Source organism: Spirosoma pomorum (assembly GCF_054776615.1).
This window is the reverse complement of the sequence record NZ_BAAHBP010000002.1, coordinates 57,672-519,044: the sequence shown is the minus strand read 5'-3', so window position 1 is coordinate 519,044 and position 461,373 is coordinate 57,672. Positions and strand designations below refer to the sequence as shown.

Genomic DNA, 461,373 nt, shown 5'->3' with positions numbered 1-461,373 from the left:
CATCCGGCTAAGGGTACCATCTATCGGAATTTTTTCAGGATTATTGAGAACCGAAACGTGATGAGCCCAATGCCACTCTTTGCGACTTGCGGCTCCTACCAGTGATTCAAATACCATGCTTTTATACAAGGCATAATCGCTGGCCGGAGCATCCGATTTTTCTAAAAACTTGTGCTGAGCTTTACTCCATTCCTCTTTGCCCAACAGATGAGCGATATATTTAGCATATTCTAACTTATCCTCATTTCCGATAAGGCGTTGGTATTCCTCATAAAATCGAACAGAAACGCCATCTGAATTTTTGTTGGGGTAAAGTCCATAGAAGTCAATATTCCCCTCAAGGCAATCCAGAAAGTCTGATTGAATTCTCGAATTCTTTAAAATTCCTTCCAACGCTGGCCTTAGAGAGGGACTTCTATACAGTCTGAGCAGCTTAACGATCAATTGGCTTGGGATGCGATCAATTTCGCAACTCGCCCCGGTACCTGAGTTAGTAAAACTCCAAAGATTGAAAGCCGTAGTCTTATCATTTCGCTCTTTATCAGCCAGAATATGTAACGCTCTACTTAAGTAATGGCCTTTGTTAAAATCTTTGATATTATCAACCGACGAAGTTGATGAACCTGCCGTAGCTCTACTTTTTATGAGATCTACGTGATCAGCAATCAGCCGTTTGGATAACTCTTCATTCGAGGAATCAATTAACAGTATTCCGCCTTTATACAACACCGCCGATAATGGTAGGAATTGCATAACAGCTAAACAAACAGGGTGAACGGTAAGCGCATATTTGGCTTGAGGTAATGCCTGTGCATCAGAGCCTAATCCACCCAGTAACGGAAACCAACACCGGTTAACGGTTTTATCCTTACCACTGATCTTGCTGGTGGGATAGCCTACCTTGCGGAGCGTTTGCTCGTAGAAAGTATCAAACGTAGTTTTGAACTTCAAGCCAGACAACTCGCAGGTGTATGGACCATCATCCTCTACGTTTTCCAGACTGTTAGCAATGAGCTGGTTATATATGGCTTCTCCGAACTCTTTATCGTTGAGTAGCGGCCCATTTTTAGAGAAGAGCATCGTATAGCTCTTCAATCGCTTATTCAAGCGTGTGAGTGTGTGTAAGCCATCACTGTACGGATTCTTGAATAGTCTAAGCAACGTATGGGCATCAACCGTACTAATGTTTTGCTTAGCCAGTGCTTCGATGGTTTGGAGCGCGTTGTTGAGCATAGCGCTGCCGGTATAGTCTCTAAACAGTATCATCGTATGTAAGTAGTTAAGGTCAGGTATTATATACCCCCACAGCACCGAACCCCTCCGCGTTATACCGGCCCACGCCCGCCAGTATGGCCAGTTCCAGAATCTCCTTCGGGCCGCTGAGTTCGAACGTGAAGCCAAACCATCCCCGCACTTTCGTCTCCGCTCGGGAGTCTTCTTTGATGGCAACAAGTCTTGATTTAGGCTCCCGGTCGAGGAGCAGTCGGTACGTTACTGCTGATGTGGCAAAGTCATCTGTGGATAAACCACCCGCTGAAATGGGCCGGGGGATGCTGTTCCACTTTGCCAGCAGGTTGTCGATCAGTAACGGGCCGAACGGTACGTCGGCGGGGTGCAGGTATTGGTCCATGCCGCGTTCCGACTTCTCGGCGATTACCACGGGCGAGAGCGTCCGCAACGTAACGGTATTTGTGTCGATCTCGACTGGTACGGCTTCGACGCGCTCGATGATGAACTCCGCTCGGTGCTTCGGCGTCGCAATCACGCAGCGCTGATCCTGAAACAGCCCCATAATGAAATGCTGGGCGGCTTTGTCGACGTAGAAACTCACCACCCATTCAATGTGGGGCGTCGTCACCCATAGTCCCCCCGCTTTGGTATCAACACGCGCGTTCGGGATGATCAAATCCGAGAAGGTAAAGAGCTTGAACCGGCGCGTAGACGAGTATTCGTAGCCTTGTCCGTGCAGGAACGTAGCGTATTGCGCATCGGCTTCGGCCAATACGGCGTAGATGAATGCACTTAGTCGGTACGCGTAATTGAAAGGGACCAGCGTTTTTGACGCGGTTGGGCGTAGGGTTAGTTTGAACTGCATGGTGCTGTGGGTAGTAGAAAGCAAATAGGCCTTCGTAACTCTTTTACTGGTTCTGATCAGTTGGTTTAGGCAACGGTAGGTAAATCGTAGGCCAAAAATGACTTCTGAAACGGCAGTCTATTTGCCTAACCACACTTTTTTATGCCTATTGTTAAAAATCAGTACGCCCGCCTGAAGAAAATCAATGACTATTTGACTAGCTGGGGCGGAAAACCTAAATCGAAAGCTGATCTGCTTAAACGGTGCGGCTGCTCGGAACGTACGTTTCGCGAAGATATCCGACTCTTGCGCGAGGAATATGGGGCACCAATTGCTTATGACTATCGGCAGCAGGGCTACCACTACACGCACCCCTTCGAACTGGCGACTACCGTAACGCTTACCGATAAAGACCTGGCAACGTTGCATACAGCGCTGGCAACGCTTCAACAATTTCAGCACCTGAGTCTGTTCGATGATCTACGCGGAACCGTCGATAAGCTCGATAAAGCAGTCCGGTTTCGCAGTAGCCAGGCCGACGATTTCGGGAAGTACATTCTGTTTGAATCGGTGCCGTATACCAAGGGGAGCGAGTGGGTCGAGGTTTTCCTACAGGCTATCCACCAACGGCAGGTTGTGCAGTTCCAGCATCAGCGTTACGATACCGGAGTGACGAAAACGCACCAGATTTATCCATACGTGGTGAAAGAACACCGCAACCGCTGGTACGTAGTGGGCTGGCGGTTGGACGACAAACAGATTCGGGTATTTGGGCTGGACCGAATCATTCCCGATTCAATTCAGGAACTGACAATAGACGTAACGCCACCGGCTTTTGATGCCGAAGCGTACCTGCGAAAAGCACTTGGCGTAGCGGTATACGATGGTCCGGCCGAAGCGGTTATCCTGTCGTTCACGCGGGAGCAGGGTTTTCGGTTCCGGGCGCAACCTTTCTATCCATTCCGCGAAGCGGACATTCTGGTCGATACCGAAACCGAACTCCAGGTCAGGCTTGAGATTGTCGTCAATCGAGAACTAATCTACGAGTTGGCGCGGCTGGGGAATCAGGTGAAAGTGCTGGGACCAGATCATTTACGGGATGATCTAATTAGATTTCTGTCAGAAGCGCTGGTGCAGTATTGAACGATCCGGGTCTTATCTAGCAAGACAAAAATCTTGATAGAATATTTAAGAAGACAGCGTGTTTTGTCGTCCCGGCTGCATCGGGATGGCAAAACACGCCTGAAGAAAACAGTGAGCAGGTTCGTTGTAGGAACAACTCATCATGAGAGACTTGAAGCTGCCTGCGCTCCACCGCCACCGGGTGTTTCGATGCGGATGCGCTCGCCGGTTTGCATAGCGCGGGTGAAGATGCCAGGTAAAGCTTCTTCCCGGCCGTCGACAGTAATCAGCGTCTGGACGCCGGGTTGGCCGGATTCCGCATCATTCATACCGTAGGGGGACGTAACACGATGCTGACTCAACAGGGTAGCCTGCACGGGCGTGAGAAATTCTACGTCGCGGATGATCCCATCGCCCCCACGCCATTGCCCGTCCCCGCCGGAGCCCGTTCGGACGGCAAACTGATGCAGCCGGACCGGATAGCGCCGTTCGAGTTCTTCGGGATCGGTGAGTTTGGTATTGGTCATGTGCTGGTGCACGGCCGAGCGACCCGCTGCGCCGATGGTGGCACCCGCTCCTCCGCCAATGGTTTCGTAATAGCCAAATGCTTCCGAGTCGGTACCTGATTTGCCAAACAGGAAATTGTTCATCGTCCCCTGGCTACAGGCCGCCAGGTTCAGGGCTTTCAGCAACGTATCGACTAGCCGCTGGCTTACTTCCGTATTGCCGCCTACCACCGCCGGACAATCAGCCGGATCATCGGAGAAACTGGGATTAAGAAAGGACGTCGGTACGATTAAGTCAACCGGTACCATCAGCCCTTCATTTAGCGGAATAGTCGTGTGGGACTCATTAGGCGTATCCACGCTGGGGGCATTCACGTTTGGAGAAGCCGCCCAGAGCCGCAGAACGTATAAGACGGCGCTGTGCAGAATGGCCCGGTTGGCATTCAGGTTGTTGGGATGAACGCCCGACGTGCCGGAGAAATCAAACGTAATACGTCCGTCCTGGATGGTGATATTGACACAAATCTTGTGGCCATCATCGAGGAGTTCTTCGGCCGCGAAGGTTTGCCCGTTCAGTGACTTAAGAACAGCGGTGATCACATCCGTAGCCGACTGTTGTAGCCGGGTCATGTAGTGCCGCACCGCTGGGAGACCGTATTGCCGGGCTAGGGCCTGCAACGCCAATTCGCCGGAACGTAACGAAGCCAGCGCTGCTTCGATGTCGGCGCGATTTTCGGCCAGTAACCGGGTTGGATAGGGGGCTTCCGTAAACCGTTGGGCCAGACCAGCCTGTTCACCCTGACTGTCCCACAGAAAGGTTCCGTTTTTAACCACGTACATAGGCTCCAGCACAACGCCTTCTTCGATCAGCGACGTTGCGTCGGGCGGCATTGATCCTGGTACCTTACCGCCAATTTCGGCGTGGTGCGCCCGGTTGATGACGTAGCCAATTAACTCGTCGCTGTCGGTAAAGACGCCTTGTAACAGTGTTACGTCGGGGAGGTGTGAGCCACCGTATTTCGGGTGATTCGTGATAAGGACATCGCCGGGACCAAGCGGTAGTTTTGCGAGACATAACCGGGCACAAACACCCAGGCTGCCTAAGTGTACCGGAATATGGGGAGCGTTGGTTACCAGTTGAGCGTTGGCGTCGAGCAGCGCGCAGGAGAAGTCAAGCCGCTCCTTGACGTTGACCGAAAAGGCCGTTCGCTGTAGTTGGGCACCCATTTCGTCGGCAATAGCCCGGAAACGCTGGGTAAATAGTTCGAGCTGAACAACTTCATTGGCGACCGTTACGTCATCTAGTTCGTCCTGGTCGGCTACGTAATCAACGAGGGCGTTTTTGTTGGCCTGGATAACGAGTCGCCAGCCGGGCTCGATAAAGGCCGACGAGGTTGTATTAAGCAGCAGCGCTGGCCCCCGGAACGTATCGCCTTCCTGCAATTTTGTCCAGTCGTAGGCTGGGTAAGAACCGGCCTGAAAGGCGGGGACGGCGTGGCGGTGGCTGACGGGCTGCGTACTGATGAACTGCTCATCCTGAACTGTGCTGACCAGCACCCGCACACTTTCAAGCTCAATCGGCCGGTTTTCTGGAATATGACCGTATCGCTGCTGGTAGCGATCCCGGAAATCGGCTTCCAGCTTGTTCGTAATTGGCACATCGACCGTGGCTTCCTGTCCCTTGAAACGCAGAAACGCCACCGCCGATTTGACTTGCATGGGTACATTGTCCTGAACCTCCTGGTGGAGTTGTTGCATCGCCTGGTCGGCTAATGCCGTGACGAGGTCAGCTAAGTCAGCGTTTACCTCATCCAGCGGTTGCAGAACGGACTGGGTGGCCAGCCGCTCGATCTGCGCCTGCCCAATACCATAGGCGCTCAGCAAGCCACCATCGAAGGGAAGCACCATACGTTCCATGCCCAACAGCCGGGCGATAGCGCAGCCGTGCAGGCCACCCGCGCCACCAAAAACCAGCAGGCTATACGATTTGGGGTCAAATCCCCGCGCGACCGAAATGGTGCGGATGGCTGCGGCCATCGTTTCGTTGGCAATGCGCTCGAAACCACGCAATAGTTCAAGCGCATCGGGAATCTCACCACTATGTCGGGTGATTTGGTCAATGATGCTCTGCAACGCCTGCTGGGCCTTCTCCGGAAACACCGGAATACCAAACTGACTCGGGTGAAGTTTGCCCAGCAGCAGGTTGACATCGGTGATAGTCAGCAACAACGATTGGCCGGGCTGAGTAGCTCCGTAACAGGCGGGACCCGGATTAGCGCCAGCGCTCTGGGGGCCGACGCGTAGCTGACCGAACGTAGTGCCGCTGCCATCAAACCAACAAACGGAGCCTCCTCCCGCAGCCACCGTTTCGATCGCCAGTGATGGAAGTTGTAAATCAAACGGGCCGATCTGCGTCGAAAAGCGGTAATCCGGCTGCCCGCTGATACGGGCTACGTCGGTACTGGTGCCACCCATGTCGAGGGTTAGTACGCCCGGCTGGCCGCTAGCTTCGTGCGCGTTGGCTACGTAACTGGAGCCAATAACACCGCCCGCCGGACCGCTTAGTAAGCTGTCTTTCGGCTGGAATAGATCAGCCCGAACAAGACCTCCCGCGCTGGTCATCACCCGGACGGATTGCTGATTTAACTGCTGTTGAACATTAGCCAGGTAATCACGTAACACGGGAGTCAGATAAGCGTCTACCACGGCTGTCTGCGTACGCGCAACGTAACCGGGCGTTGTCGAAACGTCCGTTGAGCAGGTAATCAGATCGAAGCCCGCGTGTTGTAAAGCCACTCGTAATTGCTGTTCGTGAGCCGGGGCGCGGTAACTGTTCAGCAGCGAGATCGCCACGGCGTCGGGCTTTTGTTGCCGAAGCTGCTCGAGTAGCGTCGCGATAGTCGATTCCGCCAGTGGGGCAATGATCTGCCCGTCGGACGAGATCCGTTCATCCACTTCCAGCACGCTGCCGTACAGCAGTTCGGCCGGTGGAATGGTTAGTTGAAACAGATTCGGGCGCTGCTGCGTACCGATGACCAGCAGGTCTTTGAAGCCTTTCGTGACCAGTAGCACAACCCGCCCGCCCTTCCGTTCGAGTAGGGCGTTGGTACCTTTAGTCGTGCCCAAGCGCATGTCCAGGGTAGGAAACGACTGATTCAGTGGTGTCTGAGTCAGGAGCCGGGCGGCCAAAACGGGGGCTTCTTCACCCGTAAAAATATCGACAGTATACGAATGGCTACCAGCTGCCGTGGGTAACGGAGGCTCGCAGGTGATAGTCCCATCAACCTGAAGTGACTGGATGACGTACGTCTGGCCGGTTTCGATGATACGTAACTGGTAGCCGTCGAAGAGGGGAGCCGTAAGCCAGGAAGCGTTTACTTTTCCGTCGGTCAGCTGGCCCCGTAGCCGACTGCTGCTCAAAACTTTAGTGCGGTGTAGGCTCCCCGACGGGTCGCGGGCGATACCGTCCGTAAACGTGCCGCCGGTATCAATCCAGATTTGCCACATGCTTAGTGAATCAACGTAATGCCTGCCTGTCGATAAGCCGCCACCAACTCGGCGGGGGCTTGTTGATCCGTGATCAGAACGTCGAACAGACTCAGGGGCGCAAAATAGAGGTATTTATCCGTTTCCAGTTTCGAGGAGTCGCAAAGCAGGTAGGTTTTCTGCGCCTGCCGCTGAATGGCGGTTGTGATGCTGGCTTCTTTCTCACTCCCCGCGCTCAGGCCGTTTTTGAGCGAAATCCCATCGACACCAACAAAAGCCCGATTCGCATGGTAGCGAGCAATATGCTCCTCGGCTACTGCGCCGTGAATCGCCTGGCGATCTTTGTCGACTTCACCACCGATCAGGTTGACGCTGACCTCCGAATCGAGTAACTCCGCCACAACGGGCAAGGAGTTGGTTATGACGGTAATGCGTTTGTTTTTGATGAAGGGACATAACCGAAAGACCGTACTGCCGCAGTCCATGAAAATCACCTCGCCTTCCTGAATCTCCTGCGCGGCCAGCTGGCAGATGTAATCTTTACGTTCCGCGTTGACCGCCGATTTGTTGGCAAAACGGTGGGTCTCAGTGGCCAGGCTCACTTTCATGGCCCCGCCCCGCGTCCGGTAAACCAGTCCCGAAGCCGCTAACTGGACCAGATCACGCCGGACCGTCATCTCTGAAGTCTGAAGCAGATCGGCCAGTTCACGAATATCAACAGAGCCTCGCTCGTCGACCGTTTGTACAATTAGTCGCTTTCGGGATTGGAAATTCATGCTAATTGATTTGTTTTGATCAAATTGGATCAAAAAATAACAAATTGTAACAAGATGACAAATGAACGAGTGCAAATAACCGAAGAGAAGCTGCTTTCCGACAACTGGTACGTACTAAAACGCTTCACGTTTAACTATCGGGATAAACATGGAACCTGGTCTACGCAGCAGCGGGAAGCCTACGACCGCGGTAATGGCGCTACTATTCTACTCCATAATCCGGAAGCTGACCGTGTCATTCTGACCCGGCAGTTCCGACTCCCCACGTTTGTGAACGGGAACGAATCGGGAATGCTCATCGAAACCTGCGCGGGACTCCTGGACGATGAGCATCCGGACGATGCCATCCGACGCGAAACCGAAGAGGAAACCGGTTATCGGATTCAGGCCATTGAGAAAGTGATGGAAGCGTACATGAGCCCCGGCTCGGTGACGGAAAAGCTGTTTTTCTACCTGGCCGAATATTCCGCTGATACCGAACGGCTGAACGGCGGTGGTATTGATGAGGAGGAGATTGATATCCTAGAGATCCCGACAGCCAAGGCACTGCAAATGATCGAGACCGGTGAAATCATGGACGGCAAAACTATCATGTTGTTACAGCACCTCCGCTTGCGCCAACTAGCTCAGAATTGAACGGAGGTTTTTTACACAGAGGCACAGAGAATATAGAGACTGCCGGGAAGAACGGGAAAAGACGTAAGAGCTCCAATGAGAAGCATCTTATCTTACGTCTACAAGCTACCTCTGGAAAACTCCGTGACCTCTGTGCCTCTGTGTTAAGTAAAACTGCTGTAGTGATTCTTCTATTTCCCAGCCGATAGCATATTGGCAAACAGCCGATAGGCACCGGGTACACCCGCGGGAAGTTCGCGGAAGAACACCAGACCGGTGTACATGTAATGACCTTTGCCATACTTGGCGTAAATTAAACTCCCTTCTTTAGCCGCTTCGTTCTGGTCGTGGGCTGAGAAAATGGGCTCGTATTGTTTATCCCAGTCCTGCGCAAAATAGATACCTCGCTCCTGAATCCAGCCATTGAAATCGTTCTGGGTGATTTTGTTCGGCGTATTTAGGAGTGGATGCTGTGGGTTGATGAACGTCATTGCGGCATCTTCTTCCGTTACGCGCTCCCGCCCGACGGCAAAAGGGTAGGGGCCCAGCGGAGGTAGGGGCGTTTCGTTACGCAGGAACGAGTTGACCGGCGTTACGTATTGCACGATCAGATTACCACCATTTTTGACGTACTCCATCAGTTTAGGCTGGTAACGCGCCAGCGAAGGGTTGACATTATACGCCCGTACGCCCATAACAATGGCATCGTACCCAGTCAGGTTACCATTTAGTTCAGCAGGGCCGAGGACGGTAACGCGGCAACCCATCTGCTCGAGAGCAGCCGGAATTTCATCGCCCGCACCGGTAACATAACCAATGTTTTTGGCGGCCACTTTTACGTCCAGCTTCACCAGCTTGGCTTCGGCAGGAGGGAAGAGAGTTTGCGTTGGAATATGCTTGTAGGCCACGAACCGCAGTCCTGTTGTGAACGTACCCGTGCCTGTCGTCATTACGGCTTGTAATCTACCATTGGTAGCCTGTGCTGTGGGGGTGACAGTAAACGATAAGCGCTGCTCGTCGCCTTTGTTCGTCAAATTGAAGGGCTGGGTGGCGGGGGTAATGCGCCAGCCAGCAGGAGCGTTCAGCTTCAGCGTACCCGAAACGCCTTTCCGGCCCGCCTGTAAAACGACCGTGGCCGTTTTGGGGGCGTTATCGGCAAACGTAAAGACGCGCTCCGTCAGGTTGGCTGTTACATCCGGTTGAATGATGAATGGCCGGTAAATCTCGCCATCAACCGCGTCGGTCGATTTATAAATGACTGGCCGGGTATAGGTGAACGACTGCCCGTCGATCTCGAACGTATAGCTGGCGCTTACGGCGGGTGGATTTTCTGGCAGGCCAATCAACTGTTGATTGTCGACCTGGAATAATCCTTTTTCCAGCGGTTTCTCAAGCCAGTATGGTTGCGAAATCTTTTGGTTCTTGGGGATTGTCAGAGTCGTTGGCCAGAGAACGACATCGTTGGGCTTAAGCGTCAGATTTAGCGTCGTGTCTTTGCCGGTAGAATAACGTACCTGCGTTAGTTTGACCGGAACGTCCGTCCGGCTAACAACATTCGTGGTGACGTTGATGGTCGAGCCGGGCGTGGTGGCATAATCGGCGGGATTCGATTCGAACCAGAGCCCCAGACACTGCTGCACCAGGGTTTGTACCTCCTGCCGTTTTGCCTGAACGTAAATATTCGTGGTGTCAAGTTTCCCCAGCGCCTGAGACAATTTGACCAGCATTGGTACGGAAGCCGAGGGCTGGGCGGGTTTGAAGGAGGAAATTACCTGATTCACCAGTGCCTGAACGGCCTCACTGCCCGGCACGCGTTTCCAGGTCATGTCGATGCCTTCGAACGGATTTTTGCTGACCGAGTCACCATTTTTTAGTAGCAAGTAATCAATTTTGGCTGCCCGGTTGGCGGGGGCACCAAAGCCCTGACTCTTGTGCTGACTACGGCTTTCGGCGGCTATTTCGCCGTAGGAGCGTCCCAGTTCAGGATTAAACACACCGGTTTCAATTCCGATCAGATCACCTTTTTCGTCAGGTTTCTTGTTGCTCAGAAAAGCGCCGGGAATAAACACATTCCAGAAAATACGTTTCGCCTGCCACGGTTTTACGTAAGCCAGCTGCTCCGGAAACTTAGTAGGATCATTCGAGATTTTGAAGGCTTCCTCGCCCAGATAAGCTGATGCACTGTGGTGACCATGTCCGGCGCGGGCATCGGGCGGAAAACGAGTGATGATTACATCCGGCCGAAACTTGCGGATAATCCAGACCACGTCGGCCAGCACTTTATCCTGGCCCCAGGTCCGTACTGCTTCGTCCGTTGATTTGGAGAAACCAAAATCATAAGCCCGGCTGAAGAACTGATCCGGCCCGTCAATGCGACGAGCCGCCAGCAACTCCTGGGTCCGGATGACGCCAATGTATTCCCCCTGTTCGGGACCAATCAGGTTCTGCCCCCCATCGCCCCGGGTTAGGGCCATGTACGCCGTTCGTACCAGCTGGTCTTTGGCCATGTACGCCAGAAACAGGGTATTCTCGTCATCGGGGTGAGCCGCCAGGTACAATACTGACCCCACTACGTTCAGTTTCTTTAAGTTGAGTAAGATATCGCCGGTAGAAGCGGTCTTGATGGGGCCATAGGGGACCTGCGCCCAGCCTGAAACGGAAAAACAATAGACAAACAAAAACAGTAGAAGTCGATTCGAACAACGCACGGATGAAAGCATTAAATAAGATCACCTTTAGCAAAGATAAACGCGGAATTGAAACGCGACTTATTTCCTGTAGGGAAGGACACAAAAGAAGCGAGCTTCTCTACAGGACGTAGAGAAGCTCGCTTCTTTTAGATCAGGTCAGATAAAAGGATCTGACCGGTTATTTATGCTTTAAACGTGTCTCGCGAGTTGTCAATTCCTTGCTTCGCGTCGTCAGCCAGTTCATCCACTTTCGCGTTGTATTCGCTTTTTACATCGTCCTTCTTGTCAAGGGCGCTGTTGTAAGCCGAGTTCGCCTGATCCTTCAGCTGACCGTATTGGTCTTTAGCTTTTTCGGCATACTGAGAAGCCTGTTCTTTAGCTTTGTCAGCATATTGATTTACCTGCGTTTTTGCCTGCTCGAATCCTTCTTTCGCCTGGGCTACTCCTTTTTCCCATTGCTCTTTCAAGTCTTCGCTACGCTTGTTTGTTTCTTCTTTCAGTTTCTCGCGTGTCTCTTTACCACTACGAGGGGCCGTTAGAAGGCCGATAACAACGCCGGTAATAATACCTGTCAGAAAATCTCTTGTGCTTCTCATCAGTAGGAGTGTTTTGGGGAAATCGATGGATGATTAATTAACTTTCTTTTTTGCCTGACTGATCAGATCTTCAGTCTTCGAGCTGGCAGCATCAACGTAGTCGTTGTACTGACTTTTGATATTATCAAGTCCTGACTGAAGTTGATCCTGCAGGTCTTTGAAGAACGAATCTGTTTCCGACGTGATGCGTTTCCGGGTTTTCTTACCGCTCGAAGGAGCCAGCAATACACCAACAACAGCACCAACAGCAAGACCTACTAGAATTCCGGGTAGTGATTTCATGATTTCTTAAATTTAGTGAGTGATTAACTAGTTAGTGAGCAATAGAAATTTGTTTTCGATTCTGAAAATTCCGTACCACAATCAAGTAGTCCGAGTTAAATGATTGTTTATCAAGGGGTAAATGAATTGCGATCATTTGGATCCAGATTTATTGTTTGAGGAGTTTCTTCCCCAACAATGGCCAGCTTTTCCCCGAGAAACGGCATTTAGACAGTTGTACGACTGTTTTTTATTAACTAACTACGACTGTGATTGGTTAAGAAAAAAGTTGCCAAATTCGGCCGCACTACACATCTAATCAATGACGGTTACCACTATTTTGTTAATTTATTCCATCATTGTTATTACCGCTTCCTTTATAAACCTCCTTCGTATCGACTATTGGTGGATCAGAATATGGGATTTCCCGCATCTGCAATTGACCCTGCTGACTACAATAGGTTTGTTAGGTTGGTGGGCAACAGGAATGCCCGTCGAATGGCCCTTGTGGCTGGCACCTGCAGGTTTACTGGCGGCTTTCGGTTACCAGGCGTGGCTGATATATCCCTATACCCCTCTGCACCAGAAAGCCGTTAAGACTGCTCCTAAACTGGCGGGACAGACCGAAGTCAAAAAAAACACTCTCCGGTTGATGGTTACCAATGTATATATGGAGAATACCCATACCCCGGACGTATTAAAGCTTGTCGAAAAATATCAACCCGACCTGGTCTTAATGCTGGAAACCAACAAAACCTGGCAAAAAGCCATGCAGCCGTTGGAGGAAAGCTACCCGTATCGGGTGCTGGAACCGCTGGAAAACACCTATGGAATGTTGTTCTATTCCCGGCTTCCGCTCCAGGATCAGGAAATTCGGTATTTAGTACAGGATGATATTCCTTCCATTCGCGCCTGCATTCAATTGCGATCAGGGCAACGGTTTCGCTTCTACGGGCTTCACCCTATGCCGCCCACGCCGACGGAGCACTACCGATCTACAGAACGTGATGCCGAGTTACTGATGGTTGGAAAAGAAGCACGTAAAACTGACGAACCTACGATTGTAGCGGGAGATTTAAATGATGTGGCTTGGTCCCACTCCACGCGCCTGTTCCAGCGGGTTAGTGGCTTACTTGACCCACGTATCGGCCGAGGACTATTCAGTACGTTTCACGCCAAATACTTCTTTTTACGCTGGCCCCTTGACCACGTATTCGTATCGGAACATTTTCAGTTGCAGGCGATGCGCCGATTGCCAAACTGTGGGTCTGACCATTTCCCGATTCTTGTTACGTTTGAGTACGTAGAAGACAGCGCGTTTGTCGAAACACCGGAACCGGAAGGCGACGACCTGGAGGAAACGCAGGCAACAATTAAGAAGGTGATGTGACGCAATCGTTGCGTCACATCACCTTCTTAATTGATAGGAAACAAAAAATCCCTGTGCTCAAACTGGCTCAGGGATTCCGTACCCACCGTAACTTGTACTTAACCTAAAATTAGATTGCCAAAGCTAGTAAGATGCTGTCTGGCAAGGGGTCAGAAACCGCCGAAATATCTTCACTGGTACTACCTACCTCAAATACCTCGTCCCTGGATCAACCGGAGGACCACCGCGATAATCGCGATAACTAGCAACACGTGGATTAGATTACCTAATCCAAAGCTATTGAATCCAAGAAAGCCTAGTAGCCATATGATAATCAAAATGACCGCTATTGTGTAAAGTAGGTTTCCCATAACGTTTCTTCAATTTGAGTAAATCAGAGCTGAACTATCTCGCAATTGTCTTTCCTATAGAAAAAGATGTGCCAGACTGCTGGAGTACACTTATCTGATAGACTTTATTCGGGCTATACACTTGTAAATGAGCGCTAAAAATTGGTAGTAGCAAAGATTACATACCCGAAACAGGGTAGGTAAGAAAGAACGGAGTTGTGGATATTGTTCCACAACTGTAGAAATATTGTGGAGAAATGACGCAGCTCACGCTACCAATAAACGCCCTTCAGAAATTACGTCGTTAGAACGTTGACATGGAATTGAATTGACAAATTGCTTATTACCCGATGTTTAACTAGCAAAAGCATTATCAGGGGTGTAGACGCTGTAGTTTCGGCATCATATTTTATATAGGTATTACTAATTGGGAGAAACACGAAATTAGAATTACTGTGGTGAGTACTACGACGAGAGTTAATGCGGACCAACAGTTCAGACCGACCGCAATGAATACAATCACCTCAACGGGCACAAAACGTATTTTAGTTATAGACGACGAAACAGATATATGCTTGTTGTTATCGGGATTACTGCGCCGGCTGGGTTACCAGCCAACGTGTGCGCATTTTATCGAAGAAGGGCGTAAGTGTCTGACTACGCAGCAATTTGATGCTGTATTTCTGGATCTAAATCTGCCTGACGGATTAGGTTTCGACCTGCTTCCTATGATTCGGGAAGCCCAGTCGAAAATCAAAATAATTATGATCAGCGCGTTCGATGGACAAGCCGAACGTAAACGGGCAACGGATCAGGGTGCTGACTATTTTATCGGAAAACCGTTCACCCGGCGCTCCGTCGAAACAGCTTTGGAAAGCATCCAGGTTTGAGTAACTTTGTTAACACGGCTTAATCAATCTTTGCCACCATTTTAATGCTTGTTGGGCCTGGGTTGTCTTTATAAGCTGTACGTACTCATACATGGAAAAAATACTCATTGTCGATGATAACAACGATATCTGCACGCTGCTGGAACGCTTCCTCAGCAAGCAGAACTACAAGACCGCGTCCGTACAACGGGGCGAAGACGGTCTGGCGTTGTTGCGCAAGGAGTCGTTTGAATTAGTAATCTGTGATTTTAAACTTCCTGACATTGACGGACTGGAAATGCTTCGCCGGATAAAGGTGATGAATCCCAGTACGGCGGTTATTATTATTACTGGCTACTCAGACGTCCGGATCGCCGTTCAAACGGTTAAACACGGTGCTTACGATTACGTTACCAAACCGCTTTATCCCGACGAAATCCTTTACACCATTAAGGCTGCACTCGAACGACGCGCGTCTTCGCTGAAGAAGAACGAAGCAGTCGAAGACGACGATGCTCCTATCAAAACAGCGGCTGTCAAGCCAAGTTCTTCCAAGACGAGCCTGGCTCCGAATGGCAAACGATTTATCTTCGGCAAGAGCCGGGCCGCTGAACAGCTTCAAAAACATATTGAACTGATTGCCCCGACCGATATGTCGGTCATCATCACAGGTGAAACCGGTACAGGAAAGGAATTTGTCGCCAACGCGATTCACCTGAAGAGTAAACGTGCCGATAAGTCATTTGTGGCTATCGACTGCGGTGCACTCAGCAAAGAGCTTGCTGGTAGTGAATTGTTTGGCCACGTAAAAGGAGCCTTTACGGGGGCTATGGCCGACAAAGCGGGTAGCTTCGAATTTGCGAACGGTGGTACGTTGTTTCTCGATGAAATCGGGAATCTATCGTACGACAACCAGATCAAACTGTTACGGGTACTTCAGGAACGTAAAATTCGTCGGATTGGTAGCAACCAGGATATTGCTGTCGACGTACGAATTATTGTCGCTACTAATGAAGACCTGCGCGAAGCAGTGCGTCAGGGCCGATTCCGAGAGGATATTTATCACCGCATCAACGAGTTCGAGATTCACTTGTCGCCCCTTCGTGAGCGTCGGGCTGACATCATGCTTTTCGCCGAACATTTTCTGGAGATTGCCAACAACCAGCTTGAAAAGTCAGTTCTGGGCTTCAGCGATGAAGCGAAGGAAAAAATGAAAGACTATTACTGGCATGGTAACCTGCGCGAGTTGCAAAACGTTGTCAAGCGGTCAGTGCTGCTGACGCAGGGGGATTACGTGGAGGTTGATGTATTGCCTCATGAAATCATCACGCCACAGTACTTGTCTAATGAGGAAACATCGGTTGGCAACGCGCAGATAAGCTTTGACACTATCCGGCCGGGAGTACCGGTTATTTCGCAGTCGGCTGCCAATTTGAAGTCGGTATCCGAGAATGCCGAACGGGCCGCTATCCTGAAAGTACTTGAGAAGACAGGCTACAACAAAACTAAGGCTGCTGAAGTACTCAATATTGACCGAAAAACGCTTTATAACAAGTTGAAAGCATACGACATTCATCTATAGATGTTTGCCACTACTAAAAAGCAAAGAAGCCGGATCTGTTACAGATCCGGCTTCTTTGCTTTTTACCATTATCAGTTGAAGCTATACCCGATTGAGAGCATACCCACGCTGTTTTTCGCATTGTTAAGCAGCAGTCTTGCGGTACCGCTGTTTGCAATATTCTGCAGACCCTGGCTGTAGCGAGCACCGATCAGGAACTGCCCCAGGTAAAGGTTCAAACCACCAGCCAGACCGTAATCAACTTTATTGAAATTATCGCGGTTAATCGAGGATGATCCGGTACCGAAATCGCCGTTTGAGTTCAGATTCGAGTTCAAAAGGTAAGATGCGTAAGGCCCTGCCTGTAATTCAACCGCCTGACCTAGTTTAAACGTAGCTAAAACCGGAAGTTCGGCATAGTTGAGTTGGAACGTATTCCGACCCCGAGCACCCACCAGATTATAATCAGCAGATGCACCTTTAGTTGTGTACAGGAGCTCGGGCTGAATGGCGAAGAACTCGCCCAAAGGAGCCTGTGCGAAAACACCTACGTGAAAACCGATACGTTCGTTTTTATTGCTCGCATTTGGGCTATCGTAGAACATAGAACTTGCGTTCAGACCGCCTTTGATCCCTACGCGAGTACGGCCTTGTGCAAGCGTATCGGACGGATTCAGGATAAAAGCACCGGCAGTGAGAAGCGCAGCGGTGAGCAGAGTGCCAATTGACTTTTTCATAGCGTTACCAAGATGTAGTATGTCGTAAAAAAATAATAATTGTGTTAGCGGCATGTGTTAATTTCATGCCAAACATAGCTCAATCGCTTGGAATGGGGCTATAAGCTTGTATTATACCAATTTATGGATTTTAATAGGCAGATGGTAGACAGATAGGATTTCGGAAAGGTGCGTAATTAATTCCCCATTGTGTAGAAGAAAGTGGGTCATTCGCTGAGATAAAGTAGAATGCGGAAAACAAAGATCCAGTAGCAGTACCAAGTGTTGAGGTTTTGCATAGAATAGGAGCGATCTCAGAACAATAATTGCTTGCTTTTGCGACTAATACGTACTTTGACAGATAGAGTCCATTCAATCGGATTTAACCTGTATACCTCAATACTTACGTAATAGTATGTGGTTGAAAAACTCCTTGCAGGCAATAATTCCTTTTCTTTGTCCCAGGTATAAACCGTAGACCAAAGCCAATGACAATTTTGATTGCTGATGATGACATGGACGACCGGCTGTTTATGGAACAGGCGCTCAGACAGTGTGGCTATACGCAGCATATTCAGTTTGTTGAGGACGGTGAGTACTTAATGGATTATTTGCGCAGAAGAGAGGAATTCGATGAAAGCAATGCCCCCTGGCCTGATCTGGTTATCCTGGACTTGAATATGCCCCGTAAAAATGGATTTCAGGTTCTACGGGAAATCAAGGACGATCTCGCCCTGCGTCGTCTTCCAGTTATAGTGATGACCACCTCATCAGCTGATGACGATGTAATAAAGACATACAATCTGGGTGTCAATTCATTCGTTACGAAACCGTTTAATTTTAATCGCTTGGTCGAGATCGTCGGCTCACTGAAAACTTACTGGATAGATACCGTTAAGTTACCTTAATTCGTTGATAGTCAATAAGGATTGCAATGATCACACGTTCACGACTGCGATCAGATTTCGATCCTGTTTGTTAACACTCACTAGTTATGATTCCTGTGGCAGCACCGCTTGACGTTACCGATAAAAAATCAAGTATTCGAGTATTACTGGTCGAAGACGACGAAGATGATTATATGCTTACCCGAGCGCTGGTCTCAGCTCGGGAGAATGCCAATATCAAGTTAAACTGGATTGATAGCTACGAGGGAGCCTTAAAAGAGCTTGAAGCTAACGAACATGATGTCTATCTGGTCGATTATCGGCTGGGACATCATACGGGTATTGATCTGATCCAGGCAGCTCAGCAACTTGGCTGCCGGGCCCCTATGATCCTACTAACTGGACAGGATGACCTGACCGTCGACCAGTCGGCACTGGAACTTGGTGCGGCTGATTACCTGGTGAAGGGACGTATCGATGCGCAGCTGCTGGGACGTAGCATTCGGTATGCGTTACGTCAGGCCAGCGTTCTGGCGGAAATGGCAAGCCAGGAAAATAAGTACCGCGCTCTGTTCGAACGGTCGATGGATGCCATTTTTGTAGCCTCCAAAGAACTACACTTTCAGGATGCTAACCCGGCGGTTGAGAAACTATTGGGCTACAGCCGAGAAGAACTGGAGGCACTGAATCCGGCGCGGTTGTTTACCAATCTGAATCACTTGCGGGCGTTGCGGTTCAACGTGAGTGAACACGGGCAAATCAAGGATTTTGAAACGACCCTTATTCATAAAAACGGTCGGAAACGTATTTGTTTGTTATCCATATGGGCTGTGGAAGATGTCATCGGCCAGCCTGAATGGTACCAGGGCATTGTACGGGATATTACCGAGCAGAAACGAGCGCAGCAGGACCTGATTCTGGCTGAGAAGCTGACTATGACGGGTAAGATTGCCCGTAGTATTGCCCACGAGGTGCGGAATCCGTTAACGAACCTAAGCCTGGCGCTCGAACAGTTAAAGGACGAGCTTAATACCGATGATGAGTACATTACCATGTACACGAACATCATTGGTCGTAACGTCGACCGAATCGGACAGTTGATCACTGAAATGCTCAACTCGTCAAAGCCGCGTGAACTGGATCGGAAAAAACAGGACTTCAACGCCGTCGTGAAATCGACGTTGCAGCTGGTAAACGATCGAATCAAGCTGAAGCGGATGCGTATCGAAACCAACTTCACGCAGGAAGACTGTCAGGGAATGATTGACAGCGACCAAGTGAAAACGGCTTTGTTGAACATTCTGGTTAACGCGGTTGAAGCGATGAAAGAAGGCCAAGGCGTTTTAAAAGTACGGACGTACCGTACCGACGACAGTCGGGTCTGCGTAGAAGTAAGCGACAATGGTGGAGGGATCAGCGAATCGGATCGGCAGCGCTTGTTTGACCCCTTCTTCACTGGCAAATCTGGTGGAATGGGCTTAGGATTGACCGCTACCCAGAACATCATCAATAGCCACAAAGGATCGATCGACGTAGAAAGTGAACTCGGGGAAGGAACCACATTCAAGCTGTTCTTCCCGCAATAGCTAAACACAAAGTAACGTATAGAAAGTCAGCTTAGTATAGGCTGGCTTTTTTGTGGACCGCACTGTAGAAATTTATCTACAGTGCGGTCTTATTTTCTACGAATACTCTATCGGGATGATCTAGCTTGCTCGGGGTTACCTGTTCTTGTCTATTTAGTAATAGCTTGATTTATAGGTGTATAATGAGGTAGTAGGTAGGTGATTATGACCCGTAAAAAGAACTGGCATAATATCAGCAATACAAATTGCGTAAACGATGAATTGTATGTGGACACCTACTCACTTTCCTGCTGCTATGCGCTCTCTGAACCCCAGTATCCGAGCCAAAGCGATCGAAATTGCAAATCAGATGCTCGAACAGGGATATGCCGATAAGCAACGTGTCATTACAATGAGCGTTGAAGAAGCACGTCGATGGGCCCGGTTGCGTACAGCAGATAATGTCGGTGTACCTACGTACGTCTAGTGCACCAGCGCTACGACGTCCGTCTTACGAATTTAATTTCTACGAGTTTGGAAAAAGATATTTACCGATCATTAGTACGTTGCGCAGTTCGCTGTGAAGCGGTCGCTGCTGAGTGTTCGGGTACGGACCGCAATGAAAGTCAATACCAGAGAATATTGTTGCATCTGGATTGTGCCAGCATTTGCCGCCAGGTGGCTATGCTTTACTTACGTGGAGCCGATAAGGTGCAGTCGCTAGCAAAAAACTGCATTCACGTCTGTGAGAGCTGTCTCCTACAACTACCTCCCCAGCAAGCCGGCAAAGAACTAGCCGAAAAAGCTTGCCTTGAAGCCATACAAAGCTGCTTGTCGATCATCAACGTTCCTCGCGTATCGGATCAATTACCGAACAAGGTTCCGGTTAACGTGTTTTATGGAGTAGAGATGAACGAACCAATGCGATACTAACAAGCTGGTTTGTCTGGCGAAAACATAAATCAACTCAACGAGATGGAAGCCAAAGCACAAAAAAACGACCAACTAACGAAAGTCAGAGACATGGTCAAAGACATTCGGGTAGCAATGATGACAACGGTTGACGAACAGGGAAACCTGGTCAGTCGACCTATGGCAACGATGCAGATTGATGAAGATGGGACGCTCTGGTTTTTCACCAAACGCACCTCACCGAAAGTAGAGCAAATAGATCATAACGAAAGCCGGGTCAATCTGTCGTTTGCCGATGTGGGCGATGCTGACTACGTGTCAATATCAGGTACGGCCACGGAAGTTTACGACAAGGCTAAAATCGATGAACTATGGGATGCACAGGTGAAGGCTTGGTTTCCAGATGGTAAAGATGATCCAGAATTGATTTTGCTGAAAGTCCATACTGATATGGCCGAATACTGGAACTCCAGTTCGAGCAAAATGGTCCGGTTTTTTGAACAGGCTAAAGCCGTGCTGACAGACACGACGCCAGATATGGGCGAGAACAAGAAAGTTTACAACTAAAAGATAAAGAACCGATAGGAGAGGGTAGCTAGCGTTTGAGGCTGGCTACCCTCTTTTTATGGGCCAATAGCTATGATTGTAACACAGACAAATACCGGTTGGGAAGTGATTCACCAACAAGCACATGGTTTATTGGCGGTTCAGATTGCTCAACACTGGCAGCAGGACAAGCGACCCGTTCATTGGATTGAAACCTTGGTTGCCCTTACCGAACATGACGATGGGCAGGACTCCTGGACAGACCGAAACCACTTGACTACTGTCGGAACCCCCTTGCCTTTTCAGATCCTTGAGTACTCGGTAGCCCAGTGTCGACGGTTGATCGAGATCGGACTGGAGAAAAGTCGATGGAATGCACTGATGCTGTCGATGCATACGTCATTTTTGTACGAAGATAAACGAGGAGTCGACCCGGCTCTGGACGGATTTCTGGATCAGCAGGTTACGAATCAGCAGGCTTGGCGTAAACTGTATAAAGCGTCCAAAGCTGAAGTGCAGTACGCGTACGATTTCGTGCAGTGGTGCGATGCGCTGTCTTTGATTCTTTGCCTGCATCAAATTCCGCCCGAATCACGTAGACTGGAAATCAGTCAAGGTCCTGACAAGGTGGCTTACTTTCTGTCGCAACGTACTGATGAGTCGTTAGTGGTTGACCCGTGGCCGTTCGACGTAGATGAATTCAGTGTACACGTTGAAGCAGCTGAGCTAACCCAGGTCATTTTTGCGAATGATGCTGAACTCTACCGGGTCATCCAGCAAGCGCCCATTGAGCGTAAAGAATGGCTTTTTAAGAAATAACAAACAAAAACGGGAGACCCATTTGAGGCTCCCGTTTTTGTTTGTTATTCACCAATTACCTAGCGAAGACGTAACAGAATTGACGACCGAGCCGGTACTGAGAATGGCTCAGCGGCTTTTGCTGGTTCCTGATCGGCGTGAACCGTGTTTTCGGCTGTATTGACTACAACTTCCCACTTCGCATTCTTCTTGTGCATCTTGGGCAGTGAAAAGTCAATATCTCCCCAGTATGCATTCAGGATCCAGAGCAACTGATCGTCACCAATACCATGACCATCTTCCGTTTGCTCATCTACCTTCTTGCCGTCGATGAGCAGGGCCAGACAGTGTGTGTTGCCATTGTTCAAATCGCCGTCTGTCATATGGTGCCCATCAGGCCGAAGGAAGGCAATCTGATCGGTCCCAAAGAACTTGCGACGGCTCAGAATAGGAAGTTCCTGGCGTAATGCCGTTAGTTTGCTGGTGAAATCGAAAAGAGCCTGTTGCTTATCGTTCCAGTCCCATTTCATCCAGCTGATTTCGCTATCCTGGTTATAACCGTTGTTATTGCCACCCTGCGTACGACCACATTCATCGCCCATGACAATCATTGGCGTTCCTTGGCTGAGTAGCAGCGTAGTCAGGAAATTACGTTTCTGCTTCTCGCGTAGTTCGTTGATTTCTGGATCGTCTGTTTCGCCTTCTGCGCCACAGTTCCAGCTCATATTGTCGTTCGAACCGTCTTTGTTATCTTCACCATTCGCTTCGTTGTGCTTTTCGTTGTAGCTAACCAGATCGTTCAACGTAAAACCATCGTGAGCTGTGATGAAATTGACGCTGTTGGCGGGTGAACGGCCATCATCGGCGTAGAGGTCAGGGCTGCCTAACAACCGTAAAGCTGTTTCGTTCGCTTTTCCTTCATCGCTTTTCCAGAAACCACGGAGTGCATCGCGGTATTTGCCGTTCCATTCAGACCAGCGAGCAGGGAAACCACCCACTTGGTACGACTGAATATCCCAGGGTTCAGCGATCAGCTTGATCGGGGCCAGGATTGGGTCCTGCGCTACCGCATCCAGAAACGACGACACGTTACCTGCTTCTTCGTCGGTACGTACCAGCGCCGAAGCCAGATCAAACCGGAAGCCATCAACGTGCATTTCGGTTACCCAGTAGCGAAGACTATCCATCACTACTTGCAGCGCCCGTGGGTGACTTAAGTTGAACGTGTTACCTGTTCCGGTGTAGTCCATGTAATGCTCTGGACTGTCGCTAACTTGGTGATAATATGCCCGGTTGTCGATACCCCGGAATGAGAGCATGGGTCCCATCTGGTTGCCTTCGGCCGTGTGGTTGTATACCACATCCAGAATAACTTCGAGACCAGCTTTGTGTAGCTCTTTAACCATGTTCTTGAACTCCGTTACCTGCTCGCCCGCCATACCTGACGACGAATAGGTATTCTGTGGAGCAAAGAAGCCGATGCTGTTGTACCCCCAATAGCTCTCATCGGTGAACTGGTGAATCGGCAGCAGTTCAACGGCCGTGATACCTAGTTTCTTCAGGTAATCAATGCTTTCGGGGGAAGCCAGACCCGCGTACGTTCCCCGAATCTTTTCGTCGATGGTAGGGTGGAGGTACGTAAAACCCTTTACGTGCATTTCGTAAACGATGGTGCGATGCAAAGGAATGTCCGGCCGTTTATCGTCTTCCCAATCGAAAGCAGAATCATCAATAATAACGCCTTTCGCCATCTGGGGACCACTGTCTTCAGCACTCATGACGAGATAACGGTCGTCAGCAGGATTTTTATAGTCGTATGCCAACCGGGAATCGTCGTGCGTCAACGGCTTATTGATGGCCCGTGCGTACGGATCCAGCAATAGTTTGTTTACGTTGAAGAACTGACCATTCTTTGGGTCGTAAGGACCATCAACCCGGTACCCATACAACTGACCCGGCTGGAGACCTTCCACAAAGATGTGCCAAACGAAGTCCGTCCGCTCGGTCATTGGAATTCGGGCTACTTCCTTCGTTGGATCGGCTGAATCGTATAAACAGACATAGACAGCCGTTGCAGATTCACTGAAGACGGCAAAATTGGTTCCTTCTCCATCGAAGGAGGCACCACGCGGATAGGGTTTACCTATGCGTGTTTGATAAGACTCCGAAGGGGCGGAAGTCTGAGGAGCATTACTCATAACGTAGAATACTGAAATAGAATGATTGTTAGGTTAACAAAACCCAGTAAACTAACCGGTAGTAGAATCGGAATGTTTTCAGTGAAGAGTATATGAGTAGTTTCACTCCAATAGGGCAGGTAGACTATGAACAAAAAAGCCTACCCCCAGTGGGGGCAGGCTTTCCAATCCCACCATTCACTACACTACCAAGGCCAAGCGAGACATAGCGGTATGTGCCGACTCAATGCTCTGCTTCTGGCGTAGCAGCAACTCGCGTGTGCTGGCTACTAAGTCCGTTTCTTGTAGAACCGAGTTGTAGTTCTCCAGGGCTTCCTGGTCACCACGTTTACACTCTTCTACAGTTGCTTTATCGTCATCTGACGCAAATGCTGATTTAATACTAATCCAGGCCCGGTGCAGGTCGGCTGCAATGCTTGTGCTGTTATCTGGCTCGGCACCTAGAGCGCGAATTTCCCGGTCTAATTCCATGGCAAACTCACCACGTTGACGAGACTGCTGAAGGAAAGTTTCTTTCAGTTCACCGTCTTTCGTTTTGTCGGCCGCTTCTTTATAACCTTCTTCTGCGTCGTGGCTGCGGGTCAGGAGTTTGTTCAGCTGATCGAGGATTTCACCTCTTGTTTCCTTAACATTCATAACGTTTTTCCGTTTGGTTTTTGTATTGAGTAAGAAAAGTTAATCTTCCTAGTCTATTGAGTAAATCAGAAAGTTAGCGTCCGTGTTTTAGAAAAGCTAACAAATTTATGCGCCGGTAGAGACCGTAGTCCGTTACCTGTCTATCTATGACTTAGAGGGGTCGTGGCCCCAGTTTTTTAGCGAGAATTCCCAGTTGGACTTCTCTGGATGCTTCGGCTCCTGAGCACTGTGGCGCTTGATGTAGCTAATAACTTTTCGCATGTGTGCATAGTCATCATCTGTCAGATCGTCGGCTTTCTTTTTTTTGATGTCGATGATCTTTTCACCGGACTTGTGCCCCATTGACTCATCATCCCCACCTTTCTTCTGACCGACTGATTTCGACTCGTCTGTGTCAAGCCATTTCTCAATAGCAGCAAGCGTCATGTTCACCAGCTTATCGAACTCCTGACGAACTTCTTTTTTGTCCTGGTCGTCCAGTGTACTTGCAGCCATAACTAATTATTTTTTGTCTACTTCACTTGCCGATTTAACTACTTTGGCATCATCTTGTTCGATGACAAGCGCGGGTTCCTCTTCGGAACCCTTACGCTTGATTTTCTTGCCTTTTATGACTTTCTCGACGTCTTCCTTGTGAACTTCGGTAACAATACCTTCGGCCTGGCCTTTGCCGTACTTCCACGTTACGTCGTCACCTTTTTTGATGGTTGTCATAATCTGATTGGCTTAATTATCTAGTTTACCATCTTTGGCGTCACGTTGCAGCTGCTTGTTGGCGAACACAGCAATATCGACGCGCCGGTTTTTCTGACGGCCTGCCTCCGTTGAGTTATCAGCAATTGGTTGTGTTTCCCCGTACCCTTTTTCTTTCACACGGGACGTCTTAACGCCCTGATCTTCCAGGTAACGTCCTACGGCATCGGCCCGGCGTTCGGACAGACGCTGGTTCAAGTCATCAGGCCCGGTAGCGTCCGCATGGCCTTCAATAACGATGTCAGTATCTTGGTACTTATTGAGTGTCTGAGCAAATTCCGTTAGTTGGCGCTTAGTAGCGGGTTTCAACTCAGCAGAATTTACGTCGAACAGGATATCAGATCCGAAGGTGATTTTGATTCCCTCGCCAACACGTTCAATTTCCGCGTTAGGCATGCTACGTTTCATTTCTTCAGCCTGCTTATCCATCCGACGGCCGATAATTGCGCCACCGGCTCCGCCAACAGTAGCGCCAATGATAGCCCCTAATGCTGTGTTCCCTGTCTTCCGACCAATGATACCGCCTACCAATGCACCACCACCGCCACCTACAGCGGCACCTTTTTGCGTCTTATTCAGATTACCCCCTGAGTTTTTACAACTCGTCATTGTGCCCGCGGTAAGAACACTGGCGGTCATCAGAATCGCAAGTGACTTAGTCCCGGTACTTTTTAGTTTGTTATTCATTGTTCGTGAGTGTTTGGTATAGCCATATTGAGCCCAAATGCTGTACCAGAATATAATGCTTATACTCAGCGTCTACAGTACTTGCGTACCTAACTGGCAGATTGTTAGATTCTTATCAATAGGCTATTAATTTGCTGTTGCTCAATGTGAATCGCTATTAGCGAACTCAGTTTATAGACTTGTCGGGGAATGGATACCTTTTTCTTGTAGAATAGCTTCTACATTCTCTGTCAAGATGCGGAAGCGAAGAGGGGACAAGAAATATATGTATGAATAAGTGCCGACTAAATTTTTATGAACCAATCTTCTGATTATTAGCAAGTTGTCTCCGTACTTGTTTTGTAAACAAATGGTTACTAAACAAACGAAATAGCTCAATTCTGCGTTTTATGAGAGCATTGATACTTTATCCAAAGCTCTCAAAGAACTTCTATGAAATTAACAAATATGCTGCTGCTGGTCAGCGGCTTTCTGCTGTTTACGCAAAGCAGCTGCCGGGTAGATGAAGTAACACAACCTGAAGAAGTAGTACCAGCTCGAACGTTAATCAGTAGTACACCTATCGCTCAGTACACCGTTGCTCAATTACGCAGCAATTACACTGGGGTGCTGTCAGCTCTCCAGTTTTTTATCCGCCACGGAATTAAAGTTTACAAACTGGAATACACGACAACCAATACGGACGGGAAGTCCGTAACGGCTTCGGGGGTCATGATTGTGCCTGCACCTGAGAATGGTACGGCATCGGTACCGATAATGAGTATGCAGCACGGTACTATTTTAAGCGACAGCGATGCCCCGTCCTATTTCCAGTCGAGCAGTGAAGTCACTACGTTTGGCTCCGTATTTGCCTCTCAGGGTTACATCATCGTTGCGCCCGATTATATTGGGTATGGATCATCGAAAGATCTGCCACACACGTACGAGCAACGTAACGGTCTGGCAACAGCTTCGCTTGATATGTTGCGGGCTGCCCGAAACTTTCTGAGTGACAATACCGCTAGTAACGTTAGCTGGAATAAACGTCTATTCCTCGCTGGATATTCGGAGGGTGGTTATGCTACGCTGGCGCTGCAGAAGAAGATCGAGGAAGAGACAAAAGGGGAGTTCGACCTGGTAGCATCAAGCTGCGGGGCCGGCGCCTATGACAAACCTACGTTTATGCGTACGATTGTCAATGAGCAGACGAGTGGTATTGCAGGCATCAATCGATTGTACGTCTGGGTACTCCAAACGTACAATCGTGTTTATGGGCTGAATCGTCCCATGTCATACTACTTCAAGGAGCCGTACGCATCACAAATTGCGTCACAGGGCGTTAACGCCAACATAAACGTCAGCCTGAATACGACGTTTACGGATAGCTTCAAGCAGGCGATCAACAATGGAACCGATACCGATTTTCTGAAGGCTGTGCAGGATAATGATATTCACGACTGGAAGCCCTCTACACCGACCCGCCTGTATCACGGTGATGCAGACGAAACGGTGCTGTTTCAGAACTCGCAGAATACGTACGACGCGATGCAAAAACGGGGTGCCACTAACGTGGCGCTGTATCGGCTGGCCGGACGTACCCACGCTACGGGTATTCTTGACTTCGTGCTGGGTACGTATAATTTCTTTGGTACGCTGAATCAGTAAACCACACTCACAAACAAGACAAAGCCCCGACAGGTCAATCTGTCGGGGCTTTGTTGTTACTTGATAGTTATGATGGAGTAAGCTGCCTGATTCGACTGGCGGGTCACTTTACCAACTGTCGTCTGCACTCGATCATCATCGTGAATAAGCAGTAGTCGGTGCCGATCCAGGGGGGTAAGATCTTCGGCTTTATGACCCAGATGAAGCGGTTTGCCCATCGCGTCTGTGATCAACGTGAAGGGCTTATTAGCGTACAGATCGTCTGGCCTGATAACCCAGAGGTAGGCATCCAGTTGCTTGTTGACCTCCAGCGACGTTAATAGCCAGAAACATTGACGGTGGGGATCGTATTCGAGACTGGAAAGCGCCAATGGCTGGGGTAGCTCGGGGTGAGCGCTAGCCGGGTTAAAGTCAGTGATTAACGTCCAATCGTCACCCAGAACGATCCGTTCCTGGGTCCCTTTTTTTTCTACTCGGTACGAAACGCTAATGATCTTAGCCCGGTGCGTAAAGTCGCTGTATGACTTACCTTCTTCCCGCACACCGAAAAACAACTTATTCTCTGTAGCCGCCAGTCCTTCTATCTTAAAATAAGGCATACCACCCGGAAACGCATCATTTGCTAAAACCTTCGCCAGATGCTGCCGAATGTTAATCGATGAGGTCGCTGCTTCGTCCGTTGCCAATACGTGCGGATTGGCTTCGTCGCCGGTACGCCAGTAGAGAATGGTGTTGTAGCCATCCCAGTCGGTGCTGCCTGGCTTGATCCGGTCAAAAGCCGTAGCCAGCAGCACAAACCGTCCGTCGGGCGTCCGGGCAAAGTCTTCGTACTTATGAGCGGCTGCGTACGGAGGGGCCATCAGATACGCTGGACGGGTCGTATCGGCGATCTGAGCAAGACTACGGCTAAAGACCGGACTCTGATCGGCGGGTGCGTCCTTATCGTTGGCAAACAAAAGTTTTGTGCCGTCGTACAGCACGGCTGATACTTCACACCATAGCAAATTGTCTCTCGCAACCGTATTCGGAGAAAAGCAACTCAGAAAGCCTTCTTCGGTAATGGTAGCAGTGGTCGGGAGCGTGTTACCGGTATGGCGTTGGCTGACCCGGCAGCTATAGCCAGCCAGCGTCAGAAAAGCTAGCCAGCAGAGAATACGTTTGTTCATAGAGTAAAATGAGGGGCAATGTAAAACGTCCGCTTCGGTTCGATAAAACCGAAGCGGACGCTAAAAGTAAAAACGATTGGTAAAAGATGAAATAAACTACTTTGCCCGGATCACCCTGGTTTATTTACCGTCCTGGTAGTAGTATTTCATTTCGCCCCGATCTTTCTCCACGGCAGTACGGCCATCTTTCATCCAGATTGGCATGGGCGCGTCCTTGAGGTAGTAGTCAAAGAACTGGTACAGGCGAATGCTCAAATCCTTGGCATTATAGCGTTTAGTGAGGTTATGGCCCTCGCCGTTGTAGACCAGCATCCAGACGGGTTTGCCCAATCGACGTAACGCCGAGAAGAATTCAATACCCTGATACCAGGGTACCGCGCCATCGGCATCGTTATGCATCATTAGCAGGGGCGTTTCAACCCGGTTGGCGTAGAAGAGGGGCGAGTTCTCGATGTAGTTCATCGGCTTGTCCCAGAGCGTACCGCCAATCCGACTTTGCGTTTTTTCGTACTGAAACGCCCGGCTCATGCCCGTTTCCCAGCGGATACCGCCATATGCCGATGTCATGTTGGCAACGGGCGCCCCGGCCATAGCGGCACGGAACAGGTTAGTGCGCGTAACCAAATAAGCCGTCTGATAGCCACCCCAGCTCTGTCCTTGAACACCGAGCCGATCGCGGTCAACGAAGCCCCGATCGAGTAAGCTCAGCACACCCGGTACAATACAGTCGTACGCATTGGGGCCTGGCTGGCCGGTTGTGTACACGATATCCGGAACAAAAACCAGATATCCATTCGAGACGCAGTACGGAATGTTGATCGTCGACCGGCTAGGCGAAGGCGCTTTGTAATCATTCAACGTTTCTGCGTTTCGTTCGTAGAAATACGTCAGCATGGGGTATTTCTTGCTGCGGTCGAACCCTTCGGGTTTGTACAGCAACCCTTCGAGCTTGACGCCGTTGGTACCCATCCAGCTTACCAGTTCGACGCTACCCCAGCGAATGCTATCCTGCTGCGGGTTGGTGCGTGTTAGTTGAGCTGGGCTGGCCAGCGTTGTATCGGTCAGGAAGATGTTAATCGGCTCCTGAAAATTACCCTTGTAGAACGTTAGCGTCGACGCATTCTTGGCTTTGCTCAGCCCAAAATACCGGTGGTTGCTGTGCTGCATCACCGTGGGTTCGGTGGCTGTCGTTGCGTTTTTGCTCTTCAGAATCCCGGTTGATTTATCTTTTTCCCAGATGCCAGTCAGGTAGAGTTCCGTTGCCGGGTCGATGGCTGGATCATCGTTTAGGCGGCTGAACAATTCAGCGCGGTTAAACTGGTTCAGATCAGCGCGACGCAACCGCACGTTGTTTTTACGTCCCCAGCCCGCCGTGATCGTCTGGGGCTTCTCCCGACCGGTCGGATCGATCTGCCAGATGTCGTAGCGATCATACAGCCAGACGTAACGGTCGCCGGTTGTCCAGCCCGCCGAACCGTAAGCGCCGGGCAGACTCGGCGTGTCGTGTTCTTCATCAAAGAATTTGCTGGGAAGACCCCGGGTCAGATCAATCCGTTTACCAGCTGTAATATCCCAGGCCCGCCAGAGCGAATCCCGTTCGTCGAACCAGTACGCGTATTTTCCACCGGGCGACAGTTTGGTATCCGAGGCCATCACGTCGTTGGCGATCCGCTTCTTCTCGCCCGTCTGTGCATCGATCAGGTATAGGTCCGTATGGCCAGGGTCCCAGGATGCCTGCACCTGATACGGTAAATCGCTCATACCGATGAGGTAACGGGTATTGTTTTTCGGATCAAAGCTAACGGTTGGAATCTCGCGGTTCGCCAGCAACGTAAGCTTATCCGAACCCAGATCAAAGACGGTCAGATAGCCCCGCTCTTTCTCTTCCTTCAGCCGTCGTTGCTGCATGGGTTGCAGGCGCGTATCGGTCCAGCTCCAGACATCCATCTTCACTTTCTCATCGTCGGGCGTCAGCGAATCTTTTACCGATTTCGGCGCGATGGGAGAGGTCGAGAAGAATAGCCGCTTGCCATCGGCCGTAAAGACCGGCTCCCGGTACTCGTTCACCGTCCAGCCCTTGGGTAAGGCCGACTTCGCGACCGAATCCACCAGGGTTCTGGTAGCGTTGCTAGGAGCAGGGCTGCCCTTCTTTCCTTTCTTTGCCACGACTGGCGCCAGGTTTTTGTAGAACAGGGAGAAGATTTTTACCTCCGAACCAGCGCTATCAGCCGAGGCCATCCAGGCGACCTGTTGGCCAGCCTTATCAACAGCCAGTCCTTTATAGATTTTCCGGGTAGCATTGGTGTCAATCAGCGTAATCTGCCCATTCGTTGTGTTGAACAGAAACACCCCCGGAATAGCTGTCTGCCCGGCTTTCAGTGAATCACTAGCCGACTCTCGGCTGTAGAAAACCGACTGGCCGTTGTCTGACATCGCTACGTTCGATACGTAACGGATCATCTTCCGGGTACCATCGGCCATATTGAACAGGATCAGGTCATCACCTTTCGGTTTCTTGACGGGCCCACGCCGGGTAGTAACGGTTGTTGTTGATACGGGAGGAAGAGCCGGTAATGTGTCGCCCTTCGATTGAGCACTAGGGCGAGAAGCCGCAGTAGCCGGGCGCTCTTTTTCGCCTTTGGGTTCCTGCACAACCGCCAGCCACGAACCTGCTTCCTTGCCGAGCTCAAACGATTTGACGTTCGGCATTCGCGTGGTTTTACCCGTTGCCAGGTTCATCACCAACAGGCTATCTTTAGGTAAGTCGTCCGATTTTTTCTTCTTGAGTCTGGCCTGACGCGTATCGGCGTAAGGCGCTTTCAGACGCATGACCAGAAATTTACTGTCGGGGGTAAACTGGGCCATGTAGCCACGGGGGAAAACCGATTTGTGGCGATTGTCTTTCTGGCCGGCGGGCACTAGTTCCAATCGGCCATCGCCTTCCTGCGGGTCAATCTGGTAGGTGAGCCAGCGGCCGTCGTTGGAGATTTTCTCCGTCCGGACGCTTTCCCAGCGGTCGTAATCAGCAGCGGTCAGCGGACGCTTTGGCGTCTGGGCAAAGAGCGGGCTGGCTAGAAAAAGCCCAACCAACAGCTTTGAGTAACGTTTCATCATATTTCAGGTTAGCTAACCGACGAAACTACTTAAAAATGATCGTTTTTAGGAGGCTAGTTTTGCTGAATGACGTATTTTGCCGTATGAAGTACTGTTTTCTATTTCTTTTCGGGTTTCCTCTTTTCGTGCAGGGACAGGTAAACGAGCCGCTAAAAACGGAGCTGGATAGCATGTACACGCTTGACCAGCGCTATCGGGAATACATGAGCCGCGTTGACGGAGAGAAACCGTTGCGCGATAGTCTGACGGCTGTGCTTAAAGTCGGGCAGGGCAACCTGATGAGCGCGTTGTGGACTCAGCAGAGCAAAATAGACGTGAGTAACCTGGCCCGGACGGAAGCCATCCTGAAGCAGTATGGCTATCCTGGTAAGAAACTGGTTGGCGAACCTACCAATGAAGCGGTCTTTTACATCATCCAGCATTCCGATAAGATCGATACGTACCTGCCGCAGGTCAAACAAGCGGCCGAGCAGGGCGAACTCCCATTTCAGCTTTACGCCATGATGCTCGACCGTTCGCTGATGAACCAGGAAAAATCGCAGATTTACGGCAGCCAGGCAGCCTGCTACTCGTTACGTAACGAAAACAGGTCTCAGTGCTTTGTCTGGCCGATTGCCGATTATGATAAGGTGAACGCACTCCGCAAAAAAGCTGGATTCAAACAGACAGTCGAAGAAAATGCTCAACGGCTTCAAGCCGTGTACGAACGGACCACGGTAGAAGCCGTCAAACGTAAATACAAGTTGTAGATCATTACGCCTGCACCAGTTCGGCAAGTCCTACGCCAGAGTCGGCTGCACCGTAATAGACCCAGGTGGCACCGGGATGAGGACTGTCTTCCGGCCATTTAACCCAGCCGTTCGAGAAGACTACGTTTGGGAAGAAGCCTTCGCGTTCCCAGATTAATTCGGGTTGCAGCAAAGGAGACTCGGACCGGTCCAGTATGCGAGTGGGATCATGTCGATCCAGCAGGGCCAGCGCCAGCGAGTAGGCATGCGTGGCATCGGCACCATGGTAGCAGAGCAGCCAGCCTTCATCCGTCAAGATCGGTTCCGGACCACCCCCGATCTTGCTGCCTTCCCAGGCGAAATCTGGGTTTGTGAGTCCCCGGCCACCAAACAGAAAGGAATGATTTCCCCAGTGAACACCATCCGTAGAGTTAGCCAGCCAGATCGACGGTTTGCCAATTTCCGATACCATGGGACGGTGCATGAGCCAGTACTTGCCATTTATCTTTTCGGGGAAGAGCGCTACGTCCTTATTGGGGGGCGGTAGAATAATACCCAGCCGTTCGACGGTAACAAAGTCGGTCGTAACGGCCAGCCCCACCGCTGGCCCATGCTCCGACACGGCGGTATACGTAATCCAGTATTTACCCTCCAGGAACGTAATCCGCGCGTCTTCTACACCGTACGACTCGTCCATTCGGGCTGGAAATAGGAATGGTTTCTCATCAATTTCGAAATGAATACCATCCCGGCTCCGGGCTAGCCGCAGGTGGCTGAGCGACGTCAGGTATTGCTTCCCCCCAACCGTGACGATGCGAGGATCATAATCGCCATCGGGTTCGGGAAAGCGTTTGATGACGAGGGAAGGGACGCCGTTTTTTTCTTCTAGAAGTGGGACCAGGATTGTTCCTGCCTCCGCCACAGGAGCTTCCGCAACGCGGAGTAGCAGCAAAATCTCTCCGTTAAACCAACAGGCGGCTGGGTTAAAAGCGCCCAATACCTTAAAACCATCCATGGCGGGTTTAACATCACTAGTTTGCAAAATCGGCTGGTTGGAGAGTCGGCGGAGCTGGTAGTTTTTCATAAAATAGCGAGTATCAGGTCGTAACGGGAAAAAGGCTTTACGTATACTATTGTACTAACAATCGGGCCGCAGGGGTGTTTCTGATGATTTTTGCAAATAGTTGCCCAAATGGATAAACCTTCAGTTCTTTGGGACGTTAAGAGGAAAACCATTCTAAAACGACAGACTCTTTTTATCATGATTAATGTGCCAGCGTTCGACCAAGACGTGTTATTGATGAACCCTGACCCGGAATCGGCTGCCTTTGATGACGATGACGACGACTTTGACGGAGGTGCCGAATTCGACGAGTTAGGGTCGGGGGCTACCAGCGGTTATGGCGATGATGATCTCGCTGACATCGAAGACGACGAATTCAATGACGATGACCTAAGCGAAGAATTGGACGAGGACGTAGCCGATGACCTCGACGACGATGACGATTACTAGGGTCCTTGCGTAAAGAAAGACCAACCTGACGGGCCGGGTAATCCCCGGCCTCGTTGCTAAATAAACCAGACCAATGACAGAGCCCGAAGAAGAAATCGTAAAACACTCCGACGCCAATAACGAAGGAACGGCACCCGATAGCGAAACGCAGTCGTCGGCGGCTAGTGCCGATGGTGGACGTACTACCGAAGAGGGGTCACGTGCCAGCAGCGAACCTGCCGAAGGAGGAAGAGAATAAAACTGGTTATTTAATTGACCAGCCGGTCAGGCACCGTTTTCGGCTGCCGACCGGCTGTTTAGTTTAATACGGCCAGTACCGTCTGGCATTTCATTTCTGTTTCCTGCCATTCACGTTCTGGGTTGGAGTCTTCAGTAATGCCGGCACCCGCGTAGAGAGTTGCCTGGTCGCCTTCCAGTTTCATGCAGCGCAGGTGAACGAATAAGTTACTGGCTGACCCTGAATGTTGCTCAGGCTGACTGATATTCACCGGTCCCAGAAAGCCCGCGTAAAACTCACGATTGTGAGCTTCGTGCCGCCGGATGAAATCAAATGCCCGGTCGCGGGGCATTCCGCAAACGGCCGAGGTAGGGTGTAGCAGACGCAACATAACCGTACCGAGTTGCGGGTAGCGCACTTGCTGGGTATCGACCGTAAAGCTCGTGCAGAGGTGCATCAGATTACCCGCAATAATCGTTTTGGGACCTTCTTCGAGGTATTCCCGCAGCCGGATCTTCTTGAAGCACTCAATGATGTAGCGGTTGACCAGCGCCTGTTCCTCAATTTCTTTCTGCGACCACATCGCTTCGGAGGGGCGCTTGGGCGTGCCATCCGCTTCGAACGCTGACTGCGTACCAGCGAGCGACACTGTCCTGAATATGTCATCCTGATCAACACTGACCAGTCGTTCGGGCGTAGCACTAAGCCAGACCTGGCCCGTTTCCGGCAGGTACACGGCTGAGACGAACGCCGTCGGGTACCTGGCACAAAGTTTGTCAAACAGCGAAGTGACCCGTGGCGCCTGATCAAAGCGAACTCGTTTGACCCTTGACAGAACGACCTTGCGAAATTCGCCCCGCTGCATAGCCTCAATGGCGTCCGTTACGTTCCGGATATAGCGACTCTGCTCGTTGGGATCGGTCAGGTCGGTCAATGCAGTAGCCGGCTGAGTGTCGTTGTCGGATGCTTTTTGCGGCCGACGAACGATCTGCTGGATCTGGTCCGCCAGGGTATTCGACGAAATGGTTACGTTAGAAATACCCGTTGCGGAGAAACTGGCCTGCAAATCCGCCCGTAAAAACAGCGTTTGTGCAGGAGCACTCGTTTCCGAATTCAGGTTGTCGAACGGGCTGAAAACAAAACCGGCGGGTAGTTCTTCCAGATCCGCGGTGACGCGGGGTAGAATTTCATCGGTCGAGATAATAAGCTGCTTTTCAGATTGATTGGGTAGCCGCCAGAGGGCCGCTGGATAGCCAAGCGCCTGAGCTGCGTCCCAAAGAGAAGCAGCAGTTGGAGAGACCGTATTGACGAAGTTACGAACAGAATCAGATTGCATAAACAGAAACCAGGCCCTTGCAGCCAGTCAATGAAATAACAGTTTGTTAACCGAATTTGTGCGCTTAATCGTCGTTTTTCGTGCAATAGATAGCATTCACCGGATTTCAGCGAACTTTACGCCACCCTCGGGCCAACTCAATAGCTATGATTCGCATTTTTCAGCAAGACGAAGCCGCCGTCCGCAAAATACGGGATATCGACTCGTTCTCCGATACCGAACGAACGCTGTGGGTCGATCTACAGAATCCGACTACGGCCGAAATTAAAAGCGTCGAAGAGAAGTTTGATGTCGATTTTCTGAGTCAGCAGGAGCTGCTGGAAATTGAAAGCAGCTCCCGCTACATCGAAGAAGATGACTTCATGATCGCTAATTCCAACTTCCTGGTGCCGGATCAGGAGCAACGATACGTAACCGTACCCGTTAGTTTTCTATTAAAAGATGATACGCTGTTCACATACCGGAATGCCGATCTGAAGTCGTTCGCCGATACGGTTAAACGGATTAAATCGCGCCGGGCGCTGTTCAGCGATGGCGCCCAGATTCTAATTTCTATTTTCGAGTCGCGCATCGACTACGATGCTGACTTGATCGAGTTGGTGTCGGGTGAGATCAAGGCTATCAATCGAATGCTCGATCTGGATGCGAATCTGGATAAGGAAATGCTGCTGAACATCAACGATTACCAGGAACTGACCATGTCGATTCGGGAGAACGTGGTCGATAAGCAGCGGGTAATTTCGGCAATGATTCGGTCCGATGGCTGGTTTAATGAGCAGGAGCAGGGACGGCTGCGAACGCTGATCAAAGACATTAACTCGCTGATCGACCATACGAACTTCATTTTTGAGCGGCTGGAGTTCCTGCAAAATACGTACCTCGGTCTGATTGACCTGGAGCAGAACCGGGTCGTCAAAATATTTACGGTCGTGTCGCTGGTGTTTCTGCCACCGACCTTACTCGCCAGTATCTGGGGAATGAACTTTGATGAAATGCCCGAAATTCACTGGAAATACGGATACGTGTTTGCGCTGGCTATGATGGTGCTTTCATCAGCATTGACGGTGTGGATTTTCCGCAGAAAACAATGGCTCTAACCAAACGGAGTTGAACAACGGAAGAATGAGTGGGTTAATCCACAAACAAATGTATTCACGTATGTACACGCCAACGTCAAACCTTTCGCGCGCGCTGACCAGTGGGCTGGTTGGAGCCGTCGCGCTGAATATCCTGCACGAAACGGTTCGTCAATTTGTGCCGACTGCGCCCCGCGCCGATCTGTTAGGCGAACGTAGCCTTATTAAGGGGTTCAAAGCCCTCGGTGAAGAACCACCCAAAGGCAAACGTCTGTACGGAGCCGCTATGGTTGGTGATATTGCGTCAAACGCTGGTTATTACAGCCTGGTCGGGCTGGCCGATAAAATGCCGCTGGCTGCTGGAACCGCGCTGGGCGTGTTGGCGGGGATTGGTGCTGTTACGTTGCCCGGTCCCATGGGACTCGGCAAAGCGCCAACGACCCGTACGCCCGCAACCGTCGCCATGACCATCGGCTGGTATCTGCTGGGGGGTGTCATTTCCGGCGCTGTTTTCAAAAAACTGAATACGTAGGTTACCACAACAGAATCTGGTTGTGTGAGAACTGGTCGTACGAAAAGAGGCTTTATTGCCTTTTCGTACGACCAGTTTTTTATTCATGACAGGTATTAAACCTTTGTCACTGGTCGTTGTCAAACAATCAGTTATGGCACTTGCCACTACCTGTTCCGGCTATGAACGCGCTAAAAAAAATAGGGGTGATTTGTCTGATTGTCTGGATGGCAGTCGGAGTAGGGTTTACGGGAAGCGTTACGGCGCAGCCCGGTATGAGTGTGCCAATCGAGTCCTTCTATGACGAACTGGACCCGTATGGGCAATGGACGCAGTATCCGGGTTATGGCGATGCCTGGATTCCATCCGCTGGACCCGATTTTCAACCATATGCCAGCAACGGTCACTGGATTGTTACGGAATACGGTAATACCTGGGTGTCAGACTACGACTGGGGATGGGCACCGTTTCACTACGGGCGCTGGATATACGATCCTGCTTATGGCGGTTGGCTCTGGTTGCCGGGCTCGGATTGGGGGCCTGCCTGGGTAAGCTGGCGCTCGGGCGGTGGTTATTACGGCTGGGCTCCGCTGGGCCCCGGCGCTAATATTAACGTCAATGTCAACCTGCCAGCCTTCTGCTGGACATTTGTACCGCAGGCTTACATCACCAGCCCCCGGCTTTACAACTACCGGGTATCCCGGCCGAACGTGGTCAACATTTATCAGAACACGACCATCATCAACAACGTGTATCGGTCGAATAACCGGGCGTACGTGTATGGTCCTCAACGAATCGACATCGAGCGGGTTACCCGCCGGTCGGTCCCGGTGTATCGCATTGATCAGATGAACCGCCCGGGACGAACGATCATCAATAACGGATCGGTCGGTTTTTATCATCCTGGTAATGGGCGCACGTACAATCGCGATTACAGTCGGGCAGACCGGAATCGAGTCCGCGACTTTAACAACTACAATACGCCGAACTCCGCATACGGAAACAACTATCCTGGTGGGGTTCGCTCAACTGAACCCGCCGGTGGACGCCCGCGCGCCTACGAGCCCAACGCCGGGAATTACGGTCGGTCGGGAAATTCGAACGAAGGACGTGGTGGTTATGCTCCTAACGCGACGCCCAATCGCAATTATGACAGTCCGTTCAATAATTCGCCCGGCGGTCGGGCCTACGAACGACCCGAGCAACCACAGCGTACGTATCCCGGTAACGACGTAAACCCGAACCGATGGAATGGTGGTGCGCAGCCTGAACGATCCTACGGTCGTGGTGGGCAGACGGGAGGGATGCGGAATGAGTCGATGCCGAATGCTCGTCAGGAGCGGCCCTACCAACAAGCACCTACCAACGAGGGTTTCCAGGGCGGCAACCGTGAAATGGGGGGTGGACAGCGGGCTATGCCTAATCAGCCGGGGCAACCATCCAGTTCCAGTCCGGGACCATCCAGTCCGGGACCATCGATGGGGGGCGGTGAACGTCAGCACGGTAGCCGCGGTCCACGCTAGTTGATCAAAAGCAGTTCATAAACGTAAAAAGAATCCGACGATTTACGCCAACAGGCATAGATTGCCGGATTCCTCTGTTTAGGCCGAAATAAGTAAATGAGTGTAGGCAAGTTTTCCGAATAGTAATAAAAGAGTAAGGATAGAAAAAAAGTGATTACGGCTGTCACCATCAGAGCGTTATCGAGTCATAAGGGCGAAGTCAGGTTATAAAGAATCTGAGTAAATCCTTTCCATATCTCCCGTTTGTATGAGCGCTCAATTTACGGACGTAACTTTATTGATTACCCACTATAACCGCAGTCACTCATTGAAGCGACTGCTGATGGCTTTTCAGCAATTGGGTTGCACATTTGCCGACATTGTCGTGTCGGACGATGGTAGCCAACCTGAGCACCGCGCGTTGCTGAGTGACCTACAGCAACAGTACGGGTTAACCCTCGTAACAACGCCGGAAAATCGGGGACTCGGCAACAATATCAACAAAGGGCAGGATGCGGTGAAAACGCCTTACACGCTCTACGTTCAGGAAGACTTTGTGCCAAAACCCGCTTTTGTAAGTCGATTGCGACAGTCATTAGGCTTTATGGAAAAGGACCAGGGCCTGGATTATATCCGGTTTTACGCGTACCTGCCTTATCCGTACATGAAGCCTTACGCCGACGGGTTTTCGGAAACGGAGTTCTTGGGGTGGAAGCCTGATTACTACAAAATTTACGCCTATAGTGATCACCCACACCTACGCCGGAGTACGTTTCTGACTAAGTTCGGTCGTTATGTAGAGGGAATGAAGGTGGACAAAACGGAGTACCGCATGTGCGTTTCGTTTCTGCAAAACAAAGGTCGGGCATTGTTCTTTAATGATTTCAAGAGCCTGTTTGACCAACACAATGATGCTGCCGAGCCCAGTACCGTACAGCGCAGCCAGTGGATGCTTAGTAAAAATCCGTTTATTACGGTTCTGCGCAATACGTATCGTCAGGTTAAATACAACTACGATATTCAGTTCATGCGCCCGCTGGGCAAGTGAAAACAAGCGACATCATTCGTTGACTACATGTCAAAATCCCATCCGTAACCTTCGGGCCGGATGGGATTTTTGCTTGCCTAGGACCGTCATTAGTAGGGTAAACCGGTAACAAAGTAGCTTCGTTGCGGTTCTCCGCAGTAGGTAGCCAGCCTATCACTAGCTACATCGTCAACTAACCAATTACGTTATGAAAGCTGCCGTTCTAGAACATTACGGAGATCCGAGTGAGTTCGTCATAAAAACGCTTAACGCGCCAAACATCAGCAGTGGGCAGATTCTGATTCGGAATCGAGCTTCATCGGTTAACCCTATCGACGCGCTAGTTCGGGCGGGCAGTTTCCGGATCGCATCCGGCCTGTTCGGTGATCAAATCATCGGAAGTGATTTTTGTGGCGTTGTGATAGAATCGAAAAGCGACCGATTTAAGGTCGGTGATGAGGTATACGGTGCGGTATCGCCAGTGAACGGAGCCGCCTACGCCAGTGAGGTTGCCGCTGATGAAAACGTAGCGGCTCTGAAACCCACGACGATCAGCTTTGCCGAAGCTGCGACTTTGCCTGTGGTGGCGTTAACGGCCCATCAGGCTTTGCTACAGGGAAACCTGAAGGCAGGTGGCCATGTACTGATAAATGGCTGTACGGGGGGCGTTGGTTGTGCAGCCGTGCAACTGGCCAAGCACATGGGCGCAACCGTAACCGGTACCTGTAGTCCGGCGCATAACGAAGCGGCCAGCAAACTAGGATGCGATACAGTACTCGACTATGAAAAACCCCTGCCTGCCGATCAGCACTACGATCTGATTTTTGATACAGCGGGCAAAATGATCCTGTCGGACATAGAACAGCATCTGAAGGATGACGCCATACTGATCACGACCAAACCAGATACTGAAGGGTTTTCCAGAACTGTATCAACGCTGGTTGACCTGGTAAAACCTCGTATGAAAACAATAGTTATGGAAGCGAACACCGCTGATCTGACAACGGTTAAGGAGCTGGTCGAACAGGGAAAATTAGTTTCGTACGTAGCGCGGACGTTTCCTCTGGAGCAAATGGAACAGGCGCATCACATGCTGGAAGCGGGAGATTTTGTAGGGAAGATCGCTATCTCGATTGACTAATCAGCCGGAGTGTCTGATCAGACGCATGGTGGACAATTCGGCAAAACCGCCCACTTTTGTCTATCATGCGTTATTTTATTGAGTTATCGTACCGGGGGGGCGCCTACCACGGCTGGCAGACGCAGGCAAGTGGGGTTAGCATTCAGACTACGCTGGAAGCAGTGCTGACACAGCGTTTTCGGCAGCCCATTTTTGTGCTGGGCAGCGGACGTACGGATGCAGGGGTTCATGCGGCACAACAGTTTGCCCATTTCGACGTACCGACGGCGATTGATTGTTCGGAAGCCGTAATTCACTCGCTCAATTGCATGTTGCCTGACGATATTGGCATCCATTGCATCTTCCCCGTCCGGGATGGGGACCATGCCCGCTACTCAGCCACATCCCGCTATTACCAGTATCAAATTTCTCGGCAAAAAGACGTATTCGCCCCGGGGCTAGCGTACTACTTTCAACCCAGACTCGACGACGAGTTGATGAACGAAGCCTGCCACATTCTCTTAAAGTACACCGACTTTAAGAGTTTTAGTAAGGTACGCGCCAACGTAACGCATTTCCGCTGTCAGCTTGAGTTTGCCCGCTGGGAGCGAAAAAACGCTGATTCACTTGTGTTTCACATCAAAGCCAACCGATTTCTGTGGGGCATGGTCCGCACCATTGTCGGGACGATGATTGACATTGGGCAGGGTCATCTACGTCTAGACCAATTTGAGCAACTCATTCAAGCCCGCGATCGAACCCTACTGGGCCGTCCCGCCCCGGCCAATGGGCTTTGTTTAATGAAGGTTGGCTATCCAACAGGGGTGCTGGTGAATCGGCCGGCCGACTGACATAAACGTAAAAATGCTCCCCATCATAGGATGGAGAGCATTTTTATTAAAAAGTTACAGCGAAGAGCTTTATTTACCGTTACCCAGTTTGCCCGGTTTGTTAGCCGGTTGAGCGGTAGCTTTAGGCTTTGGGTTTTTGACGTAATTATCCAGCCAACCGTTCATTTCCCACAGCATGTGGAGCAACGATTCCTTGGCGGTGTAGCCGTGGCTCTCGTAGGGCAGGAAGACCAGTTTGCTCGTTACGCCAAAGCTTTTCAGGGCATTGTAGTAACGCTCTGACTGGATCGGGAACGTACCTGTGTTGTTATCAGCCTCACCGTGTACCAGCAAAATTGGTGTTTTTACTTTGTTTGCGTTCTGGAACGGCGACATCGTGTTATACACGTCGGGAGCCTGCCAGTACGTCCGTTGCTCGTTCTGGAAGCCGAAGGGAGTCAGCGTCCGGTTGTAGGCACCACTTCGCGCAATACCCGCTTTGAATAGGTTGCTATGCGTCAACAAGTTAGCTGTCATGAATGCACCATAGGAGTGACCGCCAACGCCGACACGGCTTGAATCGACAACACCCAGCCGAACACCTTCGTCGATAGCCGCTTTAGCACTGGACACCAGTTGCTGCACATACGTATCGTTCGGTTCCTTGTCGCCCTCACCTACGATCGGGATGCTGGCGTTGTCGAGGATGGCGTAACCCATCGTTACGAAGGCAGCCGCGCCCCAGTAGCTGATTCGGTTAAACTGGTAGGGCGATCCCGACACCTGGCTAGCGGCATCTTTACTTTTGAATTCCGCTGGGTACGCCCACAGGAACGTTGGTAGTGGGCCCTGCTCTTTTTTGTAGCCAGCCGGCAAATAAAGCGTAGCCGTCAGATCGACGCCGTCCGGGCGCTTGTAACGAAGCTGCTGCTTCTGAATACCCTTCAGCTGCGGATAAGGATGCGGGAAGAACGTGACCTGTATGGGGGCCGCGCCTTTCTTACCCTTCGTTAGCAGATTTGATAGGTAATAATTGGGGCTTTCGTCGGGTGTTTCGCGCGTAACCAGGATTGAGCGTTTTGCTGCATCCAATACCGCAACGGGACGTTCGAAATAAGGAGTCTGCGAGCGCCACAGTTCGGTCGTTTTCTTTGTCTTCAGGTTTAGCAAACTCACAAACGGGCGGTCGCCTTCGGGGGAGGAACCCTGACCGTTCAGCATCAGGATTTCGTTGTTCGGTAACAGATTCAATACTTCATAACCATACTGATTGTGCCGCGTGTCGGGCTGACCTGGGTTGCTGTATCGGTCTTCGTACGAGCGATCGAACAGAACGGCTGTCTGCCAGTTCGTCGGATCAACGGTCTTGGTCAGACTCTTGCGGCTCTGCCACCAGCGTTCGCTGGCCAGCGCCATTGTTGCGTTGCCCCACTCGAAGCCGCCAAACCGGTACTGAGCTGCGTAAATTTCTTTGGGCTGGCCGCTAAAGGGTGCTTCGACCATGTATACTTTATCCCGAATGTCGGCCTTCACTTTCGGATCACCTTTGTCCTGGGCTTCGGTGTAATAGACGGAAGCTGCTACGTCAGCACGCCAGTTGTAGTTACGAGGGCCAGTTGGCGCACCGTCGGCACTGTAGGCTACTGTTTCCTGGAGTGGACCATCGTTCAGCGTTTTTACCAGCGTACCGCCCGTGGCGAAAATGTCAGTGCGGAGGGGGAACCGGCTTACGGGAACGAGATAAGAAAATGGCGTATGTACCGTTTCAACCATCACGTATTTTCCATCTGGCGATGGATCTGCCGACGCAATGATACCAGCCTGGCCGATGTTGGTCGTTTGTCCATCAAGACCCAGACGCACTACCTGTGAGGTGGTATAATAAGCAAACTGTTTCTCATCGGAGGGGCTTTTGAGCAAGTCCTGGTACGTTGGTGCCTGACCACGCTGACCGCCTACGTTGGCCTGCGTCGTTGGCCCGACTGGGACGCGGCTAACTTCCGGGGCTGCTCCGCGGCCAGCAGGAATAATCCGGGCGACCAAACTTTTGCTGTCCGAAAGCCAGCGAAAGGGCAGGCCCATTGTTGCGTTCAGGTAAACTGTGCCAACGCGCTGCGCCTTGGCAGTAGCAACATCGGCTACGTAAAGCTCGATGTGCTCATCGGTCGAGTGAGCGAAGGCGATCTTGCTGTAATCGGGCGACCACTGTACGTAGCTAATGAGCGGCTTGGCGGGCAGACCCGTCAGGGGCATCTCCTCTTGCGAAGCGGCTACTTTTTTGAGCTTCAGGTTGGTGATGTAGCGCATCCGGCTGGGGCCGTTATTGGCAGGATTGAGCCGTAGCCCCGCCAGTTTGAGCTCAGGTTGGGCTAGTTCAGCGATGTCGGGCGCACCCGCCTGTTCCATAATCAGCATCAGATCGCCTTTATCCGATACGCTGATCGTTGGCGTGGGCGGGATAGTAACCAGGTCGGCCAGCGCCTTCGGTGGCGTTTGGTAGCCAGTAGCATCCTGAGCCTGAGCGCCCAGGGAAAGGACCATAGCCAGCGCAACGCCACAGACAGGAGTCCGCCACGTCAGGCTGCGTCGGGGTGATCGAGCCCGGGTAGTGTCAGAGTGTTGGTTCATGAAGTAACAGGTTTAGACTAAATCAGCTTTAAAAGTACGGCAGAACAAGTAATAATATGTACGCGTATTTATTAAAGCCAACACTATTCGGTTAAAATCATCTTTCTCCGAATAATAGTAAGTGGTAGCACTCGTATGCCAGCAGGATAATGTATTCGGAAGTTTATCAGTTGGGTCGTTATATGCGTTTAGAAGTAGATTGTGCGTAATCTGTGCTTTCTAACAACCCATTTCTCAGACGCGTTAATAGCTTATTCAGCTTTATCCATCATTTTCGCCAGCCGTTTCGTTACTTTGACGGCGGAATTAACCAATTAGTTTTCATGCGTACCCTTGTTTTGTTAGTTGGCCTGCTGGCAACAGCGTCCTGTAAACTCGAAGTTGATAGTGTTTATAACGCTCAGTTTGCGTCGGAGCCAACAGCGACGCCCATAACGCCTGGTCAGATTGATGAAGCGTCGGGCATTGTTGATAGCCGTAGTATGCCCGGCAATCTTTGGGTCCAGGAAGATAGTGGTAATCCGGCACAACTTGTCTTGCTGGGTTACGATGGTACGATTAAAGGACGGGTTAACGTTCCCTTCTTCGCTAATCGGGACTGGGAAGAATTGTCGATTGGTCCTGGTCCGCAGGACGGGGTTACTTACTTATACATCGGTGATATTGGCGACAACAACGCTCAGAACGTGATCTCCCAGATTTATCGACTGCGCGAACCCGCTAATCTGCAAACCGCCATTACGCAGGTCGACCGGATCAACTTCCGTTATCCCGATGGCCCCCGCGATGCCGAAGCGATGTTTGTCGATCCACAGACGAAAGACATCTTTATTGTGACCAAACGGGAGAATAATAGCCGTCTGTATCGACTGCCGTATCCGCAGAATGTGAACGAAGTCACCGTGGCTGAACGGCTGGGTGATTTGCCGCTGACCTTCGCGACCGGAGCAGCTATCTCGCCCGATGGTACCGAAATTCTCGTTCGGACCTACACGCAGATTTTCTATTGGAAACGAAACGCCGGACAAACGGTGGCGGATGCCATGCAACGTAATTCAAACCGGCAATTGCCCTATAGACTGGAGCCGCAGGGGGAAGCCATCTGTTTCGACAAGGAAGCCAAGGGGTATTTTACCCTCAGCGAAAAACGGGGTGATGCAACTGTAAATCTGTATTATTACGCTCGTCAGTAACCCCCATACGTGTGAAGCAGGCTGCGGTTATTGGGGCGGGAGTGGCTGGTATCGCCACGGCCATTCGGCTGGTCATGAAAGGCTATCAGGTCGATGTGTTCGAGGCCAACGCCTATCCCGGCGGTAAGCTGTCCAGTTTTGAACAAAGCGTCGACGGAAATATGTATCGTTTTGACGCGGGACCATCTCTTTTCACGATGCCCCATCTGATCGATGAGTTATTTCGACTGGCTAATCGCGATCCGAAGCACTACTTTACCTACCAGAAGCTGGACGAAACCTGCCGCTATTTCTGGGATGATGGCACGCGGCTAACTGCCTGGGCTGATCACAATAGGTTTGGCCGGGAGGTCGAGACCGTTCTAGGGGAGCCCGCCCAGCATCTGCATCAGCAACTCGCGGATAGTGCGCTCAAATACGACGTAACGGAGAAACTGTTTCTGCACAGGTCGCTGCACAAGTTATCGACCTGGTTTAATCGGGATGCCTTTCGAGGATACCTGAATCTGCCAAGACTTGGTGTTTTCGGCACGATGAACAAGGCGAACGAGCGTCGATTCCGGCATCCCAAACTGGTGCAGCTGTTCAATCGGTATGCTACGTATAATGGCTCCGATCCTTATCAAACTCCTGCTACGATGAACATCATTCCGCATCTGGAATATAACATCGGTGCGTTTTTTCCGGCGGGCGGGATGATTGGTATCACGAACGCGCTGGTGAAGCTAGCCGAAGATTTAGGGGTTCGCTTCCACTACAACGTGCGCATTGCAGCTATTGAGACAAAAGGGAAGAAGGTTGAGGGGATAAGAGGGGAGGAGAGGAGAAAAGAAGGAGAGGAGGAAGGTCAATCAACTCACTTTTCGTTTCCGGCCGATTTGGTGGTTTCCAATATGGACGTGGTGAATACGTTCCGGAAATTGCTGCCGAATGCCCGTCAACCCGAGCGTATTCTGCGTCAACCCAAATCCAGCTCGGGACTTATTTTTTACTGGGGAATCAACCGGAAGTTTGCCGAACTGGGACTGCACAATATCTTTTTCAGCAACGACTACCGGGCTGAGTTCGACCAACTATTCGGAAAAAACGGCAACGCAGCTAGCCTATCCGATGATCCAACAATCTACCTGAATATTACGTCGAAGCATAAACCCGACGACGCGCCACCAACCGGCGAAAACTGGTTCATTCTCCTCAACGCGCCTAACAACACCGGTCAGGACTGGCATCTAATCATTAACCAGGCGCGCGAAAATGTGATTCGCAAACTGAGTCACGTATTGGGTGTTGACGTGGCATCGATGATCGAGACTGAATCGATTCTTGACCCGCGTAGCATTGAATCGCGTACGTCTTCATCGCAGGGAGCGCTGTACGGGAACAGTTCCAACAATCGATTTGCGGCTTTTCTGCGCCACGCCAATTTCTCGCATCAGTTCGAAAATTTGTATTTCGTAGGCGGCAGTGTCCACCCCGGTGGTGGTATTCCCCTTTGCCTGCTATCGGCCAAGATCGCGACGGAGATGATTTGAAAGGAGGAAAGGGAGGAGAGGAGGAAGAAGGAAAGTAACCTCCGGCTACTATTTCTTGGACTTTGCTCCTTTTCCGGTGCTAATTTCATTCACCTCTCCTCCATTCTCCTTTCCTCCTTCCTCCCCTTCCTCCTTTCTTTTTATCTTGCCGCATGGATTCTTCTACCCTGATCATTGTCTTAAGTCTGTCGGTACTGATTTCGTACGCATTCGACTTGTTCAGCAGCCGGTTTAAGACGCCCTCGATTCTATTGTTGCTGGTGCTGGGAATGCTGGTTCGACAGGGAACAGATTATTTTGGGGTGCAGGTCCCCTATGTCAATACGATCCTGCCCACGCTGGGTACGCTGGGGCTGATCCTGATCGTGCTGGAAGGGGGACTTGATCTGGAACTTCATGCCGAAAAACTGAGTGTTCTTCGGAGAACGTTGCTGGCATCGCTATTAGCAATTGTTGGAGGAACGCTGGTGATGGCGGGAATCCTATACCTGCTTCTGAACGACTCGTTTTTTCGCTGCCTCATTGCGGCTTTGCCCTTCTCGATCATCAGTGGATCTATGGCGCTGCCGGGTGTAGCCGGTCTGTCGTCGGGACAGCGTGAATTCGTAGTCTATGAGTCGGCCTTTGCTAGTATTCTGGGCGTACTCGCCTACAACTTCCTGTTACTGAGCGAGAACTCTATCTGGGGCGCAATCTGGTTTTTCACCCGCGATACGCTGATTATGGCCGTTACGTCGGCGATTTGCTGTTTTCTGCTTTTATATCTGATTGGGCGAATCAACCACCGGATCAAGTTCCTTCCTATTATTTCGGTGCTGTTTCTGGTGTACGCCATTGCCGAAATTTACCACCTGTCGTCGCTGCTGCTCATCCTGATCTTTGGCCTGTTCCTCAACAACACCGAATTGTTTATTCGAGGTCGGCTGAGCGAAATTTTGAAAAATGATCTGTTCGAAAAAGAGCTGGATCAGCTCAAGAGTCTGACTGCCGAGGGGGCGTTCGTGGTGCGGACGTTTTTTTTTCTCCTATTCGGGTATTCAACCGTACCGCAGGAGCTGATCGACACGGATGCGCTGATCGTCAGCGGATTGTTTATGATGGTGATTTTACTATGGCGCTGGCTGACGCTCCGGCTGACGTATCCCGGCGTTTGGCGCCCCCTGCTTTGGATTGCGCCACGCGGCTTAGTAACAATCCTTCTGTATTTGAACACGCCCGAAAACCTGCGCCTGCTTGGCTTCCGCGAAGGAATTCCGATGCTGGTCGTCGTCCTGTCAGCTATCGTGATGATGGGCGGGGCGTTGGGAAAAACAACAGAGGTTACTGAGCCACAACGGCTTTAAATTGCCTTTCGAACATACTTCCAAAAGGACCAGAAACGACGGGTCTTCAAGTAAGACAGGTTCGTTTCATTAGCGAAGGCTTCCCGCTCGAAACTAATGTTGAGATACGCCAGATAATGATTACCGTACTGAAACCGGCGTACTACGTACTCGATCCCATACCAAAGATAAAACGGGACAATGCCCAGTTCAAGCTGCTGGCGTAAGTGAATCCGTTCGTGGTTAATCAGAATGGGGCCAGGCGACGGTTGCCGTACCAGAATGAACGGGAACAGGGCCATGCCATCTGGCCCAAGCGACGGAATCCGGAGAATTAGGTTTCGTTTACCCATGAAAGCAGGAGGGTTGTCGGCGGTTGGTTTACCAGGTGATGGAACCAGCGGTGTCAATGCACATCCTTACAGCAAAAACGATTGTTGCACTGTCATTAGTTCTAAAGGCTGGTCGGTAAATAAATAAGGGTGACGAATCTGATCCATCACCCTTATCGCGCTAACTGAACGTATTGCGGCTTATTTGATCCGCTTGGCGCTGGCGTCAAACATGCCCATGACCGATCCTTTCAGGTTATCATCATCGACTTTGGCCAGATCCATCGTTACGTTGTGGCCCTGGGCCTGAAACGCAATCGACAGTTTATCGCCTGATTCTTCAATGCTGTCGATTTTAATTTTCTCCTTCGAGGGGTCCGTGGCGTCGGTTAGTTCGCCGGTTAGTTTACCATCTTTACGAACCAGATCGGTTGTCAATTTGGCATCGCCATTGGGAGTGCCGACAATCACCATTTCCCATTTACCGGCAAAAAAATCGGTTGGTTTGGTTGTGGTCTGCGAGAAACCGCTGGCAATAAATCCAAGAAGAAATACGACGAGAAGCAGACTTACTTTTTTCATTAGAAGGAAACAGGTTTAGAGAAATTAAACAGATTAATAAAAGTAAGGGTGTTACTGTCCGGCGTTGGCTAGGACCGCTTCGACGCCCATCACTACCATCAGGCTACCCTGAGAATCTTTGGGGTTGACAAAAACCAGGTACACATCGTGCGGCTTGGTGTCACCTGCCGGTAGTTTGACCGGGATCGTTAACACCGAGGGCGTGAAATCCATCTTATCGGACGGTTCCAGCATGGTCGATTCGCTGATGAGTTTGCCGGTCGGGCTGTCCAATCGTAGTTCGACCTTGCCACCGCGTGCGTTGAGTTGCGGTTTGGGGGCCGTAGCCATGACACGAAACTCATTTACTCCCGCCAGGTCGGCCTGCTTAAGCACCAGATACGCGCCGGATTTAGCGGGGATCGCCAGGTTGTTACCACCGAACGACATTTTGTTGACGTTATCATACTGATCAAAACCGTGGGCGTCGATCTTCGCGTTACGTAGGACGTACGTTTTTTCCGACCGCAGCGACGGCAGACCTTTGGCTCCTTTGTCTTCGTAAGACGCCCGGACCATGTAAACGCCTTTGCCTTTGTCTCCCGAAGGAAGTTTCGCGTCGTAGCTGCCCTTCACGGGGAGTGAGTTGCTGCCAGCGGCTTCGCTGGAGATGTTCAGAATGTACTTGACCATGTCAGCCGCATCGGCGGTCGACAGTTGCGGGTGAGCTGACATCGGCGTTTCGCCCCAGACACCACTGCCCCCAGCAATGACTTTCTTCGTCAGCCGCTCCAGCGCCGTATTGTCACCTTTGTATTTCTTCGCTACGTCGACATAAGCCGGTCCGATTGACTTTTTCGTAATGCTGTGACAGCCTTTGCAATCACTGGCTTCGATTAGTTTTTTACCGCTGGCTAGTAGCGCACTCGCGTCCGCCGACCGGTGGCCCTGAGCGATGGCAACCTTGTCAAATCCTTCTGGCATGTAGTCGATATTGACCGCTACCCGCTCCGGATCGATGCCTTTGCCGAGCGTACCGTCCTCTTTGTCGCGCACGTCTACGGCGTACCGGAAAGGTTTGTTGGGCGAGAAAAAGGACTTATTGCCGCCGGGTAACTCGACGCTCAGAACCGGTGCTTCGTTGCCTACCGTAATATCCATCGATTGCGAGGCAATACCGCCTTTTCCGTCGTTGACGGTGAGCGTAGCCTTGTAGACACCGGGTTTGGCAAGTGTCAGATTTGCGTCGGGCGTAGTAACGGTCTTCGTGAAGCCGTTTTCCGACCCTCCAGTCCGGGACGTAACTTTCCAGGTATACGCCAACGCATCTCCGTCTGCGTCGACGGTGCCGTTTGACGTGAGTTTGAGCGCGAGAGGAGCCGAACCGCCCATTTTGTTGGCAGCCGCCTGAAGCTGAGGTTTCCGGTTGCCGCCGTTGTACTCGATGCGAATCAGCCGGGCATCATCGTTTGCCGTAAACCAGCCTGAGCCGTATTCGAGCATGTACAGATCGCCGTTGTCGGCAAACTCCATATCCATTGGATTGCTGAATTTGTAACTCGGCATGAACCGCTCCATCGACTGATAGTTACCGTCTTTGTCCATCGTTACGGCCATGATCCAGCCGCGCATCCAGTCGTAGGTCAGCAGTTTTCCGTCGTAATAAGACGGGAACGAGCGAGCCGCATTTTTAAATTCATCGGTGTAGAACACCGGACCGGCCATGGCGTTCCGGCCACCCGCCCCGACCAGCGGGAATTCCGGTGAACCATCGTAAGGGTACCAGATAAAGGCTTTTTGTGCCGCCGGAAGCGTAGTCAAACCAGTATTATTCGGCGACATATTAGTCGGTGCATTGGCATCCCATTTATCCCCCGATTTGCTGGCCGTGAAGTCGTACTTGTTATAGGCCTTATTATCGCCCACGAAATGCGGCCAGCCGAAATTACCAGCCTTACGGGCCTGGCCTACTTCGTCGTGACCAGCAGCGCCCCGATTGGCATCGGGTTTAGCCGCGTCAGGGCCAACTTCGCCCCAGTAGAGGAAACCCGTTTTCTGGTCAACCGAAATGCGGAACGGGTTACGATGGCCCATCGTGTAAATTTCTGGCCGAGTCTTACTGCGGTCCGACGGGTCGGTTCCCTTTGAAAACAGGTTGCCTTCCGGAACTGTGTAGGTACCGTCGGCTTGTGGTTTGATCCGGATGATTTTGCCCCGCAGATCGTTCGTATTGGCCGATGATTTCTGAGCGTCCCAGGCGCTACGTCCTTCGCGTTCGTCGCTGGGGCTGAACCCGTTCGAGCCATGTGGGTTCGTATTGTCACCTGTCGACAGGTAGAGGTTGCCCTGACGATCCCAGGCAATTGACCCACCCGTGTGACAGCACTCTTCCCGCTGGGTTGGAATATCAAGCAGCTTTTTTTGAGAAGCCATGTCCAGCTCGTCACCCTTTAACTCAAAGCGAGCCAGTACGTTCTTGGACTCGTTTGGATCGGAGTAGTAAAGGTAAATCCAGTGGTTCTGCGCGAAATTGGGGTCTTTGCTTAGGCCCAGCAGCCCATCTTCGCCCATTGATTCTTTGCCTTCCTTGCTGACGTATTTCGTACTGACGGGCAGCTTGGCAATGGTTTTCAGCTCTTTCGTTTTGGTGTTGTAGAGCCGAACTTCTCCTTTGCGCTGGATAAATAGTATTCGACCGTCGCCCAGGACGCTCAGCTCCATTGGCTCGTCTAGTTTTTCTTCCAGAACTACTTTCGTGAACCGGTTTTCTTCGGGCCGGGCTTTGGCAAAATTTAGTGGTTTAGGCGCGTCGCCCCCCATAGCGTATTGAATTCCCGCCCACAGGTGATTCAGGACCAGCGGCTCGGAAAACGATTCGTCGGTGTGGCCCATGGCGGTGTAAAACGCCCGCCCGCCGTCGTACTCCTGGTACCAGCTCATTGGGTGGAAATCAGGGTTCTTGCCGCCCTGGTAACTCTTCTCGTCAATTTTCAGAACGACGTTGATCTTTGGCGAAATATCCTTGAAGCTGTAAAACTCGTCGCTCCGCTCGAACTCATCGGGCATCCCTTTTGTCGCCCAGTGGTTTTTCATCGCCACGATAAACTTTCCTTTCTGCACATTATTGGGCATGGGGTGATCCAGGAAATACGCACCGGCCAGTTTACCGTACCAGGGCCATTCATACTCCGTATCCGTAGCCGCGTGGATACCTACGTAGCCGCCCCCCGCCTGAATGTAACGCTCAAACGCAGACTGCTGCTCGTTGTTGAGTACGTCGCCTGTCGTATTCAGGAAAATGACCGTATTGAATTTTTTCAGATTTGACTCTGAAAACTGGTTCGCATCTTCAGTAAAACTGGCTTTAAAACCCTTCTCCGTAGCCATGTTCGTGAGGGCTTTCTTGCCCGCTTCGATGGACTGGTGCCGGAAAGCGGCCGTTTTACTGAACACTAGCACGGACGGGGGCGACGTCTGAGCAAAGGCTGATCGAACGAGCAGCCATACACTCATTGTCAATAAGTTGATTGTAAAGGTTTTTACGCGCATTCTGATTATAGGTTTAACTCACTAGAAGCAAAGGTAGAGAAGTTATTTTCTTATTGTATTTGTTTTAGACAATAAAATTTAGTCAATTCTATATGTTTGTAGTACTATTATTCGGAATGCTGTCTTACGTTTCTTATCGGTGCATTTCTTTACCGGCATCAACCCAGGGCGGACCTTCGATTTTTGTTGGTCAGTATGTAGGGCAAAGCGTACGAGAACTATAAAGTTGGGCGGGGGGCATGACAGCGAGGATGTATTTTCTAGCAACCAGAAGCGACTATGTTTTCCCCACAGTCTGAGGGCTACACCCGTAGTAGGATAGAAAATACAGGTATATAATCCCCAAGCCAGCGGTATCCCGTACGTTTACAACCGGGTAGCTTGTGGGTAGAATCAATAACGTATGCGTCATCCAAGTAAACAGGACTATATCCAGCAGTTATCAATTGATTGCGTCATTTTCGGGTATCAGGCCAAACAGCTCAATGTACTGGTTCCGAAACTTGATTTTCGGGGGGACTTCTGGGCGCTTCCCGCTGGCTTTGTCCAGCAGCAGGAAAGTATCGATCAGGCAGCCCGGCGTATTCTGGAGGAACGAACGGGTATCAAAGACATCTACCTCGAACAGTTTCGAGTGTTTGGTGATGCCGATCGAAGCAACAAGTCGTTTCTGGAACGTATCATCTCACTTAATGCCGATAAACTAGGCGACGGGCAGTTTGATCAGGAAGAACTGACGTGGTTTACCCGCCGGTTTGTCTCGATTGGTTATTACGCGCTGGTGGATGTCAACAAGGTGATACCCCGGAAAAACAGCATCGATATGTCAATGGAATGGTACCCGGTTAAGCAGCTGCCGACCCTGATCATGGACCATAACGAGATGATAAGTCAGGCGCTGAGTACGTTACGTCTGCACTTGGACCAGGACCTGATTGCGTTCAATCTCCTGCCTGAAACATTCACCATGAAGGAAGTGCAGGAACTCTACGAAGCTATCTTCGACAAACAGTTTGCCCGAAGTAATTTTCAGAAGATGATTCTGGATTTAAACGTACTAGAGCGGCTAGAAAAGAAATTTACGGGAGCTGCGAATAAAGCGCCTTACCTGTACCGCTGGAAGCGGTAGCCGGGTTTTAGTACGTCGCACTGGTAGTTTTGGGTATCTTTGCACCGGCCCAATATGCACCTGCGCTAGTAGGCAGGAACGGGCCGAGCTTACGTTATGATTTTAACCATTATCCTGATTTTCGTCATCGGCTACGTATTGGTAGCCCTCGAACATCCCATTAAAATCAACAAAACCGCCACTGCGCTCATCATGGGCGTCTTATGCTGGGCGGTCTACGCGCTGCTGTCTGGCGAAGCGGATCGGGAACATATCGTTGACCAACTGGCCGAAAACCTGACTGAGACTGCTGAGATTCTGTTCTTTCTAATGGGGGCCATGACCGTGGTCGAGCTCATCGACGCCCACGACGGCTTTACACTCATCACGGACCGGATTGCCAGCCGTAACCCACGCGTTCTGCTCTGGATTATCAGCCTGCTGACATTTTTTCTATCGGCGCTGCTGGACAACCTGACTTCATCCATTGTGATGGTATCGGTTGCCCGCAAGTTGGTGAAAGACGAACAACAGCGGCTGTTCATCGCCGGTATGATTATCGTGTCAGCCAACGCGGGCGGAGCCTGGTCGCCCATTGGCGACGTAACAACAACCATGCTTTGGATTGGTGGGCAGGTTACGACCCTGAACATCGTTCGCCAGTTACTGTTGCCCAGTCTGGTCGCCATGGCCGTGCCGCTGGCTATCCTGACGTTTACGTATAAAGCGGAATCGTCAGGCGTTGTGGCACTGGATGGGGAAGGTATTAGCCGGCCTTACGTAACGCCAGCCGCCCGGCGCGATCGGCGGCTCATGCTGGCCATCGGATTAGGCGGGCTGCTGTTTGTTCCCATCTTCAAAACGATGACGCACCTGCCGCCCTACATGGGCATGATGCTGGTGCTGGGTGTAATCTGGGTCGCATCCGAAGTCATTCATAGTGATAAAGACGAAGCCGAACGACAACCCCTGACTGCCGCCCACGCGCTGAGCCGGATTGACATCCCCAGCATTTTATTTTTTCTGGGGATTCTCTTGGCCGTAGGCGTCTTACAGGCAACGGACGTACTCTCGTCGCTGGCCGGATGGTTAAACCAGACGGTTGGTCATCTGGACGTCATTGTTTTATTGATCGGCGTTTTTTCGGCCATTGTTGATAACGTACCTATTGTGGCGGCAGCCATGGGGATGTATGACTTGCAAACTTTCCCCGCCGACACTAAACTGTGGGAATTTCTGGCCTATTGCGCGGGTACGGGTGGTAGCCTGCTAGTGATTGGCTCGGCCGCTGGGGTAGCCGTCATGGGCATGGAAAACATGGCGTTTGGGTGGTACCTGCGTAAGATCAGCTGGCTGGCGCTGATTGGCTATGTATCGGGTGCGCTGGTTTTCCTGGGTCAGTATGCTCTGATGGAATAATTGACTGCCAACCGACAGCACGCGTCAACAGCTTGGTCGTGCTGACAGGAGTTGATACTTTTGGAGTACGCTACGCAATCCAACGAGCTTATGAAAAAAATAATAATTATTCTTTTCGGACTGGTTTTACGGGTCGGTACCGTCCAGGCACAGGCCCCGGCTGACACCGCCCAGCAGATTCTGGATAACTACGTAGCGGCTATCGGCGGTAAAGCGGCCCTGATGAAGGTGACTGATCTGACAACCAGCCTGTCGAGCACGACCGACCGGGGAACGATGCGTACGTTACGTAGGCAGAAATCACCCGATAAATTCTCGGTGGTGATCAGCGCCAATGGCAAGGAGGTGATGACGCAAACCAGCGACGGCGAGAACGTGAGGATGGGTGGGATGCAGGGAAATCGCACGCTTGACGGGGCTATTGCCCGGCAACTAATTACCACGAACTTGCTCTTTCCCGAACTAAGCTACAGCGCGAACGGCGTGAAAAGTAAATACGTGGGAACAGTAAAAGTAGAAGGGAAAGATACGTACCAGCTAAGCCACACTTCCGCCGATGGCTCGGTTACGTGGACTGATAATTTCGATCAGAAAACGGGGCTGAAGGTGCAGTCGGTCGTGGGTGGTGGCTCGTTGCAGGGTATGATGAACGCCACAATGATTTATTCGGATTACAAAGCTACCAACGGTATGCTATTTCCGATGACCATTAAGCAGCAGTCGGGCCGGGGCGCCATGACCATGAAGGTTGATAAAATAAACGTGAACAAGGGGTTGAAAGACGCCGATTTTACGGTGAAATAGTGGATAAATCACACAGCAAACAGGGCGTCAACTCATCGTTGACGCCCTGTTTGCTGTAAGTCTCAAAGCTTGCTTGATAGTGGAGAAGAAAGGCCAAGCTTCCTTACCAATAAGCCAATTAGACAAAAGAAGAGAATATCACTAGTAAACCGTACGCTGCTTTGCTCGCCTTGAAAAAGAAGATCGAGTAGATAGTTTTTTAGGGTGAAAAAGCCAAACACCAGGATGGCTGCTATTGCTAGGTAGGTTAGTCTTCGCAAGACTAAAGAGGGAAGTATAATACAAAAAATAATCACTGCTTTACCAAGGAATTTCTGCACTGACAAGTCAAGAAAGCCCTCAACCCAGAACGTATAGAAGTAGAATCCCGCGCACGAAAGAGCCACTGATCCACAAAACAGGAACCAGAATCTAGGCTGATCTTGATCCAGCGCATCTTTGACGTAAGCGTCATATATTATACGAAGTCGTTCGAGTGCTTTTGTCATGTTCAGAAGGAGTGGTTGATAGAGTGTACAAGATACTAACTTATCTTTTTTACCACTTAGCTAATTCGCGACGTCACTCCGCTCTTTTGCTGGCTTAAGGTGAAACAAAATCCGTTAGTTTTAAGGCTTCATCACATATCCTCTTTGTACATGAAGCAATTCTTTACGGTTTTGATTGCGGCCGCACTCGCCAGTTCGTCGGCGCTGGCACAGTCATCTCGGCCGGTGTCCGGTTATTCAAACCATGCCCAACTTACAGCCCGGTTGCAAACGCTGGCCAAACAGGCTGGGAGTTCAGCATCAGTGCGATCAATTGGTAAGTCTGTAGGTGGTAAGGACATTTGGCTACTCACTATTGGGCGGGGCAAAGCTGCCGATAAACCCGCGCTGGCCCTAGTCGCGGGTGTCGAAGGAAGCCATCTGGCCGGAACGGAATTGTCGTTACAACTAGCCGAGCGGTTCCTGACCAGCAAAAGTGACAGCATCAGTCGCATGCTGGACACCAAAACCATTTATATTCTCCCACTCATTAATCCCGACGCGCAGGAGCAGGCGTTTGCCTCACTCAAGTACGAGCGTAGCGGTAATGGCAGCAGCACGGACGACGACCGCGACGGGCAACAAAACGAAGACCCGTTCGAAGACCTGAACCGCGACGGACTCATTACGCAGGTACGTATTGAAGACCCCACGGGTACGTTTGTAGCCAGCAAAGCCGACCCCCGCGTACTGCTCAAAGCCGATCCCGCGAAAGGGGAGTCGGGCAAATACATCCTGATCTCGGAAGGAACGGATACCGATAAGGACGGTGATTTCAACGAAGACGGGACCGGGGGCGTAGCGCTCGACAAAAACTTTACGTTCGACTACCCATTTTTTACACCCGGCGCTGGTGAAATGCCGGTTTCTGAACTCGAAAACCGGGCATTGCTCGATTTTCTGGACCAGACGCCCAGCATCTACGCGGTCTTTACGTTTGGTCCCTACAACAATCTGTCGGAAGCACCCAAATTCGATCGGGCAAAAACGGCGAAACGAATCATCACGGGTTTGCTCGAAAAAGACGCAACTACGGGCGAACAAGTCTCCAAGCTTTATAATGCCCAGACTGGGCTGAAAGATGCCCCTGCCATGCCCGCTACTAAAGGTAACTTTGCGCAGACGGCGTATTACCATCACGGCCGGTTCAGCTTCTCGACGCCCGGCTGGTGGGTACCCAAGGACGAGCCCAAAGCGCCCGCCAAAAAAGATAGCGCTAGCGCAACACCCGCGCCCCGTCCGGCCGGACGCCCAGCGTCAGCGGCTGGTGGAGACAACGATGATGCCCGTTTCCTGAAATGGGCTGATGCCAACGGCGTAACGGATGCGTTCGTTACGTGGACTCCCATCGAACATCCTGATTTTCCGGGCAAGAAAGCCGAAGTGGGCGGCATTGCTCCCTTCGCTAAGCTGAACCCGCCGACGAAATTTCTGACCGATAATGCCGACCGGCACGCGAAGTTCATCGCGGCTTTCGCGACTCAGATGCCAACCATCGACATCGTCAACCTGAAAACTGAGTCGCTGGGGAATAACCTAACGCGCGTATCGGCGCAGGTGATCAACCGGGGGCTGATGCCGACGGGTTCGGACATGGGCAATCGGGTACGATTCGTGCCGAAAATGAAAATAGAGCTGAAAACGACCGACAAACAGAGTATCGTGTCAGGTCGGCGGATCATGCTGCGGGGAGCAATGGCTGCGGGCGAAACTATGGACGTAACGTTCCTGGTGAGCGGTTCCGGACGGGCCACGCTGGAAGCCGGTAACGCCATGACGGGCGTAAAATCAGTTGATGTAACCCTCAAATAATCCTTCCCGACACATTCCATGAAAAAGATAGTCATTCTGGCACTTAGCCTGTTTGCCCTGCCTGCCCTCGCGCAGAAAGAAACCAAACCCGTTGATCTGGGCGGGATTAAAGCTATTGGCTCTCCGGCTAATCCGAAGGTGCCGATGCGCTGGAACCACTATAACGACTACGCCATGATCACCAAGTTCTGTCAGGACTTGGCGAAGGCGTATCCTGATCTGGTTAAGCTGGAGTCGATGGGTAAGTCGTTCCAGGGTCGCGATATGTGGGTGCTGGTGGTTAGCGATACGAAAACGGGCAAACCAGACCGGAAACCTGGTTTTTATATTGACGGAAATATTCACTCCAACGAGTTGCAGGGCAGTGAGATCGCGATGTACACGGCCTGGTACCTGGCCGAATCCTTTGCCGACGAGCCGTACATTACGCAGCTGCTGAAAGACAAAACGTTCTATATCGCACCGACCATCAACCCCGATGCCCGCGAGGATTTTATCAAGAACCCGAACAACCCAAACTCCCCCCGCTCGGGCATGATGCCGATGGATGACGACGGCGACGGGCAGATTGATGAGGATAAATTCGACGATCTGGATGGCGACGGCAACATTGTGATGATGCGCCGGAAAAGCGCCGTTGGTCGCTGGAAAGTTGACCCCGACGATCCGAACCGCATGCTTCCAGCCAAGCCTGACGAAGCCGGTCAGTACGAAATGCTGGGCTACGAAGGACTGGACAACGACGGCGATGGCGCCGTGAACGAAGACGTCGTGGGTCAGTACGACCCAAACCGCGACTGGGGCTGGGGCTGGCAGCCGGATTACATTCAGCGGGGGGCACTGTCGTATCCGGCTACGTTGCCCGAAACAAAGGCCGTTACCGCTTTCGTGATGAGCCATCCGAATATTGCCGGTGCACAGAGTTACCACAACTACGGCGGGATGTTTCTGCGCGGACCAGGTTCGGAGGAGGATGTCCCGTATTACACGCCGGGCGACATTGCTGTTTACGACGTAATCGGAAGAGTAGGGGAGAAGATCATTCCCGGCTACCGATACCTGACGATCTACAAAGACCTGTATACGGTGTACGGGGGTGAAATTGACTGGTTTTCGTTGGGACGCGGCATATTTACATTCTCAAACGAGCTGATGACGTCGTACAAGTTCTTCAACCAGAAAGTAGACGAGAACCGGTTTCAAAATGACGAGTTCAACCAGTTCGACAAATACCTCTTGCTGAGTGACGCCTACGTAGCGTGGAAGCCATTCAAACACCCGCAGTATGGTGATATTGAAATCGGCGGTCCAAAGAAAAACTACATCCGGAATCACCCCGGTTTCCTGCTGGAAGAAGATGCGCACCGGAACATGGCGTTTACGCTGTTTCATGCCTACCAAACCCCAAAACTGGCTGTGCAGGAGATCGCTACGAAGTCGCTGGGGAATGGACTGACCGAAGTGACAGCCACGGTAGTCAATGAGCGCGTAATTCCGACGCACTCCAGTCACGATATCAGGTACAAGATCGAGCGGCCTGACTACGTAACGCTCAAAGGCGGAACGGTGCTAGCCGGGATGGTTGTTGAGAACGAGGACATGGGCCTGACCCGCGAGCAGAAAAACAATCCGACCACGATTCAGGTCGCCAACATTCCGGGCATGGGCTACACCAAAGTGCGCTGGATCGTGAAGGGCGGCAACGGCAAATACACCATCGACGTCGACAGCCGCAAAGGCGGTCTGGCGACGAAGTCGCTGTAAGCCTTTTTCTGTCATCCCTCCTGGCGGCTACGCGCCCCGGTCGGGATAACAGAAATACGAATGATAGTTATGGTTGATGAGACACGAAAGCCCGACCTGTACAGGTCGGGCTTTTTACGTCTTAAACGTCTTCTAGAACATGAGACCAACTTTTAGACTGACGTTGTCCGAGTGATCGGCGGTGTTCTGGGAGAGTCCGTTGGAGGAGGGCGAAATAATGGATTGAGCCAGATAACCCACACTGAACGTAAGCGCTGACTGACTGGACAGATAGGTTCGCAGACCAATTGCCGGGTTGAGATACATGTCACCCCGGCGGTTGTCGTTTCGGTTCAGGAACAGGCCGTACCCTATGTCGCCCACCAACATCAATGCCGTACGACCACCGATATACGCACGCAGGTCGGCAAAGATGGGTAGGAAATTCGCTACGTTAGTAGGCCCCTGACTGAAGCGTAGATACGCTACGCCTAATCCCGCCGATAGATGATCGCCCGCCCGAAACCCGTTGACGGTCGAAACGGTGAACGCATTGGCCGAGCCATCAACACCGGTTGCGTAACCCACTTCGCTGATGTTCATGTAACCTGACTTACGCCGGGCGCTGGCAAAATTGTCTTTACCAAAACCGGTAGACTGGGCTATACCTGCTGATACCAGCAACGAGAAACTAGACAAGAAAAGAAGCGTTCGAAAGACCATCGTTGAGTTAGATTAGGGAAGTAATGGGGGCAAAAATAAGGGTTACTGCCAAACCTACCTATCCTTACAGGCACTACGCTGACGGCTTCACGCCGGTGACAGCCGCTTTGGCCAACTAACTGATGGCCGGTGAAATACTGGTTACTTCGGGTTGTATTTCTTTGAAATAGACCGGTAACTGTTCTGAAACAGGCAGTTGTTTTACCTGATCTGGTTGGTCGATAATGTGTTGGAGTTGGCGAAACACACTGTTTGAATCCGACCAACTACCCGGCTGAACGAAGAATGGTTTGATTAATAGATTAAGGTGTTCGAAAACAACCCAGTCGGCATATACATCGCCGTTGATTTGAAGCTGGTAGGTTGGTTTGAGCCGGTCCATCTTTCCCCGGAGCGTCTCCAAGATTGTAACGGGCTGGCGCCGTCGTTTACCCGGCAGCGTCCGACGGAACTGTTGGATTGTGCGCGTATCCAGCAAGATCTGAACGTAATCGGTCAGATTATACCAGACTGTATCCCGATAGAAAAAGAAACGAATCGGGGCCATGTGCGGGTATCGATTAGCTAAGTTGAGTAGTTTGAACAGTCCCGGACGTCAACGTAAAATAGTAGACCATAGAGGCTATTTTACTTGAGTGACCGGAGTCCTTCTGTAAAGATTGGAACAAAGTTCAGGTTGGGCAATAAGGGCTCGTAATTTAGAAATAGACCAGAAGTGAGTTACTCATCAGGCGATAAACAGATCGAGGGTCTGATAAGTAGTGATATTACCTATCAGCCCCTCAAGTAGTCTGAAAATCAGCAAGTAGAGCTATTTGACGTAGCCTAGCTTTCGGGGAATAGTGTAAACCTCGGTCTGGCGGCCATCAATGTACCGAAACGTCTGGCCGTCGAAGAAGCCATCCTCTTCGAGCATGATCCGGACAACTTTTTTCCAGTCTGGAATCTCAACGGCCGCGTTCAGCTCGATGGAGTAGGCCGTATTGGCCAGCAGCGGATAGTCGCCTGAGCCGGGAACACCTTTTTGCTGATCCCATAGACCAATCGTTGGCCCGGCCGCGTGCCCATGTACCCCGATGGGGTGCGTATAAATCGTCCCATTGATGCCTTCCTTTTTCGCCTGGTCCAGCGCTGCCAGTAGCATCTGGTTGCCCGTACGGCCCGCTTTAAATTGCTCGGTCAGAATATCCTGCAACCGATTTCCTTGCTGAAAAGCTTTCTTGATGGCATCAGGGACGTCAGTTTCGCCGGGGCGTAAGATATAAGCGTGCTGTTGCTGGTCGGTATTTAAGCGAAGGTAGGTAATACCAAAATCGACGTGAATCAGGTCGCCAGGCATGATGACCTGCTTGTCGGGCCGCTTGGAAAAGGTACGGAGATGATTGAAATCGTTAGAGTCGGCGCGCTGAATATCGACGGTTGGGTGAAACCAGGTATCCAGACCCAGGTCGGTAATGCGCTGACGAAACCACCAGACTACATCGTCAGTGGTAGTGACACCCGGCTGAATGACTTTCTCCGAAAAACCCTCCTGAATCAACTGGTGCGATAGGCGGCAAATGAGCGGGTAGATTGCCATCTCTTTTTCGGTCCGGGTTTCGAGCCAGCCAACAGCTACTTTCTCGGCCGAAACGATACGTTGCGGATACGGAGCGGGTAACTTCTCCAAAAACTCTTGCCGCTCGCTGGAGGAGAGTCCATCGGCGTGGCCGTAGTTCTTGGAGAAGTTCAGGCCGATCTTTTTGGGTTTACGCGTTTCGATGATGTTGGCGAGGGCTTCCCACTGGTTGGGCCGAACGTCGATATCCCAGGCCCCTTTGAGCAGATTGCCCACGTCGTAGCGGGCAATGGCCAGTTTCTCGATGTCTTTACCGCTACCAGGGTCAAAAAACACCAGAATTGTACGTCGACGCGCCGACAGCCAGGTTGAAGGAAGCATAGTCTTCAGCACTGGATCTTCGTTGTACTCACGGGAAATGATAACCCACATATCCAGGCCTTCCCGGCGCATGAGCTGGGGCAACAGGTTCGTGAAACGGTCGTCCAGAATGTCGTCGATAACCTGCGCCCTCACCCGTTCGGGTAATACTACGGAAGGCGCCTGCGCAAAAATCCGGGGGCTAAGCAGTAAGGAAATCGTCAGAAGAAAGAGATAGCGTAGTGATCGAATCATACAATCAGGTTGGGAGAGTTTGGAGCAAGATACATCACAATTCCTACGTTTTTAAGCCAGCAGGCAACCCTCTGGCTAAAAGAAGCATCTTATTGACAGGACCTGCTACCAAACCTTACTGGGCATTGAGTTCGTAAAATCGCCCACCTTTTGTTAGTTTTCCCCAAAAGTCTGGAATATCTTCCCTCTCTATGAAATTTTTACTGTCGTTTCTTCTGGTGTTCAGCTGTGTCATACAGGTCAGCGCGCAGACGGGTTTGCGTGGTCTGGTCAAGAATAGCCAGGGCGAAACGTTACCGTATGCCGCGGTTATTGTTAAAGGAACTCCGCAGGGCACTATCACGAATACCGAAGGCCGTTATGAGATTCCCCTGCCCGCCGGGAAGTACGATATCGTCTTTCAGTTCCTTGGTTATCAGACAGTCCAGAAATCAGTGACGATCGAGTCAGGTTTTGCTAAGCTGGATGCTACCCTGGAAGAACAGGCGTTCCGACTGGCTGAAGTACAGACCAAAGCGGGTAACGAAGATCCGGCTTACACAATCATGCGTCGGGCCATTGCCAAGAGTCGGTTTCATCAACTGCAGGTGCAGCGGTTCAAAGCCCGGGTCTATACCAAGTCATCGTTCACCATCACCGATCTGCCCAACCTGGCTGAGATGGCATTCCGGAAGCAGCTAAAGGAAGCCGAAAAAGAAGCAAACTTTAAAGTCGGTGTCCCCCTGCTGAACGAAACGGTGGCCGAAGTATCGTTCAGCCAGCCCAATACGTACCGGCAGCGGATCATTGCTAACCGAAACTCACAGGGCGATTTCCTGAGTCCTAATCAGTTCTATAACGCCAGTTTTTACAATCCGACTATTGCAGGAGCCGTGTCGCCCCTGTCGCCAAAGGCGTTTGCTTACTACAAATTCGAATACAAAGGCACCTTCCGGGAGCCGGGACCAGACGGGCAGCCGGTGGAGGTTAGCAAAATTCAGGTTATCCCCCGGCAATACGGTGAGGGGGTTTTTCGGGGGACGATCTTTATCCTGGAAAATACGTGGGCAATCTATAGTTTGCAGTTGGAAACCATCACCAGTATCGGACTGTCTTTTACTGTACGCCATATGTGTCGACCAATCAAGGGTGTCTGGATGCCGACTAATCAGCGCTATGATGGTAAGGGGTCTTATCTGGGCGTTAAGGGAGAAGGACAGTACGTTCGTAACCTGACCTTTACGGAGTTCGTCGTTAACCCGGCTTTTGTGGAAGATATTGAGGTGACCGATGAGAAGAAAGCCCCACCAGCACAGACCCTGTCCCGTAGCGATATCAAAGGCAAGCAGTTCGATGAACTGGTGAAAAAACAGAAAGAGTTTTCAACAAAAAACCTGAAACAACTCGTCAAGGAATACGAAAAACAGGAGAAACAGGTGCGGAAGGAACGTAAGGAAGATGTAACCGTCGTCCGCGACGATTCACTGGTGGTCGATTCCCTGGCCCGCCGTCGCTCGAACGTTTTCTGGGATTCGCTCCGGTCGGTGCCGTTGACGATGGCGGAGGTCAAGAGTTACCGTAAGGCTGACAGCCTGGGACTCGTTAAGGAGATCAAAGCGCCCAGTGACACAGTCAAAAAGGACACAACCCAGAAGAAAAAGGCCAAAGCCTTCTCGCTGAGTCAGATCATCTTTGGACATAGCTGGCGCTTTAACAAGTTCACAACGCTGAATTATTCCGGTCCGCTTACCCGAATCGAATACAACACCGTGGAGGGCTACGCCCTGGAGGGAGGTTTGTATCTACGTCACCAGAAAGTGGATTCTATCAGTCGTTTCCGACAGATTCCGTTGGGCGTCTGGAACGTAGGGGGCAACGCGCGCTACCAGTTTGGCCGAAAGCAATTCGTTGGATACGGTCTGGCCAGCTATCAGCACAAGGCTACTAAATTTACTCTCTCGGGAGGGCGTTACTTCTACCAGTTCAATCCGGACAATCCGATCAGCCCGTTCCTGAACACATTAACAACGTTGCTGTTCGAGCAGAATTTTGCCAAGCTGTACCAGAAGGATTTTCTGAACCTGACGGTTACGGCATCGCCGTTTAAAAACCGCGTTACGTTCACGGGGAGCCTGGAATACGCTGAGCGAAGTTCATTACAGAACTTCAGGGAAAACATCCGTCCCTGGATCAACTGGCGTAACCGCAGCTTTACGTCCAACGATCCAACCAACGTAGAATTGGTAACGACGCAGTTTGGTACGCATCAGGCATTGGTATTGGATCTGACGGCTACCGGACGGTTAGGCGCAACGCAGTATACGATACGTAACGGTCGGCGGATTACCCAGCGGGACAATGACAGCCCGTTATTGTCGGTCAATTACCGGAAAGGATTTTCGGGTATAGCGGGTTCGGACGTTGATTACGACTTCCTACAGGCCAGTATTCAGCATTCGTTTGAAACGGGTATTCGTAGTCGACTGAATTACAAGCTGGGGGCGGGAGCCTTCTTAAACGATCGTAGCGTCTACTTCCCGGACTTCAAACACTTCGCCGGGAATCAGTTCTTTCTACAACAGGGCGATCCAACAACGGTGTTTCGACTGCTGCCTTATTACGAATACAGTACGGGGCGCCGATTCGTGGAAGGACACGTACTGGCTGAATTCCGGAAGTTTCTGATTACGCAGGTAACATTAGTGCGGCTCGTGGGCCTGAAGGAAAACTTGTTTATCCATTATCTCTACACCCCCCGTTCCCGCAACTACACCGAAATTGGGTATGGACTAGATGGACTCATCCCACAGGTACTGCCTTTCTTCCGACTGGAAGTGATCTCCCAGTGGCAGAATGCCCGCTATCAAGGATTGGGCTTTCGGGTAGGAACAACGCTGAAGTTCGGGCGCTAGCTGAGTCGGGGAGACGTACTGAAAAGAGACGTAATAAAAAAGGAGCAAACGCCCCTAGGCAGATCAGGCCTGGGGGCGTTTGCTGTGTGCGGTAAACAATTCACTCAGATCGACGTGATCAGCGTAAGGTAACAACAATAGCGAGTTGTTGAAGGCCCGAACGATTTCAAAAACATTCAGGCTTCGGAAACAGATCTCAACGAAAAAACTGCCAACGTGATAAAGTTTGATTTGCTGATCACCACTAGCTGGGCGACTGGCTAAGTAGATACCATTGCCCCAAATGTGAATCAGTTGTTGTTGGCTGTTGAGTTGTTTAAACGTAGTGAGTGAAAGGCGGTAATCCATACGTGAATGATTAGTCTGAATATCTTTACACCCGGGCAGGTAAAAATACCCATATGACTGGGGATTGATATTGGATGGGACAATAGTAGTTGCTCTGCGCTCTATCGGCAACGAATTGGCTCGTTTGCCTGTAACAGATTATAATATGTAACACTAGAATTGTGCCAAATGAAAATATAAGAGGACTTAGTTGAATTTTTTGGGGTCTAGTATAAACGGATATGCACTCAGTAAATTTTTAGTAGTTCATTGGTAAGGTAGAGTTAACTTAGCTTACTGGTGAAAAAATTGACTATGTAACGGACAAAATGTTACTTAAGAGAAATTTCTGCTGATCTAGCGCTCAGTTACTTACCTGAGGTTCTCTTCAAGGTCATCAGATCGTACTAAGTTCTAGGTTAAATCTACAGGTAAATGCCCTTTGGCGGTTTGTTGGCTAATCTGATGTTTGTCAGTTCCTTCACGGGGCTACTCATCAGTATTGCCCTTGTCGTCTTCAAACAGTCTCCGTTTCAGGCGCACGCGAATCGGCTTTTAAGCCTGTCTTTGGGGAGCTTATCCATATTCTCATTTATCAGCGGCCTGCTGGTCAATGGTGGTATTCTGCTGTTTCCTCACCTGTTCCGAGTTGGAGCTCCTCTCCAATATTTGAGCCCACCCTGTGCGTACCTATACGTACGGGCTATCCTGTTCCAGGAGGCAAAACTTAAAAAGTACGACTGGATTTTCTTTCTGCCTTTTGTGCTGCATGTACTGGAATTGTCGCCCTTCTATTTTCAGAATGAAGCCGTCAAACTGGCTTATCTGGAGGAATTGGTGAAAGATATTCAGGGTCCCATCCAGTTGAAAGAAGGTTTGCTACCGCCTTATTATCATCCTGCCCTGAAGTCTATTTTGGCTTGTATCTACATTGGAATGCAATGGCGGTTGATCTATCTGTTCCGACGTAGGACGTCGTTGGAGGAACGCCGGCGTAAGCGCACGTTAATAAACTGGTTGAGCATCTTTACGTTGCTGAATACGCTACTGTATTCGCCTATCGCAGCTGCTATTCTGTTTCCCGTTAATCCGGACTCATCCGCTGTATTTGCCCTTTTTCTGTTAGTTAGTTATTTGCTGGCCTGTGGAACAATTTTATTCTTCCAGCCACAGACGCTGTATGGATTAGCCGTGTCCATGCCTGTTCAGGAAGCGCCCGATACTACTCCTTCGGTACCTGTAATACCTATAACGCCCCCGTTATCTGAACCGGATCCTATACCCGAACCACTACCAATTGGCAAACCAGCAGACCCTTCGGAGGAAATTCGTACGTACTCATTAGACAGTGAAAAACGGCAGGAGTATCAGCAACGCATCGAAACGTATATGGGGGAGGTTCAGCCATTTCTTCGGAAAGGATACAGCATCAAAGAGATGGCGAGCGACCTGGAAATACCACAACATCAGGTATCTATGGTCATTAATCATGAGTATGGCATGAATTTTAATGACTTCGTCAATCGCCATCGGATCGACTATATCAAAGCCAAACTTACCCAGCCCGACTGGCGTCAGTTAACGCTGGAAGGCATTGCGCTGGAGGCCGGCTTCAGCAATCGCACTACCTTTTTTCGGGCTTTTACCAAGCTAACCGGCACGACACCCACAGCCTATCTTGAGCAGCGCGCCGTAGATAACGAGTAGCTCATTGACGTCACCCGTAGCAACACCAACGAATTTCGTAACCAGTAATGGTTACGCCGGGTTATGCAATAAACGAGTCCTCTGATTATGCATCGCCGTCTGTTCCTGCAAGCCTCACTTACCGCTGCCGCTGGTATTACACAACTTCCTCCGCAAGCGGTGGCGCATGCTGCCTGGTTGCCCAAGCCCAACAACTTACCTAAATGGCGGGGGTTCAACCTACTCGAAAAGTTTGTGGCAGGTACTACCGGCCCCGAACCCGAAGGGCCATACAAAGAGCGGGACTTTGATTGGATCGCCAACTGGGGGTTCAACTTTGTCAGACTACCGATGTCGTACCAATGCTGGGCCACCCCGGACCCGAAACACTGGACTAAGCTAAACGAACGGGTTTTGCGGGAGGTTGATCAGGCCGTAGACTACGGTAAACAGTATAAACTGCACGTGAACCTGAATCTACACCGGATTCCGGGTTATTGCGTCAATCCTCCCGCTGAACCCCTGAATCTGTGGACCGATGAGCAGGCGCTGGAAGCGGCCGTGTTTCACTGGAAACATCTGGCAGAGCGATATAAAGGGCGGTCTAATCGAGAGGTGTCCTTTGATCTGATCAACGAGCCCAATACCGACGAAGCTAGTTACGTCCGGGTTGTCACGGCGCTGGTAGAGGGCATTCGCTCCGTTGATCCTGACCGGCTAATTATTGTTGATGGCTTACAATATGGAAACCAGCCGGTACCGCAGTTAGCTAAATTAAAACTAGCGCAGAGCACACGAGGATACTTACCCATGAACGTAAGTCATTATGGAGCCTCGTGGGTACCAGGGCTTGGCGATTCTCCTCCGCCGACCTGGCCGGCTACTTGGATGAATACGACCTGGAACGCCGAGACGTTACGTACGGTTGCCATTAAGCCCTGGCAGAAACTGGAGAAAGAGGGAGTTGGGATACACGTAGGGGAATGGGGATGTTTCAATAAGACACCGCACGACGTAGCTCTGCGCTGGATGGAAGATCAGCTTCGACTCTGGAAAAAAGCTGGTTGGGGGTGGGCCCTATGGAATTTTCGGGGCTCGTTCGGCATCCTGAACAGCGACCGAGCTGACGTAAGGTATAAAAAGTACCAAGGAGAGCAACTGGATGAGAAGATGCTGAAACTACTCCAGAATTATTAGTCAGCTGGAACGAATAGCAATTGGCGAAACTTATTTCTGTATGCAGAATATCACCGATTTATTCGAAGTTTTTCCGCGTCCGGGCCGGGTTGATTGGATCGGCATTCGTCCTGAACGACGCAATCCCGTAACCGTAGTTGATGCCGTGGAGGTGTCGACGAAAAAGGGGCTCGTTGGTGATCACTACAGTGGACAAAGCGGCAATCGGCACGTCACCTTAATTCAGGCAGAGCATCTCCCGGTAGTGGCCGCTCTGCTGGGTCAGTCGGAACTCGACCCCGCTTTACTACGGCGTAATATTGTCGTGTCTGGAATAAACTTACTGGCCTTGAAAGACCACCAGATTCGAGTCGGCGACGTAACGCTACAAATTACCGGTCTTTGCCATCCTTGTTCAAAAATGGAAACTATTCTAGGGCCAGGCGGCTACAACGCCATGCGTGGTCATGGTGGCTTAACGGCTAAAGTATTACGGGAGGGTACGATCCGGCGAGGGGACATTGTCGAAGTACTGCCCAAAGTAGAATAAAATCCGAGTAGTAATCAAACGACAACCGCCCGTCGTAATACGTTGCATCAAACGTATCACGATGGGCGGTTGTCGTTAACCCGTTATGGGTAAGCTCAGCCGTGTGGATAAAAGCGGAAAGCAAACAGCAAACAGAACTACTTAAACAAAAATGTGATAGTTTTTGACTAGGTAGTTTTAGTAAAACATTTTATAAAAATGGTGATTTATGGGTAAATGTACAATTCTGTCATTACCAAGTCGTCCGTTTTTCTTCTAAAACATACGTTCTTCTTTTTGACGGAATTCGTTGGATTGACGAACGTACTATCATCCACCCTAAAATGAATATGAGACATGACAGAAAGAATTCACTCACTGAGAATTCTTCTCGTAGAAGATGAGCTCGCGACGGCGACAACTATGCAGGAAACGCTGGAAGAGGCCGGCCATACCGTTGTTGACATTGCCCGCACGAGGCAGGATGCGGTAAAAGCATTCAAGAAATACTCACCTGATCTGGTGATAGTCGATATCCAACTGGAAAAGGAAGCTGACGGTGGTATTGCGGCTGCTCGCGAAATGCAGACCATCCAATCCGTCCCCATTATTTACCTAACAGCAAGCGCCGAAAAGCGAGTAATAGAAATCGCCCGTAATACGCAACCGGCGGCTTACCTGCTCAAGCCATTCCGCGTCGACGAATTAACGATTCATGTCGAGCTTGCCTACCACACGTTTATGGTCAATCACTCAGAGAAAGTGGTTGAGAAAGAAATAACAAATCTGTTTCTACACATCAATCAGGGGTACGAAAAAGTATTGCCCAGAGAGGTCCTGTACATTATGGCCGATGGTGTATATTGCAAACTGTTTCAACTCAATCGCGATAAGCCTCGGTACGTCAGCATGAATCTGAGTCACTTGGCGGAGTATTTCTCGAGCGCAAATTTTTACCGACTTTCTCGCTCGTATCTGGTCAACCTTGATCATCTCGAACGACTGGAACGGAACCAGCTGTACATGGTTGGCCATACAACGCCAATTCCTGTTCCCGCGGACAACCGCAAGGAACTCATGAACAAACTGACGATTGTTCGCACCAAGAAAAAGAATTGAGTCGACTAACCCCGGCCCGGCGCTCCGGGGTCAGCCGATAGGCGACTGGGGCGGTTAAAGCCGTTCCGATAGCGGACGCGTAGCTGCTGAATGGTATTAATCAGATCGTAGTCGGACGAGCGTAGCAAAAAGTCATCGCCCAAATCGCAGAAATCCAGAAAGCGATCAATTTCATCGCCTTTGATATCCGTTGCCTGGTCAACCAGAAGCCGAAAGCGCTCCAGGGCCAGCGCGTGCCGTCGGTCCTGCTGCATGATATAATACGCCTTCCGGTCCGTCTTGGGGCGTTTGGCGAACATTTCATACAGTAACGTAACGCCCGCGCCGTCGGCAAGACGGTCAAAGGCCTGATCGCCCGTTACCTTTTGGGAGGCTACGGGTTCGTCCAGAACCTGCTGGATCTCCCGCTTTACTTCTTCGTACCGTTTGGCCGTCACCGTAACTTCGTTCAGGTCAACAACGCGGTAGGGCATAGGCGGGAGTGCGTTCGCGACCAACGTAGGATTATCCTCTCCTACGTAGCGAATGCCGACACGCCGGTACAACTGACTTGTCAGGACTAATGAATCTCCGGGCTGAGCCGTTACAAAAAATCGGCCGGTGGCGTTGGTACGAGCCCGCTGCCGGGTGCGCTGATTGACAACCGTTACGCGGTCAACCCCCTTTTTTGTCGTCTGATCGACGACTGTGCCAACTACGTACTTTCCCTGCGCCTGGGCACGGCCCGAACCCGCGCTCAGCCCGACCAGCAGAAACAGAAGTAGAACGTAGTAGCGCATTCGTTAGGGAAAAGGACTTAGTGAAAGAAGACCGTACCTGCGAAATTAGGGGTTTTCAGCACAAAAGTTAGTTGCGGTCTGTCGTTAAAAAACGTTAATGAGCCGTTGGAGACGATCAGCGGTCATATCCGTAAAGTCGTTGATGGTTTCGTCAACGAACGGCAGGAGTTCATCTTCCGATTGCGTTGTTGTGACACCGATGACGTACGCCCCCGACGCTTTGGCTGCCTGGATACCCGTGGTAGAATCCTCAAAAATAACCGACTCGTCGGGCGAAACACCCAGCTCCTTCATGGCTAACTCGTAAATCTCCGGGTCGGGTTTCGGGTGGTTCACCATGCTTTCGTTCAGAAGTACATCAAAATACGATCGGATGTTGAGTGTATCAACGACAAAGTCCAGATTCTCGACCGGTGCCGACGTAGCAACCGCCATACGAATGCCAGCCGCTTTCAGCGCTTTCAGAAAATCGATTAGGCCCGATACGGGGGCCATGTGATGCTGATACAGTTCGCGGAATAGGGCCTCTTTCTCGTCGCTCAGCTTCTTGACGTCAGCCTCGCTCAGCGACTGGTTATCGAGTAGATGCGCTACAATTGCCGCATTGTGTTTCCCCGATACGTAACGAATGAAGTCATCATCGCTCAATTCTTTGCTGAAGCGCTGATAGTACTCCCGCCAGGCGGTTTTGTGATGCGGATTGGTATCAACCAGTACGCCGTCCATATCAAAAATGACTGCTTTCATAAGAGAAGAAAAACGACGAACGGCCCTTTGACCATTCGTCAGTTCGTTTATTTCATTTTTACAATCGTAACCCCGGCACCACCCCGGTCGGCGTGCTCGTCTTCCATTTTGCCGACCTGTTTATAACCGCGCAGATGATTTCGGATGAGCGTACGTAAAATTCCATCGCCTTTACCATGCACGATACGTAACTCCGGGTAACCCAGCATCAATGCATCGTCCACAAACCGGTCTACTTCACCCAACGCTTCTTCGCCCCGTTTGCCACGAATATCGAGGTTGAAGCTAAAATTCTGCATTTTCTCGTTCATGTCGACGCCCTGGCTCCGGGGGCGGTCGTCGCGAACATCGGTTGCTTCTTTGAATACTTTCCGGCTGACTTTTTCCAGCCGGTTCAGTTTGACGTTCGATTTCAAATCGCCGATGCGTACTTCGGCATCCTTACCGCGAATTGCCAGCACTTGCCCAATAGCAGCACTCTGCCCGCTGATGCGGACGTAGCTTCCCGGAGCAATAGCGCCGTTGTCGGCTTCAAACTCTTCCTCAACCGGAGTTGGTTTCTCCAGAGGGATTAGTTCCGGTAGAAGCTCTTTCTTGTCGAAGCGTTCCAGTTCCTGCCGCACTTGCCGGGTCGTGTCGCGGTCAGCTTTGTTTTCTTTGATTTCCCGAATCGTATTTTCAATCCGCTGGTTCGCTTCCTGCACCAACGCTTTAGCCTTTTGTTTAGCGTCGTTTAGGAGCTTCTTCTGCTCGTTGTCCAGCCGGGTTTTCAGCGCCGTGTATTCCGCTAGCTGCTGAGCGAGTTTACGCTGGTTGATACCGATTTCCAGGTTTTTCTCCGAGAAGACCCGCCGTTCAATATCCAGCTCTTTCAGCAACTTTTCGAAATTGACCTGCTGGCTACCTAGTTTGTCCTTCGCCCGATCGATAATTCCCTTGGGTAACCCAATTTTCTGAGCGATCTCAAAAGCAAACGAAGAACCCGGACGACCAATCTCAAGCTGGTACAGTGGTTCCAGATGCTCACCGTCAAACCGCATAGCTCCATTGATTAGCCCTGGCGTTTTGTCGGCAAAAACTTTCAGGTTGGTATAGTGCGTATTGATGACGCCGTAGGCCCCTGACTTGTTCAGGTCTTCCAGAATGGATTCGGCAATGGCCCCGCCCAGACCGGGTTCCGTTCCGGTACCAAACTCATCAATTAGAAACAGAGTCCTTTTGTTAGCACCAATCACGAACTGTTTCATGGCCGTTAGGTGCGAACTGTACGTACTCAAGTCATTCTCCAGCGACTGCTCGTCACCGATATCGATGAAGAGATTCTGAAAAATACCCATTTCGGAATAATCGGCCATAGGAACCAACAAGCCGCATTGCAGCATGTACTGAATCAGTCCGATCGTTTTGAGCGCTACTGACTTACCCCCGGCGTTGGGCCCAGAGATGATCAGAATCCGGGATTTGTCGTCCAGCCGAACACTTAATGGTACTACCGTCTTACTCTGCTTCTGAAACGATAGATGGAGCAGCGGATGCCGGGCCATCGTCCAGTCGACCAGCGGCCGTTCGTTCAGTTTGGGCATGACGGCATCAAGCTGAATGGCCAGTTTGGCTTTGGCCCGGATAAAGTCGATCTGAGCGAGAAAGTTGACAGCTTTACGGAGATCCTCCAGGTGCGGACGAATCTGATCTGTCAGCGTCAGCAGAATCCGGTAAATTTCTCGACGTTCTTCGTATTCCAGCTCCCGTATTTCGTTGTTCGAATCAAAAACTTCGGCGGGCTCCAGGAAAACTGTTTGCCCCGTCTGTGATTCGTCGTGAACAAAGCCTTTGATTTTACGCTTGTGTTCGGCCGCAATCGGGATGACCAGTCGGCCGCCACGAATGGTGAGGCTCAAGTCGTCGGGGATCCAGCCGTTCTGCCGCGCCTGTCGCAGAATGCTGTCCAGGCGTTTCCGCAGGTTAGCCTGCTCGCTGATGATACGCCGGCGAATACTGGCCAGCTCCGGCGAGGCCGAATCGCGAACATTTCCCCGGTCGTCAATAACGCGCTCAATGGCGTCGGCCAGCGTTTTGTTAACGGCAACGGGTCCGGCCAACTCACGCAGAAACGGAAACGTGTTGTCCTCTTCTCGTTTGGTCAGAAAGCGCAAACAATCCTGAATGGTTCTGAGCGCCAGCTTGATGTCAAAGAATTCCGCTTCGGTCAGCGCCATTCCTTCCATCCGCACCCGACTTAAGTGCGGACGGATATCAATATAGTTACTGCTGGGGAAGTCGGTTTCGTATTGAACAATCTGCTTGAACTCGGTTGTCTGCCGCAGCAGTTTATCAATCAGTTGTACGTTATCCGTAAAGCGAATTTTGCCGACGTAATCCTGCCCCAGCGAGCTGATGCAAGCTTCTTTTAGGTGTTCACGGATTATATCGAATCCTAGTTTGTTCTCTAAGGTAGTAGGGTACAGCATTTATCTGATAAAACGGCTTTCGTTAGCCGCTTTCTGTGTAACATTTCCTGGAGGGGGGAGGTTCGCTCGGACAAACAGATCTTATTTGGCCAGGATCTTTTCGTAGTCAATGCAACAAATTGGTGTTATTTTGAGTTTTTTTATAAGGAAAGTGTTAGTCATATGTCGTGAGTATTCCGATAAAGCACTGTGATGTGTCGTTGACTAATTCCTGAGTACTAACCCGAAAAGCTATGAAAAAGTACTTGATTGTTTACTATAACGGAGCATATCCTACGTTTGAGCGGGTTGAAACAATTAACGCCGTTCATGATTACGTAACCGACATTTATAAGAACAAGCCAGCTAACCCGGATAGTGTATTGGCTATTGTGGATTGTCGGAATGACCACACGCTTTACCACGGCGATGTGAAAACACTGGTTAAGAAATGGGAGCGGGCGAGTAACCCGTCGTTTGCGGCAAAAATGCCCTGGCAGTTCTCGTTACGCCCTCTGTTACATCTATTCAGGTTAATTTGACCGGCCTTTTCTACAAAAGCGAAGCACCCAACGGTCTACCGTTGGGTGCTTCGCTTTTACAAAGATGGTACGCTCTTGTTAGAACGCTGATGCTTTTATAGACAGTAGACCTGATCATTGATGCTCACGGCTACCGCTGTGTCCTGAGTGGCCATGACCACCTTTGTCATGTTTTTCAACGGAGCCGGTTTCATCATGCTCATCTTCGGGACTCTGTTTGCTCTTGTGTTTCCCGCGCGACGTATTTTGCTGTGAATTATCGGGAACGTTGGAGTTGAACTCCGATTTCTCTGTTTTGTCGGCCGTTTCCCGTACGGTTGGTTGTGGGGCTCCCTTGCTCATAACGTTGTTTTGTTGTTGTACCCGTAGATAACCCACCCGGTGACGGATTGTTCGGGTTAGTTACAGGCAGGGGGATTCGCTGTACCTTTGTAGGACGATGCATACCAATTACTATTTTCTGCGCCAGCTGGCACCGGCAATCGAGCGAGAATTATTATCCCAGGGGGAGAACGGCTTGCGGTTTATGGAATGCTTCAGCCAGGACCGTGATGAAGTTGTGCTGGTATTCGCGCAGGCCAAAGGACGGCTTAATTATTACAAACCGTTTTACATCAAGGCGACGCTGCGTCCCGATTTCTCCGGTCTCTTTTTCCCTGACACCGTGCAGCGGGCACGTACGAACAGCGCCGATTTGTTCACCGAACTTACTGATTGGAAACCAGAAGAAGCAACCAGCAGCGATGACCAGCCAACTGGCTTAGCCGTTACCGGGGTTCGCTCGTTTCTAAACGAACGATGTCTCGGAATTACGTTGCAGGAAGGGTATACGCTGGTATTCAAGTTCTTCGGTAATCGACCTAACCTATTAGTTTTTCAGGGCAATACGGTAAGCGAGCGCTTCAACCAGAACTTGCTCACTGATGAGCACCTGTTACTCGATCAGTTCGACCGACCACTGGATCAGTCTTACGAAGCCTATCAGCAGGCGGGATATGACCATCGAGTGTTGTTTCCAACGTTTGGTAAGCTGGTAAACGACTGGATGCGTAACCACGCGATTTCTGGACAAGACCAGTGGCCGGTTATTCAGGAGGTTCTTAAACAGCTTAACGAACCGACGTATTACCTCACCCGCCTGGATCATAAACCAACGTTGAGTCTGCTGCCCGTGGGCGAGATTCAGCAGGAGTTTAGTTATCCCGTCGAAGCGGCTAACCGATTCTACACCAACTATAACGGGCGTAGCACATTTGATCGCGAAAAATCAGAGTTGCTGCGGTTGCTGGAAAAACAACGTAAGCGGGCGGAAGCACTGATCGACGTAAACATGCAGCGACTGCTGTCACGGGAAGAGGGAGTAAGTCACGAAGAGATGGGGCATATCCTGATGGCCAACCTACATGACGTGGCTGAAACGCCCGGCGGACGCTCGCCTGAGCGCGTTACGTTGTACGACTTTTACCGCGATCAGCCGGTTACCCTCAAGTTGAAGCCTGATCTGAGTCCCCAACGTAACGCGGAAAACTTTTACCGAAAAGCTAAAAACGAGAAGCTGGAAGAGGAACACCTGACCAACCAGGTTGCGGCCCGCGAGCAGGAAATTATCCGGATCGATCAACATCTGGTGGCCGTACCAGCCCTGCAAACGTTAAAGGAATTACGACGTTACGTCAAGCAACAGGGGTTGTTGACGACGAACGGACTTGCGTTAGGGGATGACAGCAAAGGACCGCTGTTTAAGGAGGTTACGGTAGCCGGGTTTCGGGTGATGATCGGTCGGAATGCCCGTAACAACGACCTGCTGACCCAGAAGTTTTCCTACAAAGAGGACTTATGGCTGCACGCTCGCGACGTAACGGGCTCACACGTGCTGATCAAGCATCAGGCCGGAAAAACGTTTCCGAAAAATGTCATTGAACGAGCGGCTGAGCTGGCAGCTTGGTACTCCAAACGCCGGACCGACAGTCTGTGCCCGGTCATTGTGACCCCCAAGAAGTTTGTCCGAAAGCCCAAGGGGCTGGCTGAAGGGCAGGTGCTGGTTGAAAAAGAAAACGTCGTAATGGTTGTGCCGAAAGGAGAATGAAAAAGGGGTAGCCAGTTATTGGCTACCCCTTAAACTAATTCCTTTATTTTCTATTGATCCACGGCTATGTTCAGGTGAGCCAGAATCAACCGGTGCATTTCGTTCCAGGTGTTATTCCAGGAGTTTTCTTTCAGGAAAGCATCGATCGCCTGCCAGTCTTCGGGATGTTTACCGCTGAGAGCCAGCTCGACGGCTGCCGCAAATGATTCGGTTGAGTCGGCAATCTGAACGAATCCTTCTGTACCATAGGTACGTACGACGTCTTTGATTGGGGTAGAAACAACGGGTAAACCAGCGGCCAAATACTCCGGCGTCTTCGTTGGGCTGATAAAACGGGTTGATTCGTTCAGGGCAAACGGTAGAATGGCTACGTCCCAGTTGCTGAAGTAGGTAGGAAGTTCACTGTAATTCTTCATACCCAGGTAGTGTACATTCGGCCCCTTAGGCAGCAGTGCCCGGTTGATCTTCACGATCGGTCCTACCAGAATAAATTGCCAGTCTGGGTTGTTGGTAGCTAGTTCACTGACCAGCTTATAATCGAAACGCTCGTCAATAACCCCACTGAAACCAAGACGTGGCCGAGGCTTGTCCTGCTGATCGATCGGATCCGATTGCTCTTCTCGGGCAACGGCAAAATGGTCAAAGTCAATGCTGCTGGGGAATGCAAACACATGCGGATGCCGGTGTTGTTTGGCCTCATACAGACTATAGCCGCCTGTAAAGACTAAGTCAGCCCGATCAATCAACCGTTGTTCCTGGGTCAGCAGTTGGGGCGGAGCACCCAGGAAAGCCGACAGCTCATCCATGCAGTCATAAATGGTCATGCGTGGCGTCAGGTGATCGCTGAATTGCAGGGCCATTGGGGTATAGTACCAGCCGACAAAACTTTTTATATTCTTCTCGGCCAGAAAATTGTCGAGTAATTGCCGCTGCATCCGAATCGCGTCCTCGTGGGGAGTACCGTGCGGAATGTGGGGTACCAATACCGTTAGTTTATCCGTTTGCTGACACTCATTTAACCGGTATTCATTATCCCAGATAGGCTCTTCCAAAAACCAGACATGATAGTCAGACGTGGCTCGACTCAGCAGGTGCTGGGGACGTTGGTAAACGAAATTCCACCGCAAGTGGGAAAAGCAAATCAGATGTTTGGGATCACTTGTTGAAGAAGGCGTTGCCGTGGTTGATGAAGTCAGTCGCGTCTGATTATTGTTCGTTCCAATCGCTTCAGGCATCGAGTCTATACCTTTCATATATGTCAGTTAGGGAAGTTAGATAAAGTCCGTTCATTACTCGGACGGTATAAAGAGGCTAATTTACAACCCTAACGTTCTATAAAATGTTAAGTAAGCGGGAATAATATTTTGTGGTTCTACTGGCTTACATCATCGGTAAAAATACTCTGAACACGGCGCCCGCCCCTTCTTGACTAATAGCCGTGATGTAGCCACGGTGAATATCAACGACTTTACGACAAATGGCTAGCCCCATACCCGTACCGGAATAACGCATACGGCCGTGCAGGCGTTGAAAAATAGTGAAGATTCGGTCCAGGTATCGCTCGTCGAAACCGATTCCGTTGTCAATGACGTCGATAACAGCATACCGTCGACCCGTTTGGGAAATGTCGTCCGGCACCAGCGGTTTGGGGAGCTCGTTTACATCGGCTGGATGCCCTTGTATCTGGATTTGAACGGGATTGCCGGGCGGCTGAAACTTAAGGGCGTTGCTCAGTAAATTTTGAAAAAGCTGTCGCAACAGCGTCGTATCACCCCAGACCGGCGGGAGCGTATCAATCGTGCAGGTTATGGCCGGTTCATCCAAAATGCCAAGATCATCAGCGACGCTGCCGAGAAGGTGATTTAAGTCGATGAGACTAAACGTGTCGACTTTACCAGCCAGCCGGGCGTAGGTAAGTAAATCCTGTACCAACGAGCGCATCCGGGTTGCTGATTTCTGCATCCGACGGACCAGGTCTGCGGCCGACTCGCTCATGTTATCAAGATGCTGATCGGTTAATACGTCGCCGAACGAAACAATCTTGCGGAGGGGCTCCTGTAAATCGTGGCTGGCTACGTAGGCAAATTGCTCCAGATTCTGATTTGACTGATGAAGTTCGTTGATCGTCGTCCGTAGCTGCTGACTGACCTGTCGAGCTGGAGTTACGTCCTGCAACGTAGCTACAAACCCGTCGTTTAGCTTCGTAAGCGTAATATCAAGCCATCGGCCTAATGTCGGCACGAATTCTTCTTTTCGAATAGAGTTTCCCGTATCGATCATCTGCCGTAATCGATTCAGACGCACTGGGGTAATAGGGTATATTTCCGATAGCGTAATACCCGTGAAAAAGCCCTCGGCCTGTTCGGTAAGCTCCTCGAAGTGGTTGTTCGTGAGCGAAACCTGAAAATCAGTAATGACTTGCCGATCGTTGCGTACAGCCTCGAAAACGGCAATGGCGTTAGGCGACGAATCGAGCACGCCGTTCAATAGCGCCGTCTGGCGGGCCAGCCGACGAGCGATGTGGTGCAGGTCGCTGGTTTCAGAGTAGGAGAGTAATAAACCATCCTGACCAAAAGGAGCCGCCGACTGCATGAACCAGGCATCGTGCTGATCGAGAACATGCTGTTGCTCAATTCGCTGCGCTACCCCGGTGCTGATGGCCGTCAGGTAGGTTTGCCAGAGGGGAGTCGAACGAATATCGGGGAAGAAGTCGGTCAACAGTCGACCAACAACGTCCTGAATCTGCATGGGTTGCCCAAGGAACGTATCGCGCAGGGCAATCTGATTCAGAAAACGGTATCGAAAATTAACAATAGGGTTGTCGGGCAGCTTAGTGTCCCGAACAGCTGTCATACCGACCAGCCCGTTGGGCGAGTGAGCCATAATCTGCTCCCAGATGAGCACCAATTCGTCGCTCGGAATCGTTTCGGAAGTGTGGGCGGAGGGTGGTCCTGTCGTATTGGTTAACGGCAAAAAGGCAGGTTGATTCATGAACGATCACGGTAATGCTGACGTACCGCGTGGTGGGTGTACACTGTTACAACTTCAACAGGTACAGTATTCGTATAAAGAAGTCATTAAAAATAACGAATATTTGATACCGCTTAATAAAGAATGGGGGTAGGTGCAGGAGGGCACTGTGACAAAACGATAACATTCATCTAGCCCGTAAAACTTAGCGAGCCAGTTAGTATTGATTTGTCGCTTTCTTGCCTTCGTTAAGTTCGAAAAGGTAACCGTCTGGATCTGAAAAATAAAGTTGTACAACCCCGTCGAAACGAACCTGCCGGTGATACGGAATCTGTTTCGCTTTCAGGAAAGCCTCCGACTGACCGATATTTTCGACGAAGAGAGCGTAATGGCTGCCGTTGCGATCGTGGACAATCTGCTCTGTTCGCCCGTTGAGCAAGTGAATCATCTGACCGTCGCCAATGTCAAACCAGGCGCGGGTCGCTTTCATATTATCGGGTACGGGGACTGGCTTCAACCCCAGCACATCGCGGTAAAAGGCGGCACTGGCAGGGATATCCTTGACGTGTATGGCGAGGTGATTGTGCCGGATGATCCCTAGATTGTTTGGGCCGGGTGTTGCTTCTCCGGGGACCGATGCGCCTGGTGCCGCCTGACCTGGCATAGTCGCGCTGGGAGCACCAGAAGCTGACTTAGCCTGATTGGCTTGGCCGAATGCCGAATAACCACCCTGGCTCAGAGCCGCTGCTATCAAGACCGACGTAATGAACTGTTTCATAGCCAGCAAAGGCACTAGGGGATTAAAACTACCCGGCTTTGCTGACCCGCTGTTGTTTCGATCGACAGGACGTAACGACCGGCGGATAATCCACGGAGGTTCAACTGGCGCGAATGATCACCCGGTCCCAGCTGTGGTTCGGTCAGGCTGCGAACGCGTTGCCCCAGCAGATTAATAAGTCCCAGTGAAAGTGGGCCGGTCGAGGGGGTGCTAAAGTCAACGCCGAGCAGTTCACTAGCTGGATTTGGGTAAACGTTAAGCGTTGTTGCTACCGGTTCAATGGCTGTCACTACGGATGGGGCTTCGGTGCCTTTCAATAGCCAATTATTGGGATCAACTGTTACGCTCGTCGCGGTTCCTTTGCTAGGCACCGTAAAGGTCTGATCGGTCCGGTCATTGAAGACCGTTACGGTAGTATCACCCCCACTAGCTTTTATAGTTAATTGAACGGGCATGGTGAACGAAGACGGGCTGCTGGCTGTGGTGTTGCGCTGCACCAAACGGACGGATGCTTGATTGGTCTGGGGGGCTCCTGTGATACTGACCTGGTACGTTGGATAGCCCGCTCCGTAAATCCACTGCTGGAAGAAGTACCCTAATTTCTTGCCGGATACCTGCTCAGCAATCCCCTGGAAGTCTTCCGTAATGGCTGTCTGGTACGCGAATTTCGAGGCCGAATAGGTACGTAACGTATTGATGAATGTACTATCACCGACAATACCCCGCAACATATGAAGGACAGCTGCTCCCTTGGCGTAGCTACGACTGCTGTTAAAAATGCTGTTGAATGAACTGATGTCCTGAACGTAGATACTTCCCTGCGCATTTTTTGCTCGGGTCATAAACCAGTCCATATAAGCCCGGTACCCCGAACGACCATCCGTAGATTCAGCATAGAGGGCCTCGGCATACGAGGCAAAGCCCTCGTTCAGCCAGATGTTCTCCCAGTTGCGGCAGGTGATTTTGTCGCCAAACCACTGGTGCGCCAGTTCGTGCGCAATCACAGAAGGCGTGAAAGCCGCTTTTTCCATCGAGCTGATCGTCTGGTGTTCCATGCCGCCATTTCCTGCCCCAAACTGCGCGTGGCCATATTTCTCTGCTGAAAAGGGATAGGTGCCAAATTGGTTCGAGAATAATTGCATCATCTTCGGCGTAAGATCCAGGTTTGCTTTCACCGACGCCAGATCCTCCGGATAGACGTAATGGGTAACGGGGACAACCCAGTTGCCGGATGTGAAGGGCGTATCGTAGCGAGTGTAGTTCGACGACGCAATGGAAATCAGGTAATGCGCAATGGTGTGTCGGTTACGCCAGTAGTAGGTTTTCGTTTTGTCTGGATTATCGGTAATGCTGGCTAACGTACCATTCGACACGGAAACGAACGTAGCCGGGGCCGTGATGCGCACATCGGATGAGTCGACTTTTTCGGCGGGGGTATCTTTGCAGGGAAACCAGTCGGGCGCACCATAGGGCTCACTGAGCGTCCAGATAACCGGGTCACTCGTGTTTTCGTGCTTGCCGAAAACAAAGCTGCCGGACTTGCTGATGGGAATGCCCTGGTAATAGACTACTACTCGGATTGTCTGACCGCTGGCGAGTGCCGTAGCCGGTTTTATTGTCAGTTTGTTACCGGCGAACTGGTAGCTAAGTTTCTGGTTGCCCGACTTAACCGAATCGACTCGTAATCCTTCGCCCGAGGTAGCCGTGGTGGAGTTAAGATCCAATGAGAAGGAGGCCAGATTAGGCGTTAAGCTTTTAAGGGAAACCGTGGCGGCCGCCCGCAGGTAATTTGGGGTGTGGGTTAGTTTAAGGTCAAGACCGTAGTAAAGAATGTCAATATTGGCGTCGCCGGGGTAGGCTAGCCGAGCGTTGGCCAGACTACCTAACTGTCCAAAAGAGCGTACTTTCCCATGTTGGCAAAACCAGCTGCCATCGGCCGGTAGTTCCTGGCTTACACCAAGCAGGGGGAGCAGGAAGAAAAGACAAAAAAGTAAACGTATTAACATGGGAAACTAGTTACGGGAACACTATAGAAAATGGACGAATATTCAATACTGAAGTCACTCTACTGTTGTAATGCTGGGGTAGGACTATTAGCTTCGGCCTGTTTCTTTAAAACTTCCAGTTTCTTCTGCTCTGCTTCAGGAAGCTGAAGCTGCCAGTTCATTGAGTTCGCTAGTTGATAGATCATGTACTGAATCTGGTTGTTCGCAATCTTTGGTAGATCGCTCTGCATGGCTCGTTCGTTCATGACCTGCTTGGCTTCTTCCAGAATCTGCGTATAATCAGCACCACTAAAGTGATTCAGCAACCCCGCTTGAATATCGTAAAATTTATAATCAGTATCGATCGAAAGGACCTCAGGTTCCGGGAACGCATCAATAACAAGCGTCCGCTTATCAGTATCCGACAGACTAAACCGAACTTTCGCAAAATCAAAGCCAACCAGGACTTTTGATCGGGCAATAATCATCGCTTTCTTCGGATCGTTGAATAGATACAGAATCTTTTTCTGATCCTGGTAATTGTATATTTCCGAGAAATAACCCTCGGCCATCACCACCTTAAATACCTTTTCAATCCGTTCCAGCAAAAGCGTTGATTCGTAGCGGGTGCTGGCTGACTGCGCACGCGAACGTAGAGCATTTGCCAGCGTAATGCCCGCTCCCCCGCCTACAAGTAACAAAAGGATAATAGTCAGGAAGTCCATAAAGTGCATGAGATCCACAACGTAACGTCCACCGGATGTGCATTGTTATTAACCAAAAAAAGGGGCTATCAAAGCCCCTTTTTTTGGTTACATACCGATTATTTCGCGTAGGCCACGGCCCGCATTTCGCGGATAACCGTCACTTTGATCTGGCCGGGGTACTGCATCTCTTTCTCGATCTTTTGTGAAATTTCGTAAGAAAGTATACCTGCCCGCTCGTCGGACACGTGATCGGCGTCAACCATAATCCGCAATTCGCGACCGGCCTGAATGGCGTAACATTTGGTCACACCGGGGAAGTTGCCGGCCAGCTCTTCCAGTTCTTTTAGACGTTTGATATACGACTCCATCATTTCCCGACGGGCACCCGGCCGTGAGCCGGAGATGGCATCACACACCTGCACGAGGGGCGAAATCATGCTGGTCATCTCAATTTCGTCGTGGTGAGCGCCAATGGCGTTGATCACCTCGGGGTTCTCCTTGTATTTCTTCGCCAGCTCCATACCCAGAATGGCGTGGGGTAGCTCAGCCTCTTCGGGCCATACTTTACCAATGTCGTGGAGCAGACCAGCGCGTTTCGCCAGCTTGGCGTTCAGACCCAGTTCAGCCGCCATTGTCGCGCAGAGTTTGGCCACTTCGCGGGAGTGCTGGAGCAGGTTCTGGCCGTAACTGGATCGGAAACGCATCCGGCCAACCATCTTGATCAGCTCAGGATGCAGGCCGTGGATACCCAGATCAATGACGGTACGTTCGCCGATTTCGACGATTTCGTCCTCAATGTTCTTGCGGGTTTTAGCGACGATCTCCTCAATACGGGCGGGGTGAATCCGTCCGTCCTGTACGAGTCGGTGCAGCGACAGCCGGGCAATTTCCCGCCGAACCGGATCAAAGCCAGAAATGATGATGGCTTCAGGCGTATCGTCAACAATAATTTCAACACCCGTAGCAGCTTCCAGCGCCCGGATATTCCGACCTTCACGGCCAATGACTTTGCCTTTTACGTCGTCGGATTCGATGTTGAATACCGACACGCAGTTTTCAATAGCGTGCTCGGCTGCGGTGCGCTGAATGGTCTCAATAACAACCTTCTTAGCCTCCTTGGTCGCCGTCAGTTTCGCTTCCTCGACGATATTTTTGATGTAGGACGATGCCCGTGTTTCGGCTTCTGCCTTCAGCGTATCAATCAGTTGTTCCCGTGCCTGATCGGCCGAGAGTCCGGCGATTTTTTCCAGTTGAGTAACCTGGTCGGCCAGCATTCGGTCGGCTTCCTGCTGGCGCCGATCAACGTCTTCCCGGCGTTTATTCAGCGCGTCAACCTGCTGAGCCAGGCTGTTTTTCTGCTGACCCAGTTCGTTACGCTGTTGGTTGAGTTCGTGTTCGCGGCTTTTCTGCTGATCGGCCTGCTGATTCAGTTGCTGTTCGCGTTGCTTCAGTTTATTCTCGTTCTGCTGGAGAATATTCCGTTTCTGATTCGTCGTTTCTTCAAATTCTGCCTTTAGCTTCAGGTATTTTTCCTTTGCTTCCAGCATGCGGTCTTTCTTAATCGTTTCGGCCTGTAATTCAGCGTTTTTCAGAATAGAAGCCGCTTTTTCCTGTGCTTCTTGCTCGTGACGGGCGCGAACGCCGGCCATTGATTGACGACCAATAAATATGCCAATGCCGCCCCCAAGCAGGGCCGCCAGAATCGTTAACCAAATAGGGATGTCCATCGGACTATATCGTTAGGGTTGAACAAATAAATCAACCTGCCGCGATACAAGCGCACCACACGCCAACCCAGAGTATGACTGGTTTACTGCGTCGTCAGCATCGGATTACACCGAACCCGTGCTAGCTGTCTTCTCTACCTGAGATAGTTTGTCAAATATTGCCTGTCTAAAGCCCTGAATCTGCCGGTCACCCCGTAATTTGGTGATCAGACAGGAAAAAGCAATCTGCGCCAACGCTTCCTGAGCGTCGCCGATTTTTGCTTTCTGGAGTTTATGGTACTCTTCCTGAATCAACTTGGCCGCTTCGCGCACGATAGCTTCCGACTCTGCTTCAACGAAGAGCTTATAGGGCCGGTCGGCGATTTTTACGTGGATTGGTAATTCTTCCATCGTGACGATTTGCTTCCGTGAGGTGCTGTACCTCAGCGTTAGATTACATTTATGACAAACTACTCATGTGAGCAATACACCGTTCCAGTTCCCGGATATACTCATCGAGTTGTCGTTTTAATTCGGCATTTGTATCTGTCCCGGACAGATTGTCTTTCACAAGTTTACCAAAATCTTTCGATTTTAGTGCATTTTTTTCTGATTGCGGTTGCTTTTTCTGCAACCGTTTAATAGTTGTCTCCTGGGCCTGGTTATATTTTTCCAGGCTTTGGTTATGCTTTTCCAGCGCTGCTTTTTCGTCCTTTAGTCGCTTGATCTGTTGCTGAGCGGCATCATAGTCTGTTTTCATCGAATCGATTTTTCGCTCGAGCGCTTCGATTAACGCAAAAATTTGATGCTCACTTGCCACTGTTTAATGGGGTTGAGGATGAAAAAAAAGCCTGGTGGACAGCAAAACTACTTCCGGATTAGCGCACCCAGTTCCCGCTCGAACGCATCCTGCAATCGCTGCATCGTTTTCTGGATGGCCGCGTCGGTTAACGTTTGAGTAGGGTCCTGTAACATGAAACTTACTGAGTACGATTTCTTATCAGCACCCAGGTTTTCTCCTTCGTAAACATCAAACACGTTAACCGATCGCAGGAGTTTCCGTTCGGCCTGGTGAGCCAGTTGGCTAATGCGATCGAACGTAACGCCCTTATCGATAACGAGCGACAGATCCCGACGTACTTCGGGGAAACGTGGCACCTCCTGATAGCGGGGTTTGGCGCTTGTCAGACTTAATAACGCCTGCCAGTCGAAATCCGCATAGAAGACTGACTGCTTCAGGTCAACTAGTTTTGTGAGCTTAGGGTTAACCAATCCGAGGCTGACAACCGGTTTTTTGTTGACGATGTACGTTAGACCGTACTGAAATAGGGCTGAGTCGGCGGGCTGCGTATCGTATTGCTTAACCCGGAATAGATTCAGTACGCGCTGAACGGCAGTCGCCAAGTCGTGGTACACTACCGGCTGGTCTTTGTGGAGCCAGCTTTCGGCTTCCTCGTTGCCCGTCAAAGCCAGACTAAGCCGCTGTTTCTCGACGTACTTTGTCCCGTTCTCGTTGGTCGTCTTGGAATATACTTTACCAAATTCAAACGTTTTCAGGTCTTTCTGCCGCCGGTTGATGTTGTGCAACAGCGTCTCCAGGGTTGAAAACAACAGCGTTTGCCGCATTACCGACAGTTCTTCGCTGAGCGGGTTCAATAACGGGACATCGGCGTTTGGCAGGGCCGATCGGATCGCATCGTTGTAAGCCGGGCGGGTGAGTGAGTTGGTCAGAATTTCGTAGAAGCCATTGGCCGCCAGCAACTGACCGACCCGGCTTTGCCACTGGTTGGGGTCCGTTTTCGGAAACTGCGATAACGAATCGGCCGCGAGGGTTGTCGACAGTGGTACGCTATCCAGTCCGTAGATACGCAAAATCTCCTCGATCACGTCGGCTTCGCGCGTTACGTCCACTCGGTAGGGCGGAACGACGGCGATAAAATCAGTGGCTTCGTCAGCTACGCTGGTATCTACTTCGATATCGAGCGCGTTCAGAATCCGGGTGATTTCATTTCGGTCGATCGGGATACCAATCAGACGATCAATGTTTTTGTAGCGCATTGGTACCCGGAACGGCTCAATCGGTGCCGGATACAAGTCGGTAATTTCTGACGTAATCGTGGCCGAGCCGTTGCTCGCTACTTCCTGAATCAGCAACGCAGCCCGCTTGAGAGCGTAGATCGTGATATTCGGGTCAATACCCCGTTCAAAGCGGAATGACGCATCGGTTTTCAGCCCATGATGCTGTGCAGTTTTTCGAACGGATGTGGGCGAGAAGTAAGCTGACTCCAGAAAAATACGGGTCGTTGTGTCGCTAACCCCCGACGATTTACCCCCAAAGACACCGGCGATACACATGGCCGACTCGGCCGGTGACTCCGCGCCATTACAGATCATCAGGTCCGTCGCCGTCAGCTTCCGTTCTATGCCATCGAGTGTAACAAACGGGGTGCCTTCGGGGAGGGGCTTCACGATGACTTGATTGCCAATCACTTTATCGGCGTCAAATGCGTGCAGTGGCTGACCCAGATCGTGGCAAACAAAATTTGTTACGTCCACGATGTTATTGATTGGGTTGACACCAATCGCGAGCAGTCGCTGCTTCAGCCATTCCGGCGATTCACCGACGGTAAGTCCGCTAATTGTCAGGCCAGCGTAACGGGGGCAGTCTTCCTGGGCCTCAACGCGAACGTCGAACGTCAGATCCTGATTGTCGACCGAGAAGGCTTCGACTGAAGGCATTCGTAGGGGCCGGTTCAGGGCAGCTTTCAGATCACGAGCTACGCCAAAGTGCGAAGCCGCGTCGATCCGGTTCGGAGTCAGACCAATGGCAATCTGGTAATCGGCCTCCAGATTGAAGTACTTAGCTGCTGGAGTACCGTTTGGTAAATCCGTGTCCAGCACCATGATGCCGGCATGGGATTCGCCCAGACCGATTTCATCCTCAGCGCAGATCATCCCTTCGGAGGCTGCTCCACGAATTTTGGCTTTCTTGATTTGAAACGACTCACCCGAGGAAGGATGCAACGTCGCGCTAACCAGAGCGACAACCACTCGTTGCCCGGCGGCTACGTTAGGAGCACCACAAACAATATGCAGGGGCGTATCAGTACCAACGTCAACTGTCGTTAGATTCAACTTATCGGCATCCGGGTGTTTGGCGCAGGTAAGTACCTCGCCCAGTACGACACCGTCAAGTCCACCAGGAATAACGTCTACTTTTTCAACCCCCTCAACCTCCAGACCCGTAGCGGTGAGCCGCTTGCCCGTTTCTTCGGGAGATTCGGGTAAATCAATGAACTCTTGTAACCATTTATAGGAAATTTCCATACAGCGGCAAAGCAAATAAATGCCGCAAAGGTAAGGAGAAGGGAGGAAAGGAAAGGAGGAAGATGTGGCTGAATTAAATTTTCTGTAAGCTAATCTGCGGCCAGAAGGAGTGTGGCCCTATGACATTGATACAATAAGCTGTGATGAAAGGTACGTACGTTAATCGTGTGCTACGTATTGTTCCCCTGCTTCAACGGCAATAGGCAGGTTGTTTTCCTTCGGGGGAAGTGGGCAGGCGAAGTTGGGATTGTAGGCACAATAGGGATTGTAGGCCGCATTGAAATCCAATACAGCGCGATTCTCCTTTATGAGTTTGGGATCGAGTTCCAGATAACGCCCCCCGCCGTAGGTAGTTTTGCCCGATGTGGCATCACGAAACAAAATAGAATACGTATCTTTTAGCTTGACAATCAGGAGTCGGCAGGCTTCGCCATTCAGACTAAAAACGGCATGAGCATACTTCTCGTAAACTTCCTCGCTGCCGTCGGTTAGCGTAACAACCAGCTTTTGGGTTTTATCCGCAAAAGGTTCTAAACGGGCTACCACTCGGTACGCTGGATCGGGGGAGAAGTAACGAAGACCGGAAAACGATGTCTTATCGGTAAGTGGGGATTCAGTACTGGTACGAAAGAAATCATTCTTCTTTGTACGCGACTTGCTAACCTGCTGACGGTAAGCCCCAGGATCAATGGTAGCGAAACTATCATCGGCATCACTGCTAAGAAAAAAATAAGCCAGTGCCGCCATAACCAGAAGGATGAATCCTGCCAGAAAGGTCTTGTTCGTAAGCATTTAGCAAAAAAAAGGTACAGAAGTGGATTAAACTATTACATCCGAAAAAAAGGAATCATATACAGGAGAACTCGTAAGTAGTTTTCTGCATAATATATGTGCATACAATAGTTTAAGGTACTATCTTGTGGCACTGATTAAAAAGGCGTTAAAGAGGTGTGGTTTTTTAGTTTACTAGAACATATACTCAGGTGCAGCAACAAACTATAGACGTTACGGAATGGCTAAATTGTACAACTTAAAAACATTTTCCTCAGAAACCGGCGATCTAACCGTTTTCGAAAACATTATACCCGGCCCAATTCAGCGTGTTTTTTACATCTATAACGCTGGCGAGCGTTCGCGGGCTGGCCATCGCCATTACCTGGCCTGGAATGCATTGATCTGTCTGAATGGCAGCTGTCGGGTATACAACAACAACGGTGAAAAAGAAGAATACATATACCTTTCTGATCCTCGTCAGTGCCTGGTGCTGAAGCCCGAAGACTGGCACACGATGGATCAGTTCTCAGAAGATGCCATCCTACTCGTAGTCTCCAATCAGCTTTATGACAAAGATGACTACATCTATGAGCCGTACCCAAATCAGGTTATGGTCGACTCCGAATGATCCCTTTTCTTGACCTGAAGCGGCTTAATCAACCCTTCGAAGCGGCTATTACTGAAGCTGTACAGCGTGTTGTAACGACTGGCTGGTACATTTTGGGGCAGGAAGTGGATACGTTTGAACGAGAGTTTGCAGCCTATTGTGGTACGCGTCATTGTATTGGTGTTGGTAATGGACTCGATGCGCTGACGCTTGTGCTGAAAGCCTGGGAATTCCCGGCAGGCAGTGAAGTGATCGTTCCGGGCAACGCGTATATTGCCTCCGTTCTCAGTGTCACCTTGGCTGGGCTGACACCTGTATTTGTTGAGCCTGATCCGCAGACGTATCTTCTTGATCCATTCCTGATAGAATTGGCTATTACGTCCCGCACGAAAGCAATTCTGCCGGTTCATCTCTACGGCCGTTGCTGCGACATGACTCCTATCAATGATCTAGCCCGAACGTATAAACTGTCCGTACTGGAGGATGCCGCTCAGGCGCATGGAGCCTTCTACCAGACGAACCGGGCGGGTGACCTTGGTCACGCAGCTGGCTGGAGCTTTTATCCCAGCAAAAATTTGGGCGCTTTGGGCGATGCGGGGGCCATTACGACAAACGATGGTGAGCTGGCCGAACGGTTACGCGCGTTACGTAACTACGGATCTGCTACGAAATACGTGAACGATTATATTGGTCACAATAGTCGTCTGGATGAAATACAGGCGGCCGTTCTGTCAGTCAAACTCTCTTTTCTCGACGCAGGGAATGCGCGACGCCGACAACTCGCGCAGCGGTATCTGACCGAAATTGCCCATCCGGATATCAGTCTGCCACCTGCGGATCAATTGGATCAGGATGTCTGGCATTTATTTGTTGTTCGTTGCCAGCGCCGTGATGCATTTCGGGCGTATCTGCACGAGAAAGGGATTGGTACGGACGTTCATTACCCAACGCCCCCGCATCAGCAACGAGCGTACGCAGCTTCATTTTCTCCCTTGTCGCTGCCCATTACAGAGCAACTTCACCGCGAAGTGGTTAGCTTGCCCTTAAATCCAACCCTGACCGATACTGAAGCGGACTACATTATCAGTTGCATTAACGCATGGACATAAGTATCGTTATTCCGGTTTATAATAGCGAAAGCACGATTGGTCCGCTGGTCGAACGACTGCAAACCTGTCTAACAGGTCTGCCATTCGATGTTATTCTGGTCAACGACGGTAGCGTTGACCGCTCGGAATCCGTGTGTCGGCAGGTTGCTGCGACTTACAAAAACGTCCAGTTTATTTCCCTTCGCCGGAATTTTGGTGAGTTTAACGCGGTGTTATGCGGGCTTAATCATGCCAAAGGGCAATACGTTGTTATTATCGATGATGATTTTCAGAATCCACCCGAATCGATTCTGACCCTGGTCGAAACCGCAGAGACGGGTGGATACGATGTGGTTTACAGCCGATACGAACAAAAACAGCACCATTGGTTCCGAAATCTGGGGAGCTGGCTCGTTAATCGGCTCACAACGTACTCGCTGGGTAAACCCAAAGAACTGTATCTCTCCAGCTTCAAACTAATTCGCCGGGAAGTGGTAAACGAAATCATTCGATACCGGGGGCCGTATCCCTACATCGACGGGCTTATTTTTCGAGTAACCCGGCACGTCGGGAGCGTAATCGTGCCCCACAATACTCGTCAGGAAGGTCGCTCAAACTATACGGCACGAAAGCTCATTGCGCTGTTTCTGAACGTCTTTATTGGTTATTCACTCTGGCCAATTCGAATTTTTACGGCCATCGGAGCTGGGCTATTCTTAATGAGTAGTCTAATAGGATTAGGTTTGCTGGCTGGAACGATAAGCCAATTAATTAACGTACCGGGCTGGGGTTTAATCCTCTGGGCGATTAGCCTGGCTACGGGGCTATTGCTACTCTGCCTGGGCGTTTTAGGGGAGTACCTCGGTAAATTATTTATGGCCTATAGCGGTCTGCCACCTTACGTAGAAAAGCGAGCGTGGCCAGAAACTGTAAGCCAGAAGGTGTCTCAATCGTCGCTGATGCTCGCCTTGTTTTTATTGAACTACTTGCCAGATTCGCTATGATTGGCCGTTCGGAAGAATACGAAAAAATGTTCCAGCTGGAAGGGGAACTCTGGTGGTATCGTAGTCTGCACGAGCGGGTAGCGGAGACTTTACAGAACCACTTCGGCAACCGGCGGGATATAACTATTCTGGATGTAGGCTGTGGGACGGGGGGGCTGATGGCGTTTCTGCGAGAGCGGGGCTATACGAATCTACGGGGTATGGATGGGTCGACGGATGCTGTAGCTGCCTGCCGCGATCGGGGGCTGACTGTTTCGCTGGTTGATCTGAACGAGCTGCGTGAGGTCGACGACCAGTTTGACGCTGTCGTTTGCAACGATGTGTTCTGTTATTTCCTGGGGGATCGCCTGCCAGCGCTGATGCAAAAGCTGGCGAATCGGTTGTGTCCAACGGGGGTTTTGATCAGCAATAACAACGCGTTCAACGTATTTAAAGGGCAGCATGACCTAGCCGTGGGAGCCGCCCGGCGGTTTGTGGTGGCTGACTTTCAGCATGTGTTGCCCAAAGTAGGTTTGCGAATCGATCAAAGTACGTACTGGAGCTTTTTGCTATCGCCAATCATCCTCTTGATGCGCCAGTGGCAGAACCTGGAATTACGGTTAGGCTGGCAGTCGCCCGAATCGGCCAAGTCCGACGTATATTTGCCCAGCTCCTGGCTGAACGAGACGCTTTACCGGGTTGTTCATACAGAACAGAAGTTACTTTCCTACGCGCCGTTCGGCAGTTCGCTATTCGTTGTGTTTCGGCCCGTTTCGGGTTAGTTGTCAAGGAATGCCTCGTAGTGGAAGCGCGCTATTTTAATTGACTAAAAGTATGTTTACGGGTATTGTAGAAACAACGGGCGTCGTTGCTGACATCGAACAGGAGGGGACAAACCTGACGTTTCGGATTGAGTCGACGATGACTCCCGAACTGAAAATAGATCAGAGTGTCAGCCATAATGGTGTTTGCCTGACCGTAACGAGCCTGGATGATAAAAGCTACACGGTAACGGCCGTTGATGAGACGCTGAAGAAAACCAATCTGGGTTTGTTACGTATCGGCGACCAGGTTAACCTGGAACGGTGCATGCCTGCAACGGGCCGGTTCGACGGCCACATTGTACAGGGGCATGTTGATCAAACGGGCATTTGTACGAACATCGAAGACCTGAACGGGAGCTGGCTTTTTGATTTTCAATACGACCCGGTTCCGGAGGGGATGGATGAGAAAGATCGGAATATTACGGTCGAAAAAGGATCCATTTGTATCAATGGTGTGAGTCTGACCGTTTTCAACTCGCGCGATGACAGCTTCCGGGTAACCATTATTCCGTATACCTACGAGCATACCAGCTTTAGTCAACTCAAAGTAGGCGATATGGTCAATCTGGAGTTTGACGTTGTGGGTAAGTACATCAAAAAAATGCTGGCCGGGTATCGGTAGGCGTCCTCGATTCTACTAATTTTGACCACAACCGGTCAGGTAGAACCGGTTAGCCGGAGCTGACTGACAAGAGAACTATGTCCATCAGACAAAACCTGTTTTCAATTATCGATTCGAATGGCTAAAATCAGCACCCGATCCTTTGCTGACCTGCTGATTCACCTGGGCCTTATCCTGGCGTTGCTGGCTGCTTTATTCTTGGCGTTCTTCTTCGTGTATCTGCCGTTTACGACGAATCACGGGCAAACTATCACGGTGCCGGACGTAACGAAACTGAGTCTCGACGAGATGCAGAACATTCTGAACGATCGTGATCTGCGCTACGAAGTAAGTGACTGCACATTTGTGGCCGGCGCCCTGCCGCTGACGATCGTGCAGCAGTACCCCCGCGCCAATATGAAAGTAAAGGAGGGACGCAAAATATACGTAACGATTACCAAACGGGTAGCCCCCATGGTGTCGATGCCGAAACTAACCGATCTGACCGATCGGAGTGCCGAACTAAATCTGCGCTCGCTGGGGCTGGAGATCGGGGAGCGTATTTATGTGCCTGACGTAGCCAAGAATTCCGTACTGCGGCAGCTGTACAACGGAAAGGAAATTATTCCGGGAACACCGGTGCCGAAGGGAGCGAAGATCGATCTGGAAGTAGGCGATGGCCTGGGAAATACGATGTTTGCGGTTCCTGACGTTGTAGGTAAGCCACTGGACGAAGCGAAGCTGACGATTCGGGGGTCAAGCCTGAAAGTTGGCACGATTATTCCTGTTGATGACCCCGAAAAGGAGGTTGGTACGGTGGTACGGCAACGGCCCGAAGCCCGTGCTGGCGAACGAATCCGCGTTGGTGAAACGATGGATTTGTGGGTCGTGGGACCGGTCGAGCCGAACTAATACCACCGCTTCCGGCACCAATAGTACATGGGAATAACGTTACGTAATCAATTTTTGGGGCCTGTTATCCGCCTGATCTGGGTGGCGCTGTTTGTACTGGGCATTCTAAGCACCGGGCAAGCCCAAACTCCCTTGACCCTGCCATTTTTCGACGATTTCTCAACGGCATCTGGTCGACCGGGTATTGATAAACCAGATACCCGTCTGTGGCAGGCGGGGAGCGGTGTGTACATCAATAATACGATGGCCATTAACCACCCCACCATAGGCGTTGCCTCGTTTGATGGATTGCGGGCCGATGGATTACCGTACGTGTTCAATAACCAGTTTGCCCAAGGGTACACGGATACCTTGGCGTCGCAGGCTATTAATCTTGGCAGCCTGACAGCGGCCGATTCGGTCTACCTAAGTTTTTACTGGCAGATGCGTGGACTCGGCGAAACACCGGATCTGGGCGATTCATTGACGGTACAATTCCGTAACCAGGCTGGCAACTGGCAAACAGTCTGGCGCCTGGAAGGAGGACGACCAACCAATAATTTCACGCAGGTATTTATTCCGATCCGGTCGGCCGCTTATCTGCACGGTCAGTTTGCCTTTCGATTTCGGGCCTACGGTCGGTCGTCGGGCCCGTTCGATACGTGGAATATAGATTATGTGTACCTGAACCGGGGCCGTACGCTTAACGACCGCTTTGTGCGGGACGTGGCGGTGCGCCAACCCTTGAGCCCGTTGCTGAAGCGGTATTCTGCCATGCCGCTGGGACAATATCTGGTTAACCCAGCCGCCGAAACTGCCGACTCCGTAACGACAGATATCAACAACTTATTCAATAACTTTAACTTCACGACGTACCGATTTACGATTCGGGATGAAATCTCGGGCGCTACCGTGCAAGATGTTTCAGAAACGAATTCAGTGCTGATCGGCGCCCTTAGTTCGCAGCGGAAAAGTACCCGCCCTACACCGGCCACCGGACTGGGATCCGCTACGCAGGCCCGGTTGCGGTATAAATTCGACCTGCTCACCACCGATGACCAGAACCCGTCGATTCCGGGTGTTAATCTGCGACAGAACGATACGTTATCGGGTGTTGCCAACCTGAGCGATTATTACGCTTATGATGACGGTAGCTGGGAATATGGTCTTCAGATAGGACCGGGTGAACGCTGGGCTGTTCGGTTCGTGACGAATAAAGCTGACGTCATCTCCGGGGTGCGCGCCTGTCTGGTGCCTTTCCGGACCAATCAGACGGGACAATCATTCGTGTTCAGCGTGTACAATAACCGTGCTGGACGTCCTAACACGGTCGTCTATCAGCAGTCGTTCACAGTTGGCTACCCACCGTACCGGAATGCCTTTACTGATTTCAAATTCAACCGAAATGTATCTGTACAGGACACCTTCTACATTGGTTATCAGCAGGTGAGCGTGAGTGATACAACCCTGTTACGTTTAGGCTTCGATAAAAATAGCCCATTCGGGCGTCAGATTTTTTATAATGGTGGCAACACCTGGGAGCAGAATTTGCAAAACAGTAATGCGACAACGTTGAATTTTCAGGGTGCTTTCATGCTCCGGCCCGTGATGGGTGGTCGGCCAGATACGGTCGTAACCGCCCTGCCCGAAGCGGAAATATTGGCTCCGTTACGCGTTTATCCAAATCCAACTACGGGGTTGATTCGCTGGGAGACAGATAAGTTAAAACAGATTGATATCATCAGGCCAACGGGACAGATCCTGCGGACGGTCGAACCAAGTCGCGGTCAGCAGACGTTAGACCTGGGTTACCTACCCGATGGTCTTTATCTGCTTCGGCTAACCGACGATCGACGCGCGGTGACGCAAAAAGTAATCATTCAGCACTAACGCTGGCTAATCGAATTAAACAACTCAAGTCATGGACATTACTGTACAGGAGCTGAAAGAGCGGCTCGACAAAGGCGAAAAACTGAATCTGATCGATGTGCGGGAGCCGAACGAATACGAAGCGGATAATATTGGAGCAACGCTAATGCCGCTGGGCGATTTACCGCATCGTATTGACGAACTTGATGGCTTGCAGGATGAAGAGGTTATCGTGCATTGCCGTTCGGGAGCACGCAGTGCCCGTGCGCAGCAGTATCTCGAGGAAAACGGCTTTAACAATGTCCGCAACGTAACGGGCGGCATGCTGGCCTACCGCGCCCAGTAACTCGAATGTAGGTGACAGCGGACTAATGCTGGTATGGCAGTCCGCTGTCTGCCAGAATAGCTTCGTCCGCCTGGGGACTGTACCACTGGAAATCTGCCTGATTCCGAAACCAGGTCAGTTGTCGCTTCGCGTACCGGCGCGAATTCCGTTTTAGAAGCCGTACCATTTCCTGGTAATCATATACGCCGTCCAGATACGGAAAAACTTCCTGGTAGCCAACCGTTTGCAGGGAGGAGAGTTCCCAGTAGGCATTGAGTGAGCGCACTTCTTCGACCAGGCCGTTAGCCAGCATAGCGTCCATTCGGGAATCAATCCGGGCGTATAGTTCGTCGCGGGAACGTTCCAGGGCAATAAGTTGAGAGCGAAAAGGCCGTTCTACCGCCTGCTGACGCCTAAACGACGAATAAGGTTGTCCAGTCGACAGGCACACTTCGAGGGCACGTGTCACCCGGACGGGATTCTGTAAGTCCGCCGTCGCGCTGTAAACGGGGTCAAGTTGCCGTAATTCCTGTTGTAATACGTCCAGCCCATCGGTGTGCAAACGCTGAAAAAGCTGTTCGCGTAGGGTGGGGTTAACGACAGGCATGTCGTCCAGCCCAAAACAGACTGACTGGATGTATAGGCCGGTTCCCCCGGATAAAATTACAACGTCTTTGTCGCGGAATAACTGTTCCAGCAAGGACATGCATTCCCGCTCATAACGCCCTGCATTGACCGGGTCGGTGATCGAGTGTGAATCAATGAAATAATGAGGAACACCATCCATTTCAGCTAACGATGGCTTAGCGGTACCAATGGTGAGTTCGCGGTAGAGCTGTCGCGAGTCGGCTGAGACAACGACCGTACTTAATCGCTTGGCTAACCGAACGCATAAATCCGTTTTACCAACTGCAGTGGGACCGGCAACAACAAGTAACGTTTTCAATTTGCAAAAATACTGGGTCAGTAACCGACATCATTGAGTCAGTCATCTCGTAAAAATACAAAAATACTTAGCGCGCCAAGCTGCAAAATGATGAGGTAACGGTCCTGGCCTGCGCTGTATTTCGAAGTCGCATATTGTTTGAAAATCGTACTTTGGATTATACTAAGTTGCTCAGCGTATGTTTTTATAATTTTTTACAAAAAGAAGCTAATAAAACTCTGTCTACTTATCTTCTGATTGGTAAGCAGTTAGGAGAATTGATGAATAGTTTTCAGGGAGACAGATTGTAATTGTTGTGAGGAATGTCAAACAAATTTTTACTTTTGCCGAAATTGGTACAAATACCTTCTAATCAGGAAGTTGCATACCAAAAGGTTAGTACTTGTGCTTAAACAAAATAAATAATTTACTGGCAGATGTTAAGTAACACCGATCAGTTGGCTTTAAAAAAGACCCTTGATATTATTTGCGGCAAATGGAGGTTGTACATCATTTTTCAATTGGGCACACAGACTCGGCGTTATGGTGAATTACGAAGATTGATTCCTGACATTAGCGAGAAAATTTTAATTCAGGAATTGAAAGCACTTATTGCGCTGGGCGTGCTTACAAAGAAGTCATTCAGCGAAGTTCCTCCCCGGGTAGAATACAGTTTAACCGACAAGGGACATCAGATTTTACCAATTTTATTGCAATTAAAAACCATCGGTGAGAAGTTTATTACGCCGGAAGAGGTACGATAAACTTCCCGCTTTTCAACAAAAAGGCCGACACTGATATCAGCGTCGGCCTTTTTGTTGAAAAGCGGGAAAAGCTAAAACACGCGGAATCCCAGTGATACGGTAGCGATGCCCAAGAAGCCTTTAATGTTCTTGTCTTTGTAAACACCGCCGACCGGTACAGCATAGCGAGCGTCAATGTCTAGAAAGCTAACAGGAGTAAATCCAACGCCCAGCTCAAGGGCATAGGTGAAATCCTTTACTTCCAGATTCTGAGCCTCGTAGCGATTGAGCAGGTTAGTTGTGCTGGTCGTTGCCGGAATATCAGTAGCGGGAAACCCAACCGTTGAGTTCGCGTTGATCATGCCGGTGTTAACGCGCTTGGCCTGCGCTTTTTGGACGAAGATAAAGTTAGGTCCTGCGTAGCCCCGCAGTTTGCCATCCATCCAGCGTTTACCGATCAGAATAGGGACGTCGATGGCTTCCAGTGACGATTCGGACGTAACATTCAGAGTTGCGTTTACCAGACCCGGTAGCACGGTGATCGGGAGTGCATTCGCCAGCGCCGGGTTTGCGTTTACGTCCAGCGTAACGTTGGTCTTCTGTTTTAAGATGAAGCGGTTATAGGTTACCTCGGCCTGGATAAAGAACGTATTGAAGTTCTTCCGTGCCCAGATGCCGCCTGAGTAGCCGTACCCAATGCCGTTACTTTTGTTCTCGAGCTGGGGCACCTGCACGTTGCCGATGGTCTGAGCCGGAATGGTGGTAAAGCCATGAGTGAAAGTTCCTCCGCCTTTGATGCCAAGCTCAATGGGTCGAACTGAAGTCTGTGCCAGGGCGGCCGACGAGCCGATTAAAAAGAAAGCTAATATAGAAAGCTGACGTACATTCATAAGTGTAGACATTATTGCAGCAGAACGCGACGGTAGTTAGCTGGATTAACCTGGGGGACGGTTGAACTGTATTTTGAATTGATTCCTTTAATGATCTCGTTAGCAACCAGCGCATAACCGGCCGGAGTCAGGTGAATACCGTCCAGACTGAACGCACCCCCCTGGATGTAGGATGCCGTATAGGTAATACCGTTCTGCGAGTAGCCACCTGATGAGGTGATCTGCTGGAAAATGCTGTTGATATCAACATAGGCAACTCCTTTGGCGTCGGCCTGACTTTTCATGATGGCATTGAATTCGCCAATTCGGGTAGTCAAGGCCTGTACCTCACTAGCATCAAGAACAAATTGGTCCGGAACTGGATTAGCTACGCTCAGACCAACCCCCTGGGCAAGAAACGTATTGAGGAAAGGAGCAACGGAAAGCAAGAAGTAATCGCCCGTCGTTGACAAGCGCACACCACTTTTGGTACGGATGGCCAGCCCAGTACGTCCCTGCGATGCGACCAGGGCATTAACCTGCGCCGTAACAGTAGTGAAAAATGGTGCCTGAACAACATTAGGAATACTGATGACAACGCCCTTGCGACTACTTTCGGTCAATTTGTTCATCATGGCCGTGAAATTAGTCGTGAACAAGGCTGTTGTGGTCAGACCATTGGCTGTATTTTCGGCTCCAGCTCCCCCAGATGTAGCGTAAAGTAAGGCATCATTGTTGCCCAGCCAGCAGGAGAAGAAAGTAGCGTTACTCAGGTTGTTGCTGACATACTGGAAATACGTTGTGGCTTTGTCCGACAGCAACCGTTCGAAATAAGGGTTTCCGGCTGATGATCCGTAGCCCGGTATCAGAATGTCAGCCACTTTAATGGCTGGTACGCCCAGATTTTGGTTAGCATCCGTGAAGAGCGTGTACAGGGGGCGCCCCGTAGATGTCAGACCCCGGACGGCCAGTTGAGTTTTTGCCGTATCAAGGGTAGGTAGACTGGTAGAACTGGCGGGTAATCGACGCAGCCGGATATAGCCCGATCCGTTAGCCTGCGCTTCGGTAAACAGCGGTTGAATGAAATCACCGCCCCCTACGGTTTTGAACTGCCCGGCCAGGATGTTCGGGTAGGAATTAAGCTGGCTTTCGCGATAAACTCCACCATCGGCGTAGCCTGCCGTCAACGAGTTGCCAACGGCAACGTAACGGGTAAAATCGGCATTCCCTTTTGATGGTGTTCCGCCCGAGCTAAGACTTGGGTCTATGTCATTATTTGTACAGGCGACCAGTGCTGTCATGAACGTCAGCAAAGCTCCCCACCGAAACTGTATCATAGATTGCATAAATCAATGATGGTAAAATAAGGTGATTAATTAGGAGAAATTTGTGTAAATGTACGAGCTTTTACCACAATTCAAGATGGCGAAAACGGCAATAATTAATGGGTTTCATTGCGCGCTTTCAAACAATCGTCACGTGCTACGGTTTCTTGTGTTTAGTTGCTAAGGCAAACAGCCAGTGACTTGACTTTTACCTCTAAAACTCACGAAACCATGGGTGTATTATCGTTTTTTAAGGGCGTTGGCGAAAAGATTTTTCACAAGGAGCAGGAAGCCGCTCCCGCTGATCCCGTCCAGGCCGAAAAAGTAGAACCACTACGGGCGCAGGCACTCCTCGATCACGTAAAGCAATTAGGATTGTCGTACAAGGCACTGACGGTCAAAACTAAAGGCGATACAGTTATTCTGTCGGGTTCGGTGAAATCACAGGAAGATGCCGAAAAAATCGCCCTGGCGGTTGGTAACGTCGAAGGCGTATCGTCAGTCGATAATCAGCTTCAGGTTGACGAACCAACGCCAGAAGGAAAATATTATACCGTTAAGTCAGGCGATACGCTCTCCAAGATCTCTAAAGAAGTATATGGTGATCCGATGAAATACGGTGTCATCTTCGAGGCTAACAAACCTATGCTGAAAGATCCAGACCTGATCTATCCGGACCAGGTACTGCGTATACCAACGTTGTAAATGAACTAACGCCAATCAGGTAAAGTACTGATTGACTGAACGTATCAGGCAAGTTGCTCTCGGGTAACTTGCTTTTTTTGTGCCCGTACGTAATGAAGTCGACCAAAATCTCGTCTTTCCGAACATTCGGATGAGGCTCCGGTTCTATATATCTCAACGTATGAAAGAATAGTATGGCACTCCACTTATTATCCTACCTGAAAGAGCAGTTCACGCCCAGTGTGATCGATCAGCTCAGTGCGGAGCTACATGAACAACCTGCCAGTGTCTTGAAAGCGGTTAACGGAACCATTCCTACACTGTTGGGGGCATTAACTCGAAAAGTACAGTCAACCGGGGGCGCTTTATCAACCATTTCATTTCTGGAAAGAGAAGACTTGGAAAAGACACCGTTGGATGTTGCCCAGGTAACTGATACGCATGAAGAAACCGTTGCCGCTACACAGGGTGACAAGGCGTTTCTGGATCATATTTTTGATGATAAGCTACGTAGTACGACAGACTTGATCAGTACGTTCAGTGGTGTCAAAGCTGAATCGGCGTTGACGATCCTTGGCGTAGCGGGTTCTGTATTGATGGGCGTTCTGGGACGGCAGGAGCAGGAAAATGGTCTGACTGCCACCAGTCTGGAATCGCTGTTGCTCGGGCAGGCGACCGAGTTCCGGAAGGCGGTACCCAGTGGACTGGAGGGAGTTGGTAGCTTACTGGGTTTCAATGATTTAGTTACACCTGCTGGTCCGCAAACCGAAGTACAGGGAACGGATAATTTTAGTGGTACCCCGCTGAATCCTAATATTCCAAAAAGTGCAGAGGGCGACCGTCGGCGAGAAAACGTACGTTGGTTGCGTTGGGCCATGTTTGCCGTGCTGGCACTGATTCTGGCCTTACTCGTTCAGAAATGCCGTCAAAATCAGAATGGAATCGACGGCGTTAGCACGGATTCTACCAAACGGGTTGAGTCGAACGAAGCAGAAGCCAATTCACCAGCCACCAGGGAAAGTATCAAAGAGTCTAATGGACAGACAGATAACTCGACGGTACCCGGACCACTGGGCATTCGAGACTCGTCGGCCCAAAAAGAGAATCGGTAACCTGAAAAGAGAGAATTAAAGAAACTGACCGCCGGGATAGAGTCTTGGGTTGTCAACAGCAATATATAATCTGAATTGTTCAACTAACCAGCAACGTTTATGAAACGCAACGTAAATCAGTATCTCCGCACGGGAATGGCGGCCAGCCTACTCGTCGGATCCAGCTTTCTGTTCTTCAACTGCTCGGGTGAGAAAAAAGAGTCAAGCTCGGAAAGTGGCAGCAGCATGGCCGATACCACAGCAGATATGTCCGGACCAATGGGACGGGAAAAGGATACGCTCTATTCGTCGGACCCCACAGCTCCGCAGCAGGCACCCCCTGACAGTGCATCAGCGCGGGGCATGACGACCGTTCCTGCGGAGGTTAACGTAAAAAAGAATTAATAGCGATTTAGTATAGCCTATACGCGCAGGCACTCTGACATCAGCGAATCGACCGGCATTGGTTATATTGCCGATTGATTCGCTGATGCTTTTTTCTGATCCTTATGTTTGCTGACGCTATTGACCGCGTTGACCCGTTTACCCGTCCTATTCATTCCATTGTTCGTTTGTTCGGTCATAACGAGATCGTGCCCGGTACAGCTACGCTTTTCTTTGTCAATCAGGAAGGTTGTGCCATAACGTGTCGTCATGTGGCCGAGCTAATCACCCAGACTGAAGCTATCCACAAGAATCACCGGTCGTTTCAGGGCGAACGCCGGCAGGTTGAGCGACTCCCTGATGGGTCGAAACGAATTGGCGAACTGGAGAAGAAATATAACCTGCGTCCGGATACGGTGATTCGCATACGTAACAACTTCGTAGGCTGCGTCGATCAGTTTCAGGAATTGACCATCGATATGCACCCTACGCAGGATCTGGCGCTACTGCGCTTCAAAGGCTACAACCGACTCCTGTATCAGTCGCACGCCGTTTTCCTGAAAGATACCAGTCGGGTGAAATCCGGGCGAAGTCTGTGTCGGCTCGGCTATCCCTTCCCGGAGTTTACCAATTTTCGCTACGACACCTGGTCGGACGATATTGAGTGGACCACCACCGGTCGTAGTGCATCACCACGTTTCCCAATTGATGGTATCATTACGCGTCTGCTGAGCGAGCAGAATATGATCACGAGTATCGAAATGAGTACTCCCGGCCTGCGTGGGCAGAGTGGCGGGCCGCTGTTTGATATGAACGGAGTAATTTACGGTATGCAGGCGGCAACGCGGCACTTGCATCTGGGATTCGACATTGAAGACCGGGAAGTGCTTGTCAATGGCCGTAAAACACGCGTGTCGAATTACCCATTTCTGAATGTAGGCCAGTGCATTCATGTCGATATCATCAAAGCGTTTCTGCGGGAAAAAGGCGTTACGTTCTACGAAGAGTAAAGCAGAAATTGCTGACTTGGCCAAGTAGTTCTGCGAGTGAGTAACCGATAAAAAGGCGTTGACTGTATCTTTGAGCGGCCAACGCTTTTTTTATGCCACAATCTGTTACTCCAGCTGCGCGTCAGACCAGCCTTGCCAGCGATGCGCTGGCTTTGCTTAAACGGTTGATCGCCACGCCGTCGTTCAGCCGCGAAGAAGACCAGACGGCTCTTCTGATCGAAGACTTTTTTCGGGACCGATCGATCCCGTTCGAGCGACTGAAAAATAACGTCTGGGCAAAAAATCAGTATTTCGATTCTTCGAAACCGACGATTCTTCTCAACTCACACCACGATACGGTAAAACCAAATACTTCGTGGACGCTCGATCCGTTCGAACCTCTCGAACAGGATGATAAGCTGTTTGGCTTAGGCAGCAACGATGCGGGTGGCTGCCTGGTATCCCTGCTGGCTACGTTTGCTTATTTCTACGACCGCCCGGACATGGCCTACAACATGGTCATGGCGGCCAGCGCTGAAGAAGAAATATCGGGCCGGGATGGGCTGGAATTACTGCTGCCAGAACTGCCACCCATCAGCTTTGCTATTGTAGGCGAACCTACTGAAATGCAACTGGCCATCGCCGAAAAAGGGCTGCTGGTACTGGACTGCACCGCCTACGGCGTTAGTGGCCATGCGGCCCGTGACGAAGGCGAAAATGCGATCTATAAGGCAATCAAAGATATTAACTGGCTGACAACGTATCAGTTTCCAAAGGTGTCGCCAACGCTGGGGCCGATCAAGTTGTCCGTAACAATTATCAATGCCGGAACGCAGCACAATGTCGTGCCGGACAAATGTACGTTCACAATCGACGCTCGGGTTACTGAACAATACTCGCTGGAGGAGGTGATTCAAATCATCCAGGAAAATATTGAATCAGAAGTATCGGCCCGGTCGGTTCGGCTGACTCCCTCGTCCATCCCCGCCGAGCACCCTATCGTTCAGGCAGGACTGGCGCTGGGACGTACTACTTACGGCTCGCCAACGACTTCCGATCAGGCCGTGCTGAGTTGCCCCTCGCTAAAATGCGGGCCAGGCCATTCGGGCCGGTCGCACTCGGCGAATGAGTTTATCTACCAGCGCGAGATCGAAGAGGGAGTTGACGGATACATCCGGATGCTGGAGCAGGTTGTCTGATTTCCGCCGTAAGCAAATCGTTATAAAGGCTTGATCGAGTTGCTGGTTCACTCGAATAAATACGTGTGAGGGACTTTGCCCGAACGTCTGCCTTTGGTGAATAAACCAGAGTACCTACTTTTGTCCCGGCGATCGAAAGTCTGTTTCGGTATCGCTTTTATAATTGAGCCCATGTTTAACCGTCTTCGTTTAGTAGGGTTGGCTGGTCTGCTGGCAATCAGTCAGGTACACGCCCAGCCCAAACCAACGACCCGTCAACTCAACTGGCAACAGCTTGAAACCACGGCCTTTCTTCATTTTACGGTCAATACGTATACGGACAAGGAGTGGGGGGATGGCACCGAAAGCCCGGCCATTTTTAACCCAACGAAGTTCGATGCCCGGCAGTGGATCAAATCATTAAAAGATGCTGGGTTCAAGCTAGCGATCATCACCGCTAAACACCACGATGGCTTCTGCCTCTGGCCAACTAAGTTTACCGACCATTCGGTGAAGAGCAGTCCGTGGAAAGACGGTAAAGGGGACGTTGTGCGCGAAGTGGCCGATGCCTGTAAGGAATTCGGACTGAAATTCGGTGTCTATCTCTCACCCTGGGATCGGCACGAACCTCGTTATGGAACGGCTTCGTACAACGACTATTACAAAGGGCAGCTCCGCGAACTGCTGACCAATTACGGGCCAATCTCGGAAGTTTGGTTCGACGGGGCAAAAGGCGAAAACGCCAAGGATATGATCTACGATTTTGCCGGATACTGGGCGCTGGTTCGTGAATTACAACCCAATGCGGTTATGTTCTCGGATGCCGGGCCGGATGTGCGCTGGGTAGGCAATGAAGCCGGTAACGCGGGCGAAACCTGCTGGTCAACGATCAATACCGAAGGGCTGGCACCTGGCAAAGCCGACTCGAAATACCTGAATCGGGGGGATGCGAACGGGAAGCAATGGGTGCCTGCCGAAACCGATGTGTCGATTCGTCCGGGTTGGTTCTATCACCCGGCCGAAGATTCGAAAGTACGTTCCGGCAAGAATCTGGTAAATCTGTACTACCAGTCGGTAGGACGTAACAGTCTGTTGTTGCTGAACGTCCCGCCCAATCGGGATGGGCTGTTCTCGGAGCCAGATGTTGCCAGCCTACGGGAGTTTCGGAGTATTCTGGATGAGACGTTCAAAAAGAATCTAATCACTAAAAGCCCGAAGCTGACGGATAAGAAACTGGCTACGTCTGTCAACGTATCCGTTGATCAGCCACTAACGCTGGAGTTAAGCGGAGAACAAACGTTCGACCGGATGTCGATTCAGGAAAACATTGCTACTGGTCAGCATATCGCCAGCGGCCGCGTCGAGTACTGGGCCGACGGTTCCTGGAAAGAACTGGCTACCTTTACGACCGTAGGCTACAAACGCCTGCTGCGCTTCCCGGCGGTTACCACCAGCCGACTTCGGTTGACCGTCACGGAAGCGAACGGCCCGGTTCAACTGGCTGAGGTCGGTGCTTACAAAGCGTCGAGTCGTGAATAAAACCAATGGGCTTCGGTTAACAGCCGCCCAGACTACTAACTGATCACTCAACTTTATCAAAACAGGGAGACCTGTCTATTACGTATGCTATACCCACTCACATTCGAGACTATTTACAAGGATAAAATCTGGGGCGGCCAGAAGATTAAAACCATCCTCGGGAAAGATTTTTCTTCCGGTCCGGGTGGACCACTACCCAACTGCGGAGAAACCTGGGAAGTGTCGGACGTGGAAGGTAACGTATCAGTCGTGAAAGAAGGTGGTTTGCAGGGCAAGTCGCTGCGGGAACTGGTCGAGCAGTACAAAGGCGAACTGGTAGGTGAGCATGTGTACGAAAAATACGGCAATCGCTTTCCGCTGCTGGTGAAGTTTATCGACGCGAACGACGACCTGTCTATTCAGGTGCACCCGGATGATAAGCTCGCCGAGGAGCGGGGCAGTGGCTACGGAAAGACGGAGATGTGGTACATCATGCAGGCCGACCAGGGCGCGAAACTGAATTCGGGTTTCAACCGGGAGGTGACGAAAGACGAATACGTTAAAGCCGTTGCCGACAACACCATTCAGGATTTGCTCAACATCGAAACGGCTGAACCGGGCGATGTTTTCTTCCTGCCAGCGGGTCGGGTGCACTACATTGGCAAGGGACTGCTGCTGGCCGAAATTCAGCAAACATCTGATACAACCTACCGGATATACGACTTCGATCGGGTTGACCAGACAACCGGTCAGAAACGTGAACTGCATACCGACCTCGCCGTCGATGCGATCGACTACCATCATTACGATCAGTACAAAACGGAGTATCCGAAAGAAATCAATAAAAGCGTCAATACCGTAACGAGTGATTACTTCGTCACCAACGTACTGAACTTCGACCAGGAAGTGCTGCACGATTACACGCACCTGGATTCGTTCGTGATTCTGATTTGTGTTGACGGAGCGCTGACAATCCAGGCGGAAGGTGGCTACAACATTCCACTAAAAATGGGGCAGTGCGCCCTGCTGCCTGCGTCAACTACCTCGGTGACGCTGGTGCCGGACGGCGCGATGACTGTATTGGAAACCTACGTTCCTTAGTGTGAAAATACGCCCAGCACTCAATAAGCGAGTGCTGGGTGCTTCAGTATATACCAACATGAACCTAAACCTAGACGGAAAAATTATTCTGGTTACGGGTGGAGCTAAAGGAATCGGGGCAGGCATCTGTACGGTTCTGGCTGCCGAGAAAGCCATCCCGGTTATTATTGGCCGCAACGACTCCGATAATCAGCAGGCCGTAGAGCAGATTCGCCACAACGGGGGCGAAGCCTACTCCTTCGTTGCCGAGCTGTCCGATCCGGAGCAGTGCCGCCTGGCTGTCGAGAACGTAAAGAATCAATTCGGCCGCATCGACGGACTAGTCAACAACGCAGGTGTGAACGATGGAGTAGGGCTGGAGAACGGCTCGTACGAAGGCTTCATCGCGTCGTTGCACAAGAATCTGGTGCATTACTACCTCATGGTGCATCATGCCTTACCGTTGTTGAAAGAATCGAAAGGAGCTATTGTCAACATCGGATCGAAAGTTGCCGAAACGGGGCAGGGCAATACGTCGGCCTACGCGGCTGCCAACGGGGGGCGTAATGCGCTAACCCGCGAGTGGGCCGTTGAACTCCTGCCGTACCAGATCCGGGTGAACTGCGTGATCGTCGCCGAAAGCTGGACACCACTCTACGCCGACTGGATCAAAACGTTGCCGAACCCGGAAGAAAAGCTGAAGCAGATCGTCGCCAAGATTCCGTTTGAAAAACGAATGACCACAACGGAGGAGATTGCCAACATGGTTGCCTTTCTACTATCAGACAAGTCGAGCCATACAACCGGGCAGTTAGTCCACGTGGACGGCGGCTATACCCATCTGGACCGGGCCATTACGGATTAGGTCTACGTGCGCCAGCCGACGTAATTTTTGTTGTTTTTAATCCTTTTCCTGCCAACTCATGGCTTTACCAACGCCAACCAATCCGCCCAAGGTGACTGCCACCGGCGGAAATTACAAGATTGCCTTTGCCCTTGTTACCAGCTTGTTTTTTCTGTGGGGGTTAGCCAACAGTCTGAATGGCTCACTTATCAAGCAGTTCCAGATAGCGCTGGATCTGAACCGCTTCCAGGCGGGAATTGTCGATTTCGCTTTTTACCTGGGGTATTTCTTTATGGCGCTACCCGCGGGTTACGTCATGCGGAAGTTCGGCTATAAGCGGGGTATTATTCTCGGTCTGATTTTATACGGCGGTGGTGCGCTGCTGTTTTACCCGGCGGCTGAAGCACGGGTTTATAGTTTTTTCCTGGTCGCCCTGTTCACCATGGCCTGTGGTATCGCCTGTCTGGAAACGGCTGCCAACCTATACGTAACCGTACTGGGCGATCCGAACAAGTCGGAATGGCGGCTGAATTTCTCGCAGTCGTTTAACGGCATCAGTATCATTCTTGGGCCAATCATTGGGGCGTTATTCATTTTCTCGAAAAAGGAGTACACCCCCCAAATGCTTTCGGCTATGGCACCGGCCGAAGCGGAAGCTATCCGGGTTCAGGAAGCCTTATCGGTACAGGGACCCTACCTGACGATCGGGCTGGTTATTGCCATCGTAACGTTGTTGTTTGCCTTCACGAAAATGCCCGAAGTAGGGGCTGAAGAGGAACAGGCGGCCGGTACAATCACGATTCCGAGTCTGTTCCGTCATCGTCACCTAGTGCTAGGTATTGTGGCCCAGTTCGCTAACGTAGGTGCCCAAGCTGTTCTGTGGGGCTATTTCGTTGATTTCAAACTGGATTTTGCCCGCGATCAGCACTGGGGACTGGCCGAAGGCTATATGTACCTGATCAATTCCCTGACGGGTGGCCAACTGGAGCTGACACCCACGCAGATCGCTGGTTTCCACGCATCGTTCGCGCTGGTTCTACTGATGGTGGGTCGACTGGTGGGTACATCGCTGATGTCGCGCTACCGGCCGAACGTTATTTTGTCCGTATTCTCAGCGGGTGCTGTTGCCATGGTGGCAGTCGCGATTGCCGTAGGTGGCCTGACGGCGGTAATTGCCCTGAGCTTTACGTACTTCTTCCAGTCGATCATGTTCCCGACGATCTTCGCCCTGGCGGTTCGTGGTCTGGGAGCCGAGTCTAAACTGGCATCGTCGCTGATCATTATGAGTATCGTTGGGGGAGCTCTGATGCCACTGGTGGCCGGTATGCTGTTTGAGCAGGGTGTTGTCTACGCGCTGATCGTTCCGCTGATTTGCTTTGCTTATATTACGTTCTACGCCATAAACGGCTACAAAACTAACTCGACGGGACTGGACTCGTCGGGCGTACCTGCCGAAGTCGCTCCTTAACTATGCGCTATTGTCTTGCTCTTGATCTGGTTGATGATCCGGCGCTGATTGCCGAATACGAAGCGTACCACCAAAAAATCTGGCCTGAGATTGATGCCAGTATTCGGGGGGCGGGGGTAATCGATATGACGATCTACCGCGCGGGTAATCGGTTGTTTATGATCATGGAAACCGATGACGAAACGTTTTCCTTTGAGAAAAAGGCTGCCGCCGATGCCGCTAATCCGAAGGTGCAGGAATGGGAAGCGCTGATGTGGAAATACCAACAGGCGTTACCCATTGCCAAGCCAGGCGAAAAATGGGTGTTGATGGATAAAATCTTTCAGCTGTAGGATGAAGTTTAAAAGCGGTGGGGTGGCGAAACTACCCCACCGCTTTATTACGTTAAGAAAGGGGAGTTGCTAGTCCCGGCCAACTATGAATGTCGCTTTATTTATCCCTTGTTACGTCGATCAGTTCTATCCACAGGTGGGTATTGCCACCATGCGGCTGTTGGAAAAGGTTGGCGTGCAGGCAACGTTCCCAATGGAGCAGACGTGTTGCGGTCAGCCGATGGCCAACGCGGGCTGTGAACGGGACTCTATTCCGGTGTACCAAAACTACGTTCGGACTTTTGCCGATTATGACTATATCGTAGCACCTTCGGGAAGTTGCGTGTACCACGTTCGCAAACACTTCGACATTATTGAGCAAACGCCCGCAGTCAAGCACGTTCGGGAACGGACGTACGAACTGATTCAGTTTCTGACGGACGTAGTAGGAGTTACAGAACTGGAGGCAGAATTTCCGTACCGGGTGGGTATTCACCAAAGCTGCCACGGCCAGCGGGGACTGCGACTGACTAGTGACTCCGAAATGTCACCCGTTCGGGATGGGAAGCTGAGTCAGCTGCTTCGGCAGGTGAAAGGGTTGGAACTAGTTGATTTGAAGCGCTACGACGAGTGCTGCGGCTTCGGCGGGGCATTTTGTGTATCGGAAGCCGCCGTGTCCGCACGGATGGGGCAAGACCGCGTGCAGGACCATGTGCAGAGCGGGGCTCAGGTAATCACCGGGGGCGATATGTCGTGCCTGATGCACATGGAAGGTATTGTCCGGCGACAGAAGCTGCCCATCCGCGTGATGCACGTTGCGGAGATATTGACGGGTAGCGCGACATAATATTTACAGACTGGCGGTCATTCGCCGGGCTGTACAGAAAGTTGTTGAACAGGCCAAACGCGATGATGACGAACTGGTCATTGCTGACAAAGAAGGCAAACCAATTCGAGTCAAAGCCAGAGATTTATAACTATGACGCACGCTCAGGCTGCCGACCGATTTACGGCTGATATTGACCGTACCACCTGGCACGACGAAACCCTGTGGTTTGTCCGCCAGAAACGGGACCGTATGGCTTACCAGTTACCCGAGTGGGAGCAACTGCGCGAACTTGCGTCGCAGATTAAGAACCACGCGCTGAGTCGGCTGGACGAATACCTCGAAGAATTTGAGAAAAATGCCCAGGCGAATGGGGTAACGGTCCACTGGGCGGCTGATGCGCGGGAGCACAACCAGATTGTGCTGGATATTATGCGGCAGCACGGTGCTAAACGCCTGGTGAAGAGCAAGTCGATGCTGACGGAAGAATGTCACTTGAATCCGTTTCTGGAGAAAAATGGTGTTGAGGTGGTCGATACGGACCTGGGCGAGCGAATCATTCAGTTGAATGAGGAAACGCCCAGTCATATTGTGTTACCCGCCATTCACTTGAAAAAGGAAGACGTTGGCCAGATCTTCCATAAACATCTGGGAACACCCGTGGGTGAAAGCAATCCGCAGTTTCTGACGGAGTCAGCGAGACAGCATCTACGCCGGCACTTTGTTGCAGCCGACGCGGCCCTATCCGGAGTGAACTTTGCCATCGCCGAAACGGGAGGCTTTGTGGTTTGTACCAACGAAGGCAACGCTGATCTGGGCGTAACGCTCGCACCGGTGCACATTGCCAGTATGGGTATTGAAAAGATTATTCCGAAGCTGGAGCACTTAGGCGTGTATACCCGGTTACTGGCCCGTTCGGCCACGGGGCAATTATCCACCACGTATACCAGCCATTTTCACAAACCCCGACCAGGTCAGGAACTGCATATTGTGATTGTCGACAACGGGCGAACGACGCAGCTTGGTCGACCCGATTTTCGGGCGTCGCTGAAGTGCATTCGCTGCGGAGCTTGCATGAACACCTGCCCGGTTTACCGGCGTAGCGGTGGACATAGCTACAATTACACCGTGCCCGGTCCTATTGGCTCGATCCTTTCACCGAATGTTGATCTGAAGAAGCACAGTACATTACCCTTTGCCAGTACACTCTGCGGCTCCTGCTCTGACGTGTGCCCGGTCAAGATTGATATTCACGTGCAGCTCTACAAGTGGCGGCAGATCATTGGTGAACAAAAGGAGATGCCCGCTGGCAAACGAGTGGGTATGAAAGCACTGGCGAAAGTTCTAGCCCGCCCCAAATTATACGCTCGATTAGGTAAAGCGGCCCGACGGGTGCTGGCGGCTACTCCCTACGCGCTAAGTCATAACGGTACGATCAACCCCTGGGCTATTGCCCGCGAACTGCCTGAGCCACCAAAGCAAAGCTTCCGGGAGTGGTACGCAGCTAATGCCAAATGAGCACTTGTGAAGATAGAGCTTGGCTAGTATAGCCGAGCTCTATTTTTGATAAAAAAGTGACAAACAAACTTTACAATATGTCGTTTTTGTTTTACGTTTGATCGTTAAAACACACGTAAATCAGATGAACGCAAAATGGTTGTTTCCGCACCGCTTCCGGCTGATCGGCTGGTTCTTGTTTATTCCCTCAATTTTGCTCGGCCTTGCAAACAGGTACACCGAGTTTAGGTTCGAGCAGCTTGATGTGAGTGGTTTGCTAGTGTTCGGAGAAATAGGCAACAACTTGACTGATGAGGTCGCTGGTCTTGGGGTGATTGTAGGGTCATTACTAATCGCTTTTTCGAAGGAAAAAGTGGAAGATGAAATGATTAGTCGAATACGGCTGGAAGCGCTGCAATGGAGTGTGTACGCTAACTATTTATTACTGGCAATTGCCATGTTAACGTTGTACAGCACTGCATTTCTTGAAGTAATGATCTACAATATGTTCACGGTGCTGTTGGTATTCATTGGTCGGTTCCGGTGGTTACTACACCGACACACCAACGCCATGCTAACCTTATGAAGAATCGCCTGAAAGTGTGTCGGGCGGAGCTCAATCTGTCGCAGGCCGAGCTGGCCGACCGGATTGGGGTAAGCCGACAAACCATTAATTCTATTGAAGCAAACCGATACGTTCCGTCTACGGTGCTGGCGCTGAAGATGGCGCGCGTTTTTGACCTACCCGTCGAGCAGCTCTTTCAACTGGAAGAGATGGACTAAACGGTTCGTTTAAATACACAAAGCCGCTATACTGCATCTGTGCTGTCTCACCTACTCAAGCGCATGCTTTAATTTTAAACGTTGATTCGTGATCGGACCGCTGAAGCGGATAACAATTTAAGATTGATAGTAATCAGAACTGACGTAAATAGCAAAAGCTCGAAAGTCGTCGCCTAAAATGGGCGTTTTATGAAACTGTACATTGCCTGATTGGCTATACTCTATTAGGACAAGCTATACCTGTAGTGCAACATTGTAACCCAGTGCCTGAGCAAAGCAGAAAGTCCTGCTGGCAACTCCTGTTTGGGTTATCACTACTAATTGCCGATGAAAAGTTGAAGGCCCTGGGGTATAGGGCGAAGTCTGAACTGTACGATTCTCTATGTGATTGATGTTATAGTTTAGACTAGCCGTCAAGGCCAGATTGCGATTAATAAAATAGGCTACACCTAGCGTCGGTGTCAACGCCGTTGTATGTCCCTTGGACTTGGATTCAGACCCGCCTGCCGTATCTGTTTTGTATTTACTGATTGTCCGGCTATAGCTATAAGCGATACCAACGAAAGGTTTAAGCTTAGCAGGTCCAACATAGTAGCGGACGAAAGGTGATAACCCGATAGAGGTCCCATTCTGGCGCAGGTTGTCATAATTACCGAAAAGCTGCCCAAATTTTGTCGAGCTAAAACTAAAGGGAACCCCTGTGCCAATCACTAGACCATTAGTAACAAAATAGCCAGCTGAGGGGGTTAGACTACCCGATATATTTCGGTAGTCCAGTTCTTCCTTTTGGTAGGTGAAATTGCTCACTTGGGCTCCCACAGTCCATCGCCCTTTTTCGGTCTGTGCACTGGCCTCTAAAGCGATCATCAAACCAAATACCAGACTAATCAGGGTAGTTTTCATGATGTTGTTATTTTCGCAAGAAGTTTAAGGCAATAGGATATGGTTAAAAGTAATAAGCTGCCTGAAGCCCGAAGGATTGGTGGACTTGCTTAACGACCGAGATTTTAATCGTTTGTCCTGTCAGGGGATTAGTATAGTAGCTAGGGCTCCAGATTGACGTTAACCCTTTATAATATCGGAAATTAATGCAAAGATGCTTTTTGATATGCTGACCGATTCCTACTACCCATCCCGCATCAATTGATTGGTTAGGTTGAGTACTAGCATCAAGATCAACGATCTTGATTTGACGGGAGAGAAAAAAACCTGTCTGGCCACCAGCCTCCAGAAAAAAAGGGCTTCTTCCCGGGGATACCCGCAAAACTAGCGGCAGATTAATATAATCGAACTGCATTACTAAATTGTAATTCCTGAGAGCGGCTGAGGTATCAGCCGAACCGTAACTCCCTCCTAGTCGACTGTATACCACATCAGCACTGATGGCCAGTAGAGAACTCAACCGATACTGAGCGCTCAAACCAGCACTTATATGTGTATTCAACTTGGAAATGCCAACCGGTTTGCCAAACAGTCGTGTCAGTTGTAAGCCAACTTTGGGGCTAATCCAGAATTTCTTTTCCTGCTGAGCCATCGCTTGTCCAGTTATCAACAGGAATGTACAAATTACACAGCTCTTAATCAGGCAGCTTATTGTTTGCAAACATATCATAAGTTGACATTAAATCTTTTATGACGACGATCAAGCCAACTATACCAGAAGGCTAATCCAATATTGATCAATACCCCAGTCAAAGTAATGCAGAGTTTACCCTTGAAATTGTTAGCCCCCCAGTAGACGATACCAGTCACAGGAATTATCAGCGTCATGACTACAACAATCAGCCATTTAGCTAGTGAAGTAAGCATAGGTTCTTGCTATATAATCAACCGTCATGTTAGCCAAAGCACAGAACCGCTGTCTAAATACTGTTTCACAAAACGCTCCTTCCGAGAAACACACTCAAAATATTAACACACAAAAGCCCATATCTATTAGGTATGGACTTTTGTGTAGTGTAGAAAAACGTTCCTTTTCGGAAACGTGTAAGCAGTAACAGCCGTAAGCACATTGGACGTTTTGTCTGGAGTAGCGAATAGACTGTAGTTAGTCGTTAGAAACTACTGTACCGAATATGGAGTTTGTACCTTGATATAAAAACTAAATACTATGAAAGCGATCTGGAACGGACAGACTATTGCCGAGAGCGATGAAACGGTTGTGGTTGAAAACAATCATTACTTTCCGAAAGAAGCTGTGAAGGCTGATTATCTTGTTGATAGCTCGACGCATACAACCTGTCCCTGGAAAGGAATTGCGTCGTACTACTCGCTAGCTGTCGATGGGCAAACCAACAAGGATGCGGCCTGGTATTATCCCGAACCTAAATCGGCAGCCAGTCAGATTAAAGATCGGATCGCATTCTGGAAGGGTGTTCAGGTCGTTGATTAGCCGATGATCGAGATTCAACACCTGACTAAGCAGTTTGCGTCGCATACAGCGGTAAACAACGTATCATTAAGCGTTGGGCGTGGCGAAACACTGGTGCTGCTAGGGACCAGTGGATGCGGCAAGACAACCACGCTGAAAATGATCAATCGACTAATCGAGCCAACCAGTGGAACGATTCATGTCGATGGTGTTGACGTGCGGCAGCAAAACGCCCCTGAACTCCGGCGACGAATTGGTTACGTCATTCAGGATGGTGGGCTGTTTCCGCACTACACCATTGCCGACGCCATTGCGACGGTCCCTAATTTACTGGGCTGGGACAAAGACCAGATTCAAACGCGGACGCACGAGCTAATCACGAAACTACAACTTCCGGAAACAGTACTAAACCGCTATCCGTCGGAACTGAGCGGTGGACAGCGGCAACGGGTCGGGCTGGCGCGAGCACTGGCCGCTCAACCTCCGGTTGTGCTCATGGATGAGCCTTTTGGCGCACTTGATCCGTTCACGCGTCGGCATGTACGGCGGGAGTTGTTTGGTTTGAATGAACTCAAGGCAACGACCGTCGTGCTGGTAACCCATGACGTAAGCGAAGCAATCGAATTAGCGGATCGGATTGTGCTGATGGACAAAGGGCAGGTGGTGCAGATCGGGCCACCCGATGAACTGCTGAATCGGCCCGTCAATGACTTTGTGCGGGACTTTCTGGACGAAAAGCCGGTTCGTTTAGCCAATTGACTTTCTCTATGCTGGAATTTTTTACGTTCGTTCGGGAGCACGCTGACAAACTGCTGGAGCAGACATTGACCCACATTGGCCTGACGTTTATTTCGTTGCTGCTGGCTCTATTGATTGGCGTCCCAATGGGGATTCTGATTTCCCGGAGAACCCGGCTGGCCGGAGGAGTATTAGGGGTAGCCGGAATACTCCAGACGGTGCCTAGCGTAGCATTACTGGGATTCCTCATTCCGCTGCTGGGCATCGGCGTTGGACCGGCGTTGGTAGCCTTATTCCTGTACGCCTTACTACCTATCATCCGAAACACATACGTTGGCATTACGGAAGTAAATCCGCTGGTGAAGGAAGCCGCCCGGGGCGTGGGCATGACCGACCGGCAGGTGCTGATAAACGTTGAACTGCCGCTGGCGCTGCCAGTCATCTTCGCGGGTATTCGAACCGCAACGGTGATCAACGTGGGCGTCGCGACGCTGGCGGCTTACGTTGCGGCTGGCGGACTGGGGGAGTTCATCTTTAGCGGGATTGCGCTGAGCAATGTCAACATGATGCTGGCCGGTGCGATACCAGCGGCCCTTCTGGCGGTATTGCTTGATTACACGCTGGCGCGTTTGCAAACACTATCCGGAAAGCGGCTACGAATTGCGTCATTGGCGTTTGTCATTTTACTGCCGCTCTTATCGGCGTTTTACGTATTACCCCGTGGGCAGGAGAAACTCGTGGCTGGTTTCGCGCACGAGTTTTACGGACGTTCGGATGGGTACCCTGGTTTGCAGAAAACGTATGGTCTGAATATACGCCCTCGGCTACTGGATCAGAACCTGATGTACGAAGCCATCTATAGAAAGCAGGTCGATATCATAAGTGGCTATTCGACGGATGGGCGTATCAAGGCGTATGACCTGCTTGTTTTGAACGATAACCATCACGCTTTTCCACCATACGATGCCGCGCCGGTGGTTCGACAGGCTACGCTAAACCGCTACCCAGAGCTTGAGCCCACACTGAATCTGCTGGCGGGGAAGTTGACTGATTCGGTAATGACCGAGTTGAATTACCGGGCTGATTACAAAAAGGAATCGCCTGAACAGATTGCGAAGCAGTTTCTGATTGCAGCGAAACTATATAAACAACCAGCGCCCGGCGAACGATCAAACACCATTGTCATGGGCTCGAAGGTCTTTACCGAGCAGTATATTCTGGCGGAGATTTATCGGCAACTGATCGAGGGACACACAAAGCTGCGCGTCGCGTCCCGAACGGGGCTTGGCGGTACGCAGATTTGCTTCGATGCGTTACGTACCGGCTCCATTGACTTTTACCCTGAGTACACCGGCACCGGTCTGCTCGTTGTATTACAGCCGTCGGCTGCCACGTTGAAAAACTTACCAATGCAGCCGAAACCGGTTTATGACTTCGTGCAGCAGCAGTTTGCCACAAAATACCAGCTTCGCTGGCTGAAGCCGCTTGGCTTCAACAACAGCTATTCGCTGATGATGCGACAGCAACAGGCCCGTCAGCTGCATATCCGGTCGATTGAGGATCTGGTTAGCTACCTGAATAAATGAGTCGGTTTATTCGCTGGCACACCGCATCGTATCCAGACGACTGGGTAACGATTTCTAAACGTAACATACCTACATTCTTCGCATGGGGAATGGTCGCTGGTGACAGAACGGGAAAGGGTTACTGCCGCTTTGTCGGAGCCAAGGAGTTATGATGACGGTTCAGTAAGATCCCTGGTGGAGCGTAGCAGCGGGGTACGTAACGCGACGTAAGGCAATCATAGCAAGACCCATAGTTATACCGCAGGCGATTCCTAATGTAGGGGCTGAGAAAAAAGGCTGTAGCTGCCCCGCCAGAAAAATGCCAATAACGTCGGCCTGGTTGCTGAGGGCCATGTAGAATGCGAACTGGGCTCCTTCGACTCCCCGCCGACACAAACCCATCAGCGTGGGTAACGCTACAATGCTGAAAACGGGTTCGAGAGTTTGCCGGACGACCAGACCTGTGGTTGCGACGGAAGTAGTCGACCAGAAGGGAGCAAGTAACGAAAAGCCGAGATGCAGTATCGCCATCGATAGCGTAACACCGATCAACATGCGTTGGGTCCCAATAACATCGGCCAGCCAGCCACCTAGTAAAGCCAGGGAGACAGCGAGTAACGTGCCGTAGGTGCCACTGAGCACCGACACCGACGTATCACTCCAGCCTTCGTATCGAATCAAGTGAATGAAATAAGCCCGTTGGAAGAGACGTTCGCTGATGAAAACCAAGGCAACGGCGCCGAAGATGAGCAGGTTTCTACGCACAAGAACGGCTTGAAACAAATCGCGCAGTAAAGGGCCAAAGGCGACAGGCAGTAAGGCCATGCTCGTATTTCTATCTGAATGTTTCTTCGTTGACAGAAATGAATCGCCGGGTTGTTCGCGAATAAAGAAGGTAATGATGGTAAAAATCAGTAACACACCGGATTGTACAAGTGCTGCAGTATGAAAGCCCTTGTCGCGGATCACGAGCGCAAGCCCGGCGGCCCCGATGGCCTGCCCCATGACCATACCGCACTTCATGAAACCATTGATCCGGCCTCGTTCATTGACGGGGCTGATGGTAATCGCCAGGGCGTCGACGCTGACATCCTGCAAGGAGGCAAAGACACCGTGCCAGGCAAAAGCAAGAGCCAGCAGATTAAACTCTTGCACCGGATCACCGACCAGCAGAATAGCCAGTGATGCCAGCAACGCCAGGCACTGCGATCCCAACACCCACGGGCGTCGGCGGCCCATGCGTGACGATTGAAAACGATCGACAAAAGGCCCCCAGATAAATTTGAATCCCCACGGTAGCCCTACAACAGCCCCGAATGTACCCAGCGCTTGTGGAGTCAACCCCTCAGCAGTCAGGTAATTGGTTACGGCTGTCAGCGCGAAACCCGACGGAATTCCCTGCATGATGTACAGGTATAAAAATGTACCGTAACGAAGGGGACGGTTTTGCGAAAGAACCAGAGGTGAAGCGGGCATACGTCTGGTAAAGCAGCGGTTATCCGAGAAATACCCTACTTTTTACTAACGTACCGATTGCCCTTTACGTAGTAGCGATAGGGTAGATCGACGCCCTGCGTCAGGCCAATGCGTGTCGTAGTGACCATGTCAAAATCGTGCATAACCGGACCACGGATGTATATATTGCCGGTTACCAACGAAGAGTTATTATCCCGTTGCCGGTCAATGCCTAGGGCAATGACCAGTTTACCGGGGCCATTGGCTAGGTTACGTTCCCCATCGGCTGTAGTAGGATCGATGGTATTGTTACGGTACCGCGCGAATCCGGTTTTGAACGCTTCGTTTCGACGTTGTCCCATCAGCTCCAGACCCTCGGTCGGTTCGAGGGCCCGAATCAGTACCGCTTCGCCCACGCCCTCGGGCGCCGTTACGACGTTGATGCAGTTATAATGGTTGTAAATCTGATAGACGTAGAGCGTGCCGGCTGGGCCAAACATGGCGGCATTGCGGGTAGTCTGACGGCGGTAAGCATGGCAGGCTGGGTCGCCCACGATGTACCCTTCCGTTTCGACGATAATTCCCGCCGTTATTCCTTCTTCCGATTCACGCACCAGCTCGCAGCCGAGCAGTAACTGCGCTAGGGTCAGCGTGTCGTGATCCTGATAAAACGATTCGGGAAGACGGGTTGAATGCATAACATTGCGTTGATAAGAATTTACTAAAAGGAATCAATACGGATACAATTTGCTCGTTCTAGGGCAAATGGCTAATCAGATGAAAACGTTTTTTGCCGTATTTGTTTCCAGTTTCGCGCTGGTGGTTCTGTTTGGTGGCTGCGAACGGGAGGGATGCCGACGAACGGCTCAGCCGTATCTTTATTTTGCGCTGACTGATCGGAACAATGCACCTGTTCCCATTACGTCTATTACGCGCGTGCAGATAGTCTATAAAAATGCCTATACCGCCAAGATTGATACGGCAAGGGTGAGCGGTCCTGTTACGCTCCCCAATAAATACTCATCTGCACCCGTCTTCGCCAGTGCCGACGTATTGGAACAGAGTACTCAGGCCGACTCTGCTTCCTATCGGGTGCTGGTCAATAACCAGAATGTTGGAACGTTGCGACTAGCGCCTTTTCGTCGGACCAGCACCTGCGACAGCTGGATATACACCGCCAATGTACAATTCAATGGACGGATTGTTGAAGCGGCTGGCCCGACGAATGAAACATTTCTGCTGCCTGTAGCGCCTTAAATGACGTTCATGGTCTGCTCCTTAATCTTTTCCAACTCGTCTTTCATCTGAACGACTAGGCGCTGAATAGCGGCATCATTGGCTTTGGAGCCAATCGTGTTGATTTCGCGACCAATCTCCTGTGAGATGAAATTGAGCTTTTTACCGTTGGCTTCTTCGGTCGCCAGGACTTCCAGGAAATACGTAAGGTGGTTTTTAAGCCGGACCTTCTCTTCCGAGATGTCGAATTTCTCGACGTAATACACCAGCTCCTGCTCAAAGCGATTCTGGTCGAAGGTGTCGCTGTCGAGTAATTCTTTTACGTTCGCCAGCATCCGCTCGCGCACGGCCGGAATCCGACGTACGTCCTGCTCTTCAATGGCAGTCAGCCGGTCGCTGATGGTCTGGATGTACTCCTGAAACTTGTTTTCCAGAACGGCACCATCCTGACGCCGGAACTCGTCGCATCGACGAATGGCCTCCAGAACGGCGCTGTGAACGGTTGCCCAGTCGTCGGTATCAGCCGTGGGATCAGACGATTCCGTCAGGTACGCATTAGGTTGTTGCAGGGCTAGTTTCAGCACGTCGCTGTCCGCTACGTTCATCAGTAAGCCGTTCGCCGTTTCCTTAATGTCGCTGATGTAAGCCGAGACCAGCGGGCGGTTGATCATCACACCCGGCCGGACAGCGTTTGTCCGGGTCAGGTTCAGCGATAGTTCTACCTTACCCCGTTCCAGTTGTTGCGTCAGAAGGGCGCGTAATTCGATTTCTTTATCCGAAAACTGACGGGGAATCCGGCAGTATATATCCAGAAATTTGGAATTCAGTGTTTTGACTTCTGCCGTTACCGACAGCCCATTGGCTTCTACGGTTGCGTTACCGAAGCCGGTCATGGATTTAAGCATAATTGGTCAAGTAAAGGCCAGTTGGAGCTCGCGGTCTGCCTGTCGAACAAATCGGCGATGCAGACAGCGAACACTAATGATTATTGTTTCTCGGCTGGTTGTTTTTTCAGGGCGTTGGCTTCCAGCTCCATAAACTCTTTGCGCTGACGAGCTACGTCAACGGCCGTATAGATGGCCTGAAGCATGGATGTCTCGTCGGCAACTCCTTTACCGGCGATGTCGTAGGCAGTACCGTGATCGGGAGAGGTGCGTACGGCGGGCATCCCTGCCGTAAAGTTGACCCCTTCTTCAAAGGCAATGGTCTTGAACGGGATCAGCCCCTGATCGTGGTACATAGCCAGTACAGCATCAAATTTCAGGTAACTGCGCGTACCAAAGAAGCCATCGGCGGGGTAGGGCCCAAAAACCAGTTGGCCTTTGTTCCGCCACTCGTTGATAACCGGTCTGATGACTTCCTGTTCTTCATTGCCGAGTAGTCCCTCTTCGCCCGCGTGGGGATTGAGCCCGAGGACGGCAATCTTAGGTTTCTCGATGCCGAAGTCCTGCTTCAGCGACCGCATCATGAACGTAAGTTTCTGCGCGATCTTCTCCTTCGTTACACTTTGCCGAACTCGGCCCAGCGGAATGTGGCCGGTAACGACGCCAACACGTAACGTATTGCTGACCAAAAACATCAGGTTATCGGCAACACCAAATTCCTGAGCCAGGTATTCGGTGTGACCCGGAAATTTAAATTCTTCCGACTGAATGTTGTATTTGTTAATCGGAGCGGTAACCAGCGCGTCAATTTTCCCGTCTTTCAGGTCGTCAACCGCTCGTTGTAAACAGGCAAACGCGGCCTGACCCGCTTCGGGCGTAACCTGGCCCGGATGAATATCCTGATTCTGATCGGGCCAGCAGGTGATGACGTTCGTCAGTTTATGGCTGATCTGACCGACCGTTGGCGCACTATTCAGGTTCCAGTCCTTGAAATTGAGCAGATTCCGGTATCGGTTCAGTACTCGCATAGACCCGTAGATAACGGGCGTGCATATTTTCTGCAACCGGTTATACTGAAGCGCCTTCAAAATGACTTCTGGGCCAATACCGTTATAGTCTCCCAGCGAAATACCGATCACTAGCCGGTCTTCGCGCCCGGCTTGATCTGCGGCAGGAACGGTATTATCCGAGTCGACCGAAGCTGCCATGCTGCCTTCCCGTGCAGAGCCTTCCCGTTGAGGACGCCGTTCTCGATTTTGCTCCCGTTGCTGCGGTATGGGTTGCGGTTCTCGTTGGACGTCTGCTCGCTGGGCGTCACCACGTTGAGCATCGCCCCGTTGGGCGTCACCACGCTGGGGAGCCTCCCGTTGAGACTCGTTACGCGGAGCTGCGTTCCGTTGGTCAGCTTGGCGCGGCTCATTCCGTTGTTGACGATTTTCTCCCTGCCGTTGTGGATTTTGAGCCTGATTGTCGCCCCGTTGGGCGTCACCACGCTGGGCATCACCGCGTTGCCGGGATTCTCCCTGCCGGTTTTCCTGATTACGAGGGGCTTGGTTGGGTGCCCGACTACTTTCTCGTTGAGCCGCGTCCCGTTGAGTGAAGTTCCGCTGGGCGTCACTACGCTGTGTAGCGTCCCGCTGAACTGACTCATTTGCTCGTTGGTCAGAATTACGTGATGGCTGCTCCCGTTGCCCGTTACGCGAATTGTTCTCACGAGGGGCTTCATTTCGTTGAGCATCACCACGTTGGGCGTCACTACGCTGCCCCTCAACTCGTTGACCAGTATCCCGCGGATTGTCATTCCGGGGCGTTTCTCCGCGGGGACGTTGCCGATTTTCGCCACGCTGGCCGTCGCCACGCTGGGCGTCACCACGCTGACTGGCATCCTGCTGAGCATCGTTACGTTGCTCCGGTTGATGCGGGGTTACGTTAGGCTGATCAGTCGCCGGGGGAGAGTCGTTCGTATGAGTAGAGCCCGTCTGCTCGCTAGCCACTGGCTGCTGAGCAGGTGGATTTGATATTGTCTGTTCGGGAGTCGAGACCGGCTGCTGCGCGCCTGAATCGTCTGATTGGCGTTGTTCCATGTACTTTTATTAGTTTCGCCAAAAAATTCCGGGCTGGCGTTTTCTGGTCTTTTTAAGAAAAACTGGCGCTAAACCGGAAATTAATGCCTGCAAGTTACGAAAACCCTACGGATGTCCCAGACCCCACTTTCCATTCTCATTGCCGACGAGATGCACCCGTCGTTGTTCGCTATGCTCGACGAGGCTGGTTTCACCTATGAGTATCAGCCAAAAATTACGCGGCACGAGCTGCTCGAAAAACTGGCTTCGTTCAGTGGACTGATCATTCGTAGTAAAACCACCATTGACGAAGAACTGTTAACGCAGGCGCCTAAGCTGAAGGTTATTGGCCGGGCGGGCGCTGGCCTGGATCTGATTGACCTCAATGCGGTTACGGCGCGGGGCATTCAGGTTTTCCACGCTGGTACCGGTAACCGGGACGCTGTAGGCGAACAAGCCGTTGGTATGCTACTGGCGTTGCTGGCGAATATCGTTAAAGCCGACCGGGAGGTACGGAACGGAATCTGGGATCGGGAAGGAAACCGGGGTTACGAGTTGGGTAGTCTGACGGTCGGCTTGATCGGCTATGGCAACAATGGTCAGGCGACGGCTCGTCGGCTTAGTGGATTCGGGTGCCGGGTGCTGGCTTACGATAAATTCCGGTCGGATTACGGTGATCAATACGCGCAGGAAGCAAGCCAGGAACAAATCATGGCAAAAGCCGATATCGTTAGTCTGCACATCCCCCTCACGAACGAAACACGGATGATGATTAACGATACGTTTATCGAACAGATGGCCAAACCATTCTACCTGATGAACGTAGCGCGGGGCGAAATAACGTCGCTATCAGCGTTGGTTCGTGGACTAGAAACCGGCAAAGTACGCGGAGCCTGTCTGGACGTGCTGGAAAACGAAAAGCTCAACAAACTTACTCCCGAACAACAAACGTCGTTTGATTACCTGCGCCAGTCGGACCGGGTGATTCTAACCCCGCACATTGCGGGCTGGACCCACGAAAGTTACGTTCGGATCAACGAAGTGCTGGTCCAACAGTTGGTCGAAGCCGGGCTGGCCTAATTACGGAATAGAACGAAATTGGCCGTTGTGCAGGTTGTTCCCGCATCGCTGGTTACGCAGATGGGACCAATATCAGCGCCGGTTGGTACAGTGATACGTAATGACGTTCCCTCCAGCACGAAACGGGCTGGCGTCGTCGAACCGGTAAAACGTATTTCCTTCACCAGATCGAGGTTTTGGCCCGTCATGACAATTTGCCCACCGATGCTTGCTAGCTTAGGCGTGAAGTCGGTGATCGTAACGCCTTTGACTACCGTAAAGTCATCCGTGTTGACGGCTACGTCGGTCGAGTTAACAATCCGAATTGGCCCCGTTTTCGCGTCGCTTGGTACTAAAATCCAACGCTCGGTGTCTTCGTTTTTACCGTCGTTAGCGGCTGGCGCTAGTGAGCCGGTAAAATAAATTTTTGCGTCCTGCAGGTAGTTTCCTTTGATAACAACCCGGTCACCAATCTTCCCCTTCGTCGGAGAAATGGACGTAACAAGCGGTTGCTGCACGACTACCAGCGATCGCGCTGAAACGGCCGATCCCGCCCGGTTGCTAACCGTGATTGGGCCACTGACGCCCGTGTTGAGCGGCACGTTAACGAGCAGCCCTGTTCCTTCATAGCGGGTGGTGATGGGAACCGATTCCCCAGCCACTTTGACGTCCGTAATTCGGTACACATCCTGTCCGGAAATGGTAATCGGCTGTCCCCGCAGTTGGCGTGCGGGCGTGAACGTAATGTTGCTGGGCGCTACGTAATACAGGAACCGATCGGCAGCCGTGGCAATCCCCCCCGCGCTGACCGCCGAGACCGCAACAGTTGCCGAGCCGGTTAACGCTGGGACAGTAGCTTCGATCTGCGTGTCGCTCAACAGTCGGAACGTAGCAGGCGTGTCGCCGAAGTTTACTTTGGTTATGTCGCGCAAATTCAGACCAGCTAAAATGATCTTGTCCCCAGCAATACCATCGCGAGCGTTGAGAGCCGTGATCGCGGGTTGTTGAACAACTTTCAAGGTGTCAGTACTGGTTGCAATCAGGCGCTCGAAAACAGTTACGGTAACCCGACCCGTGGTGGCGTTAGTGGGTACCACCGCCTTGATTTGCGTGTCGGTAATTACACTTTGATTGCGATCCGTTGTCAAACCATTGATGGCGACAATCCCGTCTAGCAGGTTGGTGCCCTGAATAATAAGCTCACCACCCGGTCGAATGTCTTTCGGCGAGATACTCGTAATGGTGGGCGTTGCCGCAACAATGAACGGGTACGTAAGCTGACCACCGGACGTTTCAACGACCAGCACGTGCGGGCCGCGTGACAACGTAGCCGGAACCGTAACGGTGACCCGTTGTGCCGTGCTACTATCTTTGATGACAGCAATCGTATTGTCGAAACGAACCCGTTGGAACTGACTTAAGTAATCACCCGCCAGGACGATGTCTGTACCGGCGAGTGCATTGCCCGGTGTAACGCCGGTTAATACCGGAGCGGGTTGCAAAACGGAGAGGGGGAGAGGATCGGTTGTGCCTTCGCTGGTACGGACACGCACGGATCGCATGCCGGGAGCTATGTGCGGAACCATGATCTGAATGGTTGATCCGTCACCACTGGTCACCGAAGCCGAAACCGCCGTAGTCGATTCCCCGACCAGGACCGCTGGCTCGTTGCCGAACTGGTAACCGCTGAGGGTAACCTGCTGGCCGACATATGCTCGTCCCGGCGTCAGGCTTACCAGCTCCGGGGGCGTTGTTTGAACGCGACAACCTACGAAACCAACCAGTAGAAAAGCCGCAGTAAGAAAAGGAAAAATTGATCGCATACGAGAGATACCGGCAGGTATCCAGCCGGTAGGACTGGTAAAATTAGCCATTTTAAGCGTCCAAAAACCATTTCTTTCGAAAGCCTGTTATCCAACAGGACAACCTGGTCCTGTAATCGCCCGCATTTTAATGAACTACCGCAGCCTGAAATCATCAAATTTATTGAAGATCACTACGCTTGGTGAACTAAAAGCCGCTGGTTACCAGTCGCGCTCCATCAAGCAGGAATTACGTGATAACCTGATTGACAAAATAAAAGCAAAAGAAGTGGTTTTCCCCGGTATCTGGGGCTACGAAGATACGGTTATTCCCGATGTGGAGCGGGCTATTCTGTCGATGCACCACATCAACCTGTTAGGGTTGCGTGGGCAGGCAAAAACCCGGATAGCTCGGCAGATGATCAATCTGTTGGATGAATACATCCCGGTTGTGGCGGGCTCGGAATTGAACGATGATCCCCTGGCTCCGCTCTCTCGCTTTGCGCACGATCTGATCACTGAAAAAGGAGACGCTACACCCATTGCGTGGATGCATCGCAACGATCGCTACACCGAAAAACTGGCAACCCCCGACGTATCGGTGGCCGACCTGGTGGGGGATGTTGATCCTATCAAAGCGGCTACGCTGAAGCTACCTTATTCTGACGAACGGACAATCCACTTTGGTCTGATTCCGCGATCGCACCGGTGTATTTTCGTTATCAACGAGTTGCCTGACCTCCAGGCGCGTATTCAGGTGTCGCTGTTCAACATTCTACAGGAAGGCGACATCCAGATTCGCGGTTTTAAACTGCGCCTGCCGCTCGACATTCAGTTTGTGTTTACGGCTAACCCAGAAGACTATACGAACCGGGGGAGTATCGTAACGCCCCTGAAGGACCGGATCGACTCGCAGATCGTAACCCACTACCCGAAATCTATCGAGATTGGGAAGAAGATCACCCAGCAGGAAGCGATTATCAAAACGGAGCAAAAAGGCATGGTGAAAACCAATGACCTGGTGGCTGACCTGATTGAGCAGATTGCTATCGAAGCGCGGGAGAGCGAATACGTCGATGCCAAGAGTGGGGTATCAGCTCGGATGACGATTTCGGCTTACGAAAACCTGCTCTCGTCGGCTGAGCGTCGCGCCCTGCTGAACAGTGAGAAGGAAACGTACGTGCGCATTGCCGACCTGTACGGCGTTGTCCCAGCCATCTGTGGTAAAGTCGAGTTGGTGTACGAAGGAGAGGTTGAAGGACCGGTCATCGTGGCGCAGAATCTGATTGGGAAAGCAATCCGGAATCAGTTCCTGCAATACTTCCCTAATCCGGAGAAAGCCAAGAAAGACAAACGCGGTAACCCCTACAAAAAGGTGACCGACTGGTTCGGCGATGGTAACACGATGGACATTCTGAACGACCTGACGAACCGGGACTATGAAGCTCGTTTAAAGACAATCGATGGTCTCGATGATCTGATCGAGCAGTTTCAGTCGCGGCTGAGCAAACCCGAAAAGCTGTTCATGATGGAGTTTGCCTTACATGGCCTGGCTGAACATTCGCTGGTGGGTAAGAAAGCCATGGACACTGGCCAGTCATTCAAAGATCTGCTCGGTTCGATGTTCAACCCCGACAGCAGTTTTGGGGAAGAAGAGGAGGACGAAGACGAGGATGACCGGTACTAAGTAGCACACGACAACAAAACGGGAAGCTGACAATCAGCTTCCCGTTTTTATTCGATGACGACCGCCGTACCATTGGCCGATACCATCAGCATCGAGCCATTACCGCCTACCGTCTGATAGTCCAGGTCAACGCCGATGATGGCGTTAGCACCGAGCCGGGTAGCCTGATCCATCATTTCCTTGACGGCAATGCTTTTGGCCTCGCGCAACCACTGCTCGTAAGCGCTCGATCGACCGCCGACAATATCTCGGACATTCGCGAAAAAATCTTTAACCAGATTGGCGCCAATTATTGCTTCGCCGTTCACCAGACCGACGTATTGTTTAATTCGTTTGCCTTCGATAGTTGAGGTAGTTGTAATGAGCATAGGCTGAGTTTTTCACCCAAACTTACCCATTTTTAGTGACATCATTTTCAACACATGATAAGATGCTGTTGGTCGATTTCACAACCGGTAGATTACTTAGGATAAGCGGCAAAATAAAATGTTCGGTGTCTAGCCAAAATAACGGAGATTAGTACTAGTATTACGTTACTAGTTACGACCTTAAGTGACTTGCGCACAGTATGGCCTGATAATTGATTTACAATCGGCTAAGCGATGTTCCGTAACTGCCGTAATTAGAATTTGTTTTATTGAGTTGTAAGAACAGACAGCCCAGATCTACGTAGGTCCGGGCTTGTTTTTTAGGTGCTTTTCCTCTGCCGTTTCTTACCAATCTCATTCGTGTTGATCAGGAACAACAGGTTGCTAGAAGGCGTAATGGGTAGAAATTCGTTCGGGGCTGCTCTGTCCGTTGTACAGAGTTGACCAAAATAGAATGACCGTTGGAGATTCAGTTTAGCCAGCAGGAGATAGACCATATCCGGCAATTTTTTGATCAGGTTGGTTCAGGTGAAATTGGGGAATCGACCGCTTCTTCTCAGCCAGCCTGGAACACTACGTTTCTATTGTTGCGAAAATTGCTGGCCTATGGCTTTCATTACGTCAGGCAGGTTGATTCAACAATGAGCTATCAGGACTTACAACGGTTGACTACCAAACCTGACGCTATGTTGACAGTCGTTCAACTGCACTTAGCTGTATTTCAACAACTGCTAGTGACGTACACGACACAACAGGAGAGGGCGTAGTAGACGTGCTCCTTCGACCACTCGGACACCGCTAAACATCCCTGACAGTACAACGACTGATCACGAACGATGACGACAAAAGGCTTTACATTCTTGTTGCTGACGATTACCGGCTGGATTCCTTATATGGCCTTGGCTCAATCGACCACTAGTGTCTACAGCTGGACGAATCTGCCGACGGTTGTTCAGCCCGTTTTTCGGACGGATACGGTAACGATTCTGGCGTATGGCGCCAAGCCCGACGGCGTTACGCTGAACACCAAAGCAATTAACGCGGCTATTTCATCATGTAGTCAGAACGGCGGGGGCGTTGTTCTCGTTCCCGCAGGCCTGTGGCTAACCGGGCCAATCGAGCTGAAAAGCAATGTTAATCTTCACCTGCGCAAAGCCGCTACGATTCTGTTTACGACCGATAAAAGCCAATACGACCTGGTTGAAGGGACGTATGAAGGCAAGCGGGCGGCCCGAAATCAGTCGCCTGTATCGGGGACAAATCTGGAAAATGTGGCTATTACCGGCCAAGGAGTTGTAGATGGGAATGGTGATGTTTGGCGGGCTGTTCATAAAAGACAGCTGACCGATGATCAATGGCAGGCGAAAGTGGTGTCGGGTGGGTTCCTCAACGAGGACGGTAAAACCTGGTATCCCAGTGAGCAGTTCAAACGAGCCAGCGTTGAAAATTGGAGTATGCTGCTAACTGCCGGGAAAAAGCCGCAGGATTTTGTCAACATGAAAGACTTTCTGCGGCCTAATCTGCTGGTGCTAACCCGCTGCAAAAAAGTATTGCTGGAGGGCGTTACGTTCCAGAATTCACCGGCCTGGTGTCTGCATCCGTTGATGTGCCAGGACATAACCATCCGTAACGTAACAACGAAGAATCCTGAGTATGCTCATAATGGCGACGGGATGGATATTGAATCCTGCAAGAACTTCCTGATTGAAGGCTGCACGCTTGACGTGGGTGATGATGCCATCTGCATCAAATCGGGGAAAGACGAGGAAGGCCGGAAGCGGGGGATGCCGACCGAAAATGGCGTGATCCGGAATAACACGGTTTATAATGGACACGGTGGATTTGTGGTCGGTAGCGAGATGAGCGGAGGGGCACGCAACATCTTTGTCTCAAACTGTACGTTTATGGGTACTGACAAAGGATTGCGATTCAAGTCAGTACGGGGTCGAGGGGGCGTCGTGGAGCATATCTACGCGAAAGATATTTACATGAAGGACATCGTCCAGGAAGCGATCTTTTTCGACATGTATTACTTTGTCAAATTTGCCACCGACGGTGACCGTGATAAGCGTTCGGCTGACCCGGTTGTCAACGAAGGAACACCAGTATTTCGGGACATGCGTTTTGAAAACATCGTTTGTGCTGGGGCTACCAAGGGCGTTTTTATCCGTGGCTTGCCCGAAATGCCAATCAAAACGATCAGCCTGGAAAACTTAGTGTTACAGGCGGATAAGGGGATAGAGTTGATCGACGCAAGTGGGATTCAGGTCAAAAACGTACAGCTTGTTACCAAGAGTACAAAACCCGTTATCCTGGTTGAGAACAGTAGTAACCTTCTTTTCGACTCAATCCAATACGTTCCTGATGCCAGTCTACTGTTTTCAATAAACGGCAAGCGGAGTAAGGCAATCGAAGTGAAAAACACGAACGTCGCCAATGCCCAGACCAGGGCCGAGTTTGGGCAGGGAGCACAGGAAAAGAACCTGATTGTCTCATCAAGCAAATAAGGTCATGAGACTTCTACCACGAGTTTTAGGTCTGCTAAGCTTATGGGGGCTGGGCGCTTTTGTGACGCCAATCAACAAGATTACGGTCTACCTGATTGGTGATTCAACTATGTCGGTTAAATTGGTAAGTAACTACCCGGAAACCGGCTGGGGCATGCCATTTACCCATTTTTTCGACGAGACCGTAACGGTCGACAACCGAGCGCAGAATGGACGTAGCACCCGCACGTTTATCGATGAGAACCGTTGGCAGCCTGTTGTTGACAGTCTACGGGAGGGGGATTACGTCTTTATTCAGTTCGGACACAATGATGAAGTGGTAACGAAGAAAAGTTATACGACTGAGTCGGCGTTTGAAGCCAACCTGCTTCGGTTCGTAACGGAAAGCCGGGATCGAAAAGCGATTCCCGTACTGATCACCCCCGTGGCCCGCCGGAAGTTCGACGCAGCCGGGAACATTGAAGGCACTCATACTGTCTACGCCAATCTGGTACGTAAGGTAGCCGCCGATAGTCAAACGCCGTTGATCGATCTGGATACACAGAGCCAGCAGCTTTTGCAACAGCTTGGGGTCGAAAACTCAACGATGTTGTTTCTGCATCTTGCTCCCAACGAGCACCCAAACTACCCCGGGGGCAAGGAAGATAATACCCATTTCAACGAGCTGGGAGCCCGGCGCGTTGCCGAAATCGTGCTGGCGAGCATCCGGTCGCTGAAGCTTGATTTAGCGGATCGTATTCGCAAACCGGTCGAAACGAAGTAAGCTGATTGCTGTTCCAAACCCGATGAAAAACGTATTGCTTGTTTGTTGCTTCCTGCTGTGCACGCATCTGGTAAAGGGTCAGTCGACACTATCCCCAACGGTAGCGATGTCGTTTACAGTTGCACAAGATGGAAGCGGGACGCACAAAACCATTCAGGAAGCTGTTAACAGCTTTCGCGATCACATGCAGGTACGGGTAACGCTGTACGTCAAAAATGGAGTGTACGCTGAAAAGCTTGTTATTCCGTCCTGGAAACCTAATATCCACCTCATTGGGGAAAGCAAAGAAGAGGTCATCATCACCGGGGCCGACTATTCCGGGAAAACGTATCCGAACGGCCGGGATGGAACCGGCAACGACAAGTTTAGTACCTACACGTCTTATACCGTTCGGGTTGATGCGCCGGACGTTATTCTGGAGAATATGACGATCCGCAATACCGCTGGTCGGGTGGGGCAGGCGGTTGCGCTCCACGTAGAGGGTGATCGATTTGTCTGCAAAAACTGTAGTTTGCTTGGTAACCAGGATACGCTGTACGCAGCCGCTGAAGGAAGTCGGCAGTATTACGAAAACTGTTTTATTGAAGGGACAACCGATTTTATTTTCGGGAAATCTATCTCTGTTTTTCAGTCCTGCATCATCAAAAGCCTGTCGGATTCGTACATCACCGCAGCCGCTACGCCCGCCTATCAACAATACGGGTTTGTCTTCTTTGATTGTAAATTAGTCGCTGATTCGTCTGCAAAAAGAGTCTACCTGGGTCGTCCCTGGCGACCGTACGCCCAGACCATTTTTATTCGAACCAACATCGGCGATCATGTTCTACCCGCAGGCTGGGACAATTGGGGGAATGCCGTTAATGAAAAGACGGTATTGTACGCTGAGTTCGGGAGTACCGGAACGGGTGGGAACGTATCAAAGCGAGTGAACTGGTCGAAACAGCTATCGGCTAAAGAAGCCTCGACGTACACGCTGGCTACCATCTTCTCCACGCAGTCGGCCTGGTTACCGAAGTAATCTTTGCTTCAGCCTGGTTACGACAGGCTTTCGGCGTATTCGATTAGAAAATGGAATACGCGATTACTAATCCTTATTTGACGAGGATCGGCCTGGTGGCAAATTTTGCCACATGAAAACGACATCAACGGAAGAATTTATTACAACCGATATCGCCATCATTGGTGCTGGTCCGGTAGGCCTTTTTGCTGTATTTGAAGCCGGTTTACTTAAGATGCGCTGTCATCTTATTGACGCGTTACCCCAGGTGGGTGGTCAATTATCGGAGATCTACCCCCAAAAGCCGATCTATGATATTCCAGGTTTCCCCGCCATCAATGCGCAGGCGCTGGTTGACGGGTTGATGGAGCAAATTGCCCCCTTTGAACCAGGCTTTTCATTAGGCGAACGGGTTGACCGGTTGCAGCAAACCGCTGATAAATGCTTTGTTATTCATACTAATGAAGGAACAGAGATCCGGGCGAAGGTAGTCGTCATTGCTGGTGGGCTAGGCTGTTTTGAGCCGCGTAAACCGGATATACCCGGCCTAACCCAATTCGAGGGAAAAGGCGTCAACTATATGATTAAAAATCCGGAACTCTACCGGGGGCGACAGGTGGTGCTTTCGGGTGGGGGCGATTCAGCGCTGGACTGGACCCTCTTCTTGGCTAACGTTGCGGAGCGCGTTACGCTGGTGCACCGGGGAGAAACTTTTCGAGGGCATCCTGACTCAGCCGAAAAAGTGTTTCAGCTGGCTCAGCAGGGGAAAATCAATCTGCTGCTACAATCCCAGATAACTGCCCTTGACGGACAAGGGCACCTGCAACAGGTAACCGTAGCGGATAAGCTGAAAAAAACGTCGGTACTGGAGGCTGATTATCTGATCCCTTTGTTTGGCCTCACGCCCAAGTTAGGTCCTATCGCAAACTGGGGGCTAGGTATTGATAATACCGCCCTCGTTGTCAACGTGCATGATTATTCTACTGATGTGGAGGGGATCTATGCGATCGGTGATATTAATACGTATCCTGGCAAGTTAAAGCTGATTCTGTGCGGGTTTCACGAAGCTGCTTTGATGGCCCAAAGTGCCTTTAAGCACGTCTATCCAGAACAAAAATTGAGTTTCAAATACACGACCGTTAATGGCGTAAACGCTTTTTAAGATGATTCAAATTACGGTAGAAGATCGACAGGGTTTGGTGCAGCACCTGCAGCTTGATGACCACGTTGGACAGAATCTAATGGAAACCTTAAAAGGACACGGGTACGACATGCGGGCCACCTGTGGTGGGCTGGCTCTGTGCGCCGATTGTCATTGCCTGATACTAGCCAATGAGAGTAGTCTGGAACCAGCTGAAGACGCCGAATTAACAACGTTAGACACCAGACCAGATGCCCAGGACAACAGTCGCTTATCGTGCCAGATTCGTGTTGCAAATCAACTTCATGGAACCGCTATTCGCCTGATGGGCTATGCCGATTAATGAATAAGTTATTCAGGGGGCATCTATAAGCTCTCCTTAGGAACGTGATAAAAAAAAGAAAGCGGCTACTAGCCGCTTCTTTTAAAATCTCCTCAAATAAACTTATATACATAGCTAACCTGCTAATTATGTAGACTGTTTAAGCCGGGGCTGATTTTGTTTCTCACAGATGCAGTAGGGAAGTAGCTAAGAAGAAAAATGTGAGGACCTGCCAAAAGTATAATTGGCACGCTAGGTCAGTTGATGGCCAAGGTTATGAAGTAGCTATCTTATCAAAGGCAAACTGCTATGTATAGCCTTCGCAACTCATTCAAAATGAATGATAAAGGCCGGTAATTAGCGATGCAAGGCTAAAAGAAAGAAAGCGGCTATGAGCCGCTTTCTTTGCATAATCTCCTCAAATTAGTTTATCTACAGTAACAAAATAGACTTGCTATAAACAACAAACTTACTTGTTTAATTTTTGTTCGACAAAGTAGGAATAGTGATGTTTCCTTTGTATATAGTCTTATATCTAGTAAATATATTGGGTATATATGTAATTAACAATCGAGAATTGTAACGATATTTTCCTCCGTTGTTAACTTATACAACTAACACGGCTCGACGTGAGTGTAATGCTGATATGTAATGTTGTGAGTCTGTAAAGGGTAAGCATCCATAGCAGGAAATAACCGATCAGCAGCGAAACGACTGGAAAACTAATTTTGCCAAGCAAGGGCAGAGACGAAGCCCAACATAAAGTGATTAGGAGATTGCTGCTGATAGAACCCAACATTTAATTCGTCAAGCGAACCAACTTGACCAGAAGATCACTACGCACATGCAGCATTCCGGTTAATCGAGTCTGTCTAATCTTTAGACTGTTGTGGTAGCTATTAATAAGCCGTGATCGGCGTGGCTCTTCAGTAAAACACGTGTAGGCTTGTTCAAGTAAGCTATTCAGGCGATCAATCATTTCCTGTTGAGCAACGATCTGATCGTGGTAGAGCTGGCTGCGCTTTTTGAGCAGGGCTATCAATTCAGATTTGTCAACCTTGCTTGGGAGAGAAGACTTTGCTAAGATCGCTTCCCAGTCGTGCTGTAGGGCGTAAAGCTCCTTGAGAAATGAGGTTTGTCCATCGAAAGCAGCAACGGGCAATTCGGTGCGGCTATTACTATCCAAAATGTAGGCTTGCTCCAACGTATTGCCCGTGGCAACCAGATCACTCAGCACCTGGAAGGCTGCCTGAATAGAGCGAGGATTACAAGAAAATATACGAAACTCCTGACTTTGATCAATAGCCTTCAGCACTAATACCATACTCCCAATGATCCAATTTCGAGACTAATATACTATCGATGAATCCTTTTTGAGTTGCGCAAGGTAACAAAACTAGGTAACGGGTCGATAGAAAAATATGATTTCTCTGGCTGAACACGACTGCCTGTTGACTCTCTTCTAAAACTTCGCAATCTGTTGGTGCGTCGCCAAAATAAGCCAGTACTGATGCATTTCAGCTGTATCAGTAATTTGGCGTAGGAGAAAAGACTGGTGTTGTTGCCCTCTACCTAGACCTACGATTTGTAGATCGTGCGTCACTGTAGTGATATGAGCTACAAAGACAAAACCCCGGCAAGTTGCCAGGGCTAGTACTATCACCAAATTAACTATATGAATGAAAGCTGGCTAAGTAGATTCGATAGTCAGCCTGAATGATCAGATTCTGGAAATCGAAAAGGCAAAACCCGCTTTTAAGGCAGGTTTTGCCCACAATAGAAGCACTAATCTGAGGAGAACAAATATAGGAAAATACTTAAGTAAGTCTATGTTGATACACTCAATTTTTTGGGCTTGTTGGAAAAATTTGAGAAGGGCTTCAAATGGATCCGGCTGCCTTCGGGCTAGTATAGGTGAACTGTATCCGCAATTAGATTTAATACGTGTGCTAATTGGTTGTTGGTCAATACGATGGTGGTCGTTCGACGTGATGTGCTATAGAGCGTGATTTAGGGAAAACGCTTAACTTGGCCGCAGTTAGGTATTTATTTCTGACATGGTACCTTTGTAGCTCAATCAATGGTACAAATGAAAAAGCTACTTCCTATTTTTTTATTGCTCGTTTTAGGTATTTCAGCCTGCAAAAAAGACGATGTTGACGCTGCAACGTCGACGGATTGGTCCACGATAGTCGACGGCACGTATGCATTTACACAGGTAACATCGGGTGGGACAGTCGTCACCTACCCGAGTAATGGGAATACTGGTCAGATAATATTTACCCGTACAGCTAATAGCCAGTCAACTATGCGTATTGTTGTATCAGCGGGTAGCAATGCACTGTATGATCAGTCCACGACCGTTTACCTGACTGGTTCAGGAGGCTCTGTCGATATATACGCCGACGCCAACCACACCACCAAGTTTGGCACCGCTACTAAAAACTCGGTTAATCTGTCAAGCAATTCAGTCGGTACCATTACGGCTGCTCGCTAACCGGTTTGCTTCCCCGATGCACGATAAGGCCTGTCAACGTAACAAGCCACTGTAATGACCGGTTAGCTTGACGGGCGTGCATTTTCAGAATATTGACAGTATATAAACAGAAGAGCCTGACCAATTTGGTCAGGCTCTTCTGTTTATATCGTACCATTAACACTGTGGGGTGGGCTACGCTGCTTTTGTTGTTGAACTATCTCTACTGAGTTGATAGAACCGATGTCGGCAGCTCAGGCAATGATACGCCTTGAGAGGAAGAATCGGCTCGATGGCTCTTAACCAGTTAGCCCGGTGAACCCGGTCGGGATGGCGGTTCCCACAAACCGGGCAACCTGTTTTAAGCGTAATCTTTCGAAAAAGGAACAAGAGGACGATTGTCAGGACAATCGCGCCAATGAGAATGATCGGAAAACTAGTTGAGGACAGCATAATTTACGTTTGAATAAAGCATTAACACCAAACGACTGTCGCCTGGGACTAGTAATATAGACCGTTATCTTCAGTATAAGTCATTAAAAATGAACACTTTTTATTTGTTGTACGTACTAGGGCGACGTTAGATCTGGAATAAAACAAACCTGTAGACAGGCTAATCTTGAGCAAGTATACCAGCGTTAGAAGTAATATAGTAGTAGTCGGACGCGGATTAGGTGGAAGCGGTTTTAACGTCGTTTTAGTCGACAGGGGACATGGTGAACTGAACTGCGGGGATGTACTTATCGCAATGAGCAGCTTGATAGTAGGCAAATAAAAAGCCTTCCGATTACCGGAAGGCTTCTTGTATTGATGGGCTACGTACAGCGCTATTTCCCGAACAGGATCTGAAACCCAATATCCAACGAGAAGGCTTTGTTAGTCGCTGCAAATGTCCCCGGCCTGGACGAAGAGCCCGAAATGTCATAATTGTAGTGGCTAATATCGTAGCTTATACCCGCATTTAAGGCGACGTTTCTATTAATGAAATATGCTAAGCCGACCGTTGGCGAAATTTGGGTATAATTGATTTTCTGATTGACTAGCAGCGAGCCTTGTTCTCGTTTGGTTGTCGAGCGCCCATAAGTAAAGGAAGCGCCTACGTAAGGCTTCAATTTTCCTTCGCCAATGTAGTAGCGAGCAAAGGGGCCTAAACCGTACGAGGTTGAGGTAGACGTGGTCAGAGTATTGGGATTGGGAAAAACAAATTCATAGGAGCGAGACCTGTCAAAACTTAGCGGAAGCCTGGCACCGACAAGCAGGTTCTTGGCAACAAAATAACCAGCCGACGGAGTCAGATCAATCGAAAAGGACCGGGCTTGATTCTGGTCCTGATAGGAACCATTGCCAACCTGGGCACCAACAAGCCAGCGACCTTTTTCGGTTTGTGCTTGTACCAACGAGGAAGTAACTACCAACGCTACAACTGTAAATAAGCCTTTTTTCATGTTACAAAGAGTTGATTGACGACTAAAACTACCGGATAGGAGTAGCAAAGATGCCGACTCGTTGTAAAGCCGCGAACACATTAAGAAAATTTAAGAGAATAGGACGTGTATAATGTCAGTGTAGTAGAAGTATCATATAGATTAGAAATACTGACCAATGCCACATTTCAACTTGGTACACATCATCATAAAGGGCTTCTCATGTCATATGATGGTTATTTCCAAAGCAAGCTGGTCGCCATCAGGTATTTTCGGGTCTACCATCAAAACGGATAACCACATAATGCCTTCTCCTCACACAATTATTACGTTCTTGGTACTGCTCATCAGCTTACCTGGTTGCGATTTGGCCGATATTGGTGGAGATTTCGGTCATAGTGACCACTTGATTCCGCCAGGAGCGTACCAGGCATTTCGGTTAAAATTGACCGCGCCACGGTGGCCATCTTAATCCCCTTTCTATCGCACGGCAACGGCCGACCGTCGGCGCCCCGGCAGATATTTGCCTCAGTGTCTGGTAGCAAATATCACTGGCCACCGTGGCGCGGTCCAACTGCTACGGAGTAATCTGTACCTCCGAAATCTCCACAATGGACGGGGTGGAGCACAACAAGGACTTCGTGCAGCAGGTCCAGACGATCGGGGCGGGGTATTGCTTATGCCAAGGTAGAGCTAGATGCCATCGCCATGGCCCGGGATATTGCTCGAAGTTGGTAACGGATACGAAAATCTGCAGACAAAGATAACCGCATATAACAGCTACCCTTGTCTATTGTTAGACCGTCTCGAGCCGGAGCATTTAATGAGATAAATGTTTTTAATACTTGTCAACGTCAGTTAGTAACATACGACAATTAGCCACCCAGCCTTAATGGCCAATTAGTGTACTATAATAAGCGATGTTGTAGTCGATTAGAAGGTCTCGTAAGTAAAGGTTATCTGAGCCGTAATCCTTCTTCCACCGTCTGAAAAGTCAGTTTGTTGGATAGGTAAGCCTTGACTATTGTACTTATATCGACTAGGAAATATTTGTGAGACATATCGTGCTTCTGTGACGTTGTTTCGACTGTATTGGTGAGCCGGCCAGCGATAACTTTCAAACTCGTTTCCGGGTGTCACTAGGCTATACGGAGTTATCAAGCCGTAGTAAGGATTTGGCTTATCATCATACGTATAAAAATAGGGATAATTAATCCGGGATGGGGGACCTGGAGCTTCAGTGGTGATATTATCGCCGGTGTATTCGTAACTAAGATACCCGCCAACGAACCCATCGAGCGCTGCCTTCTGGATCAGGGTTAAATGATTCGTTGTATCAAAGAAGTAATGGCTATAGCGAACGAAGGACTCAACTCCATTTGGGAAAAAATACGTTACGGTGGTAAAATCCTTACTGTTTGGCTTGAAAAGAAAATCGATGCGCTGGGCGCGGTTATTGCGAAGGGGGGTAGACGTGGAAGGGCCGGGTCGATAGTCAAACTGCTTATAGCGATTCTGGTCATCATACAGCACTGATCCCACACTTCCATCTTCGCGGGTGAAAGAGACGAATCGGTTGCGGACATCGTAACTATACTCAACCTTACTCCCCGATACACTATCACTGGTCGCTTTTAAGCGAAATCGTAGGGGCGTTGTGGGCGTTTCTAGTTGATGATCAGAGCAGGTAGCCAGAACAAAGCATAACAGCATCAATCCTACTAGCTTACTAAATGCTTGATAGTTCATCTTAGAATCAGATAGATTACATACAACAGTACAATAATTACACTACTTTGACACTTAATCACTGATAGGCGACTGACAACGTTACATCAAAGGGATAGTCATTACAGTTATGTAAGTGGATTTAGGTCAATCTAGCTTAGCCATTTCTTAACGTATCAATACTGAGTTCGTTTAAATAGAGATCTAACCGCTGTAACCTCGTAAAGGAACATACGCAAGTTGGCTGACCTGTATCTAGATCGTAGCATAACTCAGCATAGAAGCCACCAAAGCTGTACAACTCTCGAAGCCGACAGGTATCAACTCGAATGGCTAACAGTGTCCCCCATAGTCGTAAAGCGCCTTGCCGGACAAAAAGTGGTTGTTGATCGAAGTCATCGCGAGACAGACACATTATTATTGAGCGTTTATAGATAGGTGTTCTACAACGTCATATTCGTTTAAAGAGTTACGTGCTTTGTCTTCTGAAGTAGACCTGTTGTCAGGTTTATTTTCTGTTGTCTAGTCAACTATTCTTTTGGCTAGAGCAAGAAAAAGCTGTCTACTACCATTTTAAATAACGCCTTGAATATTAGTACGCAAATATCTCTTCGTCTCTCTTAGGAGCCTTTCATGAGACGGGGAACTTGCGAGTATATAGACAGCATTATTGTTCTTTGGCTGCTGGGTAACGAACCTGACTTTAGGTCAATCCCGCAACGATGAGGACTTTCGTATTGTCTTAGGTTCTACGCGAAAAATGATAGTTAGGCAAATAAGAGTGCCAGGGCATATAGTATATATAGTAATCGCTTTACTGGCAGTAAGTGTATCTTACTCCGTTCAAGCTCAACCATACAATGGGCAACCCTGTTACCAATTCTGGAGTCTCACCGATCAATTGAGAAAAGGGGTAAAGCCTAGTACTCAAGCCTGGGACAGCTTACGCAAAGCCGACGGCTACCGACGAAAATACATCTCCGATAAAGCCTGGCGCACCTTCGTCGATCAGCTTACCTTAGTCTACTCGCCTGGTAACGAAGCGATCATCGAAAACAAGCAGAAGACCGATTTGGCCTTGCAATGGATTGCACGTTATGCGCGCGAAGAGCCCAAGCTAAAGCAGTATGTTGCTCAACTGCAGCGTACCCCCGCTATGGATAGCGCAACGGCCTACGTCCGTCAATGGCTGCCTACCCACTGGAAACATTGTTTCCCCCGGCCTCGGGTTGATTTGATCCTTTACGACTATGACGGCAGTGCTAGCGACTACGGCATCACAATGGACTTACTGGTCTTTTATGACACGGAACAGATCAGGCCTGGATCCTATCTGGGCCATGAGCTGCTTCATTATGCGCTGGCTTACTGTCGAGTGAAAGCCAGACGGTTCAAGTATGTGCCCCCTGATCATCAGGCTGTCTTTAATGCGCTCAACGGCATCAGTGAAGAAGGTATTGCAGACCTGATTGACAAGCCGTTTTTGCTGTTTGACAAAGCTTCGGGCTGGTTACTCAAGGATACCGTGATGACCATGTACACAACGCAATCGGAAGCGTTTGTTCATCAGCTCAACCAGGGTTTGGAGAAGCTGGCCGATGGCGCCCGAGAGCCTTATACTACATCCGCTTATTGGAAGAGCGCTAGCATGCCGGGACATATTCCTGGTTTGTACATGGGCCGGCTCATCCAACAAAGTGGGTTGACTAACGAGCTGGTTAAGCAGCTTGACAATCCGTTTGCTTTCTATCGTCTCTACAATCAAGCTGCTGGGCAGGGCAGCACTCGTGCCCCCCAGTTGTCGAAGAAAGCAATTAGTTTTATCCGTATGCTGGAGCGCAGATACCGTTAGCATGCTGATAGGTCTTCCCGAATTGAGAATACAAAACTTACTCTCTGTCTTGAAGGGGAGCGTTTACATTGGACTCAGCTTTGTTTCGATATGCTGGATCAAGGCGATTTCAAGCGCTAACTTCTCTTGATCAAACTGATGATCAAGGTCGGCCAATAATGCCTCATGTTGTCCAGTTGGCCATGTATCGATCACCTCGTTTCGCTCTAAAATGTCGTTGGAGGGCTGCCCACCAGGAAAGAGCCTATTAATACGAAGTAAAAGGGTATCCAGTTTAGAAAAGCCTAGCCACTGAAGATCCTGTATTGTTTCCTGATTATAGTCAGTACCTGAATTGTAGTAGTGGCTGATCAGGCCACCATTATCCATCTGATCAAGTAAGGATTGACCGTTGAGCCACACCCGCTCATCCCGGGTCAGAGAGTATAGTTGACCAACGCCTTATTGACAAGATATTGCCAATGATCTTGAAAATCTAGTAACGACTTTTGCTTCATTCCCAAAAGTAGTCTGTCTGACGTCAAACCGTCTTAGTAGTAGATGTACAAAGGGATCTTCATATTACAGGGGAGCGTTTACTGAGATAGGTAATACCCGATTTATTTTTGTGTCTCGGCTATCAGGACGGCCTACCCGGTCATTAGGCTATTCCTAGAACTAGATTACTTACATCACAACCGGCAAAGCCATTATTTTCGTGCTGAATTACAACTAAGCCTGCCCGCTTTCTGATTGTGGAGCATCGAGGCTCCCATCCCAGTAATCGTCGGGTTGCCCTCGCTTGGCGAAAAACGAGGAACCCACTTCTAAACCTTCCTGCATATGGGACTCCCAATCTTTATACACGGACAAGTGATCATACCCTAAGAACTTCACAAACTTCCAGCCGCAAATCGCTGTTTAAATAAGGTGTCTCAGAGGTATGTATATGGCCCGACAGCAATTTCTCTTTTGCCTGATCTACGCTGCATGCTTTAATTAGCACCACTTGCTCCTCGTACTTTTGAGTATAAGACCGCAGCCCTTCAAATTGAACCTGAAACAATAGCGTCACGCAGAAATATTGATCCCCGGACCCGGCCAAATCAGTTTTTTCAGCAAAGCCCACCAAGGCATGAATCCATACTCGATCAACCAGGGACTCATCCAGTCGAGCACACAATTGGCCTAACGTCGTTTGGTAGCGGAAGGCCCCGTACCGGCGTGGGCCTCCTACTAGTTCATAAGCCGTGACGCCCAACTGCCGAAATAGCGGTTTTAACTGCTGCCGGGTATACTGCCGGGAAAAGCGAAGCCGATCTTTCAAATCCGAGAAAGCAATAACTTCCTCCAGGGGCGGACGCTTTAAATTAACCTGGACGCTTACTACTTGGGCATCATCCAACCGAGCAGGGTCTACTGCCCACTTATCTAAACCCGGTATTGCCTTTTTTTCCATTTATGGCTGTGTCTTAATTCAAGGTGTATGATTAGCCCGTGTATATCTGCGTGCTCACTTAGAAAGTATATACCAGAACCCTCCTTCGTCTCGGATAGGAGCATTTTAGTAAGAATGCACATTTTTGACACTGGTCTGACAGTGTACTATAGAACAGCCGCCAGACTCGACCAGCAACATACTCTTTACTTTTGTTGTGATAAAGTTGCCAATAACTCGTCCAGGTTCTTCATGTTCATAGCCGTTCCTTCCTTGAAGCCCATTGCAAGCATCTTCTCTAGGCGGGCAAGCGATTCGTTATAAATACTGATTCGTACGGTTGTCTTCCCGGTTTGTTCGCTGAACGTTAAATCCCATTCCGAACCGGGCAAGTCTAGGTTTTCGTCTTTGTCAGCAAACGCATTCCATAATTTGAAATTGGTTTTCGGACTGATGGAGGTATATTTTTGAACGGACCAATGCTCTTCTCCATCAGGGCTTACCATCGCATAAAACCGTCGGCCGCCCACGTTAAAATCCATAACTTTTGTTTTTGAGCGCCAAGGTTTAGGGGCCCACCACTGATCTAGAAGTTCGGGTTTCGTGTACGCGTCCCACACCAATGAAAGGGTAGCATCAAATTCTCGGGAGAAGCTGACCGTTTTTGTTGTTTTGTCCACCGTGAAATCGTTCATCTTTATTGTTTTTTGAGGGTTGATAATACGTCGTCGAGTTGATTAAAACGGGTTTCCCAAATTTTCCTGAATTGGTTTATCCACTGATCAACCTCTTTCATTTTTTCAACTTCTAGGGAGTAGTAGACCTCCCGCCCCTGATGCTGCTGTTTCACCAGTTCGCACTCTGTGAGAATGCGAAGGTGTTTGGAAACCGCTTGTCGAGTCGTATTGAAGTTGTCGGCAATGGCGTTAGGTGTCATTGCCTGCACAGCAATCAGGGTGATGATTGCCCGTCTGGTGGGGTCGGCTATTGCCTGAAAGATATCACGTCTCATCCTGGTTAAAGTTTACTTTACGAAACCGAACGGTTGCAAATATACGTACAACCGTTCGGTTTCGTAAATTTTTCAGCACAAAAGAAAATCATTAGGACTTATGGGCCTGGAGGAGCCTCATTAACTTGCTATTGACTCGCCGATTGCCTCAAAAACGCCACGAAGAATAGTTACTCAAATCTCACTTTGTTTCAATTGTGAGCATTTATTGAGAATAGACATAACGCAAAGGGAGCTGTCTGATGATGGCTAGGCCGGTTTCAATTTCACTGTATTGATTACCTTCTACTTGGCCGGGTGATTGTTAGGCCTAGGCTCCCATGATATGCTCCCGGTGCTGTACACCCCAGTTCTTCAACGCTTCAATCACACTTCCCAGGGTTTCTGCATAAGGCAGCGTAGTATAGGTGATCAGAACTGGGTAGCCATCCTCAATAGTCCGTTTGATCAAACCATTTTCTTCCAGGTCTTTTAACTCCTTGGCTAAGACCTTCGTACTTAGGTCGGGAATACTGCGCTGTATTTCGCGAAACCGATGATTGCCCACCCCAATGGACACTAAGATTAACAGTTTCCACTTGCCGTTCACCACGTTCAACGCATCTCGAATGGGTATCAGAGCGGATAAGCAATCAGTGTAATTAGCCATCGCTTTTTTAGTTGATTACCAAAAGGTAACTGATTACCTATGGGTAACTGATAACTTTTGGTTATCAAACGTAGCTACTTTTATTAAGAAAACAAACGGGCGCCCCCTGTCCATTAGCGCATGTAACTAATGGTCAGTGCAATGCAATTTCTAATTATCAATCCATTATGAATACCAAGCACCTAAGACTAATTTATTGGATATCCACGCTATTGCTGGCGCTGGTTGGCTTAGCGGGTATCTTCAACATCCTGATGGTTGACCAGTTGGTCCAGGTCAACCGATCGCTGGGACTACCCGATTATTTCATGCCCTTTTTGGGTTTCGTCAAAGTGGTTGGCGCCATTACGATTTTGGTTCCCGCGCTTCGACGCTTCCAGCAAGCCGCCTACTTCGGTTTTATCTTTTATTTCATTGGGGCAACCTACACCCTGATGGCCACCCAGGGCGGCCCTGAAAAATGGGGTGTTACCCTATTGATTCTTGCCGCTGCGGGAGTGTCGTATTGGGCCTGGCAGCAACTGTCTCAGCCTAAAGCCCCCCTCCAGATTTCGTAGTTCTCACGTCCAATAATCGTCTTTAGTTATGGCACAAACACTCGCCATTATCGGTGCTGGCCCTGGCGTTGGGCTGGCAATCGCTGAAAAATTTGGTTTGCAAGGCTACAACGTAGCCCTCTTATCCAGAAGTACCGAGAAGCTGGCCCTGCTCCAAAGCAAGCTGCAAGCCCAGGGCATTGCGGCAAGCATTTTCCAGGTTGATATTCTGGACCGAGATAGTATTACGCAAGCGCTTCATCAGGTAATCGATACCTATGGCTCCATCGATGTGCTGGAGTTTAGTCCTTCTCCGGCCTGGGAAAGCCTGCGGACCCCGCGAAACATTGATGTTGCCAATGAACAATATCATTTTGATTTTCAGGTCCTCCCGGCCATTACAGCCGTCCAAACGGTGATTCCTCAAATGCTCGAGCGTAGAGCGGGTAGTATCATGTTCACCACGGCGTCAGCCGCTCAGCGTCCTAACGTAGCTACGGCTAGTTTTGGTGTGGCTGCCAGAGCCCTACTCAATTATGCACGCCTGCTACACGAGGATCTGGGTCAGGACAATATTTACGTGGGTATTGTATCGATTGGGGCCATTGTGGTCGGTGAGGGTATAGGCTCAAAAGGTGATTTTCCGGCTGATATGCCAACCATTCAGGTTGAGGAAGTGGCCCAAACGCGTTGGGATCTTCATACGGAACGGGAGGTAGTCGAGATCATTATTGGCGCGAACTAGATCCTGCATTTACATGTAAAGAGTACCTTGAAAATAATTAGTTCGAGGCACTTTTTTGTCTCGATAAAAGGGGGTAGTTCGTAGGTAATGCTTTATTAGGTGCTTGGTATTTCTCAATACACCCAGTTAAAGCGACAACTGCCGAATGGCGACTCGTTGCGTTAGGGTAAGTTTTGCCAAGTCTCAAATTGCCATCTCACGCATCAATGTTTCTTTTTCGGCGTTAGTTTACGATAACGGTCGGGCATCAAACAACCTACTGCGTAACCAGCAAAACTGCACGATTTGCATACTGGCTAGCGACCTCTATTTACTATCAGTACCCGATTTCAGTTCTTTATGTAGTTGCTTGGCATCTACTATCGACGCGTGAGCAAACCTCGGTCTCGAAACTTATTTAACGGAAGTCTAGTGCACTTGTGGTGCACTAGACTTAAAAAATAAAGCGCAACTTATTGTCGATCAATAAGTTGCGCTTTTTCTATGCAGAGAGGAAGAGATTCGAACTCTCGATACGGTTACCCGTATACACACTTTCCAGGCGTGCTCCTTCAACCACTCGGACACCTCTCTGTTTGGGAGTGCAAATATGCACGTTTGCCCGCAGGATCGCAACAGAAGACCGTCGAAAAAAGACTTACAGGACCATTTCTCCGCAGATAGGCTGCGCTAATTGCTGACGTACCTGCTCCTCGTCGCCTTCACCCAATAGAACCATGAGCTTCGTGACGGCGGCTTCCGTCGTAATATCGGCCCCACTGATGACGCCAATCTGTTCCAGCATTTTACTGGTCTGGTAACGGCCCTGGGTTACGCGGCCCCCTTCGCACTGCGATACGTTGAAGATGATGATGCCCTGGGCAATGATCCTCTTGAGCGTATCCAGAAACCAACCGTCCGTGGGGGCGTTGCCCGCGCCGTAGGTCTCCAGCACCACGGCCCGTAAGCCAGGAATGTGCAGGATGGATTCAACGACCGCTCGGGGAATGCCTGGAAAAAGTTTTAGTATCGTTACGTTCGGATCAAGCGCGGTGCGAGTACGTAATGATTGTTCGGGAAGGTAAGGTTGAATAAATGGGCGGTTATAGGCAATGCTCACGCCAGCGGTAGCCAGGTCTGGATAGTTTTCCGAAACGAACGCATTGAACTGAACGCTTTCCTGCTTGGTCGACCGGTTGCCCCGCAGCAGATGCGAGTTGAAATAAACGCATACTTCCGGCACCAAAGGCTGGCCGTTTTCCTGAGCGGCCGCAATCTCCAGCGCGGTGATGAAGTTTTCGCGGGCGTCCGTCCTGGCCATGCCGATGGGTAACTGAGCGCCCGTCAGAATAACCGGTTTGTTGAGACCCGTCAGCATAAAGCTCAGCGCTGACGCTGTGTAGGACATCGTATCCGTACCGTGCAGAATGACAAAGCTATCATATTGCTCGTAGTACTTCTGAATCAGCTGCGCCAGTTCGATCCAGACCGCTGGTGTCATATTCGACGAGTCGATGATGGTGGGCATCGTGAGCAGCGTAATGGCGAAATTGAGCCGCCCCAGCTCGGGAAGACGCTCGGAAACACGCTCAAAATCGAAAGGAACTAATTGGTCGGCTTGCTGGTCGTAGACCATGCCAAACGTACCGCCGGTATAAATTACGAGTACCGACGGCTGATCCGGTCGACTGGCCAGAGTCGGGTTAATACGCACTACTTGATAAGACATGCGCAAAGGTAGAACGGATTTCCGGTGTCAGCCAACGGCCCCAGTAACTAAGGAAGCAGGTTCGCGTACAAAGCCGGCAGCAGCGACAGCGCGTTGGCGGTCGTATGCCGAGCTACGTCGTCAACGCTGATTTGTTTCAGATCACCGATGCGCTGGGCAATCTGACGTAAATAGGCGGGTTCGTTACGTTTACCCCGATAAGGCACCGGAGCCAGGTAGGGACTGTCCGTTTCGAGTACCAGATGGTCTAGCGATACGTGCGGTAAAACTTTATCCAGGCCACCGTTCTTGAATGTACTGACTCCGCCGATGCCTAGCTTGAAGCCAAGGTCAATAGCCCGCCTGGCTTCATCTAGTGTGCCAACAAAGCAATGAAAGATGCCAGTAAGCCCCGGTAGCGCCAGCTTTTCAATCCGGTCAGCCGCTTCTGCAAAAGCATTGCGGTCGTTACCTGACCGCGTGTGCATCGAAACCGGAAGTTGTTGTTCGGCGGCCCAGCGTAATTGAGTTTCAAAGGCGACGAACTGTTGGTCGACATAAGTCATGTCCCAATAGAAATCCAGTCCGATCTCGCCCACGGCCAGGAACGAGTTTTTGTTCAGATACTCCTCAACGATAGCTAGTTCGTCCTCGAACGTATCGTTGACGTAAGCCGGATGCAGACCCATCATGGGCAGGCAGCGCTCCGGGAACTGATCGGCCAGAGACATCATGCTATCAATGGTTTCGCGGGCGCAGTTGGGCATCCAGATCTGACCAACCTGCTGCGCCGTGGCCCGGTCGAGCATGGCGTCGCGGTCATCAGCAAACTGGTCGTCGTAAATATGGGCGTGTGTGTCGATAAACATAAACGAGTAACTTCTAAAAATAGCTCAGGAAAAGCGTCGGTCTTTCCAATCAATTGGTATAGGCAGGAGGTAGTATACAACCGCCAGTGGCCCAATTACGAGCTGGTATATTTCGAAAAGCAACACGTAGGGCCATCGCTTAGTTTGCCTGATGCAACGTAAGCCATGAATAATAACCCCTGTTTGGGCCAGCAGCCGGATTATATATAGTACGATAGCCACACCCGGCGCGAACCCGCCAAACAGCAGAAAAAGAGGTAACAGGAGGTATTGAACGTAAAGCGGAATGACCATCCAAAACGGTAGTGCGGTAGCACCCCGCATCCAGCGTTTCCGTTGTTGCAGGAAGGCCGCCAGCGTATCAATGCCCCGCGTACCGGCTAGTACCTGTTCGTTGAGCAAGGAGCGAAAGCCGAAACCTTGCTGCGTGATGGCCCGAAAAAGCGTGTAGTCTTCAACGACGGAGAACGGAAGAGATTCGTAGCCACCAACAGCTTCGTATGCCGCCCGGCTGACGGCCATATTATTACCCATTGCCGTAACGGGAATATTTAAATGGCTCAGTAGATTAACCAACGTCAGGTTATACAGCCAGTCAATGCCCTGAAGCCGGTGAAAAAGGGTAGCGTCCGTAGGAAGCGTGATGCCAGTGACAATGCCTATGTTGTTAGTAAACGCCTGACACATTGAATCGAGCCAGGCAGGCGGTACCTGCGTATCGGCGTCAGTAAAGAACAAGAGGTTGCCCGTTGCATACCTGGATAGCTGCGCCAGCACGTTGGCTTTCCCGGCCAAACCAGCGATTGGCTGATCGATAGTATATAACCGAAACTGGGGCTTGTTGGCAATAAATTGAGCGACGAGCTCGGCGGTCTGATCGGTTGACTGGTCGTTCCCAATCAGCACCTCAAATGCATGTGCTGGATAATCAAGCTGCGTAATGGCCTGCAGGCAAGCCAGAATGTTTGAAGCTTCGTTGCGAGCGGCAATGAGGATACTGACCGATGGACAGGACTCAGTAACCGGCATAGGCAGGCTGGGGAACGGCGCGGAACGAGTACCCCCGCTCGGCAAAGTGAGCCAGCATGCGGGGTAACACGTACCGCATGGTCGGCCAGGCTTTCAGACTATCGTGGAAGACAACAATCGAACCCGGTTCGGTATACTGGATCGTTTTTCGCAGACATAGCTCAGGGTCTAGTGTCTGATCGAAGTCGCCCGTCAGTACGTCCCACATGACAATGGAATGGGTTTCCAGCACTTCGGCTACCTGCGTTTTCCGGATGCGGCCGTAAGGAGGACGGAACAGGGCTGTTTCAACGCCCAACTGCTGCTGGCACTGGTGAATATTGGCCAAATACGTTCCATCGTCGGTTTTCCAGCCATTTAAATGATTGTACGTATGATTCCCGACCATGTGCCCTCCTTCAAGTACTTGAAACAACACATCCTGATGCTTCCGCACATTGTCGCCGATGCAGAAAAAGGTAGCCTGAGCGGCATACTTATCTAACTGCTCCAGCACGAAGGGGGTCACTTCCGGAATGGGGCCGTCATCGAACGTAAGATAAATCGTGGGCTCAACAGCCTCGTCAATTTTCCACCAGAATTCGGGGTAGATCGTGCGGAGTAAAAAGTTGGATTTGTGAAGAAAGAATGACACGGTCGTTGGGGCGAGTTTCGTCGGAGTTAGCTAAGTAAGATTTCGGATAAACAGTATCTCAAACGGATTTAGGATAAAAACGGGTTAATTCAATTGGCGGCCTTTCCACTGATAACCTTTCCCCTGGGCTGCCAAACCAAAGAAAATTACATATATTGGATAAATTAATTGCGTCAGCAGAATGTACTTGACTGCAGTTCTTTTTTGTAAAAAAACAAGAATCTGCCGTAGAAACAAAAACTCGGGCAGAAGTTTTAATCCAATAACGAGAGCGGCCATGCTTCCGTTTAAAAAATCGAGCCACCAGCCCAGTAACGCTAAAACTGGACTGGCGTTACTCAGGAAAACGAACACCGCCAGCAGCGTCGGTACGTAACTGTCGTAGGCCCGCCATTTACTCGCCCAACGTTTGCGCTGGTTGTAAAAAGCGCGCCAGGACTGGTGAGGCTCCGTGCTCACGATCGCAGCCTCGCTTTTTAGAAATCGAACACCATTCGGATACCGACTGGCAATCTTGTGCATCAGGAACTCATCATCGCCCGAAGCCAGATGATCCACGCCCGCAAAACCGCCCACTTCGGTAAAGACCCGTTTCTCATAGCAAAGGTTGGCACCGTTGCACATGGTTGGCTGACCCAACGCCATCGTGCATGCCCCTGAGCCAATTAGACTAGAGAACTCAACCGTTTGAAGGGCGTCAAACAAGCTTGGTTTAAAACGATTTAAGCCCGCTGAAAACGTAACGGGACCCGAAATAAGCTTAGCGTTTGTCTGCTGATAGAAATCCGCGAAACTTGCCAGCCAGTCGGGACCAACCCGGCAGTCACCATCGGTCGTTACGATCAACTCGCCCTGCGCCAGGGCAATGCTCTGACTGATTGCCCGCTTTTTGGGTGAAGATGTCTGCTCGTTGGTCAGCGCTAGTAGACGAAGTGGAAAACGAGCCGTCTGAACGTATTGTTCAACAATAAACCGGGTATCATCCGTCGAAGAGTCATCGGCCACAATGACGTCGATCCGGGAATAGGTTTGCTGATTCAGATCGTTCAGCAATTGGCCAATGTTAGCAGCTTCGTTACGTACGGGAATGATGACCGTAATAAAGGGGCCATCTGGTCCCGGCGTTGGCGGCCAAAAAGAAGTCATGTGTAACCAGGTGACCCAGAGCGTGGTGGTAAAAAGCGCATAGGCCAGACTGAGCAGCAGTAAAAATAGGGTCATACAACGCGCAAATAAGGACGTAGTGTCCGAGGAGGCAACTACGCCGACCGTAATTTTAGTTTCCAGACCCAGATCAGGCCAACTAATACGGGCAGCAGCACATTAGCCAGCCAGAGGGTTAATGTCGTTGTCAATAATAGAGAAGGCGATACACCGAACGGCACGAACACCCAAAGGGCCGCAGCCTCGCGAATACCCAGATCGCTGAGCAAATTAAACGCGGGGGCAATGGTTTTAACCAGAAAGATCAAGCCAATACCCGCAGCGGCTACGTCGGGGGGAAACGTAAGACCGATGAGTCGCATAGCCAGGTAAAATTGAAACGAAAAGACAAGGTAACGTAACGCGGCAACGCCCAACGCTTGCGCAATTTCCCGATCTTCGTACTGCTGCGTCACAGCCCAGTAAGCCGTAAATCGACGTAAAAGAGTGTGCCTTTCCAGCCAGTTTAAGAGAGGGCGCCGGACAACACCGAAAACAATACCCAGGCTGGACAAAAGGACCAAGAGTAACAATAGCAGAAAGCCTGCTGATGTTTTACGCTCGGGTACCTGAGCCAGATGAAGCGGCCAGGCAATGGCCCCGAATACGAGGGCTACGTAAAACTGCATGCCACCCGACATCAGCGAAGCACCAACGGCTTCAGCGCGATGGGCACGTAACAATAGGACCCGACCAGCGGTGTCGCCCAGTTGAGCCGGTAGGGCAAATCCCAGCGACACGCCAGCCAAGACGCCCTGATACGCCTGCCAGAAAGTCACTGGCTGCACACGCCGAAGTAACAGCTGCCATTTCAACGCTTCAAAACCCCAGTTGATAGGCGTGAGCAGGAGAAGACCGACTGCCCAGTATTCGGGATGAGCAACAGTTCGCAGCTGACGCCGAACAGCAGCGCTATCAAACGGCTGTTGTTGCAGGACGTGACCGATGTAGGCGATGAGGCCGACAAAGAGGATGATTTTTCCCCAGAAAAGGATTTTTTTAGTCGGTTTCAACGACAAAACGTATGAGAACGCGTTACTTTGCAAATAAGCTCACTTGCTATACAAATGATCATCAACCCTAAATCGCCCCAGACAACCCCCGCGAGTCGGCCCACGGAGAAGATTATTCTTGGCGTGGACCCCGGTACGCAGGTCGCCGGCTACGGCATCATTTCGGTGCAGGGGGGCGTCATGAAGATGATCCAGTATGGCGTGGTTCAACTGAACAAATATACGACCTATCAGCTGAAGCTGCAGAAACTCCACGAAACCATCCTGCGGCTCATCGAAGAACATAAGCCCGACGAGATGGCCATTGAAGATCCATTCTTTGGCAAGAACGTACAGTCCATGCTGAAATTAGGCCGGGCGCAGGGGGTGGTAATGGCGGCTGCTTTGTCGCGTGGTATCCCGATTGTTGAGTACGCCCCCCGCCGGGTCAAGCAGTCGGTCACCGGAAACGGTAACGCTACGAAAGATCAGGTGTCACATATGGTTGGTCAGTTACTGAAAGAAGACTTGCAGCCACAGTTCTTTGATGCGACGGATGCACTGGCAATCGCAGTGTGCCATCATTTTCACGAAAATGCGTTGCCGACCGTTTCCAACAAGAAGACTAAGAAAGGAGCCTGGGGGGCGTTTGTCAGTGAAAACTCTGATCGAATCGCTTAAGATTTATTGAGCAGATTAAAAACGAAAAAACCGATCTGACAGGTTCTGATCGGCTTTCTGATTGATAAACTTTTAAGTTGAGGAGGGGACAACGCTAATTCTCCGTTAGCATTGAATTATGATACAAATATAACAGTCGCCGACAACGGTTGACTATGACCTGGGTCAGATAAAAAACTGATCTTCGTCAGTTTTTTAAAAAGCGATGGCGAAGTATATTCGTTGATGCAGCGGGACGAGGGTAAGGTAGGCGTGGAGATCCGTAAAATTATTCACATCGATATGGACGCTTTTTACGCGTCGGTCGAACAACGGGATAACCCGGACCTACACGGTAAACCCGTTGCCGTAGGCGGTTCTCGGGAGCGGGGTGTGGTAGCTGCGGCCAGTTATGAAGCCCGGCGGTTCGGCGTACACTCGGCCATGTCGTCGGTGGTAGCAAGCCGCAAATGCCCAGAACTGATTTTTGTCAAACCTCGGTTTGAGGTGTACCGAGCCGTATCGAGTCAGATCCGGGCAATCTTCAATGAGTACACGCCGGATGTAGAACCACTATCGCTGGATGAAGCATACCTGGATGTGACGCATAATGAAAAAGGCATTCTATCGGCTACGCAAATTGCTCAGGAAATCAAGGCCCGTATTTGGGAGGAAACAAAGCTGACAGCCTCCGCTGGGGTATCGTACAATAAATTCCTGGCAAAACTAGCTTCTGATTACCGTAAACCCGATGGTATATACGTTATAAAACCAAAACAGGGGCTAGCCTTCGTCGAACAACTAGCGGTAGGACAGTTTCACGGAATCGGTCGGGTCACGGCCGCCCGGATGAACCAATTGGGCATTTTTACCGGTCTGGATTTGCGTCAGCAGACGGAAGCATTCCTGATTCAACAGTTTGGGAAAGTAGGCACGCATTATCATTCCATTGCTCGCGCCGTCGATAATCGACCTGTTACCGCAAACCGGGTACGTAAATCGGCCGGTTCAGAAAATACGTTCGAGCAGGACCTGTCCGAACTGGAGGATTTGGCGGAGCGAATACCCGCGATGGTCGATAGTGTCTGGCGGCACTGCGAACGTTCTCATGTCTGGGGTAGGACCGTAACGCTGAAAGTGAAATACGCTGACTTTCAACAAATCACTCGCAGTCGGACTCTGCTTCAACCCATTACGGAAAAGGCGGTTCTGGAACGACTGGCGCAGGAATTACTACAAAGCTTGTTTCCACTATCCAAAAGCGTGCGACTTCTGGGGGTGTCGGTATCCAGCCTCGAACCACAAATGGGTCAGAGCAGTGGTCAGCTATCTCTACACTTTTAGTGGTGGTGTCGTTTAACAGGCTAAACGACTACCACCAGACAGAGCTTGTTGTCTGGTAAGCCGGTCGATGACGGCTGCCTGATAGGTTTTCGTAACAAATTCTGGTGTGAACGAATGCCGAGGAATAGTTAACTCAAAGGTAGGAAGCGCAAATACCTGATTCAGTGAAGGCTTCAGTCGAACGGCGAGCAGACGCCCACCTCTGTAACTGTTTACATCAGCTACGAAAGGTAGTTTCATCACGGTTACGACGGTTTTAGCCAGATCAAAATCGAAATTAATCATAAAAAAGAGGAAGGATGCCCATACGGGCAGCACTAGGTCATTTGCAGCAAAATGGTTGCCAGGAGCTAATCGTTTTGCTGTAGTTTTATTTTTAGGACTTAGGCTTTTTTGTCTGGTCACCCCCTGGAATTTAGCGATTAGTGGCCGCTAAAAGACGGTTGTAGCGAAAGAGTAACTTGAGGTATCAGAGTTCTAGATTTATATACTAAGCGGTAGTCTGTGGTATAAGGATGGTTATTTCGGTAACCTTGAATCAGAAAAAAACTTTGCCCTCAGAGAAGAAATTTTTAAAATAATGCGTATCACCCAAGAGCTGTCGGCCTGGTTGTCTACGATCTGTGCAGCCCGCTCATCAGCCCAATGAGTGAACCTCAGTAAAATACACAAGAACGTTTCCTTGCTTGCTATTAATGCGCTATCTAGCCGAAACTTGTCTAATCTAAACTAAGTCATTCTATACGCATGTGATTCCAGTAGCCAGCGCTTTTCGTACGTATTGGTAGCCTGTGTGCGTAATGACTATAGGTAAACTCAGAAAATATAGTCAAACGTCTAGTATAGAGAGGCTTATTCTTTAATTGATAATTTAGATGCGTTGTCAAGTACTTAACTCTTTCAGTATAAGAACTACGAAGTAGAACTGGGCTTATAATTATAAGCCCGTAATAAATATCTGTGATATTTATTATATAATTTCCTGATATAAATCAATGAAAATTTTATAGTTCTATTAATTATCAATATAGGTCAAATGGAATTTGATTTTGTGTCAATATTATATTCGATTTAGTCAAGTATCGAAGATGTCTATTGATGGATAGTTAATATAGATGAAAGCCAAGTTGATGTCGACGTATATTTGCGTCGTTAGAAAGATTTTAATCTTTTCTCCCGTAATACAACCAAAAAAAATATGAGTTTAGTAGGTAAGCAGTTCCCGGATATTACAGTAGATGCAATGGACCACATGGGCGATGATATGAAAATCAACGTCCTGAAAGAGGCTACCATGAAAGGTAAAAAAGTGGTACTGTTCTGGTACCCAAAAGATTTTACGTTTGTTTGTCCAACTGAATTGCACGCTTTCCAGGAAGCTCTGCCAGAGTTTGAAGCTCGTAACACGATTGTGATCGGTGCTTCCTGCGACACGAATGAAGTACACTTCGCCTGGTTGAACACCTCGAAGGATAACGGCGGTATTGAGGGTGTTACTTACCCAATCCTAGCTGATACGACGCGTAACCTGTCGAACGTGCTGGGTATCCTGGACGTACAGAAAGCGGTTTACAATGAAGAGTACGATTCGATGATGCTGGAAGGATCTAACGTAACCTACCGGGCTACGTACCTGGTTGATGAAGACGGTAAAATCTTCCATGAGAGCGTCAACGACATGCCACTGGGCCGGAACGTGAAAGAGTACCTGCGCCTGATTGATGCGTACGCACACGTACAGAAATTCGGTGAAGTGTGTCCTGCTAACTGGGAAGAAGGAAAAGAGGCCATGCACGCCACCCGTGACGGCGTAGCTAGCTACCTGTCTGTTAACTAATTAAAACTGACTACGAAAATGGTTCAGGAATTAGACAAAGATAATCTGGTTGATATCGTTGGAACAAACGATGTTGTTCTGGTCCAATATTCCGCTTCTTGGTGCGGAAATTGTCGAATTATGAAGCCAAAATTTAAGAAACTGGCTTCTGAAACAGAAGGCGTTCAATTTATCATTGCGGACGCAGAAAATTTCCCGGAGTCGCGGAAATTAGCGAACGTAACGAACCTGCCGACCTTTGCCGCTTTTAAGGATGGTAAACTAGTTAATCAGGTGCAGACAAATAAAATGGAAGCTTTAGCTTCGCTACTTAATGAAGTTACCAGTAATTAAACATTTGGTCCAGTTCATTGAAACGAACGACGAAGATTTTGTCCTGGAAACCATCGAAACGCTGGAAAATCTCACCGAACTATCGACGTTGAAAGACGAAGAACTGGACGTTATTGGTGAATTGATTTCCAATATGTATGGGGCCGTTGAAGTAAATAAATTAATTCGGGAAGGCGCGAGTCAGAAGGATGCTTTGAACACATTCATGAAGCGTGTTGTTGGCTCAATCGACAAGGAGTAAGCGATTCTTGTTCAGTGATTTATAGCGAATGATTTTCAAAATCATTCGCTATTTTTTTTGTCAATCAAAACAGAAATTACCTGATCATTTTACGTACTAATTCATCGTCAACTTTGCAACGATGATTACCTCCGTAGCGATTGCGCTTGATATCGACTCGAAAAGGTCGACGAACGTCGAGCAATGGACACGCGTTCGGACTAAAGTTTTCGCTACGGCTTATCCAGTCAAAACAGAATCTTGGTTACGGCTCAAGGTGCTTCTCTTTGACGCAGGGAGAAGAGCGGCACCTTGAGCCGGAGGCTTCGGTCTGGACGCCGAAGCAAAGATTTTGGTTTCCTGCGAGACAAAGCGGAGCGTAAAAAAGACGCTTAATGCAGTAAGGATGCCTCTGCTTCTGCCTGAACCTCAACTGGAGCTGTTATCTGCTTTCGTCCCGCCAGTAATACCAGCAGAGCAATCATGGAAGAACCCGCCATCGCCATCACCATAGGAATGGCTGAAGGTACTTCGAACAGACTCATGATCACCGAAATTAATGTACCCATGCCCATTTGCAGAGCGCCCATCAAGGCTGATGCACTACCGCCATTTCGGGTAAAAGGAGCCAGCGATAAGGCAGCGGCATTGGGATTGGTGAAACCGATGCAGCATAGGAAGGAGAACAGAAAGACAAGCGTGATCGGCAGGGTCAACCAACCGTTTAGCGCTACCGCCAGAAACGTCAGGGCAATCAGTACTTGACCTATCAAAGCAACGTAAACAATTTGCTCACTCCTGTACTGGCGCAATAATAGCGTATTGATCTGACTGGAGCCGATGAAGCCAACCGAAAGAAAGGCGAAGATCCAGCCGTATTCTTTCTCATTGGTATGAAACACGTCCATAAACAGAATCGGTGACCCCGACACGTAGGCAAAGAGTCCGGAAAAGGCGATTGCGCCCGTGAAGGCGTAGGTGTAAAACTGAGGTTCGCGCAGTACCTGCCAGAAGTTACGTAAAATGGGTTCAGGCTTTAGCGAAATCGATCGGTCGGGGGTGTAGCTGGCGGGTAGCCAGAAGAAAATAGCCAGTAAAACAGCTACGCCCATGCCCAGCAGAATGATAAATACCGCTTGCCATCCCCAGGCCGCAGTCACGTATCCACCCACCGTCGGGGCGATCATCGGCGAAGCGCCTACCACCAGCAGTAAAAGCGAAAACACCTTGGCGTTGTCTTTCACCGGAAACAAGTCCCGAACCATAGCTACCGAGGCAACCGCAGCTGCGCAGCTACCAACAGCTTGTATGACCCGCATAAGAATCAACTCATCAATCGTGGTGGCAAACGCGCAACCGGCCGAGGCCAGGATGTAGACGATCAACCCAACGTACAAGGGAGGTTTCCGGCCAAATCGGTCCAGTAGGGGGCCATACAACAATTGACCCACTGAAATACCGATAAAGTACCCCGACAGAGATAGGGAGACTTTAGCCGCGGTGGTATGCAAGTCTTTGGCAATGGCGGGAAAGCCCGGCAGATACATATCAATGGAAAACGGGCCTAATGCCGTTAGACTCCCCAAAATCAGAATAAGAAAGAAATACGTCCTTGTAGACATCAGTAGTTGATTGGATAAAAACTAATCGGGGTGCTGCCGACTCGAAAAAGCAACCTACTGGCGAGATTGACTCGTTCTAACCCGGTCAACCTTGCATTAGCGACACAAGTTCAGAGGTAGCCGTTTTGCTAGTACTACCTTTTGGCTTTAAGTGAAAAAGGTGTTTATCAACAGATAGTTACGGGTGAGCTGTCCAAGTGGCGGGACTTTCCAGTTTTTCTCAGATCCTACAGGGCTTGGCTAGTAGTCTACACGAGAATGGAAAACCAAAACAAACTCGCGTTTGCGTGAGGGAATACAACTGCGCATTTTTTAGCCGCCTTAGTGATCAGTCGCCACATAAGCCGCTACGATAGGTTGCAACAGGGGCAGGATGGCTTCAATCTGCGTCTTTTCGTCGATAGTCCAGTGCCGGGGCTGTCCAAACATACAGGGCTGCAAAATGCCCCATAATTGTTGGTCAGCTTGAATGTGCGCATGAATAAGCGCCCGATGGCCGAAGGTCTCTTCTTCAAAGTGTCGGTTAAGTACGTCGGGACCAGCTGTTTCAACGTCATCCACGTAAACAGAAGGTTTGAGGGCTAGTCCCGCCCGAATCAGTGGGTCCTGAACAGGTAGTTCATCCGTATCGGGTTGCCAGTCAGGCTGTATCGTATTTTTGTCAGGGATATCCTCGTTCTTTCGCCAGCAAAAAGCCGTTCTTCCTCGTCCCTGATAAGGCTGCCGCACATACAGAAAGCAACGATCGGCCTCCAGCGTTTTACCAACAATTTCCACAACCTGGTTTAAGGTATGGGCCGGGGAGTGATCAATACGGATGAGTTCGTCAATAGCGGTCACCAGTGCGTGTTTACGTGTCATACATACGTAACCTCTTCCATTGAGTTGGGTTTATCCGCTTCCTATGGTCCTTACTTATTTGGTGAACCAGTTTTGCCAGAAGGTCAGCCGTTTTTACGCCGTTACCTGACTACCACAGGACAAAGAGCAAGAATTCGCTTTAACCATGTTCTGTTGCATCCTACCTTTGCAGCAAACCCAATGAGTGGGTAGTGAATGAGTAATTGAGCGAATAAACGCCTTTGCTATTCACTCATTCACTCAATCACTAATTTTGCTCATTTAATATGGAATACCGCATCGAGAAAGATACGATGGGGCAGGTACAGGTACCGGCCAATGTGTACTGGGGCGCCCAGACCCAGCGTTCAATCGAAAACTTCAAAATTGCGCAGGACATTAATAAAATGCCCCGTGAGATCATTCAGGCGTTTGCTTATCTGAAGAAAGCAGCCGCGCTGACGAACCTCGACGCGGGCGTGCTGCCCCAGGACAAAAGTGACCTGATTGGACGGGCGTGCGATGAAATTCTGGAAGGAAAACTGGACGATCAGTTTCCGCTGGTCGTGTGGCAAACGGGTTCGGGAACGCAGTCGAATATGAACGTGAATGAGGTGGTCGCCTACCGGGGCCACGTGCTACAAGGCGGTCAGCTTACCGACGAAAAGAAGTTTCTGCACCCGAACGATGATGTCAATAAGTCGCAGTCGTCGAACGATACGTTCCCGACGGCCATGCACATCGCGGCTTACAAGATCCTATTGGACGTAACGATTCCGGGCATCAAAAAACTGCGTGATACGCTCGATGCCAAGGCGAAGCAGTTTATGCACGTCGTGAAGATCGGACGGACCCACTTCATGGACGCTACGCCGTTAACGGTGGGGCAGGAGTTCTCAGGCTACGTATCGCAACTTGACCACGGTCTTCGGGCGATCAATAATACGCTGGCGCACCTGAGCGAACTGGCGCTGGGCGGTACTGCCGTTGGAACGGGGATCAATACCCCGGCGGGTTACTCGGAGAACGTAGCGAAACACATCGCCGATCTGACGGACCTGCCGTTCATTACAGCCGAAAACAAATTTGAAGCACTGGCCGCTCACGATGCGATTGTAGAAGCCCACGGCGCACTGAAAACGGTAGCCGCCAGCCTGATGAAAATCGGTAACGATATCCGGATGCTGTCCTCGGGACCACGCGCGGGAATCGGCGAACTGCACATTCCGGATAATGAGCCGGGTTCGTCGATCATGCCGGGTAAAGTCAACCCAACCCAGTGCGAAGCCATGACGATGGTAGCCGCGCAGGTGATGGGGAACGACGTCGCGATCAACATCGGCGGTATGACAGGCCATTTCGAACTGAACGTGTTCAAACCGGTCATGATCTATAACTTCCTGCATTCGGCCCGGCTAATCGGTGATGTCTGCGTATCGTTCAACGACAAGTGTGCGGAAGGCATCGAACCAATTGAAGCCAATATTAAGAAGCACGTCGATTCGTCGCTGATGCTGGTGACGGCGCTGAACACCAAAATCGGCTATTACAAGGCAGCTGAAATTGCGCAGACCGCCCACAAAAACGGCTCGACGCTGAAAGAAACGGCCGTCCAGCTTGGCTACGTAACACCCGAAGAGTTCGACCAGTGGGTGATTCCAGGCGACATGGTCGGCGAGATCAAGTAACACAGTGTAGGTTTTACGAACAGGGGGATTATTGCGGCTTAGCTTGGGATAATCCCCCTGTTGTTTTAATGGCCTGTTTGCCCCAATACCTGCTCAGCTCCCGTTACCCAATTCACGATCGCCGGACCCCAGTAATAAAGTGTGAAATAGTACGTGCCAACCAGTAAAAAACTAGTAACGAACAGCAGGACGAACGAAGCTAGAACACGGGCTATGGGCGCTACGTGACGACGGCCCGCCCGGACGAATAATTCAACAACAAGTAGATTGGGCAGGTAAAAGAAGAACGCCATGAATCGGTCAAATGGCCCGTTAAAGGTATTGTTATGCCCCAGACCATCGGTGAGCATGACCCAGAATCCGTAGTCAATTCGGTACAGCCACGAGCCAATCGCCAGCGCATACAACCGAAGTGACCACGCCCGATGCCGATCCATATCCCCCAGTACAGCGTAACGATACGTAGCGACGGCTGAAACCAGCATCAGCAGACCGTACAGCGCAAAGCCAATATTCATCGCAGACCCGCCAATGGTGCCCTTGAGGCCAATGAAGGCTAAGCCACCAACGGCGGTCAGCAGACAGGCCAGCACGTACACGCGTCCGATCCAGCGGTGAGCAACCGGGAAACGCAACCGAATACCTTCAAGTAGCTGAATACTACCCAGAACCAGAATGATACCTCCCGCGGCAAAGTGTAATCCGATGCCTGTGGTAGCAGCCGTCGTGCCTGATTCATAGAGCCGGGGAAGCACCTGATTCCAGCGGGCCATCTTGCCTTCATATAAGGCCGAAGCATAATAAGCCAAGATGTAAAGCCCAAACAGGGCCGCGCTGGTCCAGACGGTAATGACCAGTAAAATACTTGTCCAACGTAACGTCTGGAAGCTCCATTGGTCTAGGCGCTGTCGGGTAGGTGGCTCAGTAGATGGAGTGAGTACATGTGTTGTCATGGAGATACGGCTGGCTGTGCGGACAGGATTGGTTACGTGAGGAGGCAACGCTGTTAGGTTAATAAACTAGGGTCTAAATTAACGATATTGACCTGCTTAAGAAAATAAATGAGTAGGTTCCTGAATCGTATATTATTTCAAAAGCGCAACGCCACAACGATAACTCGTTGTGGCGTTGCGCTTTTGAAACCTGTTTAGCTGGCCAATACCTACAAATTCATGCCGCCTGAGACCTCGATACGCTGACCGTTGATCCAACGGGCTTCGTCGGTGCAGAGGAAGGCAACTACTCCGCCAATATCTTCGGCTAAGCCGACGCGGCCTAGAGCCGTTACGGAAGCAATCTGTTTGTTCAGGTCGGCGTTGTCACGCACATGCCCTCCGCCGAAATCCGTAGCGATAGCCCCCGGTGCCACTACGTTGGCTGCAATACCACGCGGACCAAGTTCTTTGGCCAGGTAGCGAGTCAGGGTTTCAATAGCCCCTTTCATGGATCCATAGGCTGACGACCCTGGCATGGAAAACCGGGCTAGTCCCGACGAGATGTTGATGATACGACCACCATCAGTAATCAAAGGAAGGGCTTTCTGCGTCAGAAAAAACACTCCTTTGAGATGGATATTCATAACCTGATCGAACTGTTCCTCGGTCGTTTCGGCAAAAGGCGCGTAGAGTGCCGTGCCCGCATTGTTAATCAGAAAGTTGAATTGGTCGGCCTGGAACGCCTGAGTAAGAGTAGATTTGACCTGCTCAAAAAAAGGATCAAATGACGCTACGTCGCTCGTATTCAGCTGGAGAGTAGCGGCTCGCTGCCCCATCTGTTCAATTTCACGGACGACCGCTTGGGCTTCGTCCTGTTTGCTATTATACGTGAGTAGTACATCAATTCCTTTTTTAGCCAGGTTAAGCGCCATGTCTTTACCCAGTCCACGGCTGCCGCCGGTTACCAGCGCAATCTTTGTCGTTGTCATAGTGGTTGTGTTTAACGAGACAAAGGTGGCGCCGACTAGGCCGGAAAAAATGGTTTAAATTCCAGAATTTACGTAAGCGCCGTCAGGTAATTCTGGGGCTGACGATCCGGCTCTGGTGCTTCCTGCTGTTTCCGGTACCGCAGGGGCGTGAGGCCGGTCATACTTTTAAAAAACTTAATGAAATTTGTCGACTCGCTGTAGGTAAGTCGATTGCCGATTTCAGCCACACTCATGTTGGTCGTAAGCAGTAGCTTCTGTGCTTCCTGGACGATACGTTCCTCCATCAGATCGCAGGGTGATTTTCCTGTTGTCAATTTAATGGTATTGCCCAGGTGAGTGGGATGGATAAAAAGCCGGTCCGCAAAATCCCGGCTATGAAACATTTGATCGGTGCGACCACTCAGCAGATCATCAAAGTGCTGATTCAACAGGGCAATAAAGTCAGCCGTAATCTCGTCCTTCCGGCTCAGAACTTTCTGGGGAATTGGCATTTTGGGTTCAGTTGGATTCTGTTGCCTTCATCAACAAGGTAAGTGGCTGTTTGGTGCAATGGTAACGAGTGATGCTCTATCATACCTGAGGACGTCCACTGGTTGGACCGTTGTGCTTTCTATTTTTCCAGCGTCAGTTAGACTCTAGCAGGTCGCTTGGTAGTGAGTGGGGATGGGCAGTCCAGATCGACTACAACTCTCTTCGTTGCACTGTAGGCATACACGGGTACTTGTACTAGTAGCCAATAGAAAAAATAAAAAAGTTGATTAAGAGGTAGGTTATGTAACCTACTGTATACTAGGTACTTTTGATTATTATATAATTTATAAAAAAATTTAATTATAGAACTAATAAGTCTATGTTTTTGAATACATCGTATACCTGCTATCTTAGGATTAAATATCCATTAAATCTTTTATCAATCAGTTACCAATCTAAGTATTTATGCTGAAAAATGTAATGAATCGTGTAGGTGTGGCAACAGCCGTTCTGGCGACCGGCTTTCTGGTTAGTAATTGTCAGCCTGATGTTAAAATCGACGCACCCGCGCCGACGAACGTAGGTGCTCGCCTGGGAACCGGTGAGCAGTACAAACCCGGCGAAGTACTGATCAAGTTTTCGGAGGGGCTGAGCGCCGTTAGCAAATTACCCATTCTCAACTTGATTGGTGGAACGGTGACCGAAACGATCCTGACAAAAACGATGCAGCAGGCCGGACTAACCGAAGGCGTACTGGTCGTAAAAACAACGAAGGAACTTGCGCAGGTACTAAGCCTGCTGAATGGTCTGCCTGGTATCGAATTTGTCGAGCCTAACTTTATTTATACCCACCAGGCTACGTCCAATGACCCGGCATACACTAACGGATCGCTGTGGGGTATGTATGGATTGGCTACGTCACCCGCCAATCAGTATGGCAGCGGAGCTGGAACGGCCTGGGCAAACAACAAAACTGGATCGAGCTCGGTCATCGTCGGAATTATCGACGAAGGATTCATGACCACTCACGCTGATCTGAGTGCTAATACCTGGGTCAACCCCTACGAAACCGTAAACGGGCGTGACGACGATGGCAACGGTTACATTGACGACGTAAACGGCTGGGACTTTGCCGCCAACAATGCCAGTGTTTACGACGGGACCGCTGACGATCACGGTACGCACGTGGCTGGTACGATCGGAGCAAAAGGAGGTAACGGAATAGGTGTTGCCGGAGTCTGCTGGAACGTCAAAATGATTTCGCTGAAATTTCTGGGAGAAGGCGGTGGCTCTACGACCAGCGCGATCAAAGCCATCGACTACCTGACCGATCTGAAAACGCGGCACGGTCTCAACATCGTGGCTAGTAACAACTCCTGGGGTGGTGGTGGTTTTTCGCAGGCGTTGCAGAGCGCTATTGGCCGGGCCAACAACGCAAATATTCTGTTCGTAGCGGCTGCCGGTAATGGCGGCAGCGACGGTGTTGGCGATAACAACGACCAGGTGGCCAACTACCCCTCGAATTATACCAATGCCAACGTAATTGCCGTGGCATCAATCACCTCGTCGGGAGCTTTGTCTAGCTTCTCGAACTACGGCGCGCAGTCGGTTGATATTGGTGCGCCTGGATCGGGAATCGTCTCGACGTTGCCTTACACGGGATCAACACCGGCTTATGGCTCGTACAACGGTACGTCGATGGCAACTCCGCACGTAACCGGAGCGGTGGCCCTCTACAAATCGATCAACCCGTCGGCTACGGCGTCGCAGATAAAAGCGGCCGTTCTAAACGCTGGAGCGCCGACAAGTTCGCTTTCGGGCAAGACCGTTACCGGCGACCGGCTACGAGTCAGTACGTTCTAGTCTGAAGAAAGCCAGTGAAGAACTGGTTACCACTACGCAGCGAGCCCGCTAAACCATTGGAATATCTTCGATGGTTTAGCGGGCTCACTGCGTAGTGGTAACCAGTAACAGTCCTCGCCTAGGCATAACATACTACGTACAGTCTCGGCGAATCGACCGGGTGGCTGACTTGTACCGGGCAGGCGTTTCGATCTAATTATTACACGGAGCGTTTAGGCCCTCATAAGGTAAGGCGCATCAGCCAACCCGTAACCAGGCCGCCGTAGGTGCCCAGGACGTGACTCAGTACCGCTAGTAGCACGCCAACGGGGGCCAGCGCCGGGTGGAAGATAGATGCTACCGCCGGAGCGGTGGATACACCTCCGATGTTTGCCTGACTGCCGACGGCTACGAAGAAATACGGCGCTTTGATAAGGCGGGCCGTTACGAGCATGACCAGAATATGAATCAACATCCAGATCACCGCCACCAGGAACAACCCCGGATTACCGCCGAGATTCGAGAGGTCAAGCCGCATACCGATGGTCATAATCAGGAAATAGACGAACAACGTAGCGAGGTCTGTCGTACCTAGCTTTTCTAGTTTGCGTAAGCGGGTAAATGATAGGCCAATACCGAGTGTTGTCGAGAGGATGACGACCCAGAGGAAATTAGACGTAAACGGGTCAAGACCGTACGTAGCCAGTGCGGCTTTATACGGTTGCAGGTTGGTCGAAATCCAATAGGCCAGTCCGTGTGCGAATGCTCCACCACCAAAGCCTAATGCTAGGATCGTACTGAGATCGAGCAGGTTGGCTGGTCGGTCGGGTTCTTCTTTAAATTCCAGAATCCGCTGCTTCACTTCGTCAATTGACCGATTATCGGCATGGAGCCAGGCGTCGATTTTATCCTTATAGGCAGCGCCGTAAATCAGGCAGGCTGTCCAGGTGGTAGACACGACCGCATCGACGACTAAAATAATGGCAAACAATGGCTCGCTACAGCCGTAAATTTCTTTCAGTGCCAGCTGGCTGCTACTACCGCCAATCCAGCTGCCCGAAATGGTAACCAGACCTTTCCAGTATTCGTTGGCAATGGCCTGCTCACGGAAACCGGGCAATAGCCACATCACGATCAACAGGGCGATCGGAGCGCCAAGGATAATGCCAATGGTTCCCGCCATGAACGTAACGAGTGCTTTGTTGCCCAGACGTAAAATGGCACGTAAATCCGCCGTCGACGTCAGCAGTACCAGGGCGGCCGGCAGCAGGTAAGAGGTCGATACCTTATACAGCACCGACTGCTCACCCGAAACGATGTTCAGACTGTTCATGGCCGCTGGGAAAATATAGCATAACAGCAGCGCCGGTACGTAGGTGTAAAACTTCTGCCAGCCGGGGTGCGCCGATTGTGATGTTCGGAAAATCAGCGTTAACAGCACCAGTAGAATGCCTAACGTAACGGCATCGTTGGTAATCAGCGGTTCGTTCATTCGGGAAGGGAGTAGGGCTTTCTTAAAAACCGGCCGCCTGGCCGTCTTTGCGGGACTCGGTAGCGCCGTGGTATACCTTGTTCTTCGCGTCGTACAAGATAGCCTGGTAGCCGCCGTAGCCGCCCAGCCCGTAGCCAACTTTGTGTCCCATACGCATCAGATCGCGGATGGTTTCGTACGGATAACCGGATTCGAGCGTAATCATTCCAGAGTCGATCGTGCGTTCGCCCGTTGGTTCTGACGAACCCTGGTGGTCGATACGCGGGGCGTCGCCCGCTTCCTGTGGATTCATGCCGTAATCGATCAGGTTCATCACAATCTGCACGTGACCCAGTGGCTGGAAGCTGCCGCCCATCAGGCCAAAGCTCATGTAGGGCTGCCCGTCTTTTGTGATAAACGCAGGGATGATGGTCTGAAAAGGGCGTTTGTGGGGCGCGTACGTGTTATTCTGACCGTCGGTTAAACTATAAAGCTCACCCCGGTTCTGAAGCATAAAGCCCAGTCCGTCCGGCACCATGCCCGAGCCGAAACCCCGGTAGTTGCTCTGAATCAGCGATACCATGTTGCCTTCCTCATCGGCAACGGTCAGGTAAATCGTGTCGCCATCTTTGAGTGCCGGGTTACCGGCTTCAACCCGGGTAGCGGCCCGATTGGGATTAATGAGTTTGTGGCGCTCAGCCGCGTAGGCTTTGCTGATTAGCTCCTTGACCGGAATTTTAGCGAAGTCCGGATCGGCGTAGTACTTCGCGCGATCCTCGAAGGCCAGCTTCTTGGCCTCCACGAACCGGTGAATATGTTCCGGGCTACCCCAGGGAATTTTCGAAAAATCATAGGGTTCCAGCAGATTTAGCATCTGGAGGGCGGCAATGCCCTGACTGTTGGGCGGCAGTTCCCAAACATCGTATCCCCGGTAGTTTGTCGACGCGGGTTCGACCCAGGTGGATGTATGATCGGCCAGGTCTTTAGCGCTGAGAAAGCCACCCATTCGTTTCATGAACGCATCGATAGTCTGGGCGATCTCGCCTTTATAGAACGCATCACGGCCGCCTTTGGCGATCTTCTCCAGGGTATTAGCCAGGGCCGGATTTTTAAAGAGATCACCCCGTTTGGGGGCTGCGTTGTTGATCGAATACGTTCCGTTTACGTTCGGGTACTTGCCAAACCGGTTGAGCATGGATGGCCAGTAGAAGGCAGCTTCGTCGTGTACCGGATACCCGTCACGGGCGTAACGAATGGCGTGGGATAAGAGGTCGGTCATGGGCTTCTTCCCAAACCGTTTGTGCAGTTCGAACCAGCCGTCGACGCAACCCGGTGTCGAGACAGGCAGCGGGCCGTCGGATGGAATGTGCGTCAGACCACGTTTTTTGAATTCGGCCAGCGTCAGCGTATAGGGCGAGCGGCCCGAGGCATTCAGACCGTAGAGTTTCTTGCTTTTGGCGTCCCAGACGATGGCAAACAGATCGCCACCGATGCCATTAACGTGGGGCTCCACGACGCCCTCCATTGCGTTAGCCGCAATGGCCGCATCGATGGCATTCCCTCCGGAGCGGAGAACAGCAAGGGCGGCCTGGGTTGATAAGGGATGGGAAGTGCAGGCCATGCCCCGCTGCGCCATAACGACCGATCGGGTAGCAAAGCTCTTGCCCATCAAGCGGTCCTGAGCCGAGGCCACTAGGGACGTACTGGCCAGCAGCCAGAGAGAAAGTACAGTTTTCTTCATGTGAGAGTACTAGGCGGGTAATAAAAACAAGTGCCACGGTCATTGACCGTGGCACAAGATAATAAGCAACGAGTTACCGCCTAACCAGGGGGCCAGTTTATGCCGGAATCTGGCTGGTATCGTTTAGATTTAACACCTCGCTGGTATGCTTTCTGATCTGTTTGCCCAGATCCGGGTTCTTGCTGAGTGATTGCCCATAGGACGGAACCATCTCTTTCAGCTTGGTCTGCCAGGCTTCGGTTTTCACCTGCTCTGGGTAGCAGCGTTTCAGCAGGTCGAGCATGATCGATACGGCCGTCGACGCACCCGGAGAGGCTCCTAGCAGGGCGGCAATGCTGCCATCGGCGGCACTAACGACTTCGGTACCGAACTCCAGCACACCACCCGCTTTTTCGTCTTTTTTGATGACCTGTACCCGCTGGCCGGCCATTTCGAGTTCCCAATCGTCCATTTGGGCGTCCGGGAAGTACTCTCTCAGCGCGTTCAGCCGGTCTTGCGGGGACTGCATCACCTGTTCGATGAGGTAACGGGTCAGCGGAATATTACGCACCCCAGCCATCACCATCGGATACATGTTGCTGAGTTGGATCGAACCCGGCAAATCCATGTACGAACCGCTTTTCAGAAACTTAGTCGAAAAACCAGCATACGGTCCGAACAGCAATTCGCGTTTGCCGTCGATCATCCGGGTATCCAGGTGGGGCACCGACATCGGAGGAGCGCCAACCGATGCTTTACCGTACACCTTAGCCTGGTGTTGCTCAATGATATCGCGGTTGGTGCATTTGAGCCACTGCCCACTCACGGGGAAACCACCGTAGCCTTTGCTTTCAGGAATATTTGATTTCTCGAGCAGCCGCAACGAACCACCGCCCGCGCCGATAAAGACAAAGCTCGTATCAACGGTACGTGTCTGGCCGCTGGCATTATCTTCAACCTTGACCGACCAGCCACCCGTTTTCGACCGGCTCAGGTTACGGACATCGTGGTTGAAGTACATCTTGATCCCCGACATTTCCATCAGCCGAAGGAACATCGCGCGGGTAAGGGCACCAAAGTTAACGTCAGTGCCGATGTCCATTTTTGTGGCAGCTACCGGCTGGTTCGGGTCCCGATTGTGCATTACCAGCGGAATCCATTCGGTCAGCTTCGCTTTGTCTTCGGAATACTCCATACCCTGAAAAAGGTAATTCTGGGTGAGTGCCTCGAAGCGCTTTCTGAGATAGTCAACGTTATCTTTGCCCCACACAAAACTCATGTGCGGAATGGGTCGGATAAAGTTAGGCGCATCGTTCAGAAACCCTTTCTCCACGAGGTAGGCCCAGAATTCTTTCGATTCCTCAAACGACTCGGCGATCTTGATTGCCTTGACAATCTCAACCGTTCCGTCTTTACGTTCGGGGGTATAGTTCAATTCGCAGAAGGCCGAGTGGCCGGTCCCGGCGTTGTTCCAGGCGTCGGAGCTTTCGGCGGCTGCGCTGTCGAGTCGTTCGTAAATATCAATGGTCAGGTCGGGTTGCAGTTCTTTCAGCAACACGCCCAGGGTGGCACTCATAATGCCAGCTCCGATTAAGACTACGTCGGGGCCGTTCTGTTCGGAATTATCGCGCTTTGCCATTCAAATAGCCGGGTAAAAACATCTAAAGTAGTACAAAAATAGCAGGCTTGTTGTTCCGGATTGGCGGTGGAATCTTACTGTTAATTGAGGGCAATACAATTGCTTTTGTGGATTTAGCCTACTTTTGGCAAAAGTAACGCTACTGATCTGATGCTGTCGCGATTTTTTTCAATACTGTGAACAACATGATCCGGACAGAGCATTCCTGCGAATGAAAAAATTGCGTACAGGCCCCCTCTCCGGCCGTCTGCGCCGGGCTATGTGGCTGATTTGCTGCGTTAGTTTGCTTGGTCAATCGGTCTGGGCGCAGTCTATAAATCCAGTCCTTCCCACCCCCGAACCAGCGGGCATCCGGCAGGGACGTTTTATTGGGGTTGTAGCCGGAACGGCTGCATTTTACACGTTGACTTTGTTGCTACTCAAAAAACAGTGGTACAAAAAGAAAGTCCCCTTTCACAGCTTCAACGATAACGGCGAGTGGTTACAGATGGACAAGATCGGCCATATGACCACGGCCTATTGCATGAGCCGGGGCGGCTATGAACTGATGCGCTGGAGTGGCGTTAGCGAAGGGGCTAGTACGCTGACGGGTGGCTTGCTGGCCCTGTTATTTCAGACGACCATCGAAGTGTTCGACGGGCATTCGGAAGGGTGGGGGTTTTCAAGGGGCGACATGGTGGCGAATGTAGCGGGTACTGCCCTTTTTGTGGGTCAGCAGTACGGTGCTGGTCAGCAGGTTGTTACGTTAAAGTACGGATTCCGAAAAACGATTTTTCCTCAGTATCGTCCAAATCTGCTTGGGCACTCGGTGGGGCAGCAGATGCTGAAGGATTATAACGGGCAGCAATACTGGCTGTCGGTCAATTTGGCGTCGGTGTTACCGGTTGGTCCCGCCTTTCCGCGCTGGTTAAATATGGATGTGGGCTACAGCGGTAGCGGCATGATTGGCGGGCACGAGAACCCGAAGGTGTTCGACAAAGAGGGTAACGAAGTGAAGTTCGAACGATACCGGCAGTTCTTTATCTCCCCCGACGCTGATCTGTCGCGCGTTGGTACGTTCAGCCCATCGCTACAGCGGTTTATCGGGACGGCGCAGTTCTTTAAAATACCAGCCCCCTCGCTGGAATACAATAAGCAGCAGGGCGTACGGTTCCACCCGTTCCTGTTGCCGAAAGAATAGACAGGAGGGGAAGGTTATCCGGTTAGTCGTCGGTAAAATTCGTCGCGGTAACTGTCGCCGACGGGAATAATGGTTTTACCGATAAAAATACGGCTGCGTTCGACCGAGTCGATGCTGCTAATGTTGACGATGTAGGATTTATGCACCCGGACAAACTGCTCCTCGGGCAGTTGTTCCTGCATTTGCCGCATCGTTTGTAGAGTCATTACCCGGACGTCAGTGGTGTGCAGTACGCAGTAATTCTGCATCGCTTCAACGTACAACAGGGCATTAAACGTAACTTTAACCAACCGTGCTTCGGTTCGGACAAACAGAAAATCGCGCGTTTGCTCGGGTGCGTTGATGCCAGATGGTGTAGGTTGGCAAATAACCTCACGGGCTTTCTGGACGGCTTTGTAAAACCGCTCGAACGGAATGGGCTTCAGTAGATAATCGATGGCGCTGTGCTCAAAGCCATCGAGTGCGTAATCGGCGTAGGCGGTGGTAAAAATGATCCGTGTTTTTGTGCCAATCAGGTTCGCCAATTGTAGCCCCGTCAGGCCAGGCATCTGAATATCAAGAAAAAGCAGATCGACCGGATTTTCATCCAGCGTCGGTAGTACGTCGAGGGGATTCGTTGTGGCAAAGACAACATGCAGGTACGAAATATGATCGGCGTGGGCGCGTATCAGATCGATGGCCAGCGGTTTATCGTCAACGATTCCGCACCGGATGGGGCCATAGCGAACAGGGTCGCGCTGGATAATACTGGGCATGGTTCAGAACGTTATGTGGAGGTCTATGTCGAATAAGACGTCGGTGTCGTTGATGCGTAGGGAATGGCGGTCAGGATATTCCAGCGCAAGCCGACGCCGGATGTTAGCCAGGCCAATACCACCGGTTTTGTCTTTCTGGCCCGTTTGTTTGGCGTTACAGCACCGAAATATAAGCTGCCGATCATCGACCGTCAAATCAATGATAATGGCCTGACCCTGGTGTAAATCGCCATGCTTAAAGGCGTTCTCCACAAACGGAATCAGGAGCATGGGCGCAATCTGTCGGTTGTCGAATGATCCAGTAAATGATGTCCGTACGTTGTCGCGGACGCTCTGCCCGAGCTGTTCCAGGTCTATGTAGCTTTTGACGTACGAAATCTCCTCGGCCAGCGGCACCGCTACCGACTGACTGCTATAAAGCATATAGCGTAATAGGTCCGCCAGTTTCAACAGGGCGTCGGGCATCCGGCCGGGCTGGGTCAGAGAGAGGGCATAGAAGTCGTTGAGGACGTTGAACAGAAAATGCGGATTAACCTGCGCCCGCAGCAGCGACACCTCGGCTTTCATCTGCTCGCGGGCCCGCTGTTGTTGCTGGACGTAATTTTCGGCAAAGCCATACAGGACCCCGTAGAGCGCCCAGTTCCAGTAAAACAGCACCGCGTTTTGGACGAACCAGGTCCAGGTGAAATTTGGGTTAACGGCGTAGTTATCGTATTGAAATAAGGGTTTTAGAATGCCGAATTCAACCACGTAACGCATGGTCACGATCAGAAGAAGCGTGGTCGGCACGTTAATGATTGCCAGCCAGCCGGGCCACGGCCAGGGTCGTATCAGGAAACGATAAATCAGCGCGTATCCTGCGTAAAAGGCGGTTGCGTTGATGAGCATGTACATTGACGAAATAAGCAACGTACGGCCGACGGTAGGGTGATAACGACTGTGCTCGTAGTGCTGTATTGCGTCGCTGAGCAGCAGCAAACTCCAGAAAAGAAGATGGATCAGGACGAGGTATTGCCGCTTCATACACGCGTAGGTTTGGCCCAAAATACCACATATCTTGCTCAACTGCTGGTTGACTTGACGAACACTGGATGAGGCTACACCAATGCACTACTAACCTGGATAAACCGGCCCATTTCCCGGATCGGGGTTTTGTCAAGAGAAAAACGGCGTTGGTCAATCTCAGTTTGAGGGCTCATGGTGCACACCAATTTTTGGGTAATTATTCACCAACCCTGCTGAAATACCATGAACAAATTGTGCCTGTTCGTACTTTTTGTTAGCCAGCTAGCCCTGGCTCAATCTCCTTCTCAACCATCGCCCTTTGGGGCAAAAGCCGGTGAGAAATTAACCGTAACGGTGCATCCGGGTGTCGAACTGCTGGCCATCATCCAGTATCTGGCTGGTCGCGAAGGCCCGCAGCCATCCCCTTATCTGACGGCTGTACGTACCCATTTTGCTCCCTACCGGAATCACCCGGCGGTACTGTTTCTATTCAACTCTGACGTTTCTACCGGTTTTGATCTGCCAGAATTGGGCTGGTGTTTTGCCGATCCGATGAAACCGTCGACGTTTACTGTCCCTGACTCGACCTATTGGCTGAAAGCGTTTTCCCGGCAGGAGCTGACTGATTACCTGACACTATGCGCCGATTTTGCTAAGAAGAGTCAGTTTAGTGCGTTCTATCGGCAGCACCAGGCTGACTATGATCGCTGGGGCAAGGCCTACCGGCATCAGGTCGATTCATTGCAGATGGTGCAGAAACTAGAACGCTTTTTTCGCTACCCGACCACCAGCCGCTGGTACATCTGCCTTGACCCGATGAACTCATACGGCGCGCACGCCATCATGACCAAAACACTGGCTCCGGCCTTTAGCCAGTACATTGTGTACCAGCAAGGGTACTGGGACCGCCAGGCTAGTGCAAAAAAAGACCTTTCCTTCGATACCGGCATAACCAATATATACGATCTGGTCTGGCACGAGGGTAGTCACATCTATATCAGTCAATTACGTCAGCGATACCGGGCTCAGATTGATTCGCTCAATCATTTGATGCCCAAAAATGACCGACTCGCTCAGCAGAACATTAATGACTGGCCGCATTTTGTGGATGAGTCTATCGTACGCGCCATTTCGCTTGCCCTGCATCGTGAATATGTCGGGGCTGATGCTGCCAAACAGCGGCTCGCGTCGGAGGAGAAGAGTGGCTACGTATATACCGATAAACTAGCCAGTATGCTACAGAACGACTACCTCCATACCCGCCAGTACGCTACGTTCGATGAATACTTTCCGGTCCTTTTGCGGAACTGGGCAACGCTGAAGCCGGTCAATTAGTAGTTGTCTAGTTTGTAGCATTCCAGTGCATGAGAAACGTAGAAGCCCCACCTGGTACCAGGTGGGGCTTCTACGTGACTATCTTTTATTATTTCAATAACTCGGCCAGTTTCTTGTGCAAAGCCTCACCCCGCAAATTTTTGGCGATGATCTTGCCGTCTTTGTCCAGGAGAAAACTTGTCGGGACGGCTTTGATTGAATAAAGGCCAGCTGCTTCGTTTTTCCAGCCTTTCAGGTCCGATACGTGATACCAGGTTAGGTTGTCGGCGTTGATGGCTTTTTCCCAGAGCCGCTTTTTGTCATCAAGCGAAACGCCTAGAATCTCGAAACCTTTGTCGTGGTATTTCTGGTAAGCGGCCACCACGTTGGGGTTTTCTTTCCGGCAGGGACCGCACCAGCTGGCCCAGAAATCGACCAGTACGTACTTGCCCCGCAACGACGATAGCGCAACGGGTTTGCCGGTGGTATCGGCCATGCTGAACTCCGGTGCGGTGCGGCCGAGGCCGATTTTCGCCTGCTCGTCGAGGAAGGTTCTGATTCGTTTACCGTAATAGGATTGCTGGCCCTGCGGTGCCAGTGTGCCGTAAACTTTCTCCAGTTTCTCCGGCTCCATTTCGTAATAGGCCTGTGCCAGATAGGCACTTACGACGGAAGTGGGATGCTGCCGGATAAACTGCTGCGACAGCGAATCTGCCCGACCAAATGCGGCCTGAACTTCGCGGCTTTGTTGTTTCGCCAGACTGTCGGGTAATTTGTCAGACGGGTTGGCTTTCATGGCCGAGTATTTCTTCTCGATGGCCTGGAGTTTCTCACCTACCTGCGCGTCTAACTCACGGCGGTGCTGTTTGTAAAGTAAATCGAGCGGAGCACCTGTTATCTGTCCTTTGCTGATCGAATCTTTGTCGGTCTTAACAGTTACGGTGCCGGGCTGCATGAAAATCGGCAGTCGACTCGTTCGTTTGCTTAGGGCCACCGAGAAGACAGCAGGGTTGGGTATCGTGCCCTTGAACGTAAAGGAACCATTCGTGGCGCGGACAGAATCGGCCACGTATTCGTCCCCTTGTGGGTAGAACAGATAGACGTACTCATTAGTCAGCCCATTGATTTGGCCTTTAATTACGTATTGATCACTGGGGGCGGCCGACGTTTTTCTGGCAGTTTGCGCCTGCGCCGACACGGCCAGCAGGAGGCAGAAGGGGAGGAGAGTTTTCATAAAGAGCGAAAGAATGAAAGAGTGGAAGTGTGAATGAGCAAATGATATTCAGAGCAGTCGCTCTTTCATTCTTTCGCCCATTCACGCGTTTAGTTAATACACATAGCCTGGATTCTGCTGTAGGTTAGGGTTGGCGAGACCTTCGCCCTGGGGAATGGGGTAGAGCGCGGCCGTGGCTTTCCAGGTTGACTTTTTTGCGCCCAGCACAGCGTTGGCCCGGTTGGTCCGTTTTAGGTCGAACCAGCGGTGGCCCCATTCGGCGATCAACTCGATACGCCGTTCCTGCTCGACAGCCAGTAACAGGGTGGCTTTGTCGAGCGTTGTGGATAATGCAGCCAGCCCGGCTCGGTTTCTTAGCACGTTCAGATCGGCGATAGCGCCGGTGAGGTTACCCTGCTGCGCCCGCGCTTCGGCCCGGATCAGGTACTGTTCAGCCAGTCGGAACATCATCAGGTATTCGGTGACAGTAGCGTTGCTTTTGACCTTGTATTTGTACGGGTGCTTATACGTTTTGCCCTGATAAGTATAGCTTCTTACCCAGGCCGCCTGCCGCTTATCGGTTGCTTCGAAGGCATTGGGCGCATCGTCGGTGAAGTAGTAGAGTGGTGCGCCGTTAGTAGCTGGAATGGTCAGCGCGCCTACGAACGTATTGTTGTTGGGCGAAACAGGAGCCAGTTGCCAGATGGCTTCAGTGCTGTTTTTCAGAAACACGCTATTGGGGTCATCCACCAACGTGTAACCGCCATTGCTGATAAGGGAGGTGGCTTTAGCCTCGGCGTTGGTCCAGTCCTGCGTGTAGAGATAAGCGCGGGCGAGCAGCGCGGTAGCCGTCCACTTGTTAGGGCGGGTCTTTTCACCCGTTGTCGCATACGTAGCAGGGAGTTGCGCTTCAGCTTCGATCAGATCCCGGATGATGTTCTGGTAAACCGTAGCCTGTGGGGTGCGGCCCAGTGTTGCATTGGTTTGAAAGTTAGTCGACGTAACGAGAGGTACATCGCCGTAAAGATTCGTCAGGTAGAACAGATTGAACGCCCGGATTACTTTCGCTTCGCCCAGCAGCCGATCTTTGACGGCAGGTGTCAAAGCCGTTGACGCAGTCAAACCTTCAACGGCCGCGTTAGCGTAATAAATGTACTGGTACCCCGATGACCAGAGCGTACCTACCTGGGCCGTACTCGATAGCAACTGATTGGTCACAAAGGGTTGAAAGTCTGTCGACTGAAAATAAAGTAGCTCGTCGGCCGACATGCCGGCTATCATCGTGACGAGTCCGTTTCCCAGAAAGGCGGCATTACTGACGTTCATCTGCGAGTAGGCACCCAGCAGCGTCGAGGTGGCAGCCTGATCGCCACTGTACACTTTATCGGCAGCAACCAGCGTCGGTGAGGGGGCCACGTTGACGTACTGTTTACAGGCTGTCGTGCTCAGCAGAAAGGCCATCAGGGCCGGCAGGATGAATGTATTACGTTTCATGGAGGTGCTACGGTTGGGTTAGAACGAGAGTTGAATACCACCGGTCAACAGGCGGAGCGGGGGCAGGGCCGTGCCGACCGTTTCGGGGTCCAGCCCATTGTAGTTGGTGAAGGTCAGCAGGTTATTACCCTGTACGTAGACCCGGCAGGTTTTCAGCTTTGCCCGCTCAATCCAGCCGGTTGGCAACGTGTACGAGAGCGATAGCGTTTTTAGCCGAATAAACGATGCATCGACCACGAGCGCGTCGGAGTTGGCGTAGTTGCTGTAAGCGGTGTACGCTGCGCCGAAGCCCTGGGTAGGTCGTGGAACACTGGCATTCGGATTGTCGGCCCGCCAGTAATCGGCTACACCCGCGTCGAAGTTGTTGAGCGAACCGGGGGTTGTAAACGAGTATGTAGCGCGGTAACTTTTAGCTTGTTGCTTAACGGCCTGGAAGAAGATGTTCAGCTCCCAGCCTTTGTAGCGTAAGCTGTTATTGATACCCCCGTAGGCCGTGGGTAGCGGACGGGGAAAACTGTTAATAATGGCGACGCGGTCATTGGCAAATGAGATGACGCCGTCATTATTAATATCCTGTACCGTCGCGAGTCCCGTTTGCGGATTGATACCCGTAAAGCGATAGCCACGCCCCACAGGCACCGGCTGACCAATTACGTACTGATTGCGATACGATGACGATTCGAGACCAGGAAAGTCGACCAGTGCACTTTTCGCGAACGTCAGGTTAGCCGAGGTCGTCCAGTTGAGCGTGGCCGTGCGAATATTGGTCGTATTTAATTCTAACTCCAGCCCTTTATTCTCAACCAGCGCCGGAAAATTAGTTGGATAGCCCGAAAACCCGGTCTGCGAGGGCAGTACATAATTGACCAGCTGATTGCCGGTGCGGTTCTGATAGTAGCCCGCCGTCAGCAGAATCCGATCATCAATAAAGCCCAGTTCGACAGCCGCTTCGAGTTTGCGGACCCGCTCCCAGCTATAATTGGGGTTAACCAGACTGGTTGGGTACAGGCCCGGCTGTCCCTGATAACTGTAGAAGGTTGAACTGTACGTTGACAGGTACTGGTAATCGCCGATCTGATCGTTGCCCGTAACCCCATAGCTGCCCCGTAGTTTACCGTACGACAGAAAGGGAACTACATTCTTTACGAACGATTCCTGCCCAAACAACCAGGCGACACCCACGGCGCCAAAGTTGCCGAAGCGATTGTTAGGGCCAAAGCGGCTGGAACCGTCGCGTCGAAACGTACCATTGATAATGTATTTCTCCGACAGATTATAGTTTAACCGTCCGAATACCGACTGGTACTTGTACTCCGCGTAGCGGGTGTTGGTGACCGTGATAGTACCCGCAGCAGCAATTGACCCCAGTAGGGCGTCATTGGTGTAGTTACTGGCACTTAACCACTGTGATGTACTCAAATTGCTCTGCCAGGTACCGCCCACCAGAGCCTGCAATCGGCCTGGGCCAAGTTTTACGTTGTAATCGGCCTGGGGTTCAATGATGTAGTTTTCTGTCGCGCTGTTAGCGAAGTACGAGTAGCCACGGGGAGAGAAATTGGGGTTCTGCGACGCGGCTGATACCTTTTCCAGTTGATCAAGCGAGATGCGTGTGTAACCCAGACTGGCTTTCAGATTCAGCCCTGGAATGACACGGTATTGGAGCACGGCATTGCTGACCAGATTGTTGGTTGTCCCGTCATTAGGCCGCTGCGTGTAAGCATACGGGTTCGTAATTCCCCCGCCCCAGTACAACGAGCCGTCGGCGTTGTAAGCCGGGTAGTTGGGGGGTAAGTTGATTGACAAGGCTAAATCCGTTGGGATCAGATTGGTTTTAGTCGAAGAATAGTTGCCTGAAAACGTCAGCCGAAACCGATCGTTGGTCGAGTTATGATCAAGGTTGAAGTGCGCGCTGGCCCGCTGCTGCCCAAAGCTGCCTGGGTATACCGTACCTTCCTTGCGAAAGGTGCCGCCTAGTAAAAAGCGCGTGCCTGCATTACCCCCTGAAATCGACGCCTGTGCTTCGGTTACGTGAGCTGTACCGCCGATCAGTTCTTTCTGCCAATTAGTGTAGGCCGTTGTATCCCAGGTAAGCAGGTCTGGTGCGTTGCTGACGGTAGGCGTAACCCCATCGTTGATGAAAGCCTGCCGCCGTAGTTGCAGGTACTGTTGTGTATTAAGCATAGGCATTGTTCGCGTTACCTTACCAGCACCCGTGTACACGTTGAGGTCGACTGTTGTGCGACCCGCCTTACCTTTCTTGGTAGTAATCAGTACAACGCCATTGGCCCCGCGCGAGCCGTAGATTGCCGTTGCGTCGGCGTCTTTCAGAATGTCAATGCTAGCGATATCGGCGGGGTTGATGCTGTTCAGCGGGCTTTGGTTAACGTCACCAGTTGCACCAAACACGCCAAACTGATTGAGTGAGTTGGGAGCCTGGTTTGCCGATGCACCTTGCTGCGGAGATCCAACAGTAAACGGTACGCCATCGATGATATACAGCGGAATCCGGCCACTGGTAACCGAATTAATCCCCCGAATCTGTACATCGACCGTTGAGCCGGGAATTCCGCTGGGGCTGTTCACAACGACTCCGGCCGCCCGGCCTGCCAGCGATTGCAGCGGGTTGGAATTGGGTTGCTGGGCTAGGATATCGCTACCCACGGAGGCTACCGACCCGGTCAGGTTTCGGCGGGTCGAGGTACCGTAACCGATGACAACGGTTTCGTTTAGCGTATTGTCCGATGGTTGAAGAGCAACGTCGATTACGCTTTCCCGGGCTACCACGATCGATTGGGTGATGTAGCCAATAAAACTGAACTTGAGCGTAACGCCTTCGGGAACACTCATTCGGTACCGACCCATTTCGTCGGTTACGGCTCCCATCGGCGTCCCCCCCGCGATAATGTTGACGCCTGGTAACCCATCACCAGTATTGGCATCGGTCACGCGTCCGCTAACAGTAACCTCCGTCTGGACTGTCCGGCTAGTTGGCTGACGGGTATTAATGGGGGAGGCCGCGCTCTTTTTCAGGATGATATAGTTCCGGCGCAGGCTGTAGTCGATCTGCAACGGTCTGAGTAAACGGTCAAGCAGGCCGCTCAGCTTTTCGTCGCGGGCGTCGACTGAGACGCGCTGTTGCTGGACCAGCGAGGGTACGTAGGTAAACGTAGCGCCGGTTGCTTTTTCGATGGCCCGAAGCGCGTCGGGCAGCGGTTGGTTCTGCACCGATAGCGTAATGGTTCGATCGAGCAGCGTCTGAGCCAGTCCATCGTAGGCCAGCGCCGAGCTAGCGAGCCAGATAATACACAAGGCCGGTAGAATGGTTAATCGCATAAATGAATGGGTAAGTAATCGGCGGGGTAGCGCTTTTTGCATACTTTTGGTCGTGTTGTTTTGGTGATACAGGGCAATACGAAGACTGCCATCCCTGTAAGGGATGTTCCGATGGTCGCACATCGTGACAAGCATGGCAGCCAGGTTCCGGGCTGGTCGTGGTCGCAACACGCCCGACCCGTTTTTTTAATGGATTATGATTGGTTATCTATTTGTTAATAAGGGGTTTGAGTGAGCGGTCGACGTAAGGGACACGGAAGGAAAACGGGTGGTGTCTACTGGGCGCAGCCCTTTCCGGTAATGACAATCTGCGCTTCGATTACCTCGTAACGCGCGCCGATTGTCTCGCAGATAATGTCTAGTTTGTCGAGTAAGGGCTCATCAGCCAGGGGAGCTGTCACAACGCACTGCCGCATCTGGTCAGTGTCGAAAACGATAGGAATACCATAGGCTTCTTCAAGGGTATCAAATACTTGCGCCACTGGGGTCTCCGCGAAGTTGAACCGGGCGATACTAACGGAATGCTGCATGATGGGCTCGGCGACGATGGATTTTCGCATCTGTTCGCGGGCGGGCTCAAAGACGACCTGCTGATTCGGCGTGATGACGACCGTACGGGGCTGATAGGCAGCCTGGCGTTGCGCCCGTGCCCACTCGGATTCGGGGAGTACCGATACTCGGCCCGACAAGACGCTCACAGTTACCCGGCTGTTATCTTCGGGAGCCTGTACCGTAAATCGCGTTCCCAGTACCCGGGTGACTGACCCGTTGGCGTGGACCAGAAACGGCTGCTCAGGGTTACGTGCGATGTCGAAGGTGGCCGTCCCCGTCAAGTAGACTTCTCGTTTGTCCGCAGTAAACTGTTCGGGGTAACGTAACTCACTACCGGCTGTTAACCGGACCGTACTGCCATCCGCTAATCGGATGGTTTGGGCGGTCGAGCCGCTGCTAGTCAGTCCCGCTGGCGTTATTAGTTGATGGGCAACCGATTGTGGCCTTAATTGCCACCAGTAGCCTGCTCCTAACATCAGTACCAGTGTTACGCTGGCCGCTGCTACCCAGGTCAGGCGCGACCGGAGCGACCGGACAACGGTTGCCGGGCGATCGAGATGCTGCCGCGTGACCGCAATAATCTGCTGAATATCGGCGTCGGAAAGGGGCCGATCGTTGACCCGAAGCGCCAGCACAACTTCGCGGGCGTGGAGTAGGGTGTCGGCCTGATCAGGATGCTCAGCCAGCCAGGTATGCCACTGTTCAGCCAGTTCCGGAGTGGGCCGAAGGACCCACTGCCGAAACGGATCGTGCCAGATCAGTTCCTCCAGTGTAAATAGGTTTGGGTCGCTCGGGGACGGTTGCATAAAATTGCGTGCTCGTTACTAGCGATACCCGAGAAAGGATAATTGATACTGTCTTCCGGCAAACTTTTTTTCTGAGTTTACGAAAAAAAGCAAAATAAGCTGGACGTTATTCAGTCGAAGGCCATTGGCCCCGTAGCTTGCGCAGAGCTTCCTGCAGCAGGTTCGATACCGATTGTGGCGCAATCTGCATGGTGTCGGCGATCTGATCTCGGTCGAGATCCTGAAAATATTTAAGGTAGATCACCTCCTTCTGGCGCGCAGGCAGCGTGTCCAGGAGGTGCTGCATCTGCCGGGCTGTGGTACGAGCCTGCTCCGAATGAATCAGGCTTTCTTCGATTGTATAATCTGCCGCAAAATCAGGCTGTGTAGCCAGATCCGCCCGAAGCTGCTGCATCTGCCAGACACGATGAATGCGCCGACGAATAGCCACCAGCAAATAAGGTTTCACCAGCACATCGGTGCGTAATGTATGTCGACGTTCCCATAGATCGAGAAACAAATCCTGAATGCAATCTTTGATCAGATCATCGTCGTTGGAAAACTTCGTGCCGTAATGGAATAACTCTTTGAAGAATAACCGCATCAACCCATCCAGCGCCAGTTCATCCCCATCGATCAGGCGGAGCCAGAGCGTAGTATCATCGGTGGAAGTAGGTTTGCGAAAAAAAGGCATGCCGTGGGCTGGGGTAATTAACCCAATCAGCAAGATAGCCAATGCAGGCTACTAACGCAACCGATACCCCCGTACTGGTGATTTAGAACAACGATTGGCTAGCTAATCGACAGCGTTCAGTTTGCTCTTTTTCCGGCCATACGTAAAATAAATAGCCAGTCCGATGCCCAGCCAGATCACCAGCCGCAACCACGTATCGGCGGGCAGGGACAGCATCATTACCAGACAGGTAAGAATACCCAGAATGGGAACAACGGGTACCCAGGGTGTTCGGAAGGAGCGGGGTGCGTCGGGCTGCGTTCGGCGCAGGATCAGCACGCCCAGGCAAACCATTACGAACGCGAGTAACGTACCAATACTGGTCATTTCGCCGACGACCTGAATGGGAACAAACCCGGCAAACAGGCCGATGAATACGCACAGCAGCATGTTCGATTTCCAGGGCGTACGAAAACGGGGATGCACTTCGGAGAAAGCGCTGGGTAGCAGGCCGTCGCGGCTCATGGAGAAAAATACCCGCGACTGCCCCAGCAGATCAACCAGAATCACGGACGTGTAGCCGATCAGAATGGCACCGATAATGAGTTGTCCCAGCCAGCGGTAGGGTGTTTTGTCGATGGCGATTGCTACCGGGGCCGCGCTGTCTTTGAACTCCGTATAATTGGCCATGCCCGTCATGACGTAGCCGAACAGCACAAACAAAACGGTGCAGACAACCAGCGAGCCCAGAATACCAATGGGCATGTCACGTTGTGGTTGCTTGGCTTCCTGTGCCAGGGTCGCCACGATGTCGAAGCCGATAAATACAAAAAAGACAACCCCCGCTCCCCGCAGAACGCCACTCCAGCCGAACTCCCCGAACGTACCGGTATTAGCGGGAATGTAGGGTTGATAGTTTGCCGGATCAATGTATTGCCAGCCCAAGGCGATAAAGACCAGCACGACCAGTACTTTGAGAATCACGACGATAGCGTTGAACAGGGCCGAGCCTGACGTGCCCCGAATGATAATGGCCGTGATGGACACGACAATCAAAACAGCGGGCAGGTTGATGTAGCCTGATACAATCGCGCCATCGGCTGCTGTAGCCGTTTCGAAGGGCGACAGCGTCAGCTGGGGTGGGAGATGAAGACCATAATAGCTGAGAAAACGATTCAGATATTGCGACCAGCTAATGGCCACCGTAGCCGCGCCCACTGAATACTCCAGCACGAGATCCCAGCCGATGATCCAGGCAAATAACTCGCCCAGTGTTGCGTACGCATACGTGTAGGCGCTGCCCGAAACCGGAACGAGGGCCGCAAATTCGGCGTAGCAGAGTGCACTGAAAGCACAACCAACGGCAGCCACAATAAACGAGAGCGTTACGGCTGGCCCGGCATGGTTGGCGGCCGCAATACCGGTGAGCGAAAATAAGCCAGCGCCAATGATCACTCCAATGCCGATCGCGACGAGATTGAAGGCACCCAGCGACCGTTTCAGGGTATTCTCGCCACTCTGGGCAGCCTCCTGCCGCAGCAGGTCTAGTGATTTAATACGCATACGGATAAACGAACCTGATCGTCTGCCACACTCCTGGTGACAAACAACCCGTAAAACTTACGCGAAGATAGCCCAAGGGTTTATCTGGTGCTACAGTAATCGCCGGACTGGCCGCGAAGGTTTTTGGCCAGGTTATTGAAGTGAGTAAGGTTAATTAGAAAGTTACCTTTGTTGATCAGTGGTCAACTAAATCGATCTGGAGTTAATGAAAAGAACAGTTTTAATCATCTTATTGCTCGGAACCATAACGTCAGTTGTCAATGCGCAAACCGAGCAGGGACGCTGGATGGTCGGTGCGCAGGTGGGGAATATTGCGTACCAGACCCGTTCCGCAAGCAGTTATTTCTCCGCAAGCATAGCCCCATCGGTGGGCTTCTTTGTGGCTGATAACCTGCTGGTTGGTACAGGCATTCCTTTAAGTCTATCAATGAGCAGATACGACCTGGGTAGCAATGTTGAAACTCGCTCTATCAGCTATGGACTATCGCCATTCGTTAATTATTTTTTCGGCAATGGAGAGATAAAACCTTACGCGGGAATTGCTCTGGGCTACAGCCGAACGAACGATATAAGGAAACAGACCTATCCGGGTGCTGTCAGTTCCGAAACAACCCAGAACAATAGTCTCATCACCATTGCCCCAACGGTAGGAGCGGCTTACTTCATAACGGATAACGTAGCGTTGAATGCCGGGCTCAACTACAATATTCAATCCTACCGGGGTGAAGCCATTGATCTGAGTAACCAGCCTGAAGACTACACCACGAACTGGAAATCTTTATCGTTGACCGTAGGTTTTCAGCTCTTTTTCGGGTACTAATCCTGTTACGTCTGGGCAGTAGCTGTCGGTTTCTGTAATCGGCGGGCCATGGCTTGAGCGATGATACTAGCGATGATGAGTTGCAGCGCGTGATACATCATAATGGGCAGGAGTGCTACCCCCGCTACGGTTGGTGGAAACAGTACGTTCGCCATCACACTGCCCTGCACCAGCGATTTCTTGGAACCGCAGAACAAGGCGGTAATTCGGTCCTCCCGGCTGAAACCAAGTAAACGGCTGAAAAAAGTAATCAGTCCAAAGACCAGGAAGAACAAAGCAAGCAGAATTGCCGCCAACACCAGCAGATCATTGACCGAATAACCTGCGAACAGGTTCCGGGTGAACGATTCGCAGAAGGACGTGTAAACAATCAACAGAATCGTAATCTGGTCAAAATAGCGTAATGGGGTCTTGTGGCGTTCGGCAAACCAGCCTAGCTTCCGATTCAAGAGCAACCCCAGGATAACCGGTACAATTACCTGGATGGATAGCTTCATGATAACACCGGCCAGATCGTACTGACTGTTGCTGCCCGTCAGAACGACACTCATCCACAAAGGCGTAATAAAAACGCCAATCAGACTAGAAATACTGGCGTTAAAAATGGCTGCCGGGATATTCCCGCCGGCAATGGACACCATAACAACCGACGACGACACGGTTGAAGGCAGGGCCGCTACGTAAAATAGTCCGAGCCAGAGTAGGGCCGTATCCGGCGTCATGAACAGGGAGCGGGCGCCCAGCACAATGGCCGGAAACAAGATGAACGTCGTTATGTGAATGAGCAGATGAAGGCGGTGATTCTGCAGGCCTGCCTTAAGCTGGCCGAAGTCGAGCCGGAGACCGTAGAAGAAAAAAATAAAGGAAACGCCGTACGTAGCCAGCGTCGACAGGCTAAAAAAGCCCTCCTGGATACCTGGTTCCGGCCAGATCTTTGCTAGACCGATCATCGCCAGCAGCGCCAGAATAAACCAGTCGAGGCCAACGCGGGCCAGCAAAGCAGGTAACGAAGTTTTTGCCATAAGGACGTAACGGGGTAACGGCCTTTTTCGTTTTATTGACTGACCATATCCTCTGACCTACTAACCCACCTGTATGCGCACTAACATCACTACTCATTTACGCAAACACATTGCTTCTGTCCTCATTCTGCTTGCTTCCTACGTAACGGCGCAGGGGCAGGACACTACGCTGCTGTACCGGCTGACGGGGCCGGGTATAACGCAGCCATCGTATCTATATGGCACGTTTCACCTGCTGTGCCCCAACGATTTACAGATAACCCCCGCCATCGAAAAGGCCATGCAGGGAGCCCAGCAGGTGTATCTGGAGCTGGACCTCGACGACCCCGCTATGATGGCACAGATGCAGAAATCGATGTTCATGACCGGGGGCAAAACCACAAAAGATTTACTGTCGGCCGAGGATTACGCTTTGCTGGACAACTATCTCAAAAAAAATATTCAGATTGGCTTGGCGCAAGTAGGGGGGCTGAAACCCATCGGGCTGTTATCGCTCATGTACATGAGCATGCTTAGCTGCCAGCCAGCCTCCTACGACATGACATTTGCCCAGATGGCAGGGAAGGACAAGAAAGAAGTTCTTGGGCTGGAAACGATTGACGAGCAACTGGCCGCTCTTGACAAAATTCCGCTCGAAGAACAACTGAAAGGGCTGGTTGATATGGCCAAAAAGCCAGACGAGGCCAAGGCCGAATTTGCGCAGTTTCTAAATGTCTACAAAACTCATGATATCGCCAAGTTAACGGCGACGATGAAAGAAAGCAAGTTCGATGCGGGCATGAACGAATACGAAAACAGCCTGCTGCGGGACCGCAACCTGCGCTGGATTCCGGTTATTGAGAAAGCTGCTCAGAACAAGCCAACGTTTTTCGCCTTTGGCGCCGGCCACCTGGGCGGGGAGCAGGGCGTCCTGACGCTGTTACGTAAAAAAGGCTATACCATAACGCCGGTACATTAGGATTACTTTTTGAATGCCAGGGCTTTGACGGGCTGAATGCGGTTGATGATCAGGGTAGGCAGCCAAAGCACCACCGCAATCAGTAATATGGCCGCGCCGTTGAGGCTCAGGATCGTTGGCCAGTCCCAGACGATGGGTACGTAATTCATGAAATAATTTTTAGGATCGAGGGGGATCAGTTTAAAACGGTCCTGGATAAAGCACAGGCCTAAGCCTACCACGTCGCCGATCAGCAGGCCCCAACCAACCATATTGAGACCAACAAAGACGAACATGCGCCGGATCAGCTGGTTGGTGCCGCCCAGCGCCTTCAGCAGGCCAATCATGGGCGTGCGTTCCATCATCAGTACCAGCAGTACCGACACCATGTTGAACGAAGCCACGAACGTAATAAGTCCCAGCAGAATTTCCATGTTCCGGTCCAGCAGGATCATCCAATCGAACAGCGGGCGGTACTGATCCGTAACGGTGGTCAGTCGCATGTTCGAATCCAGCCGGTCGAACAAGGTTCGGCGCATTGACGCCAGTTGACTGAAATTATCGATAAAAACTTCGTAGCTGCCCACCGAATCGGCGCTCCACCGGTTCAGGCGCTGAATGAGTCGAATATCGCCCAGGGCGATGGTTTTGTCCACTTCCTCCAGGCCCGTTTCGTAAATGCCGACGACAGTCATTTTCCGGGCGCGCGGTGGGTTGCTTAGGAAATATAAGGGTACGGTTTCGCCGACTTTCAATTGCAACTGACTGGCCATGTACTGACTGATCAGAATCTGGGTTGACGCCGTATCCGCGCCCACCGTTGGCACCGTTCCGACCACCAGCGACTCCCGGAGTAGCGTCCAGTCGTAGTCAGAGCCAACGCCTTTGAGAACCACGCCGGACAATTCGTCTTTCGTCTTTAAAATGCCTGCTTTGATTGCAATCGCCTGAATGTGCCGAACGCCGGGAATTTTGTCCCGGTTTCGGTACAGTTCGCTGTCGAGCGAGAGGGGAGCCTCGGCGTAGGAGAGGTTGTTACTGAATTTGGTTACCTGCAGATGCGCCCCGAACAAAAAGATCTTCTGCTGAATCGTATTCTTGAAACCAAACAGCACCGCAAAGGCAACCAGCAGAATACCTAAACCCAGGGCAATGCTGACAATTCCGACGCGGGTAACCGTAGCCGAGAAGCTGCCTTCGGGGGCGTGTCGTACTTTGCGGGCGAGAAAAAGGGGGACGTTCAACGTAATAATCAGTTTGCTTAGTCAACGAACAGAAGCCTAAAAGCGTTGGGAAAACGGGTGATTTTTAGGCGAAAGCAGCCTCATTCTAACCGGCGGTTTTGTTCGGCGGTGTAAAAGTAAGATTTTTGCGGAAGGTGCTCTCAACATACACTCATGACTTCAGTGCGGAAAGTTCTTTTCATCAGCCTTGTCTTCAGTATTGCTTCGAGTTGGTTTGGTACCAGCTGGGCGCAGGGCAGTAAATCGACCCAGGCTTTGGTTGAGCCCGGTGCCTGGCAAACTGATCTCTACCTGCCCGCGCTGAAAGGTAAACGGGTGGGCATGATTGTGAACCAGACATCGACGCTTAACAAGCGGCACCTTGTTGACACCCTCTCGTCGCTGGGTGTATCCATCAACACTATTTTTTCCCCCGAACACGGCTTTCGGGGGCAGGCCAGCGCGGGCGAGAAAGTGGCCAGCAGCCGTGATCCGCAGACGGGCATCAGTATCGTCTCGCTGTACGGGAAAAACTATAAGCCAACCGCTGCTCAGCTCGACTCACTCGACGTGCTGGTGTTTGATATTCAGGATGTTGGTACACGCTTTTACACCTACATCAGCACCCTGCATTACGTCATGGAAGCCTGCGCTGAAGTGGGCAAACCGCTGATCGTGCTCGACCGGCCGAACCCAAATGGGCACTACATCGACGGACCCGTGCTGGACCCGAAGTTTAAGTCGTTCGTGGGGATGCATCCCATCCCAATCGTACATGGGCTGACTATCGGTGAACTGGCCCGGATGATCAACGGCGAAAACTGGCTCGGGGGTGGTAAGGTTACTCAGCTCACGGTTATCCCCGTCAAACGCTACACGCATCAGACACCGTACACAATCCCCATTCCGCCGTCGCCAAATCTGCCCAACCAGCAGGCGATTCTGCTCTATCCGTCGTTGTGTCTGTTCGAAGGAACCGTTGTCAGCGTAGGCCGGGGAACCGACAAGCAGTTTCAGGTGATTGGTTCGCCCAATCCCAAAAATGGGCCCTACCAGTTTACACCCGTCGACAAAGCAGGAGCTATCAACCCACCCCAGGAAGGAAAACTCTGTTACGGTCTGGATTTGTCGGGCATTGATGCCTATAAGCTGGGCTTCTCATTAAAATACATTATTGACTTTTACCAGAAAGCGCCCGATAAAAACAAATACTTTCTGGGCACGAACTTCCTCGACAAACTCTACGGTAGCGACCAGCTGCGGCTACAACTGGAAGCCGGTGTACCCGAAAGCAAGATTCGGCAGAGCTGGCAACCGGCCCTGAGTGCGTACAAAACGATGCGGAAAAAGTACCTGTTGTACCCCTAAGTCGCCAGAACGAACGTTACAGGATAGAGAGTTAGTAATTAGTCGGGGGGTGGGGAGCTTGTGAAGGGATTTCTTGTTGGTTTATTGGTCGGAATCAGTTTGTGGCCGGGCTCGATTCGGGCGCAGGTAATGGCAACGCTTGATCAGTGGCCCGCTCGCTTGCAATTATACCCCCGCGATCAGAATAGCCAGTGCATTGTCCCAATTACCGGTCGAGTGACAGACCGGTCAGCCATTGGTGTATCGCTCCTGGTAACGCGCAATCAACAGCCGTATCGCTACACGTACGTTCGGGTCGATTCCGCAACCGGACAATTCGCCTTTCAGCCTGTCATTAAAGCCGAGCCAAGCGAATATGGGTTTCTGCTGGTTGGCCACCGGGCCGATGGTGACTCCGTACGTATTGCCGTCCGCGACAGCATCGTTTGCGGGGATGCTTTTCTGATCATGGGGCAGTCGAACGCGGTTGGTCGTTTTGAGGGGTACCGGAATGAGTTCTGTCGTACGTTCGGCGTCAACAGGGGAAATCGCGCCTACGATCCTGCCGATACAAGCTGGTGTCTGAGCAATACGACAGAAGGAGACAATGCGCTATGGGGCGTCGAACTGCAACGATTGATTCTGGAACAGCAGGGTATTCCGACGGCTATAATTAACGGAGCGGCCGGGTCAACAGCCATCTACGACCATACCAATCGCGGTGGAAGTGATCTAGGCAATCTGTACGGACGGCTCTTGTACCGGGCTCGTAAGGCGGGAATTTCCAATCAGGTAAAGGCTATGGTCTGGCGACAGGGGGAAGCCGAAGCGGCCGGGAATGCCGATCAGTACGCTCAATTGTTTCCGCAGCTGTACAATTATTGGAAACAGGATTACCCTGGTATAAAGCGAGTCTATCATACGCAGTTGAATTTGCTGACGGATGAGATTATCAAAGCGGGGGCTATCCGCGATTTCCAGCGTCGCTCGGGGAGTATCTTCGGTGATAATGTTCCCATCGCTACCGTGGGTTTACCCGCTTATCAGGGCTTGCACTACGGGGAAGCTGCCTATCGTCAGTTCGGCGCTGAGCTGTATCGACTGGTCGCCCGTGATTTTTACGGTGCAGCCGACACCAGTAACATTCAGTCGCCCAACGTACAGCGTATTTTCTACGGGACGCCCGAGCAGGATGAGATCGTGGTCGACTTTGAGCCGGGACAAGTGATGCGCTGGCCTGCCGATACAACCGTAACGAATTCCGCTAATGGACACCGGTATAGTTTAAGTTTACGGGACCTGATCTACACCAATTATCCCTACGGCGAAACAGGACTAGTGAAGAGCGTAACAGAAGAAGGGAATCGACTACGACTGAAGCTCAGCAAAGCGACCACAGGGCAAAATCTAACGTACCTGCCGTCGTATTACCGGGATGCCGAACTGGGCTATTTTGCCGGACCTACCATCAAAAATCGACGTGGAATGCGGGCTTTGACGTTTTATCAGGTGCCAATCGCACCTCCGTTGCCCGTTGCTGATCTACGCGCCATGCCAATCGATACCAGCGCTATTCAACTGGTCTGGAGCAACACAACCAGTAACACAACTCCCGTCGACGAGTGGATACTGGAACGCGCCGATAGTACGGGAACGTTTGTTCAGCTGGCTAAACTGCCCGGCTCTACGACTACCTATACCGATCCTAAAACAGAAATGTTACGTGTCGGACGAATTTACCAGTACCGGATTCGTTCATTTGGGAAACAAGCCGAAGCGAACTATTCGCCAGTAGCGACGGCGTCTATGCAACTCGTTCTCGGCGTTGAAGACGAAGCCGCCAGGCTAGTACGTCTGTACCCGAACCCAGTCCAGGATCAACTGTACGTGGATGTGCCGGAATCCTGGCAACGGGAACCCCTAAGCCTTACCGTACACAACAACGCGGGTCGTATGCTGCTGCAAATGACTGGCCGCTCACAGCGAGGACTTCTTACTGTGTCGGTGACCGATCTGCCTGCCGGGATGTATACCGTCCGTATCGAGGGGAAGTCAGGATCGGTTCAGCGTCGGTTAGTCATCAGCCATTGACGGGAAGGCCGATTACGTCTAAACGGACAAAGAAACCGAGCATAACGAAAAATGCTATAACTTTGCATTTTAGAGACCAATTCATGGCCACCGAACAAATTCTGATTCTGGATTTTGGTTCGCAGTACACGCAACTTATTGCCCGCCGGGTACGCGAACTGAACGTTTACTGCGAAATCCATCCCTATAATCACATTCCTACTATCAGCGCCGACGTAAAAGGCATCATCCTGTCTGGTAGTCCATCCTCCGTCCGTGATGCCGATTCGCCCGACGTGCATCTGGCCGCATTCCGCCATAAACTGCCCGTTTTAGGCGTATGCTATGGAGCTCAATTGCTGGCACATACCAGTGGGGGAGAAGTGAAGGCATCGGCCATTCGCGAGTACGGCCGGGCAAAGCTGGGAACCGTCAATAGCGAAAGTCCGCTGATGAAAGGCATCGACCAGCACTCACAGGTGTGGATGTCGCACGCCGACACAATCACGAGCGTTCCGGAGAATTTCCAGATCATTGCTTCAACCGATACCGTCCGGGTTGCTGCTTTTCAGGTTGAAGGTGAGCAAACGTATGGTATCCAGTTTCACCCGGAAGTGACGCATTCGCTACAGGGTAAGGCGTTGCTGCAAAACTTCGTAGTTGATATCTGCGGATGCGCCCAAGATTGGACAGCCGAGTCGTTCGTTGAAACAACCGTAGCGCAGTTGAGAGAAAAACTGGGCGATGATAAAGTCGTACTGGGTTTATCGGGTGGGGTTGACTCGTCGGTAGCCGCCATGCTGATTCACCAGGCTATTGGTAAGAACCTGTACTGTATTTTTGTTGATAACGGCGTCCTGCGAAAAGACGAGTTTTCGGGCGTTCTGGACTCGTACGAAACGTTGGGTCTGAACGTAAAAGGTGTCGATGCAAAAGACCAGTTTTATACCGCACTGGCTGGCTTGACCGATCCCGAGGCCAAACGAAAAGCCATTGGCAAAACCTTCATCGAGATATTCGATCAGGAGGCCCACCTGGTTGAGGACGTATCCTGGCTGGGGCAGGGGACTATCTACCCCGATATTATTGAATCGGTATCCGTAAAAGGACCGTCCGCCACGATCAAATCGCACCACAACGTTGGTGGCCTGCCTGACTTTATGAAGTTGAAAGTCGTTGAGCCGCTTAATACGCTGTTTAAAGACGAAGTTCGTGCTGTCGGCCGGACACTGGGGTTACCCGAAGCTATTTTGGGACGCCATCCGTTTCCCGGTCCTGGTTTGGCCATTCGAATCCTGGGCGATGTAACAGCGGAGAAGGTTGATATTTTGCAGCAGGTGGATGCCTTGTTCATTGATGGGCTCAAACGCGAAGGGCTGTACGATAAAGTATGGCAGGCGGGAGCCATGCTGCTGCCTGTACAATCGGTCGGCGTTATGGGCGATGAACGCACCTACGAACGGGTAGTTGCCTTGCGTGCCGTGACGAGCGTCGATGGTATGACCGCCGACTGGGCGCACCTGCCGTACGAATTCCTGGCCGATGTATCAAACGAGATCATCAACCGGGTAAAAGGCGTTAACCGGGTTGTCTACGATATATCGTCGAAGCCACCGGCTACAATCGAGTGGGAATAAATACGGTGTTGTCTGACTAAAAGACGAAGAGGGCGCTCCAGATTGGGGCGCCCTCTTCGCATGTATGAACTAGTTATTAATTTGCCAGACCTTGATCCGACAGCGACCGTCAATTGGTCAATTAAAAGTGCTACCAGCTGGGCCGGTCGCTGTTTTCATAACGTTGATAAGGTACTCTGATTTTTTATACAGACCATAAAGCTTACAGTCTGTACAAAGCACTAACTAAGCTTCAGCGCGTCTTCTGCCTTGTTGACACCACTTTTCGTCGCGTCAGCTACGTTGTCCACTGTATTGTTGTAATCCGTCTTCGCTTTTGCTTTGTCTGACTCGTAAGCCGACTTTGCTTCACTTTTATACTGATCAAGCTTTCCTTCAGCCTTGCCTTTCGTTTCATAAGCTTTCGCTTTTAGATCGTCAGCTTTCTCCTCGACACGACCCACCAAGTGATTGAATTGGTCTTGCAGTTCTGCGACGCCTTCATCCCACTGGTTTTTCAAGTCGCTTGCATCGTTTGCCAGTTTTTCGCGGGTTTCTTTGCCACTGCGTGGTGCCGTCAGATAACCGATAACTAGACCTGCTACGACACCTCTAATGAAACTTGCCATGATAGTGCTATTATAGTGTTGAGTTCTGCTATGTCTATTGTAAAAAATGTGCCAGGACTTTATTTTACGTATAGTTGGTTGAATAACAGTTACTTAGGGGCTTTTGTCGACTGTGGGTGTTGTTATAAATTGAGGAATAGCATCCACAATGATGAGTAACGTAGCCCCGAATTACACACCAGCAGTCGCTTGTAAAAGGTTAAGCAGATCACAACCATAAAATTCATTTTTTTTGATTTCTGATCGAAAAAGTGGATTTTCTTTAATCTTATTTTAACCTTTGTGCCCAGTTATACCATTGTATGCTACAAATTACTCCCCCCTGACGGTCTATCGTTAGCTGACCAGCTCTTTGTTAAGTAGGTCTACGGCTTCATTGCGAACGCCTGGGAGTTCCCCTTTTTCCATGTTTTTTATGGTTTGCACGATGCATTAGCCCGCTAATGCTCTTGCAATTGCTATGAGGTTTTATCCATTTTAGTCAACCAAATAGTTTATTATGAGTACTTCTCTGAAAAAAAATGTAAGCGTATTTAATCAGAACGTAAATGAAAACGGAGGCTTTCTGTACACCACGAATGCGCAGTTTTCGTCATTCGTCGCTAACAAGCGGATTTCTGACGAAATATTTAAATTTATAAAGCCAGGTTACAAGACGCTGGTTGATATTGGCTGTGGGGACGGTATGTACACCCATAACATCAAACAGAATTTTCCAAATCTGGAAGTGCATGGTTTCGATCCAGCGGATACGGCCATTCAAGTGGCGAAGAAGAAATATCCTGATGTGAATTTTAGCACCATCAACCTACTGGACGATGATCTGCCTGTTCCGGCAAAAAAATACGATGTGGGGGTTATCCGGGGCGTATTGCATCATCTATCTGATCAACAGAAAGCCATCGCCAATGCGTTTAAATTAACCGACAATCTGATCATCATGGAGCCCAATGGCAACAATCCTATCCTGAAGCTGATCGAGAAAACGTCGCAGTACCACATCGAACACGAAGAACAATCGTTTTTTTCCTGGAAGCTGAGAAGCTGGATTGAGCGGGCAGGTGGTAAGGTCGATGCCTGGAGTTACGTTGGTTACGTTCCGTTTTTCTTTCCTACTGCGCCAGCAAAGGTCATTTACTTTTTACAGCCATTTCTGGAGAAAATCCCCGGACTAAAGCATGTATTTTCGGCGCAGTTTATTATTGCCTGTTCTAAAGCTGACAAGAAATAAAGCGATTATTGAGTCGATTCCTTTATTAGCAGGTCCTGACCGATGGGGCAGGACCTGCTTTGCTAATCCAACTTGTGACCACATTGACATTAAAAACCACTCGCTTACTAGTGGGAATTATTATCCTGCTGGCCTTTGCTCTGCGATTATACCAGGCTGGTACGTACGGGCTGTACCTGGATGAAAAATACACGATTGTGATCTCGCAGGGGATTGCTATGGAAGGAGCCAATCAAATCGATGTCTTTTTTACGCCCGGTAAGCCTTACTTCACGCCAAGTGAGTTCTGGTCCGAAAAAACGATTCATGATTTTATTCGGGCTAACATTCAGGGAGACATTGGTAACAGTCCCAGTTATTACGCTGTATTATGGGCCTGGACCAAAGTATTCGGCTTAGGGGACTGGTCGCTTCGAATGCCATCTGTGCTCTTCAGCACGTTAGTGGTGTGGCTGGTCTTTGCCTTTGTCTCTCGCCATTTTGGCTCTCGGCGACTGGCCTTGTTGAGTGCATTTATTACGGCAGTTGAGCCGTTTTTCGTTGCCTATAGCCACATGGCCCGGAACTACTCCATGAGCTTTTTCCTGACGCTGCTGGCAACGCATCTGTTTCTGCTAATTCTTTACCGCCAACAAGAGGGAAGATCAACGGTCAAACTTGTGATAGGGTATGGACTGATCTTCGTGATAGCCCTGTTGTCTCATTACCTGACTGTAACGGTATTTCTTTGTCACGGTCTATACGCGCTGCTGTATGTCAGGCCACCACGTCGTTGGGTGCCGTTTTTACTGACAGCTGTCATTGGCGTAGGGATTGTGTCGCTCTGGTTCATCTTTGGCGGTGGAGCCTATACATTCAAGACCCTCGCCTATCAGGCGCAGCTCTACCGAAATATCGCGCTGACTGATCCTTACAACAGTGGGTTTGGGGTTGTACTTCCGGCTACGGTAATCAACGTCGTTCAGCGATCGTTACCGATCTGGGCTGATTTGTTCATCATCTCTAACGGCCTGGGGCAGACCGATGCGTTGGGAGTACGGTATCTGGCTTTAGCCCTGACACTGGGTCTAGCAGCCGTCTGGTTGCTGTACCGCTATCAACAGAGAAAGCCGTTGCCGATATGGGGTCAGTTGCTATATCCATTGCTACTGGTTGCGGCTCTGCCTTTTGTGCCTTTTACCAATTTGCAATACGTTGTTGTAGCAGCGATCCCTTCCTTTGTCTACGCACTTGTACTGGCGTTTCGGGAGCAGGTGGCACGAGGCCATCAACCCCTGCTGGTCTTTGTTGTCCTGCTGGCAGTAATACCCACGCTATTTCTGGTCATTATGTCATTTCGGAATGGACATACGTACGGTATTACGCAGCGGTACTCGGGCTTTTCATTTCCGTTTACGGCTATGCTGGTAGCAATGCTATTGCTGGAGATTACCAAATTACCAACCTTCTTTGCTATCGTGCTGAGCGTGGTACTATTGATACAGACGTACTTCGTTGTTCGGTTGCTGTATCATGTTTATCAGGACCGGGCACCGAAATACACTTATTTTGCTACGCCCCGTGGTCCCAATCCGTATTATCTGGCTGCTCAGAAGATCAAAGGAATGTATGCGCCCGGCGACACGGTGCTTTATCCTTCTCAGCGGCTTCATCCACGTGATGAAGTAGAAAAGACGTACTGGCCTTACTCCATTCAGGACGCTCAGCTGACGAATTTATATTTGCCTAAAGATGCCAAGTACTGGCAGCGTATGGATACGACAGAAACGGATAGAATTATCCTACGTAAGCGGGCTGGTCAGCAAATTATACTTTTCGACCTGGAAGGTAACAAACACCGGTACTAGATTTGACAATACGCCAAAACGGCTGCGGCCCACCAACACCGGTGGGCCGCAGCCGTTTTTAATAAGAGAGAAGGAACTATCGCTTCTCAGATATTACCTCTCTAATGTCGCTGATGATCTTTTCGGCCAGGTAGTCGGCGGTAGCCAGCGTACTTGACTCAGAGTAAATCCGGATGATAGGCTCGGTATTCGATTTCCGCAGATGTACCCACTCGTTGCCAAATTCAATCTTGACACCATCAACCGTGCTGATCGGATTACGAGCGTATTTCGACTGAATACGGCTAAGTACAGCATCAACGTCAATAGTTGGCGTTAATTCAATCTTGTTTTTGGAAATGTAATAGTTTGGGTACGTCCGTCGTAGCATGGAGGCTGATTTGCCCGATTTAGCCAAATGACTTAGGAACAGGGCAATACCGACTAAAGCATCGCGACCGTGGTGCAGGTCTGGGTAGATAATTCCCCCGTTGCCCTCGCCCCCAATAACCGCGTGCTGTTCGCGCATCATCTCAACGACATTGACTTCACCAACAGCCGAGGCAAAATGTTGACCGCCGTACTTTTGCGTTACGTCGCGGAGGGCCACCGTGCTGGACAGATTAGAAACCGTATTACCTACTTTACCACTTTTCAGCACGTAATCGGCCACTGCGACCAGGGTATATTCTTCACCAAAGGGCGAACCGTCCTCGCAGATTAGAGCAAGCCGGTCTACATCGGGGTCGACGACGATGCCCAGATCCGCCTGTCCTTTTTCCATTTCCTTGATGATATCGCGCAGATTTTCGGGCAGTGGCTCAGGATTGTGGGCAAAATTACCCGTTGGCTCGCAGTGGAGTCTGGTAATTTGCTCAACCCCCAAGGCGTTTAATAACATCGGTACAGCCAGTCCGCCGGTCGAATTGACAGCATCAACCACCACGCGGAAATTACGGGTGGCAATGGCCTCTTTACCAACCAAGGGCAGTGCCAGAATCTGATCAATGTGTTTCTGGAGCCAGGTGTCGTCAGCGCGGTACTTTCCTAATTTACGTATGTCCGCGAAAGAAACTGCCAGATCAGGGCTGGCGGTTGGGTCACCCATTGCTTCGGCAATGGCTAAAACCTGTTCACCATCCTGAGCTGAAATAAATTCACCTTTTTCATTCAGAAGTTTCAGGGCATTCCACTGAATGGGGTTGTGGCTGGCCGTCAGAATGATACCACCAGCCGCCTGCTCGCCTACGACAGCCAATTCGACTGTTGGCGTTGTGGACAGACCCAGATCGACCACATCAAGGCCTAACCCCTGCAACGTACCCACAACAAGCCGGGAAACCATTTCACCTGACAGACGGCCATCACGGCCAATAATGACCGTCGCTTGATTCGGATGACGCTGACGCAGCCATTGGCCGAAGGCAGCAGTGAATTTGATAATGTCTACAGGTGTTAGCCCATCTCCGCTGAGCCCCCCAATCGTTCCACGAATCCCGGAAATTGACTTAATTAATGCCACGTTATGGTTTACTAATGAGTAATCGGATCTGTTGCAAAGATAATCGGAGTTCGGGCTTCTCAACCAGTTAAATCAAGGCTATTATTTCTATAAATAACTCGATTAATATTGCGTATAGAAAATAGAACAGCTATTTTCTATACGGATATGTCGATATTTGCGTTCAGTTAACGAACGGACCTTCTACTGATGGCATTTATTGACAGAGTACTTCAAAAGCCATCTTACGGCTGGAGCGACGAGAATGGGGAATTAGTCGTCCCTACTACCAAGCAGCTCTACAGAGAAGCTTTTTCGCGAATAAATATTTTTGCCACCCGTAAAAACTGGGTGTCAGCAGTAAGCTGGCTAATGGCTCTCTGTTTACTGCCTTTCGTTGCATTGGCTTTTTTCAAATACTTTACCTTGCCTCTGTTTGCCATTGCGTTTTTGTACAGTATCATGATAATGAGTACGCATGCGACCATCTGGTTTCATCGGTACAGTACGCACAAAGCATACACGTTTAGCCACCCGGTTTGGCGATTCATCACCCAGAACCTGGTGCTGAAAACCTTTCCAGAGGAAATCTACGTGGTTTCTCACCACGTTCACCACGCGAAATCAGATCAGCCGGGGGATCCCTATAATGCTAAGGGCGGCTTTATGTATTGCATGCTGTCGGACGTAAATCATCAGAGTATTGCTAAGGACCTGACAGAGGATGAGTACAAAAAAGCTGCGAGCTTTATGACTCATACCGGTGTTTGGATTAACGATTATGCCAATTATCTGAAATGGGGATCGATTGCTTCTCCCTATTACACCATTGGATTGTGGCTGCTGAACTGGTCTTTCTGGTACACGATTTTCTTTCTAATTGGTGGACATGGGCTGGCTTGTTCTTTATTCACGGCAGCGCTGTTCTGGTTTGTTCTGGTACGTGCCTTTAATTATACGGGCCACGGCAAGGGCGAAGAAAAACACGTAGAAGGCGTTGATTTTGACCGCCGTAATTTATCAATAAACCAGACTCGGCCGGGTATTTTCTCCGGCGAATGGCACAACAACCATCATCTATACCCAAGCAGCGCCCGGGCTGGTTTTCTTCGGTTCCAAATAGACTTTGCGTGGATGTATATTTTTGGTTTATACAAACTGGGTATGGTCTCGTCGTACCGGGATAGCAAAAGTGATTTCCTTAAAAAATACGTAAATGCGTCTGCCTAAGGGTAGGTGCCTTGGAGTACATAGACAACGTAACGAAAATGGGCATGATCTATAAGATCATGCCCATTTTCGTGTAAAGAAAAATAAGTTACCCGTTATTCGAAGACAAGCTCGGATCGTAAGATCGAGTTGGCCTGGCCCACAAAGGTGCCACTAATCGGAGCGGCTAGTTCAGGCCGGGCCGTTGAGGTCAGAAAAATATGGCGGTTAACAACAACGGTACCTTCCGTCGGGTCAAACCCTCGCCACCCTGCACCAGGTAGATAAACCTCGGCCCAGGCGTGAAGCTGGTGTTCCTGCTGAGGATTACCAAATAAGTAGCCGCTGACAAAGCGGGCGGCAACGCCCACGCTGCGACAGGCAGCTATGAACAGAGTTGTGTAGTCCCGGCACGAACCACGCTGGAGAATGAGCGTTTGTTCAGGAGGAAAGGGGGCACCCACTTCCCGAATTTCGTATTGAAACTGCCGGATTGTTTGGTTGAGGTCCATCAAAAAACTGGTTGTCTGCCAGTTGGCTTTGGCTGCAATGTGCCGGGCCCAGGTTTCAACCCGCTCTGTGACGCCCACCCGTTCCAGATAAGGTTGGAGTAAGCTGTCGATCTCAGCTGGGTAGCGAAATGGTACCCGCTGCGTTTCGAAAGGAAAAAGAACAAAATCGAAAGAATTGAACTCATCGGACTGAAGTTCGATTTCCGCCGTTACGTGCAAATGATGCGTCGGGTGGTTAAAATAAACGAGTTGCTGGACGTTGCCTTCAACATCGATATTCTTGACAATCCGCGATGGTTTCGGGTCGATCGTCAGTTGGTACCGTACTAATCGCTGATAGGGGTACGCGCGGGGGTACAAATACATCGTCTGCGGTCCGAGCGCAACCGGATAATCGTAGGTGTACTCGGAAGTGTGCCGAACGTGTAAGAGCATGACGATTGACTAAATGAAACTTCAGCGCGTTGCTTACCTGACCTAATAAGTTGACTAGTCGCCCTGGCCTTGGTAATTAACGGACCGGACTTTGTCGAAAATCGGATCCATCCAGGATGAGGGTAATTTTTGCACCGAATTGCTCAATAGGGCACTCCATTGCTGTGACACCTTATCCATGTCTTCCTTTTCGAGTCGATACTCGGTCATGTGGAAACTATCTTTTGGATAAATAACTACGTCCAGTGGATAGTCTACATCATTGGCACTGACCCGCGTTGCATCGAACGCCAGGAAGCCGATTTTGAGCGCGTCCTGCAGACTGGTGTCGTACGCCAGGTTTCGGAATAGTAATGGTTTACCGTAGCCCGAATTCCCAATAATCTTGAAGGGAGAACCGTGGTCAACTTCGACCCAGTTACCTTCCGGATAAAGCATGTACAGCTTGTGCTCATCGTCGTCTTCCAGCTGCCCCCCAACGATCGCATTCAGATTGAAATTCAATCCGTTAGCTATGAGCGACGTTTTGTCTTCCATGGCTACCCGTTTAACCTGTTCGCCAAAAGCATTTACGGCTTTGTAGAGCTTATTGAACGAGCGATCCTGCTCGGCCAGTACCTCATTGAAATACGTAATGGCTTTATCGCGCACTGAGCGAAGCCCGGATGTCATGATAAACAGCGAATGATTTTCGACTTCGTGTACGGAAATCTTACGGTTCGAAGAAACTTCGGAACCCGAGGTAAGACGCGTGTCAGCGATGGCAACCAGGCCCTCTGCGACCTTGATTCCTAAACAATATGTCATCCTTGGCAAGTAAGAATAGCAGGTTGTACGACCAACAAATATACTGGTTGCCCCCAGTATTGTTCGAAGTCCTGCTTTTTCTTTTTCGTAAAAGATCTGGAATGAGTGGCCAAGTGCTCTGCTGACAAAGGCTTTAGTTGGTTACCCGCAGGTCCGTACGGGCCTCATCATCTTCGCCCTTGTCCAGACCATTCCCAGGCGTTGAGTCCGGATCGGCCTGATCAGATGCGCTGATCTGAGCTGCGTTCGTAATCACGCCGTTGCCGGTTACCCGGACCACGAATGTCGCGCTGGCTGACTGGTTAGGGGCAATCTGACCAAAGGTTGCGTTGATGACCGAACCGTCGAAACTCGTGCCGTTACCACTGGAAAATTCCAGGCCGCTGGGTAAAGGGTTCTGTATGCGAACGTTGGTGGCTGTCTGTCCGCCCAGGTTGTTTACCGTTAGCGTGAACGTAACCAGTTGGCCTGCCCTAACGGTGCGACTGCTTGTCTGCATGACTAGGCTTAGATCAGCTTTGTTAGGATCAGGCGAAGGCTGATTCGACTGAACGCCCGGTAATGGAACCTGATTGGGGTTTGGGGATGCGTACAGATTAGATGCAGTTCCGTCATTCTTAGTCCGCAGATCAGCCTGGGCGGTATCATCCTGACCATCACCCGTTCCTGAGTTTGGCTGACTGTCAGGGTCCAGGTTCGTCTGCGCCGATAATTCGGCTGCGTTCAGGTAGTTACCGGGAGCGGTCAGCCGGGCAACGTATCGGAGGCTAACCGTACCACCTGCTGGAATGGATGAAATTACCCCGCTGGCAGCACCATCAACCAGATTCATGTTACTTGATGAAACAAACGCCACGTTGGCCGGTAGCCGGTTTCGAACGGTGGTCCCAGCCGCGTCGCAACCGCTTTCATTACGTACGGTCAGCGTAAATTGCACGGTGTCACCCACAACGGGAGATCGACGGCTGACGTCCAGTTTGAGACTAAGGTCAACTGCTGCCAGATTGATTACTCTTGATACGCTGTTCGAAAGGCAACCGTAGGCTGGGTGCTGCGCCTGCAACGAATAGATGCCGGCAGCCGTAGCCGAGATAGATTGTGACGAGGCCCCCGTGCTCCAGCGATTGGCTCCATCATAGCTGGAACTAAGCGTTAGCCCTGTACTACGACAGATTTCCGACGAACCCTCGGGAATATTGATGGTTGGTGTACCCGGGCGGACGGTTGAAGGAATGGTGACCGATGGCGGAAAAAACTGCCGTTTCTGGCCGTCGGTGATCCGGGCCGAATAAGAACCCGCACCTGCCGTAATGTTTTTGTCAGTGCTGCCCGTGTTCCACGCGTACGAGTACCCGTCCGGTTGAGTTAGTGCCAGTTGCTGCCCGTCGGCGCAGGTGATGCCGACCAATGGCTGAAACTGAGCCTCGTAAGGCGTAATATTCTGTAAGATATTGTTCAATATAGCGTCAGCCCATCGTTGCGCTGCCTTCACCTGCCCCGTTGGCGAGTAGTGAATCCCATCGGGACGGTCTCCAACGGATGTAATCTGATCAAGATCCGGCCCTTGAAAGGTACGATAACCAGAACGGCCAATGACCTGCGCCTGCGCTTGCCTGACGTTGTCGAAAGGAGCACTGGCAAAGGAAGATAAGGCCACAATCCAGGCCAGATCCGGCTTGCCAAATTCAGATCTGGATTTATCAATTACTCCGTAATGGTGCATCAGAATGTCGCTGGTGGCATTACCCCGGTCGTTTTCGCCATGATTAAGCAATACTGCCCGTATACCCGTTGAGTTGACGTACAGGTTCATCAGGTTGCGCAGGTTGGCGTAGGGCATCCGGATATTATAATTCACAAAACCATGCTCGAAGGGGATATCGTAGGCTGCTTTGTAATTGTGCTCCATGTTTGTTCCACCAAAGCCTGCGTTGTAAATCAGGACCGGGACGTTCAGACGTTGCACCAGCAGATCGCCCATTCGCCCCCAGAACCAGGCAATACTGGCAAAAGGTGAAATACCACTACGGGTCAGAAGCTGACTGAAAGCCAAACCGGGCAGGTACTGCGTCTGAGCAGTTAGTTCGTACTGCCGGAATTCGGGGGTACTCTGGTCCAGACCAACAACCGTTACCCGTTCGTCTGCGGCTCCATCAATCGTTGGGCACCGATCGGCTCCCCCGACGATACAACTGGTGCCTTGTGCGTTCGAGTGACCAACAATGGCAAAAACTTCGCCCACACCAAACCGCTCTACGGCATCGCTGGCCACGATTTGGCCGTTACGTAGGCCACGGACCTCAATCCGGTACCAGCCTCCAGTAGCCACGACCCTGCCTTCAAACTGCCCGTTGGCCAGGGTTTGAACGGGTGCCCAGTCGGTGCTGTTCCCTTGCCCGGCAGCTCTAGCTACGACCCTGGCCTCGACTCTGTCAAAGGCCTGGGCGTAGCTGCCCGCAATCTGAATAGTAGCCTGATTGTTGTTGTTGCGCTGGATAATCATCCGCTCCACCGGGAACGTAACATCCAGTTGCGCAATCGCCTGTTCGAGTCCCAAACAAACGGTGACCCATAACGTAAGGAAGATGCGCTTACGTAGTTGTGAACTCATACTCAACTGTTGGAAAGAAAACTAGCATCGATACAGCTTCCAAGATAGCGTACATCGGCGAGAATTTATTCATCCTTAGCCAATGTTACTGCTTTTTACTAGTTTATTTAGCGGTTAGTGATTTATGTGTAGCTTTTGATGAAGTCGTTCACTTATCAGAGGCCCAGCTTGACAAAAATAGGGAAGAAATAGAACGAGAGCGGGAGGGCTTTCGGATAAAATGGAGGACGACTGCATCCGTTAGCTGTTGAAAACAAACAAGATACCTGCTTCTGAAGTTACCACCGTTCATCTATAGCGTCGATAGGGTAGCTGACGATCAGGAGAGTAGCGTAAAAGTAGTTTACCGGATAATGGTTTGTTTTTGGTAAACCATTGTTTTACTTTGTCCAACGGAGGATACGTAACCCCTTCACCCGTTTTTGCAATGAACTTTGACGACGAAGACGACGACGACAACTTTATGGATTGGGACGGCTTCGACGAGGATTACGATCCCGAAGAGGCCCGGGCTGAAATGGAAGCTGAGAACCGGCGCATCAAAAATCTGCCGATCCTTCGTAAAGCCAATGAGATCATGGAGCTCACGCAGGCTATTGTCGAGACAATCAATAAAGAAGACGATGTGTTGATGATGCATGAGCAGATGCTGGCCAATGCCATGATGCTGGCCCCTAAGATTGTGGGGGCTGAAGGAGGGGATCTGTACACCCTGCGCATGGAAAATGCGGTGCTTATTAAGATGCATGCCCGCGAATTGCTGGCGCAGACATCATACTGCAAGGCCGAAAAGCTGGCTACCCCTGCTTATTTGAACGTACTACGCGACGAGATTGAGCAGTTCCGGGTTTTGTTCGTAGCCTGGGTAAGCGGATTTGATCGGGAGAATGACGCCCCTGATGATTGGGGTATATTTTATTAAACGTATCATAGAGATAACATAGAGAAGGACCAGATAGCTGTTAGCGTATCTGGTCCTTTTTACTTATCTGGTCCTCAAATTCGTGGCTAAATCGTATAGAAAGTAACTTCGCAGGTCGTAAGCAGACCATACCGTAACCGTAATAGTCGAGTTTCGTAACCTACCTAATAAGAGAATTCATGATTGCAACCCAACCTCAAACTCATCGTTTTCGTCTCAAATCCATTTTAGGCGGTTCAGTCGGGAATTTGGTTGAGTGGTATGACTGGTACGTATATTCAATTTTCTCGCTATACTTCGCGGGCTCATTCTTTCCTGAAGAAAACGAAACCGCCCAATTACTGAACACCGCCGGAATCTTTGCCATCGGATTTTTAATGCGGCCCGTGGGCGGGTGGATTATGGGGTCATATGCCGATCGAAAGGGTCGGAAGGCCGCGCTTACGCTGTCGGTTCTACTGATGAGTGGCGGCTCGTTGCTGATTACCCTAGTGCCCAGTTACGACAAAATAGGGCTGGCAGCCCCAGCAATTCTGGTGCTGGCACGCATGATCCAGGGAATTAGTATCGGGGGGGAGTATGGCACGGCGGCAACGTACCTGAGCGAAATGGCACCCCCACAGCACCGTGGCTTTTATTCCAGTTTTCAATACGTATCCACTACGATGGGGCAACTGGTTGCGCTGGCTATTCTGATGATCATGCAGCGCTGGCTGCTGACACCGGACCAACTGAGCGACTGGGGCTGGCGGGTTCCGTTTGGGATAGGTGCGTTGCTGGCCTTGTCGGCTATTTACCTGCGCCGGGACCTGGCCGAAACAGATTCGTTCAAGCAAGAGCGTGTGAGTGTCGACCAGCGCGGGACGTTCAGCGAATTAAGTAAATACCGGCGGGAAGTAATGCTGGTTATTGGCTTCACCATTGGCCTGACGGTATCCTATTATACGTTCACCACCTACATGCAGAAGTTCCTGGTCAACACGGCGGGATTCAGCAAAATTGATGCAACTTCCATTACGGTCATCACGCTGATTACGTTCATGCTGGCGCAACCCCTGCTGGGAGCGTTGGGGGATAAGATCGGGCGGAAACGGATGATGATCTTGTACGGTGTGCTGGGTGTGCTGACTAGCATTCCGATTCTTCTACTGCTTGAACAAACTACGGATTTCTGGGTCGCGACGGCACTCATTATCGTGGCACAACTGATACTGAGTATCAGTACGTCCATTTCAGCTATCATCAAAGCCGAATTATTCCCGCCCAATGTTCGCTCATTGGGCGTCAGCTTTCCTTACGCACTGGCCGTAGCGCTGTTTGGCGGTACCGCTGAATACGTAGCGTTATGGTGCAAGAAGTGGGGACACGCGCACTGGTTTTACGTCTATCTCACGGGTTGTATAGCGCTGTCGCTGATTGTCAGTATTGCTATGCGAGACACAGAGAAGCATTCACAAATGGAGGACTAAGTGTGTCTGGCCAGAGCGTGCTGGTCTTGTTTCTCGAACAACCCCACAGTACGCGCGTTATTGTTGGAAATACTATCCGCTCGTTAGGGCGGGTATCCATTCACTATTTATGGGATTATTACGTTTACGCGCGCTTTTGGTTGGAGCGGGGGCATTGCTGTTATTAACGCAGTGTCAGCAGGTGGAACCAACGGCTCCGAAAGCAGAGGGATTTGATGCGGCAATTCCCGAAGATACGTCGTACCTGGCAGGCTCACTGACGTTCCGGCTGTCTGAGCTGCAGAAAAAAATAAACAAGGAATTAGATCCCGTATTGGTTGGTGAGAAATCAACGGACGGGACAAATAGAGGATTGTTACCTCTGCGGGTAGAACGGTCAGGACCGGTGCAGATTCAGTATGTCAATCAACAGATTCGATTCTCTGCCCCCCTGCAATTGTGGTTAGGGAAGTTATTTGGGCGGGAAGATGAATCGACCCGCAAGCCATTTTGCGAGCTGCAGGTCAATTTCCAAAGTCCCTTGTCGGTAAGTTCGGACTGGCGATTATCCAGTAACGTCAAATTCATTGATTATAAATGGGTCGTCGAGCCGGAAATCAGGCTGCTTGGCCAGGAAATTTCACTAACACGTCTTGTCCAGAATCTACTGGAACGGTACCAGACCGATATCGAACAGACGATAAATGAAGCAATTCATGAAGATCTGCGCCTGGACAAGACGGTGCAGCCCATCTGGCAGGATATTCAGAACCCGTTACTGATCAGCAAGGAATACGGACTCTGGCTGATTCCCAAACCAGTAAGCGTAGCCGCTAGCGATATTAGTGGAAATCAGGAGACGATCACTACCCACCTGCGAATTGCCTTTAAAACTGAAACCCGATTAGCGAACGTAAAACCAGTTGTAGCAAAAGTAGCCCTGCCATCACTCCAGAAACGAGATCAGTTGACGAATCTGTCCGACCTGCGCGTGACGAGCTCCATACCCTATACGGCTATCAACCAGGTACTGGCAACAATCCTGAAAGAACCCAAGAAAATGGCAATGGGGCTGGTGAAAATCAACAAAGCCACCGTCTATGGTAATCAGCGGGATCTTGTCGTCAAGACCGAAGTTAGTGGGCTAGTCGATGGAACGCTTTACCTGCGCGGCAGGCCTACGTTCGATACGTTAACGAAGACACTCATTGTAAAAGATCTGGACTTTGATACGAGCACGGATGACGAACTAAACCGCTTCTCGGAGTCGATCATTCACCGGGGGCTTCAGCGCATATTGGGTGATTGGCTGGAGATCCCTCTGGGTGATGAAATTGCGAAGTTACCCGCCAAGATCAACGAAGCGTATGAGAAAGGACCCGGTAAAACGACAGATCTGAGTTTAAAAGATTTTCGATTTATTCCACAACGTATTGCTATTCGCCCTGATGGCGTCCAGACTTTGATCCAGGTGAAGACCAAAGTCGATTTACAGGTTCAAAAATTATAAGAATACGTTTTCGTGATATCGGGACGTTCGTTTCGACCTCATTGTATCTTCTCCCAGATAAAGTCGGCAATTCGTTGCATACCCGCATCATTGGGATGAGCGGCCACCCCGGGGTTTGCGTACTGGCTGGCAAAATACTGACCCTGCCCCACCAGGCAACTTAGGTCCACTAGAGTATGTCCTTTACCCGCGACTGTTCGTCGTATAATCGAATCGGATAGAGGTCGTGACCATACGCTGGTGGTCGCAACAATCTTGACGGGCTGACCGTAGGTAGCTAGCCGATCCAGCAATTGGCTAAGTTGAGTTTCGTAATTCCGGCTTATTACAGCTGATTCATCAATATTTTCCCCGATACGTAAGATAATCAGATCCGGTTTGAACTGTTGTAGAGGCTCGTTAAACTCATCAAGGCTGTAGGTTGATTTGCCAAACTCACGCTCAAAATTCCCACCCGATTGAAGTCGAAAACTAACCTGCGGGTAAAGTGCTGTCAAACGCGCGTTGAGCAAATGCACAAAGTCTTTGTCCGGTGCTGAGGCCGCCATCCCATTCGAGTTCAACCAGCCAATAGAGGGGTCTGGTAAGTGACTCATAATGCTATTACCAATAACCAGCATCCGTTTGTAATACAGGTTAAACGTAACGGCCCGGCTCCGGGATGGTCTGTTACCGACGCGCAGGCGGGCCAGCATTTTCCCGCCGGTCAATACCGTAAATTGCTGCCCCGTCTGCCAACTTTGCCCGTTGTCAAAGGAGTATTCGTAAAGTGCCTGTGGGGGTAGTGAATCTGCTGCCAGACGTACTGGAACGCTGAAGTAGAAAGTGCCTCCATCCGGAGAAAATCGAGGAGGGGCTATGTCTAACGTATCAACCGGTTGTACTGCCGAAGAAGAACCAGGAGAAGTACTGCCAGAGCAAGCTGATGTTGATGCAGGAGGGGAGGTAGGAGTGGGCTGATTGTCACCCACATCTACTGCTGGATAATCGTTGGTGCAATTACTAAGAAGAAAAATAAGAAACAGTCCAGCTACTAGATGCTTGGTAGGTACTAGCTGAAACAAAGAACAACTAATTTTTACCATAGCTATCAACTGCATTTTCTGGACTGAATATGTGTAATACAAACCAAATATTGAATTTATACAGGGTTTAAAAGTACTATGATTTCTCTTTTGTGACTTACATTTGTTGTCTCTTTTCCCTCAAACGTATGCCGCCAAGCTTTGACGTTCTGTCATTGATTAACTTACTGGAGCGACCTATGCGGCCATTATCACCCCTGTACAATTTAATTGTCACACACGAAAAAACATTCGCTGGGATCCCTCTTTCATCAGCACGATAATTGCTCAACGCTATCTATAAACTATGTGATGCTGTCGGTTCAGATAAATAGCTAGTCTGACCGGTGACAGTAAGAATCTATTCTATGCAAGCTATAGCCATAATTTTTGTCTGATGGTACCAGATGTAATGCCGGAGAGAAAAAAAAATACCCAATCCGGTGCGCGAGTTAAGTCAGGCTATAAAGCTTTTCTGATCAGCATTGGTTTTATACTAATACTGGGATTACCGCTTATTGATCAGTGGGCAGGCTGGTCGTCAGGATTCAAAAGCACGGAAAAACGTATTCTGACGCCATTTCCCCGATTCGACTTCCCACATGTAAAGACGTTTATCGTTCAGTTTGATCAGTATTACAAGGAGAATTTTGGTTGGCGAAACGCGCTTTTTTATCAGTATAGCCAATGGAAATACAAGGGGCTGTCGTCGTCACCCTTGCCCGAGAAAGTTATAGCGGGTAAAAATGGCTGGTTCTATCCCGGTAACAGTATGAGTCGGGTCGCCGAGCAGCATCGGGGCTTGTTGCCGATCCGGCAGGATACGTTGGTGTCGATTGCAAAACGCCTGAAAAATCTTCAGGATAGCCTAAGCCGACAAGGGACTAAGCTGTACTTACTGGTTGCTCCTGACTCTTATACGATCTACCCGGAAAACCTCCCAGATTATTTTCCGAAAGAAAAGCAAGTATCGAATTTAGACCGCTTCAAGGCATATATGGACCGGCACTCTACTGTGCCGATAATCGATGTGCGCCAAAAACTGGTGGATGCCAAAAAGAAACACGTAGTGTACTGCCAGACGGACACGCACTGGAATGACTATGGGGCTTTGTTGGCTACACTCACGTCGGTAGACCGGATTCGGCAGGATTTTCCTTATCTAACCGAGCCCGATCTGTCGAACTATACTATCACCCCGCAGAAAGGCGTGGGTGGCGATCTGGTAACGATGCTTGCCTTAAACGACCAAGTGGCTGACTCGGTCAGCTACAAAATCAGACCCGCAGCTTCTTTGATAGCCCAGAATACTGAAGTTAATGATAAATACATCGGTCTGCCGTCGCAGCGGTTCGTTTGTAAGGCGAAAGATTCTGCCCGACTGCCTAAATTACTCCTGGTAGGGGACTCCTTCAGTTACTCTATGGATCAGTTCATGTCTGGTTATTTCAGCGAGTCCTATATGGTACGCAGCCACAAGTTTGATTTGACACTAGCAAGAACCGAACGACCAGATATCGTTCTGATCGAAATCGTCGAACGTAATATCGGTCTGCTGGGCCTTTTGTAAAAGCGACTGACTTCAGGCTATCAAAGGCCGAACTTTGAGGATAGAGTTCTTTCTTATTATCAAGCTATCATTACTTAATTCGCGTTCTCTTCTTGGTATTAGTAAGTAAAAAGGGCACCGGAGTATTCCGGTGCCCTTTTTACTTACGTGAATAAATTCCTAAAGAGATGTTTCTTAACCCGCCCCGAGATTCTATTTGATTTTCTCCAGGATGAGATCAGCAATGCGTTGCATACCCGCGTCGTTGGGGTGAGCAGCCACGCCCGGATTGGCATACTGGCTGGCAAAATACTGCCCCTGACCAATCATGCTGTTTAATTCTACCAGCGGAAAACCTTTTTCGTTGACGACTTTGCGCATGATCGAATCCGCCAGCGCGCGAGACCAGACGCTGGTTGTAGCGATTACCTTAACCGGCTGGCCGTAATTCGCCAATTTGGTTAACAGCTGCCGTAGTTCTCCTTCATAGTTACGGCTTATTGCGTTGGCTTCGTCAACGTTTTCGCCGATGCGTAGTATGATCAGATCTGGCTTGAACTGCTGAAGGGGGGCGTTAAACTCATCAACGCTATACGTTGATTTACCAAACTCCCGCTCGAACCCGCCACCTGATTGAATCTGAAATGTAGCCTGTGGGTACAGCGCTTTTAATTGCGTATCTAGCAAATGGACGAAATCTTTCTCCGGCGCTGAAGCGGCCATTCCATTAAAGTTTAGCCAGCCCAGATCCGGTGCCGGACCGTGGCTCGTGATACTGTTGCCGATAACCAGCATCCGCCGGTAGTAGGGGGTAAAACTTGCTTTGGCCGTGGTGGAGGTCTGCTGATTCAAACGGGTACGTCCCAAAACGTCAACTTTGTTCGTGACGGAAAGTTGCGTACCTGCGGTCCACGTAGTCCCATTGTCGGCCGAATACTCGATTACTGCATTCGCCGGTAAGGATGAGGCTGTCAGGTTAACCGCAGTACCAAACGCCACTGAGCCCGTAGACTGGCTGAAAACCGGAACTGGTAATGCCTGACTGCCTAGATCGGGAGGTGTAGTCGGATCCGGTTGATTTATCGGAGTTGTGGCGCCATCCGTTACGGACGTTACTGTGATTTGAACACAGGCCGCGTTTGTTGTCTGAGCCTGCCCAAAGGTTGAAAAGAGGACAACCGATAAGCTTGCTCCCAGACAGGATACAAACGCCTGTTTTATATGACGAGCGTGTACGATTTTATTCACTGAGTTAATATTTTGCTATTGAACGAATTCGCTAAAAGCGTGCCAGTACTATCAAACATGCGATTCTTTTATCAAGCTAACAGGTCACTTCAACCTGTTGGCTTGACATGACTCTTACTGATCCCCCAGATTCGTTGCCGAGATCCACTTGATACCAATCTGCTGCCCGCTGGTAGGAGCTTCACTTGGATTTGCGTAACGAATGCTGAAATCGTTGATGAGACCGTTCCATTTTGAGTGCAGATTCACGGGAATTGCGATCGTCCGATACTGATTATCGCCAGTTACTTTGAACGTCATTTGCTGGCCGGCCATGGCTGCATCCAGCTCACTCTGTCCCACTTTCCGCCAGTCGAGAACCAACTGGGTTTCCGAAGTCTGAGCCCGTAGCCGAACGTAGACAACGCCGAATTCAGACGCCTTGTAGCCTTTCTGTGGCGAGATGATCCGGAACCGACGGTCAGTTGGCGTAATGGCCAGCTCGTCACCAATTGGATAACCCTGGTCGTGGCCGTTACGGTAGTAGAATCCGTGACGAGTAGCGTTGCCCGCGAATCGATAGTTTGGTTTCGTTTCGGATTGAGGCAGCGTTCTCAGCGTATTCTTGATCTCGTCGATTGTGCCCGCTACCATGTTGATATCGAACTCATACACACCGTTTGGATCCATAACCAGCGACATGCCATTGGCGATGTAACCGGCGTTGCTCGATTCGGCAGGACCCCAGCCCATTTCACCAAAGACGCCAACTTTGAACTCATGGGAGTAAGGCGTATGGAGTGCAATACCGCGGCCAATGCTTGGTTTGATAGCTGCAATCCAGGGCTCCGATGCGTTGACGTTGTAAGGGCCGCTGTAAGTACCGTTTTGCACTTGGTTCAGGCTCTTTCCAGGACTAACAATGTTTGGCATCGAGTTGACGTTCAGCCAGGGAGCATTGGTGTTTGGTTCGCCCTGAACAACGTAGTACTGATAGTAGGCGCTATTTGTGTACGTACAGGGTAGTTCCTGCTGACGGGTACCGTCGTACTTAGTCTGGTCAGCCCGCGAACCGGAGATGCGTACGTGCCGACGAACAATGTTGTTGTCCAGTCGAATCCATTGTTCAACGATGTAGTCGCCCAGCTCGTTATTCAAGCCCCAAAGTAGACCCCGGGTCTTTGAATAAAGCATGTTGTCGGTGCGACCGTAGCCCAGTATAGGAGAGAAATTACCGGCGATGTCGCCCCCCTGAACAGGGTTGTAACCGATATCATCCAAAACCGGCTTGCCGTTCTGGGTCCAGTGCTTACTGTCGCTGGGAAGTGCGTAGAGTGAAATCTGGTCGTCCCGGCCTGGATCACGTTTGCCATCGCCTTTGATCATACAGTTGATCATGTTCTCGCCAACCTGCAGGTCAGTAACCTCGCGGATAACAGCACCCACCCCCAGATCGATCGCAACCCGCAGCCGATCATTTTTCAGGACAGGACGTTTGTCATCTGGCCAGGGGCTGTTCAGGACTGGGTAGGGGTCGCCCGTCTGATTGGCGCAACCGCTTACGTTCACAACAACGGTGGATGTTTTAGTTGCGCAGCCCGCCATGGAAGCTGTTACGGTGTAGGTGTACGAACCGTTACTGGCTGGCGCGCTGATCGTGATCGACTGACCGCTCTGATTAATGCCGTTACCTGACCAGGCATAGTTTAGTCTGCTGCAGTTGTTGCCCGAACAAGCGGCTTTCAACGTTACGCTGCCTCCGCAGGTAGCTGTGTTGATAACGCCATCGGTTGTTACGTTCCAGGCGCAGGAATCTGGTTGTGTAACGGGCTGACCAATGCAGACTGACGTAATCAGCGGGCTGTTTGATACTTCCGTAGTTGTGCCGCTTGGTTTTACCGAAATCTTAAGCGTTGTATTGTTTTTGAACGAGCTTGGTACCGTCCAGCGGAAACCGTAGGCGTTGAAACTGCCTGTCTGGAAAATCAGGGCCACGTCTGGGCGGCTGCCGTTAGCCTGTATCGTCGTTGCTTTTGTCCCGTTGATGTAGATGTCAACGTACTGCGACTTCTGTGTTTCGTTCATGTTGACAATCCAGCCCGATACGATTTCGCAGGTACCGTAATCCAGGTGACTGCGATAATCTGCGTTGATAGGAGGAATGACGGCCGAAGAACAACCCGTGACACTCACCGTACCCGTCGTAATTTGTTGAGTAAAGCCTGGTGCGGTTGCCGTCAACGTATAGGTCGTAGAGTTGTTGCTGGAAGGAGCGACAAACGACACCGTCTGTCCCGTCTTCGTCGTGCCGTTATAAACCCACGTAAATGTGACTTTACCGCAATCTGAACCCGTGCAGTTAGCCTTCAGCGTGAACGAACTGCCGCAGCTTACGCTAATGGGCAGCGCCGTCGTTGCAAAGGTGCAGCTCTCCGAAGTAGGCGGATTGGTTACTGGTGGAAGAATCGCAGTGCCTTCGCAGACTGGGGTAGAACGAGGGCTGTTAATCAATTCCTGGCTAGTACCAGCGGGGCGGACCGAAATTCGTAGTGCTTTATTCGCTTTGTACGAACTAGGAATCGTCCAGCGATAACCGTAAGCACTGAAATTTGTGTTAAAGGCCGCACCTACGTCCGGTCGAGACAGGTTCGCCGTGATGGTAGCTGCCCGTTGTCCATCGATGTAAATATCGATTTGCTGTGACTGCTGAAGAGCGTTTTCGTTGAAGATCCAGCCCGAGATAACGTCGCAGTCAGCGACGTCGAGGTATCCTTTGTAAACACCAGGAACGGGAGGGGTTGTTGTCGTGCAGCCTGTGACGCTAACGGTACTGGTTACCGTTTTGGATGCACAGCCGGTTGCCGATGCCGTCAACGTATAGGCTACTGTCGTATTTGACGTAGGAGCGACGACTGAAACCGACTGACCCTTGGCCGTGAGCCCGTTGCTGCTCCAGGTATAGGTGACCCGGCCGCAATCAGATCCTACGCAGTTGGCAGACAGAACTACCGAACTGCCGCAACTAACGGCAACTGGTAACGTCGACACGGTAAAATCGCAGGAATCTTTACCCGTAACGGCATCACACACGGCCGTTGTCCGGGGGCTATTGGAAAGCTCCTTGCTGGTACCCGCTACCTTGACAGAAATGGTCATGGCTCCCTTCGTACGTTTGAACGAATCAGGAATGGTCCAGCTGAAGCCAAACATGTTGTTCTGAATCCGGTACGAGGCCGCTACGTCCTGGCGTAATTGGTTGGCAGGAATGGTAGCCGCTTTGATGCCATTTATGAAGATATCCAGGTCGATAACCTGCTCCATATTGTTAAGGTCGAGAATCCAGCCCGCAATGGATGTACAGGTGGCTACGTCCAGATAGCCCAGGTAGTTAGCATTGCTGGGAACGCAGCCCGTTACGCTAACGGTAGCCGTTGTCGTCTGCGCTGAACAGCCTGGGGCACTCGCTGTCACCGTGTACGTTTGCGTGCCTGTCGTTTTAGGGGCTACGGCTGAGAGCGTGGCACCTGTTTGGTCAACACCGTTACCCGTCCAGCGGTAGGTTACTCGGTCGCAATTGCCGCCCAGGCAGTTCGCCCGTAGTGTGAAGGAGCTACCACAGCTTACGCTCAGGGGAACTGTCGATACGGTGAAGGCGCAGGAATCTGGTTTTGGGGTCGTGGGATTCGTACAACCGTTAACCGTAACGGTTGCTGTTGTTTGCTGGCTGGAGCAGCCCGCAGCGGTAGCCGTTACGGTATACGTAACAGGTCCATTGGCTGTAGGGGCTACCGTCGTTACCGACTGCCCTGTTTTGTCGAGGCCATTACCGGTCCAGCGGTAAGTTACCCGATCGCAATTGCCACCCGTACAAGTTGCCCGTAGCGTGAAGGAGCTACCGCAGCTTACGCTTAACGGTGTTGTCGATACGGTGAAGGCGCAGGAATCTGGTTTGGGGGTCGTGGGGTTGGTACTCGTACACAGCTCGGTCTGGCGTGGACTGCCAATTAACTCCCGGGTCGTGCTGGCGGGCCGTACCGAAATGAGCAACGGAGCATTCTTCCGATAGCTGTCAGGAATGACCCAGCGGAAACCATATTTATCAAAACCGGTACCATATACCTGAGCCACATCAGGACGCGGCCGATCCGCTGCGATCGTCGTCACCTTAGCGCCGTTGATGTAGACGTCGACCGATTGGGATTGTTTTAGGGCGTTAAAATCAAAAGCCCATCCGGTTATTACCGCGCAGCTTGCTGTGTCCAGGAAGCCCCGGTAATCAGCGTTGGCGGGAGGAACAATCGTGTTACAGCCATTCACCGTAACGGCTACAGTGGCTGTTTTGCTGCTACAGCCCGTTGCCGATGCCACAACCGTGTAGGTTAGGGTCGTGTTGCTTTTGGGAGCTGTTGCCGTTGCCGATTGCCCCGTCTGATTAAGCCCGTTACCCGACCAGGTATACGTCACCTTATCACAGTTCGCCCCGCTACAGTTTGCCCGTAGCGTAAAGGAATTGCCGCAGCTTACGCTCAGTGGAGTCGTTGAGATGGCAAAGTCGCAGGAGTTTACTTCGGGGGCGGGAGCTACCGATCCGTCGCAGGGTTGAATATTTTTAGGGCTTTGCGATAGTTCAGTACCTGAATCCGTGATTTTGACCGAGACAGAAAGGGCTTTATTGCCTTTGTACTCAGCGGGTAAATTCCACCGGAATCCGTAACGGTTGTACCCAACGATCTTATAAAAGTCCGCAACATCCTGCCGGTCTTGGTCTGCCAGTATGGTCGTTACTTTATTGCCATTGATGTATATGTCCAGAAAGAGAGATTTACGGGGTGCATTCAGGTCCGTAACCCAGCCGCCAACTACGTCGCAGTTCGCGAACTCTAACGTACCCCAGTAATCGGGCGTAGCTAGGCGGGCTGCTCCCGTGCTTGTTTCTGGAATGACCTGTAATACCGTCGTCGGCACAGAAGAGCGGCTTGGAGTAGCCCGATCGTCCGTAACAGATAAATTGGTAATCTTATGATCATTTTTGTCCGCTACCTCTAAGCGAACCGCTGCTTTCTCCACGTAGAGACTCTGATCGTCGGCCTGGCTATGGCTACGTAACAATCGGAACGTAGAGCCCGGAGTGACCCGGGTGAAGTAGCCAGTAATGCGATACGTTTTAACCGCGTTGGTTGGATAAACAAGTAGATCACCTACGTAATCCTGAAAGTCGCCACTGGTCTGCACAAAACCGTCCGGAAGAAGAAGTTTCAGCCGGTAAGCGTTGGAGCCAGGCAGGGAGAACAGTAACGTAGGACTGATATTTAGTAGCTCTGCCCGGATGGAGAGTTCGACGGGTTCGCCTAATCGGATCGATTGTTTATTAGCTCGGATGCTGAACCGGATAGGGTCACTGCTGATCGTTGGACTAATGAAAGGAGTCGGAGCGGGCTTCTTGTCAATCGGTCTGGTCAACGAGTTGACAATACGGGCAAACGTTGGTTTCTCGCCGGGAGGGAATTTAGATCCTGCTAACCCGGATGCGGAGACAGCCAGGCAGAGCAGAAGCCCTAAGTAAGCAGGCGCGTTACGGAGAAGACGCTTGCTGGTGTGAGTAATGTTAATGAGCATGAACGGAGCTGTAAAAGTTTATCATGCATACCGAAAAACAAATATTACGCCAATAAGTAAATATGCTTTTGAAAAATCCGGAAGAGTTATCCAGGGGGTTGAGTCAAAAGTAGGCGTTTTTGTAACCTGATACCTTGTTTTCGGCTGCAAAAGTGACCGTATAGTTTATAATAAACTCACTTATTAAATATTAGGCCAAACTGTAATTTCGAGCATATAAACCTCAATTTTCTTTTCTAAGTGGTCTCATACTGGTACGAACTGGAGATATAAGGGGCAAAAATCAAGCATAGCGGACGGTTGTATATGCTATCAAATAGGATATTCGGTTTGTATTAGTATAATATTTTAATTTATTCATATAAAGAGTTTCGCCTGTACACTTTAAACCAGATCTAAAGGAGCTAGGAGCAGCTAGCTATCACCAGCAGCGCGTTGCGTACAATCGGAAAAAGTGAACCGGCGAGGTATCAGAAAGAAATGGTGGGAAGCGATCGATTAATCGTTCTTTCTGGGTAACGAAGGCTGTTTCTGCCGTATTGAGTAGAACGAAATGCTAGGCTACGGTACCAGAACTACATGTAGTATCGCAGAAAATAGCCCATCGAGGATGAACTGGGTACTAAGGGTGGTATGGATTTTGTCACCATTGAAGAACTAGCTTTTCTTTATGAATCAGTAACAGTCTACCCGGCTGGTGGTACTGGGAGCTGAATTAGAGAGAAAGAGCGATAAATCGTACAAAAAGTTGTCTAACGTATATGTATATACGTAAAGGATTTTATGTACCTTCTCGATTTCGTAGGATGCGGGACAGCAGCGTAGGAAAGAAGCGCTTAAGATAAATGCCGTATATTTCAATGCCACCGATGTACACTTCTTCTCGCTGCCGGGCCACTGCCTGAAGCACTCGGCTGGCCAATTTCTCGGCCGCCATTCCCTGGTGCTGATTAGCATCCATACGGCCGTGGGGCTGCCCATTGGCGCTGAGCGCATGGAGTGAAATGGGCGTGCTGATATAGCCAGGACAAACAATGGTTACCCGTAAACCTGATGAATAGGTTTCTGCCCGGATCGCATCAAAAAAACCGTGCAGAGCATGCTTGCTGGCGCAGTAGCCTGAGCGCTCTTTAGTTCCTAGTTTACCTGCTACACTGCTGGTTACCACAAAGTGTCCGCTCTGCTGTGATAGCATCAGGGGGAGAACGGCCTGGGTTAGGGCTACGACACCAAAGAAATTGACATCCATCAGCCGTTGGTAAACGGCAAAATCAGTGTCCGCGACTAGGCCTCGCTGGGTGATGCCTGCGTTCTGAAATAAATAATCAATCCGGCCAAAACGCTGGCGAACCTGTTCGACCCGCTCGGAAAAACTTGCCCGATCAACCATGTCCAAGGGCAGAATCAATACGTCTGAGTCGGGCAGGCCGGTTAACGCGGCTACTCGCTGTAGTTCATCAGCCCGGCGAGCCGAGAGAATAAGGCGGGCTCCTGCTTGCGCCATTGCCAACGCAATTGCTTCCCCAATGCCCGATGAGGCACCGGTAATCCAGACTATTTCTCCGGTGAAACTGCTCATGGGTGCAGAAAATCGAGTGAGCTACCAGTTGGCGTAACGGTCAGCGAAACGGCATAGCCTATGGGTAATGCGAGGTTGTAATCAACGTGGCCCGCTGGAAAATCAACGAGTACCGGATAGTTGTAATCCGCTACGGCTTCTGTAATAATCTGATTGGCGTCTTTCCCGAAAGGTAGCGATAAATTGGTACGCATGTCGGTAAACTGGCCAACGACAAGACCGGCTAATCCGGCCAGCCGACCAGATCGCCGGAGTTGGGTCATCATCCGGTCCAGAGAAAACAAAGTTTCATCAATATCCTCAATGAACAGAATCGCTCCGGTGTAGTCAAGGTCCGTAGGAGTGCCCAGCGAATTGATCAACAAGGTCAGATTACCGCCAATCAATCGTCCCTGACGTTGACCGAGTCGGTTAAGTGGGTGATAGGGGACACTATACTGAGCCGGAGGAGTGCCAAATAACCACCGACGTAACGAGTCAAGGGATTCGTTACGTTCAGGGGCGCCAAACTGGCGGGGCATGATGCCGTGTAAGCTGCCTAAACCATTCCGCTGGAAAAGGCTTAGCAGGGCAGTAATGTCGCTGAAACCAACCAGCCACTTAGGATGGGCCTTCAGGTTAGTTAAATCCAGTTCGTCGGCAATGCGATAGGAGCCGTAACCGCCCCGCGACGCAAACACGGCTCGAACCGACGGATCATCGAATAAGTACTGCAGATCCTGACGACGAAGTTCATCGTTTCCGGCAAAGGGACCGTCGACAGCTCGCAAACTTTTGCCTTCGATAACGTTTAGCTGCCAGTCTTCGCGGAGGATACGAAGCCCTTCGGCTAGTTCCTCGTAAGGACACCAGCTTGCTGGTGAAACGACGCCTACTGTATCGCCAGGTCGCAAAAAAGGAGGAAGCTGCATGAGTGTCTACAAATGGGTTCGGCCTGCAAAGAAAAGCGTTGAACGGTGCTGTGCGACATAGAATCCCCAAAATAGTAAGCGGAACCAATCCGTGCTCTCGCTTTTCGGGTTGGTTCCGCTTACTAATCGGGTGATAAAACTCACTTAGTCCATCACCATTTCTGTATGTGCCGGTGCTTCGATCTTCTTACCGACGAACAGCAGCAGCAGGGGGATACACACCAGGAAGAAAGCTCCGATAATCAGGAACGAGTCGGCGTAGGTCATCACCATTGCCTGCTTGACGGCCCCGCCCTGCAATAGTCGATACGCTTTAGCCGTGGCAGAGGCCAGCGCGTCGCCCTTAGAAAGGAATAAGCCCGTGTACTGGCGGATCCGTTCAACCGAAATAGGATTGTAGATCGATATATTATCGGTCAAGCGCGAGATGTGCAGTACCGAACGGGTTGAGATGTACGTCGTCATGATGGCCGTGCCGAACGTACCGCCTAACTGCCGGATAGTATTCGATAGGGCAGACCCCTGTGGAATCTCGACGGGATTTAGGTCGGCCAGCGTTACGGTCGTTAGCGGAATGAAGATTAACCCCATACCGATACCTCGGATGACGAGCGGCCAGAAAAAATAATCTGGTCCCGCGTCGGGGGTAATGTTCGACAGGCCAAAACTGAAGCCGAAGAACAGTAGAAAGCCCGCGGCCGCGTACCAAATAGGTGAGATCATATTTTTCTTGAGTAGCCCGCCCACGACAGGCATCATCATGCCCGTTACGATCGAGCCTGGCATCAGCAACAGCCCCGTCTGACTCGCCGTAAAACCCAGAATCGTCTGGCAGAAGACAGGAATCAGGAAGACTGACGCAAATAGCCCAAAGCCCAGAATGAAGTTAAAGAGCGTACCCACCGCGAATCGCCGGCGTCGCATCAGCCGTAGGTCAAGAATCGGCTGGGAGACCGTCAATTGGCGCCAGATGAAACCGATGAGGCAGATAACGGCAGCACTAGTCATGATCGTGATAAAACTCGAATCGAACCAGTCCTTTTCTTCGCCTTTTTCCAGAATGATTTGCAGGCCACCGATACCGATGATCAGCATGATCAGGGCCAGCCAGTCCATCTTGCCGGCCGCAATTTTTTCGGCTGGCTCTTTGATGTACATGTACGTCAGGACCGTCGCCAGGATACCGAACGGAATATTGATGTAGAAGACCCAGTTCCACGACAGGTTATCGGTGATGTAGCCACCCAGCGTTGGTCCGATTGACGGGCCGATGATAACCCCCATCCCAAAAATGGCGTTGGCGATACCAATGTCTTCTTTGGGAAAGGTCTGGATCAGAATCGACTGGGCCGTTGTCAACAGACCACCCCCACCAATTCCCTGCACCACGCGGAAGAAGACGAGCTCCCAGACGTTGGTCGATGTACCACAAAAAATGGATGCGATGGTGAACAGGACGATCGAAGCCGCGAAGTAATTCCGGCGACCTAGTTTGGCGCTTAGCCAACCCGACATCGTGATCATGACGGCACTAGCGGCCGCGTAGCCCGTAACAACCCAGCTAATATCGCCCAGGGAAGCCCCCAGGTTACCCATCATCTGGTTCAGCGTTACGTTCACGATCGACGAGTCGATGGTTTGCAGCAGAGCAGCCGTAGTCACCGTGAGTACGACTACCCATTTATCAAAGCCTAACTTCATTACTGTTGTTTTGATTGGAGATCCACGGCGACCGTTACACTCATGCCGGGACGTAATTTAGCGTAGAGCGGGCTGTTCTTTTCCAACTCGACCCGTACTGGAATGCGTTGAACTACTTTTACGTAGTTACCTGTCGCGTTGTCGGGCGGCAGTAGCGAAAACTTGGCACCCGTGGCACCGGCGAAGGAACCAACGTGGCCCACCACTTTTTCGTCGCCAAAGGCGTCTACTTCAATGTTGACGGCCTGACCAGGCTGCATCTCTTTCAGCTGAGTTTCTTTAAAATTGGCCGTTACCCAAAGGTTGGTGTTGCCAACCACAGAACACAGAGCCTGGCCGGGCTGAATAAGCTGACCCACCTGAACCGACCGTTTCGACACGACACCCGAAGCAGGTGCCCGAACGACGGTATACGAAAGCTGAAGATTGGCAAGGTCCAGATCAGCCTGCCGTTGTTTAACCGCTGCCTGTGCCACTGAGGTTTGGCCCTGGGTGGCCAGGCGCTGCGAGCTGGTGACTCCCGTTTGGGTGCCGGCTGCGCTTACCTGTGACTGCGCGGTACGTAGCTGAGCCTGAGCCGCCTGCAACTGAGCCTGGGCGGCATCGCGTTCGGCCTGGATGGCATCAAACTGCTGCTGAGGAACTGTTTTTTCGGCTAACAGACGGCTGTAGCGCTCAAAATCCTGGCTGGACTTACGTGCCCGTGCCTGAGCCGCCGTTACGTTTGCCTGCGCCGTTATGACCTGATCGCGGGCGGTTTGTACGCCAGCCTGCGAGCTCTGGATCGTGGCCGCTGCTACGTTGACCTGAAAACGGCTTACGCCAGCGCTGGCCTGGGCACTCTGCAGAGCGGCTTCGGCCTGCGCTACCCGGATGCGGTAGTCAGCATCGTCGAGCACGAATAACGTATCACCTTCCTTAACAAACTGATTGTCTTTGAAACGTATCGCTTTTACGTAACCACCTACTTTCGGGGTAACTGGGTCAACATCGCCGTCAACCTGAGCATCGTCAGTCGTTTCGTACCGTTGTAGGTATCGGAACTCAGTATAGCCGAAGAAGAGCGCAGCGGCCAGAATGATAATGCCCCCTACGCGGATTAATGTTTTGGTATTCATGGTTGTGTACTAAAATTAATTCAGGTTTGTGCCCGTTGCTTTTAACAGGCGTTGGTAAGCGAGTTGCGCGTCGACGGTTGCGTTGATGACGTTGAGTTGGGCCTGGAGCAGAAAGCTGTCGGCTTCGAGCAGGTCGGTGGAGCCGACGAGTCCGTTGCGAAAGCGGGACTCTGTCAGCCGGTAGTTTTCCTTGGCCTGATCCACTGCCGTCCGGATTACGTTCTGTTGCTCCAGTGCCAGCTGGTAATTATTGTAGGCGGTTACTACCTCCGACCGGATCTGATCAGCCTGCTGCTGACCCTGAATCGTAGCCTGATCGATGGCCGCCTTGGCCGTGTTGACCCGGCCTTTCAAGTTGTATAACGAGCCGATGTTATAGCTAATGCCAGCGCCAACGTTCCAGGCACTAACAAACGAGTTTGCCTCTGGAATGACCGTTGCGGTCGGGTTGATGTAATTGTAGCCAGCCGATACGCCCAGGTGCGGATACATCGCACTTTTGGTATTACGAAGTTGCTCCTGTGCCGACTGGACCCGCAACGAATTAGCCTCGACTTCAGGCCGGATCTGCTGGGCCTGCGTTAGAAAGGCGGTAAGCTCCTGCGTCACGGCAGCCGGGTTGGTCAGGGTTGTGTCAACGGCAACGGGTTGATCGTCCGGAAGTCCGAGCAACAGGTTGAAGTTATACAGCGCTGTTAGTCTGGCTTTATCGACCTGTAGACGACTGAGATTGAGGTTATTTTTCTGTAACTGAATTTTCAGAACCTCATTGGCCGTCACGATTCCTTCTTTCTCCAGGTTCCGGGCTTCGCGTTCGCGCTCGTCGAACTGGCGAATGTTCTGCTCAATAACGGACGTCGATCTGATTAGCTTGACAATGTTATAGTAAGCTTCCGTGACCGTATAGACCAGCTCCGACCGGTTACGTTGGGCATCGAGTCGACTGGCTTTGGCCAGTAATTCAGCTGATTTCTCCGCCGACTTTTCGGCAAAGCCACCAAAAATTTCCTTACTGATCGTAGCGCCCCCGATCGTGGCATTAAAGGCACCCGCCGGGATACCAAACAGCGGTTTGCCATCGCTACCTTCACCCAGCGCAAAGGGGCCGGTCAGGCTATAGCGAGAGTATGCCAGGGAAGCCGACGCTGTCGGTAGACTACGGTCTTTAGCTTCCTGAGAACGAGCTTCGGCGGCTAGCGTGCGAACATCGGCCAGCCGGATTCCTTTATTGTTTTGCAGGGCGGTCTGGATGGCTTTATCCAGTGGCATGACCGCTGCGGGTTGAGCGGTTGCGCCACTCAGTAGCGAAAGCCACAGGCCTGCCCCAATTATGTACTTCTTCATTGTGGTTTATTTCTGATTTTAGTCAGGAGTGTATTCAGGGTATTTACTTCGTCTTCCGTCAGATGGCTGACGATTGACTCAAAATCATTAAAATCGACGGCTACCTTATCAACAAACTCCTTGGAGTCAGCCGTCAAGCGAAGATTCACGCGCCGACGGTTCTGCGGGTCGATCTCTCGAACGATCAAGTTCTTGGCGACCAGCCGGTCGGTAAGCCGCGTTACGTCGGAGTTCAGTTCGGTCATCCGTTCTTTGACTTCCCCCGCCGATAGGCTCGCCGGGTATACAGCCGCCAGAAGCCGTAAAACCACGTATTGTTGTACCGAGAGGTCAAATGGGGCTAGTTTCTGACCGAAAAAGTTGAAAATGTACCCATCAGTCTGGTGCAGGTTGCCGATCAGGCGGTGGTATTCATTGCGATAGATTTTAGACATGCTGTTTAAAACTGGGTGCGCAAATGTATAACCAACATTTGTTTAAACGAGTTTTGTTTAAACGTTTATGGCTTTGTTTTAATGAACATTTAATAGAAGGGCCGAAAGGGCTAGTTCAGTGGGGCAGATTCTGTGTCGTCAAGCCGGTTTAGATCAACCGTAACTTGCCCTGAGCTTTCCGTATTGACCATAGGACGGAATTTGTGTCCCCAGCGAATTTCTCCCGCCCGGTAGGAGAACCGAACGTGGACCATCTGAGAAAAGGCATCGTCCAACGCCCGGAACAAAATCAGAAACTCGCTTTCTGAATCAGCCATTGTTTCGGGCGTAGACCCGTAAAGCGGGCTGTCGTCGGTGATGGCGTGAACCAGCGTCCAGTTCGTCGGAAAAAAAGCAACCATGTCCCGTTCCAGCTTGAGCCGGTGATAGCGCCGGGAGGGAGTACCGTCGGGCTGGGTTTCCAGTCGGGACAAGGAAACTTCCACCTGGAGATCGATGAGCTGGCTGGAGCGGGCGTTGATGATGCGAAACATCCAACCGTTGGTATCCAGATAGGGGGCTATTACTGAATGGCTGGAAAAGATAACGTGCGCCTTGGGTCGCGAAAAGCGTCCGTATAACAGACCCGTTGCGAGCGCGAATGATAGTAATCCGACCATGGATTCGAAGGCGGCAACTGAACTGGTCAGGAACGTATTGGGCGTAATGTGTCCGTAACCAACCGTTGTCAGGGTTTGCGCGCTGAAGAAGAACGCTTTCCAGAAAAAACCGTGAAACATGACGTCGTTGGTGCTGGCTAGGCTATCGGCTCCGCACAGCAGATAGACACCCGCAAAGAGCAGGTTCGAGACCATGTAGAAGACGAATACCCACCCCAGGAACTGGCTCCAGCTCATGACGATAAGTCGGTTGTACAGGTTTATACGATGCCAGAACGACTCGTTGGCCCGCTTTACATTGAAGCTGCCATCCTGATTGAGTAGCCGAACCTGCGCACCAGTGATTTTGGTGCCGAAACCAAGGTCCGGGCGTTGAGCTTCCTGTTGAACAAGCTCTTTATCAGCTGGGGAACGTAACGATTGTGATTTCACAACAAAGCTTTTTTGAGCGGGTTAGTACACGAAGCGGGGTGCTTAATCTATTTATAATGTACACGTTACTTGAGTAAATGAGTAAATGTACTTAGATTGCATCATATTTATAATATAGCCGTAACACTTGATATGACTCGGAGAAAAGGTATGATTAGTCTCATTGTACCGGCTTATAACGAAGAGGAAAATTTGCCTGTTTTAGTTCATCGCGTTCGAGCGGTGATGAAACCATACGGCAATTTTGAAATTCTGATCGTCGACGATGGTAGCGCCGATCAGACCCGCTATGTGTTGCGTCAACTGAGTCAGGAATACGAAGAAGTGCGTTTTATTTCGTTCTCACGAAATTTTGGTCATCAGATGGCGCTACGAGCCGGATATGATCATGCCCGTGGGGATGCTGTTATTTGCCTGGATGCGGATTTGCAGCATCCACCCGAACTGATCCCAACGCTAATCGATAAATGGCGCGAGGGCTACGATGTTGTTTACACCGTTCGTCAGGAAGATCCCAAACTGTCCTGGCATAAACGACTGACTTCCCGTTATTTTTACCGGCTGCTCCGGCGTATATCTAACCTGCAACTCGAAGACGGTGCCGCTGACTTCCGACTGCTGGATCGAAAGGTAGTCAATACGCTAAAGCAGTTCAAAGAGAATGATTTGTTTCTGCGCGGAGCCATCTCGTGGGTAGGCTTCAAGCAATGCCGTATCCTATACGAACCAGCGGCCCGCTATGCCGGGTATTCCAAATACTCGCTGAGCAAGATGTTCAAACTGGCGGCCATGGGCATTACGTCTTTTTCGACCCGTCCGTTATACCTATCCGTGCTGCTGGGCTTTATGATGTCGCTGTTCGCTACGTTGTTTGGGCTGGAAGTGCTGTATGAGAAGTTTTTTACCGATGCGACTGTATCAGGATGGACCTCGCTGGTGCTGCTCAGTGTACTGATTGGTGGGGTACAATTCATCATGATCGGTATCATTGGCGTATATTTGGGGAAAACGTTCGTCGAGGTAAAACAACGCCCCGCCTACATCATTGGCGATACGGACGAGATTGAGGAGACCGTAACAACATGGGAAAACCCAGCCAGCAAATTTTATTCACCGTTGACGTAGAAGAATTTGATACCGCCGTTGAGTTCGGCCACAACATCCCGATGGGTGAGCAGATGGCTGTATCAACGCGCGGTCTGACATTGTTAGCCGAACGTTTTACGGCTGTTGGCGTGCCAACAACCATGTTTACGACGGCTAATTACGCCCTGCATGAGCCGGAATTAATCCAGTCGTTAGCGCAGACGCACGAAATAGCCTCCCACGGCTACTACCACACCACCTTCGAACCGGCTGATCTGCTCAAATCCCGTTTAGCGCTGGAGGAACTGCTGGGAAAACCGGTAACCGGCTTCCGGCGGGCGCGCATGGGCTTCGTTGATCCAAATGATGTACAACAGGCTGGCTATCAGTATAATTCATCGTTGCACCCGACCTGGGTACCAGGCCGTTACAACCACTGGGGCGAACCCCGGCATCCGTTTCGGGAAGCGGGCGTCTGGCAAATCCCGGCGTCGGTAACGCCCACGCTGCGCTTACCGCTTTTCTGGTTAAGTCTGAAGAACTTCCCCTTTACGTATTACAAGGAGCTCTGCCGCCGGACGCTGAAAAGCGATGGCTTTCTGAACCTATACGTGCACCCCTGGGAGTTTACGGATCTGTCGGGATATAACAAAATTCCCGCTTATGTTCAGCGCCACTCGAAAGACGAGTTGCTTGACCGCGTCGAATCGTTGCTACGTTATCTGAAACCCAGGGGGGAGTTTACCACTATGCACGACTTCGTCCAGCAACTTCGCCACTAGTTAGTTATAAACTGCCGTCTGCTATTTGATTGCCATTCTACTTCATGTTGACTTTCTATAAGAAGCCAATCTTCAGTGATTTTCGGTTTATTTTCGCCATTTATGCGCTGGCTGCGTTGCTGGTCAGCATCCGGACCGTATTTGGTCAGGATGCCAACAATTACCGAATCTTTTATTATTCGCTGGAGCATCTCATCAACGCCCAGAGTTTATACAACGAATACCCAGCACAGTACGAGGACCATTACCATTACGCCCCAACCTTTGCGGCTTTTTTCTCACCTGTTTTCCTGCTTCCGTATTCAGTTGGGCTGTTCCTGTGGCATTTTCTGTTCACGGGGGTGTGGGTCTACGCCATTTATCGAATGCCGCTGACGCACCAGCAAAAAGTGTTTGCCTACTGGTTTTCGCTACACGAACTGTTTACGTCTGTTGCCAATAGCCAGACGAATCCGCTCATTGCGGCTATTCCGCTCTTTGCCTTTCTCTGTTTTGAAAAGAAGCAGTACTTCTGGGCGGCTTTTTTCATCATGCTGGGTTTCAACGTCAAGATTTATAGTCTGGTAGCGGCTGCTTTGTTTTTGCTGTATCCGCAGAAAATCCGCTTTCTGGCTTACATGGTTGTCTGGGGCGTTTTACTCGCCGTGTTGCCGGTTCTGTATACATCGTTTGACCGACTTTACTGGCAATACGAAATGTGGGTGCGTCAGCTATTTATTAAGTCTGACGGGGATAAATGGGCGAATACGTCCATCCACCGGTTGATCCATCTGTTTATTTCGCCGGATATTTCCTCGGCGGTTATCATCGGGCTGGGGGTAGTGCTGTTCTGCACCGTGTACATGCATGTCCGCAAGTTTGCGCTACGCCCGTTTCGCTTGCTGATGATTGCGTCAATTTTGATCTTTCAGGTCATTTTTAACCCCGTTGCCGAGTCGCCGACCTACATTACGGCGGTGACGGGCGTCATGCTGTGGTGGTTTTGTTCACCCAAAAACTGGCTTGATAAAACGCTATTGGTCAGCTGCTTCATCCTCACGGTCATGTCGCCAAGTGATCTTTTCCCCAAAGTGCTACGCGAGGAAATCGTAAAACCGTACGTTCTGAAAGCGTTGCCCTGCGTGCTCATCTGGTTCCGGGTTATTTACCTGATGCACCAGCCCATGAGTGAGAAAGATCCCGTAGTAGAAGAGGGGCAACTGGCTAATGGGTGAGGGATAGAGCCAAATGAATCAATAGGGAACACTGTCTCTGGTGACGCAAGGGAGAGGTCGATTGGGTAAAAATCTTACTTATCCTGTCCTTACCTTTGTCCTCCTATCTTTTGTAAGTATATGGCCGAAACCTGGCTTGATTTCTGGCAGCAGGAAAACGAGTTCGACGACTCGATGACTGCCAACTATAATTATTTCCTGGCGAGGGTCGAGAAATACGTTCCTTTATCGAAAACATTACGGGTTCTGGACATTGGTTCGGGACCGGCCAATCTGGAAGATGCCTGGCACGACCGGGTCGCTGAAATACACGGGATAGACATCTCGAAGCGGTATAACGAAATCGCCCGGGCCAAACACGCTGCCCATCCCAACGTCTATTTTCATGATCTGGACGCCAATGACTATCTGAACTTCTCGGTCGTTGATGGCAAAAAGTTCGATGCCATTATCGTCATGAGCGTGGTGCAATACTACCGGAACGCAACTGAGGTAGAGCAGTTGCTGGCCCAGATCAAAAAGCTGGCGGCTCCGGGGGCTAAAGCCCTGATTTGTGACCTGATCGTAGCAGAAGGTATGCTGGGCGACATCGTCAGTATTTTAGGAAAATCCTTTCGGCAGGGACAATTATTGATGATGCTGAAGCTGTTGTTCCGGCTCCGGTTTTCGTCGTACTACAACATCCGAAAAGAAAACGGTTTCCTGGTTATTCCCGAGAAGGAGTGGCTGGCGATGTGTAAGCGACAAGGGCTCGATGCCCGCTTTCTTCCTGATCCCATTACCATGCAGGAGGAGCGCAAAACACTGATGATTCAGTTTTGAGAAGGGACAAAAGAGGAAAGACGTACGAGAAAAGGTAACAGCAACGGTCTTTTCTCGTACGTCTTTCTTCTTTTGTCTGTGTGTTATCCTCTTTACGTCCTGTCTATCACCAGCGTTCTTCGGCAATTTCCTTGACAAGTCGCTGGTTGATGTTCACGTTAGCCCCTTTAAAGACAAAGATTGTTGTTCCATGCTCGCGGGCTAATGGATTGGTAATTGAGTCCGCGGCATACCCAGTAGCAAATAGAGGCCCGGTCTCGTTTATTTCCGTTTCCCTCCCGTTAGCTTCTTTGACCCGGATGAGATGTTTGTACGGCTTATCAAGGTTAAACCAGTTAATGTAATCGGCGTTGAACGTAACAGCCTTAATGTGCTGCTTCGTGTAATAGTTGATCGCTCCGGCCTGCCCGTAGTTATCACAGAGAACCAGGGTTTTATCCGGGTCACCAGTACGAACGTAAGCCGCATCAACCTTGGCTGCTAATTCCCGCCAACCGAGCATATCCGCGAAGTCCTGTGGTAATTGGTGATCACGACCATCTTCCCAGCGCAAAAGCCCCAGTTTTTGGTAGCGCTCAGGGTGTTGAGCAATTTCCTGCGGTGTTTTGTTCGGGAAGGCCACCTGATACACTGGAATAAGTAGGAGAATAGGAATGCCCAACAAACCAGCCCGTACCCATCGGGACTGGATCAGAGCAGACAGGAAAACCGCCCCGAAAGCAATATAAATTGGATAAATGCCAATGGCGTAATAGCCCTTGGCACGTAAAAAAAGAAAGGTGGCCAACGTAAAAACGAAGGTAAAAAAGAAGGCTCGATATTGCTGAAACGGCTTGTAAAAGAGAAGGCTATACAAACCAGCAACAATAACGATTAGGGAGCTGACAAAGTAAATAACCTGCTCTTTCAGGAAATCCGCTCGGTTCACATTAACGAGTTGGGTCTCGGCCAGCAACTTCATGTGATGAAAGACGGGAAAGTTATGTTGGTACTGCCAGATCAGATTAGGCGAAATCAATAGTAGTCCGACCAATAAGGCCAGAAACACGTGACGGTTCGCCAAGAGTGCCCGCTGCGGGGTCAGTAGGAGCGCTGGTAAGAATCCAATCAGTAAGAAAGCGAGGTTGTATTTATTCAAGAACCCGAATGCAAAGACGATGGCAAACGCATAAAGCCAGCGCTTATCAGTCGACTGAATATAACGCACACCTATATAATACAAGGTCGTCCAGCACAGAATATCCAACGAATTGGGCTGGAGGAGTAGGTTCATGCGGAGCAGCACCGAGAACAACACGCAGGTAGCCGCCAGCACGCAGGCGAACAGGCTACCTTTCAGCAATTCTACCGTTTTCCAGACAATTAACAAGGTGAGTGCTCCGAAGAGAGCCGGGAAAAAGCGTACCCAAAAAGCTGAGTTTCCGAGCCAGCTGATAATCAGCGCGACCCAGGACGTAACGGGCGGCACTGATAAATAGCCCCACGCCAGATGATTAGCCTGGTCAAGGTGCAAATATTCGTCGCGATGCAGGTCATATTCTGGTAGAATGAGAAAATACTGGAAGAGGAATTTCGCACCGATAAATCCCAGTAAAACGGCTGATCGCTTTGACATGATTGTGGATAAGAATCTAACAGGCAGCCAACTAGCGCCTGGCGCAGTAAAACTGCCGGTAAGCTAGCGCAAAAATTAATAACGTAAAACGTAAGGCAGTGGTAACGGGCTAAAACGAAAGGAGGAGGCCCGCCAAAAGAACTAGTATGATCTTTTGGCGGGCCTCCTCCTTCTTGTTTTTTGTTTTAAATGAACACCACATCGTCAATGACGTCGGTGCCTATATCTTTATTGACGAGCTGAATCAGCTTTTGCTTGGCGTTGACGAGTTCGTTACGGAGAGGAGCCGAAGCAATCTCGATGAAGAGTTTCCGATCGCGGACGTAGAGCCGGTTCGTACGAGAGGCAATGCTCTGGCCCATGATCCGGCCCCAGAAAGCTTCCAGATAGGTTTCGTTGAAGCGCGTCTGGAGTTGATACGCTTTGAGCAACTGCCCGATGGCGTCTTTCAGCGAGGTTGTACCCGCCATACGAGTGGCGTTCTCACGGTTATAACGGTAGGTAGGTTGACTCATGGTAACGTGATCTTGATACAAAGGTAAACAACGTCGGCACTTGTCAAGTGGTTATCAACGTAACATTTTTTTGATTGAGCCAGCGGGCAGAAAATGGCCCCTGGGTTTGGTTCTGCGCCGTTTGCCTAGTATACTTGCGGCATCAAGTCAATTCCTGCGCACTGGCTTGCTTTTGCCAGTGCCAATTGATTTATAAAGAAGCGAGGAGAGATCAGGCTCTGCGAATCGCTGGCAACCTACCACACGGCAAGGTGCTAACTCCTGCCTAAAGCAACTGCTTGGTTCGGATTGGACGGCAGACTGTTAGGGACTATAAATCGGTTATTCACATGTGCTGTAGCAGACGACATCCGTTTCCGGAGGCTTACTAGCGTCCCGGCTCACCCCAACACCGGGAGTGGTCGAGGGGTATCTGTATCAATCATCAGGTCGGGTTGAGGAAACCACTGGTGTTCAGCGTCTCTCATTTCTTTATCTAGTTTTCTTTTGCGGGCAAACAGCGTAACCCGGCAAAGATTGATCATGGATATTTCGTATTTCGACTATAAATATCGTTTCCCCCTGGAATCTGGCGAGCATCTGCCGGGTTTTCGGCTTGCTTACTCGACCCAGGGAACCCTAAATGCTGATGGTTCCAACGTTGTCTGGGTGTGTCATGCACTAACGGGTAACGCCAACGTCAATGATTGGTGGGGCGGCATGATTGGAGCCGGGAAGTTTTTCGATCCGGCGCGTGATTACATTGTTTGTGCCAACGTACTAGGCTCCTGTTACGGCTCAACGGGACCGCTGTCGACTAATCCGGAGACAGGGGAGTCCTTTTACCATGACTTTCCGGCCGTTACCGTTCGGGATATGGTTGGCGCGCTTGATCTTCTGCGCCAGGAGTTGGGAATTGAAAAAATTCAGACGTGCATTGGGGGATCAGTGGGCGGGGAGCAAGCCGTTGAGTGGGCGATCCTGCACCCTAACCTGATTGAAAATCTGATTCTGATTGCCAGCAGTGCTGTTGCTTCGCCGTGGAGCATTGCCTTTAACGAAGCCCAGCGGATGGCCATCGAAGCTGATCCAACCTGGCTGGAAAAACGTGATGATGCCGGGGCCAGCGGTATGAAAGCGGCCCGGGCTATGGCCATGATCTCCTACCGGAATTACGATACGTACGGCTTTACGCAGGCGCTCGATAATAACGAGCAACTGGACGACTATAAAGCGGCCAGTTATCAGCGCTACCAGGGTGAAAAGATTGTCGACCGGTTCAATGCCTTTACGTATTGGGTATTGTCGAAAGTGATGGACTCGCACAACGTCGGGCGGAACCGGGGCAGTATTTTAAATGCACTCGGGCAGATCAAAGCGCGGACGCTGGTGGTGGGGATTCGTTCGGATCTGCTGTTCCCGCCTACGGAGCAGCAGTTTCTGGCCCGCCATATTCCAGACGCGGTTTACGAAGAAATTGATTCCTTATATGGGCACGATGGTTTCCTGATTGAGTTCCGGCCACTTGCCAATCTGATTCGTAGGTGGATGGCGAATGCTGCCCCCCAACCTAAACCTGTTGCCGATTCGTCGGTTAATAAGGTGACAAATTAGACAAACTGCGCCCGCACAAACTACCGCATGCACTGGTACGATAACGAAGTTCAACAACTCGAAACAAAGATAAAGCAACTGCCCCCCGCCGAGAATCGGATCGTTTTTTACGGCAGTTCATCCATCCGGCTCTGGAAAACACTAGCCGACGACTTCCCCGAGCAGAACACGTTGAATCTCGGTTTTGGCGGGTCAACGCTGGCCGCCTGTGCCTGGTTTTTTGAGCGGTTAGTGGTACCCGCTAATCCCAAAGCTGTTATTTTCTACGCGGGAGACAATGATCTGGGTGATAGTCGATTACCAGAAGAAGTATTCCTTTTCTTCCGGGCGCTGGCCGAGCAGATGCGGCAGCGGCTTCCCGGAGTCCCCCTCGCTTATCTTTCCATCAAAATTAGCCCGGCCCGCTGGCGGCTGGCTGAGTCCATTCGTCTGGCGAATAAATTTATCCAGGAAGAGATTAAGCATCATCCCAATTGGCAGGCTATTGATATGACAGCGCCCCTGCTGGATGGCAATGGACGTCCACGCCGGGAGCTGTTTGAAGCAGATGGGCTCCACCTGAATCCGGAAGGATACCTGGTTTGGAAACAGGCATTACGGGACCAGATTCGCATTTTTTAATGATTTCTTCACGTAACTCTTACGTGACTTTAGTATTCATATTCCAAATTCGTTTGACGCTATGAAGTGAGTTTTCTATGCACCGTACGTACCACAAATGGTTCAGCCCCCATCTGGATCGCGATATGGAATTGCTTGTTTTTGGGCACTCCGGAACGAAGGTTCTGGTCTTTCCGACCCGGCGCGGTCGATTCTATGAGTACGAAGATTTCGGATTGGTACAGGCGTTGACCGAAAAAATAGACAAGGGCTGGTTGCAGCTCTATTGCGTGGATAGTGTCGACCGCGAAAGTATCTATAACCGGCACATCGCTCCGTACCAACGTATCAGGCGGCACGAGCAGTACGAAGCGTACATCCTAAACGAGGTCATTCCGTTGTCTCGGCAAATTAATTCCAATTCTTACCTGATCTCACACGGGTGCAGTCTGGGGGCGTATCACGCCATGAATATTGCGTTACGTCACCCGACGCAATTTGATAAAGTAGTGGCATTGAGTGGTCGTTATGCATTGTCGGAACCCGTTGCTGAATTCAGGAGTCTCTTCGACGATTACTACGACGATGATATTTACTACAACAGCCCCAATCACTTCCTGCCTAATCTGAGCGACCCGGACCTGCTTGAGCAATTGCGAAAGCTGGAGTTTGTCATGACAATTGGTAATGAAGATCCCTTTCTGGATAGTAACATCCAATTGTGCGATAGCTTACGGGACAAAGGCATTCCGCATGAACTTCATATCTGGCAGGGCCGCGCCCACCAGGTTGAGGACTGGAGAAAGATGGTGGAGATATATTTATAGGGAGGAGGAAAGGAAGTTGTAAAGGAGGAGAGGGGTGTCTAAACTCTGATTCTTTACCCATTGTTGCTACCAAAAAGGGAGGCAAGGAACGTTACGTTACCTACCTCCCTTTTTATTTGACCTGTAATTAAGATGGGAAAGATAAGCAAAGTTCGCTTCAGTACTTCCTTTCCTCCTTCCTCCTCTCCTCCTTCTATTTCATCTTCTCTGCCAGGTAAATGTACGGGCTCAGCAGGTGATGGGCGAAAATGTTGGTTTTGCTGTCAGGATATTTCTGGTAATAGGCTTCATCACCAAGTAGCACAATTGTAGTGCCCGTACGGACGTAATGACTGGATTGAAAGAAGGTAGGAGGGATGTACTCTTTCAGGTTGTTTTTGACGTAACGTCCGGCAAACTTACCCAGGTATTTTTGGTAATTATTCCGGGCTTTGCGGGCTGGCTTCGACAGTTGGTTAAAGACGTATTTCAGCGCCAGATTTTTGGGGAACTTCTGTTTTTTCAGCGTCTGAGGCAGGTTTGAAAATGGGTTGGTATTGCTGAAATCGTCCAGCGTCTGGATGGTAATGGGCGTTTCGGGAACCCAGTCGGCCGCATTGACAACGTTTAGTCCCCAGCCTCCAGTCGTCTGGGCCTCGTATTCGTAGGCATAGTAAAGGTTGCCGGGCTTCGGGGCTGCGCTGCAATACGTTTTGAACTGCACGGCTGACGGAATCTTACCAATTCGCTGTAGTTGTCTCAGGTGTGACGTAAGCAGAAAAGCAATGGCTCCGCCCTGGCTGTGTCCCAGTACGTAAACAGTCTTGGTGCCGGCCCTGATGCAAGAATCCAGTTTCGGCAAAATATCCTGTGTCAAAAAAGCCGTGCCGATCAGCCAGCCGATGTGCACCGCTGCTCGGGGGTTCTGAGCTAATTCGTAATCAAACTGGTAGTTATTGGTCAACGTCAGTTGCCCTTTAGCCGGGACCATAGCCGCGTAAAAGTTCTCCAGCCAGCCTACCGGGTTCAGCGTTGTGCCCCGGATGCTGAGCACTGCTGCCGAATCCGGGCTCGTCCACAGATCCCAGCGGTTGTCGAGTCCTACGATGGGGGATCGGTAGACGAAGTTGAAGCGGGTTGGCGGGGGAATGATGTTAGCGGGAATGGTATCTACTTGTTTCGCGAACACACGCATCAGTTCGAGATACTCAGCTTTGTCGAATCCCGGTTTGAGTTTCTGGCCGAACAGTAAGGAAGAGGATAGTAAAAAGAAAAGTAAAACGGAGATTGATTTCATAGGAATGGAATAGGAAAGGATACAGAGATAAACTAAGTAGTTGGATGTTGTTGCTACAGTTCACCTGTAACGAGTTCGAAAATAAGCATAAAGGAGTTGAGTATCAGGTACTGAGTGCTGCATCTTTTGGGTGTCATCCAGTCAGTACCTATTCATACCCTTATGCTGAAATCGTCTTTACTGCTGCTCTTACTCGCTCACCCAGGCACCCTGTCGTCAGGTAGTGCCCCAGTCAGGAATGAAAGTACACCGGTCGCATCTGCACCAATTTACCAATACGATCACTTTCGGGATGGTATCGTCGTGTTTCGTAACGGATCGCAGCAGCGAGCCCGATTGAACTACAACTGCGTTCTGGCCCGGCTAACGTTCATCAACGATCAGAAAGACACGCTTTTGTTGACGAATAAGCTCCGTATCCGACAGGTGTTGATTGATGATCATCTGTACCTGCCAGGAAAAAAAGACGATGACGACGATCTGGAAGTACTGGCAACGTATCCGGGTGTCCGGCTGGCACAAACCAGAAAAGCGGTTGTGGTTGGAAATGGCGCCAACGCGTCCAGCCAGCAATTTAACGCCGATTCGACGCGGACAATACCGAGCGCACTCTTGCTGGCCAGTCAGGGACAGGATTTTCAATGGCAGAATAATACGTCCATGGATTTAATCCGTCAAAAAACTCAGCTATACCTGGTGGACAACAACGAACGACTATACCGAACGTCCTACAGAAATCTAACCCGGTTGCTACGGCAGAAGAAAACGGAACTAGACCGCTACCTGAGCCAAAACACCGTGAATTTTGAGGATGTCAAGCAGGTAAGAGCCCTGATTGAATCAGTAAACTGACAGAGTAGTACCGACTCAATCAGGGCTTTACGTTAGGGAACCAGCAGGTCACTGGCAGCTTTGACTGGAGTTGTCAGCGCATTCGCGACAGTTTGCTGAGCTTCACGTAGCGACTGGGCATAGGGCTCGACCAGGATACGACCCGGAGGGCTCACGCTCAGATCGGCATCCCAAAGGCCGGAGTGGTGCCAACGATCCAGATGATCCCAGTCCGGTCGGTCAACGATAGGGTACAGGCAAACTCCCCAGAGTGGGACGCCCGCCCGGAGCACAGCCGCACACTCGCGCCCGATCATGTCGATCCAGCCGGGTCGGTCAACGCCAGGGTGGCTTGTTTCCGTGAGTACAATGGGTTTTTCGTACCGTCGGTATGCCTTCATCAGCAACTGCCGGAACGGTACCCAGCGCGGGTCAGGAACGGCATCCGCCCAGCCGAGGAACGTACCGGTTTTGTTAACCCACTGGTTGTTGTAGTAATAATTAAAGCCGAGTATATCGAGGTAATCGGGGGAGCCGCCCAGGTCGGGAGAAATGTAACCCGCCAGCATATCGACTGACTGGAACTGGTTTTCGTCGGCGACCGCGGCATCCATGATTTCCTTTTCGGTGGCAGACGTCGGCGGAACTAAATGAACCAGCGGTTCCGTCGTGAGAATCCGAACGCGAGGATCAATTTCACGCATGGCGGCAACCCCTTCAATGTAGGCCCGCATCAGGCCCCGTTTCACTTCCCAGCCTTGTTTGGTGCAGTACGGCGACGTACCGCGGGCGTCTCCGCCCAGCCAGGAAATAAAACTTACCTCGTTGATGGGCGTAACGATCAACGTATCGTCGGGATAACGATCGCGGTAGAAACGAACAAACGCCCGGCAAAGCGCCGAAAATCGACGGGCAAACATCGGGTGCAGGGGCGTCAGGTCGTCGGGATAACCGAAATGGCAGAGGTCCCACACCTGCTGAATCCCCTGGCGTTTGCCTTCGGTCAGCATGGTTTCGACGATCGACCAGTCGTATTGGTAAGCGGTTTTTTCGATCTGGCTCCAACGGATACCTTCCCGTACGGTTCGGATCGAAAACTGGTTAAGGTGTTCGTAGTCCTGCTGAAGCAGCTGTAAATGACCGGTTAACGGGAGAAAGTCAACTCGATTCCCAAAGCAGTTGAGTTGGTCGGTACATTCGTAACCGGCCCACCAGAACGATTGAAATGGATTGGCCGCTTGTGTTGGTGACGTATCAGTCATTAAGGATAAAGCCTGCGGGCTAAGCGAGTATAAGGCGGCAATATGAAGAAAAAGCCATTCTTTTCGGTAGTCGCCCCACTTTTTCTGTAAAAACTGGGGGTTTACAACACAGGTTGGCTACCAAAACTGCCAGAGAATTTACAACGCCTGCACGATTGCCAACACCAGTTTGGCCGAATTTCGGGCGGCTGCGGGGTAAAATTTGTCGTAGGCAATGTGGGCTTCCGCATCAGCGCGATCGCTTAGGCTACGGATGATGAGGTGCGGTACCTTGATCTGGTAGCATACCTGGGCAACGGCAGCGCCTTCCATTTCAGTGGCGTCGGCCTCAAAATCAGCTCGCAGACTTTTACCCTTCTCCGACGAGGCAATGAACGCATCACCCGTAACGATGGTACCCGTAATGACCTGGACCGGTCGGTTAGAAACCCCGCCCGACGCTAGCGGAACACCTTCGAGCGTAACCGTTTTAGCCGTTCGCTGAGCCAGCGATAACAGATTGGAATCAGCCGGAAAGAACATTGGGTTGAACTCATAACTGATCGCGTTGCGGGTCTGACGCGTTGGTTGGCTCTTATCGGTTATGGACACGTAATCGTGGTGAGCCGTTCGCTGACCGATGACAATATCACCAGGTTGCAGTTCGGGATTCGTACCCCCCGCAATGCCGGTGAAGAGTACCCGCTCCGGATGGAAATGCTCTAGTAATAGGGCGGTTGTCATGGCGGCATTAACCTTGCCAATGCCCGTTTCGGCAACAACAACCCGTTGCTTTCCCAGTAGACCCGTCGTGAACTTAACCCCGTCAACCAAGACAGTTTTGGGATTTTTTAGGCTTTGGCGCACCAATGTCACTTCCGCCCCAAAGGCACCCAGTAAACCGGTAATAGGCCGGGATTTGTACGTTTGTGCTGTAAGAGTCTGCGAAATTGTAATAAAGAGGAATGACGTAATAATCAGCTTTTTCATAAGTCAGGTTAGCCGGGCAAGCCGGCGTAAAAAAGAAATTTAGTGGCCGGCTACCAGCGCTAGTACGCAAAACGCATCCACGATCCAGAGACCCAGCGGTACTTCCTGCCGTTTGCCGACGGCGACTTTAATGACCGTCCACGATAGGAAACCCCAGATCAGTCCTTGCGTGATGGAGTAGCTGAACGGGATCAGCACCAGGGCCAGGAAAGCGGGCAGGGCGTCGTCCAACTGTTCCCAGTTGATGCGAGTAACGGGCTTCATCATAAAAGCGCCGACTAACACCAGCGCCGGAGCCGTGGCAATCGACGGAATAACCGACAGGAGGGGCGATAAAAACAGAAAGGGCAGAAAGCAGCATCCGGCCATGATCGCCGTCAGACCAGTACGGCCGCCCTGCGCGATACCTACTGCCGATTCGATGTAGGAGGTGCCGGGACTGGTGCCTAACACACCCGCCAGGGCCGTAGCGACCGCATCGGTCAGCATCGACTGGTTCAGGTTCCGTGGTTGCCCGGCGTTAGGGGCCGTTTCATCGTACAGATTCCCCGCTTCAGCCACACCAACAAAAGTGGAGAGACTATCGAAGAGGTCGGTGAAGGCAAAGGCAAAGATGACGGGCCAGAGCGACCATTGTAAGGAACCGACCAGATCCAGCGACCCTATCAGACTAAAATCCGGGGCGGCCCAGATTCCCTGAAAATTGACCAGCGTCTGCTGGCCCATCGTAATAGCCGATGCGTCACCCCAGTATCGGCCAATGGGCCAGGCAGCCAGCGTTGTTGCCGTTATGCCAATGATGATAGCCCCCTGCACGTTTCGCACGACCAGAACGCTCGTTAGCAGCAGGCCAAACACAAACGTCAGCACAATCGGATCGGTCAGCGAAGCCACACTCACCAGCGTAGCGGGATTGGCGATGATGAACCGGGCATTCTCAAAACCGATAAGCGTAATGAACAAGCCAATGCCCGCTGAAACAGCGTAGCGCAGCGGCTGTGTGATAGCCCGAACGATGGTCGCCCGGATGTTACCAAGCGACAGCAGCAGAAACAGAACCCCCGCCCAGAACACCGCGCCTAGCGCTACTTCGGGCCGAATCCCCATACCCTTAACGGCTGTAAACGTAAAGAAAGCGTTAAGCCCCATGCCGGGGGCAACGACGATGGGGTTGCGGGCGTAAAGCCCCATCATCAGGCTGCAAAAAAAGGAAAGCAGTATCGTCGCCGTCAGAACCCCACTGAACGGTAAACCCGTCTGGCTTAGAATCGCTGGGTTGACCACGATGATGTACATGGTCGCCAGGAACGTTGAAATGCCGGCCAGAATTTCCGTACGGCGAGAAGAAGGAGTTGATGACGTAGATGTGCTAATGGGCATAAGGAACCAGTTGGCCGCAGGACAAAGTACGGCAATTGATAGAATTACTAGACCGGATAGCTTGCCAAAGAGGCAAAAAAGTGCTCAATGTCGCCGGGTTCCAGCAATAGTTTTATTTATTCTTTAATCCTGGCAAAGCGCTGCACTGAGCATTACGCAACAACGCTGAAAGCCGTATATTTGCACCCTAATTCGTAAGGAATGCAGCTGAATAATCAACACTATACGATTCAGGGAGTCGACGTACTGGACATCGCCGAACAGTTTGGCCTGCCGCTGTACGTGTATGATGCCGATAAAATCATTGAAAAAATTGCGTTGCTTCGCTCATCGTTTAGCGGAGTAAACCTGAAGATAAAATACGCGGCTAAGGCCCTGACCAACGTATCGATTCTGAAGCTCATGCATCAGCAGGGCGTCGAAATGGATTCGGTGTCGGTGAATGAAGCCCGGATGGGAATGCTGGCCGGCTTTACGCCTAGTCAGATCATGTTTACGCCCAGTGGTGTGTCATTCGAGGAAATCCGCGAAGCCATTGAATTAGGACTACAACTGAATGTCGATAGTTTGCCGCTGCTCGAATGGGTAGGGCAGAACTATGGACCATCAGTGCCGGTGAGCATCCGGATCAATCCCCATATCGCAGAAGGGGGGAATATCAAAATTTCGACTGGACACGCCGATTCTAAGTTTGGTATCTCAATTCTGCAACGTGCTGACATTCGTCAATTGATCGACCAGTACCAGATTTCGGTGGTGGGGCTGCACGTGCATACCGGCTCCGACTTCAAGAATGCCAACGCATTCCTGCAAGGGGCCGAAGTGCTATTTAATCTGGCCAGCGACTACTCAGACCTGAAGTTTATTGACTTTGGTAGTGGTTTTAAAGTAGCGTATAAGGCTGGTGACCACGTAACGGACATCGTTGATCTGGGCGCGAAAGTGTCGGCTGCGTTTCAGGATTTTTGCCAGCAGTACGGGCGGGAGCTGGAGATCTGGTTCGAGCCGGGTAAATTCTTGGTAAGCGAAAGCGGACACTTGCTGGTGAAAACCAATATCATCAAGGAGAATCCCGCGCGGACGTTCGTTGCGGTTGATTCGGGCCTGAATCACCTGATTCGGCCAATGATGTATGACTCGTACCACGATATCAAAAACGTATCGAATCCGACCGGTCCCGAGCAGATTTATACCGTCGTTGGCTACATCTGCGAGACCGATACGTTCGCGACTGATAGGCCGTTGCCCGAGGTTCGGCCAAACGATGTCCTATCGTTTGAGAATGGGGGGGCGTATGGTTTCAGCATGGCGTCAAACTACAACGCCCGTTTCCGCCCGGCCGAGGTGCTGGTGTACGGTGGCAAGCCTTACCTGATCCGGCAACGTGATACGTTCGAGGATCTTATGCGGGGGCAGGAAGTACTGGATTTTGCAACAATTAGTAATCAATTCGTTAACGCCGAGTAATTTCCTGTAAGCTACGGCTCGTCGGGACAGTTACCTGGTGTGTACACTTATCGCTACGTAATACAATGGGACGCGCGTTTGAATACCGGAAAGCCCGGAAAATGAAACGGTGGGGGCAGATGGCAAAGACCTTCACCCGAATTGGTAAAGACATCGTGATGGCCGTGAAAAGCGGTGGCCCCGATCCCGATGCTAATGGTCGGCTGCGGGCGATCATTCAGAACGCCAAGGCGGCTAACATGCCGAAAGAGAACGTAGAACGGGCCATCAAAAAAGCCTCATCGAAGGACCAGGAGGACTACAAAGAAATCGTGTACGAAGCCTATGCTCCTCATGGCATTGCACTGGTGATCGAAACCGCTACTGATAACCATAACCGGACGGTAGCGAACGTTCGCAGTTACCTGAACAAACTGGGTGGTAGCCTGGGGACGCAGGGCATGCTCGACTTTATGTTCGACCGCAAATCCGTATTCCGGATTCCGGCGGAGGGAATCGATCAGGAAGAACTTGAACTGGAACTGATCGACATTGGTGGTGATGAGATTGAATACGACGAAGAAGCGCAGCAGTTCGTTATCTACGGTGAGTTTACTGCTTTCGGAGCCATTCAGAAATTTCTCGAAGAGAAAGGCTACGAGATCAAACAGGCGGAATTTGAGCGGATTCCGAACGACTATAAAGAGCTAAGCGACGACGAAGCCGCCGACGTCGAAAAACTCATCGAACGCATCGAAGAGGACGACGACGTTCAGATGGTATATCATAATATGAAATAAGAGGAAGAAAGGTAGGAGGGGAGGAAGGAGAAAAGGAAGTACCGAAGTCACTTTTACCCCAAATCTTGAGCTTAACTCTAGGAAATGTAAAAAGGGAGGCAGGAGCGTAAACGTTACCTGCCTCCCTTGTTAATTAGCCAGAATGAGAAAAAGAGCAGAGCTCTGGTACTTCCTCTCCTCCCTTTTCTCCTTCTTTTACCGCATACTCATCGCATCCCGGATGATCTGCACCCAGCCCTTGATCACCTGAGCCGGCGCCGACCGATCCAAGACCGCGTAGCGAACACTGGCCTGGTAGTAGTACTGACCACTCGGCAGATCAACCCCCTCCGCCGTCTTGCCGTTCCACGACAGCGTCGGTCCCGTGCTCTCGTACACCTTGCTCCCCCACCGGTTGTAGACCGTCAACGTCACCTGCTCCACAAAACGGGGACAACGCATCGGCACGAACACGTCGTTCTTGCCGTCCCCGTTGGGGGTGAACACGTTGGGCAGCACCAGCTGCGGACACGCATCGTTGCAAACCCGGTTCGAAGGTTGACTCTCCAGACCCCGCTGGCTCACCGCCGTTACGTAGTAGCAGCCCGCCACCGTGGTCAGCCCCCCGTGGTCGAAACTGGTGGTGGGGGCCGGCACGCTGGTCAGCGCCCGCAGCGAGTCCTGCTCGTAGCGGGCGTAGTAGATGCGGTAGCTGGCAATGTTGGGGTCGCAGGTGGGCCCGCTGGTAGGCTGCCACCGCAGCCGGTTGGTGAAGCTGGTCTGGTCGCAGAAACTTTCGTTGGTCAGACTGGCGCAGTTGAGGCTGTCCAGCCCCAGCCGGGGTGGGCAGGGTCGGGTGGTGTCGGTGGGCATGGCGCAGATGAGCTGGCTGTAGTTGACCAGCACCCCCAGGCGGGCCAGCTGTGAGTCAGTGTACTGGCCGCGGGTCATCACCCGGTAGCAGTAGCTGCTGTCGCGCGACAGGGTCCCACTGGTGTTGCCATCGCGAAGAACCAGGTCTCCGCCCGTATCGGTGTAGGTAAACGACTGGGGGCCCTGCACCTGCACGGTGGCGATCTGGTTGAAGGGACCGTTGGGGCCGCTTCGGCTGCGGTAGATATCGTGGGTGCGGTTCTCGTTGCTCCAGGGCGTATTGGCCTGCCAGCTCAGACTGATCCGGCCCTGGCTAGGACTCACCGACAAGCGCACGCTCGAGGCCGGATCGGCCACGTCAGCCAACTGGGTGAGCTGGCCGTTGGGGGCGGTGTAGAAGAACTGGACGCGGTAGCGGTAGGCGTTGGCCACCGTGTTGAGGGCCGTCGTCGAGCTACCCCGGTCCACGTAAAGCGTATCGGGTGCCCCGGCCTGCAAGGCGGTGTTGATGGTGGTAATGGTGGTCCAATTCTCCCCGGCCAGGCCCGTGGCCCGCTGCAAACGGTACTGGTAAGGGCCGCCCAGATCCGCGGGGTTGAGCCCCAGGGGGCGGGTCCAGCGGACGGTGATCTGGCCCCGGCGGGTGGCTTCGGGGCCGGTGCTGTCGACGGTGACCTGGGTAAGGACGGGGGCCAGCAGGGGCAGCTCGACGCAGGCGTTGGTGGAGGAGACGCTGGCCCCGCCATTGTTGCCGCCGTTGCGGTCGGGGTACTCGGCCACCAGCACGTAGGAGTAGGCCCCGCCCCGGCTCAGGGCGGTGGTGTCGATGAAGGAGGTAGCGCTGGCGGATGTGGTGCCAACGCGTTGGTAGCCCGCCGGTGGGCCCGTCACACAAGCCTGGGGGTTGACCGGTTCACAACCCTGGCGTCGGTAGATGACCAGTCGGGTGGTGTCGGATCCGTAGCGGGGGGCGCAGCTGTAGGGCGTCCAGTTGAGCTGCACGGCCCGACTGCCAGCCGAGGCTGTGGGGCGGGCCTGTAGTCCTTTGACGGAGGGCCCCACAATGCGAATGCTGAAGGTCTGGAAGGCCACCAACGAAGTAGCCCGGCCGCCGGGCACGTCGTTGGCCTTGAACGTAACATCATAGGGCTGCTGGCGGATGTGGTTGCAGTTAGTCTGCCAGGTGAAGGTGGCCGTGCCGGGCTGGTTGATCGCTACGCCCCCGTTGACCAGGCGGGCGTACTCGGGCTGGATAAGTTCGCCCGCGGGCAGGGGCTGGCCATCCTGGCCCACGTTGAAGACGCCCCCGAAGCCGTTGATGATGACTCGGTTGCCGTCGGGATCGGTGGCGGAGACGGCCTGTCGGATCAGGGTGCCGGCCTCGACGCAGATGGGGGGGATGGGGGCCAGCACGGGCTGGCGGTTTGGCTGGTCGACGACGATGATCTGCATGTCGCGGGTGACCTCGCCGATGAGCACGCCGTTGCGCCACTCTTCGACGATGAAGGCGAAGTTGAACTGGCCCTCCTCGCCGGGGGCGTCCCAGGCCAGTTCACCGGTGCGGGGGTTGATTGAGAAGGTCGGTGCCCCGCCGGCCTGGCTGGTACGGCTGAACTGAGTAGGATCCAGATACGAAGGAATATTACGGTAGCGGGGGCAGTCTTCCGCCAATCCCTGCTTAGGCACGCTCAGGCGGAAGGCCAGGCTGTCGCCATCGGCGTCGAAGGCGGCCGGGTTATGGACGAAGCGCTGACCCACGCGGGCTGAATCGAGGGGCGGGTTAAGCAAGACAGGCGTCGAGTTCAGGCCCAGCTGCGCATTAATAAAAACCGTTGTCGAAACGAAAAAGCTGATTTGATCAGACGAGGCAGCTGGGGGTAAGTTTTTGGTGTCTTTGTTCCGGTTAACGATCGTCGCTGAAATCGTGTAGGCTGCCCCTGCCGGAAAGGTATGCGTCGTTCGGTAGATGTTGATCGTCGAGGTTCGCCCGTTGATGAAGCGGGGTGTAGATCGGGTAACCCGGGTTGAGGTTCCATCGCCAAAACAGATCGCTACGTCATTCGCTGCATCGGCAGCCGCCCGGCCACCCAGGTAGTCGTAATACGTAGTTAGGGTGACTTCATAGGTCAGCGAGGTCGCTGATATACGGCGGGTTGTAATCTCCCCGGCCCGTACGTGCGTTGCCTGACTGACAGTAGGGCATAACACGGCCATGAAGAATAAACCCAGTATTGAGAGGGTATAAAGTAGTCTCATAGACTTAGCACATTTTTTTAACAACGTTCTCCGGACAAAAAAATGTATTTATGCCGGAGGCTCTGGCTGACCATTTTTTAGGTTTCTATCTAAAATCAATTTTTCAGTCAAAAACTGCCTGGCCAGCTACTGAAATCCAATTAACTCTTCGCATTGAAGACGGTGATGCGATCGGGTCAGACTTTGTAAAAACCGGGTTTATTCAGTAGTGTGGCCCCAAAAAAACGCATAAAGGTGCCGACCTGATGGGCGAAGGCTCGCTGGTTCTCAAAATCGGTCATCGGGGCTTTTCTCTGGCGCAGATTAACGGCAATCTTCCAGCCGTAAACGATTGGAATCATGGTCAGGTAGTGGGTCATCAACGCCAGATAGGCCCCGGCTCCATACTGCTTCCGTACCCAGAGCAGTTGCGAAACCTGAACCTGGGGTTTGAACCGGTTCAGGTGGGTCACCACATGCTGCTGGTTATCTGTACTACTGCCGTATTCCAGATGCACAAACTGCGCATCCTGTAACAGAATCATACTCCCCTGTTTGCCAAGCCGGTAACCCCACTCCACGTCTTCCCCGTACATGAAGAAGGATTCATCGAGGAGGCCTGCTTTCTCAATTGTCGACGGGCGAGTCATCAGAAAAGCCCCCGATAACCATTCAACCTGATTAGGGTCCTCAAAATGAGGATCTGGAATGAGTTTCTGAAATTGACGCTGGAACGATTCGCTGGCAGGGAGGATATAAAACGCCCGGCGCATTTGCCCAAAGGTCGTGTATAGATTGGGCCGCAACTGGTGATCACGACCGAGCTGACGGGCACTAACGGCGGCTACGTCGGGCTGTTCATCCAGCAGCTTCACGCAACGAGCCAGTAAATTGTCAAGAAGCAGCGTATCCGAGTTGAGTAGTAATACGTTACGTCCTGTTGCCTGCCGGATGCCGTGGTTGTTAGCCCGCGCAAAACCGGCATTGTAGCCCATTTCGAACCAACGTACATCCGGGAAGACAGCCTGAATCTGAGCTTGGCTATCATCATTCGATTGATTATCAACGACGATGACTTCGTACGTAATGTCTCGCGTGTGCGTCCGGACGGAATGCAGGCAGTCAAGTATAAGCCGGGGGGTCTTATAATTGACGATGATGATACTTAAATCAGGCAAAGCAAAGAATGGATGTCTGATGTAAAGGTAAGAGAAAAAAGGAGGAAAGGGAGGAGGGATGAAAGGAGGAGGGGAAAGGAAAAAGAAAGGGTTATTTCTCTACCTAAACCAAGTCGTAAGGAGAACAAAGGAACAAGGGAGGCAGGTAACCCTACGTCCCTGTCTCCCTTGTTAGCTAGTAAGAATGAGAAAAAGAACAGAGGGCTGGAAATTCCTTTCCTCCATTCTCCTTCCTCCCTTTTTCCCTCAATACAACACCCACGTATCCTTGCCGCCACCACCCTGGGAGGAGTTGACAACCAGAGACCCTTTGCGTAGCGCTACGCGAGTCAGTCCTCCGGGAATCACGTTGATATTGTCGCCGTAAAGGATGTATGGACGTAAATCGACATGGCGTCCTTCGGCGCGGTCGCCTACAAGACAGGGCACCCGCGACAGGGAAATGGTAGGCTGGGCAATGTAGTTACGTGGATTCGCCCGAATTTTCTCCCGGAAGGCTTCATGCTCCTCTGGAGGGGCCTTGGGCCCGATCAGCATGCCGTATCCACCGGCTTCATTCGCTTCTTTCACTACCAGTTGCGCAATGTTGTCCAGCACATATTCGCAGTCTTCCGGTTCGCCACAGATATACGTCTGAACGTTTGGAATGATGGCCTCTTCGCCCAGATAGTATTTGATGATCCGGGGGACGTAGGCATAGATCACCTTATCGTCGGCTACGCCCGTTCCGGGAGCATTCGCCAGAGCAACTCGTCCTTTCTTGTAGACATCAAAAATGCCCGGCACGCCAATGAGCGAATCGGGGTTGAAGGCGTGGGGATCTAGGAACGTATCATCAATACGCCGGTAGATCACGTCCACGATCTGGAAACCTTTGGTTGTCCGCATCTTGACGTAACCCCCTGAAATGACCAGATCCCGCGCTTCGACCAACTCAACGCCCATTTGTTGCGCCAGATACGAATGCTCGAAGTAAGCCGAATTATAAATGCCCGGCGTCAGGACAACCACGGTTGGATTCGGTCGGTCGGCGATGAACTGGAGCATCTGCAAAAGCCGCGTCGGGTAATCCGATACGGGCCGGACGCCGGTCTGGGCCAGCACTTCGGGAAAGGTCTGTTTCGTTAATTCTCGGTTTTCCAGCATATAGGAGACGCCCGATGGACAGCGGAGGTTGTCTTCCAGGACCATAAACTGGCCATTGTCTCCCCGGATCAGATCGGTTCCCGTAATGTGGCACCAGATGTCCTTTGGCGGATGCAGACCAACACAGGCGCTGAGAAAACATTTGCTGGACTCAATCAGGTCGCGGGGCACAACCCCATCGTTCAGGATGCGTTGTTCATTGTATATGTCATCGATAAACATATTCAATGCCTTGATGCGCTGTACCAGCCCCGCTTCGAGTCGATTCCATTCCAGCGATTCAATCACGCGCGGAATAATGTCGATGGGCATAATCCGCTCAGTACCTTCTCCTTCTGAGTAGACATTGAACGTAATTCCCATGCTCATCAACGCTCGTTCAGCGGCATGCTGCCGACTGATCATGTCTTCGCGTGTAAGCTGCTCCACCCGTTGCCGAAACGAGGTGTACCCATTTCGAACCTGCGTCTGGCTGACAAACATCTCATCGAAAAAATTTTCGGTCTGGTAGTCCGTGAACGAAAAATTAGTACTGCCTAAACCCTGAGACTGGGTACTGCCGTTGAGTGTTTGCGATTGAAATAGGTTGGAGTTTTGCTTTTTCATGCAACAATATATCGATGATGTCGGTAGGGACCAAATAGGCGTTTGATAATGCCTGCATTAGCGAGATAATAACAGATGGGCCTGACTTGTTCATCTAGTTATTTCGCAGGTAGTAAATAAGTCAGAAAATGACTAGTCTTTACAACGTAACGCCAAACCGGGCCCCGAGTTCTTGCAAACTGGCGATAACGGGCTCGACAAGGGGAATCCCATTAGCTAGTCGTTCGGCTTCCATCATCCGTTCTGGATCGCCGGGAATCAATACCTGTTTGCCTTCAACGGCTCGAGCTTGTCGGAAACGTTGAATCCAGGTATCCATATGGCCTTTAAACTCATCGGCAGGACGGAACGCATCGATGCGCATGGCCCCAAAAAAATGCCCGGTTCCCTGCCCAACCCCTTCGTTTGCCTGCATAAAACCGGCGGTGGCGAAGGGAGGGACCCACGGGCCATAATTAGCGCCGGACAGCACACCGGAGAAAATATCGACCACCGCTCCCAGCCCGTACCCTTTATGCGAACCGTGTTCGCGGTCGGTACCCAGCGGCAATAAGGCCCCGCCATTGCGCACGGCGTTGGCGTCGGTCGTTGGCTGCCCGTCGACGTCCTGCGCCCAGCCGAGCGGAACATCCTGGCCTTTTCGTTGTAGAATTTCGAGTTTTCCGTAAGCCACCGCCGTCGACGCGAAGTCGGCCAGGAAAGTTGGTTCCGTGGCGGCTGGAATAGCAACGGCAATGGGGTTGGTACCCAGCATTTTTTCCAGAGAAAACGTAGGCGCGACCAGCGGAGCAGCATGCGTCATGGCCTGACCAATCATATCGTGGTCGGCAGCCAACAGCGCGTGATAACCCGCAATACCAAAATGGTTTGAGTTCCGGACGGCGACCCAGCCGGTTCCGGCCACTCGAGCTTTCTCAATGGCTACCTGCATAGCCCAGGGACCAACCACCAGACCTAACCCCTTATCCCCGTCAATGACGGCCGTTGACGGGGTTTCGTGGACAATGCGGATCTGGGGCTGCGGGTTGAGTCGGCCATTATCGTACAGGCGTACGTAGCCGGGTAGCCGGGCTACCCCGTGTGAATCGACCCCGCGCAGGTCCGCGCTCACCAGTACGTCCGCGGCCAGGCGGGCGTCGGTCTCGCTGCAGCCAATGGCTATGAATATCTGTTCCGTGTAGGAGCGAAGTTGAGTTGCAGTAATCATGCGGGCAAAGGTAGGCAGATCAGCGGGGGCAGTCCATCAATTTTTAAAACAAAACCAACCCGAACTAAGTATAAGTACCGAACCTCTCTAACGTAAAGGTTTTTCACCAACCAATGCACGTAATGAAAACGAAAAATTTAGTCTGGGCGATGGCGTTCGCCGTAGTAAGCGTAGCTACAAGCTGCAACTCGAAACCACAGGAGAAAGCAGAAGACGTCCAGGACAAACGCGAAGACGTAATCGAAGCACAACGCGAGGGCGATACCTCAGAGGTGCGTGAAGAACAAGCCGAACTGGATTCTGCACGTAAAGACTACCGGGAGGCTGTGAAAGACTCCATTAAAAAGCAGTAAGCGTCAGGCAAACGCAGAAAACCAACTCAATCGAGTTGGTTTTCTGCGTTTTAAGCCAGTTGCATCCCGAGCGACTGAACAAACAGACTGACTTCTGAATTTATTACAGCGTCAATTGATCATTCACTGCGTTTTCACGATTTCATGCCTGCTGCTTTCCGTTTTATCATTGCCTGCCTGTTGCTATCGTCCGCTATGGCTAATGCCCAGACGCTGGATACGCTCACGACCGAACAACTGCTGGACCGAAAAGGATCAGCCTACCAGCGGGAGCGAGCCCAGCTCCGTCCGTCGCATTATCTGGTTTTCGATGTTAACCACACCCTGGGTGGCTTTCGGCGGTATCGGTTTTTCGAAGGGGACGATATTCACTTCAAGGCGCGGGGAGAGAAATACCGCGAAGAAGTATACCAGATCACGGATAGCACGTTCAGCGTTCTGATTGCGAATGAAGTAATGAATCGGGATGAGCCCGTTACGTTCCGACTGGACGAGGTAGAAAAAATTATCATTCACCGCCGGATACCGTTTATAACGGCTGCTGGCACCATTTTTCCGGCCGCGGGTGCGGTTTATGTTCTTGCCGACCTCGTTAATAATGGGGAGGTGAGTAAGCGAGCCTGGCCTGTTACGGGCGCGTTTGCGTTGAGTGGACTAGTCTTTCACTTGATCAGTAATCCTTCCATTAACGTCAACAAGAACCATAAACTACGGGTGCTACGAACGTATTAACCACTTACGCTTCAGACGGGAATGACCTGACCGTGGGTTTGTCGCATAATGGTCTGAACCGTGGGCTGCGATTGCTGCAAGACGCGAACAACGAGGTCGGTCAGCCGGCGACTGCCGAATAAGCGCTGTACCGTTCGACCAACCCACAGGCGCTGGGAAAACTGCCGGGACCAGGCTTGTTGATAAAGTCGCTCCAGTTCCGGACGAGTTAGTTTACGCTGGAGAAAAGCATCCGTAAACTGACTGACCAGCCGGGCACCGTGAATGGCCATCGCCATGCCATTACCGCAGAGGGGCGTAATCAGTCCGGCCGAGTCGCCCGCCATGAGGATATGCTGTTCGACGGACCGTTTGGTCGCAAACGAAATCTCATTGATGACTTCGGGTTTCTCGTAAAGAAATTCGGCTTGCTCGAAAACGGCTTTCAAGTGAGGATTCTGCCATAGGATAGCCTGTTCCATCGCCGGAATGGAGCCGTGTTGCCGAAGATTGGCGCGTGTGGTTAGGTAACACAGGCAGTATTTCCCGTCCTCAATCGCCGACATGCCGCAGTACCCATCCGAAAAGTTATGAAGAGCAATAACGTCATCCGGGAAATCCCAATCCGGTGATTGAGGACGGATGTGGTATTTAACGCCGACATAAGGCGAGGGCTTGTCCATAAACGAGCGACTCAGGGTTTTATCCAGCCGCGCTCGTTTGCCGTAAGCGCCCAGTGCAACCTGACTCGTAATTTGCTGACCATCGTTGAGTATTGCGGTGAACTGGTGACCGTCGAACTGGATGTCATCTACCTGCTTCCCTAGCACGAAGTTTACCCCAGCGGCCTGCGCCAGTTCATACAGGGCCTGGTCCAGCGTGTAGCGACTAATACCAAACCCACCCAAATCGAGGGGGCTTTTTAACAGTCTGCCTGCGGGGGATGATAACCAGAACTGGTTGATGGAGGCCGCTCCCAGCGCGCTCAACGGTAGACCCAGGGATTCGAGGTAGGGGCGAACCTCGTTCGAAATATATTCTCCGCAGACCTTATGGAACGGATACGGCTTCCGCTCGACCAGCGTTACCCCATGACCTGCCCGCGCCAGCTCCAGCGAACTGACCAGGCCAGCCAGGCCTCCTCCAATGATAAGTACGTCCGTGCTGGGTATCATAATGATTAAGACAATGCATCAGTTAGCCATTCAATAGCGTAACTGAATATAATTTTAAGGTTTGGTAATAGGATAATAGTTGGCTTTAGTAGTTTTGACAAACTCGATTACCTTTACTGCATGCCTATTTCTCTCAACGATCTAAAAGCCATCTGGCAACAACAACATGCAGGGCTGACCAACGCGTATCAGGCTGGACAAACCTCGTTTATCCAACAGCTACTTCCTGAACAGGCTGTACAGTTTTCGGTTTACCAAACCCTCGATATTCTATTTAAACGGCTAGGAAGCGATACGCTTCGCCGGGCGCTGGACCCTGCCCAGACTGTCGCCAGCCCGGTTAGCCAGTACCCTGACGGAAACTGGCTGAAGCGCAGCAACATGGTTGGGGTAAATATCCGGACTATCGGTTCGTTCTGGAAATTGATTAACTACGTATTGACCCTGCCAGCCAGCCACGATAGCATTCACCTATTGCCTATTTGGGAGCCGGGTGTAGTGGGGAGCCTCTATGGCATGGTTAGCTGGGAAATCAACCCCGAGTTTTTTGATGTGGAGCTGGCGCAATACGTACCAGCGCTCAACACCGTCGAGAAACAGTTAAAGGCCGTGACAAACCTGTTGCACGCCCTGGGACGTACCGTCGGGATGGACGTAATTCCGCATACCGATCGATTCTCCGAGATGGTGCTGGCCTGCCCGTCGCTGTTTGAGTGGGTACAGCGCGGAGAGAAGACCGGTGAGCCTGATAAGCTGATCGATCATAAAAGCTGCGTTTATCGGTACGTCGAGGATTCGATCTGGCAGTGGCTGAAAGTACAGGGGGCCGCCGATGGCGCGCCACTGACGTTTCCCAAAGAAGAGTTTTTCTCCACGGAGCTAACGACCCTGACCAACGACCGACGTTCGCAAATGTTGTTTGGGAGCGTGGCCGACTACGGTGGTCGGCTAGCCCGGCGACTGGCGTTGATCCGGCACCTGGTGGCGCAGGGGTTCGAAACGCTGCCCATGACCATGGCGCCACCTTACCGGGGACTCCACATTGATCCGCTGGATTTTACGGTGGATGACTACGGACAAACGTGGTACCAGTACGCGTTCGATAAACCGGAAGCCATGTCGCGGGTATTTGGACCGCTGGCCCGTTACCGATTCTATGAATCGAAGGACGATAATAAAGATTGGGAGCTGGATTTCGATCGACCTAACCTAGCGGCCTGGACGTACCTGAATCAGAAAATCAGCGATTGTCAGCGATCGTACAATTTTGACTTCATGCGGGGCGACATGGCACACGTACAGATGCGACCCGCCGGGGTGCCTGCTTCGCCCGACGAGTATTACGATCCGCTGCGGGCCGTCAAAAAATACGTTCAGGCGAACGGCGTTCCTTACTTCGGCTTCTTTGCCGAAACGTTCCTAGCGCCACCCGATACGATGGCCTATGGCGACGAAGCCGACCACCTGGATGCTATCGAAGCGGATTCAACCCTGGGCGATCTACAGTCGCTGGTAATAGGATCGTCGGAGTTTCAGCAGCAGTTCAAGCTGTACGATACGCTCCGGCGCACGCACCACTTTGCGCCGAATTTTACGGTGATGACCGCTGATAAGGACGATCCGCGTTTCGATGAGTTTTACCGGACGGGTAATCTATTCCGCTATTTCACGGCCCTGTTCCTGACGGACATGCCTAGTTACGTAGGGTTGGGGTTTGAAGTCCGCAATCTGCACGAAACGCGAGGAGCCAACGAAGAGTACACGAAGCTTTACGTATTCCAGATTGGCGATGATCGGCAGACGGACAAAGTAACGCACGGACCCTTCGAATGGGGACAGAATGCGGAACAGTTCGCTGCTATCGGGCGAATCCGGGCTTTTGCGGAGCAGATTTGGCCAGAAATAGTGGGTAAAGAAACCCGCTGGCTAGCCGCACCCGGTTCTGGAAATTATCTGGCTTGGACGCACATCGAGGATACTGGTTACGTCTTTGCTGCCAGCATGACGGGCCACTTACCCGATAATTTAGCACCGGGTGAGGTTGTATTCGAGGAGGGAGGTTGCAGGATTTTAAAGAGCGAAAGAATGAAAGAGTGAAAGAGCGAGCCTGCCGGAGGTATCGCTCTTTCATTATTTCGCCCTTTCGCTCTTTAAAATGCGTACCGCAGCGTTACCCCATAAGTGCGTGGATCGCCCAGGACGGCCCCGTATTGACCAGCGTTGCCAGGTGCAGGTAGCAGTTGCTCAAAGTAATTCTGGTTGGCCAGGTTGCGGCCCCAGATAAAAATAGATGTACCGTTCGAGGCCCGGAATCCAACGCGGGCGTTGATCAAGGCATACCCGTTGATGTTCAGATATTGCGAGGGCGATGGGCTAGACGAGAATGATGAGCGGTAGTAGGCGTCAGCGGCAAAGAAGAACCGACCGTCCTGCGCCAGAAACTTACCGGCTCCGCTTACTTCGCCACCCACTGAGCTAGCCCATTTGGAAATGCCCGGTAGTGCGCCACCTGAAATATCCTTGAACGCCTGCTCACCACCCGTTTCTTCCAGCGGTACCGGCGCGTTCGTGAACGAAATATATTTTCCGTCGGTGTATGCAACCGACCCGTAGACGGAGAAGGCATTGCTGATTCGAAGGTTACCATCGACCTCGACACCCCGCACCCGTACTTTTTCGGCATTGGCTAAGTAACCCCGGTTGACGCCCGGTTCGGGTGTTTGGACCTGGGTTTGGTAATCGCGAATGTCGCTGTTATGGAAGACCACATTCAGCGTCGAGTTTGGGGTTGGTTTGGTTTTAACGCCAATCTCATAGTGCCGAACGGCTTCTGGCTTTACCCGGGCCAGTTCGGTCAGGACGCGGCCGTTGGCCGTTGGCAATCCTCCGATGTTTATGCCTACCGGCTTGTAACTGATCGAGTACGTAGCGAAAGCGTTGAGCCGATTACTGGCTTTGTATTGCAGCGTTAGTTGACCCGAAAAGTTGGTTTCATCCACATCGGTATCGAATGCCTGATTGGTGTACACCGCGTTTTTCAGCGCCAGCAGGGCTGGGTCCGTAGTTTGCAGGCCCCCGTAGGTCTGGCGGTTATAATTGGCTATCTTCTTATCGTAGTTATAACGCAGACCGGGCAGTACGTGTAGCTTGTCCGTGATCGTCCAGTCGATCTGGCTAAATACGGCGGCACTGGTGCTCCGGAGCCGGTTTGTCGTACGGATACCAAATCCATCGAAAAGGCCGGGGGTTTTCCACAGCGCACTGGTTGAGCTTTGCGCAAACCGCCACTGGGCGGACCCGGCCTCTTCGGTCTGTACGGGGTCAGACTGCAAATCCTGGTAGAGGTAATACAACCCGACAACACCGCTTACCCGTTCGGACAGGTTACCCGCGTAACGAACTTCCTGCGAATACTGATTGTGCTTCGAGTTACCCGCCGAAATAGTAAACACGGGTAGACCAATGTAATCGCGGTCGTTGAGGGGATCCCATTTCCAATAGCGCCAGGCCGTCGTGCTGGTCAGTGTGCCACCCCCAAGTTTGATGTCGGCGTTAAGCGACGCTCCACCCAACTGGTTATTGGCCTTCGAGGGAGTGTCCTGATCCGTAATCCGGTCGAAGGAATTAGTGGAAGGAACCTGATAACCCAGATCGGCGATGATGGCGTTAAACTGCCGGTACGCTGCACGCTTTGTCGTAACCGTTCCCGCATACAAAACGGAGTACCCGTTCGGCTTCTGGTCGGTGTAATCACCGGACAGGGTCAGGCGTACGTTGTCGCTGGGCGTGTAGAGCAGTTGCCCCCGGAAACCGAGATTATTGAGTGAGTTAACCAGCTGGTTGCTGCGGATGTTGTTCACTGTACCATTCCGTTGCGTACCCGAAAACGACGCTCGGGCGGCTAGCTTTTTGCTGATCGGACCGGTAAGCGAGGCTTTGGCCTGGATGTAATTGTAGTTACCGTAGCTGACCTCGAAGGTGGCACCCGGCGTAAAACTAGCTCCCCGCGTGGTGATGTTAAACGCACCCGCCGTCGTGTTCTTACCGAACAGCGTCCCCTGTGGGCCGCGCAGCACCTCGATCTGGTCAATGTCCACGAAGTCGAGCGCTGTAACTGCTGGCCGGGCGTAATAAACCCCGTCGACATAGAAACCTACCCCCGGATCGATCCCGTCGTTGGTTAGCCCAAAGGTCGAGCCCAGTCCCCGGATGTTGAGTGTCGTGTTCCGGGGATTCGATGCGTATAGCTGCACCGACGGAACGAGTTCTTTGATCCGGTTGACGTTGAAGGCCCCCGCATCTTCGACCACGGCTCCGCGCAACACCGAGATAGGAATGGGAACGCTCTGCGCCGACTCCTGCCGACGACGGGACGTAATGGTTACGTCGGCTAGCTGGCTGGCGCCTTCCTGTAATCGGATTTCAGTGCCGTCCTGGCTTATTATCGTTTCCTGCGTCTGGTAGCCGATGTAGGAAACGACAACGGTGAACGGTAACCGTTGACCCGTTACCAGGGTGAACTGGCCGTTTTGATTGGTTGTAGAACCGTTCGTGGTTCCTTTGATGGTGACGGTCGCACCGATGAGGTGATTGCTCGTTTGGGCGTCGAGGACTTTACCTGTTACCGTAGCATTGATAATGGGGGCGTTCTGAGCAATTAACCAATCGGGCAGCAGGAGCAGAGAGGTTAACAGTACCGCAGTGAAAAAGTGATTCATAACAGGTTGTTTTGCAGGTTGAGCATGACGCTCGCCCTTTTCGATAAGTCCTAATAACCCCGGTTGTAGATAGACTATTAGTACTTATAATCTATTGATTTGGTAGTCTTTTGCAAAGAAAAGGGTATGAACAGTTCACTTCCAAATTGTGGACAAAAGATTTTACAAGATTATGCTGCTCAGATAGGCTAAAAATGCCGTAACAATACAGCCCAAAATGTAGCGTATTTGTATGTTAAAGTTCTGATAGTAAGGGTATTAACCAGAGTATCAAGGATGAAATGGTCAATTGATAAACAGTCTCGTCTATCCAGCAAGTTCTTGAATAAATACTATCCTGATATTACTTGTTCATAGGCTCGAAAAGGGACGATATAGACAGGCCTTCCCCGTTATAAACGGGGAAGGCCTGAGGAAAAGAAACCAACTTATTGGGGAAAGCCCTACAAAGAAGTCAGTTTCGTAGAGCTAACGAGCAAGCTATTATATGCGCTTTAACTAACAAGACAAGAGTACACTACTGTTTTCTACCGTGCGATTAGAGCCGCCACCCGTTTGTCAATGGCGTTTTCGCCCATTTTTATTCCTACATGTTTGTCGATCAGTTTGTTCTGAGCGTCAAATAGTAGCCAGACAGGGATACTAGTTAAATCATACTGTTTATCAAGCGTAACACGCGACGTATGGTTGGCTAACAAAAACTGCTTCCGGGGCATCTGTTCTTTCTGCATAGCCCGTTTCCACTGATCTTCGTGCTGATCAAGAGAGATACTGCTTATGGAAAGCCGATTTCCATGAGCCGCGTAAAGGGTCTTGATTTGGGGAATCTCCTGGCGGCAGGGGCCGCACCAACTAGCCCAAAACACCACCAGATTGTACTTCGTCGTGTCGAAAACGAAGGGTGTAGATTGACCATCGGGCATCTGTAAGCCCAGACCGTTAGGAAATCCGCTGCCCGACGGAGTTGACAATTTCGAGTAAAAAAGAAGGTCTTTGTAAAGCTGGGTATAATGCAGGGATGGATCAAAAGCAGCCAGTAGATTCGAGAATTCGGCTTGACTGAGCGCACTTCTATTCTGGTATAAGTTTTTGAGCAAGTGAATGGAGTAGCCATAGTCACTCGCCAGATCGCGGTTGAATGCTGCGGTTTCGACTGAAGCGTTCTGGTTGCTACGGAAAGACAAGTTTTTGAACGCGACGGCCGTTTGAGGTTTCATATCAGTGAACGTCAAACCAAGCTTCGCCATGCCATGTGGTTCGAAGGAACGGTCTCTTTCTAGGCGAGTAATGCCTTTTTCCACATAGAAATGCGACTTAGGATGGTTCTCAAGAAAGGGATTTTTAAACCCTAGTAGTAGGGAGGGCCAGACAGGATTGCCCGTTTTGTATGTAATTCCCGCATGATACGGAGTGAACTCTTCTGTTGGCTTTATATCGAACTGAAACTTTCCTTGTCGAACGAGCGCAGAGTCTACCGTAGTTATGGATTCTATATTTTCCAGGTATAGCCATTTCCCTTCCAGAAAGGTGTGAGCGTCACCCAGGTCGCCGGAAATGATGACTTGCTCCTGCTGTTGACAGGACCAGAGCGAAAAGCAAACAAAACTTAGAAACGATAATTTCAGGAAACCAGCGCGTGCTGACCAGTTCATTAGTATGCCGGGAAGGAGAGTGTGAAAACTGGAGCTGATTTAAGTAATAAGCTCCAGTTTTCAAAAGGCTGCTCTGGCTTTGTTTTACCTGGTCAGTATGATGAAAACACCAGGTCGAAATACATGGACTAATCGGGCTCAAGTGCCTGAATGAACTCATCTTAGGCTAGACCAGATAAATCATGAAATCCTCTAAAAAAAGGCTGTTGAGGTCTGGCTGACTATACCCCCCGCCCCCTTGTAGGGGGGAAGGTTATACGCGAATCCCCCCCCCTTTAGGCTTATCTTATGAGGTTTTGAGCGGTATCAGCTAACTAGTTTCATGAGCAGCCATCTTCACCCCTAAATCCCCTGAAGGGGACTTTGCTCATACTTGAATAAAGTCCCCTTCAGGGGATTTAGGGGTGAAGAAGATTTACAAATAGTGGTGCAATCTCATCTACTCGTCTCCTACAAGACAATTCTGAAGGGAATTTAGGGGGTTACCCGTCTAGAACTGGAAGTAGATAAACTGGCTGGACGTAAAGACGCCGAATAGGTACGTAACGAAGGTGATCAGGGCAAACAAGACCACAAACTGAAGCGTATTGCGCGTGGGGATTGTCAGATAAAAATACTCCTTAACCAGCAGGAAAACGATCAGAAAAACGCTGAACCACAATTCGGTCGTGTTCAGCGGGCCAGTAATGACGTCACTGAACGAGAGCGTACCGATACGTTGCAGGATCAGGAACGCATCACCGAGGGTATGCGCCCGGAAGAAGACCCATGTCAGCATAATCAGCACAAACGTCGTGAGTACGTTAATCACAACCCGAACCGGCGATTTACGACTTTCGGTATCATGTACCGGTGAGGTCACCATGCGGGGCGGAATGGAACGGAAACCCAGGCGGGCCAGCAGCTTGTCGCGCAACACGGCCAGCACCTGATACAGACCGTTCAGGCCACCCCAGATCACATACGTCCAGTTGGGGCCGTGCCAGAGGCCGGAGGCCAGAAAAACGATCAGCATATTCAGGTACTGGCGCACCTCACCTTTGCGGTTACCCCCCAGCGGAATGTAGAGGTAATCCCGGAACCAGGTCGAGAGCGAAATATGCCAGCGACGCCAGAATTCCGATACCGACTGCGCAATGTAGGGCGTCCGGAAGTTCTCCATCAGGTCGAAGCCCATGACCCGCGCGGCCCCGATAGCAATGTCGGAATAACCCGAAAAGTCGCAGTAAATCTGGAAGGTAAAAAAGAACGTAGCGGCTAGTAACGTTAGGCCATTGTGCTGCTCTGGATTATCGTAAGCGTAGCTAACGAGCAAAGCCAGCCGATCGGCAATGACCAATTTCTTGAACAGGCCAAAGGCCATCTGCATCAGCCCCGCTTTTACGTTCTCCCGGTCGTATTTGAAGTACGAATGAAATTGCCACAATACGTTCTGGGGCCGCTCGATAGGACCAGCCACTAACTGCGGGTAGAACATGACGTAAAGGGCATAAATACCAAAATGGCGCTCGGCTTTGTGATTGCCCCGGTACACCTCAATGGTGTAGCTCATGGCCTGAAACGTATGGAACGACAACCCCACCGGCAGAATCTCCATGTTGCCTTTGAACGACGTAATACCACTCTCGCCGAAGAGGTGCAGCACTTTGCTGAACAGCCGATTGCCCGCCGATAGTGTCTGGTCGGCCAGGCCGGGGAAGTGAGCCGCGTCGAAAAGCATGACCAGATTCTCGACGAAGAAACCCAGGTATTTAAAGAAAGCCAGAATGCCGAGGTTCGTAATCAGCGACACAATAAGCAGCCAGCGCCGAGCCTTGCCACTGCTCTTTTCAATCCAGATTCCCGCTATATAATCGATAACAATGGTCAGCGCCAGAATGACAATGTAGGCGGGTTTGAAGACCATGTAGAAGTAGCAACTGGCTACCAGCAACAGAATCCACCGCCCCTGCCATTTCAGACTGAAATAGCTGAGCGTAACGACGATAAAAAACAGTAAAAACTGAAGCGAATTAAAGAGCATGAGCGTCGGTAGGCGGGGATGGTCGGCGCAGGACCCGTAGCGCCTGGACGGCGTAGTAAACGAACCCAATTGTTAGCAGAATCTCGATGCTGTATTCGAGCGATGCCAAGGGTTGCAATAGGTCGCTTAACTGATTATAGTAGGGCTGCCCAATGCGCCACCACAACGACGGGTGAACGGCCGCCAGCGCGTTGAAGCCAATCAGCGCCAGGCACCAGCTCGTCCGCTCGAAGTTGAGCAGCGTAAAAACCAGTGGTAGCATAAACAGGTACGCGTAATTGCTGATGGCGTTCTGCTGAACAACAGTCATGGCGCTGTAGATCGCAATGTAAACGAACGGAATATAATCGCGGTAGGTCCAGGTGGTGGTGCGGGTACGTATCAGCCAGACGGTCCGCAGGGCTACCGCAATAGTAATGAGCAGCCCGCCCCATTTCCAGATTTTACCAGCACTTTGCAGGCCAGCGGCAAAGAAAGGATTGAGCAAGGAGCGTAGATTCGGTGCTTTGAGCCAGTCGCCTTCCAGCGATTGTTGTTCCAGAAAAAGTGTCCCGGTTTTCCAGAACATAAACCCGGCCACGGGTAGGCCAATTGTCGCCAGTCCCGCCACAAACCAGATGGCCTGCCGGAAGTTACGAAGCATGATAAGCCCCACGGCGATCAGCATCAGAATGAACACCGCTTTGGTGGCCAGCATGCCAAGGCCCAGCACCAGACCCGCCAGGAAGGGGCGCTGCGGCATGAACGGAATCGCCAGCAGCATAAACAGCCAGAGCAATACGTCTTCCTGCCCGCTGAATACACTCATGATAAATGGCATGGGTAAGATGTAATAAAATACACCCCGAAACAGCCGTTCGCCCGTGGTTTCCTGGCGCTGGTAATAGTAGTACGTTAGTCGAACGGCCAGCCACTCAACCAGCAGCATCGCCAGCACGACCATGCGCGAGTCGCGCCAGATGGCCAGAAAAGGGGCAATCCAGTAGCCAAACAGCGGAGAATAACAGGTATATACGTCGCGCGCGGGAATGCCACCGTCCAGCGCCGACAGACCGATCGGATAATAGAACTCGGCCACGTCCGATTGGGGTATGTAGCCCAAAATGATATACGTAATCAGGAAAGGAACCAGCCGAAAAATGGCCCAGCTCACATCCAGCATCCAAGTGCCGGTTTTTTGCAGCTCATTCGTAACTCGGTTTCGCTGCCAGAGCAAAAGGAACGCCAGAAAACTAAGTACGACCGCGGCCGCTATTTTAACATATAATACAGACATAAAGCGTGTTCGTGTAGCGTGTGTACGTTATGGAAACGGAAACCGACTACTAAAAATCAGTGAATTGGCCGTTGAGAATTGAGTTGCCCCATAGAGTGCTAATGACTACCGGTGGGGAGAAATACGAAGACAAGGACAGCGAAGTAATGGGCAAACAGATCATGAACGTATGCGTGTTGGCCGTAAAAATAAGTCTTTTGAGCTTTTGAATTGGCTTGTCATCCGTTGTCAAAAAGTTTGCCTGTATCGCTAATAAACGCGTTCCACCCGCTCAACGAAGTCGCCAAATTGCCGGGCTGGTATAAACTGAATCTGGGTCCGGTAGGAAAGGACCGTGAAAACCAGCAATAAGGAAATCAGAAACGCCTGGAGTATGACAATCAATAGCGAGATGACCAGATAGGTTGCCCAGCCGGGTACGGCCAGGGTCGTAAAAAAGCGCATATATACGACCGTGCCGATGCCGAACAACGACAAGACCATCATCAGAATGCAGAAGATCGTCAGCCGCACGGCGGTCGTGTCGATCAGGACCGATACGGCACTCAGGCCGTGCAGGACCAGTGAGACAAAATTCATCTTGGACTGACCAGCCAGCCGGTGGCCTCGTTCCAGCGGAATCGCCGTGTAAGGTAGCCGCGACCGGATAACACCACCGGGGTAATTATTCCAGATTTCCGATACGTGAGCCAGTTTACGCAGCAGGCTGGCCGGTACCAGGCTGAAATTGCCAAACGTAATAACCTTACCCGTCAATAGTTGAAACGCCCGCTTGTAGATCTCGTAAAACACCCGGAAGCTCAGGCTTTCGTGGCGCTTGGAGCGGTGCGCAAAGACGATATGGTTTGGTTTTTCGCTGCTCCGCTGGACAAGGTGAGGAATGTCTTCGGGCCGGTCTTCCCCGTCCGAATCCATCACAATGGTCGGGTATTGTTCGTCCTGACTAGCCAGGTAAGATAACCCCAGCGCAATGGCTTTCTGATGACCAACGTTGCGGTAAAGGCGCAGGACCGACAGCGAATGACCAATGCCCGTTGGGAGTGTATCGTAGTTGGTCGACGAACAATCATCAACGATCAGAAACGCAAGACGATTACGGATCTGCTCATCAACTACTGTCCTGATACGTTCCAGGAGAAGGCCAACCGCCTGCCAGTCGTTAAAGAGCGGAATAACAATATTGATACGTTCAGGAAGTGAGCCGGGCGTTGAGTTCAAGACGATGGAATTATTTACGGACAAAATTAAGAGCCTATCGAGGATTTTAGGGCGGTAAATTACCTACAGGTCCCGCGTCAACAAAAATCAGTCACGGCGGTAGTGCCGGTAAATACGGTATAATTCGTACCAGAGCTTAACGTAATACGAAGGTTGAATCCGGGAGTCACTTTTTTCAACCCACTGCCGCAGCGGAAATTCCGCCACATGACTCAATACGTCTGTTTGGCCGTAGCGCTGAATCAGTCGGGCCAGCAATTCAACGTCGAACAGCCAGGGACTGATAAAGGACTGACTGAACAGGTATCTGACGATAGACCGACGGAATAGTTTGGCACCACACTGACTATCGTACACGGGCAGATCCAGTATGTTACTGATCAGGGTGGCAATGACCCTACCTGAGTAGTGGCGAAAGACCTTCCGCTGAATGTCGGAACCAAGGTGCTTGATCCGGGAGCCCAGGACCATATCGAGTTCGGGCCGACTGTCCAGAACCTGCGTGAGATCGTCAATGGCGTCCAGCGGAGTAGCCAGATCGGCATCGAAAAAGCCCAGGTAATCGGGTAGTTGGTCCGTCTGCTGTAATTCGGGACGGATCATGTGCAGCATGCCTGCCCGAACAGCGCCCGCTTTCCCCAGATTCTGGGGGAGAATAAGCGCTGTTATCTGAGCAGGTAAGGTTGCCTGCATCCGTTCAAGAATGGTTCGGGTGGCATCGCTACTCCCATCGTCCACCATGCAGAACAGCACCGTCGGGCGCTGGCGGGCATAGTCCAGGAACGTATCGACCGGCAACCGGTTCGCTTCGTTGTAGCAGGGAATGATAATGCAGACAGACGACATAGAACGAGCGGTCATTAGCGGGCGGAGGTGGTTGAGGGTTCGTCCAGAATAACCACCTTATGTTGGTAATACTGTGCCTGGCAGCGGTTCCACCAGTGATCACTGTTGGTGTGAATATCATCGACAAATAGGCTGGCCGGATGTACACTGATGGGTGTCAGGTGAAGTGTATCCGTGGGGGAAAGCAACTGCTGGCGTCGGGCCGTCATTTCCCGATCGTAGGTAGCCGCTGCGCCGGTGCCAAGATCCGAATAAAACTGTTGCATAGTTGGGCTCACTGCCAGACTACCAATAACCCAAAGGCTAGCCAGACCAGTAGTCCAGGCGGGCAGGGGAGCGCCCTGAGTAAGCCAGTGTGCCAATCGATTATTTTGCTGCATCAACCAACGCACCCAAACCGTCAGCGCGTAGAACCAGCCTAGCACAAGCGTCAGCTCGGCCACGTTCAGTACCCGGCCGGGCGCGACGCCGAGCCCGTAAGTCGATGGAAAAATTAGAACGATCAACAAGCCTAATACCACCAGTTTAAGCAGCAGCAACGGCACCCGGAACAGGAAGGCCACGCTGCTTTCCGGGCGGTTAAGACGCACGGCTACCGGAAGCCAGAACAGTGACAAAGGCAGCAGCGGTGTTTTCAAAACGCTTGTGACCAGGACAACCCCTAGCCAATGGGCTGTGTCGACCAGTGCTTTCGGGATATTGCCAGCCTGTTCATTGGAGCCCAGCCGAATACCGTTACCCGGCGCGCTGAACACCAGCCAGGCGGAGGCTAACGTAACGATGACCATACCAGCCAGAAACCAATCGAACGTCCGCAGAAAGAAGAGCCGATAAGCCCCTGCAGCCAGTAGAATAAGTAGTAATAAAATCAGGTTCGTCTCGCCGGAACCCACGATCGCGAAGATGAGTACCGCCACCCAGACAATGGTTAACGTTTTGAGTGTACCGCTTGGAAGTCGATACCAACGTAACAATACGGCCAGCAGGTAGAGCGTCAGGGTAGTTGGGACAGTGTAAGACGCAACGGCAGCTGTCCAGAAAAAACCTTCGACTGTGCTGTGCATACCCGAGATAACCGCGTAAAAGAGCAGTCCCGTGCTAATCAATCGTAGGCGAAGTGTCTGATCGCGCAAAACCTCGCTCACCAGCGAGTAGAGAGACGCCAGCAATCCTGTAACGGCTAGTGCCGGAATCAACCGAAAGCCATCGTACCAGCCCCAGACCAGCGGGTTGCCGTGCACCAGCATGTTAGAGAAGTAGCGACCGGTCCAGCCGTTGTAATAATAAATCTGCGCCTGCCAGAAACCGTACCGGGTTGCCGTATCGGCAAAGCAGTAATCGTCGGCCGCCGACGGATGATTGTGGGAAGAGAGTACCAGGAGGGGTACGTAGGCAATCAGAAAAAGGACAAGGGCTGTTACGGTGGCCAACCGATCAGTAAGCGAATGTCTCATGCCAGGACACCCTCGCCGGGCGGGGGTGATGGATTATTTAGTCAGGTCGATCTCCAGATCGCCCCCGGTGGGTGTAGTTGTTGCGGGTCGTTGCCGGCTCAGGAATGGGTAACTGATGACGGCGGCCAGGATCACCAGCGTACCGATATAAAAGCCTGCCGTCATGCGCTCGGCGTTGCCAAAAATCAGTACGGCCAGGATAATCCCATAGACCGGTTCCAAATTTACAGTTAATATGGCGAGGTAAGGCGAAAACTTACGCAACAGCCCAACGGCGGCTGTATGCGCGTAAACGGTACAGACAAAAGCCAGCAGCGACAGACACAGCCACTGGACACCCGTTTGCGGTACCAGATCAGTCGAAATAAGGGTCGAGTTCGTCGCGATGTACAAGCCAACGAAAGCAATACAGCCCACAAAAGCTCCCACCATTTCGTAGAATGAAATCACCAGCGCGTCGTGCCGTTGGGAAAAGCGGCTGTTAATAATCGTGAACAGGGAGGAGAGCATGGCCGACAGGATCGCCGTCAGCAAGCCGGCAATCTTGTCGAATTCGAAACGAAAGATCAGGTAGAGCCCCGCCATCACAACCGCACCCAGAAGGACATCGATCACTTGAACCCGTCGTTTCAAAATCAGGGGTTCCAGCAGGCTAGCCCAAAGCGAACTGGTCGCCATACCGGCCAGACAAACTGATACGTTCGCCAACCGGGCTGCGGCAAAAAACAGAATCCAGTGCAGGGCAATCAAGCCACCCGTAGCCAGCAATCGCCAGCGGTCAGCCGGTGAAACGGCGACCGGCTGCTTCCGAACGTAGAGCACCAGTGCCAGGCCCCCCGCGGCCAGCCCCGTTCGAAACAGCACAACCGCCGGTGAAGAAAGGGGTTCCAGAAACTTGCCCAGAATAGCCGTAAAGCCCCAGATCAGCACGATAAAGTGGAGGTGCAGGTAATCGGAAAGGGCGGGCGGTTTCATAAAGAGCGAAAGAATGAAAGAGCGAAAGAGCGGAGTGCCAAAGTGGAGTGAAAGAATGAAATCGGCCCTCCAGAGTAAAAAGCCATCCGGTGTGATCGCTCTTTCATTCTTTCGCTCATTCACTCTTTAACGTGGTATCGTATTATACAGCAGGACGCCGATGCCCGCAAAAATAATGTTTGGTAGCCAGACAGCAATGATGGGGTTCAGGTTGCCGGATTCGGCGATCCCTTTGGCCAGCATGAAAAAGAGCAGGTAGGCAAAGGCCAGGAAGAATCCCAGCGCTACCTGCCAGCCCACGCCCCGCCGACTCTTACGGGCCGACATAATGACGCCAATGACCGTCAGGATAATGATGGCGAAGGGCCGGGTGTCTCGACTATATTTTTCGAGCAGGTATGTTTCCAGCCCGTCGGCGCCCCGGCTCTGTAGCAGCTCGATGTGCCGGTTGAGTTCGGGACGGGTGAAGGTTTCGTAGAGGTTGAAGTCCGAGCTGAAATCGTCGGGTTTCAGGTTCAGCGTAGTGTCGATCTGCGTACCGGACGTTAGGGTTTCCTGGATGCCATTGATCGTACGAACCTTATAGTCGCGAATCGTCCACTTCTTTTTCTTGGCGTTCCACTCGATGCGATCGGCCGCCAGTTTCTGTTTCAGTTGGTTTCCCTCAACCCGCTCCAGCGTGAAACGATAACCCGTATTACTCTGGTTGTTGTAGCTTTCCAGGTAGGCGTAGGTATTCGGTGCAATCTTGATGTGTACGTTTCGGCCCGAATAGGTATAAGCATCGTTGATGTACTGCACTTCGAAGGCAATCCGGATCTTATTAGCGCGGGGAATGACGTAATTGACCATAAAATAAGTCAGGACGGCCAGTACTGTAGCCCCTAGTACGTAAGGAAATAACAGCCGGATAAAGCTGATGCCACTACTCAGCATAGCAATCACTTCCGTCCGGGCGGCCAGCCGGGAGGTCAGGAAGACCGTGGCGATAAACACCATCAGCGGACTGATGTAATTCGCCCAGTAAGGAATGAAATTGAGGTAATAGTCCCAGAGAATCCGGTCAGTGGGAGCGTTGTTCTTGTGGAAGTTATCGATTTTCTCCGTGTAATCGATCATGACAACCACCAGCACGATCACCAGCACCACGAAGATGTACGTTTGCAGGAACCGCTTTAAAATGTACCAGTCTAAAATCTTCATTAGTCGTTTGCAAATCTGCCGGAGCAGGTGTCAGGAAAAGCGGCTTAGTTAACCAGCAGATTTCGGGCAACGTCGGCACTGACGAAGACGGGTCGGTTGCTGGCGAGGTGGATGAGCAGGGATTTGTCGAACGTACTGACTTCGGCAACGGTGACCGTACAGCCGAGTGATAGATCACACCGGTCGAGATGCTGCAAAAACTCAGTTGAGTGCTCTAGTACGGCCATCAACCGTACGCATTCGCCCGCTGATGTCTCCGAGAGTTTTCGATAGCCGGTTTCTGGCATCTGCCCGGCCGGAGTTGGAATTGGGTCACCGTGGGGGTCGAACTGGGGCTGGCCCAGGAACGTATCGAGCCGCGCTACGAGTTCGTCGGAACGAATATGTTCCAGCTCTTCGGCAATTTCGTGAACCGCGTCCCAGCCAAAGCCCAGTTTCTCGACCAGAAATACCTCCCAGAGCCGGTGCCGCCGGATAACCTGCAAAGCCAGTCGTTCGCCTTCTTCTGTCAGCCGAACCCCCTGATATTTTTTGTAATGAATCAAGTGTTTGTCGGCCAGTTTGCGCAGCATATCTGTTACCGAAGCCGCCTTGGTCGCCGTCATTTCGGCCAGTGCGTTAGTGCTTACCTCGCCTTCCTGTCGGCTGGCGAGATAATAGATCGTCTTCAGGTAATTTTCTTCTGTAAATGAATGCATGCGTAGGGCTTACTCGATAGAAACGCCTGACCCAGGGGAAACAGTTTGACCACAAAGGTAATTTTTATGTTAAACTTTCTAAATTTTTAGACTTGTCTAAAAATTTATTTCAACAATACGTAGATTTGTTTCGTTAAAGCAGAGACGGTACGTAAGCGACTGGGTATGATATGACAATAATGAATACAGAGCAGAAAGGCTGGCGACGGCATAACACAACCAATTCGCTGGCCGATGTGCATAGTTCAGTTCAGGTGCCGGTGGGGGCCGGATTCTTTAAAACGCTGAAAGCATACCTCGGGCCCGGCCTGATGGTAGCCGTTGGCTACATGGATCCTGGCAACTGGGCAACGGATATTGCTGGTGGGGCGCAGTTCGGCTACCGCCTGTTGTCTGTGGTACTGATTTCCAATCTATTCGCGATTCTGTTGCAGCACCTGGCCCTGAAGCTGGGTATTGCCACGGGGCGCGATCTGGCGCAGGCCTGCCGTGATCATTACAGCCGCCCGGTTGCCTTTGGCCTGTGGGTATTGGCCGAAATTGCTATTGCCGCTACGGATCTGGCCGAGGTTATTGGGTCCGCCATCGCCCTCAATCTACTATTTGGGTTGCCGCTGACGGTGGGAATTATCATTACGGTACTTGACGTACTACTCTTGCTGTTTTTACAAAACAAAGGTTTTCAGTTAATTGAGCGTATCGTCGCCAGTCTGATTTTCCTGATCGTTGCCTGTTTCGGGTATGAGTTGCTGGTGTCACAGCCCTCAATCCGGGAGATCGCCGATGGTTTGCTGCCCCGCGCCGAAGTCGTTACTAATCCAGGTATGCTATACATCGCCATTGGTATCTTGGGTGCTACAGTAATGCCGCATAATCTGTATCTGCATTCGAGCATTGTGCAGACCCGCGATTTTAGTCGCGATAAGGTTGGACGTAAGTCGGCTATTAAGTTTGCCACCATTGACTCGACCGTTTCCTTATTCTTGGCCTTTTTTATTAACGCTTCCATTCTGATTCTGGCGGCAGCCGCTTTTCACACAACGGGAAACCAGCAGGTGGCTGACATCACGGATGCCTATCATCTACTGGAGCCCATTTTGGGATTGAAGATGGCAGGTATTCTCTTTGCAGTGGCCTTGCTGGCTTCGGGGCAAAATTCAACGCTGACGGGTACGCTGGCAGGGCAGATCGTGATGGAAGGATTTCTACACTTACAGATCAAACCCTGGCTACGGCGGCTAATCACCCGGCTGGTAGCCGTGGTACCGGCTCTGATTGTTGCCATTCTATACGGGGAAAAAGGCACGTCCGAGCTGCTGGTCCTGAGTCAGGTTATTCTGTCGCTTCAGCTCAGTTTCGCGGTAGTACCGCTGGTAAAGTTTACCAGTGATAAAATCAAAATGGGACCGTTCGTGAATCCGGCCTGGATGAAGTCAATCTCCTGGCTTGTAGCCGTCATCATCATTACGTTGAATTTGTATCTGCTCTGGGATACATTACTCTAGCAATCGCTTTCGCTCTTTAAGAAAATACAAACAAGGCCCTGCGAAATTACCTGAATTTCGCAGGGCCTTCTGTTTCTGGTGGTTACCAAAGATCTTGGCGGCACTAACTGCACTAAGGTAGGGTATTTATTTGATTTTCAAAGAAGTATACATTTTGGGTGCTAGCTGGGTTTAGGGATTACTATAGCCAAAGGAACTATTGTATCTGTAATTCGGTATATCGGTAAAAGTCGATATGATTAACTGATGAAACAGGAGCAGGTAGATATCTTCAAGGCATTGGCCAACAAGACACGGCTGGACATACTGGAATGGCTTCGGGCACCGGAAGAGAATTTTCCCGGTCAAAAAGAGTTCGGGTATGAGCACGGTGTCTGTGTCGGGCAGTTGCAGGCGAAGGCTGGCCTGACTCAGTCGACGGTTTCAGACTATCTCTCCATCCTGCAACGGGCTGGTCTCGTCAAGGCCACCCGACGTGGTCAATGGACCTACTACAAACGGGATGAAGCCGCCTTCGAGGAATTGAGTGAGTTGATCGCAAAGAATTTATAATCCAACTAGTAAATCATATGAGTACCCAAAGTCTGTTTCAGCCGTTCCAGCTAAAAACGCTGAATCTGAAGAACCGTATTGTCATGGCGCCGATGACGCGCTCATTTTCGCCCAACGGCGTACCCACCGCCGATGTCGCTAAGTATTATGAGAAACGGGCCGAAGGTGACGTCGGTCTGATCCTGTCGGAAGGAACTGTCATCAACCGTCCTTCGGCTTCGAATGACGCCAACGTACCACATTTCTACGGAAACGACGCCCTGGCGGGCTGGAAGAACGTAATTGACAGCGTGCATGCTGCCGGTGGACAGATGGGGCCACAGATCTGGCACATGGGCATCATGGACAACCACCATTCCGGCTGGGTACCACCCGTACCGTTCGAAGGTCCGTCGGGGCTGAACCGGCCCGGCAACAACAACGGCTCGACCATGACCGAGAAGGATATTGAAGAAACGATCCTGGCGTTTGGTAAGGCCGCTGCGGATGCCAAAGCCGCCGGTTTCGACTGCCTGGAGCTGCACGGTGCCCACGGTTACCTGATCGACCAGTTCTTCTGGGAAGACACGAACCTGCGTACCGATAGCTATGGCGGAAAAACGCTGGCCGAGCGGACCCGTTTTGCTACGGATGTCATCAAAGAAGTACGGCGGCAGGTAGGGGATGATTTTGCTGTCATCATCCGACTATCGCAGTTTAAACCCTCAAACTATACGTATAAACTGGCGAGCACCCCCCAGGAAATGGAAGCCTGGTTACAGCCGCTGGTTGACGCAGGTGTCGATATTCTGCACTGCTCGCAACGCCGGTTCTGGGAACCCGAGTTTGAGGGATCCGACCTGAACTTTGCGGGCTGGGCGAAGAAACTGACCGGTACCCCAACGATCACGGTAGGCTCCGTCGGCCTGACGGGCGAATTCCTTGCTGCCTTCGCCGGTGAAAGTTCGCAGCCAAGTTCCCTCGACGAACTGACCCGTCGTATGGACCGCGGTGATTTCGATCTGGTAGGCGTAGGCCGCCCCATTCTGGCCGATCCAAATTGGGTTGCCAAAATTGAAACTGGCCGTACCCACGAGCTGAAAGGCTTCAGCAAAGAAGCGTTGGGTACGCTGGTGATGGATTAGTCACTGAGCGGTACGTAGTAAATAAACCCCATCCGAAACGGTTCTGAACCATTTCGGATGGGGTTCATTACGTTAAGCGGTCAACTCATTGCCCATTTGCCACACGGTTTTAACCGCCATTGCTGGGCTTAAACGAACCAGGTTAGCTATGTAGCCCGGTTGTATTCTTCCGATCTGATCACCCATACCAATTACCGTTGCCGGAATGGTCGTCGCCATGCGGAGGGCGTCGGTCAGCGGAATTCCGGCTTTCTCGACGCAGACGCGTACACAGTCGATCAGCGTCAGTGCCGACCCAGCCAGTTTTCCCTCGTTGTTAACGTAACGCCCTGGCCCTTCGGTATCGGGTTCGAAATGAACGATGAACTCGCCCAGACTAAAATCGGGGCGGGGGGGATTGGCAAACAGGGCATCCGAAATCAGAAACAGCCGATCGCCCAGCAGTTTTCGGGCGATACGTATCGTAGCCGGATCGCAGTGGTAGCCATCGGCAATGATACTGGCATGTACCGTATCGTGATCGAAAACAGCACCCACGATGCCCGGCTCCCGGCTTTCGAACCCACGCATCGCATTATACAAATGCGTTGCCAGCGGAATATGACCAGAATTGAGCGCGTCCGTAGCTTGTTGATACGTAGCGTTGCTGTGTCCCAGCGATAGGCGCGTGTTGGTATGTTTAAGCGAAAAAAGCAATTGAAGCTGTTCGGAGGTAAAAATCTCCGGGGCCAGCGTTAGAATACGGATTACGTCGGCATTGGTTCTGAATAGCGTTTCCAGTTCGCCTTCGGCTGGTGTTCGGACGTAAGCCGAACTATGCGCTCCCCGCTTGATCGGGTTGAAATACGGTCCTTCGACATGAATACCTGGCACACCAAATGGGTTTTCCTGCCGAACCGTCTGAACGGCTGCCATTGACTGCTGCATAATCTCCAGCGAAGTCGAGTGAATTGTGGGCAGTAGCGTTGTTGTGCCGTTTTTTACGTGGCTCGCGTAGATGTGCCGGACCGTATCGGGCGTAGGCTGATCATTCAGGAATAGATTTGAACCACCGTACAACTGTAGGTCAACCAGGCCCGGAATTAGGTAATCGCCCGCCAGATCAATCGTCGTATAGTCAGTTGACTCACTTGGGTCGGATGAATGTATGACTTCCTGAATATGGCCGTTTGTCACCCGTACGGTGGCATTCGTGAGCCATTGATCGCCCGTGAAGACGGTGGCATTACTGAACTGAATCATGCGTAAAAGAAAACGGGTTTAAGGCTAGTGCGCCTAGGATGACCGAAATGTAAGCAGTTTTTCGTTTTTTTGTGGGCTGTTTGGCCTCATTCCAATCCTGTTGAATCCTTTGACTGCTGTTCGTTTAACTCCTGCCGCTGGTCCTGTTCAGGCCGAAATTCCGCTGGCTTCTTCCAAAAGTGAAAGCAACCGGGCGCTGCTGATTGATGCCCTATCGGGCTTTCAGTGTGACCTAAAAAATCTGTCTACCGCCCGCGATACGCAGACCATGATTCGGCTGTTACAGGCTGATCGCCAGAGTCCGACGGGTGTGCTGACGACGGCTGACGTACTGGACGCGGGGACGACCATGCGCTTTCTAACGGCCTATTTTTCCGTGACGGGAAGACATAAAATTATGACTGGTACTCCTCGTATGTGCGAGCGGCCGATCGGAATTCTGGTCGATGCCCTGCGGACGCTGGGTGCCGACGTTACGTACCTGAAAAATGATGGCTATCCACCGATGCAGCTCAACGGGTTCACGGCTTCGGGCGTCAATCAGGTGTCGATTCGCGGGGACGTGAGTAGCCAGTACATTTCGGCGCTGCTGATGGTCGGCGCTACGTTGCCGCAGGGGTTAACGCTGCAATTAACAGGAGCCGTTGGCTCTCGGCCATACATCGAAATGACGATGGCGCAGATGGTCTATTTCGGTGCCGACGTACAGGCCAACTGGGAGGCCAAAACGATTACCGTAGCCCCAACGCCTTACGTCGGAAAATCGTACCAGATTGAATCCGACTGGTCAGGCGCGAGTTACTGGTACAGCGTACTGGCGCTGGCACAGGACAAGTCGGCTACGATTGATTTGTTAGGCCTAAAAGAAAAATCATTGCAGGGCGATAGCGCCATTGTCGATATCATGCGGTCGCTGGGCGTCGAGAGCACGTTCACCGAAACGGGTGTTCGCCTGACGAAGCGTCCGACGGAAGCGTCGCTAAGCTGGGATTTTACGGACTGCCCCGACCTGGCGCAGACTGTCGCCGTAGCGGCTGGTGTCCTGGGTGTTCCGTTGACGCTGACCGGTATCGAAAGTTTGAAGATCAAGGAAACCGACCGCGTAGCGGCTCTACAGGCCGAATTGCAGAAACTCGGTGTCGAACTGGTGGAAGTGGAAACCAACCATCGCTACGAAGTTCGCAAACTCGCCGACGTTACTACCGACACCGTACCGCAGATCGAAACGTACGATGATCACCGGATGGCGATGGCCTTTGCGCCGGTGGCCATGCAGCGTGAGATCATTATCGAAGAACCAGGCGTGGTGGCTAAATCGTACCCGTCGTTCTGGGACGACATGGCGCGGGTTGCCACCGTAACGGAGGTGTCGGCGATCAATCAATAAGTGGTATTTTTGTCTGGTAATCAGTTAGCGTAAACGAGGCAGTCATGACACGCCGGGAACAGTTTGAAAAACAGGGGTACCTCATCGTTCGGAACGTATTTACCCCGGAGGAAGTCGCTGGTTTACGGCAGGCCGCTTACCGGCACCGCGACCAGCAAAAAGAGCGCGGTTTAGTCGCCCAGGTTAAGCAGGCGGCTTCGGTAAAAGGTGATTTATTGAGCAAAGACGGCATGGGTTGGGTGATTTATGACCCACGCATCGTCGAGATTGCGACCGACATATTGGGTGACACGCCCATTTACTTTTCTGACAGTACGTATCAGATCGGTACGGGAACGCGGGGTTTCCACCGTGATAACATCGACCGATATCAGTTTGGCCAGGGGGCCGACTGGGACGGTTCGTATCCGCTGATTCGCTTTGGAATCTACCTTCAGGATCACGATACGTACAGCGGGGGCATCCGTTTCAAAGCGGGAAGCCACGATGCCGCCGATGGGGCTGACGTGTTTGCTGATACCCGCGCCGGGGACATTGTGGTCTGGAACATGCGGACGCTGCACAGCGGCAACGCCCGTCGGATGAAAGTCCTGAACAACTTGCCCCTGCACGTGGGTCTGGAGAACCGTTTGCCTGATTTCCTGTTCCGCGAACAGCAGGGTGAACGCGTGTCGCTCTTCTTCAGCTACGGGCTGGAAGGCAAACACCTGGATCGCTACCTGGAGCAGCATATTCAGAAACGGGCCGACATGCAGGAGAACGTCCGCCTGTCGAACTACACCCCCGAAACCCTGCAAAAAGCCGAGCAGAACAAGATTCGGGTGCTCGATGTGAAAAAGCTGGTTAACTAATTTTCGTTATTGGTCAGTCGGTTTGCGTACTACGTCATCGACTGACCAAGCTAGTTGCCGGACCTTTGTTGTGTACTAATCAAAGCACTCTCGCTATGAACACAACACTAAATACCCTCGTTCTGGGCGCTACCGGCAGCATCGGTTACGCCGTCACCGCCAACCTGCTGGCTCATAAGTTTCCTGTTACTATTCTCGTTCGCAACCGCGCCAAGGCGGAAGCACTGTTCCCCAACGCTCCAACGTTGACTGTTGTCGAAGGTGACGCGCAGGACGCTACGTTGCTCCGGCAACTAGCTGTTGGCAAAACGCACATCTTCCACAGTATCAATTATCCGTACGACAAGTGGTTCGGGAACATGGACACCGTCACCCGCAAGGTGATCGACGCTGCGACAACAAACCGCGCTACCATCGTTTTCCCTGGTAATGTCTACAACTTCGGTAATACGACTACGCCCATTCGGGAAGACAGTACGCCCGCGCCGATCAGCCGGAAAGGACAACTGCGCGTCGAATTGGAAGCTATGCTAGAGCAGGCCGCCGAGGCTGGTACGTGTCAGGTGCTGAATGTTCGGCTGCCGGATTTCTGGGGTCCAAACGTCCTGAACGCGGGCGTAGCGCCGATCTATGAAAATGCGCTGAAGGGGAAAATCATCAATGGGTTTATCAACGTCGATATTCCGCACCAACTGGTCTACACCAAGGATGCCGCCGAGATCATCGTCCGGCTGATGTTACGTGGACAGACCCGTCCGTACGAAGTCTGGAACTACGGGGGCGAAATCGTGCCGTCCATGCGCTGGCTGTTTGGCCGGATCGGCGCGCTGGTTGGAAAGCAGCTGCCCGTTCGTGTGTATCCCCGGCTTTTATTTCAGGTATTTGGTCTATTCTCGCCCATGATGCGGGAGGTAAACGAGATGCTCTACCTGTGGGGCGGTACCGTTTTGCTGGACGATACTAAAGTTCGGGCGACGTTTCCCGACTTTCACGAAACGCCACTGGACACAGCCCTGACCGAAACGCTGACCTGGTTTGCCAAAAATCGGGTGAAGCAGCCGTTTGCTCCCGTGATCAATCCTGAACCTACCACAATATAATCCTGATCTCATCGATCAATTCCAACCATGAAACTACTCTTGAAACTGGAGGAAATCGCTCTGTTTCTGCTCGGCATATACGCGTTTTCCTTCCTGAACTTTGCGTGGTGGTGGTTTCCGGCATTACTGCTGGTTCCGGACCTTAGTATGTTTGGGTACGTAATAAATCCGGCCGTTGGCGCGGTCTTTTACAATGTCGTTCACCACAAAGCCGTCGGTTTTTTGATCGGCGCAGTAGGGGTAATGACTGGCAATCAGAACTTGATGCTGGCGGGAGTTATTTTAGTGGCCCACTCCGCTATGGACCGGGCCCTGGGGTATGGCCTGAAATATTCAGATAGCTTCAAGCATACCAGTTCGGGAACGCTATAAGCGGTAGTGCAATTCAGCGAAGCCTGTATTGATAGCAGTTGTTTTACAGGAATGACGGATAAATGTCATTAATGAACCTACCTTTATGCTGGACAAATGGTATATCCGTTAGCGGTAAAGAAAGCCGCAGGTACCCTGGTATTAGAACGTATTTTTTGAGCAGGACGCCAACGGATGAATAACCCGGAGTTGATTGCAAGGGCAATTGCCCGTATCGACCGAGCCGTATGTACCAGTTAATTTTCTGATCAAACCAGCTACGTATGATTCTTGTGACCGGAGCCACCGGAAATATTGGACGTGAACTTTGCCAGCTTTTAGTACAGGATAACGTACCGGCGCGCGCGATGTGCCGACAGGAGGAACAGGTAACCGCCTATACGCAGATGGGCCTAGAAGCGGTGATCGGTGATTTTGACGATCCGGAAAGCCTGCGTCAGGCCATGCGAGGGTGTGATCGTTTGTTTTTATTGAGCCCGCCCGACCCTCAGCAGGTACAGTGGGAAAAACAAACGATTGATCTGGCGGTAGAAGCCGGCATCCAGCATATCGTAAAGGTGTCGGCGGCCGATTCGAACCTGACCGCCCGTGTGCCCTGGGCGAGAGCCCACGCCGAAATCGATCACTACCTGCGCAGCAAACCGGTTGGTTGGACGATCCTACGTCCGTCGGGGTTTATGCAGAACTTTATTGAGTCGGCGATGGCGCTGTCGATGAGTGTGCTACCCCACATCATGGGCGATGGTCAGACGAGTTACATCGACCTGCGGGATGTTGCGTTGGTGGCCAGGCATGTCCTCACCGAAGCTACCCACCACGGGGCTGTTTATTACCTCACCGGACCGGAGTCACTATCTACCAGGGATGTTGTTGCTCATCTTTCCGTAGCCCTGGAATTGCCAATTCGGGAAACACCCTTATCGGTTGATCAGATGCACCGGGCCATGATGGCGTCTGAATTAAGTGATTGGCTCAGCAATGCGTTGCTGGCTCAGTACGCGGTGATTGCCGGCGGATACAGCATCGATACAACGGAGGAAGTGAAACGGCTGACGGGGCAGGAACCCCGGACGTTTGCTGAATTCGCTCAGGCGTATAAGTATGACCTGGGTGCTATTTAGGTAGCCTGTTGAACGTTCTCACGTAAACGGCAGGCATACAGGAATTGCCTGTCGAATAAATTTTAGGCGGGTGAACGACATTCTCCTTTGTCAAGATCGTGTTCGAGGCTTGGCTGTTGCTGGTCGAAACTAATCGCTGAGGGGTTTGTCAGACCAGCACAGTCCGGTACGTGCTCGGCGTCTGACCGGTCCATTTTTTGAACGCCCGGAAAAAGACGCTGGGTTCGGTGAATCCTAGTAGATAGGCGATGTCCGTGGTACTAAGTTGGTGCTCACGCAGGTGTTTGATCGCCAGTTCTTTACGGGTTTCGTCTAACAGTAGCTGATACGTAGTGCCTTCGTCCTTCAAATGAAGTTGCAGCGTACGAACGCCCAGCGCTAGTCGGTCGGCGACGGTAGTCAGGGTTGGTTCTTCGCCTTTCATCAACGTAAGAATCTCGGTGCGAACGCGGGTGCTGAGCGCAGGCGTCTGGAGTTTGCGTAACAGATCATCAGCGTGGCGATCAAACATGACAAAGAGGCTTGGACTGGCGTTCAGCACAGGCGTATCGAGCAGGGCTGCATCGAGAACCATAACGGTATTATCGGCGTCGAAAACCAGTCGGGCCGGGGCGAAAATTCGTTCGTGCTCACTGATCCTGGCGGGCCTGGGGTAGGCGAATCGAATTTCCTGCGCAACCACGGGTAATCCCGTCATAGCCCGCATGGCCGACAGGTAGATCGACAATTCGGAATTATAGACATAATCCGAATAAATAATGTCAGGGCTGGTAATGTGTAGAGATAGCCAGAACTCATTTCCAATCCGCTTTCCCGACGTGCGGCTGCCGTCGCAGACGATGTCCTGATACTGGCACAGCTTTTCGAACGCCTGTCCAAGCGTTGGACTGTGCATCATAACGTACGCCAGTACGCCTACCGCCACCGGATTAATCAGTTCGCCTAACCGTAATGCCAGGTCCGGGTCGCCAGTCTGGGTAACAATTTTCCCCCAGAGGGCCTGCATCTGCCGAATTGGTACGCGACCATCCGGATCGCGCAACTGCTCGGGCTGGATACCAACGGCCTGCACCATCGCATCAGTATCAACACCCTGCTGGCGGGCGGCAAACAGCACAATATTGATGGACGCTACAGAAAGCGAGTGGTCGGTTGGGGAGACGTTCATCTAGCGAAAAATTCGTTCGTGGGAAACAACCAGGTTCGGAAAAATCTGACAGGGAATGTCCCCCGACTCATATACATCGACCAGTGCATAGTGCCCATCTTCGAGTACGTAGACGTTTACGGTGTTTTCCTTTGGTTGGATAATCCAGTATTCGCGGACACCGGCTTCCTCGTAGAGGTTGTATTTCTCGTTAAAATCCTGCTTGGCCGTTCGGGGAGACGTAATCTCGATAATCCAGTCCGGTGCGCCCAGACAACCCGCGTCGTCCAGTTTAGCCGGATCGCAAACCACGCATAGGTCAGGCTGAACAACGGTATGCAACTGGTTCGGCTTTCGCTCATTTCGGACAGGTAGCCGGACGTCAAAAGGAGCGGTGTAGATTTCGCAGGTATTCGTACCAAGAAACAAGCTGATGTCAACCAGCAGATGGCTTACCGCCCGTTGATGGGCGCGCCTAGGTGCTGGCGACATCCGATATAGTTTACCCCGGATCAACTCGACGCTTTCGTCGAATTGCCATTTGAGATAGTCCGCATAGGTATAGGTACCCGTTGGGTCAAGTTGGGATATATCCGTAATCATGGTGACTGGCAGGCTGTTTCGTTCGGCAAGTTCCGAAAATTAGGCTATGGACACAACCAACCCCGAAACGTTGTTGTGGTTTGCCATCGCTTCGCGTTCTGACAAATCGTTTGGTCACAAAAAAACGGTGTTTAACCGATGTTTGGGGTCATTCCAGCTGATTTTAATGCGGAGTTGGTAAATAAATGCAACGTTTACACACCAATTCACTCCTTGCGGTATGAGATACCATAGCTATATCCTTATTCTTATCGGGCTAGTTAGCAGAACGCTGTGCGCCCAGTCGCCGGTTTCCGGTAAAATTACGTACGAAGGCATGCGCCAGATCGACCGTTCGCAGATGCGGATGGTCATCAACGGTCGGGAAGTGAGCCCCGGTAGTGCCGATGCGCCGGAAGGCATGCCCGAAACAATCTCGTTTACGCAAAAGCTGGTATTTGCCGGTAACATGGCCAAGGAAGAGCGTGATCGGCAACCGGGTATGATGTTTCGGCGACAGATGGGCGACGGCGGCCCCGGTAGCTCTGAAGGAGCTGGTGCCCCACCGGCCGGTGCGCCTGCTGGGGGAAACGAGGGCGGCAATCGAAATCGCAACCGGATGGGGGGCTTCCCGATGGAACAGCAAACGTACCTGGACCTAGCCAATCGCCAGCGTATCGAGGTGATGACGTTGAAAAAAGATTCTACGGCCCAGACGTACATGACGGCGAAACCACTGCCGGCCGTAACCGACTGGAAAGACAGCGACAAGACCAAGAAAATAGCGGGCTATGTGTGCCACAAAGCAACGGCTACGCACCGCAAAATGCCCTACACGATCTGGTATACCACCGATCTGCCGTTTACGTATTCCCCCGTCGCCGATCTGACGCCCCCCAAAGGCGTGGTGCTGCTGATCGAATCAGATAACGAATCGTACAAGGCGACCAACGTCTCAATGGAAGCAGTAGCTGATGCGTCGATTCTGCCGCCTAAGGACGCAAAAACGGTTTCACCGGAAGAAATGGAACAACTTCGTCGGAAAGCCATGGCCGATTTCCGGCAGCGGATGATGCAGAATATGCCGTTCAACGGATCTGGTAGAAACTAAGTGTATGCGGCTGCTAACGTTTATTCTAGGATGTTTACTGGTGTGCTGCGCAATGGGAGCGCAGGCACAAACCGGCTCGATCAGTGGGGCCGTCGTCGACTCGCTAACCCGCAAGCCACTGATGGAAGCATCGGTTTCGTTGTTGTCGGCGCGTGATTCGTCGCTGGTCAACTTCGGGATCACGGATGGAGACGGAAAATTTACGTTTCCTAAAGTAGCGGTGGGGCAGTACCGGGTACTGATTACGTATCTGGGTTACCAAAGCCGGTCCCGCCGGGTCTCGCTTTCGGCTAACGATCTAACGGCCAACACGGGCACTATTGATCTGGTTGGTCAGTCGCAGACGCTGACTGAAGTATCGGTACAGGGAGAGCGGGCACCCATCGCCGTTAAGGGCGATACGCTGGAATTTAACGCGGGCTCGTTCAAAACCCGGCCGAATGCGCAGGTGGAGGAACTGCTTAAAAAGCTACCGGGTGTTGAAGTCGACCGCGACGGTAACGTAAAGGCACAGGGCCAATCCGTGACTAAAGTATTGGTCGACGGCAAACCGTTCTTCGGCAACGACGCCAAAATGGCTACCCGAAACCTGCCCGCCGACATTATCGACAAAGTACAACTATTCGACCAGTCGTCGGAGCAGTCGGCTTTCTCGGGCGTGGATGATGGCGACCGGGAGAAAACCATCAACATTACCACCAAACGCGATAAGCGTAAAGGGTCGTTCGGGCAGCAGACTGTCGGAGCTGGACCGCAAGCCGGTGACCGGATTGACGGATCGGATGCTCGCTACTCCGGACGTGTTAGTCTGAACCAGTTCAACGATGGACGGCAGATTTCGGTGCTGGGCATGGCGAACAACATCAACCAGCAGGGATTTACGGCTCAGGATTTAGGCCTGGGCGGTAATTTTGGCGGTGCTGGTCAGGGTCAGGGTGGTGGCGGTGGCAGTAACCTAATACGGGGTGGTGCGAATGGCGGTGGCGGCAATGGGGCCGGTCAGGTAGGGAGCAACGCTATTACGTCGTCCTGGGCAGGAGGGATTAATTACCGCGACGGCTGGGGCAAGAAAGTAGACGTTGTGAGCAGCTATAACGTTAGCAACACCAATACGCTCACTAACCAGCAGAGCCACCGCGAGAACGTAATACCCAGTGGAACGGCGGGGTCAACGACGCGGTCGGATGCCGGTTTCATTCGCGACCAGACGAACGGCTCGGATAATACCAATACCAACCATCGGGTGAACCTCCGGCTCGACTACCGAATTGACTCGCTGACGACCCTGCGGGTTATCCCGAACCTGTCGTGGCTGAACTCCAGCTATATGAATCAGAGTTCCACCCAGACGCTGACGAATGAGGGCGTGCTGGCTAACTCCAGCCAGACGAATTACAACTCGAACGGGAACGGATTTAACGGGAATAATTCGTTGCTGTTTCTGCGGAAGTTCAGAAAGAAAGGGCGGACATTCTCGGTGAACTGGAACATCGCGATGAACGACCAGAACAACAATGGCATCAACCGGGCACTGAATCAATTCAACGGTTCATCGACCAGCCTGACTTCGGGCATCATTACCCGCGATTCGCTGACAGGCGTTATTACGCAGACGATCAATCAGCGGAACGACCAGGTAACAAACTCGATGACGAACGCGATCAACGTGAGCTACACCGAGCCCCTGTCGATGCGCCAGACGCTGGAGTTTCACTACAATCTGTCGAACAACCACAATACGTCGAACCGAATTGTCAATGATTTCAACGCGGAGACGAATCAGTACGACCGGGTGAACACGCAGTTGACGAATAATTTTATCAACGATTTCGTCACCAACCGGGGCGGCCTAACCTGGCAAACCCGACGGCTGAAGTATAACTACGCGTTTGGCGTCGATGCGCAGCAATCCAGCCTGAACTCGGATAACCTGAGCCGGGAGATTCGGATCAACCGGACGTTCAAGAATATCCTGCCGAACGCGCTTTTCACGTACAACTTCGGCAAGCAGCGAACGCTACGTATCAACTACCGTACCCGCATCAACGCGCCATCGGTGACGCAGCTACAGCCGGTGCCGGACAATACCAACCCACTGAACATCCGGAACGGTAATCCGGCATTGCAACCCGAATACAGCCACAGTATTAACCTGAACTTTAACCGGTTCAACTCGGCTACGTTCCGGAATATGTTCGTATTCATCAACGCCAGCCGGACCAATAACAAGATTGTCAACTCGACGGAATTCTCGGCTAACGGAGCGCAAATAACCACGCCGGTTAATACGGATGGTTATTATACCGTTAATGGCTCGTTCGTGCTGGGACAGCCGGTGCAAATCGGTACGCAAAAGACGAACATCAACCTGAATACGAACCTGACGTATAATCAGGGGACAAGTTTTGTGAACAACCGGTCGAACCAGGCCAAAAACTGGCTGGTAGGGCAGGGGATTCGGCTGAGCTCTAACTTTTCGGAGAAACTGGATCTGAATCTTTCCGGGAACATTAACTGGCAGACGGCGCGCTACTCACTGCAACCCCAGCAGAACACGACCTTCCTGAACCAGACCGTTACGCTGGATATGTTTTATCAGCTGCCGGGCGGATTTACCTTCTCGACGGATGTGTACTACAACCACTACGGCGGCAGCTCGGCTAACTTTAATCAATCGTACACCCTTTGGAACGCTACGTTGGCGAAGCAGTTGTTTAAGCAGAAACAGGGCGAACTACGCTTGCAGGCGTTCGACTTGCTGAACCAGAATCAGAGCATCGTGCGGAACGTAACCGATACGTATACCGAAGAAGTACGGAGCCGGGTGCTGAACCGCTACTTTATGGTTAGCTTCGTGTATAACCTACGCCGGTTCGGGGCGGGTGTTACGCCCCCCAGCGATCCGTTCCAGCAACGGGACCGGGGCAACCGCGGATCGGGTGGACAAGGTGGTGGCTTTCGCCGGAACGGATAAGTAAGCATTGATGAATACCGACCACCTTATTGATCGTTTCTGAACGAGATCGGTAAGGCGGTTTATCTGTTTATCAATTGCTCGATGTCCGTGGCTGCTCGCTAATACGAACCGAGAAGTCGGGGGCTTGTTGCGCCAGCAGCACGGCTGGAAAGAGCAAGAGAACGAAAAGCTTGGTCATGGTTGGCCGTGGAGGAAATAACGAAAACAGCCCGGTAACCCTAGGCAAGGTTACCGGGCTGAAAAATAGCAATTTGGTTATTGTCAACTACTTGATATACCGAAAATCTTCGTTGCCTTGCAGCGCCAGCAGCGTTTCGTACATGAGCTTGATGACGTTCTGTACATCGTCCATATGCACCGTTTCGACGGTGGTGTGCATGTATTTCAGCGGCAGCGAAATCAACGCTGACGCGACGCCTTCGGTAGCGTAGGCAAAAGCGTCCGTATCCGTACCGGTCGACCGGCTCACGGCCTGCCGCTGGAACGCGATACCTTTCGTCTCGGCTACGTTGATGAGGAAATCGAGCACGTTGTTCTGTACCGCAGGACCGTAGCATAATACCGGTCCGTCTCCGCATTTCAGATCGCCCTGTTCCTTTTTGTCGTACTTCGGCGACTGCGTATCGTGCGTTACGTCGGTACAGATCGCCAGATCAGGTTTGAGCCGCCGGGCAATCATCTCGGCTCCGCGCAGGCCAATTTCTTCCTGTACGGCGTTGACAACGTACAGCGTAAATGGCAGCGTTACGTTGTTCTCTTTCAGCAGCCGGGCCACTTCCGCAATCATAAACCCACCCATGCGGTTGTCGAGTGCGCGACCCACGTAATAACGGTTGTTCATCTCCATCAGACCGTCCGTAAACGTGCAGACAGTACCGACATGAATCCCCATATCCAGAACTTCCTGTTTGGTAGCCGCGCCCACGTCGATGAACAGGTCAGTTACCTTGGGAGCAACGTCTTTCGCCAGATCGCGGACGTGAATGGCGGGCCAGCCGAAAACGCCTTCGACAACGCCTTTCTTCGTGTGCAGATTGACCCGCATCGACGGCGCAATCACCGCATCGGAACCACCATTCCGGCGAACGAACAGGTAGCCATCGTCGGAGATATAGTTCACGAACCACGAAATCTCATCGGAGTGGGCTTCGATTACAACTTTGTAATTCGATGAGCCTTTGATAACACCGACTGCGGTGCCGTACGTATCGACAATGTATTCGTCAATGTAAGGTTTGAGGTAATCCAGCCAGATCTGCTGCCCCGATGATTCAAATCCGGTCGGGGAGGCATTGTTGAGGTACTGGTACAAAAACTGTTTACTCTGTTCGTTCATTACGGAGTGAAAAATTGGTCTAAAAATTTTTTGAGTGGTCTAAGGGGCTGGTGATTTGGATCGAGATTCCAGTGTTTTTTATTTCGGTAATCGCGATTGCGATCTTTTATCTTTTCTTTTTCTGAATCACTCGTTCCAACTAAGGTCTCTACGTAAGCATAAATCTTAGTCTTGTTAGCAGGTGTGGTGAAAGCCCCTGAATCTGTATTGGTCGTCTTGTGACCACTTAGGCAAGCTTCGAAGGACGACCAGCAATCAAAGATGACTTGATTGTCTGGGCAGACAATCTCCTCAAGTAAAGTCTCTATCTCACCGTCTCGATGATTGTCAGGAAGTAAGAAATAAGAAAAATTCAGCTTTTTACTGTGGGCTTCTAATTTGTCCCTGTTAACCGAAAAAGGCTCATCTGCGTCGAAAATAACAATAGCTGTTATGTCTTGAGCTGATAGTTGTTGAAAAACTGGAATCAGTTTATTCGTTTTTCCGGGTGAGTCGAAAGCCGTTTTGCCATCCAAAGAGATGATGTCTCCGCCCGGCTTGTCCCACTTACCTAATGCTAGCCTAATGTCGTACCATTCTTCAATTACGTCTTGCAGGAATTTCTGATCGGTAACGCCTTCAACAAAAATCTGTACGTTACTCATGCTTTTCCACCTCGTGTATTGAAGCCTATATTCAAAGCGTACTCAAATTGTTCAAAATCGTACGTAACCGCTTTTACTTCCCCACGCTTATTTTCTATAACTGAAATATTTCGGGCATCTTCTTGATACTGTTGCATTTCGGGCTCTTCCAACGCTTCAATAAATGCTTGCTGACATTCAAGACTATGTGTCGTAGCAAAAAGCTGGACATTGTACTTAGCACATAGACGAATAATGACTTTCCAGTACTCTTTTAATCGCGTGAAGTGAATACCGGAGCCAATTTCGTCTATCATGAGACGTTGATCTTGAGCAAGAAATATTTCTAGAAGAAACCGAGTATATTTCACCGTCCCTTCTCCAAAGTAGGGAAGTGGTAAGATAGAGTTACTATTTAGTAATGATACTCCAAGTACTTCTTGGTTGGGCGAGAGTTTATGAGGACGTAATTCTTCTAAGTTACTTATAAATAATTTTAAGTTATTTTCAATTTCTCGCCTTGATTCCTTGTTTGGGTTTACGTATAGATAGTAAATATTCAGTAAGTCAAAGTCATAATTTAGGTTCGATGGTATGTATGGAATATATGAGCCGACAAAAGCAGACGTTATGTTTGGGTCGGAACCTTCAAAATAAGCAGGTATCATTTGCCTATGCACCCACTGATTAGCATCATTCATGTAGGACACTTTTAGCCAATAACTAGGAATAATAGGTGTAATTGCTCTATTGACGATTTCTTTTTCTGTGTCAACTAGATCTAGATTTGGTCTCAATTCAATAACTAGGCTGAACTTGTCAATTGCATTGATGCTAATTTTTATCGGTAAATCAGGGCGTTTGAAAATAGACTCCCAGAATCGAGTTTGTAGTATGTCGTTGAAATCTGGCTTTTTCTTCTGGAATTGGTAGTTCCCTCTGGATGAAATTGTTGTCCAAAAATTTGTCAATAATCTTGTAGCATCTACATCAAACGTCAACGCTTCCAGCACCGACGTCTTCCCCACGTTATTATCACCCACGATCAAGTTGAACTGTCCCAGATTGTTCATCTCGAATGAGTCGAATCTCTTAAAGTTCTCAATCTTGAAATAGGTGAGATGCTGCTTTTCCATAGTTACATACGGTGCTGTATAGGCAAATGTAAGGAGTAGCGACAATAATCGTTCTAAAACCCAATTCGCTCCCGTTTCTGTTCGACACCCATGGCGCGGGCCAGTTCGAACGCTATCCGCTCGTCGTACTTCCGTTTCCAGTACTCGGCTTCCAGATGAAGTTTATCCAGCTCGATTTGCTGCTTCTCGTTGACCAGCCGCAGCGTTTCAAGCTCATGATTGGTGACGTCGATGGCCTTCTCATCAATGACCTGCGCGGGAATGGCCTCGTCCGTCAGCAGGATTAGCAGCGAAATGTTCAGCGCGTCGACAATCTGGGTGAGCCGGGCGATGGTAAGATCGGTTTTGCCCCGTTCAATATCACCATAGGCGGTGGTGGACAGGTGGAGCAGCGAAGCCATATTTTCCTGTGATAAGCCGCGCTGTAGTCGATTCAGGCGTATTTTTTCTGCAATGGATGTCTTCATATCAAGTAAATTCGATAAAATCTAAACCAGAACCGACAAGGTTTTTCGGGAGGATAACGCAATTTTGTGACGAAAGGATTCTCGAAACTTACACCAAGCGTTATTCGTTTGCTAACTAAAGAGTAAACCCAATGATGAATTACGAAAAAGAATTTCGCAAGTACGCTGTACACCATATGGGCCTGAACGGCCTGACCGTCGATGGCTACATGAACCACACGGTTGAAAACATGACCCGGTCGGTAATTGAGGAACGGCCGATGAATTTCCGGGAAGTTGACGTGTTCTCGCGTCTGATGGCCGACCGGATTATTTTCATGGGGCTACCCGTGGATGACAATATCGCTAACATCATCGTGGCGCAGCTGCTGTTCCTGGAATCAGCCGATCCACGTAAAGATATCCTGATGTACCTGAACAGCCCCGGTGGTTCAGTGTATGCGGGTCTGGGTATTTACGACACCATGCAGTACGTTCGTCCGGACGTGGCAACGGTCTGCACCAGTCTGGCGGCTTCGATGGGAGCTGTCCTGCTGGCCGGTGGTGCTCCTGGCAAACGGTCGGCACTTCCTCACGCCCGCGTTATGATTCACCAGCCTTCGGGTGGCGCACAGGGTCAGTCGGTTGATATCGAGATCACCGCCCGTGAGATTGTGAAACTGCGCGTTGAATTGTACGAAATCCTGGCTGCTCACTCCGGTAAAACCGTTGAGGAGATCGAGAAAGATTCGGACCGTGACAAATGGATGCGGGCCGAAGAAGCGAAAGAATACGGTCTGATTGACGAAGTGCTGCGTCGGGAAAAGCTAGCTTAATCAATCTAGCAATACATCACTGACATAGTAACGAAACGCGAAGGTTCACTGCCTTCGCGTTTTTTTATGCCCATTACTCAATTGCGTCGCTGAAGGCGCGTCTACTGTTTGGCGAACTCCCTGCCGAATGATAAATTTGTTAAGGCTGGGGGACAAGAACCTCACAAATGACCCAGATTATTTCTGTTTGGGTCAACAAAGCCAGTACACGATCCGTTAACCAACGGTGATGCTGACCGCTAGGTCGCTGTCGCCAATAACCCGCTTAATTACACTGCAAACCTACATGCCACAAATCAGTTGCTCGTTCTGCGGACGACGTAAGAATGAGGTGATGCTGCTCCTGTCGGGAATCGACGCGCACATCTGCAATCACTGCATTGAGCAGGGTCACCAGGTGGTGATGGATGAAATGCGTCCGCAAAAAAACGACTCGGCTCCGGTCGACATCAAGCTCATCAAGCCTGTCGATATGAAGCGCCACCTCGACCAGTACGTAATTGGTCAGGATGAAGCGAAGAAAACCATTACGGTAGCGGTCTACAACCATTACAAACGGCTGATGCAGACCAAAACCGAGGATGACGTAACGATTGAAAAATCGAACATCATCATGGTAGGGGAGACGGGTACGGGAAAAACGTACCTGGCCCGGTCTATTGCCAAAATCCTGGAGGTTCCTTTCTGCATTGCTGATGCGACGGTTATTACTGAAGCCGGGTACGTAGGAGAAGATGTGGAAACAATCCTGACCCGACTTTTACAGGCGGCTGACTACAATGTTGAAGCTGCCGAGCGGGGTATCGTTTATATTGACGAGATCGACAAAATAGCCCGGAAGGCTGATAATCCCAGCATTACGCGCGATGTTAGTGGCGAAGGCGTTCAGCAGGCCTTGCTGAAACTGCTGGAGGGATCGGTGGTGAACGTACCACCCCAGGGCGGACGTAAGCATCCAGATCAGCGGTTGATTTCGATCAATACCGAAAATATTCTGTTTATCTGCGGTGGTGCGTTTGATGGCGTTGACCGGCACATCGCCAAGCGGATGAATACTCGTCCCATTGGCTTCTCCGGCGATCGTCAGTTGAATGATAGTCTGGAGAAAGAGCATTTGATGCGGTACATCTCGGCATTGGATCTCAAATCGTTCGGACTGATTCCGGAGTTAATCGGCCGATTGCCCGTTCTGACGCATCTGGAGCCGCTGGACAAAGAAGCTCTGATGAAAATTCTGACCGAGCCCAAAAACGCCATTACGAAGCAGTACGACAAGCTGTTCCAGATGGAAGGCGTAACGCTCCACTGGGACACCAGCGCGTTGAATTATATTGTTGATCAGGCTTTGTCATATGGCTTGGGAGCGCGCGGATTACGGTCAATCTGCGAATCGATTATTACCGATGCCATGTTCGAGATTCCATCGCAGGTGGGTGTAAAAGAGCTAGTCGTTAGCCTGGAATACGCCCGGGAGAAATTTGGCAAAGCAAGTTCCTTTCAACTGCGATCCGTTGCCTGAACACGCTTTATGCAGCAAACAAAGAAGCCCGGTTTTGTCAAAAACCGGGCTTCTTTGTTTGATAACGTAGATTTTTAGGCGAATTGACTAACAAACGCAGTAAGGTCCTGTTTACACCATCGACAATCGTATGTTCTATTTATAATCGACTGATTTTATGAAAAACAGTACAAACGTTCTGGTTGCTGGTCTGCTGATGACGACCTTTTTCGCTTCGTGCAGCCGTCCAGTAGCTTACTTTCAGAAAAGCTCGCGTGAGCATTTCGCCCCAACCACCACTGTTGCACAAGCTACGCCCGCTCCGGCTGCTGTTAACGTAACTGAGGTTACCGCCGTTGCAGAAGCTCCTGCAACCGCCCAGCAAGTAGCCCAGGCTAATGCCGCCGTCGACCAATTAGAAGCATCGGTCAACAAAAATGCCGCACTAGCCTCTGACAAAAAGGTACAGAAACGTCTGAGTCGCGTTCGGACAATGATGGCTGCTGCTACAGCCAAAGCGTCAACCGCTGCGCCAACCGACGTAAAGTCGACTCAGAAAGCCAACCTAATGGAGCGGCTGATGATGAAGAAAATGAATAAAAAGATCAACAAACAGCTGGCTCCTCAAAACCCGGAAAAAGCCATGTTGAGCGTAGGAACGCTGTCTGCAGGTGCCGTACTTGTGCTGATTGGCTTACTGTTGCTGTTGTTGACCACCGGCTCAGCGGCTACTATCGGTCTGGTATTGCTCATTGTCGGTGCAATCCTGCTATTGGTTGGTCTACTGTAAGCCTGTAATGAACCTGTGCTGCTACGTTCAAACCCTGATTTGACCTAGTAGCACGGGCTTTATTTGTTGAACGCTCGGTCATTTTATCTGTACATAACAAAATATTTGCGACTGCTATCCAACAAACAGGTACGGTTTGAGTTGTTGACAGTGGTAACCAATTTCTTCATTTAAAAATCCCCCCTTTATGAACACCATCTCCAAGCAAATTTGCGCAGCACTGTTGGGTGTAGCCGTTTTTACCTCATGCAGCCGTCCTGTTGCCTATTTTCAGCCATCACAGGCTGAGCGGTTCCACACTCAAAAAACGGAAAGTGTAGCCGCTACAGTCGCTGCACCGTCGGTTGAAGCAGAGCAACCTGTAGTAGCTGAAGTAGCAGCGACGACACCGGAAGCAGCAGTAACGCCAGCGGTTCAGGTAGCCCAGGCTAAAGCCGCTATGAGCCAGGTTGAAGCCTACGTTCGCAACGACAGCAAACTAGCGTCAAACAAAAAATTGACGAAACGTATTGCACGGGCTAACGAAATGCTGGCCAACGCCGGAACGAAGGCCTCTGTAGCGACCAACGCTACTACGGCTAAGAAAATGTCGTTCGCTGAGCGGATGGTGATGAAGAAGCTGGACAAGAAAATCAAAAACCACGTTGCTCCAGAAGAAGCTAAAGTAATGAGCCGTAACGTACGGAACGGTATCATCATTGGCGCCATCGGTCTGATTCTGAGTCTGATTTTTGGTGGTCCGATTGGTATTATCGGTCTGGTTCTGCTGGTAGTCGGTATCGTTCTGATCCTGCTGGGCGTTCTGGAATCGTAAGCGATAGCAGAACTGAGAAAGAAGAAGCACTGGTAATGGCCCGACGGTCATACCAGTGCTTTTTTCGTATCAACCTGATCGAACTTGTAAGGCTTTGAAGTAAAGAGAATACACGAAGTTTTCGGTACTTTTTTCATGTATTGCCTAACAAAGGCAACTGTATGGGGTTTCTGGGATAAAACTCAACTAAATTTTCAACCTGTATTATTATGCAGACATTCTCCAAACAAGCGTGTGCCGCCCTGCTGGGTCTGATGGTCATGGCTTCCTGTAGCCGTCCAGTAGCTTACTTTCAACGGGGACCCGTTGACCACTACAAAACTAACGTAGCGACGGTAACTCCAGTGACTGAAGCCGCACCGGAAGTAGGCGTGGCCGAAACGCCCGCTGTAGTCCCATCAGAAGCAACAGTCGCTGAGGCCGAAGCCCAACTCGTTCAGGCAAAAACGACCATGAACGAAGTGGAGGCTTATGTGCGCAACGACAATAAACTGGCTTCGAATAAGAAGCTGACAAAGCGAATGGAGCGCGTAAAAACGATGCTCAATAGCGTATCGGCTCAGAAATTAGCTACAACGGCTTCGGCTAAAAAAGCTGGTCTCGTTGAGCGTATGGTGGCAAAACGCCTGGACAAGCAGGTGAAAAATAAACTGGCTCCCGAGAGCCCAACCAAAACGATGGCAAGATCAATGCTGACGATCGGTGTGATCGTAGCGGTCGCTGGTCTGCTGTTGTTACTCATTGGTAACACGGCCGGTGCCGTAATCGGTGGTATCGCACTCGTTGTCGGTTTAGTACTGATTCTACTGGACCTGTTAGCGTAATAAACAACGTATGAAGGAGCCGCTAACTCTGGTGCTCATTCATGGTCACGGCGTCGATGCTTCCATTTGGAATAGCATCGACGCCGATTTAGTATCGGCCATGCCTGTGCTCAAACCTGACTTCTCCCGGTCGACGACCCGCACGACGATTGAGGGATACGCCGAAGAACTGGCTAATTACCTACGCAACGTGCAGGCCAAGCGGGTTGTGCTGGTTGGTCATTCTATGGGTGGCTACATCGCACTGGCTTTTACAGAGCGCTACCCAGCATTGGTAGCGGGTTTGGTCTTGTACCATTCTACGGCCACCGCCGACACCCCTGAGCGACGGGAACAGCGGCAAAAAACGATCGAAGAACTGAGAGCGCAGGGAAGTACTCCGTTTATTGAGCGGCAATTGCCCAAAATGGTGTCGCCCGCTTTTCCTTCCGACAAAGTGAAGCAACTCGTTGCTTCCTATCGAACGCTGCCTGCCGATGCGCTGGCTGTGGGCATGGGAGCTATAATGGGTCGCCCGGACCGGACGCACGTGTTGCGGGAGGCTACTATACCCATGCGATTAGTGTTGGGGAAGGACGATCAGCTGATTCCGTACGAGCAAACACGGCAACTGGCCGATCTGTCCGATCAGATCGATGTAGCGCTTATTGATCAGGCCGGGCATCTGAGTATGATTGAGCGGCCGAAAGAGTCGGTAAACGTATTATTGTCGTTCCTTGATCGACTGTAAGATAAGCACTAAATAACAGCGAGAAGGAGTCTGTAGGCTCCTTTTTGTGTAATAATACCCCCATGCAACGCGGATTATCCGTAAACTTGCACACTAGTTTATCCCTCTGTTCCGAAACAGGTCGTTCCGGAGCGATTACCTCTATAATCTGCTGATAATGGCTGAGCTATTTAACGTTTATCCGCTGTATGACATCGAGCCCGTGCGTGCGCAGGGCAGCTACCTCTGGGATGTTAACGGTACCCGGTATCTGGATCTGTATGGCGGTCACGCCGTTATTTCGGTGGGGCACACGCACCCTCGTTACGTCCGGGCGTTAACCGATCAGCTGAATAAGATTTCGTTTTACTCCAACTCGGTACAGATCCCGCAACAGCAGGAACTCGCCGACAAATTAGGGGCCTTGTCAGGTCTTTCGGACTATGCGTTGTTTCTCTGCAACTCTGGCGCAGAAGCCAATGAGAACGCATTGAAACTGGCGTCATTTCATAACGACCGGACAGAGGTTGTCGCATTCACGAAAGCATTCCATGGCCGGACGGCGGGAGCGGTGGCCGCTACGGACAACCTGGCTATCGTAGCCCCCGTTAACTATAATAAGCACGTCAAATTTCTGCCTTATAATGACGTAGCAGCGGCTGTGGCTGGTATCACCGATCAGACCTGCGCGGTTATCATTGAAAGTATTCAGGGCGTTGGGGGGATTCAGGTTGCTACTAGTGAATTCCTTCAGGCGATCCGCAAGCGGTGCGACGAAACCGGCGCGGTTCTCATTTTGGATGAAGTGCAGTGCGGTTACGGCCGGGCGGGTAAATTCTTTGCCTATCAATTCAGTGGCATCGAGGCTGATATTGTTTCGATGGCGAAGGGCATGGGTAATGGTTTCCCGATTGGTGGCATTTTGATCTCGCCCAAATTCAAAGCCAGTTATGGCCTGCTCGGCACAACGTTTGGCGGTAATCACCTGGCCTGCACGGCTGGTATTGCCGTGCTCGACATCATGAACGACGAAGGGCTGCTAGAAAACGCGGTGCGTGTCGGCAATTACTTGTTGGACGGTATCCGGCAGATTGGCGGCTACAAAGAACTGCGCGGTCGCGGTCTGATGATCGGAATCGAGTACGACTTTCCGGTCGATACCCTACGTAAAACGTTGTTGTTTGAGCACAAGCAATTCACCGGCGTAGCGGGAAAAAATACGATCCGGTTGCTACCATCACTGGCGCTCGGTATCGACGAGGCCGATCTGTTTCTGGAAGCGCTGCGCAAAGAAGTGAGCGCAACCGTTTAAGCAACGTAAAGTGCCGTTTTTATCATTCCGACCGGGGCACTTAGTCATCTGGAGGAATGATAAAATTGAGCGGCCCCCTTAGTAGAAAAACAGGCCACTGGTCTGAGCCGTATCGTTTAGACTACCCAGATCAGTAGTTGAATTCCCGAATGACTAGCTAATTCAATGACCAATTTCCTTTCGCTGGCTGATGTCACCGACCTCGATGCGTTGATCCAGTCCGGCCGCGCGGCCAAAGCCAACCCATTTGCTGATCAGCAAATGGGTAAAAACAAAACCATCGGTCTTATTTTCTTTAACTCCAGCCTGCGGACACGGCTCAGTACCCAGAAAGCCGCTCAAAACCTGGGGATGAATGTCATGGTCATGAATGTAGGCCAGGACAGCTGGGGGCTGGAAATGGAAGAAGGCGTCCTGATGAATGGCGATAAAGCTGAACACGTTCGCGAAGCTGCGGCCGTTATCGGGCGATATTGCGACGTGATTGGCATCCGGGCTTTTGCCGAGTTACAGGATCGGGATAAAGATTACCGCGAACAAGTTATGCACCAGTTCGCAAAGTACGCTAAGGTGCCTATTGTCAATCTGGAATCGGCGACGCGGCATCCGTTGCAGTCACTAGCCGATTGTATTACTATTGACGAAGCAAAAACCAAACCCCGGCCAAAGGTTGTATTAACCTGGTTACCACATTTCAAACCCTTGCCACAGGCCGTTGCGAACTCGTTCAGCGAATGGATGGGCGCGTGTGCTCAATCGGGCGATGTAGATTTTGTCATGACTCATCCAAAAGGTTACGAACTCGCCCCTGAATTCGTTGGTAATACACCAGTTATCTACGATCGGGAGGAAGCCTTTGCGGGAGCCGATTTCATCTACGGTAAAAACTGGTCGTCGTACAATCAGTACGGTCAGGTGTTAACGCAGGACTCTTCCTGGGCTGTAAATATGGAAGACATGGCGCTGACGGATAGTGGTAAGTTTATGCACTGCCTGCCGGTACGTCGCAACCTGAAAGTGTCTGACGCCGTACTGGATAGTCCGCAGTCGTTAGTTGTTGAGCAGGCCGCTAACCGCGAATGGTCAGCGCAGGCGGTGTTAAAAGAGATCCTTCTGTCGTTATGAGTGAGCTTACCGTAGTAAAAATCGGCGGAAACGTAATTGACGCGCCCGAGGCTCTATCCCGTTTCCTCAAAGCCTTTGCTGGATTGCCCGATGCCAAAATATTGATTCACGGCGGGGGTAAAATCGCTACGCAGGTTGCCGAGAAACTAAATATTCCAACGACGATGGTCGACGGTCGGCGAATTACCGATCAGTCCATGCTTGACGTTGTGACAATGGTGTATGGTGGTCTGGTGAACAAGCAGATCGTGGCGAAGCTACAAGTCCTGAACGTAGACGCAATTGGTATGACCGGTGCGGATGCCGGGACTGTACTGGCGCACAAGCGTCCGGTGAAGGAGATCGACTACGGATTTGTGGGCGATATCGAGGAAGTCAATTCTGGGCAGATTCAGTTCTTTCTTCGGCAGGATTTGACGCCCGTCTTTGCTCCGCTGACCTATGACGCCACAGGAAGCTTGCTCAACACGAATGCCGATACGATGGCATCAGCCATTGCACTGGATATGGTGCGTCATAACGACGTAACGCTGGTGTATTGTTTCGAGAAAAAAGGCGTTCTGTTGAATCCGGACGATGATAACAGCGTCATTAATGAATTAACGCCCGCACTCTACGCCGATTATAAAACGGCTGGTGTGATCAATAAAGGAATGATTCCTAAGTTGGACAACGCGTTCAACGCACTACAGAACGGCGTGAAGAAAGTGATTATCTGCCACGCTGATGACGTAGCGGCCGCCGTTGTGCAGGGGGCAGGAACAACATTAAAGCTGTAAACTGGCTTCCTGCTGAGCTAGCATCGTTACCACGCGCCGGACACCAACAAACCGGCGCTGGTAATAATCCGCATCCAGATAATCGTAGCGGACACCGCCATTCCAGGCCGAATGGATAAACTTGATTTTGTTGCCAATAACTTCGGTGATCAGGCCGACGTGACCAATTCGGCTGCTGCCCGAACTGTGGCCTTTGAACAGGATCAGGTCGCCGGGTTGGGCGTCTTTTTTCTCGACGGCTTCCCCTACGTTACCTTGTGCGGCACTGGAGTGAGGTAATGCAATACCAAATTTGCTGAAACAGAATCGAGTAAAGCCTGAACAATCGAAACCCCGGATGGAGGTGCCCCCTGATCGGTACCGGACGGCTAGATGCTTACGGGCGAAACCGATTACATCACTAACGATGGGCAGTTGTTCGTAAAAAGATTCTTCAGTTACGGTAGGTACCTGTGTTACGGCGGGTACGGTTTGCGCTTGAGCCATGCCAAACGAGACAACAGAAAATGCTGTCAGGAGCACTTTTTTGATCATAAAAAGAGGTCAAAGCCAAATTACGTGATATAAAAGTAGAAGACTGTGGAATAAATGCCAAACTATTTGGGGATTTATTTCCACAGTCTTCTACGAAATTTTTAGTGCCACGTCCGTAAGCCGTTGACTGTGAGTTGACTTAGGCAATCATAGGAGTAAAGAAAAATATATAATTTAATATAGGCTTAATAGACTATTTACGCAGTGTTTGGCCAAAAGAGTACAAAAAAGCCATCGGCTCCCACCTTGTGCGGGAGTTCCGATGGCTTCGAAAAAAGAAATGAATTGTAAGCTTAGAACCAGCCTGCTCCTGGAATACGGAAAGGCCAGGGGATAGATGCCAGAATCAACAGCAGACCGATTCCGTAGAAAATACCGATCAGGCGTTGTTTCGTAACAGCATCGTCTGCCCGTTTGGATTTAGAATACCCGATGGTGATCAGCACAATAGCGATTAGCATACCGGCTGTGTGCTCGGCCGTATAAAATCGATAGATCTTTTCGCTCATCATCGAGAAATTAACTTTGGGGCTGATGAAGAACAGCAACAAACCAATCAGCAACTGGGTATGAACAGAAATTAAGGTAAACAGGTACAGTTTGCGGTTGCCGTCCGTGTAGCCGCTACGTCCCTGCCATTTGGCGATGGCTGTTACAACAGCAACAACTAATAAGATAAGAGCAATCCAGCGGAGGCCAGAGTGGGCGTGTACGAGACCAGGGTACATAAAGCAGATAGTTTTACGGTAATTGTCCGGCAAAGAAACAACCAAACCGCCAACTTACGCCCATCAATGCGTGTTTGCTACGTATGATTCTTTACAATACAACATACAGCGTAGCTGTTGAGAGTGGACCAGACTGGGTGAGTTGGATGAAGAAATTCTACCTACCCGCCGTTATGGCAACGCGTTTGCCAGTTGGCCACAAAATGCTACGGTTACTGACCGAAATCGATAACGGGGGACTGACGTACTCGGTGCAGCTCAATTTTAACGACATGGCCGATTATACAACATTCCTTGATCTGCATGCTGAACCTATACAGAAGCGAATCCAACATCGGTTCGGTGGTCAGTTTGTGTCGTTTGATACGTTGCTTGAAGAAATCTGAGACCTGCCGTCTAGTAAATACGCGCGTGTTGAGTTGTAGATAAGCCCGATGGACTGGATTTTCGTCTTACGTATATCCAGCCATCCATATGTCTACACCTTTACTTAAACGATTACTGCTGGTCAGCAGGCTCATTGCGTTTGCACTAATTCCGCTGACTGTACTCGGGCAGCTTACCGTTACGTTCCCCCGGCCGCATACGGTCCTGCAACGAAATAACGCTAATCAAACAATCATGACGATTTTGGGCACCTGTCCTAATCCTGCCGAGCGGGTGGAGTGGCGTGTGCTTGCCCGGAACGCGGGACAGGGAATTAATACCGACTGGGCGGTCCTGGACGCAGCACCGACACAGGGGCAGTATCGAGGGCAGGTGAACGTTAACGGAGGTTGGTACCGGCTGGAAATCCGGTCGTGGTCCGGAGGAGTTGCTGCGACCGAAGTGGTACAGCCTGTTGGGGTCGGCGAGGTATTTGCTGTGGCGGGGCAGTCGAATGGACAGGGGATTTTTGGCTATGGCGCTGTCAATCCCGCCGATGAACGGGTTGTCTGTTCATCGGAGCGAAATATCACGGATACGACCCGGCTCCCCATCCCGTTTGTTGGAGCACCTATGTCAACAACTGGCTACGTAGCCCCCCGGGGAGAAAGTGCCTGGTGCTGGGGACGATTGGGCGATCGGCTGGCGGCTCGCTTCAATGTACCGGTAGCGTTTTACAACACCTGCTGGTCAGGGACGGCCGTTCGGAACTGGCGGGAAAGCATTACGGTCGACAGTACCGCTACGTCGTATAACGAATTTTTCCGGCCGGGTATGCCTTACGGGAATCTGAAGCGGGTGGCGCAGGATTACGTACCGCTGACGGGGTTGCGCGCTGTACTCTGGCACCAGGGCGAAGCCGAGTTTTATGATATCAACCCCGCAGCCCCCAACTACGCATCCGATCTGGAAACGGTCATCCGGCAATCACGACAGGATATGGGTTATCAAATCCCGTGGATGGTAGCGCGGGCGTCGATGGACAATAACCTGTACTACAACTATAATTTGCGCCAGTACGCGCCGGTGATCAACGCACAGAATCAGGTTATTCAGAACGGAGTGCAGGTATACGCTGGCCCAAATACGGACGTCGTACAAATGCCACGGGAGGACGTTGTACACTTTACCAACGATGGCATCCGGCAGCTTGGCGATGCTTGGTTCGAGGCCATGAACGACGACTTCTTTCGAAATACCACCCCCGTACTACCCACCAACATCCAGGCTACTGATCTTAGCCTGTCGCTGTCGGCCGATGCAACCGCGCCTAATCTGAATGCGCCCGTCCGTATTTATGTCACGGTACGAAACGAAGGAGCGGTGGCCGCCAATAATGTACTAGTACGAAGCTTACTGCCAGGGCCGCTGCTCTTCATGGATGGGGAAGTTTCGCACAAAAGGGGATTGATTTCGGCCATCATACCCAATCTGCCCGCGGGGACAACGGCAACCCGTTCGTTTCTGGTGCGCCCAAGTCAGGAGGGAACGTATCGCTTTGCGGCAGAAGTTGCCCGGATGAACGAGCTTGATGTCGACTCGCGGACAAACACCAGTATTGGGGATGGGCAAGATGACCTGGCATTGATCAGCCTTCGCACTCGTTCGGCAGGTAATCAGGTGTTCGCTACCCCCTTATCCGTTAATGCGCCATCCTTACCACTGGTAGCTTCGAACCAACCTGTCGCTGACGCGGACAAAGCTGATTTAAGTCTGCAATTGGCCCTTAGTAGCCAGGTTATTTCTCCTGGCCAACCTATCACGGTCAGTATAGTGGTCAGCAATCGGGGCGGTCGGCCGTCGGGGGGCGTTCAGGTGGGTTGCCAATTACCTGCGGGGCTGGCATTTCTGGACGGTGCTGGTATGCGCCTGGAAGCAGGTGTAGTACGGGGAAACCTGGGCGATGTGACCGCCGGAGGATCGGCAACATTACAATTTCGAGTAGCCGCACAGCAATCCCTGTCCGATAGACTAAAAGCGCAGATTGAACTGGCTGCCGTAGCCGACCCTGATTCCACGCCTAACAATGGCTACGACAATGGCGAAGACGATACGGCACAGGCTGTATTGCGAACCTATTAGCTTCAGGATAACAAAGCGTTAGGTGGGTTAATTTTATGGTTTTACGGATATAGAATAGGGCGAAAACTATATTCAATTGCCGTAAAGAATAGAAAGGTATTGACGTCTGAATTCTGGCAACGAATTTGTACTAATCCGTTTAAACAAATAGGGGCTCTCATCGCTTTTACTTGAGGAAATAAACAATACATCGCGCCTAATAGCGCGGTTTCTGATACCCTCTAGCGATATGACGACTCAAACAAAGACCTCAGCAGTATGGACGCATAACCCAAAGAACGTAGCATTTATTGGTGATTATCTACCACGCCAGTGTGGCATTGCTACGTTTACGTCCGACCTGTACAAGTCGTATGATTCGTTTATTCCAGATTCCAACGCAATTGTCGTTTCTGTAAACGACACATTGGAAGGATACGATTACCCCAGTGAAGTCCGGTATGATTTCTATCAGCATGATCAGGATGCATACCGCAAAGCGGCTGAGTTCATCAATTCAAAAGATCTGGAAGTTGTTTGTCTGCAACACGAGTATGGTATTTTTGGCGGCCCAGCTGGCAGCCATATTTTAACGTTGCTGCGTAACTTGACCATGCCAGTTGTTACGACCTTTCATACTATTCTGAAAAACCCCAACGAAGAACAACTGCTGGTGCTCAAGAGCATCGCTGATTTATCGGCGCGGGTCATCTGCATGTCAGAGAAAGGCCGGGACTTCCTGATCAATATTTACGAAGTTCCCAAAGAAAAGATTGATGTTATCATGCACGGCATTCCTGATATGCCGTTCGTCGATACGCACTTCTACAAAGATCAGTTCGGTCTTGAAGGTAAACAGACACTGTTAACCTTTGGTCTGTTGTCGCCTAACAAAGGCATTGAAACCATGATCAAGGCACTGCCACGCATCGTTGAGCAGTTTCCAAACGTGGTGTATATGGTCTTGGGCGCAACCCATCCGCATCTGATCCGGCATGAGGGAGAAGCATACCGCGATAGCCTGAAAAAGCTGGCTGAAGACTGTGGCGTGCGCGACAACGTTCGGTTCTACAATCAGTTCGTTGAACTGGAAGACCTACTGGAATACCTAGGTTCCGCCGACATTTACGTAACGCCTTACCTCAATCCGGCGCAGATTACGTCTGGTACATTGTCTTATGCACTGGGCTGCGGCAAAGCTGTGGTATCGACGCCATACTGGCATGCGGAAGAACTGTTAGCTGATGGCCGTGGATCACTGGTTCCATTCGGTGAAGCTGATGCCTTCGCAGATGCGATTATTGATCTGCTTAGCGATGAGGGAAAACGGCACGCCATGCGGAAACGCGGATACATGCTGGGTCGTGAAATGATCTGGTCGCAGGTGATTCAGCAATATTCACATTCATTCGCCAAAGCGCGGCAGGAGCGGGTGAGCGTAATCAATAACCAGACTCCCTACACGATGGGGGGGAACGGAAGCACCGCCTTCAAATTACCAACGCTGCGACTGGATCATCTATACCGGCTCACCGATTCGACCGGTATCGTACAGCACGCTCGTTATCACCTGCCTTTCTACGACGAAGGCTATTGCACCGACGATAATTCGCGGGCGCTTCTGCTGGCCACTATTTTGCAAGAAGCCGGCATGGATGATATGAAGCTGAACAAGGCGGCCGATGATTATTGCGCCTTCTTGAATCACGCCTATTCAGAAGACCACCGGCGGTTCCGGAACTTCATGAGTTATGATCGACGCTGGCTAGAGGACGTTGGTTCCGATGACAGTACCGGTCGGACCATCTGGGCGCTGGGCGCCGTTATTGGCCGTTCCAAAGACCGCAACGCGGTGACCTGGGCGCTGAACCTGGTGGAGAAAGTCCTGCCGAGTGTTGCTGAGATGGCATCGCCAAGAGCTTGGGCCTTTGCTTTGTTGGGTATCTGCGAGTACCAGAAGAGGTTCAACGATGACCGGCTGGCTAAAACCATTCAACATCAGCTACTGGATAAACTCCTGTTCCGATACACGGAAACTGCTACCGAAGAATGGCCTTGGTTTGAAGATACGCTCTCGTACGATAATGCCGTGTTGGCACACGTTATGATCCGGTCCGGCGAAGAACGACTTATTCAAATTGGTTTGAAATCGCTGCAGTGGCTAATCAAAGAACAGACAGCCGAACGGGGGCATTTCCAGCCAATCGGTTCCGACGGGTTTTACGTTCGGGGCCGCACCCGGGCTTATTTTGACCAGCAACCCCTCGAAGCGCAAAGCACGATGTCGGCCTGTCTGGCTGCGTTTGACGTAACGGGTGACGAAGAATGGCACCGGACAGCAATCCATGTGTTTAAATGGTTCCTGGGTGGCAATGATCTAGGTTTGCCGCTGTACGATCAGCAAACAGGTGGATGCCGTGACGGTCTCCACATCGACCGGGTGAATCAGAACCAGGGAGCTGAATCGACGCTGTCTTACCTGCTGGCCCTGGCTGAGTTATATCACGTGCAGAAAAAACGGGTTCAGACCAAGGCCGCACCTGTGTCGATGATTGCACTCGCCAACGGCTAATTTATCCGTCATTTTACAATCATCAATAAACTGCCCGATAATTGCGGGAGAAAAGACGTTGACAACAATCTGCGGTTAATTAGCGAACTGTCATCTTGTTTTCAACGTCTTTTTCGTTCTTGCTTGCAGTTACACCGTACCTGATTATTTATGAGTTTGAAAGCAACGCGCACCGGTATCGTACTCCGACCTGATCCAACCCGGGTTTTGTTCCGGCCCTTTGATCTGGGTAGCACTACTCGCACACTGAAAATTATTGCCCGTGTCAACTCCATGACGGACGAGGAAGCGTCCGCCAAACTCGACGAAGTCATTCGGGAATTTGGGGGGAGACATTACAAACTCGAACGCTTTTTGTTGCAGCGTTTCGAGCAGATAAAACAGCACCTGTTGACCGACGAGCCCCAATCAAACGAGCGACAACTGTTGCTGGGAGCTTACTTCACGATGGAGTATTCCCTCGAATCAGCAGCTTTGTTTAACCCATCCATGGTGTGGCACCCGGATCAGACAAACGTTCCGCCTGGCTACAAGCGGTTCGTAATCAGCCTGCGGGCAACGGGCGAAGGACACGTATCGTCCATTTCGTTCCGCATGGGCTACATTGACGAAGAAGGGAAGATTGTTCTTCGCAAGCCATCGCGTTACGTAACCGCGCCCGATATTGTTCCGAATCACCGCTTTACCCGCGCCCAGTTCGAACGTAAGCTGTACGAATTGCGACTGGAGAACAGCATTCAGGAGAAGATGATGACGGGCCTGGGCGAAGAGTTCAGTCTGTCGGAACTGGAGCAGCAGATCAAACGCGTTTTAGCGCAATATCGTTACAACGCCGAGTACGACACCATCGCCAGTGGACTGCTGGCCTTGGCAAAGTCGAACTACGAGATTCACTTTGACGAAGATCAGAGCCTGGATGAACGGTGTATCTTTCCTACGTCGCCGAACGAAACAAACGGAATTGAAGATGCCCGGTTTGTGCAGTTTACTGATGATAACGGAGAAGTTACGTACTACGCAACCTATACGGCCTACAACGGACGCGTAACATTTCCGCAACTGCTCGAGACAAAGGATTTTACGCATTTTAGCGTCAGTACCTTGAACGGGGCTGAAGTGTCGAACAAAGGTATGGCGTTATTCCCTCGGAAGATCAACGGTAAATACGTTATGATCTCCCGGCAGGACGGAGAAAACATCTACCTGATGTACTCCGATGATCTGTACTTCTGGCAAACAAAAGAGCTGATTCTGAAGCCAACATACCATTGGGAGTACGTGCAGTTAGGAAACTGCGGATCGCCTATCGAAACCGAAGCAGGCTGGCTGGTGCTGAGTCACGGCGTCGGCCCCATGCGGAAGTATGCCGTGGGCGCTTTCCTGCTGGATCTGAACGATCCGAGCAAAGTCATTGGCCGCACGACTGAGCCAATCCTTAGCCCAGACGAGAATGAGCGGGAAGGATACGTGCCAAACGTTGTCTATAGCTGCGGGGGGCTGATCAGTGGCCGCGATCTGATTATTCCTTACGCCATGGCTGATTACGCCAGCAGTTTCGCGACGGTTAACGTCGACGAGCTATTAGCGGAACTGACTGGTAAAAAGAAGCCAGAAGCCGTTGAACACGTAACAAGGTAAGCAGTCCAAACTTTTACAAAAAGACCGGGGCAAACCATTCAAGATGGTTTGCCCCGGTCTTTTTGTAAAAGGTAGAGCGGATCAAATAGTTGCTCGCCAATATACTATAATGGACTACTCGATGCACTGAGTAAATATAACTAATCTAATATGAGTATACCTGTTACGTTTTAATACTCAAGACTTTCGTCATGTACATATCGAGGATGTATATGGATTAAGTATATAAGATTAAAATTTAATTAAAGACCGATTAATAACCATGCACGCTCTCTAATTAAAGAAACAATATTAAAAAATCATAAATAGTTGATTTACAGGCAATTGGTTTTTGGATAAAACAATAATATGTTTATTGAGCAGATGGCCAATAATTATACGGTAGAAGGGGGGTATTACAGAACTTTTTTGTTGACTGTTTTTTGTACATTTTTGATATAGTGATTAAAATTTATTTTTCTTAACTGTCAGGTTTTTGATCTATGAGAAAACTTTTAATAGTACAGCTTATACTGTGCTTATTTAGTTTGCCGCTGCTGGCTCAAGACGTAGCAGTAAGTGGTAAGGTTACATCATCAGAGGATGGTGCTGCACTGCCCGGAGTAAATATTTCCGTAAAAGGAACAACTCGGGGAACGAGTACGAATGCCGACGGAAACTATCAACTTAACGTACCCGCCGGCTCGACGTTGGTTTTTAGTTTCATCGGGTTTACGACGCAGGAAGCGCCACTCGGAAACCGTAGAACGCTTGATGTCAAACTGGTTTCCGACGCTAGTCAGCTACAGGAAGTAGTAGTCACGGCATTGGGTATCGCGCGGGACAAGAAGGCCCTGAACTACGCCGTTCAGGACATCAAGCAGGAGAAGTTAAACATTGCTCGTGATCAGAACGTAGGTAATGCACTGGCTGGTAAAATCGCCGGCGTACAGGTACTTGGTCAATCGGGGGCGAAATTTGGTAACCCAAGTATCCGAATCCGGGGGGTCAACTCGTTGACGGGCAGTGATCCACTCTACGTAGTAGACGGTACACCAACGGATATCAGTCAGGTAAATATGGATGACGTAGAAACGCTGTCTGTATTAAAAGGACCGTCTGCATCGGCTCTGTACGGAAACCGGGCGTCGGCTGGTGTTATCGTAATTACAACGAAACGGGCCAAAGCCGGTGAAACGCGGCTGGATATCAACCACAGTACGACGCTTGATATGGTAGCTCTGTTGCCTAAGTACCAAAATGAATACGGTGGTGGCTATTCGCAGGAATGGGAAACGTTTGCCTACGATCCTAAAATTCACCCGGCGAGCTGGGCATCATTCAATGGCCAGAAAATTCTGGATTACTCCGCCGACGAAAGTTGGGGACCTCGTCTGGATGGTTCACCCCACCGGTCGGCAGCTTCGTGGCAGCAGGGACCTGCTTTCGGCCAGTTGACTCCGTTTTCGCCGAATCCGAACAACGTGCGCGACTTCTTCGAAAAACCAATCAGTAACAACACAAACATCGCGTTCTCGCGGGGTACAGACGCTTTCCAGAGTCGAATTTCTTACACGCACATCATCAACAACGGTATCGTGCCAAACTCGTCACAGAGCCGGGATTACGTCAGCGCGAAGAACTCGATCAAATTTGCCGATAAGCTGACTGCCAACTTAAACATCAATTACACAACCGTTCGTACGCTGAACCAGCCCGCTGACCGCTATGGATCAACGGGAGGAACGACTTCATCGAATAACCCTCTGAGTTCTTTTGGGCTTGGTGCACTTTCCAACCCAACGTTGACTGGCTACAACCAGACGATCGGTTCGTTTAACCAATGGTTCCAGCGTCAGCTATCAATCGATGACTTACGCAACTACAAAAACGCAGATGGTACGTTCCGAAGCTGGAATATTGGTGGGCCGCTAGATCCTCGACCAAAATACTGGGATAGCCCATATACTCAGGCGTATGAAAACACGAACACTAACCGGAGTAACCGGTTGTTTGGTGATTTCGGCCTGACGTATCAGTTTACGCCTAATCTGAAGGCATCGGCTACGGTTCGCCGGGATCAGAGCAATTTCTACCAGCAGGGACGTATCGCTATTGGAACCCTAAATGCAGGTGGATTGGGTGGATTCTCGACACTGGCAGCAAACTCGGTAGAAAATAACTACGAACTGCTGGCTAACTATAACCAAAACTTCAAGGATATATCGGTAGTTGCTAACGCGGGTGGTAACATTCGTTATAACCGCACCGATGGCTTGTTCCAGGCTACGCAGGGTGGTTTGTCAGCACCAGGATTTTACAACATTGCGGCATCTATCGACCGTCCCCTGGCTAACAACTACCTGTTCCAGAACCAAGTGAACAGTGTTTTCGGTAACGTAAGTTTAGGTTTCCGGGACTTTGTCTTCGTTGAAGCTTCGATCCGAAATGACTGGGCGTCAACGCTGCCAAAAGCAAACAACAGTTATCTATATCCTTCGGTGTCGGCCGGTCTGATTTTTACGGAGTTCATTCCGCAAAACAAGATTCTGTCATATGGGAAAATTCGGGCCGGTTACGCGCAGGTTGGGACCGACGTAAGTCCTTATCAGCTGGCGTTGGCGTATAGCGCAGGAACAGCTTACGGCAACAACCCAACCGCGTTCTTGCCAACGACTCTGCCCAACAATAATCTGCAACCCGGCTTATCCGGGTCGTACGAAGGAGGTATCGATCTGCGCTTCCTAGGGAATCGTTTAGGCGTTGAATTCACGGCCTACCGAAACGAAAACAAGAACCAGATCATCCCGCTGCCGGTTGCCGCGACCAGTGGTTATTCAAACGCCGTAATTAATGCCGGTTTGATTCAGACGTCGGGCTTGGAACTACATATCTACGCAAATCCTGTAAAAGCAGCCAATGGATTTAACTGGGAATTTGACATCAACGTTGACCGGAACCGTTCCAAAGTCGTTAGTCTGGTAGACGGTCTGAGCAATTATCAAGTTGATGGCCCACAGTGGCGTACGTTGACCCTTAATGCTCGGGTCGGTCAAGATTGGGGCGCTTTGTACGGACAAGGTATCAAGAAAGATCCGGCTACCGGTAAGCCGCTGGTTTATGCACCCACGGAAGATAATGTTAAAGCGGGCACCGCTGGTCTTTACGTGAAGGAAGACAACGTGTATCTAGGATCAGTACTACCAAAATTCAAGGGCGGATGGTTGAATACCTTCACGTATAAGGGTGTTGTCTTACGGGTCAACACGGACTTCGTCGTAGGCGGAAAATTCTTCTCAACGACCAAGATGTTCAATGCAGGGTCGGGCTTGGCGGCAGAAACGGCGGGTTTGAACGAACTAGGAAATCCAAAGCGTGATGATCCTGCGTCGGGTGGTGGTATTCTTCTTGATGGCGTAACGACGGAAGGGCAGCAAAACACAACCCGCGTTGATGCACAGAGTCTGTATGAAGGTTGGTTGTTTGCCCTTAACGAGCGTTGGATTTACGACAAAACCTACGTAAAACTGCGTGAAGTGTCGCTCGGCTATAACCTGCCAGCCCGCATCTTGGGTAAAGCAATAAAATCGGCCAACATTTCTCTGATCGCCCGGAATCCATTGTTGATTTACAGCGCTATCGGTGGAGGAATCGATATATCTGAGTCGGAAACGATCTGGTACGAAGGTGGTCAATTGCCACCGGTTCGTTCATTCGGGGTTAACGTACGTTTAGGTTTCTAAATTCATGTTCTCAGGGATTGTTTACGCCTATTTATACGTTTTGAAATAGGCGTAAACGATCCCCGAGATACAACAAATCAACACTATAAAGTAGATGAAACGAATGAAAGGGCAACTGTCCATTCTGTTCGCGGGACTAATGTTGGTAACGACATCCTGCAACAATTTCGAAGAGATAAATACCAATACGAACAGCGCGCTACAACCGAATACAGCGAGTTTGCTGACGGGGGCTGTCCGGAACGTAGGGGTTATCAATAGCCAGGTCGGACCTGGGGGTTACAACATTGCCCCCGCACTTTATGTGCAGCAGTTTGGCGATGTCACGTACATTGAGGATTCTCGTTACAAGACGATCAATTTCAGCTACAATGGTCTGTATGCCGGTCCACTGATTAGTCTGAAAACGATTATTGATCAGAATACTAACGAAAGCACACGGGCAGGAGCCGCAACCTATGGGTCAAACGCTAATCAGATCGCTATCGCTCGTATTCTGAAGGCTTATATCTTTCAGTTCATAACGGATCGCTGGGGTGATGTGCCGTACTCGCAGGCTCTGAAAGCTGACCAAAACTTTTCCCCCGCGTTTGACCGCCAGCAGGATATTTACAACGATCTGTTCAAGGAGTGGAAAGAAGCTGCTGCGCAGTTCGACGGAGGAACTACCGTGAGAGGTGACATTTTGTTGAACGGCGATGCTACCCGCTGGAAGAAGTTTGCCAATTCGCTGCGATTGATTGCTGCCTTACGTTTGTCGAAAGTTGATCCAACGAAGGGAAAAACGGAGTTTGCGGCAGCCATGGCTGACGGTGTACTGGCATCGAACAGCGATAACGTAAAGTATCAGTTCTTGGCTGACGCGAACAACGAAAACCCGTTGTACAATAATTACGTGACAAATAACCGGAAAGACTTTGCGGTTAGTAACACCTTTGTTAACTATCTGAAAAAGGAAAACGACCCCCGTCTACCTTACATGGCCGCTACTAATCTGCGCGGAGAATATGCAGGGGTGCCGTATGGAGTATTCCCTGCTCCAGGTAAAGCACAGGATTTTTCGCTGGCAGCCAATACGATCGCTAGCCGTACGGCCCCCGTTAACATCATAACCTACGCTCAGGTGCTATTCGCAGAAGCCGAAGCCGCTAAACTTGGGTGGATAACGGGTAATGCGAAGACCCTTTACGAAGCTGCTGTTAAGGCATCTATGCAACAATGGATGGGCTCGGCTTATACAGACGCGGCCTACACCGCTTACGTCGCACAGTCGGATGTAGCTTATACCGAAGCAGCCGCGTTGGAACGTATTGGCTATCAGCGCTGGATCGCCTTATTCTTCCAAGGAACCGAAGCCTGGAATAACTGGCGCCGTACTGGCTATCCTGCGTTGACGCCAGCGCCGACCACGCTGAATGGAGGAACGGAGATTCCACGTCGGTTGGCCTACCCAGTAACTGAGACTACGCTAAATGCAACGAATTACGCAACCGTAATAGCGCGTCAGGGGGCTGATAATCAGTATACCCGAGTGTGGTGGGATAAATAATAGAGTGCTTATAAAAATGGCTCCTCCGGAAGTGGGGGAGCCATTTTTGTATTTGGTGAAAACAAAAAAGCGGACCAACAATATCGGTCCGCTTTCTGCATTACGCTTTATCCAACTAGTAAAGTCCAGAATCGAAGTAAGAGACAATAAAGCGGGCAAGGTATTCTCGCGAATGGGCTTCGTAGATCGAAACCGCTGTGCTCTACTGCATATTAGAGTGGCAAGATAATATATTTTCTTGTTGGATTATAATTTAACATGAATATAGTACAGTTAATAAGGCTAAAAGTGATTAATCGGTATCATCATCAATAAATAGGATGGGCCATCCATCAGCGTATATCATCTATCAAGATTCTGAGGTCTACGTAGGGCTTACTGACAAACTTTTTGAATTCTACCGAGTTATTATAGTCAATTAACCGATTCAACGATATGAAGGAGGAAACAGGTGTCGATCGTGACGAAACGCAAATAAATGGCCGTACAGAAGGTCCTTTTGGATCTGATGATGCTGACGTCGATGTACGGGCAGAAGATAATAGAAACCGGGCTGACCAGGAGGACTCTGCTAACGGATTAGATAGTTTGCAGGTTCGTGGGGGCCAGGATGGTCGCAACAACCGCGGTATTGGCAGCACGGACATGGATGGTAAAAACGGGATACTTCGTATGGGCGATCGTGATAATAGCACCATGGAGGTTACGGAAGAAGCACTAAACAGTGCTGTTGCTAGCGAGAGCAAAACGAACACGGCAACCGTCGACGTAACGACCAGTGGTCCGGACGATTACGCGTCCGCCGATGAGGTTGATACGCCCGATGCCGAGAAAGAAGCAAAAGAGCAGGATCAGGTCAAGGACACCCAGCAAGAACAGCATGACGACATAGCTGAAACGGGTACTGATCTGAACAACAAACCGACTTATTAATCAACCCTAATAATCAACGTTATGAGCGTAAGTAGCAACTCCCGCAAAGAAAGTACAGAGTCATATGCAGCTCAGCAGATGCACAGCACTATGGGCATCGCTCCTGAACTGGCTCAGTTGAACGATAAAAACCTGGAAAATGAACTTCCATCTCGTGTAGCTGATAGCCGTGACACCGATGTGCCCGGTGATGTCACTCAGGCAGAATCATTAGTAGCTGAGAATGACGATAAGGAAGGGATTTATAACGAAGACATCGAAGAATCGAAGCGTGCCTCGTGGGGACAACCCCCTTTGCCTAGCGACGCTGAGGAAGCAACAACGGACGAAGATAACCCAATGACGGCTTACCAGCAGCCAGAGGCAACTGACGAAGCCGTTATAGTAACCGACGCCGATTGGAACCGTAGTACGAGCGAAGGAGCAATTCCCGCTACACGGGCTAACGAGCCAGATCGGACGTTAGGCAATTCATAGGTTTATAAATTGCATTTTCTGAAGGGTGGGTCTGTCGGGCTCACCCTTTTTTGGTGAACGAAAACAAAAGCACTGATTTGTAGTATATAGTAGTATATACATAAAAGGTACGTACACGAATTTTGCTTCGAATCTAATCGATTGAAAACATGGCTAAGATTGCAGTGATCTATTACAGTGCAACCAGCACGACGTACAAGTTGGCGAAAGCAGTTGAAGAAGGGGCTGCCGCTACCGGGGCCGAGGTTAAACTGTTTAAAGTAAAGGAACTGGCTCCTGAAGAAGCTATTGCATCAAACGAAGGTTGGGCGAGTCATCGACTCGAAACGCAGGATGTTCCAGAGGTAACGCTGGCCGACCTGGAGTGGGCAGACGCTATCATATTAGGAGCTCCAACCCGCTACGGATTGCCAGCCGCTCAGATGAAACAGTTTCTGGATACGACTGGTCCTCTTTGGGGCCAGGGTAAATTGATTAACAAAATCGGGTCTTCCTTCACTAGTGCCGCCACGCAACACGGCGGTCAGGAGAGTACGATTTTAGCGCTGAATAATACGTTTTACCACTGGGGCTGTATCATCGTAGCTCCTAGCTACGCTGATCCCATTCAATTCCAGGCCGGAAATCCGTATGGTACATCCTTTGTCAGTCAGAACGGAACCGTTGCGCCTGATGAAGTGGCTATAGACGCGGCTAAGTTTCAGGGAAAACGCGTAGCCGAAGTAACGGCGAAGTTTTTAGGCAAATAGAGCAATAGACAAAAGAACTGGGACGCCAGAAGAAAGGCAGCTTTCACAACCTGCTACTTTCTTCTGGCGTCCCAGTTCTTTTGTCTCACTATCTTACGCATTTCTCCTTCTTATAAAGTCGCCATCTGTCCCCAGGCAAGATCTTCGGGAGTCGTGATTTTGATGTTTTCGTAGGAGCCATCAATGAGTGTAATGGCGTAGCCTGCGTGTTCAATGACGCTGGCACAGTCCGTAAAAAACGGCTGCTCCTCGACCTGGAATGCCTGTCTGAATAAATCAAGCCGGAAGGTCTGAGGGGTTTGGACAAGTCGGTACTGGCTCCGGTCAACTGCCTGGCTCCGGCCCGCTGGATCGACCACCCGTACGGAGTCTTTTACGGCAACGCAGGTGACGGCAGAACCTGTCTGTTCGGCTGTTTGGTAGCTCTGCTCAATAATGTCAGAAGTTACGAACGGGCGGACGCCGTCATGAACCGCAACCAGCCCTTCGCTATCCTGAATCGCAGCCAGTCCGTTTCGAACCGATTGGAAACGAGTCGCACCGCCTAATACGGATTGGATCTTATTGGTAGTGTCCGGGAAAAATTGGTGCTGAAGACATAGTTCCTGCCAGATGATTAAATCGCGCTCGGGCAGAACCAGTATGATATGGGGTGTTGGAGTTACGGCCAGAAAGCGCTCGACGGTGCGCTGAAGGATGGGCTTTCCCTGAAGCAGCAAAAACTGTTTCGAAACGCTGGCGTTCATCCGGCTACCGCTGCCGCCTGCTACAATGATGGCAAAGCGAGGTAAAGAACCGGTTGGCATATAAAGAGGCAAGTGGTTGGTTATTCAGTGGTACGTACCACAAAAATAACCAACTACCTGCCATCTCAATCACTTATTACAAAATCAGCATAGCGTCGCCGTAGCCAAAGAAGCGATACTTCTCCTTGATTGCAACCTGATACGCTTCCTTGATCAATTCATGACCACCAAAGGCGCTCGTCATCATCACCAGAATGGATTCGGGCAGATGCAAATTCGTCAAGAGTGAGTTAGCAATTTTGAAATCGTAGGGCGGGAAGATGAATTTATCCGTCCAGCCTTCTACCGGCTTCAGGCGGCTGTTGGCCGACACCGACGATTCGATCGCTTTTAGTGACGTAGTGCCGATTGAGCAGACTCGTTTACCCGCGTCCAGCGCTGTATTAACAATCGACGCCGTTTCTTCTGGAATACGGAAGTTCTCCGAATCCGTTTTATGTTTAGTCAAATCTTCCACGTCAACCTGCCGGAACGTACCCAGACCGACGTGCAGCGTAACCGGAGCAAAGTGAATACCCTTAATTTCCATGCGCTTCATCATCGCACGGGTGAAATGCAGACCAGCCGTAGGAGCCGCAACGGCACCGACGTGCTCGGCGAAGACAGTCTGATACAGATCGCGGTCGGCGGTTTCGGCTTCCCGGTTAATTTCGCGGGGTAGGGGAGTTTCGCCCAGTTCGTCCACTGCTTTCATGAACTCTTCGTGGTTGCCGTCAAACAGGAACCGAATCGTACGACCACGGGAGGTTGTATTATCAATGACCTCGGCCACTAGATCACTATCGCCAAAATAAAGTTTGTTCCCCACCCGGATTTTGCGGGCCGGATCAACCAGTACGTCCCAGAGTTTCATCTCCCGGTTTAGTTCGCGCAGGAGGAAGACTTCAATTTTGGCACCGGTTTTCTCTTTGTTACCATACAGGCGCGCTGGAAACACCTTGGTGTTGTTAATCACCATTACGTCGCCGTCACCAAAGTAGCTCAGTATATCCGAAAACTGCTTGTGTTCAATGGTTTTGGTTTTTCGATCAACAACCATCAGACGGGATTCACCTCGCTCAACGGGGTATTTTGCGATGAGACTTTCGGGCAGATCGAATTTAAATTCGGATAACTTCATAGCGTATCAATACAAAAAAGAACGACGCGTTGCTTGTAAAAAAGGCAAAGATAAGCAAAAACCCGGAAAATTTGGCATGTTCCGGGTTTTTGTCTTGCAAATATGCGAAAAAGATTTATTGAAAAGAACCAGCCGAGTTAATCGGCTTAACGGCTCCGTCAGTATTGACGTTCGGATGGTCGACGTTGAACTTGGCCATTAACTCGGCTGAGGCTTCGTTGGCGTACGTTCCCTGGGCAGAAACGAACACTCCTTTCAGGCCGTTGGAAGTAGAGATGGCGTAAACGGTCATCTCGTCACCGGGGTCGGATGTACCCTCAAAGCGGTGAAATTCATCGACTTCAAACTCATTACTTTTCAGCTTGGTGTCCGAGTTCTGATCTTCCAGATGATCATTCTTGGGAGCAAATTCATGCGTGTAGCCGCGACCGCGAAGATCTTCCATCGCTTCCGTCGCTGTATCAAAGTGTTTCATAGCGTCTAGACCTTTAAATGCTTACCTGTAAAACGGGAAATGAAACGGATAGTTTTGGTAAAAAGGCATTCGGTCATTGGGCTGTAGTTCGTGCCCGTTATCTGTCACAACTGGCCGCAGCAAAAACAGGGCACCAAGACCTGGCGCCAATGATCACTTATCGGTTTTGACTACCGACTAATAAAAAGGGGAGATTTCCCTGAGGTGTTCGCTACCAAGAAAGAAGCGGCAAAAAAGAAGTGGTAGCCAGATCGTAGACGTATATGTCTTCATGCCGTGTGACGAGATAATGCCTGTTTGGTCACTAATTTCTTGGATTTTGTTCGGAAACGGCGAAAACTTTACCTCGCTAGAAAAGAGATATGGAGCAAAAATTGCTCGGAATTATAACAGAATTGTCAGGATGTTAGCCTCTATGGTTGATTGGAATTGTAACCATTAGCCAACATCTTTACTCAGTTTATCTCACTGATTGTCTGCTTATTCGTTCTCTAATCCAGCGTAGCATGAAGAAAATTTTACGTCGTTTTTTGTTGTGCAGTACGTTACTGATGGGAACGGCTGGCGCTGATTTTGCCCAATCCTACGTCACCTTGCCAGGTAGGATTGAAGCGGAAAGTTACAAAGCCATGAGTGGCGTTCGTACGGAACCTACCGACGACGCGGGCGGGGGGCTGGACGTTGGCTGGATTGCCGACAAAAACTGGATGGACTATAAAGTAACCGTCGCCACGGCAGGCATTTATACGGTTAAACTCCGGGTTGCCAATGGATTCAGCGATGATGCGGAGCTGGAGATACGTAACGCGGCCGGTACTCGGCTGAGCGGTCTGATTGTTCCGCGCACGGGGGGCATGCAAAGCTGGCAGACCGTGAATCTGACGGCTTCGCTACCCGCTGGCAATCAAACGATCCGGTTGTACGCCAAGAAGGGGGTGTTCAGTATCAACTGGTTTGACGTACAACCCCCTAAGCCTCTGCCCGGTCGCATCGAAGCCGAAGCGTTTGATGTGGCCACCGATGTACGTCCGGAACAAACGGGCGATGAAGGCGGGGGGCAGAATGTGGCCTACATCGACGACGGCGACTGGATGGATTATAACGTAACCGTTGGCCGGGGCGGACTGCATACGATCAGCTTTCGAGTGGCTAATAGCTGGGGAAACGGCCTGATCGAAGTACGGTCTGTGTCGGGGGCTATTCTGGCCCAGGTGGATGTGCCCAAGACGGGTGACTGGCAGCAGTGGACAACGATTAGTACAACTGCTAACCTGACGGCGGGAAACCAACTACTACGTCTCTATGCCAAACGAGGAGCCTTTAATCTGAACTGGTTCGAAGCCATTAATACCACCGTGCTGCCCGGTCGGCTGGAAGCGGAGCATTACAATACGATGAGCGGTGTCCGGACCGAAACGACCGAGGATACGGGCGGTGGCCTGGATGTGGGCTGGGTTGCCGATAACAACTGGATGGATTATACCGTCAGCGTGGCGACGGCCGGTATGTACTCGTTTAAGCTACGGGTTGCCAATGGATTCAGCGACGAAGCGGAACTGGAACTACGTAACGCCAATGGCGCTCGGCTGGGCGGATTGGTCGTACCACGTACGGGGGGGATGCAAAGCTGGCAGACCGCTACGGTGGTGGCTGCGCTGCCCAATGGTACGCAAACCTTGCGGTTGTACGCTAAAAAAGGAATATTTAGTATCAACTGGTTTGAAGCGCAGGCGCCTAAATCGCTGCCTGGGAAGATCGAAGCCGAAGCGTTCGATGTCGCCACGGACGTACGTCCGGAAACAACCAGCGATACGGGGGGCGGCAAGAATGTGGCCTACATTGACGATGGCGACTGGATGGATTATAACGTAGCCGTGGCGACGGCTGGTCAGTACACCGTCAAGTTCCGGGTTGCCAATAGCTGGGGCAATGGATTGATTGAACTGAAATCGGCAACGGGGGCCGTATTGGGACAAGTTGATGTACCAAAAACAGGTGGCTGGCAGAACTGGACAACCGTTACAACGTCGGTCACATTACCTGCCGGGAATCAACTGTTACGTCTCTACGCCAACCGGGGAGCGTTTAATCTGAACTGGTTTGACGCTACGGTGGGAGCAACACCACCGCCAGCACCCGTGAAAATACAGGCTGTTATTACGTTCGCTGAGTTGCCCGCCAGAACAGCAGGCCCCGAACCTTTTGAGTTAAAAGCGACCAGCAACAATACTGAAACACCGATCACGTTTACGTCTTCCGACCCCACGATCGTCAGTGTGTCAAACGCATCGGGTATCTGGAAGGCAACAGCGCTGGCGGCTGGTACAGCTACCATCACGGCAGCCCAGGCGGGTAGTACATCATTTGTTGCGGCTCAGTCCGTAAGCCGGAGTCAGGTCGTGCAGGCGGTACCTGCCCCATCAACGGCCAGCAAAATTACCCTTGATCCCAAACGCTGGTACCAGCTAACCAATGCCACGTACGGACTGGATGCGTTGTTTGATGGCGAAACGCAGGTACGCGTCAACACGGGCTGGGGCAAGGTCGTGAATGAATACGATGCGTATTATCCGCTGCTGGCCAACGAGCAGATGACCATTGAACGCATTAAGCTGTACGATTTCGAGGGGACAACGGTGGACAAGCCCGTCGTGCTGTCAGTGGTTACCGACCAGTGGCAGCGGATACCCATTGCCCGGTTTACCGGTCAGGAGTACGGCACATGGGTTGGCCCGTACCCGGAGCGGTCCATTGACGGCGATGCGAAATTTAAACTGGATGTACCGGTCAGCAACATTCGCTATCTGGTGCTGAGTATTCAGGGTGAATTGCCTACCGAGATCGAACTGTATGGTACGTACACTGGCGTTTCGTCGGCCCGGGCGGGTCAGCCTGCCAAGCCGGTAAAACTGCGGGATATGTTCGGGGTAAATGCCTACGAGTGGAACTTCGAAGACGGCGAAACGCCCTGGCAGATCAACGAGACGAAGATGAACGCGGCTAAAAGCTTTACGGGTGTTCGTCATTATATGGACTGGCAGAAACTTGAATCTGCCCAGGGTGTCTACTCCTATAATCCGACCATAAGTGGCGGCTGGAATTACGATGCTATTTATGAGCGCTGCAAACAGGCGAACATCGAGATACTCGCCTGTCTAAAAACCCTGCCCGACTGGATGCTTGCTACGTATCCGGATGGGGAGCGCGATGCCGAGAATGTGCCCGTCCGCTACGGAAAAGATTTCACTCAGCCGGTTTCCTACATCGAGCAGGCTAAAGTAGCCTTCCAATACGCGGCCCGTTACGGCAGCAATCCCAACGTTGATCCCGCACTTTTGAGCGTTCATAATACACCACGCTGGCATGCTGATACGCCTAACTCGGTGAAGATTGGCCTGAATTTGATTAAGTATATCGAATGCGATAACGAGCGGGACAAATGGTGGAAAGGCAGAAAAGCTTATCAGAACGCCCGGGAGTATGCCGCCAACCTATCAGCTTTTTACGACGGACACAAGAATACGATGGGGCCAGGGGTAGGCGTCAAAAACGCGGATCCAAACATGAAAGTAGTGATGATGGGTGTCGTGACGGGACCTGATTTCGTCCGGGGAATGGTAGATTGGTGTAAAGAATTTCGGGGGTATAAATCGGATGGCACGGTTGATCTGTGCTGGGACGTAATCAATTTCCACTTGTATACCGATAATGGCTCAATGACCCAGAGCGGCACGTCTACCCGCGGAGCAGCTCCCGAAGTAACGAGCGCTAATACGATTCTGGAGCAATTTGTGAAAGTGAGCCGGGAGCAATCGTACGATATGCCAGTCTGGATTACAGAAGCAGGTTATGACGTAAATCAGGGTAGTCCGTTAAAAGCAATTCCAGTTGGTGATAAGTCGGCGTTGCAGACGCAGGGTGACTGGATTTTACGTACCTCCTTGTTTGCCGCCCGGCTGGGTATCGATAAAGTGTTCTTTTATCAGATGTATGATGACAATGGATCCTCCGGTGGAATGTTTGGTACGTCCGGGCTGATCAATGCCGACATGAGTCGACGCCCGGCCGCTGACTTCCTGCTTCAGACGGGTAAGTTGTTCGGTGATTATATCTACAAAGAAACGACCCATGCTGATCCCATCGTGGACCGCTACGAACTGAACGGGAAATCGATGTATATGCTGGTCGTACCCGATGAGCGTGCGCGCACGCTCAATTATACCTTGGATTTGAACGGAGCCGGGTCCGCTAAAATCTACCGTCCAAAGGCTGGTAGTGCCGATATGGAGGTAGAAGAAGTAGTCGCTTCTAGCGGGCACGTAAGCCTGACGGTTACCGAAACGCCCCTTTTCGTTGTCCCAAACTCGGGGGGCACGGCCCGGGTGACGGCTTCTGAACTGCCCACTATGCTAGAGAAAGCGGTGCAAGTGTATCCGACCCCAACGGTCGATTACTTAACCGTAACGGTAAGCAATAAGATCGTCGCTGATCTGGACGTAACGATATTCGATGCCAGTCTTGGGCGCTTACACAAACAGGTAAAACTGAAAAAAGAAGAAGACACCGTATCTGGCAAAATAGATGTGTCAGCTTTACCCGTCGGTACGTATGTTGTGGAGCTGCGACAAGGCCAGGAGCGCGTATTTCGTAAAGTTCTGAAAACCCGCTAAGGAAACGATCACAAGCTTAATGGTAAAGCCCGTCCACTCAACGCTGAGTGGACGGGCTTTACCGTTAAAAAGGGATTAAAGAAATTTAAGGCAATTGATAAACAAAGTAGCTCACTCAAGTTTTTAGTGACTGAACCAATCAGATGTTGATACAATAAAACTAACTCGTTATGAAACGAACGCTTCTTTCCTGTTCTCTACTGCTAGCCGGTATGACCTGGCTGACCAGCTGCGAAGATCACCGCAATAGTCCCAACGCACCTTTTCCCGAACGGATCAACTTTGTCGCCAGTCGTCAGTATCCGGAAGGAATTGCTTATTCGTCACAACTGGGGAAATTCCTGGTTTCATCGCTTACGCAGGGAAAGGTTGGAACTGTTGATACGGACGGTCGGTACGCAGACCTGCTGTCATCGCCTGAAATGATCAGCAGCTTCGGTATGCGTGTAGCGGGTGACCGGTTATTTGTTTGCGTGGGGGACCGGAATATTTCGTCGAAGAGCAGCGCGGCAACGGCTTTTACCACGGCTGAACTGCATGTGTATAACCTGAACAGCCGTCAATTGGAGCGCCGAACCGTACTGGGAACGCTGCTTCCTAACGCCCGTCACTTGGCAAACGATCTGGCCCTGGTACCCGATGGAACCGTGTATGTAACAGATTCCTTCTCGCCGGTCATTTACAGAGTGACATCGGCTGGACAGGCTAGTATTCTGGTCAATGATTCTCGCTTTTCGAGCGCTACGTTCGGGCTAAACGGAATTGTGTATCACCCAAACAACTACCTGATTGTTGCCCAGACGGGAGCCGGTAAGCTATACAAGGTTGATCTGGCCAACAGTAACGCGATCACCGAAGTAGGCGGACTACCCAGTCTGCCGGGTGATGGTCTGGCCTGGCTAAATAATGATCTGTACGTTGTTACAGGGAGCGGTAGCCGGGTGGCACAGGTTCGCAGTACCGACAACTGGCAAACGGCATCTATCGTCAAAACGGACGAAGTGGGCTACAATCAGGCGACTACCAACGTAGCGGTGAACAATCAAATCTATACACTTAACGCCCGCATCGGCGAGACAAGTGCCGGGGCGGGTAACCCCAACGTCCTGCAATCCAACGATTACAGTATTCAGCGGTTTAAATAGGGGGGGAAGAGGAGGAAAGTAGGAAGGGAGGAGAGGAGAAAAGGAAGGGACACAATTTCGATCCTCTTCCTTCCTCCTCTCCTCCCTTCCTGCTTTCCTCCTTATCTTATCTTTTCTTTACTCCTCTACTTTTAACATAATATCCTTAAAGTATATTACGCTTTTAGGGTCGTGGCCCTGGAGGGCAATGGTGCCGCTGCTGAGGTGCCGCATATCTTTGCGGCCGGGAGCACGCAGGCTATCGGGCTCGGTATACTCGTTGATGGTTTTGTCGTTTACCTTGATGGTCACGTTATTATCCTTCACGATGATATGCTGGGTGTACCATTCGCCATCTTTTACGAAGGTGTCTTTTACGTCCTGGAACGAGTATACGCTACCCGTTTTACGCCAGTCGGTATGCGTCTGGTTCACCTGGATTTCATAGCCTTTTGACGGCCAGCCTTTTTCCTGATAGGCCGTGTGAATGAACATACCGGAGTTAGCGCCGGGCATCGTCTTGACTTTGGCTTTCCACTCGAAGTTTTTGAAATCGTGATTGCCGACCGGTCCCTCGTAGAACAGGTGCGCGCGGGGACCAGCTACCTTAATAGCTCCATCTTCAACGGTAAAGGTTTCGGCATTCTCGCCAACTTTCCAGCCGTTAAAGGTTTTTCCGTCGAAGATTTTGACCCAGCCGCCCTTATAATGACTCGACCGCAGAGCCAGGGTGGTTACCAGCAGGCAGACCAGGGCCGGTAGCAACAGTACTTTTTTCATAACAGATCTTTGTTTTTATGAAAGAGTACTGGTTGAGTCATTTATACCCATCTTATTGCTTACAGAGACCCAAAATAGATGTTGCAGCCCGATAAGTAGCTAATCGGCTAAAAAAAGAGACAGACAGTAACATGCGGAAAAAGGAACACATACCGGTTGTAAAAAAATGAATTAGGTTGAGCCCGTGGTTCTACCTAAATTACTGAGGAAAGCCGTACTTTTCGGATCAAATTACATTGCCCCTTTTATGTTTCGCGCTTTAGCGTGTCTGTTTATTCTGAAGCTAACAACGCCGGCAACCGCTCAGCGATCGCAGGGGGATACGGCGTATGCGCAGGCCTTTCGGCCACAGTACCACTATTCATCACGAGTAAACTGGGTGAATGATCCGAACGGACTGGTCTATTACGACGGCGAATATCATCTGTTTTACCAATATAATCCGGTTGGCATTCGCTGGGGGCATATGACCTGGGGGCATGCTGTCAGTCGCGATCTAGTGCACTGGCGCGAGTTGGCGCCGGCCATCGCCGAAGAAAACGACAAAACCGGCGAACCCGTCATGATCTTCTCCGGAAGCTGCGTGATCGATAAGGAAAATACGAGCGGTTTTGGCAAAGACGGCATCGTTCCTATGGTGTCGATTTATACCGGCCATAAACCCAACCGACAGAATCAGCACGTTGCCTACAGCCTAGACCGCGGCCGCACCTGGACGAAGTACGACAAGAATCCGGTGATCGATCTTAACAAAAAAGATTTTCGAGATCCCAACGTATTCTGGCACGAGCCCTCGAAACGCTGGGTGATGGTTGTGCTGTTGCCAACTGAGAAAAAAACGCTGTTCTATAATTCGACAAACCTGCGCGACTGGACCAAAACGGGGGAATTTACCGCAGCAGACAGCCCGGCTACCATTTGGGAATGTCCCAATCTGGTTGAGGTACCCGTCGACGGCACTATCGAGCGAAAATGGCTTTTAATGCTCTCGATGGGCAGTCACGGCCCCGCGGGTGGATCGGGAATGCAGTATTACGTAGGGCGCTTCGATGGTAAAACGTTTACCAACGAGTCAAAAACCGGCGACGTACGTTACGTTGATTCGGGTAAAGACTATTACGCGGCCATTACGTATAATAACATGCCCGTTCGGGGCAACCGGGGGGCGGTCAGCATTGGCTGGATGAACAACCTGCAATACGCTAACGACATCCCAACAACGCCTTTTCGGGGGGCAATGTCGCTGCCCCGAGAACTGCGTCTGATCAAACAACCGGTTACAGCCCCCACGGATAAGCCGCAGTATGAACTTCGGCAAAAGCCCATTCAGGAACTGAAATCACTGCTGGGAATTCCTTTTCGCTGGAACGGGGCTGATGTGCAGCAGCTGAACCAGAGCCTGACCGAAGCCGGGGTTGGTGGAGATACGTATCAGTTATTAGTCGAACTGGACGTAACGAAAGGCGATGCGGGGGTGTGGGTTCGTAAGGGACAGGGTGAGCAAACGACCATTGGTTATGATGCCGCCAAGCAGCAGTTGTACGTCGACCGGACAAAATCGGGACAGGTAGCCTTCAAAAAGGAATTTCCAGGCCGCTTTACGACAACGCTCAAGCCGGACAATGGTAAGATCAATTTGCAGATCTGGGTTGATCGATCATCGGTTGAAGTTTTCGCCAATGAGGGAAAGGCTACCCTGGCAAATCTAATCTTCCCCAAAGAAGAAAGCCGGGGGATCGAGTTTTTTGGCGATGCCGTACGGAACGTAACGATCCAGCCCGTTGACGCTATCTGGAAGTAGGCGAGGAGGTAATTGGCTGTAACGGCGAGGGGCCGCACCCGTGAAATTGAGGCCGTGGGCTGGAGTAACAACCGCTAATTGCGTCGATTTTCCCAAATTGCGCAAAATTGTTGGTCAGTTCCTGCGTTGGAACTCAAGAAGACAGCGCGGGTTGGACAGACACGAACTGTTATAATTTCTTAAATTAAGCCGTCCACTGGCTTTATCATTTATTTTTGTTTCTGTAACACGATCGACTGCATGGCTCGTAGCAAGAAAAAAGTAGGCGCGTACCCCAGCGGCATGATTCTGTTCAGCTTAACGCTGGCCCTGTTTCTGATTGGGTTTTGTGGCTTGCTGGCGATTCAATCGAAGCGCCTGATTACTTATATCCGGGAAAACTACGAAATGCGGGCGTTCCTGGACAAAGGACTTAGCGACGCGAAAATGAAACAGTTGCAGCAGACGATCGTCGGTCGGCCTTACGTACTGCATAGCAACGGAACCGCACAGGTAAGTCTGGTGACTAAGGATGAAGCGGCCCGGGAATTTATCGCCGAAACCAAAGAAGATTTTTCCCGGTTTCTAACGGAGAATCCGTTGCGGGATAGCTACCGGATCAAACTTACTGAGGACTTTTTCGACGAAGCCAAGTTGCAGAGTGTCAAGCAGGATCTGGAGCAGATAGACGGTGTCTTTGAAGTCGTCTACCAGGAAAATCTTGTGGATAACATTAACCGGAACATTACCCGGATTTACCTGGTGATGTCGGCCTTCGCGCTGATTCTGCTGTTGATCATTGTAGTGCTGATGAACAACACGATCCGGCTGGCGCTGCATTCGCAGCGGATGCTGATCCGGAGTATGCAACTGGTAGGGGCTACAAATGCATTTATTACCCGTCCGTTTCTGGGCCGGGGCATCTGGCAGGGATTCGTGGCCGGTATGATCGCGGTTGTGCTGCTGTTCGTTGGCTTGCAGATCGCTCTTCGGAGTCTGCCTGAGTTAAGCGCGTTTCAGGACCCTGTGCGCATAGCCGCGCTAATGGTCGGAATTGTTGGGCTGGGTTCGCTAATTGGCTTTATTAGTACGTTTCAGGCCGTTCATCGGTACCTTGGTCTGACACTGGATGATTTATATTAATAATACGTTCGTTATTTTTAGACGAGTGGGGTACTATTCTTGTTACACAAAGAGATAACCGACACAGAATTATGGCAAAAGATAAACAAAGTGGAACGGCTACGTTGACGCAACCAGAGCCGGTGACCACGACGAAAACCACGACGGTCACGCCATCAGCAACCCGTCCGGTATCGACTCGCCCATCATCGACGCTCGAAGCAGAGCGCCGGTCGGCTAGTCAGACGGCTGCCCTGCCGTTTGGTCGGCAGAACTATACACTTATGCTCATCGGCATTGGCGTTATTCTGGCTGGGTTTTTCATCATGAGCCTCGACAAAGAAGAGTTCGGCTTCGGCTTTCTGGGCCTGACGCTGGGACCAATCGTAGTAATGTCTGGATTTGTGCTTGAATTTTTTGCGATTCTGGCGCGGCCCAAGGCCTAATACCGGTTTAAAGTTGCAGGGTTGCCAAGTTGTGCCGTTTTTTGCGGGCAGCTTTGCAACCCTGCAACTTTATAGTATCCAATGGAACTGATTCACGCGATTGCGCTGGCTATCATTGAAGGACTAACCGAATTCTTACCGGTGTCGTCAACGGGCCACATGATTATCTATTCATCACTGGCCGGGATCGCCGGCAACGAGTTTACTAAGCTTTACACGGTTGACGTCCAGTTTGGCTGTATCTTGTCGGTACTTGTAATGTATCACCGGCGCTTCCTGATCGATACCCGTACCGATGACTTTGAGGCCCCTGCCTGGGTCAAGCGATTTCCGCAGCGTATCCAGCGAATGGTCGATTTCTACTTCAAGATTTTTATTGCCTTCCTGCCCGCAGCCGTCATTGGCTTTCTGTTAAATGATTTCATCGACTCGTTGCTCGAAAACGTAACGGTGGTCGCTATTTCACTGTTGGTAGGCGGCATGATTCTGGTGTTCATCGATAAGATCACCGTCGAACTGCCCAAAGACCGCGACGTAACAACACCCGATGCGCTACGGATTGGTTTCTTTCAATGTATCGCGATGATTCCGGGCGTGTCGCGCTCAGCAGCTACGATCATCGGTGGAATGTTTCAGGGGTTGACTCGGACGCAGGCGGCCGAGTTCTCGTTCTTCCTGGCCGTACCAACAATGGCGGCTGCGTCGGGCTACAAACTGCTTAAAACGTATAAATTAATTCAGGCTGAGGACATTCAAACGCTGCTGATTGGTAACGCGATTGCGTTTGTGGTGGGGCTGCTGGCCATTCGGGGCTTCGTTGGTTTTCTGACGCGCTACGGATTTAAGGTTTTCGGTTATTACCGTATTGTACTGGGCCTGCTGTTGCTGGGCCTGATGGCCGCTGGCGTAAAACTGGACGTATTGTAACTTGGAAGAAACAAAAAAACAGCCACCCGTCGCGGACCCCGGACAGGTGATCCTGATTGATAAGCCGCTAACGTGGACGTCGTTCGACGTGGCGAACAAGCTGAAATACGCCTGCAAATTCAAAAAGATCGGTCATGCCGGTACGCTGGACCCCCTCGCAACGGGGCTGCTGATTCTCTGTACGGGTAAAATGACCAAGCAGATCGATCAGTACCAGGCGCAGGAAAAAGAATATACGGGTACACTGGTGCTGGGTAAAACGACTCCTTCTGTCGATCTGGAAACTGAGTTCGATGCGGAATTCGACACCACTGGCATTACGCCCGAAGCCATTGAGGAAGCAGCCCAGCAACTGACTGGTGACATAGTACAGGTGCCACCCATTTACTCGGCGGTGCGTGTCAACGGCGAACGGCTATATGAAAAAGCACGTCGGGGTGAAACGGCTGAGCACGTTGACGGTGGCATAAAAAGCCGTCAGGTAACCGTATCGGTATTTGAGACGGACGCGTCGCGTTTTCCGGAAGTCGAGTTTCGGATTGTTTGTTCGAAAGGGACGTATATTCGCAGTCTGGTTCGTGACCTGGGACTTCTGCTGAATAACGGTGCGTACATGAGCGCCCTGCGTCGGACCCGAATCGGCGCCTTCCGTATCGAAGACGCTGACTCGCTCGACAGTTTTATTGCTAAGTGCCGTGCTGACTTACCACCAGCCACTTCATCGCTATGATAATTCACCGTGGTCTTGATGACCTTCAGCCCATAAGCAATGCCGTCGTCACCAGCGGTACGTTCGATGGCGTACACCGGGGCCACCAGACTATTCTGGCTCGTCTGACCGAAGTCGCTAAAGCCAGCGGGGGGGAATCGGTACTGGTTACGTACTGGCCTCATCCCAGGACGATCATCTCGAAGGACGGGCAGGATATCAAACTCCTGACCACGCTGGAGGAAAAAATTGACCTGCTCGACCAGGCGGGTGTTGATCACCTGGTGGTGATTCCCTTCACGCGCGATTTCTCGCAGCTTTCTTCCGAAGAATTTATCCGTCAGATTTTGATTGATAAAATCGGCACGAAAAAGCTGGTGATTGGCTATGACCACCGCTTTGGCCGCGACCGCGAGGGGGGCTTTGATTATATCCAGGCTCACCAGAGCGAATACGGCTTCACCGTTGAGGAAATACCGCGTCAGGACGTAGAGGCCGTTGGCGTTAGCTCGTCCAAGATACGGAACGCGCTGAATGAAGGTAATGTACACACGGCTAATCTGTTTCTGGGACGCCCCTACAACCTAACCGGCACGATCGTTAAAGGGCGGCAGCTCGGGCGTACTATTGGCTTCCCAACGGCGAACCTCCAGGTTGATGACCCGGCCAAATTGATTCCGGCCAATGGCGTATACGCCGTTGACGTACGGTACGGCGGCCAACTGCTGGGGGGAATGCTCAATATCGGCTTCCGCCCAACCGTTGCCGGGACGCACCAGACTATCGAAACCTACATTTTCGACTTCGAGAAGGATATTTACGGCGAACATATGACGCTGCAATTCCGGGAGTTTCTGCGGCCTGAACAGAAATTTGACGGCTTACCGGCGCTCGTCGCTCAGTTAAAACAGGACGAAGAGTCCGCTAGGGTGGTGCTGACTCAGTAGCTACCGCCCAATATGAGTTCCGGCTACGTAGCCCGTTGTCCAGGCGCTCTGGAAATTGAATCCGCCCGTAATACCGTCCACATCCAGGACCTCACCGGCGAAGAATAGACCCGGCTGAGACTTGCTCTCGAGCGTCTGCGGATTTAAGCTACCCAAGTTGATTCCACCACAGGTCACGAACTCATCCTTGAACGTACTCTTGCCAGTTACCCGAAACTGGCTGTTGGTCAACCGCTCCATAAGCCGGTTCAAGGGCTTGGCGGGGAGATCAGCCCAGCGTTGATCATTGCTGATACCCGCCACTTCGGCGAAGTTCTGCCACAGGCGGGCGGGGAGCCCCACCGGATTTTGAGACATCACCTGTTTTTTGCCGTTGTGCTGCCGGAAATCCTGCAATACATTCCGCAGTTGCGCTTCGTTCAGCGTCGGGGTCCAGTTAACACGTAACGTGAACTGGTAATCGACTTCGGCCAGCACCCGCGCGGCCCAGGCGGACAACCGTAATATGGCCGGACCACTGAATCCCCAGTGCGTTAGCAGGAGGGGACCCCGTTGTTCCTGTTTGGTACCAACAACCGATACGCCCGCGTCCTGCACCGATACGCCCGCCATCGACAGTAGTGGACTATCGGGAACATTGAACGTAAAGAGCGACGGCACCGGCGAGAGCAGCGGCTCGGCCTGCGTCGGAAGCCAGCCGTAAGAAGGAAGCTGTGGGTAGCCGCCGGTGGCCACCAACACCCGGTCAGCGTTGACGATTTCACCGGAGAGTAGCTCCAATCGCCAGCCGCCTTTCTCGGTGGGCGTTAAACTAGCAACGCCACTACTGGTTCGAATCTGAATTCCGGCTTGACGGGCGGTTGTCAACAAACAATCGACAATCGTTTCGGAAGTATTGGTTTCGGGGAACATGCGCCCATCGGCTTCCGTCTTCAGCCGAACGCCCCGGTGGTCGAACCAGCGGATGGTGGCGTCGGCGTCAAAAAAATTGAAGAGAGAACGTAACGGTTTCTCGCCCCGGGGATAATGTTTCACCAGTTGCCGGTTGTCGAAGCAGGCATGGGTAACGTTACAGCGTCCCCCCCCCGAGATACGAACTTTGTTCAGTACGGTGCGATTTTTTTCGTAGATGGTAACGCGGGCATTCGTAAACGTTTCGGCGGCCGTGATGGCGCCGAAGAAACCGGCTGCGCCCCCGCCAATAACGGCAATGGTTGGTGATGACATGCCGGAAAAACAGCGACAAAGGGTTTGTAGTTCGTATTAGGCGGACACTAAATAAACGATTGTGCGCATGACCCCAACTTACTCTTACCTTTGCCGCTATGTTCTTCAGACCGCGTTTCTCTACTAATAAATACCACCGCCGTGGCTTCTGGCCGAAGGGGAATATTCTGGTACTATTACTTGTCTTCTTTTTGATTGCCTTGTTTCTCCACTACGGTGGACGGACCAAACCCGTCGTGGCGTTCTGGAACGATCTCCGTAGCTTGGTCGGGATTGGACCTTCGCACCGGGATCGGGAAGATAATCCCTACCAGGCACCAGAACCTGATGAAGACGTAGCGTCCGACGAGAAGCCCCGCCGGAAACGGAAAAAACAGCGTGAAGAAGGTTCTGCCAGCGATACGCAAGGCCAGACGGCCGACGAGAAGAGCACAAACAAACGCTTTGATTTCGAAAATCAGGTCGATTTTCTGCTTCCTGGCAGCAAAGCCAGCGACGACGTAATCCGACACGAAGGGTACACGCTACGTTACGTTGACCGGTATAAAGTTGCCGACTGGGTAGCTTATCCGTTGCTGGCTTACAAAATCAGTGGGGATGCCGAGCGCGAAGGAGAACAGTTCCAGCCTGACCCGAAGGTGAAAGACGGAACGGCGCTGTCGTCGGATTACACCCGATCTGGCTACGATCGTGGCCACCTGGCTCCGGCGGGCGATTTTAAGTTTTCCCAGCGGATGATGCGGGAAACGTTTTACATGAGTAACATTGCTCCGCAGGCTCCCCAGTTCAACCGGGGTATCTGGAAAGAACTCGAAGAACAGGTCCGGCGCTGGGCGGTGCGCGACAATGGATTGTACGTCATTACGGGCTCGGTTCTGAAGCCGGGTATGCCGACGATCGGAAAAGCAAACAGCGTAAGCGTGCCTCCCCAGTTTTACAAAGTCATTCTGTATTGCAACAATCCCAAGATTCGGATGGTCGGTTTCCTACTCGACAACGAGGAGTCGACTAGCTCGCTGCAACAGTTTGTCGTGCCGGTCGACCAGATCGAGAAACTAACGGGAATTGATTTCTTTCCGAAACTGCCCGACGATCTGGAAAATAAGCTGGAAAGCAAACGACGCAGCGAGGTTGTCGCCGATTGGTTTTCGGCCTTCTAATTGACCATGTGGATTTGTTGAAGAAACGCCCGAAGTTCATCAGGTCGCTGCGTACCGAGGGTAACAACCTGATTCTGTGTTCGTACAATACGTAGCCCCTGATTACCAGCAATGTTGTACACCCAGCCATCAAAACCCAGCCGGATGCCGTAGCCGACGAAGCTATATTTTTCAACGGACATGGATTTGACGTCCGACCAGGTGATTGTTCGCCACGGTAATACTGGGAATACCCGGTAATGGATACCCTGCGCATCCAGACGGGTATCTAGCCGCCAGACGTAAAGCAGTAAACTGACCAAGGTTATGACCACGACACCGCCCCAGGCAGGTGGCTCCTCTCCGGCCTTCGTGGTTACCAACGGGACGGTAACGATCAGAAAGGAAGCGCCTAGCAATGCCCACAACCACCACTGACGAAAGCGTTGCGTTTCGGTGAATGTCTCCATAAAGCCTAGGTCTTCTGCTTCTTTTTCTTTGCGGCAGGAAACAGAATATTATTGAGAATCAGGCGATAACCAGCCGAGTTTGGGTGTAAGTTCAAATCCGTTGGCTCTTCGTTGATTTCGTGTCGGTAATCTTCCGGATCGTGACCGCCGTAGAACGTAAAGAATCCACGTCCGTAGGGTGCGTGAATGTACCGCGCTTCGCTGGCCGCCCGGTTTTCGGCCAGAATAACCACTTCTGGCTTAATTAGATTTTTCTTGAAAGCCGTCGTTTGCCCCATAAACCCTTTGATAACGTTCATGTGGTTCTGCGTAAGCATCGTCGGGATGGGATCGTATTTAGCCGAGAACTGGAACAACGTAAAATAATCGTTATGCTCGTTCAGGCCGCGCTCCTCGGGCTGGTTATCGATGTTTGAGAACTCGATCATGTACGGATTCGTGTACACCTGAAAGTTCCGAAAGGCGAACGTCTGGCTGTAATCCATTTTGTTGTTGGCCGCGGGATCGGCTGGATCACCATCGTAGAAGGCTTCGACGATATCGGTATTATGTGACGCTAAGGCGATGTCGTACGTGTCGGTAGCGTTGCACATGGCAAACAGATACCCTCCCCCCAGTACAAACTCCCGGATTTTCTGCGAAACCGCCAGTTTGAGCTGAGGAACCTTCGTGAAGCCAAACTTCCGGGAAATGGTTTCGGCTTCCTGTTTCTGAGCGATGTACCAGGGCTGATCTTTAAAGTGAAAGAACTTGCCAAACTGGCCCGTAAAGTCCTCATGGTGCAGGTGCAGCCAATCGTATTCGGGAAGTTTGCCGTTCATCACCTCTTCGTCAAATACGACGTCGTACGGAATTTCGGCATAGGTCATGACCATCGTTACTGCGTCGTCCCAGGGCTGCTTGGTCTTGGGTGAGTAGACCGCGACTTTGGGCGGTTTTTGCAATTTGACAGCATCCATGTTCGCATCGGGTGCGGATACCTCGGCCAGAATCTGTCCCGCCTGCGCTTCTGAAATAACTTCGTAACTAACCCCGCGAATCACCATCTCGTTGATAAATGCCTGGCTCTGGGGCATCATAAATGTACCGCCCCGGTAGTTCAGCAGCCAGTCGATTTCAGTGTCGTGCGTTTTCAGTACCCAGTACGCAATACCATAGGCTTTGAGGTGATTCTTTTGGGAATCGTCCATCGGGATCAAAATCCTGGACGCCCATACGCGGCCGGTGAAAGTCAAAATCAGGATAAGCGGTAACAACAGCCGTTTCATTGGTTTTCCCATTAAGAATGCTCGTGCTAGTTTTGTTATAACGAAAGATAAGCAATTATTGTGCAGAGAATAATGAGTGAAAGAGCGAAAGAACGAAAGAGCGAAAGGCTGGCCCAGCTAACAGTCGCTCTTTCATTCTTTCACTCTTTCGCTCTTTGACATATGAACTTCCTCGAAAATATACGTGAAGGGCTGCGATCGATTGCAGGGAACCGACTGCGAACGACCCTGACCTCGTTGATTATTGCGATCGGTATTACGTCGCTGGTGGGTATCCTGACCGCCATCGACGGTATTCAGCGTTCTGTCAACAGCAGCTTTGCTGATCTGGGTGCCAATACGTTCTCAGTGGTCAACCGACAGGACGAAGGGCGTCGGGGCGGGCGGGTGCAGAAAAAGGTTCAGCCAATCAGTTACCTGGAAGCGTCGCAGTACAAGCGGATCTTTCCGTACGAAGGAGCGACCATTGCGATCTCGGGTATGGTGACGGGTTCGGCGCAGGCCAAGTTTGGCTCTCGAAAAACGAACCCTAACGTCATGCTGATTGGTGGGGACGAAGCCTACCTGCCTGTCAAAGGATTTTCGTTGCAAACGGGGCGTAACCTGACCGCCAATGACATAAAATATAGCCAGAACGTAGCCATCGTGGGCAACGAGATAGTTGGCTCGTTATTCGATCAGAAACTGAATCCGCTGAACCAAGTTATCCGGGTGTCGGGCGTCCAATACAAAATTGTGGGCGTATTGGCCAAGAAGGGAGGGCTCACCGGTGGGGGAGACGATCGAATCCTGCTGATTCCGCTGGGGAGTGCCCGGGCCCTTGCCGGATCGCAGCAATTGACGTTCGACATAACAACGGCGGTGCCTACCAATGCTAAGCAGGATGAGGTGGTGGGCGAAGCCGTAGGTGTTATGCGACAGATACGTCGCGATCGATTGGGTCAATCAGATTCGTTTACTATTGAGCGCGCCGACGATCTGCTTAAAGAGACGGACAATATAACGGGCTATCTGCGAATGGGCGGTTTCGGTATCGGCTTCATTACGTTGCTGGGTGCTTCTATTGCCCTGTTGAATATCATGCTGGTATCAGTGACGGAACGTACCCGTGAGATTGGCATCCGGAAATCACTCGGTGCTACGCCCAAACGTATTCGGGAGCAGTTCCTGATCGAGGCCATTGTCATCTGCATTTTGGGTGGCGTTGGGGGAATCGTACTTGGACTCGCTATCGGCAACCTGATTGCCAGCGTTGTCAGTCAGGGGCAGGGGAGTTTCGTTGTTCCCTGGTTATGGATGCTGGTTGGGCTGATCGTTTGTATTGGCGTTGGTCTGTTCGCAGGTATTTATCCTGCCGTCCGCGCGTCAAAACTGGACCCAATCGAAGCGTTGCGGTATGAATGATGAGAAGGGAGGAGAGGTAAGAAGGAGGAAAGGAGTAATGTGTGGAAAATATTTCATGTTTCTTTCGTTTCGCTTTGCTCGTTTGGTTGCTTTTCCTAGTTTTGCACCCACGTTCGCGTTCAGGGATTGCCGCCAGGTGCTCTGAACCGATTCTAAAGCCGGGATGGCGGAATCGGTAGACGCGATGGTCTCAAACACCATTGTCTGCAAGGACATGCCGGTTCGAGTCCGGCTCCCGGTACAAAGTGCTCTGACAAGGGCGAAAAATAAGCACAAAAGCCGCTGACTATCAGCGGCTTTTGTGCTTATTAGCTATTTTGAAGTTGATTCGTCTAGTAAAGAGTAATTTTCTCTTTATCGGCTTACTATCGCCGACGGCGACGTTTCGGGGTTCGCTTGCGCCTTCGAGGCCAGTACCGGCGAACCCATCGCCAAACGGATTGGCTTATCGGACCGGCCAGCGTGGTATCGATCAGTGCCGAGTCGAGTAGTTCATTTGCCAGTTTGATAATGTATTGATGGGCCACACTTCACCAACTCACCAAGATGGGAAGTGGTTACAAGATTAAATAATCTGGCTTTAAACAACAGCGCCCAGCCATTTCATGACTGAGCGCTGTTCGTTTCACTCCTATTCTTGATCAGTGTAGCAATCTCATCCGTTTCTTGATGAGTTGATGGTCCAGCAACTGAATGATAAGCAGGCAGCCTAAGCCAAAAAAGAGCCAGGACTTTGCTTGATCAAGTGTCTGGAGGACGAGTTGCGAACTCCGAAAATCAAGTAGCCCGCCCCAGGCAACGCTCAGCGCTAAGCCTATTAGGAAGAGAGTACTTAACACCCCATAAAATCGCCGGTTAGTCGCCCGTTGTTGCTGGAGCTGAATTTGATTGACAACACTGGCCGAAAAATTTGGGGATAAAGAGCCCGGTGGACTTTGCTTCAAGGCCGTAAACAAGTGCTGGTAAGTTGTTACGTCATCGTTCTCCGGTTGGCTTATAAACGGTAGTCGGTGCGATGGGGAAGCCCCATCCAATAACTGTTGTAACTCCTCGTCGCTCATCTCGTTCTTCATCGTTCGTTTTTGAGGTAAGTCGTTAGTTTATCTTTTAATTGTTTGCGCGCCCGGAAGAGGTAGCTTTTTACGGTCCCTTCCGGCATGCCGGTTATCTGTTCAATCTCCTCGCAGGAGAATTCATTGAGGTGATATAACGTAAGAACTGTTCGGTAAGGTAGTGGCAACTGTTCAATTAGCTGGTTGACGTAAGTCGACACATCTCGCTGGACCAGCAGTTGCGCCGGACCATCCTGCTCCTCATCCGTAAACTCAAGCGTTTCGCTCATCGGTATGGTTTGATGCCGCTCAGACTTCTTGACGTAATTAACGGCTGTCAGATAGGCAATACGAGCAATCCAGGTCGAAAGCTTGGCTTCAAAAGCAAAGCTAGACAGGTTTTTGTACACCTTGATAAAGACTTCCTGACAGATGTCTTCCACATCTTGCTGCTCGGTCACCAGTCGCCGGATGACGTAAAATACCAGCTTTTCGTACTGCCGAACCAGGTGACCAAAGGCGTTGGTATTGCCGGCCAGAATCCACTGGACGAGTTCACGTTCCTCCATCATGCCCCAGTAGACAGCCCATCTTCGACAAAGGTTGCAACTAGTAAGCACTTTCTGCAACCGACGGCGAGGTTGGGTTGTCTACTGAGCATATCACTCACAAACTCTTCTAGCATATGTTTAATCCAGGTTTGATTCCAATTGTGTTTTTCGTGGCCACGGCCATTGTCATCAATAACATACTCAAGTATAAGATCCAGCGACGCATTGTCGATGCGGGAGCCAACCAGATCAACGAGTCGACCATCAAAGCCATCCTCAAACCAGCGGGACTGAACCAGGATGCGCTTAAGTGGGGCCTGTTGACTCTGTTTGGTGGGGTAGGCTTAGTCGTATTGGAGTACATTCCGTATGAAGGCCATTCTCCCTTACCCTTTGGCATTGAGGCCATTTTTCTGGCCGTTGGTTTCCTGGTGTATTATGGCATCTCCCGGTATCAGGAATCCCGTTCGTAAAACATGGTAAGGACGTTGTTACGGTTTGACAAACTCTCCAGCTACCAGGAATGGTAAAGAAGGCTCTTGAAGGAAGCTATTCAGCGAAGTTTACAGGCCTCGGGCCTGTAAACTAATTCCTGCTGCGTCGGTTAGTAACTAGACCAGTCTATAAAGTAAAGTGTACAGCTGGGGTCGCTACTGCTAGTTGCATTATGGATTTTAAAGCCATATTCTTAAACGACTTGGATTGGAGCCTGGCCGGGGAGATCGTCTTCAAGACCCTGATCATGTTTCTTCTGGTCTTGGTGTTCCTTCGCTTGACTGGAAAAAAAGGGGTTCGGCAGTTGTCGGTTTTCGAAGTAGCTATTATTATCAGTCTGGGATCGGCAGCCGGTGACCCGATGGCTAATTCAGATCAAGCCATTCTGCCCGCCGTAATCGTTTTTTTTACTATCCTGATTGTCTACCGATCAATTATCTGGTTCGCGGGAAAGAGTGAAAGCTTTGAGCAGGTAGTTGAGGGCGAACCAATTTACCTCATTGAAGAGGGCGAATTTGTGCTCACGGATAATAGTGAGTTGACCTACGCTAAAGATGAGTTTTTCTCGGAAATGCGCCAGCAGAACATTGAGCATGTCGGGCAGGTTCAGACGGCCCTTCTAGAAACGAGCGGTAATGTTAGTTTTTTCTATTACGCTGATGAGCAGGTTCGGCCGGGGCTGCCAATCCTGCCCAAAATGTACCAACAGCGAGGGACTACTTTACCGGAGCCCGGCCTCTACGCCTGTACGACCTGCGCTCACGTGGAATACATCACAGCTTCGGGCCAGCGCTGCCCCCGCTGTCAGCAGGAAGAGTGGGTCAAAGCCATCAAAACCGCTCGCCGAACGTAGCGATAGCCACTTGTATAACATTGCATCAGGGACTAGTCATCAAACATTGTGCGGTAGTTGAGGGCTTCCATTACATTCACTTCGATTTACTCATCGATTCACTACTGGACATATTGGCGACCCAGCTTGCTCAAAATCGGGAATGATTTCGGGAGGGCCGCGACTTACATCAAACTTTTCTAGGGAAGCCCTGAATAGCGGTTATTAAATAAGTATCGAGTTTGATAATTCGATAAACGAATTTAGAGCGTGGAAGCTACCTGCCCAGTCTATTGTATAGCAACAGCCAACAACGCAAAGGCATCAGTCGCTGATACCACCCAGTTCCGGATCTTCGCCCAGGAGTTCGGTGGCTTCCTCGGCGGGGGTGAGGGGAACCCGTTCCTCAAGGCCAACGTCTTGCCTGGCCTGCTGCAGACTCATCCGCATACCGTCCAGGTTGGGCCGCTCCAAAGCATCTAACGTAATACTGTCGACTAGTTCACGGGTGTGATCCTGCAGACGGGACTGGATGAGGGCAACGGCCTCATCGATGTACAGATCCCCCTTGCGGACATCATCCAGCCACGAGTACAGATCGTTCTTTAATGAATCATTCATGAGTATGTTGTTTTCTGCTCAACTGCCTTTACCTATCTCTGGTTAACAGGAGATCAGCTTTTTACGAGTCTATGGTCAATTGCCGTGGTCTTATGAGAGATGAGAATCCAATCTGTGCAAGCGGCCTCTTATTTACTTCTTATTTGTCGTAGATGCCCGTAAGACAGCTAGCTGGGCCGTTTGCCGAAAGTAGCCTATTAATACCATAACCCCCAAAAGGATTAAGTTTAAGGATCAAGAAACCCCATTTGTTGCTAGTTAGCGAACTTTCCGGTTTTGTTAGTTTACTTCTTGAGGGAGTAAGTAAATCTCTACCCCGATCTCTTGTTGCCGGCAAGGAAACGTAACTATGAGATACTTACCCGCTATCTTTACAGCAACCCAAAAGTGAATCAGCGAAGTTTGTCCGTCAATGAGGTTCTTGGCTGACAAGTCGCCCCAAATTTTACGTTTGATGCTCTACGATCAGGTGCCATCCAATTCATCAAATGACCTTCATCGACAACTAGATATTGATTTTGCCCTCAAAGCTGCTGGATTAGGTATCTGGGAATTTGACCCGACTACGAACCAAATCAAGTGGGATGACAAGTGTCGGGAGCTTTTTGGCTTCCCCAAAGACAAGGTACTGTCCTATGATCAAGTCACCAAGTATATTCATCCGGAGGATGTGGACCGGGTTCTTGAGGCAGTTCGACGGGCGGTAAGCGAAGAGCCGGGAGAAACTTGTGACGTTACGTATCGTACGCTTGGCGCTGATGACGGGCAGTTGCGTTGGGTACGCTTTGTTGGTCGGAGCTATTTTACCGAGGCTGGCGACGTGTATCGCTTTGCTGGCATTGCTCAGGAAATAACCCCGCCAGTTCTGACTCAGCAAGCCCGAACTGATGAAGTGCATGACCGGGGTCAATCGGAAGGGCAAATAAAGCAAGCAGAGGTGGATAACCCGGCTAATCAGGATAGCTGGTCCTGGCTGAACCGTATCTTCGAACAGGCTCCAGTCGCTATTGCATTGCTATCCGGGGCGGACTACCGGATTAAATTGGCCAACGCGACGATGTACAAAATATGGCAGCTCCCGGCTGAACATGAGTCCATAATTGGTCAACCCGTTTTTACCGCTTTCCCGAATATTGCTGGAATTGGGCTCGAAGATCTGTTAGACCAGGTTCGTCAGACTCAGCAACCCGTTACTGGCATCGAAGCGCCATACGCCAGCGAGGGGAGCCCGACGGCATACGTCAACTTTGTGTATGCACCAATCATTGACGAAACTACAGAGGTTAGTGTCGTGGTCATTGCCACGGATGTTAGTCAACAAGTGGAAACCCGGCAACGGCTCAGAGAAAGCGAAGAACGCTACCGTTACCTGTCGGAGAAACTAGCTACCAGCAACGAAGAACTGGCAGCCGTTAACGAAGAGCTGGCGTCTAATAACGAAGAGTTAGAAGAGTCGAATAGTTTATTGAGCCATTCAAACGAAAATCTACAGCGGTTTGCTTACGTAGCTAGTCACGATTTACAGGAACCTTTACGTAAAATTCAGCAGTTCGGCGATCTGTTACGGGCACAACATGATGGTTTTACCAAGGCGGAGTTAGACTACCTGGAGCGGATGCAGTCGGCTGCCAGCCGGATGTCAATACTGATACGGGACTTGCTTAGCTTCTCGCGGATCTCAACTCATCGGGAGGCCAGCGTTCCGGTAGCGCTTGAAGACGTTATGAACAGTGCGCTTACTACGCTGGAATTAACCATTGAGGAAACCGAGGCCGCGGTAATTGTAGGTGATTTACCAACGATCTCGGGAGACGCATCCCAACTCAGGCAGCTTTTTCAGAACCTACTCTCGAACGCCATAAAGTTTCATCGGCCGGGTGTTGCCCCGGTGATCAAGGTCGATGCGAAGCGAGTACCGGCCAATGACCTGCCTATCTCGGTTAAACCAATTCGCTCGTCCCGCAAGTACGTGCAGATTGATGTAACGGATAACGGGATCGGATTCGAAGAGAAGTACTTAGACCGCATTTTTGAAGTCTTCCAGCGGCTGCACGGTCGCAACGAATTCTCGGGGACGGGTATTGGACTGGCTATTTGTGAGAAAGTTGTTTTTAACCACGGCGGTGCTATCACCGCCATGAGTCAGCCGGGGCAGGGAGCCACTTTCAGCGTATATTTTCCAGTATAGTACGGTCGTTTTGCTCGTAAACGGCATGGACGTTACCGATCCTCTGTAAAGTTCATTCGTGGGACTGAGATACAGAACGTAATAGTCCTACTCCTCGACCAGTTGGCTACGATTCATTCTGGGAGAATAACGTAGCGATATCACTGATGTACGCCTTCATGAAATTACCTGCTCAGATGCAGCAATAACGATATTATCTGGCTGATTGGATCAACGATCAACTGCCAGTTGATCGTTGATAGATGAATACTCGACTACTGGAATTTCAGTGTTTTTACAAAGAGTTTTGCCCAAGTTCGTTTCAAGATTTGACCTTGCCCGTGCTGCATGCTCGCACGCTCTCCTTACTGAATTTCGCAGAAATACGTTGTGGGAATAAAATCACACTTCATTGTCGCTGATATATAAGGCCAGGGGATACCTCATCTGGCAGTACCAATCCAGCATGTACTGAGCATTGTTGAATGAACAGATCAATTGAGCTGTATTTAACAATAATTAACTGATTCACAGCGTATAGATTAACATTCTTTAACGCCTGTCAATCGAAGGGCGTCCGTCGGGGAGCGTAGTTTTGGCCCGTACAAATTACGAACGCTATCACGAACGTTTACGCCCATGTTCCCTTCGTTCAATCGCCTGAATACGCTGGCAGGCTGGCTTGTTTTCACGATCGCCCTGATTACTTATGGCCTCACCGTTGAACGGACGGCCAGCTTCTGGGACTGCGGTGAGTTTATTGCTTCGTCGTTTAAATTGCAGGTGCCGCACTCGCCGGGAGCCCCGTTTTTTCTGCTGCTGGGCCGCATCTTTTCCATGCTATCCCTGGGCGACCTCACCCAGGTGGCGTATTGGATCAATATGGTGTCCGTACTGGCCAGCGCCTTTACAATTCTATTCCTCTGCTGGACCATTACGTTACTGGCTCGTAAATTACTGGCCAAACCGGATACGGAATACTCGCAAGCGGATAAGCTACTGATTGTGGGGGCGGGCGTCGTGGGCGCGCTGGCGTACGCGTTTTCCGATACGTTCTGGTTCTCGGCCGTCGAAGCAGAAGTATACGGCCTATCCTCGTTTTTTACGGCCCTGGTCCTGTGGGTCGCTTTACGGTGGGAACGAATCGAAGAGGAGGCCGAAGCAAATCGCTGGCTTATACTAATTGCTTACCTGACAGGAATCTCTATTGGCGTGCACTTGCTGAATTTAGTAACCCTGCCGGGTCTGGCGCTTATTTACTACGAAAAGAAGTACCGGCAGCCAACGGCCTGGGGCCGAGTGGGAGCGGTTACCGTTGGTTTTGTCGTGCTGGGACTGCTGAACGCTGCGATTCCGGGTTTGCCAGCGATGGCCTTTGCCGTGGATCGGTTGTTTGTCAATAACCTAGGTCTGCCGTTCAACTGGGGGATTTCTGCGTTTTGTGTCTTTTTGGTTGGCACCTTGCTGTATGGTATCGACTGGTCAGCTCGTAAATACCGGGTTGGACTCAATACAAGTTTACTCGCTGCGGCCTTTGTGCTGATTGGCTACGGGTCGTACCTACAGGTGCTGATCCGGGCCGACTTCAATCCGCCCATCAACGAAAACGATCCCAGCGACGTCATCAATTTCCGCGCCTATCAGAATCGGGAGCAGTACGGGAGTCGTTCGCTGCTCTACGGCCCCGTCTTTACCGCCCGGCCCATCGACCAGAAGAAAGGGGCACCCATGTGGAAACGGCAGGGAAATAAATACGTAATCTATGATTATCAGCCCGACTACGTGTACGCGCCGGGCGACGAAATGCTTTTTCCCCGACTGTATAGTTTTCAGTACAATCATCCGGCGCTGTACCGGCAAATGTTAGGTTTGGCTGAAGGACAGCGACCAACTATGGGCGATAACGTACGATTCCTTATTCAGCATCAGCTAGGCCATATGTGGGCCCGGTACCTGCTGTGGAACTTCTCGGGCCGGGAAAGCGACGAGGATGATGCCGGTTTTCTACTGCCCTGGTCGTCTGATCAACAGGTTCCCGATCTGCTCAAACGTAACAAAGCCCGGGATAACTTTTACATGCTGCCACTGCTGCTGGCTGTGTTGGGGGGGGCGTTACAGTTTCGGCGCCGACGTCAGGACTGGCTTGTGATTGGCCTTTTGTTTTTGCTGACCGGTATTGGTTTGCAGGTCTTTCTGAACTCCCCGCCATCCGAGCCCCGCGAACGGGATTATATCTATGTGGGCTCGTTTTACTTCGTCGCGATCTGGCTCGGTTTAGGCGTTATGGGGCTGGCTGACGTACTTCGACAGGTAGTCAAAACGCCGTTATTTCGGCATGGTCTGGTGGCAGGCAGCTGCCTGCTGGTGCCCGTTATGATGGGCGTAAAAAGCTGGGATAACCACGACCGGACTAACCGGTATCATTCCGTCGATTTCGCCAAGAACGTACTGAATTCCTGTGCGCCCGATGCCATCCTGTTTACCGAAGGGGACAACGATACGTTTCCGCTCTGGTACGTGCAGGAGGTCGAAGGGGTTAGGCGGGATGTGCGGGTGTGCAACCTGAGTCTACTGGGGACCGACTGGTACATTCAGCAGATGAAACGGAAAACCTACGAATCCGAGGCCGTGCCCATGTCGCTCGAGTTCGCCAACTTCACTAAAGGTAAGAATGACCTTATTCCTTTTTACGAAGTGGCTGGCGTCCGGGGAGGCATCGATCTACAGCAGTATCTACGACTTGTTAAGACGGACAGTCCTCTGATTCAGGCGCCCTTGCTGAGTGGCGATATGACCAGCATCCTGCCAGCATCAGTCTTATTTTTGCCGCTCGACAAGGCCGCTATTGACCGGGCTAATTTTGTTCCTGCCCCGCTGCGCCCCTTGTTGAGTGACACCCTGCAATGGACAATCGGGAAAAAAGACCTTTACAAACCGGATCTGATTATGCTCGATATCATTGCCAGTAATAACTGGCAGCGGCCAATCTATTTCTCCAGTACGCTGGCCAGTGAGCACTACCTGAATCTGAAGAACTATATGCAGGTGGAAGGGTACACGTATCGGCTTATGCCCGTAGCGGTACCGGGGGCCAGCGATGGATACGTTAATTCCGATATTATGTACACGAACATGACCAAGAAGATGGCCTGGCGTGAGATGAGTAACCCCGAAGTGTACTACGATAGTACTTACAAGCGTTCTCCGACGATCTCGGCCCGGATGGCTTTTCTACGGTTAGCGGATCAGTTGCTGCGGGAGGGGAAGACGAATAAAGCCCATCAGGCTCTGGAGGATTCACTGCGGGTACTGCCCGATAAAAGCATCCCGTATGATTACGTTTCTTCGAGTTACGTTCAATTGCTGTTCGCCGTCAACGAAGAAAAACAGGCAATCGCCATGGCGGATACGATGGCCGAACGAGCTGATCAGAATCTTACGTACGCCAAAAGTGGGCGAGGGCAATTTGGCAGCCCCGATGTCGATTTATACGTGTTACAGAACTTAGTAACCGCCTGCCGAGCCGCCAATCAACTGCCTTCGGCGACAAAGTATGAGACTGTATTTCAAAAGCACGTCGCTGCGTTTAATGAGTAAATTATGTGCTGCAAGCTATCGAGATAAGGTGAGGAGAAGGAGCTTGACGAGACCAGTGCGAATGGAGTATTGTATGATATTTTAAACGGTTTTCGGTAAATAACCCCCTAATAGGGGCTTGTTCCTAAGATTTCCGCTCTTAAAAAGGGTGATAACGTATTATTAGTAGGAAGTTTAACTAAATAGCTCGTTCTTGGGGCAAAATATAAACAAGCAATGGCAACAGGAACAGTTAAGTTTTTCAATGACACCAAAGGATTTGGCTTCATTAAACCCGATGACGGAAGCGAAGACGTATTTGTACACGTATCAGGATTGACCGACGAGGTTCGGGAAAACGACAAAGTAGAGTATACAGTCGAGCGTGGTAAAAAAGGCTTAAACGCAGTTGATGTTAAGCTAGCCTAACAAATCGCTCGTATAGCACTACCAAAGACATGCTGATAAGGCATGTCTTTTTTTTATGCCTTTTATCGCTGTAATCAAGATGAGTAAACTGGCAGTCTCTCGTGTTTTTGAGCAACTGCAACGATCTAACACGTGGCATCTGTCGGAGCACGAACGTAAAAGGGAGCCATGCGAAGTTGAGCTGTGGTAAAAAGATGAAACTGGGACTTTGCTGCCTGGTTGCTAACAACACTATTCCTGACGTACTGCTGCTTATTGCTGCTGGATGAATCTACCAGCACCTGGGTCGGAACGGCTCGGAAGTATTGCCGTTTTGGCAGTCTCAATTAGTACTTTATTGATGAAGTTAAGCCGGATATCGCAATCAACTTGTCCTGATATAGTGGCTTGCTATCTAGGCATGCTATTACCGGCTAATTAAAATTAGGTCTATTAAAAAAAGCATTTAAAGTCTATTCACGTTATATGGTAGTATTGCTTATCAACTAGTACCGTGAAGACTAAACAGGTCATAATGATTGATGATGACGAAGATGACTTTATGTTGCTTCAGATAGCCTTCCAGCAATATGCCCCCTGGATCAGACTGACTTGGTTTGATTCGTCGCATGCTTTTCTGGATTCCCATATCTGGCAACAGCAACCTATTGATTTATTTGTGTTTGACTTGCTGGTAGGCGAAAATGAGCCGCACTGGCAGGCAGTACTTCGTCAGCAGGTTGGCTGTCAGTCCGTGCCGATGATTATTCATTCGGGTAGTGAAGCCCCCGGCGATCGTCAGATGATGTTAAACGAAGGGGCGGCCGATTTTCTGATCAAAGCCGTGACCGCAAACGGAGTAAAACAAACCGTCGAACGTATGCTGGTCCACATGGCATAGACAGGGTATTGTATTGTGCCGACACTTTTGTGGGGATATAGTCAGATGCGTATTTTTGCTGGCCAATCCCTTGTTTAGTTTAGAAGATGTCGCTGAACGGCCCTATTTTATGCATTGATGACGATGAAGACGACCAGTATCTAATTCGTCAGTCCCTAGCTCAATTGAAGTTATCTAATCCCGTGGTATCGCTGACTGATGGCCAGCAAGCGCTGGACTATCTGTTAACCACGCAAGAGCGGCCGTTTCTAATTTTGTGTGACATTAATATGCCGCTCATGAATGGCCTGGAATTACGTCGTCAGGTCAACGCCAGTGAATATCTGCGCAAAAAATCCATTCCGTTTGTGTTTCTGACGACGACGGCCAGTGAATACTCCGTAGAGGAAGCGTACAAAGAGTCTGTACAAGGGTTTTATCAGAAAGCGACTACTTATCCAGCTCTTTCCCAGCAGTTGAAGTTGATCGTTGAATACTGGCAGAACTGCCTTCACCCAAATAGACGGATACTATAAAAGAACACCGCTTTTTTTCATAGCTGAATCCCGAAGAAAAAAGGTATTAGACGTTTGCTGGGTATGCTAATCACAAGCGAGATCAACGTCTGACGGGTGTGGCTTTATCCCATACCTCGATACGTTGACGAGCCAGCAGCAGATACGCGTCCCGGGTGTCCTGGGTTAGGTCTGACCATCTGGGTGATGGCTGACCATTGCGGTAAGCGTCATCGCGCAGAATAAGTCGTGCTAGAAAATGCACTTCATAGTCACAGTTTGACTGGTGAGTTAATTCACTCATAGTGGCCAGGAACGTGTCTGAAAATGGACTACTTAGTTGAATAAAGACTAAGAGCAAAAATTAAGCCTTTGTCATATTTTCCAGTGTGAAATTTTCGCGTTGAAAAATTAATTGTGGCTGACTCAGAAGAAAGTTATTCGAGAAACCGTTCGATTGAGGAGTCGATGGGACTGGAATTCGAAGCTGCGAGTACCAATCCGTCGGTTCAATACACATTTTGCGTCCGTTCCGGTTATAGAGTACAGTTACCATTGTGCACGTTATGAGTTGGTCTGCCAGTCAGTATAGGAAGTTCGAAGCGGAACGTAATCGACCGATCTACGATCTATTAGCCCGGATTCCGACGGTCAACGTGCAAACGGCAGTTGATCTGGGTTGTGGGCCGGGCAATTCGACCGAGTTGTTACGTGATCGCTTTCCGGAGGCAATTATCTCTGGTATAGACAGTTCGCCCGACATGGTTGATGCCGCTCGCCAGCGCCTACCCGATTGTCAGTTTGCCGTAGCGGACATTAGCACCTGGACAAGCAACGGCTCCTTTGGCGTAATTTTTGCGAATGCCGCCCTGCAATGGCTTCCTGACCATGCGTCACTATTCCCCCGACTTATTCGCCAACTGGAACCGGGCGGCAGCCTGGCGGTACAAATGCCGGACAACGCTAACGAGCCCGCCCACCGACTTATGCGGGAAATCGCTGACAAAGGCGCGTGGGCGGAAAAGCTGGCCCCGGCCAAGAACCGGATGGAACGTCACGGGGCCGACTGGTACTATCAGTTGTTACGTAATACGGTCAGCGACTTAGATATCTGGCGAACAACGTATTATCATCCGTTACCAGGTGGGGCAGCCGCGGTCGTAGAGTGGTTTAAAGGCACCGGGTTACGCCCGTATCTGGAGCTTCTTTCCGAAGAAGAACGGGTTACTTTCCTGGAACAGTATCAGCAGGAAATAGCCCTGGCTTATCCGCCACTCTCCGATGGAACCGTACTATTACCCTTCCCCCGACTGTTTATTGTTGCGGTTCGATAGCGACTGGATATCCGCCAGTCTGATTGGTGATAGTAACCGAAGTAGATGTAAAGTCTCCTTCTGGATAGCTTGGTTCTAACATCGGTGCGGCAAGTAGAGTTATCGCTAGCAAGTACCAGATCTTTGTCCGGCTATGTCTATTGAGTCGTTGCTTATTACGTATGGCTATCCCATTTTATTCGTTGGTGTCCTGATTGAAGGCGAAACGTTCTTAATTCTGGCGGCTTATCTGGCGCACCGGGGCTATCTAAACCAGACGGGCATTATTGCCGTCGGCGCTTTGGCTACGTTTCTGATTGTGCAGGCATTGTTTCATGCGGGACACCGGTACGGTCCGCGCGTGCTGGCCCGGCGTCCAAAATGGCAGCCTCGTGTAAGCCGGGTGCAACAGCTGTTTCATCGCTACGGGGCTGGCCTGGTTGTTGGCTTCCGCTTCCTGTTCGGCCTACGAACGATCATCCCTTTGACAATTGGTATGGTTCATTATCCAGCGCTCCGGTTTACGCTACTGAACGCGTTCGGAGCGGTGCTGTGGACAACCGTTATTGTTTTGGCCGGTAATGGTATTGCGCAACTTGCCGAAACGCTGGTTGAGGATTTGCGGAAGCACGAGTGGATCATCGTCGTACTGGTAGCGCTGGCGGGCGGCATTTACGGACTCTATCATCTTTACAAACAACCCAAGCTGACGAGCGAGCCGGTTTCAACGGAAGAATGAATTACTATCGAAATTTTCTACAACGCGCCGTATAACTGACTACGAAATCAGGCTGAATGCGCTAACGCACTTAGCCTGATTCATAAAACGTAAGCCAGACCACTCGGTCTTACTTGCCGTTGTACAGAACGTAACGTATCACTGTGACGAACGTATTGGCGTTCTGATTTCGGTCAGTTTGGTCAAGGTCGTCCAGCTTTGGTATAAACCGCGTGGTATGTGAAAACAGCCTTTCCATTTTCCTCCCTTGAGCGGTAATAATACGTCTCCCTGCCGGTTCAGATAGCCAAACCACTCACCAGCAGCGGGGTCCGGGAAGTGCGACCAGGTGTAGGCGTGAACCCGCTCGAACCACTCCCAACAGGCCGGATTACCCGTAAACAAGTAGCCTTTCAGGAGGCTGATCAACGTTTCGACGTGGACCCACCAGAGCTTCTGATCCCATTCGAGTTGCTGGGGCGGATGCCCATGGGCATCCATGAAATAATACAAGCCACCGAACTGCTGGTCCCAGGCGTACGTCAGGGTATCCAGCGTAATCTGGACCGCCCGCTGCAAGAGCGACTGATCGTTTCGACGGACGGCCAAATCCATAATGAACCACATGGCTTCAATCGCGTGACCGGGATTGAGCAGCCGCCCCTCAAACGAATCTGATGCTTGCCCGTTGGGCGTAACGTTTTCCCGAATTAGTCCCAGTGCCGGGTCGTAGAAAACGTCCATAACCTCATGAATACAGGCGTCGATTGTTTGTTCTACCAACGGCCTGTCCAGCAGAGACTCTATCTCCAGAGCCAGATTGCACAGGATCATAGGCAGGGCGAAATTCTTCAACGGTCGCGTGGAGGCTACAGCCTTATTCCAATGTCCTTTAGGGTTGTCGCGTCGGTTTAGTATCCGCTGGAATGTCGTCTGGGCAATATGCGCATCTTCGTCACGACCCGTTGCCTGCGACAACTGGCCAAAAGCCATGGTGGCAAAGCAGTCCGAGAAAATGTTGTAAGGTTGTACCAGTGGGGCGCCCGCACATGTTAGCGAAAAATACCAGTCGCCGTTTGGGGAGCGGCCGTGGGTCCGCAGGAAGTCGGCCCCATGCTGGGCTAGTGTCAGCCAGTCGGGTCGTTGCTCCACACGGTTATACAGCATGGAGAAGGTCCACACCTGCCTTGCCTGTAACCAGATGAACTTATCGGTATCGTATACGGCGCCGTTTCGGTCGAGGCACGTAAAAAAGCCGCCGAATTCCGGGTCAGGTGAATGCCGTTGCCAGAAGGGGAGCACATCGTTCAGTAAAGCGTCGCGGTATTGCTGCGCGTAGGCTTGAATAGAGGAAAGGGGAGCGGTCATGTTACGTATTTTTTGGGGCGTAGCAACTGAATACAGCGTTGGCAGTCGTTGCCGTTCAGAAGGAAACCAGCGTTTATAGTCTGAGCATCCTGCTTACTGGCTGCATCCGTTAGTGATGGGCGTAGGTCAACGGACATCTTGCCCGTTCGCCAGCCTACCACCGCTAATTCAGATCCTGATAGGGAAAAGAAGCATAGACAATCTGGGTATAGTTGTCCTTTTCGTAGAGTACGCCGACCTGTCCGGCGGATGGGACAACGAGATCCGAGTAAGCGGCCGAACCGTTGTACACTTCTTTACCCGCCGACCAGTGCTGACCACCATCCTTACTGACCCGCACGGTCAGCCGTTCTCGTTTGGTTTGACTATTGGGATTGCTGAATAGAAGCGCCGATTGACCACCGCCAAGGGGGTAATCGATCATGCTGCCCTGACAAACGGGGTCCGGTAAATCCTGCGCTACCTCCACTGGCTCCCAACTGATTCCTGCGTTGGACGAACGAGCCAATAGCCGATTTTTAACGTCGCCCGACTGATTCCGGATGTTCATCAGAATGCCTCCTTCGGACGTTTCGGCTGCGGTACTTTCGTTGCCGCCTGGATAAGGAATTGTCGGCGAAAGCTGCCAGCTTTTGCCGTGATCGTCGGAGTAGAAACCATGCGCTCTGTAATCCTGAAAATGGGGCTGCGGTGACCCCGCGGAGTGATTGGCAGCTACGAAGATCCGCCCTTTGTGTGGGCCTTTTTGTAGTTGTAAGGCATGCCCCGGCGTGTTTGCGTACGACCGCCAGTCTTCCGAAAAGGAGTACGCCGGATTGGTAGCGGGTTGATTGGGGCGGGATACCTGTTTGGTAATGTTAACGGGCTCCGACCAGGTTTTGCCGGCATCTGTACTGGTAATGTACCAGACCTCGCGAACCGCTTTCCCCTTACGTACATCGCTCTCGGAGGCTGATCCTGTATTGTACAGCAGAAATAGCCGCCCCTTCGGGAATTGACGATCAGACCGGTCATAAACAGGGGCTGGGTTGCCCACCTGCAAGGCGCCAACATCGGCTACGCGGCTGATGGCTGACCATGTTTTCCCGCCGTCTTTGCTGCTGCGCATCACAATATCGACGTCGCCATAATCGCCACAGTCTGTAACCCGTCCTTCGGCAAAAGCCAGCAATTCACCCTCGGGTGTGCGGACAATTGCCGGAATCCGGTAGCAGGTATACCCACCTTCGCCATTCCGAAAGACGACGGTTTCCGTAACGCTGGCCGAACGCGGGGCACTGCTTACTGGCGGTACTACGTGTGGAGACGCCGGGGAAAGCCCATTGACGGTGAGTCCGAGACTCAGAAGGAAAGCAGATAGCATGACCAAGAGTTAGAATAAACGTTGGAAATGATTTTCGAAGTGATTCCGCATCGCATTTCGGAATGTTTCCGGGTTGCCATGTTGCAAAGCGTCGACCAGACCCCGGTGCGACACGAACTTCTTGTGCTGGACGGGCTTTTTCAAAAGTCCACTTTCGTGGACGTACTTGAAAATAGGCAGCAGCATGCGCTGGAACCGACGTAACGTTTGGTTCCCGGTGATGTCGTAAAGCTTGCCGTGGAAACGAATCTCCTGGTCGGCATCAAATACCATTTCCTGCGTATTGACCGGCTCTTCGGCTACGATGGCGTAGAGTTCATCAATGTCCGCCTGCGTGATTCGTTCGAAAAGCAGATCCCCCATGCCAATTTCCAGGACGATGCGAAGTTCAAAAATGTCGCGCAGGGTCTCGCCGTCCAGAATGCCGGGATACATCGTCTTCTCGATCAGCGACAGCAGATCTGGATTGGTGATGACCGTACCACGCTTCTTTTTGGACTCAAGCAGACCCCGCATGCGTAGCCGGAGCATAGCTTCCCGAATAACGGTCCGGCTAACGCCCAACTGAGCCGCCAGCTCGATCTCCGTCGGAATGACATCTCCAGCTTTCAGGCTATGAGTGTCGAAATAGGCCAGCAGATCCGCTTCCACTTTATCGACAAGTGTGCCCGGCTCCGATAGCTCTCCATGAATAGCAGCGTAATCCATATATTATGTAGTACTTAATAGTTGAGTCCTCTTTGAATAAGTCTGACAATATTCCGCAAAAAGAAGGGTAAATAAAAATTTTTAGCCCAATTTGGAAATATTATGTACAACATAATACTTTTGTAAAATCAAATTAGTCTTTGTTTCATCCTAAAATTGGGTACAAGATGCCAAATTGTACAAGCTGTGTTAGGCAATATGTATTACTTATTGTCTTCGTGTTGAGTACGCTGTCAGGCTGGGGCCAGACAACAACGCTGTCCGGAACTATCCGGGACAAACGTACTGGAGAGACACTGCCCGGAGTCAACATTACGGTAAAAGGCACCAGCCGGGGAACCGTAACTGACAGCGACGGTCGGTTTTCACTGGCCGTTCAGAAGGACGACGTACTGATTGTGTCGCAGATCGGCATGGCCACGCAGGAGGTAGCCGTAGCCGGGCAAAGCACACTGACCATTACCATGAGCGAAAACGCACGTAGTCTGGATGAAGTGGTGGTCGTAGGCTATGGCCAGCAAAGTCGTCGGACGTTGACGGGCTCGGTAGCGAGTATCGACAACACGGTATTAAAATCGGTGCCCCGGACCAATGCCGCGACGGCGCTGCAAGGGACCGCTCCCGGGTTACGAGTACAGCAAACGACGGGGCAGCCCGGAGCCTCACCCAACATTGTGCTACGCGGAGGAACGGATTTTGGTGGTTCGGGCTCGCCCTTGTACGTTGTCGATGGGGTAATTGTTCCGTCGCTGTACGGGATCAACGCGCAGGACATCGAGAAGATGGACGTATTAAAAGATGCGGCTTCGACGGCTATTTACGGGGCGCGGGCCGCCAATGGCGTCATTCTGGTGACCACCAAAAAAGGAAAGAAAGGGCGGACGTCGGTGACGTATACGTTCAAACACGCAGCCAATTACGTTCGACGTAATCCACTTCAGTACATGAGCGCCGAAGACTACATCCGCTGGAATCGCCAGGGGTTAGGCAGCCGGTACGCAGCCGCTCAGGCCGATAATAACACGGCGGAGATGAACAACGCCCGCAATCAGTTGACGGGTGCCTGGGGCTGGGGCCTCAATTCGGACTGGACCGCGCCCGATGGTAAATATTCGACCCAACTGCTAACGAACGCTAACCGCGGTCTGCTCAACGATCCGCAGTATAGCCTGATGGTGGATAAAAATCCGTTCAATTCCGCCCAGATGGATAGTATTCTGTACCGATCCACCTCGCAGCGACAACTGGAAGATCTGATTCTACAAACGGGTGTGCTCAATGAACACTACCTGAATGCCTCGGGGGGCAATGACATGGGCACGTTCTCGCTGGGCGTCGGGAGTCTGAGCGATCAGGGAATTATTATTGGTTCGGGCCTGAAGCGATTGAATCTGAATTTCAATGGCGGGCTAAACGTCGGGAAAAACCTGACAATAGGATTAAACCTAGGGGCTTACAGCACCAGCAGTACACCGTCTTACCTGACGGCCGATGGGGGCGGGGGCCTGGCAGGAGGTATTGTTCAGCGATTCACGGGTATCGCGCCCACCGTTCGGCTGACAAACGACATTACCGGCGCTCAACTGCCGGGCGTGGATGGAAGTACGTTAGGAAACCCGAATTATTTTCAGGACAAATTTCTCAATACCACCGGTGAGCAACGCTATTCTGGTGGGCTGAACGTAGAGTACCGGATCACGCCCTTTCTCAAAGCACTGGGTAGCGCGTCCGGCTATTACCGCTACACCACGAACGACCAGTTTACCAAATCCTACATTAACGGTACGGGGGGCGCGCTGGTAGCCACGCGTAACGCATCATTCTCGAATGTCCGCACAAGTCAGTACACCTATAATGGTTTTCTGCAGTACGACAAGGAATTTGGTCGGCATATGGTATCGGTACTGGGTGGGGGCGAATTTTACGAGTTCCGGCAGTACAGTTACGGGGCAAGCGCCAACCTGGCAGCGACCGACTTTATTCCGTGGCTGTCGGCCTCCACGGCCGCGGTGGGTATCCCTTCGTCGGCGTTTAACAGCTGGCAGCGACTGGCGTCAGGTATCGGACGGGTCAATTACAATTACGCCGATAAGTACCTGCTGACGCTCAACATGCGGTACGATGGGACGTCTAAACTAACGACCAATCGCTACGGATTTTTCCCCGGTGTCTCGGCCGGCTGGAACCTAAGTAATGAAGAGTTTTTTACCAATTCACCCCTGCGGAAATACGTATCGGTGATGAAACCCCGGATCAGCTGGGGCGTTAACGGAAGTATCAACCCACTGGACGCCAGTGGAAATGCCCTGCTCAACGATTACGCGACTACCCCGCAGTACGTCAACATCGGTATTTACAGCGGCCAGCCGGGTTTTGCTGCCGGGGGGCTAACGAACACGGATTTACGTTGGGAACGGTCCAGTACGCTTAACATTGGTCTTGATCTTGGCCTGTTCAACAACCGGGTTACGTTGATCACCGATTACTTTATCCGGAACGTATACGATAAAATATCGACCCTGACTATTCCCGCCTGGACGGGGTATAGTAACTACCTAACAAACCTGGGGCAATTACAAAACCGGGGTATTGAACTGGATATCCGGACGCAGATTCTGCGGCCAACGCGGGAAGGAGGGTTGTCGTGGGCAGTGAATGCCAATTTCTACAGCATTCGTAATTTCGCCATCAAGCTGCCTAACAATGGGCTGCCCCTGAATCGGCAAAGTGCCTATCAGGTGTTCGATCCGGCCAGCAACCAATTGATTTGGGTGGGAGGTCTGCAGGAAGGGCAGCGAGTTGGCCTCGATCAGGTGTACGCGCCGGTCTATGATGGCCTGTACAAAACCCAGGCTGATCTGGATGCCCGGTCCAACTTCTATAACTCGTATCTACCGTACACCAATAAACGGATCAAGCTGCTGGGCGATGCTCGCTGGCGCGACCTTGATCGCAACGATACGCTGGATTATCGCGATTTTACCTACGTTGGTCGCACAACTCCTACCATTCAGGGCGGCTTTTCGTCGAGCTTGAGTTGGAAAGGATTTACACTCTTCGGGCAGTTCGATTATTCGCTGGGCTTTGTCATTGCCAACCAATCGTACCTGCGGGGCATGTCACAGGTGCAAGGATCGCAGAACGGACCGGTCGACGTGACTAACACCTGGACACCCGACAACCCGACGGCTACGTTACCGCGCTACTACTGGGCGAACTACGCCCGCAACTATTTCACCGACGCGGGGGGCAGTGCGACAGCGCCGGCGAACTTCTGGCAGAAAGGAAATTACGTCTGCATGCGGGAAGTAACGCTGAGTTACGACGCGCCCAATACGCTGCTGGAGCGCCTGACGGGGAAACGGGTGCAAAGTCTGCGCGTATTCCTGACGGGCTCAAACCTGGCCTATCTAACCAAATACAATGGGACGTTCCCTGAAGTGGGCGGTAATGACGTAGGTCGTTTCCCGCTGCCGCGGACCGTAACGCTAGGTGCTACGATTGGACTATAACCTTCTGCAACATCATGAGAAATTATAAATTAACGCTGGCACTTACCGGCTGCCTGAGTCTATCCGCCGGTCTGTTTTCCTGCGAACAACAATTGGCTGAGGTGGTGCCGCAAACCTCGTTGAACCAGTCTCTGGCTCTGACGGACGCCAACGCGGCCCAGACGTTGTACACGGGCGTGTACGCATCGCTGCGTACCTACCAGGCAACCTTGTTCCAGCTCGGCGAAATGCGGTCGGACATCTGGGCCGACGGGCTGTACACCGAATCCGAAGATGGTACGCTGAAGCAACTCTGGTCGCACAACATCAGCGCTGTCAACGTACCGTTTTCCAACTGGGCCGGTTTGTATACGTTGGTAGACCGGATCAACACGGTGATCAACCTGTTTCCCGATGCTCCGCTAGCCGAAACAGCCCGGAATCGCTATCTGGCGGAGATGTATGGACTACGGGCGTACGTATACTACACGCTGCTGAAAACCTGGGGCGGGGTGCCGATTACGACTGAGCCCGTAACAACAATTGGGAATATCAGTGAGCTGTATCGCGAGCGGGCTACTCCCGAAGCCGTTATGCAGCTTATCAAAAGCGATCTGGAAAAATCCCTTTCCCTGTTCGGCGATAATAACACCTTTACGGCGAAGCGGACCTACTGGAATCGAGCGGCTACGCAGACTTTGAAGGGTGACGTATTCATCTGGTCGGGTACACACCTGGGGGGCGGGGCCACTGATTTCAACACCGCCCGAACCGCACTCGAAGAGGTGAAAGCGTTGTCGACGCTTGGGTTGCAGGCTAGCTATGCCGATGTCTTTGACCCAACCAAAGAAACCAACAATAAGGAAATTATCGTTGCCCTGAGCTTTGAGAAAAACGAAGCGGTGATGGGCGCTTACGGAAGTTTCCAGGTGAACACGACCCAGGCCAGTACGCTGGTGCTCGACCCGGTTCCGGGGCTGGCGGTTTCGGTTAGTTCGGTGTACCCATACGTAGCGGGGGCCAGCCGGGTAGGTTTGTCGCCGGGGATGATCACGCAATTGTCGACCGGTACTGATCAGCGGATTCGCCCTTCGTTCCGGGTGATGTACCGCAATACGTCGGGGAACCCAATTGCTGGGGTGTTGCTGACCAAATTCATTGGTCGGGTCGACGCCGGGACGCAACTGTACGACAGTGACTTTCCGATTTATCGATACGCGGACGTGCTGCTGTTGCTGGCCGAAGCCAAAACGAAAAGCGGAGCCGATCCGTCGGCGGAAATCAACGCGATCCGGGCACGGGCCTATGGTTCGGGTTATACCGCCTACACTAACGGCTCCCAAACTGCCAACATGAACGCGATTCTGGCCGAATACCTGCGTGAGTTTATTGGTGAAGGAAAACGCTGGTGGGCGCTCCGCCGGGCGGGTAATGAGTATGTGTTCAGTACGATCAACTCGGCTTACTTACCGTCCTCGCAGGCCTACAAGCTGCTCCTGCCCATTTCGGTGGCGATGCTCAACGCTGATCCAAAGCTGAAGCAAACACCTGGTTATTAGAAGTTAATTTGTTTATAGGTTATGTAGTAGAGGCATTTCTCCGGGAAATTTCCCGGAGAAATCTAATCCCTGATTGAATTAAAAGTACAGATGATACACAACGAAAAAATTACTGGACTGGTAGCCGCTCCGTTTACCCCCATGCACGCCGACGGGCAGCTAAACCTCGATCTGATTCCGCAGTACGCCCGGTTTCTGGTGCACAATGGCGTGAAGGGTGCTTTTGTGGGCGGGTCTACCGGCGAAGGTGTTTCCCTTTCCTTCGCCGAAAAACAGGCTCTGCTGATGGCCTGGGGGGCGGTCGATGAACCCGAGTTGCAGAAAATAATGCTCGTGGGCGGTACTTCGCAGACCGAAAGTATCGAGTTGGCGCGGTTGGCCGAGCAGCATGGATTCGACGCCATTGCCGTACTGGCGCCCTATTACTTCAAACCCGCCACAGTCGATTTGCTGGTTGAGTTCTGCGTGGGTATTGGCGAAGCGGTACCAGCTATTGGGCTGTACTTTTATCACATTCCGGCTTTGACGGGAGCGGCTTTGCCCATGATTGATTTCCTGACGAAGATTGATGGACGGCTGCCTAATTTCCGGGGTATAAAGTATACGCACAACGACCTGATGGATTATCGGCGGTGCCTGCGATTCGGTGATGGGAAGTACGATCTATTGTGGGGGTGGGACGAAATCTTCATCTCCGCCATGGCGATGGGCGCTCGGGGGGCGGTTGGTAGTACGTTTAATTACGCAGCCCCGGTGTATCAGGAACTGATGGCGGCTTTTGATTCGGGCGATCTGATCCGGGCCCAGGCCATGCAGGACAAATCCATCGAGATTGTCCGGCTGCTGGGTAAGTACGGTGGCATCGCCACGGGTAAAGCGTTTATGCGCGCGGTGGGGCTGGATTGCGGTACGTTCCGACTACCCGTTGCGAACATGACGACGGAGCAGTATCAGCACTTCCTTGCCGAGGTAGACCAGATAGGTTTTTATGGGACTGCTTCCCAGCAGCCGGTTGTTGCCTTCAATTTATGAAACGTGGCTGGACGACACTGTTACTATTACTCGGTATGATACATCCGTTGATGAGTCAGCCCCGTTCTCCGTTGACGTACAGTCAACTGCCGGATCTGCCTGCCCTAAACGGTAAGCCAAACCCGGGCCTTGCCGGTGCCTTTGCGGGTATGAGCCAGGGGGCGCTTCTGCTGGCGGGTGGGGCCAATTTCCCGGACGGCTATCCCTGGCAGAATGGAAAGAAAATGTGGCACAACGCCATTTATGTCCTCGACCAACCGGAGAAGACCAGCGCATGGCGGCAGGTAGGCACGTTGCCACGGCCAGTCGCTTACGGAGCCAGCGTTACCTGGAATGACCAGCTTATCTGTCTGGGCGGGAACGACGCGACGCAGGCGTACGCGGATGTGTGGCTGTTGTCCTGGGATCGGGCAGCAGGGCGGGTACGCACCAAAAACCTGCCCCCGCTGCCGGTGGCGCTGGCGAATCTGTCGGCTGCCGTGGTTGGAAATGAGCTATACGTCTTCGGTGGGGAAGCGAACGGAGAGGCCGTAAAAACGCTGTACGTATTGACTGTACCGACTCCTGAGAAGGGCTGGCAGCAGCACACGAACTTTCCTGGAGCCGCCCGGGCCTTCACGGCATTGGTTGCCCTGGAACAACCCGGCTCTCCTGTTCTGGCGGTGCTGGGCGGTCGGCAGACCAGTAATCGGCAGACAACCGTACTGGCTGATGCGTACCAGTACCACATCCGCGAGAAACGATGGTCCCGCCTGGCGGATTTACCCGTGGCTGTGGCCGCTCACGAAGCGACGGGTACGCGCGCGGGACAAATCCTCGTCCTCGGCGGAGATGACGGGGTTCGACTCCGCCAGATTGAACAGCTAAACAACAAAATTGCGTCGGAAAGTAGCCACCCGGACGTAACGAAATGGATACAGCAACGTAACGAGTTACAGGCCAATCATCCCGGTTTCCGCCGGGAGGTCTGGCAATACCAGACTGTGACGAAAGGCTGGTCAGTGGTAGACACGCTGCCTTTTCCGACGCCCGTTACAACGACCCTCGTGCGTTGGCAAGGGTCGTTTATTCTGCCTTCGGGCGAGATTGCGCCGGGGATACGAACGCCCGCCATCCGTGTTATCACGCCCACTGAACCCTAACCCTTATGCGTAAACAGACGGCATACGAACGTGCTTACCCCTGGATTGTCGTTGGACTGCTTTGGATCGTGGCCATGCTAAACTACCTGGACCGGCAAATGCTGGCTACCATGCGGCCTTCGATGCAGACCAGCATTACGGAGTTGCAGTCAGCCACCAATTTCGGTCGGCTGATGGCGGTTTTCCTCTGGATCTACGGACTAATGAGCCCCGTATCGGGAATAGTGGCCGACCGGATCAACCGGAAATGGCTGATCGTTGGCAGTCTGTTCGTCTGGTCGGGGGTGACGTTTTCCATGGGATACGCTACTACGTTCGATCAACTGTACGGTTTACGGGCGGTGATGGGCGTGAGCGAAGCGCTATACATTCCGGCAGGACTGTCCCTGATTGCTGATTTTCACACCTCCAAAACTCGGTCACTGGCCGTCGGGGTCCACATGACCGGCTTATACATGGGGCAGGCGCTGGGTGGTTTCGGCGCTACGCTGGCGGAGAGTTATTCCTGGAATAAGGCCTTTCAGGTATTCGGCCTGGTAGGTATTGGGTACGCGTTGGTACTAGCGCTGTTCTTACGGGAAGTGAATCGATCGCAAGTCGTAGCGGAACCGTCGCTTAACCGAACCGGCTTGTCAGGCGTACCATTCACCAAGGGGCTGGCCCTGTTGCTGGGAAATGTGTCATTCTGGGTTATTCTTTTTTATTACGCTATTCCCAGCCTGCCGGGCTGGGCGACCAAAAACTGGTTGCCTACGCTCTTTGCCTCCAGCCTGCATATCGACATGGCGCAGGCCGGTCCGTTGTCGACCATCAGCATTGCGGTATCATCCTTCCTCGGTGTAATTATTGGTGGAATCATGTCCGATCGCTGGGTGCAGATAAATGTACGGGGACGGATTTATACCAGTGCGATCGGGCTGTCGCTCACGATTCCGTCGCTGCTGCTGATTGGCTTCGGCGATTCACTTATCAGCGTGATTGGTGCTGCACTTTGCTTTGGGTTTGGGTATGGGATGTTCGATGCCAACAACATGCCCATTTTGTGTCAGTTCGTGCCGGCTCGTAGCCGGGCAACGGCCTACGGATTAATGAATATGACGGGCGTTTTTGCGGGGGCACTGGTGACTAACTGGCTGGGTAAGTCGATGGATGCTGGCCAGCTGGGTAGTGATTTCGCCCTGCTGGCGGGTATCGTTTTCGTCGCGCTGCTGGTTCAGCTATTTTTTCTCAAACCTCAGGTGGCTGACTTTACGATCAGTCAGGAACGGGAGTTTTCGACGGTCAATGATCAATAAACGATTTATTTCGGTCAGCTTAGGCTGGCTACTCGTTGGGTGGTTGTTTATTTGTCCAGCGCTGGCTCAGCAACGGCCAAAGCTAACGATAGCCGATGTCTGGCAATCAGGCATGGTTATCCAACGTAATCAACCTGTCACCATATGGGGGCGGGGCCTGCCGGGGGCAGCGGTACGGGCTGTTTTTAGACGTGAGAAACGTACTGCTACCGTGGCTGCTGACTCGTCCTGGTTGGTTACGTTTTCAGCCCGTCCGGCTTCCGTTACCCCTGTCTCGATTCGGGTAGAAAGCCAGGCTGAGCGAATCATTCTAACCGATGTCCTGATTGGCGATGTCTGGCTTTGTGCGGGGCAGTCAAATATGGCGTTTGAGTTGAAAAACGATCGGTTTGCCTCTGAGATATTGCCTAAGGTCCACAACTCGCTGTTACGTTTACTAAATCGGCGACCGGCTCTTACCACTTACAAGGCTGCCTACAAACCGTCGGACCGGAAGCACCTCCTACCAGACCACTTCTACCAGCCTGCCCACTGGCAGTCGGCCGACTCGGCGTCGGCGCGGCTATTTTCCGCCGTTGGGTATTACGCTGGTCAGCGCGTTCAGCAACAAACTGGCATTCCGATCGGGCTGATCAGCGTAGCCGTTGGCGGTTCGCCCACCGAAGCCTGGCTACGCCCGGACTCAAGGACTGGCCAGGTGGTTTCGGATGCGGTGTTCAAGGGCGACTGGCTAACCAACCCGGCATTGGAACCCTGGTGTATTGAGCGCGGGCATGAGAACCTGGATTCGTTGCTGCTGGCCGCTCGTGCCGTTCCAAAGGATTCGCTGGGTTATAATCATCCATTTAAGCCCGGATTCCTGTATGCTGCGGCCATCCAACCGTTACTTCGTCTCGGTATCGCCGGAATTCTATGGTATCAGGGTGAAAGTAACGCTTTGAGCCAGGCGCGGGTCGTGCAGCACGAACAGCTTTTCCCGCAGTTGCTGGCCGATTGGCGGGCTGACTGGCAACGGCCTGATTTGCCGGTGTATTTCTGTCAGTTGTCATCCATCGGAACCGAACGGGGGTATAAGTCAGAATACTGGCCCCTGTTTCGCGACAGCCAGCGCCGTATGGCGGACAGCCTGCCGCATGTGGGTATGGCTGTTACCAGCGATGTAGGGCATGCGTGGGATGTTCATCCGACCAACAAAAAAGCTGTAGGGGAGCGGCTGGCGGGCGTAATGCTGGCCGGGACATACGAACAGAACGAATTACTGTCTCCCTCAGTAAAGCAGATCGTTCGAAGCCAGACTGGCTGGACGATTACGTTCGCTGACGCAGGCACGGGGCTCCATACCGCCGACAGACAACCCGTACGGGGCTTTGCGCTGGGTGACGAAACCGGTCCGAAAACGGCTATCTCAGCCACACTATTACGGCAGACGGTCAAGCTGGAAACGAGTGATCGCGCTGCCGGAACGTACCTATACTATGGATGGCAGCCCTTTAGTACAGCTAATGTCGTCAACAGCGCTGGGCTGCCCCTGTCAACCTTTCGTTTGCCTTTACCATGAGTCGTTTACTTTTTTGGGGCCTGCTGTTGATACACTTAACCGGACAAGCTCAGCGGCCGTCTCTGCTGCCCCTACCCCGAGAACTGATCTGGACGAAGGCTGCGTTTGTCCTGACGGGGGCCATTCGGGTAAGGGTAAATCAGGCCGGGGCACAACCCATTGCTGATTCGATTACTCGTTTCGTGCAGGAGATTAGCCGCGTAACAGTAAACCCCTCTGTAGCCCCGGCTCGGGGTGAAAAAACAATTGAACTGCTGCTGGAACCTGACGGGACGTTTCATCAGAAGCCCGAAGGATACGCCCTGACGATAATGAAAACGTCCGTGCAAGTGCGGGCGGCTACGTTACGGGGGCTATTCTGGGGGTATCAGACCCTCCGACAACTCTATACCCAGAAGCCCCGGCCAGCGTTGGTGGGCTGTACCATTGTTGATTCGCCCGCCTTCCCGATTCGAGGGTTTATGCACGACGTTGGGCGCAGTTTTATCCCGCTGGAACGGCTCAAGCAACACATCACCGTACTGGCCCGCTACAAAATCAATACGTTCCACTGGCACCTGACCGAAGATCTGGCCTGGCGCTTGGCGAGCGATAGCATTCCAAACCTGACTGACTCGTCGGTAACGCACCGGCTTCCGGGGCAGTTTTACACAAAGCAGCAGGCGCGTGAACTGGCTGAATTCTGCCGGGCCAACCACGTTCTGCTCATTCCCGAACTGGATATGCCGGGGCATAGTGCCGCTTTCAAACGAGCGACTGGGTACGACATGCAAAGTGACGAAGGCAAGGTGTTGGTAAAGAAGTTGCTACGTGAGGTCTGTGCACTGTTCAATGAGCCCTACATCCATATTGGAACCGACGAAGTCGCTTTTAAGGATGCTTCGTTTGTGCCCGAGATGGCTGCTGTTGTACGCGCCTGTGGCAAGGAAGTGATTGGCTGGTATCCAGGTGCCGCCCTGGATGGGAAGGCCATTCGCCAACTCTGGATACGTAACGATCAGCCGCTCCCACCCATGCGGATTATTGAGTCCCGAAATCTGTATTTTAACCATTTTGCCACGCAGGCCGACCTGATTAGCCTGTTCCAGCGGAATCTGTGCGATGTTCCGGAAGCCACCCCTGATCGACTGGGGGCCATTGGTTGCGTATGAAACGACCGGAACGTAGCGGATGTGGATCAGATCGAACGACTCAATGGGTTTTACCCGCTGGTGCTTACCCTGGCCGAACGCGCCTGGCGGGGTGGGGGACAGCCCGAAACCGAAGCGGGGGCCGTATTAACTGACAAGGCGGCTTTTGCTGAGTTCGAAACGCGACTGCTGGCGCATAAGAACGCCTATTTTAGTCAACTATCGTTTCCGTATGTGCGGCAGGCGGATCTGCGCTGGCGGCTGAGCACGCCATATTCGAATAGGGGTGATTTGACGGCTCAGTTTCCGCCAGAAACAAATGCCGACGACTTCCCCGGTGTGGAGGCCACGGGAGCAACGATTTATTTACGGCACACGTGGGGGCCAGGTATTGTTCGGGCCTACATCAATGATCCGAAGCCCAATCATACCGTATATGCCTATACGTACGTGTTTTCTCCCCGAAACCAGCAGGTCGGCGTCTGGCTTGATTTTCACAACTACGGCCGCTCGGAGAAAGACGCTTCCCCACCCACCGGCGCCTGGGATTACAAAGGAAGTCGTATCTGGATCAACGGAGAAGCGATCAAACCGCCTGGCTGGGCACAGCCGGGTCTTCATCCAACAACCTTGGAAACCAGCTACGCGAATGAACCGTACGAGAACCGCCCACCTGTACCAATTCAGCTAAAAAAAGGCTGGAATAGAATCCTGCTCAAGCTACCGGTAGGCGCTTTTCAGACGACCGATTACCGACTGGTCAAGTGGTTGTTTACCTGCGTATTCGTCCGTCCCGCCGGTGTAAATTTTGTTGAAGCCAATGAGCTGATTGTATCACCTGATCAGCGCCAAGACTGACTTCGGTACACAGACTACAGCAGAAACGTAAAAGGTACGTTTGGAGAAGAGGCTACTTGACCAGGTAGCTCACAAAGGCAATTTTTCGGCTGTCCGGGCTCCAGGAGGGTACGTTGATGGTGCCCTGCCCCCCGAAGAAAACGGGTGTCAGGTCTTTGATGGCTTTCGTTTTAGGATTCATCAGGCGGAGTTTGACGTTTTTGCCAAACAAATGGGCTTGCTTCTCGTCGGATGTATAGGCAATGTACACGAGCCAGTTATTATTGGGGGAGGGGTGAGCAAACCAGTTCGAATGATCATCAAACGTCAGCTGCTCGGGCTGTGATCCGTCGGCCAGCATCCGCCAGATCTGCATATGCCCGGTGCGGTACGAGTTGAAATAAATGTACTTCCCGTCGGGGGAGTACTCCGGCCCATCGTCCAGACCCTCGGTGGTCGTCAGGCGCTTTTCCGTGCCGCCGTCGATGCCAATCGTGTAAATATCATAATTGCCGTTACGTTCAGCGCAGTAGGCCACCGTTTTACTGTCCGGGGTCCAGCCGTGCCAGTAGGAAGGTACGTCGGCCGTAAGGCGTCGGGGCTCTCCCCCCGCAATCGGTACCACGAAAATGGCGGACTTGTACGATTTCGTTGACGGATTACTACGATCGTTGTGGCTGATAGCCAGCCATTTTTTATCGGGCGAAATGCCATGGTCGTTGTTGCACTGCGTGGCGAAACCCGTGTTGAGTTCCGCCATTTCTTTTGACGCCAGGTTCAGCGTGTACACTTTACCCTTACTGTTGAGAATAAGGTAATTATCGGGGTGCCAGTTAGGAGCCTCGAAGTGACGTTTAACGGAGAGAATCGTATCAATTTTCCCCGTTTCGATATCAATCGTTTGAATGTAGCTGGTCGTATCTTTTTTGATTTGTGCTGTCGAATTCAGCGACCAGAATAAGCCTAAAACAGCAGCACAAATTCGGCTGACATATGACAACATAATTCGAAAGAGATAACTGATTTTCATAATCGGGTCGTAGGAATAGATGGCTGTTTGACAAAAGACGTTGGTAGCTAGGTCGCTGACCGTCTGGATTTTCGATATGTAGTGCTGGCTGGACTGACAGGGCTGATGGCAGGAATAAGCTGCTGAGTTGATATTTATACTCAAAGAGATGACAATACCTTCGTGTATTCTTACAATGGTATGTGAATAGCTCGTCATTCTTTCGATGACCCCGGATGTGTTTTGCCAAAATCGTTATCAAAAAGCTAACTGGGTTCAATCGCAAATGAGGATCACTTTTTATACAGATTCTACGAAGTAGAAATTTAGGCAGGCAGTATAACCTGCACGGATTTGTTAGTTTTTGAGGATTAAGTCCTTTACTGGAGTTAGTAGCCGATTCTCGAACCAGTTTCGTTCGGATTGATAGGTTACGCTAGCCTTATGCAGCTCGTCAGAAAAGGATTCTTCTTCGCAGCCCTGGTTTTACTGATCAGTGCCGTTCCTCCCCAACCTCGCACCTGGGTGGCCATCGGTGATTCCATTACATACCTAAATGACCATCCGAACGAGACTGACCATCGGATCACAAAAGGCTATATGACGCGGGTTGTAAAAAAACTGCCTGACCTGCATTACGTCAACCAGGGGCACAACGGCTGGACGGCGGGTCGAATTGCTCAGCAAATCGATACGCTGGGGCTAGTCAAGGCCGATATCTATTCCATTTTCCTGGGGACAAACGACTGGTGGGCCGGACGTCCGTTGGGGAAGTTTGCGGACTACGAACAGAATACGGGTAACGGAACCGTCTACGGATCGTTTCGGATCATCATCAACAAGCTTCGTTCGCTTAATCCTCAGGCCCGTATTCTGCTGATTACGCCCATGCAGCGGGTTGATTTTGTGTATCTGTTCAATTTTAAGAATAATGCTTTCGGCTCATACAAGCCGAAGAATGGGCAGACGCTGGAGTCATTTGCCGAGGCCATTGATTCAATTGGGCACTACGAGCATGTTGACGTGCTGGATCTGTACCATACGTCCGGTTTGGCCATGAAAAAACTGGTGAAGTATAAACGCCTGAAAGATTCACAGACGGGTGATTACCGCAACTACACCTATCCGAAATTTATCGACGTGCCATTTGACCCACAAACCGACGCCTACCCGTATCCGGTTAGCTCTATGGCGAAAACGTACGACGGCCTGCATCCTTCCGACCAAGGATACGCCTTGATCAGCCGAAAACTGGTCAGGATTCTCCGGCGGTACTGAGTTGTTAGTGCGAAACGTAGCGCTAAGAAAATGTCAGGCCAGAACTTGTTGACGGCTTGACCTGAAATCCATCCTAATTGGGGGTATATTCCAGCAGTTGATTCGTCTCGTTGATGAAGTATGCTTTGTCGTTGAGACTGGTGCCAACGACTACAGGGCGGGTTAACTCAGCGAACGTATGCCACTGATTCGAGCTGGGTGTGTAGCTGATCAGCTTGCCGTTATTGGCAATGATGTACCCCGTATCGCTGAGCGGAAAAGCCAGATGTGCCGCCGTCAGGTCGTACCCCGTAGCCGGGGTCTGCACGATGCTGGATAACACCAGGTTGAGGGCGTTGCCCGTTGGTGTCACGTCGAAGACGTACAGGTCCCGTGACTCAACGTCTTTGCGCAGGGTCTCATTCGACTGAAAGGGATCGAATGTGCTGCTGCGGAACGTATCGCCCCCACCCGTGTATACACGATCCCCGATTGTAAAGCCAAACCCGTTTCTCCGCTGAATTCGGTAGTTAATTAACTGATATTGCAGGGCGCTGGTAGGTGTTTCTGGAAAAACGGGGGTGCCAACAAGCGTTAAATTGACTTTATCCCAGCCCGCAGCAGAAGTGTAGGTTACCCCATCACTGTATCCCAGGGTGGCCTGGCTGGTGATAGGTCGGTACGTTCCCCAGAGGGCGACCCCCTTGTTCTGGTACGTGAAGAATGTTGTGCCGGTTGCATAGCGGATCATGGGTGGGACGGAACCAGTGACGGGAGAATTAATGGTTTGCCAGTTGTCCGTAGCAGGATCATATTCATACACGTAGTATGAATATAAGTCGGTGTCGCCCTCGCTAAACATTTCAGCGGTGGCACTTAGCCCAAAACCGACGTAGAGCTTATTATTCACTACGAAATAACTGATGTTTCTCCCCACCAGTTTACCCTGGAAATCTTTCTTTTGTATCCAGGTGTTATCAGTTGCATCGTACTGCCAGAGCTCCCTCAAAAAGATGGGGGCGGGACCGTAGCTAGTACCGGTACCGGCATACAATGAGCCATTGGCACTGACCAAAAATAAAGGTTTTGATGACGCCGGTAGGGCGGTCAGCGTACGCCAGCTAGTTACTGGGGTTGGGTCTACCGGATTTGTGTGGCAACTGCCGACCAACAGTGCGACAATTACCAGCAAGGGTAAAAAGTAGACACGTATCATAGGCGTTGAAAAAGCTGTTTTAGTGAAGTGTAGGCACCAGCACTCGTCAAACACGAATACTGGTGCCCTTAATTGAGTAGCCGAACGTCAATTGATAACAATACTAGTCGAGGGATATCAACACGTAAAGGAATCGGTTAAGCTGGTTCAATGGCCATCCTGACCAGTCGATTTGCTTCATTCCAGTACAGGGCAATCAGCCCATCCGACCGTTCGGCCAGAAACGTGAATCCATGCGCTTCCGCATATTGCTGGCGGGCGGTTAGACAGTCGACTCCTGCCTGATACGGAACAACGACCTGCTTGATTCCCTGAATAAGGCCGGGAGGCCAGCTCATTAAACTAACTTGACATTTCATAAGAGGATCGAACAGTATGAGGTGGATGTACGGGACCGGTATAAGCGTAATCCCGACGGGTAACTACCTATAGAGAGCCTATTTTTTCGTAATTCGTTGCAAGGGACAGCAGAAAAATTACATCGTTGTTCAAGAAATACGTGGTGTTGGTAGGCGGTAAAAAAAGGCCCGGTGCATTGCGTACCGGGCCTCACCAATTATAGACAAAGGGGTGTGTGAATAAAGCGGAAGGCCGCTAAAGCATGTCACAAAACTAGCCTATGCGAACCTGGCGCGCTTTTCTGTACGGGACAATTTCATTCGAGTTTGGGACAATTTGCGCCTTTTTGAGCGCGAAAGCCCGGTTTTACGCCACTTATTTGTCTATTGGTTGCCTAAAATTGACTATGCCTACAAGTGGAGTGACACAACAGAAGACTAAACTCGAATCGGGCAGAACGGGAACGAGTTGGACCTGGCAGGAGGGGCGATCGGTCTCTTGATACGCTATAAAGCAGAACCCGTGATCTGGTCACTGAAGCGACCGAAGATCACGGGTTTTTTGTCTTGATGGGATCTGCGATAACGATTGGCTAAAATCCGGATTCATTGGCTTGCCAATGCTGGAGCGGTGACTTTTTCTGAGTGGAGGAAGGCCCTGAGGAGCGACTTTTCTGGGTATGGTTCGCGTCAAAACTCAACGAACGGAGGTGCCGTCAGTTGTACCGATTACTATCGTAAAAAACCTTGATCGTTCTAAGAATGATATGCTCGTCCGGCATCGTAGGGGCGTCCGTGAACGGATCCAGGTTTATGGTGCGCTTAACGTCTTCAAGCTGACGTGTGGTAATGGTTTCGTACCCCATATTCCAGTCGCCAAACAGGCGCTTGGTAATTGGGCGACTAAAAACGCGTACGACGTCCTGGTGGCGCGGATCTTTTTCGATGCGTTGATATAACGACTCGATGATTTCCTTCTGGCCTTCCAGTACCTGAATGATACTACCTCGTACGTAAAGCATCACCCCGGTGACACCGACCTGACTGTTGTTCTGACGACTCTGCTGGAGAATAGTCGTTAAATCTTCTTCCTGAAGTTGCTTGACTGACGAACTGAAATAGATAATGCAATGGTCCATGAAACTCCCTGCCTGTATTAGAGGTCATAATATACAAGAACGGTTGTATATATACCAGTAGTACTAGCGTATGAGTACAAAAATGGAGCGTATGGGCAATTAGTCCGGCTGTGAAGGAAGTTTTTCGCTGTTGGAGCCAGACTTCAGGCGATACAGGAGGGTGAGAACGACGTTGTTTTTGCCGGAGGCCGACCGGGGAGTAAATACCCCCTGCTCAAACGTAGCGGCATCGTAGTTTGTCTGGTTAACCCAGCCCGTTTGTACGACCCAGTGCTTGTCCAGTTGATAGCCGATCCCGGCGTACACCCGATTACGCTCGAAGGTGGGTCCAATCGGGTTGAGGAAAATCTCGTCGTAAAACGACAGGAATATGGTTTTCTCGGTCAGCTTGCGGTTGTTGAGGGGCACAAACATGTTCAGACGGTAACGAATACGACTGCGGTGAGGGGTGGAGCCATCGCGGAACGTAAACCAGCGCTGCTCGACCCGGTACCGATGCTCAAACTTCAGCCGGGTCAGGTACTGATTAACAATAAGTTGCTCCCACAGTCGGCGCTCGGTGTTGAGCGGCCCCGTCGAGAGATCTTTGAAGTCATAGGTGGCGTAGCGGCCACCAGCTATCATCAGGGTAAAGTTACGGTCCAGATCGTAGCTGATACCGCCCTTAAGTTCGTTGTAGAAAAACTGCCGGCCCATCGCGTTACTACGAGCCTGCCCCTCGACGAAACCACCCCACTTTTTGTCGCCACCCGGCAACTGAACGGTTCCGATCAGCCAGGTTCCCCAGGGTGCGGTGGGGGTGAGGGAGGTTTGCGCCGATGCGCTTAAAAACGAAAGAACAAAGAAAGCCGCGATCAGGCCAGCCGCTAATCGAAAAGGAGTCACCAGATTATCTTGTTACGGTGGGCAAAAGTAGCATAGATGAATCTGGTGTGAACGGTGTTGCTGTAATGTTAATGATTAGATAATATTTGGCGCGGCTGTCTTTACGGAAGCGAGGGCGCAAAGCCGAACTGAACGCTGGATTTGACGAACTCGAATTCCCTGCTCATTTTTGCTTGCTTACTGGCTTTGTCGCCAGTAGAAGCGCTAAACTAAACTCATTTCCAAAGCAATCGAATGAAAGAGCAATCCAGACGCACATTTGTGAAAAGTAGTGTAGTCGCCGGTCTAGGAGCGACGCTCCCCGACGCTACGCTAGCCCCGAAAGAGATGTTTGTGCATCATGTTTTCTTTTACCTGAAAAACAAAGGCAATGCAGCCGACAAAGCTAAATTGCTGGAAGGACTGAATATGCTGGCCAAAGTCCCCAATATCAAAATGGTTCACATTGGCACCCCGGCGGGTACCACCCGGGAAGTAATCGAGAAGACTTACGATTTCTCCTGGCTATGTTTCTTCGATAGCCCGGCTCAGGAAGAAGCTTACCAGAAACACCCCATTCACGACGATTTTCGGAACAATTACTCGTCGCTCTGGGAAAAGGTCGTGATTTATGATTCGGTAGGGCCGAAACGATAAAAAAGAGGTGCCGGTCAACTGACCGGCACCTCTTCAACGTAACCAACCTAATTAATAGTCTTAAGCCGTAGCAACTTCCAGGGCGGGCTGCTGCGGTCCACCCTTCACCGACTGTTTTTTGTTGAAGAGTCGGTAGATGATTGGGAATACGAGCAGCGTCAGGATCGTAGCCGTTATCAGACCACCGATCACGACGATAGCCAGCGGTTTCTGGGTTTCGGAACCAATACCGGTTGAGATTGCAGCCGGGAAGAGACCAATGGCCGCCATCATCGCCGTCATCACCACCGGCCGTATCCGGGATTTGACGCCCTCCCGAATGGCTTCATCCAGCGGCATCCGTTCCTTTCGATTATTGTTGAAGACTGACACCAGAATTACTCCGTTCTGTACGCAGATGCCAAACAGAGCGATGAAGCCCACACCTGCCGAAATGCCGAAGTTCATCCCCGTCACGTGCAGGGCAAGAATCCCACCAATGAGGGCGAACGGTACGTTAAGCAGGACCAGACCCGCGTCTTTGGCGTTGCCGAACGTAATGAACAGGATGACGAAGATGGCGGCTAGGCTGATGGGGACGACCTGACCGAGCTGACCCGTGGCCCGAACCTGGTTTTCGAACTCACCCACCCACTCGACGGAGTAGCCTTTAGCCGGTTTCAGCTTTTCGTTTACCCGCTGCTGGGCTTCGGCGATGGTGCTGCCCAAATCACGACCCCGCACCGAGAACTTCACCCCGATAAACCGTTGATTCAAGTCGCGGTAAATAAAAGCTGGACCCGTTACCTGTTTGATCGTAGCAATCTCCTTCAACGGAATTTTGCCGCCACTCATCGTAGGTACCATCAGACGCATTATATCGTCGTCGGTCTGCCGGTATTCGGGCTGGAATCGGACGCGAATGTCGAATTTACGTTCCCCCTCATACAAAATCGAGGCTGTCTTGCCGCCAATAGCCATTTCGATTACGGCCTGCGCGTCGGCAGTGGTAACACCGTACAGCGCCATCTTGTGGTCGTGCAGCAGAATACTCATTTCTGGCTGACCCACGTTCCGGATAATCCCTAAGTCCTTGATCCCATCGACGTTTTTGACGGCGTCCATGGCCTGGTTCGCGTATTTCTCCAGTTCGTACACGTCCGGCCCGAAAATCTTGATCCCGTTACTGGCTTTGTAACCCGCCACCGCTTCCGCTACGTTATCGATGATGGGTTGCGAGTAGTTGTACAGGACGCCCGCGTAATTACGCAGCTTGGTGTCCATCTCATCGGTGAGCTGCTCCGGTGTGATTTTACGTGTCCACTCATCTTTTGGCTTTAGATCCACCTGGAACTGGCAGAAATAGAAACCGTTGGGGTCGGTACCGTCGTTGGAGCGACCCACTTGAGACAAGACCTGGTCCACTTCCGGGAAGGTCTGTAAATCGCGTCGAATGCTTTTGGCCATGTCGACACTTTCGGGTAGCGACATACTCATGGGCAGCTCAGCCGTCACCCAGAGCGCTCCTTCGTTCAGCTGCGGCAGGAACTCGGTACCCAGCAGCGTCGACGAGAAGAACGTAGCTCCCATGAAGCCGATGGCGGCAACCAGACTCAGGCGACGATTCCGAAAACACCAGCCGAAGCCCGCCATAACGATCCGGTCGAAGAAGTTGACGATGGGGTTATTTTTCTCCCGTACGTTCTTTTTCAGCAGAATCGAACACAGCACGGGCACCAGCGTCAGCGTAAAGAGCAGAGCTCCCAGCAGCGCAAAACCCAGGGTCCAGGCCAGGGGCGAGAACATCTTACCTTCCACTTTCTGGAAGGAGAAAATGGGTAGCAGGGCGGTAATAATGATCAGCTTGGAGAAGAAAACGGCCTTGCCCAATTCACCACCCGTCTTCCGAATCAGACCCAGCTTGGCCAGCTGATTGAATTTCTGCATGCCCACTTTGTGGGCTTTGTGATCCAGTGTGACAAATATGCCCTCGACCATCACGACGGCTCCGTCGATGATAATTCCGAAGTCAACGGCTCCCATCGACAGCAGGTTGGCCGACATACCGCGCAGCTTCAAACACATGAACGCAAACAGGAGCGCCAGCGGAATAATGATGGACACGATAAGCGTCGTGCGCCAGTCGGCCATGAACAGGAACACGATTACGGTTACGAGCACGATACCTTCGGTCAGGTTGTGCAATACCGTACGCGTGCAGAACTCGATGAGGTTGTCGCGGTCGTAGAAGGTCACCATTTTTACGTCCGAGGGCAGAATCCGCTCGTTCAACTCAGTGATCTTTGTCTTTACCCGTTCCAGCACCTCACTGGGATTTTCGCCTTTCCGCATCACGACAATCCCTTCCACGACGTCGTCGTTGGTGCCCAGACCCACCTGGCCAACGCGCGGCAGGTTCGACTCGGTAACGTCAGCGACGTCTTTCACCAGCACCGGATTCCCGCCGATGACCTCAATCATGATGTTGCCAATGTCCTGAATGGACGTCAGTAGCCCGACCCCGCGCACGACGTAGGCCTGGCCGTTGCGCTCGATGACATCACCACCCACGTTGATATTGCTGCGGGCCACGGCCTGGTACACTTCCAGGGGCGTAATGTCGTACTTGGTGAGTTGCGTCGGATTCACCCGTAACTCGTACATCTTGTCGCGCCCCCCGAACGCAACGACATCGGCAACCCCCGCCACGCTACGTAGCTGCCGGTCGATTACCCAGTTCTGCAACGTCAGCAACTCGCGGCTGTCGCGGTCTTTACTTTCCAGCGTATAGCGGAAAATTTCTCCCGTCGGTCCGTAAGGAGGCTGGACTTCCGGGTCGACGCCCTCGGGCAATGATACGTTCCGCAGGAGGTTATTGACCTGCTGCCGGGCGAAAAAATCATCGACGCCATCGTCAAAAATCACCTTCAGCACTGATAGACCGAACATGGTCGTCGATCGGACGTTGGTTTTCCGTTGTACGGAGTTCATCGCAACCTCGATGGGCACCGTCACGAAGCGCTCGACTTCCTCCGCCGATCGCCCGTTCCATTCGGTCACGACGATGATTTGCGTGTTCGTTACGTCGGGAAAGGCTTCAAGTGGAGTTTTGAGGTAGCTGACGATACCCGCAATGACCAGCCCCAGCGTCATGAAAAAGATAAAGAAGCGGTTCTTGAGGGAGAAGCCGACAATCCTATTGATGAGTTTATTCATAAAAGAGGGGAGAAAGGAGGCAGAAGAACGGTTCGCCGTGCGGGAGTGGGACAAAAGAGAATAGGGACAGCAACTTCCTCCCCTTTATCTATCCCGCTACGACGAATCGCTCCTCCCGATCCCTTTATATAGATTAATGAGGGCGGGGAAGAGAGGGAACACCCCATAACTAAATCAGCGAAAGAGAATAGGGACAGCAACTTCCTCCCTTTCAGCTGGTTCGTTATGACGTATTGTTCCCTCTGCTCCTGGATTAGTTATTTAAGGCGTTGTACACCAGGAGCTGATTCCTGGAAATAACCTGCTCGCCGGGTTTGACCCCCTGCTGGATATACGCTACGTCGCCCAGTGATTTCAGGACGTTAACCTCACGGGTTTCAATGTCAGAGCGGTTCCGGAACACCAGCACGTACTGCTTGGAGCGATCAAAAATGAGCGACCCCGAAGGGACCGTAGCCAGTTGACCGCCATCGGCAAAACTCAGCGTTACTGTGGCATGCATTTCCGGCTTTAGTTTCAGATCCTTGTTAGTCAGGCGAATCCGGACGGTCAGGGCTTTCGTGTTTGGGTCCAGTACCGTATAAATCTTGTCGACTTTGCCGTGAAAGGTATCATCGGGATAGCTCAGCGTTTGTACGCTGGCATCCATCCCGGCCCGTACCCGGCCAATGTCGCTTTCGTTTACGTTGGCCAGTACCCACACATTGCTGATCTGTCCGATGGTGAAGAGATTATCGGCATTGTCGGAGCGGAGCTGCATGTCGCGGTTGACATTCTTCTCGATCACGTAGCCATCGATGGGCGCTTTGACGCTATACATAGAAGAAGCGCCAATACCGTAAATGCGGGATACCTCCTTGATCCGGTTCACTTCAGCCTGGGCCTGTTCGACTTCCTTCTGAGCCGCTACGACCTCCCGCTGAGAATTGAGTTTGGTTTCGAACAGGTCTTCGGCAACCCGCAGGTTTTTCTGCGCGAGCTGAAGATTGGCCCGGGCCTGTACGCCCTGCCGCTCCAGGTCGGCTACTTCTCCCGAGCGGATCGATGCCAGGGGTTGCCCTTTTTTGACATAATCCCCCAGTTCGACGTTGACTTTTTCAACGTTACCACCCACCAGCGGGTACACCTTAATAACCTGGTTCTCGTCGGCCACAACTTTACCAACCAAAGTGAGTTCACTCCGGACGGGCTGTGTCGTTACGTTATCGAGCTTGATGCGGTGCATCATCGTGTCGGAAAGCATAAAGGCTTTTACGTCTTCCTGCGCCACCTTCGGGTGACAGGAAGAAACCAGCCCAGCTACGCAACTGGTAAAAAATAAAAGAGCTATTGGGTTGGTTTTCATATTGTTATTGGAATAGGTCGGTACCCAGGAGGTAGTTCAATTCTTCGTACGCGCCCACACGATCGGCCCGAAGTCGGTTTAACTGGCGGACACTGTCGTTGTAGGCTTCAATCAAATCGACAAATTCAAGCAGGGTCAGATTGCCCTTCTGAAAGCTGATGATAACCCCCTGATTCAGCTGGTCGAACTGCTCCGTGAAGCGCGTCTCGACCGACTGCACTCGCCGTTCTACCTCCTGTACTTTCTGAATGGACGTCGCGACTTCGTTGGCCACCTGAATGGTTTTCTGCCGTTGGAGCTGGTTCTGGTACCCAATCTGACTTTTTGCCGCCTTGATCGCTCCCTGATTCCGGTTGAATACCGGCAGATCCGTTGAGACAGATAGGCCAACGTAGTTGTTGATGTAGTTGCTAGCCTGGTCGTAATTACCGCCGACCCGAACGTCTGGGACGGCCAGGGCTCGTTGCAGGTTATAGTTCAGTTCTGCCTGCTTGGTTAGTGATCCCGCAGCCAGCAGGTCGGGCCGATTTTGCAGCGCGAGCTGTTGTAAACTGTCCTCCGACTGGCTCGGTATTCGGTAGCGGGGGAGGGCCGCGTTACGTACCACCGGGCGTAATGGCTGGTCGATTGTCAGCAGCGTACGTAACGATCGTTGATCGTCAGCCAGCTGAAACAGAATTTCGGTCCGGTCGTTGCCCAGCTGAAACAGCAGTGCTTTCAGGCGGAGCAACTCCCGTAGCGATACGTTATTTCGTTCGTACTGGCGCTCGTAGGCGTTCACGGTGGTCTGTAATGTAGCCAGCTGCTGGTCAAAACGAGCCAGCGTTAACTCCTGGAAATAAACCGAGTAGAAGCGGCTACGTAGCTCAAAACGTAAGCCCCGTAGCAGATCAAGCAGTTCATAACCCGTCAGTCGGGCGGCTTCCGAAGCTAAGGCAACCCGTTTGTTCCGCTTGCCCGCCGTGTAAAGTAACTGTTCAATGGCAACGAATTTCTGCCCCTGGCGACCAGCGTCCAGCACACGTCGTTTTTCGGCGTTGTAGGCACTTAACTCAACCGTGACCGTTGGGTTGTCGTACAGGCCAGCCTGAATAATCTGCGCCTGACTGGCATCGAGCCGAAACCGCTCCGCTAGTAGCAGCAGGTTATTTTTTAAAAACAAACTATCTGCCTGTCGCAGCGTCAGCCGCAGCGAGTCCTGCCCATTCGCACTCGAGTGCAGTAGGTCAGTCGCTACGGGCTGTTGCGCCCAGGCAAGTTGACTGGAAATAAAAAGAAGAAGGAAAACTAGAAGCCGCATACTTGAAACTAACACGGTACAAAGGTCTGCCCTGCGTATTAAAGGGTGCTTAAGAACAGGTTAGGACGGTATTAGAAAAAGCTTAGAAAAAGATTAGAGAGCCCTGTATCGGTGGCAAGTAGACGTTGCCAACCTAATGCGACACCAAGCCGCAGAGTATCAATAGGGACTCAAATTATCCTTCGTGACTGCAGAAGAATGGCACCTAGTGACGAAACAAGCTTTGCCAAAAGCGATAGGAAATAGGCTGACGCCAGGCGGGATGTATGCCTACGGTTTTAATCTGTATTTAATAAGTAAAAATGTCCTGTCTGACTGAGTGCTTATACGTATTCAATCACTTGTTTTCTCAAGTTAGTTATGAGAAGTGTCTTCTTTATATGAAATTGTAAGTCGTTGAAAAGCAAGGTATTTAGTGGTAATGCGTAGTCGATTGTAGATAGAAAAAGGTAAAGCCGTAAGTCCAGCAAAATGTGAAAAAATGAATCAGTTAATGGTCAAATCAGGGCTTTAATATAGTATGAATCAATAAATAATGTATATAAACATTAAGGGAAGCGGGTTTAGGTTTAATCCTTTTTTAATACTTTTGGTCGATGCTTATTTAGTCTTTATCTAAATAATTGGTGGCCGTAACCTTCCCTTCATGAAATATATCTATTTGTTATCATGCATACTGATTAGTTGTTGCGTCCACGCTCAGGTCCCTACGCCAGATGTAGCGACGGTACGAGGAAACATTCACGTGGATGGGGGGACCGGAGTGGAACACGTAACGGTCCGTATCAGGAACAGCAGTATTGCAACCATGTCTGACGCACGGGGCCACTTCGAACTGAAGAATGTTCCCTTCGGTGACCAGGAACTCCTGATTACTTCCGTCGAAATTCAGCCGAAGCAGGTAAAGCTGCACGTAAACAAAGGGACGCATACCGTGCCGGTGCTGGTTACCAAGGCGATTCTGGATCTGGCCGAAGTACAGGTCAAACACAAGACCGAGAAGAAAGAAATCGAAACGCAGGGGTTTGCCGTCAATGTGATTGATACGAAGGAGGTCGCTACCCGGAATTTCCAGACGAATGAAATGCTGGACAGGACCGTGGGTGTACGAGTTCGGCAGAATGGTGGCCTGGGCTCCGCAGTGACGTATAACCTGAACGGTATGTCGGGGGAGTCGGTACGTATATTCATTGATGGAATTCCCATCTCCACATACGGTGCGTCTTTTAGTTTAAATAGTATTCCCCCGGCGCTGATCGAACGGATCGAAGTATACAAAGGGGTAATTCCAGCCCACCTGTCAGATGATGCGCTGGGCGGAGCGATTAACGTAATTCTCAAGCGAGGCATGGGCAACAACCTGACCGCTTCGCTGTCGTACGGCTCATTCAATACGTTGCAGGCTAATTTCAGTGGAACGCACCGGAGTGCGAAAACAGGCTTCACGGTCAAAGCGTCCGGCTTCTACAATTACTCCGATAATGACTATGAGGTTTGGGGAAAGTTCGTGCGTAATATCCTGCCGAATGGTCGGTACGATTACGTACGGGCCCGGCGCTTTAACGACGCTTATCGGTCGATTGGGGGGCAGTTCGAGTTGGGGTTCACGGACGTAAAATGGGCCGACCAGTTCCTCATTGGCTACAACGGTTCCAGCGATTTCAAAGAAATCCAGCACGGTACGTACATGTCGATCCCCTACAAGGGGCGGTTTACCGAATCGGAATCACACGTACTCAGCCTGAATTACCGGAAGAAAAATTTTATGGTGAACGGCCTCGAATTCACACTAAGCGGGATGTCGAGCAATCGGAAGCAGGTGGTCGTCGACACCGTTAAGTGGAATTACAACTGGTTTGGCGAACGGAGTCTGGGGCTGGACGGAAACCCCATCCTTCGGCCCAGTGGCGCGCAGCAGGGAGCGCCGACAATCAACCACATCAACCGGAACGTAACAACGTTCCGCGCCGGGTTCAACTACGATGTGCACAAAAATCACCGGTTTGTTCTGAACCACATCTTCTACAACATCGACCGCGATCAGCAGGATTTACTACGGTCGGAAACCGAGCGGGAGTTCATCGGCACCCGGAATCTGGCGAAGAACATTACGTCGGTTGCCTACGAACTGAAAGCATTTGAGACCAAACTGAGAGCCAACGTTTTCGGTAAGTATTACCAGCAGAAAATTGACAAGATGGACCCCATTCTGGTCGTCACGGAAGGGCAGAGTAATCGCCAGGAGAACAGAAGCGGCAGCAACAAAACGACAACCGGTTACGGAGCGGCCCTGTCGTACGCCGTCATTCCAAATCTGTATTTTCTCACGTCCGCCGAAAGGGCCGTTCGGTTACCCTCTGAGGGGGAGGTATTCGGTAGTCCAGGGGAAAATATCGTCGAAAACTTTGGAATCCGGCCCGAAATCAGCAACAACTTGAATGTTGGTGTCAAAGCAGGCAGTTATTCTATCGGTCAACACAAATACTCGTTTGCTCTATCCGGGTTCATTCGGGATACGCGGGACAAAATTGTTCAGCGCGTCAACCCCCGGCTTAACGACGCGGTCCAGACTGACCCGTTTGAAAATCTTGGCAAAACGAAGTCAATTGGCTTTGAAGCCGAAGTCAATTACAGCTTCAGAAACAACCTCACGGTTGGACTAAGTGCGTCAAAGTTCAACTCGGTCTTTAACATGCGGTACGACCCGAACGGCCGCGAATACGATTACTACAACCGACAGCTGCCCAACGAGCCGTTCTTCACGGTCAACAGCACGGTTCAGTACTCCTTCAAAGACATTCTGGCAAAAGAGTCACGGCTGAATGTGTACTACGGCTTCCGTTTCGTAGAGCGGTTTTATACCACCTGGCTGATTATCGAAGATTTCAGAACGCCCCGTCAGTATATCCAGGATCTGGGTGCCAGCTACGTCCTGCCAAATAAGCGCTTCATCGTCAGCGCTGATGTCAAAAACATATTTGACCAGCAGGCGTACGACAACTTCGCTGTCCAGAAGCCGGGACGAGCCTTTTACCTCAAGTTGAATTACACAATAAATAATTTTTAATCAACTGCTTATATGAAAAAGCAAGTAGTAAACCTGGCCCTGTTGGGAGGGCTGTTTATGTCCATTGCACTTACGGGTTGTCAAGATAATAACACCAATACCGATCCGGACCCTGTAGCGTCTGAAGACCGTTGGATTACCGTAGCGGGCGCTTTGATGGGAACAACGCCGGGCGACGGCAACGGGGGAACCATGGTGTACTCGGTCAGTAAAGAAGACGCCAAAAATCCGAATACGTCCATCAGTGTGTACGACAACGGGTTTGCGGTTAAGTCGAACCGAACCGCCCGTCTGCAATCATCCGAAGACGGGAACACGCTATTCAACATTGCCTACACCGGCGATAACGGCGGTGAGTTCTCCCGGTATAAAGTCAACGGTGCCGGTTCGTTCGCGCAGGAAGACGTAACGGTTAATATTTCTCAGTACGCCAGTACGTCTCCGCGTTGGGTGAAACTGTTCGATGGCGACAAAACGGGTATCGCGGTTAACGTCGCTAACATTGCGGCTAATAACGTGTCTACCGGGTCAACGCCGAACGCGGCTTTCGCTTACTACCGGGGAACGGCTACCGTACTATCGCTGGACTTACAGAACGTATTAATTTCTGGCTATAAGCAGTACCAGATTCCGCTGACGGCAGCCGAAGAACTACAGGGACATGCGATTTTCCGGCTGGACGCGCCCGTATTGAATAAGACGAAGGACAAACTGATCATTGGCACCTGGATGCAGAAACGGAACCCGGCTACTGGTCTGACCGAGAGTAACTTCACCCGCCTGGGGAGCAAATCGGTTGTGGTAGACTATCCTTCGCTGGAAAACCCCAAAGTTATTACGTCGACGGTTGGTTTCGGGGATAACAGCGGTTATCGTAGCCATAACTCATTTCTGGCCGATGATGGTAACATCTACCAGGCAACGCAGCGGGACTCGAAAGGATCGCACATTCTGAAAATTGGTCAGAACAATGACTATGACAACTCGTATGTGTTCAGTCTGGACGCAGCACTGGGTGTGAAAAACGTCTACGTGGATTGCTGGAAATACGCAGGTAACGGCATTGCCTACGCGCTCTATACGCAGGATGGATCGACCCAGGGGTATGTTGCGCGCCTGGATCTGAACGCGAAAACGGCCACGCGCGTAGAGCTGCCTTACGAAGCTGGTCTGGACTTCGGTCAGTATCAGGGCATCCTGGTAAGTGGTGACGACGTGTATATCGCGTTTACCCCCGTCGGCAAAGATGGGAACATTTACGTCATCAACCGGCAGACTGGTGCCGCGACGAAAGGGGCCAAACTAGTTAACAAAGCCGGTAACCACTACATCGGTATTTTCTAATACGTTTGGTACATCTAACCAAAACGGGTCGCCCACTACGTAGTGGGCGACCCGTTTGCTTTATACTGAGATTGGCCGGTCAAAGGAGCTTGATGTCCGCTTCCTTGAACCGACTCACCAGTCGTTGCAAGAGCTCACTCTTCAGGCTGGCCTCGCTGGAAATACTCTTGATCCAGATGATTACTTTTAACTCGATCGAGTCGCCACTAATAGTAGAAACAATAATGTCCGGCGCTTGCATTGATTCGCCGAGTTGGCTGGCTTCTTCCTGAATAATCGTCCGCAGGTCATCCACGTTGGTGTCGTTGGATACTTTCAACGTAAAATCCGTCTTCAGGTATGTACCCCTCGACGACCAGTTAACCAGCCGGTTCGACAGTAGATCGCCATTGGGAATGATCACTTCGGAACCCTGACCGGTGAGCATCTTGCTGGAGCGAATCCCAATGTCCAGAATCCGGCCTTTTTTGTCAGCCAGTTCGATATAGTCGCCAATGCGGAAAGGCCGCTCAAAAATCAGAATGATTCCTGATACGAAATTGGAGACGATGGTTTGCATCCCCAGCCCGATACCGACACTAAGTGCCCCTAGCACGACGGTGAATTTGTCGATTGAGATCCCCGAAGCCACCACGGCCAGGAGTACCCCACCAACGATAATAACCAGACGGATCAAGGCTAATATTGAACTGACCTGATCAAACTGGCCGTCGGCGGGAGCAAGTTGACTTTCGCCGAAGAACAAGCCAATATTCCGCTGGAGTAGGCTCGCCAGATAGATGATGATGGAGAACGATAAGATGTTCATCAGGCTGAACGTAATGCTACCGAACGTGCGCGGTTTGCTGAGGATGTCACCGACAAACCTAAAGACATCATTGTCGATACCCAGGTTGATGAAAAATACCAGCAGCCATAGACCAATCGCCAGAAGAATCAGGGCTTTTTTGACGAAACGGCGCGTGTGATTCACGTTCACCCGGGAAAAGAGCCCTTTGGAACAGGCACTGATGCGAATCTGTAAGTCAAGTGCTTCCAGGATGATTTCGATAAAAACCGCCAAGCCAGTTATCTGAACCAGGGCTACCACGGCGGTGATGCTGAATGTCTTCGCCAGACTGATCCGGCCAATCACGTTTAAGAGAATTGCCAGACCGTGCAGCGCAAAATAAAGCTTGGTTACCGGGCGGATGATACGTATGCTGACAGAGTTGAAATGCAGATGTCGGGCGTAGACGTAGCCGATGTACAAAAAGGCGATGTTGAGCAGAATCAGCCAGAACCGCAGCAAAAGTGATTCACTGAGTAAACTATTGGTCAGGATCAACAGAATATATAAAGCCCCATTCACCAGCCACAGGCGTAAATCGAACTTCGATAGTCGTTTCCACAGGTGAACCGTCAGAACCAATAATAAAAGAAACTGAGTCAGCTCAATATAAAATGACGGCGAACTGGGTTCGAATAACGGGATTAGATTAAGCAGGACAATAAGGGAGGAAATGATCGGGATTGCCTGCAGATTATCGAGCCGAAGCGTATCGATTTCGTGGCTGATCGATAGCTCGTTTGCCTTGCGGAAATTAGCGAAGACCCAGGCAAAAAAACCGGTTGCCAGCAGATAAAGCAGAAATCGGTTGTCCCAGGTTGACGCCAGGAAGTAACTCAGGATTTTCTGCTGACCCAGATATGTTGATCGGACGATGGCCTGCTCATTATCGGTATTGATTGACAGGGGAGCATTCCACAAATACGGCGCTTCCTGATGAAGAACATTGACCGCTGATTGCTGTAACTGCTCGTTCAGGGTCGTTTGCAGCTCGTTGACCAGTAATGACGTACCTGATACGTTTGCCAGGAGTTGACTAACGGTATCGAGCTGAGCCGAGGTGCGTGTACCCGCTTCCTGTAGCTGCAGTTTCAGGTTAACCAACTGATCGCGGTATAGATTCTTCTGGGTCGTATCATTACCCGCCACCACCAGCAGCGAATCACTGCTGAGCTTCAGTAACTGATCGAGCTGGCTCTGTAAGTCATTGTTTGATTTGGAAAGTGCTGTTCGCCAGGTCGTTAGCTTAACCTGCGCATCGTCCAGGATGAGCCTATAATTCGCCAGGCTCTTGGCGTCGATATTATCTTTGTGCAACCGAACCTCGTTCTGGACGGGCGTTACGTTAGTTTTTACGTCGGCCAGTCCGGCCTGGATACGCGCTACTCCGTAACCTCTCCGACCAGCGGCTTTTACTTCAGTAATGATAGACTGAGCTTTCTGAATCTTAAACAGCAGCGTATCTGGAATACTCTGTCTGGCTTCGGGTGACAGTACGTTCAAGGAATCCTGAGCGTACAGCGAGGGGCTAGCCGCCAGGCACAGTAAAAAGACAAAGTAATTAATGACAAAACGTTGATTGAGCATAGGCCTACAGACAAATGGTAGTACGTATGTAAACGAACAAAGTCGGCTCAATGGTTAAAATAAATCGTAGGACGGAGTAGCTTGTCTCGCGTACTTTCCCTGATTAGTAGCTCCTAGTTGTCGCCCTTACGTAAACGGCAAACCGTCCCCAATCTCTCTCCCAAGACGAGGGGAAGTTTACCAAACTTACGAGGCTGTAGGACAACCTTCGGGCTTAAAATGTCCAGTTTCGTCTTCTTGGCTCATCTTTTGAAAAGAGTTCGATTTGACCGCCGGCACCGGCCGCCCGGCCTAACCTCTCCGCTACGGTGGCCGCCGTAACAGGCGGGGCGGATCGTGTCAGATGTGAACAATAGAAAAATAAGCCCGATCCACATCCCCGTGAAATCTATAATGGGCCAGAGAAATGGTGTACAATTCAACCAGTATGTCTGAATTAGCTTGTTACCAGGCAGTTTTACGATGTAGTAGATTCCCTAAAAACAGACCCCGCTGATATCCAAACTGGACATCAGCGGGGTCTGTTTTTACTAGAATTAAGTTTACGCAGCTCCACCCATTAGCGGATCCGTTTTGGACGGTGTTCCGGTTTCCACGTGCCCAGCGAACCGTTCTTCAAAACCGTCGTGGCCGTTCGCCCGAATGCTCAGATCGTACCAGTTGTGCTGCTTGCTGAGGTCAACCGGAACGCTGGTTTTGGCACCGGCCGGTAGCCGTACTTGTTGTGGCTTCCCGCCGTAGCTATTGTCAACCAGGGTTAGCGTGTGCGCCTTCGTATCGCGGTTGTGGAACGTCAATTGCAAATTGCCTGTCAACTTATTCCGGCGCAGGCGCTGGGTCTCATAACCACATTCAATCTGAACTAATGGATTGTTGGCGTTGCCTATAAACTCCCGGTAGAAACCGTTGGGTCCGTAAACGCGCAGGTGGTATTGATCCGCGTCGAAATCACCAATTGCCCATTCATCTTGTAAGGCATCTCCAGCCGCTACCGAGTAATCCCAGGCCCGCATCATTTCGTCTTGGTAAGGTCGTACGGCGTAGACGCGGAACGGTGCCCCTGACGCCTGTGGCCCAAACACTACGTTGCCGGCTTTAAATGTCAAACCCAATCGTTGCTTGTCTTGACCGACCAGTCGGTTGGCGTAAAATTCGTAGGGCAATGCGCAGGCATCACGAATGCCCTTCTCCTGTTGAGGGAATTGGATCGCCTGAACAGGCTGACTGTTGATCTGCGTTATCTCAGCCGGAGTCAATTTTTGATAGTTCGGCGTGGTTTTGAACTGCGCTTGGTGAATACCTTCCAGAAACGGGCCACGCTCAATAAACTGGGGCTGGGTGATGGACTCGCCGTTGTAGGGGCGAAAAACTGACGTTAGATCCCCGCATACGGTCCGGCGCCAGTTAGTGATGTTTTCTTCCCGAATAGCTTTGCCGGTTTTCTTTTCCAGGAAATGCTCTAGAAACTGCAGCGACGACGTGTGATCGAATACCTCGGAATTAACGTAACCACCCCGCGTCCAGGGCGACGCAATGATCATCGGCACGCGGTAGCCTAACCCGATAGGGCCTTCGCGCAGACTGGATTCTCGCGTTGACGGGTTGGTTTGTTGCTCCTTGGTCACAAAATCGAGCCGGGGATCGATGCCTTTCGACACTTTGCCCGTATGTTCTTTGTACGGATTCGGTACCACGTAAGGGGGCATATGATCGAAGAAACCGTCGTTTTCGTCGTAGGTAATAACGAAGATAGTTTTCTTCCAGACCTCGGGGTTTTGCAGCAGAATCTCCATGGCTTCGCTGACGAACCAAGGGCCAAACCAGGGCTGACCAGGGTGATCGGAGAAATAAGCGGGCGGCATCAGCCACGACACGGTGGGCAACGTTCCGTTCTGGACGTCCTGCCGAAACTGATGAAATACGTCCCCCCTGGGCACATTCAGGGTCCGTTCGGTATCACCGTCGGCGTAAGCCATCGCCGTCAGCTCGTGGAAATACGGGTCCTGACCATTGGTTACGAACGCGCGCTCGTGCAGTTTTTTCGCGTCATCTGACAACTTCGCGTAGCTGTCAGCGGTATAGCGTTGCTTGGCCGTTTCGATGTTGGTCAACAGCTTACGGGCAGCCGCCAGTTTCATCGCCGATTTTTCGTCGGTAGGCTGCTTTTCCAGATCGGCGATCAGTTGGCGTACCGATTCGTTTTTCGCTTGCAGATTAGCAATACCTCCTTCGTGGAGCCGGACATTATACTGCTGATAGTACTCCAGTACGTTGGTCCCGAAGTTGCTGAGCCACGAACTTTCCTCGCCTTTCAGGCCGTACCCCATCGTGATTTCATTCTGGTACACTTTCCAGGGAATACCAGCCGCCTGTAGCCGTTCGGGGTAGGTCGTCCAGTTCAGGGTCGGGTACTCGTAGTTACTGACGTTCCAAAGATGGGCAACGGCTTCGGGTTCGTTTTTCTCGCGTACCGTCCCCGTCATCCAGTAGTGGCGGTTGGGGTGAGTACCCGTAATGCTCGAGCAGAAATTATGGTCACAAACGGTAAAAGCGTCGGCTAGGGAGTAATAAAATGGGAAATCCGACCGGTCGCAGTAGCCCATCGTCAACGGCATATGGGCAAAGGCTTTATTGTACGCTTTTTTGGTGTCGAGCCACTTATCGTACTTGCCGTTGTTCATGGCGTCGGTCTGATCGGTCCAGCCGTGGGGCAACGATCCCATCCAGGCCACTTTTGTGTCTTTTACGTTGAGGTGAAACGGGCCGTACGTATCGCCCAGCGCGTTGGTTTGCAGCCAGACGCTGTTTTTGTTGGGTAGTTGAATGGCGCGTGGGTCATTAAAGCCACGTACCCCCTGCAACATGCCCAACTGATGATCGAACGAACGGTTTTCCTGCATTAAGAAAACAATGTGTTCGGCATCGTAGAAGGTACTACCCACCTCGGGAGCAATCGACAGGGCCTTTTGAATGACGGGGGGCAGTTTATTATCAAGCAGACCGCTGCTCGACAGCAAAGCTGCTTTTTTGAGAAAATCGCGACGGTTGTCCATTACGTAGGTTAATTAAAGAGGTTGGTTGATAGCATTTCTGTCACCCCGGCGGCCCGGTCCTGACGTCGGGATGACAGAATAGGATCTGTTTCTAGAACGAATAGCGGGCGCCCAACTGTACGGAATACGGTGTTCCTTGCTTCTGGGTCGTACCGACGTTTTCGTTGACGCGGTAGCTGTACTGACGCGTCGATGGATTAAAGCCGTTTGGAATCAGTAAATTCTGGTTACCCAGGTTGAAATTGCCGCCCCAGTTGCGTCTTGACGTCGCTTCGGCTCCTCGGGTTGTAACGCCGTCGAGCGCCTGACCCAGCAGGTTGGCGAAGTTAAACACGTCCACGCTGAGCGCCAGACTTTGGTTCTTGAACGTACGGATCGACTTGGCCAGCCGGACGTCGAAGGTGCCGTAGAAGCCGTTTTCGCCCCCGTTACGGTCAAAGATTTTGCCGATGCTGTTCCGAATGGCCGGGGCCGCCAGATTATCCGGGTTGTCAAGGACACGCTGCATCGACGCCCGAACGCTCTGCGCCACTTCCGAATTGTTGGGGTCGAATACGAATGCCAGGTCGTTATCGGTACCGGGACCACCCACAAAGTCACCGTTGATGTCACCGTCCACGGTTAGCGAGTAGCGCGTACCACCCATGCCCGTAAAGCGTACGCTCAGTACGAAGCCCGCTACGGATGGAGACGATCCGTAAGCCACCAGCTTGTGCCGGAACTGATTGTCGGAGTAGTTAATCTCGCTCAGGCTGCGCGGGTCGCTCTTAATGGGGCGGAAGGTCGAGGTGTTGGCGACGTTTCCGTTATACGACGTATTGTCACGGGAGTCATTCCAGGTGTAGCTGAACGCCAGCGATCCGTTGCGGGGCAACCGAACTTCGCCATCGAGGACGAAGGTCAGGGAGTGCAGTTTGGCCCCGTTGGTTAGCATCAGTGTGCGGCCTACGGCCTGCGTCTTACGACCCAGTACGTTGTTGGTTTGTCCGCTGTTGGTAGCAATTGAGTTGGCTGGTACGAACACCCCCCGATTGGCTTCATTCGGAATTGTGAAATACGGCTGATCGACCAGGTTCTTGTCCAGATACACGTAGTTGTTCACCGTGTTGGCGTACAACAGGTTGGCTCCCAGCCGGAAGTTGTCGCTGAAGAAGTGGCTATACGATATATTGGCCTTGTAGATCGTCGGAATCTGGAAGTTCGGATCGTTCAGGTTGATCGTCGATACGTAGCTGGCCCCTGTTGGGATACCCGGCGCGGTGCTGGGATCGTTGCGATACGAGACAAAATCCGGACGCGGTACCAGGTTAGGCTGGCTGCTGTTGGATGGGCGCGTTACGTCGATCGAAGCCAGTTTGGTACCTGTGTTCTGAATGTTGTTGACCTGGGCGTAGTTGATGACGTAAGCCGAGAACATACCGCCACCAATCCGGATGATATCACGGTTTTTGTTGTTGGGGTTCCACGTCAGCTGAAAGCGGGGTTGAAAGTTATTCCAGTCGGTCGGGTTCGCGTCAGTGCGCAGGCCTAGTTCGCGTTCTACTACTGGGTTGTAAGCTCCTTTGGTCAGGTAGCTCGTCATATCCCAGCGCAGTCCGGCCGACAGGTCCATGTCGAAGCGGGGCTTGAATTGCACCTGACCAAACAGCGACGTGTTCAGTACGTACTGCTGTACCGATGGAATACCGTTAGTGGGTACTTCGCGGGCGTAACGCGATGGGTTCAGGTTGTTGAAATCGCGTAGGTTGTTAAAGATAAATCGGCCGTTCTGCTCGTTGGAGATGTATGTATCGAGGTACGTCAGCAGGTTATCAGTACCGAAGGTGAAATTGTAGCGCCCTTTCGTCCAGTAGAGTGTGTTAGCCAGTTGGATCTGGTTTTCAAGATTGCGCTCCGGCGTAAACCGCTGGCCGCCCAACTGTACCGATGTGCTACCATTGCGTCCGTTCGGTAGTACGGAATTAACCGTTACGATAGCACGAGGAATGTTGGCTGACGGTAGCAGACTGTTGGCTTCGTAATTTCGCGTCGCGTGCTGATACTGTACCTTCAATTCGTTGACCAGCGTAGGGTTGATCACCGACCGAAGCGAAAGGAGCGTGCTGTTTTCCAGTGACTTGAAGCTGCCGTACACTTCGAACAGATTGATACTCGAATTGTCATTATTGCTGTTCGGGTTATTCCAGTTGCTGAAGTTGTTGCGTAGCGTCAGCGTATTTTTGGCGTTGATTTGCCAGTCGAGTCGCGTAAACAGGGTGTTCGCTTCGGTCTTCCGGTTGAACTCACCCACCTGTTGCGAGTTACTCAATCCGTATTTCTGCCGACCGATGGTGATAACGCTGTCAAGCACGGCCTTGCTGATGCCCAGCGCGTTAGCGTCGGCGTCGGAGCGGATGTCAGCAATGTAAAATGGGGCCGATTCATTCTGCCGGTCGAGGGCGACGAAATAATGCAGTTTGTCTTTGATGATCGGGCCACCCAGCGAAAACCCGTACTGAAACCGGCTAAAATCAACCGTACGGACATTTCCCCGCATATCGCGCGGACTCGATAGCCCATTGGCGTTGTAATACGTAAAAGCCGTGCCCGTTACGGCGTTAGTACCCGCTTTAGTAACGACGCTTACCGTACCGCCACCCTGACGGCCTTTCGTTACGTCGTACTCGTTGGTCGTGATTTCGAATTCGCGGATGGCTTCGAGCGAAAGCGAAAATGGACCGCTACCCAGTGCTCCGCTCGTGAGGTTGTTCCGTGCACTCGCTCCGTCAATAAGAAAGTTCGTCGACGACGGCAGTTGGCCGCCGATACTCGTACCGTTGCTTAGGGGCGACAGCGCCAGCAGGTTGGTAAAGCTCCGGTTGAACACAGGTAGTTTGGCAATATTATCGGCGGTGATAGCCGTGGTTGCGCCCAGCCGGTCAACTCGGTTTTTTAGAGTCGTACCCGTTACGACGATTTCCTGTAACTGCTGATCGGCGTCGGTCAACTTGGCGTTGACCGTGATCTGGTCACCCTGGTTGATTTGATAGCCACTGCGGCTTTGCGTTGCGAAGCCCACAAACGAAAACGTAACGGTGTACGGGCCGCCCAGCGGTAGCTGCTGGATGGTAAAGCGCCCGTCGGTACTGGTTTGCGTACCGGTCTTAAAGCCGGTCGATTCGTTGCGGACTTGCACGGTTACGCCTGGTAAGGCACCGCCGTCTTTATCGCTGACAAGCCCCGTAATCGTCGCGTCGGTGGCTTGCCCCCAGGCCGTCAAGGTGCATATACCAAGAAAAAGCAGGCAACTGATAAAGCGGTAATAAGAACGTAAAATGTACTGCATTTAACTAAGTTTGATGTAATGAAAAGGCGAAACTGGTCAGTCGCACCGACTCACTGCTGTTAAAAATTAACAGACCGCTCAAGCTTAATAAAAGCTTAACTCATTACCCTCAACCGTTAAGCAACTGTGATCAGTGTATTATAAGTTAGTCATAGTTTCATAATATAATCGGATACGGATTCCGACGGGATGCGAATCTTTCGGGAGACTGTCTGGCGGGTGGCGCCGACTAAATCGCCGATGTCCTGGTACGACAACTGGTCGAACGGTAGCTGCATCTGGTTGTTTGCGTCAGCGACGAGTGTGCCGTATTGCTTGCGTAGTTGCCGAATGCGTTCGTCGACGGCTAGCCCATTCCGATGCAGCAATCTGACTTCGGTGCGGTGCCATCGACGGATAACTGTCTCGCTAAACCAATCGGCCAGTGATGGCTTGTGCGAAACGGCGTACCGAAAAGCCCGGCGATCAATGGAGAACACAGACGTACTGGTTGCTGCCTGGGCGTACTCAAAAAAATTGCTCTCATCCAGATAGTCCAGGTCGCCAAAGAGCTCGCCGGGCTGCAACAAGTCGTAGAGAACGCGTTGGCCCCAGTCGCCCAGACTACCAACTTTAACCAGCCCCTTTTCGATTAAGTGCACATATGTGTCCACATCAGCGGGTTGGTATATAAAATCGCCAGGCTTTATAGTCAATCGAGACCAAGCGTGTGGGTACTCATCCCGCAATTGCTGGATGACGCCAGAAAGTGTCATGCGCGTAAGAACAGAGGTAACGCGTTAAAAATACGGCCAGGAAATTCGTCAGCCATTACGAAAACGTTACCAAATCGTTAACTCGGGTAGGGGCATGAGTCAGGCGTGCTGCAACGTGATGGTAAAAGTACTGCCCTCGTTGAGCCGACTGTCGACGGTGAGCGTACCCTGATGGAGGCTAATGATACGCGCTGAAATAGATAAACCTATTCCAAAGCCGTAGCGATCCATCGCGTTAGGGGCTCGGTAAAAGGGCTCGAAAATGCGCAGCCGATCATCGTCGGAAATGCCAATTCCTCGGTCTTTCACGACCACCCGGCAGACGGTTTCGTCCGTTGCAATACGTACCTGTGCCGTCAGATTGTCCGAGTATTTGCAGGCGTTGTCGAATAAGTTGATCAATACCTGTTTTAACAGTTCTTCATTGCCCGTTACGACGGTTTCGGTATCCGAATCCGGAATGTTATCGTAATCAATTTCGATCTCGTAGCTCGGTTTGGCGGTCAGCAGTTCATCCTTGGCCACAAAAACAAGGTCGTCGATCCGTACCGGCTTAAACGGTACCTGGTTGATGGATTCCAGTGTGCGGGCAAGGAAGAGCAGGTTGTTGGTCAGGCTGATGAGCCGATCCGTATCCGAGAGCAGGTTGACCAGCACTTCTTCGTGTTCGGGCACCGTCAGTGGTCGACGTAGGCCCAATTGAATCTCGGATTTCAGCGCGGCCAGGGGCGTGCGGAGTTCGTGCGATGCGTGCGAAACGAAGCTACGTTGCTGTTCGAAGGCGAGTTGCAGGCGTTGTAAGACGTGATTGAAATTGATGGCTAGTTTGGCAATTTCGTCCTGCCGGTTGCCTTCGTCCAGCCTTTTTTGCAGGTTCTGATCGGTAATAGTTGTAATGTCCTGATTAAGCTGACTGATGGGACGTAACGACTGTCCCGCAAAGAAAATCCCCAGGCCAATCGTGAGACTAATGCCTCCCAGAAGTCCCCAACCCAGCGTGATACGCAGGTTGTTGAGCTTACTTTTGCCGAACGCGTCATTCGCAGAAGCTAAAACGACCAGGTCGGCTCCGCGTTGCTGATACAGTAGGCCAACCAGCTCATTATTACCGCTGAACGTTTCGACCTCTTTCAGTCGTCTGACTTCCATCAATAATGATGGGTCATAATGAATAACCTGATCGTCGACGCTGCTGTAAATGAGCTTGTTGTGACTGTTGAAAACCAGGACTTTTTCGTCAAGCAGGGCCGTCAACGTATTCCGGTCGATGATCTTGAGCAACTCCCGGTCGACTTCTTTCACCTCAACCAGGAACCGTACCGTAGTCCGGGCTTTACTTTTTAATCGCTCATAAAATTCCTCCCGGCGGTACGTTGACGAAACAAAATAGATCATCAACGAAAACACCACCAGAATGGAAGCGACAATGATCGAAAATTGAAGCGCGATACGGTTGCGGATGGTCATAGAGAGAGGAGGAAGGGGAGGAGAGGCAGGATGGAGGAAGGGGAAAGAAACAACTGAGGTGATAACTCCTCCTTGTTCCTTCTCCCTCTCCTCCCTTTCTTCCTTACTCCTCCTTCAATACATACCCCATTCCGGGGCGGGTATGAATGAGTTTGGGGTTAAAGTCGCGGTCAATCTTCTTGCGGAGATAATTGATGTATACCTCCACCACGTTAGTGCCAGGGTCGAAATTCAGGCCCCATACGCTCTCGGCGAGGTCGGCTTTGGACACAACCCGACCCCGTCGGCGAATGAGGTATTCAAGCAGGGCGAATTCCTTGGCGGTCAGGTCGATCGTTGACTGATCGCGTCTAACTTCCTTCGTCGAAAAGTTTACGGTCAGGTTGGCCACCTGCCCAATGTCATCCGGGGCTAAATCCTGCTGGGTGTTTGTTCGTCGGAAGCAGGTAGCCACCCGCGCGATCAACTCCCGAAAATCAAACGGTTTGACCAGATAGTCATCCGCTCCCAGCCCCAGTCCTTCGACTTTATCCTCAATTTCGCCCAGCGCGGTCAGCATGATGATCGGAACCTGAGGACGCTCGGCCCGTACGCTTCGGCAAACTTCAAACCCACTGAGACCCGGCAGATTTATATCCAGAATGACAAGGTCAATGTCGGGTTGTAGCGCCCGCTGCCGACCATTTATGCCTTCGTACACCACGTCGGTCGCGTACCCCTCCTCGCGAAGACCACGGCTGATATTCTGAGCGATGCGACGGTCATCTTCAACAATTAAAATCGTTCTCATAACGATGGGGGACGGGGACAAGTAATCTGGTGTCGACAGGCGGCTTATTGGGCAGTTACCCGTACGACATAGGTCCGGATTATCTTGCCGTTACCTACCTCATCGGACCGCTTTTCTGAAAATGTAACGTTTGCTGTGCCTGCCGTAATACCTTTCAACTGAAAAACGGTGGGGCCCGACGGCTGTCGTTGTAACGTATCAACCGCGGGGGCCAGCTCCCGACGCGATACATCAACAACTTCCTGGTTATCGGATGTGCCGATCAACTGCATGGAGGAATCGCCCCGCCGGGGAACGGTAATTTCTTTAATGTCACCAACGGAGAGCTGGACCTGTTTCGGTGTTCCACCAGATTTTGTGGACGTACAGGCGTTGGCGCTTAGGAACAAAACAAACAGACCCAGGCCGAAAGCAATGCGAAACGGCCCGGCGGGGCGGAAGAAAGTGTAAAGAGTGCTCATACAGGCATAACTGCTAGCACGAATCAACGGTTTACACGTAGGCTACCGAGCCGACCGACGGTAAAAGATAAACCCGTTTTCTTCGCCCGTCTTCCGGGTGTTGGGTAACGTATCAAGGTTTGCTGGCTCAGTGTTCTTTTTTATGAACAGAACGTCCTTGTCAATAGGGCCACGTTGCAGCCAGTTATCGTCATAATAGTTGGGGTTGGTAACGGGCGGCTTGCGGGTGTAGAAAAAGGGACCGTAACTACGATAACCGTACGTTTTTACGTAGACATCCTGTCCCTGTGCCCGCTCGAAAAACCGCATGGCTGCTCCCTGCGAGATGGCTTCGATCCGTCCGATGAAAAACCAGAGCGTAAGCGTAATGAAAACGGCCATACCGCCAAATAGCACGACGGTTGCCCGTTCGGTATCGTAGTTGCGGAATAGATAAATGCTGAATAGCAACACCAGAAGCAGCCAGATCCCCGGAAGTACTTCCCAGCCGGTCCAGTTGACCTTGGCATTCAGGTTCGCCTGGGCAAAAGGATCTTGACCAACGAATGATCTGACGACGTCCATATGCTGCGCCAGGATGGGCAGGCCGATGGTGGCCACAACGAACAAACCACCAATGATCACCAAACCCGCAATAAGCCAACTATTAAACGTAATACGTCGGTATTCCAGTTGCAGAATTGTTAGCGTCGCGAGGTAGGTGATGGGGAAGTAACACAGGGAAGAGTAGTGCACAATTTTGGATTGCACAATGCTGAATAGAATCACGACCACCCAGAACAGGATCAGCATCCAGCGCTGGAATTCACGCTGGTAATTTCGTTCGATGAACAGCGAGCCAAAGGCCCGCAGCGCAAAAATAGATGCGGGAAAACAGCCCACCAGCAGAACAACGAAATGATAGCCGGGGAAGCCACCATGACCCGCGTCGGGCGTGCTGAACAGCCGAATGCTGTACGTAACGAATTCCCGAATAAAGGTGGGGCCGTGCAGATACGTCTCTAACCCTCCCCAGGTCAGGGGAACAATGGCAGCCGCCAGCGAAAATCCCAGAAACTGCAAGGGTGAGATAAACCAGCGAAAGTGGTTAAGCAGCCAGTATACCAGCAGGACGAGGCAAACGACCAGAAAGGCGACGGGGCCTTTAGTGAGGATACCCAAGCCCAGCATAAGGCCCCCGATGAGCAGATAAGCCCAGGTAGGTTTGGTGATCAGCAGGTTACTACTCATCCGCTCCCGTTTCCACGATGCAAAGATGACATTGACCAGTCCGACGAAGATAAACAGGTTGAAAAAAGGGTCAATAATGCCGGAGCGAAAATACAGGTGAGGGGTTACCGAACCCAGATAAGCCAGTGCCCAGACTAAACCAAAGCGGTGCCCGTGTAGTTTTTCTCCCAGATGGTACAGATACCCCAGCGTAATAATTCCGCAGAGCGCGTTGGGCAGCCGGGCCGAAAACTCGCTGACCCCAAACAAATTCATCATCATCGCCTGGCACCAGAAAAAGAAAGGCGGCTTTTCGTAAAAAGGCTTGAAATCGATGTGAACGCGCAGGTAATCGCGCAGAACGATCATTTCCCGCGAGCATTCGGCAAAGTTGATCTCATCCCAGTCGAACAAACGAACTCCACCCAGAAACGGAATAAAGAAAATGGCGCCTACAACGGCGAGAAGTACTGTATAAAAAAGTTTTTGATTCATCGGCCGCGGTAATAACGCAAAATTGACGCTTTCTTAGGGAAGCGTAATAAGGCCGTAAAATTAGAGGAAAAAAACATTGGGATGGATTGGCGATATTCGCGCCCAGACTCAACACGATCGATAACTAACCAATAACCACGCATGCTTGCTAACCACCGATTTACCGACTTACCAGCGTATTCCCAGCTGAAAGCCCACTACGACACCATCAGCGATCGCCACCTGCGCGATCTTTTTGCCGAGGATTCCAATCGTTTTCCCAGCTTTACCCGCCAGTTCGAGGAGATTCTGCTGGACTTCTCGAAAAATAGAATCACCGACGAAACACTGTCTTTGCTAGTACAGCTGGCCGAACAGGCTGGCCTGAAGGACGCCATCAGCAAGATGTTCTCGGGTGATAAGATTAATCGGACCGAAGATCGGGCCGTGCTGCACGTGGCGTTACGTAATCGGTCGAACACGCCCATTCTGGTGGATGGCGAAGACGTAATGCCCGAAGTAAACGCGGTACTGGATCGCATGAAAAGCTTTACGGAGCGCATCCGGTCGGGTGAGTGGAAAGGCTACACCGGCGAAGCGATTACAGACGTAGTGAACATTGGTATCGGTGGTTCTGATCTGGGTCCGGTGATGGTAACCGAAGCACTGAAACCCTACGCCGACGATAAAAAACTGCGGGTACATTTCGTATCGAACGTGGATGGTGTTCACATCTACGAAACCTTACAGAAAGTTAATCCCGAAACGACGCTGTTCCTGATCGCGTCAAAGACGTTTACAACCCAGGAAACCATGACCAACGCTCAGTCGGCGCGGCAGTGGTTCCTGGAAACCGCCAAAGACGAAGCGGCCATCGCCAAGCATTTTGCTGCCTTATCGACCAACAAAAAAGACGTTGAGAAATTTGGGATCGACGCCGACAATATGTTTGGTTTCTGGGACTGGGTTGGCGGGCGGTATTCGCTCTGGTCGGCCATTGGTCTATCAATTGCGTTGTATATCGGTTTCGACAAGTTCGAGGAGTTACTGGCAGGCGGACACGCCATGGATCAGCACTTCCGCGATACACCTATCGAGCAGAGTCTGCCGGTGGTGCTGGCGTTGGTGGGGATCTGGTATAATAATTTCTTCAACGCACAGACCGAAGCCATTCTGCCCTACGATCAGTACATGCACCGCTTTGCGGCTTATTTCCAGCAGGGCGATATGGAAAGTAACGGTAAATCGGTCGATCGTGACGGTAACCCGGTCGATTACCAGACGGGACCGATCATCTGGGGCGAACCCGGTACAAACGGGCAGCATGCCTTCTATCAACTCATCCACCAGGGTACGAAGCTCATTCCCTGCGATTTTCTGGCTCCGGCTATCAGCCAGCGGCCTCTTGGGGAGCACCATAAGATTCTGATGGCCAACTACTTCGCCCAGACTGAAGCGTTGATGAACGGTAAAACAGAAGAAGAAGCCGCTGAAGAACTGCGTAAATCGGGTAAAAGCGAAGAAGAAATTCAGGCGCTGGCACCATTCAAAATGTTCTCCGGTAACCGGCCAACCAACTCGATTCTGTTCAAAAAGCTAACACCTCGTACGCTGGGTAGCCTGATTGCCCTGTACGAACATAAAATCTTTACACAGGGCGTGATCTGGGATATTTTCAGCTTCGACCAATGGGGGGTTGAACTGGGTAAGCAACTCGCCAGCCGGATTCTTCCCGAGTTGCAGGATGACGCTAAGGTAACAACGCACGACAGCTCAACCAACGGGTTGATGAACGCCTTCAAAGCCATGCGAGCTGAATAGAAATAATGCAAATGATGAAGTTTAAAACGGGAGCCTTTGTCAGCGCTCCCGTTTTAAAAAGATAGTTCGATGGTTGGACCATCGTATGTTATTTTGAAAGTTGATTGTATGAAATTGAATGTATATCTGATTGTATTAGGGCTGGGTTGTTCGGGCTTGGCCAACGCGCAAACGCTGGATGCGACAGCGACACTAGCTAATCCGGCTTACGCGTCGTTGTCGCCTGGACAACGGCCCTCTGAGTCATTGTCGTATCCGAACCAAACGACGCTGCCGGGGGAACAAAAAGCCCGCACTAAATCGTCCGAACTGACTGCTACGCAGACGAAATACAATTGGAACAACTACGGGACGGCACCGGTAACGCGGGCGAAGGATATGAAGTACGAAAACTTCATTTTCGGGATTTATCTGGGTTTTAACTCAACACGGTTTGCTGGTGACGAGCGTAACGTTGGCGGTGATTTATCGAGCCGGATCGGGTACCAGGCTGGATTCTTCGCCCGGACGGGTGGGCGGTTATATGGTCAGCTGGGAGCCGAATATTTTACGTCCAGTTCAAACTATTACATAAGCAATTATGAGCCGACGAAAACACCCATTCAGGATCGGTTAACTATTCAATATCTTCAGGTTCCGGTTTACATCGGCTACAAGCTGGTCGAGTCTGATCGGGGAGTTTCGGCCGTCCGGTTGCAGGCGGGTGTGGAGTATGCCAACCGGGTTAATGCTAACAGCGGCAGGTTCCTGTTGTCTAACGCTGAAATTAAAAGTAGTACGGTCAACGGAGTTGGCCAGCTTGGTTTCGACCTAGGGCCGTTGCTTATTGACCTGACATATCATTACGGATTTGGCAGCGCAATAGGAACGGAAAAATCGGCTGGTTTTGCCGGATCTCAGCGTCGGGTGTTGAGTGCTAGCATCGGCGTTAAACTATAGAGCGATGTAGGCGGGTTGAAAGAAAATTAGAATAATCAAAAACAATCCTTTCTGAGGGGCAGTTATGAGGGTGTAATTTCGATTACACCTTTTTTTTGTACAACTCAACGCTATACTAACAACAGCAATGAAAACTCAAATTACTTTCCTGGCAGCGTGTCTGCTGGGCGCGGGATTGGCTAACGCTCAGACGACCAACACCTACTCGACAACAAGCACTACGTACACGAACTCGCCGGTAACCACCGACAGTTCGACCATGAACAACACGAACGTAGCGCCGACTAACACGGTCGACAACAACAGTTCTACCATGAGCACCAATAGTACCAACATGAACAACACAGGTACTACTGGTTACACAACGACGACGACAAGAACTGAGTACAGTTCGACCGACAACCAAATGAATAACCAGTCGGGCCGCGATCGTAAAGACGATGACAAGCCTTGGGGCAAAGAAGGTAAGTTTGGTGTTTACGTCGGTGTGAACGCATCGCGTTTCGTCAACGAGCCAATTCCAAACGACGCATACCGTGTCGGCTGGCAGGCAGGTCTGTATGGTCGGTCGGGTGGTACGGTGTTCGGCCAGATTGGTCTGGAATACCGGAACTCATCGTCGAACCTGACGCGTCGGGGTAATGGAGCCACAGCGTCTCAACTGGCTAGCTCTATCGACCAGCATTTCATCGCAATTCCGGCCTATGTAGGTCTGCGTGTTGGTAGTGCGCTGGGTCTGCGGATACAGGTGGGCGCTGAACTGGCATCGCTGGTAGCTATCGGCAACAATGATTTTGGATTGGGCCGTGATGATCTTAACCGCACGATCCTGAATGGTCTGGCGGGTGTAGGTATCAACTTAGGACCGTTGACCTTGGATGCTAACTATAACCTGGGTCTGCAGAACGTGTTTGACAACGGTGCTGATACAAAGCGCCAGCTTGCTGCGCTGAACCTGGGTTTCCGTTTCTAAGAAAAGAAAAACGTCAAAATTCTAGGTCAAAAAAGAAAGCCCCTTCCCACGAAGGGGCTTTCTTTTGTCCAATTTTTCTGATCTGACAGGCCGATTAAAACAATCGGTTGTTTTGAGAAGTTGTAAGCATGAGTACAAGATCATTTTACAACTCAACATGCTATGAAAAGTCTATTTAAAACAGCGTTGCTGCTGACAGGCGTATGTAGTACGAGCCTTGTATTGGCACAGCAAAATTCTTACGATGATCGGTATCGGACCGATCGCAACCCGCGGCAGGATGAACGGCGTAACGATCGGTATCGTGATGAGCGGTTGGAAGAACGCCGGGACTACCGGGAACGGGATGAAGAGTATCGGCGGTACAACAACCGGTATGAAGACCGGATGGGCAACGACCGCAACTACGGACGCCGGTTCGATGAGCGTGACCTAAGTCAGGCGTACGACGAAGGATTTGACGACGGCCGCAACAGCATTGAAGCTGAGAAGCGGAAAGAACGTCGGGAAAACTACAAGAACTTTACTTTTGGTGTTTACGCCGGTGCTAACTCGACTCGTTTCGAGGGTGAAGATGTCTCTGGTAACAAACTATCGGGTCGGCTGGGGTATCAGTTAGGTTTCTTCGTGCGGGGTGGTGGCCGTGTATATGGTCAGATCGGTGCTGAATACCTGACATCTAGTTCGGATTTCTATCAGGCTGGCGACGGTCAGGCCGGTAGTGTTGGTGATCTGATCGGTAATGTTGATCAAAAATACATTCATGTGCCAGCCCTGATTGGGGTAAAATTAGCTGAATCAGAACGTGGCGTTTCAGCTGTACGACTGGCTGTCGGTGCTGAGTACGCTGCACCACTGGGCGTCAACAATAACGCTTTCAACTTTGAGTCACGTGACTTCCGGGCGGCTACAGTTAATGGCTTGGCTAACTTAGGCTTTGATGCAGGTCCGCTGATGCTGGATTTCCGGTATCATTACGGTTTTGCTGACGTAATCAACGATACCAACAATACGAAACGTCGGATTGTGAGTGTTAACGTCGGATTCAAATTCTAGGAAAAAGGCAAAAGTTTTTGTCTCTTTTATAGAGTTCATAGTCAAAATCAGAAAGGGCTGCGCTACGCAGCCCTTTCTGATTTTTATCCTACTTTCGTTTGTACCTTCGCTTTCATGAATACACTGTTTCCTATCTTCCTAAAAGCTGAACAACTGCATACACTCATCGTGGGTGGGGGATATGTTGGCTTGGAGAAAGTAACGGCCCTGCTGGCGAGCTCACCGCTGGCGACCGTTACGCTCGTGGCACCCGACATTCGTGATGAAATTCATGAGTTGGCCGAACGGACGCCAAATTTGACTCTGGTGCAGGAAGTATACCAGCCAGATTACCTGAATGATAAAGATCTCGTCATTGTCGGAACAAATGACAAAGCGGTCAACCAGCGGGTACAGCAGGATTGTAAAGCTCGTCGCATTCTGGTGAACGTAGCGGATACACCCGCGCTCTGCGATTTTTACCTGAGTTCGGTGGTGAAGAAAGGCGATTTGAAAATTGCGATTTCCACGAACGGCAAGTCGCCTACGTTTGCCAAACGATTCCGGGAAGTACTCGAAGATATTTTGCCCGATAGCTTACAGGAAACGCTGGACAACCTGACGGCCATCCGTAACCAGCTCAAAGGCGACTTCGTGCAAAAAATGGAGAAACTGAACGAGATTACAAAAGTGCTGAAGTAGTCTCTTGTTAGAGCGACAACGCTTCCGACGGGTCCCAGAATACAGTCTGAAAATCAGTGACCCGGTCGTTCTCAACTCGAACCCCTTCTGCTTCCAGCAGTTGTTGCATTCGATCCGGATCACCGAAGAAATGCTTTCCCGACAGGACGCCGATGCTATTGATGACCCGGTGGGCCGGTACGTCGTGCCCGTGCGATGCGTTCATCGCCCAGCCAACCATACGGGCACCCGCTCGTAGGCTCAGGTAGCGAGCAATTGCCCCGTATGTCGTTACGCGTCCGGTAGGGATCAACCGGACGACCTCGTATACTTCCTCGAAATAATTGCGGGGTTCGCCCATTATTCGGCGCTGTCTTTTTCTTCGATAGCTTTTGTCAGCCGCGCGTACCACTCCTCACCGTAAGCGCGGATAAGCGCTTCCCGGACGAACTTGTAAATTGGTACGTTCAACTGCTCGCCAAAACCGCAGGCGGGGCTGCAAATAGGCCAGCGATCATAATTCAGGGCATGAAATGATTCGTACTTGGTGATACGAATAGGATAGAGATGACAGGAAATCGGTTTTTTCCAGTCGACTTTTCCATTGTTGTACGCTTCTTCGATACCGCATTTCAGAATGCCCCGATCATCCCAGGTGGCGTAAACACACTCACGTCCGCCAACTGTAGTGGTGACGTATCCACCCATGTCGTCCGACTCATAGCCACCCCGCTCCTCAATCACGCGAATACCCTCCGGGGAGAGATAGGGTTTGACGTCTTCGTAGATACGATCCAGAATAGCCGGCTCGTCCCCTTCCAGCGGTGCGCCCATATCGCCTTCAACGCAGCAGGCTCCTTTACACTTATCGAGGTTACAGACGAAAAATTTCTCAGCGATATCGTCGCTGATGCAGGTATTGTCGAGCAGAATCATACAGTAAAGATACGCAGATCGGGGTAAAAGATGGCGCGATTGGCAGTGCCGAACGAAGAAAGGAAATTTAGCTGGTGGTAAAACAAAGCAGGGTGACTGACAACGTCAATCACCCTGATCAAACTAATACTAGACAGGCTTACCAGATATTATCCATATCCTTGGCCGTGTAGGTATGATTCCGCTCGGCATAAATTGATGCATCCGAGCGTCCCGAGCGTAGTACCAGAAGATTCCGGTTAACTAACCGGTAGATGAACGCGATGGGAAAAAGGAAAACAAAAAATACCAATGACAACAGGATACGTGAGTTCACGTAACCTAGTCCCTCCGCCAACTTGAACCAGCCAAAGCTCAGCCAGCTAGCCAGGGCAGGGATGAGCAGGGTAAGGGCACCAACGCCCAGCGCAACATATAACAGCCAGTCCCGACGGTCAAAAACCAGATAAAGGACCAGAAAGCCTGTTGCAATGGCCATGTTGGCCTTGTACATGTCGAGTTCTGAAATTCGCTTCTGCATGTGTGCTTACGCTGGAAATAAATCCAGTGGTTTGTGATCAGAACAAAGTGTAAATAAACGGCGCAATGGCGGAGCCACCCCCAATTACCAGTAGAATACCCAGCAGGAGCAGAACGAAAATCATCGGGGCAAGCCACCATTTTTTACGCTCTTTAATGAAGAGGAACATATCCCGGAAAAAGTCCATGAGTAAAAAGGATCAAAAGTTGACTGATTATGTGATAGTAAAAGCTGTTGGTCAAACGAGTTGACACCAAAATCAAAATGATAGCTGGCTAAGGAAGACCTAGTCCAGAACGAACTCCTCTTTCCAGTTGTCCTTCTCCTGCCACTGAGGTTGTTCCTGCTTGGCAAAGAGATAATTCCCAACGACCAGGTAGTCCATTTCGGTCCGCATGAAACAGCGGTAAGCATCTTCCGGCGTGCAGACAATGGGTTCTCCCCGTACGTTGAAACTGGTATTGACAATAACCCCGTACCCCGTCTGCCGCTTGAACGCCTGAATCAGCTCGTGGTAATACGGGTTAGTCTCCTTGTGTACCGTTTGGATACGAGCCGAAAAATCAATGTGGGTAATGGAAGGCAGATCCGAACGCAGGCAGTACAGCTTCTCCCGCAGAGGCATCTGGTGATACGTAGCAGGCAGCGCTTTACGACGCGAATCCGCAACCGGGTGAACCAGTAGCATATACGGTGAAATGCCGTTGTAATTAAAATACTGGTTACAGTCTTCGGCAAGAACCGATGGGGCAAACGGCCTGAAAGACTCACGATACTTAATTTTGAGGTTCAGTTTCTTCTGCATTTCCGCGTTACGTGGATCACCCAGAATACTACGTCCGCCCAGCGCTCTTGGTCCAAATTCCATACGTCCCTGTACCCAGCCAACAACATTACCCTCCGCTAGTAACTGGGCGGTTTCCTCGGCCAGGTCTTTTACGTTCGCGAAACGGGTATAAACGCCTTTGTACTTGCGGGCGGCTACCTCAACGTCCCGATCCGAAATGTCAGGTCCCAAATACGAACCTGCCATCTCATCCTGCTGGCCGCTGAGCCGACGCTCCTGGCCAAAATAAATGTGGTAGGCCGCCAGCGCTGCCCCAAGAGCGCCACCAGCATCGCCGGCAGCAGGCTGAATAAAGATGTCATCGAACACACCCGCCGACTGTAGCTTGCCGTTGGATACGCAATTGAGCGCCACCCCACCGGCGAGGCATAGGTAACGAGCCCCGCTCAGACGCTTCGCTTCCTGCGCCATAAGCACGACGACCTCTTCGGTGATGCGTTGAATGGCCAGTCCCAGGTTGCAGTGCTGCTCCAGCAGTTCGTCTTCCGGGTTCCGTTTAGGAAAACCGAACAAAGGAGCCCATTTGTTCTCATGTACCATCCGCAGGCCGGTCGCATAATCAAAGTAATCCTGATTAAGCCAAATCGAGCCATCTTCTTTGATCGAAACCAGCTCCCGTTTGATGATGTCAACGTAACGGTCAACATCGGGCGATGTAGGATTCCCGTACGGAGCCAGACCCATGAGCTTGTACTCACCCGAATTTACTTTAAAGCCCAGAAAGTACGTAAAGGCTGAATAAAGCAGACCCAGGGAATGCGGAAACCGCAATTCTTTCAGGATAGAAATGTCCTTACCCGATCCTTTGCAAATGGAGGCCGTTGCCCATTCGCCAACGCCGTCAATAGTTAGAATGGCAGCTTCTTCAAAAGGCGATGGATAGAACGCACTAGCTGCGTGAGAAAGGTGGTGTTCGGGAAAAAGCAGTTTAACCGATTTGGCCTCGTCTCCGTAGAGTTTCGTGAGCTCCTCGCGGATCAGCCGCTTAAGGAACATCTTTTCTTTGATCCAGACGGGCATGGCCGTAATGAACGATCTCAATCCCTTAGGCGCAAACGCGTAGTAGGTTTCGAGGAGTCGTTCGAATTTTAGCAGGGGTTTGTCGTAGAAGACAACTGCATCCAGATCTTTTGCGCTCAGACCCGCGTGTTGAAGACAGTATTTAACTGCTTCCGCCGGAAAGGCAGGGTCATGTTTTTTGCGGGTAAACCGTTCTTCCTGCGCAGCTGCAACAATCTTTCCATCCATGATCAGCGCAGCTGCCGAGTCATGGTAAAAGGCCGATATGCCAAGTATATACATTCGGTTAAACAGAAGGTGTAAAAAAGGAAGCGAAGCGTAAATAAAAGTTGACCAGTAGAAACTTATTTTAGGCACTTCTCTAGCCCACAAAAATATTATTTATTGGAATAATAAGTATATGCCTTGTATTAAATTTTTGACATGTGACGTGGTATAAATAGCATATTTATCCTAGTAATTTAATGGAATAATTGTGGGGAATATGTGAAATAGATTTTGCTTAGTTGAGTAGAAAAATCGTGCAGAATAGCAGAAAGAGCGAGCAATTTTTCACGATACCAGGCCCGACAATATTTATATTTGTCGCCTATAATTGTTTTCTAGTCTCTATCGCCGTACCGCTTCCCCTCTTTGTATGCTTAAAAAGCTATCGTTCTCAATTGTATTTGGCCTTATTCTATTAACAGTAACATTCCTAATTGGGGAAGTTGCACTCCGGATTTACAATCACTTCACGCATTCGCACATCTTCTACGATGGCAGTTACAATCGATACCGCGGTAAGCCACACGCCGAACTGTACGGATTTCATTTAAACTCAGGTGGATTCAGTGATACGGAGTTTACGGCTCCTGCCAGCGATTACCGCATCATCGGTTTGGGTGACTCGTTTGCGTTCGGTATTGTTCCGCATGATTATACGTACCTGACCAAGCTGGAAGAGAAGCTAAAAGCGCGCGTTGGCAATGTCAGCCTGTTTAACATGGGGATCTCGCAGACAAACCCCAGCGATTACTACACGATTCTAACCCAGGAAGGAGCTGACTTAAAGCCAGACTTAGTGTTGCTGTCCTTTTTCGTGGGGAACGATTTCGATGTACCCCGCAAGCCTTGGTACCGGTACTCATACGTACTGACTGCCCTGAATTACATTTTCAAAGTATCCTGGAAAGTGCGTGATTTTACTGGTCACGAGCCGTACTGCGACAGTTGCAATACGTTCGACCGGACCGAGTATTTACGTATCGAGCAGGACCGTCTGAATTCCTGGAAGTATCACATTCCGGAGAACGGTGAGTTTCCGGGGGGGGAGAAAAGTAATTTTTCCAGTTCTATTTCGGCTCTTTTACGTACCCGCGATTACAGCAAAGCCCAGGGAGCCCGCTTTCTTGTCGTTATCATTCCCGACGAAATGCAGGTTGATAAAACATTGCAGCAGGATTTAGTGAAGACGTATCACGCGGATGCGGGTAAACTGCCATATGACGTTAAGACGCCAACGAAACTACTTATCCAGGAATTGAAGAAAAATAAGATCGAGTACATTGACCTTCAACAGGCGTTTCAGGATTCCATTCCGGCCCGGCAGTTGTACAAGCCGTCGGATTCTCATTGGAACATCGCTGGTAATGCTTTTGCCGCTAATGTGCTGGCTGATTCGCTGGTAAAGATTCTCCCGACGAAAAAGTAATAAAGAAGCTACCTAGTTAACGCAAGAAGCCCCGGTTAAAGCTACTTTAACCGGGGCTTCTTGCGTTAATCAAACACTGTGGGGCAACGCCTACTTCACAATTTTTATCTTCTGACCAGCCTTAACTTCGGTTGTTGTCAGGTTATTCCAGGCCTGGATCTGCTCGATAGTAACTCCGTAATTTTTGGAGATTCGGAACATGGTTTCGCCTTTGCCAACCGTATGATACGTTGTTTCACCCGTAGCGGCCGCTTCTTTAACGGGAGCAGATGACGCGGCAGCAGGTTTGGTAACGGGAGAAGCGGAGGCTGATTTATTGATCGAGACTGGGCTACCTTTTACGATTAATTCTCTACCAACAACCAGTACGTCCGACTGACCCAGGTTGTTTAATTCCCGAAGCTCGTCGACTGTTAGGCCATACTGCTTTGAAATGCTGTAGTACGTCTGGCCAGGTTCAACTTTATGTTTTGTCGTGCCGGTACTGCTCGGCGTTGTTGGCCGTTCTGTCGAAACGGGCTTGGTCGTGACGGGAGTCGGTTTCGCTACAACTGGAGCTGGTTTCGTTGCCTCGGGTTCTGATTCCGGTGTGGGCTTAGTTGCTGTTGCCGCCGGACGATCAGCTTTAGTAACGGCCGGCGTCGATGAACGAACGGGGGGCGATGTTGGGGGCGTAAGCGATCCGTCAGCCTGTTGCTCGCGGGGACCTTCGTAGTCCGGGTCTGATTTTGGCGCAGCCCGCCGAGTTGTGGTTGTCCGAGGTGCTGTCGTTTTAGTGGGCGTCTTGGTGTCTACACTAGCCATGGTACGCTCTTCAGTGGGCGTTGGGACGGGGGTTGATGTCGATGTTGTCGTTTCGGGCGTGCGAACGATAACAACCCGTTGTGAGCCACTGGATGAGCTGTTCACGGACGAAGGAGCCGGCAGTGGCGTTGTTACCACGGGGGCTGCTGTTGATACCGGACGAGTTGACTCAGGTGCGGGGGGCGTTGCACCGGGGGCTGTACCGTCGTTGGGCGTAACGCCACCGCCGACTAGTTTAGGCTGGTACATTTTACGTTCCGACGGATTACGGGGAATATTATCGGCGTTGGCAGGTACGCTATTGCTGGCTACAGGACGAGTAGCGGGGGGCGTAGGCGTCTGATCGTAAACGGGTAGAGTTGGCGCGTCGATAACTTCAACCGGTTTGTTACCAGGTCGACGTTCACGTAACCACATGACCCGACCAGTGACCAGCTTCTGAGAGCGATCCAGCCGGTTGTAGCGCAGCAGTTTTTTCAGCCGCAGACCGTAGCGTTGCGAGATACTGCGCGCGGTTTCGCCGTCACGTACTGTATGGAAAGGAACCAGTGCCTTCTTCCGTTTTTTGGCTAGATAATAAACGTCGTTCACGATAATCTGATCGGAGGGATCAAGGTCGTTATAGCGCAGAAAACTCGACAGACTGATTTTAGCCTTACGAGCCAGTGATCCCGCGTTATCACCCGCCTGGGCCTGAATACCCGGCAGACCGTTGATTTCGTACAGAACCGGGTCGTTTTTACCCGTTTTGGTCGCCGTTACCCGGCGTAGCACCGGAAAGCCGACGTCATTCTGAACCACCTGAGCCGCTTTCTTGCTACGAACGTTGACGATCTTCTGACGTACATCGTTGATCTGGTTGTTGGGAACCGGGATCGCCATGACGTAATCCTTGTCCGTAGGCACTAGTTCGCCAATCACCCAGCGGTTATACTTGCGCAGTTCGCTTTCGTCGACGCTTAGCTCATTGGCAATATCACCGAAGCTTTTACCACCTCCGTTTGGGTATTCGATCAACGCAAAAGTGTTACTGGCCTGGTGCGTTTTCAGGGCGTTTTCGACGGCGATCTTGTGCGCAAAGAAGCGTAAAATATACCGATCCGTCCGGCCATCGAGCGTAACCTCACGAGCGTATGACCAGTCCGGGGGAATCAATCGGCTAATGCCGCTGGCCCCCAGGTAATAGGAGTAGAGTGATGCAATCCAGTTGTTAAACTGCGTATTGCTCTTCTTGAAGTATTTAGCGGCTGCCCGACTTGAGGCAATAATGCTTTTTCGTTCATCGACGATATCATCAACGCGCAGGCCGTAATCCGTTGCAGTTTCCCGCTTGAACTGCCAGTACCCCACGGCCATAGATGACGAAACCGCGTCGGGGGTCAGCGAGCTTTCCTGGACGGCCAGGTATTTGAAATCGACAGGTACCCCTTCTTCCAGCAGGATCGTTTCGATCATCGGGAAGTAAAGAGCAACCCGGTCAAGTTTAGCCGACCAATACTGACGGTTAGCCAGTAATGCGTTTACATCCTGCTGGATCAGCCGTCGGGCATCGTTGTCCAGCCGAACGGAAATGTCCGCAAACGTAACCTGCTCCGGAACGGTTGGGGCAGTCTGAGCCAGTGAGGTAAAACCGAGAAGGAGAAAAAGCAGCAATAAAGGGTACGTGTTTTTTCGCATAAGCCAAAGGTAATCTATCGTAGGAGTATTTTTATACGCTCTGTTACCGTTTACGAACTATCGTAATACCATCGCGAACGGGGAGCAATACGTTGTCAACGCGGGGATCCTGCTGAATAAAATCATTGAATTCAACCACACTAATCGTGTCTAGGTCGTTTGGTTTCACCGTGTCAATAACCTTGCCACTCCAGAGCACATTGTCAATCAGCAAGAAACCACCCGGACGGAGTTTCTCGAATACCAGGTCGTAATATACTTTATTGTTTCGCTTGTCAGCGTCAATAAAGACCAGATCGAACGTATCAGGCAGCGTGGGAATGATGTCGGCTGCCTGACCGATACGTAGGTCAATGCGGTCGTTCAGTGGAGACTTGGCCCAATACGATCGGGCGAACTCTTCGAGCTCTTCGTTCTGGTCGATGGTAATCAGACGGCCGTCATCAGCCAGACCTTCGGCCAAGCACAGCGCTGAATAGCCAGTGTACGTGCCTAACTCCAAGATACGGCGAGGCCGTATCATCCAGGAAATCATGGACAGGAAACGACCCTGCAGGTGGCCGGACAACATGCGTGGGGCCATAATGTGAGCACGCGTGTCGCGATCAAGCTGACGGAGCAGGTCGCTTTCGGGTGAGGTATGGGCCTCGGAATAAGCCGTTAACTTGGCGGGTAAAAAATCCATTGACGAGGAGTGCGCCTGTGGGCGGGTAAGGGGCCGCGTCCGGTGAAAACTAAGAAACTATTAGAACCCGAACGTGCAGAGCAACGAAATAGTACTCAATAATTAGTTTGTGTAGTACTAAACTGATCGTCTGGCGAAGCCGTCGGCGAGTTAAATCCGGTTTTTGGTGTCTATGACGATGGTAACGGGACCATCATTAATCAAGGTCACTTTCATGTCGGCACCAAACGTACCGGTCTGGATCGGCTTCCCCAGATCGGTCCCGAGTTGGGTGATCATGGCTTCGTAGAGTGGAATGGCCACTTCGGGCCGGGCGGCTTCGATGAAGCTGGGTCGATTTCCTTTTTTCGTATTGGCGTGCAGCGTGAACTGACTAATGAGCAGGATATTCCCATCAACAGCCGCCAGATCCAGGTTCATCTTGTCGGCTTCGTCGTTAAAAACCCGCATGCCGATAATCTTCCGGCTGAGCCACGTTACGTCCTCTTCCGTATCGGTATGCGTAACGCCCAGCAATACCATGAACCCCTTTTCAATCTGGCCTTTAACCACACCGTCGATGGTTACCGACGCCTGCGACACTCGTTGAATTACTGCAATCATGCCCAAAGATAGGCAGACGGGCTGTTCGGGCGTGATTGTAGTAATGATCTAAAACTCGTCCTGAGACTCTAGACGGAAATCGTCTTTGGGGAAAATCCACTTTAGTTTGTCTTCCAAGATATGCTTTTCCATGTCATTTAACCGAATGAAGACAACAGTCTGTCCTGTCCACTCTTCGTTTGGTCCTACACAAATAAAGAATTGTTCATGTGTCATCTTTCGCATTTCTTTATTGATGTAGGTGAATACTTCTTCATCTAGCCAGTCTTCGTAATAGGCTAACTCGAAACCAATTTCCTCGCCATTGCTGGAGAAACTAATCTGAATAGGCCCTTCATCGGATTGCCAGATCTCTTGACTATTTGTTGGTAAGAAGTGACCATCTGAAGCGTTGGAAAATGTCTCAATGATGCTTATATAGATATTATTCCCTAGTGCTACGTCAGTTTCTAAGTCAATATGAATGTATTTTTTGTCATCTTGAGCTAAAAGATGGCCTATGTTTGAATAGCTATCTAGCTCATGGTCGAACCCCAAATCTGGAGCATGCTCGTTTCGCTTTTTTTGTCTTAGCTTCGCTATTAATTCAGCATCACTTAAGTCGTTAAACTCTTTGAAAAAACCTGCCTGTCGTAAAGTTGATAAATCGTCAAACATAGCTCTAATTCGTAATCAAAACGTGGTTCTGTTAATATAGCTGTTCCCCCTCGATACAGAACTGAGTGTGTGTATGCGATACTACAGCTGATGAGACATGCACGATGATCAATAGATCAACGAAAAGATTCTGTTTACAACCGAAATACGCAATCAAGCGGCTGGACAACGGGTGACTTGTCGGGGTTCGTATCCATCAGGTCGGCCATGTACGCCCACCAGCGCTGCATGATCGGCTGTGCGGGAAGCTGATCCACGGTATGGTTCGCGGAACGCTGCTGAACGGCAAACAAGGTTCGGCTGGCTGGGTCTAAGTAAATAGCGTAGGCCTGAATGCCTGCCTCGCGTAAAGCCGCCGACAACTCCGGCCAGATTTCATCATGACGTCGTTTGTATTCAGTTTCAACGCCGGGCTTAAGCCGCATGGTGAACGCAATTTCTTTCATAAGAAACAACTATTAACGGTCCGAAAGGAGTAAGGGCGACAGAGGGGTTAATGTAACGGGGCCAAGCAGGCCGGAGGGCCGCGGCTGCCAGCTTTCGGCGGTAAACAGGCCATCTTTGCCCCGGTTCTCTTTTAGCCGGGCTGACATATTGATGTTGTAAAATTTCTTCCAATTGACGTGCCGCTTGTCCAGGTCGACCATGCGGTTGGCCATACCATTGGACACCGTAATCGTCAGTTTATTGGTCGGGCGGAGCAGGCTATCGGGAATAGCCAACTGATACGTTGGGCCGATGAGCGTTGCCAGTTCCTGACCGTTCAGTTGCACCCGGGCGCTTTCGGCCACCTTACCCAGATCGAGTAACCAGTCACCAGTATGGCCGGCGGGCTTTGTGAACGTAAGGCTGTAACTGGCTGCGCCGGAAAAAATCTTAACTCCGTCGCTGGGCAGGTCAGTCCACGAACCAAGCTGATTCGTCGTAACGGATGCTGGTTTAGTTGGACCACCCGACACGAAATCGACTGTCCAGGTACCAGACAGTGGCTGCGGTTTACCCGTTACTTGTTGATACGCAAAAGCCGATTCTGTCGGATGTTGCCCCGTAACGGTTGTTTCCAGCAGGCAGGATTCGCCGGGAGCCAGTTGCAGATACACTTCGCTTCCGCCAGCGCTGGTTTTACGGCTTGCCGCCCGGCCGGTCTGCTCGGTCATCGGGTTGAACAACGTAACGGATTGGGCGCTGGTCGCTAACGGAATCCAGTCGCTTACTGGCTTATCGCCCGAGTTGAGGATAAAGTAATAATGCCCCTGCCGGCCAGATGTATTAAAGCTGCGCCGAACAACCTGTAGTTGCCGATCGACCAGTGATTCCCGCTTGACGTCCGCCTGTGAAAGCAGGGCATCCATCTCCGTTCCCCGCAGAAATAGGCCTTTGCCAAGGGTAGCTCGTTCCATGCCGGCAGTCTTGTTGAATTTCAGCCCGTTTACGAGCTGGTCAAAAGCCTGCTGGCGTTCGGCTAACTTATCCAGACCTGGTACGTTTGCCGGTATTTTGCCAGCGATAATCACGGTCGCGCCTTGCTGCGCCAGTTTCACGAGTTGTTGCAGCGTTGCCAACGGCATATACTGCACATCGGGTAGTAGGATTGTCCGGTACGTAGCGCCCCCTGAGGTTAACAGCTGCCCGTTGACGGTAGTCAGTTTGGCCAGTTGTTTGTCCGAAATGAAATCGAAACCGTATCCTTTTTGCAACAGCGTCTCGGCTTGATGAGCAACGGGTAGGTCCTTGAAGCCGTGTTCAATGCCGTCAAAATGCTGTAATAACCTCGGTTCGGTAAGATCTTTACCTTGCTTGACGGGTTGCGCGTATGCATCATAAGTAGGGAGATAAACTAATACGTCGTTGTTAGGCTTTCCCTGTTGCAAAAACGACTGACAGCGGGCAACGTACTGATTTAACTTACCAAAATCGGTCCAGAACGAATTGTTCGGGTTGACATGAACGGCCGCGTAAAACAGCCAGCCTGGCCACTCCGCCTGGGGAGGAGAGTAGTTGGTCCCGTGATAAAACATATGGTTGACACCTCCCAGTAAAAACAAATCCAGATCCTTTTTGACGTCACTAAGCGTCGACAAAAAATGTTCGTTGTCCCAGGTTGCTGACTCCGACGAGATTAGTGGCTTGCCCGTTACGTTGGCCGCCGACGAGGCAAACTTGATCCGGAGCAGATCCGTACCTTCGATCTCGGGAATGTCTGTTTCGGCGTACAGATCCAGGATATTAGCCGGTGAACCGTGTGCCTGGTTTCGAATGAGCTTGCCCCGGCTCTTCGCCCAGTCGTGCCAGGTGCGGGTGTAATTTTCCAGAATCAGTTCGGCGATAGTTTCCCGGTAGTCGCTTAGAACGCACCGGTGCTGGGCATTGACGATGTCGAACAACTCGGGGAGGTGCTGTTTCAGGTCGTAGCCCCGCCGTTTTGTGAATTCGGTGAAGAGCGCGGGCGTCCAGTTGGCTTCCCCCTGGGCATCGTCTACTTCGTAGGAGTCATTGAAAAAAGCCCGCAGTGAGCCGATAGTACGTCCAGTAAACGCCTGATCGAATCGCTGGAGATAATGCTGTGTGGCAGCTTTGGAAAAATGGTCGATCACGTCGCCCTCGCCACCCGGCCCGGCTCGTTCAACCTGCTTTCCATGCCAGCCCTGAAAAACGGCGTAGAGCGTCCATGGTGCCGATGTGCCTTTCGGTGCTGTCCAGCTAAGATTTCCCTGCGCGTCGACGTAACGGGTCAGGTCGATTGCCTGTCCATTACCATAGGCCATCAACGTTTGTAGCGGTATTGACTTTCGGAATCGAACCTGATCGAAGGCATGGCGCTGTAAATCCGGGTTCTTCGCCACCGGATCAGCCAGTTTTTCAATAGTGATTGGTTCGCCCACGGCCCGTACCAGCGGCTGCTGCATATAGGTAACGGGCTCCGTCAATCGCTGACCTGGCTTCAAGGTGTACGTTTTGAACGTAACGTATTTACAGGCATCGGCCGGCGATACCCAGGGACCTCCAAACGGCCATCCCGACGCCTGCGCCATGTCGACGCCTAAATTCAGCCGCTTCGCTTCTGTCAGGGTATGATCCAGCCGGTCCATCCAGGCTGGCGACAGGAAGTTGATAAACTGCGACTCGGTGCCTTTGACGCCATAAATGGGCGTTATTTCAACTCCACCCAGCCCGGCCTGCTGGTATTGGGTCAATAACGTGGTAAGATCGCGGGGTTCGACGGCACTGCCCATCCACCACCAGCGCGTCCAGGGTTTGGTTTGCTGGGTGATGGTCGGCCAGCGAGAGGAAGCCGGTTGCGCCAGACTGAACGTTGAAAGAGTACTGGCGACCAGTAGAGCAAGGGCAGTTTTTTTCATTTCAGGCGATACACTTCAGACCCGGCTAGTAGGAGGCAGCCCAAGCCGTAGTCTTCAAAATCGGGTTTGCTAACGTACGTAACGGGTTGCCCATCCTTGGGCTCTTTACCGGTACCCTGTACGTAGCCAAGAAATCCATTGGGATGCACGGCCTCGGTTGCCATAGCGTTCCAGGCTTTGGCGATGATCGGCTGGTAGGTTTTTGCGTCTAGTAAGCCGTGGTTGATTCCCCAGGCCATCCCATAAGTGAATAATGCTGTGCCGGACGTTTCTTTACCACCGAAGTTAGAGGGGTCCATCAGGCTGGCATTCCAGAACCCGTCGGGGCGCTGGAGTTTGGGTAGGGCCTTCATCATCGACCTATACATCGTTTCGTATTCGTTGCGATGAGGAGCGTCTTTGGGCATGATGTCCAGCACCCTGACCAGAGCCGCCACCACCCAGCCATTCCCCCGCGACCAATAGCAGTTCGCGCCGTTTGGCTCCTTATAAGGCGGAACAAAATCTTTGTCGCGCCACCACAGTCCTTCGGCCGGATTGTAGAGCCCGCTACCGCCGTGAACGGTTTTAGAATAGGTATAGATCTGGTACATTTTTTCGTAATACCGGTTGGCTACCGATGGTTCGTCGCGATGCAGGACTGCGAGCTTGGCAAAGACGGGCATTGCCATCTGGAGCGCGTCGATCCAGTTCCAGTCGTCGATCCGCTCGCTGGCGACCATGCTGTCAATGGCGGTCTGTATGGCACGAATCCGCTCGGGTTTGGAGCGAGCCCCGTCGGGATCCAGTTCAAACAGGTCAATGTAAGTCTGGGCACAGCACTGATTATCGGCGTTCCGGTCGGTTGGGCCGTTACGTAGTCCCCACTGGTGTTTGTCACCCCAGTCGACAGCGTAATCATAATAGCGCTTCTTCGGATCGAGCGCGTAGAGTGCCATCAGTCCTTCGTAATATACCGCCCGGGTCCAGATATGACTGGGGCGAACTTTATTGGTTACGATCTCCTTACCCGGATCGGGCCATAGCTGCATGAAATAGTCGTTCGTTCGGGTCATCGTGGCCAGAATCTCTTTCTTACTGGGAAGCTTTGGCGCACCTGGCTTAGCGGCTAATACCGTGGTCGATGTAATTAAGCAGAGGAGCAAGGTGTACCAACGGGTTGGTAAACGTCTACAGCTTGCAGACAGGAAGGAAAAGACAGGGCGGTGGCTCATTGATCGGGCAGAGGACGTATCAATGATAGAGAAGCGAATCCAGTAAAATTCTACTCCCAACGGTCCACCAATGCGCCAGTAGATATTGGCCATAGTTGGCGAAAAGAAAATGGCCGGACAGGGTGTCCGGCCAATGGTAAATAAAAAGATTGCTAGGACTTTCTCTACGAAACGGCTGATTTATCCATGTACTGAATTACGTCCTTGGTCGGGACTTTCTGGCCCGTCTGGGCAGCTTTAAAAATAGCTGCGATCAATTGAACATCACGCATACCCAGTTCGCCCGGTACGGTGGTGGGTTTATCGTTCAGAACGCAATCGGCAAAGGCGTCCATCTGACGTGCCTGTTGTGGTACGTTTTCGATGTCCATTTTTCCTTCGCTGGTTTTCCCCGATAAGCCATCATACCCATAAGCGGGATCGAGTTCAAACCAACCTTTGGCGGCTTCGGCCCGTAGCTTGTTGTATTTATCGTTAAAGCTGGTTTTGCAGTCGGCCACCGTACCGTCCGCGAAATACAGTTTGAAATCCATGCCTTCTTCAATCTTGTCGAAGACCTCTGGCTTGGTTACCGGGTGGAATTTGGCCGATACAGCAATGGGAATTTCGCCCTTCGTATAGATAGCACCCTGCAAACAGTAAATACCCACATCGCGCATTGGACCACCGCCCCCGATGCCTTTGCCCATTCGCCACAGATTCGTGGTGTCCTGAACCTGGGCGTCCTCGGCAATAATGTGATTTACTTTACCATAGACCTGCTTCTGCCCCAGGCGCATCATTTCGCGGTTGTGGGGTTCGAAGTGAAGCCGGTAACCAATTGACAGTTGTTTCCCCGCCTTTTTACAGGCGTCGATCATCTGCTGGCATTCTTCCGGATTCATCGCCATGGGCTTCTCGCAGATAACGTGCTTTCCCGCTTTAGCTGCCCGGACGGTATATTCGGCGTGTAACGAGTTCGGCAGTACGACGTAAACGATGTCGATATCCGGATTGTCAGCGATCTGATCGAACGTTTTGTAGTCGTAAATATTCTTATCCGGAATGTTGTATTTCTTTTTCCACTCTTCGGCTTTCGAGGGCGTACCCGTCACGATACCTGCTAAGCGGCAGTTCGTCGTTTTTTCCAGTGCGGGGGCCAGTTCTTCGGTACTGTATTTCCCGAGCCCAACGAGCGCAATACCGAGTTTGCGACTGGTCCCCGAAGTTGTCGTCGTTGAACTGGCCGAGTCGGCTGTTGATTCGCCGGACTTACTGCTGCAGCTTTGTAAGCCAAATGTGGCAATGGCGGGAGCCGCCAGGGCCGCCGTGCCTAACTGATGAATAAATGTCCGGCGCGAAAAGAATGATTGATTCATAACGTAGGTTGATTGAAATCGCGAAAACTCAGGGAGTTCATTCTACATGTAACCTGATGTTTTAACGATTGTTATACCAGGTTAGTAGGTTACTCGGTGACTATCTGATTACCGTAGGGAACCAGGAAGAACAATTTGATTGGTTCCTGTGTAGGTACTTTATTACCAATAAGAACCTACAGGATATGGACGAGAAAAACGCGACCGTGCGGAATAATGAGGCTAAAAACCGGTTTGAGCTAGAAATTGATGGCAAGCTGTCAATCTCAGAATACCAGCGTGTCGACGACCAAACCCTAGCGCTGGTGCATACCGAAGTCGATCCCGAGCTGGAAGGGAAAGGCATCGGATCACAGCTCACCAAAGGCGTATTTGAGTATGTCGAGCAGCACAACATGAAAATCGTGTCGTTGTGTCCATTTGTATCGACCTACCTGAAACGGCATCCCGAGTGGAATCGAATTGTGGCGGACAAACGTAAAACCGAGGATGTTGAGTAGGGGATAGCGCTTAATCTCTACTTTTTATCATTCTAACCAAGGTGTGTTCTGATAGGAGGAATCGTAAAACTTCTCGTTATGGAGCTTAAGATTCCTTCTATCAGTCGTTTTCGGGTCATTACTTAGCTGTCCAGCTTGCCTGGATCAGGGTAAAGCAATGCCATCGCATGGCCTCCGAACGTCCAATACCAGTCGAGGAACTTTGCTCCGCGACCAATCAACTCCACCCTTCCTGTGCTGTCCAGTACTTGTTGTACATTCTTAACTGACGGGTATGAGTCTAAACGGTTTGCCGGAGCAAATGACCTGACCCCGTTGAGCCGGTTAACACCTCGTATACCCGTCTCACTGAGTCACAGAATTACGTTGAGGATCGGGTGCCGCGAATGTCAATGCCTGAGGTTTGGTCTCTAACGTTTTTTCGATAAGTTGCCACAGCGCTGGCTGACCGGTGGGAATCGGTTAACTCCTGGAAGACTGTGGCCTGCTGGTAATCATCTGACGATACCGAGACTCGACCGATTCGCTCTTTCATCCTACCCGAAACATACGTTACGAGTGAGAACGACAAACACAAAGCTGAATACAATCCCGCAGAAAACTGGCGGCCCGGCAGCCATATGGCTGCTTCTTGTTGTCTGGCTTTTGTCCTCAAAGCCCCTCTTTGCTCAACAACAGGGGCTACCAGGCTTTTGGATTTCTTCCGCTCAGGTGGGCGTTGACAAACCGAACACCTGGATCGCATTTCGGCGGGATTTCGTCTTAAAAAGAAAACCAAAGCAGGCAATTACGACCATTGCTGCGGATACGAAATACTGGCTCTGGATTAACGGTAACCTTGTTGTGTTTGAAGGCGGCCTTAAACGCGGACCTACACCCAAGGATACCTACTATGACCAGGTGAATCTTGAACCTTACCTTAAAAAAGGGGAGAACCGCATTGCCGTATTACTCTGGCATTTTGGAAAAGATGGTTTCTCGCATGTGAACAGCGGACGTGCCGGGCTCCTGCTCACGATGGAAACGGGAGGAGAGCTCTTGTACACTGACAAGAACTGGCTGTGTCGTGTTCATCCCGCTTACGGCACAACCGATGAACCATCACCCAATTTTCGCCTTCCCGAATCCAACATTCGTTTTGATGCACGTAACGATATTGCTGGTTGGCAAACAGCGCCAGTCAACGGTCTTTCCGGCTTCAACGCTGCGAAAGAGATCGGTCGCCCTGGCGATGCTCCCTGGCACGCCCTGGTAAAACGCCCTATTCCACAGTGGAAAGATTTTGGATTGAAAGACGCGTTACCTGAGCATCATCTTGGCAGCACCAGGGATACAATCATTGCCCGGTTGCCTTACAACATGCAGATGACACCGACGATCGTGATAAGCGATAGCGTAGGAGAGCATCTAGTCGGGATTGCAACCGATCACAGTAAAGCGGGAGGGACCAACAATGTTCGAGCTGAGTATATCACAAGAAAAGGCCTCCAGGAATACGAGTCGTATGGCTGGATGAATGGAGAGAAGCTACTGATTACGGTGCCTCCTAGCGTTAAAGTCCTGGCGGTTAAGTATCGCGAGACGGGCTATAATGCAGAACCCGCCGGCAGTTTTGTCGTCAGTGATGAATTTTACAATCAGTACTGGAAGAAAGCGCAGCGTACGTTATACGTCAATATGCGAGACAATTATTTTGATTGTCCTGACAGAGAACGTGCCCAATGGTGGGGGGATGTTGTACTGCTCATGGGGGAAAGCTTGTGCACCTATTCTACATTCACTCATGCTTTGATGCGTAAAGCAATCCTGGAACTGACGGCGTGGCAGCGAAAGGGAGGGGAGTTATTTTCCCCGATCCCCGGTAATTTCAATACAGAGCTGCCGGATCAAATGCTGACCAGTATTGGACGTTATGGCTTTTGGAACTACTACTTGAATACCAACGATCGTGAGGTTATTGAGAAGAGTTATTCCGGAGTGAAACGATACCTGGGGTTGTGGAAAACCGATGAGACAGGGCTCACGGTATTACGTAAGGGGGACTGGCTTTGGGGCGATTGGGGCGATAACAAGGATTTGAGGCTGATCATGGCTGGATGGCATTATTTGGCGCTGGAAGGAGCGGCAAACATGGCAGATCTGCTTGGGTACAATGACGATGCGGTTGCTTATCGTCAGGTTATGGAGCAGGTAAAAGCGGGGTACAATAAATGTTGGAACGGCTATGCCTACCGTCATCCAGCTTATCATGGCCAATCTGACGACCGCGCACAGGCTTTGGCGGTTATTTCCGGAATAGCCGACTCCGCAAAATATGACCCTATTCTTTCGCTATTGAAGACGCAGTTTCATGCTAGCCCTTACATGGAAAAATACGTAATGGAAGCCTTATTTGTTATGGGAAATGGGGACTATGCGCTGGAAAGAACGAAAAAACGGTTTGCCGACATGGTAAATACGCCTGAGTACACCACCTTGTTTGAAGGCTGGGGTATTGGCGAAAAAGGATTTGGTGGTGGGACAACCAACCATGCCTGGAGCGGAGGAGCCCAGATCGTTATTGCTCAATATCTATTTGGCATTAAACCGCTGGAAGCAGGATATAAAACATTCTTGATCGAGCCCAATCCGGCCTCACTCACCTCTGGGACGCTCAACGTTCCGACGGTACGGGGAATAGTGGGCTCTTCGTTCAAAAACGACACCAGTGGCTTTACATTGACTGTAACCGTTCCCAAAGAAACGACTGCAATCGTACGGCTTCCCGAGGGCTCAACCCTATACGTGAACAACAAGGTTTTGGAAGGCAGTCAGCTCGATGTGGAGAAGAAATGGCTGAAAGCAACCTACACAACATTCAAGCTTACTTCAGGTACGTATGAGATTAAGCGAGCGAAAGCGCTGTAATTGTTTCTATTAGATTGAGGTCGGTGAGCCATTTGAAAGCAATTCCTGAAAGTATCTGTCAAGAGCCGCTGCGAACGCCAAAGCTTAGATTTGGCGTTCGCAGCGGCTCTTTGATAAGGTGGCACAGCCATCCATTAAAACATAGACCAGGGTCGGAAGGGAAAGGCATTGGTTACCGTTACGTTAAAAACGAGAATCGTCCGGCTACAGTGCGTAACCGGACGATTCTCGTGTGATAGCAGATGACTGCTTATCGGTTCATCGAAATCAGGAACTCTTCATTGCTGCGGGTACCTTTCATCCGTTCGAGCAGGAAATCCATGGTTTCCATAGGATTCATGTCGGCCATGTGCTTGCGTAAAATCCAGACGCGTTGCAGCGTCTCCTTATCCAGCAACAGGTCTTCCCGGCGCGTACCCGACGCCATGACGTCGACGGCAGGGTAAACACGCTTATTGGCCAGTTTCCGGTCGAGCTGAAGCTCCATGTTACCAGTTCCTTTGAATTCCTCGAAGATAACTTCGTCCATTTTCGAACCAGTGTCGATCAGAGCCGTAGCAATGATAGTCAGCGAACCACCGTTCTCTACGTTCCGAGCCGCCCCGAAGAAGCGTTTCGGCCGGTGGAGGGCATTCGCATCCACACCACCCGACAGAATTTTACCGGATGACGGAACAACCGTATTATAGGCCCGCGCCAGACGGGTAATTGAGTCCAGCAGAATCACTACGTCGTGTCCACACTCAACCATGCGCTTGGCTTTTTCCAGGACCATACTCGACACTTTTACGTGGCGATCCGCCTGTTCATCAAACGTGGACGAAATAACTTCGGCGTTGACGCTGCGGGCCATATCCGTCACCTCCTCCGGACGTTCGTCAATCAGGAGAACGATGAGGTACACCTCTGGGTGGTTCTTAGTAATCGCGTTGGCAATCTCCTTCAGCAATACCGTCTTACCCGTTTTTGGCTGGGCGACGATCATGCCCCGCTGGCCTTTACCAATAGGAGCAAACAGGTCCAGTACTCGCGACGAGTAATTTTCCGGACGGTTGCTCAAATGAAGTTGCTCGTCGGGAAATAAAGGCGTCAGGTATTCGAACGGAATCCGGTCGCGGATCTCCTCGGTCGTCTTGCCGTTGACCGTCGATACCCGTAGGAGCGCGAAATATTTTTCACCTTCTTTCGGTGGCCGGATGGCGCCCCGTACCGTATCACCGGTTTTCAGGCCAAATAACTTGATCTGTGAGGGCGATACGTAAATATCGTCGGGGCTGGCGAGGTAGTTATAGTCAGCCGACCGCAGAAAGCCGTACCCACCGTCCTGCATAATTTCCAGCACACCTTCGTTGTCGATGATGCCATCAAACTCACGAATATGCTGATTATACTGCCGACGAATGCGGTTTTGGTATTCCTGGGCTTCCCGTGGGATCTGCTGCAACTGTGGTTGTTGTTGCGTAGCAGGTTGCTGATGCTGCGATTCGGTCGGGGATTCGGTTGGCGTAGTGACCTCCGATGTGGCCTCCTCGTTAGCCGATTGCATGTTGGCTGCGTTGTCGTTGGATACAACCGTTGGTGTCAGGAATTCATCTTCTGATGGTCCCTGGTAGCTAGCAGTCGTATCTTCAACGGGTTGCCGGTGAGTACGTGGACGTTGCCCGTCGCGTCGATTCGAGCTGTTTTCCCGGTTGTTATCAAGACGGGACCGGTTATTGTTATTGTCCCGTTGCTCCCGCTGGTTATCAGAAGTGCCGTCTGGCCGTGATGGCCGGGTACGATTCTGATCCGACCGGTTCGTATTGGAAAAGCGGCTTTCACGATTCTCGCGTGGCTCGTTCGTACGACCGCTAAAGCCGTTGTTCGCCCGGGGGCGTACTGAATGTTCTGGCGCTTCGGTCGGCTCAGTAGCTGCTTCCGATGGGGCAGTTGTAACCTGTGGCGTTTCAGCCTGTTGTGTCGTCTCAATTTGAGCGTCGCTGGGAAACGTGCCCGGTTTTGTCTCAACGCTTTCCGTTTCGGCCGTGGTCGTCATTCCATCCTCGGGGGTTGGCGCAGGCAGATCGGCAGCATCAGCATCCCGACGGACACGCTGACGGGTGCGATTGCTATCAGGACCGTCGACAGCTGCCGCGGACGTAGTCGCTTTCCGAGCTGGTTTAGCGGTGGCTGTACTATCCGTTTCAACGGCGGCCGGGGGAGTTTTCCGACGCGCCCGTTTTGGGGTGGCGTCGGCAGCTGATTCCGCTTCGGCTGGAGCTGCCGACTCCGGTTGTTCGGCCTGCTGACTCAGAATCTTATAAATCAGGTCTTTTTTCTGGAATTTGGTAGGGTCGCTGATTCCGAATTTCTCGGCAATCGGCCGAAGCTCGGATAAAAGCTTCGTATTCAGTTCTTCAATGTTGTACATACAGTGCAGGTTAGCAGTAAACCTTAAGAGAGCCGTCTGGGCGGTGAATGAGAAATGAGAGGTGCTGGACTACGCTATAATGAATGATGGGTAAGATCAAGGCTCGGCTGGCGCTGCATGACACGCTGTTACCAATAGCCTAAACTAGACTTCCAGGTTCAAAGAGTTACGTAATGAAAACAGGTCAAAATGCACGTTGGGGTGAGTATCCCGATTCAAACACGAAGATCCGGAGGAGCCGGATGGGGTGTTTTATCAAAATTTTTGAGAAAATGGCCGGTTCGCTGTAGACTACCGTTGCGCTTTTGTTGGAAAAGCCTGATTGCCACTATCGAAATGATGGGAGCAAATATAGTAGGTCGAACCACCTTTGTCAATACAACGTAGTGCCAACTGAAAATGTTTTTCAATTCTCCAGCGCTGCCCTTATTTAACGGGAAATTTCCGAAAAAGATCCCATTGGTTGTCAGGTAACGATACCAGGTGTCTGGATGCCTGACGGAAAGTGGGCAAATGTTGGCAAGGGGCGTTAAAAAAGCTTAAAAAAACAGAGTGGTGATACGGTTTCTTTTCCGGGTGGGCGTTACAACGTTACGCATTCGGGAGGGGTCTTGCTGGAAGCCACCGGCAATGAACTATGATAAATCTGGTTATCGACTGGGGGAACACCCGATTAAAAGCTGGCTGGTTTCGCGCTGGTCAGCTGACTGACGTAAGCCGATACGAGTCAATCGATGAATTGATAAAAGACATCACCGCGCGGCAAGCGATACAACCGATTAACCCGCACCTACTCGTGTCCTCAACCGCTCAATCGGCGGAGGTTATTGGGAAGGGGCTGGCAAAATTTGGTTACAAGACGTTCGTGTTGAGCGGACAAACACCATTACCTATACGTAACGCGTATGGTACTCCGCAGACGCTGGGGGCCGATCGGGTAGCGGCTGCGGTGGGAGCAGCCGCGCTGTTTCCAAGACGGGATTGCCTGATTCTGGATCTGGGAACCTGCCTGACCGCCGACTTGGTTGACCGGGAGGGGACATTTCAGGGTGGGCTTATCTCACCGGGCTTACGGATGCGGTTCCGGGCTATGCACGAGCAGACCGCGCGACTGCCGCTGATTGACTGGAAGGCCAATGAGCTATTGGCCTGGCCATCGCCGACGGCTAAAAATACGAGGGAGGCTATGTTGAGTGGTGTACTGAACGGACTGCTGCTTGAAATGAACGGACTCATTGATCAGTATCGCCACGATCGGCCGGAATTGGTTGTCGTGCTGTGTGGGGGCGACGCATCTGTCTTTGAAAGTCGTCTGAAACCCCCGATATTTGCAATGCCCGAATTGGTGCTTACTGGATTGAATCGAATATTACAGTATAATGTTGAGAATTTACAAGCGGATACGCCAGACGTTAACGCATAGCATACTGGCGCTTGCCGCTACGTCGCCGGTTGTCCTGGCGCAGGGATTGGGAAACGCTCCCTACTCATCACTGGGTATTGGCGAACTCTACAACCAGGGAAATGTCACCAATATGGGCATGGGCAATGTTGGCATCAGTAATGCCAGCTTGTTTCACCTCAATTTACAGAATCCCGCGCTGCTGGCCCGTCGGTCATTCCTGACGGTGTTTGAAGTAGGCCTGCAGGGACAGAATAAATCAATCAGCCAGAATTACAACGGGAGTACGCAGAATCAACGTGATTTCGGTGCCAACCTGGGATATCTGGCCCTGGCATTTCCGATCAATTCCCGCTGGAATATGTCGCTAAGCCTGAAACCGTACACCTACGTTGATTATACGAGTCAACAGTACCGGGTTATTCCCGGCACCACCTACCAGGCCGAATACAGCTATACGGGACGGGGTGGGTTGAACAAGGCTACGTTCGCTAATGGATTCCGGCTTACCAAAAATATCTTCGTTGGGGGAGAGGCTTCCTTTACGTTCGGAAACATTACCAATACGTCGGCCTCGCGGGTGATTGCCGGCGCTAATGCTACAACCAGCCTGGGTTCCACGCAGGTAAACCGCCTTGACCGGGTAAATTACAGTGATATCGTCTGGAAAGTGGGTGCTGCCTGGCGGCCAAAACTCAGTGAAAACTGGACGCTGAACCTGGGCGCTACCTACGACCCACAAACCCAAATCAACGGCCGCGAAACGAATATCTACCAGCAGTCCGTCTCGACGGGTGAAGCCATCTCCGCTGCCGATACCCTGCGTCTGAACACCTCAGGCCGGGCAACGCTGCCCCAGCAAATGCACTTTGGGGTGAGTATCGAAAAAAATAATACGTTACTGGTAGGGGTCGACGTCGGTTTACAGAAATGGAGCGAATTCCGAACGGTTCGGAATCAGACGGGTAATCTGCTGGACGCCATGACGGTTGCTGCCGGATTAGAATATACGCCAAAGGTCAGCTCGACGCGCTATTGGGATGTTGTTACGTATCGCCTTGGTTTCCAGTACAACCAGTTGCCGTATCAGGTCGGTGGTGTTCAGATTAATGACATTAATGGCAGCGCCGGTGTTTCACTACCCGTGGGCGCCTTCCGGGTAAACTATATTACGCTGTCGGTGGTCGGTGGTCAGCGTGGGGCGCTGATAGGTACTCAGATTCGGGAACAGTACGTCCGGATGGCGTTAGGTTTCTCGCTTAATGATCGTTGGTTCCGCAAGCAGGTTGTCGATTAAGGTCGAAAAACCAATTGACAACCGTGAGCGTTTCTCTGGTAAGTATCCACGAAGAAATCAATGAGTCAATCCCATCGGCACCTGCTGCCCGCTTTTCTTTTGCCGTGGCTGTGCTTCGGCCTAGTTAGTTGCGAAAGTCCGAAAGAGACAAAAAAGGTTGATCCGTATACTGGTCCCATTGAGGAAATCAACGACGTGCGCCTGCTTTACAGTGAAGCTGCCACGATGAAGGTAAAGCTAACGACCGCTAAACAACTTCGGTACGCTAACGATAATCGGAAATATCCTAAGCAGGTTAATATCATCTTTTACGATCAGAACGGGAAGGAAGAAACCAAGCTTCAGTCTGATTCGGGGAAATATGATAAGAATAAGGATCTGTACACGGTCATGGGACACGTGGTCGTGACTAAACTACAAAATCGGCAAAAAATGCTGACCGATTTGTTGAACTGGAGTCCGGTGACGAAGAAAATATATACGGACCTTCCCGTTACTATTCTAAGTCCCGAAACAGGCGAACGATTGCAGGGAATTGGTTTGGATGCCCCCCAGGACTTTTCTCGGTACTCCATCCGAAAAACGACGGGGATTTTCAATATTTCAACTACGCCTTGAGGCTGCTTAACAGAAAGGGGATCGCTGGTTAGCGATCCCCTTTCTGTTAAGCAGCCGAGATTTTACGTTATAGCTTATTTCTTACAGGCCTCCAGTACCGCCGTTACTTTCTTGACGTCGGTCAGGGTGTTTTCATTACCCCATTCGTTGTAGATATACGTTGTTAACTCCGCGATTTCGAGGTCGCTGAGTTGCGGCTGAGCAGGCATCGGGCGATTATATACCTTACCGTTTACGGTGACTGGTCCCTGCATTCCGTTCCGGATCAGGCAGATGACACTGTCTTTGTGCTGTAGATAATCCGAACCGGCCAGGGGCGGATAAAGGGCTGCCAGGCCCTCACCTTTGTTCTGATGGCAATTGGCGCAGTTGTTTTTGTAAATCAGAATTCCTTCGGTAATGTATTTCTGCCGTTTGATTTCCTGCTCACTCTGGCAACCGATCTGAATGGTTAGCAGGCCACCGAGTGCCAGTAGGGCGATACGTTGCTTCATGATTTGTATTCAGCCAGAAGCCGGTCAATATCCTGCATAAGTTTGTCGACGCCCGCTTCCGTCGTTCCGTCGTAGATGCCACGGATGTGTTTCTCCTTGTCGACCAGGATAAAGGCGCCACTGTGAACAACCCCACCGGGAGCCGACTTGTCTTCCTGCGCGGTTACCATGTAGCTGTTCTGACCTATATCGTAAATCTTGTCCCGGTCACCCGTAACGAACAGCCACTGCCGGCCTGTTACGCCCAAATTGTCGGAAAACTCTTTCAGTACGGCTACCGAATCGTGGGCCGGATCAATCGTGTGCGAGAGCAGCATCACGTCCGGGTTACCCTTGAACTTCTCATACACCCGCTTCAGCTGCACTTTCATTTTTGGACAGATGGTAGGGCAGGTGGTAAAGAAAAAATCCGCTACGTACACTTTGTCGTTGAGCGCTTTCTGCGTTATCGTGTCACCGTATTGGCTGACAAAGGCGAAATCAGGAATGGCCTGGTAAGCGGTGTCGGTGACGGTTTTTCCATCCACTGTTTTTGTGACGGCTTCCCGCTGGCCAAGGATTGGTAACTTGTCAGGCGAGGTACTACAGGCAACTGCTGCCAGCATCAGGCCGGTGGCCAGGGCTGATAGGTTACTGCTTCTCCAGAAACTGCTGGGCTTGCTCAATACTGGTATTAACTTTTGTTTTAACATCGGTAATCTGATCTTTCTGCGCGGCCAGATACCGCAGCGCATCGTCGGTGGAAATTTTGGCCAGGGTATCGTTGTTGTACCGGGCCATCCAATTCGTCATCAGGGTGTCGGCAACAGTCAGGTCCTGCATCAGTCGGGCAGCCTGGGTTCGCTCCTCGTCAGTACGAATTGTGGCAGCAGCAGAACCACTTGCTTTCAGACTATCTAGAGTAGCAATCCGCTGGTTCAACTCTTTACGTAACCGAAATAGGTCATCCAGCTTGGGCATTACGTCATCATGAATAGCAAAAACCTCATTTTCGGCATTACTAACCGTTTCATTGTCTGATTGACAGGAACTGATGACGCCATTGCCAATAATCAGCAGCATTGCCATTAAGACTGGTATTCTCATTCGAAGGGGGTAAATTTTGTAATGGCTAGTTTTAGTGGAGGCTTACTTCACCAAAGCTGATGTACGTTGTTTCAATATCTCGCGGGCACTCTTGACCGCGCTTGGAGTTGGTGTTTTGCCGCCAATCATCTGCGCAATTTCGTTTACTCGCTCGTCGAATGTCAGCTTGCGGATACGGCTAACGGTTTTATCCGCCGAGTGATCTTTGTACACGAAGTAATGCGCCGTTCCCTGCCCGGCAATCTGATGCAGGTGCGTGATGGCAATGATCTGGTGACTGTGCGCCATATCTCGCATCATGTTCCCCATCTTGATAGCAATTTCACCCGAGACCCCCGTGTCAATCTCATCGAAGACAATCGTTGGGAGCGAGCGTTTGCTGGCCAGGATGTATTTTATCGCCAGCATCAACCGGGAGAATTCTCCCCCCGATGCTACGTTCTTAAGTTGCTGTGGTTTAACGCCCTTGTTCGCGCTAAACAGGAACGTAATGGTGTCGATGCCCGTAGAGCTTGGCTTGCTGATTTCTGACTTGATCTCCAGTGATGCGTTTGGCATCCCAAGGTCATGCAACAGGCTGCTGATTTCCTCTTCGATGGGAGTCAGGACTGCCTGGCGGGCCGAGGAAAGCGTATCTGCGCTAACCTGCAACTGGGTCCGGGCAGTTTCAGCCTGGGCTTTCGCTGCTGCCAGATTATCGTCCAGATTCAGTACTTTACTTACCTTCTGCTCCAGTTCATCACGCAAGTTGATCAACTCGGCCACGTTCTTTACCTGATGTTTGGTTTGTAGTTGATACAGCAGGTTCAACCGCTCGCGGATGGTCTCAGCTCGGGTATCGTCGATATCAACCCGTTCCTGTTCGGTACTGATCTCGTCGGCTAGGTCGCGAAGTTCGATCAGACTGCTTTGCGCCCGCTGCTGCAACTGCTCGTACTGGTCGGAAATCTTACTGACCGAAGCGAGGTTACTAACGGCACTCTTCAGAAAATCAATAACCGATTGTTCCGTATTATCGAGGTATTCGTACGCCAGCTGTAGGCGCTCTTTGATCTCCTCGGCGTTTTCCAGAATGGTTAGCTCCTGCTCCAGGGTTTCCTGTTCGTTGGCCTGCAACTGAGCTTTAGCGAGTTCTTCGTACAAGAAATTGTTGTAATCGAACTCTTTACGCATGGCCGATGCTTCGGCTACCAACTGATCGTATACGGATTTATAACCGCGGTACGACTGATAATCCGAGCGATATTTTTTGAGCAGATCATCGTCCTGCGCGTAGGTATCTACAATTTCAAGCTGGTACTCGTTCGAGCCCAGCAAGACGGAATCGTGCTGGGAATGAACATCCATCAACTGGCTTGTAATGCGCCGGAGCGTTTCCAGGTTAACGGGAGTATCGTTCACGAACGCCCGTGATTTACCACTGATGCTGATTTCCCGGCGGACAATGCAGGTATCGGTGTAATCTAATTCTTCTTCGTCAAAAATGCGCTCGATCTGGTAACCCGACACCCCGAATGATCCTTCGATCACGCATTTTTTCTCGGGATTGAACAAAACCCGCGTGTCTGCCCGATTGCCCATGAGTAACCCAATGGCACCCAGCATAATCGATTTACCAGCTCCCGTCTCCCCCGTGATGATATTCAGCTCACGGTCGGGAACCAGTTCGAGTTCGTCAATCAGCGCGTAATTCTTTATTAATAAGTGCGATAGCATAAGTGAAGCTCCTTACTTAACTAACAATGCAGGCTGTTACCCGGTTCAGCTTCAGTCAGCTGAATTCCCGTGTCTAAAGCGTTAATTTTCGGTAAAGTTCCGTCTTGGCGGGGTCCAGGTAGGAGAGCAGATCGAAGGCTCGCTTTCGCTCAGTGGGTGTACCCTCGTACAGAATGTTGTATAATTCCTGCCCTTTGGCGTCGAAGAACGAGTTAATGAGCACAGAGTTAGGTAGTTGCAGGCCTATCGTGCGAATTGTATTCAGCAGGTCAAGCGTCTGTTTCCGAACCTGAACGGGATTGGTCGCAAATACGTCCAGGCCTAGCCGATGATAGGTGTACAGGCCGTCGCGAAAGGGTAACAACTGTTGGTTCTGCAAATTCTCGATCAGCCAGTACCGGCTCCGGCGGTCGCCCCCTGTCTGCCACGCTCCATTGACCGACCCCTGCTGAGCCAGCGTCATGATCGTAAACGCCTGCTGCACGAAAATACCACCCCCCTGCTTGCTGAACGTATCGTAGTCCATCGCCAGAATGACGTTGGCGTAAAACGCCAGCATGGATGTCAAGTCGTCGGAAAACTGATTTTCCCGGTAATAGACCGGTGTCGTAGGCAGGTAAACGAAGTTAAATGAGCGATCAACGTAGTTGAGAATCGTCGTCTCGTAATTGGTACCATAAACCGGCCGGGTGGCAATGATCTGAGCTGTTGCTTCGAAAGCTCCCAGTTGCAGCGATTTAACCAGGTTTATGTTGAGCGAGCAGTTGATGCGTTCGGAAGGAGAAAACTGGTCGTTGCTCCAGCGCCGGTTGTTCATTAGCTCGGTAATGAGCCCCTTCAGTTGATTGACGTAGGACACGTCAATTTTCTGCTGCGCAAATAACTGATCCGTATTGATTGTCACCTGGCAGTTTAACTCCTGCGCATTGGCCCGTACCAGACCAACTACAAAAAAGGCGAGGAGTAATTTGACTACATTCATACCGGTATAAAATGGAGGTAACGCAAAAATAAGCTAATCTAAGCGACTGCGAATGACAGTTGAGTTGATCATTGAGGAAGCAGTGACGGCTGCTTTTCCTGCAGCTTGGCCACAACCAGACCAACCAAATCCTGCGCTACGTCATCCTTCGATTTGAGCGCAAATTCGCGGGTTTGTTCGTCTTTATCAATAACGGTAATCTTATTCGTATCGTGTCCGAAGCCTGCCCCCGCGTCGCGTAACGAATTGAGGACAATCCAATCCAAATTCTTTGATTTGAGCTTGCCAAGGGCGTTATCCAGTTCATTGTTTGTTTCCAGCGCAAACCCCATCAGCCACTGATCGGGTCGCTTTTGGGCCCCCAACGTAGCGGCAATGTCGACGGTACGCGCCATCTCCAGCGCAAAGACCGATTCTTTCTTTTTCAACTTCTGATCGGCCGGATGCGCGGGTGTATAATCGGCCACGGCTGCACTCAACACCGTTACGTCCGCACGTGAAAATGCAGTCAGGGAAGCATCCAGCATTTCCCGTGCCGTTCGTACGTCGATCCGGGTAACCCGTGAGTCGGGGAGGGGTAGCGCTGTAGGACCGCTAACGAGCGTCACCGAGGCACCAGCACGGGCGAAAGCGCCAGCGATAGCATACCCCATCTTACCCGTCGAGTGGTTGCTGACGTAACGTACCGGATCGATAGGTTCCTGGGTCGGGCCGGCCGTAATCAATACGTGCTTGCCGACCAACGGACCCGTTGCTAGCTGCTGCGCAAAGAACGTATCAAGTACCTGACAGATCGTTTCGGGTTCCGCAAGGCGTCCTTCACCAACCAGACCACTGGCCAGTTCGCCATGTTCAGCTTTGATAATATGATTACCAAACGAAATAAGTCGGTGCAGATTCGCTACGGTCGCCGGATGCTGGTACATATCTAGATCCATAGCAGGGGCGAAGAAGACCGGGCAACGCGCCGATAAATAAACCGCCGACAACAGGTCATCGCAGAGACCCTGCGCGCAGCGGGCCAGCGTATGAGCCGATGCAGGGGCAACGATAAGCGCATCAGCCCACAGCCCCAGGTCAACGTGGTTATTCCAACTTCCGTCATCTCCGCGAACAAACGTGGACAGAACTGGGCGCTTCGACAACGTTGCCAGCGTGAGGGGCGTAATAAACGTCTGGGCAGCCTGCGTCATAACAACCTGCACGTCAGCGCCAGCTTTAATCAGCAACCGAACCAATAGGGCTGACTTATACGCGGAAATACTTCCTGTCACGCCAAGTAGCAGTCGTTTTCCCCGAAGTTGTGTGAAGTTCATACGTAACAATGATATGCATGGCCTACTACACCTGATTCAATAAAAAACCGCACGGCAGCAATACCGTGCGGTCATGTATCGGCAGCGGCCGGGCAGCTGATTAAAGCTCTTCGTCGTTGTAGCGCCAGTATACTTTGCCTTCCAGAAACTCGTCGGTAGCCGTCGAAGTAGGTTTCGGCATCCGCTCGTAGAATTTCGAAATTTCAATTTGTTCCCGGTTTTCGAACACTTCTTCAAGGTTGTCAACCGCCGAAACGAACTCCGACAATTTGTTGCTGAGCTCTTCTTTGTTCTTCGTCGAAATCTGCCGGGCGCGTTTCGAGATGATCGATACTGACTCGTACAGGTTGCCGGTGAAAACGGCAATCTTATCGTTGTCGCGGGTAATGATGGATTGGTTCGTTGCCATGTTGTAATAGACTATGTAAACGTGACTGCCAGGCAGACCACGGGTGATAGACAAATGATTAATTTGATGCGGTAGTAACTTTAGCCGGGCGGCTTGGATCGGTTGCCTTACGTTTCTCCTGCTCGCGTTGCTTTTCCTGTTCGCGCTCCTGCTCCAGTTTGTTCAACCGCTCAATTTCTTTCTGGCTGGTTTCGTACATTTTCTCCGTCTGCTTCACATAACTGCTCTGCGGATACTTGTCCACGAATTCCTGATGAAAACTCATAGCTTCCTGATAACGTTCCTTCTGCTTCGTCTCCAGGCTATTCTGCGCCAGACTGAATTCAGCGTCGACTTTCAGAAAAGCCAGTTCTTCGTTGTATTCTGAATCCGGGAATTCCTTCTGGAAGTTATTAATGGCAATGACCGCAGACTTGTAGGAAGCAATGTTGAAACCACTGGTTTTGAAATACAACTTCGCTTTCTCGTAAGACTTTCGCTCCAGCTTCTTGCGAAGGTCCATGATGTACTGGGTTGCTTCAGGCTTGTATTCACTGTCTGGGTAAGCATTCAGGAAATCCTGCAAAGCCGAAGTCGCAGTCAGTGTGTTCGACTGATCCAGGTTGTACTGGGGAGTGTCTTTGTAGAGCGACTTCGCATAGAGATACATAGCCTCCTGGGCGTGATCACTCCGGGCAAAGGTTTCATAGAATTTTTTAAACAACGTAGCACTCAGCAGATACTGTTGCTGATTGTACTGCGTATAAGCGTAGTAGAACTGCGCCATTTCGGACTCCGTACTTCCTTTCAGAACCGGAATCAATTCTTCGAACAGCAGGCCAGCGTGGTACCAGTCTTTTTTCTGATAATACTCCGTGGCGGCTTTATATTTTTCGGCATCGGTTCCACTCTTCTGCAGTTTGTTAAACGACCCGCAGGCGCTCACGAGCACGGCAAAGCAGAGCCCCAGAAGAATATTAACGACAAAACGGTTTTGCATACGATACAAAGATACGGAAAAAAGTACAGGCTACACCGTTCTAACGACGAGGTAGCCTGTATAGTGCCGAAAACCGGTCTTGATTAACCTAATTTAACAGAGGATTACTGATGGCGAACGATCAGTCGTTTGGTGGCGACCTTCTTGCCATCAACGGTAAGCTGATACAGGTAATAACCAGTAGCCAGGTCACGTGTCTGCATCCGTAGTGTATGATCGCCGGGTTCCATGTTGTATTCAGCCACTGGAGAGCCAAGCAGGTTCAGTAACACCATTTTGGCTTCACTGACTGGACCCGTCAACTGATAATCGACTTCTGCAATGTTATCAGCAGGATTTGGATACGCATTGGACACTCTGATGTGTTCATTGAGAAACATCCGTTCTTCCGCTGTCCGTTCCTGATTACTCACCAAACGGGATTCCGTTGCAGTAGCTGAGCTGCTTTCTGTCGTCGCAGTGCGGGGCGCGGTTTTTGACGATGAACGAGCGACCATCAGCGAGCGGTAGTGTTCGTTGATAGGCGCGTTTTTGTGAATATTGACCGGCCGGTCAGAGTGGACCGTCGCCGGATTAGGTACGATGGAGAAGCGCTGGGATGACAGCGTCGGCACCGTCTTTTTCGACGTGCTGCCTGTGCGGCCCAGTTCAAGTCGGCTACCACGCGCTGCGTCGGAATCCCGGGGCGTCACCTGCGCCTGAAGTGGGATTGTTGCCGCGAGCAAACCCGTGAGTACACCAATAAGTATAAGTTGTTTCATGTAAATCTATTTCGGGTACGCATCTATTCACCACAAACCTATGCTCAGCAAAAGAGAAAGTCAACGATGAAAAATTTAAAAAATTGTTAAAAAATCCTAACGAGCATTTATTTGAACCGGGTTGACGCCCAAAGGTTTAATCGGAACCTTACTTTTTGCCGGTTTTTTTATCGCTGGTTTACCTGCTGGTAGTATTTCCTGCCACAAAACTTGTGCCCGATTTGGTTTTTCCGTGTCTCGCCACCGAAATCCGTCCAGTTGCTGGCTGTCTTCAGTGAACTCTTTGGGCGGAATCAACTGGGCATCAGGCCGTCCGTAAAAGCGGATCTGACCTACTTTATTATTTGCAAATTCCAGATTCATCTTACTGCACTCAACGTGGTTCAGACCAATCATCTTATTTTTATCGTCCAGTGCGTAATAAATGCTCTGTCCATTTCCTTCCACAATGACCCGTTCGAGGGCCGTTTCCTGTTGAACGGTGGTCGTCGATTTCGGGGATGCTGTGTTAGTAGTCAATACGCCATTGGCCGTCCCGTTCGTTGCAGTGGTCGATTGACTTTTTCCTGAAATCGGCTTACCACTTGCTGTGGAATCCGTAACGGGTGTAGTCTTCGTACCAAAATAAGCGGTAATGACCCGGCCTTTTACCTGGTTGAAATTCTGTAAGGTATCGAGTGACACGACGAATGATCGGGTTTTCAGGAACATCGTGTGAATTCGATTGTTCTTGAGCAGTGCCCGCATTGAATCGGCCTCCAGCTGGTATTTGTTCTGGCTCCAGACGATGGGCTTTTTGTAAAAATAGATGGTCGAGTCCGCCGTGTCGTAAATGAGTGAGTCACATTTGCTCTGTAAATCAGACTTGTAGACAAAGACGTTTTTCTGACCCAGCAGTCGGCGGGTGTTGGTCAGCTTATTGTCGTACGAAAACAGCGTGTCAGCGCGCAGGTAAAGCGTGTCCTGCTGGCTGGCCACCGTTTTTGCTACAGGGTGACCAACAACGCGCGAAATGCCTATCTTCCCATTATAACGAACGTGATCACCTGTGATGACCGCCTTTTTATCTTTGGCTACCATAATGACGTTGCCATCGGCAATGCCCAGATCGGCCACATTGTCGTAATACAGCGAATCGCCCGTGATACGGTATTTGGGCGTCTCGACGGTAGCCCGACGCTGAAAGTTGGAAACCCCCGTTGTCGTATTGTATTGCCCAGCAATAGCGGTCAGGATACCGTCTTTGTTAACAATGCGGGTTGGCCCCTGAAACGTGGCAATTCGGGAGTTGGAATTATACAGCAGAGAATCCGCCGTCAGCGTACCTTTGGGGTTGACCAGCCGAACGTTCTGGCGGAACGTAAATAGCTTGGTGCGCGTATCGTAGAAACCTTCGCGGCTTGTTAGGACGTTTTCTTTGTCGACGATTCGGCCCGGCGTCGGGTAGTGCGCTATGCCGGAAGCCATGTCGTAGTCCAATTGCGCGGTGGTCAGCGTCATTTTCCGGTCGCGCATAATCACGTGGCCGCGCATATTGGCCTGCCGGGTAGCACCATAATAGTACATGGTATCCCCCCGCAGGTTTATAGTGTCCCCTTGTACAATGCGAACATTGCCATAGGCCTCAATAACGTTCGTTGTTACGTTCTGTACAGCAAGATCGCAGTACATGAGTACCCCTTTATGGCGGAATCTGACGTTATTGTACAATCGACGGATGACTTGTCCAGGCTTATTTTCGAACACTAAGCTGTCAGCGCCGGGAGGAAGCAGTTCGACTTTATCCGTTGGATTACCCGTCTGCGCCAGCGCTTCGGACGGAAAGAGGGCCGGGCTGAGCAGGATGGTAATGACGAATACGTGAAAAAGCAGACGAAACATGGGCACAAAACTACGGCTTTGAAAGAAGACCAAATGATTGAACAGGCTTTTTTAGGATTTATTAACGACAATCAGCTCCTTAATTTTAGTGAACGAACCTTATTAGCCGTTAGCGGTGGACTGGATTCGGTAGCCATGGCTGAACTATTCTATCGAACGAAGTGCTCATTTGCGGTTGCGCACGTCAATTTTGGCCTGCGCGGTGATGAATCGGATATTGATGCCGTTTTTGTACAAAACAAAGCGGAACAGTACGGGGTTCCTTTTCATCTTATACGATTCGATACGCAGGCTGAAGCGAATAATCGGGGTATTTCGATTCAGATGGCCGCCCGTGAACTGCGTTACAACTGGTTTGCAGCCGTATGCCAGCAATATAATTATTCCACTGTGGCTACCGCCCACCACCAGAACGATGTTCTGGAAACTGTACTGCTCAACCTGACTCGCGGAACCGGCCTGGCCGGGCTGCACGGCATTCTGCCCAAACAGCCTGGTATCATTCGGCCGTTGCTGTTTGCTACGCGCCAGCAACTGGTCGACTACGTAACGAAAGAGCAATTACCATACCGGGAAGATCAATCGAATGCGGAGGATAAGTATGCGCGTAATCGCATCCGGCACCAGGTTACGCCCGTGCTGACGGCGCTGAACGCTGGTTTCTGGCCAACTTTTGCGCGTACTGTTGAACGTTTCCGGGCGGCCGACGCGCTGGTGCAGCGTGAACTGGACCAATCCTGGCAGTCAATTACCTACCAAAAAGACCAACAGACCCTGGTATCCATTGAACGGCTTACTTCGTTGCCCGAGCCAGCCTTTCGACTGGGCGAATGGCTAAAGCCCTTTGGTTTTACCACTGATCAGGTCGCTAATATGGTCAGGGCACTATCGAGTCCGGCGGGGCAGGTGTTTCGGTCAGGAACTCATCAGTTAACGCACGAACGAAATACACTGGTACTGGAACCGTTACGGTCGACGACTCCCATTTTATTGATATTGACCGACTGGCCAGTAGATACTCTAAGACTATCCGATATGTATCAGTTAGAAAGTGAGTTGTCCGAAAAGGAGCAGGAGTTTATGCCCACTGCTGATGCGAACGTGGCCTGGCTGGATGCCGACAAAGTTTGCTTTCCGCTGACCATCCGGACCTGGCAGCAAGGTGACCGTTTCCGACCGTTGAATCTAAAAGGAAGTAAACTGGTAAGTAACCTGCTGAACGATCTGAAAGTGAGTCAGCGAGAACGGGAACAATGTCTGGTGATGCTATCAGCAGGTGAAATCGTCTGGGTGATGGGTTACCGGATTGCGCATAATTTTCGTATTACTGACGCTACTACGAAAAAAATTAGATTACGGATTAAGCCATCAAATGACAGGTAAGGATCAGTTAAGTAGGCTACTTCGATAAAGTTGATTACTTTTTAAAAGGAGTAATTTCTTACAAAAGACACTTTGGATAACTTGTTGTTCGCAATCTTTTTGGATTACAAAAGTTGTACTTTTAACCAGCCAATCCAGCTAGACAGCCTGCTTTTTGACTCTGGCATTTTATTTGTTCAAGGTTTGCGGCAGGCCCATTGATACTAACAGAATGATTTTTATGAAGCAATATGTACGGGGTGTGCTGGTGGTCAGTCTCATGGTATGGGGGCTGGCAGCGCAGGCACAGAGTGCGAAGTTACGAGCAGCCAACAAGCAGTTTGAGGATCTCAGCTACGTTAACGCCGTACGGTCGTACGAGGATTTTTTGACTACGGACAAGAAGAAAGAAGCCGCCGAAACGAAGGAAGCGCTGGTTAAATTAGGGTATAGTTACCGCAAGCTACAGGATACACGTAACGCCGAACGCATTTACGAAAAGCTGGTCAAAACCTATCCGGACCTGGATAGTGAAATCTATTTATATTATGCGCAGTCGCTGGCTGCCAACAGCAAATACCGCGACTCGCAGAAGATGTACAGCAAGTACGGCGAGAAGCAGGGGCAGGACCTGCGCGGAAAACGGTTCACCGTGTCGTACATGGACATGAGCCGCTACTACCAGGATTCTGCGTCGTATCAGCTTCGTAACCTGCCCATCAACTCTCGTCAGGCTGACTTCAGCCCGATGTATTACAAAAACGGGATTGTGTTCGTGTCAGCTCGCGATGAGTCGGGGCCGGTGAAGCGCGTTTTTGCCTGGAATCAGACGCCATTTCTTGATCTTTACTTTCACCCGGATACAAATCAGCTGCACGTTCCAGCAAACGCGCAACCTGCCCGGGCCGCCGTGATTGGTGGTGGGGACGTAACGAAAATGGCCAAGCCTGATTCGGCCGCTGACCAACAGCCATTGACGAAAGCGGAGATTTTCAGCCGGACGTTGAATACCAAGTACCACGAAGGGCCAATGACCTTTTCGAAGGATCAGAACTTTATTGTATATACCCGTAACAACACCAGTAAAGGCAAATCCGGCAAAAGCTCGGATGGGATCAAAAAGCTGAAGCTCTATTCATCAGTTAATAAAAACGGCAAGTGGGAGGACATTCAGGAGCTGCCGTTCAACAGCAATGAATATTCCGTTGGACACCCGGCTTTTTCGCCTGATAATGCCCGAATGTACTTTGTCTCTGACATGCCCGGTGGTTACGGTGGTACGGATATTTACGTAGTCGAATACGTCAACGGCAAATGGGGTACTCCGGTTAACATGGGCAAAGAGATCAATACGGAAGGCAACGAAATGTTTCCGTTCGTTGACGACAACGGTTATTTGTACTTCTCGTCCGACGGACACGAAGGCTTGGGTGGCCTCGACGTATTTCTGGCTGAACTAAAAGAAGGTATTGCCTATAAGGGAGTACAAAACGTGGGGGCGCCCATCAATTCGGAAAAGGATGACTTTGGCTTTATCACCGACCGCAATCGGACGAGTGGTTATTTCAGCAGCAACCGGACCAAGGGCGTGAGCGATGATGATATCTACTCTTTCCGTCGGACCTGCAAACAGTTGAACATCTTCGTATACGACGCCAAAACCGGTACACCACTCGAAAATGCGGACGTACGCGTTATTCGGAACACCACTAACCAGGAGTTGCGACTGACCGACGTAAAAGGGCGGATGGATCTGTGTCTGGAGCCAAACATGGAGTACGAGTTCAAGGCCATTAAAGAAGGATTTGCCATGAACAGCGTTCGGTTCTCGACGCTAACGCAGTCGCCCCGGCCTGTTCTGAATGTCTCCATCTACCTGCAACGTTCGGAGAACACCCTTGTTAAGGGTGTAGTCAAGACCGAGGTGAATCAGCAACCCGCTTCGGGCGTGAAGGTGACGCTACGTAACGACAAGGACAAATCTGAGCAGACCATTACGACCGGTCCGGACGGCGGGTATGAGTTCGATGTGAAACCGAACGCACCGTACACCATCACCGCCGAGAAAAACCAATACGCCACCAAGAAAGCACAAATCGCCAAGAGCAAACCCAAAACCAAGGTTGTCACAGATTCGCTGGGCTTGTATGGGGTAGGAGACGTATTTCAACTGAAAAACATTTATTACGATTTAAATCGGTTCTTCATTCGGCCTGATGCGGCCAAAGAACTGGATCGGGTGCTGGCGGTGCTGAAAGAATACCCGACGATGAAAATCGAAATGAGATCGCATACAGACGCGCGTGCTACAGATGCTTATAACATGCGTTTATCGGAAAACCGGGCGCGGGCCGCTAAAGATTATCTGGTGTCGCGTGGCATTGATGCTGAACGAATTGCCGCACAGGGCTACGGCGAAAATGAAATTCTGAACGGTTGCGTAGACGGTGTGCAGTGCACTGAGAGCGAGCACCAGAAGAACCGCCGAACCGAATTTAAAGTCATTTCAGTTCAGTAGAATAAGAGACTATCTTGATCAGCGCAGGCCGTACGACCTGCGCTTTTTTTATGGAAGCAATTGACGGAGTATACGCATCAAAACAGTTCATACAAACAGTAGGTTAGCTCTGGAAAACAACCTGAAAAATGAGATTTACGAATAAAGTATGCATTGTTACCGGCGCAACCTCCGGCATTGGCCGGGCAACGGCTGAACGCATGGGGGCAGAAGGTGGCAAAGTGCTGATTGTAGGCCGGGACAACGAACGAGGGCAGGAAGTAGTCAACTATATTAAGAAACAGGGTGGTGAGGCCGCGTTTGCCGACATCGATGTTTCAGAACCAAAGGCAATTGAAGCAACTGTCAAACAAGCCGTCGATACCTGGGGCAAAATTGACGTATTAATTAACGATGCGGCCATGATGACGTTCACGCCGGTTGTTGATCTATCTCTAGAGGATTGGGAGCAGGTACAGGCTGTCAATATGCGCTCGGTGTTTCTATTCTGTAAATATAGTCTACCACATATCAACGGGGGGGCTATTGTCAACGTCAGTTCGGTACATGCCCATCAGACCACGGCAAACGTGGTTCCTTACGCGGCCAGTAAAGGCGCTATGGAGGCTTTCACGCGGGGGCTGGCCATTGAAAATGATCTCGACAAAGTGCGTGTGAACTGCGTCGCGCCGGGGGCAGTCGACACACCCATGCTGTGGGATAACCCGAACGTAAAAAGCGGTAAGGAGACCGTTGAAGGAGCTGTTGGTAAGCCCGAAGACATTGCCGCAGCCATTTGTTTTCTGGCGTCGGATGAAGCTCGGTTCGTCAATGCTACTACGCTTGTGGTAGACGGTGGCCGACTGAATCGACTGTAACTAGGTTCGTTGCACGAATCGCGCCGTAACCAATAATTGACCTAAATGGCGCGTGGTGTGCTCGGCGGCATGGACGAGTAACCCGATAACGGTCGATGGTAACCGATCCCGTCCGACCCCTCTGAATGTTGTCAGGATGGATTCATCGGTTATACGCAGTTGGTCAAAGGCCTTGTCAACCTGTTCGCTGAATTGGGCGACGAGGCTGGCGGTGGTTAATGCTGCATCTGGCTTTCCTTCGGCTGATAAGGCGTTGAATTGTGCTGTTGACAGAGATTCGCTACGAGCATATGTAAACGTCCGGTCCAGAACGCCCGTCAGGTGCTGAAGATGAAAGCCAACCGACGCTACATCAGCCGGCCGTTCCCAAAGGAGCGCATCCGGGAAATCCCGTAGATGACTGTGCAGTTCTTCGCGCACTTGCAGCAGTGCATGGGCGACGGGTTGCAGCAGGGGAGGAACGTCGGGTAACGGACCACGTAGCCAGACTTCGCGAGAATCAGGTGGAGTCATCAGATAACTCTGTAGGGTGAAATCGGATATAAAAACAAACAGGAACCCAAATGAGCTCCTGTTTGAATAACATACGCGGTGGAAGAAAGTTGTGATAGAGCGCAGGTTGGTCAGTCAGTATTACTTTCCAATGGTGATCTCTTTCTCTTTGTAGCCACCCCGCGTCGAGAGCAGTTTGACTTTGGCCTTCACTGGCCCCGACTGGTTGAGCTTGACCCGGAAGGTCGCTTCTTTCTTCTCGTTTACGTTGGTGTAACCCGCGTAAACGGTCTTATCGAAGAGGGCGGGCTGAGTAATAATCACTTTGGCTGCGTCGAAACCTTTTAGCAAAGCTTTGTCGAAGTCGAGCATGACGCGGTCTTCCTGAACCATTTTCACCCGCTTGGCCTGCTCCAGCGCAACCGGCAGCTTGCCGGAGTTGGTCCAGGTAGCTTTGATTTCGTACTCGTTATTCGCCAGCGGTTTTACTGTTACGTCGGTCAGGTCGATTTGGGGCAATTCCATCGCCATGGCCAGGTTAAACCGTGACTGCTTTGAAATCCAGTTCTCTAGTTGCCAGGCCGGGCCGTTCTGCGCGAAAAACTTTGGGTGAAAACCGCCAATTTCAACCTCGCCTAGTTGGGGGTGCGTGAACTTAGTCCAGGCTTTGAAGCCCTGCTTCTTGTTGGCTTCATCGTCCCACATCAGCCCATCGTATTCGTCGTAGTCGCCGTCACCGTCGTAGTCTTTCATCGCTCCCCCGTTCCAGAGTTCGTCGCCGTACCAGACTGATCCGTACTGAAAGTAGCCAAAGTCAGGACCGTGACCGAAAAGGGGGGTTGGTTTGGATGGGTCACCCGTCAACCGGTTGATTTTGTTTCGGGTGTTGTAGGTTTCGTATACGTCGCCCGCCCAGGGGTAGCTCGTGAACGAGAGTCCCAGACTATCCATGTGGGTATAGATCGCCAGGTCAGGTGGAAACATACTCTCGGCGCTGGATGAAGTGGACGGTGGGCGCAGGTGCATAGGAACGCGCGTATCCATTGAGTTAACCACCGAAATATTCGGGTGGCCCATTAGCCAGAGGTATGTAGCACGGGTCTCAATTTCACTTAATGGGTAGTCGCTGGCTCCGCTCTGGCTATAACCCCGACCCGTAAAGTCCCCCCCCTGATCGGGGCGCCAGTTTTCGGGGTAATTGCGGTGGTTATCCAGTCCGCCGATACCGTCTTCGTTGTATTTACCGTCGCCGTCGTTATCGATACCTTCGGTGTATACTAACCACTCGCCCTTTCCTTCCTGGACGCGCTGCATCAGCCGACCTGATTTATCGCGCTTGTCGAGGATATAGTCAGCTTTCTCACGCTCTTCTTTCGTTACGGCTTTTTTCCGGATCTGGTAAATGACCCCATCGCCGTCGAGATCGTCTTCCGCATCTTCGTCCATCAGGCCGTCGCGGTCGTCGTCGCGGGGACGTAACGTACTGCGGTTACGCTGGGCGGTAAACAGGTACATCGTGGCCCCGTCGGGGTTGTTCTGCGGACGGAGATAGATCGTTTTCGTGTCCAGCAGTTTGGTGATGGCAGGGTCTTTACCGTAGTTATCCAGTAAATGTTTGGTCAGCCACAGTACCGCTTCACTACTGGTTACCTCACCACTGTGCCGCCCGCCTTCAAAATAAGCCGCGGGCTTATCGGTATGTTTGCCGGTCTTTTTGTTGGTAAGCGTCAATTGCAGAATAGGTCGCCCTTCGTAGCTCTTGGCGACCTCGTACAGATCGACCAGGTTAGGGTACTGCTCGGCCCACTTGCGGCACCAGCTATACATGACGTCCGGCGAATGATAGGTATCAAAGGTGAGTGCGTTGCCGGGCTTGTATTGAACGTCTTTGAACTGATGTTTCTTGAAGTAACTAATACCATGCCGCTGGCCTTTCACGATGTATGCTTTCCGGGCGGTATCCTGCTCGGGCCAGCGTTCATCGGTATCATAATAGGACCGCTGGGCGTACCCCACCGACACACACGCCAGACTAAGGAGTAGCGTAGAGAGTTGCTTCATAGAAAAAAGATGATTATGTGTTTAGACTAGTTGATTTCGTAAACCGTTGCTGGGAGCAATATATGAATGAATATGTGAATGATGAAGTTTATTATAAGAAATGAAGTATTATATTCTGTTGAATATATAAACGGTAATTTATAATTCGCTTTCGAGTGAAAGATGTATGATTCTTTACGTAATACGTCAATGAGCTTGTCAAGCTGGCTATGAAGCTTATCTGTGCGGGTGGGAGCTGTGCCGATGTGCATCAGCAGGATAAACCCATTCAAACCGGTAGGGTGATTGGCTCGGTAGCGATAAATGGCTCGGTTCGTCTAGGCGCAGTACAGCAAATGCTGGTCCGAGTGCGGACCGACGTAATGGTCATCCCAGACCAGTTCACGATTCAAATCGGCGAAAGCGGGACTACGTAGAAACCGGTCAGTTAGAAAAAACAAAGCCCGAACACCGCGTTTCCGCAGGATTCGGGCTTTGGTGGGGGCGCCTTCGCTGACTTTCGTTGCTGGTGATCACCAGCGAAAGCTCAGCAGAAGCACATCACTAAGAATAACCGGAGCAACATGGTGTTACTGCTCGAAAAAGCAGACCGTTCCACCAACCCAGTCTTTGTTCTTGTTGAAGTTAACACCGATCATTTCACCCCGGCTCAGTCGGCTGAGGTTGGTGAGCAGCGTTGGCCGGGCGTCATTTTTGGGCCAGAAGAATAACATCCGGATTTCACACTTAACCAGCCCGTCGGGCGACTGGATAACTGGCTCGTATTTTACTTTCCTTTGCAGCAGGTACCCGCTGCGCTGTTCGGCTGGAATCGCGTCGAGATCTGCCGCGTTGATGTGTAACTGAACACCGCTGCCCGCAAAGGAGAACAGGGGTTTCAGGACGTAATTTTCCAGGTCAGCGGGGTACTCGCTCAGATCAGAGAGAAAATGGCTGTCCGGCACAAATTCGCTTTTCAGGAACGGCAGCGTGTATTTGCTGATGCGGAAAAACCAGTTCGGATGCCCTACCCATTCTACATCAACGTCATCGGTCAGGCTGAATTCAGTCTGTAAACCGGGAAAGTTGCGTAGATCGTCGAAGATCAACCGATTGTAAATACGTTTGATCGGTAGTTTACGCCCGTCTTTCTCATAAAATAGTGCTCGGCCTTCCTTCTTAATATCCGTCAGCCCAACCGTCGAGATACCCAGTGCTCGCTCGGTCAGGATAAAGTCGATCCGGGTCTTCTGTTGCTCCGGATAGATTTCCAACAGGATGACTTCTTCCGGATTACAGTCACCAACGATTAATTGACGAAGCCTGGTAACGTATTCCTCGTCAGTATCAACCGTAAATAAGTTGCTTAGATTTTCTGGAATCGGATAGTGTTTCCGAAGCTGATCGGCCAAGTAAGGCTGAAAAAAAGACAACGACGGGAAGCCCTGCAGTTCAATAAGCCGGGGGGTTAGTTCGCCGTGCGACGGACCGCCGTCCTCATCTTTACATACCGCAAAGTCCATGACCAGAAACTGCGTGTGATCGTCTTCGTTCGGTACCCGCTGATCGGTCGGAATCGCGTTATCGGTCAGCGCCTTGAAATCTGAACGTACGATAACGTCCGTAATGTCCGAACAGGCCTTCAGAATCTTGTCCGTCAGTACCTTCGGTACAAAAACGGGCGTTTCGGCAACCCGGAAATCCAACTGGCCGGGTAAATCGGTTTCGATGTCATTCAGCATGGCCCGGTACGTATCGGGGCTGAATGACTGGTTAAAAGCCTGGCGGGCGGACTGAATCATAGTGGGTCAGCAAAGAAATTGGTTGTCGACTTATCGAACCAGTGCTGGCTCCTGTTGCAGCGCCTTGATGGCGTTGCGCAGGAAGGTTGGCAGGATAACCGAACCGGTCAGGGCAATTTTGTCGGGGTCCTGCAAATAAGCCACCATAGCATCGTACTTCTCCCGACCAAAATTCTCAATAATCTGATTGCGTTTAATATCGGTCAGGAAGTGGCGTAACATGCCCTCGTCGTCGGCTTCGGGGTGGAACTGCGTACCAAATACTTCGTCGGAAAAGCGAATGGCCATAACAGCCCGTTCCAGCGGAACATTGGGCCGGTCTTTCTCAAGGCATAGTGCCTGGGCACCAAATTCCTGAAGGCGATCTTCGTCGGGTTGCGTAATCTGGAAGTTACGGGAATCAACCGCGTAGAATGGATCTGGTAGTTGTTTGAACAGCGGCTCATCCAGCCCTGCATCCAGTTTGTGCATGGGAAAAATACCGAACGACGTAGACCGGCGCTCGCTCACCGTACCCAGCCCCAGATGGCGCACCACCAGCTGGTAGGAATGGCAGATCAGAAACAGGAATTTTTTACGTTCGTTCCAGCGATTCCAATCGAAAATCTGATCCATCAGGTCGAAATAGGGCTGTTCCCAGGCTTCGTCCGAAGGAAGCGGACTACCCGGTCCGCCAGAAGAAACGTAAACGTCGTAATCGAGACTGGGGATTTCGTTATTGGCCCGGACATTGAATACGTCGAAGGCTAATTCAACGTGATCATTCCCCTGGACGTTTCGGATAATTTGTAGAATACAACGCATGCCTTCGTTGGCATGGTTGTCGTTCATGTCAAGGACTGCAATTTTGACTAAGCTCATAATGATTCTTTACCAGTGTGTTACGGATAATAGCTTAGAAAATAACTACCTGATTCCTAAAGAAGTTTCCTCAACAATGTAATCGACGACGGCTTTCAGGCTCTCGGTTTTCTGGTAAACGGCTAACTGGCGATCAGCGCCAGTACCCATTTCCAGGATTTTCAGGGCGTACTCGCACTCGGCCCGGTTATCCAGGTCATCCATGACATCGTCGATAAAATCGAGTAGTTCGTGGATTAGGTTATGCGTCGGCACCTCTTCCTGCTTGCCAAAATCGATCAGCTTTCCTTCGATGCCATACCGAGCCGCCCGCCACTTGTTTTCGTTGATCAGAATCCGTCGGTAAGGCTGGAAATTAAGGTTCTGTTTGTGGAGCTTGTAGATTTTAGCTACCAGCGCCTGCATGATAGCCGCTAGACAGATAGTTTCATCAACCCGCATTGGTACGTCGCAGATCCGAAATTCGATGGTATCAAAGAAGGGATGCAGTCGAATATCCCACCAGATCTTTTTACCATTGTCGATGCAGTTGGTTCTCACCAGCAACTCAATGTACTCATCGTACTCGGCTGCCGACGAGAAATAATCTGGAATCCCCGTGCGTGGAAACTTGTCGAACACCTTCGACCGGTACGATTTAAAGCCCGTGTTCCGCCCCCGCCAGAAGGGCGAGTTCGTAGAAAGAGCGTAGATATGCGGTAGGAAATAGCGTACCGCATTCATGATTTTGATGCCTTCGTTTCGATTCTCAATACCGACGTGGACGTGCAGGCCAAAAATCAGGTTAGACCGAGCGACATCCCGCAGCTCATCGATTAGCTGATCATAGCGGGCGTTGGGCGTAATAAGCTGATCCTGCCAGTCGGAGAAGGGGTGCGTACCAGCCGCGGCAATCTTCAGATCCTGTTGCTCGGCCAGCTCGATAATCATTTTTCGCAGGTAAGTGACCTCCTGCCGGGCGTCGTGAATGGTGTTGCAGATGTTGGTTCCTACTTCGACAACAGCCTGATGCATTTCGGCCTTTACGCGTTCCTGAAGCACAATTCGCCCACCATCCACAATTTTCGACATGTGCGATCGTAGTTCTCCGTTCGCTGGGTCAATTGTTTGAAATTCCTCCTCGATACCTAGAGTGAATGTTGGCATGAAGTTAATTTATCGGTTAAATATTACTGATATGGGTTGTTTGTGCTAATTATCGCCGGTTTTGAATCCTAGAACTTCCCTTTTCTTCGGTTTGTTTCGGGGCAATTTAACCTAAAACCCAAAGAATAGTACACCTATGTTACACCTATATTACACCTTGTTTCTACCAGATTTTATATTTGTGTACAGGGGTTCCTAAAATGATATCCCCTTAACTCCCCATGCCTTCCTTTACCTATAACGTTGAACTGGCCACCAAGCCAGACCAGACCGGTCGTTGGCCGGCCATGATCCGAGTACATCTGAAAGATCAGAAACCAGGGCGCGTGACCACATCGGTAAAGATAGCAAACGCCCCCAAACACTGGCAGCTAAATAAGTGGGGGAAATGGATAAAAGCATACCCTGATGCCGATACCATCAACCAAAATATTTTAAACGATTATAACCGCATTACCGAGCGGTGTAAGAAGTGGCTATCTGAGCTGTCGGAGGGGGAGATGCTGACCCCGGCTATGCTGGTTAACCGCTTTCGGGAGGGCAACGTTGGAGACAGCTATTTTGCCCTGGTCGACCTGGTTATGGAAGATGTGAAGGAACAAGCCTACTCCACCTATCTGAGCAAGCTGTCGGTCGTCAATCAATTCAAGGAATTCGCTTCACCGAGTCTGGTTCTCCCCGCCGTTACACCCGGCTACATTCATCGCTTTCAGGATCACCTGCGCAAAACCAAACCCCGCTACGGCAATAAGCTCAAAGGATCTACCATCAACAACTATTTCGCCGGCTGCACAATTTCCTGCCGGGACGATCAGATCAACGAGTGCCTGTCGCTGATCGAGGAGGAAGTGGGGCTGAAAACGCCCTGACGCATGTACACGGCTCGCCACAGCTTTGCCTGGCCCACCAGATAATGCAGCAGCAGGACAAGACGCTCACCGTCTATGATACCCAGCTGATGATGGGCCACAGTAGCTTTAAAACGACGGAAGAATACTACCGGGAGTCGGCTGACCAGGACAACAGCGAACCCAGGGAGTGGGCTGTAAGTTGATTGTCATAGCTGGCGTGGAACGTGGTGGTGAGGGTAAAGCTACTGATTCACGTTAAACCTAGCCAAGCTACCGCCCATTTTTGCGGCTTACAAGGGCCTACTTGTCGTAAGCGGTTGGTTGCTTTGGGTTTACCCTTTATGCGGTAGTGCTTGGTAGCGGTAAGCTGGTCCGAAAACAGGCGAGGCCTGTCGCTATTTTTTTTCCGCGCTAAACCAGGTTACGAATGAAGCTGTACTTTCCTGCCAGTCAGTGGACTGGTGAGTAAACAACCGATCCGGCGTTCTTTCCCCTAGTAGATACGTTCACCAAAATCCTATTAACCAATGGAAGTTCTCGAAGTGATTGCCCGGTGGCTGTTCTGGCTGTTTGATGGTATCGGGATTAGTAAGATTCTAAAGAAAATTGCAAAAGACTCCGAGAAGCAAAAAGGAGACAATACCGGCCCCGCGGCTAACCGGCTCAGCAGCCCCCCAGCCCTTACGTAGGTTGACGTGATCCACAAAAAAGCCCCTCACGAACCGAAGGGCTTTTTTTATAACTTGTTTTACGTACGCTTGATTAGACAACACTAATTACAACCTAGAGCACAGTTACTGGATCCTTGATGAAAAGACACGATTATGAAAACCTTTCTAATCCTACTCGTCCTTGCCACTAGTGCATTAGCTTGTCACCCACGACAACCAATAGCCGATTGCGACTGTCAATCAACAAGCTATTCGTTGCTTACCGAAAAAATAGGCGTTTATAATAGGGGATACGTAAGTACTGTTAATGACCGAACTGGCCAGATGGATGGTTCCTATTTGCTAAGTTGTAACCCAGACTTCATTGCGGGCAAGGCCGCCGATGGTGACACCCTTATTTTGAGTGGCCGGGCCCGCCCGAATTGTTATACGGGAGAAACGCTAATTGCGCTACCAAGCAATTTAGAGCTTACTGCTGTGCGTAAAAAATAAGCCGTGTTCACTATTCGCTTAATACAAGGTCACTTGTACAACAACAAAATCGTCTTGATAAACCCGATATCTGTTGCCAAGTCGTTGATGAAATCAAACTCTACCAGTATGAATTATTCATTAGCTACTCTAATGCTGGTCATTTCAGCTAATCTGCTGACTAGCTGTAGCAACCCCAAAGATGAGATTAAGCCAGTAATGACGTTAACGTTTCCAGACCTTTGGCCAACAGTTCCAGAAACGGCTTCAGTTTTAACAATAGCCAAGAAGAAGGCTGTAGGACACTGGCAGTTAGTATCCACCTATTCTGTTTGGACTGGTCAAAATCATTTACCATTTCAAAACATTGATCTGGTAATTGATGATCAGTTACAAGCTATTTATTATGAAGAAGGCAAAGAAGTTTTCCGTTATACATATCAACTAAAACAGGTTGGGTTAGGTATCCGCTATTCAGTTGTTAACCAGATCGGTAGCCCTAAATTTTACATGGACTTACAAGGTGACTTTCGAGTGGGCGACCAGAATCTGATAGTAGGTGATACAGGTCTTGACGGTAGTGATTATGTCTTCGAGCGAAAGTAAGCTTATACTTCTTGGAGGTGATCCTTGCAGCTATACTATTGACACTTATATTTTGTATCCCTTTAACTGGCCTGGATTAGGGCTTGGTGATGCCACCGGCCCTTCGAGTCTACCGCTCCAAGCTTGAGGGGGTAAGCGAATCTTTAAAAGGACGCTCTAAAGCTCCTTTTGGTAACTGAAACGCGTTCCTCACTTTTTTTACTAACGTCCTGAAAATGAAAAGTTCCTTCGACAACGCGTGGTGGTTTAGAGGCTAGTCTAGTAATCGTAAGCGCTTCCATGTTACTCGAATCGGTTACGTAATCAGTTGAATTATTGCTGTACGCGCCTGCGCCAAGTGGCCTGGTCAACTGATACGTTCCCACGCGTAGCGAATCCGTTGATTGTAAAGAAAGACCAATAAATTCCCGCGTCTCTAAATTATTGGCGCCGATTGATAGCTCCTTACCATCGTAAATTGCCGCTTTGAAAACGGACTGTTTCCAGCCCGTTGCTTTGGGGGTAAACTTTTTGCCGTTCACCAAACAGATAAGTGTTGAGCAGTTATTGCATTTGATCCTTACATCTTCTTCACAACTGGAGATTTTGGAGGTGCAGATCACTCGATTCTGTAGCAGCTAGACCAGAGGACTCTGCTACTAGACACTGAGTCAAATATCTGCCGGGGCGCCGGTGCGATAGAAAGGGGATTAAGATGGCCACCGTGGCGCGGTCAGTTTTGTCCGAAATGCCTAGTACACCCATTACGGAATCAAGTGGCCGCCGTGGCACGGTCACTATGACCGAAATCTCCAATATGGCTGCTGTTTATCATGATCTACCTCCGCTTCTATCTGCACCGTACAAGAATTGGTGTTTATGATTGATTACATAACATAATTGGTTTACGTGTACATACACGAAAAATATATATCAATACTGTCACTTCTACTGCCATAAATAAGGCAATAAGGTTCCTAGGATCAGTTATAGCCCGTTAGCTTGGAAAAACTAGTAACAAGTCAAAAACGGGGGCTTATTGCTGGCTAACAGTAAGGTGGGTAGATGTTGATGGTTTTTTTTACGGGAATTGATTCCTTTGGCGAGTCGTACAGCTGTGGAGTCGGCGGCTATTCACTGGAAGATAGCTTAGAAGAGGCAGCTCAGTTAGTTCGAGCTGGCGGTACGTTGCAGCGCATAGAGGTGTTAATTGAAGGCTCACCCCCATTGTTACTACCTGTGGAAGCGTTTGACGGTAGTTCCATAGTCGAAGCCGTGGCGGATTTACGGCAGCAGTGGCAGCAGATTTTATCCAGCTCTACATAAAGCCCCAGCCAGTAATCAGCTTTAACACGGGGCTGGCTCAATAAACAAAGAAATATATAAAGGGGCGCATCGGCCCCGATCCGAATTAGCCAGTACACGTTAATACTGTACGTGCCGTAAAGCCAATATCACGATAAAACATCAGCTGGTCATCTCCTGTGGCTTTGCTTCGACAAAAAATAGGCTTAACGAAAAATTAATCGAAAGTTGAAAAACGAGTTAGCCCAAGATTATTAGTAGACAGAACCCTTGTTCCTCCACTAATAATCTTGGGCTAATGTGGTTGACGTCCTTACTTATCGTCCTCGTCCTGATCGACGTGGCCGTGGATAAAGCCGCCGGGTAGTTCCTCCTGGTCATCTAAGGGCGTATTGCCGGGTTCGTGAGTTCCGCCCTGCTGCGAGGCAGACTCTTGATTCGTTTTTAGATTTCCTCCTTGATCGGCGTCGCCATCTGGCGAGTAATATTTGAGCATTTTCATAACTGTTGTGGTTTTGTTTGATTGCTGCTAACAAAACTAACGGAACGAGAACAAGGTTATAAAATCCTCACCGGATGTAAGGGCAGATTTGCATAAAGCAAGCACCACTCAATTGACATTGCTGATTGAGTCAGCAATGCGGGGTTCCAATTGACAGTTATTAGTGAAGGAGTCGTTCAATGTCGCTGGCTATCGAACCCGATGAAGGGCGAGCTGCGTTCACGTCGACGATTTTGCCTGCCTGATCAATCAACATGTAGCGGGGGATGCTGCTTAGTTGATAGGCTCCCCACAGTGAGTCAAAATGTTTGCCGGACGGCTGGTTTATGTGGACTCCTTTAAACGCTGCATCGGCCTCCAAAAACTTGCGCCAGGCTGCCGCATCACGGTCAATGGATACGTACAAAAAGGCCACCTGCTCGGAATTAGCAAATCGCTTTTGTAACTGCTTAGCCTGCGGAAACTCCTCGCGGCAGGGTACGCACCAGGTTGCCCAGACGTCGACGTAAACAACTTTTCCTTTCAAGTCCGTCAACGACAGTACCTCGCCTGTGGGCGTAAGCCCGGAGAAGTTAGGTGCGGCCTGGCCGGGCAGCAGAGCTTGCCATTTGGCATATTGCTGACTGATCGTCGGTTCGTAGCGTGCATAGCCGTCTTCCTTCCTGAGGGAGGCTAGTAGCGAATCCGTGGCGGGAGTGATCCCCTGATGCAGTGATTCGGATAGATTTTTGGCGCGCAGAAACAGGCGAATAGCCGGGGAAACTTGGTCTGATTGATCTGCCGATCCGATCGGCCAGTAAAGGAAGTTGGGGCAGAAGGGAGGCTACCTCCGCCTGTGACTTGTTCCTGGTCAGTGGTGCATACAGGCCAGCCTGTAGGTACATGGATAGCAAAAAACCATAATCATATGCGTTTGCCTGCAGCAATTCTACATCGAGCGGTACCTGGCGAACAACATGATCCATCGCCGATGAGGCCTGGGCGCTGGTGTCGGCAGGGTTATAGTGGCCCATGGCGTAATTGAGCTGGTAAGACAGCAATTGCACCGCGCTTTTCTGGTCGATCAACTGTCGCTGGGCTTTGTCAATGGTGGTACTTTTAGTGAAGCTTCGGCCAAAGTCAGCATAAGCCCGCTGGATAGTGTCGATCCGATTTCGAAACCCAACTGGATCGAGCTGAACGAGGTGTTTTCCTCCTTTTGTTTAATACTGCTGCCAGATCGCAGTCATACCCGTTAGGTAGTTAGCCGCCTGCGCGCCTTTGCCGGCAAAACGAACCGGAGACGTTGGTTGATCAGGTAACGTAATCGCTAGATCATCACCGGGACTAATGAGCAAGCCATACCTTTTTTGCCCAATTTCCACATCCGTAAAAAGAGGACCAGTTAAGGGTACTTGCAGCGTGGCGGTACCCGTTGCATCAAACGTAGCGTCAGCGAGTGACGTCGGCGACAGCGTAAACAGATTGGGCGTGGTCAGCTTGACGGATTGCCCATTGGCACTCGGGGCATGAATAGTGATTCGGCCATAGGTCGGGGATTTTGTCTGACTAGCAATCAGCAGCCAACAACCGAACGAAAACCAAAATAACTGGAGCGTTTTCATGGGCACAAGCAATTAAGTAGTGGTGTGGTTATTCGCAAAAGATAGGGCTACTAGAATCTACTAGGTGTTTGGCTGGCTCTCAGGTAAATAAAGAAAAATGCAGGATAGAGGAGTAGTTCATGTCACTGCGGATGCTTGGTTGTTACGTAGTCTGGTCCCTTTAACGTCGTAATCGACCTAAGATGCTGTTGTTCGTTTGGTTCCAACCCTACGTGCTGCCTTCGGGTCAGTATAAAAAACTACGCTATGAAAACTGTTTCCTTTCTCTTTGCTGCCCTCGTCATTGCTTTCAGCCAATGCACTCCACCAACTCCACCGCCTGTCGATTACGATAAAAAACAGGAAATATTGATGACGAAGCTATCCCCGCAGCTTGTCGGGGAATGGATGATAACGGAAACGCAGATTAGCGTGACGCCTGCTAGTCGTTACGGGCTTTGGGAAGCTAAGATTACTAAGGATACAATCTTACAGAACATAGCCAAACTGGTGATTAGGCCGGCGGCAAATCCCCGTAATATAGCTGTCCAGGCCAGATATCCTGAATTTGACGGTACGATCCAGTATAAAAACAAGACGTACCCGATCTACTTCTATCTGATTACTCATCCGGAGCGTCTTACTCAAAACACGGGACCACAAGCATTTTTTTCGCTTCAGTATGATTTCCCCAGCGGTTCATCCCACCCGACGGAGCCGGAAGAGTCCTATCTGCAAAACATTGGCCTGATCGGCGATAATTTCTATTTGTCGATTCAGGATGGCCAGTCCGAAATGATCTGGCAGGGCCTAAATCGGGGGATCAAACAGGCAACGTTACGTAAAAAGTAATCGACTGATTGCTGGTGCCGAGCGGCTGAAGGCGAAATAAGTGGGGGATCGGATGAGAAGGGAAGTAGTGAGGCTTATCCAATGGTCATTTGGTCAATTTCATGTAAGAGAATCTACCCGTTCTGGCGGTTTGCTAGACTTAACAAAAAGATAATACCAAACGAAGGTATTTCTCTGGATTAACCTCCTATTTGTAGTCGTACTCTACATCAAAACGAATATGAAGACGTATTTCCTAGTTAGCCTAGTCTGTGGAATGGCCAGCATGGGCTGTTCCCCCGGCAATTCTACCGTAACGGTTGGTATTCCCCCCGTTTCTCCGCAACCGACGACGCCCAGCGACAACGTGCTTGCTCTTGCCCAGCAGTTTCATGGTAAATACAAACTCATCAGTTCGGAAAGCAATCAGCCGGTTGACGTTAATCTGGATGGTAAAGCGACAACAAACTTGCGGGAGGAGATCGCCGATCTAGCCTTTAATGAGGGAAAGCAATATCACGTTGATGTACGAATCTACGCGCCTACAGCACAGGTACCCACTGCTGGCTTCTTGTTTTTGCAGTGGTGGCCCGAGCAATTTATCAGAACCGGTCCTGGTAAAGTATGGGACGGCGGTGAACTAATCAGCTATAACCCCAACTATGTGGTGGGCTACGACTTTCAGGGAGGGGCCCGCAGCTTTTCGTTCTCGACGGATTTGAAACAGATGACCGTGAAACCTAGCGAGCCAGAAGATGCTTACCGCTGGGTCCGGCCCGAGTCCGTCACGGTAAAAAACAATGGCCAGCTTGAAGTCGTAACAAAAAAGCGACTGTACACCCGGGAAGGCGTAAAAGAAGTCAAAATCACCAGCGTCTATGAACGGTATACGATGACGACTTAGCCCGTCCATGCACCGCAACCAAAAGCCCCTGCCACGTATCGAAGTGGCAGGGGCTTTTTTATGTCTATCAACAAGGGTTTACTATTCATATCACTATTGCTGGCAAGCCGTTTGATTGCTAACCTGTACATGAAAAGCAGGTATTGGGGCCAGGATGTTGCCAAACCTGGATGGGTCGTAATGCCCCGACGAGGAGCGATTATTCATCAAACGGTGAGTGTCAATAAGCTTGCTGGAGATGATTGTTTAAGTGCTCACTGCTATGTAGTTTCGTGATATTTTTTGCTTGTTTTTTTGTTCAACCCTCTTTTTATGAATCTATTCTACCGTAGCTTTCTTAGTGCTGCTGTTGTTGCAGTAAGTAGCTTTTTATCATTGGCACAGACGCCAAGCAACCTTGTTATAACAGGGCCATCCTCGGATACCCCAGGTGTTAATAATACTCATATTGGCCTTCAAGCTGGCTTGAAAACAACTTCCAGCGCATCGAACAATACCTTTGTTGGCAGACAGGCGGGCTACTCGAACACCACCGCAGGTGCTAATACGTTTATTGGCGACGCGGCAGGGTACAGTAATACAGCGAGTGCGCGAGGGACTTTCATTGGGTATCGGGCAGGATATAGTAACACGGATGGCTACCAAAACACATTTGTAGGATCGGATGCCGGAACGGCCAACACAACCGGCTTTTTCAATACATTTCTCGGGCAGAATAGTGGCAACGCAAATACAAACGGTAACGCAAATACATTTGTAGGTAATGCCGCTGGGCTTTATAATACCACTGGAACATTCAACACGTTTGTTGGGACATCCACTGGACAAGCTAATACAACAGGTAGCTCCAATATCTTCGTAGGCGGTTACGCAGGATTCAAAAACACAACGGGTGGTAACAACGTCTTCATGGGTTATAGTGCCGGAGTCGACAACACTACAGGTGGAGGAAATGTCTTCTCTGGCTATACGGCTGGCCGAAGTAACACAACCGGCGTGGGAAACGTATTCATGGGTAATGAAGCTGGTTACAGCAACACGACTGGAATAGGAAACATATACCTGGGTAATTTCGCTGGCCGAGCTAACACGACGGGTAGCTACGTCGTGTTTATTGGAGCCTCGGCGGGGAGACTTAATACCGGTGCGGGGAATGTGTTCGTGGGCGGTTTAGCCGGACAAAGTAACGTAGGTGGCAACCAGAATACCTTTCTTGGTTCTAGCGCGGGCAATCAGAATACGGAGGGATCCCGAAATCTGTTCGCTGGATTTTTAGCGGGCTTGAGTAACACGACTGGTAGTCAAAATACCTTTCTTGGTAGCGAGGCTGGTCAAAATACCAATGCATCCGCCAACACTTTCATTGGGGCTTCTGCGGGTCGATCGAATACCACGGGCACGTTTAATTCATTTATCGGGGTGCAGGCTGGTATCAACAACACGACCGGCAACAGTAATTACTTTTTCGGTACCAATTCGGGAGCCGGTAACGTCAGCGGATCGGGCAACTACTTCCTGGGGGACAACTCCGGTCAGTTCAACACCTCAGGCGGGTTCAACATCTACATCGGGGCCAATTCGGGCAACGGACCTGGCGTCAACGGCAATAATAATATGGCGCTGGGCTTCGAAGCTGGGCGGGGCAACAACGGCGGTTTCAATAACACCTTTGTCGGATTCCGAGCCGACGCGGGTAATGCGGGACTAGTCAACGCCACGGCCATCGGCAACAACGCTGTAGTATCCGCCAGCAACAGCCTGGTGCTGGGCAACGGCGCCAATGTCGGAATCGGCACCTCAACGCCTTCGGCTAAACTACACTTGGTGACAGGAACCGCCAATCAGTCAGGCCTACGGTTAGAGAACCTGACTAGCAACTCACCGGCCAGCGTAACCGGGCAAACCAAGTTTCTCACTGTCGATGGCTCGGGTAACGTTGTGCTGGGCAGCACCACCAGCGGTGGACGGTTAGGCGCTGAGTTGTGGCAACAGAAAGGAAATTATCTGCAAAACGTATCCGGCAACGGCGTGGTGATTGGCGAGGAAATCGACAAAACCCCGGCTGGCTACCGGCTTTACGTGCAGGACGGTATCTTGACCGAGAAGGTAAAGGTCGCCGTCAAGAACACCAGCGACTGGAGTGATTACGTCTTTGCGAAGGACTACCCACTGGCTCCGCTGGCTGAAGTTGAGCAGCATATCCAGCAAAAAGGCCACTTGCCGGGTGTACCGTCGGCTAGTGAGGTAGTAGAGAAAGGAATTGACGTAGCGAAGATGGACGCCAAATTGTTGCAAAAAATTGAGGAGCTAACACTGTACAGCATTCAGCAGCAGAAAGAAATCGACGAGCTGAAAAAACTGGTGAAACAACTCCTCGAACGGAAATAAGAACGAGTATTTCACTACTCAAACGCCCGACTACTTTTCACAGTAGTCGGGCGTTTGAGCGTTTAAATCAGTAGCACTATTGCCTTATTTGATGGGCAGTTGAACCATGGTGCCGCTGCTGCCAAGCTGAGTAGCCGGTAGCTGGCCATTCCACTTCGCAATCCACTGCTGCTGAATCAGCATCGGCGTCAGCGTCTTTTGTTTTAGTTCGTTAGCCCTCGCTTCGGCCTCAGCTTCAATGATTCGGGCGCGGGCAATACCACTGGCTTTGGTGACGGCAATCTCGGCGCTCGCTTTCTCGGCGGCCACCTGGTTATTTAAACGTAGCGCGTTTTGAACGGCCGTATTTTTGGCGTCGATCATCGCCTGGAGTGACTCGGGCGGGGTCAGATTCGAGGTGATGTTCTCAAACGAAAACCCATCGTCGCTCAGGGCTTTACGTAGTTTGGCTTCTACCTGCTCTTCGAAACCGACCCGGTTGTTAACCAGCGAATCCGGCGTAAACATGTTCGCTACGTCCCTGTACGAATTATAGACGATGGTACGAAGGATGTTATTCTCGATATCCGGTAGCTCTTTCCGATACTTGCGGTACACGTTTGCCCCCTGCCCTTTAACTAGGTGATAGTTGAGAGTCGGGTCGATTTTAAACAGTGTCCCGCCCCTGGCACTAACGGTGAAGGGATCGAAGTCCTTCGTCTGCGTAAAGGTTGGGTATTGTTCAATGAAGGACGTAAACGGATTATAGAAGATCCAGCCCGTTACGTTCTCGATGTCGTTGGCTCCCCGGTCCGAACCAATTTTACTGACTTTAATACCTTCGTGCGAGGCATCGACTGTCGTGCAGGAGTTAACAACAAAAAGACCAACCAGCAGCAAAATGGCGGTCCAAATACCAATAGAAACTTTGGTCATTGATTGAAGGGGTTTTTGGTAAAACACTTGGTTAGGACAGAGATAAACAAAAAAACAGCGAGCAAGATGACTCCTAATACGTTGAGTAGTGTGTCAGCCCGATTTAGCAACGAAAAGCCAATGTTGAGCGCTCCAGCCGTGCAGATGGCCCAGCTCAGCAGTAGAAAAAACGTTTTGTTTTCCATGCTCAAACGTACTCATTTTAGCAGTCCTCACTACCGGCAGCTAGATCGACGGTTTTACCAACGATCTAGCGGTGAAAAAACGGGTTGAGTATACGGAAGATAATTATCGGGAAGGCTATGGTCCAGCGCTGATAAAAGCGTTCTTATCACTTCGTGCGCGTCAATCTCTTAGCCATCTGGTAGATGCTAAATTTTGACTAACCTACGTTAATTGCATCAGTAGCTCGTAACTTATTTGCGCTTATTTAGCTGTATTTATCTATGCATAATCAACCTAAAAACGTTTACCTGATGAACGTAAAAGTCTTTCTTTTTCTCGTAGTTTCTTGGCTGATGTGGGGATGTAAGAAGGAAGAGGTTGTGCCAACGGGCAGTGCCAACATCACCTACACCTCTAATCTGGCGGTTGATGGTTATTTTCTTTACACAGAAGGAACCTATGGTCGAGCTCCGTCTCTGAGGAACAGCACCATAACGCGCTCCAACAGCACGTCGTCAGGCCCGAATGCGTACCGAGTTACGCTGGAGGACCTCAACCCTGGTACGTACATTATCGTCTTCACCGGAGTGAACGTACCTTTTGTGTTCCAAATCACGGCCGGGCAACAACGGGATTACTCATTTCGGTAAGTGCCGGGTAGTGCATAAAGTACATAGCTCAACCAACCTTTAACCCTTTCTGGGTCAACCTCTTACGTAACGGGCTGATTTCGACATACGCTACTGACCAGATAAAATCGCTTCTACGAAAGAGTCTACCTGGATTTTCTTCTGAGAATGTAGTAGTGAACGTTCGAGTTATAACTGCTATTAATGCGGTTGGTGACCGAATACGCCTGAATGAACTCGTAGCCGTTGGCTGTCATAAAGTTTAAAGCGTCAATCATGGACGTGAATTGAAGCAGTCGCCCTCTCTCATCCCTGATTTCCATTTTCTTTTTGGCAACCTTCAACGCCTGACCAAAATCAATTTTTATGTCCTCGAGCGCCGTTTGTTCCGCGTATTTCGTTGTTGCCACGATCTGAACGTATTGGGCATTGATGTCTTTTAGTGAGACACCGTTAATGCTTTGGCCAAATGAACTCGTGAAGCAGAATACCAGGAGGAGGTTGAAAAAAGCTTTTCTCATAACGCAAGAAGATAATACGGTCGCTCAATTATAGTGAACAAAGAAGTAGTTACCGACAACTTATCTCGTTTGTCGGTAACTACTTCTTAATTTGTGGCTATTGAGCATACGCATTTTCAATAATCTGTCTATTGGTAAGTTGTTAGCGTGTAAGTCATTGCTAGACAGTACGACAGGTTGCTATTGACTATTGATCTGATAAAGTATACGAATCAACCCACAACGGCATAGAAAGACGCTGTATGCGCATCCCACGAAGTTGGCTATCTTGGGGCCAATTTTTAAAGAAAATTACTTATGCAAGCCCGATTAATAAGCTGTCTGTTTTTGCTTCTTCTCACTTTGGCCTGCGACCGGGCGCAGTCAACTACCCACACTAAACCGGATGCTGTGCGTGATTTGATGGTTGACCGATTCGTCTGGAAACCCAAAGCCGTAGCTCAACAAGCGGGCGCACTAACCAACGAACATAAGTTTTCGATCACTAACACCTCTGGCCAGCACAGCTATCGACAGATACGAGTCTGCTTTGACTATTACGATGCCCAATACAAACGGATCGGGACTGATTGCCAGACACTCGCACAGCAGATAGAGCCACGTTCTATGGTTGCCATTTCTCCCATTCAAGTAGGAAAGGCCAATCCATTGGCTACGTCCGCTACGGTTCGCATCGAAAAAGCTGATTCTGAATAGTTGCCAAAGAATCAGGCCGTGATGCAATTACGAGGCTACCTGTAACGTGGTCGTCCATATTGTGGTGAGGTAATAATTAGCGCAGTGAACGGCCAAAAGAAGTAGCACGTCTTTATCCGGAAGATGCTCCAGCGAATCCGACGCGAAAAGCTGGTAGTCAGTGGTTACACGGTTCCACTTGATGCTGGGCTTAATGGACAGTAGTTCCTCCGCGTCCGGACTTAATAGCACAAACGTGAAATCGGTGAGGCTTTTTTGTTTAAACGTAAAGGCCTCGACTGAGTCAGCCCCGCGTCGATCGAGAACGAGCTGACCGTTCCATTTCAGTTCGAGGTCAAACAGGATCGTTTCTGCCTGCTTCACTTCGAGACTAGTTTCCCAGATTCCTTTCGGTTGAATAGTAATGGGCAGACTGTCTTCGAGGTCGATGGTGGCTTTTGAGGAAAACCATGTTTCGTAAGTCAAATTGCCCACCGTTTGCTCATTGCGGGTGAGGAGAAAGGTTTTCGATGAAGAAGCGGTTACCTGATAGGTAGTCATACTTGGCTGGATAAGTTGTTTCTCTTGTCTTGAATTCGGGTACAGGGAGCGGAAGCGGCCTTGGCGTTTTCGGGTCTATTTTGGAAAAGGAAGCTACATGTTTCCAAGTGGTGAAATATACAGTTCTGACGGACAATGAAACAATGATGGTCTCAAAATAACCAGGCTCGTCAGAGGCTTTGGTAGGGTCTTGTTTGATTTAATGCTGTATCGTCAACGAGTTATTGCCCAGATGAAAGCGGGCTCTGTCGGTTTGTTTACAAAAAATTAGATCAATTCTTATTTGTATTGAGTTTATAGGTGGATAGAACCTGTACGTACTATGAAACTTGATAATGCGATTGTCGTCATTGATGACGACGATGACGACAAAGTACTCTGGGAGAAACTCCTCCGGGAACTGGCGCCAGATCACCCTGCCATCTTTTTTGACAGAGCAGAAGATGCATTGGAGCAGTTGAATAAACTAGAGGATGAGCAACCGTTTATTATTTTCTGTGAGGTGTTTATGCCCGGTATGAGCGGGGTTGAGTTCCGGCGAGCTGTTGATTCTGACGAAAAACTTCGCCGGCGTTCGATTCCATTTGTCTTTTTTGCGGAAACGGTCAACGATCGACTCATTGAAGAAGCGTACTCAACAACGATTCAGGGCCTTTTCGAACGAGACGCTCGGATTGAGCAGTTGCGAGAACAGTTAGAAGCTGTACTCAACTACTGGAGACGCTGTATTCATCCTAATCACCAGATTGTCCGAAAAAACCAACTGAATGGGTAGAGTTTACAGTAAAAACGTATATTTGTCTGCGTTCATCGCATACCGGTTGACATACGTGTGTCAAGTGAATTCCGATAAATTGCTCCACTTATGAATCCGCTAACCCAAGCACGGGTGTTCTTGGTCGATGACGATGAAGACGACCGGTTTCTGGTGAGCCAGGCGCTCACGCATTATGGTCCTGCTTGTCATGTTACTCCGCTGGCTAGCGGGGCTGATCTACTGAAAACGCTTGACCAGGTAACGTTGCTACCCAGACTGATCGTACTGGATTTGAATATGCCCCTGATGAATGGGCTGGAAGTGCTCAAACGGCTCCGACAGAATTACAGCCAGGCTGATCTCCCCGTGGTGATCATGACAACTTCGGATCAGGAAGACGATAAAGAACAGGCTGCGGCTCTGGAAGCTAACGACTTTATTACTAAACCTGCAACGGCTAAACAATACGCCCAGGTCGTGCTTCAACTCAAAGAGCGATGGTTGATTAACTGATTATACCCCTGTCAGTAAGCATCGGGCGCCGGTATGGAACTGCCCGCAATATGTCATAAAGATCAACTAGCAGTTTTGATCATCAGGAAGGAGAACCGACTGGTTTTGCTACGACGTCTTGTTCATGCGCCTGTGACTGAATCGATCACCCAGTTATGTGCGATAACTTGAGGCTACTGCCTTCTCGTCTATCAGCTAGGGTAAGCGAACGATGAGTTCTTTATGTAATAATTCACTGCTTGCCATTAGTTTGTTATCAACCCAGACGCATAGGCGACTTTGGTTGCCGGGGCTATCAGGAAACCAATCCTGCTTCCAGACGATGTCGACATCGTGGCCGTGATAGCGGATGTTACCTAGGTAAAAATGGTCCCACTTGCCTTCCGGAAGGAGCGCAGCAATTGAAAAGCTATCTTCCTGAGACGACTTGAAACCGATAAGATCTTCAATGATGATGTCGGGGAAGGTAGAGTGAAAGTAGTCAGACTCGCCACCAAAGGTCTTTCCATTACTTGGGATGTACCATTCCCCGATGTTTAGCTGTTGCGTGCCATGCATTCGGGCTAGTTTGTCGATGTAATCATAAAGTAACTGCTGCTCGGCGGGCGTGCTGACTCGTTTATAATTACGTAAGTAGTTTGCATACCCTTTGTAAACTACCGAGTTTTCGAAAGGCCAGCCGCGCCCGTTCCAGGCGTAGGCCTGTTCATTATAGTAAGGATGCTGCTGCTCGGCCGTGGTCATCCCCGCTATGTTATAAAAGCCGTTACGTGACGAAAACATGTCCCAGGATTTACTGTAGTTGCTGTAGCGCTGGACCGGAATCAGGTTAAAATACCAGGAGGTGTACCCAACCGATTCCCGCACCCTGGCCTGATAATCGCGAATCCCATACGTATTGTCACCTGCACTGTAAGTATTAAAAAATTGATCCTCGTTACTCCATAAAACGTTCAAGACCTGTTGTTGAATAGCAGCGGCTCGGTTTGCGTAATAAGCTGCTTTGTTAGATCGGCTAGTGGTCTCGTCTAACGAATACAGATTAGCCAGCGCCCGCAAATTGCCGTAGGCATAGCTATTAACCGATGGGCGAACCAGATAAAAATCAGGGTACCCTTTCCGAAAAGCGGTGGGATATTGACGCGCCTGCTCGGAGCGTTCAGCGTTGACCGTTGTGCCCCAACCCAGATAATAGTCTCGCCAAGTATCTTTCGTATACAGACTATAGGCGCCCTTACTTTCGATCAGGCCTAATACGGCCGATAGGCTAAATTCCATCCCATCGTACAGATCCAGAATTTTATACATGCCATTAGTTCTGGCACCGGGGGCTTTGACCGTGAACAGGCTATCCCAAACCTGCTGGTGCTTTTCCATCGCCGGAAGCATCGTATGCAACCACGACTTATCGGGGTGGATTTTCAGAAAAGCTTCGATGCCATCGATCATCCAGCTCGAAAAATGATGGCTTTCGGGGCGGCTCAAATACGTCAGAAAGTTGCCATTCTCCCGCTGGGGGAGCCGGGAGGCTGACCCACGCATGAAGTAATCAGCGTACGATTTTAAGAATTTGTCGTCACGCAGCCACCGAACATCATAGAACTGATGGCCGGCCGGGCAGGTAATGGCACCACTCAATGAAGCCCAGGGCTTCACCCCGAAAAACTCGGTTACCACCCAGTACCGCTTAGCATCTTCGGGATCATTATATTCCTTCAAGTGCTTGCTGATCATCCACCAGCGGTAATTGTACACCTTCGTGATCGTACTATCGGAACTGATAAATAGGGGCACATTGTCCCGCAAAAACTGTTTGTTGTTGGTTGCATTGAATGGCCCGTCTGATTCCGGCCGGTTTTTGTACCCGTTAAACTCATCCACGTGAGCAGACAACTTAGTCGTTGCCGTACGCTTCAGCGCTGCCAGCTCAGTCGTATAAAGAGAGGTTTGTTGACTGGCACATGCCGAGAGCAGACAGCTTATTAATAAACAGCAGGCCAGCGAAAGCCCTGACAGGGAAGAAACGTTGTTGAGTTTAAGCATCAGGCAAATTTGTACACGTACAGAAAAGGAAAAAGTACGTCAATTCTAATTTATTGGAATGGACGAAACAAGGAGCTTGAAGATAGGGGAGACCTTTACTTGATTCTTTTCCTTTAAGTCGTTTTGCTGAGCGTGGGTATCGAACGACTGAGCGTTTCGGTTATTCAGCCGCCTGTATAAGCAGGATTGCAGAGATAACGAGCAAGCCATTTGTCCGGGTTTTATTGAACAGACCCGTTGAGTATTTATTCCCGTTTCTGCTGATTCAGCGGGCTGTTAACGTTACACTACGAACGTATAAGTAATAAGCAAAAAAGCGCTCATCAGGCAGGAATACCCTGCCTGATGGGCGATGGATTTAGGCCTTATGAGTCGTTCCGCATTTTCGGCAGCGATAAAGCCGAGGCCCTATACTAGAGATAGCCGTCAAGTTCAAACTCCACCAATCACGGTGAAAAAGCCTGCATATTAAGGTTCTCATCTTATTGTACTTTTACCGAATTATTTTGACAATTTTAGTGCCAATATTTCTGAAGTAAAAATACTATATTCATATGTATGTGCTTCACTAATAAAGAAATCCCACACAAATTCGATGAAGTAGCCTATTGGTGACAAAGAGGACGGAAAGCAGCCTTTCGGAACGAAAAAAATATTAGTCAGCGGGAGAGTCGATAATACGTAACACCTTCCATATATGCCGGATCTGATCGGCGGGAACAGGATTGCTGCCGCCTACGAGCGGATTATCAGAATGCAACACTAAAACCCCCTTTGTCGATAAATCGTTGTCCTTAATCCGTTTGACGACGAATGAGTCGCCGTAACTAATGGCGTATACGCCTGAGGATAAATACTCCCAGTCACCAGGGTTAACCAGCTTACACCGAATTTTTGTACCACGTGAGTACTTAGGGGCCATACTGTCTCCATCCACCTCAAACACGACGTTACGGTCGATATTCTCTCCTCGTCTGACAATCACTCTAATCTGCTCAGCCGCACCATAGTTCGACTCTGGATCTGGCATTTCGTTAAAACTTCCCTGCACCGGTACCGGGTAATAGGGCAGCGCTACGCCTTCGTACAACTCATCGTTGACTGCTCTTACTTCAACGATGCCCGACGGCATAAACATATCTCCCTGTCCCGTTTCCCACCAGACAGGGTTCAGATTTAATCGGGCGATTAGTTCACTTGACTTATGCTTGCCAATCCGGCGGTTGCCTGACTCCATCTGGTAATAGTTCGATGAGTTCTCGCCCAGTTTATCCGCGAACTGCTTTGGATTTAGGCCGAAAAACTCGCGTACCTGAATCAGTCTGGCTGCTTTATCATTCACAATGGTAGTCACTTGGTTAGCTATGACAACAAATATAGTTCAAAAAAGTTTTAATTGGTTCATTTGAACTAATTAAAGTACGCTTTGTTGTTGATAATGAACGTCAGATAGAGCAGAAAGGAGCGTGGATATGGCCGTATTCCAGTGTAGTCAAGATTGTTTGGTTGGCCTGGTGGAAATAACCGATTGGTTGACGATGTATTTTCAGCCGGCTCAGAACGCCGGTAACTGGCTGGCGGCCGCCGTGGGGGCGTTTGTTATCCGGTTCGCGCGACCGCAACTGCCTTTGCGATCCAGTTTGACCGGTTGGTTAACGGGCTTTTTGCTAGCCTGCTTGTTTTCGCCTGACGTAGTAGCTGCCGGAGGAATCGGATTGTTGAAGCGACCAGAAAGTGTTTACGCAGCCATTGCCTTCGTCGGTGATTTCATTATCCAGCTGATCGCCTGGCTCATTCGAGTAAGCGGCAGAGTTGGCGATACTATCGAAGCTGATCCCAGCGGTAGCTTCGATAGTAGTTTGGACCGAGTTGAGAAACTAAGTAGAGTCTGGGTACGAATCAAAACCCCTTTTATGGAATTGATCAATACCGTTTTGGGAAGGTAATTACGTAGTAGCTAATCAGACGGTTGGCGTTGCTGACTTGTCTGACTTAATTAGTATAAAGTTCTGCATGCACGAACGGCAGTGATACGCCTTGATCGGTAAGAAGGGAAGGAATCGCTTAATAAAAGCGGGTCTTGCCTCCCGCACAAGTCCCCGCTCAGCCCGGCAGTTGGGACAGCGTCGTTCGAAAACGGGGCGCAGCCGGACAACTGCCATCACGACCCAAAGAAAAGCTAAAACAAGTACGGCAAGAAGTAAGTAAAGTAGAGGCATACTGGACAGGAAATTTGCCACAAAATACGAACAAAATAATTTTATTTAAATCGTTGATAGACTAGCTATTTACTAGATAACGAACCGTTGCTACGTCGAATGAGTATTTTAATCCAGTAATAGAGTTTATCCGCCAAAAGAAGTTACTCTTTGTTTATCTGTTGTAAGAGCGTCTGCAACGCTTTTTGCCTGACTGGTGTCTTACAGGAAAGCAAGCTACGCTCCAGAATTTTTCTGTTTACACTTATCTCTATCCTTTCCCTATGCAATTCAATACTACACGTAAATGGGTGTCCGTTTTAGCGCTGCTAGCGACCCTGAACGCTTGTCAGCAGCCCACGGAGCCAGGTCCTATGATAGACCCAACGGTCACTGCACCAGTAGCTGCGAAGGCTCGACTCAAAACGATGATTCGTAGCGGCACCAACTTTTACAACGAATACAGCTACGCGTATAACACCGCCGGGCAGTTGACCAGCTATACGTTGCGGGCTGGAAAAGAAACAACTGCCCCCAGCCAGACAACCCGCGTTACGTATGATCAACAGGGGCGGATCAGTACCGCCGAGCGGCTGGCTGCCAACTCGTTCACAAACGCGCGACTGACGTATGAGTACGATAGCAACGGTCAGCTTAGCAAAATCAGCAGCCATGAGGACGTGAACCGAGACGGGCAATATCTGCTGACGCAAACAATTGGCTTTACGTACAACGCCGATAAACTGCCTGTTCAGACTGTCGTCACAAGCGGCAGTCGTACGGAGACAACGAAGTATACCTACGATCAAGGCAACATCATTAAATCGGAACGGCTGGTCAGCTCTCCAGTTGGGCAAAGCAATGAAACTATCACTTACCGCCACGATACGTCGCCGAATCCGATGTACGGATTACTCATGACAACGCCAACCGTTGAGGTGTTCAACAAAAACAACGTTGTTTACGACGGATGCGAGATGACGTATTCCGATGGGTTGCTCGCTACACTCCGAGCCGACCCCAAATTGGCTCCGGGAGAGCAGTGGCAGGTTACGTACACGTACGAAAAGAACTGAAGCAAAGCGTCAAACCGTCCGGGTAAAATCAGAACGTTGGCTCAAATAGCCCGGTAAGGAATGAAAATAAGACAGACGTCAACTTCCCGTTGACGAGCGGGTTCTCAATACGTAACAACTCGGAAAAGCACTAGGCTTTTCCGAGTTGAACAATGTCTTTGACTTCCAGAAT

At 51.0% G+C, this 461,373-nt stretch carries 398 protein-coding genes, 2 tRNA genes and 1 riboswitch (2 of these 401 running past the window's edge); of the genes, 197 read left to right on the top strand and 203 right to left on the bottom strand.

What is annotated here, in order from left to right; genetic code table 11:
- Both ACYVAD_RS07995 and cas6 read right to left on the bottom strand, forming a co-directional pair.
- Positions 1-1,266 carry the 5' portion of a hypothetical protein gene (locus ACYVAD_RS07995; protein ID WP_461138957.1) on the bottom strand. 729 nt of this gene lie to the left of the window's left edge, so only the first 1,266 of its 1,995 coding nucleotides appear in the window; the start codon lies at positions 1,264-1,266; its stop codon lies beyond the left edge, outside the window.
- 19 nt (positions 1,267-1,285) lie between these two features.
- Positions 1,286-2,095 (bottom strand): CRISPR-associated endoribonuclease Cas6, encoded by an 810-nt coding sequence (gene cas6, locus ACYVAD_RS07990; protein ID WP_461138956.1) that lies wholly within the window; start codon positions 2,093-2,095, stop codon positions 1,286-1,288.
- Between the two features lie 141 nt (positions 2,096-2,236).
- Between cas6 and ACYVAD_RS07985 the strand changes: the two genes are divergently transcribed.
- A complete protein-coding gene (locus tag ACYVAD_RS07985) occupies positions 2,237-3,217 on the top strand; it encodes a helix-turn-helix transcriptional regulator (protein WP_461138955.1) in 981 nt (326 codons plus the stop codon).
- 140 nt (positions 3,218-3,357) lie between these two features.
- On the opposite strand, the gene ACYVAD_RS07980 is transcribed toward ACYVAD_RS07985, so the two are convergent.
- Both ACYVAD_RS07980 and ACYVAD_RS07975 read right to left on the bottom strand, forming a co-directional pair.
- Positions 3,358-7,209 (bottom strand): hydantoinase B/oxoprolinase family protein, encoded by a 3,852-nt coding sequence (locus tag ACYVAD_RS07980; protein WP_461138954.1) that lies wholly within the window; start codon positions 7,207-7,209, stop codon positions 3,358-3,360.
- A gap of 2 nt (positions 7,210-7,211) precedes the next feature.
- Positions 7,212-7,994, bottom strand: coding sequence for a DeoR/GlpR family DNA-binding transcription regulator (locus tag ACYVAD_RS07975; protein WP_461138984.1), 783 nt, complete (start codon positions 7,992-7,994; stop codon positions 7,212-7,214).
- Positions 7,995-8,018: 24 nt separating this feature from the next.
- Between ACYVAD_RS07975 and ACYVAD_RS07970 the strand changes: the two genes are divergently transcribed.
- Positions 8,019-8,600: an NUDIX domain-containing protein gene (locus tag ACYVAD_RS07970; RefSeq protein ID WP_461138953.1), complete on the top strand. Its 582-nt coding sequence runs from the start codon at positions 8,019-8,021 to the stop codon at positions 8,598-8,600.
- Positions 8,601-8,770: 170 nt separating this feature from the next.
- Here the strand turns inward: ACYVAD_RS07970 and ACYVAD_RS07965 are convergent, their stop codons facing one another.
- The 3 genes from ACYVAD_RS07965 to ACYVAD_RS07955 form a co-directional block, all read right to left on the bottom strand.
- Positions 8,771-11,299, bottom strand: a complete 2,529-nt coding sequence (locus tag ACYVAD_RS07965) for a PIG-L family deacetylase (RefSeq protein WP_461138952.1) — start codon at positions 11,297-11,299, stop codon at positions 8,771-8,773.
- 152 nt (positions 11,300-11,451) lie between these two features.
- Positions 11,452-11,865, bottom strand: coding sequence for a YtxH domain-containing protein (locus ACYVAD_RS07960; RefSeq protein WP_461138951.1), 414 nt, complete (start codon positions 11,863-11,865; stop codon positions 11,452-11,454).
- Between the two features lie 33 nt (positions 11,866-11,898).
- Positions 11,899-12,147 (bottom strand): YtxH domain-containing protein, encoded by a 249-nt coding sequence (locus tag ACYVAD_RS07955; RefSeq protein WP_461138950.1) that lies wholly within the window; start codon positions 12,145-12,147, stop codon positions 11,899-11,901.
- Between the two features lie 301 nt (positions 12,148-12,448).
- On the opposite strand from ACYVAD_RS07955, the gene ACYVAD_RS07950 reads away from it, so the two are divergent.
- On the top strand, positions 12,449-13,516 hold the full coding sequence (locus tag ACYVAD_RS07950; protein WP_461138949.1) for an endonuclease/exonuclease/phosphatase family protein: 1,068 nt from the start codon (positions 12,449-12,451) through the stop codon (positions 13,514-13,516).
- Between the two features lie 188 nt (positions 13,517-13,704).
- On the opposite strand, the gene ACYVAD_RS07945 is transcribed toward ACYVAD_RS07950, so the two are convergent.
- Positions 13,705-13,866: a lmo0937 family membrane protein gene (locus ACYVAD_RS07945; RefSeq protein WP_461138948.1), complete on the bottom strand. Its 162-nt coding sequence runs from the start codon at positions 13,864-13,866 to the stop codon at positions 13,705-13,707.
- A 488-nt stretch (positions 13,867-14,354) separates the two neighbouring features.
- On the opposite strand from ACYVAD_RS07945, the gene ACYVAD_RS07940 reads away from it, so the two are divergent.
- Entirely contained in the window at positions 14,355-14,735 is a 381-nt protein-coding gene (locus ACYVAD_RS07940) for a response regulator transcription factor (RefSeq protein WP_461138947.1), read from the top strand.
- A 91-nt stretch (positions 14,736-14,826) separates the two neighbouring features.
- On the top strand, positions 14,827-16,296 hold the full coding sequence (locus ACYVAD_RS07935; RefSeq protein WP_461138946.1) for a sigma-54-dependent transcriptional regulator: 1,470 nt from the start codon (positions 14,827-14,829) through the stop codon (positions 16,294-16,296).
- 71 nt (positions 16,297-16,367) lie between these two features.
- Here ACYVAD_RS07935 and ACYVAD_RS07930 read toward each other — a convergent pair whose 3' ends face one another.
- Positions 16,368-17,012 (bottom strand): porin family protein, encoded by a 645-nt coding sequence (locus ACYVAD_RS07930; RefSeq protein ID WP_461138945.1) that lies wholly within the window; start codon positions 17,010-17,012, stop codon positions 16,368-16,370.
- A gap of 467 nt (positions 17,013-17,479) precedes the next feature.
- Here ACYVAD_RS07930 and ACYVAD_RS07925 point away from each other — a divergent pair, with 467 nt between their 5' ends.
- The 6 genes from ACYVAD_RS07925 to ACYVAD_RS07900 all read left to right on the top strand — a co-directional run bounded on the left by ACYVAD_RS07925 (position 17,480) and on the right by ACYVAD_RS07900 (position 21,720).
- Positions 17,480-17,899: a response regulator gene (locus tag ACYVAD_RS07925; RefSeq protein WP_461138944.1), complete on the top strand. Its 420-nt coding sequence runs from the start codon at positions 17,480-17,482 to the stop codon at positions 17,897-17,899.
- 86 nt (positions 17,900-17,985) lie between these two features.
- Positions 17,986-19,464: a two-component system sensor histidine kinase NtrB gene (locus ACYVAD_RS07920; protein WP_461138943.1), complete on the top strand. Its 1,479-nt coding sequence runs from the start codon at positions 17,986-17,988 to the stop codon at positions 19,462-19,464.
- 295 nt (positions 19,465-19,759) lie between these two features.
- Complete coding sequence (locus ACYVAD_RS07915) at positions 19,760-19,930, top strand: DUF2188 domain-containing protein (protein ID WP_461138942.1); 171 nt, start codon at positions 19,760-19,762, stop codon at positions 19,928-19,930.
- A gap of 197 nt (positions 19,931-20,127) precedes the next feature.
- Positions 20,128-20,376: a hypothetical protein gene (locus ACYVAD_RS07910; protein WP_461138941.1), complete on the top strand. Its 249-nt coding sequence runs from the start codon at positions 20,128-20,130 to the stop codon at positions 20,374-20,376.
- 42 nt (positions 20,377-20,418) lie between these two features.
- The gene (locus tag ACYVAD_RS07905; RefSeq protein ID WP_461138940.1) at positions 20,419-20,922 is read left to right on the top strand and encodes a pyridoxamine 5'-phosphate oxidase family protein; all 504 of its coding nucleotides are present in this window, start codon (positions 20,419-20,421) and stop codon (positions 20,920-20,922) included.
- 72 nt (positions 20,923-20,994) lie between these two features.
- Positions 20,995-21,720 carry a DUF3891 family protein gene (locus ACYVAD_RS07900; RefSeq protein ID WP_461138939.1) on the top strand — a complete coding sequence of 242 codons (726 nt, stop codon included), beginning with the start codon at positions 20,995-20,997 and terminating at the stop codon, positions 21,718-21,720.
- Between the two features lie 59 nt (positions 21,721-21,779).
- Here the strand turns inward: ACYVAD_RS07900 and glgX are convergent, their stop codons facing one another.
- The 5 genes from glgX to ACYVAD_RS07875 form a co-directional block, all read right to left on the bottom strand.
- Positions 21,780-23,897: a glycogen debranching protein GlgX gene (gene glgX, locus ACYVAD_RS07895; protein WP_461138938.1), complete on the bottom strand. Its 2,118-nt coding sequence runs from the start codon at positions 23,895-23,897 to the stop codon at positions 21,780-21,782.
- A 180-nt stretch (positions 23,898-24,077) separates the two neighbouring features.
- Entirely contained in the window at positions 24,078-24,533 is a 456-nt protein-coding gene (locus ACYVAD_RS07890) for a ferritin-like domain-containing protein (RefSeq protein ID WP_461138937.1), read from the bottom strand.
- A gap of 144 nt (positions 24,534-24,677) precedes the next feature.
- A complete protein-coding gene (locus ACYVAD_RS07885; RefSeq protein WP_461138936.1) occupies positions 24,678-25,028 on the bottom strand; it encodes a DUF3140 domain-containing protein in 351 nt (116 codons plus the stop codon).
- Positions 25,029-25,034: 6 nt separating this feature from the next.
- Positions 25,035-25,247: a hypervirulence associated TUDOR domain-containing protein gene (locus ACYVAD_RS07880; RefSeq protein ID WP_461138935.1), complete on the bottom strand. Its 213-nt coding sequence runs from the start codon at positions 25,245-25,247 to the stop codon at positions 25,035-25,037.
- Between the two features lie 12 nt (positions 25,248-25,259).
- Positions 25,260-25,973: an OmpA family protein gene (locus ACYVAD_RS07875; RefSeq protein ID WP_461138934.1), complete on the bottom strand. Its 714-nt coding sequence runs from the start codon at positions 25,971-25,973 to the stop codon at positions 25,260-25,262.
- Between the two features lie 432 nt (positions 25,974-26,405).
- Here ACYVAD_RS07875 and ACYVAD_RS07870 point away from each other — a divergent pair, with 432 nt between their 5' ends.
- A complete protein-coding gene (locus tag ACYVAD_RS07870; protein WP_461138933.1) occupies positions 26,406-27,617 on the top strand; it encodes an alpha/beta hydrolase family protein in 1,212 nt (403 codons plus the stop codon).
- Between the two features lie 56 nt (positions 27,618-27,673).
- Here ACYVAD_RS07870 and ACYVAD_RS07865 read toward each other — a convergent pair whose 3' ends face one another.
- Entirely contained in the window at positions 27,674-28,783 is a 1,110-nt protein-coding gene (locus tag ACYVAD_RS07865) for a hypothetical protein (RefSeq protein ID WP_461138932.1), read from the bottom strand.
- Positions 28,784-28,903: 120 nt separating this feature from the next.
- Entirely contained in the window at positions 28,904-31,894 is a 2,991-nt protein-coding gene (locus tag ACYVAD_RS07860; RefSeq protein ID WP_461138983.1) for a S9 family peptidase, read from the bottom strand.
- 86 nt (positions 31,895-31,980) lie between these two features.
- Here ACYVAD_RS07860 and ACYVAD_RS07855 point away from each other — a divergent pair, with 86 nt between their 5' ends.
- Positions 31,981-32,646 (top strand): DUF6624 domain-containing protein, encoded by a 666-nt coding sequence (locus ACYVAD_RS07855; protein ID WP_461138931.1) that lies wholly within the window; start codon positions 31,981-31,983, stop codon positions 32,644-32,646.
- Positions 32,647-32,650: 4 nt separating this feature from the next.
- Here ACYVAD_RS07855 and ACYVAD_RS07850 read toward each other — a convergent pair whose 3' ends face one another.
- Complete coding sequence (locus ACYVAD_RS07850) at positions 32,651-33,709, bottom strand: glycoside hydrolase family 130 protein (RefSeq protein WP_461138930.1); 1,059 nt, start codon at positions 33,707-33,709, stop codon at positions 32,651-32,653.
- Positions 33,710-33,886: 177 nt separating this feature from the next.
- Between ACYVAD_RS07850 and ACYVAD_RS07845 the strand changes: the two genes are divergently transcribed.
- Positions 33,887-34,138 carry an adhesin gene (locus ACYVAD_RS07845; RefSeq protein ID WP_461138929.1) on the top strand — a complete coding sequence of 84 codons (252 nt, stop codon included), beginning with the start codon at positions 33,887-33,889 and terminating at the stop codon, positions 34,136-34,138.
- A gap of 73 nt (positions 34,139-34,211) precedes the next feature.
- Positions 34,212-34,376: a hypothetical protein gene (locus ACYVAD_RS07840; RefSeq protein ID WP_461138928.1), complete on the top strand. Its 165-nt coding sequence runs from the start codon at positions 34,212-34,214 to the stop codon at positions 34,374-34,376.
- A gap of 58 nt (positions 34,377-34,434) precedes the next feature.
- Here the strand turns inward: ACYVAD_RS07840 and ACYVAD_RS07835 are convergent, their stop codons facing one another.
- Positions 34,435-35,691, bottom strand: coding sequence for an isochorismate synthase (locus ACYVAD_RS07835; protein ID WP_461138927.1), 1,257 nt, complete (start codon positions 35,689-35,691; stop codon positions 34,435-34,437).
- Positions 35,692-35,837: 146 nt separating this feature from the next.
- Here ACYVAD_RS07835 and corA point away from each other — a divergent pair, with 146 nt between their 5' ends.
- The 6 genes from corA (at position 35,838) to truA (ending at position 41,778) form a co-directional block, all read left to right on the top strand.
- Entirely contained in the window at positions 35,838-36,788 is a 951-nt protein-coding gene (corA, locus tag ACYVAD_RS07830; protein WP_461138926.1) for a magnesium/cobalt transporter CorA, read from the top strand.
- A gap of 49 nt (positions 36,789-36,837) precedes the next feature.
- Positions 36,838-37,299 (top strand): hypothetical protein, encoded by a 462-nt coding sequence (locus ACYVAD_RS07825; protein WP_461138925.1) that lies wholly within the window; start codon positions 36,838-36,840, stop codon positions 37,297-37,299.
- Positions 37,300-37,460: 161 nt separating this feature from the next.
- Positions 37,461-38,801, top strand: coding sequence for a DUF6600 domain-containing protein (locus ACYVAD_RS07820; protein WP_461138924.1), 1,341 nt, complete (start codon positions 37,461-37,463; stop codon positions 38,799-38,801).
- Between the two features lie 247 nt (positions 38,802-39,048).
- Positions 39,049-39,828 carry a glycosyltransferase family 2 protein gene (locus ACYVAD_RS07815; RefSeq protein ID WP_461138923.1) on the top strand — a complete coding sequence of 260 codons (780 nt, stop codon included), beginning with the start codon at positions 39,049-39,051 and terminating at the stop codon, positions 39,826-39,828.
- A gap of 187 nt (positions 39,829-40,015) precedes the next feature.
- Positions 40,016-40,948 (top strand): NAD(P)-dependent alcohol dehydrogenase, encoded by a 933-nt coding sequence (locus ACYVAD_RS07810; protein WP_461138922.1) that lies wholly within the window; start codon positions 40,016-40,018, stop codon positions 40,946-40,948.
- 65 nt (positions 40,949-41,013) lie between these two features.
- Complete coding sequence (gene truA / locus ACYVAD_RS07805) at positions 41,014-41,778, top strand: tRNA pseudouridine(38-40) synthase TruA (RefSeq protein ID WP_461138921.1); 765 nt, start codon at positions 41,014-41,016, stop codon at positions 41,776-41,778.
- 69 nt (positions 41,779-41,847) lie between these two features.
- Here the strand turns inward: truA and ACYVAD_RS07800 are convergent, their stop codons facing one another.
- A complete protein-coding gene (locus ACYVAD_RS07800; protein WP_461138982.1) occupies positions 41,848-44,298 on the bottom strand; it encodes an alpha/beta hydrolase family protein in 2,451 nt (816 codons plus the stop codon).
- Between the two features lie 410 nt (positions 44,299-44,708).
- On the opposite strand from ACYVAD_RS07800, the gene ACYVAD_RS07795 reads away from it, so the two are divergent.
- The 3 genes from ACYVAD_RS07795 (at position 44,709) to ACYVAD_RS07785 (ending at position 48,453) form a co-directional block, all read left to right on the top strand.
- Complete coding sequence (locus tag ACYVAD_RS07795) at positions 44,709-45,578, top strand: PE-PGRS family protein (RefSeq protein WP_461138920.1); 870 nt, start codon at positions 44,709-44,711, stop codon at positions 45,576-45,578.
- 74 nt (positions 45,579-45,652) lie between these two features.
- On the top strand, positions 45,653-47,110 hold the full coding sequence (gene crtD, locus ACYVAD_RS07790) for a 1-hydroxycarotenoid 3,4-desaturase CrtD (RefSeq protein ID WP_461138981.1): 1,458 nt from the start codon (positions 45,653-45,655) through the stop codon (positions 47,108-47,110).
- Between the two features lie 152 nt (positions 47,111-47,262).
- Entirely contained in the window at positions 47,263-48,453 is a 1,191-nt protein-coding gene (locus tag ACYVAD_RS07785) for a sodium:proton exchanger (RefSeq protein WP_461138919.1), read from the top strand.
- Here ACYVAD_RS07785 and ACYVAD_RS07780 read toward each other — a convergent pair.
- The 3 genes from ACYVAD_RS07780 to ACYVAD_RS07770 form a co-directional block, all read right to left on the bottom strand.
- Complete coding sequence (locus ACYVAD_RS07780; protein ID WP_461138918.1) at positions 48,450-48,785, bottom strand: hypothetical protein; 336 nt, start codon at positions 48,783-48,785, stop codon at positions 48,450-48,452. The two genes, ACYVAD_RS07785 and ACYVAD_RS07780, sit on opposite strands and share 4 nt — an antisense overlap.
- Before the next feature lie 180 nt (positions 48,786-48,965).
- Complete coding sequence (locus tag ACYVAD_RS07775) at positions 48,966-49,346, bottom strand: hypothetical protein (protein WP_461138917.1); 381 nt, start codon at positions 49,344-49,346, stop codon at positions 48,966-48,968.
- Positions 49,347-49,397: 51 nt separating this feature from the next.
- The gene (locus ACYVAD_RS07770; RefSeq protein WP_461138916.1) at positions 49,398-52,838 is read right to left on the bottom strand and encodes a ThuA domain-containing protein; all 3,441 of its coding nucleotides are present in this window, start codon (positions 52,836-52,838) and stop codon (positions 49,398-49,400) included.
- A gap of 439 nt (positions 52,839-53,277) precedes the next feature.
- On the opposite strand from ACYVAD_RS07770, the gene ACYVAD_RS07765 reads away from it, so the two are divergent.
- The 3 genes from ACYVAD_RS07765 (at position 53,278) to ACYVAD_RS07755 (ending at position 56,205) form a co-directional block, all read left to right on the top strand.
- Positions 53,278-54,003 carry an NUDIX hydrolase gene (locus tag ACYVAD_RS07765; RefSeq protein ID WP_461138915.1) on the top strand — a complete coding sequence of 242 codons (726 nt, stop codon included), beginning with the start codon at positions 53,278-53,280 and terminating at the stop codon, positions 54,001-54,003.
- A gap of 96 nt (positions 54,004-54,099) precedes the next feature.
- Positions 54,100-55,401 (top strand): sodium:proton antiporter NhaD, encoded by a 1,302-nt coding sequence (nhaD, locus tag ACYVAD_RS07760; protein WP_461138914.1) that lies wholly within the window; start codon positions 54,100-54,102, stop codon positions 55,399-55,401.
- Positions 55,402-55,491: 90 nt separating this feature from the next.
- Entirely contained in the window at positions 55,492-56,205 is a 714-nt protein-coding gene (locus ACYVAD_RS07755; protein WP_461138913.1) for a hypothetical protein, read from the top strand.
- A 62-nt stretch (positions 56,206-56,267) separates the two neighbouring features.
- Here ACYVAD_RS07755 and ACYVAD_RS07750 read toward each other — a convergent pair whose 3' ends face one another.
- On the bottom strand, positions 56,268-56,693 hold the full coding sequence (locus tag ACYVAD_RS07750; RefSeq protein WP_461138912.1) for a hypothetical protein: 426 nt from the start codon (positions 56,691-56,693) through the stop codon (positions 56,268-56,270).
- Positions 56,694-56,843: 150 nt separating this feature from the next.
- Between ACYVAD_RS07750 and ACYVAD_RS07745 the strand changes: the two genes are divergently transcribed.
- A complete protein-coding gene (locus ACYVAD_RS07745; RefSeq protein WP_461138911.1) occupies positions 56,844-58,544 on the top strand; it encodes a M14 family metallopeptidase in 1,701 nt (566 codons plus the stop codon).
- An 18-nt stretch (positions 58,545-58,562) separates the two neighbouring features.
- Positions 58,563-60,308, top strand: coding sequence for a M14 family metallopeptidase (locus tag ACYVAD_RS07740; RefSeq protein WP_461138910.1), 1,746 nt, complete (start codon positions 58,563-58,565; stop codon positions 60,306-60,308).
- A 132-nt stretch (positions 60,309-60,440) separates the two neighbouring features.
- Here ACYVAD_RS07740 and ACYVAD_RS07735 read toward each other — a convergent pair whose 3' ends face one another.
- The 3 genes from ACYVAD_RS07735 to ACYVAD_RS07725 form a co-directional block, all read right to left on the bottom strand.
- Positions 60,441-61,010, bottom strand: coding sequence for a hypothetical protein (locus ACYVAD_RS07735; protein ID WP_461138909.1), 570 nt, complete (start codon positions 61,008-61,010; stop codon positions 60,441-60,443).
- A gap of 115 nt (positions 61,011-61,125) precedes the next feature.
- Positions 61,126-61,557, bottom strand: a complete 432-nt coding sequence (locus ACYVAD_RS07730; RefSeq protein WP_461138908.1) for a hypothetical protein — start codon at positions 61,555-61,557, stop codon at positions 61,126-61,128.
- A 264-nt stretch (positions 61,558-61,821) separates the two neighbouring features.
- Positions 61,822-63,183, bottom strand: a complete 1,362-nt coding sequence (locus ACYVAD_RS07725) for a M24 family metallopeptidase (RefSeq protein WP_461138907.1) — start codon at positions 63,181-63,183, stop codon at positions 61,822-61,824.
- Between the two features lie 191 nt (positions 63,184-63,374).
- On the opposite strand from ACYVAD_RS07725, the gene ACYVAD_RS07720 reads away from it, so the two are divergent.
- On the top strand, positions 63,375-66,074 hold the full coding sequence (locus ACYVAD_RS07720) for a DUF5686 and carboxypeptidase regulatory-like domain-containing protein (RefSeq protein WP_461138906.1): 2,700 nt from the start codon (positions 63,375-63,377) through the stop codon (positions 66,072-66,074).
- A 63-nt stretch (positions 66,075-66,137) separates the two neighbouring features.
- Here ACYVAD_RS07720 and ACYVAD_RS07715 read toward each other — a convergent pair whose 3' ends face one another.
- Entirely contained in the window at positions 66,138-66,422 is a 285-nt protein-coding gene (locus ACYVAD_RS07715) for a hypothetical protein (RefSeq protein WP_461138905.1), read from the bottom strand.
- A gap of 414 nt (positions 66,423-66,836) precedes the next feature.
- Here ACYVAD_RS07715 and ACYVAD_RS07710 point away from each other — a divergent pair, with 414 nt between their 5' ends.
- The 4 genes from ACYVAD_RS07710 to ACYVAD_RS07695 all read left to right on the top strand — a co-directional run bounded on the left by ACYVAD_RS07710 (position 66,837) and on the right by ACYVAD_RS07695 (position 70,911).
- On the top strand, positions 66,837-68,108 hold the full coding sequence (locus tag ACYVAD_RS07710; protein ID WP_461138904.1) for a helix-turn-helix domain-containing protein: 1,272 nt from the start codon (positions 66,837-66,839) through the stop codon (positions 68,106-68,108).
- An 87-nt stretch (positions 68,109-68,195) separates the two neighbouring features.
- Positions 68,196-69,284 (top strand): glycoside hydrolase family 5 protein, encoded by a 1,089-nt coding sequence (locus ACYVAD_RS07705; protein ID WP_461138903.1) that lies wholly within the window; start codon positions 68,196-68,198, stop codon positions 69,282-69,284.
- Between the two features lie 40 nt (positions 69,285-69,324).
- Positions 69,325-69,813, top strand: a complete 489-nt coding sequence (locus ACYVAD_RS07700; RefSeq protein WP_461138902.1) for an MOSC domain-containing protein — start codon at positions 69,325-69,327, stop codon at positions 69,811-69,813.
- A gap of 336 nt (positions 69,814-70,149) precedes the next feature.
- Positions 70,150-70,911 (top strand): response regulator, encoded by a 762-nt coding sequence (locus ACYVAD_RS07695; protein ID WP_461138901.1) that lies wholly within the window; start codon positions 70,150-70,152, stop codon positions 70,909-70,911.
- A gap of 5 nt (positions 70,912-70,916) precedes the next feature.
- On the opposite strand, the gene ACYVAD_RS07690 is transcribed toward ACYVAD_RS07695, so the two are convergent.
- The 3 genes from ACYVAD_RS07690 to ACYVAD_RS07680 form a co-directional block, all read right to left on the bottom strand.
- The gene (locus tag ACYVAD_RS07690; protein WP_461138900.1) at positions 70,917-71,690 is read right to left on the bottom strand and encodes a peptidase associated/transthyretin-like domain-containing protein; all 774 of its coding nucleotides are present in this window, start codon (positions 71,688-71,690) and stop codon (positions 70,917-70,919) included.
- 84 nt (positions 71,691-71,774) lie between these two features.
- The gene (locus tag ACYVAD_RS07685) at positions 71,775-72,437 is read right to left on the bottom strand and encodes an HAD family hydrolase (RefSeq protein WP_461138899.1); all 663 of its coding nucleotides are present in this window, start codon (positions 72,435-72,437) and stop codon (positions 71,775-71,777) included.
- Positions 72,438-72,484: 47 nt separating this feature from the next.
- Complete coding sequence (locus ACYVAD_RS07680) at positions 72,485-74,905, bottom strand: endonuclease MutS2 (RefSeq protein ID WP_461138898.1); 2,421 nt, start codon at positions 74,903-74,905, stop codon at positions 72,485-72,487.
- A 233-nt stretch (positions 74,906-75,138) separates the two neighbouring features.
- On the opposite strand from ACYVAD_RS07680, the gene ACYVAD_RS07675 reads away from it, so the two are divergent.
- Entirely contained in the window at positions 75,139-75,426 is a 288-nt protein-coding gene (locus ACYVAD_RS07675) for a hypothetical protein (RefSeq protein WP_461138897.1), read from the top strand.
- 114 nt (positions 75,427-75,540) lie between these two features.
- Here ACYVAD_RS07675 and ACYVAD_RS07670 read toward each other — a convergent pair whose 3' ends face one another.
- Positions 75,541-75,768: a hypothetical protein gene (locus ACYVAD_RS07670; protein ID WP_461138896.1), complete on the bottom strand. Its 228-nt coding sequence runs from the start codon at positions 75,766-75,768 to the stop codon at positions 75,541-75,543.
- A 97-nt stretch (positions 75,769-75,865) separates the two neighbouring features.
- On the opposite strand from ACYVAD_RS07670, the gene ACYVAD_RS07665 reads away from it, so the two are divergent.
- Positions 75,866-77,512, top strand: coding sequence for an NFACT RNA binding domain-containing protein (locus tag ACYVAD_RS07665; RefSeq protein ID WP_461138895.1), 1,647 nt, complete (start codon positions 75,866-75,868; stop codon positions 77,510-77,512).
- A gap of 50 nt (positions 77,513-77,562) precedes the next feature.
- Here ACYVAD_RS07665 and ACYVAD_RS07660 read toward each other — a convergent pair whose 3' ends face one another.
- The 10 genes from ACYVAD_RS07660 to ACYVAD_RS07615 all read right to left on the bottom strand — a co-directional run bounded on the left by ACYVAD_RS07660 (position 77,563) and on the right by ACYVAD_RS07615 (position 89,777).
- Complete coding sequence (locus ACYVAD_RS07660) at positions 77,563-78,765, bottom strand: glycosyltransferase family 1 protein (protein WP_461138894.1); 1,203 nt, start codon at positions 78,763-78,765, stop codon at positions 77,563-77,565.
- A 127-nt stretch (positions 78,766-78,892) separates the two neighbouring features.
- Positions 78,893-80,503: a sensor histidine kinase gene (locus ACYVAD_RS07655; protein WP_461138893.1), complete on the bottom strand. Its 1,611-nt coding sequence runs from the start codon at positions 80,501-80,503 to the stop codon at positions 78,893-78,895.
- 196 nt (positions 80,504-80,699) lie between these two features.
- Complete coding sequence (locus ACYVAD_RS07650) at positions 80,700-81,260, bottom strand: VOC family protein (protein ID WP_461138892.1); 561 nt, start codon at positions 81,258-81,260, stop codon at positions 80,700-80,702.
- 14 nt (positions 81,261-81,274) lie between these two features.
- Positions 81,275-83,266: a M1 family aminopeptidase gene (locus ACYVAD_RS07645; RefSeq protein WP_461138891.1), complete on the bottom strand. Its 1,992-nt coding sequence runs from the start codon at positions 83,264-83,266 to the stop codon at positions 81,275-81,277.
- Positions 83,267-83,325: 59 nt separating this feature from the next.
- Positions 83,326-83,970, bottom strand: coding sequence for a DUF4230 domain-containing protein (locus ACYVAD_RS07640; RefSeq protein WP_461138890.1), 645 nt, complete (start codon positions 83,968-83,970; stop codon positions 83,326-83,328).
- Between the two features lie 98 nt (positions 83,971-84,068).
- Positions 84,069-85,679 (bottom strand): ribonuclease Y, encoded by a 1,611-nt coding sequence (gene rny / locus ACYVAD_RS07635; RefSeq protein ID WP_461138889.1) that lies wholly within the window; start codon positions 85,677-85,679, stop codon positions 84,069-84,071.
- Between the two features lie 105 nt (positions 85,680-85,784).
- A complete protein-coding gene (locus ACYVAD_RS07630; RefSeq protein WP_461138888.1) occupies positions 85,785-86,069 on the bottom strand; it encodes a cell division protein ZapA in 285 nt (94 codons plus the stop codon).
- 49 nt (positions 86,070-86,118) lie between these two features.
- Positions 86,119-86,418, bottom strand: coding sequence for a hypothetical protein (locus tag ACYVAD_RS07625; protein ID WP_461138887.1), 300 nt, complete (start codon positions 86,416-86,418; stop codon positions 86,119-86,121).
- Between the two features lie 107 nt (positions 86,419-86,525).
- On the bottom strand, positions 86,526-88,985 hold the full coding sequence (pheT, locus tag ACYVAD_RS07620) for a phenylalanine--tRNA ligase subunit beta (RefSeq protein WP_461138886.1): 2,460 nt from the start codon (positions 88,983-88,985) through the stop codon (positions 86,526-86,528).
- A gap of 159 nt (positions 88,986-89,144) precedes the next feature.
- On the bottom strand, positions 89,145-89,777 hold the full coding sequence (locus tag ACYVAD_RS07615) for a DUF1684 domain-containing protein (RefSeq protein WP_461138885.1): 633 nt from the start codon (positions 89,775-89,777) through the stop codon (positions 89,145-89,147).
- Between the two features lie 220 nt (positions 89,778-89,997).
- Here ACYVAD_RS07615 and ACYVAD_RS07610 point away from each other — a divergent pair, with 220 nt between their 5' ends.
- The 8 genes from ACYVAD_RS07610 (at position 89,998) to ACYVAD_RS07575 (ending at position 96,968) form a co-directional block, all read left to right on the top strand.
- Positions 89,998-90,387, top strand: coding sequence for a sugar 3,4-ketoisomerase (locus ACYVAD_RS07610; protein ID WP_461138884.1), 390 nt, complete (start codon positions 89,998-90,000; stop codon positions 90,385-90,387).
- Positions 90,384-91,475 (top strand): DegT/DnrJ/EryC1/StrS family aminotransferase, encoded by a 1,092-nt coding sequence (locus tag ACYVAD_RS07605; protein ID WP_461138883.1) that lies wholly within the window; start codon positions 90,384-90,386, stop codon positions 91,473-91,475. Before ACYVAD_RS07610 ends, ACYVAD_RS07605 begins: the two co-directional genes overlap by 4 nt.
- Positions 91,466-92,458: a glycosyltransferase family 2 protein gene (locus tag ACYVAD_RS07600; protein WP_461138882.1), complete on the top strand. Its 993-nt coding sequence runs from the start codon at positions 91,466-91,468 to the stop codon at positions 92,456-92,458. Before ACYVAD_RS07605 ends, ACYVAD_RS07600 begins: the two co-directional genes overlap by 10 nt.
- Complete coding sequence (locus ACYVAD_RS07595; RefSeq protein WP_461138881.1) at positions 92,455-93,219, top strand: class I SAM-dependent DNA methyltransferase; 765 nt, start codon at positions 92,455-92,457, stop codon at positions 93,217-93,219. The genes ACYVAD_RS07600 and ACYVAD_RS07595 overlap by 4 nt, the downstream gene beginning before the upstream one ends.
- A 52-nt stretch (positions 93,220-93,271) precedes the next feature.
- Positions 93,272-93,883: a riboflavin synthase gene (locus ACYVAD_RS07590; RefSeq protein WP_461138880.1), complete on the top strand. Its 612-nt coding sequence runs from the start codon at positions 93,272-93,274 to the stop codon at positions 93,881-93,883.
- Positions 93,884-94,000: 117 nt separating this feature from the next.
- Positions 94,001-94,774, top strand: coding sequence for a PASTA domain-containing protein (locus tag ACYVAD_RS07585; RefSeq protein ID WP_461138879.1), 774 nt, complete (start codon positions 94,001-94,003; stop codon positions 94,772-94,774).
- 27 nt (positions 94,775-94,801) lie between these two features.
- Positions 94,802-96,643, top strand: coding sequence for a T9SS type A sorting domain-containing protein (locus tag ACYVAD_RS07580; RefSeq protein WP_461138878.1), 1,842 nt, complete (start codon positions 94,802-94,804; stop codon positions 96,641-96,643).
- Between the two features lie 31 nt (positions 96,644-96,674).
- Entirely contained in the window at positions 96,675-96,968 is a 294-nt protein-coding gene (locus ACYVAD_RS07575; protein ID WP_461138877.1) for a rhodanese-like domain-containing protein, read from the top strand.
- 22 nt (positions 96,969-96,990) lie between these two features.
- Here the strand turns inward: ACYVAD_RS07575 and miaA are convergent, their stop codons facing one another.
- Positions 96,991-97,893 carry a tRNA (adenosine(37)-N6)-dimethylallyltransferase MiaA gene (gene miaA / locus ACYVAD_RS07570; RefSeq protein ID WP_461138876.1) on the bottom strand — a complete coding sequence of 301 codons (903 nt, stop codon included), beginning with the start codon at positions 97,891-97,893 and terminating at the stop codon, positions 96,991-96,993.
- 416 nt (positions 97,894-98,309) lie between these two features.
- Here miaA and ACYVAD_RS07565 point away from each other — a divergent pair, with 416 nt between their 5' ends.
- A complete protein-coding gene (locus ACYVAD_RS07565) occupies positions 98,310-98,636 on the top strand; it encodes a winged helix-turn-helix transcriptional regulator (protein WP_461138875.1) in 327 nt (108 codons plus the stop codon).
- Positions 98,637-98,707: 71 nt separating this feature from the next.
- On the opposite strand, the gene ACYVAD_RS07560 is transcribed toward ACYVAD_RS07565, so the two are convergent.
- Both ACYVAD_RS07560 and ACYVAD_RS07555 read right to left on the bottom strand, forming a co-directional pair.
- Positions 98,708-99,505, bottom strand: a complete 798-nt coding sequence (locus tag ACYVAD_RS07560) for an outer membrane beta-barrel protein (RefSeq protein WP_461138874.1) — start codon at positions 99,503-99,505, stop codon at positions 98,708-98,710.
- An 11-nt stretch (positions 99,506-99,516) separates the two neighbouring features.
- Positions 99,517-100,830 carry an SGNH/GDSL hydrolase family protein gene (locus tag ACYVAD_RS07555; protein ID WP_461138873.1) on the bottom strand — a complete coding sequence of 438 codons (1,314 nt, stop codon included), beginning with the start codon at positions 100,828-100,830 and terminating at the stop codon, positions 99,517-99,519.
- 210 nt (positions 100,831-101,040) lie between these two features.
- Here ACYVAD_RS07555 and lysM point away from each other — a divergent pair, with 210 nt between their 5' ends.
- The 14 genes from lysM to ACYVAD_RS07485 all read left to right on the top strand — a co-directional run bounded on the left by lysM (position 101,041) and on the right by ACYVAD_RS07485 (position 113,462).
- Positions 101,041-101,514 (top strand): peptidoglycan-binding protein LysM, encoded by a 474-nt coding sequence (lysM, locus tag ACYVAD_RS07550; protein ID WP_461138872.1) that lies wholly within the window; start codon positions 101,041-101,043, stop codon positions 101,512-101,514.
- Between the two features lie 173 nt (positions 101,515-101,687).
- Positions 101,688-102,605, top strand: coding sequence for a DUF937 domain-containing protein (locus ACYVAD_RS07545; RefSeq protein ID WP_461138871.1), 918 nt, complete (start codon positions 101,688-101,690; stop codon positions 102,603-102,605).
- Positions 102,606-102,704: 99 nt separating this feature from the next.
- On the top strand, positions 102,705-102,989 hold the full coding sequence (locus ACYVAD_RS07540; protein ID WP_461138870.1) for a hypothetical protein: 285 nt from the start codon (positions 102,705-102,707) through the stop codon (positions 102,987-102,989).
- A gap of 104 nt (positions 102,990-103,093) precedes the next feature.
- On the top strand, positions 103,094-103,978 hold the full coding sequence (locus ACYVAD_RS07535; RefSeq protein WP_461138869.1) for a S1 family peptidase: 885 nt from the start codon (positions 103,094-103,096) through the stop codon (positions 103,976-103,978).
- Positions 103,979-104,070: 92 nt separating this feature from the next.
- Positions 104,071-105,156: a M20 family metallo-hydrolase gene (locus ACYVAD_RS07530; protein ID WP_461138868.1), complete on the top strand. Its 1,086-nt coding sequence runs from the start codon at positions 104,071-104,073 to the stop codon at positions 105,154-105,156.
- A 171-nt stretch (positions 105,157-105,327) separates the two neighbouring features.
- A complete protein-coding gene (locus tag ACYVAD_RS07525) occupies positions 105,328-106,674 on the top strand; it encodes an alpha-L-fucosidase (protein WP_461138867.1) in 1,347 nt (448 codons plus the stop codon).
- 84 nt (positions 106,675-106,758) lie between these two features.
- Positions 106,759-107,754 (top strand): type I phosphomannose isomerase catalytic subunit, encoded by a 996-nt coding sequence (locus ACYVAD_RS07520; protein ID WP_461138866.1) that lies wholly within the window; start codon positions 106,759-106,761, stop codon positions 107,752-107,754.
- Between the two features lie 58 nt (positions 107,755-107,812).
- Positions 107,813-108,598 carry an L-fucose dehydrogenase gene (locus tag ACYVAD_RS07515; protein WP_461138980.1) on the top strand — a complete coding sequence of 262 codons (786 nt, stop codon included), beginning with the start codon at positions 107,813-107,815 and terminating at the stop codon, positions 108,596-108,598.
- 58 nt (positions 108,599-108,656) lie between these two features.
- The gene (gene fucP, locus ACYVAD_RS07510; RefSeq protein WP_461138865.1) at positions 108,657-110,045 is read left to right on the top strand and encodes an L-fucose:H+ symporter permease; all 1,389 of its coding nucleotides are present in this window, start codon (positions 108,657-108,659) and stop codon (positions 110,043-110,045) included.
- A 2-nt stretch (positions 110,046-110,047) separates the two neighbouring features.
- Positions 110,048-110,377, top strand: coding sequence for an L-rhamnose mutarotase (locus ACYVAD_RS07505; protein WP_461138864.1), 330 nt, complete (start codon positions 110,048-110,050; stop codon positions 110,375-110,377).
- An 85-nt stretch (positions 110,378-110,462) separates the two neighbouring features.
- Entirely contained in the window at positions 110,463-111,203 is a 741-nt protein-coding gene (locus ACYVAD_RS07500; RefSeq protein ID WP_461138863.1) for a (Fe-S)-binding protein, read from the top strand.
- A 132-nt stretch (positions 111,204-111,335) separates the two neighbouring features.
- Entirely contained in the window at positions 111,336-112,700 is a 1,365-nt protein-coding gene (locus ACYVAD_RS07495; RefSeq protein WP_461138862.1) for a lactate utilization protein B, read from the top strand.
- A gap of 124 nt (positions 112,701-112,824) precedes the next feature.
- Positions 112,825-113,265 (top strand): hypothetical protein, encoded by a 441-nt coding sequence (locus tag ACYVAD_RS07490; protein WP_461138861.1) that lies wholly within the window; start codon positions 112,825-112,827, stop codon positions 113,263-113,265.
- Positions 113,262-113,462, top strand: a complete 201-nt coding sequence (locus ACYVAD_RS07485) for a helix-turn-helix transcriptional regulator (protein WP_461138860.1) — start codon at positions 113,262-113,264, stop codon at positions 113,460-113,462. Before ACYVAD_RS07490 ends, ACYVAD_RS07485 begins: the two co-directional genes overlap by 4 nt.
- A gap of 234 nt (positions 113,463-113,696) precedes the next feature.
- Here ACYVAD_RS07485 and ACYVAD_RS07480 read toward each other — a convergent pair whose 3' ends face one another.
- Complete coding sequence (locus tag ACYVAD_RS07480) at positions 113,697-114,365, bottom strand: outer membrane beta-barrel protein (RefSeq protein WP_461138859.1); 669 nt, start codon at positions 114,363-114,365, stop codon at positions 113,697-113,699.
- A gap of 43 nt (positions 114,366-114,408) precedes the next feature.
- Entirely contained in the window at positions 114,409-115,014 is a 606-nt protein-coding gene (locus ACYVAD_RS07475; RefSeq protein WP_461138858.1) for a porin family protein, read from the bottom strand.
- Between the two features lie 558 nt (positions 115,015-115,572).
- Here ACYVAD_RS07475 and ACYVAD_RS07470 point away from each other — a divergent pair.
- Genes ACYVAD_RS07470 through ACYVAD_RS07460 form a run of 3 tightly spaced genes read left to right on the top strand, consistent with a single transcriptional unit; the run spans position 115,573 to position 118,157 of the window.
- A complete protein-coding gene (locus tag ACYVAD_RS07470; protein ID WP_461138857.1) occupies positions 115,573-115,854 on the top strand; it encodes a DUF427 domain-containing protein in 282 nt (93 codons plus the stop codon).
- Positions 115,855-115,857: 3 nt separating this feature from the next.
- On the top strand, positions 115,858-116,592 hold the full coding sequence (locus ACYVAD_RS07465) for an ABC transporter ATP-binding protein (RefSeq protein ID WP_461138856.1): 735 nt from the start codon (positions 115,858-115,860) through the stop codon (positions 116,590-116,592).
- Positions 116,593-116,600: 8 nt separating this feature from the next.
- The gene (locus tag ACYVAD_RS07460; RefSeq protein WP_461138855.1) at positions 116,601-118,157 is read left to right on the top strand and encodes an ABC transporter permease/substrate-binding protein; all 1,557 of its coding nucleotides are present in this window, start codon (positions 116,601-116,603) and stop codon (positions 118,155-118,157) included.
- A gap of 159 nt (positions 118,158-118,316) precedes the next feature.
- On the opposite strand, the gene ACYVAD_RS07455 is transcribed toward ACYVAD_RS07460, so the two are convergent.
- On the bottom strand, positions 118,317-119,612 hold the full coding sequence (locus ACYVAD_RS07455) for an MFS transporter (RefSeq protein WP_461138854.1): 1,296 nt from the start codon (positions 119,610-119,612) through the stop codon (positions 118,317-118,319).
- A 35-nt stretch (positions 119,613-119,647) separates the two neighbouring features.
- Positions 119,648-120,289 (bottom strand): DNA-3-methyladenine glycosylase, encoded by a 642-nt coding sequence (locus ACYVAD_RS07450; RefSeq protein ID WP_461138853.1) that lies wholly within the window; start codon positions 120,287-120,289, stop codon positions 119,648-119,650.
- 79 nt (positions 120,290-120,368) lie between these two features.
- Here ACYVAD_RS07450 and ACYVAD_RS07445 point away from each other — a divergent pair, with 79 nt between their 5' ends.
- Positions 120,369-120,848, top strand: a complete 480-nt coding sequence (locus tag ACYVAD_RS07445) for a hypothetical protein (protein ID WP_461138852.1) — start codon at positions 120,369-120,371, stop codon at positions 120,846-120,848.
- On the opposite strand, the gene ACYVAD_RS07440 is transcribed toward ACYVAD_RS07445, so the two are convergent.
- Entirely contained in the window at positions 120,845-121,732 is an 888-nt protein-coding gene (locus tag ACYVAD_RS07440) for a YicC/YloC family endoribonuclease (protein ID WP_461138851.1), read from the bottom strand. The genes ACYVAD_RS07445 and ACYVAD_RS07440 overlap by 4 nt on opposite strands.
- An 80-nt stretch (positions 121,733-121,812) precedes the next feature.
- Positions 121,813-123,795, bottom strand: a complete 1,983-nt coding sequence (gene pdxA, locus ACYVAD_RS07435; protein ID WP_461138850.1) for a 4-hydroxythreonine-4-phosphate dehydrogenase PdxA — start codon at positions 123,793-123,795, stop codon at positions 121,813-121,815.
- A gap of 111 nt (positions 123,796-123,906) precedes the next feature.
- Between pdxA and ACYVAD_RS07430 the strand changes: the two genes are divergently transcribed.
- Positions 123,907-124,854 carry a 2-hydroxyacid dehydrogenase gene (locus tag ACYVAD_RS07430; RefSeq protein WP_461138849.1) on the top strand — a complete coding sequence of 316 codons (948 nt, stop codon included), beginning with the start codon at positions 123,907-123,909 and terminating at the stop codon, positions 124,852-124,854.
- On the opposite strand, the gene ACYVAD_RS07425 is transcribed toward ACYVAD_RS07430, so the two are convergent.
- Positions 124,851-126,656, bottom strand: coding sequence for an IPT/TIG domain-containing protein (locus ACYVAD_RS07425; protein WP_461138848.1), 1,806 nt, complete (start codon positions 126,654-126,656; stop codon positions 124,851-124,853). The two genes, ACYVAD_RS07430 and ACYVAD_RS07425, sit on opposite strands and share 4 nt — an antisense overlap.
- Positions 126,657-126,786: 130 nt before the next feature.
- Here ACYVAD_RS07425 and ACYVAD_RS07420 point away from each other — a divergent pair, with 130 nt between their 5' ends.
- Positions 126,787-128,322 (top strand): P-loop NTPase family protein, encoded by a 1,536-nt coding sequence (locus tag ACYVAD_RS07420; RefSeq protein ID WP_461138847.1) that lies wholly within the window; start codon positions 126,787-126,789, stop codon positions 128,320-128,322.
- 47 nt (positions 128,323-128,369) lie between these two features.
- Here the strand turns inward: ACYVAD_RS07420 and ACYVAD_RS07415 are convergent, their stop codons facing one another.
- The gene (locus tag ACYVAD_RS07415) at positions 128,370-128,690 is read right to left on the bottom strand and encodes a heavy metal-binding domain-containing protein (protein ID WP_461138846.1); all 321 of its coding nucleotides are present in this window, start codon (positions 128,688-128,690) and stop codon (positions 128,370-128,372) included.
- Positions 128,691-129,010: 320 nt separating this feature from the next.
- On the bottom strand, positions 129,011-129,187 hold the full coding sequence (locus tag ACYVAD_RS07410) for a hypothetical protein (RefSeq protein WP_461138845.1): 177 nt from the start codon (positions 129,185-129,187) through the stop codon (positions 129,011-129,013).
- 339 nt (positions 129,188-129,526) lie between these two features.
- Here ACYVAD_RS07410 and ACYVAD_RS07405 point away from each other — a divergent pair, with 339 nt between their 5' ends.
- The 5 genes from ACYVAD_RS07405 to ACYVAD_RS07385 all read left to right on the top strand — a co-directional run bounded on the left by ACYVAD_RS07405 (position 129,527) and on the right by ACYVAD_RS07385 (position 134,441).
- Positions 129,527-131,197, top strand: coding sequence for a glycoside hydrolase family 28 protein (locus tag ACYVAD_RS07405; RefSeq protein ID WP_461138844.1), 1,671 nt, complete (start codon positions 129,527-129,529; stop codon positions 131,195-131,197).
- A 4-nt stretch (positions 131,198-131,201) separates the two neighbouring features.
- The gene (locus tag ACYVAD_RS07400) at positions 131,202-131,960 is read left to right on the top strand and encodes a rhamnogalacturonan acetylesterase (RefSeq protein ID WP_461138843.1); all 759 of its coding nucleotides are present in this window, start codon (positions 131,202-131,204) and stop codon (positions 131,958-131,960) included.
- Positions 131,961-131,982: 22 nt separating this feature from the next.
- The gene (locus tag ACYVAD_RS07395) at positions 131,983-132,978 is read left to right on the top strand and encodes a pectinesterase family protein (protein ID WP_461138842.1); all 996 of its coding nucleotides are present in this window, start codon (positions 131,983-131,985) and stop codon (positions 132,976-132,978) included.
- Between the two features lie 112 nt (positions 132,979-133,090).
- Positions 133,091-134,119: an NAD(P)/FAD-dependent oxidoreductase gene (locus ACYVAD_RS07390; RefSeq protein ID WP_461138841.1), complete on the top strand. Its 1,029-nt coding sequence runs from the start codon at positions 133,091-133,093 to the stop codon at positions 134,117-134,119.
- Between the two features lies 1 nt (position 134,120).
- Complete coding sequence (locus ACYVAD_RS07385; protein ID WP_461138840.1) at positions 134,121-134,441, top strand: 2Fe-2S iron-sulfur cluster-binding protein; 321 nt, start codon at positions 134,121-134,123, stop codon at positions 134,439-134,441.
- Between the two features lie 778 nt (positions 134,442-135,219).
- On the opposite strand, the gene ACYVAD_RS07380 is transcribed toward ACYVAD_RS07385, so the two are convergent.
- Complete coding sequence (locus ACYVAD_RS07380) at positions 135,220-135,744, bottom strand: hypothetical protein (RefSeq protein ID WP_461138839.1); 525 nt, start codon at positions 135,742-135,744, stop codon at positions 135,220-135,222.
- A 765-nt stretch (positions 135,745-136,509) separates the two neighbouring features.
- On the opposite strand from ACYVAD_RS07380, the gene ACYVAD_RS07375 reads away from it, so the two are divergent.
- Positions 136,510-136,917: a hypothetical protein gene (locus tag ACYVAD_RS07375; protein ID WP_461138838.1), complete on the top strand. Its 408-nt coding sequence runs from the start codon at positions 136,510-136,512 to the stop codon at positions 136,915-136,917.
- A gap of 806 nt (positions 136,918-137,723) precedes the next feature.
- Here ACYVAD_RS07375 and ACYVAD_RS07370 read toward each other — a convergent pair.
- Together ACYVAD_RS07370 and ACYVAD_RS07365 are read right to left on the bottom strand one after the other, a co-directional pair.
- Positions 137,724-138,341 carry an outer membrane beta-barrel protein gene (locus tag ACYVAD_RS07370; RefSeq protein ID WP_461138837.1) on the bottom strand — a complete coding sequence of 206 codons (618 nt, stop codon included), beginning with the start codon at positions 138,339-138,341 and terminating at the stop codon, positions 137,724-137,726.
- A gap of 912 nt (positions 138,342-139,253) precedes the next feature.
- The gene (locus ACYVAD_RS07365; RefSeq protein WP_461138836.1) at positions 139,254-140,069 is read right to left on the bottom strand and encodes a hypothetical protein; all 816 of its coding nucleotides are present in this window, start codon (positions 140,067-140,069) and stop codon (positions 139,254-139,256) included.
- 880 nt (positions 140,070-140,949) lie between these two features.
- On the opposite strand from ACYVAD_RS07365, the gene ACYVAD_RS07360 reads away from it, so the two are divergent.
- Complete coding sequence (locus ACYVAD_RS07360; RefSeq protein ID WP_461138835.1) at positions 140,950-141,900, top strand: DUF5700 domain-containing putative Zn-dependent protease; 951 nt, start codon at positions 140,950-140,952, stop codon at positions 141,898-141,900.
- 63 nt (positions 141,901-141,963) lie between these two features.
- Here ACYVAD_RS07360 and ACYVAD_RS07355 read toward each other — a convergent pair whose 3' ends face one another.
- The 5 genes from ACYVAD_RS07355 to ACYVAD_RS07335 form a co-directional block, all read right to left on the bottom strand.
- Positions 141,964-142,320, bottom strand: coding sequence for a DMP19 family protein (locus tag ACYVAD_RS07355; protein ID WP_461138979.1), 357 nt, complete (start codon positions 142,318-142,320; stop codon positions 141,964-141,966).
- Between the two features lie 436 nt (positions 142,321-142,756).
- Positions 142,757-143,338 carry a DUF4288 domain-containing protein gene (locus tag ACYVAD_RS07350; RefSeq protein ID WP_461138834.1) on the bottom strand — a complete coding sequence of 194 codons (582 nt, stop codon included), beginning with the start codon at positions 143,336-143,338 and terminating at the stop codon, positions 142,757-142,759.
- A 185-nt stretch (positions 143,339-143,523) separates the two neighbouring features.
- Positions 143,524-144,012: an SRPBCC family protein gene (locus tag ACYVAD_RS07345; protein WP_461138833.1), complete on the bottom strand. Its 489-nt coding sequence runs from the start codon at positions 144,010-144,012 to the stop codon at positions 143,524-143,526.
- Between the two features lie 2 nt (positions 144,013-144,014).
- Positions 144,015-144,329: an ArsR/SmtB family transcription factor gene (locus ACYVAD_RS07340; RefSeq protein ID WP_461138832.1), complete on the bottom strand. Its 315-nt coding sequence runs from the start codon at positions 144,327-144,329 to the stop codon at positions 144,015-144,017.
- A 310-nt stretch (positions 144,330-144,639) separates the two neighbouring features.
- A complete protein-coding gene (locus ACYVAD_RS07335) occupies positions 144,640-144,978 on the bottom strand; it encodes a winged helix-turn-helix transcriptional regulator (RefSeq protein ID WP_461138831.1) in 339 nt (112 codons plus the stop codon).
- Between the two features lie 167 nt (positions 144,979-145,145).
- Here ACYVAD_RS07335 and ACYVAD_RS07330 point away from each other — a divergent pair, with 167 nt between their 5' ends.
- Both ACYVAD_RS07330 and ACYVAD_RS07325 read left to right on the top strand, forming a co-directional pair.
- A complete protein-coding gene (locus ACYVAD_RS07330) occupies positions 145,146-145,535 on the top strand; it encodes a DoxX family protein (RefSeq protein WP_461138830.1) in 390 nt (129 codons plus the stop codon).
- A gap of 28 nt (positions 145,536-145,563) precedes the next feature.
- The gene (locus ACYVAD_RS07325; protein ID WP_461138829.1) at positions 145,564-146,259 is read left to right on the top strand and encodes an SDR family NAD(P)-dependent oxidoreductase; all 696 of its coding nucleotides are present in this window, start codon (positions 145,564-145,566) and stop codon (positions 146,257-146,259) included.
- Between the two features lie 486 nt (positions 146,260-146,745).
- Here the strand turns inward: ACYVAD_RS07325 and ACYVAD_RS07320 are convergent.
- From ACYVAD_RS07320 to ACYVAD_RS07290, 7 genes are all read right to left on the bottom strand, one after another.
- A tRNA-Ser gene (locus ACYVAD_RS07320) sits at positions 146,746-146,832 on the bottom strand.
- Between the two features lie 64 nt (positions 146,833-146,896).
- Entirely contained in the window at positions 146,897-147,967 is a 1,071-nt protein-coding gene (locus ACYVAD_RS07315) for an asparaginase (RefSeq protein WP_461138828.1), read from the bottom strand.
- Positions 147,968-148,014: 47 nt separating this feature from the next.
- On the bottom strand, positions 148,015-148,815 hold the full coding sequence (locus tag ACYVAD_RS07310; protein ID WP_461138827.1) for a TatD family hydrolase: 801 nt from the start codon (positions 148,813-148,815) through the stop codon (positions 148,015-148,017).
- Between the two features lie 24 nt (positions 148,816-148,839).
- Entirely contained in the window at positions 148,840-149,844 is a 1,005-nt protein-coding gene (locus tag ACYVAD_RS07305; RefSeq protein WP_461138826.1) for a glycosyltransferase, read from the bottom strand.
- Complete coding sequence (locus ACYVAD_RS07300) at positions 149,831-150,478, bottom strand: polysaccharide deacetylase family protein (protein WP_461138825.1); 648 nt, start codon at positions 150,476-150,478, stop codon at positions 149,831-149,833. Before ACYVAD_RS07300 ends, ACYVAD_RS07305 begins: the two co-directional genes overlap by 14 nt.
- A gap of 84 nt (positions 150,479-150,562) precedes the next feature.
- Positions 150,563-151,699: a glycosyltransferase gene (locus tag ACYVAD_RS07295; RefSeq protein WP_461138824.1), complete on the bottom strand. Its 1,137-nt coding sequence runs from the start codon at positions 151,697-151,699 to the stop codon at positions 150,563-150,565.
- Between the two features lie 38 nt (positions 151,700-151,737).
- Positions 151,738-152,700 carry a lysylphosphatidylglycerol synthase domain-containing protein gene (locus ACYVAD_RS07290; RefSeq protein WP_461138823.1) on the bottom strand — a complete coding sequence of 321 codons (963 nt, stop codon included), beginning with the start codon at positions 152,698-152,700 and terminating at the stop codon, positions 151,738-151,740.
- A gap of 48 nt (positions 152,701-152,748) precedes the next feature.
- Between ACYVAD_RS07290 and ruvC the strand changes: the two genes are divergently transcribed.
- Both ruvC and dinB read left to right on the top strand, forming a co-directional pair.
- Positions 152,749-153,354: a crossover junction endodeoxyribonuclease RuvC gene (ruvC, locus tag ACYVAD_RS07285; protein ID WP_461138822.1), complete on the top strand. Its 606-nt coding sequence runs from the start codon at positions 152,749-152,751 to the stop codon at positions 153,352-153,354.
- A 225-nt stretch (positions 153,355-153,579) separates the two neighbouring features.
- Complete coding sequence (dinB, locus tag ACYVAD_RS07280; protein ID WP_461138821.1) at positions 153,580-154,677, top strand: DNA polymerase IV; 1,098 nt, start codon at positions 153,580-153,582, stop codon at positions 154,675-154,677.
- A gap of 12 nt (positions 154,678-154,689) precedes the next feature.
- On the opposite strand, the gene ACYVAD_RS07275 is transcribed toward dinB, so the two are convergent.
- On the bottom strand, positions 154,690-154,962 hold the full coding sequence (locus tag ACYVAD_RS07275) for a hypothetical protein (protein WP_461138820.1): 273 nt from the start codon (positions 154,960-154,962) through the stop codon (positions 154,690-154,692).
- A gap of 913 nt (positions 154,963-155,875) precedes the next feature.
- On the opposite strand from ACYVAD_RS07275, the gene ACYVAD_RS07270 reads away from it, so the two are divergent.
- From ACYVAD_RS07270 to ACYVAD_RS07260, 3 genes are read left to right on the top strand one after another with little or no spacing between them, the layout of a single operon-like run.
- On the top strand, positions 155,876-156,514 hold the full coding sequence (locus ACYVAD_RS07270; protein ID WP_461138819.1) for a redoxin domain-containing protein: 639 nt from the start codon (positions 155,876-155,878) through the stop codon (positions 156,512-156,514).
- Between the two features lie 18 nt (positions 156,515-156,532).
- A complete protein-coding gene (locus ACYVAD_RS07265; protein ID WP_461138818.1) occupies positions 156,533-156,847 on the top strand; it encodes a thioredoxin family protein in 315 nt (104 codons plus the stop codon).
- Complete coding sequence (locus ACYVAD_RS07260) at positions 156,828-157,088, top strand: DUF6952 family protein (protein WP_461138817.1); 261 nt, start codon at positions 156,828-156,830, stop codon at positions 157,086-157,088. Before ACYVAD_RS07265 ends, ACYVAD_RS07260 begins: the two co-directional genes overlap by 20 nt.
- A 371-nt stretch (positions 157,089-157,459) precedes the next feature.
- On the opposite strand, the gene ACYVAD_RS07255 is transcribed toward ACYVAD_RS07260, so the two are convergent.
- Positions 157,460-158,689, bottom strand: a complete 1,230-nt coding sequence (locus ACYVAD_RS07255; RefSeq protein ID WP_461138816.1) for a multidrug effflux MFS transporter — start codon at positions 158,687-158,689, stop codon at positions 157,460-157,462.
- Between the two features lie 321 nt (positions 158,690-159,010).
- Complete coding sequence (locus tag ACYVAD_RS07250) at positions 159,011-159,550, bottom strand: GAF domain-containing protein (RefSeq protein WP_461138815.1); 540 nt, start codon at positions 159,548-159,550, stop codon at positions 159,011-159,013.
- Positions 159,551-159,816: 266 nt separating this feature from the next.
- Here ACYVAD_RS07250 and fumC point away from each other — a divergent pair, with 266 nt between their 5' ends.
- The gene (gene fumC, locus ACYVAD_RS07245; RefSeq protein ID WP_461138814.1) at positions 159,817-161,217 is read left to right on the top strand and encodes a class II fumarate hydratase; all 1,401 of its coding nucleotides are present in this window, start codon (positions 159,817-159,819) and stop codon (positions 161,215-161,217) included.
- A 65-nt stretch (positions 161,218-161,282) separates the two neighbouring features.
- On the opposite strand, the gene ACYVAD_RS07240 is transcribed toward fumC, so the two are convergent.
- The 3 genes from ACYVAD_RS07240 to ACYVAD_RS07230 all read right to left on the bottom strand — a co-directional run bounded on the left by ACYVAD_RS07240 (position 161,283) and on the right by ACYVAD_RS07230 (position 163,632).
- Entirely contained in the window at positions 161,283-162,170 is an 888-nt protein-coding gene (locus ACYVAD_RS07240; protein WP_461138813.1) for a DUF2306 domain-containing protein, read from the bottom strand.
- 209 nt (positions 162,171-162,379) lie between these two features.
- Positions 162,380-163,141, bottom strand: a complete 762-nt coding sequence (locus ACYVAD_RS07235; protein WP_461138812.1) for an SDR family NAD(P)-dependent oxidoreductase — start codon at positions 163,139-163,141, stop codon at positions 162,380-162,382.
- 68 nt (positions 163,142-163,209) lie between these two features.
- A complete protein-coding gene (locus ACYVAD_RS07230) occupies positions 163,210-163,632 on the bottom strand; it encodes a helix-turn-helix domain-containing protein (protein ID WP_461138811.1) in 423 nt (140 codons plus the stop codon).
- Positions 163,633-164,077: 445 nt separating this feature from the next.
- Here ACYVAD_RS07230 and ACYVAD_RS07225 point away from each other — a divergent pair, with 445 nt between their 5' ends.
- Positions 164,078-165,475 carry a S8 family peptidase gene (locus ACYVAD_RS07225; protein ID WP_461138810.1) on the top strand — a complete coding sequence of 466 codons (1,398 nt, stop codon included), beginning with the start codon at positions 164,078-164,080 and terminating at the stop codon, positions 165,473-165,475.
- Positions 165,476-165,695: 220 nt separating this feature from the next.
- On the opposite strand, the gene ACYVAD_RS07220 is transcribed toward ACYVAD_RS07225, so the two are convergent.
- The 3 genes from ACYVAD_RS07220 to ACYVAD_RS07210 all read right to left on the bottom strand — a co-directional run bounded on the left by ACYVAD_RS07220 (position 165,696) and on the right by ACYVAD_RS07210 (position 170,284).
- Positions 165,696-166,946, bottom strand: coding sequence for a DUF819 family protein (locus ACYVAD_RS07220; protein ID WP_461138809.1), 1,251 nt, complete (start codon positions 166,944-166,946; stop codon positions 165,696-165,698).
- Positions 166,947-166,968: 22 nt separating this feature from the next.
- Complete coding sequence (gene ggt / locus ACYVAD_RS07215; RefSeq protein WP_461138808.1) at positions 166,969-168,666, bottom strand: gamma-glutamyltransferase; 1,698 nt, start codon at positions 168,664-168,666, stop codon at positions 166,969-166,971.
- A gap of 97 nt (positions 168,667-168,763) precedes the next feature.
- On the bottom strand, positions 168,764-170,284 hold the full coding sequence (locus ACYVAD_RS07210; RefSeq protein ID WP_461138807.1) for a malate:quinone oxidoreductase: 1,521 nt from the start codon (positions 170,282-170,284) through the stop codon (positions 168,764-168,766).
- Between the two features lie 259 nt (positions 170,285-170,543).
- Here ACYVAD_RS07210 and ACYVAD_RS07205 point away from each other — a divergent pair, with 259 nt between their 5' ends.
- Complete coding sequence (locus ACYVAD_RS07205) at positions 170,544-171,464, top strand: DUF2279 domain-containing protein (protein ID WP_461138978.1); 921 nt, start codon at positions 170,544-170,546, stop codon at positions 171,462-171,464.
- A gap of 14 nt (positions 171,465-171,478) precedes the next feature.
- Here the strand turns inward: ACYVAD_RS07205 and ACYVAD_RS07200 are convergent, their stop codons facing one another.
- Positions 171,479-172,219: a LytR/AlgR family response regulator transcription factor gene (locus tag ACYVAD_RS07200; protein ID WP_461138806.1), complete on the bottom strand. Its 741-nt coding sequence runs from the start codon at positions 172,217-172,219 to the stop codon at positions 171,479-171,481.
- A 3-nt stretch (positions 172,220-172,222) separates the two neighbouring features.
- Complete coding sequence (locus tag ACYVAD_RS07195) at positions 172,223-173,242, bottom strand: sensor histidine kinase (RefSeq protein WP_461138805.1); 1,020 nt, start codon at positions 173,240-173,242, stop codon at positions 172,223-172,225.
- Positions 173,243-173,467: 225 nt separating this feature from the next.
- Between ACYVAD_RS07195 and ACYVAD_RS07190 the strand changes: the two genes are divergently transcribed.
- The gene (locus tag ACYVAD_RS07190; RefSeq protein ID WP_461138804.1) at positions 173,468-174,559 is read left to right on the top strand and encodes a DUF4932 domain-containing protein; all 1,092 of its coding nucleotides are present in this window, start codon (positions 173,468-173,470) and stop codon (positions 174,557-174,559) included.
- Positions 174,560-174,647: 88 nt separating this feature from the next.
- Here ACYVAD_RS07190 and ACYVAD_RS07185 read toward each other — a convergent pair whose 3' ends face one another.
- From ACYVAD_RS07185 to ACYVAD_RS07160, 6 genes are all read right to left on the bottom strand, one after another.
- Complete coding sequence (locus tag ACYVAD_RS07185; RefSeq protein WP_461138803.1) at positions 174,648-175,772, bottom strand: redoxin domain-containing protein; 1,125 nt, start codon at positions 175,770-175,772, stop codon at positions 174,648-174,650.
- Positions 175,773-175,865: 93 nt separating this feature from the next.
- Positions 175,866-177,245, bottom strand: coding sequence for a RagB/SusD family nutrient uptake outer membrane protein (locus ACYVAD_RS07180; RefSeq protein ID WP_461138802.1), 1,380 nt, complete (start codon positions 177,243-177,245; stop codon positions 175,866-175,868).
- 18 nt (positions 177,246-177,263) lie between these two features.
- Positions 177,264-180,578, bottom strand: coding sequence for a SusC/RagA family TonB-linked outer membrane protein (locus ACYVAD_RS07175; RefSeq protein WP_461138801.1), 3,315 nt, complete (start codon positions 180,576-180,578; stop codon positions 177,264-177,266).
- Between the two features lie 275 nt (positions 180,579-180,853).
- Positions 180,854-181,936, bottom strand: coding sequence for a FecR family protein (locus tag ACYVAD_RS07170; RefSeq protein WP_461138800.1), 1,083 nt, complete (start codon positions 181,934-181,936; stop codon positions 180,854-180,856).
- A gap of 106 nt (positions 181,937-182,042) precedes the next feature.
- Positions 182,043-182,609 carry an RNA polymerase sigma factor gene (locus ACYVAD_RS07165; RefSeq protein ID WP_461138799.1) on the bottom strand — a complete coding sequence of 189 codons (567 nt, stop codon included), beginning with the start codon at positions 182,607-182,609 and terminating at the stop codon, positions 182,043-182,045.
- Positions 182,610-182,711: 102 nt separating this feature from the next.
- The gene (locus ACYVAD_RS07160) at positions 182,712-184,151 is read right to left on the bottom strand and encodes an amino acid permease (RefSeq protein ID WP_461138798.1); all 1,440 of its coding nucleotides are present in this window, start codon (positions 184,149-184,151) and stop codon (positions 182,712-182,714) included.
- Positions 184,152-184,356: 205 nt separating this feature from the next.
- Between ACYVAD_RS07160 and ACYVAD_RS07155 the strand changes: the two genes are divergently transcribed.
- A complete protein-coding gene (locus ACYVAD_RS07155; protein ID WP_461138797.1) occupies positions 184,357-184,971 on the top strand; it encodes an outer membrane beta-barrel protein in 615 nt (204 codons plus the stop codon).
- A 5-nt stretch (positions 184,972-184,976) separates the two neighbouring features.
- Here the strand turns inward: ACYVAD_RS07155 and ACYVAD_RS07150 are convergent, their stop codons facing one another.
- On the bottom strand, positions 184,977-185,993 hold the full coding sequence (locus ACYVAD_RS07150; RefSeq protein WP_461138796.1) for a bile acid:sodium symporter family protein: 1,017 nt from the start codon (positions 185,991-185,993) through the stop codon (positions 184,977-184,979).
- Positions 185,994-186,066: 73 nt separating this feature from the next.
- On the opposite strand from ACYVAD_RS07150, the gene ACYVAD_RS07145 reads away from it, so the two are divergent.
- Positions 186,067-186,951, top strand: a complete 885-nt coding sequence (locus ACYVAD_RS07145; RefSeq protein ID WP_461138795.1) for a TraB/GumN family protein — start codon at positions 186,067-186,069, stop codon at positions 186,949-186,951.
- A gap of 2 nt (positions 186,952-186,953) precedes the next feature.
- On the opposite strand, the gene ACYVAD_RS07140 is transcribed toward ACYVAD_RS07145, so the two are convergent.
- Positions 186,954-188,174: an ABC transporter permease gene (locus tag ACYVAD_RS07140; RefSeq protein WP_461138794.1), complete on the bottom strand. Its 1,221-nt coding sequence runs from the start codon at positions 188,172-188,174 to the stop codon at positions 186,954-186,956.
- A gap of 153 nt (positions 188,175-188,327) precedes the next feature.
- Between ACYVAD_RS07140 and ACYVAD_RS07135 the strand changes: the two genes are divergently transcribed.
- From ACYVAD_RS07135 to guaA, 3 genes are all read left to right on the top strand, one after another.
- Entirely contained in the window at positions 188,328-189,521 is a 1,194-nt protein-coding gene (locus tag ACYVAD_RS07135) for an exo-beta-N-acetylmuramidase NamZ family protein (RefSeq protein ID WP_461138793.1), read from the top strand.
- A 60-nt stretch (positions 189,522-189,581) separates the two neighbouring features.
- A complete protein-coding gene (locus ACYVAD_RS07130; RefSeq protein WP_461138792.1) occupies positions 189,582-191,591 on the top strand; it encodes a T9SS type A sorting domain-containing protein in 2,010 nt (669 codons plus the stop codon).
- 83 nt (positions 191,592-191,674) lie between these two features.
- Positions 191,675-193,207: a glutamine-hydrolyzing GMP synthase gene (guaA, locus tag ACYVAD_RS07125; protein WP_461138791.1), complete on the top strand. Its 1,533-nt coding sequence runs from the start codon at positions 191,675-191,677 to the stop codon at positions 193,205-193,207.
- A gap of 221 nt (positions 193,208-193,428) precedes the next feature.
- On the opposite strand, the gene ACYVAD_RS07120 is transcribed toward guaA, so the two are convergent.
- Complete coding sequence (locus ACYVAD_RS07120) at positions 193,429-193,815, bottom strand: YtxH domain-containing protein (protein WP_461138790.1); 387 nt, start codon at positions 193,813-193,815, stop codon at positions 193,429-193,431.
- A 499-nt stretch (positions 193,816-194,314) separates the two neighbouring features.
- Between ACYVAD_RS07120 and ACYVAD_RS07115 the strand changes: the two genes are divergently transcribed.
- Both ACYVAD_RS07115 and ACYVAD_RS07110 read left to right on the top strand, forming a co-directional pair.
- Positions 194,315-195,046 carry a class I SAM-dependent methyltransferase gene (locus ACYVAD_RS07115; protein ID WP_461138789.1) on the top strand — a complete coding sequence of 244 codons (732 nt, stop codon included), beginning with the start codon at positions 194,315-194,317 and terminating at the stop codon, positions 195,044-195,046.
- A gap of 74 nt (positions 195,047-195,120) precedes the next feature.
- Complete coding sequence (locus ACYVAD_RS07110; protein ID WP_461138788.1) at positions 195,121-196,893, top strand: glycosyltransferase family 39 protein; 1,773 nt, start codon at positions 195,121-195,123, stop codon at positions 196,891-196,893.
- Between the two features lie 76 nt (positions 196,894-196,969).
- On the opposite strand, the gene glmM is transcribed toward ACYVAD_RS07110, so the two are convergent.
- The gene (gene glmM, locus ACYVAD_RS07105) at positions 196,970-198,394 is read right to left on the bottom strand and encodes a phosphoglucosamine mutase (protein WP_461138787.1); all 1,425 of its coding nucleotides are present in this window, start codon (positions 198,392-198,394) and stop codon (positions 196,970-196,972) included.
- A gap of 189 nt (positions 198,395-198,583) precedes the next feature.
- On the opposite strand from glmM, the gene ACYVAD_RS07100 reads away from it, so the two are divergent.
- Positions 198,584-199,603: a fatty acid desaturase gene (locus ACYVAD_RS07100; protein WP_461138786.1), complete on the top strand. Its 1,020-nt coding sequence runs from the start codon at positions 198,584-198,586 to the stop codon at positions 199,601-199,603.
- A 95-nt stretch (positions 199,604-199,698) separates the two neighbouring features.
- Here ACYVAD_RS07100 and ACYVAD_RS07095 read toward each other — a convergent pair whose 3' ends face one another.
- The 3 genes from ACYVAD_RS07095 to ACYVAD_RS07085 form a co-directional block, all read right to left on the bottom strand.
- On the bottom strand, positions 199,699-200,529 hold the full coding sequence (locus tag ACYVAD_RS07095; protein WP_461138785.1) for a transglutaminase family protein: 831 nt from the start codon (positions 200,527-200,529) through the stop codon (positions 199,699-199,701).
- Between the two features lie 54 nt (positions 200,530-200,583).
- Positions 200,584-201,336 (bottom strand): peptidase, encoded by a 753-nt coding sequence (locus tag ACYVAD_RS07090; protein ID WP_461138784.1) that lies wholly within the window; start codon positions 201,334-201,336, stop codon positions 200,584-200,586.
- Between the two features lie 133 nt (positions 201,337-201,469).
- Positions 201,470-203,947, bottom strand: a complete 2,478-nt coding sequence (locus ACYVAD_RS07085) for a hypothetical protein (RefSeq protein WP_461138783.1) — start codon at positions 203,945-203,947, stop codon at positions 201,470-201,472.
- A gap of 427 nt (positions 203,948-204,374) precedes the next feature.
- Between ACYVAD_RS07085 and ACYVAD_RS07080 the strand changes: the two genes are divergently transcribed.
- From ACYVAD_RS07080 to ACYVAD_RS07070, 3 genes are all read left to right on the top strand, one after another.
- Complete coding sequence (locus tag ACYVAD_RS07080; protein WP_461138782.1) at positions 204,375-204,869, top strand: hypothetical protein; 495 nt, start codon at positions 204,375-204,377, stop codon at positions 204,867-204,869.
- 179 nt (positions 204,870-205,048) lie between these two features.
- Positions 205,049-206,338 (top strand): MFS transporter, encoded by a 1,290-nt coding sequence (locus ACYVAD_RS07075; RefSeq protein WP_461138781.1) that lies wholly within the window; start codon positions 205,049-205,051, stop codon positions 206,336-206,338.
- A gap of 109 nt (positions 206,339-206,447) precedes the next feature.
- A complete protein-coding gene (locus ACYVAD_RS07070; RefSeq protein WP_461138780.1) occupies positions 206,448-207,827 on the top strand; it encodes a DUF4403 family protein in 1,380 nt (459 codons plus the stop codon).
- A 38-nt stretch (positions 207,828-207,865) separates the two neighbouring features.
- On the opposite strand, the gene ACYVAD_RS07065 is transcribed toward ACYVAD_RS07070, so the two are convergent.
- The gene (locus ACYVAD_RS07065; RefSeq protein WP_461138779.1) at positions 207,866-208,891 is read right to left on the bottom strand and encodes an SGNH/GDSL hydrolase family protein; all 1,026 of its coding nucleotides are present in this window, start codon (positions 208,889-208,891) and stop codon (positions 207,866-207,868) included.
- A gap of 412 nt (positions 208,892-209,303) precedes the next feature.
- On the opposite strand from ACYVAD_RS07065, the gene ACYVAD_RS07060 reads away from it, so the two are divergent.
- A complete protein-coding gene (locus tag ACYVAD_RS07060; protein WP_461138778.1) occupies positions 209,304-210,461 on the top strand; it encodes an alginate O-acetyltransferase AlgX-related protein in 1,158 nt (385 codons plus the stop codon).
- Positions 210,462-210,653: 192 nt separating this feature from the next.
- Here the strand turns inward: ACYVAD_RS07060 and ACYVAD_RS07055 are convergent, their stop codons facing one another.
- The 9 genes from ACYVAD_RS07055 to ACYVAD_RS07015 form a co-directional block, all read right to left on the bottom strand.
- Positions 210,654-211,688, bottom strand: coding sequence for an SGNH/GDSL hydrolase family protein (locus ACYVAD_RS07055; protein WP_461138777.1), 1,035 nt, complete (start codon positions 211,686-211,688; stop codon positions 210,654-210,656).
- 114 nt (positions 211,689-211,802) lie between these two features.
- A complete protein-coding gene (locus tag ACYVAD_RS07050) occupies positions 211,803-217,283 on the bottom strand; it encodes a hypothetical protein (protein WP_461138776.1) in 5,481 nt (1,826 codons plus the stop codon).
- Positions 217,284-218,064: 781 nt separating this feature from the next.
- Positions 218,065-218,862 (bottom strand): SDR family oxidoreductase, encoded by a 798-nt coding sequence (locus ACYVAD_RS07045; RefSeq protein ID WP_461138775.1) that lies wholly within the window; start codon positions 218,860-218,862, stop codon positions 218,065-218,067.
- Positions 218,859-219,773 carry a S66 peptidase family protein gene (locus ACYVAD_RS07040; protein ID WP_461138774.1) on the bottom strand — a complete coding sequence of 305 codons (915 nt, stop codon included), beginning with the start codon at positions 219,771-219,773 and terminating at the stop codon, positions 218,859-218,861. Before ACYVAD_RS07040 ends, ACYVAD_RS07045 begins: the two co-directional genes overlap by 4 nt.
- Before the next feature lie 144 nt (positions 219,774-219,917).
- A complete protein-coding gene (locus tag ACYVAD_RS07035) occupies positions 219,918-221,474 on the bottom strand; it encodes a DHA2 family efflux MFS transporter permease subunit (protein ID WP_461138773.1) in 1,557 nt (518 codons plus the stop codon).
- Positions 221,474-222,592 (bottom strand): HlyD family secretion protein, encoded by a 1,119-nt coding sequence (locus tag ACYVAD_RS07030; RefSeq protein ID WP_461138772.1) that lies wholly within the window; start codon positions 222,590-222,592, stop codon positions 221,474-221,476. The genes ACYVAD_RS07035 and ACYVAD_RS07030 overlap by 1 nt, the downstream gene beginning before the upstream one ends.
- Before the next feature lie 15 nt (positions 222,593-222,607).
- The gene (locus tag ACYVAD_RS07025; RefSeq protein ID WP_461138771.1) at positions 222,608-223,936 is read right to left on the bottom strand and encodes a TolC family protein; all 1,329 of its coding nucleotides are present in this window, start codon (positions 223,934-223,936) and stop codon (positions 222,608-222,610) included.
- Positions 223,933-224,370 (bottom strand): MarR family winged helix-turn-helix transcriptional regulator, encoded by a 438-nt coding sequence (locus ACYVAD_RS07020; RefSeq protein WP_461138770.1) that lies wholly within the window; start codon positions 224,368-224,370, stop codon positions 223,933-223,935. The genes ACYVAD_RS07025 and ACYVAD_RS07020 overlap by 4 nt, the downstream gene beginning before the upstream one ends.
- Before the next feature lie 110 nt (positions 224,371-224,480).
- The gene (locus ACYVAD_RS07015; RefSeq protein WP_461138769.1) at positions 224,481-225,461 is read right to left on the bottom strand and encodes an ion channel; all 981 of its coding nucleotides are present in this window, start codon (positions 225,459-225,461) and stop codon (positions 224,481-224,483) included.
- 150 nt (positions 225,462-225,611) lie between these two features.
- Here ACYVAD_RS07015 and ACYVAD_RS07010 point away from each other — a divergent pair, with 150 nt between their 5' ends.
- From ACYVAD_RS07010 to ACYVAD_RS06995, 4 genes are all read left to right on the top strand, one after another.
- A complete protein-coding gene (locus ACYVAD_RS07010; RefSeq protein ID WP_461138768.1) occupies positions 225,612-226,586 on the top strand; it encodes a glycosyltransferase family 2 protein in 975 nt (324 codons plus the stop codon).
- Positions 226,544-227,329: a polysaccharide deacetylase family protein gene (locus tag ACYVAD_RS07005; protein ID WP_461138767.1), complete on the top strand. Its 786-nt coding sequence runs from the start codon at positions 226,544-226,546 to the stop codon at positions 227,327-227,329. Before ACYVAD_RS07010 ends, ACYVAD_RS07005 begins: the two co-directional genes overlap by 43 nt.
- Before the next feature lie 44 nt (positions 227,330-227,373).
- A complete protein-coding gene (locus ACYVAD_RS07000) occupies positions 227,374-228,543 on the top strand; it encodes a glycosyltransferase family 87 protein (RefSeq protein ID WP_461138766.1) in 1,170 nt (389 codons plus the stop codon).
- Positions 228,544-228,663: 120 nt separating this feature from the next.
- Complete coding sequence (locus ACYVAD_RS06995; RefSeq protein ID WP_461138765.1) at positions 228,664-229,365, top strand: class I SAM-dependent methyltransferase; 702 nt, start codon at positions 228,664-228,666, stop codon at positions 229,363-229,365.
- Positions 229,366-229,471: 106 nt separating this feature from the next.
- Here ACYVAD_RS06995 and ACYVAD_RS06990 read toward each other — a convergent pair whose 3' ends face one another.
- Positions 229,472-230,980 (bottom strand): glycosyltransferase family 39 protein, encoded by a 1,509-nt coding sequence (locus ACYVAD_RS06990; RefSeq protein WP_461138764.1) that lies wholly within the window; start codon positions 230,978-230,980, stop codon positions 229,472-229,474.
- Between the two features lie 185 nt (positions 230,981-231,165).
- On the bottom strand, positions 231,166-231,495 hold the full coding sequence (locus ACYVAD_RS06985; protein WP_461138763.1) for a DciA family protein: 330 nt from the start codon (positions 231,493-231,495) through the stop codon (positions 231,166-231,168).
- Between the two features lie 187 nt (positions 231,496-231,682).
- Positions 231,683-231,789: riboswitch (SAM riboswitch) on the top strand.
- Between the two features lie 228 nt (positions 231,790-232,017).
- On the opposite strand from ACYVAD_RS06985, the gene ACYVAD_RS06980 reads away from it, so the two are divergent.
- From ACYVAD_RS06980 to ACYVAD_RS06970, 3 genes are all read left to right on the top strand, one after another.
- On the top strand, positions 232,018-233,088 hold the full coding sequence (locus ACYVAD_RS06980) for a homoserine O-acetyltransferase family protein (RefSeq protein WP_461138762.1): 1,071 nt from the start codon (positions 232,018-232,020) through the stop codon (positions 233,086-233,088).
- Between the two features lie 27 nt (positions 233,089-233,115).
- Positions 233,116-233,709 (top strand): SGNH/GDSL hydrolase family protein, encoded by a 594-nt coding sequence (locus ACYVAD_RS06975; protein WP_461138761.1) that lies wholly within the window; start codon positions 233,116-233,118, stop codon positions 233,707-233,709.
- A 77-nt stretch (positions 233,710-233,786) separates the two neighbouring features.
- Complete coding sequence (locus ACYVAD_RS06970; protein ID WP_461138760.1) at positions 233,787-234,515, top strand: esterase family protein; 729 nt, start codon at positions 233,787-233,789, stop codon at positions 234,513-234,515.
- 193 nt (positions 234,516-234,708) lie between these two features.
- Here the strand turns inward: ACYVAD_RS06970 and ACYVAD_RS06965 are convergent, their stop codons facing one another.
- Positions 234,709-235,791, bottom strand: coding sequence for a lipase family protein (locus ACYVAD_RS06965; RefSeq protein ID WP_461138759.1), 1,083 nt, complete (start codon positions 235,789-235,791; stop codon positions 234,709-234,711).
- 162 nt (positions 235,792-235,953) lie between these two features.
- Between ACYVAD_RS06965 and ACYVAD_RS06960 the strand changes: the two genes are divergently transcribed.
- Positions 235,954-236,643, top strand: coding sequence for a hypothetical protein (locus ACYVAD_RS06960; RefSeq protein WP_461138758.1), 690 nt, complete (start codon positions 235,954-235,956; stop codon positions 236,641-236,643).
- Between the two features lie 32 nt (positions 236,644-236,675).
- Here ACYVAD_RS06960 and ACYVAD_RS06955 read toward each other — a convergent pair whose 3' ends face one another.
- From ACYVAD_RS06955 to ACYVAD_RS06945, 3 genes are all read right to left on the bottom strand, one after another.
- Entirely contained in the window at positions 236,676-237,884 is a 1,209-nt protein-coding gene (locus ACYVAD_RS06955; protein WP_461138757.1) for an amine oxidase, read from the bottom strand.
- A gap of 138 nt (positions 237,885-238,022) precedes the next feature.
- On the bottom strand, positions 238,023-238,853 hold the full coding sequence (locus ACYVAD_RS06950) for a 5'-methylthioadenosine/adenosylhomocysteine nucleosidase (protein ID WP_461138756.1): 831 nt from the start codon (positions 238,851-238,853) through the stop codon (positions 238,023-238,025).
- A gap of 39 nt (positions 238,854-238,892) precedes the next feature.
- On the bottom strand, positions 238,893-240,233 hold the full coding sequence (locus ACYVAD_RS06945) for an NCS2 family permease (protein ID WP_461138755.1): 1,341 nt from the start codon (positions 240,231-240,233) through the stop codon (positions 238,893-238,895).
- A gap of 201 nt (positions 240,234-240,434) precedes the next feature.
- Between ACYVAD_RS06945 and lysA the strand changes: the two genes are divergently transcribed.
- Positions 240,435-241,700 (top strand): diaminopimelate decarboxylase, encoded by a 1,266-nt coding sequence (lysA, locus tag ACYVAD_RS06940; RefSeq protein ID WP_461138754.1) that lies wholly within the window; start codon positions 240,435-240,437, stop codon positions 241,698-241,700.
- A 65-nt stretch (positions 241,701-241,765) separates the two neighbouring features.
- Positions 241,766-242,479 (top strand): YebC/PmpR family DNA-binding transcriptional regulator, encoded by a 714-nt coding sequence (locus ACYVAD_RS06935; protein ID WP_461138753.1) that lies wholly within the window; start codon positions 241,766-241,768, stop codon positions 242,477-242,479.
- A 195-nt stretch (positions 242,480-242,674) separates the two neighbouring features.
- On the opposite strand, the gene ACYVAD_RS06930 is transcribed toward ACYVAD_RS06935, so the two are convergent.
- The 4 genes from ACYVAD_RS06930 to ACYVAD_RS06915 all read right to left on the bottom strand — a co-directional run bounded on the left by ACYVAD_RS06930 (position 242,675) and on the right by ACYVAD_RS06915 (position 249,703).
- Entirely contained in the window at positions 242,675-245,587 is a 2,913-nt protein-coding gene (locus ACYVAD_RS06930; RefSeq protein WP_461138752.1) for a T9SS type B sorting domain-containing protein, read from the bottom strand.
- Between the two features lie 176 nt (positions 245,588-245,763).
- Positions 245,764-246,744 (bottom strand): glycosyltransferase family 2 protein, encoded by a 981-nt coding sequence (locus ACYVAD_RS06925; RefSeq protein WP_461138751.1) that lies wholly within the window; start codon positions 246,742-246,744, stop codon positions 245,764-245,766.
- Between the two features lie 246 nt (positions 246,745-246,990).
- A complete protein-coding gene (locus tag ACYVAD_RS06920) occupies positions 246,991-248,496 on the bottom strand; it encodes a circularly permuted type 2 ATP-grasp protein (protein ID WP_461138750.1) in 1,506 nt (501 codons plus the stop codon).
- A 139-nt stretch (positions 248,497-248,635) separates the two neighbouring features.
- Positions 248,636-249,703, bottom strand: a complete 1,068-nt coding sequence (locus ACYVAD_RS06915; RefSeq protein ID WP_461138749.1) for an Ldh family oxidoreductase — start codon at positions 249,701-249,703, stop codon at positions 248,636-248,638.
- 122 nt (positions 249,704-249,825) lie between these two features.
- Between ACYVAD_RS06915 and ACYVAD_RS06910 the strand changes: the two genes are divergently transcribed.
- Together ACYVAD_RS06910 and ACYVAD_RS06905 are read left to right on the top strand one after the other, a co-directional pair.
- The gene (locus ACYVAD_RS06910; protein ID WP_461138748.1) at positions 249,826-250,056 is read left to right on the top strand and encodes a hypothetical protein; all 231 of its coding nucleotides are present in this window, start codon (positions 249,826-249,828) and stop codon (positions 250,054-250,056) included.
- Positions 250,057-250,200: 144 nt separating this feature from the next.
- Positions 250,201-250,788, top strand: a complete 588-nt coding sequence (locus ACYVAD_RS06905) for a hypothetical protein (protein ID WP_461138747.1) — start codon at positions 250,201-250,203, stop codon at positions 250,786-250,788.
- Between the two features lie 11 nt (positions 250,789-250,799).
- Here the strand turns inward: ACYVAD_RS06905 and ACYVAD_RS06900 are convergent, their stop codons facing one another.
- Positions 250,800-251,942 carry an NAD(P)/FAD-dependent oxidoreductase gene (locus tag ACYVAD_RS06900; protein WP_461138746.1) on the bottom strand — a complete coding sequence of 381 codons (1,143 nt, stop codon included), beginning with the start codon at positions 251,940-251,942 and terminating at the stop codon, positions 250,800-250,802.
- A gap of 120 nt (positions 251,943-252,062) precedes the next feature.
- Between ACYVAD_RS06900 and ACYVAD_RS06895 the strand changes: the two genes are divergently transcribed.
- Positions 252,063-254,039, top strand: a complete 1,977-nt coding sequence (locus ACYVAD_RS06895) for an alpha-amylase family protein (RefSeq protein WP_461138745.1) — start codon at positions 252,063-252,065, stop codon at positions 254,037-254,039.
- A 53-nt stretch (positions 254,040-254,092) separates the two neighbouring features.
- Here ACYVAD_RS06895 and ACYVAD_RS06890 read toward each other — a convergent pair whose 3' ends face one another.
- The 10 genes from ACYVAD_RS06890 to ACYVAD_RS06845 form a co-directional block, all read right to left on the bottom strand.
- On the bottom strand, positions 254,093-256,660 hold the full coding sequence (locus tag ACYVAD_RS06890) for a TonB-dependent receptor (RefSeq protein WP_461138744.1): 2,568 nt from the start codon (positions 256,658-256,660) through the stop codon (positions 254,093-254,095).
- Between the two features lie 527 nt (positions 256,661-257,187).
- Positions 257,188-258,312, bottom strand: coding sequence for a TlpA family protein disulfide reductase (locus ACYVAD_RS06885; protein ID WP_461138743.1), 1,125 nt, complete (start codon positions 258,310-258,312; stop codon positions 257,188-257,190).
- 490 nt (positions 258,313-258,802) lie between these two features.
- Positions 258,803-260,335 (bottom strand): MBOAT family O-acyltransferase, encoded by a 1,533-nt coding sequence (locus ACYVAD_RS06880; protein ID WP_461138742.1) that lies wholly within the window; start codon positions 260,333-260,335, stop codon positions 258,803-258,805.
- Positions 260,325-261,611: a hypothetical protein gene (locus ACYVAD_RS06875; protein ID WP_461138741.1), complete on the bottom strand. Its 1,287-nt coding sequence runs from the start codon at positions 261,609-261,611 to the stop codon at positions 260,325-260,327. The genes ACYVAD_RS06880 and ACYVAD_RS06875 overlap by 11 nt, the downstream gene beginning before the upstream one ends.
- Before the next feature lie 249 nt (positions 261,612-261,860).
- On the bottom strand, positions 261,861-262,829 hold the full coding sequence (locus ACYVAD_RS06870) for a glycosyltransferase (protein ID WP_461138740.1): 969 nt from the start codon (positions 262,827-262,829) through the stop codon (positions 261,861-261,863).
- An 87-nt stretch (positions 262,830-262,916) separates the two neighbouring features.
- A complete protein-coding gene (locus ACYVAD_RS06865) occupies positions 262,917-263,690 on the bottom strand; it encodes a glycosyltransferase (RefSeq protein ID WP_461138739.1) in 774 nt (257 codons plus the stop codon).
- On the bottom strand, positions 263,690-265,129 hold the full coding sequence (locus ACYVAD_RS06860; protein WP_461138738.1) for a DUF6056 family protein: 1,440 nt from the start codon (positions 265,127-265,129) through the stop codon (positions 263,690-263,692). The genes ACYVAD_RS06865 and ACYVAD_RS06860 overlap by 1 nt, the downstream gene beginning before the upstream one ends.
- 33 nt (positions 265,130-265,162) lie before the next feature.
- A complete protein-coding gene (locus tag ACYVAD_RS06855; protein WP_461138737.1) occupies positions 265,163-266,104 on the bottom strand; it encodes a DMT family transporter in 942 nt (313 codons plus the stop codon).
- 126 nt (positions 266,105-266,230) lie between these two features.
- Positions 266,231-267,307, bottom strand: a complete 1,077-nt coding sequence (locus ACYVAD_RS06850) for an LptF/LptG family permease (RefSeq protein WP_461138736.1) — start codon at positions 267,305-267,307, stop codon at positions 266,231-266,233.
- A gap of 44 nt (positions 267,308-267,351) precedes the next feature.
- Positions 267,352-268,005 (bottom strand): metal-dependent transcriptional regulator, encoded by a 654-nt coding sequence (locus ACYVAD_RS06845; protein WP_461138735.1) that lies wholly within the window; start codon positions 268,003-268,005, stop codon positions 267,352-267,354.
- A 179-nt stretch (positions 268,006-268,184) separates the two neighbouring features.
- On the opposite strand from ACYVAD_RS06845, the gene ACYVAD_RS06840 reads away from it, so the two are divergent.
- The 3 genes from ACYVAD_RS06840 to ACYVAD_RS06830 all read left to right on the top strand — a co-directional run bounded on the left by ACYVAD_RS06840 (position 268,185) and on the right by ACYVAD_RS06830 (position 271,186).
- A complete protein-coding gene (locus ACYVAD_RS06840) occupies positions 268,185-269,510 on the top strand; it encodes an Nramp family divalent metal transporter (protein WP_461138977.1) in 1,326 nt (441 codons plus the stop codon).
- A 246-nt stretch (positions 269,511-269,756) separates the two neighbouring features.
- A complete protein-coding gene (locus ACYVAD_RS06835) occupies positions 269,757-270,062 on the top strand; it encodes an ArsR/SmtB family transcription factor (protein ID WP_461138734.1) in 306 nt (101 codons plus the stop codon).
- A 17-nt stretch (positions 270,063-270,079) separates the two neighbouring features.
- Positions 270,080-271,186 (top strand): NADH:flavin oxidoreductase, encoded by a 1,107-nt coding sequence (locus ACYVAD_RS06830; RefSeq protein ID WP_461138733.1) that lies wholly within the window; start codon positions 270,080-270,082, stop codon positions 271,184-271,186.
- 72 nt (positions 271,187-271,258) lie between these two features.
- On the opposite strand, the gene nagA is transcribed toward ACYVAD_RS06830, so the two are convergent.
- The gene (gene nagA, locus ACYVAD_RS06825) at positions 271,259-272,428 is read right to left on the bottom strand and encodes an N-acetylglucosamine-6-phosphate deacetylase (protein WP_461138732.1); all 1,170 of its coding nucleotides are present in this window, start codon (positions 272,426-272,428) and stop codon (positions 271,259-271,261) included.
- A 109-nt stretch (positions 272,429-272,537) separates the two neighbouring features.
- Between nagA and ACYVAD_RS06820 the strand changes: the two genes are divergently transcribed.
- The 5 genes from ACYVAD_RS06820 to ACYVAD_RS06800 all read left to right on the top strand — a co-directional run bounded on the left by ACYVAD_RS06820 (position 272,538) and on the right by ACYVAD_RS06800 (position 277,259).
- Positions 272,538-273,815 (top strand): 3-phosphoshikimate 1-carboxyvinyltransferase, encoded by a 1,278-nt coding sequence (locus ACYVAD_RS06820; RefSeq protein WP_461138731.1) that lies wholly within the window; start codon positions 272,538-272,540, stop codon positions 273,813-273,815.
- A gap of 44 nt (positions 273,816-273,859) precedes the next feature.
- Entirely contained in the window at positions 273,860-274,666 is an 807-nt protein-coding gene (locus ACYVAD_RS06815) for a phytanoyl-CoA dioxygenase family protein (protein ID WP_461138730.1), read from the top strand.
- 95 nt (positions 274,667-274,761) lie between these two features.
- The gene (locus ACYVAD_RS06810) at positions 274,762-275,766 is read left to right on the top strand and encodes an NAD-dependent epimerase/dehydratase family protein (protein WP_461138729.1); all 1,005 of its coding nucleotides are present in this window, start codon (positions 274,762-274,764) and stop codon (positions 275,764-275,766) included.
- Between the two features lie 27 nt (positions 275,767-275,793).
- Complete coding sequence (locus ACYVAD_RS06805) at positions 275,794-276,138, top strand: DUF4260 domain-containing protein (RefSeq protein ID WP_461138728.1); 345 nt, start codon at positions 275,794-275,796, stop codon at positions 276,136-276,138.
- A 263-nt stretch (positions 276,139-276,401) separates the two neighbouring features.
- Positions 276,402-277,259 (top strand): SDR family oxidoreductase, encoded by an 858-nt coding sequence (locus tag ACYVAD_RS06800; protein ID WP_461138727.1) that lies wholly within the window; start codon positions 276,402-276,404, stop codon positions 277,257-277,259.
- Between the two features lie 148 nt (positions 277,260-277,407).
- On the opposite strand, the gene ACYVAD_RS06795 is transcribed toward ACYVAD_RS06800, so the two are convergent.
- Together ACYVAD_RS06795 and ACYVAD_RS06790 are read right to left on the bottom strand one after the other, a co-directional pair.
- A complete protein-coding gene (locus ACYVAD_RS06795) occupies positions 277,408-278,427 on the bottom strand; it encodes an AraC family transcriptional regulator (RefSeq protein WP_461138726.1) in 1,020 nt (339 codons plus the stop codon).
- Positions 278,428-279,009 carry a Uma2 family endonuclease gene (locus tag ACYVAD_RS06790; RefSeq protein WP_461138725.1) on the bottom strand — a complete coding sequence of 194 codons (582 nt, stop codon included), beginning with the start codon at positions 279,007-279,009 and terminating at the stop codon, positions 278,428-278,430.
- 220 nt (positions 279,010-279,229) lie between these two features.
- Between ACYVAD_RS06790 and ACYVAD_RS06785 the strand changes: the two genes are divergently transcribed.
- Both ACYVAD_RS06785 and ACYVAD_RS06780 read left to right on the top strand, forming a co-directional pair.
- On the top strand, positions 279,230-280,099 hold the full coding sequence (locus ACYVAD_RS06785; RefSeq protein ID WP_461138724.1) for a GLPGLI family protein: 870 nt from the start codon (positions 279,230-279,232) through the stop codon (positions 280,097-280,099).
- Positions 280,100-280,103: 4 nt separating this feature from the next.
- On the top strand, positions 280,104-283,073 hold the full coding sequence (locus tag ACYVAD_RS06780; RefSeq protein WP_461138723.1) for an outer membrane beta-barrel protein: 2,970 nt from the start codon (positions 280,104-280,106) through the stop codon (positions 283,071-283,073).
- A 268-nt stretch (positions 283,074-283,341) separates the two neighbouring features.
- Here the strand turns inward: ACYVAD_RS06780 and ACYVAD_RS06775 are convergent, their stop codons facing one another.
- Genes ACYVAD_RS06775 through ACYVAD_RS06760 form a run of 4 tightly spaced genes read right to left on the bottom strand, consistent with a single transcriptional unit; the run spans position 283,342 to position 286,638 of the window.
- Positions 283,342-284,412, bottom strand: a complete 1,071-nt coding sequence (locus tag ACYVAD_RS06775; protein ID WP_461138722.1) for a M42 family metallopeptidase — start codon at positions 284,410-284,412, stop codon at positions 283,342-283,344.
- Positions 284,412-285,056 carry a DUF3226 domain-containing protein gene (locus tag ACYVAD_RS06770; protein WP_461138721.1) on the bottom strand — a complete coding sequence of 215 codons (645 nt, stop codon included), beginning with the start codon at positions 285,054-285,056 and terminating at the stop codon, positions 284,412-284,414. Before ACYVAD_RS06770 ends, ACYVAD_RS06775 begins: the two co-directional genes overlap by 1 nt.
- Positions 285,053-286,171: an AAA family ATPase gene (locus tag ACYVAD_RS06765; protein ID WP_461138720.1), complete on the bottom strand. Its 1,119-nt coding sequence runs from the start codon at positions 286,169-286,171 to the stop codon at positions 285,053-285,055. The genes ACYVAD_RS06770 and ACYVAD_RS06765 overlap by 4 nt, the downstream gene beginning before the upstream one ends.
- Before the next feature lie 53 nt (positions 286,172-286,224).
- Positions 286,225-286,638, bottom strand: coding sequence for a helix-turn-helix domain-containing protein (locus ACYVAD_RS06760; protein WP_461138719.1), 414 nt, complete (start codon positions 286,636-286,638; stop codon positions 286,225-286,227).
- Between the two features lie 134 nt (positions 286,639-286,772).
- On the opposite strand from ACYVAD_RS06760, the gene ACYVAD_RS06755 reads away from it, so the two are divergent.
- The 9 genes from ACYVAD_RS06755 (at position 286,773) to argB (ending at position 295,304) form a co-directional block, all read left to right on the top strand.
- Positions 286,773-287,453, top strand: a complete 681-nt coding sequence (locus ACYVAD_RS06755) for a ClpP family protease (protein WP_461138976.1) — start codon at positions 286,773-286,775, stop codon at positions 287,451-287,453.
- A 286-nt stretch (positions 287,454-287,739) separates the two neighbouring features.
- Positions 287,740-288,972 carry an ATP-dependent Clp protease ATP-binding subunit ClpX gene (gene clpX / locus ACYVAD_RS06750; RefSeq protein WP_461138975.1) on the top strand — a complete coding sequence of 411 codons (1,233 nt, stop codon included), beginning with the start codon at positions 287,740-287,742 and terminating at the stop codon, positions 288,970-288,972.
- 157 nt (positions 288,973-289,129) lie between these two features.
- Complete coding sequence (locus tag ACYVAD_RS06745; RefSeq protein WP_461138718.1) at positions 289,130-289,741, top strand: hypothetical protein; 612 nt, start codon at positions 289,130-289,132, stop codon at positions 289,739-289,741.
- 187 nt (positions 289,742-289,928) lie between these two features.
- A complete protein-coding gene (locus ACYVAD_RS06740; protein WP_461138717.1) occupies positions 289,929-290,555 on the top strand; it encodes a hypothetical protein in 627 nt (208 codons plus the stop codon).
- 209 nt (positions 290,556-290,764) lie between these two features.
- Positions 290,765-291,379, top strand: a complete 615-nt coding sequence (locus ACYVAD_RS06735) for a hypothetical protein (protein ID WP_461138716.1) — start codon at positions 290,765-290,767, stop codon at positions 291,377-291,379.
- Positions 291,380-291,389: 10 nt separating this feature from the next.
- On the top strand, positions 291,390-292,109 hold the full coding sequence (locus tag ACYVAD_RS06730; RefSeq protein ID WP_461138715.1) for an alpha/beta fold hydrolase: 720 nt from the start codon (positions 291,390-291,392) through the stop codon (positions 292,107-292,109).
- 157 nt (positions 292,110-292,266) lie between these two features.
- Positions 292,267-293,400: an aspartate aminotransferase family protein gene (locus ACYVAD_RS06725; RefSeq protein WP_461138714.1), complete on the top strand. Its 1,134-nt coding sequence runs from the start codon at positions 292,267-292,269 to the stop codon at positions 293,398-293,400.
- 165 nt (positions 293,401-293,565) lie between these two features.
- Positions 293,566-294,525, top strand: a complete 960-nt coding sequence (locus tag ACYVAD_RS06720; protein ID WP_461138713.1) for an N-acetylornithine carbamoyltransferase — start codon at positions 293,566-293,568, stop codon at positions 294,523-294,525.
- On the top strand, positions 294,522-295,304 hold the full coding sequence (gene argB / locus ACYVAD_RS06715; RefSeq protein ID WP_461138712.1) for an acetylglutamate kinase: 783 nt from the start codon (positions 294,522-294,524) through the stop codon (positions 295,302-295,304). The genes ACYVAD_RS06720 and argB overlap by 4 nt, the downstream gene beginning before the upstream one ends.
- On the opposite strand, the gene ACYVAD_RS06710 is transcribed toward argB, so the two are convergent.
- Entirely contained in the window at positions 295,293-295,838 is a 546-nt protein-coding gene (locus tag ACYVAD_RS06710) for a C40 family peptidase (protein WP_461138711.1), read from the bottom strand. The genes argB and ACYVAD_RS06710 overlap by 12 nt on opposite strands.
- 293 nt (positions 295,839-296,131) lie before the next feature.
- Entirely contained in the window at positions 296,132-296,566 is a 435-nt protein-coding gene (locus ACYVAD_RS06705; protein ID WP_461138710.1) for a cytochrome B, read from the bottom strand.
- Between the two features lie 83 nt (positions 296,567-296,649).
- Between ACYVAD_RS06705 and ACYVAD_RS06700 the strand changes: the two genes are divergently transcribed.
- From ACYVAD_RS06700 to wrbA, 9 genes are all read left to right on the top strand, one after another.
- A complete protein-coding gene (locus ACYVAD_RS06700; RefSeq protein ID WP_461138709.1) occupies positions 296,650-296,952 on the top strand; it encodes a DUF4286 family protein in 303 nt (100 codons plus the stop codon).
- A gap of 88 nt (positions 296,953-297,040) precedes the next feature.
- Positions 297,041-299,074, top strand: a complete 2,034-nt coding sequence (locus ACYVAD_RS06695) for a sialate O-acetylesterase (protein WP_461138708.1) — start codon at positions 297,041-297,043, stop codon at positions 299,072-299,074.
- A 229-nt stretch (positions 299,075-299,303) separates the two neighbouring features.
- Positions 299,304-301,625: a glycosyltransferase family 4 protein gene (locus ACYVAD_RS06690; RefSeq protein WP_461138707.1), complete on the top strand. Its 2,322-nt coding sequence runs from the start codon at positions 299,304-299,306 to the stop codon at positions 301,623-301,625.
- Between the two features lie 150 nt (positions 301,626-301,775).
- Positions 301,776-303,263, top strand: a complete 1,488-nt coding sequence (locus ACYVAD_RS06685) for a glycoside hydrolase family 130 protein (RefSeq protein WP_461138706.1) — start codon at positions 301,776-301,778, stop codon at positions 303,261-303,263.
- A gap of 482 nt (positions 303,264-303,745) precedes the next feature.
- Positions 303,746-306,985: a SusC/RagA family TonB-linked outer membrane protein gene (locus ACYVAD_RS06680; protein ID WP_461138705.1), complete on the top strand. Its 3,240-nt coding sequence runs from the start codon at positions 303,746-303,748 to the stop codon at positions 306,983-306,985.
- Positions 306,986-307,088: 103 nt separating this feature from the next.
- Complete coding sequence (locus tag ACYVAD_RS06675) at positions 307,089-308,534, top strand: SusD/RagB family nutrient-binding outer membrane lipoprotein (RefSeq protein ID WP_461138974.1); 1,446 nt, start codon at positions 307,089-307,091, stop codon at positions 308,532-308,534.
- Positions 308,535-308,969: 435 nt separating this feature from the next.
- The gene (locus ACYVAD_RS06670) at positions 308,970-309,467 is read left to right on the top strand and encodes a hypothetical protein (protein ID WP_461138704.1); all 498 of its coding nucleotides are present in this window, start codon (positions 308,970-308,972) and stop codon (positions 309,465-309,467) included.
- A 21-nt stretch (positions 309,468-309,488) separates the two neighbouring features.
- Positions 309,489-309,944 carry a hypothetical protein gene (locus ACYVAD_RS06665; RefSeq protein WP_461138703.1) on the top strand — a complete coding sequence of 152 codons (456 nt, stop codon included), beginning with the start codon at positions 309,489-309,491 and terminating at the stop codon, positions 309,942-309,944.
- 149 nt (positions 309,945-310,093) lie between these two features.
- Positions 310,094-310,693 carry an NAD(P)H:quinone oxidoreductase gene (wrbA, locus tag ACYVAD_RS06660; protein WP_461138702.1) on the top strand — a complete coding sequence of 200 codons (600 nt, stop codon included), beginning with the start codon at positions 310,094-310,096 and terminating at the stop codon, positions 310,691-310,693.
- A gap of 110 nt (positions 310,694-310,803) precedes the next feature.
- On the opposite strand, the gene ACYVAD_RS06655 is transcribed toward wrbA, so the two are convergent.
- From ACYVAD_RS06655 to ACYVAD_RS06645, 3 genes are all read right to left on the bottom strand, one after another.
- On the bottom strand, positions 310,804-311,499 hold the full coding sequence (locus ACYVAD_RS06655; protein ID WP_461138701.1) for a 2-C-methyl-D-erythritol 4-phosphate cytidylyltransferase: 696 nt from the start codon (positions 311,497-311,499) through the stop codon (positions 310,804-310,806).
- A 76-nt stretch (positions 311,500-311,575) separates the two neighbouring features.
- Positions 311,576-312,619 (bottom strand): tRNA preQ1(34) S-adenosylmethionine ribosyltransferase-isomerase QueA, encoded by a 1,044-nt coding sequence (gene queA, locus ACYVAD_RS06650; protein WP_461138700.1) that lies wholly within the window; start codon positions 312,617-312,619, stop codon positions 311,576-311,578.
- 115 nt (positions 312,620-312,734) lie between these two features.
- Positions 312,735-313,094, bottom strand: a complete 360-nt coding sequence (locus tag ACYVAD_RS06645) for a hypothetical protein (RefSeq protein WP_461138699.1) — start codon at positions 313,092-313,094, stop codon at positions 312,735-312,737.
- A gap of 506 nt (positions 313,095-313,600) precedes the next feature.
- On the opposite strand from ACYVAD_RS06645, the gene ACYVAD_RS06640 reads away from it, so the two are divergent.
- Both ACYVAD_RS06640 and ACYVAD_RS06635 read left to right on the top strand, forming a co-directional pair.
- Positions 313,601-317,764, top strand: coding sequence for a carbohydrate-binding protein (locus tag ACYVAD_RS06640; protein ID WP_461138698.1), 4,164 nt, complete (start codon positions 313,601-313,603; stop codon positions 317,762-317,764).
- Positions 317,765-317,934: 170 nt separating this feature from the next.
- On the top strand, positions 317,935-318,909 hold the full coding sequence (locus ACYVAD_RS06635; protein WP_461138697.1) for a gluconolaconase: 975 nt from the start codon (positions 317,935-317,937) through the stop codon (positions 318,907-318,909).
- A gap of 117 nt (positions 318,910-319,026) precedes the next feature.
- Here ACYVAD_RS06635 and ACYVAD_RS06630 read toward each other — a convergent pair whose 3' ends face one another.
- Positions 319,027-319,668 carry a 3-keto-disaccharide hydrolase gene (locus ACYVAD_RS06630; RefSeq protein WP_461138696.1) on the bottom strand — a complete coding sequence of 214 codons (642 nt, stop codon included), beginning with the start codon at positions 319,666-319,668 and terminating at the stop codon, positions 319,027-319,029.
- Between the two features lie 247 nt (positions 319,669-319,915).
- Between ACYVAD_RS06630 and ACYVAD_RS06625 the strand changes: the two genes are divergently transcribed.
- The 6 genes from ACYVAD_RS06625 to ACYVAD_RS06600 all read left to right on the top strand — a co-directional run bounded on the left by ACYVAD_RS06625 (position 319,916) and on the right by ACYVAD_RS06600 (position 325,599).
- Positions 319,916-321,469 carry a glycoside hydrolase family 32 protein gene (locus ACYVAD_RS06625; protein WP_461138695.1) on the top strand — a complete coding sequence of 518 codons (1,554 nt, stop codon included), beginning with the start codon at positions 319,916-319,918 and terminating at the stop codon, positions 321,467-321,469.
- Positions 321,470-321,709: 240 nt separating this feature from the next.
- Positions 321,710-322,591 (top strand): cell division protein FtsX, encoded by an 882-nt coding sequence (locus ACYVAD_RS06620; RefSeq protein ID WP_461138694.1) that lies wholly within the window; start codon positions 321,710-321,712, stop codon positions 322,589-322,591.
- A 71-nt stretch (positions 322,592-322,662) separates the two neighbouring features.
- A complete protein-coding gene (locus ACYVAD_RS06615) occupies positions 322,663-323,016 on the top strand; it encodes a DUF3098 domain-containing protein (protein ID WP_461138693.1) in 354 nt (117 codons plus the stop codon).
- Positions 323,017-323,097: 81 nt separating this feature from the next.
- The gene (locus ACYVAD_RS06610) at positions 323,098-323,943 is read left to right on the top strand and encodes an undecaprenyl-diphosphate phosphatase (RefSeq protein WP_461138692.1); all 846 of its coding nucleotides are present in this window, start codon (positions 323,098-323,100) and stop codon (positions 323,941-323,943) included.
- 1 nt (position 323,944) lies between these two features.
- Entirely contained in the window at positions 323,945-324,673 is a 729-nt protein-coding gene (gene truB / locus ACYVAD_RS06605) for a tRNA pseudouridine(55) synthase TruB (protein ID WP_461138691.1), read from the top strand.
- Positions 324,670-325,599: a bifunctional riboflavin kinase/FAD synthetase gene (locus ACYVAD_RS06600; protein ID WP_461138690.1), complete on the top strand. Its 930-nt coding sequence runs from the start codon at positions 324,670-324,672 to the stop codon at positions 325,597-325,599. The genes truB and ACYVAD_RS06600 overlap by 4 nt, the downstream gene beginning before the upstream one ends.
- On the opposite strand, the gene ACYVAD_RS06595 is transcribed toward ACYVAD_RS06600, so the two are convergent.
- The gene (locus tag ACYVAD_RS06595) at positions 325,600-326,826 is read right to left on the bottom strand and encodes a BaiN/RdsA family NAD(P)/FAD-dependent oxidoreductase (protein WP_461138689.1); all 1,227 of its coding nucleotides are present in this window, start codon (positions 326,824-326,826) and stop codon (positions 325,600-325,602) included.
- Between the two features lie 98 nt (positions 326,827-326,924).
- On the opposite strand from ACYVAD_RS06595, the gene ACYVAD_RS06590 reads away from it, so the two are divergent.
- Positions 326,925-327,986: a DNA/RNA non-specific endonuclease gene (locus ACYVAD_RS06590; RefSeq protein ID WP_461138688.1), complete on the top strand. Its 1,062-nt coding sequence runs from the start codon at positions 326,925-326,927 to the stop codon at positions 327,984-327,986.
- On the opposite strand, the gene ACYVAD_RS06585 is transcribed toward ACYVAD_RS06590, so the two are convergent.
- Entirely contained in the window at positions 327,983-328,435 is a 453-nt protein-coding gene (locus ACYVAD_RS06585; RefSeq protein ID WP_461138687.1) for a hypothetical protein, read from the bottom strand. The two genes, ACYVAD_RS06590 and ACYVAD_RS06585, sit on opposite strands and share 4 nt — an antisense overlap.
- 5 nt (positions 328,436-328,440) lie before the next feature.
- Positions 328,441-329,703, bottom strand: a complete 1,263-nt coding sequence (locus tag ACYVAD_RS06580; RefSeq protein WP_461138686.1) for an asparagine synthetase B — start codon at positions 329,701-329,703, stop codon at positions 328,441-328,443.
- 162 nt (positions 329,704-329,865) lie between these two features.
- Here ACYVAD_RS06580 and ACYVAD_RS06575 point away from each other — a divergent pair, with 162 nt between their 5' ends.
- Together ACYVAD_RS06575 and ACYVAD_RS06570 are read left to right on the top strand one after the other, a co-directional pair.
- Positions 329,866-331,107, top strand: a complete 1,242-nt coding sequence (locus tag ACYVAD_RS06575; protein ID WP_461138685.1) for an ABC transporter permease — start codon at positions 329,866-329,868, stop codon at positions 331,105-331,107.
- A gap of 157 nt (positions 331,108-331,264) precedes the next feature.
- Positions 331,265-331,348: transfer RNA gene (locus tag ACYVAD_RS06570), tRNA-Leu, on the top strand.
- A 400-nt stretch (positions 331,349-331,748) separates the two neighbouring features.
- Here ACYVAD_RS06570 and ACYVAD_RS06565 read toward each other — a convergent pair.
- Positions 331,749-332,180, bottom strand: a complete 432-nt coding sequence (locus ACYVAD_RS06565) for a hypothetical protein (protein WP_461138684.1) — start codon at positions 332,178-332,180, stop codon at positions 331,749-331,751.
- Positions 332,177-332,731, bottom strand: coding sequence for an RNA polymerase sigma factor (locus tag ACYVAD_RS06560; protein WP_461138683.1), 555 nt, complete (start codon positions 332,729-332,731; stop codon positions 332,177-332,179). The genes ACYVAD_RS06565 and ACYVAD_RS06560 overlap by 4 nt, the downstream gene beginning before the upstream one ends.
- Before the next feature lie 113 nt (positions 332,732-332,844).
- Between ACYVAD_RS06560 and ACYVAD_RS06555 the strand changes: the two genes are divergently transcribed.
- Together ACYVAD_RS06555 and ACYVAD_RS06550 are read left to right on the top strand one after the other, a co-directional pair.
- Entirely contained in the window at positions 332,845-333,183 is a 339-nt protein-coding gene (locus tag ACYVAD_RS06555) for a DUF6249 domain-containing protein (RefSeq protein ID WP_461138682.1), read from the top strand.
- A 194-nt stretch (positions 333,184-333,377) separates the two neighbouring features.
- Entirely contained in the window at positions 333,378-334,058 is a 681-nt protein-coding gene (locus ACYVAD_RS06550) for a DUF421 domain-containing protein (protein WP_461138681.1), read from the top strand.
- 303 nt (positions 334,059-334,361) lie between these two features.
- Here the strand turns inward: ACYVAD_RS06550 and ACYVAD_RS06545 are convergent, their stop codons facing one another.
- Complete coding sequence (locus tag ACYVAD_RS06545) at positions 334,362-334,658, bottom strand: hypothetical protein (protein ID WP_461138680.1); 297 nt, start codon at positions 334,656-334,658, stop codon at positions 334,362-334,364.
- 454 nt (positions 334,659-335,112) lie between these two features.
- Here ACYVAD_RS06545 and ACYVAD_RS06540 point away from each other — a divergent pair, with 454 nt between their 5' ends.
- The 5 genes from ACYVAD_RS06540 (at position 335,113) to ACYVAD_RS06520 (ending at position 342,225) form a co-directional block, all read left to right on the top strand.
- Positions 335,113-336,846, top strand: coding sequence for an ATP-binding protein (locus ACYVAD_RS06540; RefSeq protein WP_461138679.1), 1,734 nt, complete (start codon positions 335,113-335,115; stop codon positions 336,844-336,846).
- Positions 336,847-337,464: 618 nt separating this feature from the next.
- Positions 337,465-340,422: a glycosyltransferase family 117 protein gene (locus ACYVAD_RS06535; RefSeq protein ID WP_461138678.1), complete on the top strand. Its 2,958-nt coding sequence runs from the start codon at positions 337,465-337,467 to the stop codon at positions 340,420-340,422.
- A 216-nt stretch (positions 340,423-340,638) separates the two neighbouring features.
- Positions 340,639-340,830 carry a cold-shock protein gene (locus tag ACYVAD_RS06530; RefSeq protein WP_461138677.1) on the top strand — a complete coding sequence of 64 codons (192 nt, stop codon included), beginning with the start codon at positions 340,639-340,641 and terminating at the stop codon, positions 340,828-340,830.
- A gap of 493 nt (positions 340,831-341,323) precedes the next feature.
- Positions 341,324-341,710: a response regulator gene (locus tag ACYVAD_RS06525; protein ID WP_461138676.1), complete on the top strand. Its 387-nt coding sequence runs from the start codon at positions 341,324-341,326 to the stop codon at positions 341,708-341,710.
- Between the two features lie 86 nt (positions 341,711-341,796).
- Positions 341,797-342,225: a response regulator gene (locus tag ACYVAD_RS06520; RefSeq protein ID WP_461138675.1), complete on the top strand. Its 429-nt coding sequence runs from the start codon at positions 341,797-341,799 to the stop codon at positions 342,223-342,225.
- Between the two features lie 82 nt (positions 342,226-342,307).
- Here ACYVAD_RS06520 and ACYVAD_RS06515 read toward each other — a convergent pair whose 3' ends face one another.
- Positions 342,308-342,508 carry a hypothetical protein gene (locus ACYVAD_RS06515; RefSeq protein ID WP_461138674.1) on the bottom strand — a complete coding sequence of 67 codons (201 nt, stop codon included), beginning with the start codon at positions 342,506-342,508 and terminating at the stop codon, positions 342,308-342,310.
- Positions 342,509-342,770: 262 nt separating this feature from the next.
- On the opposite strand from ACYVAD_RS06515, the gene tam reads away from it, so the two are divergent.
- Together tam and ACYVAD_RS06505 are read left to right on the top strand one after the other, a co-directional pair.
- Positions 342,771-343,538 (top strand): trans-aconitate 2-methyltransferase, encoded by a 768-nt coding sequence (gene tam, locus ACYVAD_RS06510; protein WP_461138673.1) that lies wholly within the window; start codon positions 342,771-342,773, stop codon positions 343,536-343,538.
- A gap of 133 nt (positions 343,539-343,671) precedes the next feature.
- Positions 343,672-344,256, top strand: coding sequence for a DedA family protein (locus ACYVAD_RS06505; RefSeq protein ID WP_461138672.1), 585 nt, complete (start codon positions 343,672-343,674; stop codon positions 344,254-344,256).
- A 138-nt stretch (positions 344,257-344,394) separates the two neighbouring features.
- Here ACYVAD_RS06505 and ACYVAD_RS06500 read toward each other — a convergent pair whose 3' ends face one another.
- Genes ACYVAD_RS06500 through ACYVAD_RS06485 form a run of 4 tightly spaced genes read right to left on the bottom strand, consistent with a single transcriptional unit; the run spans position 344,395 to position 347,674 of the window.
- The gene (locus ACYVAD_RS06500) at positions 344,395-345,603 is read right to left on the bottom strand and encodes a n-acyl-d-glucosamine 2-epimerase (protein WP_461138671.1); all 1,209 of its coding nucleotides are present in this window, start codon (positions 345,601-345,603) and stop codon (positions 344,395-344,397) included.
- Positions 345,600-345,740: a hypothetical protein gene (locus tag ACYVAD_RS06495; RefSeq protein ID WP_461138670.1), complete on the bottom strand. Its 141-nt coding sequence runs from the start codon at positions 345,738-345,740 to the stop codon at positions 345,600-345,602. Before ACYVAD_RS06495 ends, ACYVAD_RS06500 begins: the two co-directional genes overlap by 4 nt.
- A 26-nt stretch (positions 345,741-345,766) precedes the next feature.
- Entirely contained in the window at positions 345,767-346,966 is a 1,200-nt protein-coding gene (locus ACYVAD_RS06490) for a sialidase family protein (protein ID WP_461138669.1), read from the bottom strand.
- Positions 346,967-346,975: 9 nt separating this feature from the next.
- Positions 346,976-347,674 (bottom strand): FadR/GntR family transcriptional regulator, encoded by a 699-nt coding sequence (locus ACYVAD_RS06485; RefSeq protein ID WP_461138668.1) that lies wholly within the window; start codon positions 347,672-347,674, stop codon positions 346,976-346,978.
- A gap of 218 nt (positions 347,675-347,892) precedes the next feature.
- Between ACYVAD_RS06485 and ACYVAD_RS06480 the strand changes: the two genes are divergently transcribed.
- The 8 genes from ACYVAD_RS06480 (at position 347,893) to ACYVAD_RS06445 (ending at position 359,739) form a co-directional block, all read left to right on the top strand.
- On the top strand, positions 347,893-351,186 hold the full coding sequence (locus ACYVAD_RS06480; protein ID WP_461138667.1) for a SusC/RagA family TonB-linked outer membrane protein: 3,294 nt from the start codon (positions 347,893-347,895) through the stop codon (positions 351,184-351,186).
- 14 nt (positions 351,187-351,200) lie between these two features.
- Positions 351,201-352,724 (top strand): RagB/SusD family nutrient uptake outer membrane protein, encoded by a 1,524-nt coding sequence (locus ACYVAD_RS06475; RefSeq protein ID WP_461138666.1) that lies wholly within the window; start codon positions 351,201-351,203, stop codon positions 352,722-352,724.
- A 90-nt stretch (positions 352,725-352,814) separates the two neighbouring features.
- Entirely contained in the window at positions 352,815-353,756 is a 942-nt protein-coding gene (locus tag ACYVAD_RS06470; protein ID WP_461138665.1) for a dihydrodipicolinate synthase family protein, read from the top strand.
- On the top strand, positions 353,753-354,898 hold the full coding sequence (locus ACYVAD_RS06465) for a Kelch repeat-containing protein (protein WP_461138664.1): 1,146 nt from the start codon (positions 353,753-353,755) through the stop codon (positions 354,896-354,898). Before ACYVAD_RS06470 ends, ACYVAD_RS06465 begins: the two co-directional genes overlap by 4 nt.
- A 5-nt stretch (positions 354,899-354,903) precedes the next feature.
- Positions 354,904-356,193, top strand: a complete 1,290-nt coding sequence (locus ACYVAD_RS06460; protein ID WP_461138663.1) for an MFS transporter — start codon at positions 354,904-354,906, stop codon at positions 356,191-356,193.
- Complete coding sequence (locus ACYVAD_RS06455) at positions 356,183-357,751, top strand: sialate O-acetylesterase (RefSeq protein WP_461138662.1); 1,569 nt, start codon at positions 356,183-356,185, stop codon at positions 357,749-357,751. Before ACYVAD_RS06460 ends, ACYVAD_RS06455 begins: the two co-directional genes overlap by 11 nt.
- Positions 357,748-358,902: a family 20 glycosylhydrolase gene (locus tag ACYVAD_RS06450; protein WP_461138661.1), complete on the top strand. Its 1,155-nt coding sequence runs from the start codon at positions 357,748-357,750 to the stop codon at positions 358,900-358,902. The genes ACYVAD_RS06455 and ACYVAD_RS06450 overlap by 4 nt, the downstream gene beginning before the upstream one ends.
- Positions 358,903-358,923: 21 nt before the next feature.
- The gene (locus ACYVAD_RS06445; RefSeq protein ID WP_461138660.1) at positions 358,924-359,739 is read left to right on the top strand and encodes a hypothetical protein; all 816 of its coding nucleotides are present in this window, start codon (positions 358,924-358,926) and stop codon (positions 359,737-359,739) included.
- Positions 359,740-359,791: 52 nt separating this feature from the next.
- Here ACYVAD_RS06445 and ACYVAD_RS06440 read toward each other — a convergent pair whose 3' ends face one another.
- The gene (locus ACYVAD_RS06440; RefSeq protein WP_461138659.1) at positions 359,792-360,748 is read right to left on the bottom strand and encodes a TolB family protein; all 957 of its coding nucleotides are present in this window, start codon (positions 360,746-360,748) and stop codon (positions 359,792-359,794) included.
- Positions 360,749-361,171: 423 nt separating this feature from the next.
- Between ACYVAD_RS06440 and ACYVAD_RS06435 the strand changes: the two genes are divergently transcribed.
- On the top strand, positions 361,172-362,005 hold the full coding sequence (locus ACYVAD_RS06435) for an SGNH/GDSL hydrolase family protein (RefSeq protein ID WP_461138658.1): 834 nt from the start codon (positions 361,172-361,174) through the stop codon (positions 362,003-362,005).
- A gap of 73 nt (positions 362,006-362,078) precedes the next feature.
- On the opposite strand, the gene ACYVAD_RS06430 is transcribed toward ACYVAD_RS06435, so the two are convergent.
- The 4 genes from ACYVAD_RS06430 to ACYVAD_RS06415 all read right to left on the bottom strand — a co-directional run bounded on the left by ACYVAD_RS06430 (position 362,079) and on the right by ACYVAD_RS06415 (position 365,562).
- Positions 362,079-363,200, bottom strand: coding sequence for a Kelch repeat-containing protein (locus ACYVAD_RS06430; protein ID WP_461138657.1), 1,122 nt, complete (start codon positions 363,198-363,200; stop codon positions 362,079-362,081).
- A gap of 137 nt (positions 363,201-363,337) precedes the next feature.
- On the bottom strand, positions 363,338-363,559 hold the full coding sequence (locus ACYVAD_RS06425) for a hypothetical protein (protein ID WP_461138656.1): 222 nt from the start codon (positions 363,557-363,559) through the stop codon (positions 363,338-363,340).
- 695 nt (positions 363,560-364,254) lie between these two features.
- Positions 364,255-364,677 carry a BLUF domain-containing protein gene (locus tag ACYVAD_RS06420; protein WP_461138655.1) on the bottom strand — a complete coding sequence of 141 codons (423 nt, stop codon included), beginning with the start codon at positions 364,675-364,677 and terminating at the stop codon, positions 364,255-364,257.
- A gap of 99 nt (positions 364,678-364,776) precedes the next feature.
- Positions 364,777-365,562, bottom strand: coding sequence for a DUF2490 domain-containing protein (locus ACYVAD_RS06415; protein WP_461138654.1), 786 nt, complete (start codon positions 365,560-365,562; stop codon positions 364,777-364,779).
- Between the two features lie 234 nt (positions 365,563-365,796).
- Here ACYVAD_RS06415 and ACYVAD_RS06410 point away from each other — a divergent pair, with 234 nt between their 5' ends.
- Positions 365,797-366,198, top strand: coding sequence for a Dabb family protein (locus tag ACYVAD_RS06410; protein WP_461138653.1), 402 nt, complete (start codon positions 365,797-365,799; stop codon positions 366,196-366,198).
- 60 nt (positions 366,199-366,258) lie between these two features.
- Here ACYVAD_RS06410 and ACYVAD_RS06405 read toward each other — a convergent pair whose 3' ends face one another.
- From ACYVAD_RS06405 to ACYVAD_RS06395, 3 genes are all read right to left on the bottom strand, one after another.
- On the bottom strand, positions 366,259-369,393 hold the full coding sequence (locus tag ACYVAD_RS06405; RefSeq protein ID WP_461138652.1) for an efflux RND transporter permease subunit: 3,135 nt from the start codon (positions 369,391-369,393) through the stop codon (positions 366,259-366,261).
- A 253-nt stretch (positions 369,394-369,646) separates the two neighbouring features.
- Positions 369,647-370,738 (bottom strand): efflux RND transporter periplasmic adaptor subunit, encoded by a 1,092-nt coding sequence (locus ACYVAD_RS06400; RefSeq protein ID WP_461138651.1) that lies wholly within the window; start codon positions 370,736-370,738, stop codon positions 369,647-369,649.
- A 4-nt stretch (positions 370,739-370,742) separates the two neighbouring features.
- The gene (locus ACYVAD_RS06395; RefSeq protein WP_461138650.1) at positions 370,743-372,038 is read right to left on the bottom strand and encodes a TolC family protein; all 1,296 of its coding nucleotides are present in this window, start codon (positions 372,036-372,038) and stop codon (positions 370,743-370,745) included.
- A gap of 646 nt (positions 372,039-372,684) precedes the next feature.
- Between ACYVAD_RS06395 and ACYVAD_RS06390 the strand changes: the two genes are divergently transcribed.
- Positions 372,685-375,105, top strand: coding sequence for a TonB-dependent receptor (locus ACYVAD_RS06390; protein ID WP_461138649.1), 2,421 nt, complete (start codon positions 372,685-372,687; stop codon positions 375,103-375,105).
- Between the two features lie 12 nt (positions 375,106-375,117).
- Positions 375,118-376,449: a hypothetical protein gene (locus ACYVAD_RS06385; protein WP_461138648.1), complete on the top strand. Its 1,332-nt coding sequence runs from the start codon at positions 375,118-375,120 to the stop codon at positions 376,447-376,449.
- A 79-nt stretch (positions 376,450-376,528) separates the two neighbouring features.
- Here ACYVAD_RS06385 and ACYVAD_RS06380 read toward each other — a convergent pair whose 3' ends face one another.
- The 8 genes from ACYVAD_RS06380 to ACYVAD_RS06345 all read right to left on the bottom strand — a co-directional run bounded on the left by ACYVAD_RS06380 (position 376,529) and on the right by ACYVAD_RS06345 (position 390,420).
- Complete coding sequence (locus tag ACYVAD_RS06380) at positions 376,529-378,865, bottom strand: mechanosensitive ion channel family protein (RefSeq protein ID WP_461138647.1); 2,337 nt, start codon at positions 378,863-378,865, stop codon at positions 376,529-376,531.
- A 542-nt stretch (positions 378,866-379,407) separates the two neighbouring features.
- Positions 379,408-381,918: a phosphocholine-specific phospholipase C gene (locus ACYVAD_RS06375; protein ID WP_461138646.1), complete on the bottom strand. Its 2,511-nt coding sequence runs from the start codon at positions 381,916-381,918 to the stop codon at positions 379,408-379,410.
- A gap of 91 nt (positions 381,919-382,009) precedes the next feature.
- Positions 382,010-385,243 carry a TonB-dependent receptor gene (locus ACYVAD_RS06370; RefSeq protein ID WP_461138645.1) on the bottom strand — a complete coding sequence of 1,078 codons (3,234 nt, stop codon included), beginning with the start codon at positions 385,241-385,243 and terminating at the stop codon, positions 382,010-382,012.
- 149 nt (positions 385,244-385,392) lie between these two features.
- Entirely contained in the window at positions 385,393-385,998 is a 606-nt protein-coding gene (locus ACYVAD_RS06365; RefSeq protein ID WP_461138644.1) for a Crp/Fnr family transcriptional regulator, read from the bottom strand.
- 99 nt (positions 385,999-386,097) lie between these two features.
- A complete protein-coding gene (locus ACYVAD_RS06360; protein WP_461138643.1) occupies positions 386,098-387,465 on the bottom strand; it encodes a sensor histidine kinase in 1,368 nt (455 codons plus the stop codon).
- Positions 387,466-387,568: 103 nt separating this feature from the next.
- On the bottom strand, positions 387,569-388,255 hold the full coding sequence (locus tag ACYVAD_RS06355) for a response regulator transcription factor (protein WP_461138642.1): 687 nt from the start codon (positions 388,253-388,255) through the stop codon (positions 387,569-387,571).
- 44 nt (positions 388,256-388,299) lie between these two features.
- Positions 388,300-388,716, bottom strand: a complete 417-nt coding sequence (locus tag ACYVAD_RS06350; RefSeq protein ID WP_461138641.1) for a hypothetical protein — start codon at positions 388,714-388,716, stop codon at positions 388,300-388,302.
- 42 nt (positions 388,717-388,758) lie between these two features.
- A complete protein-coding gene (locus ACYVAD_RS06345; protein WP_461138640.1) occupies positions 388,759-390,420 on the bottom strand; it encodes an ArnT family glycosyltransferase in 1,662 nt (553 codons plus the stop codon).
- A 141-nt stretch (positions 390,421-390,561) separates the two neighbouring features.
- Here ACYVAD_RS06345 and pgi point away from each other — a divergent pair, with 141 nt between their 5' ends.
- From pgi to ACYVAD_RS06320, 5 genes are all read left to right on the top strand, one after another.
- Complete coding sequence (gene pgi, locus ACYVAD_RS06340; RefSeq protein ID WP_461138639.1) at positions 390,562-392,220, top strand: glucose-6-phosphate isomerase; 1,659 nt, start codon at positions 390,562-390,564, stop codon at positions 392,218-392,220.
- Positions 392,221-392,328: 108 nt separating this feature from the next.
- Positions 392,329-393,159, top strand: coding sequence for an outer membrane beta-barrel protein (locus ACYVAD_RS06335; protein WP_461138638.1), 831 nt, complete (start codon positions 392,329-392,331; stop codon positions 393,157-393,159).
- Positions 393,160-393,286: 127 nt separating this feature from the next.
- Positions 393,287-394,132 carry an outer membrane beta-barrel protein gene (locus tag ACYVAD_RS06330; RefSeq protein ID WP_461138637.1) on the top strand — a complete coding sequence of 282 codons (846 nt, stop codon included), beginning with the start codon at positions 393,287-393,289 and terminating at the stop codon, positions 394,130-394,132.
- 162 nt (positions 394,133-394,294) lie between these two features.
- The gene (locus ACYVAD_RS06325; RefSeq protein WP_461138636.1) at positions 394,295-395,188 is read left to right on the top strand and encodes a hypothetical protein; all 894 of its coding nucleotides are present in this window, start codon (positions 394,295-394,297) and stop codon (positions 395,186-395,188) included.
- Between the two features lie 114 nt (positions 395,189-395,302).
- The gene (locus tag ACYVAD_RS06320) at positions 395,303-395,869 is read left to right on the top strand and encodes a precorrin-2 dehydrogenase/sirohydrochlorin ferrochelatase family protein (protein WP_461138635.1); all 567 of its coding nucleotides are present in this window, start codon (positions 395,303-395,305) and stop codon (positions 395,867-395,869) included.
- A 7-nt stretch (positions 395,870-395,876) separates the two neighbouring features.
- Here ACYVAD_RS06320 and ACYVAD_RS06315 read toward each other — a convergent pair whose 3' ends face one another.
- From ACYVAD_RS06315 to ACYVAD_RS06295, 5 genes are all read right to left on the bottom strand, one after another.
- A complete protein-coding gene (locus ACYVAD_RS06315; protein ID WP_461138634.1) occupies positions 395,877-396,209 on the bottom strand; it encodes an MGMT family protein in 333 nt (110 codons plus the stop codon).
- On the bottom strand, positions 396,209-396,784 hold the full coding sequence (locus ACYVAD_RS06310) for a DUF3109 family protein (protein ID WP_461138633.1): 576 nt from the start codon (positions 396,782-396,784) through the stop codon (positions 396,209-396,211). Before ACYVAD_RS06310 ends, ACYVAD_RS06315 begins: the two co-directional genes overlap by 1 nt.
- Before the next feature lie 139 nt (positions 396,785-396,923).
- The gene (locus ACYVAD_RS06305; protein WP_461138632.1) at positions 396,924-397,304 is read right to left on the bottom strand and encodes an SxtJ family membrane protein; all 381 of its coding nucleotides are present in this window, start codon (positions 397,302-397,304) and stop codon (positions 396,924-396,926) included.
- 37 nt (positions 397,305-397,341) lie between these two features.
- A complete protein-coding gene (locus tag ACYVAD_RS06300) occupies positions 397,342-397,491 on the bottom strand; it encodes a DUF5989 family protein (protein ID WP_461138631.1) in 150 nt (49 codons plus the stop codon).
- Positions 397,492-397,590: 99 nt separating this feature from the next.
- The gene (locus ACYVAD_RS06295) at positions 397,591-399,453 is read right to left on the bottom strand and encodes a carbamoyltransferase family protein (RefSeq protein WP_461138630.1); all 1,863 of its coding nucleotides are present in this window, start codon (positions 399,451-399,453) and stop codon (positions 397,591-397,593) included.
- A 355-nt stretch (positions 399,454-399,808) separates the two neighbouring features.
- Between ACYVAD_RS06295 and ACYVAD_RS06290 the strand changes: the two genes are divergently transcribed.
- Entirely contained in the window at positions 399,809-400,864 is a 1,056-nt protein-coding gene (locus ACYVAD_RS06290) for an alginate O-acetyltransferase AlgX-related protein (protein ID WP_461138629.1), read from the top strand.
- A 90-nt stretch (positions 400,865-400,954) separates the two neighbouring features.
- On the opposite strand, the gene ACYVAD_RS06285 is transcribed toward ACYVAD_RS06290, so the two are convergent.
- The 8 genes from ACYVAD_RS06285 to ACYVAD_RS06250 form a co-directional block, all read right to left on the bottom strand.
- Entirely contained in the window at positions 400,955-403,345 is a 2,391-nt protein-coding gene (locus ACYVAD_RS06285; protein WP_461138628.1) for a lytic transglycosylase domain-containing protein, read from the bottom strand.
- Between the two features lie 43 nt (positions 403,346-403,388).
- Positions 403,389-404,030: an O-methyltransferase gene (locus ACYVAD_RS06280; RefSeq protein WP_461138627.1), complete on the bottom strand. Its 642-nt coding sequence runs from the start codon at positions 404,028-404,030 to the stop codon at positions 403,389-403,391.
- Positions 404,031-404,180: 150 nt separating this feature from the next.
- Positions 404,181-404,633: a D-aminoacyl-tRNA deacylase gene (gene dtd / locus ACYVAD_RS06275; RefSeq protein ID WP_461138626.1), complete on the bottom strand. Its 453-nt coding sequence runs from the start codon at positions 404,631-404,633 to the stop codon at positions 404,181-404,183.
- 48 nt (positions 404,634-404,681) lie between these two features.
- Positions 404,682-405,290, bottom strand: a complete 609-nt coding sequence (locus ACYVAD_RS06270; RefSeq protein ID WP_461138625.1) for a hypothetical protein — start codon at positions 405,288-405,290, stop codon at positions 404,682-404,684.
- Positions 405,291-405,424: 134 nt separating this feature from the next.
- A complete protein-coding gene (gene rhaM, locus ACYVAD_RS06265; RefSeq protein WP_461138624.1) occupies positions 405,425-405,736 on the bottom strand; it encodes an L-rhamnose mutarotase in 312 nt (103 codons plus the stop codon).
- A 12-nt stretch (positions 405,737-405,748) separates the two neighbouring features.
- Positions 405,749-408,649, bottom strand: coding sequence for a glycosyl hydrolase (locus ACYVAD_RS06260; RefSeq protein WP_461138623.1), 2,901 nt, complete (start codon positions 408,647-408,649; stop codon positions 405,749-405,751).
- On the bottom strand, positions 408,646-409,956 hold the full coding sequence (locus ACYVAD_RS06255; protein WP_461138622.1) for a glycoside hydrolase family 88/105 protein: 1,311 nt from the start codon (positions 409,954-409,956) through the stop codon (positions 408,646-408,648). Before ACYVAD_RS06255 ends, ACYVAD_RS06260 begins: the two co-directional genes overlap by 4 nt.
- A 71-nt stretch (positions 409,957-410,027) precedes the next feature.
- Positions 410,028-411,221, bottom strand: a complete 1,194-nt coding sequence (locus tag ACYVAD_RS06250; protein WP_461138621.1) for a Gfo/Idh/MocA family protein — start codon at positions 411,219-411,221, stop codon at positions 410,028-410,030.
- A 185-nt stretch (positions 411,222-411,406) separates the two neighbouring features.
- Between ACYVAD_RS06250 and ACYVAD_RS06245 the strand changes: the two genes are divergently transcribed.
- Together ACYVAD_RS06245 and ACYVAD_RS06240 are read left to right on the top strand one after the other, a co-directional pair.
- Positions 411,407-411,721 (top strand): GNAT family N-acetyltransferase, encoded by a 315-nt coding sequence (locus tag ACYVAD_RS06245; protein ID WP_461138620.1) that lies wholly within the window; start codon positions 411,407-411,409, stop codon positions 411,719-411,721.
- Positions 411,722-412,279: 558 nt separating this feature from the next.
- Positions 412,280-414,628: an alpha-L-rhamnosidase-related protein gene (locus ACYVAD_RS06240; protein ID WP_461138619.1), complete on the top strand. Its 2,349-nt coding sequence runs from the start codon at positions 412,280-412,282 to the stop codon at positions 414,626-414,628.
- A 250-nt stretch (positions 414,629-414,878) separates the two neighbouring features.
- Here ACYVAD_RS06240 and rho read toward each other — a convergent pair whose 3' ends face one another.
- Entirely contained in the window at positions 414,879-417,038 is a 2,160-nt protein-coding gene (gene rho, locus ACYVAD_RS06235; RefSeq protein ID WP_461138618.1) for a transcription termination factor Rho, read from the bottom strand.
- 637 nt (positions 417,039-417,675) lie between these two features.
- Between rho and ACYVAD_RS06230 the strand changes: the two genes are divergently transcribed.
- From ACYVAD_RS06230 to lptC, 3 genes are read left to right on the top strand one after another with little or no spacing between them, the layout of a single operon-like run.
- Complete coding sequence (locus tag ACYVAD_RS06230; protein WP_461138617.1) at positions 417,676-418,461, top strand: type III pantothenate kinase; 786 nt, start codon at positions 417,676-417,678, stop codon at positions 418,459-418,461.
- On the top strand, positions 418,418-419,737 hold the full coding sequence (locus ACYVAD_RS06225; RefSeq protein ID WP_461138616.1) for a hypothetical protein: 1,320 nt from the start codon (positions 418,418-418,420) through the stop codon (positions 419,735-419,737). The genes ACYVAD_RS06230 and ACYVAD_RS06225 overlap by 44 nt, the downstream gene beginning before the upstream one ends.
- Before the next feature lie 60 nt (positions 419,738-419,797).
- A complete protein-coding gene (gene lptC, locus ACYVAD_RS06220) occupies positions 419,798-420,355 on the top strand; it encodes an LPS export ABC transporter periplasmic protein LptC (protein WP_461138615.1) in 558 nt (185 codons plus the stop codon).
- 74 nt (positions 420,356-420,429) lie between these two features.
- Here the strand turns inward: lptC and ACYVAD_RS06215 are convergent, their stop codons facing one another.
- The 10 genes from ACYVAD_RS06215 to ACYVAD_RS06170 all read right to left on the bottom strand — a co-directional run bounded on the left by ACYVAD_RS06215 (position 420,430) and on the right by ACYVAD_RS06170 (position 429,979).
- Complete coding sequence (locus tag ACYVAD_RS06215; RefSeq protein ID WP_461138614.1) at positions 420,430-420,849, bottom strand: c-type cytochrome; 420 nt, start codon at positions 420,847-420,849, stop codon at positions 420,430-420,432.
- A complete protein-coding gene (locus ACYVAD_RS06210; protein WP_461138973.1) occupies positions 420,846-421,454 on the bottom strand; it encodes an SCO family protein in 609 nt (202 codons plus the stop codon). The genes ACYVAD_RS06215 and ACYVAD_RS06210 overlap by 4 nt, the downstream gene beginning before the upstream one ends.
- Before the next feature lie 25 nt (positions 421,455-421,479).
- Complete coding sequence (locus ACYVAD_RS06205; protein ID WP_461138613.1) at positions 421,480-421,935, bottom strand: viral A-type inclusion protein; 456 nt, start codon at positions 421,933-421,935, stop codon at positions 421,480-421,482.
- 42 nt (positions 421,936-421,977) lie between these two features.
- On the bottom strand, positions 421,978-423,651 hold the full coding sequence (gene recN / locus ACYVAD_RS06200; RefSeq protein WP_461138612.1) for a DNA repair protein RecN: 1,674 nt from the start codon (positions 423,649-423,651) through the stop codon (positions 421,978-421,980).
- 73 nt (positions 423,652-423,724) lie between these two features.
- Positions 423,725-424,633, bottom strand: coding sequence for a type IX secretion system protein PorD (gene porD / locus ACYVAD_RS06195; protein ID WP_461138611.1), 909 nt, complete (start codon positions 424,631-424,633; stop codon positions 423,725-423,727).
- 68 nt (positions 424,634-424,701) lie between these two features.
- Entirely contained in the window at positions 424,702-425,949 is a 1,248-nt protein-coding gene (coaBC, locus tag ACYVAD_RS06190; RefSeq protein WP_461138610.1) for a bifunctional phosphopantothenoylcysteine decarboxylase/phosphopantothenate--cysteine ligase CoaBC, read from the bottom strand.
- Positions 425,950-426,049: 100 nt separating this feature from the next.
- Entirely contained in the window at positions 426,050-426,358 is a 309-nt protein-coding gene (locus ACYVAD_RS06185; protein ID WP_461138609.1) for a DNA-directed RNA polymerase subunit omega, read from the bottom strand.
- A 58-nt stretch (positions 426,359-426,416) separates the two neighbouring features.
- Positions 426,417-427,337: an outer membrane protein assembly factor BamD gene (locus ACYVAD_RS06180; protein WP_461138608.1), complete on the bottom strand. Its 921-nt coding sequence runs from the start codon at positions 427,335-427,337 to the stop codon at positions 426,417-426,419.
- A gap of 104 nt (positions 427,338-427,441) precedes the next feature.
- Entirely contained in the window at positions 427,442-428,098 is a 657-nt protein-coding gene (locus ACYVAD_RS06175; protein WP_461138607.1) for a T9SS type A sorting domain-containing protein, read from the bottom strand.
- Positions 428,099-428,194: 96 nt separating this feature from the next.
- The gene (locus ACYVAD_RS06170; protein ID WP_461138606.1) at positions 428,195-429,979 is read right to left on the bottom strand and encodes an OstA-like protein; all 1,785 of its coding nucleotides are present in this window, start codon (positions 429,977-429,979) and stop codon (positions 428,195-428,197) included.
- An 18-nt stretch (positions 429,980-429,997) separates the two neighbouring features.
- Between ACYVAD_RS06170 and tilS the strand changes: the two genes are divergently transcribed.
- The 3 genes from tilS (at position 429,998) to ACYVAD_RS06155 (ending at position 434,716) form a co-directional block, all read left to right on the top strand.
- A complete protein-coding gene (gene tilS, locus ACYVAD_RS06165) occupies positions 429,998-431,362 on the top strand; it encodes a tRNA lysidine(34) synthetase TilS (protein WP_461138605.1) in 1,365 nt (454 codons plus the stop codon).
- A 220-nt stretch (positions 431,363-431,582) separates the two neighbouring features.
- The gene (locus ACYVAD_RS06160) at positions 431,583-433,859 is read left to right on the top strand and encodes a carboxypeptidase regulatory-like domain-containing protein (protein WP_461138604.1); all 2,277 of its coding nucleotides are present in this window, start codon (positions 431,583-431,585) and stop codon (positions 433,857-433,859) included.
- Between the two features lie 128 nt (positions 433,860-433,987).
- Positions 433,988-434,716, top strand: coding sequence for an SDR family NAD(P)-dependent oxidoreductase (locus ACYVAD_RS06155; protein WP_461138603.1), 729 nt, complete (start codon positions 433,988-433,990; stop codon positions 434,714-434,716).
- Here the strand turns inward: ACYVAD_RS06155 and ACYVAD_RS06150 are convergent, their stop codons facing one another.
- Together ACYVAD_RS06150 and ACYVAD_RS06145 are read right to left on the bottom strand one after the other, a co-directional pair.
- Complete coding sequence (locus tag ACYVAD_RS06150; protein WP_461138602.1) at positions 434,717-435,229, bottom strand: DinB family protein; 513 nt, start codon at positions 435,227-435,229, stop codon at positions 434,717-434,719.
- Between the two features lie 120 nt (positions 435,230-435,349).
- A complete protein-coding gene (locus tag ACYVAD_RS06145; protein ID WP_461138601.1) occupies positions 435,350-437,269 on the bottom strand; it encodes a M14 family metallopeptidase in 1,920 nt (639 codons plus the stop codon).
- A 209-nt stretch (positions 437,270-437,478) separates the two neighbouring features.
- Between ACYVAD_RS06145 and ACYVAD_RS06140 the strand changes: the two genes are divergently transcribed.
- Positions 437,479-437,685: a hypothetical protein gene (locus ACYVAD_RS06140; protein ID WP_461138600.1), complete on the top strand. Its 207-nt coding sequence runs from the start codon at positions 437,479-437,481 to the stop codon at positions 437,683-437,685.
- Positions 437,686-437,838: 153 nt separating this feature from the next.
- Here the strand turns inward: ACYVAD_RS06140 and ACYVAD_RS06135 are convergent, their stop codons facing one another.
- The 3 genes from ACYVAD_RS06135 to ACYVAD_RS06125 are packed head-to-tail and all read right to left on the bottom strand — an operon-like array spanning position 437,839 to position 441,057.
- Entirely contained in the window at positions 437,839-439,050 is a 1,212-nt protein-coding gene (locus ACYVAD_RS06135; protein ID WP_461138599.1) for a hypothetical protein, read from the bottom strand.
- 30 nt (positions 439,051-439,080) lie between these two features.
- Positions 439,081-439,911: a type 1 glutamine amidotransferase gene (locus ACYVAD_RS06130; RefSeq protein ID WP_461138598.1), complete on the bottom strand. Its 831-nt coding sequence runs from the start codon at positions 439,909-439,911 to the stop codon at positions 439,081-439,083.
- A 45-nt stretch (positions 439,912-439,956) separates the two neighbouring features.
- Positions 439,957-441,057: a carboxylate-amine ligase gene (locus ACYVAD_RS06125; RefSeq protein WP_461138597.1), complete on the bottom strand. Its 1,101-nt coding sequence runs from the start codon at positions 441,055-441,057 to the stop codon at positions 439,957-439,959.
- Positions 441,058-441,278: 221 nt separating this feature from the next.
- Here ACYVAD_RS06125 and ACYVAD_RS06120 point away from each other — a divergent pair, with 221 nt between their 5' ends.
- The 4 genes from ACYVAD_RS06120 (at position 441,279) to ACYVAD_RS06105 (ending at position 443,656) form a co-directional block, all read left to right on the top strand.
- Entirely contained in the window at positions 441,279-441,926 is a 648-nt protein-coding gene (locus ACYVAD_RS06120) for a phage integrase SAM-like domain-containing protein (protein ID WP_461138596.1), read from the top strand.
- 44 nt (positions 441,927-441,970) lie between these two features.
- A complete protein-coding gene (locus tag ACYVAD_RS06115; RefSeq protein ID WP_461138595.1) occupies positions 441,971-442,111 on the top strand; it encodes a hypothetical protein in 141 nt (46 codons plus the stop codon).
- Positions 442,112-442,435: 324 nt separating this feature from the next.
- Positions 442,436-442,597 (top strand): hypothetical protein, encoded by a 162-nt coding sequence (locus ACYVAD_RS06110; protein ID WP_461138594.1) that lies wholly within the window; start codon positions 442,436-442,438, stop codon positions 442,595-442,597.
- A 582-nt stretch (positions 442,598-443,179) separates the two neighbouring features.
- Positions 443,180-443,656 (top strand): hypothetical protein, encoded by a 477-nt coding sequence (locus tag ACYVAD_RS06105; protein ID WP_461138593.1) that lies wholly within the window; start codon positions 443,180-443,182, stop codon positions 443,654-443,656.
- A gap of 143 nt (positions 443,657-443,799) precedes the next feature.
- On the opposite strand, the gene ACYVAD_RS06100 is transcribed toward ACYVAD_RS06105, so the two are convergent.
- On the bottom strand, positions 443,800-444,177 hold the full coding sequence (locus tag ACYVAD_RS06100) for a DUF6252 domain-containing protein (RefSeq protein WP_461138972.1): 378 nt from the start codon (positions 444,175-444,177) through the stop codon (positions 443,800-443,802).
- A gap of 523 nt (positions 444,178-444,700) precedes the next feature.
- On the opposite strand from ACYVAD_RS06100, the gene ACYVAD_RS06095 reads away from it, so the two are divergent.
- Positions 444,701-444,961, top strand: a complete 261-nt coding sequence (locus ACYVAD_RS06095; RefSeq protein ID WP_461138592.1) for a hypothetical protein — start codon at positions 444,701-444,703, stop codon at positions 444,959-444,961.
- A gap of 292 nt (positions 444,962-445,253) precedes the next feature.
- On the opposite strand, the gene ACYVAD_RS06090 is transcribed toward ACYVAD_RS06095, so the two are convergent.
- From ACYVAD_RS06090 to ACYVAD_RS06075, 4 genes are all read right to left on the bottom strand, one after another.
- Positions 445,254-445,442, bottom strand: coding sequence for a hypothetical protein (locus ACYVAD_RS06090; protein ID WP_461138591.1), 189 nt, complete (start codon positions 445,440-445,442; stop codon positions 445,254-445,256).
- Between the two features lie 160 nt (positions 445,443-445,602).
- Entirely contained in the window at positions 445,603-445,977 is a 375-nt protein-coding gene (locus ACYVAD_RS06085) for a TlpA family protein disulfide reductase (protein WP_461138590.1), read from the bottom strand.
- A gap of 37 nt (positions 445,978-446,014) precedes the next feature.
- Positions 446,015-446,509, bottom strand: coding sequence for a hypothetical protein (locus ACYVAD_RS06080; protein ID WP_461138589.1), 495 nt, complete (start codon positions 446,507-446,509; stop codon positions 446,015-446,017).
- 135 nt (positions 446,510-446,644) lie between these two features.
- Complete coding sequence (locus tag ACYVAD_RS06075) at positions 446,645-447,046, bottom strand: hypothetical protein (protein WP_461138588.1); 402 nt, start codon at positions 447,044-447,046, stop codon at positions 446,645-446,647.
- 246 nt (positions 447,047-447,292) lie between these two features.
- Here ACYVAD_RS06075 and ACYVAD_RS06070 point away from each other — a divergent pair, with 246 nt between their 5' ends.
- From ACYVAD_RS06070 to ACYVAD_RS06060, 3 genes are all read left to right on the top strand, one after another.
- Entirely contained in the window at positions 447,293-447,877 is a 585-nt protein-coding gene (locus ACYVAD_RS06070) for a hypothetical protein (RefSeq protein WP_461138587.1), read from the top strand.
- A 220-nt stretch (positions 447,878-448,097) separates the two neighbouring features.
- Positions 448,098-448,760, top strand: coding sequence for a hypothetical protein (locus ACYVAD_RS06065; RefSeq protein WP_461138586.1), 663 nt, complete (start codon positions 448,098-448,100; stop codon positions 448,758-448,760).
- Between the two features lie 465 nt (positions 448,761-449,225).
- Entirely contained in the window at positions 449,226-451,148 is a 1,923-nt protein-coding gene (locus ACYVAD_RS06060) for a beta strand repeat-containing protein (RefSeq protein ID WP_461138585.1), read from the top strand.
- Between the two features lie 84 nt (positions 451,149-451,232).
- Here ACYVAD_RS06060 and ACYVAD_RS06055 read toward each other — a convergent pair whose 3' ends face one another.
- Complete coding sequence (locus ACYVAD_RS06055) at positions 451,233-452,063, bottom strand: SPFH domain-containing protein (RefSeq protein ID WP_461138584.1); 831 nt, start codon at positions 452,061-452,063, stop codon at positions 451,233-451,235.
- A gap of 446 nt (positions 452,064-452,509) precedes the next feature.
- Here ACYVAD_RS06055 and ACYVAD_RS06050 point away from each other — a divergent pair, with 446 nt between their 5' ends.
- A complete protein-coding gene (locus tag ACYVAD_RS06050) occupies positions 452,510-452,878 on the top strand; it encodes a hypothetical protein (protein WP_461138583.1) in 369 nt (122 codons plus the stop codon).
- A 125-nt stretch (positions 452,879-453,003) separates the two neighbouring features.
- Here the strand turns inward: ACYVAD_RS06050 and ACYVAD_RS06045 are convergent, their stop codons facing one another.
- Complete coding sequence (locus tag ACYVAD_RS06045; RefSeq protein ID WP_461138582.1) at positions 453,004-453,378, bottom strand: hypothetical protein; 375 nt, start codon at positions 453,376-453,378, stop codon at positions 453,004-453,006.
- Positions 453,379-453,705: 327 nt separating this feature from the next.
- Here ACYVAD_RS06045 and ACYVAD_RS06040 point away from each other — a divergent pair, with 327 nt between their 5' ends.
- Entirely contained in the window at positions 453,706-454,074 is a 369-nt protein-coding gene (locus tag ACYVAD_RS06040; protein WP_461138581.1) for a hypothetical protein, read from the top strand.
- A 27-nt stretch (positions 454,075-454,101) separates the two neighbouring features.
- Here the strand turns inward: ACYVAD_RS06040 and ACYVAD_RS06035 are convergent, their stop codons facing one another.
- A complete protein-coding gene (locus tag ACYVAD_RS06035; RefSeq protein WP_461138580.1) occupies positions 454,102-454,614 on the bottom strand; it encodes a hypothetical protein in 513 nt (170 codons plus the stop codon).
- Positions 454,615-454,936: 322 nt separating this feature from the next.
- Between ACYVAD_RS06035 and ACYVAD_RS06030 the strand changes: the two genes are divergently transcribed.
- A complete protein-coding gene (locus ACYVAD_RS06030; protein WP_461138579.1) occupies positions 454,937-455,389 on the top strand; it encodes a response regulator in 453 nt (150 codons plus the stop codon).
- Between the two features lie 90 nt (positions 455,390-455,479).
- On the top strand, positions 455,480-455,884 hold the full coding sequence (locus tag ACYVAD_RS06025) for a response regulator (RefSeq protein ID WP_461138578.1): 405 nt from the start codon (positions 455,480-455,482) through the stop codon (positions 455,882-455,884).
- A 195-nt stretch (positions 455,885-456,079) separates the two neighbouring features.
- Here ACYVAD_RS06025 and ACYVAD_RS06020 read toward each other — a convergent pair whose 3' ends face one another.
- Complete coding sequence (locus tag ACYVAD_RS06020; RefSeq protein WP_461138577.1) at positions 456,080-457,927, bottom strand: MGH1-like glycoside hydrolase domain-containing protein; 1,848 nt, start codon at positions 457,925-457,927, stop codon at positions 456,080-456,082.
- Between the two features lie 655 nt (positions 457,928-458,582).
- Positions 458,583-459,269 carry a LexA family transcriptional regulator gene (locus ACYVAD_RS06015; RefSeq protein WP_461138576.1) on the bottom strand — a complete coding sequence of 229 codons (687 nt, stop codon included), beginning with the start codon at positions 459,267-459,269 and terminating at the stop codon, positions 458,583-458,585.
- 196 nt (positions 459,270-459,465) lie between these two features.
- Here ACYVAD_RS06015 and ACYVAD_RS06010 point away from each other — a divergent pair, with 196 nt between their 5' ends.
- Together ACYVAD_RS06010 and ACYVAD_RS06005 are read left to right on the top strand one after the other, a co-directional pair.
- Positions 459,466-459,873 (top strand): hypothetical protein, encoded by a 408-nt coding sequence (locus ACYVAD_RS06010; RefSeq protein WP_461138575.1) that lies wholly within the window; start codon positions 459,466-459,468, stop codon positions 459,871-459,873.
- 536 nt (positions 459,874-460,409) lie between these two features.
- Positions 460,410-461,201, top strand: a complete 792-nt coding sequence (locus ACYVAD_RS06005; protein ID WP_461138574.1) for a hypothetical protein — start codon at positions 460,410-460,412, stop codon at positions 461,199-461,201.
- 130 nt (positions 461,202-461,331) lie between these two features.
- Here the strand turns inward: ACYVAD_RS06005 and ACYVAD_RS06000 are convergent, their stop codons facing one another.
- Positions 461,332-461,373: the 3' portion of an NAD-dependent epimerase/dehydratase family protein gene (locus tag ACYVAD_RS06000; RefSeq protein WP_461138573.1), read on the bottom strand. The gene runs 618 nt beyond the window's last position; the window shows 42 of its 660 coding nt (coding positions 619-660); its start codon lies off the right edge, out of view; it ends in the stop codon at positions 461,332-461,334.

Coding starts and splice junctions, on each gene's coding strand:
- ggt (WP_461138808.1), bottom strand. CDS start 168,666: ATGAAGAAAACTGTACTTTCTCTCTGGCTGCTGGCCAGTACGTCCCTA.
- ACYVAD_RS07660 (WP_461138894.1), bottom strand. CDS start 78,765: ATGAAAGGTATAGACTCGATGCCTGAAGCGATTGGAACGAACAATAAT.
- ACYVAD_RS06910 (WP_461138748.1), top strand. CDS start 249,826: ATGAAAACGAAAAATTTAGTCTGGGCGATGGCGTTCGCCGTAGTAAGC.
- ACYVAD_RS06365 (WP_461138644.1), bottom strand. CDS start 385,998: ATGACACTTTCTGGCGTCATCCAGCAATTGCGGGATGAGTACCCACAC.
- ACYVAD_RS06475 (WP_461138666.1), top strand. CDS start 351,201: ATGAGAAATTATAAATTAACGCTGGCACTTACCGGCTGCCTGAGTCTA.
- ACYVAD_RS07365 (WP_461138836.1), bottom strand. CDS start 140,069: ATGAACTATCAAGCATTTAGTAAGCTAGTAGGATTGATGCTGTTATGC.
- ACYVAD_RS07900 (WP_461138939.1), top strand. CDS start 20,995: ATGATTGTAACACAGACAAATACCGGTTGGGAAGTGATTCACCAACAA.
- ACYVAD_RS06745 (WP_461138718.1), top strand. CDS start 289,130: ATGAAAAACAGTACAAACGTTCTGGTTGCTGGTCTGCTGATGACGACC.
- ACYVAD_RS07135 (WP_461138793.1), top strand. CDS start 188,328: ATGACTTCAGTGCGGAAAGTTCTTTTCATCAGCCTTGTCTTCAGTATT.
- ACYVAD_RS07165 (WP_461138799.1), bottom strand. CDS start 182,609: ATGCCTTTTTTTCGCAAACCTACTTCCACCGATGATACTACGCTCTGG.
- ACYVAD_RS06320 (WP_461138635.1), top strand. CDS start 395,303: ATGAATACACTGTTTCCTATCTTCCTAAAAGCTGAACAACTGCATACA.
- ACYVAD_RS06625 (WP_461138695.1), top strand. CDS start 319,916: ATGTTTCGCGCTTTAGCGTGTCTGTTTATTCTGAAGCTAACAACGCCG.
- ACYVAD_RS07415 (WP_461138846.1), bottom strand. CDS start 128,690: ATGCTCATTACAACTACCTCAACTATCGAAGGCAAACGAATTAAACAA.
- ACYVAD_RS06990 (WP_461138764.1), bottom strand. CDS start 230,980: ATGTCAAAGCGATCAGCCGTTTTACTGGGATTTATCGGTGCGAAATTC.
- ACYVAD_RS07575 (WP_461138877.1), top strand. CDS start 96,675: ATGGACATTACTGTACAGGAGCTGAAAGAGCGGCTCGACAAAGGCGAA.
- ACYVAD_RS06070 (WP_461138587.1), top strand. CDS start 447,293: ATGAAAACTGTTTCCTTTCTCTTTGCTGCCCTCGTCATTGCTTTCAGC.
- ACYVAD_RS07845 (WP_461138929.1), top strand. CDS start 33,887: ATGATTAATGTGCCAGCGTTCGACCAAGACGTGTTATTGATGAACCCT.
- ACYVAD_RS06945 (WP_461138755.1), bottom strand. CDS start 240,233: ATGCCCATTAGCACATCTACGTCATCAACTCCTTCTTCTCGCCGTACG.
- ACYVAD_RS06065 (WP_461138586.1), top strand. CDS start 448,098: ATGAAGACGTATTTCCTAGTTAGCCTAGTCTGTGGAATGGCCAGCATG.
- ACYVAD_RS06410 (WP_461138653.1), top strand. CDS start 365,797: ATGAAAGAGCAATCCAGACGCACATTTGTGAAAAGTAGTGTAGTCGCC.
- ACYVAD_RS06110 (WP_461138594.1), top strand. CDS start 442,436: ATGGAAGTTCTCGAAGTGATTGCCCGGTGGCTGTTCTGGCTGTTTGAT.
- ACYVAD_RS06575 (WP_461138685.1), top strand. CDS start 329,866: ATGAACTTCCTCGAAAATATACGTGAAGGGCTGCGATCGATTGCAGGG.
- ACYVAD_RS07820 (WP_461138924.1), top strand. CDS start 37,461: ATGAACGCGCTAAAAAAAATAGGGGTGATTTGTCTGATTGTCTGGATG.
- ACYVAD_RS06735 (WP_461138716.1), top strand. CDS start 290,765: ATGCAGACATTCTCCAAACAAGCGTGTGCCGCCCTGCTGGGTCTGATG.
- ACYVAD_RS06670 (WP_461138704.1), top strand. CDS start 308,970: ATGAAGGAGGAAACAGGTGTCGATCGTGACGAAACGCAAATAAATGGC.
- ACYVAD_RS07155 (WP_461138797.1), top strand. CDS start 184,357: ATGAAAAGAACAGTTTTAATCATCTTATTGCTCGGAACCATAACGTCA.
- ACYVAD_RS07785 (WP_461138919.1), top strand. CDS start 47,263: ATGGATTCTTCTACCCTGATCATTGTCTTAAGTCTGTCGGTACTGATT.
- ACYVAD_RS07040 (WP_461138774.1), bottom strand. CDS start 219,773: ATGCAGCTTCCTCCTTTTTTGCGACCTGGCGATACAGTAGGCGTCGTT.
- ACYVAD_RS07885 (WP_461138936.1), bottom strand. CDS start 25,028: ATGGCTGCAAGTACACTGGACGACCAGGACAAAAAAGAAGTTCGTCAG.
- ACYVAD_RS06035 (WP_461138580.1), bottom strand. CDS start 454,614: ATGACTACCTATCAGGTAACCGCTTCTTCATCGAAAACCTTTCTCCTC.
- ACYVAD_RS06770 (WP_461138721.1), bottom strand. CDS start 285,056: ATGAGTAACGTACAGATTTTTGTTGAAGGCGTTACCGATCAGAAATTC.
- ACYVAD_RS06045 (WP_461138582.1), bottom strand. CDS start 453,378: ATGAGAAAAGCTTTTTTCAACCTCCTCCTGGTATTCTGCTTCACGAGT.
- corA (WP_461138926.1), top strand. CDS start 35,838: ATGATTCGCATTTTTCAGCAAGACGAAGCCGCCGTCCGCAAAATACGG.
- ACYVAD_RS07540 (WP_461138870.1), top strand. CDS start 102,705: ATGAAACGCAACGTAAATCAGTATCTCCGCACGGGAATGGCGGCCAGC.
- ACYVAD_RS07005 (WP_461138767.1), top strand. CDS start 226,544: ATGGGAAAACCCAGCCAGCAAATTTTATTCACCGTTGACGTAGAAGAA.
- ACYVAD_RS07555 (WP_461138873.1), bottom strand. CDS start 100,830: ATGCAATCTATGATACAGTTTCGGTGGGGAGCTTTGCTGACGTTCATG.
- ACYVAD_RS07700 (WP_461138902.1), top strand. CDS start 69,325: ATGCAGAATATCACCGATTTATTCGAAGTTTTTCCGCGTCCGGGCCGG.
- ACYVAD_RS06330 (WP_461138637.1), top strand. CDS start 393,287: ATGAAAACTCAAATTACTTTCCTGGCAGCGTGTCTGCTGGGCGCGGGA.
- ACYVAD_RS07860 (WP_461138983.1), bottom strand. CDS start 31,894: ATGAAACGTTACTCAAAGCTGTTGGTTGGGCTTTTTCTAGCCAGCCCG.
- ACYVAD_RS06840 (WP_461138977.1), top strand. CDS start 268,185: ATGAATACAGAGCAGAAAGGCTGGCGACGGCATAACACAACCAATTCG.
- ACYVAD_RS06160 (WP_461138604.1), top strand. CDS start 431,583: ATGAAGCAATATGTACGGGGTGTGCTGGTGGTCAGTCTCATGGTATGG.
- ACYVAD_RS07035 (WP_461138773.1), bottom strand. CDS start 221,474: ATGAAGTTAGGCTTTGATAAATGGGTAGTCGTACTCACGGTGACTACG.
- ACYVAD_RS06150 (WP_461138602.1), bottom strand. CDS start 435,229: ATGACTCCACCTGATTCTCGCGAAGTCTGGCTACGTGGTCCGTTACCC.
- ACYVAD_RS07020 (WP_461138770.1), bottom strand. CDS start 224,370: ATGTCTAAAATCTATCGCAATGAATACCACCGCCTGATCGGCAACCTG.
- porD (WP_461138611.1), bottom strand. CDS start 424,633: ATGAATGTAGTCAAATTACTCCTCGCCTTTTTTGTAGTTGGTCTGGTA.
- ACYVAD_RS06285 (WP_461138628.1), bottom strand. CDS start 403,345: ATGCGAAAAAACACGTACCCTTTATTGCTGCTTTTTCTCCTTCTCGGT.
- ACYVAD_RS06465 (WP_461138664.1), top strand. CDS start 353,753: ATGAAACGTGGCTGGACGACACTGTTACTATTACTCGGTATGATACAT.
- ACYVAD_RS06615 (WP_461138693.1), top strand. CDS start 322,663: ATGGCAAAAGATAAACAAAGTGGAACGGCTACGTTGACGCAACCAGAG.
- ACYVAD_RS07930 (WP_461138945.1), bottom strand. CDS start 17,012: ATGAAAAAGTCAATTGGCACTCTGCTCACCGCTGCGCTTCTCACTGCC.
- ACYVAD_RS07615 (WP_461138885.1), bottom strand. CDS start 89,777: ATGCTTACGAACAAGACCTTTCTGGCAGGATTCATCCTTCTGGTTATG.
- ACYVAD_RS07675 (WP_461138897.1), top strand. CDS start 75,139: ATGAAAAAGTACTTGATTGTTTACTATAACGGAGCATATCCTACGTTT.
- ACYVAD_RS06730 (WP_461138715.1), top strand. CDS start 291,390: ATGAAGGAGCCGCTAACTCTGGTGCTCATTCATGGTCACGGCGTCGAT.
- ACYVAD_RS06935 (WP_461138753.1), top strand. CDS start 241,766: ATGGGACGCGCGTTTGAATACCGGAAAGCCCGGAAAATGAAACGGTGG.
- ACYVAD_RS06665 (WP_461138703.1), top strand. CDS start 309,489: ATGAGCGTAAGTAGCAACTCCCGCAAAGAAAGTACAGAGTCATATGCA.
- recN (WP_461138612.1), bottom strand. CDS start 423,651: ATGCTATCGCACTTATTAATAAAGAATTACGCGCTGATTGACGAACTC.
- ACYVAD_RS06090 (WP_461138591.1), bottom strand. CDS start 445,442: ATGAAAATGCTCAAATATTACTCGCCAGATGGCGACGCCGATCAAGGA.
- ACYVAD_RS06135 (WP_461138599.1), bottom strand. CDS start 439,050: ATGATTCAGTCCGCCCGCCAGGCTTTTAACCAGTCATTCAGCCCCGAT.
- ACYVAD_RS07730 (WP_461138908.1), bottom strand. CDS start 61,557: ATGGCCCCGATTCGTTTCTTTTTCTATCGGGATACAGTCTGGTATAAT.
- ACYVAD_RS07560 (WP_461138874.1), bottom strand. CDS start 99,505: ATGAATGTACGTCAGCTTTCTATATTAGCTTTCTTTTTAATCGGCTCG.
- ACYVAD_RS07985 (WP_461138955.1), top strand. CDS start 2,237: ATGCCTATTGTTAAAAATCAGTACGCCCGCCTGAAGAAAATCAATGAC.
- ruvC (WP_461138822.1), top strand. CDS start 152,749: ATGATCATCAACCCTAAATCGCCCCAGACAACCCCCGCGAGTCGGCCC.
- ACYVAD_RS06385 (WP_461138648.1), top strand. CDS start 375,118: ATGAAAAAGCAAGTAGTAAACCTGGCCCTGTTGGGAGGGCTGTTTATG.
- truA (WP_461138921.1), top strand. CDS start 41,014: ATGCGTTATTTTATTGAGTTATCGTACCGGGGGGGCGCCTACCACGGC.
- ACYVAD_RS06705 (WP_461138710.1), bottom strand. CDS start 296,566: ATGTACCCTGGTCTCGTACACGCCCACTCTGGCCTCCGCTGGATTGCT.
- ACYVAD_RS07455 (WP_461138854.1), bottom strand. CDS start 119,612: ATGCCCGCTTCACCTCTGGTTCTTTCGCAAAACCGTCCCCTTCGTTAC.
- ACYVAD_RS06565 (WP_461138684.1), bottom strand. CDS start 332,180: ATGAAGAACGAGATGAGCGACGAGGAGTTACAACAGTTATTGGATGGG.
- ACYVAD_RS07480 (WP_461138859.1), bottom strand. CDS start 114,365: ATGAAAACTACCCTGATTAGTCTGGTATTTGGTTTGATGATCGCTTTA.
- ACYVAD_RS07410 (WP_461138845.1), bottom strand. CDS start 129,187: ATGGTCTATCTCCTGCTGGCTAAACTGAATCTCCAACGGTCATTCTAT.
- ACYVAD_RS07405 (WP_461138844.1), top strand. CDS start 129,527: ATGACGACAAAAGGCTTTACATTCTTGTTGCTGACGATTACCGGCTGG.
- ACYVAD_RS06965 (WP_461138759.1), bottom strand. CDS start 235,791: ATGAAATCAATCTCCGTTTTACTTTTCTTTTTACTATCCTCTTCCTTA.
- ACYVAD_RS07080 (WP_461138782.1), top strand. CDS start 204,375: ATGAACTTTGACGACGAAGACGACGACGACAACTTTATGGATTGGGAC.
- ACYVAD_RS07915 (WP_461138942.1), top strand. CDS start 19,760: ATGCGCTCTCTGAACCCCAGTATCCGAGCCAAAGCGATCGAAATTGCA.
- ACYVAD_RS06005 (WP_461138574.1), top strand. CDS start 460,410: ATGCAATTCAATACTACACGTAAATGGGTGTCCGTTTTAGCGCTGCTA.
- ACYVAD_RS07220 (WP_461138809.1), bottom strand. CDS start 166,946: ATGAACGAACCGCTGATTACCAACGATGCCGTTACGTTAGGCATTCTA.
- ACYVAD_RS07585 (WP_461138879.1), top strand. CDS start 94,001: ATGGCTAAAATCAGCACCCGATCCTTTGCTGACCTGCTGATTCACCTG.
- ACYVAD_RS06975 (WP_461138761.1), top strand. CDS start 233,116: ATGCACTGGTACGATAACGAAGTTCAACAACTCGAAACAAAGATAAAG.
- ACYVAD_RS06460 (WP_461138663.1), top strand. CDS start 354,904: ATGCGTAAACAGACGGCATACGAACGTGCTTACCCCTGGATTGTCGTT.
- dtd (WP_461138626.1), bottom strand. CDS start 404,633: ATGATTGCAGTAATTCAACGAGTGTCGCAGGCGTCGGTAACCATCGAC.
- ACYVAD_RS06205 (WP_461138613.1), bottom strand. CDS start 421,935: ATGAGAATACCAGTCTTAATGGCAATGCTGCTGATTATTGGCAATGGC.
- ACYVAD_RS06430 (WP_461138657.1), bottom strand. CDS start 363,200: ATGATACGTGTCTACTTTTTACCCTTGCTGGTAATTGTCGCACTGTTG.
- ACYVAD_RS06860 (WP_461138738.1), bottom strand. CDS start 265,129: ATGAGACATTCGCTTACTGATCGGTTGGCCACCGTAACAGCCCTTGTC.
- ACYVAD_RS06540 (WP_461138679.1), top strand. CDS start 335,113: ATGCTCTACGATCAGGTGCCATCCAATTCATCAAATGACCTTCATCGA.
- ACYVAD_RS06610 (WP_461138692.1), top strand. CDS start 323,098: ATGGAACTGATTCACGCGATTGCGCTGGCTATCATTGAAGGACTAACC.
- ACYVAD_RS07090 (WP_461138784.1), bottom strand. CDS start 201,336: ATGACATATTGTTTAGGAATCAAGGTCGCAGAGGGCCTGGTTGCCATC.
- ACYVAD_RS06095 (WP_461138592.1), top strand. CDS start 444,701: ATGTTGATGGTTTTTTTTACGGGAATTGATTCCTTTGGCGAGTCGTAC.
- ACYVAD_RS07640 (WP_461138890.1), bottom strand. CDS start 83,970: ATGGACTTCCTGACTATTATCCTTTTGTTACTTGTAGGCGGGGGAGCG.
- tam (WP_461138673.1), top strand. CDS start 342,771: ATGAGTTGGTCTGCCAGTCAGTATAGGAAGTTCGAAGCGGAACGTAAT.
- ACYVAD_RS06105 (WP_461138593.1), top strand. CDS start 443,180: ATGAATTATTCATTAGCTACTCTAATGCTGGTCATTTCAGCTAATCTG.
- ACYVAD_RS06305 (WP_461138632.1), bottom strand. CDS start 397,304: ATGCAGAAGCGAATTTCAGAACTCGACATGTACAAGGCCAACATGGCC.
- ACYVAD_RS07440 (WP_461138851.1), bottom strand. CDS start 121,732: ATGCTTAAATCCATGACCGGCTTCGGTAACGCAACCGTAGAAGCCAAT.
- ACYVAD_RS06490 (WP_461138669.1), bottom strand. CDS start 346,966: ATGCTATCTGCTTTCCTTCTGAGTCTCGGACTCACCGTCAATGGGCTT.
- ACYVAD_RS06530 (WP_461138677.1), top strand. CDS start 340,639: ATGGCAACAGGAACAGTTAAGTTTTTCAATGACACCAAAGGATTTGGC.
- ACYVAD_RS07755 (WP_461138913.1), top strand. CDS start 55,492: ATGAAAAAAATAATAATTATTCTTTTCGGACTGGTTTTACGGGTCGGT.
- ACYVAD_RS07335 (WP_461138831.1), bottom strand. CDS start 144,978: ATGGCTAATTACACTGATTGCTTATCCGCTCTGATACCCATTCGAGAT.
- ACYVAD_RS07250 (WP_461138815.1), bottom strand. CDS start 159,550: ATGACACGTAAACACGCACTGGTGACCGCTATTGACGAACTCATCCGT.
- nagA (WP_461138732.1), bottom strand. CDS start 272,428: ATGATTCAGTTCAGTAATGCCACCGTCTTCACGGGCGATCAATGGCTC.
- ACYVAD_RS07750 (WP_461138912.1), bottom strand. CDS start 56,693: ATGACAAAAGCACTCGAACGACTTCGTATAATATATGACGCTTACGTC.
- ACYVAD_RS06350 (WP_461138641.1), bottom strand. CDS start 388,716: ATGAGCACTCTTTACACTTTCTTCCGCCCCGCCGGGCCGTTTCGCATT.
- ACYVAD_RS07645 (WP_461138891.1), bottom strand. CDS start 83,266: ATGTTAATACGTTTACTTTTTTGTCTTTTCTTCCTGCTCCCCCTGCTT.
- ACYVAD_RS07710 (WP_461138904.1), top strand. CDS start 66,837: ATGCCCTTTGGCGGTTTGTTGGCTAATCTGATGTTTGTCAGTTCCTTC.
- ACYVAD_RS06845 (WP_461138735.1), bottom strand. CDS start 268,005: ATGCATTCATTTACAGAAGAAAATTACCTGAAGACGATCTATTATCTC.
- ACYVAD_RS06255 (WP_461138622.1), bottom strand. CDS start 409,956: ATGGCCAATATCTACTGGCGCATTGGTGGACCGTTGGGAGTAGAATTT.
- ACYVAD_RS06505 (WP_461138672.1), top strand. CDS start 343,672: ATGTCTATTGAGTCGTTGCTTATTACGTATGGCTATCCCATTTTATTC.
- ACYVAD_RS06880 (WP_461138742.1), bottom strand. CDS start 260,335: ATGCTCTTTAATTCGCTTCAGTTTTTACTGTTTTTTATCGTCGTTACG.
- ACYVAD_RS07685 (WP_461138899.1), bottom strand. CDS start 72,437: ATGAAAGCAGTCATTTTTGATATGGACGGCGTACTGGTTGATACCAAT.
- ACYVAD_RS06470 (WP_461138665.1), top strand. CDS start 352,815: ATGATACACAACGAAAAAATTACTGGACTGGTAGCCGCTCCGTTTACC.
- ACYVAD_RS07195 (WP_461138805.1), bottom strand. CDS start 173,242: ATGAAGCGGCAATACCTCGTCCTGATCCATCTTCTTTTCTGGAGTTTG.
- ACYVAD_RS07705 (WP_461138903.1), top strand. CDS start 68,196: ATGCATCGCCGTCTGTTCCTGCAAGCCTCACTTACCGCTGCCGCTGGT.
- ACYVAD_RS06550 (WP_461138681.1), top strand. CDS start 333,378: ATGGATTTTAAAGCCATATTCTTAAACGACTTGGATTGGAGCCTGGCC.
- ACYVAD_RS06450 (WP_461138661.1), top strand. CDS start 357,748: ATGAGTCGTTTACTTTTTTGGGGCCTGCTGTTGATACACTTAACCGGA.
- ACYVAD_RS07815 (WP_461138923.1), top strand. CDS start 39,049: ATGAGCGCTCAATTTACGGACGTAACTTTATTGATTACCCACTATAAC.
- ACYVAD_RS07955 (WP_461138950.1), bottom strand. CDS start 12,147: ATGAAATCACTACCCGGAATTCTAGTAGGTCTTGCTGTTGGTGCTGTT.
- ACYVAD_RS07490 (WP_461138861.1), top strand. CDS start 112,825: ATGAACGCAAAATGGTTGTTTCCGCACCGCTTCCGGCTGATCGGCTGG.
- ACYVAD_RS06125 (WP_461138597.1), bottom strand. CDS start 441,057: ATGCCAACATTCACTCTAGGTATCGAGGAGGAATTTCAAACAATTGAC.
- ACYVAD_RS06295 (WP_461138630.1), bottom strand. CDS start 399,453: ATGTATATACTTGGCATATCGGCCTTTTACCATGACTCGGCAGCTGCG.
- ACYVAD_RS06180 (WP_461138608.1), bottom strand. CDS start 427,337: ATGCAAAACCGTTTTGTCGTTAATATTCTTCTGGGGCTCTGCTTTGCC.
- ACYVAD_RS06185 (WP_461138609.1), bottom strand. CDS start 426,358: ATGGCAACGAACCAATCCATCATTACCCGCGACAACGATAAGATTGCC.
- ACYVAD_RS06635 (WP_461138697.1), top strand. CDS start 317,935: ATGAAACGAACGCTTCTTTCCTGTTCTCTACTGCTAGCCGGTATGACC.
- ACYVAD_RS06760 (WP_461138719.1), bottom strand. CDS start 286,638: ATGAAGACATCCATTGCAGAAAAAATACGCCTGAATCGACTACAGCGC.
- ACYVAD_RS06740 (WP_461138717.1), top strand. CDS start 289,929: ATGAACACCATCTCCAAGCAAATTTGCGCAGCACTGTTGGGTGTAGCC.
- ACYVAD_RS07500 (WP_461138863.1), top strand. CDS start 110,463: ATGAATGTCGCTTTATTTATCCCTTGTTACGTCGATCAGTTCTATCCA.
- crtD (WP_461138981.1), top strand. CDS start 45,653: ATGAAAGGCTATCAGGTCGATGTGTTCGAGGCCAACGCCTATCCCGGC.
- ACYVAD_RS07880 (WP_461138935.1), bottom strand. CDS start 25,247: ATGACAACCATCAAAAAAGGTGACGACGTAACGTGGAAGTACGGCAAA.
- ACYVAD_RS06865 (WP_461138739.1), bottom strand. CDS start 263,690: ATGACCGCTCGTTCTATGTCGTCTGTCTGCATTATCATTCCCTGCTAC.
- ACYVAD_RS06010 (WP_461138575.1), top strand. CDS start 459,466: ATGTATTTTCAGCCGGCTCAGAACGCCGGTAACTGGCTGGCGGCCGCC.
- ACYVAD_RS07855 (WP_461138931.1), top strand. CDS start 31,981: ATGAAGTACTGTTTTCTATTTCTTTTCGGGTTTCCTCTTTTCGTGCAG.
- ACYVAD_RS06315 (WP_461138634.1), bottom strand. CDS start 396,209: ATGGGCGAACCCCGCAATTATTTCGAGGAAGTATACGAGGTCGTCCGG.
- ACYVAD_RS06920 (WP_461138750.1), bottom strand. CDS start 248,496: ATGAAAAAGCAAAACTCCAACCTATTTCAATCGCAAACACTCAACGGC.
- ACYVAD_RS07765 (WP_461138915.1), top strand. CDS start 53,278: ATGCGTCATCCAAGTAAACAGGACTATATCCAGCAGTTATCAATTGAT.
- ACYVAD_RS07315 (WP_461138828.1), bottom strand. CDS start 147,967: ATGTCTTATCAAGTAGTGCGTATTAACCCGACTCTGGCCAGTCGACCG.
- ACYVAD_RS07370 (WP_461138837.1), bottom strand. CDS start 138,341: ATGAAAAAAGGCTTATTTACAGTTGTAGCGTTGGTAGTTACTTCCTCG.
- ACYVAD_RS07825 (WP_461138925.1), top strand. CDS start 36,838: ATGTATTCACGTATGTACACGCCAACGTCAAACCTTTCGCGCGCGCTG.
- ACYVAD_RS06555 (WP_461138682.1), top strand. CDS start 332,845: ATGTTTAATCCAGGTTTGATTCCAATTGTGTTTTTCGTGGCCACGGCC.
- ACYVAD_RS07160 (WP_461138798.1), bottom strand. CDS start 184,151: ATGCGTATTAAATCACTAGACCTGCTGCGGCAGGAGGCTGCCCAGAGT.
- ACYVAD_RS06590 (WP_461138688.1), top strand. CDS start 326,925: ATGTTCTTCAGACCGCGTTTCTCTACTAATAAATACCACCGCCGTGGC.
- ACYVAD_RS06355 (WP_461138642.1), bottom strand. CDS start 388,255: ATGAGAACGATTTTAATTGTTGAAGATGACCGTCGCATCGCTCAGAAT.
- ACYVAD_RS07375 (WP_461138838.1), top strand. CDS start 136,510: ATGAAAAAGCTACTTCCTATTTTTTTATTGCTCGTTTTAGGTATTTCA.
- ACYVAD_RS06725 (WP_461138714.1), top strand. CDS start 292,267: ATGGCTGAGCTATTTAACGTTTATCCGCTGTATGACATCGAGCCCGTG.
- ACYVAD_RS07940 (WP_461138947.1), top strand. CDS start 14,355: ATGAATACAATCACCTCAACGGGCACAAAACGTATTTTAGTTATAGAC.
- ACYVAD_RS07890 (WP_461138937.1), bottom strand. CDS start 24,533: ATGAATGTTAAGGAAACAAGAGGTGAAATCCTCGATCAGCTGAACAAA.
- ACYVAD_RS07735 (WP_461138909.1), bottom strand. CDS start 61,010: ATGGTCTTTCGAACGCTTCTTTTCTTGTCTAGTTTCTCGTTGCTGGTA.
- ACYVAD_RS07270 (WP_461138819.1), top strand. CDS start 155,876: ATGAGTTTAGTAGGTAAGCAGTTCCCGGATATTACAGTAGATGCAATG.
- ACYVAD_RS06700 (WP_461138709.1), top strand. CDS start 296,650: ATGATTCTTTACAATACAACATACAGCGTAGCTGTTGAGAGTGGACCA.
- ACYVAD_RS07180 (WP_461138802.1), bottom strand. CDS start 177,245: ATGAAACGTAATACATTCATCCTGCCGGCCCTGATGGCCTTTCTGCTG.
- ACYVAD_RS07010 (WP_461138768.1), top strand. CDS start 225,612: ATGATTAGTCTCATTGTACCGGCTTATAACGAAGAGGAAAATTTGCCT.
- ACYVAD_RS07255 (WP_461138816.1), bottom strand. CDS start 158,689: ATGTCTACAAGGACGTATTTCTTTCTTATTCTGATTTTGGGGAGTCTA.
- ACYVAD_RS06230 (WP_461138617.1), top strand. CDS start 417,676: ATGATAAATCTGGTTATCGACTGGGGGAACACCCGATTAAAAGCTGGC.
- ACYVAD_RS07795 (WP_461138920.1), top strand. CDS start 44,709: ATGCGTACCCTTGTTTTGTTAGTTGGCCTGCTGGCAACAGCGTCCTGT.
- cas6 (WP_461138956.1), bottom strand. CDS start 2,095: ATGCAGTTCAAACTAACCCTACGCCCAACCGCGTCAAAAACGCTGGTC.
- ACYVAD_RS07230 (WP_461138811.1), bottom strand. CDS start 163,632: ATGCCAATTCCCCAGAAAGTTCTGAGCCGGAAGGACGAGATTACGGCT.
- ACYVAD_RS07910 (WP_461138941.1), top strand. CDS start 20,128: ATGCTTTACTTACGTGGAGCCGATAAGGTGCAGTCGCTAGCAAAAAAC.
- ACYVAD_RS06810 (WP_461138729.1), top strand. CDS start 274,762: ATGAACACAACACTAAATACCCTCGTTCTGGGCGCTACCGGCAGCATC.
- dinB (WP_461138821.1), top strand. CDS start 153,580: ATGCAGCGGGACGAGGGTAAGGTAGGCGTGGAGATCCGTAAAATTATT.
- ACYVAD_RS07170 (WP_461138800.1), bottom strand. CDS start 181,936: ATGCAACCGTCCCCGAGCGACCCAAACCTATTTACACTGGAGGAACTG.
- ACYVAD_RS07120 (WP_461138790.1), bottom strand. CDS start 193,815: ATGGCAAGTTTCATTAGAGGTGTCGTAGCAGGTCTAGTTATCGGTTAT.
- lysM (WP_461138872.1), top strand. CDS start 101,041: ATGGGTGTATTATCGTTTTTTAAGGGCGTTGGCGAAAAGATTTTTCAC.
- ACYVAD_RS06915 (WP_461138749.1), bottom strand. CDS start 249,703: ATGATTACTGCAACTCAACTTCGCTCCTACACGGAACAGATATTCATA.
- ACYVAD_RS06755 (WP_461138976.1), top strand. CDS start 286,773: ATGAATTACGAAAAAGAATTTCGCAAGTACGCTGTACACCATATGGGC.
- ACYVAD_RS06370 (WP_461138645.1), bottom strand. CDS start 385,243: ATGCAGTACATTTTACGTTCTTATTACCGCTTTATCAGTTGCCTGCTT.
- ACYVAD_RS06885 (WP_461138743.1), bottom strand. CDS start 258,312: ATGAACTGGTCAGCACGCGCTGGTTTCCTGAAATTATCGTTTCTAAGT.
- ACYVAD_RS07450 (WP_461138853.1), bottom strand. CDS start 120,289: ATGCATTCAACCCGTCTTCCCGAATCGTTTTATCAGGATCACGACACG.
- clpX (WP_461138975.1), top strand. CDS start 287,740: ATGCCACAAATCAGTTGCTCGTTCTGCGGACGACGTAAGAATGAGGTG.
- ACYVAD_RS07060 (WP_461138778.1), top strand. CDS start 209,304: ATGCCGGAGAGAAAAAAAAATACCCAATCCGGTGCGCGAGTTAAGTCA.
- ACYVAD_RS06075 (WP_461138588.1), bottom strand. CDS start 447,046: ATGAAAACGCTCCAGTTATTTTGGTTTTCGTTCGGTTGTTGGCTGCTG.
- ACYVAD_RS07905 (WP_461138940.1), top strand. CDS start 20,419: ATGGAAGCCAAAGCACAAAAAAACGACCAACTAACGAAAGTCAGAGAC.
- ACYVAD_RS06855 (WP_461138737.1), bottom strand. CDS start 266,104: ATGAAACCGCCCGCCCTTTCCGATTACCTGCACCTCCACTTTATCGTG.
- ACYVAD_RS07305 (WP_461138826.1), bottom strand. CDS start 149,844: ATGCCGGTTACTGAGTCCTGTCCATCGGTCAGTATCCTCATTGCCGCT.
- ACYVAD_RS06420 (WP_461138655.1), bottom strand. CDS start 364,677: ATGGACCATTGCATTATCTATTTCAGTTCGTCAGTCAAGCAACTTCAG.
- ACYVAD_RS06690 (WP_461138707.1), top strand. CDS start 299,304: ATGACGACTCAAACAAAGACCTCAGCAGTATGGACGCATAACCCAAAG.
- ACYVAD_RS07680 (WP_461138898.1), bottom strand. CDS start 74,905: ATGCTGTACCCTACTACCTTAGAGAACAAACTAGGATTCGATATAATC.
- ACYVAD_RS07235 (WP_461138812.1), bottom strand. CDS start 163,141: ATGACAACGACAAAGATTGCGCTGGTAACCGGCGGCAGCCGTGGACTG.
- ACYVAD_RS07150 (WP_461138796.1), bottom strand. CDS start 185,993: ATGGCAAAAACTTCGTTACCTGCTTTGCTGGCCCGCGTTGGCCTCGAC.
- ACYVAD_RS06535 (WP_461138678.1), top strand. CDS start 337,465: ATGTTCCCTTCGTTCAATCGCCTGAATACGCTGGCAGGCTGGCTTGTT.
- ACYVAD_RS06030 (WP_461138579.1), top strand. CDS start 454,937: ATGAAACTTGATAATGCGATTGTCGTCATTGATGACGACGATGACGAC.
- ACYVAD_RS06795 (WP_461138726.1), bottom strand. CDS start 278,427: ATGAACGTCTCCCCAACCGACCACTCGCTTTCTGTAGCGTCCATCAAT.
- ACYVAD_RS06435 (WP_461138658.1), top strand. CDS start 361,172: ATGCAGCTCGTCAGAAAAGGATTCTTCTTCGCAGCCCTGGTTTTACTG.
- ACYVAD_RS07625 (WP_461138887.1), bottom strand. CDS start 86,418: ATGAAAACAGACTATGATGCCGCTCAGCAACAGATCAAGCGACTAAAG.
- ACYVAD_RS07460 (WP_461138855.1), top strand. CDS start 116,601: ATGCTGGAATTTTTTACGTTCGTTCGGGAGCACGCTGACAAACTGCTG.
- ACYVAD_RS07545 (WP_461138871.1), top strand. CDS start 101,688: ATGGCACTCCACTTATTATCCTACCTGAAAGAGCAGTTCACGCCCAGT.
- ACYVAD_RS06675 (WP_461138974.1), top strand. CDS start 307,089: ATGAAAGGGCAACTGTCCATTCTGTTCGCGGGACTAATGTTGGTAACG.
- ACYVAD_RS07050 (WP_461138776.1), bottom strand. CDS start 217,283: ATGCTCATTAACATTACTCACACCAGCAAGCGTCTTCTCCGTAACGCG.
- pgi (WP_461138639.1), top strand. CDS start 390,562: ATGCTTGCTAACCACCGATTTACCGACTTACCAGCGTATTCCCAGCTG.
- ACYVAD_RS07565 (WP_461138875.1), top strand. CDS start 98,310: ATGTTAAGTAACACCGATCAGTTGGCTTTAAAAAAGACCCTTGATATT.
- ACYVAD_RS06950 (WP_461138756.1), bottom strand. CDS start 238,853: ATGAAAAAGCTGATTATTACGTCATTCCTCTTTATTACAATTTCGCAG.
- ACYVAD_RS06485 (WP_461138668.1), bottom strand. CDS start 347,674: ATGGATTACGCTGCTATTCATGGAGAGCTATCGGAGCCGGGCACACTT.
- ACYVAD_RS06335 (WP_461138638.1), top strand. CDS start 392,329: ATGAAATTGAATGTATATCTGATTGTATTAGGGCTGGGTTGTTCGGGC.
- ACYVAD_RS06400 (WP_461138651.1), bottom strand. CDS start 370,738: ATGAAAACCAACCCAATAGCTCTTTTATTTTTTACCAGTTGCGTAGCT.
- guaA (WP_461138791.1), top strand. CDS start 191,675: ATGGCCACCGAACAAATTCTGATTCTGGATTTTGGTTCGCAGTACACG.
- ACYVAD_RS07835 (WP_461138927.1), bottom strand. CDS start 35,691: ATGCAATCTGATTCTGTTCGTAACTTCGTCAATACGGTCTCTCCAACT.
- ACYVAD_RS06985 (WP_461138763.1), bottom strand. CDS start 231,495: ATGAGTCAACCTACCTACCGTTATAACCGTGAGAACGCCACTCGTATG.
- ACYVAD_RS07385 (WP_461138840.1), top strand. CDS start 134,121: ATGATTCAAATTACGGTAGAAGATCGACAGGGTTTGGTGCAGCACCTG.
- ACYVAD_RS07445 (WP_461138852.1), top strand. CDS start 120,369: ATGAAAACGTTTTTTGCCGTATTTGTTTCCAGTTTCGCGCTGGTGGTT.
- ACYVAD_RS07950 (WP_461138949.1), top strand. CDS start 12,449: ATGACGGTTACCACTATTTTGTTAATTTATTCCATCATTGTTATTACC.
- ACYVAD_RS06630 (WP_461138696.1), bottom strand. CDS start 319,668: ATGAAAAAAGTACTGTTGCTACCGGCCCTGGTCTGCCTGCTGGTAACC.
- ACYVAD_RS07395 (WP_461138842.1), top strand. CDS start 131,983: ATGAAAAACGTATTGCTTGTTTGTTGCTTCCTGCTGTGCACGCATCTG.
- ACYVAD_RS06250 (WP_461138621.1), bottom strand. CDS start 411,221: ATGAATCAATCATTCTTTTCGCGCCGGACATTTATTCATCAGTTAGGC.
- ACYVAD_RS06345 (WP_461138640.1), bottom strand. CDS start 390,420: ATGAATCAAAAACTTTTTTATACAGTACTTCTCGCCGTTGTAGGCGCC.
- ACYVAD_RS07470 (WP_461138857.1), top strand. CDS start 115,573: ATGAAAGCGATCTGGAACGGACAGACTATTGCCGAGAGCGATGAAACG.
- ACYVAD_RS06780 (WP_461138723.1), top strand. CDS start 280,104: ATGCGGCTGCTAACGTTTATTCTAGGATGTTTACTGGTGTGCTGCGCA.
- ACYVAD_RS07030 (WP_461138772.1), bottom strand. CDS start 222,592: ATGAATACCAAAACATTAATCCGCGTAGGGGGCATTATCATTCTGGCC.
- ACYVAD_RS06980 (WP_461138762.1), top strand. CDS start 232,018: ATGGATATTTCGTATTTCGACTATAAATATCGTTTCCCCCTGGAATCT.
- ACYVAD_RS07770 (WP_461138916.1), bottom strand. CDS start 52,838: ATGAGTGTATGGCTGCTCGTTCGATCAGCCTTTGCTCAGACGTCGCCC.
- ACYVAD_RS06260 (WP_461138623.1), bottom strand. CDS start 408,649: ATGAAAAAAACTGCCCTTGCTCTACTGGTCGCCAGTACTCTTTCAACG.
- ACYVAD_RS07350 (WP_461138834.1), bottom strand. CDS start 143,338: ATGGAAAAAAAGGCAATACCGGGTTTAGATAAGTGGGCAGTAGACCCT.
- nhaD (WP_461138914.1), top strand. CDS start 54,100: ATGATTTTAACCATTATCCTGATTTTCGTCATCGGCTACGTATTGGTA.
- ACYVAD_RS07665 (WP_461138895.1), top strand. CDS start 75,866: ATGCATACCAATTACTATTTTCTGCGCCAGCTGGCACCGGCAATCGAG.
- ACYVAD_RS06960 (WP_461138758.1), top strand. CDS start 235,954: ATGCTGAAATCGTCTTTACTGCTGCTCTTACTCGCTCACCCAGGCACC.
- ACYVAD_RS06765 (WP_461138720.1), bottom strand. CDS start 286,171: ATGGAAAAGCAGCATCTCACCTATTTCAAGATTGAGAACTTTAAGAGA.
- ACYVAD_RS06390 (WP_461138649.1), top strand. CDS start 372,685: ATGAAATATATCTATTTGTTATCATGCATACTGATTAGTTGTTGCGTC.
- ACYVAD_RS07715 (WP_461138905.1), bottom strand. CDS start 66,422: ATGGATTACCGCCTTTCACTCACTACGTTTAAACAACTCAACAGCCAA.
- ACYVAD_RS07200 (WP_461138806.1), bottom strand. CDS start 172,219: ATGCCCAGTATTATCCAGCGCGACCCTGTTCGCTATGGCCCCATCCGG.
- ACYVAD_RS06325 (WP_461138636.1), top strand. CDS start 394,295: ATGAAAAGTCTATTTAAAACAGCGTTGCTGCTGACAGGCGTATGTAGT.
- ACYVAD_RS07070 (WP_461138780.1), top strand. CDS start 206,448: ATGGGATTATTACGTTTACGCGCGCTTTTGGTTGGAGCGGGGGCATTG.
- ACYVAD_RS06895 (WP_461138745.1), top strand. CDS start 252,063: ATGCCTATTTCTCTCAACGATCTAAAAGCCATCTGGCAACAACAACAT.
- queA (WP_461138700.1), bottom strand. CDS start 312,619: ATGAAGTTATCCGAATTTAAATTCGATCTGCCCGAAAGTCTCATCGCA.
- ACYVAD_RS07630 (WP_461138888.1), bottom strand. CDS start 86,069: ATGGAAGAATTACCAATCCACGTAAAAATCGCCGACCGGCCCTATAAG.
- ACYVAD_RS07390 (WP_461138841.1), top strand. CDS start 133,091: ATGAAAACGACATCAACGGAAGAATTTATTACAACCGATATCGCCATC.
- ACYVAD_RS07425 (WP_461138848.1), bottom strand. CDS start 126,656: ATGCGATCAATTTTTCCTTTTCTTACTGCGGCTTTTCTACTGGTTGGT.
- ACYVAD_RS06375 (WP_461138646.1), bottom strand. CDS start 381,918: ATGGACAACCGTCGCGATTTTCTCAAAAAAGCAGCTTTGCTGTCGAGC.
- ACYVAD_RS07190 (WP_461138804.1), top strand. CDS start 173,468: ATGAACAAATTGTGCCTGTTCGTACTTTTTGTTAGCCAGCTAGCCCTG.
- ACYVAD_RS06455 (WP_461138662.1), top strand. CDS start 356,183: ATGATCAATAAACGATTTATTTCGGTCAGCTTAGGCTGGCTACTCGTT.
- ACYVAD_RS07340 (WP_461138832.1), bottom strand. CDS start 144,329: ATGAGACGTGATATCTTTCAGGCAATAGCCGACCCCACCAGACGGGCA.
- rho (WP_461138618.1), bottom strand. CDS start 417,038: ATGTACAACATTGAAGAACTGAATACGAAGCTTTTATCCGAGCTTCGG.
- ACYVAD_RS07310 (WP_461138827.1), bottom strand. CDS start 148,815: ATGTTTATCGACACACACGCCCATATTTACGACGACCAGTTTGCTGAT.
- ACYVAD_RS06495 (WP_461138670.1), bottom strand. CDS start 345,740: ATGTCCGTTGACCTACGCCCATCACTAACGGATGCAGCCAGTAAGCAG.
- ACYVAD_RS07045 (WP_461138775.1), bottom strand. CDS start 218,862: ATGAGCAGTTTCACCGGAGAAATAGTCTGGATTACCGGTGCCTCATCG.
- ACYVAD_RS06595 (WP_461138689.1), bottom strand. CDS start 326,826: ATGTCATCACCAACCATTGCCGTTATTGGCGGGGGCGCAGCCGGTTTC.
- ACYVAD_RS06685 (WP_461138706.1), top strand. CDS start 301,776: ATGAGTTTGAAAGCAACGCGCACCGGTATCGTACTCCGACCTGATCCA.
- ACYVAD_RS06050 (WP_461138583.1), top strand. CDS start 452,510: ATGCATAATCAACCTAAAAACGTTTACCTGATGAACGTAAAAGTCTTT.
- ACYVAD_RS06360 (WP_461138643.1), bottom strand. CDS start 387,465: ATGACCATCCGCAACCGTATCGCGCTTCAATTTTCGATCATTGTCGCT.
- ACYVAD_RS06805 (WP_461138728.1), top strand. CDS start 275,794: ATGAAACTACTCTTGAAACTGGAGGAAATCGCTCTGTTTCTGCTCGGC.
- ACYVAD_RS07925 (WP_461138944.1), top strand. CDS start 17,480: ATGACAATTTTGATTGCTGATGATGACATGGACGACCGGCTGTTTATG.
- ACYVAD_RS06695 (WP_461138708.1), top strand. CDS start 297,041: ATGTCTACACCTTTACTTAAACGATTACTGCTGGTCAGCAGGCTCATT.
- ACYVAD_RS06175 (WP_461138607.1), bottom strand. CDS start 428,098: ATGAAACAACTTATACTTATTGGTGTACTCACGGGTTTGCTCGCGGCA.
- ACYVAD_RS07610 (WP_461138884.1), top strand. CDS start 89,998: ATGGCTAAATTGTACAACTTAAAAACATTTTCCTCAGAAACCGGCGAT.
- ACYVAD_RS07810 (WP_461138922.1), top strand. CDS start 40,016: ATGAAAGCTGCCGTTCTAGAACATTACGGAGATCCGAGTGAGTTCGTC.
- ACYVAD_RS07965 (WP_461138952.1), bottom strand. CDS start 11,299: ATGCTTTCATCCGTGCGTTGTTCGAATCGACTTCTACTGTTTTTGTTT.
- ACYVAD_RS07100 (WP_461138786.1), top strand. CDS start 198,584: ATGGCATTTATTGACAGAGTACTTCAAAAGCCATCTTACGGCTGGAGC.
- ACYVAD_RS07400 (WP_461138843.1), top strand. CDS start 131,202: ATGAGACTTCTACCACGAGTTTTAGGTCTGCTAAGCTTATGGGGGCTG.
- pdxA (WP_461138850.1), bottom strand. CDS start 123,795: ATGGAACAACGCCAATCAGACGATTCAGGCGCGCAGCAGCCGGTCTCG.
- ACYVAD_RS06800 (WP_461138727.1), top strand. CDS start 276,402: ATGATTCTTGTGACCGGAGCCACCGGAAATATTGGACGTGAACTTTGC.
- ACYVAD_RS07075 (WP_461138781.1), top strand. CDS start 205,049: ATGATTGCAACCCAACCTCAAACTCATCGTTTTCGTCTCAAATCCATT.
- ACYVAD_RS06440 (WP_461138659.1), bottom strand. CDS start 360,748: ATGAAAATCAGTTATCTCTTTCGAATTATGTTGTCATATGTCAGCCGA.
- ACYVAD_RS06280 (WP_461138627.1), bottom strand. CDS start 404,030: ATGGATTTTTTACCCGCCAAGTTAACGGCTTATTCCGAGGCCCATACC.
- ACYVAD_RS06955 (WP_461138757.1), bottom strand. CDS start 237,884: ATGACTGATACGTCACCAACACAAGCGGCCAATCCATTTCAATCGTTC.
- wrbA (WP_461138702.1), top strand. CDS start 310,094: ATGGCTAAGATTGCAGTGATCTATTACAGTGCAACCAGCACGACGTAC.
- ACYVAD_RS07655 (WP_461138893.1), bottom strand. CDS start 80,503: ATGAATCAACCTGCCTTTTTGCCGTTAACCAATACGACAGGACCACCC.
- ACYVAD_RS07205 (WP_461138978.1), top strand. CDS start 170,544: ATGTGGCTGATTTGCTGCGTTAGTTTGCTTGGTCAATCGGTCTGGGCG.
- ACYVAD_RS07345 (WP_461138833.1), bottom strand. CDS start 144,012: ATGAACGATTTCACGGTGGACAAAACAACAAAAACGGTCAGCTTCTCC.
- ACYVAD_RS07695 (WP_461138901.1), top strand. CDS start 70,150: ATGACAGAAAGAATTCACTCACTGAGAATTCTTCTCGTAGAAGATGAG.
- ACYVAD_RS06620 (WP_461138694.1), top strand. CDS start 321,710: ATGGCTCGTAGCAAGAAAAAAGTAGGCGCGTACCCCAGCGGCATGATT.
- ACYVAD_RS07210 (WP_461138807.1), bottom strand. CDS start 170,284: ATGGCAAAGCGCGATAATTCCGAACAGAACGGCCCCGACGTAGTCTTA.
- ACYVAD_RS06995 (WP_461138765.1), top strand. CDS start 228,664: ATGGCCGAAACCTGGCTTGATTTCTGGCAGCAGGAAAACGAGTTCGAC.
- ACYVAD_RS07690 (WP_461138900.1), bottom strand. CDS start 71,690: ATGCGCTACTACGTTCTACTTCTGTTTCTGCTGGTCGGGCTGAGCGCG.
- ACYVAD_RS07945 (WP_461138948.1), bottom strand. CDS start 13,866: ATGGGAAACCTACTTTACACAATAGCGGTCATTTTGATTATCATATGG.
- ACYVAD_RS07725 (WP_461138907.1), bottom strand. CDS start 63,183: ATGATTCGATCACTACGCTATCTCTTTCTTCTGACGATTTCCTTACTG.
- ACYVAD_RS07970 (WP_461138953.1), top strand. CDS start 8,019: ATGACAAATGAACGAGTGCAAATAACCGAAGAGAAGCTGCTTTCCGAC.
- ACYVAD_RS07775 (WP_461138917.1), bottom strand. CDS start 49,346: ATGAAAAAAGTAAGTCTGCTTCTCGTCGTATTTCTTCTTGGATTTATT.
- lptC (WP_461138615.1), top strand. CDS start 419,798: ATGAGTCAATCCCATCGGCACCTGCTGCCCGCTTTTCTTTTGCCGTGG.
- ACYVAD_RS07595 (WP_461138881.1), top strand. CDS start 92,455: ATGATTGGCCGTTCGGAAGAATACGAAAAAATGTTCCAGCTGGAAGGG.
- ACYVAD_RS06245 (WP_461138620.1), top strand. CDS start 411,407: ATGGACGAGAAAAACGCGACCGTGCGGAATAATGAGGCTAAAAACCGG.
- ACYVAD_RS06585 (WP_461138687.1), bottom strand. CDS start 328,435: ATGGAGACATTCACCGAAACGCAACGCTTTCGTCAGTGGTGGTTGTGG.
- pheT (WP_461138886.1), bottom strand. CDS start 88,985: ATGGAAATTTCCTATAAATGGTTACAAGAGTTCATTGATTTACCCGAA.
- ACYVAD_RS07505 (WP_461138864.1), top strand. CDS start 110,048: ATGCGCTATTGTCTTGCTCTTGATCTGGTTGATGATCCGGCGCTGATT.
- ACYVAD_RS07085 (WP_461138783.1), bottom strand. CDS start 203,947: ATGAGTTCACAACTACGTAAGCGCATCTTCCTTACGTTATGGGTCACC.
- ACYVAD_RS07960 (WP_461138951.1), bottom strand. CDS start 11,865: ATGAGAAGCACAAGAGATTTTCTGACAGGTATTATTACCGGCGTTGTT.
- ACYVAD_RS06875 (WP_461138741.1), bottom strand. CDS start 261,611: ATGTCTGTATTATATGTTAAAATAGCGGCCGCGGTCGTACTTAGTTTT.
- ACYVAD_RS07295 (WP_461138824.1), bottom strand. CDS start 151,699: ATGACCCTATTTTTACTGCTGCTCAGTCTGGCCTATGCGCTTTTTACC.
- ACYVAD_RS06270 (WP_461138625.1), bottom strand. CDS start 405,290: ATGTTTGACGATTTATCAACTTTACGACAGGCAGGTTTTTTCAAAGAG.
- ACYVAD_RS06835 (WP_461138734.1), top strand. CDS start 269,757: ATGAAACAGGAGCAGGTAGATATCTTCAAGGCATTGGCCAACAAGACA.
- ACYVAD_RS06300 (WP_461138631.1), bottom strand. CDS start 397,491: ATGGACTTTTTCCGGGATATGTTCCTCTTCATTAAAGAGCGTAAAAAA.
- ACYVAD_RS06905 (WP_461138747.1), top strand. CDS start 250,201: ATGCCTGCTGCTTTCCGTTTTATCATTGCCTGCCTGTTGCTATCGTCC.
- ACYVAD_RS06055 (WP_461138584.1), bottom strand. CDS start 452,063: ATGACCAAAGTTTCTATTGGTATTTGGACCGCCATTTTGCTGCTGGTT.
- ACYVAD_RS07175 (WP_461138801.1), bottom strand. CDS start 180,578: ATGCGATTAACCATTCTACCGGCCTTGTGTATTATCTGGCTCGCTAGC.
- ACYVAD_RS07650 (WP_461138892.1), bottom strand. CDS start 81,260: ATGAAACAGTTCATTACGTCGGTCTTGATAGCAGCGGCTCTGAGCCAG.
- ACYVAD_RS07745 (WP_461138911.1), top strand. CDS start 56,844: ATGAAGCAATTCTTTACGGTTTTGATTGCGGCCGCACTCGCCAGTTCG.
- ACYVAD_RS07980 (WP_461138954.1), bottom strand. CDS start 7,209: ATGTGGCAAATCTGGATTGATACCGGCGGCACGTTTACGGACGGTATC.
- ACYVAD_RS07520 (WP_461138866.1), top strand. CDS start 106,759: ATGCTATACCCACTCACATTCGAGACTATTTACAAGGATAAAATCTGG.
- rny (WP_461138889.1), bottom strand. CDS start 85,679: ATGGACATCCCTATTTGGTTAACGATTCTGGCGGCCCTGCTTGGGGGC.
- ACYVAD_RS06785 (WP_461138724.1), top strand. CDS start 279,230: ATGAGATACCATAGCTATATCCTTATTCTTATCGGGCTAGTTAGCAGA.
- ACYVAD_RS07935 (WP_461138946.1), top strand. CDS start 14,827: ATGGAAAAAATACTCATTGTCGATGATAACAACGATATCTGCACGCTG.
- ACYVAD_RS07590 (WP_461138880.1), top strand. CDS start 93,272: ATGTTTACGGGTATTGTAGAAACAACGGGCGTCGTTGCTGACATCGAA.
- rhaM (WP_461138624.1), bottom strand. CDS start 405,736: ATGAAAGAAATTGCGTTCACCATGCGGCTTAAGCCCGGCGTTGAAACT.
- ACYVAD_RS07920 (WP_461138943.1), top strand. CDS start 17,986: ATGATTCCTGTGGCAGCACCGCTTGACGTTACCGATAAAAAATCAAGT.
- ACYVAD_RS07515 (WP_461138980.1), top strand. CDS start 107,813: ATGAACCTAAACCTAGACGGAAAAATTATTCTGGTTACGGGTGGAGCT.
- ACYVAD_RS07600 (WP_461138882.1), top strand. CDS start 91,466: ATGGACATAAGTATCGTTATTCCGGTTTATAATAGCGAAAGCACGATT.
- ACYVAD_RS07185 (WP_461138803.1), bottom strand. CDS start 175,772: ATGAAAACTCTCCTCCCCTTCTGCCTCCTGCTGGCCGTGTCGGCGCAG.
- ACYVAD_RS06170 (WP_461138606.1), bottom strand. CDS start 429,979: ATGTTTCGTCTGCTTTTTCACGTATTCGTCATTACCATCCTGCTCAGC.
- ACYVAD_RS07000 (WP_461138766.1), top strand. CDS start 227,374: ATGTTGACTTTCTATAAGAAGCCAATCTTCAGTGATTTTCGGTTTATT.
- ACYVAD_RS06515 (WP_461138674.1), bottom strand. CDS start 342,508: ATGAGTGAATTAACTCACCAGTCAAACTGTGACTATGAAGTGCATTTT.
- ACYVAD_RS07780 (WP_461138918.1), bottom strand. CDS start 48,785: ATGGGTAAACGAAACCTAATTCTCCGGATTCCGTCGCTTGGGCCAGAT.
- ACYVAD_RS07145 (WP_461138795.1), top strand. CDS start 186,067: ATGCGCACTAACATCACTACTCATTTACGCAAACACATTGCTTCTGTC.
- ACYVAD_RS06815 (WP_461138730.1), top strand. CDS start 273,860: ATGACACGCCGGGAACAGTTTGAAAAACAGGGGTACCTCATCGTTCGG.
- fumC (WP_461138814.1), top strand. CDS start 159,817: ATGGAATACCGCATCGAGAAAGATACGATGGGGCAGGTACAGGTACCG.
- ACYVAD_RS06900 (WP_461138746.1), bottom strand. CDS start 251,942: ATGATACCCAGCACGGACGTACTTATCATTGGAGGAGGCCTGGCTGGC.
- ACYVAD_RS06020 (WP_461138577.1), bottom strand. CDS start 457,927: ATGCTTAAACTCAACAACGTTTCTTCCCTGTCAGGGCTTTCGCTGGCC.
- ACYVAD_RS07605 (WP_461138883.1), top strand. CDS start 90,384: ATGATCCCTTTTCTTGACCTGAAGCGGCTTAATCAACCCTTCGAAGCG.
- ACYVAD_RS07275 (WP_461138820.1), bottom strand. CDS start 154,962: ATGATTAATTTCGATTTTGATCTGGCTAAAACCGTCGTAACCGTGATG.
- ACYVAD_RS07530 (WP_461138868.1), top strand. CDS start 104,071: ATGCCACAATCTGTTACTCCAGCTGCGCGTCAGACCAGCCTTGCCAGC.
- ACYVAD_RS07240 (WP_461138813.1), bottom strand. CDS start 162,170: ATGACAACACATGTACTCACTCCATCTACTGAGCCACCTACCCGACAG.
- ACYVAD_RS07325 (WP_461138829.1), top strand. CDS start 145,564: ATGGCACAAACACTCGCCATTATCGGTGCTGGCCCTGGCGTTGGGCTG.
- ACYVAD_RS06680 (WP_461138705.1), top strand. CDS start 303,746: ATGAGAAAACTTTTAATAGTACAGCTTATACTGTGCTTATTTAGTTTG.
- ACYVAD_RS07580 (WP_461138878.1), top strand. CDS start 94,802: ATGGGAATAACGTTACGTAATCAATTTTTGGGGCCTGTTATCCGCCTG.
- ACYVAD_RS07495 (WP_461138862.1), top strand. CDS start 111,336: ATGACGCACGCTCAGGCTGCCGACCGATTTACGGCTGATATTGACCGT.
- ACYVAD_RS07380 (WP_461138839.1), bottom strand. CDS start 135,744: ATGGTATTAGTGCTGAAGGCTATTGATCAAAGTCAGGAGTTTCGTATA.
- ACYVAD_RS06545 (WP_461138680.1), bottom strand. CDS start 334,658: ATGAATGATTCATTAAAGAACGATCTGTACTCGTGGCTGGATGATGTC.
- ACYVAD_RS06215 (WP_461138614.1), bottom strand. CDS start 420,849: ATGAAGCAACGTATCGCCCTACTGGCACTCGGTGGCCTGCTAACCATT.
- ACYVAD_RS07720 (WP_461138906.1), top strand. CDS start 63,375: ATGAAATTTTTACTGTCGTTTCTTCTGGTGTTCAGCTGTGTCATACAG.
- ACYVAD_RS07025 (WP_461138771.1), bottom strand. CDS start 223,936: ATGAAGAAGTACATAATTGGGGCAGGCCTGTGGCTTTCGCTACTGAGT.
- ACYVAD_RS07870 (WP_461138933.1), top strand. CDS start 26,406: ATGAAATTAACAAATATGCTGCTGCTGGTCAGCGGCTTTCTGCTGTTT.
- ACYVAD_RS06580 (WP_461138686.1), bottom strand. CDS start 329,703: ATGAAACGGCTGTTGTTACCGCTTATCCTGATTTTGACTTTCACCGGC.
- fucP (WP_461138865.1), top strand. CDS start 108,657: ATGGCTTTACCAACGCCAACCAATCCGCCCAAGGTGACTGCCACCGGC.
- ACYVAD_RS07420 (WP_461138847.1), top strand. CDS start 126,787: ATGAACTACCGCAGCCTGAAATCATCAAATTTATTGAAGATCACTACG.
- ACYVAD_RS06930 (WP_461138752.1), bottom strand. CDS start 245,587: ATGAGACTACTTTATACCCTCTCAATACTGGGTTTATTCTTCATGGCC.
- coaBC (WP_461138610.1), bottom strand. CDS start 425,949: ATGAACTTCACACAACTTCGGGGAAAACGACTGCTACTTGGCGTGACA.
- ACYVAD_RS06830 (WP_461138733.1), top strand. CDS start 270,080: ATGAGTACCCAAAGTCTGTTTCAGCCGTTCCAGCTAAAAACGCTGAAT.
- ACYVAD_RS06645 (WP_461138699.1), bottom strand. CDS start 313,094: ATGAAACACTTTGATACAGCGACGGAAGCGATGGAAGATCTTCGCGGT.
- ACYVAD_RS07525 (WP_461138867.1), top strand. CDS start 105,328: ATGTTTAACCGTCTTCGTTTAGTAGGGTTGGCTGGTCTGCTGGCAATC.
- ACYVAD_RS06640 (WP_461138698.1), top strand. CDS start 313,601: ATGAAGAAAATTTTACGTCGTTTTTTGTTGTGCAGTACGTTACTGATG.
- ACYVAD_RS07265 (WP_461138818.1), top strand. CDS start 156,533: ATGGTTCAGGAATTAGACAAAGATAATCTGGTTGATATCGTTGGAACA.
- ACYVAD_RS06520 (WP_461138675.1), top strand. CDS start 341,797: ATGTCGCTGAACGGCCCTATTTTATGCATTGATGACGATGAAGACGAC.
- ACYVAD_RS06155 (WP_461138603.1), top strand. CDS start 433,988: ATGAGATTTACGAATAAAGTATGCATTGTTACCGGCGCAACCTCCGGC.
- ACYVAD_RS06025 (WP_461138578.1), top strand. CDS start 455,480: ATGAATCCGCTAACCCAAGCACGGGTGTTCTTGGTCGATGACGATGAA.
- ACYVAD_RS06560 (WP_461138683.1), bottom strand. CDS start 332,731: ATGATGGAGGAACGTGAACTCGTCCAGTGGATTCTGGCCGGCAATACC.
- ACYVAD_RS07430 (WP_461138849.1), top strand. CDS start 123,907: ATGTCCCAGACCCCACTTTCCATTCTCATTGCCGACGAGATGCACCCG.
- ACYVAD_RS06210 (WP_461138973.1), bottom strand. CDS start 421,454: ATGCTGGCAGCAGTTGCCTGTAGTACCTCGCCTGACAAGTTACCAATC.
- ACYVAD_RS06395 (WP_461138650.1), bottom strand. CDS start 372,038: ATGCGGCTTCTAGTTTTCCTTCTTCTTTTTATTTCCAGTCAACTTGCC.
- ACYVAD_RS06290 (WP_461138629.1), top strand. CDS start 399,809: ATGCTTAAAAAGCTATCGTTCTCAATTGTATTTGGCCTTATTCTATTA.
- ACYVAD_RS07095 (WP_461138785.1), bottom strand. CDS start 200,529: ATGCTCTTACACGTTCGGCACACTTCCGAGTACACCTACGATTATCCG.
- ACYVAD_RS06720 (WP_461138713.1), top strand. CDS start 293,566: ATGACCAATTTCCTTTCGCTGGCTGATGTCACCGACCTCGATGCGTTG.
- ACYVAD_RS06120 (WP_461138596.1), top strand. CDS start 441,279: ATGCCTTCCTTTACCTATAACGTTGAACTGGCCACCAAGCCAGACCAG.
- ACYVAD_RS07465 (WP_461138856.1), top strand. CDS start 115,858: ATGATCGAGATTCAACACCTGACTAAGCAGTTTGCGTCGCATACAGCG.
- ACYVAD_RS07800 (WP_461138982.1), bottom strand. CDS start 44,298: ATGGTCCTTTCCCTGGGCGCTCAGGCTCAGGATGCTACTGGCTACCAA.
- ACYVAD_RS06225 (WP_461138616.1), top strand. CDS start 418,418: ATGTTGAGAATTTACAAGCGGATACGCCAGACGTTAACGCATAGCATA.
- ACYVAD_RS07865 (WP_461138932.1), bottom strand. CDS start 28,783: ATGAACAAACGTATTCTCTGCTGGCTAGCTTTTCTGACGCTGGCTGGC.
- ACYVAD_RS07875 (WP_461138934.1), bottom strand. CDS start 25,973: ATGAATAACAAACTAAAAAGTACCGGGACTAAGTCACTTGCGATTCTG.
- ACYVAD_RS06850 (WP_461138736.1), bottom strand. CDS start 267,307: ATGAAGATTTTAGACTGGTACATTTTAAAGCGGTTCCTGCAAACGTAC.
- ACYVAD_RS07260 (WP_461138817.1), top strand. CDS start 156,828: ATGAAGTTACCAGTAATTAAACATTTGGTCCAGTTCATTGAAACGAAC.
- ACYVAD_RS06115 (WP_461138595.1), top strand. CDS start 441,971: ATGCAGCAGCAGGACAAGACGCTCACCGTCTATGATACCCAGCTGATG.
- ACYVAD_RS07840 (WP_461138928.1), top strand. CDS start 34,212: ATGACAGAGCCCGAAGAAGAAATCGTAAAACACTCCGACGCCAATAAC.
- ACYVAD_RS06500 (WP_461138671.1), bottom strand. CDS start 345,603: ATGACCGCTCCCCTTTCCTCTATTCAAGCCTACGCGCAGCAATACCGC.
- ACYVAD_RS06890 (WP_461138744.1), bottom strand. CDS start 256,660: ATGAATCACTTTTTCACTGCGGTACTGTTAACCTCTCTGCTCCTGCTG.
- ACYVAD_RS06310 (WP_461138633.1), bottom strand. CDS start 396,784: ATGATTCTGCTCGACAATACCTGCATCAGCGACGATATCGCTGAGAAA.
- ACYVAD_RS07535 (WP_461138869.1), top strand. CDS start 103,094: ATGTTTGCTGACGCTATTGACCGCGTTGACCCGTTTACCCGTCCTATT.
- ACYVAD_RS07850 (WP_461138930.1), bottom strand. CDS start 33,709: ATGAAAAACTACCAGCTCCGCCGACTCTCCAACCAGCCGATTTTGCAA.
- ACYVAD_RS07670 (WP_461138896.1), bottom strand. CDS start 75,768: ATGAGCAAGGGAGCCCCACAACCAACCGTACGGGAAACGGCCGACAAA.
- ACYVAD_RS06130 (WP_461138598.1), bottom strand. CDS start 439,911: ATGAGCTTAGTCAAAATTGCAGTCCTTGACATGAACGACAACCATGCC.
- ACYVAD_RS06600 (WP_461138690.1), top strand. CDS start 324,670: ATGATAATTCACCGTGGTCTTGATGACCTTCAGCCCATAAGCAATGCC.
- ACYVAD_RS06655 (WP_461138701.1), bottom strand. CDS start 311,499: ATGCCAACCGGTTCTTTACCTCGCTTTGCCATCATTGTAGCAGGCGGC.
- ACYVAD_RS07115 (WP_461138789.1), top strand. CDS start 194,315: ATGAGTACTTCTCTGAAAAAAAATGTAAGCGTATTTAATCAGAACGTA.
- ACYVAD_RS06405 (WP_461138652.1), bottom strand. CDS start 369,393: ATGAATAAACTCATCAATAGGATTGTCGGCTTCTCCCTCAAGAACCGC.
- ACYVAD_RS06775 (WP_461138722.1), bottom strand. CDS start 284,412: ATGAACGAACAGAGTAAACAGTTTTTGTACCAGTACCTCAACAATGCC.
- ACYVAD_RS06710 (WP_461138711.1), bottom strand. CDS start 295,838: ATGATCAAAAAAGTGCTCCTGACAGCATTTTCTGTTGTCTCGTTTGGC.
- argB (WP_461138712.1), top strand. CDS start 294,522: ATGAGTGAGCTTACCGTAGTAAAAATCGGCGGAAACGTAATTGACGCG.
- ACYVAD_RS06380 (WP_461138647.1), bottom strand. CDS start 378,865: ATGCTCAATCAACGTTTTGTCATTAATTACTTTGTCTTTTTACTGTGC.
- ACYVAD_RS06425 (WP_461138656.1), bottom strand. CDS start 363,559: ATGAAATGTCAAGTTAGTTTAATGAGCTGGCCTCCCGGCCTTATTCAG.
- lysA (WP_461138754.1), top strand. CDS start 240,435: ATGCAGCTGAATAATCAACACTATACGATTCAGGGAGTCGACGTACTG.
- ACYVAD_RS06140 (WP_461138600.1), top strand. CDS start 437,479: ATGAAGCTTATCTGTGCGGGTGGGAGCTGTGCCGATGTGCATCAGCAG.
- ACYVAD_RS07330 (WP_461138830.1), top strand. CDS start 145,146: ATGAATACCAAGCACCTAAGACTAATTTATTGGATATCCACGCTATTG.
- ACYVAD_RS06970 (WP_461138760.1), top strand. CDS start 233,787: ATGCACCGTACGTACCACAAATGGTTCAGCCCCCATCTGGATCGCGAT.
- ACYVAD_RS06790 (WP_461138725.1), bottom strand. CDS start 279,009: ATGATTACGGATATATCCCAACTTGACCCAACGGGTACCTATACCTAT.
- ACYVAD_RS06145 (WP_461138601.1), bottom strand. CDS start 437,269: ATGAAGCAACTCTCTACGCTACTCCTTAGTCTGGCGTGTGTGTCGGTG.
- ACYVAD_RS07485 (WP_461138860.1), top strand. CDS start 113,262: ATGAAGAATCGCCTGAAAGTGTGTCGGGCGGAGCTCAATCTGTCGCAG.
- ACYVAD_RS07740 (WP_461138910.1), top strand. CDS start 58,563: ATGAAAAAGATAGTCATTCTGGCACTTAGCCTGTTTGCCCTGCCTGCC.
- ACYVAD_RS07225 (WP_461138810.1), top strand. CDS start 164,078: ATGCTGAAAAATGTAATGAATCGTGTAGGTGTGGCAACAGCCGTTCTG.
- glgX (WP_461138938.1), bottom strand. CDS start 23,897: ATGAGTAATGCTCCTCAGACTTCCGCCCCTTCGGAGTCTTATCAAACA.